The organism is Pollutimonas subterranea (genome assembly GCF_002849655.1).
GTDB classification, from domain to species: Bacteria; Pseudomonadota; Gammaproteobacteria; order Burkholderiales; family Burkholderiaceae_B; genus Pollutimonas; species Pollutimonas subterranea.
Genome location: NZ_PDNW01000001.1, coordinates 172,625 through 538,096, shown reverse-complemented (window position 1 = coordinate 538,096; position 365,472 = coordinate 172,625). Strand labels below are relative to the sequence as shown.

Below are 365,472 nucleotides of genomic sequence, written 5' to 3'. Positions count from 1 at the left end.
GGTGATGGGGCGCGAGCCGCGCGCCAATGCTTTACTGACTGCCTGTTCGATAAAGGCCTCGGAATAGGTGGATTTCATTGCTGCTCTCTTTGAAAATTAGAGGCGACAACTAGTCTGACACGGGGGGCGGCTTGGATCGAAACACAGGCTTCCGACCGTTGAGCGTATTGATTCCGCCCCGACAATAGTTTTCTTGCCGGCAAGAGGCCACAGGACCTGTTGGCGTCGGAGCCGGAACGTGTGATCAAGGCGGCTGTCGACGAGACCCTGGAAACTTCGCATGGCTAAGCGAGGCGCTATGCCATCGCCGCCACCTGCCGAGGCGGTTAAAGTAGACCGGCCTGCTCGTAGGCCTCTGAGAGTCGAAATATCACACTTGTCTAAACTGTTTAACAGATGGGCCACTGTCGTCGGCACTGTCGCTAAATTCTCTCCATGAATATCACTAAGTGTTATAGTTAACCAGTGACCCGAGTCTTTAAAACCGACCGCTTCAACCGCTGGATGCGCAAGACCGAGCTAACGGATGAGGTCCTCTGCACTGCTGTCGGGGAAATGGTCAAAGGGCTGATCGATGCTGATCTTGGCGGTGGTTTGGTCAAGAAGCGGGTCGGACTGGCAGGCCGAGGCAAACGCGGTGGCGCTAGAACACTGGTGGCCACTAATAAGGGCAATCGATGGTTCTTTGTGTTCGGCTTTGAGAAGAACGAACGAGCCGATATCAGCGCCGAGGAAAGAGAAGCACTGCAGTCACTTGCCTTGGACCTACTGACTAGGACTGCAAAAGAGATCGAAGCAGCAATTGAACATGGCGCACTACAGGAAATTTGTCATGACAACGAAGATTAAAGCCAAAAGCAGAATCTTGAGTACCGTGCACGAGACGGCAAGTGACTTGCATCGCCTGGGCTTTATCGACCAGCACAAGATGCGAAAATACGATGCGCTATGTTTGGGCCCGATCCCCGAGTACGACAGTGAAAAAATTCGTGCTCTACGTGATCGGTACCAACTGAGCCAAACCGTGCTGGCGTCACTACTCAACACTAGCCCTTCCGCAGTTCGGCAATGGGAATTGGGCGACAAGCACCCGAGCGGTCCATCGCGAAAGCTTCTGAGCCTGCTGGAGAGCAAAGGGCTGGAGGCCCTGATCTGATGTGAAGTAAGAAACTCGTCATCACGGCAGACCGATCGTCGCCGTGGGACCACAAAAAAAACTTCGGCGTCCATTACAGGACGCCGAAGTCTTCTCTACATGCCCGACTCGGGCATGCCTTAGCTTAGGAGTACGCGTTCTGCAACGCGTTATACCCACCCGGGCCTGCCACGCCAGCTGCCTGGACCGGCATGTCGATGACTTCGCTGGCGTTGATCTTGAACACCGAGACGGCTTCCGTCAACCGGGCGGCCTGCTCTTGCAATGAACCTGCGGCCGCTGCGGCTTCTTCCACCAGGGCTGCATTCTGTTGCACGGCGCTATCCATTTCCGATACGGCGCGGTTAACCTGCTCGATGCCGTCGGACTGCTCGCTGGACGCTGATGAGATTTCACCCATGATGGTGGTCACACCCTGCACCGAGCCCACAACTTCCTGCATGATGTCGCCAGCCTGGCCGGCTTGCTTGGCGCCGGACTGGACTTTCAGCAAGGACTCTTCGATAAGAACCTTGATTTCCTTGGCGGCTTGGGCGCTGCGCTGAGCCAAGGACCGTACTTCACCTGCCACCACGGCAAAGCCTTTGCCCTGCTCGCCGGCACGGGCGGCTTCGACTGCAGCATTCAATGCCAGGATGTTCGTCTGGAAAGCAATACCGTCGATCACGCTGACGATTTCAGACATCTTGTTCGAGCTGGTGGAAATCTCGTCCATGGTGGTGACCACTGCCGACACTGCCTTGCCACCGCGCAGCGCAACGTCCGATGCGCCCTTCGCCAGCTTGTCGGCTTGCGTGGCGTTATCCGTGTTCTGGCGCACGGTGCTGGACAGTTCTTCCATACTGGCGGCTGTTTGTTGCAACGCTGCGGCCTGCTGTTCGGTGCGACTGCTCAAGTCGGTATTTCCCATGAAGATTTCACGCGAACCCAGATTGATTTCTTCGACGCCCTGGCGCACGATACTTACAGTACGGGTCAGGCTTTCCTGCATGCGGCGCAAGGCTTCGTACAGTACCCCGATTTCATTACGCGACTTAACTTCGATGCGTTGGGTAAGGTCACCGCTGGCGATACGGTCGAAGTGCGAACCAGCCTGAACCAATTGCTTGACGACTATGCGTCCAAAAACAACGCGCATCAGGATCATCATCAGGAAACCGATGAGTATGGCCACGCCAATAGCTACCAGCGCTTGCTGGAACTCAGCCTCTGCCTGCTGGAAGAATTCCTTCTGCACCTTTTCCATGTGCGCGGAGAACGCGTCAATGGAGGCTTCGAACGCTTCGCTGCGCGAGATGCCGAACTCGCTGTTCACAAAGTAAAAGGTGGTGTAGTCATTGCTATCCAACGCCTGCACCATCGGGTCAATGCCATCGTCCAGGTACGGTTGATACGTGCTGACGATCCGCGTGGCCAGCCTACGCGCGTCGGCGGTATCGGCCGTGTTCTTGCGGAACTCATTGAAGTCTTTCGTCACCGATTCGAGTTGCGCATTGGCTTTGTCCAGCATTGCGCGCGCATCGCTCACCAGCTTGGCGTCATTAGTCGCGGCGGCCTCTTGCTGGAAGCGGGCCGCGCTAAGCAGGGACACCCGAGCCGCCATCATGTCGCTGCCCAGCCCTGTCACTTGCTGGGCGCGCGCGTTCTGGCGCTCCATGTTGCGCAGGCCTTCAAAATTCTGGGACAAGAACCATGCCGCCATGCCGCCGACCGCTATGATAAGCGCCATGAAGATGGCCAGGACCAACATCAGGATGGTGCTGACTTTTGCATCGGCGAAACGGAATCGGCCACGACTGGCGCGTTTCTTGTTCTTTTTATCAAGTGATGGAGACTGCAGGGTATCGGACATATTTAGACCTGAATAGCGTTATGGATCTTGGCTTCACCAAAGATGGCGGCGGACTGGAGTCATGGAACTACGGCTGCGTGGGATAAGAAACCGCATTGGCGTCAACGCGGGCGCCACCCTGGAACATATTCGCGCGAGGGATATTCTCGCTTTTCACGATACGTTGAAAGCGGCCGTCGGGACCGAAGGCCAGCCACAGTTCCTGATTGAAGTAAATCGCGTCGGTCACCATGGAGGCCTTGTGAGACCATCGTGCCATCGCGGAACCGTCTTGCTGCCGGTAGGTGTCCGTGGGTGCGGAATGCAGCAAGCCGCTCGCTTCATCGAGCGTCGTCTGGCCTGCCACAAGATAGCGCAAGCCAGAGGAATCAAAAGAACTACCCGTCGTGCTGCACGCGGCAAGGCCCAAGCCACAGGCGATTGCCACGAACAGGCTGGCGAACAAACGTCGCGCGACGACGACAAAACCCTGCATCAAAATTCAACCCATTCGTCATCCGTGGCCTGTTTGCGCACGGATGCGTTTGCCGCTGGATTGACCTTTATCGCGTCAGGGCTGTCGCCGTTGGCGTTCGCTGCTGCCGTACGCGGCCCGGCCGGACGCGGCCCGGCCGATCGCGGCACCGCGTGGGGCCGTTGGCTCGTGGCCGAACGACCTGTGTCTTGAGCGGGACCCTGTTTAGCCGAATTGTTCGCGCTGCCCATTCCGAGCGCGGCAGGTCGGGTGCCGGCGGCTTTCGTCGTTGAGCCCTGCGTGGATGCTGAATGCGACATGGTTGCCCGCTTCGGCGTTGACCGGATTTGGGTGGCCGCCACGTCGATGACCTGGTTTTCCAGGATCTTGAACACCGACAAGGCGCCACTGACATTGGCGACCTGTTCGCCCAGGCCACTGGCCGACGAGGCGGCTTCTTCAACCAAAATCGCGTTCTGTTGCGTGACGCGGTCCATCTGGTTGACCGCATGGTTGATCTGGTCGATGCCTGAAGCTTGCTCGGTCGTAGCGGCCGAAATCTCGCCCATGATGTCCGTAACGCGGGCCACGGACGATACGATTTCCTGCATGGTGGAGCCGGCGCGCTCGACCTGGGTCGAACCTTCGGTAACCTTCTTCACCGAATCTTCGATAAGGCCCTTGATTTCCTTGGCCGCCTGGGCGCTGCGCTGAGCCAGCGCACGCACTTCAGATGCCACCACCGCAAAGCCTTTGCCCTGCTCGCCGGCACGTGCCGCTTCCACGGCCGCATTCAAGGCCAGGATGTTGGTCTGGAACGCAATGCTGTCAATAACACCGACAATGTCGGAAATTTTGCGTGAGCTGGCGGAAATCGCCTGCATGGTGGTGACGACTTCGCCGACGGCTTGGCCGCCGCGCTGCGCCACATCAGATGCGCTGGCCGCCAACTGATTGGCTTGGCGTGCATTATCGGCATTCTGCTTCACCGTGCTGGCAAGCTCTTCCATGCTGGCGGCGGTCTGCTGCAATGCCGCGGCCTGTTGCTCTGTGCGGCTGCTTAGATCGGTATTGCCCGCAAGGATATGCTGCGAACCGAGGTTGATCTCGTTCATGCCGTGACGTGCCGTACCCACGATACGGCCCAAGCTGTCCTGCAAACGCTTGAGCGCCAGGTAGATCGTGCCGATTTCGTTCTCGGACGATACGTCGATACGCTGGGTCAAATCACCCGAAGCCATGTGGTCGAAAACGTCGCCCACGTCCCTAAGCGGGCGCAAAACGTTACGCGACAATGTGATGTATGCCCACAGCCCCAGCACAATTGCCAGGACTGCCAAACCGATGAATACATACTGGGTACTTGCGATGGTTGCCGCCACCGTCGCGTTGACGCTGCCCGCGCCCGAAAGCTGGGTGAGAATATCCTGCTGGCCCGACCAGCCCACCGCCACGGCGGCCAGGGTCAGCACCGACAGCAATAACACAACGATTAAAAGACTGGTCCTAAGTTGTAGCTGCTTGAATATCATTACTCGTTCTCACTTTGTCTCTTGGCGCCCATGCGGACGCAATCCTGCTGTTTTGTTAAATCTATCTTGTGTTGAATAAACCGAGACCCTGGATTTTCTTGAACGCCAGCGACGCGGCCTCGAGCGCTGTCGAGCGCAACTGCAACTGGGTCGTGGCCGTGTAATAGTCCACGTCTTCCAGCTTCGACAACTGTGAGCTGTAGCTCAACGCCCGCGCGCTGCCGGTTGCGCCAATAGAGTCCAGTTCATTCATGCGCGCACCCACCGAGGCGCGAACCGTCAGGATATTGTTGTAGTTGACGTCCAGGCGCTGCATGGCAGTGGCCAGGTTGTTCTGGAAGGCGGCCTGTGCTTCTGGGGAATCCTGGATGGGAAGCTCGAGGGACTTAATGATGCCGTCTAGCGTCGCGAAAATATCGAGGTCGGTTTGAGTAGCTGCGGCTTCTATCGTGAATGCATCACCTGCAACCGGCGCTCCAGCAATCTTGACCTCCATGCCGTGTGGAAGGGTGATCGTATTTTCCTGACCGGGAACAAACTTCTCTCCTGCCAGAGTTATCGTTGGATAAAGCGGGTTCGAGTTCGTAACGGTCACCGTATATTCATCTGTATCGGTGAACGCAATGCTATACACATCCCCTGGGCGGGTGATCGAGTAGTCGCTTACGACGGGGGAGCTGATCCTGGCATTACCACTCGTCACAGGAGTGACCACATGGCTCGAGGTATTTGCCGGCTCGACTACAAAACTGTCACCCAGCGCCGGGCTTCCAGAAAACTTCACTTCGACGCCGCCTGGAAGATTAATAGATGAACCCGACGTTGGACTCCATGTACCGGTTGCTGGTGTCCCTACGGGGTTGCCCAAGCGATCGCTTACCTCAACGGTATAGCTATTGGGAACCGTTTCGGAGAACTTAATCGCATAGGTATTGCCAGCGCCTGCCGCATTCTGGTCAGAAATCGTAGGGCTAGCTATTACGCCTGTGCCTTGGTTGCCCAAATTCGTAATAGTGTTAGTACCAACCGAGGTAAGGTAGTTGGTCGTACCAGGCGCGGCACGATTGAAAACATCGGAGCCGACGTCACTACCAGCGATCTGACGTGTCTGATCAGCCTGTATCTTGCGCTGGCCCGCGTCACCCATATATGTGATCTTGCCATTTACATCTTGATAAGCTGCGCTGCCGCCTTGAGCTCCGGAAAAAAGATACTGCCCGCTACCATCAGTGGTATTGGCAAGCCCCAACATACTATCTCGAGCGTTCGACAACACATTGCTCAGCGTCGCGCGATCAGCATCCGATAAGGTGCCGTTACCCGCTGCAATCAGATTGGTCTTCAGGTCTTGGAGCAACAAGGTCATGGAGGTAAGCGCATTTTCCTCAGTCGCCAAATTCGTTGTGGCAACCCCACGATTCACCCCAAAACGTGCGTTCAATGACTGCGACTGGCTGATATTGACCGCCTGTGCCGCCGCCAAGGGATCGTCGGCGGGAGTAATCATGCGCTTCCCGCTTCCGATTTGCTCGTACAGATGCAAAAGGTCTGACTGCTGGGCGGTGATGGAATTAAGTCCCGTCTGGAATAACAAATTGGAACTAATGCGCATGACGAAAATCCTGAAAAATGACGCTGAAACTTAAACTGGGCTGGGGCGGACTATGTGTCTTAAAAACCTAGCGCATGCCCAGCAAAGTATCGAACAAGTTGGAACTGACCTCGATCAGCCGGGCAGCCGCACTGTATTGCTCTTGATAGCGGGTCAGATTTACGTACTCTTCGTCCAGGTTCACACCCGACAAAGTCTGTTGCGCCGCAAAGTTTTGTTGGATGAGCGCCGCTTGCGCCTTGGCCGCGGTGCCGTTTTGCTGAGTCTGCACGCCCACTTTATTCACGATCTGTGAAAAAGCTTCGTTCAAGCTCATCGAGTCATTGCCAAGCACCTTCTTGGTTTGCAACTGCGCCAATTCCAAAGCGGCTCCGCCGTTAGCCGTACCCGTGTTTGCCGTTGCAGCAGCGATTTTCGCAGGATCCGTAATGGCCAATGAGATACCGCCCGCGGCGGATCGGGTAGGCTGAATCAGCCAGGAATCGCCGCTGGTGGGCGGGCCTGTCAAGTCCAACGTCAGTCCTTCGAAGTCAATGCTCCCGCCCACCGCGGGAACTCCGAGGTCGGTCACTGTGCCGCCGGGAATACTGGTCGCGACGTATGTATTTCCGTCAAACTCAATCCGGTAATCCTGCCCTGTCAGCTTGTTGACATCACTGAAGGCCACAGCGATATTTGCACCCCCAGTATTCTGGGAGTTGGGAAGCGAACCAAGAGCCCGCAAAGCAAAGAACACACCGCCTGCGACACCGTTCAAATCTTCGCCGGTGGCATGTACACCATTAACAGCAATAGCTATACCGGCCGCCATGCGGCCCAAATCGTTCTGGACGGCGTCCAGCGATTCGCGACGATAGGTCAACAATCCGCCTAAGGCGCCGCCCTTGATTGATGATTCGTTCATTTCGACCGACATTGCTTTTCCGTCGCTCCCAATCGCCGTATAAGCCACGATAACCCGTGAATGGTCGGCGGCAGAGGGTTGGGCCACCAAGGGAAACGCGGTATCGCCGCCGAGCAGCATCTGGCCGTTGCCTATTGAAAGGCTGACATTGCCGTCCTGCTCGTAAACCTTTACCTCGACCAACTGGCTTAGCTCAGAAACAAGCTGGTCGCGTTGGTCAAGCAGATCATTAGGCTCGTGATTGGAACTGCTGGCACGCGCCGTCGTGATTTGCGTATTGAGGTCGCGGACACGCTCGACATAGCTGTTGATTTGCGTGACCGTCGTCGTGATCTGTGTATTGATATTATTGCGTTGGCTGTCCAGGAATGCATTGCTGTTATTCAACTGCGAGACCAGGCTCGATGCACGCCCCAGCATTTCCTGGCGCGCGGCGCTGTCGGCGGGTGCCGAGGCAACGGCCTGAATGCTGTCGAAAAAATTCTGCAGTGCAGGTGTAATGCCAACAGTGCGGTCGGCAAACAGGTTGTTGACTTGGGATATCTCATTGCCGTAGGACACCAGCGCGGCGCCCGTGGTCTGCGCGCCGACCAGTTGGCGGGACAAGAAGCTGTCGTAGGACCGCTGCACCGTGACCGCTTGTACTCCGCGACCGATATACCCGGCACCTGTGCTGGTTGAGCCCGCCGTTTGCACGAGTACGGTCTGGCGATTGAAGCCTACCGTGGCCGCGTTGTTGATATTGTGGCCGGCCGTTTGCAGGCGGTTAGAGGCCGCATTTAAACCCGAAAGACCCAGGTTGGCTAAATTCATGAAAGATTCCGCTTTAGTCAGGCCGACGCTGGCGCCAACCCGTATATCAAGACTATGTATAACGTTAACGACAGCTCGCCCAAAAGCTTTAGGCCTTTACGGCTCAAACTCCGCGCTTCGGACCGGTGTCGAAGTAGCTCATGATGGAAATCAGTTTCTCGGCATAGGCCGGGTCAGTCGCATAGCCCGCAGCCTGGATCCGGTGCGCAGCCGCTTCGGCGGTCGGCGCGCCCACCACGTCGCTGTAGCGCTTGTTCTGGCCGATCAAGCGGGCGTAGTCGGCGAACGATTCGGCATACGAGTCATAGGCACGAAATGGCTGCGTCATCTTGCGAGGCACGCCGTCGACATATTCCGTCGTCATGACGTTGACCACCTTGCCCTTCCAGCCCGAAGTCGCCTTGATGCCAAACAGGTTGTGGCTGGTCGTGCCGTCTTCGCGCATGATCTCGCGGCGGCCCCATCCCGATTCCAGCGCTGCCTGGCTCAGTATCAGCTTGGCGGGCACGCCGCTTTCATGAGCCGCGAATTTGGCAGCCTCTGACATTTTCGAAACGAAGGTCTCGATATGCTTGGGCGCGCCCTTGATGGCGGAATAAATTTTTTCGGATAGCGGGTTCTTGCTCAATAGATTGATGAGGCCTGAAATTGACGATGCATCGCTGCTCCGATCCCCGCCTATCCGGGATTTCAGCGCAGGAAGGCGCGTTGCAGCCAACTCGGGAAGCTGGCCATTCGCGCTACCCATGCCGCTGACAGGCGCCGCTCCCTGACCTCCCTGTATCTGCGCAAGCAGTGCCTGGGCAAGACCAATTCCCGGATCGGCCAGCTGCAGCGACATTTGCTCATCGCCCATGCTCTGGGCCAAGCGCGTTTGCTGACTATCGAACACTCCAGTTGTTGTGGAACCCTGGCGTGCCTGCTTGAGCATCTGCTGGATGAAAAGCGCTTCAAACTGCTGCGCCACTTTCTTTTGCTCTGCCAGCGGCGCATTGGCACCTTCGCTGACGCCGCGCTTAAGGCTATTGAGCGCATTGAAATCCAGGGTCGATGCCGCTGGATTACCGGGACGAGGGGTATATTGCACGAGCGACATATTCGGCCTAGATGATTTCCAGGTCGGCGCGCAACGCGCCGGCACTTTTCAGGTTCTGCAGGATGGATAACAAGTCCTGCGGCGTGGCGCCAAGGGCATTTAGCGCTTTCACTACGTCGGCCAGGTTGGCGCTTGTGCGTACGCGCTGCAAGCTGCCCTGGTCAGATGTCATCTCGATCTGCGTACTCTGCGTCACGACGGTCTGGCCGCCCGCAAACGGTGTATCGGGCTGGTTGACCTGGGCGTCCTGGCTGATGACGACGGAGAGATTTCCGTAGGCGATGGCGGCTTCGTCTATCGTCACGGTACGATTCATGACGACCGAACCCGTGCGCGCATTGATGACCACCTTGGCACGTGCGGGAGGCAGGTTGACCTGAAGATTTTCGACCTGGGAAAGGAATGCCGCTTGCGCGGCGGGATCCACGGGGCCGCGCAACTGGACGACCCGGCCATCCAGTGCCGATGCCGTGCTCGGGCCGAAACGCGTATTCAAGGCCGTGACCATATTTTGTGCCGCGCCGAAGTCGGTGGTGTTCAGCTCCAGATTGATGATGCCGTCGCGTACATAGGTGGTGGGAACGCTGCGCTCGATAATCGCGCCATTGGAAATAATGCCGCCGTTCAGTTGATTCACTTGTACGCTGGAACCGCCGGCCGAGGCCCCCGCACCGCCAACCAGCAAGTTACCCTGTGCAATCGCATAGACTTGGCCGTTGGCACCCTTCATGGGCGTCATCAACAATGTGCCGCCACGCAGGCTCTTGGCATTACCCATGGATGAAACCACCACGTCCACCGTCTGCCCGGGCTGTGCAAAGGCAGGCAGCCTGGCCGTTACGATGGCCGCAGCCACGTTCTTGACCTGCATATTCGTACCCTGGGGAACCGTCACGCCCAGTTGCGACAACATATTGGTCAGGCTTTGCTGGGTGAATGGCGTCTGGCGGACTTGATCGCCGCTGCCATCCAGGCCCACCACCAGGCCGTAACCAATCAGTTGATTGGCACGCACGCCTTGTATCGACGCAATGTCCTTGATTCTTTCGGCTTGCACCGCGCTTGCGGCCAGCATGCAAAGCGCGCCCAAGGCCAGGCGTCGCCCTTGGTGGCCCAGTCGGCTGAAGAAATTGGAAATCAAAACCGGTACCTTGTTAGAACGGGGAAACATTCAGGAAAAAGCGTTGCAGCCAGCCCATGGTTTGAACTTCATCCATGGTGCCCTTGCTGCGAAACTCGATGCGAGCGTCGGCCACCTGGGTGGAGGAAACCGTGTTCGATCCAGTCACCGAGCGCGGATCCACGACACCCGAGAAACGGATGTGTTCGCTGCCGCGATTGATGGCTATTTGCTTGTCCCCGGCGATCTGTAGATTGCCGTTGGGCAATACGCCGATGACGGTAGTCGTCAATGTGCCCGAGAACGTATTGTCGGCACGCGTCGAGCCTTTACCCTGGGATGCGTTCTCGCCCGAAATATCGAAACTCTGCTTGGCGCCCACCTCGTTCGGCAACATCGCCGGCGCCAGGGCCACGCCGAACATGGCGCTGCCGCTGCGGTCTGTCGTGGTCTGGACGTTCTTTGCCGCGTTCGTCTTTTCCTGTATGACCACCGTGACAATGTCGCCCACGTTACGAGGGCGGCGGTCTTCGAACAGCGGATAGTTGCCATAGGCGGTGGGTTGATAGATCGAACCGTTGGCCTGCACGGCCGGCATAGGCGGCAACGGCGGCGCTGCAGTCAATGGTCCGGTCACCACGGGTTCGGGTGGCACCAGCGCACAACCCGAGGCCAGCGCCACAGCCAAACCCACCACTACGAGTCGAAGGCGTTTAAACATTATTAAAGCTGAGTCAGGCGCGCCAGCATCTGGTCGGAAGTCTGGACGGCCTTGCTGTTCATTTCATAGGCGCGCTGCGTGGTGATCATGTTGACCAGTTCCTCGGCGACGTTCACGTTCGAGGTTTCCGTGTACTGCTGCAAAACCAGGCCGGCACCATCAAGGCCGGGCTGGGCAAGGTTGGCCGGACCCGAGGCATCCGTTTCCACATACAGGTTCTCGCCCGCGCTTTGCAAGCCGGTGGGATTGATGAATGTATTCAGCTGCAATTGACCGATTTCCACGCTGATTCCCGTGGCGCCCGGCTGGGTGACCGACACCGTACCGTCACGGCCGATCGACACCGACAACGCATTGTCCGGAATGTTGATGGGCGGCTGTATGGGATAGCCGCCGGCCGTTACCAACTGGCCGTTCTGGTCCACTTGCAGGCTGCCATCGCGGGTATAGGAAAATGTTCCGTCGGGCATCTCGACCTGCAGAAAGCCTTTGCCCTGAATGGCGATATCCAGGTCATTGCCGGTTTCTTTAAGGTTGCCCTGGCTATGGATGCGTTCGGTGGCCACGGTGCGCACACCGGTACCGATTTGCAGGCCCGACGGCAGCTGATTGGCGGCACCGACCTGGGCGCCTGGCTGGCGTATGGTCTGATACATCAAATCTTCGAACACCGCGCGGCCGCGCTTGAAGCCCGTCGTATTGACGTTGGCCAGGTTATTCGAGATGACGTCCATATTGGTCTGCTGGGATTCCAGACCGGTTTTGGCAATCCAAAGAGAGCGGATCATTTTCTTTCCTTACTGTGCAAGCAGGGCCTGCACGGAACGCAACATTAATTATTTGACGACAGTATGGAGTTGGCGCGCTCGGCGTTCGAGCTGGCGTCCTGGATTATCTTCATCTGCATTTCAAAGCGGCGCGCATTGGCGATCATGCCGACCATCGCTTCCGCGGGATTCACATTGCTTTTTTCAACAAAGCCGGAAACCATGCGCACCTGCGGATCGGCCTGGGCAGCCTCGCCACCGGCCAAGCGGAACAAACCATCGTCGCCACGCTGCATGGATGCAGCGGGTGGATTGACCAATTTGAGCTGTCCCAATTGCTGGATGTCGCCCGGATTATCGCCGGCGCCAAGCGCGCTGATCTGCCCGTCGCCGGAAAAGCTCACACTGCCGCGCTCAGGAATTTCTATCGGCCCGCCATCGTTCGAGAGCACCGGATAGCCCTGCTGGTTCACCAGCAGATTATCCTGGTTCACGGCCAGTTCACCCGCACGGGTATAGGCCTCGCCTTGCGGTGTCTGTACGCTGAACCAGCCATCGCCCGTAACGGCCAGGTCCAACGCATGACCGGTCTCGGCCATGACGCCCTGCCCGAAATTGCTGGTGGGCGTGGCGGTTACCGTTGACACCCGCGTTGGCAGGCCAGGCTGGCCCACGACCGGCACCGACCGGTAGATCGCCATCTGTTCGCGAAAACCGGTGGTGCCGACGTTGGCCATGTTGTTGCTGATGACAGCCTGCTGTTCCAGCACCCGCGCGGCGCCGCCGGCGGCCGTATAGATAATGCGATCCATTTAAACGTCAGCCTAGCGCATGTTGATCAAGGTCTGCATGACCTGATCTTGCGTCTTGATGGCTTGCGCGTTGGACTGATACGTACGCTGCGCAATGATCAGATTGACCAGCTCCTGGCTCAAATCGACGTTGGACTCTTCAACCGCCTGGCCGACTATCGTGGCAAAACTGTTTTCACCGGGACGACCGATGACAGGCTGGCCCGAATCGGAAGTTTCCGCCCAGGCGTTTCCGCCGACCGCTTTCAAGCCCTGAAGGTTTTTGAAATCGGCTAGTGCCAGATACCCAAACGCTTGAGTTTCACCGTTGGTATAGCTTGCAACGATTTCGCCATCGGATGCAATAGCCATGCTGGCGTATTCACCCGTCGTCGAGCCGCTCTGAGTGAAGTTAGGCGCAAACGGCCCACCAAACTGGGTTGAATTGTTGTAGTCGATACTAAGTGTCAGGGGCGCGGCAACCGCAGCTGTGGCTGCGGGGGTCACTGTTATCGTAGCAGCAGTGGGTGTCGTCGTGAGCGCACCGCCGGCATCAAATGATAACGTGACCGGTGTTGGTGTCGGCGCTACGCTCGTCGGTATCAGGTTGCCATCCAATCGATAATGCACCGTCCACGTGCTGGTGGCGGGCGTTGTCTTGACAAAATACTGGGTCAATTGATGCGAATTTCCCAATGAGTCGTACACGGTGATTGGCAACGAATGGTTATAACTGGCTGCATTATCAGGGTCAAAAGCGGCGGTGGGCACCTCTTCCGTCGCGTCAAGATTCGTTCGAGTGGTGATCGTTGTCGTGGCGACAGGTGCAATGTTGCCCACGGGAACCATGATAGGAACCGGAGTGGTTCCATTGGGCTGAAAGCCGGTCAGGCGCTGCCCCTGCGCGTTAACGATATAGCTGTCCTTATCGGCAAAGAACTGACCGTTCCGGGTATAGAGAACGTTTCCGCTGGTGTCTTCCACCCGGAACAATCCCTTGGGGCCATCAATCGCCATATCAAACTGATTACCGGTCGTCGATAGTGTTCCCACCGTAAACCGCTGGTTGATGCCGGTTACCGCAGTACCCAAACCAATGCTTGAATTGGCATAGACGTCAGCAAATGTGGTCGTTGCCGTCTTGAACCCTACCGTGCCGGAGTTGGCAATGTTGTTGCCGATGACATCCAGATTCTGCGCCGCAGCATTCAAGCCGCTTAAACCCTGTCCGAAACCCATGATTAACCTCGTTTACTTTTTAACTGTGTGAGTAATGCGGCGTGCCTTATTGCGACACCGCAAACGACTACAACTACATTATTTTGCGCAAGCTCAGCAGCGAATGCGATCCCGCCAGGCCAAGATCCATGGTCAGACCCGCTGAGGTGTATGCGACGCTCCCCACTCTGCCGTAGGTCAGCGCATCGGCGGACACCGCCTCCTCGCTGGCATTGGTCGCCTTGACGTTGAACGTGTATGCGCCTGCGGCGACTGCTGTACCGGCATCGTTCTTGCCATCCCAATCAACCGAGATAACGCCGACAGGTTGGCTGCCCAGATCGATACTGCGTACGACGTTACCCGCCGAATCCGTAACTGTGACGACGACCTTGGTGGCCTCGGAAATCATGTCCACACCGAACGGCGTAACGTGCGTGCCTTCCTCATCGACCCCAACCGAAATCTTGGTGCCCGGAACCAGCACATCCTTACCGATAAGGTTGGCCGCCTGCATGGACTGCGACACATCCATCTGGCCGGACAAGGCCAGCAAGGTGTTGTTCAGTTGCGTGATACCCGTAACCATGGACAACTGCGCCATTTGGGACGTTACTTCGGCGTTGTCCATGGGATTCAGGGGATCCTGATTCTGCAGCTGGGTTACCAGCAAGGTCAGGAAACGATTCTCGGTGTCGGAAGCCAGGCCCTGGGTGGTCGCATTTGCCGTGGCAAGTGCGGTGGACGTTGCATTGTTGACTGTAGTCAAGGTGGTGCTCTCTTAGGAATTAAGGTGACCGCGGGCAGGAACTACTGTCCGATGGACAGGGTGCGCATCATCATGCTTTTGGCGGTATTGATGACTTCGACATTAGCCTGGTAGGACCGCGAAGCAGATATCATGTTGACGGTTTCCGCCACCACGTCCACATTGGGCATTGCTACGTAGCCGTCGGCATTGGCCAGCGGATTCTTGGGGTCGTACTGCATGCGTGCCGGCGCGCCGCTTTCGACTATTGCGGCCACTTTCACGCCGCCGACCGACTGCGAATAGGCCTGTCCGGGAGCTGGCGCCATCTGGAATACAACTTGGCGAGCGCGGTACGGCTGGCCATCGGGGCCGGCAACGCTATCGGCATTGGCCAGGTTGCTGGCCGTGACGTTCATGCGCTGGGACTGTGCCGTCAGCGCCGAACCGGCTATCTCGAAAATACTCATCGTCGACATGGACTTTCCTGTTTTCCTGGTACTGCGGTTTACTGCTGCAATGCCGCCATCATGGATTTGATCCGTGATGAGATAACGGCAAGATCGGTTTGGTAACGCATGGTGTTGTCGGCGAACTGCACGCGCTCGACATCCATGTCGACGGTATTACCGTCGAGGCTGGGCTGGAAGGGCTGACGATACAAAAGCTCGGCGGGATCCGGGGTGACTGCCTTGGCCGGAATATGGCGCGCGGACGTCAGCGCAAGCTGCGTATCCGGGAGGCGCAGGCCCTCGCCCATGGCATTGCTCAATGCCGAGCTAAAATCAAAGTCGCGCGATTTGTAGTTGGGCGTGTCGGCATTAGCAATATTGGCTGCCAATACTTCCTGCCGCTGCTGGCGTAAATTGATGGCTTGCTGATTGAAGCCAAAGTGTTCGCCGATCCGATCGATCATTTGCCGTTCACCAGGTAATAACGATGCCTGCAACAGATGTCCGCAGGCAATAGACCCATATGGCGACCTACTGCCGCTCACATAACAGCATAGTAATGGTGGGGCACGACAGCTAAAGTAGGAAATAAGCCACTATTTATCATCCAGTTCCCGGGATGGCGCGCTATCGCCTTCGATAGAATGTGCATATGCCCAAGTCCCCCGCCATCATTAGTTTGCTTGCCGCCAGCCTGTTGGCCTGGCCTGCGGGCGCTGCCCCCACGGGGGCCGTCATCGCCGCGCAAGATCCCGCCACCATTGCCACCGAAGTCGAGCACTTTCTTGTCGGCCAAGCCCAGAACTATCCGGGCTCCGCAAGCGTCACGGTCAATATGCCGAATACGCGCAATCAAGCCGCATGCGATGAACTGCAGGTCTATCTGCCGAATGGGCACCGGCTGCAATCCCGCATGACGGTCGGCGTGCGCTGCGTGGCGCCTGCCGAGTGGAATATGCGCGTGCAGGCAAACTTGAACATCCAGGGCTATTACTACGTGGCCAACCACACTATCCAGGCTGGCGATACCTTGTCACTGAGCGACCTGACCGGACGCGAAGGCGATTTGCTTAGCGTTGCGCGCGGCGTAGTCTTCGACCCCAGCCAGGCCATCGGCTATGTGGCTAAATATCGCATTTCCGCAGGCGGCGTCATCAAGTCCAGCGCGCTGCGCGATCCGGATTCCATAGCTCGCGGCCAACGTGTGCGTACCGAGGCTCGCGGTGTCGGTTTCGTGGCCACGGGTGAAGGGAAGGCGCTGGAAAGCGGCGCGCCAGGCTCCCAAATACAAGTAAAATCCAGCTCGGGCCAAATAGTCAGTGGTACGGTGGTGAATTCGAATACGGTCCAGGTCATTATGTAACGACAATGCGGCACTCGTAAAATTGCGTAAGAATAGGCGGCAGACCTAAACTTTTCAGAAAGCGGGCCGTAAAAAGAGACACGAACGCATTACACTGCTTGCCAGGATTCATCCGGAGACCGCCTTGAAGATCACCTCACCCGCTATAAACAGTACCGCCAGGACCAGCATAGCCGGCTCGCGTACTGACGGCGTGGCCCGTGCAGGCGTGCCTTCGCCCAGTTCCGGCAAAGGCGCTGTCGACCTAAGTTCCACGGCCCGCCATCTGTCCAATCTGCAAAACAGCGATGGCGACATTAACGTTGCCCGCGTAAACGAGATCCGCGACGCCCTGGCGTCGGGTCAACTCAAGATAGACCCCAGCCGCATCGCCGACGGCCTGATCGCAAGCGTACGCGATCTGCTGAAATAGGCGGACGACCGGGTTCGTTCACACCCCACGGGCGTAACGCGCCCGACTGAAATTACCACCCAATGAATAACGTTGTCTCGCAATTGAAACAGTGTCTGGAACAGGAAGTTGACCTGGTCCAGGCATTTATTGCTGTCCTTGAAGAAGAAGCTCAGGCATTGACCGAAGCCGGCGATACCGACGCCCTAGCCGAGTCCACCGAAGCCAAGAACCGCTACGCAGATCAACTTGCCCTGGTGGCGGATGAGCGCCAGGGCCTGCTGGCCCAGCTGGGATACCCCGGCGACAAACCCGGACTGGATGCCGCGGCACTTGAGCACCCCGAGCTGCGCGAATTGTGCCAAGCTTTGCTGGAAAAGGCGGAAACGGCCAGCCAGCTGAATGCATCCAACGGCATCACCATCAACACCTTCCTGGCTCATAACCAGCAAGCGCTAGATATGGTGCGCGGGCTGGTCGGCGCCAGCAACCTGTATGACGCCAGTGGTCGCAAGAATAGCGCCGGTCCCGGCACCGGAAAAAAGTTCAAGGCCGGCTGATTGCCTCTCCTGCCTGACAATGGTCGCCCGTTAAACGGCGACCATTTCTTTTAGTGCGAACAGCTTCAGCATGGCAGGCATGGCCGTCAGCGACGGCAAGCCCGGCTTGCCCGTGACGGTGCCGCCTACCTTGCGCGCCAGCGCAGCGCCAGGATCTTGTTTGTACTGCGATGCCGCCATTCCCAGCTGCACCGCCAGCATGGCTTTCTTGGGCAAGGATTCGGCATCATGGCGTTGCTCCAGCAACTGCCAGGCACGTGCCACATAACGCATGCCGGCCTTGGCCTCGGCACGCATGACCAGCCACGCAGCCAGGGTGTCGGACGACGCGGTCGATGCAAACATATTGCTGAGGCCATACAGGGTCTTGATGGTGGAACCATCGGCCCGGTTCACGATACGCACGCAGACGACTTGCAACAGCAATGAATCCTGCTGGCGCGCAACGACTTCGACGGTTTCGCTGGCGACCCATAGCACAACGTCCCCGGCTGGCCTGCTCGCGACTTCCGTGATCGCCGCCGAGTAGGCAGGCGTGGCCACCGGCCGAAAACTGAGTGTCTTGGCCAATGCCCCTACCGTAGTGGCGCACGAGTCGAATTCAACACGCGTGGCGCCGGGACATTGTGTCAGCCAGGATACGTCCAGGGAAGAAACATTGCGCCATAGGGCCTGGGTTCCGCCTTCGAAAAGATGCACGATCGGCAAGGCCTGGGAATGCTCGCCCAGCCACTGGATCTGGCGAAGCAGCGCTACGGCGGTCGTCGGCGCCTGTTGTGTACTGTCCCCGCAGGAGGACTGCCAGCCATCAGCAAGGCTCAGTTGCTGCACCGGGGAGGTCAACGGCATGCCATCTTCCGCGTACAACAGGCTGGCGCGCAAAGAACCGCGGCTACCCGATGACGACTTAATCGTCACTTGATCGTGCAACGCCAACAGATGCTTATAGGAATTTTCAGCCGCAACGCCCTGGGCAATGCGCAGCCCATGCTCGATATGACCGGCCAGCGTTACCGTATCCGGCTTGGATGCGGTATAGCTGCGCCACAGGCTGTAGGCCTCGACCGGCGCCGTCGCTTCGTCGATATAAGCGCAGGCCGCGTCCAGGTCTTCCATGGACATGCTGGATCCCGGCTCGATGGCCATCGACAGCAGCCCCGGCAGCAGGCGTTTACGCCGGCTCTCGACATCGGCGCTGCGAGCATTATCCGCCGGTGGCTTGGCCAGCGACATCAAGGCGGCAAAATCGGCTTCCGTCGGCGCATACAGGGCGCGGCTCAGCTGATTGTGGACCAGCGCCTGGTCGACCAGTTCCATGGCCGATGGAAACGCCAGGTTCTCCGGCACTTTCTGGCCTGTGGAAATATAGTGGATGGGCAGGCGGTAGCGTATGGCTGTGTCCAGGGCGGCGCCCAGTTGGCTGGCCTCGTCGACTTTGCTGATGATGCAGCCCCTCAACGGCGTTCCGCCGTCGTTGCTATAGGTGCGGGCCACTTCATCCAATGTATCGCCGTGGCTCGACGCATTCAGGACCAGCAGACGGCTTACCTGCCGCCCTGCGCCGGCCAGCATGGACGCCTGCTCGGCAATATAGCGATCGCGCTGGCTGATTCCGACATTATCGATAAGAATGGTCTGGTCCGGGCGGATGCCTTGCATGGCTTTGCGCAGTTCGACGACGTCCTGCACGACGTGTACCGGCACGCGCATGATCTGTCCGTAGATCTTCAGCTGTTCGTGTGCGCCTATCCGATAGGTGTCGGTCGTAAGCAGTACCAGCCCGTCCGGTCCGACACGCTTGAGGCAACGCGCGGCCAGCTTGGCGATGGTCGTGGTCTTTCCGACGCCGGTGGGACCGACCAGCGCCAGCGCCAGGCCGGGCGTCCATAACTTATCTTCGCCGGACAAGACCGGCAGGTGTGTGACCAGTTCGTTGCGCGCCCATTGCAATGCCGCTTTGGCCGTCAGTTGTTCCGGCAGGCGCTTGAGCATGGCACGCAACAGGGCGGTACTGAAACCATAGCCCAGCAGGGTCTGGAACAGCGACACGGCTTGGGGCGCGCGTCGTAATTGGTTTCCCCACACCAGCTCGTCAATGCGAGTTTCCAGTGCGCCGCGCATGGCGCCTATGGCGTCCATGACGTCGACCTCTGATTCCGGAACCGGTCCCGGCCCCGGTTCCGGCTCCAGTCCGGCTTGAGGCATGCGCGGCAATGCCGATGGCGGCCTTTGTCCGCCTGGTGCCGGCGACGGCGCCCCGGAAAAACTACTGATGCCCGCTGGCTCCTCGGTGGCGACCGGCACCGATGTGGCGTCCGATGCCAAGATTTCCACGCCGCCGTTGATACGCCGGTTCGAGACGATGAGCGCGTCGGGCCCGAGCGCCATGCGCACCTGGCGTAGCGCCTCGCGGTTGGTACTGCCAAAAAAACGACTTATATTCATTGAGCGGCTCCGCCAATTACAGCGGTGATGCGCAAGGTGCGCTCATCGGGTATTTCAGCATTGGAAAGCACCCCGATCTGGGGGAAATGGTGCCGCAGGAACCGGGACAAGGATGCCCTTAGTACAGGCGGCACGACCAGCACGGTGGCGTCGCCATTGGCTTCCTGCACCTGGACGGCGCGCTGCGCGTCGTTCAGCACGCTTTCGGCCAAGCCGGGTTCCAGCGCACCGCTGGTAGTCAAGGCCTGCGTCAGCACACGTTCGAGACGCGGATCGAGACCGATGACGCGCAACTCGACGTCGCCCGGGAACCATTGCTGGGTAATCGCGCGGCCCAGTCCCACCCGGGTCAATGCCAGCAGCTCGGTGGAGTCAGGTCCGGTGCCGGTGGCATTAAGCGCAGCCAGGCGCGGCGCATGCTCGGCCAAGGTTTCGACGATAGTGCGCATATCCCGTATTGGCACTTCCTCGGCAAGAAGGCCGCGCAGCAGTTTTTGCAGCAGCGTAAGGCTGACCGTCTTGGGGACGAGGTCTTCGATGAGCTTGGGCACTTCGCGGCCCACGTGGTCGAGCAGTGCCTGCACTTCTCCGCGCCCCAGCAGTTCGCCACCATAGCGATGCATCAGGTGATTCAGGTGGGTGGCGATGACCGTGCCCGCATCGACAACGGTATAGCCGGCGATCTGTGCCTGCTCGCGCAAGCCCACGTCTATCCACACCGCCGGCAGGCCGAAGGCGGGATCGGTTGTGATGTTGCCCGGCAGCTTCATGGTCACGCCACCGGGATCAATAGCCAGCCACTGGCCGGGCGTGGCGGATCCGCGTCCGACTTCGACGCCCGACAGCAGGATACGATAATCGTTGGGCTTGAGCTCGAGGTTATCGCGTATGTGGACCACGGGCGGCAGAAAGCCGACATCCTGGGCAAACTTCTTGCGCAGGCTGCGTATGCGATGCAGCAGCTCGCCATTCTGGGCATGGTCAACCAGCGAGATCAAGCGATAGCCCACTTCCAGGCCCAAGGGATCAACCAATGCCACATCGTCCCAGGTCGCCTCGGCCGCAGCGGCCTCGACCGCCGCCTGCACTTTCTCGGGTTCTTCGGCTTCCGCCAGTTTCTCGGCCTGCTGGCGTTTGAGCATCAGCCATCCACCGCCCGCCAAGGCCGCGGCCAGCAGCAGGAAGGCCACGTGCGGCATGTTGGGAATCAGCCCCATGGCCGCCATGATGCCGGCGGTAATGAACAGGACGTTCGGATTGGCAAACAGCTGACTGACCATTTGCTGGCCAACGTCCTCGTCGGTCGCCACGCGCGACACCACCACACCGGCCGCGGTCGAGATCACCAGCGCAGGAATCTGGGCGACCAGGCCGTCGCCGATAGTCAACAAGGTATAGACACGAGCTGCTTCACCAAACGGAAGGTCGTGCTGCCCCACCCCAATGAACAGGCCACCAATGACATTGATGATCATGATGAGCAGACCGGCAACCGCGTCGCCGCGCACGAACTTGCTGGCACCATCCATGGATCCATAGAACTCGGCTTCCTGCGAAACTTCCATGCGGCGCCGGCGCGCATCATCTTCCCCGATCAGGCCCGCGTTCAGGTCGGCGTCAATCGCCATCTGCTTGCCGGGCATGGCGTCCAGCGTGAACCGGGCGCCCACTTCCGCAATCCGGCCGGCACCTTTGGTAATGACGACAAAGTTGATGATGACCAGGATGATGAAAACGATGATACCGACGGCAAAGTTGCCACCCACCAGGAAGTGGCCGAAAGCCTCGATCACCTGGCCGGCTGCATCCGGGCCCTTATGGCCATTCAACAATACGACCCGCGTGGATGCCACGTTCAGCGATAGGCGTAACAAGGTGGCAAACAGCAGCACGGCAGGAAACGCAGCAAAATCCAGCGGCTTCTTGGTGAACATGGCCACCAGCAATATCATCACCGACAGCGAGATATTGAAAGTGAACAGCAAGTCCAGGATGAAGGGCGGCAGCGGCAGGATCATCATGCCCAGCACCATCAGGATCAGCACCGGGCCGGCCATCAGGCGCGCATGCTGCCCGCCATTGTTCTTGAGTGAAGCAAAAAAACTATTCATTTGTGTTTACCGCAACCTTATGTTTGCCCTCAGGGTCGAGCTCTGGCGGGACCGCCAGGTGGGAAGGCTTCGGAGGTTCAGTCCCCGTCCCCATATTCCAGCTGCGTAATTGGAATACCCAGGCCAGCACTTCGGCGACCGCCGAATACAGTTCGCCCGGTATTTCCTGACCTAACTCTACGTTGTGGTACAGCGCCCGGGCCAGAGACGGCGCGCTGAGCACGGGCACCTTGTGTTCGGCAGCAATGCTGCGCACCCTTGCCGCGATCAGGCCGGTACCCTTGGCCACGACTTGCGGCGCCCCGCCCTGTCCTTCCTTGTAGACCAGCGCCACCGCGTAATGCGTCGGGTTGGTGACGATGACATCGGCATTGGGAACCTCCGACATCATGCGCCGCCGCGCCATCGCCCGTTGCTGCTGACGTATCCGGCCCTTCACATGGGGATCGCCATCGCTTTCCTTGTGTTCCTGCTTGACGTCTTGCTTGGACATCCGCATTTTCTTGTAATGGCTGTACAACTGCCAGGGCGCATCGATCAGCACGATCAGGAACAACGCCGATACGATCAAGGCGCAGCACAGGGCGACCAGCCCCATCCCGGAGGTAAGGGCTTCGGTGGGCGTGGTGTGCATCAGCGACAACATCTGGTCGCGGTAGTGCCAGATCACCATCGCACCTACCGTGCCGATTACCGATGCCTTGGCCAGCGTCTTGATCAGTTCCACCAAGGTCTGGGCCGAGAACATTCGCGCCACGCCCTTGATGGGATTCATGCGCTCGAACTTCGGTTCCAGCGCCTTGGTGGAGAACATGAAACCGCCAAGAATAACCGATGCAAAAATGGCCACAACCACCAAAACCGTAAACAAGGGAGCCAGTGCCAACAAGGCCTGCAAAGCCGAATTCGCCGCCACCGTCACCATGACGTTGGTGTCCCGCCCCACCCGCTGATCAAACCACAAGCCGGACTCGAGGATGCCATTCAAGCTGTGATAGATTTGCGCCCCGCCAAACCACAGCATAGCCACGCCAGCGCTTAACAACAGAAAGGTGTTGAGCTCGCGTGAACGTACGACCTGGCCTTCTTCGCGCGCCTTTTCCAGGCGCCGCGGCGAGGCCGGTTCGGTTTTTTCGAGGTCGCTGTCCTCAGCCATTCATGGGTAGAAAAACGTGGGTTGGTACGGGAATATCCGATGAAACACGATTCTAGACGAACCACCCACGGGCGAATGCCCAAGCAAGCCCACTAATTACGCTTAATTCATTTCCACGAAACGCGCGTAATCGATGCCAATGCGCACGGCACCCCAGCGGCTGTTATCGATGTCAATGGGAATGGATACGTCGGTCACGATTTCGCCGGTGTCACGAGTGTAGGTCTGGCACAGGACGCCCGACGGGTTCTTGATCGCCGCCTGGCAGACCGGATCGTCAAAAATGCGCTTGTTGCGCACATGCCGGGTATCGTGATCAAGGTCGCCCGTGGGCGCTCGCGAATAGCGCGTATTGTGCGTGGGGCAGTATCCGCGCCTGTCGACCAGCAGCGTATAGAAGCCGCCGGGCAGTTGGTCGAGCATGTCATCGAGTAGTTGCGTCAGCGGCTGATCGATGGCCATGTCGTAGGCCGTATTGAAACGCGCGGGATTGCTATTAGGAATGCGGCGATACTGGTCGTCGAAAATATCCACCCCGCGACGACTGGCTTGGCGCAGCAAGGTTCCGCACGCGGAATTCAAGGATTCCAGGACGCTGACCAGGGAATCGAAGGGAGTATTGCCGGTACGCAAGGCCGCCAGCATTTCCTGCAAATTCTCCGACTTCACCCGCACAGCCGTCACCTGCCGACTCATGGCCCCCATCCCGTGCTGTACCTGCGCGCTAAGGGTTGCGATGCGTTCGATGGATCGATTCATTTCCTGGTTGGTCGCGTTGACCTGTCCCACCGTGCCAACCACCTCACTCATCTGAGCGTCCATGCGCTCGAACTCAGTGACGAACTGGTTAAAGCTGACGGTGAACTGGCCCACGACCTTGTCGGACGTAGCCATGTCGGTGGAAATGTCGTCGGTCTTGCTGCGTGTGTCGGCGACCAGACCAAGGATTTCGCCCGTGTGCTTGACGATCTCGCCGGTGGCCGAATTGACCCTTTCGGCCAGCTTGCCCACTTCGCTGGCCACTACCGCGAAACCCTGTCCGGCATCGCCTGCGCGGGCGGCTTCCACGCCGGCGTTCAAGGCGAGCAGGTGCGTTTGCAAGGCAATGTCCTTGATAAGCCGACTGGTGTCTTCGACCGAGCGCGCGCGCTGGCTGAGCTGCGCCACCACGCCGGAAAACACGTCCATCTGCGAGGCCACACGGGTAACACGGGTTTGCAAGTCGTTCAGCTGCCGCAGGGTTGCACGGGCGACGTCCATTTGAGTATGGAAGGTCGCCGCGATATCGGCGACGGCCGTCTCCGTCTGATCTGACATGGTCGAAATTTGGCCGCCCCGCGTCGCCAAGCCATCGGCTTCGGCCGCCTGCTCGCGCGCCATATCGCCGCAAACCTGGGTTTGCGTTTGCAATCTGGCGGTATTGAGCGAGATATCGATGCTGGCATTGCGCATGGTGACGAAGCGATCGCGCAAGGTGGTGAGGAATCTGGCCAATGGCCACGCGATCGGGCTGAGCGTCCAGGCCCTGTCCGAGAATGTGGCCTCTCCACGGCTGAGCCGCCCAAGCAAACGTGATACACCGACCGTGCGCCCGGCTTTCTTCTTCATGCTTGTCTCCCCAGACATTGACTGTCTTTTTTATATGCCGGCCTTTGATCGGGCCGCCCTATCGTAGCAACATCACGCTTCCTGTGCCGGTAAACTACATATCGATCAGAATCCCAGACTGGAAAGCAAATCGTCGACTTGATCCTGACTGGTTACCACGTCGACCTTGCCGGCGGGATTGACGTCGGGCCCATTCAACAAGGAAGCGGCCTCCTCGCGCTTTTCCTGGGGCACGCTGTCGATCAGCACCTGCACCAGTTCGGTTTCGATGGCCGTGACGACTCCCAGCATTTTCATGATGACTTGGCCGGTCAAATCCTGGAAGTCCTGCGCCATGATGATGTCCAGAAGATTGCCTTGCGAGGCTTGTGTCTTCTGGGGGATGTCCTTGAGCAAGGCGCGGGTATCGTCGACAAGCTCACGCGCCTGGTCGAGTTCGACCGGGTGGTCGAACCAGCTTTGCCAGCGCGCATCCAGCGCCTTGGCCTCTTTCTGCATGCTTTCCTGTAGCGGCTGTGTCTGCTCGGCCGCGTTCAACACGCGGTTGGCGGCCTGCTCGGTCATGCGGGCCACATAATGAAGCCGGTCGCGCGCATCGGGAATAGCGTGGGCCGCGTCTTTGATGGCTTGGTCCAGGCCGAGCTCGCGCATGCTTTCGCGCAACTTGCGCGTCACCGAGGCAATACGGTGAATCAGGTCCACGGGTTGCTCGTCGGTCTCGATGTCCAAGGGCATTTCAGTCGTACTCATAGCTATCCCCTTATGCGCCGAGCTTTTCAAAGATCTTGTTCAGTTTTTCTTCCAGCGTGGCCGCGGTAAACGGCTTGACGACGTAACCATTGGCGCCGGCCTGGGCCGCGGCAATGATGTTCTCTTTCTTGGCTTCAGCAGTCACCATCAGCACCGGCAGCTTGGCCAACGCCGGGTCGGCCCGGATGTTCTGCAACATGGCCAGGCCGTCCATATTGGGCATATTCCAGTCCGAGACGACGAACTCGAAGTTTCCGTTACGCAGCTTTTCGAGTCCCATGGCACCGTCCTCGGCCTCGTCCACGTTCTCAAAGCCGAGATCCTTAAGCAGGTTCTTGATGATCCGACGCATGGTCGGAAAGTCATCAACAACCAGAATTTTCATGGTTTTCTGTACCACTTAACACGCTCCAAAATAATAAATAGCCAAGAGTCTTGGGGGAAGTTCAGACTCGGTGACCATATGAGCCAGCGCTGGAAAGAATGCGCTGGCTGATTTCCGATAATGGGACCGCGCTGTCGGCTGCGCCTATATGCAGCGCCTCGCGCGGCATGCCAAATACAACACAACTTGCTTCGTCCTGGGCAAAGGTAGTGGCCCCCGCCTGCTTCATGGCCAGCATACCGAGTGCCCCGTCCTTGCCCATGCCCGTCAGAATCACGCCAACGGCGTTCTTGCCCGCGACTTGCGCGGCCGAGTGGAACAACACATCGACCGATGGGCGATGCCTGTTCACCGGGTCGCTGTATTCGAGTTTCACGACGTAGTTGGCGCCCGAGCGGGCCAGTTTCATGTGCGCCACGCCGCCCGGGGCAAGGTAGACATGCCCTGGCAAAACGCGCTGGCCGTCTTCGGCCTCGTGGACTTCGACAGCGCACAGGTTATCCAGGCGTTGCACGAACGAGCGTGTGAAACCGGCGGGCATATGCTGGGTGATCATGATTGCGGGACTGTTCGCAGGCAAGGGCTCGAGCACCTGGCGTATGGCTTCCGTGCCGCCGGTGGAAGCACCGATCAACACGAGCTTTTCAGTCGTGGAGAATACATGCGTCAAGCGCGCCGCGGGCGCATTGCTGGCGGCACGCGCCTGCCTGGGACGCGATGTGGCGGCTGCACGGATCTTGTCGGCGATCAGCTCGCTGTATTCGAGCAAGCCGTCGCGCAGGCCCAGCTTCGGTTTGGTCACGAAATCCACCGCGCCAAGCTCAAGCGCACGCAGTGTGACCTCGGAATTGCGCTCGGTCAGCGATGAGACCATGACAACCGGCATGGGCCGCAAACGCATCAGGCGTTCGAGAAAATCCAGACCGTCCATGCGCGGCATCTCGACGTCGAGCGTCAGTACGTCGGGGTTATGCAGCTTGATCAGTTCGCGCGCAATGAGAGGGTCGGGTGCGGATGCGACGACTTCCATATCGGGTTGGCCATTGATGATCTCGGTCATCAGGCCTCGAACCAGAGCCGAATCATCCACACACAAGACTCTAATTTTCTTCATTTATGGTGCAATTCAATAAATACGGTGATGGGCCTCGCGCTACCGCTGCGCGAGCTCGTACACCGTCTGGCCTTGCAAGCGAAACGCATTGGTCAGATAGGTGAAATTCTCGGAGTGACCCGCAAATAACAAGCCACCCGGTTTCAGCGTGGGCGCAAAACGCTCCAATATACGCGTCTGGGTCGGCTTGTCGAAATAAATCATGGTGTTGCGACAGAAAATGACATCGAACTTTTGCTCGGTGGGCCAATTGCTGGAAAGAAGATTGAATGTCTGGAACTCGATCATGTCGCGGATGGCCGGCTTGGCCCGCACCATGCCGGCCTGCCGTCCCATGCCGCGCTGAAAATATTTCTTCAGATAGCTTTCCGGGATGGGCTGCGCGCGTTCCAGCGAGTAGACCCCTTCCTGGGCGCGCTCGATGGCGCGCGTGTCGATGTCGGTGGCCAATATAGAGACGCCGACATCCGGTTGCAGGCACGATTCGCGCAAGGTCATGGCGATGGTGTAGGGCTCTTCGCCGGTAGACGACGCGCAACACCAGACGGAAAACGGCTTCTTCCTGGACTTGGCGAACTTGCCCAGGATATCGAAATGATGCTGCTCACGAAAAAAAGCAGTGTGGTTGATCGTGAATGCATTGACGAACGCCTCCCATTCCGGCGAATGGGGGTTATGTTCGAGATGATCCAGATACTCCCTGGCACTGCTCATGCCCATAGCCTTGGTGCGCATGCCCAGGGTGCGTGCCGCCATCTCGTGCTTATGATTGCCAATCACAATGCCGGCTCTGGCGTGCAGCACACGGGCGGAGCGCTCAAAGTCGTGCTGCCCGACCTCGACGAGGACGGGCATGGTGAAAATCGATTGTGCTTGTGGCAATGACATGCTTTCAGGAACGCGCGAGCGCTCCAAGAGGTTGAGTCAGGCCCGAAGATTCGGACTCTGACCTGGAATGCTTGAGCTGGTTGGCCGCCACATCGATCACTTCACTGGTATTGATTTTGAAAACAGCCACTGCCTCGGTCAGGCGGGTAGCTTGATCCTGCAGGGAACCGGCGGCCGCGGCCGCCTGCTCGACCAAGGCTGCATTCTGCTGGACGGCGGAATCCATTTCAGCCACGGCTTTGTTTACCTGTTCAATGCCATCCGACTGCTCATGAGACGCGGACGATATCTCGCCCATGATGGCGGTAACACCCTGTACCGAACCCACGACCTCGTGCATGATTTCGCCGGCGACGCTGGCCTGCTGCGATCCCGCCTGTACCTTGACCAGCGATTCTTCGATCTGCTCCTTGATTTCCTTGGCGGCGCCGGCGCTGCGCTGCGCGAGCGAACGCACTTCGCTGGCCACCACGGCGAAACCCCGGCCCTGTTCGCCCACCCGGGCCGCTTCCACGGCCGCATTCAACGCGAGGATATTGGTCTGGAAGGCAATGCCATCGATGACGTTGACGATCTCGGCCATCTTGGCCGAGCTGACACATATTTCGTCCATGGTGGCGACCACGGCGGCCACGGCAATACCGCCCCGTTCGGCGACTTCCGAGGCGTTCTTGGCCAGTTGGTCCGCCTGTTCGGCATTATCGGTATTCTGGCGCACCGTGCTTGCCAGCTGCTCCATGCTTGCTGCCGTTTCCTGCAGGGCGGCCGCTTGCTGTTCGGTACGGCTGCTGAGGTCGGTATTGCCCAGGAAGATTTCGCGCGAACCCAAGGTGATCTCGTCGACGCCCTCACGCACCGCGCTTACCGTGCGCGTAAGGCTTTCCTGCATACGCCGCATGGCCTCGTAAAGCACTCCGATTTCATTGCGCGACTTGATGTCGACGCGCTGCGTAAAATCGCCGCCGGCGATTTTGTCGAAGTGAGTACCGGCAGAGCGCAAAGGACGCAGTACCATGCGGCTCAGGAAGGCATAGGCGGCTAGCGCAATGGCGAGACACACCAGCATGGCCACCGATACCAACTGGATGACCAGTTGATACTGACCCTCTTCACGCTGGTAGGCCTGATCGATGATACGCTGCTGATAGCCCTGGAGGCTGCGTAAAGAACTGTAGAGGTCCTCTTCGAGAAACAGTGTCGTGCCGCCCAGGAAGGTGTGATATTCCTTGACCTGGCCCGAGGCCAGCATGTCGAACAAAGGCTGCACGCCGCCGCTCATCAGCGTGGTGTAGCCCTCGACCACACGCGCATAGCGGCTTTCCGGATCGGGTACACCTTTTATGAGTTCCGTGAAGCCGGCAAAACGAACCAGGGACTGGTCGTATTCGCTGCGCGCCGAGGCAAGCAAGGCATTAGTCTCGTCGCTTAGCGCCGCGGCGTCGGACGTTTGCGCGCCACCCCATTCAGCGGCAATCGCATTGGCCTGCTGGTCGCTGTTGACAATGAAACTGGCAACGGTACGCCCCAGTCCGGTCTGCACGTTCTTGTATCCATCGATGGACTCGTACAAGGCCGAGCCCAGGCGCTGATTCTGCACAATATTGTGCAGCGACTGATTGCCGGCGCGCAGGGACAGAACGCCCAATGCCGCGCCCGCCACCAGCATAAGAAGGAAGAAGGCCAGGACCAGAATCAAGCTGGTGCGTATCTTCAAGTTCGAAAACAGCGAGATCTTTCGCATACTACGTTGCCCCGTTTATATGTTTATCAGCAAGCGCGACCCGTACCCGGCCTGGATCAGGCCGCCGCGCTTTCAACTAGTGCCATTTCTTCGCTGGTCATCAGTTTTTCGATATCGACCAGGATGAGCATGCGCTCGCCTATGGTGCCGATGCCGGTCAGGTATTCGGTGGAAAAGGCCGTGCCAAACTGCGGTGCGGCACTGATATGGCCCGGCTGCAGCATAAGGACGTCGGACACGCCGTCCACCACCACACCGACGACTCGTGTCTTGAGGTTCAAGATGACGACGACGGTCTGGTGGTTGTACTCGACCGTTTCAAGATTGAACTTGATACGCATGTCGACGATGGGAACGATGATGCCGCGCAGGTTCGTGACACCCTTGACGAATGAGGGAACATTGGCGATGCGCGTCACTGTCTGCGCGTCGTAGCCGCGAATTTCCTGGACCTTCAGGATATCGATGCCGTACTCTTGCGCAGCCAATGTAAACACCAGGAACTCCTGGCCGGTGGTGTCGACCTGGGTGGAGTTGGACTCGAATTTGTTGAACATTGTTTTCTCCGAAACTTTAAAGAGGCGTTAGATCGTTGTTTTGTCGCGTGTGAAACGCATCAGGGCAAACACGTCGACAATCAGCGCGACACTACCGTCGCCCAATATCGTGGCTGCCGAAACACCCGGTATTTTTCGATAATTTGATTCAAGGTTCTTGACCACGACCTGATGCTGGCCGATAAGGTGGTCGACCAGCAAGGCGAAGCGTACGTCCTGCGCCTGCAGGACGACGGCTATCGATTTCGTGATGTCGGTTTCTGCACCATCCACGGCAAAGACGTTATGCAATGCCACGATAGGCAGGTATTCGCCCCGAACCTGCAATACGTGCTCGGTATCGGAAATGGACCGGATCTGGTCCGCGCTGGGCTGCATCGATTCGGTCACATGGCTGAGCGGCAAGATGAAGGTTTCCTCGCCTACTCGCACTGACATCCCATCGAGAATGGCCAGCGTAAGCGGCAAGACGATGCGGGTAGACGTGCCCTGGCCCAGGCGCGAGGAAAGCTGGATGTGTCCGCCCATGGCCTGGATATTACGCCGCACGACGTCCATGCCCACGCCACGGCCTGAAATGTCGGTAACCTTTTCGGCCGTGGAGAACCCTGGAGCGAAAATAAGCTGCCACAATTCTTCATCGGGCGTGTTCTCGGTAACGGCCATGCCTTGCGCCAGCGCTTTTTTGAGTATGCGCTCGCGGCTCAGGCCCGCGCCATCGTCGGCGACTTCAATGACGATCTGGCCGCCATGATGCTGCGCGGACAACAATAGGTTGCCTTCAGGACTCTTGCCGGCCTCGACACGTTTTTCAGGGGATTCAATGCCATGGTCGATACTGTTGCGCACCAAATGGGTAAGCGGATCGATGATGCGCTCGATCAGGCTCTTGTCGAGCTCCGTGGCCTGACCCTGCGTGGTCAGCTTGATCTGCTTGCCCATCTTGCTGGCGCTTTCACGCACGACGCGGGGGAAGCGGCTGAACACGTAGTCCATAGGCATCATGCGTATAGACATGACGGCCTCTTGCAGGTCGCGCGCATTGCGGTCGAGCTGTTCAATACCATTGAGCAGGCGGTCGTGCAGCACTGGATCCAGCGTGGATGCCGTTTGCACCAGCATTGCCTGGGTGATGACCAGTTCGCCAACTAGGTTGATGATCTGGTCGACTTTCTCGACGCCCACCCGGATCGTGCTGCTATTGGAGGCCGCCGCAGGAGCCTTGCTTTCCGCCTTGGCGGCAGGGCTGGCTGGCGTCGGCGTGGCGACGGGTGCCGCAGAGTCCGGCGATACGGGCTCCTGGGCGGCCTGGGCCGGTACGGCCGGTGTTGGTTCAGGCTTTGAAGCACCGGCCTGAGTAGCGACAGCCCCGACGTCCAGGGCCGCCATGAGCGAGGCACCCGCCGTCGCAGGCAATGCCTCGCGCGTAATCTCGACTTGGTCAGCATTGACGATGAAGCAGCACACTGCTTCGAGGTCGCTGGCCGAGGCCGTTGTGTTAAGCCATATCGACAACGATTTGGCAGTACGCTCCTGGTGCAGCACGTCGCCCAGCAAGGCCATTTCGTCGCCCAATGCTTCGGCGTCTTTCGCTTCCAGGCTGTTCACGCGTATATGCAAGGGCAAACCTGTCGCACCGCCGCCCGCCGCATGCGCGGCAGGAGTTGCCGTGGCCGTCGACGCGGCGACGGCCACGGACGGGGACGCTGGCGCCGCTACCGGTGGAGGAACGGCCGAGGGCGCGGCGGCAAGCGTGCCGTTCTGCTCTTGGGCCAACTGGCGAAGCTGTGCGCAAATGCGCTCGTAAGCTTCGGAATCGGGTTCTTTTGAATTGCGGTATGCCGCCACTTGCGCTGTCAGCACATCTTTGGTTTCCAGGAAGAGATCGATCATGTCTTTACGCAGTGGCATCTCGCCCCTGCGGATTAGATCGAGCAGGTTTTCAAGAAGGTGGGTGGTGTCGGCCAGTTGTCCAAAACAACCGAACGTGCCGGCTCCGCCCTTGATGGAGTGAGCGGCCCGGAAGATGGCATTGAGCTCGTCAATATCCGGGTTGGCGAGATCGAGACCGAGCAGCAAGCGCTCCATATCGGCCAACAGCTCGTCAGCTTCGTCAAAAAATGTCTCGAAAAACTGGCTCAGGTCAACGCCGGTACTCATGATCGCTTCCTTATACTGTAGAGCTGTGTCATCTGCTTATTCGGTTCCCGAGCTGATTCGTTGTTAAGGCCATTTCCGCCCATGAGGTTCGATACGCCGGCAGTTCGGCGCACGCGTACTTGCATCCGCATGCGTTCGCCGCGCTTATGGCTGCAACGGCGCCACCGGTAGCGCAGGCAGGCCGGGCAGGTTGATGCTTGGCGCCGGTTCCATGATTTCCTTGAGGTCGTATGCGGTCGCCCCCGATGCGTTCTGCGCATCAATGCGTCGTTCTGCACGCTTGTTGAGCACAACGACACTGATACGCCGATTAACGGCAGCCATGGGATTATCTTTAATCAGGCTTACCGAGGACGACAGGCCCAGAACCCGCCTCACCTTGGTCTCGGCCATGCCTCCTATGACCAGCTCCTTGCGCGCCGCGTTGGCACGATCCGCGGATAGCTCCCAGTTACTGTAATAGCGTTCGCCGGAAGCATATTGCGTGGCGTCCGTGTGCCCCGCCACACTGACGCTATTGGGCAATTCATTCAGCAAAGGACCCAGTTCGCGCAGGATGTCGCGCATATAGGACTGCATATGCGCGCTGCCGGTGGAGAACATCGGACGATTGTCCTTGTCGATGATCTGTATGCGCAGGCCATCGGGCGTCATATCCAGGAGCAATTGCGGGCGGAATGCAAGCAATACGGGATCCGTCTGGATCAACCGCTCGATCTCGGCCTTCAGGTCTTCGAGGCGCCGCGTGTCGCGCACGTCTCCCTCGGTACGCACATCGCCGCGCGAAGGAATCGGATTGACATTGGGTATAGGGCTGGGTGAACCGCCTGGTATGACAGTACTTCCGGTGTCGTTCCTTTTACCGCCTGTAATCGCTTCCATGAGCGGCATGCGGAAATACTCGGCCATTTCCTGCAGATCTTTCTGCGGCACCAGCGATACCAGCCACATCACCAGGAAGAACGCCATCATGGCCGTCATGAAGTCGGCGTAAGCGATTTTCCAGCTGCCGCCATGCGGGGCTTCATGCCGTCGTTTCGGTCGTCGGATGACGATCCTGGGCTCGGATTTATTCATAGAGCCGCCCGCTACGCTTTCTTGCCGGGAGCCCGGGTTTGACGCACGTGCTCTTCAAGTTCCATGAACGATGGACGCACGTAGGAGTACAGCACTTTGCGGCCGAACTCGACCGCCAATTGCGGCGGGTAGCCGTTCATGCTGGCCAGCAGCGTGACCTTGATGCATTCCAGCACTTTTTCCGAGGCAACCGAACGGCGCTCCATGGATGCGGCCACCGGAGCGACAAAACCGTAGGCCAGCAAGATACCCAGGAAGGTTCCGACCATCGCCTTGGAAATAAGGTCGGCCAGGATCGCCGGAGGCTGGTCGACCGACGCCAGGGCCTTGATAACTCCGAGCACAGCGGCCACGATACCAAATGCCGGCAGCGCGTCGGCCACCGCCCTCAAGCCCACTGCGGGCGCATTTTTCTCGTTATGATGCGCTTCGATTTCCTGGTCCATCAGCGCTTCGATCTCATGCGAACTCATATTTCCGCTGATCATGAGGCGCAGGTAATCGGTGATGAATTCCATGAGGCTAGGATCGTTCAACACCGCCGGATATTCGGTAAAAAGCGGGCTGGTTTCAGGTTCTTCGATGTCGGATTCGATCGACATCAATCCGTCGCGACGCGCCTTGTTCAGCAACACGTACATAAGGGCCATGAGCTCCATGTAGAGCTCTTTGCTGTAGGGATTCTTCTTGAGAATGAGGGGCAAGGTCGAGATCATCATCTTCATCGACTTGCCGCTGTTCGAAGCAATATAGGCGCCCGCCGCTGCACCGCCTATCAATACGAATTCGAAGGGTTGATAAAGGGCACCGAGATGTCCGCCCAGGGCAACAAAGCTGCCAAATACCGAGACAAAGACAATTACAAACCCAAGCAGAATAAACACGGATACGCCCTAGATAAACACATATGCATATGATCCGTTCTTTTTGCTTACCAAAAGCGCCCTTCAAAGGGTGTTTTCAAGCCCAAATCCCGGCTCTGCTATAAAAAACCGCCTGGAAACTTCCATGGCGGCGCAATACTGCATGGAGGATCACCCTCGGCTGAATCAAGCCGGACTGGGCTCTGCCATAACGGGTAAGGTGGGACTCTTCGCCGGACGGCGCGTTTTCCCAGCCGTAAGCCCGGCAACGACTTCTTTGTCCAGAAGCGCCTTGGCCGAACCTGCCGCCTTTGTGCTGGCGGCGGCATGCGCACGGGTTTTACCGGCCCGTGGCGGTGGGCGGCAAATGGCGCATACAAAGCCCTTTTGTGGATCGTGAGCGTGCGCAACGAAGCCGCCCTTGCATCGCTCGCAATAGGACAACTGCACCATGTTGCTATCGAAAAACCGGATAAGCATCCACGCACGGGTGAAACTGAGCACGGGCTCACCAAAGGGTTCATCCGCCCTGCCGGTTGAAGCCTGTTCCAGGTAAAGCCGATAGGCTTCCACCAAGGCGTGCGATTTCTTTGCGGGGCTGCGGGTATCCATGAACTGATAGATGCTGTGGAATACGCTTGAATGAATATTGGGCAGCCACGTCATGAACCAGTCGACCGAGAACGGCAACATGCCTTTCGGCGGCGAACAACCTTTCACTTCGCGATAAAGACGCGCCAGGCGATCATAGCTGAGGCTGGTCTCGGCCTGCAGCACCTGCAGACGAGCGCCCAGCCTGATCATTTCCGAAGCCAACATTATTTCGCTGGCTTCCTTGGCTACACTTTTGCTTGCCATGAGTATGTCTTCTGATTGGAATGATTAGGCGGGCTGGCCGGCGGAACGCTGGGCAAGCAGTATGGTGGAGTGAGCTTGTTGCAGCACCCCGCCAAGCACGTCTTGCGTCAACGACGACAAAAGGTCGTAGTCGTTGAGGCGGAAACCGCAAATCAGTGAACTGGACGCGGCCAGCTTTACCAATTGAGCCGGGGACAATCGAAGCACGATGTCGGCCACATCGGTATTAAAGCCCAGGCGAAACATGCCGGCCGAAAAGTTTTCCCTCAAAAGACGTTGTGCCAACATCAAGTACGACAAATTAACTTCATGAATATCACGCAACGACGAATTTTCCGACACGGGCATTACGAACTCCTGGGTTTGTGGCCACTGTTTACATGAAACGATGGTTTTCTGACTTGTTCATGCTGTTTACGAATAAACCGCAAGGAAATAGTATCAAAAAACGACAAGGATTTACATTATGCAGGTCAAACTTTACAAAAATTGGTCGTACTTTACATGATTACTTACAGAACCGTGTCTTAATTGCACATTCGCAACATGAGAATACGCAATAGCGCATTGTGCGTAAGCCTTTTTCCTAGAATAATGGATTGATGACGATAGCCATCCGCTCCTTTTCGCCCTTATTCCTGGCTGTAACAATGACGGCGCTGCTCTTGACCGCCTGCTCCGGCCCGGGCGCACACCGGACTCAGCTTTTTTCTCATGACACAATTAACGTAAACCCAGAACAACGTAACGAAGTGGTGCTTACCGCATTGGCCTTGCTGGACTCCCGATACAAGTACGGCGGTTCGGTACCGGCTCAGGGTTTCGACTGCAGCGGCCTGGTGGCCTATGTATTCAACAATGCGGCAAACCAGACGCTACCGCATAACACTGCGGAAATCGCCAGCCTTAGCCGGCCGATATCCAGGAAACACCTCAAGGCCGGTGACTTCGTATTCTTCAACACGCTGAACAGGCCATTTTCGCATATGGGCATCTATATAGGCGACGACAATTTCATTAACGCGCCCTCCACCGGAGGCCGCGTACGTATCGACTCGCTCAGCAATCCCTATTTCGCCAAGCGTTTCGAGTCAGCACGCACTGTGTTTGGCGGTTAGCGTCATGGCAATGCTTCAGGTTGGCAAGCGCAGGTATTGCTCGGTAAGCTGAAGGAACGCGTCCAGTTGCGGGTCGACGCCGATCTCCTCTTGCAATAGGGCCGCGACGGCCGGTGCAAGACTGGCGGCCAATCTTGCATCCAGGAACAGCATACGCGAGCGCCGCGCCAATACGTCTTCAACTGTGCGGGCGTATTCGTAGCGCGCAGCGAAACTTACCATGGCAGCGCTGAGCCCGGGAGCCAGTTGTGTTTCAGCACCCGGCAATGCCTGAACGCATTGCGCCTCGGTACCGTACGCGTCCAGCCCGGGGACCGCGGCCATCGACGTGCGGCCCTGGCCGTTTCTTTGTGCACCCAACAGCAGGAAGTCGCTGGTTTCGGATGGCGGCAGGCGCGGCAGCAAGGCGTTTTCGACACATTTTTCCAGGACGTCCTCGGCCATTGCGCGATAGGTGGTCCATTTTCCGCCTGTAACAGTCACCAAACCGCTGGGACTGACCAGCACGGTATGTTCGCGGCTGATTTTCTTGGTGGCGCCGCCTTCGTTCGCCGGCGGACGCACCAGCGGCCGCAAGCCGACCCATATGCTTTTCACATCGCTGCGTTGCGGTGCGCGGCTTAGATACTTGCCGGCTTCGCCGAGGATGAAGGCCACTTCCTCTGCAAAGGCGCCGGGCTCTCGCGACAGGTCCTGGCGCGGCGTATCGGTGGTGCCCAAAATGACCTTGCCCAGCCATGGAACGGCAAACAGCACCCGTCCGTCCTGGGTCTTGGGTACCAGCAAGGCGTGATCGCCCGGAAGAAACTCTTTGTCGACCACCAGATGCACGCCCTGGCTCGGTGCGACCATGGTTTGGGTTTCGCGGCCGGTGGCGGCACCGTCTTTCTGGCGTATCTGGTCGACCCACACGCCCGTGGCGTTCACGACACATTTGGCCAGGACTGTGTAGGACGTGCCGGTTTCGGCGTCTTCGCACTGCACACCCGCCACTTTACCGTCTTGATGAACCAACCCGGTGACCGGACAGTAGTTCAGCAACAACGCCCCCTGCGAGGCAGCCGTTCTGGCCAGCGTTACCGCCAGGCGCGCATCATCGAATTGCCCATCCCAATACTTGACGCCTCCCTTGAGGCCTTGCGCTTTTACGCCCGGCAGGCATAGCCGTGCCTGGCTTGCGCTGAGAAATTGTGTGGAGCCCAGGCCGGCCTTGCCGGCCAGAGCGTCATACATTTTCAGGCCCACGCCATAGAACGGCGTTTCCCAGCACTTGTAGCTGGGCATGACGAAAGCCAAGGGACGCGCCAGATGCGGCGCGTTGTGCAATAAGGTGGTCCGCTCGTGCAAGGCTTCGCGCACCAGGGCAATATTGCCTTGCGCCAGGTAGCGTACGCCGCCGTGCACCAGCTTCGTGGCGCGCGACGACGTACCCTTGGCAAAGTCGTGCGACTCCAGCAATACCACCGAAAGCCCGCGCAATGCTGCGTCGAGCGCCACGCCGAGGCCAGTGGCCCCGCCCCCGATGATCGCCAGGTCGACCTGGCCGAGACCGGCTAATGCGGCCAAATGTTGCGCCCTGTCGGACGCCTGGGGGGTATTGATAGTTGTCATATAGGTGAAACCAATTAATTCGGAGCAGCGTAAGTGTAGAACACCGGCGCACTATATGTGAGAGGTCGTATGCGCGAATCACGCACACGACCTCTCATCCAGCGCTTGCCAATCAAGGCGACATCAGTGCGCTGTTTGCACACTAGCGCACGCGGCCTTCCTTCCATGCACTCAGCAAGGCGTCGTAGGCGACGGTTTCACCCTTGGGGCTTTCGTTGGCCAGCTTCTTCCATGGAGCCTGCTTGTCGCTCAGCCATTTCTCGGGATCGCTCTTGGGGTTCAGCTTCGGCGCGCAATGGCTCATGCCCGCGCGTTCCAGCCTGGCCATGATCGCATCCATCTCTGTGGCCAGCGTATCCATGGCTTGTTGAGGCGTGGTCTCGCCCGTAATGGCCGTCGCCACGTTTTTCCACCATAGCTGGGCCAGCTTTGGGTAGTCCGGTACGTTGGTACCGGTAGGTGTCCATGCCACCCGCGCCGGACTGCGATAAAACTCGATCAGGCCGCCGTACTTGTCGGCATTCTTCGTGAAGTACTCGCTATGGATGTCGCTGTCGCGAATGAAAGTCAGCCCTACAATGGATTTCTTCAGGGAAGTGGTCTTGGCGGTGACGAATTGGGCGTACAGCCAGGCTCCGGCTATTTTCTTGGGATCATGATTCTTGAAAAAGCTCCACGAACCCACATCCTGGTAACCGTTCTGCATGCCTTCCTTCCAATAAGGACCATGCGGTGCAGGCGCCATGCGCCATTTCGGCGTGCCGTCTTCATTGACCACGGGCAGGCCCTTCTTGGTCATGTCAGCGGTGAAGGCGGTGTACCAGAAGATTTGCTGCGCAATATGCCCTTGTGCCGGCACGGGCCCGGATTCGCTGAATGTCATTCCCTGCGCCTGTTTGGGCGCGTACTTCTTCATCCAGTCGATGTACTTGGTCAAGGCATAGACCGCGGCCGGCGAATTGGTGGCGCCGCCCCGCGATACGGAAGCACCGACCGGCGTGCACTTGTCGTCCGCAACGCGTATGCCCCATTCATCGACAGGCATCCCGTTAGGCGTGCCTTTGTCGGCGGTGCCGGCCATGGACAGCCAGGCATCCGTGAAACGCCAGCCCAGCGACGGATCCTTCTTGCCGTAGTCCATGTGCCCATATATGGTTTGCCCGTCTATCGTCTTGACGTCATTGGTGAAGAAGTTGGCGATGTCTTCGTAGGCGGTCCAGTTGACAGGCACCCCAAGGTCATAGCCATACTTGGCCTTGAACTTGTCCTTCAGGTCTTGCCGGGCGAACAGGTCGGCGCGGAACCAATAAAGGTTTGCGAACTGCTGGTCGGGCAACTGATAGAGCTTGTCATCGGGCGCGGTCGTAAACGAGGTGCCGATGAAATCCTTGATATCAAGCTCAGGATTGGTCCACTGCTTGCCTTCACCGTTCATGTAATCGGTCAGCGACAGCATTTCGCCATAGCGGTAGTGCGTTCCTATCAGGTCAGAATCGGAAATCCACCCGTCATAGATGGACCTGCCCGACTGCATGGAGGTTTGCAGCTTCTCGACGACGTCACCCTCCTGGATAAGGTCGTGATTAACCTTGATACCGGTAATTTCCGTAAACGCCCTGGCCAAGGTCTTGGCTTCGTACTCGTGCGTCGTGATCGTTTCAGACACGACCGATATCTCGTTGACGCCCTGCTCTTTCAGTTTCGCGGCGGCGTCGATGAACCACTTCATTTCAGCCATTTGCTGATCCTTGTTCAGGGTCGATGGCTGGAACTCGTTATCTATCCATTTCTGGGCTTCGGCTTCGCCTGCGTAAACCTGGCCGGATAGCAGGCACGTTACGGCAAATGCCAGTGCGGTACGACGAAATAACATTGTTGTCTCCTCGGTAGATCATGTCCCCGCTTACTCCATTGTCCTGCCGCGCAGATCCGGGGATAAGGGAATCGCGCGCAACAACAACCAAGCTCTATCCCTTGCGCATGACCAGCGCAAGAATCAGCATGGACGCCACAAAACTGATCCAGACAGTGGGTTCCTCGGCGAGCCCCAGCCACCGGGCCAGCTTGTCGCTGATGCCCAGGAAGCCCAGATTGATGTACGCCGCAATGAGCAGCCCCATGAAGAGGCGGTCGCCACGCGTAGTGGCCATGGGCAGAAAGCCTTTGCGCACGGTGGTGGGACGCTTGATTTCCCACAGCGTCATGCCCACCAGCATCAGCACTATGCAAATGAAGAACACGGCCGTGGGCAGAGTCCAAACCATCCAGTCCAGCATGCCGGCTCCTTTACACGCGTCCCATTGCAAAACCCTTTGCAATGTAGTGCCGGACGAACCAGATCACGATGGCGCCCGGAATGATGGTGAGGGTTCCCGCCGCAGCGAGCGTCGCCCAATCCATACCCGAGGCGGAAACCGTCCGGGTCATGGTGGCGACAATGGGCTTGGCATGCACACTGGTCAGCGTACGGGCCAGCAGCAATTCAACCCAACTGAACATGAAGCAGAAGAAGGCGGCGACGCCGACACCCGCCTTGATCAGCGGCAGGAAGATGGTCAGGAAAAACCGGGGAAAACTATAGCCGTCGATATAGGCCGTTTCGTCGATTTCACGCGGGATCCCGCTCATGAAGCCTTCCAGTATCCATACCGCCAGCGGCACGTTGAACACCAGATGCGCCAGGGCCACCGCCCAATACGTATCCATCAGCCCCAAGGTCGAATACAGCTGGAAAAAGGGCAGAAGAAATACCGCCGGCGGCGTCATGCGGTTGGTAAGCAGCCAGAAGAACACATGCTTGTCGCCCAGGAACCGATAGCGGGAAAACGCATAAGCGGCCGGCAGCGCCACGCTAACGGAGATGACGGTATTGAGCACCACGTAAATCAGGCTGTTGATATAGCCGCTATACCAGGACCGGTCGGTGAAAATGGTCTTGTAGTTGTCCCACGTGAAGGTAGTGGGCCACAGCGCAAAGCTGGACAGGATGCCCTGATTGGTCTTGAAGCTCATGTTGATCATCCAGTAGATGGGCAACATGGCGAATATCAGGTACAAAACCAGGAAAATGCTGCGCTTGCGGAAGCGCTTGCTGTTAGTCATGGCCGGGCTCCTTATCCTGGGTTCCCACGCGCAGCATCCAACTGTACAGAATGAAGCACAGCAACAGGATGATCAAGAAATAGATGAGCGAGAACGCGGCCGCCGGGCCCACGTCGAATTGCCCGACTGCCTTCTGGGTCAGGTACTGGCTAAGGAAAGTCGTGGCGTCGCCGGGGCCGCCGCCGGTCAGCACAAAGGGCTCGGTATAGATCATGAAGCTATCCATGAACCTGAGCAGCACCGCAATCATCAGTACGCCACGCATCTTGGGCAGCTGTATGTAGCGGAATATTGAAAACTTGCTGGCGCCGTCGATGCTCGCTGCCTGGTAATAGGCGTCGGGAATGGAACGCAAACCCGCAAACGCAAGCAAGGCGACCAGCGGTGTCCAATGCCATACATCCATCAGCAGCACGGTCAGCCAGGCATGAGTTGGGTTGCTGGCGTAGCTGAACTCAATTCCCATCGATCGCAAGGCATGGCCCATCAGGCCAATATCCGGGCGTCCGAATATCTGCCAGATCGTGCCGACGACATTCCACGGAATAAGCAGGGACAAGGCGATCAGCACCAGCACGGCGGATGACTTCCACCCGGTGGACGGCATGGCCAGCGCCAGCATGATGCCCAATGGTATCTCGATAGCCAGCACGGAAAACGAGAACACCAATTGCCGCAGCAGTGCGCCATGCAGATCCTGGTCGCGCATGACCGCGGTAAACCACTCGGTGCCGACAAATACCGCGCGCGTCGGCGATATGACATCCTGCACCGAATAGTTCACAACCGTCATGAGCGGCAATATGGCGGAGAACGCCACGCACACGACGACCGGCAATATCAGCCACCAGGCTCTCTGGTTGACGGGCTTGGTCGATACACTCATGCGATAAGCTCCTCGTCCCGATAAAAACAGGAGTGCCTGCCCAGGAGCGCAAGACCCGCCGTAGCGCCTGGTTCGGGAAGGTCATGCTCCAGGCCCAAGCGTGCGCGCACAAGATGGGAGCCCACCCGCGCTGTCAGCAGCTGGTACGTGCCGACGTTCTGCACTTTCTCGACAACGGCCGAAAAGACGCCGGGCTTGCCCGGCTCGGCCAGTTCCGTATATTCGGGGCGTATGCCCAATTTGATGTGGCCGCGGGCCGAGGCGATGCCAGCCGGCACGGGCACCGACTGGCCTTCCAGCCTGATCACGCCATCGGCCGATTCAATGGGCAGGATATTCATGCCCGGCGAGCCGATGAAATGGCCCACAAAGGTATGGGCGGGACGCTCGAACAGGTCTTCGGGCGTACCCACCTGCACTACCTTGCCGCGCGACATGACCATGATCTGTTCGGCAAAGGTCAACGCCTCGACCTGATCATGGGTGACATAGATAAGCGTGAGCTTTAATTCATGGTGAATCTGCTTGAGCTTGCGTCGCAGTTGCCATTTCAGCTGGGGATCGATCACGGTAAGCGGTTCGTCGAACAAGACCGCCGATACGTCGGACCTGACCAGGCCCCGCCCCAGGGATATCTTCTGCTTGGCATCGGCGGAAAGCCCTGCCGCCCGCTGGTCCAGCTGATGATTCAATTCCAGCATCTCGGCAATCTGGCCGACGCGGGCTTTGATCTGCGCCGCCGGCATATTGCGATTGCGCAGTGGAAACGCAAGGTTTTCCCCTACCGTCATCGTGTCGTACACCACGGGAAACTGGAATACCTGGGCGATATTGCGCGCTTGCGGCGTGGCGCCGGTCTTGTCGATGCCATCGAAGTGGACCGTTCCGTGCGAGGGCTCGAGCAGGCCCGAAATAATATTAAGCATGGTCGTCTTGCCGCAACCCGACGGCCCAAGCAACGCATACGCGCCGCCGTCACGGAATGTCATCGTCATGGGCAGCAAGGCGTAGTCCTCATCGCTCTGGGGATGGGCCACATAGGAATGAGACAGGTCCAGATCGATGCGAGCCATATCAATGTTTCCTTTGCGGCGCATACACCAGCTTGCCGGAGGTATCGAAAACGAAGGCCATGGCCGGGTCAAAGTACAGCGCCAGCGGCGCGGCAATATCGAAGTGATGAACGCCGGTCACCTGTGCCACCAGGTCGCCGATGTCCGACGTCAGGTGCACGAAGGTGTCGGACCCCGAGATTTCAGCCAGCTGGACGATGCCGTGCAAGGCAAGGTCGCCATCGCGTGGCTGCAGGCGCAAGGTACTGGCGCGCAGGCCTACGGTGACATCGGCTCCGCCTGCGATCGCGCTATCGGGCAGGGCCATCGCGAGCGTGTCGCCGGAAGGCAGCTGTACGCCTGTGCCGGAACGCGACGCCTTGATGAAGTTCATGGGCGGATCGCTGAAGGCGCGGGCAACCCGAACCGAGGCTGGGAAATTGAACACGTCGGTGGCCGGGCCATACTGCAGCAACTCGCCGCGGTCGAGCACCGCGGTATAGCCGCCCAGCAGCAAGGCTTCCCCCGGTTCTGTCGTGGCATAGACGATGGTCGAGCCGCCTGACTCGAACAATAGCCCGAGCTCATCGCGCAATTCTTCGCGCAACTTGTAATCAAGATTGACCAGCGGCTCGTCCAGCAACATGAGCGGAGCATTCTTTGCCAGGGCGCGCGCCAGCGCCACCCGCTGCTGCTGGCCGCCCGACAGCTCGGCCGGAAGGCGATCGAGGAACATGCCGATGTGCAGCTTGTCGGCCAGGGCCTGCACCTGCGCCGGAATATTTTTCTCGCCACGCAATTTCAGCGGCGACGCAATGTTCTGCCGGACCGTAAACGAGGGATAGTTGATGAACTGCTGATAGACCATGGCAACATTGCGATGGCGCACCGACTTGCCCGTGACATCGCTATCGTCGACCAGAACCCTGCCCGCGCTGGGCGCGTCGAGCCCGGCCATGATCCGCATGAGGCTGGTCTTGCCGGCAAGGGTGGCGCCCAGCAATACCGTCACGGCGCCCGCCTGCGGACGCAGGCTCATGTCATAAAGCCAAGTTTCGCTTCCCACCTTCTTGCTGATGCCGTCTAGCGCCAACTGCATGGTCTTGTCTCGCTGTACTTGTTCTATTCTGCGCATTATTGTTCGTTTACCGACTATTTTCCCTAGATGAAAACCCTAGGGTCGATTCGTTTTCTTTCGATGTACAGTCTTTTTGTTTTGTCATCGATTTAAATCATGAATCCAAACCCGCGCCAGCTCAAGCTCTTGCAACACGTGCAGAAGCATCATTCCAGTACGGTCGACGAGTTGGCCGGCCATTTGGGCGTGACCGTCCAGACCGTGCGCCGCGATGTGCAGCGGCTTTCCGAAGCCGGCCTCCTGGCTCGCTTTCATGGTGGCGTGCGAGTGCCCGATTCCACCATCGAGAATATTGCGCACCATCAGCGCGAGAACCTGCATGCGGAAGGCAAGCGCCGTATTGCACTAGCCGTCGCCCAGGCCGTGCCGAACGACTGTTCCCTGTTGATCAATATCGGCACCACGACCGAGGCGATCGCCAAGGCGCTGATGCAGCACACCGGTTTGCGCGTCATCACGAACAACATTAATGTAGCGGCCATCCTGAGTCTCAACCAGAATAGCGAGGTCATCGTGGCGGGCGGCGTAGTGCGGCCGCGCGATCACGGCATCGTCGGCGAAGCCACTGTGGATTTCATCCATCAGTTCAAGGTCGATATTGCGCTGATCGGCATATCGGGCATCGAGGCGGATGGCTCCTTGCGCGACTTCGACTATCGCGAAGTGAAGGTGTCCCAGGCTATCATTTCGCACGCGCGCGAAGTCTGGCTGGCGGCCGATGCCAGCAAATTCAATCGCCTTGCCATGGTGCGCGTCGCCCATCTTGGCCAGATTGACCGGCTTTTTACCGACGAGGTGCCGCCCGATCCGTTTCCGGATCTGCTGGCACGTGCGCAAGTGCGCTGCGACATCGCGATGTGATACAAATCAGCCTATTCTTTTTAGCGGCCCGCCATGACCTACCTACTTGCACTCGACCAGGGAACCTCCAGCACGCGCAGCATCGTCTTCGATGTAGCGGGGAACATCGTGGCGCTGGCGCAAAAGGAAATCACCCAGATCTATCCGGAACTGGGCTGGGTCGAACACGATCCCATGGAGATCTGGGCGACGCAGCTAGCAACCGCCCGGGACGCCATCGCCAAAGCCGGCCTTGATGCCAGCGATATCCGCGCCATCGGCATCACCAACCAGCGAGAAACCACCCTGGTGTGGAATCGCAAGACAGGCAAGCCGGTCTACAACGCCATCGTGTGGCAGGACCGGCGCGCCGAACCGACGTGTGCGGCGCTGCGTGAAAACGGCATGGACCGCAGCATACTTGCGAAAACCGGCCTGCGCGTCGACGCCTACTTTTCGGGCACCAAGCTGAAATGGATACTGGACCATGTACCCGAAGCGCGCGAGCAAGCCCGCCGGGGCGAGCTGGCTTTCGGCACGGTGGACAGCTGGCTGATCTGGCAACTGACCAAAGGCCAGAAGCACAGTACCGACGTCAGCAATGCCTCGCGCACCATGCTGTTCAATGTCCATGACAACCAATGGGACGACGAACTGCTGCAGGCCTTGGACATCGAGCCCGCGCTCATGCCCCAAGTCCTGCCTTCCGCCGCCGAATTCGGCGCCGTACATGCCGAACTCCTGGGACATGCCATTCCTATTTGCGGAGTGGCCGGCGACCAGCAAAGCGCCCTGTTCGGCCAAGCCTGCTTTAGCGCCGGCATGGCCAAGAACACCTATGGCACGGGCTGCTTCATGCTTATGCACACCGGTACAAAGTTCCAGACATCACAAAACGGCCTGGTCACCACCAGCGCCGCGCAGACAGGCACGCAAACGGAATTTGCCATGGAAGGCAGCGTATTCGTCGGAGGCGCCGTGGTGCAGTGGTTGCGCGATGGCCTTAATGCCGTCAAGAAAAGCAGCGAAATCGAAGAGCTTGCCCGAACCGTGCCCGACTCGGGCGGCGTAATGCTGGTGCCGGCCTTTACCGGCCTGGGCGCGCCCTACTGGACGCCCGAGGCGCGCGGCACCATTACGGGACTTACACGCGGCAGCACCATGGCACATATTGCCCGCGCGGCGCTGGAAAGCATTGCGTATCAAAGCGCCGCTTTGCTGCAGGCCATGAGCCGCGATGCGGTGGCCGCCGGGTCCGAACCGTTGGCCGAACTGCGTGTGGACGGCGGCGCCTGCGTGAACGATTTGCTGATGCAATTCCAGGCCGACCTGTTGGGCATTCCGGTATTGCGCCCCACGATGGTGGAAACAACCGCATTGGGCGCCGCGTATCTTGCCGGCCTGACCAGCGGCGTCTACAAGAACAAAGAGCAGCTATCCACACTGTGGCAAGTCGAGCGGAGTTTCACGCCGGAACTCGCACGGGCCGATGCACAGGCGCTGATGGAACAATGGGAGCATGCGGTACGGCAAACCTGCCTGCCCAGGTCTTGATGCCGGTGGCCTACAATAACGGTATTCCATCAATGGCCCAATCATGCTCGAAACAAGCTCCAACGCCGAACCCGTCCACGTAAGATGGACGGAAAATGAACAAGCCCGTTCGGCACGATGGTATGCACAAAACAGCAGCGCGCCGCCCAAGCGGATCATTACGGCCGACGACACGCTGAGCGCCGATGCGGCCTATCGCCTGATCAGCCAGGGCACCGCCTTGCTGTGGCGCGGCGACTTCCAGAACGCAAGGCAGCTGCTGCAGGCGCTGACGCGCCGCGTCGATAAAAGAAAGAAGCCGGTACCCGCCGACGAGGCCGCCCTGTCGCCGATTGACACCTTCAACCGGCACCGCCTGCAACAGTCCCAGCGCAGCCAACTGCTGAACAAGCTGTTGATCGAATTGGGGCCTGATGCGGGTATAGCCTTGCGCCGCGCACCCGATGTTCGCGACGCCTGCCGGGCAGCCCTGGGTGAAACGCCCGAGCCGTTTCTGCTGCCGCTCAGAGCCTTGCAAGGAATTATCGGCGCATACGAATGGAAGAAGAAAGGCGTGTCCATTTCTGCCCTCGGCCGCCGCATACATGTGGACTACGGCGTGTTCTCGCCCAATCGCGGTGAATACATAGACTTGATCGCGCGTGCTCCGCTGCCCACGCAAGAGCTGGCTTTCGATATCGGAACCGGCAGCGGTGTGCTGGCCGCCGTACTGGCCCACCGCGGCGTACGCAAGGTCATTGCAACCGACCAGGACCCGCGAGCGCTGGCCTGTGCAGAGGAAAACATCGCAATGCTGGACCTCGGAGGCGTTATTACCCTGCAGCACGCCGACCTGTTCCCGGCAGGCCGCAGCGGGCTGATCGTCTGCAATCCGCCATGGCTGCCGGCCAAGCCTACCGTCGCGATCGAACGCGCCATTTACGATCCGGACAACACTATGTTGCTGGGGTTCCTGAACGGACTGGCCAGCCACTTGACCCCCGATGGTGAAGGATGGCTGATCATGTCTGACTTGGCCGAGCACCTGGGGCTGCGCAGTCGCGAGTTCCTGCTTGAAGCGTTTACCGATGCCGGATTGCGGGTGATCGACCGCCTGGATGCGCGTCCCACGCATCCCAAGGCTACGGACGACGCCGACCCGCTGCACGCGGCGCGCAGCGCCGAAACCACGTCGTTGTGGCGACTGGCCCTACACTAACGCTTGTCCTGTGCGGAGGCACACTGAACCATGCTGCAAAAAATCATTCTGGCCATCGCCGTCTTTATCATTATTCTGGTGGCGCTGACCTTTGGCGAAGCGATAGCATATGAAGCCTTTGCCTGGATATCGCATCTGACCGGGCTGGTATTTCATAACTTTTCCGACGTGTACTACGCGGCCAAAAACTACGTTACCCTTCACGCCACCAAGGTCATCATCGCCCTGCTTCTTACCGTCCCCATCAGCCTGTGGATCATCAAGAGCAAAGGCTCCGAACTGGAGAAGCCCACCAATCACCGCAAGATCGCGATTGTGTTGGCGATTTTTCTGGGCTGGCTAGGTGCGCACCGCTTTTTTCTCGGGCAGATCGGCTGGGGCATTTTCTACCTGGCCATCTTCTATTTCTTCGCGCCGCTGGTCATCATTCTGGGCCTTATCGACGCGGTGCGCTATATGTTCATGAGCGACGAAGAATTCGCCATGGTCCGTACTTGACCTTGGGCTAGTTACCCGAAAGCCCATGCGATTCCAGTTGCTGCCTTCAACGGGCTTATGCCAGGATGCCCGCTTCGACGAATGCCTGGTCGGCTTGGCCGCTCAACACGGACCTACCGCGTGCCTATGGGAGTCCGGCCAGGGCCTGGTTGTGCCTCGTACCTATCAGCGCCATGCTTCTTTTGCGGCAAGCTGCACGTCGTTCGCCGGACTGGGCTGGCCGGTAACCGTCCGGCAATCCGGCGGCGGCATTGTCCCGCAAGGACCAGGCATCATAAACCTCAGCCTGGCCTACGCGGTCGACGGCAAGCCACTGGACCATTCGGACGACGCCTATCTGCTAATTTGCCGTGTGATCGCAGCCGCCTTGCGGGAGGTCGGCATAGATAGCCATCCCCAGGCCGTGGAAGGTTCGTTTTGCGATGGCCGTTATAACCTCGCGGTCGGCTGCGGGCCGAGTGCCAGGAAAGTTGCCGGCACGGCCCAGCTATGGCGCCGTCAAGCCGTCGCCTCGGGCACGGACACCATTCAGATCGTGCTCGTACACGGGTTGATACTGGCAGAGGTCGACGTCGCAGCGCTGACCCAATGCGCCAATCGTTTTGAGCAAGCCATCGGCAGCGAGAAACGATATTCCAGCGACAAGATTGCCTCGCTGCATACGTTGGCCACTGTGCCCGCGACGGACGACCGTCACTTCGTAGCGGCGGTGAGTGCAGCGCTGGAACGTCAGATCCAGTCTCTTTAATGATTAAACGCTGGCATTGGCGCAGGTTACGTTACATAATGTAGCGCTATTATTTACGTCGAGAGTATGTGCGCCCATGATTATGATGCTGCCTTTTCTGACCGGCATGCTCGCCGCCTGGTTTGGCCTGAAAGGCCATCGCCCCGCCTGTATTTCACTGTGGCTGCTTACCCTGGTGATCTTTGCCGCGTGGTGCAAATTCCACATGACCGATCCTATGGGACTTTCACTCTAAGCCATGGCGAACTCCTACTACACGAACACTACCTATCCGCTGTCGCGTGCGCTTAACCTGCTGGCGCTGGCCGGCATCTGCGGGATATTGCTGTTTGCTTTCATCTGGCAATTTGCCTTCAACGACCTGCCCTGTCCGCTGTGTCTCTTGCAGCGCGTCGCTTTCGTCATGATTGGAATTGGGCTGCTGCTGAACCTGCGGTTCGGCCCTTCCGCCATGCATTACGGCATGATCATCCTGTCGGCCCTGGGAGGCGCATTTGCGGCCGGACGACAGGTACTCCTGCATATCGGTGCCGGTGACCCGGGCTACGGCCCCCCCTTCATGGGCCTGCATTTTTACACCTGGGCCCTGATCTTTTTTATTGCCTTCCTGGGGTGGACCGCGATCATGTTGATCGTAGACCGCCGCTGTTCCGACCAGCCCAATGCCCAGCAAGTCAGCCGTATCGCCCGCAGCATCATGTGGGTATTTGTTATTCTGGTAGCCGGCAATATGGTGTCGACCTTGCTGGAATGCGGGTTTGGTGCTTGTCCCGACGATCCGGTCAGCTATCTCTGGCTGCAATAGGTCCCGTCAACTGGACAATGGCCTCGATAAGCGTGGCGGCCACGTTTCCAGGACCAAGCGTGGCAATAAGGCCCATTTTGCCAAGCTTCTCGTAGACTCGTGAGTTCGCCTCCACGATCATCACGCGCACCCCGCGTGCCTGCAGGTCAAGCACCACTTCTTCCAGCGTTTGCAAACCGGTTGCATCGATAAACGGTACATTCCGCAGGCGAATCACGAGAACCTCGGGGTCGGTATTGGTATCGGCCAGCGCGCGCTCGAACGCCTCGACGGCCGCGAAGAAGAACGGCCCTTCCACGGCATACACCAACACGCCCGCCGGCAAGTGGTGCACACCTTCTTGCGCCAGTTCTTTATCCAGCGCGGGACCATTCTGGCGGCGTACCACCACGCTTTCGGCCATGCGGCGCATGAAGTGCAGCATGGCCAGCACCACGCCGATGTTCACCGCGACAACCAGATCGGCAAAAACTGTCAGTACGAAGGTAACCAGCAGTATGACGACGTCCGCCCTCGGCGCGCCTTTGATCATCTTGATCACGTGACGCAGTTCGCTCATGTTCCAGGCGACGATAAAAAGGATGGCGGCAAGGCAGGCCAAGGGAATATTGGCGGCCAGCGGCGCCAGAAAGAGCAGGACTACAACCAGTGTCAACGCGTGCACGACGCCGGCAATGGGGCTGGTACCCCCGTTGCGGATATTGGTGGCTGTGCGCGCGATGGCGCCGGTCGCCGCAATACCGCCGAATAAGGGCGCCACGATGTTGGCCAGTCCCTGGCCGATGAGTTCCTGGTTGGAATTGTGCCGTGTGCCTGCCATGCCGTCGGCCACCACCGCCGAAAGCAGCGACTCGATTGCACCCAGCATTGCAATGGCAAAAGCAGGACCGATAAGCTCGACCAGGCGCGATAGCGTAATGTCAGGAAACTGCCATGAGGGCAAGCCACGCGGTATCTCGCCGTAAGTGCTGCCTATGGTCGCCACGCTTTCGAAATTGAATATGGCCTGGATGATCGTGACGATCACCAAAGCCAGCAGCGGGCCCGGCACTCGTGCCAGCACGTGTATGCGCGGCGTGACAATGAGCAGGGCCAGGGCGATGAGCGCCAGGATGGTTGTTGCCCAGTCGAACTGGGGCAAGGCCTGCAGCAACTGCCACAATTTCTGGTGGAAATGCTCGCCGGCAACGGGCGGCAAGCCGAAGAAGTCTTTCCATTGGCCGACCCATATGACCACGCCAATGCCGGCCGTAAAACCGACGATGACGGGGGCCGGAATGAACTTGATGACAGCGCCCATGCGGGCAATGCCAAAGAGCAGCAAGATGATGCCGGCCATTGCGGTGGCAATCTGCAAGCCGTCGACGCCGTGCTGCGCGACAACGGCTGCAAGAATTACGATGAATGCGCCTGTTGGCCCTGCGATCTGCACCCGGCTGCCACCAAACAGCGAAACGATAATGCCCGCGATGATGGCGGTATAAATGCCCTGCTCGGGCTTCACCCCCGAAGCGATTGCGAAAGCCATGGCCAGGGGCAGGGCCACGACGCCAACGATCAGGCCGGCGACAATATTGCGGAACCAGTGTGGTCGTTGCAACAGCCCGGCGCGGTACGCATCAATAAGAGCAAACATCGAGACTCCAGAGTAGCCAGTGCAATGTAGCGCATTATTATAATGTAATGCGATGTAACAAACTTCCGTCAGCGTCTCATTCAGAATAGAACGAGAGAAGGGGCTGCACATGGCAGCCCCTTCTGTCCTTCAAGCACCACCCTGTTCAGGGCGGGATACTGCATTGCCAGGCATACGCTGCAAGGCGAATGTCTGTTTACTCGGCGGCGGCTGTTACACCGTAGACGTCATGCTTGAGGTAGCTCTTTGGCTGGAAGACGCCGATCACGACTTGCCAGAACACAGCGAATGCACCCACGATGAAGACCACGTCACCGAAGGTACGAACCCAGCGCAGCGTTTGCAGAATGGGTTGCTGCATGAATTCTTCACTGCGGGCGTACCACATGCCTTCGGTGATGCTGGCATAAGCCTGGATAAGCCCAATGGGGAACAGGCTTGTACCAATCATGAGCACCAGGCCAAGGTTCAAGCCCCAAAAGCCGGTACGCATGAGCGAGTCGTTGAACTTGAAGCCAGGCACGATGTAGCGCAGTACCAGTAAGGTGAAGCCGATGGCCAGGAAGCCGTATACACCGAAGAGGGCCGCATGAGCGTGGACCGGCGTGGTGTTAAGGCCCTGGATGTAGTACAGGGAGATGGGAGGATTGACCATGAAGCCAAATACACCCGCACCCAGCATGTTCCAGAAGGCGACGGCAACAAAGCACATCAAGGGCCAGCGAACCGCTTCCATCCAGGGAGCGCGTTCTTTCAGGCGCCAGTTTTCCCATGCTTCATAGCCCAGGATGATCAGGGGTACGACTTCAAGAGCACTGAAGCTTGCACCGATAGCCATGATGGGCGTGGTGGTGCCCGAGAAATACATGTGGTGCAAGGTACCGGGCACGCCGCCCAGCATGAACAAGGACGCGGAGGCCAGGCTGGCTACCGTTGCGCCGCGTTTGGACACCAGGCCCATGGTCGCGAAGATGAATGCCAAGGCTGTGGTTGCAAAGACTTCGAAGAAGCCTTCCACCCAAAGGTGGACGACCCACCAGCGCCAGTATTCCATGATGGTGATGTGCGTGCGTTCACCGTAGAACAGACCGGTACCATAGAACACGCCGATGGCAATGGTCGAGGCAACCAGCAAGGCCAGCAGGTTCTTGTCGCCACCCTTTTTGAAGGCAGGCAGCATGCCGCGCAGCATCAGCAACAGCCAGAATGCCAAGCCCAGGAACTTCACGATTTGCCAGAGGCGACCCAGCTCAAGGTATTCGTAGCCTTGATGACCGAGCCAGAAATTGAACTGCGGAGGCATGATGTGCTTGATGGCAAGGAAGTTGCCCACGTAGGCCCCAACGACCAGGACCACCAGTGCCCAGAACAGGATATCCACGCCCAGCTTCTGGTACTTGGGATCCTTGCCGCCATTGACAATCGGTGCAAGAAACAAGCCGGCGGCCAGGAATCCCGATGCAATCCAGAACAAGGCGGTTTGCAAGTGCCATGTCCGGGTCAGCGAGTACGGCAGCCATTCCGAAATGTTGATGCCGTAGAAAGTCTGCCCTTCGACGGTATAGTGTGCGGTCAAGCCACCCAGCAATACTTGCGCGATGAACAGTGCAACGACCAGGAACAAGTATTTACCCAATGCGCGCTGTGAAGGCGTCAAGGCGCCAAGCGTAAGCGGATCCTTTTTGGGCGACTCGGGTTCGGGGTGATCCCGATGCAGGAATGCCCATCCCCATACCAGGAACGCAATACCCGCCAGCAAGAACACCACGCTGGCAATCGACCACATGATGTTGGCGCCCGAAGGATGGTTATCCACCAGAGGCTCGTGCGGCCAGTTGTTGGTATAGGTGACATCCGCATTCGGACGTTCAGTCGACGCGGCCCAGGACAGCCAGAAGTAGAACTTGACCAGGTCTGCACGCCGGCCCGCATCGGGCAGCGTGTTTTCCTTCATGGCGAAGTTGGACCGTGTCTTTTGCAGCTCGGGGGCGTCGCCATAAAGCCTGATGTAGTAATCGCCGGTAGTGGCCATCGCCTTGGCCCGCCGCTCCGACACGGTGACCACACCGGTGTCGGGATTGAGCGTGTTGCGGCGATATTCATTTTTCAGCTGGTTCTTCAATGCCGCCTGCTGGTCTTCATTCAGCTCGGCAAAAGGAACACCCGCTGTTTCCTGGGCGGCTACTTCGAGCCAGGCCAGCAATTCGCGGTGCAACCAGTCGGCGCTCCAGTCGGGCGCCTGATAGGCGCCATGGCCCCAGATCGAACCAACCTGCATGCCGCCGGTGCTTTGCCAGGCGGTTTGACCATCTAGAATCTGCTCTTTGGTCATCAGCTCCTGGCCGGAGGTGGTGACGACTTGAGCCGGAATGGGTGGAACTTGCCGATAAATTTCAACACCGCTCCACCCGAGAACTCCGAACGTGACTGCCAAAACGGCCAGTAATAACCACCATAACTTCTTGTACTCACCCATGATGAGCTCCTTCTGCTGCAATTGAGGCATTTAAGAACAGCACATTGTTTTCAAGATGAATGTGCTGCATCAAGTCTTCCTTGAATGCGTTGAGACCGCCATACAGTGCGCGCCAGGTATTGCAGGCATTGACGGGGGTCGTAATGTTGTTGGTGAGGCGCTGAATATTGGCCAGCGCGCTGCCGTGCTGGTCGTGCTCGAAGCGCATCACCGAGATAGGCGCCTGGGCCGGCCCATTCATGCCGTTGGCCAGCATGGGGAAAAGCATTTGCTCTTCTTTCATCATGTGGCTTTCCAGTTCTTGTTGCAGGCCTTCCAACGCCTCTGCCAAGCCAATGGGACACGCCGGCCTACCGGCATGCACGTGTTCGACACGGCGCGCAAGGCGAATGAGCTCGGGCAGCTGTACGCGATGGCGCTCGTGGAATCGCGCTACGATATGCGCAACGAGCTCGTCAGGCCGCGCTTGGCGCCAATCGATGCCTTCCGCTGGATCGACCGACAGCGCGGCCAGGGCGGCAACCATCAGGTCCAGGTCCAGGCCTTGTTGTGCCGCTGCTTCAGCCAGCGTCTTGTCGCCACCGCAACAGAAGTCCAGCTGAAACTCGTGAAATACGCGGGTAGCGCCGGGGACGGCACTGGCGAGTGTGCCCAGCGTCTGGTCCGGCAAGTTTTTGTTCATTTGGCTTCATCCTTAAAATGGTATGGATTCCCACACGACATTAAGCAGAATTCGTGCCAACTTTTTTATTGTTTATTTTCAAGCACCACGAGGGTGTAGGGTAGTACAAACCCTGGCGATAAGGGTATACAGTACCCTACATGGGTATAATTCACCGCATGGATCAACTCATACTTGCCGACCTTGTTACCGACCTGCCCAATGCCGTGCGCCTGCAGCGCGCTGTTCACACGATGCGTGAGCGGTTCTGCTGCGATGCAGTGGGATTATTGAGCCTGGATACCGACAGCCTGCGGTTGGTCGCCGCGTCCGGCCTGGCACACGAAGCACTGGGACGCCGCTTTGCAGTGGCGCAACATCCCAGATTCGCCACCATCCTGGCTCGCCGGGAACCGACCTGGTTCGAACCGGGCAGCGTATTGCCCGACCCTTACGATGGCCTGCTGGATGACCGCAAGGGCTCTCCGTTGCCGGTGCACGATTGCCTAGGCATGAGCTTGTACCTGGAGGGCCGCTTGTGGGGAGCCGTCACGCTGGATGCCCTGAAAACCGGCACCTTCGATTCCGCCGCGCAACTCGAACTGCGACGCTTCGGCCTGATACTGGCCGCCGCCATACGCATTACCGCGCTCGAAAAAGAGAACCGCAACCTGCGCCAGTTGGGCACGACGGTCAGCGGCTCCATGCAAATCATCGATGAGAACGAAATCCTGGGCGAAAGCGAGGCCATCTCGGGCCTGCTGCACGAATTGGACGTCGTGGCCGACTCCGACCTGCCTGTGTTGTTATTGGGAGAAACTGGGGTGGGTAAGGAACTGTTCGCGCGGCGCGTGCACCGCCACTCCCGGCGTAGCGCCAAGCCGATGGTGCACATCAATTGCGCCGCCCTGCCCGAATCGCTGGCCGAAAGCGAGCTCTTCGGGCACGTGAAAGGCGCGTTCTCCGGCGCCACCAGCGATCGCGCCGGCCGCTTTGAAACAGCGCAGGGCGGGACCTTGTTTCTGGACGAGGTGGGCGAACTTTCTTTATCGATACAAGCCAAACTGCTGCGCACGCTGCAGAACGGCGAAATCCAGCGCCTGGGTACGGATGAAACCATCAAGACCGACGTGCGCATCATCGCCGCCACCAATCGTGACCTGAAGGAAAGCACGCTTGCCGGGGACTTCCGGGCCGACCTCTATCATCGGCTATCGGTCTATCCTGTGCCCATCCCTCCCCTGCGCGAGCGCGACCAGGACATCCTGATACTGGCCGGCCATTTCCTGGAGTTCAACCGCGCGCGCCTGGGATTGCGTGGCGTGCGCCTGTCGTATGCGGCCGAGCGTGCCTTGCTGAGCTATGGCTGGCCCGGCAACGTTCGCGAGCTTGAGCATGTCATCAGCCGGGCGGCGTTGAAAATGCTGAGCCGGGGCGCGTCGCGCGATCAAATTCTTACGCTGGGCCCGGAGCTGCTGGATCTCGACATTGCACAACCCATTGCCGGACACCTTCAGGATATTCGGGTATCCCGGGTTGAAAACGCATCCGGCCTCATGACCGGTGTTGTTACACAGGACGACGACAATCTGTATGACAACGAGCCGTTTTATGGACCCGGATCGTCACAGTCCGCCAACCCGGCTAGCCCCTACGGCGCCCAGCAAAAAATCGTGCCACTGCGCCAGACGCTTGAGAACGCCCAGCGCGAAGCCATACAGCAGGCCCTGGGCGCCTGCAACCATAACTGGTCGCAGGCGGCACGCTCGCTTGAGCTGGATTCCAGCAACCTGCACAAACTGGCCAGGAAACTGGGGCTCAAATAGCGCTTAGCGCCCCATGGCGCGAGCGCTGACGCCCCCGGCCATTCCCATGTCGGATTTCGGAAAGTCAATAAGCCGCACGCGCACCTGGTCTTCCGGAATACCGGTGGTTTCGGCGCCCGTCCGGCTCAGCGCTGCAATCAGCGCTTCTTTCAATTCATCGTTGCGCCCCTCTATCAGTTCTACGACAAACATAAGCGCCTTCGTGTCGAACTGACCGGCATTCAGATAATGCCCGTCTGCCAGCTCGTGCAGCATTACCCGCACGCTGGCCAGCGGCGCGCCTATGCTTTGCACTACGGCTTCGCTGGCGCCCAGCAGCAGTTGCCTGGTTTGTTCGGCCGACAGGCCTTTGGAGGCGGAAATCGTGACGTACGGCATAAGACCTCTGTATAGTTGGATGATTGCACACCATAATCGAACATCCGACCGCTCACAAGAGGAGTCCCTATGCTGAACGCTCAGGTGGAGACTTTTTTCCACAAGCAGACCGCCACATTCTCATATGTCGTGCATCAGGCAGGCAATGATTCCTGCGCCATCATCGATTCCGTGCTCGACTACGATCCCAAGTCCGGGCGCACATCGACCTCCTGCGCCGATCAGATCATTGCCTATATATCGCGGAATCGGTTGCGCGTGCAATGGGTGCTCGAGACGCACGCGCATGCCGATCACCTGAGCGCCGCCGCCTACCTGAAAGCACAGCTGGGCGGACGCACCGCCATCGGTGCTCAGATTGTGCAGGTACAAAGCGTGTTCAAGGATATCTTCAATCTTGGCCCCGAATTCACGACGGACGCTTCGCAGTTTGATCAGGTCTTCGAAGACGGTCACACTTTCTCGATAGGCGACCTGGCGGTCAAAGCCTTGCACGTGCCGGGACACACGCCGGCAGACATGGCCTATTGCATAGACGGGGTTGGCGTATTTATTGGCGATACCCTCTTCATGCCCGATGTGGGCACCGCGCGTTGCGATTTTCCGGGCGGCGACCCGCACGCACTCTATGACTCGATACAGCGCATTCTTTCATTGGGCGACGACACCCTGCTGTACCTGTGCCATGACTACCCGCCCGAATCCCGTGCCCGCCAATGTTGCGTCTCGGTGAAGGAACAGCGCGACGGCAATATACATGTGCGCGACGGAATCAGTGCGGACGACTTCGTTGCCATGCGGACAGCGCGTGACAAGACGCTGGACATGCCGGCGCTAATCATACCCTCCATACAGATCAATATCCGCGCGGGCCGCTATCCAGAGCCCGACAGCAACGGCACGCACTACCTGAAGACGCCACTCAACGTCTTGTAAGACCGGGCATAGGCATCGTTGCTTGCCGCAAGGCGGCCAAACGGCGTCCATGCGCTGGCGCTATCTTGATATTTCGACCAGAATGCGTTTTTCGGCGCGCCAGCGTCGCGTATTCCGGGAGAATTGATTGAACTTGAACAAGGCGCTAATGGATAGCGGTATGTGGCTGGTACAGGCCTATCTCATTACGGTGGTGTTGTCGGCCGCCACCGTCTGGGGTCTTGCAAGGTTCACCGTTTGGGGCCGCCAGTTCTGGAGCCTGACCGCCGCTTACTTCTTGCCGCGGCGTGATTGGCGTCCTCTTGCCACCCTGCTGCTGATATTGTTCCTGACGCTGTGCGCGGTTCGCCTGGATGTGTTGCTGTCCGACTGGAGCAACACCATGTACACCTCGCTGCAGAACCTGGATTCAACGGGATTCTGGCGCGCCATGGTGTTGTTCGCCATATTGGCTACGGTACACGTCCTGCGCGTGTTGATCGAGTTCTACGTGCAGCAGGCCTTCACCATACGCTGGCGCGTGTGGTTGAACGAAGAATTGCTGAGCCGGTGGCTGGACAGGCAAACCTACTATCGGACCCAGTACCTGGACACGCCTATCGATAACCCCGACCAGCGTATCCAGCAGGATGTCGCCACCTTTGTGGAGATGTCGCTGGTCTTGTCCATGGGCGTGGTCAATGCCCTGGTTTCCACCTTTGCCTTTACCTTGATTCTATGGACCCTGTCGGGACCTCTTTCGGCGATGGGCGTGGAGCTGCCCCGCGGCATGGTGTTCCTCGTGTTTGCCTATGTGATTATCGCCACCGTTTTTGCCGTCAAGATCGGTCGCCCCCTGATCATGCTGAACTTCCTGAACGAGCGCTTCAACGCCGACTACCGGTACGCATTGGTGCGGTTACGCGAATACTCCGAAAGCATTGCATTCTATGCCGGCGAGAAAGTGGAAGGCGCATTGTTGCGCAGCCGCTTCACCCACGTGATCAGCAATGCCTGGGCGATTGTTTTTCGCTCCATCAAGTTTCAGGGCTTCAATCTGTCCGTCAGCCAGGCGGCCGTCGTTTTTCCCTTCATCATCCAGGCACAACGCTTTTTTTCCAAACAGATCAGCCTGGGCGACCTGATGCAGACTGCGCAAGCCTTCGGACGGCTGCAGGACAACTTGTCGTTCTTTCGGACCGCGTACGATAGTTTCGCCACGTATCGCGCCACGCTGGATCGTTTAAGCGGCTTCACCAAAGCCATCGCGGAATCCCGCGAACTGCCCGAACCGACGATCCACGCGCAAGGTCCGCGCCTGGCCGTGGAGCAGCTCACTATTCATACTCCGGCCGCGGCCTTGCTGATTGACAGCCTCACGATCGAGGTGTCGCCGAACGCGCCCCTGCTGATACAAGGTCCATCGGGGTCGGGCAAGACAACACTGCTGCGGGCGATCGCCGGGCTGTGGCCGTACTGCGACGGTACGATCATCCGTCCGGAAGAAAATGTGCTCTTCCTGTCGCAAAAGCCATATCTGCCCTTGGGCACCTTGCGCGACGCCTTGTACTATCCGCAGCAGCTACCCAGCCTCGATACGGCCCCGCAGGCCGCCATACACCAACAACAAGAAGCCGCCATCGCCAGCGCGCATGGAGCACCCAGCGACCTCGATGCGCTGGCCACCAGCCGCAGTGTTGAACTGGGCACTGAACCGGAAACGAGCTCACTGGCCGTGCATGCCGATGCTTTGGACGCCTCGGGAGACCCACGTGACAGCGCGCCGCCGGATGCGGAAACAGGTGCCGCAAGCCGCGGTCGGGCCGAAGAAGTTCTGCATCGGGTACAGATGGGGCATCTTGTCGACAGGCTGGATCAGGTTGCCGACTGGGGCCGCATCCTGTCGCTTGGCGAACAACAGCGCCTGGCATTCGGGCGCCTGTTGCTGTCGGCACCGGCTGCCGCCTTCCTCGACGAAGCGACGTCAGCCATGGACGAAGGCCTGGAAGATGCCATGTACCGCCTGGTTCGGGAGCAACTGCCACACACCCGGCTGGTAAGCGTGGGTCATCGCAGCACCTTGGCCAAACACCATGCCTGCCAACTTATCCTGAAGGGCAAGGGCACGGGCGCATGGGTGCTCGCCGGCATATCGTGAGCAGCCACGGTGCCCGGACCTGCTACGATAGCGGCGGGCCGGGCATCTTTGGCGCCTCCCCTGTGGCTACGCCGCCGATCCACTAACTTTCTTCGAGCACCTGACTTCCCACCATGAATTACTTAGCTATCAAACACCTGCACGTAACGGCAGCTGCCCTGAGCATCCTTCTTTTCGTCATTCGGGCTTATTGGTCGGTAACGGGTTCGGCCATGCTTCAGCGCCGCGCTGTCAAGATCGTGCCCCACATTGTCGACACTGTCCTGCTCGCCTGTGCCGTGACCCTGTCCGTCATGCTGGGTGCTGCCGGCATGCAGCCATGGGTGCTGACCAAGATTGTGCTGCTTATTGCCTATATTGGCGTGGGCACCATTGCCATCAAGCGCGGCAAGACCGCCAAGAGCCGCGGCATTGCGGCAGTGATTTCCATCGCGATTTTTGCTTATATCGTCGGCGTGGCCATCAACCATAATCCCGCATCGTGGTTCGCCTGATCTAGGGCGGCCCAACCGTAGGGCGTGCGCATGGCGCGCCGCCCTACCGGCAATTCATTACCAGCTTCCCATGACGTGCTGTACCGCCAAGCTGCTGGTACATACTGCAAGCCAGACTCCCAACCCCAGCAAAACCGGCCGCAGGCCGGCGGTCACCATGCGCCGAAGGTCTGATGACAGGCCGATGGCGGCGAGCGCCACCACGATCAGGAATTGCGCGGTCAACTGCAAGGGGGCCAGCAACGCTTCGGGAATATAGCCTGTCGAGCGTATGGCCGACGCCAGCAGGAACCACAAGATGAACCAGGGAAAGATCCGCGCCAGGCTGAAGCTGCCGACACCCTGCTTTTTGTGGTGCCATGCCTGGATGGCGACCAGGATCAGGCAAATCGGAATAATGAGCGTAGCCCGGGTAAGCTTGACGATGGTCGCGTAATCGCCCGCCGACTCGCTATAGCTGTAGCCGGCAGCCACCACCGAAGACGTGTCGTTGATTGCCGTGCCTGCCCACATGCCGAAGCCCATGTCCGACATGCCCAGCCAATGGCCCATAACAGGAAACGCAACGACAGCCACAATATTGAAAATGAATATCGTGGAAATCGCATAAGCCGTGTCATGCTCCTCCGGCTTGATGATGGGCGTAACCGCTGCGATGGCCGATCCGCCGCAGATGGCCGTGCCCACACCTATCAGGGTCTGGAGTTTCGAGGGAATGTCCAGCCACTTGCCCAGCAACCACGCCGAGACAAATGCCACCGCTATCGTGACCAGGGTCACCGACAGCGACTCCATCCCCGTCTTGGCCACTTGCTGAATGCTCAGGCCGAAGCCCAGCGCCACGATCGACCACTGCAGCACTTGTCGAGATGCAAACTGCAGGCCGGGTCGGAACATAGGCCCTATGCCGACCGTATTCCGGATTGCCATGCCCAGCAGAATCGCGAATACCGGTCCGCCGATAAGCGGGAACATCCGGCCCAGCATCATCGCGAAGATCGCCACGACCACGGCCAGCACCAGCCCGAGGAGCAAGGTGGGAGACCGGCGGCCGGTGAGCGATGCGTGGCTAGACGCCGCATGCGAGTGTGAATGGGTAGGCCGTATTGGGCGCGATACAGTGGTGGAACGCATGGAGAAAGTCGCATATGTTAATTACTTGCAGTTATGTTAAATCTCCCAGCACCATAAATAAATTCATTAACATTTATAAAACGTATAAAATTTACTGATGATAGGAATCAGCGTACGCCAACTTGAGGTATTCGTCACAATCGCAGCCACCGGCACCGTCGGCGCCGCAGCCGAACGGCTTTTTGTAACCCAGCCCGCTGTAAGCATGGCCCTGGGCGAACTCGAACGGCAATTGAACACTCAGCTGTTCGACCGGGAGCGGGGGCGGCTGCGGCTGAGCCCACGTGGAAAAGAGCTCCTGCCCATGGCCCAGGAAGTCATCGAGCGCATCCACGAAATAATGCGCCAGACCGGCGACCATCCACTGGTGCTCACCGGCGAGCTACGCGTGGGTACCAGCAATACGGTTGGCAACTACCTGGTGGGCGCCCTGCTGGGCCCCTTCATCGCCCGGCATCCCCAAGTTGCCTTGCAGGTAAGCGTCGAGAATACCGACCGGATTGCCGCAGCGTTGCTCGAGCACCGCATTGACGTTGCGTGCGTCGAAGGCCCTGTCAACCACCCGCAGCTCGATATCATCCCCTGGCGCGACGATGCGCTGGTGGTTTGCGCAGCGCCCTCTCATCCGCTGGCTCAGCGCGATGACCTGAAAGCACGCCATTTCAAGGATGCGCTCTGGATATTGCGCGAACACGGTTCCGCGATGCGGGTCCTGGCCGAACAGGCGCTGACCCACTTGCCGCCGGGGCGGATACTTTTGGAGCTGGGTCAGGTCGAAGCCATTAAACAAGCCGTCATTGCCGGATTGGGTATCGCCTGCCTGCCGTCGGCGGCGACCGTGGATGCCGTAGCCGTCGGACGACTCAAGATCCTGGATACGCCGTTTTTGAATCTGCACCGGCGGCTTGCACTGGTTCTGCATAAGTCCCGATATCGCGGCGCCCTGATCGACGCCTTCGTGGAGTGCGTCATTCCAGATCGGTGAGAACGAAAATGTTATCGTTACCGCAAGGGTATTCCCCGACACATATAGGCACTCATGACTAAAAAACGCCCGACTTCACCGCTAGGCGGCACCCAACAAGCCGACTCCACGGCGCCGCCCGACGCGGCCGCCACCCCCGATCCGGTTAACCATCAGGCCGAGGCGCCACTGAACACCGATCCCACACTGCCTCCCTACGAGACGGTGGCATTGGTGTTGCAAGGCGGCGGCGCGCTGGGTGCTTACCAGGCCGGCGTCTACCAGGGTCTGCATGAAGCCGGCATTGAATTGACCTGCCTGGCCGGGATATCGATAGGTGCGTTGAATATCGCCATTATTGCCGGCAACCCGCCGGAGAAGCGCATCGCGCGCCTGACCGAATTCTGGGAAACCATCTGCCAACCGAATTTCGGCGTGGCGCTGCATCCCTTTGTTGAGCAATCGCTTTTCAATTTGAACGACATGGTTCGGCAATCCTTGAGCGCCTGGCATGCCGGCAGCGCCATGATGAATGGCCAGAAGGGTTTCTTTACGCCCCGCTTCCCGCCGGCTCCTCAAATTACGCCGGGCAAACCGGAGACGGCCAGCTACTACGACACCAGCGCACTGAAAGACACATTGGAAAGGCTTTGTGATTTTGACCGTATCAACTCGGGCGAACATGAAGTATCGGTAGGCGCGGTCAATGTGCGCACCGGTAATTTTGTCTATTTCGAAAATACCAAAATTCGCCTGCGTGCCGAACACTTCATGGCATCGGGCGCGCTGCCACCGGCCTTCGCACCCGTTGAAATTGACGGCGACTACTATTGGGACGGTGGGCTGGTCTCAAACACCCCCCTGGCACATGTGCTGGAATCCCGTCCAATGCGCGACACATTGGCATTTCAGGTGGACCTGTGGAGCGCTCGCGGCAGCGTACCCACCAATATGAGCGAAGTATCCGACCGCATCAAGGATATCCAGTATTCCAGCCGTACGCGCCTGGTTACCGAGCAATTGCGCTGGTCACAATACTTGCGCCACATGCTGCTGAGTATGCTGGAGGACATTCCGCAGGACGTCCGCAACGACAAGAAAGCCTACTATCAGCTCGCCGAAGACTTGGCCTGCAGCAAACGCTATAACGTCATACACCTGATCTACCGCAACAGACCTTACGAGCAGCACTACAAGGATTATCAGTTCGGCCTGGCCACCATGCGCGAGCACTGGGAATGCGGCCAGAAGGATATACGCCTGACGCTTCAAGAGCCCGAGCGCCTGGCAATGCCCGAAGACGTATCCGGCTTTGTCACGCATGACGTGCACCGCGAAGAGCTGGAGCACAGGATGCACCGGAACACCCGGCGCGCCCACGCCCGGAAAAGCTAGCGCCGGCGCCCGAGCACCACGGCGCCAGCCAGCACAAAGGCAGTGCCAACCAGCTGCAGCGTCGTGATCGGCTCGCCTAATATCCATCCCGCCAGGAACAATACCGATACGGGGCCGAGCAAGCCCAATTGGGATGTCATGGGCGCGCCTATACGCGCCACCGACCACATGATCATGAATGTAGGTGCCACGGTATTGACGACGGCGTGCAGCAGAGACAGCTGGTACACCGGCAAAGGCTGCTGGAGCCCCTGCCACGAATGCACGCCCAGAAAGTGCACCATGCTTATTACTGCGGATACCGACATGGCATAGGCCACCAGGCGGGTGGCGCCCACACGCTTGATAAGCTCACCCGAACTGATGATGTACACGGCATACGACACCGCCGAGCCCAGCACGAACAGTGATCCCAGCACGACGTTGTCGCCGCTCAAGGATAAGTCCTGCAGGAAAACCAGGATTACACCCAGGTAAGCCATGGCCAGTGCAAACCATTGTTTGCCCGGTATGGGCCGCTTCAGGTACAGCGCCGTCAACAAAAGCACAAAAGTGGGAGACAGGAAGAGAATCAGGCGCTCAAGCCCCGCGGTAATGTATTGCAGGCCCAAAAAATCCAGATAACTGGACAAGTAATAGCCGATGAAGCCCAGGAAAACGATTTGCCCGCTTTCCTTTGCGGTCAGGCGTTGGATTTTACCCAGGTGCGCCCGGCGAGCCTGGTAGCAGCCGACGACCGCGAAGAAAGGCAGCGACAACATCATGCGAAAACCGATGATCGTCAGGGCATCGACCCCATAGCGATAAGTAAGCTTCACCACGATGGCTTTGGCGGAAAAGAGTACCGCACCAACCCCTGCCAGCAAAAAGCCCATCCAGAACTCTTTTGTTTTTATTGTGTCGGTATTGGCAGGAAGAGAGCTCATGACATCGCAGAAAAATAAATAAACAAACCAAGGTGATACTTTACTGCATTGAGGACAAAGGCAACGGCAACCGCCAGCCGTACTTGGCGGCACGGTACTTGCTATCGAATGGCTCTGCGGCACACAGCCGCCCACAATATAAAGGATGCCCATGAACGCCAACAATCCTGCCAGTACCCTGCACGCCCCTATCGACGTCGCTGCAATCCGTAACGCGGCCAAAGACCTGGAAGGCGGAGCCGTGCCGTCCGGATATCAGGGAAACCGCGAAGAAATCATAGAAATGCTGAACGCCGCCCTGGCCACCGAACTGGTCTGTGCGTTGCGCTATAAGCGTCACTACTACACCGCCACAGGCCTGGTCAACGAGCCGATAAAAGCTGAGTTCCTGCAACATGCACAGGAAGAAGAAGACCATGCCGGCCGGATTGCGGAACGCATCGTGCAACTGAACGGCGACCCGGATTTCAATCCATCCACTCTTGTCGATCGCAGCCATGCTGAATACGACGAATGCAGCGACATCAAGGGCATGATCAAGGCCAACCTTATCGCCGAACGCGTCGCGATCGAGTCCTATCGGCAAATGATCGAACGTATCGGCGACACCGATCCCACGACGAAGCACTTGCTGATCGACATCATGGCCGTGGAAGAAGAGCATGCTGACGACATGAAGGATTTGCTGGATTGAAGCGGAAAAATCCCGTCGCCGGGAGACTGTAATTGGTCATTTCCCGGGTCGAGTTGCGAGAGATGAAATTAATGTGCTATAGTTTCGCTTCTCCAATTCCCCGATAGCTCAGTCGGTAGAGCGACGGACTGTTAATCCGCAGGTCACTGGTTCGAACCCAGTTCGGGGAGCCAAGAATACCAAGCCCCTCAAGCAATTGAGGGGCTTTTTGTTGCTCCACAAGACGGCAACGAAAACCCGATACGGCATCCGCGCCGAACTCGGGGGTCTATCGGTCCCCGCTTTAGAAGTAAAAGATCATGCAATTGACCAGATTGGAAAAGCAGCTGAGCTTCCTAAAGGAAATCGACCGACTGAAAAACGTCATGCGGCAATCACCGCTGCTTGATAAAAGTCGGAAGGAAAATTCAGCCGAGCATTCCTGGCACTTGGCGGTATACGCCTTGATATTGGATGAGTATGCCTGCGGCGCTGTGGATACAAATCGAGTCATACAAATGCTTTTACTGCATGACATCGTCGAGATAGACGTCGGCGATTTTCCAATCCATAGCGGCTCTTCAAGCGACATGCAGGCCGAACAAGACGTATCAATTGAACAGGTCTTTTCCCGGTACGGTCCTGCCATCAAAAGAGGTGCACCCGAACTATGGGAAATATGTGAGCGATGGATAATCCAACACTTCTCAGGACCAGCAGCAGGGAATACCGCAGCAAACTAAAAGGCATAGCATGGCGAATCAACTCGACGGCGTCCGCCCCGCTTCGGAGTCAAGCATTGAGATCGAATTCCAGTATCGGGGCACACTCTGCCGCGAAAGGCTCCGGCTAACGCCCAGCGCCTCCAACTTGAAGCGGGCGTCAGATTTAAGGGCCGGAATACTGCGCGCTATAGAAAAAGATGAATTCGATTACGCTGTGGCGTTTCCGAAAAGCAAGAACGCGGCGCGGTTTCCAAACTAAGTGCGAACACAGCGCAGCACTGCAGTCAGCGAGACCTATAGCTCGCTACCAAGGCGACAAGCACCACCGCAACCACAGGCAAAGCCAGGTCGAGCTGGGCATCAACGCTCCAATCCCAAACATTGAACGCCTCCCAAGGAGTGAGCTTTGACGAGCCGTCGACGTTGTACTCGCGTTGGGCATGCTCTCGTCCGATGAACACTCCGATGACCAGCATCGCTCCCAGCCCCCAGTTGCGCGTCAGCAACCACACCGCCGCCTGTATCAACAAGGCATAGAGGACGTGCTCGAAGTTGGAGATGTTCATTGCACGGCGATGACTGGCCTATACAGGTCGCCGGTCTTTTCCTAAGTAGATTTTGACGTCCTGGACGGACGTACCGACCGAATCAACCGCGACCCTGAGTTCGTCGGGCTTGCACTGGAACTGATCGCACCAGTAACGAAGTTCGCGCTCTTGATTGATGTCTATGCGAGACGGGTCCCGGGGCACATTATTTTCCGGATTATCTATCATGAATTGAACTCCTCTGAACGATCATGGCACGCGAGCAAGCGCCGTGCCTTCGATTCGCGTGCTACTGACGCTCCACCTACTTTCCAGTCGCGGCCAAGAGGCCAAAGCGTGTGCTTTACGCTGCAGCGGCACATCGTTTGCTGAACTGTCACTTATCTGCCAGCACCAAGGAGGAAGCCATGAAAAAGATGTTTTCTATCGCCGCCTGTTTACTGCCACTCGCCGTGGCGACGACAGCTTACTCACAAGGCCCCAGCGGCCGTTCCGGCTCCGACTCGGCCGGTGTTGAAGCGCAAGCCGAGTCAACCAATCCAAGCGGGCTTGCCGGAAGTACGGGCATCAAGCCGGATAACCGCCAGATCGAGCCAAACAGTGCGAGTTCTTCCACAGATAAGGCGTCAACGCGTCCTGGATCGACGCTGAAAGACGGTAGCGAAGGTGTACAGGCCCCTAATAGGTCAGCCAGCGGGAACAGCACGCACCCTTCGAGCGGCTCTCAGCCAACAGCGACCGGAGATGCCGAAAAGCCATCGAAATCACGGGCACCCAATACGCGTCAATAGGCACGAAAGTTGCTGATCGTTACGGCTCGATACAGCAATAACTTGCACAGCCTGAAAGCCCGCGAGCTATTTTCGCCACAAGGTAAGTAAACCTTTCTACTATTTCTTTTTGCTATACCCTAGTGACATGGACCTTACTAATAACATAACCCTTTGTCCGTCTTGTCGTGAATTGTCGCTGGGAACAGGAGGCACCAAACCTCACGTATCCATGCGACTACAGGGTGCGAGGCCACCCGAATCGTACGATGGAGCGCTTGAACGGCAATACCGATGCGTGGCGTGCAATACGGTATGGCTGCGACGTACTGATCGTTGGGGCGTCGATGCGGGCTTCCGGCTGCTTCCTTGATACAGTCCCCCAGGCAGGTAGCCGCTAATGGAATACGCGCACGCGCGGGCATTTATACTATGCGCGCAGGCAACGCGCTGCTTATCCGCATGAGACCACAATGGATACGATCAAGACTACCCCAGCCGCCCACGTTCCGGCGGCCGTAAATACCAGCTCCGACGTCGCGGATATCGGCGCCACCGCAAAACCCGTGGCCGAGATATCCCTGCCCGAGCTGCGCCCCCGGGTCCAGGCCGGTGGAATGGCATTGACCGTGCTTGCCACCATTGCCTTCATCTTCGCGCTGCAATGGGCTCGGGAATTTTTTATCCCGCTCGTATTCGGAATCCTGATCGCCTACACCTTGAGCCCGGTCGTATTATGGCTGGAGCGACGCCGGGTTCCACGAGTCATAGGCGCCACGCTCGTCATGCTGGCCTTGTTCGGATCAGCCGCCGGTGTGCTGACCTCCGTGTATAACGAAGCGCAATCCATTGTCGACGAACTCCCTATCGCTACCTATAAGCTGAACAACGCCCTGCAGCGGATTGACAATGGCGAGCTTGGCACGCTGGAAAAGCTGCGCAGTGCCGCGGACGCCTTGAAAAAGGCGGCCAGTCCAAACACTGACGCGATGCAGGACGCCGCCGCTGCACCGACTGCAGTCCAACCGCCCGACTTCAATTTGAATCAATGGCTTTGGACTGGATCCCTTAGCGTTGCCGCCTTTGCCGGCAAACTGATTGTGATTATGTTCCTGGTATTTTTCGCCTTGCTGTCGGGCGACACCTTCAAGCGCAAGCTGGTCAAAATGACCGGGCCGTCCTTATCAAACAAGAAAATCACCGTCCAGATTCTGGACGACATCAACCTGTCGATCCAGAAATACATGCTGATGCTGCTGGTCACGAACACGCTGCTGGGGTTGGTGACCTGGGTGGTCCTCTACGTAATCGGCATGGAAAACGCCGGTGCGTGGGCTGTGGTGGCCGGGCTCCTGCATATCATTCCCTATTTCGGGACAGTGATTGCCGCCGCAGCGACCGGCTCGGCCGCGTTCCTGCAATTCGAGTCATTCTCGATGATGGCGCTGGTGATGGCCGCCACGCTCGCGATCGCTTCCATCGTCGGCACCCTGGTCACAACCTGGATGACAGGTCGCATCGCCAAAATGAATGCAACAGCTGTTTTCGTGGCCTTGTTGTTTGGCGGATGGCTTTGGGGCGTGTGGGGCATGTTACTGTGCGTGCCCATAGTCGTCGTGGTTAAGGTGGTATCACAACATATCGAAGGACTACATCCGGTCGCCGAACTATTGGGCGAGTAAATGCGCTTTCGCATAGAATTATCGAATCGCAGCGCCCTGACCTTATACCCACAAAGAAGCCGCGCGGCTCGCCCCTGCCGTCTTCCCCTTTCCTGGATGCTGGATGAACAATTCCGACCTGTATTTTCGCACTTTCATACTCATGCTGGTCATCGTCACGGTGGCCTTCATCATTGTGCTGCTCCCCTTCTACGCCGCGATTTTCTGGGGCGCCATACTGGCCATACTGTTCACGCCACTGCATAAGCGCCTGCTGGCGAAACTGCGCGGGCGCCCCAATCTGGCAGCCCTTACCACGCTGCTTATCATCATTCTTATCGTCATCCTGCCCGCGATCCTCATAACGGGCGCCTTGCTGCAAGAGGGCGCCGCCATCTATAAACTCATCAGTTCCGGCGAAGTCAATGTGGGACGGTATTTGGAACAGGTGCTGAATGCCCTGCCTCCATCGGTTCATGCCATGCTCGACCGTTTCGGCGTCGGAGACATTTTCAGCTTGCAGGAAAAACTGACCACCGGCGCCCTTCAGGGTAGCAAATTCCTTGCGACACAAGCCGTAAACGTTGGGCAGAACACATTTGAATTCCTGGTCGGCATGGGCGTAATGCTGTACATCCTATACTTCCTGTTGCGAGACGGCGCCCATCTGGCCAGAACCAGCAAGCATCTGATACCGCTCAGCGAAGAGCATAAGCAGCATTTATTCCGCAAGTTCGCTACGGTGGTGCGCGCCACCGTCAAGGGTAATATCGTCGTGGCCATGACCCAGGGCTTCCTGGGAGGCGTGATGTTCTGGTTCCTGGGCATCCAGGGTGCATTGCTGTGGGGGGTCCTTATGGCCTTCCTGTCTCTGTTGCCAGCCGTTGGCGCCGCCTTGATCTGGTTGCCGGTAGCCATCTATTTTCTCGTCACGGGCGCCATCTGGGAAGGCATAACGCTGGCGCTATTCGGCGTACTGGTCATCGGGCTGGTCGACAATATATTGCGCCCGCTGCTGGTCGGCAAAGACACCAAGATACCTGACTACGTCATATTGATTTCAACGCTGGGCGGCCTGTCGGTCTTCGGACTCAACGGCTTCGTCATCGGACCGTTATTTGCCGCCCTGTTCATTGCTTGCTGGGACTTGTTTCCCTCGGCGATTCGCATGAACCAGCAAGACTAGCGCTGCCCTCACAGGAACAGAATGACAATATTCACGCCCAGTCCCAGTACCCAGACTACCGTTCGCACCAGGCCGTAGCCAACGAGGTACACGGCAAGATAGATCATCCTGAGCACGATCCACGCAAGCATCAGGCTGACAAGCGTGGCTGGATCCGCCATTTTGAACAGTGCGAACAGCACGGCCGCATAGAAGAAAGGCAAGCTCTCGAACAAATTGGCCTGTGCGGCATTTGCCCTGGCACGCCAGCCCTCCTGATTCGCCAACCAGGAACGCGGATTATTGTTGTTGTAGTGCTTTCCACCCGCTTTCGATATGCCGGCCGCGACAATAGGCAATATGGCGGCGGCCAACATTAGCCAGGAAATGGTTCTCATGGGCTATTCCCCTCGCGTTCGTTATACCGGAAAGCTGCGCTAGGCGCCTAGGCACACTATAAGCCGATCGAAAGCACAGTTCCACAACACTGGGCAGGTAGTGTTCGGGCACACGAAATTTCACGTCGATACGCGCCCGACAAAAACGCGCGGAATATGTATAATTATGGGCTTGGCAAAATACAAGGCTCGCATCAAAGGGTCTGTGTACACCCAGGAAGCCGATGTAGCTCAGTTGGTAGAGCAGCTCATTCGTAATGAGAAGGTCGGGGGTTCGACTCCTCTCATCGGCACCAATAGAATCAAGCGCTTACGCCACTCTTAACCGGGTGGCGTTTTTGTTTTTTGGGCTGCGGATCGCAGTGCGTCAGTACGCAGCCCAAGGTCAAGGGCGGCCACGCCAGCCGAACCTCCGCCGATGTAAACCTGGCCAGCTTCAGCTATGCCCACAACGTATGTCATGCTCCGACGATATATCATCCCGACCACCAGGACGGCGGGTTCCGGATGCTCATCGATATCGACCTATCCCGCGTCGGCAGCGGAACGCGAAACGGCCGAAACCTGAAACGCAAGAATCGCTCTACCTCGCTGAGCTACGCTATGTGCATAGCCGCAACTACGCGCTACGCTATCATCGCTATTCATTACGGCCCTCACCGGCTTGGCTTGGGTCTACCCAATGCCTCGCTCATTGCACCAGCTGGTTGATCTCAATGATCGGCATCATGACCGCCAGCACAATAACCAGCACGATTCCTCCCATTACAAGAATCATCAGAGGTTCGAGCACGGCGGTCATGGTCATGGCGCGCCTTTCCAGTTCAATCGACAGTACGTTTGCGGCGCGGTCCAGCATGGCAGGCAGCTCACCGGTGCGTTCGCCGCTGTCCACCAGATGAATCAACAGCGGTGGAAAAACCCTTTGCGCTTGCAGCGCCTGCGCCAAAGGGCTGCCCTCTCGCACGCGGCTGGTAGCTTCGTCGACGGCGGCCTGCAGCTTCCGATTTTTCAGCGTGCGCCGCGCTGCATTCAAGGCAGTGAGCAGCGGCACACTGCTGCCCGTCAAAATGGCCATCGTGGCAGAAAATCGCGCTACGTCCACACCCATCGCATAACGGCCCAGAACCGGCAGCCGGAGCACGCGCGCGTGCCAAGCCATACGGGCCGATGGATTGCGCAGCCACAAGCGCCATAATGCAAAAAGCGCTGTGAGGCTAATGGCCGTAAGCAAGCCCCAATTACGGGCAAAGTCACTAGCGGACAGCATCATGCGCGTCAACAAGGGCAAGGTCTGATGCGCCTGTGAAAATGCGCCGACCACCTGCGGCACCACATAACTGAGCAGAAAGATGACGATGCCGATGGAAACCACGGTGACGATAATGGGGTAGATAAAAGCCGTCAGCACCTTGTTCCGCAGAGCACCACGCGATTCGATGTAGTCGGCCAACCGCTCGAGCACTTGAGCAAGGTCTCCCGACTGCTCCCCGGCGTCGACCAAGGCCTGGTAAATCTCGGGGAAGTCTTTTGGATGTGCGGCTAGGGCCTCGCCCAAACGATGACCGGCTCGCACGTCGTCGCGCACCGCGGCCAAAGTCCGGGCGACGTGCCGGCGCTCGGCTTGTTCCAGCGTTGCGCGCAGCGCTGCCTCCAGTGGCAGCCTGGCAGCCAGCAAACTGGCAAGCTGGCGGGTCAGCCAGCCCAGGTCAGCATCGCTGATCCTGGCTCCGGTGTACCAGCCCGACTCTGCCCGCTTACGCGTCTCGCGCACCGCCAAGGGCAACAGACCCCGCGCGCGTAAGGCATGGCGGGCGCTGCGTTCGCTATCGGCATCGATCATGCCCCGGTCGCTTCGGCCCGCGGCATCAATCGCATCGTACTGGTATGAAGGCATGGCGTAGCTCCGTAGGCGTCAGGCGTCGCGAGTGACGCGCGCGATTTCTTCACGGGAGGTGGTGCCCTGCTGAACCCAGCGCTCGGCGTCCTGCCGCAGGCTACGCATGCCTCCCTGCTGGGCCGCGCTACGCAAGGCCTGCTCCCCTTCGTCGGCGTGGATCATGGCGCGCAAAGCATCATCCAATATAAACAATTCATGGACACCTGTCCGACCGCTATATCCGGTATGGCTGCAGGCCGGACATCCTTTTATGTTCCAAGCCGATGTACCGTCGGGTTGAGGCACCTTGCAGTGAGGACACAGCTTGCGCACCAGGCGTTGCGCAAGCACGCCTTGCAAGGTGGATGCCAGCAGGAATGGCTCCACGCCCATGTCGACAAGGCGCGTCACGGCCGAAACGGCATCGTTCGTATGTAGCGTGGCAAGAACCAAGTGTCCGGTCAACGAGGCTTGCACCGCAATCTGCGCCGTTTCCAGGTCGCGGATCTCGCCTATCATGATTATGTCGGGATCCTGGCGCAAAATCGCGCGCAAGGCAGACGCGAAAGTCAGGTTGATTCGGGTATTGACCTGAGTCTGGCCGATACCCGGAAGGTCGTATTCGATCGGATCCTCGACCGTGAGGATGTTGGTGGTGGCGGCATCGAGTCGGCCAAGCGCCGCATACAGCGTGGTGGTCTTGCCGCTGCCGGTGGGGCCGGTTACCAGGAAAATGCCGTGCGGACGACGAATCAGCGCATCGAGCCCGCCAAGCACGTCTGCAGCCATGCCCAAACGCTCAAGCTCCAGCCGCCCCACCTCTTTATCCAGCAGGCGAAGCACGGCGCGCTCGCCATGGCCGGTCGGCAGGGTCGAGACCCGGACATCAATGGGCCGTCCGCCCACCCGTAAGGCGATCCGGCCGTCCTGGGGCAAGCGTTTTTCGGCGATGTCCAAGCTGGCCATGATCTTGATGCGTGAAACCAGGGCATTATGCAGCGCGCGGCGCGGACTGACAATATCGCGCAGCGTCCCGTCGACCCGGTAGCGCACGACGGAGTGCGTCTCGAAAGGCTCAATGTGGATATCGCTGGCACCGTCGCGCGCAGCCTGGGTGAATAGTGCGTTGATCATGCGAATGATGGGTGCATCATCGCGAGTTTCAAGCAGGTCTTCGATTTCCGGCATGTCCTGCATCAGGCGATCGAGATCGATTTCGTTGGCGGCGGCATCCACGATCTCGGCAGCGTCTCCCGTCTGCGCATACGCAGCGGCCAAAAGTGTGTCCAGTTCTTGGTCGCTCACTTCCTTGACCGGCAACGGACCGTGATAGCGGCGGATTTCGTCCAGCGCCCAGGCAGGCGTGCGCTCTGAAATAATGAGCGCAACGCCGGCGGCTCCGGTTTGTATGAGGGCGCGATAAGCACGCGCCCACGTATAGGGCAAGCGGACGATCATAGATTGTCGGACGGGCCGGGCTGCGTCCGCGCGGGATTGGCCGGACGCGTCGTAGCGCTTTCCGCCGACTCGGGCGCTACAGCGTTGTTCTCCAGACCGCGCAAATCCAGCAGGCCGGTACTCGGGTCGCGATCGATGGCGGGCAACGTAGCCGTGGTCGCGTCGGGCACCAACCATGACGCTGCCCTGACGGGCAGGCCGGCCTGCGCCGCCCGCATGTAGTTGTAGCGGTCCAGCGTCAAGCCGGCGCCGTCCTGGGCGTTGCGCACGATGTGCGGGCGCAGGAAGACCATCAGGTTTGTCTTGCTGCGACCACGCTTCTGGTATTTGAACAGGTTGCCCAGCACGGGAATGTCTCCCAGCAACGGTACCGAGGTAATGCTGTCGTCGACCACTTCTTCCAGCAGGCCGCCCAGCACGATGATTTGCCCGTCGTCGACCAGCACATTGGTTTCCAGCGCGCGCTTGCGCGTGATGATGGATCCGCCCGAGGTCGCGCTCGGAAGTGTCGACGATGGATCTATGCTGCTGACCTCCTGGTACAGCGACAGCTTGACTGTTCCACCTTCCGAAATCTGCGGCCGGATCCGCAGCGTCAGGCCGATGTCTTCACGCTGCACAGTCTGGAAAGGGTTACTGGCCCCATCCCCGGTGGTGGTATAGGTGCCTGTTACGAACGGCACGGTCCGGCCGACGATAATACTGGCCTGCTCATTGTCGAGTGTCATGAGGTTAGGCGTTGAAAGAATGTTGACGCCGCCCTGCTTTTGCATGGCGCGTGCCAGCACGCCCAGATTGAGCAGTTGGGTTCCCAGCACGTCGACGGTGCCCTTGACCACTCCCAGACTCATACCCGAAGCCAGTGCGTCGATGGTGGTACCCGCAGCGGACAGATTGGTACCGATGCCGCTACCTCCCAGGTTGGATCCGCCCAAAAACGAGGTTCCGCCACTATTGATGCTATTGGCACCGGCCGACCACTGGACCCCGAATTCCGCGGCGTCTTCGGCATTGACTTCGACAATAAGGCTTTCAATCAGCACTTGCGCACGGCGTTGGTCGAGCAAGTCAATCACCTCGCGCAAGCTGCGATACAGCGGGTCCGGTGCCGAGATGATCAAGGTGTTCGTCGTGGGATCCGCTTGCACCGTCGCACCGCCAGCGGAAAAGGAGATTGGGTTCCGGTTGGTGCTTGTCATGTCCGGCATGGACGCGCCAGGGTTTGAGGTGCCCATGGCCGTGCCGCTGACAGGAGTGGAAAAAGCACCTTCCATCATCGAGGAACCGCGGTTTCCCTCAAAATCTCCGCCGGACAGAGGAGCATCGGGCTCCGTCGCCGGACCGGAGCCACCCTGCCCTGTCAGCACGCCACGAAGAACTTCGGCAAGATGGGCAGCGTGTGCATTGCGCAAGTACACCACGTGCAAATTGCCGGCACGCGACTCGGGGGTGTCAATGCGAAGGATCAGGTCCCGAGCCAGCTTCAGACGCTCGGGCGTGCTGGCTCGTACCAGCACCGAGTTACTGCGCGGGTCGGCCACAATATTCACCTGCTTGATTTGGTCGCCTCCGTTAGCTTGTAGAAGCTGCTGCGCCAATGCTGCCACGTCGAGCGCTACCCCATATTCGATGGGAATCACATCGGTGCTGATGGACGTGGGAGTGTCGATGCGGGCAATGACCTCGGCCACACGGTCCAGGTTATCGGCGTAGTCGGTAATGACCAACGTGTTGTTGCCCGCGTGCGCGGCAATGGTGTTGTTGGGCGCTACCATCGGTCGCAAGATGGGCACCAGCGCTGTGGCGCTTTCATAGCGTAGCGGAAACACCCGCGTCACCAATTCGCCGCCGCGTGCGGGCAGGCTCCTCGATACGACTGGACCGCCCTGCAGCTTGGCGTCTGCCTCGGGCACCACACGGTTGACGCCGTCCACATCAATGACCGCGAAACCCTGCATGCGTAAGGCGCCCAACAGCATGGAGTACGCCGTATCAACGTCTACCGGGACCTCGGATATCAGCGTCAACTTCCCACGTACTCGCGGATCCACCACGAAATTGCGTCCTGTAAATTGAGCCAGTGCCCGCAATACCCCGTGCAGTTCAGCGTCATTGAAGTTCAGCGTCGTTCGCTGTCCTGCCGCCGCTGGGTCGCCCGGTTGCCGGGCAGGAACTGCTTCGTCTTCGTATCTGGGGCGTTCGCGTATCGGAGACAGGGTTCGCTGTCTGGTTTGCGACGATTCGGCTTGGGTGGTGAATGGCTGCGCTCTGTGTGGCTGGCCCGAACCCACGGTTGTATATGCCACCAGCGGGGCACTGGCCGCTTGCTGGCCGGTCTCTGTGGCAGCACAGCCGCCGAGCACGGCGGCAAGCATCAACAGCGGCATGCGCAGGCGCCATTGAGCAGGGCCGGCAGACAGACGTTCGAGTGATAGATTAGAGGTGATCATGGCAACAGTTTCATAGGAAGTGGGCAGACGCTAGCGTATTTTCATGATGGTGGGGCCGTTCTGTCCTGACCGGGGGCCGATAGCATCCAGTAGGCCCTGCAAGGCGGCATGGGTGTCCCCGCTGGCCGATTCGTGAACCCATGCCTTGCCGTCGAACTGCGCCCTGCCCGCCTGCGACAGGATGCCCGTACCTTCCATCATCCAGGGCCCCTGATTGGTAGCAAGTGCTAATGCAATGCTATTGCCCGCAGCTTGGCTCAGTATCAGGGTGTATTCGCCCAATGGGCGTATGCGGGTCAGTGAGGAAGAAGCGTTACGCCATTGCGCAGACAATAGCGGGCCATTGTCCTTGGAGGCGACGGCGTTCTTTCCGAAAAAGAGTTCAGGCCAATTGATGAACAGTTCACCGCCTGGATCCAGCGTGTTGAACATGCCATGCACGGTGGTCAGCGCAGATGCGGGCAGTTGCAGCGACTGAGCCGACATGCGCAAGCCCCGCCACGAAAGTGCCAGCGTCAGCGGTCCACGCAGCCAGGCGTGGGTCAATATCAGATGTGGCCCACCCTCGACGCTCAGGCGCCACTGCAGCGGGTCGGGCAAGGTGCGTTGCAAGCCGCCAACCCCGACAGCCATCGTCGCGCTGGCTTTCCATAGGGTGCCTGAAGCGTCGGTAACCCGGACTGGAGAAGACTCAGGTATCCATGCCATCACCCAGCGGGCTGGCAGCGCCCAAAGTGCAGCGGTGCACCCAATGGCGAGCAGCAGTGCCAGCCATGTCGCCTGGACGCCGCGCCTCACGGGGCCTTCGCCTGCGGCGTCAGCGCCAACACAATGACGCCACTAAGCTGCCCCGGTCGATCACGGCCGTCCACATTGCTGCGCGCCAAGTCTACCCGGCGTGTCTGCATCTGTGCCACGAATGGCAAATTGCTCATCCACTCCATGATGCGCCCTGCGGGAGCGTTGGCGAACTGTACCTGCCACTGCATTTCCTTGGCGGAGACGCCATCCGACCTGCTCAAGACACTGACCGTCTCCAGCCCCGCCGCATCCAGGCTGACCTGTAGCGCTTGTTCTGTGTCGCCGGCAGGTATGGCGCCAGAGCGCCCGCGGGTCAGCGCATCCGCTTCAAGGATGATCGCGCCAAGTCGTGCCGTCTGGGCCTGCACCAAGGGCAACTGCTGGCGTGCAGTCTGAATGGTCTGCAATGCGGGACGTAGTGCAAGCGTCCAGAGCAGCACGGCAAGAAGCAGCAGCGCAGCGCCACGTAAAACAGCTTGCTCGCGAGAGGTTCTTCGATGCCACGCGGCGCGAATCCGGCTTGCGAGTGGCTCCAGGCGCATGCGCAATGCGTCATCGAGCTCCGTCAATCGGGTGTTGAATGTCATGGCCGCCTCGCTTGAGGCTCGGCGAGTGCAGGACGCTGCACCTTCCACACGTGGGGCCGGGTTTCATCTTTCTGAAGCACGAGTTGATGCACCGCTGCCGACTGAGCCAGCGCGGCCTCGTTGGCAGGCGGTAGATAACCTTCGGCCAATATCAGCGTGAGCACGTCGTTCTCGTAGCTCAGACTGCGAACATGACTTTGGGCAAAATCAAGGACCTTGGCCGTAGTGATCGCCAAGGACATGAAATCGTCATCGCCCGCCACACCTTGCGCAAGCCTCAGTGCATCGCGTTGATTCTGCGCTTGGCGCACGGGATCAATGACGACAGGAATTTGCGGAAAAGCCTGTACCACGGCGTGTTGCATGTTCTGCTGCAGGGTCTTCACCTCGTTGGCGAGCCGCGCTGCATACCAGTTCAAGCCCACCACCCATACCACGGTAGCCGCGGTGGACCAGTATATTGCCCTGCGCCATCTGCCGCTCGCCGAAGCTGGCCGCAATTCCTCACTTGCCAACGACCAACCCGGCAAGGGCGCCAGCCAACGCGAATCCGCGGGCAATCCCAGTGGTTCGGCAGGCCGAGGATCGTTGGCGGGCAGAGCCAGCGACTGAGGGATGAACGCCACGACATTCAAGCCGGCTTCGGCCAGCAAGGCCCATGCTTTTGCCAGCGAATGCCGTGCCACCCAAGCTACGGTCACGGTGCCGTCGGCCGCGCGAGATCCGTGTGCCACGCACAACTGGCTGATTTCAGACAAGGCCATCGGCTCGATGCTGCCGGCGACGGCCGCGCTAAGCCTTTGAGTGGACACGGGCGGGACCGTGATGTCGGCCACGACGGCATCATCAGGATGCAGAATGGCGTGGACAGCCACGGAGTCTGCCTCTGCGCCCAGTTCGGCCAGAGGCAGTTGTCCGGCGCGCGCCACGCGTCCGTCCCGATCGATCAGGACAAAGGCAATAGTCGTATCAAGCGCCAGGTCGGAGAGTAACGGCAGAGCCAGTCGCAAATGGTGTCTCATATTATTAATAGGCGGCCCAGCGGATCGATGATACGCCGTGTTCGCTTCGGTGCAGCAGTGCTCTGAGGCCGACCATCGTATCACCAACCGTAACTTCACCGGTTGCGCGAAACCAATTGCTGTTGACACTGATGCGCCGCCCAGCATCCGGTTTCCGGCTACGCAGGCGGTTGACGAAGTCCGCTCGATTGGCAAACCAAAGGCCTCTGTCCCGTTGAACGATCAGGTCCCGTGCGCCCGCCAGCCCGAGTTCATCGACGACGGCGCCAAGCACTTCGGCCGTAGCGGTGTTGGCGTTGACCGTGGTGGCGATCGGCAAGACAGTAATATAGGGTTGCAAGGTCTCGATGGCATGCGAAGTCATGCCTTGCAGCACACGCAAATCGTTGATGCCTCTCAGCCCCACCGCGCGGGGGCCGGCCGCTTTGCCAAATTGAGCGTCCGCTACTCGTTGCGCGATGATCGCGGCCAATGAAGAATCAATGCCCAGCCATTCGAACAGGCGTTCCAGCGCCAGGACCTCTAATGGATTGATCTGGGCGTTCTCGGCCAGGTTCCGCAAATTGTATTTGCCTTGTTCGTCTTCAATCTGTCCCGAAAACAATGCGCCCTCGGGATTGTCGGCAGCACCGACCGGCAGACCGATAATGGGACGGGCCCAGATTCCGTCAAGGCGGGTGGATGGACTGCTCCCGGCATCCATTTGCAGCACGACGCGCGACCAGTCCAGGCCGCCCCTCAACATCCAGACCGCCTGACTTCGGTCGCCTTCGGAAATGAGGATATTTGCCAGCAAGCCTTGGCGCTCGATGATGGAGGTGGCCATCGCCGATGCGGCGACGACGACCACCAAGGCGGCGATAACGGCCATGCCGCGTTGGCGAAGTGCTCTCTGCGGACTCATGGCAGCAGCACCACCTTGCGGTAGGGCTTGTCGCTGGCTGGTCCCTCGCGGTATAAGGCAATCTCGAGGCCGATCATGCCAGCGCCGCCACCACGGTTGGCTGGATTAGCCGCCTGGTCTTGCTGCGGTGCGATCCAGCCCTGATTTGCTTTCCATACCTTGACGGTCATTGCGCGAACCTGCTCCAGCACAATGACGCTTTTTTCGGCCGCCGGTAAGGGTAAAAGATGGGAAGGTGCGCCGGCCGCCCGAAATAAGCGGCCATCTTTGAGATACCAGCGCAATTGTTGCCACCTTCCGTCACCGGCGTCGCGCACCAAGCCTAAACCCGTACTGGCATTCCAGACAATACCGGGTGGCAGTTGAGTATTAGCCTGCGTTTCGGCAACCCCGGTCGCCGTCGGACCCGGCAAAATATCGGGTCCGGCATGCAGCAAGATGTCTCGCTCGATCTGACTCAGCGCGCGCAACAGCGACAGGGTTTCTTCTGCACGATCATCAAGTCGTTCGCCTGTGTGCTGTACCGCTTCGAGGCCGCGCCAGGATATAAGGCTGACCAGCGCCATCAGTGTAAGCGCAACCAGTACTTCTATAAGTGTGAAACCTTGCTGCGTGTCATGCGGGTTCATCATCGCAGCTCCGACATCAGGCCATCAAGCTGGGCCAATACCGCCCCTTTGCCGAGGCTGACACGGACTGTAACTCGCCGGAAACTCGGGTTCGGCGTAGCTTGCACCACTTGTTCGCAATCAAGCGCCAGCGTACCTTGCGGGCATGGCTGAGTGCGCCGGCCAAGCACCGGCAAGACGGCTTGCAGACGCATTTCCGCCAAAAAATTCTGTGCCGCTTGCTGCGCGAGGCTTCGTTCCTGCATGTTGCGCACGCCATTGACTCCTACGCTCAATGCTCGCACACAGGCCGCCAGCGCGACGCCGGCAATGGCGAGCGCGATCAGGACTTCGATCAGCGTAAAGCCACGCTGGCGGCTATGGTCGGTCATGGACCCACCACGAAGCGCCCGTTACCCAGGCGCGATAACCGAACCACGTTGTCGCCTGCTTTGAGCTCCATCAGGAAGGGGCCGGGTATCCAGTCGGCGCCGAACACGATGCCACTATCAGGTTCGATGCGTATCACCATCGCATCGGACGTAATCCATTCGCGTGGACGCAAGGCGGTGTCGGCGCCAATGGCCGTGTCACTGACAGGCTGCGCACGCGCCGCCATTCGAGCCGGTAGCATCAGGCGTCGCGGCAAGCGAGAAAAATGATAACCGCCGTCATTGTATGACCAGACAATGGGCTGGCCGCTAGTCCGGGCCTCAGCCTGCGCGGTGGCAAATAAATGTGTCAACCTAAGTGCGTCCTGGCGCAGTGCACGGGCGCTATCGTCACCAAATGCCGAGACACCGGCCAGGGTAGTCGCTATACCGATGATGACCAGAACGATCATCATTTCGAGCAGCGTAAAGCCGTCCTGACGGCTAGCGGGTCCAGGAACCAATGTCGGCATCAGCGCCTTCGCCCCCGGGTTTCCCATCGGCGCCCAATGAAAACACGTCGATTTCGCCATGCACACCGGGATTCAAGTACTGATAAGGTGTACTCCACGGGTCGTGAGGGAGGCGATCCATATACCGCGAACCCTTTCCTTGTTCGGCTACGAAGGCTTCAAGACCCTCGGTGGACGACGGATAGCGGCCATGATCCAGCCTGTATAGTTTCAGCGCTTGCATGATGGCACCGATGTCCTGCTTGGCGGCGATGGCGCGCGCCTGATCGGGACGATCCATGACGTTGGGTACGACCAATGCGGCAAGCACTCCCATGATGACCACCACCACCATGATCTCTATGAGTGAAAAGCCTTGCTGGTGCCCGGACTTGCGAGCGCTGGCTTTGCGTAGATGAAAATTGCCTGTCATTGAGATCGGCCGATATTCCGGAAGAAGGAGTTTGATTCAATCGGATACATTGAGTTGGGATAGATCTTACCCGATAAAGGACTCGTCGATAATTTTGGCGACAGCGAAAGACAAGCGTCTTATTTTTTTTTAAGGCATGATTCGACCGTTGACCAATTTTGTCCAAGATCATGATCTCACGCATTATTACCCTGGCGGCATGGCCGAATCGTCGCCCTCTCATTGTGCAGTCGCTGGCCATGTTGGCCACGGCGGCGGGCATTGGCCTGTGGAGCGCGCTGCTGCTCGCCCCCCAGCCAACAGTAGCGCCCCCCCTTCTAGCCTCTGGTCCAGCGCCGGGTGAGAACATCTCTCCCCTGGTCAATTGGTTTGGTGGCGGCAGTGCCCGCCTGCGCGTTGCGGTCCTGGGTTTGCTCTCTGCCGGTCAACGCGGCACGGCCCTGCTTTCGATTAACGGTGGGCCGCCCAAAGCCTACAGCGTGGGACACACCTTGGCCCAGGGCGTCACCCTTTCGGCCGTGCTGCCCCATGGGATCTCGATAGACCAGGACGGTATTATCGAAGAGATCCAGATACTCGGCCGGGCCGCGCCGCCCGCGGGTTTCGTTCATGCCAGCCCTTCGCGCACATCCGGACAATAGCCCGCCGGCCCCATCGACTAACGTGGGCCGTGCTTATTACTACAGCCGCAGCAGAGCGGCAATGCCCGCTATCACCAGGTACGGGCCAAAACTGAACGATTCACCTGCTTTCATGCGACCGGCCATGCGCCGCAGCAGGGCAATTGCTAACGCCAGCGACGATGAGGTCAACACTATTAAAGGCAGTGGCGCCCAGCCCAACCACGCACCCAACGCAGCCAGCAACTTAAAGTCGCCTCGGCCCATCCCTTGGCGGCCGGTCAGCAGTAAGAAGAAGGCGCAAATGACCCAGAGCGCTAGATAGCCTGCCGTGGCACCCACCACGGCGTCGGCCAGCATGGAAAAGGTGCCATCCAAATTCACGAGCAAGCCCAGCCACAATAAGGGGATGGTCAACATGTCCGGCAGAAAGCCCGATTCGGCATCGATCCAGGCCAGCGCAAGAAGAACAACGACATAGACAATGGCAGCGGCCGTGGCAGGTGTTGCGCCAAATCGCCAGGCACACAAGATAGCCAGAATCGGGGCGGCCACCCAAAAACCCAAGCGATAACGTCGATGGGTCATTGAGGGTTGCTGTGGTAATTGGGCATCCAGGGCCCGGGGCAAACGGTAAGCGGCGCGGCTTAGGGGCGTCGACAGAACCAACGCAAACGCCACCGCCGCCAGCACGACAGCAGCCGGCCCAAGATCCCAAGTTGTCCACATGCCCATCATCATGTCCTTGTCTTGCAGCATTATCTCAGTGACCTGCACGATAAATACTGTTACGATTTTATCCAATCCTCACAATGCGTGTGGGTGACCGAATTTATAGACAATATAAAAGCTCGATTGCGCTGCATTCGGGGGGGTCTGGCAACACACGGAGGATACCTTGAACAGAACAATCCCAGCTTTGCTTGCAGCGATATTATCCGTCTTTATACTGGCTTCATGCGACAGCAGCGGCGGCGAGGTGGCATCCGATAAAGGGCCACAACCGCCGAATATTCTTTTTGTCGTCCTCGACGACTTGGGTGTCGACCAATTGTCGGCATTTGGCTACGGTGGGCTCATCCCCTCGCAGGTGCCCAGAACGCCGAACATAGACGCCATCGCCCATGTCGGCGTACGCTTCCGAAACGCATGGTCCATGCCCACGTGCACGCCGAGTCGAGCCACATTCTTTCAAGGGCGTTATCCCTTCCGTACCGATGTCAAAAATGCCATCGTTGCATCTGACCTGGCCAATTCGCAGGTATCCCCCTTTGAAATCACGACACCCAAGCTCCTGAAGGAAAAAGGATACGTGAATGCCGTCATCGGCAAGATGCACCTATCGGGCTCCAACCTCAATCCGGCGAACAATCCGTTTGGAGACGGCGTGATGCACGAACTTGGGTGGGACTACTTCGAAGGCTACCTCGACGGCGGTCCCTATCCAATCGATAAAACGGCGGGGGGCGCCAACCATGTAAGCGGAGCCGTTTATGGCTGCGGCTTCGTGCCCAACGTCAACAACGATCCAACCCATGGAGCCGACAGCGGCGCCTGCTATAAGCCCAATGGCAGCTGCACGGCAATCTCCACCGCCAGCACGGCAACACCAGGCCTCGCCTGCCTCGAAGGCGGCGGGATCTTCGATCCGGGACAGTCGTGCCGCGCATCCGTGCCCGCCTATCTGGATTTCAACTTGCAGAACGGCTATTACACCAGCGAGTTGATCATTAACCAGCCGGATGGCGGGGTGGAGGTCTTGCCGCCTTCCGATGCACGCAGCCGCGGTTATCGCAGCACCCTGGAAACCGATCGAGCGGTCGCCTGGGTGAAGCAACAGAAGCTCGGTCAGCCCTGGATGCTCAGTGTAGGCTACTCAGCCATCCATACGCCGCTTCAGCCGCCGCCGGCCTCTCTTCTGCCTGGCGATGCGCTCAAGATCGGCGCTTATACATGCTCCTCCGACTTGCAGGAACAGCGGCAGCTTACCAACCACATGCTCGAGGCCATGGACAAAGAGATAGGCCGCTTGCTGGTCGAGACCGGCATTGCCCGTTATGCCAAGGACGGCACATTGGATTACCGCCCCGAGAACAGCAACACGGTGGTGGTGGTCATGGCCGACAATGGCACCTATGGTCCCAGCGTGAAGTTGCCCTTCAATCTGACCCGCGCCAAGGGCTTTCCTTATCAGTCAGGCGTCTGGGTGCCCTTGATCGTGGCTGGCCCGATGGTCAAGGAACCCGGCCGAGAGGTTCCGCACATGGTGAGCTCCGTCGATATGTACAGCCTGTTCAGCGAGCTGGCCGGTATCGATCTACAGAAGACGCTGCCGGAATCACTGCAGGTCGATGCCAAGCCCGTGCTGGCGTACTTGACCGAACCTGGCCGGGAAAGCATACGCGACACCAACTATACCGAGACGGGAACCAACATTGCTTCGAGCAATGCCAGCGCGCCGCCGCCTTGCGTCATCCCGACATCCAATATGTGCGTGCAAGTCTTTCCCCAGAAAGGAATCTGTGAAGACCAAAGCGGAACCTGGTATGGGCCGGGCGGAGTGGCCGGCCCCCAGGGATTAGGCTCGTGCTGCGCTGTCAATGATTATTTGGTTGCCCAGGGTGAATCACCGGTCGATATCTTGCCCAATTCGCAAAAAGCCATTCGCAACGACTTCTACAAATTGGTGCGCATCGATCGCCTGAACTGCGCCAGCCAGCAAATTGAATCAGCCGATGAGTTTTATCAGGTCGACCAGGCCGCACCGTTGCCCAAACTGGATAATGCGCTCAGCAATCTGCTGGCTCTGCCCAACATGACACCTGAAGCACAGCAAAACTACGCAGCGCTTCAGAGTAAATTAAGCGCGCTTCTCGACAGCCGAACCGTCTGCCCGGGCGACGGCAACCTGGATCTGATGGTGGATGACGCAGACATTGAAAACTGGAAGCACTACAGCACCCTGAACGGCGGACGATCCAGTTGGTACGACTTCAATCACGATGGCCTGACAAATGAAGCCGACCGGTCCGTCATCGAGCAGAACATGGGCAAGGATTGCCGGCCTAGCTCGTAGGCCGACGCACCGCGCTTCTAGGGGGAGATCGGTAACCGGCAGCGGCGGCTCTTAAGAAGCCGCTTGAGCCGCCGGTGCGGGCGCGTCCTTGACTAGCCGGAATCCCACATGCGACATGGGACTGTATGGATCGGAGCCCCGCCGCGCACTGGGACGGTATGACAGGCAATAGCTCTCGTTGCAAAGAAACGAGCCGCCTCGTATGACGCGCTTTGGCGCATTGGCGGGCACACCCGGATCGGATGGATCAAATGCTTTTTCCGGGCCACGCGGGTCGGCGACCGGACCTTTGGCGCCCGCCTGCTTGCTGAAATAATCGGCGCCATACCAGTCGGCTACCCATTGCCAGGCGTTGCCGGTCATATCATAAAGGCCGTAGCCGTTGGGCGGGAAGGTTCGGGCCGGCAGAGTACCCTCGGCGCCGCCGGCTTTGGGGCTGACCACTGGGAAAGTGCCTAGTTTGCTGTCCCAGTAGTTGGCCATCGGCTTGCCGTCCGGCATGAGCTCGTCGCCCCACACATAGGTCGCCTGTTCCAGCCCGCCGCGTGCGGCATACTCCCATTCCGCTTCAGTCGGCAAGCGCTTGCCCACCCACTTGGCGTACGCCAGCACGTCTTCATAGCTGACCTGTACGACGGGATGGTCGCCCCTGCCTTCGATGGAACTGCCAGGTCCTTGCGGATGGCGCCAATTTGCACCGGGCACATACCGCCACCACTGCGAGTAATCGCTTAAATCGACCTGACGGTCGGTACCAACGAAGACCATGGCTCCGGGCACCAATACCTCGTCCGGTGGCGCTGGGATGCCGGGTGGCAGCTGGACGCGGATCGTCTCCCAGTCGGGCTTTCTTTCAGCAGTCGTGACATAGCTGGCTTGCCGCACGAACTCGGCGAATTGATCGTTGGTGACATGGGCAATGTCAATCCAGAAGCCCCCCACCCTTACCGCATGGGCCGGCCGCTCGTTGGCCTGTGCCAGCTTGCTGTCGCTGCCCATCTGGAAAGAACCGGAAGGCACCCATGCCATGTCTGCAGGCGTAGAGACGCCATCTCCGATGACCACGATCGGTTCGGCCAGCGCTGTTGAAGACGGACTTTGCCACACTGCGGCAACTGCAGCCGCAAGGACGCCAAGCGCTGCGACCGAGCCCCATAGCCATTTGCGATGGGAAGCGTCAATAGACAGCATGAGTGCGTTCGCAGGTCTTGCCCAGATTCGCCTGGATGATCGTTTCGTCGCGGTTGTCCGTCTTGCCGTCTCGGAATTCTCCGGTCACAAAGTCATAAACGCTGGACATGCCCCAGGCATGAGCGATCCGTGCCCAATTACCGAGGTCTTCACCATTGACCACCCCGTCCATGTTGCCATCGCCCGGGCATTCCGGTTCGGAGGCCAGGATATCTTCAAGCTTGGTGCGCAACTCGTTGTAGACGGCGAGCGTTTCAGCATTCGCGCCTGGCAACAAGTCGCGATCCGCAGTGTCCAACAGCGGCGTGGGTGCGGCCTGATTGATCTCGTACAACCCATCGACGATTTCCATAGCGAAACTGTCCGTCGCCGGCACGTAGTCCTCGCTTGAATTGCGTACCAGCTTATAGCGGTCATTGCGGATGGCCACGGATGATTCGGGCACGAGGTTCAGCAGCGAATCGCCGTTCTTGTACCGCGCCTGGTTTACTGCGGCGCATGACAGGTACCCATCGCCATCGGGATTGGCCAGCACCGAGGAGTCGGTGTGACCGGCCCCCCACCATACACCTTGGTTGTCTTGGCAAACACTTTTGGAGGTCGGGATAACCGTGCACGCTGTGCTGATGACACAAGGCCCGTTCCGTCCGCCGTTGGCTTGCTCGTTCAAGCCGCCCATGGTGAAATTGATGGTACGCAGGCTACCCTGGCCGGAATCGGTCAGGTAGGGCAAAATGCCCACCGAATCGACGGTCCGGGGAACTTCTTTATGAACGTCGAGGCCGGCCAACTCTCCAAAAAATTGAAACAAGTCGACAGTATTGACCATGTGATCGACTTCCCGGTCTGGCTGGACAACCTGTGGGCCCGCGATGATCAGCGGATCCCATACACCTGTCTGATAGGCGGTGCCCTTGGCCCGCGTAAGGTCGAAAGGAAGCTTCACCGCAGCGGCTAATGAGCCGTTGTCGCCAACGATCACGATGACAGTATTCGTTGCTTTGGGGTCGTAGTCGAGGCTGCCATCCTGGCCGCGCTTGGCCAAGCCGGTTTCAACCAGAAGCCTGCCGAACTCGGTATCCAGGGCTTCCGTCATGCGGTCCTGAATAAGCCGCGTATCAAGAGTGCTGTCGGTGCAAGTAAGATGATCGAGCGGGCCGACGTGTCCTGCAAGCAGCTTTTTCGGAGGTTGTTGCCATGGCGTATGGGCAGCGCTGTAGCTGACCGTGGCCATCCAGGCCCTATCCGATGGCCGGGACTTGATCCAGTCGATCGCGGCATCGGTTTCGATAGTCGTGCGGTAACCGCGTGCGCGGGCGTCGGTCAGCGGCACCACCTCTACATCGCCATTTTCGATGCTGACAAGGGGCGACACGTAATAGCCGTTCTGGCGTGTGAAATCGAGCGAGGCTGGTGGAATGCCGCAGGTGGCGTCGGGGACCAGGATGCCACCCGAAGCCAGGCACTGCAAACCAGCCGCGTCCTGATCGGGTGATGTGCGGGTAATGACCGAGCAACTGTTGTCGGGCTGATAGCAGGCGCCCGTCCTCGCGCCGCCCTTGGCCAATTCACCCGGAATGAAGCCGCACATATGCGAATTAGTAGGTGCCGCGCCCCCTGCCGACGTGTCGATAGACCCGGGCAGTCCCCCCACCCAGCCGTAAAAGCGGTCCCAGCCAAGCGTGCTGGGCGTTGCGTTCTCTGCTTCGTTATTTTCGGGGCCGGCCAGGTGAAACTTGCCGAACATGGCACTTTCGTAATTGGCCTTCTTGAGCAACTTGGGGGTGGTCATGTCGTAAGGCGACAGTTGAGACGTAGCCAGATCGTTGGGTCCGATGGCTTGATTGATGCCGGTGCGCACCGGATAGCGGCCCACGAAAAAGGCGGCTCGGCCAGGCGAGCATTCGGGCATGGACCACGTATTGCGGAAGCGAACCCCGGCATGGGCGACGGCATTTATATTTGGCAGATCGGGCCCGATGGTCCCGCCATAGCCGAAGACCTTCATCTGATCGATGCCAACGTCATCCATGATGACAAAAAGAATATTCGGGCCCTGCGGGCCTCGAGCAGAGTCCTGCGAGGAGCCGCTGCCGCTGTTGCACCCGGTAAGAACCAGCGCGGTCAAGCCCGCGGTAAATAAGGCCGGAATCGTCTTGTTCAAATTTGTCTCCAATGCAGCCACAATGCCGCAGCATGTTCCGCCACCACTTTCAAGTGCTCGAAATCGTAACAGACTTCCATGGAATGCAACAGTTAAATCAGAACCGCCAACGCATCGACAACTGTCCTTCCAACGCCTTATAGCCATTGCCCAGCCGGCCACCCAGGTCGATGCCCGTAGAAAAGCGTTCGCTGCGCTTCCAGTCCACCCCTACGCGCAGGGCGAGGCTGTCGCGCGGCAACACGGCGTTGGTGCTTTCGAAAGCAGCCGCCGGCCACGCCGCGAACCGCGCCGTTTGCGTCACATTCCGGTTCAGCCACTCATGCTCCCAGCTCGCCTGGGCGTGCGCCCTGACTTCACCTTGTGATTGCAATGGCAGCATCATGCTGGCACCCATCCCGATGCTGGAGCGCAGCGCGTCGATACGCTGGCTGTCCAGGTACAGGCGCGTGGCGGCTGCGCCCGACTCATCGACGCCTGGGCGCGATACCCGTGCGTAGTTAAGTGACGCAAAGGGACCTGCCGACAATGTCGGGCTAAGGCGCCATCGATAGCCACCGCCTGCCTGCACCGAAGCGCTATGGCCGGTCCAGTCGGCCGAATGTGCGGCGTAATAGTCGCCGACTGCCACGTGACGGTCCATGGAGCCCTCTTCGATGCCGAACCGGACGCCGCCATAGGCATAGGGGCCCGCGAACGCGTCAGGCTGGTATCGAACTTGCGCGCCCAGGCCGAAGGCGGTGCTTTCCCCTTTGCCCCACTGCGGCGCCTTGAGTCTCACGGACTGATCGGCGATATCCAGGTGGACACCCACGAAAGTGTCCGGCTGCGCGTTCAGGCGCCGACCGCCACCGATGACAACGCCGTAGGTGGAGGCGTCGTAACCTACGATCGAATCGCGGGCGTCTTGCCTGCCCTCGCCGCCAAAGGCAACGGCAAATCCCTTCCAGTCTGAACCGCTATTGCCCAAGCCTTCGCCAAAGCCGCGCAAGGCGGTATCCATCACATCGCGTTCGCGCTGCAACGATGCGGCAAAGCCTGCGCTATAGCCAGCCGGCGACACTAGAGACAAGCTGCGGCCGACCTCGCTGCCATCCGGCGCCGAGAAGTCCAGCGTACGGAAAAAGGACTGCGCATCTGATGGAGCGTGCCCGGCGACCTGCTGCAGCGCCTGACCCGCCGCCCGCTCATTGTCATCCTGGCCATACTGGCTGTAAGCATCGGCGGCACGATGAGCCTCCAGCAGGTAGCGTTGCCCGCCCAATGCCGTCGCGCTGAAGTCCAGGGTCGGGGATGTGGACGCGAATGCAACAATACCGAATTCACCGCGTTGTACGGCCGCGTCGACCACGCTGCCCGTCTGTACGGTCCAGGCGCTGCTGTACCAATCTGCCATCGGGGTAAGCTGGAGCGTGCCGGCGAGATCTGCAGTGCCGCTGACGGCCACTACATCGTGCGCACCGCTAGCCATGAACTCCGCTGCCAGCCTACCGGAAGACGTCTGCGCGTAATCACCGTCGACGGTCATGCGTCCAATGGAGTTGCCGGGAGCAAGCGTGCCATGGTTTGAAAACCTGGTGCCTGGCGCCATGCCAAACGTCGACGTGCCCGACAATGTTGCGCCATCGCGAACAGCCGCCCCATGCACCTGGTGCATACCACTCAGACGCGTCTCACCGCCCTCGAAAGACAGCGTCAAGTTGTCCTTCCCGCTGATATTGCCGGCGTAGGCAAAGCGAAAATCGGAATCCGCAACGCCTGTCGCCCGGCCTTGCTCGTCTGCGCGTTGGCCGAAAGAGACGGTGGTCAAGCGCAGGTCGCCGGCCGCATCGCGCTCGGCGTAGCGGGACACGATGTCACCGTCGACTCGTGCACCCTGCATCAAATTGATGCTGCCCACATGGGCGTTGGCGGAAATGTAGATGGCCGCCTCGCGTCCCGCCACACGGCCGCTGATGTCTGCCTGGCGTACGAGTGGACCTTGCAGCTCCGGCAGCAAATCGAAGGGCTGGCCATGAAGTGTACGGATGTATGACCCGCGGGACTCAACCTCGTTGCTCAGGCCGTTGTCGCCGAAGTCAAAGCGCAGTCCCACACCTCGCGTGCCCTGCGCTTCCACATCGCCGCGCTGCACCAGCACATGATCCTTGCCGTAGGCGAACATGACGCCCTGGCCGTCCAGGCCATTTGCATGCACACGCACTCCGGGGTCGATGATAAGCGTGTTGCCTTCGCCGTCCACCCTTATTCCAGCGCCGCCCGCACCCGCGGCCAACAAGTCGCCGACCTGGCGAATCCGGTTGTGACTGCCATAAACGTGCAGGCCAAGTCCAAGGGATGCGCGGTTGTACTGGCCATGCAGATATTGCGTGCCTTCTGCATTTCGTGCAAAGAAGCCTCGATCATTGACGATATCCAAGCCACTTCCGTATACCGAGCGCCCGAAGAAGTTTCGACGATCTATCGTGTAGCCTATGTCCTGCAGGACAGCAAGCTCAGCCTCCGTGAACGCCGTGTAACTGCGGTAGTTCTGGTGGCTCATCGTGCTGTTGTTGAGCTCGAGATGGCTCATATTGTTATTGTCCACGCCCGTTTCGCCGCCGACCTCATAGAGCATGGTGACAGGTACACCGGGCAATCCACCGTCCAGCGCCTCAAGAATATTTGGGCCAACCAGTATGCCTCGGTCGCTGCGCACATCGAATGCGGCGGGATCATAGGCGTTGTCGCAGCCCTCACACAGTATGGCCTGATTCGGCCTGGCCGGATTACCGTTGTCGTCGACCATCAAAGGCGCCATACCGGTAAGCACGTCCGCAAATTGAGGTGTGAAGGGGCCCTCCGCGTCGTCAGCCCCGCCCAGGATGCCCAGACCATGGGCAAGCTCGTGAATTGCGGTTGAAACCAAGTCGTCCTTTCCAGACAGCGGAATCTGCGTAAGCGCGGATGTGATCGGGTAACCGGATGGGCCTAGGCCAAAGTAACCATGTGCGCCGACATTCAGATCGTCTTCGTCAACAGGAAGTCCTTGCAAACTCTGTTGAAGGAGTGTCTTGGTGCCGGCATCACCGTTCTCCAGCGGTGAACCGCCAAAGGCGTTGCCAGGAGTGTCGTCCGTACCGATATTCACAATCGTCGGCTGCGCGCTGTCACCCATGGGCTGTATCACTTCCGCCCAGTATTTCAAACCGGTGACGATCTGCTCCTGCAAATGCGGCTGCCACGCCCAAACCGACTCCTGCGACTCATCGCCTTCCTCGATGTAGGGTCCATCCTCCACGTCGAAGAAACGCGCCTCAAATACTATCCTTCCCGCCGGGTTTTCAATACTTCGGTATTCAATGGCCGAGGATGGGGAAGCCCCGAGTAACAACACCAATGCAAAAGGGGCAATTGTCTTCATCTTGTGTGAGATACCAAAGGGAAATAGTCAGGGACGCAAATGCCACCACACTGCCTATTGCAATGAGTAACAAATCGTATTAGGCCTAAACTTTATCACACAGCCCCCGCATGGGACACGAGCACACTGGCCGCCGAGCGCGGTCGGAAACTGATGACGTACTCGCATAACGCGGCAGATATTTCCGACGGCCAATTGCCCTGCACATTGAGGCGCTAAACGCGAGATGGGTACGGCAGGGGCGCAAAAGAAACCGCCGCCAGCGGCACAAGGGCGGTGGCGGCGATGCGTGAACCTGTTGGATCAGGACGTGATTCGTGTTGCCTTAACTCTTGTTGGAACCGCTGGACGAACCGGTTTTGTTACCCGAGCTTCCTGCGGGCTGTCCAGCACCGCCCATCGAGTTGCTGCCGCCGGTGCTGTCGGCGCCCTGTCCTTCTGAGCCAGTGCCACCGCCCCCCGCCCTCATTTCCGCAGAGATTTGCCGGCTCATGCCTCCGGGGGTTTGTTGCCCGAATGAACCTTCCCGCTCGACGCGAATACGGTTATCGACGTCTTGCACGCCCATGCAGTCGTCGGCCCGATCTTCAATGGCATGTTTTGTGCGCCTGTCCTGGACGGTACCCTCAAGGGTGACCTTGCCGTCGGCTACGCTGACCGATACGTCGCTTACGTCCAGACCACTGTGGCTTAGCTGTTCGCAGATGTCTTCGCGCAGGCGTTCATCAGAGCGTTTGTAGCCTTTGGGTGTATGTCGCTGGCGCCCGGACTGCCAACCCATTCCTTGGCCTTGCCCCTGGCCACTGCGCCCTTGGCCGCGTTGCCAATCCGATTCGCCGCCTTCCGACGAGCCAAAGCCTCGACCGCCCAGGCCCCCACCGTAGCCGCCGTAACCTTGTTCGCGTTCGTATCCGCCACCGCCACGGCCTCCATAGCCGCCTTGTTCGTATGGCCAGTTTTCAAAGTTGCTTTGATGGCTGCCATAGTTCGATTCTCGGCCGCCACGGCCTTCGTTCTGACCGCCACCGCCATAACGTCCCTGGCCACCGCTGTAGTTCTGACCCCCGCCTCCATAACGGTCGTCATGAGCAGTGCGTTGTCCACGTCCATGGCTGCCCTCCCGGTTTGCGTACTGCTCACCATTGTCGAAGTCCCGACCGCTATCAAAATCGCGGCCTTGGCTCAGGGTACCCATGAATTGGTCGGAGCGCTCGTATCCGCCTTCATAGCGAGGGGCGTCGTCGTAGTGCTGGCCCCGCTCACGGTAACCGCCGCCCTGTCCGCCGCCACCCGACCTCCCCTGCCTGCCATCCTCTTCATTCCGATCGCCTGCACTACGATCGCTGCCATATCGGCGCTGATTGTCGTTACGCATCTTGCTTTCTCCTTAGCTGAATGTTCCGTATACCGGATGGTTGCCCATCACTGCTTTGAGAACAAAATGCAGCAAGCCGCGTACCGGAGCGCCGGCGCCGTGCGAAGCCCTGAGCGTGCCCTTGTTACTGGCCCAGCATGCGACGCAGTGTTTGATCACGCCTGACGAAGTGATGGAATAGCGCCGCGGCAATATGGCCCACTACCAGTACTACGAAAATCCACGCGATCGGCGAATGCAGGTTTCCGATCGCGCCAAGCCAAGGTATTTCCACCTCGGTTTTTGTGACGATATCGACGCCGAAGACGGTAAGTCCGTAGCCGCCTCCGAGCATTGCCGCGAGGCCGGTAAGCGGCATGAGGAACATACAGGCATACAACAAAAAATGCCCCAGCCTGACCATTGCCGGGGAGGCCTCGGGTTGCGGTCGATGCGGGCGTTGTCGCATTGCCCATCCTAAGCGTACGATCGCCAATGCGAATATAAGGACGCCAATGGATATGTGCCACGGGACGATGGTTTGGCCAATCCAGTGCTCGCCATCGCGTATTCGGTCCCCAAGCTTCAGGAACTGAAGCAGAATCAGCAAGCCCATTCCCCAGTGTAGAAAACGTGTTGTGCCGCCGTAGTGGCTGGGTGAGTCGTTGCGCATGGCTTGCTCCAGTATGGTTCGGTCATGAAATGATGCTGGTAAAAAATGAGGAATACCAATTCTTAAATTTAGCTTAACACGGGGGTATTACGGTAAATGATGGCGTTGGCGAATAACACTGACCGCCTGTGTTGCTGCGTGAGAATGTGTGCAATACTTAAATCGCAACTCAACAAACACTTAGCTACGTGCGCTGGTTGAACAGGGGTGAAGCCACATGGACTATCTGATACAGCTTGCCGTCAATCCCACCGCCTGGGTGGCTTTGGCCACTCTTATTGCAATGGAAGTCGTGCTGGGTATCGACAACCTCATTTTCATATCGATTCTTACCAATAAACTTCCCGAAGCCCAGCGAACGAAGGCACGGCGAATAGGTATCGGCCTCGCATTGATTTTGCGCTTGGGTCTTTTGGGTACAGTCGCCTGGATCGTGCAGCTTACCGAGCCGGTCATCCACCTGTTCGATCAAGGCTTTTCGTGGAAAGACATGATCCTGATCGCCGGCGGTCTATTCCTCCTATGGAAGGCGACCAAGGAGATCCATCATAGTGTCGATCCCCCGCCTGAAGGCGACATGTTCGAAGGAAAGAACGCCGGAAAGGCTGTGTCGATGTCCTTTTCGGCTGCCATCGTGCAAATCCTGTTGCTCGATCTGGTTTTTTCTGTCGACAGCATCATCACGGCCGTGGGAATGACCGAGCACATACCGATCATGGTGATCGCAGTCGTGGTTGCGGTAACGGTGATGCTGCTTGCCGCCAACCCGTTAGCCGAGTTCATCAACCACAATCCTACTGTGGTGATGTTGGCACTGGGCTTTCTGATCATGATAGGCATGACTTTGATTGCCGAAGGCTTCGGCGCGCATGTACCCAAGGGATACATCTACGCAGCCATGGCATTCTCGGCGGCCGTTGAAGGCCTGAACATGATGGCGCGAAGATCGAAGCGAAAGTCGCGGCGACCACACTAAGGTACGCCTACAGTAACAAAGGCGCGGCCTAAGCACAGGCCGGCAGCAGCAATACAGGTATCGTCTCCCAAACCACCGCGACGCCGGACAGCAGGCTTAGCGCACCGGCAAGCCACGGCAGGAATCCTGGATTTTCCATAGGCGGCATGCGTGTGCGCTGGCGCAAATAGACCAGCGCCATCGCGACAAGCGCCAGCAGGCTCGCGGCGATGATGATCCATGAAGACACCGGAATGCCGGCCCAGGTGCCGTGCAGCGCCGGCCGCGCGCACGCTATGCCGTTGACGGTATAAATGGACAGGTAGTGCGCCGCCCAAATGATAGGGCCGGCAAGCATGGACAGGAATGTGCGCGAGAAGCGGCTCTGCATGGCGTTCACCCGACCAGACGCGGAAAGCCGTGGACCACCCCAAGCCCGAGCAAGCCCTGTGCGACCGCGTAATACCAGAAAATCATGGTGTTATCGAAGCAGGCAGGCCGCTCCGGCGACAATCTGCCTGCCAACGAACGCGCTACGGTAAATACACCCATATAGCTCAGCACGATCACAAACAGGCCCTGTAATCCGACCAAGGCATAGACGGACGCGGCATAGCCACTGTCCTGCGGCCGCAGGCCGGTGAGCCAATGCCCGTAGCCTTCGAGGGCTATCGCTGTGATCAGCATCAGGATGGCGGCCGGCAGGCCCACGCGAAGCAGCCTTTGCCGATCCCGCCTTAGCCGGCGACCCATCCATGCAACAAGCACGCCGCTGCCCAGCAACAGGCAGGCAGACAGCGCCGGCAACGTCATCGCCGGAAGTTGCGGCGATGCCAGCCATACCTCGGGAGACGTCGTCCACAAGAACAAATAGGCAAACAGCAAGGAGCTGAAGATGCTGGCGCAAACCATCACCAGGACAATCATTGCCCACCAGGAATGGGAAGCGCTGCCGCTACAAGATACCGGCAGACGCAGCCCGCCGCCAATGTCGACCGGAGGGTGCCGGGGACCCGCGTCAGCATCCCATAACCAGCGCCATATCATTGCCAGGGCAAGGAAGCCGCATGCGGCGGCCAGTGCGACCAACTTGAAGGTCAGGAGCAGGAAAAACCCAGCCGTGCCCAGCGCGGCAAGAAGAGGCGACCAGCCTGGACCCGGAAGCTCGAGCACGTACTCGGGGCGTGCATCGATCGCACTGGTAACAAGCGTCGAACGCCCGCCCGTCGGCGCATTCGGCAGGTAATAGCGACCGGCGTCCACGTCTTCGGCAAGATCGGGTTGATCCCACAGCGGTTCGCGGCTTGTCACGAACGGTACACTGCGCGGGCCAAAAGAGCTGCTGGGGAGCCACTCCAGCGTGCCCGCCTGCCAGACATTGCCGGCACTCTTGTCGCCGCTCGGCCGGAGGTTGCGCAGCAGGTCAATCAGGAACACCAGCACGCCGGCGGCGATCATATAGGCGCCGATGGTCGACATCATGTTAAGCAGCCCCCAGCCATAACTGTCCGCGTAGGTGTAGACACGTCGCGGCATGCCAGCCAGGCCGGTGAGGTGCATCGGAAAGAAGCCAAGATTGAAGCCGAGGAACATCAGCCAGAATGCCCAGCGACCCAGACGCTCCGATAGAACGCGTGCGCTGGCGAACGGAGCCCAGTAATAAAAGGCCGCAAACAGCGGAAAGACCATGCCGCCCACCAGCACATAATGAAGATGGGCAACGATGAAGTACGTGTCGTGCGCCTGCAAGTCGAACGGAATGACGGCCACCATCACCCCGGTAAGCCCGCCAAGCACGAAGATAAAGAAGAAGCCGAGTATGAAAAGCATCGGCACCTTCAAGGGCCGCAATCGTACGGCAACGGCAATCGTGGCGATCCACGCAAATATCTGTATTCCAGTCGGCACAGACACCGCCATGCTGGCGGCCGACGCAAAACTCAGCGATAGCTGCGGAATACCGGTAGCAAACATGTGGTGCACCCACAAGCCAAAGCTGAGGAAACCAGTGGCGACCACCGCCAGCACGATATAGCGGTAGCCGATCAGCGGGACGCCAGTCATGGCCGGGATGATCATCGACACCATGCCGGCCCCCGGCAGGAAGATAATGTAGACCTCGGGATGCCCGAAGAACCAAAACAAGTGCTGCCACAGCAGCGGGTCGCCGCCCCGGCCGGCGATAAAGAACGGCATATCAAAGGCGCGCTCCAGTTCCAACAGCGCGGTTGCGACAATAACCGCCGGGAACGCGATGATCACCATACCGGAAAACACGAGCATCACCCAGGCAAAAACGGGCATCCTGTCCAGCGTCATGCCGGGCGCGCGCGTACGCAGTATGCCGACGGCAAGCTCAATCGCGCCCGCGATCGCCGAGATCTCGATAAAGCCTATGCCCAGCAGCCAAAGGTCGGCGTTGACCGCTGGTGAATAGGCGGTGCTGGTCAACGGTGGGTACATGAACCAGCCGCCTTCCGGAGCCAGTCCCACGAAGATGCTGCAAAAGAAGACGATGCCGCCAACGGCATAAGCCCAATATGCATAGGCTGACAGCCGGGGGAACGGCAAGTCGCGGGCGCCCAGCATATTGGGCAGGAGCAATACGGCCATCGCTTCCACCGCCGGCACGGCGAACAGGAACATCATTACCGTGCCGTGCATGGTGAACAGCTGGTTATACAGGTCATGCCCGATCAGATCGTTGTCGGGCACGGCCAATTGGGTACGCATCAACAGCGCCAACACGCCTGCGAGCAAAAAGAACAGCAATGCCGTGCCGACATAAAGCAGGCCTACATAATTATTATTGACGACAGTGATTGCACGCCAACCTGTCGGTCGTTGCCAGGCGCGCCGCAACTGCTCGATTTCGCCTTCCGGGCGAGGCAGCGGATTGGGCAGCGTGCAGGCCTGTTCTGTCACGTGATTGTCGGGCATCACTTGAGACTTTCCATATAGTGCGCGATGGCCCGCAGGCCCTCGCCGGAAAACTGATTGAACGAAGGCATCTGGTTGCCCGGCTTGATATGCTGGCTACCTGCAATCCAGCCGGCCAGCGTACCGACGTTATTGGGCAGGACACCGGCGGCCAGTGAAAGGCGGGTACCGATATGCGTGAGGTCGGGACCGAGCGTGCCGACTGCCTCGGTACCCCGAATGGCATGGCATTGAGCGCAGGCCTGCAGAAAGTATTGCTTTCCCGCCTCAAGCCGGTCATCGGCCGGCGCTCGCGCCGGCTCGCGCTGCGATGCCAGCCACGCCTGGAAGTCGTCTGGAGCAAGCGCCTGCACATCGAACATCATCTTCGCATGCTGGGCTCCACAGTATTCCGCGCACTGGCCGCGGAAGCGGCCCGGCTCGTCCGCCTGCACGCGCAGCCGGTTGACGTGGCCCGGCACCATATCAAGCTTGCCGGCCAGATTCGGCACCCAGAAACTGTGAATCACATTATCGGACTTGAGCACAAGCTCTACCGGCTGCCCGACCGGGATGCGGATGTCGTTCGCCGTCTCGAACATCGGCTGGCCGTCATTGTCCAGATACCGCACCCGCCACCACCACATCTCGCCGGTTACCTCGATGCGCGCCGCGGGCGGCGTGTCGGCTCTAGCCATAAGCGATGCCGCGCTCAAGGTATAAATCAGCAGTGCACTGAGGACGGCCACCGGAAAAACAATGCCGGCGCCAATGATCAATGAACGACGGCCAAGCAGCCCCCGCATGCGCGGCGGACCATAAAGCGCCAGCACCAGCATAAGCATCACCAGCAGAAAGATCACGGTTGCACCGACGAACAGCATCCAGCTGATGTCCACAACGCGACGGGCATCTTCGCTTCCCGGATTGAGGGCTGATTGCACGTCGGCCCACACCGGCAGCGGCAATACGGTGAGAAGCACGGAATAAGGATGGCGCGAACGGGACATGTAGTATCTGGACTAGATTCGACCAAGAAATGCAGGACCTGCCTCGGTTTCTTGCAGGGGCTGCATTATGCGTAGCACATTGCATACCACGCCTGCCTGTGAATCGCCAGCCGCGCTGCTCCTCTCCAGTCCCTACGCCCTTGCTGCTCGCCATAAATTGACCCTGGCAAACAAATTGCTGTGCTGTTCCCAAATGAGGAATCGCTGACATGCACAGTCGCCTAACCCGAAGCCCCGCATGCCGAACGGCAGCGTTGCTGGGGATGATTGCCCTGTTGCTGCTTGCCGGTTGCGGCGAACAACGCCTGCCGCTTTCGCCACGCGGTCAACCCGACCCATTGGAGGGGGCGGACCCTATCCGTGGACGGCAGCTTGTCGATAGTTATGGCTGCGTCGCCTGTCATACCGTGCCGGGGGTCCGTGGGCCTTCGTCCAACGTGGGCCCGCCACTGGAAAAAATGGCATTGCGTGGCTACGTGGGCGGTGTATTACCCAATAACCCCTACAATTTGGTGAGATGGTTGCTGGATCCTCCGGCGGTCGATCCACGTACCGCCATGCCCAACATGGGGATGAGCACAGCGGATGCCCGGCACATCACCGCCTACCTCCTCACCCTGGACTAAGAACAAGGACACTGGACGATGAGGACATGGAAGCGTGTGGCCGGCATCACTCTCGCGACATCAGCGGTAGCCGCCGCCGTGCTGGGTGGCATCGTTGTCTACACCGGCGTGTACGACGTCAGCGCGACCAGCCAGCACACGGCGGTCGTCTACCACCTGCTCGAGACTTCCCTGCGGCGCTCGGTCAAGTTGCGTACCAGTGAACTGAACGTGCCGGACCTGAACAGCGCCGACCGCGCCGTAAACGGCTTCAAGGATTTTGATGCGCATTGCGTGCAGTGTCACGGCGCACCGGGCATTGCTCCGCAGCCCTTCGCCCTTGGCTTGACGCCTGTGCCCGCATCTCTGGTCGATACCGCCCGCGTGTGGTCGGCAGCCGAGATCTACTGGGTAATCCGGCATGGCATCAAAATGAGCGGTATGCCGGCATGGCGGTACCGAATGACCGACCAGCAAATATGGGACGTGGTGGCGTTCGTTAAAGTCCTGCCAACCTTGTCACCCGCCGACTACAAGGACTGGATCAGCCAGCATGGTTCGGTGCCGAAGCAAGCGGAAATACAGACGCCAAGGATATCGGCCACGTCAACGGCGCCGGACGCGCAACTTGGCGATGCCGCAGCCGGACAAAAGGCGCTGCAGCAGTATCTGTGCGTAGCGTGTCATGCAATACCGGGCGTCGTGGGTGCGAATCACCATGTCGGCCCACCCCTGGCTGGAATCGCCAGCAGGCAATACATTGCCGGTGTGCTGCCCAATACGCCAGCCAACATGCTGCGCTGGCTACGCAATCCGACCGACGTGGATCCATTGTCGGCCATGCCGGATTTGGACGTAAGCGAACAGGATGCGCGCGACATCGCCGCTTTCCTGTACACGCTGAATGACACGGAGTAGCGACCGACGCCGAGACGTCTTCGCTAAATGAAAGTTTCTACGGCACTTCCTGTATTTGGCACCGTGAAATGCGCGCCTTGGCGTTCAATGCCGGCCGATCTCCCGGCAACACAGATCCTATTGCGCCCGGAATGCTTGGCCTGATATAGAGCGCCATCAGCCATTTCCATCAGGTCATCGAGGTCGAGACCACTGCACCACGCGGCGACCCCGATCGAGGCGGTGACGCGCAACACGGGTGTATTCTCGACGCACAGCGCGTTTTCAGCGATGGCGCTTTTCAGCCGCCCAGCTATCTCCACCGCCAGATCAAGCGTCGTTTCGGGCATTAGAACGGCGAATTCCTCCCCGCCCACTCTCGCAATGATGTCGCCCGAACGCAAAGTCTTGAGCAGCACCTTGCTAAAGCTTTGCAGCATCAGGTCGCCCACCCTATGTCCATGCGCATCATTGATATGCTTGAAATGATCCACATCGACCATAAGCAGGCAAGCTGCCTCTGCATTGCATGAAGCACGTATCAGCTCTTCCCTGGCTAGTTCCATGAAGTAGCGGCGGTTCGCCAATCCGGTCAGGAAATCCTGATACGCCTGATGTTCCAGGATACCTACCTGACGCATATGGTCGGTCATATCCCGTCCGATGGCGATAATTTCTGTCGTATTCCCGCGCACATCGAACAAGGCCCTCGCGGTCCATTGCAAATGGCGGATGCCGCCCATGGTCAACTCGCGTAGCGTGAAGCTGAGTGCGTAAGGCGGATCGAACAGCTTTCGAAACGACGTATGGGCAAGCTCGCGGTCGGCCTCCACCACTCGCGCGGAAAAATGCTCGCCGAGATGCTCGCCTGCAGCCTTCCCATAAATACTCGAAAACGCTTGATTCAGGTAGGTATAGTTTCCCTGCGGGTCGAGCTTCGCTACCAGGTCGGTAGTATTTTCAACGATAAGCTGATAGTTCTCCCGGGTCGCCTGCAAGACCGCCTCTGCGCCTGCTGCCTGATGTTCCGACCTGCGCTGAGCAAACTGAAACGCCCGCACGGCCAGAGAGCTGACAAGACAGATCGATAAAAAAATCATTGTCCGAAACGCAATATCCTGGCTCCACTGCAAAAATATCTCGGTCTCGTCTCGGCCTAACTCGATCATCAATGGCTTGTCGATTTTCAACGTGGCGGGATTCACTGAACGCTGCACAATCATATGGCCAGCGTGACTCACCGACGCGGCGCTCAGTTTCATGGGATCGGTGACGAACGCTGGGCCATCGGCATGATAAATTCCGCCCCACATGTCAGGGGCGTATAGCACCGACGTCAACAACGCGCTGAAGTACGGCGGATTAAGCATTACAGAGACCGTGCCGGCAAATTCCCCGTCTCGGCCGGGAATCATTCGACTAACGTTGACGACATTGGAATAGAGCGAGCTTTGGTAGGGTAAAGAAACATATAAAGCATGCGCGTCCGGATGCGCCTTGATTTCTCGGTAATACGGATGGCCGCCAACATTTCGACCGATTGTTTGGCTCCGATCCGAGGCGATCGTATTGCCATGCGCGTCAACAATCGCGATAGACCGCACGCCGGGCAAAGCGGCTGCCAAGGCGGAAAAATAGCTTCCGACCACATCGCCCGATAGCAAGGTTGTACGGCTTTCCTGCATATCCGTCAGGATACGGTCAAGGATCGAACTGACTGTCAATAACTGATACTGCATGTTGTCGGCGACTATCCCAACCTGGGCTGACAGCCGTTCTTCTTCGCGCTCCGCGATCCGACCATGCGTCCGGTAGAGATTTACCGCGATTAACGTCAGCAGCACTGTCAGCGCCGCTCCCAACCATACCCACTGCGTCAGGAAGGGGCTTCTCCCGATTCGTTTTCGCGCGACCATCATTTCGATTAGTAAAATAATGCTTCATACTACAACGATTATGGTCCGGCTCGCGAATTTCCTTTGAATGTCAGCGGTCCAACATCAGCTTTCGTTCACGCCGCCGTTGCGTTCAGGATCCGGCGCGGTACGTGCCAACCCCGCGCGGTCTTCGGATACGATCTTGTTGGGCTCGATATCGTCGTCCAGAGGCTCCTCGCCGGTGTTCTCCACCTGCGGCCGTTCACCTGTATTGTTCCTGTCGCTATCCGTGTCCGGCATGCTCAGCGGGACATCGTTGCCCGAGTCGGATGAGTCGCTGGGTCCCAATGCGGGTTCGCTACGGCCTATTTTTATCAGACTGGCCTCTTCGGCAAATTCACGATCTTGCTGAGCCCTTTCCAGGTCTTTGTCGGTAACCATAATCAATCTCCCATAGTCGTCGACGTTCATCCAGCAAGCGGCAAGCCTAACGCGCGATCACGTCAGTATTGGTGGCATCCCAACCCTGAAAGGGCGGATTGCGCTGGACCAGCCAGGCAAACAGCAAGCCTTGCTCTGACCGGTTTTTTTCTTATTGACTAGGGCGTGGCTGGCTGATCGCCATCGGCTTCAACTTCGCTGTCCTCAACAACGGCGTCTTGAACGGTGTCGTCTTCCTCGCCGGGCTCAACGTCCCCTTCGGGGCTGGCATCATCGTCCAGAGCAGTTTCAGGCTCTTGAACGAGGTCTGCATTTTCTTCAGTTGGAATTGCATCGGTGACAATGCCTTCGTCGGGAGTGGCTACTTGATCAATGTTCTCTGTCATATCATCTCCATATTTAGTCGTTTACTCGGGATTGTCGATTTGCAGTTTCCATAGGCGATGTTTCAACATCGGCTGCCCCACGCATGTACGAAACTGCCCCCAGATAGTCGCCTTTCTGCCGCGGGCCACCAATAAGCCAGATGGCAGATACGGGGCATCCAATGGCCGTGGACACATGGCATATTTCGGTCCGTAACGGTTACGGCTTATCGTCATTCGCTCCGTGTCCAGCGCCCACACCGTCGGTGACGGCGACGACGGCGCTTTTTATAAGGCCTGGACCGATACCGCAGACCGCTTGATGGCTGAAGGCGTGGAGCACAGGCTGGCTGCGTGCATCGCGGACCCGGCGCAAGCCTGTCCCGCGGATGGCTTTCGAGCCTTTGCAATGAAAATGGGGGTCGACATCAAGCATGCGGGAAATGGAACGCTACACCATGGCGGAAAAAATAGATCAGATCCGCTGCCCTACCCTCGTTATCCGTGCGCAGGATGATCCGCTGGCCGGCGGCGCAGTCGCCTTTTACGATGCGCTGCGCTGTCCGAAGAAATTGCTCGAGATGTCGAATCGGGACGGCGCCGGCGACCACTGCGAAATGGGCAACCGTTCTTTGCTTAACCGCAGGGTGCTTGACTGGCTGGACGAGATCCTGGGCCAGCCGGCGTGATGCCGGCGCGCCTTACCGGGCTAGCGAACATCCACGCCCAGTATGCCGCTGGAGACGACATCCTGGAATAGACCTGTATAGGTGCGATCCAGGCGAATAATATATTCCTTGTCCGTTTCGTCGAATTGCCGTTCTGGCACGCTTACGCCCATTCTGCTTAAACGCAACAGCACGGTGTTGTAGGGGTGTGCGATAGGCCTGCCCATGAAGGGACCGGATTGGTAGACGCCATGTTGAGAATAAATTGCGGCTTCTCCAGCAAATGGAAAGGAGCCTGAGGTTTTGCTTGTTTCCATACTTACGTCTCGTATCTGAATGTATCGCCGCTAGTATATACACAGATCGAAAAGTTTTCATCCGCGGATGCATGCTGAACCGAGGCTTGCTGTTTATCCCTACAATAAGGCCACGAACTCGCAAATAAGGAAGGAACGATGCAAGCAGATTTCTGGCTGGAACGATGGCGTGACGGGCAGACCCATTTCCACTTGAGCAAGATAACGCCGCTTTTGCAGAAATACTGGCCTACATTGGGCGTGGAAGCCGGCTCTCGTGTACTGGTTCCCCTTTGTGGCAAGTCGCTGGATATGCTTTGGCTTGCGGATCAGGGCTACAAGGTCCTGGGAGCGGAACTCTCGCCATTAGCCGTAGAGCAGTTTTTTTCAGAGAACGATTTACAGCCAAGCAGCCACATGTCGCCCCTGGGCAAACATTTTATCGCCGGAAACATCGAGATCATTTGCGGCGATATCTTTGCACTGGACGCCGCAACGCTTTCCACGTGCTCGGGCGTCTACGATCGCGCGGCGCTCATTGCCCTTCCTGCTGACATGCGCCATCGCTATGTCCATCATGTATACGCTCAGTTGCCGCATCACTATCGGGGAATCCTGATCACGCTGGACTATCCGCAGCATCAAATGGACGGCCCGCCGTTCTCGGTTAACGAAACTGAAGTGCAGGGCTTGTTTGCCGGCCATTCGAAAGCATTAGTACTGGATCGCCGCGCCATCCTGGACAAGGAACCAAAGTTCGCCGAACGCGGCCTGACTGAACTGGACACGATTGTATTCGGCCTGGGGGGCGGCCATACCGGCTGACGCGTTCGCCTAGAAGCGTTCGTAGCCCATCAGGTATCGCCATTGGCCGGCGATCAGGCCTGACATGGATACCCGCCCGATCCGCAGGCGCTTAAGGCTTACTACCTGCAGGCCGACCTGATGGCACATGTCTGGAATCAAGGCGGCGGGTGGGTTCTTCAGGGCGAAGCGCAAGCGGGTTTCGTTCTGCCAACTGACCTTGATCGGCGGCAAGCGCACGCCTCGCCATGACAGGCCGTGATTCAGGCGCTTCAAGCCATCGGCGGCAATCTCCCCGGCCACTTCCACCACATATTCGTGTTCGATCCGCGCTGCATCGTCAGTCAGTTTTCGGGCTATCGCATATTCCTGCGAAAATACCACCAGCCCAAGCGCATCGGCGCCCAGCGGTGTGATCAGTTCCAGTCCGTTCAAATCACGCTTGACGAAACTGCGCTCGCAGCGATCGTCGGGTGCGCGATTGGCCGGCGTGATGAGATCAAGCACGGAGCGCTCACCGGGATTGTCGCCATAGCCCACGGGCTTGTGCAGCAGGATTGTGACGGGCTTATGGTCCTGCGCGCTAGCACCTTCAGCGAGCTCCACATGCTGTTGCGGCTGAATCCGGAACCCCGGTTCTTCGATTACCTGGCCATCCACACGCACCCAACCCCCCTGCACATAATTTTCGGCTTCGCGACGGGAACAGGAGAAGTGGTCAGCAAGATACTTGCTCAAGCGTACGGATTCGGTCATGGCGAGCCATTGATTGATGCGCCGTGGTGCGCGAAGAAAGCTGGAAATTCCACAAAACATTGTAGACGACCCGCCAAAGGACGTAGCGGCTACGGCCAATTGGACCCGCCACGTTGGGGTCATTGGCTGATGGGCATCCTGGAACGTAGGCCCTACGATGGCATTCAAAGTGCGACTCAACAGCCTATAGGGGAAAAACCACCATGCCATACTTTACCCAGCTGGCTCAGGGAACCGATCCGGATGCCAGGGATCTCCACAACTTCATGGACGCGGCAAGACGGTTCCTGCACGATTTGCTCGCCGAGCAATTGCAGCTTGGCCATCCGCAGCCGGACACCGCTCCGGCGCTGTTCGAGAACTTGCGGCACGATACCCTGGCCGTATTCCTCGACTATGTCCACGATCGCTTCCAGCAGCTTCAGGCGGAGCTCGATTCGATCGATGAAACCGTGCTGGCCGCGCACGGGCTGACCGGTGAACGCCTGCATCGCCAGTTGCGTACCCTGGCTGACCTGGAAGCATCCACCGGCGGTGCACAAGCTTACTGGCCGCGGGTGGGAAAGATACTGCAGGAACTGGATACCACCCTGGATACCGTCCTGGATCCACTAAGTACCTTCGCCCCCCGTTTTGGCGGCTTCATTGGTCTTTTCAAGGAATTTCGAGCACCCGTGATCAATCTCGTTAACGGATAAACAAAAAGTCTTTTTCAGGCACCCTTCTTAAACGGTTCACCCCAGCATTTGCGATTCCCGGCAGAAATGTCCGGAATCGCTTTTTTTGCTCATCATTATGGGTATTCACTTAGTGGCGTCGACGGGTTAATTCTTTAAGCTTGATACTTTGTCACAATGCCATGCCGCCGTCCGGGCCGCAAAGGAGCCGAGTATGTCCACAGCCGCCGTACCTTATCGACATCCCAATCCCAAAGAGGCACTGCCCGAAATCATCGTGCCCCATGCCGTCCCGCAGGATGAGCGAGTCTGGGTTCCGCAGGCAGATAAGGTATGGTTTCGCCCCCTTTGCCTGAACGTCTCGCAGGGCTACTGGACCAATCTGCTGCGGGTACGAAAGTCCGGCGTGCTCAGCTGCCACCGCCATCCGCAGGCCGTACACGGCTATGTCATCAAGGGCTCGTGGCGCTATCTGGAACATGACTGGGTTGCAACGGAAGGCAGCTATGTGTTCGAACCCCCTGGCGAGACACACACCTTGTATGTTCCCGAGGACGTAGAAGAAATGATCACCCTGTTTCAGGTCAACGGGGTGATGTACTACGTTGACAGCGAAGGCAATCACACCGGGTTTGAAGATGTCTTCACCAAGCTGGACATGTGTCGCAAGCATTATGAGAGCGTCGGCCTTGGCGCGGATTATGTTGACCAATTCATACGCTGAAATGCAAGGCACGGAATCACGCAAGGGACACCCATGAGCTTCAGACCCGACCTCCTGACTCACAAGACGGCAATCGTCACCGGCGGCACCCAGGGCATAGGCCGCGCCGTTGCCGAGGCCCTCGCCGGCCTGGGTGCCCGGGTGTATGCCACCGGGCTGCCGTCCAGCGACGCCGCGGCATATCGATCGGATGGCATTACGGAAGTCATTCTTGACGTCACCCACGAGGACGATATACGCGCATTCGCGCAAAGCGTGACCAGCGCCGACATTCTGGTCAATTGCGCCGGCATCATTTGTCGCGGCGAAGAGTTCAAGCTTCCCGTTTTCGAGCGCGTGCTGAACATCAACCTTATTGGAACTATGCGCCTGTGCGAGGAAATCCGCCCTTTGCTGGCCAAGTCCGGCGGATGCATCGTCAACACCGCATCCATGCTCAGCTTTTTTGGTGGCGGACTGGTTCCCGCCTATAGCGCCAGCAAGGGCGGTATTGCGCAACTGACCAAATCCCTGGCCATCGCCTATGCGGTCGACGGCATCCGCGTGAACGCTGTCGCACCCGGGTGGATTGCAACTCCCTTAACCGAGGCGCTGCAAAACGACGAGACACGCGCCAGGCCAATTCTTGAGCGCACGCCGCTAAAGCGCTGGGGGACGCCCGACGATGTCGCGCAAGCGGTCATATTTCTTTGCTCCGACGCGTCGGCATTCATGACTGGCGTCATCATGCCGGTCGATGGCGGCTACATGGTGACTTGATCGGCCAAAACCTGGTTCACAGGACGGCAAGCATGCCGCCGTCCACGTAGATAATCTGGCCATTCACATAGTCGGAGGCTTTGGAGCAAAGGTAGATGGCCGTACCTGCCAATTCTTCAGGAAGCCCCCAGCGACCCGCCGGCGTGCGCGATTTAACCCAGCCATCGAATTGCGGATTGTCCATCAGCGCCGTATTCATTTCGGTCGCCATGTAGCCGGGCCCGATCGCATTGGCCTGAATGTTGTGCGTGGCCCATTCCGCCGTCATGGCTCGGGTCAGCATCTTGATGCCGCCCTTTGCCACGGTATAGGGCGCGATAGTGGCGCGCGCGCACTCACTGGTCAGCGACCCTATGTTCACGATCTTGCCGCCCGAGCCGCGGGCAATCATTCGTTTCGCGGTTTCCCTGGCGACCAGGAAAGCGCTGGTCAAATTGGTATCGAGCACACGCTGCCATTCTTGAAGCTCGAGATCCACCAACGGCTTGCGCAGCTGGATACCGGCGTTGTTGATCAGGATATCCACGGCCAGCCTTTTTTCATCGAACGCCTTGAACGCCGCGCTGACGGACGCTTCGTCGCTGACGTCGAAAGCCGCGCTGTCCACGTCATAGCCTTTCTTGCGCAACGCGCCGGCCGCAACCTCCAGTGTTGCCACGTTGGTACCGTTCAATACGACTTTGGCGCCGTGGGCCGCCAAGGCTTCGGCAAACGCAAAACCCAGGCCACGTGACGACCCGGTGACTAGCGCCGTGCGGCCGCTCAAATCAAATAGCGCTGACATATATGTTTTATTCCCTTTCCGGATCCGGCAAATTCTTCCCAAAAGCGGATCATATTACGTATCATCACTGAAGTTGCGCAAACTTCCTTTGCAAGGACACCGCCATGGATTTCCCCTTACCTGACAACGCTGTGCCTACCCTTGACGCGAACGCCTTGCAAGCCTTCGTGGATGAAAAGTGGGACCGCGAAATTGTTCCCGCTCTAACCGATTACATTGCCGTCCCGGCCAAAAGCCCTGCATTCGACCCTGACTGGGCCCGCAACGGCTATATCGACAGCGTGGTGCGCGACGCCGCCCTATGGGTCGAAGCGCAAAAGGTATCGCGTCTGACACTCGAAGTTGTGCGCCTGCCCGGTCGCACACCCGTCATTTACTTCGATGCCCCCGCCACACGTAGCGATAACGGCGATACCGTCCTGATGTACGGCCACCTGGACAAGCAACCCGAATTTTCCGGCTGGCGTTCCGACCTGGGCCCATGGACCCCGAAATACGAGGACGGCAAGCTGTATGGGCGTGGCGGCGCGGACGACGGTTACGCTGTCTATGCATCGCTTACCGCTATTCTGGCCCTGGACAAGCAAGGCGTACCCCGCCCCCGCTGCGTCGGCATCATCGAAACGTGCGAAGAATCGGGTAGCTACGATCTGCTTCCCTATGTTGACGCATTACGAGACCGGCTGGGCAATGTCGCGCTGGTAGTGTGCCTGGATTCAGGCGCCGGCAATTACGATCAGCTGTGGATGACAACCTCGCTGCGTGGCATGGTCGCCGGCACACTTGAAGTTCAGGTCCTGGATGAAGGCGTACACTCGGGCGATGCCAGCGGCGTCGTGCCGTCCAGCTTTCGCATCCTGCGCCATCTGCTGGACCGACTGGAAGACAGTGCCAGCGGCCGTTTATTGCCGCAAAGCTTTCACTGCGAAATTCCCGCCAGCCGCATCGAGCAAGTGCATGCAACGGCCAGAATCCTGGGTGATGAAGTCTGGCGACGTTTCCCCTGGAGCTGCGGCGCAGACGGCGGCTTCGTATTGCCCATGACCACGACTCCCCACGAAGCCTTGTTGAACCGTACCTGGCGGCCCACCCTGTCTGTCACCGGCGCCGAAGGCTTGCCCGCGCTGGGCAACGCGGGCAACGTCTTGCGGCCTCGCACGGCATTCAAACTCTCGCTGCGCCTGCCTCCGCTTATCGATGCGGTGGCTGCGGCACAGGAATTGAAATCGCTGCTCGAATCCGATGCCCCCTATAACGCAAAAGTGATCTTCAAGCCGGACCAGGGGCTGGCCACCGGCTGGAATGCACCGGAATCGGCGGCATGGCTGACGTCCGCGCTGGATGCCGCTTCGCAGGCGCACTACGGCGCACCTTGTGGCTATATCGGCCAGGGAGGCACCATACCCCTGATGAATCTTCTTCAGGCGGGTTTTCCCAAGTCGCAGTTCATGGTATGCGGCGTACTGGGCCCACAATCGAACGCCCATGGCCCCAACGAATTCCTTCATGTACCGTACGGCAAAAAACTGACCGCGGCGGTGGCGCAGACCATTGCTGCAATGCCTGTGCAATAATTCGTTCCGCTCCGGCCGACATCAAATCGGCCGCCTCCTGGGTTCTACTGTCCAGGTTTACACGCGAAAATTGCCATTACGTTTTTCTTTTTCCAGCGGCCAGCCAGCAAAGGCCGCCGCTCGCCCTGAAGGATAATCTTGCTCGCCCTCAAGCCCGCCGACATCAAGACCAACGTCTTGAGCGGCATTACCGTTTCGCTCGCCCTCGTGCCCGAGGCCATCGCCTTTGCCCTGGTTGCCCAGGTCAGCCCGCTTACCGGCCTTTATGCCGCCTTCATCGTCTGCCTGATCACATCGGTATTCGGCGGAAGGCCTGGCATGATATCCGGGGCCACTGGAGCCCTTGCCGTCGTGATGGTGAGCCTGGTGGTGAGCCATGGTGCCGAGTACCTGTTCGCCACGGTCGTCCTGATGGGCATGCTGCAAATAGTGTTTGCCGTCTGCAAGCTTGGCAAGTTCATACGCATGGTTCCGCACTCGGTCATGCTGGGTTTCGTCAACGGTCTGGCCATCGTCATCTTCCTGGCGCAGTTCGGCCATTTCACGACCATGGGCGCGGACGGCGTCGCCGCCTGGATGAGCGGCGCTCAACTGTGGATGATGCTGGGATTGATTGCATTAACGATGGCGATCATCTACATCTTGCCGCGGTTCACGACCATGATCCCATCGTCGCTGGCAGCCATCCTGATCATTTCAGGACTGGTAGCGGGGCTGGGCATCGACACCAAGACCGTATCCGATATGGGGTCGATTGCCGGCGGCTTGCCGCAATTCCACTTTCCGCAGGTTCCAATGAATCTGGAAACGCTTTATGTCATATTCCCGTATGCGCTCATCCTGGCAGCGATAGGCCTGATCGAAACACTATTGACACTCAATCTTATTGATACCATCACCGACAGCCGCGGCAAGCCGAACCGCGAATGCCTGGCTCAAGGTCTGGCCAATGTTGCAGGCGGACTATTCTCCACCATGGGTGGCTGCGCGATGATAGGCCAGAGCATGATCAACATCAACAACGGTGCGCGCCACCGCCTTTCGGGCATTGTCGCCGCCCTGTTCCTGCTCGGCTTCATCCTGTTCCTGTCGCGATGGATAGAAATGATTCCCCTGGCTGCGCTGGTCGGACTGATGTTCGTGGTGTCGCAAAAGACCTTCGCCTGGGGCAGCCTGCAAGCCTTGCGCAAGATTCCGCGCCAGGACGCCATCATCGTGATCGGCGTAACCGTCATCACCGTATTGACCGACCTGGCCATTGCGGTGTTCGTGGGTGTCATGTTCGCGGCGCTGGTCTTCGCATGGCAGCATGCCAAGGAAATCCACGCCACGGTGAGCCACGATAAAATCGGTCGCAAGGTATATACCGTCAAAGGCACCTTGTTCTTCGCGTCCACCGCTAACTTCGCTTCGCTGTTCACTCCGCGGGAAGATCCTTCACAGGTGGTCATCGATTTCCTGGACGCGCGCCTGGCCGACCATTCCGCAATCGAAGCGATCGACAGCCTGGCCGGCAAATATCAGCAATTGGGAAAAACACTGCATCTGCGTCATCTCAGTCCCGACTGCCTTGAATTGCTGGATCGTGCCAAAGCCATGGTAGAGGTCAATGAATACGAAGACCCTCACTACCATATCGCAGACAACAAACTAGGCTAATCGATGTAACAGAGCTGCGAATTCTCCGTAGTTCATACGATATGCGTTGCGGCCGTTTATTACTATATCGTTATATGTCATCCTTCTTGACGATGTTTCACCGTTGCGCAGCAATGGTCTCCACCGCCGAGCAAACAATCAACAATAACAAGCAGATCGGCGCATGCCTCTGCCATAGAATTTCGAGAAAAATGTGGAGAAAGAATTACAGGCGCAACCCAGCATTTGGACAATCCTGCCCAATGGAAATGTGTTGCACAGATCGGGACTTGAACTGGAAAGCACCGGTGACAGCTGGCAAATGACGCAGTCATCCGGCGTCGATTTCGCGATCTTTACCATGATGGAACACGGACTCAGCGCGGACGAAGCGCAAGGATTGGCCGACTTGCTGATCCAGCAGGGCGCCACCTGGGCAACCGGCGGCGGCCTGCACTAGCCTTCGCGTGGCTCAGTTTCCATCGATAATTGCCCGCATATGAAGGCCAGCGCGGACGTTTGCGGCTGACCCATTAACTGGGCGCCGATACGACCCGTCCAGTAGCTTTCCGCTCCCGCGCACAGGCGCCACACTCGCAAGCGGCGCGTATACAACTGCAAGTCATAATCGTCGGTCACGCCTATGGCGCCGTGCACCGCATGCGCTATATCGGCAATGAGTCCGGCCGCTTCGCTACTGCGTGCTTTCCCGAGCGCCGCCAGCGAGGGTCTTGGGATCCAGTCCGTGCTCTGGCAGGCCAATTGCGCGGCCATTCGGGCGGCCCACGTGCGCTCGGCCATGATGCTGATCTGATTCTGGATGGCCTGGAACTTGCCGATGTGTTTGCCAAACTGGCTGCGCTGATTCGCATAGTCCAGCGTCATCGCGAGAACACGATCGGCCGCACCGGCCATCAATGCGGCATAGCTTGCCGCGGCCATTTCGTCTAATCGGGCGTTTCCGGATATCGACGCCGGCATTTTTATCCCGGTACTCGGCCATGTTTCCCAGCGCAAGGACGCCGACAGGCCGCCTCGGCCATGCGTCGACACACTGCTCGCGTCTGCTTGCGGCAACAAGGCAACCTGGCCTCCCAGGTCTGCCAACACCCATGCGGATACAAGCCCGAAAGGCAGCGCATCGATATCGATAGCGCCCTTGTCCGATCGTACCCCCATGCCGGTGATACTGATCGGGCCGCTGGGGGGTGCAACCCCCGCGGAGGCAAGCCAGGCCCGAGCCAGCATGGTCTGTGCAAAGGGTAATGGTACGGCATGCCGGCCTGCCGACAGAAACATCGGAAACACCTGGGCCAATGCCAGACCCGCACCGTCCAGCGATTCAGGCACCAATGCGTCGAGAAATCCTGACTTATCGATTTCGCTCCACATCGCCTCCGGACTGGAGCCATTCTCGATCGCACGGATTGCCGCAGGCGTCGAAATTTGTGCAAACAATCGCTCAACGGAATCGGAAAGCAGCGTATCCATGACTATCCTTATCGTAGGCCAAGGCCGCGGGCAATGATGCCCCTTAGAATTTCACGCGTTCCACCGCGCAACGAGAACGACGGCGCCATCTGTTCCAGATAAACCAGCGTCCGGCGCAAAGGCGCTGGAACAGGGGTGTGAGGGGAAGAGCCCAGGATCTCGCCGATCAGTTGGGGAATGGCCTGCTCGATTTCCGTACCGAGGTCCTTGACCAGACTGGCTTCAATGGCCGGGCTTTCGCCACGTGCCAGCTTGCCGGCCAATGAAATCGACATGGCCCTCAGCACCGCCAGCCACGATACGATTTTCCCTAACGTTTCGACCGTTCGGCCGTTGTTATCGCCGGTCTGCCGGCAATGCTGCAACCAGCTCTCGAGCAATACCATGCTGGAGTACAGTCGCTCCGGGCCGCTACGTTCGAACGCGAGTTCTGCGTTGACCTGCTCCCACCCGTTACCCTCCGTGCCGACCAGAGCATCTTGCGGACATATGACGTCTTCGAAAAACACTTCGGAAAAATGTTCGTCGCCGGCCATATCCTTGATGGGACGTATCGTGACGCCAGGCAGGCTCAAGTCGACAATTATCTGCGATAAACCCTTGTACCGGTCGGCGGCGTCTCCCGAGGTACGCACCAACGCAATCATGTAGTGCGAATGCTGGGCATTGGTGGTCCATATCTTATTGCCATTCAAGCGCCAACCTTCCGGACCGGCTACGGCCCGGGTTCTGATGCTGGCAAGGTCCGAGCCGGCATTTGGTTCGCTCATGCCGATGCAGAAAAAAGCCTTGGCGCTGCAAATGCGCGGCAGATAGAATTGCTTTTGTGCTTCGGTGCCGTACTTCAGAATCAGCGGTCCGCTTTGACGGTCCGCAATCCAGTGGGCCGATACTGGCGCTCCGGCGCACAAGAGTTCTTCGGACATCACGAAACGGGCGAATGGCCCTTTGTCTGCGCCGCCATACCGCGCCGGCAGTGTCAGGCCAAGCCAGCCGCGCGCGGCAAGCTGCCGGCTGAAGTCGGCATCAAACCCCATCCAGGAACGCGCCCGGACATCCGGCTCCATGGTGCCGATGCCAGCGTTCAGGAAAGCCCGTATCTCTTGGCGTAGTGCCTCGTCCTCGGCTGGAATTTCAGTAAGCTCTAAAGTGTCTATCATGGCTTGTGCAATGGCGCGCGTTCATATCGTTACGTAGATACTAGGCGCGGCCATTCCTGCGTGTCTAATAGTATTTTCGTGCATAGTGATAACGCCTTTGTATCGCCCCGGCCGTCGCGGACAATCTCGTACGCTCGCTATTATTCGTTAACAAATTAACATTGGATTCAATCCACTTTCGCCTCTAAGCTTCTCTACTTGGCATCGGGCTGAACAAGTCCGCCGCTTACCTACCCAAGAGGGCCGAATGGATCGAATATTGCATTTTGAACAAGACGAACACGGAGTTGTGATCCTGACCATGGATCACGAAGAAACACGCAATGCCCTCACCGGCAACACGCTTGTTGATGCTTTTCTGGCCGCGTTCGAGCGTATTGAAGCGGATCCCGCCGTGCGCGTCGCCATCATCACCGGGGCCGGAAAGGCGTTTTCGTCGGGCGGAAGCATTCACGAAATGGAGCGCCAGCTCGAGCCTAAATTCGACAGCGCCGCCCTGCGTCACGAATACAGGGAAGGAATCCAGCGCCTGCCGCTGGCCCTGCACAAGCTCGAAGTTCCCACGATCGCAGCTATAAACGGTCCCGCTATCGGTGCCGGCTTCGATCTGGCGTGCATGTGCGATATTCGAATTGCATCCGAACGCGCGATCTTCGCCGAGAGCTTCGTCAAGCTGGGCATCGTGCCCGGGGACGGCGGCGCCTGGTTCCTTCCTCGCCTTATCGGCATGTCGCGCGCCGCGGAAATGACGCTTACCGGCGATGCCATCGACACGCAGCAAGCCCTGGAGTGGGGGCTGGTTTCCAAAGTCGTCGCCCAGGATCAACTGATGGACGAGTGCCGGAAAATGGCCCAACGTATTGCCGTCAATCCGCCTGAAGCAGTCCGTATGAGCAAGCGACTTCTGCGCGAAGGACAACACAGCCGGCTGGATACCCTGCTGGAAATGTCTGCCGCCTTTCAAGCCATTGCTCACAAGACAGCAGACCACGCGCAGGCTGTCGGCGCCTTCATGCAGAAGCGCGCAATACGGAAAACCACTCACTGACCAGATCAGGACGCCACGAGCATGAGCATTTTGTCGCGGAGCCGCCCGACCAGCGGAGAACGGGTGTCTCGATGGGCAACCAGCGACAAGGACAAGCATCTTCGCGCTCCATCATCGGCCAAATCGATGAAGCGGACATGTTGGGGGGAATAAGACCTTGTCACGGCCGGCACCAGCGCTATCCCCATTCCGCTCGCAACCAGGCTGAGCTGCGTTTGTACTTGAATGGCTTCCTGGCTGACACGTGGCGTGAAGCCGGCTTTATGGCACAGCGATAATGCCTCGCCGTGCAGGCCAGGCACCAACGTTGACGCGTAGAGCACGAATTGCTCGTTGCGGCACTCCTTCAAAGACAGTTTTTTGCGGGAAGCCAGCGGGTGGCCGACAGGCACCGCCAGAACCAGATCATCACGCTGAATAACCCAGGCTTCGATAGCGTCCTCTTCAGCGATCGGTCCACGTACCACTGCGGCATCGATCTCGTGGTTGCGCACCAGGCCAATCAGCCCGATCGAGCTGTCTTCGCGCAGTTCAATCTTGACATCGGGATGGTCGGTTCTAAACGCCGGTACGCATAAGGGCAGTAAGGTGTAGGTCGCCGAACCGACAAAACCAAGCCGCAACGTGCCCCACTCGCCCAGAGCCACCAACCGCGCAGATCGGCAGGCTTGTTCGCTGTAGAACAATGCCGTCTTGGCGTCCTTGATCAAGGCATGGCCAGCCGGCGTCAACGTGACGCCTTTGGAGCCCCGCTCGAGCAATTGCGCTCCGACTTCGGCCTCCAGCTTCTGTATCGACACCGACAACGCCGGCTGCGCGACAAATAGTTTTTCGGCCGCCTGGCGGTAGCTTCCATGCTCGGCGACGGCAATGAACTGCTGGAATTGACGGAGAGTTATACCCATGTCGTCTTGTTATCGCTCGATAGATAAACAATATTAGACCGTTATCGGAGCCCAAGAATAGACTCTTCAAGCCATGAATACAAATACAGCCCCTACTGCTGCGCTGAGCAGCATCCGCATCCTCGACCTTACTTCGGTCGTTTTCGGCCCCTATGCCTCTCAAATACTGGCCGACTACGGGGCCGATGTGATCAAGATCGAAGCACCAGGCGGCGACTCCACGCGTAATACCGGGCCAGCATTCGAAGCCGGCCTCTCGGCGATATTCCTGGGCGTCAATCGAAACAAGCGCAGCATTGTCCTCGACCTGAAACAAGCCAGCGCACGCGAAGCGCTTCTGACCATGGTGGACCAGGCAGACGTCTTCATGCATAGCATCAGACCGCAAAAAATGGTGCGCCTGGGCCTGGACTCCGATACCTTGCGAACACGCAATCCGCGGCTGATCTACGCCGGCCTGCACGGTTTCGGCAGCGGCGGCGCGTACGATGGCCGGCCCGCCTACGACGATACGATACAGGGCTTGAGCGGCGTTGCAGACATTGTTGCGCGACAGACCGGCACACCTCGATATCTGCCGACGATTGCCGCCGACAAGACTTGCGGTTTGATTGCCGCCCATGCCATTCTGGCCGCACTATTCCAGCGGGAGCGCACCGGTCAGGGTCAATTCGTTGAAGTCCCCATGTTCGAATCCATGACATCGTACATGCTGGTCGAACATTTCTATGGCCGCCACCTGGTCGGCGCGGATCAACCGGCCGGTTATCCCCGCACGTTGACGCCCTGGCGCAAGCCCTACCAGACAGCGGATGGCTACGTCTGCATCATGCCGTATACCGACAGCCACTGGAAGAGTTTCTTCGTAGGCACCGGTAACGAAGCTATTGCGCTCGATCCGCGCTTCAGCAACATCGCAGCGCGTACTGACCATATCGACCAGTTGTACGAACTGTTAAGCCGCATCATGCGCGAACGCTCCACCTGCGACTGGCTGGATTTTTGCCGGCGCGTGGAAATTCCAGCCACAAAAATCAATTCGCTGGACGACCTGGAACAGGACCCGCATCTGAAAAGCGTCAATTTGTTTGTCGACGTACGCGACACCGAGCAGAACGCATATCGCTACGTCCGCAGTCCGGTGCGTATGGAAGGCAGCAACATTGCACCAACCATGCCGCCCCGGCTGGGCCAACATACCTGCGAGATCTTGTCAGAAGCCGGATTGTCGGATGCACAGATTAACGCCATGCTGGCGAGCAAGGCGGCCATGAGGCAGCCGCCCACCGCTGAACTCGATACATCAAAAAAGGATACTCATGAATGACAATGATGCACTACCCACGCTTGGCCGTGGATACTACTGGCAAGAACTATCGGTCGGACAACGCTTCAAGACATTCCGGCGCACGATCACGGAAACTGACGTCATCAATTTCATTAGTGTCACGGGTATGCTCGAAACGATTTTTATCGATACCACATTCGAGCATGGCGCGATCAAGGGGCGTCCCGTTCCGGGAGCGCTTACCTACGGCCTGATCGAAGGACTGATCATGCAAGGAATGGTGCAGGGAACTGGCCTGGCCTTGCTTGAAGTCAACAAGAAAATGCTTTCCCCGGTGGTAGTGGGCGATACGGTGTGGGCCGAAATCGAAGTCACTGCCATACGCCCCACTTCCAAAAATAACCGGGCAGTGGTCGCGTCGCGCATCGATATCAAGAACCAGCATGGCAAAGATGTAATTTCCTACACGGCCACACGGATGCTCGCGGGAAACGCCGATCAAGAAACATAAAAATCATAAGCAAGCAAAAGGAGACAAAAATGAAGACAACACGAAGAGCGCTGTTCACCGTTGCATTGGTGCTGCCCCTGACGATAGCCGCTGCGCATGGTGCTGCCTGGCCAGACAGACCTATCACCATGATCGTCCCCTTCCCGGCCGGAGGCCCCACCGATCTGGTAGCACGCGTGATGGCAACACAGCTTTCGCAACAACTGGGTCAGACTATTGTCGTGGACAACAAAGGCGGCGCGAACGGGACCATAGGAATGACGGCAGCGGCTAACTCCAAGGCCGATGGCTACACGATGCTGTACAACACGTCCTCGATCGCGCTCGCGCCCAACCTGTATAAGAAGCTGGCCTTCGATCCGGCGACAGACTTTGACGCCATCTCGTCGACAGCAGTGATTCCTCTCGTCTTATTGACGCACCCTTCGGTACCCGCAAATACGATCACCGAGTTCATTGAATATGCCCGAAAAAATCCGGACAAGCTCTCCTATGGCTCGGCAGGGGCCGGCAATGTCACGCATCTGGGCGCCTTCCTGTTCAACCAATCCACAGGCATCAAGGCCCAGCATATTCCCTATCGAGGCAGCGCCCCGGCCTTGACCGACCTGGTCGGCGGCCAGGTCCAGTTCATGACCAATACGCTCAACGATTCGCTGCCATTCATTCGTGACAAGCGGGTCAAGGCGCTGGTTCTCACCAGCAAAGCGCGCAGCGACAAGTTGCCTGATGTGCCCACGGTTGCCGAAGACACCATCGCGGGGTTTGAAATAGGCGCATGGCAGGGTATTGTCGTTCCCGCGGGCACGCCGCCGGCCATTGTCCAGAAACTCAACACCGAAGTTCGCAAAGCATTGAAGTCGGATTCGATACTCAAGCAACTGGCAGCGCAGGGCGCACAACCGCTGGGGTCGACGGCCGATGAATATGCTGCTTATATCCGCAGCGAAACCAGGCGCTGGGGAGACGTCATCAACGCCGCCGGCGTCCAATTGAACTAGCATCTGCTGCACCACCGCTTTACACCCCTTCATAAATAAAAGAGAGACAACAAAATGAAACTGAGATCTTTGGCGCTTGCGTTGACCTGCGCGTTGTTATCGAACCATGCCGGAGCCCAGAGCGCCGATGTTGCGCGTATTGGCGTATCGAATGACCGCTCCGGCATCTATTCCGACCTTGGCGGGCTGGGCTCGGAAGTTTCGGTCCGCATGGCGGTTGAGGACTTCGGCGGTTCCGTATTGGGCAAGAAAATTGAAGTCATAGGCGGTGACAGTCAGAACAAGGTCGACGTTGCCTCGACCATGGTACGCAACTGGTTCGATACCCAGAACCTGGTCGCCGTCGTCGACGGCGGTGCGAGTTCGACGGGTCTGGCCGCCATGCACGTAGCGGCCGAGAAAAAGGGTGTGGCGTTGATCAGCGGCGGCTTCGCCGGCGATTTCAGCGGCAAGCAATGCTCGCCCATAAGCACGCAATGGGCGCCCGATACCTATGCCCTGGCCAATGCGGTTGTGGGCAACACCGTCAAGAGCGGTGGAAAAAGCTGGTACTTCATCACGACCGATTATGTCTTCGGCAAGACGATGGAGGAAACGGCAAGCAACTTCGTGACAGCGGCCGGCGGAAAAGTGCAGGGCAGTACCCGCCACCCTCTTGGATCATCCGATTTCGCGTCATACCTGCTGCAAGCCCAGTCGTCTCAGGCTGACGTGATCGGCCTTGCCAGCGCAGGCGGCGACCTGATCAACCTTATCAAGCAGGCCCAGGACTTCGGCCTGACCGGCGGAAACCAAAAACTCGTCACCTTCCTCGTATTCATTAATGACGTCTTCGGCATGGGACTGGACTATGCCCAGGATCTCAGTTTTCCCACGCCGTTCTACTGGGATGCGAACGACAACACACGCGCATGGGCAAAACGCTGGCAAGAAAAGACAGGGTTCAAGCGGGCCCCGTCCATGGTCCAGGCACTCTCGTATGTTTCCACCATGCATTACCTGGAAGCCGTAAAAGCGGCGGGCACGTTCGACAGCTTGAAAGTCAATGCAAAAATACGCGAGCTTCCGGTACGGACCAAACTCATCAGCAATGCGCGGGTACGTCCAGAAGATGGCCGCGTCATCATGGATATGTACCAAGTGCAGGTGAAGAAACCCTCCGAGTCCAAATCGGCAAACGACGTTTACAAAATCCTGGCAACCATTCCCGGTGATAAGCTATTCGTCCCACTGGCAGACAGCCAATGTCCGTTAGTAAAAAAATGACAAGAGGAGACGCGTCATGAAGTGCTATTGCGTAGTGAATTTCCGCGAACCATTATTGCGGCAAGATGTCGACACCCCGGTACCCTCCGGTAAGGAAGTGCTGCTGCAAGTACGTGCCGCGGGGGTATGTCATAGCGACATTCACCTTTGGGAGGGGGGCTACGATCTGGGCAATGGCCGCACCCTGGCATTGAAGGATCGCGGCGTTTCGCTTCCGCTCACCATGGGACACGAAACCGCCGGCACGCTGCTGGCCATGGGGCCGGACGCCGCCGGCGTCGAGCTGGACCGCAATTACCTGGTGTACCCGTGGATAGGTTGCGGGCAATGCCCCGCATGCCTGGACGGTATGGAGAATCACTGCTCCGCACCCAAGTGCCTGGGTGTGCACCGCAGCGGCGGATATGCCGACCATATCCTGGTTCCCGACGCCAAGTACCTGATCGATATCGGCGATCTGGACCCTGCCCAGATCGCGCCTTATGCATGCTCGGGCCTGACTACTTATTCCGCGCTCAAGAAAATTGGCGCGCCCATCTACCAGCAGCATCCGATTATCATCATGGGTGCGGGTGGGCTGGGCCTGATGTGCCTGAGCTTACTTTCCGCGCTCAACGGCGTTGGCGCCATCGTGGTGGACATCGATCCCGCCAAGCGGCAGGCGGCCCTGGATGCGGGCGCCCTGGCGGCGATCGACGGCGCTGCTCCCGATGCGGCCCAGCAAATCCTCAAAGCGCTGGACGGCAAGCCCGCACAAGCCGTCATCGACCTGGTAGGTGCGCCATCGACCACGGGCCTTGCCTTCGATTGCCTGACCAAGGGCGGTAAGCTGATACTCATAGGCCTGTTCGGTGGTGCTTCATCCTGGCCTATTGCCCTGATTCCCATGAAAGCCATGAATATTATCGGCAGCTATGTGGGCAACCTGGTCGAGCTTCGCGAACTTATCGACCTTGTCAAGACAGGGCGAATAGCTCCTATCCCGATACAACGATACGAGCTTGATCAAGCGGACGCTACCTTGACGGCCTTGCGCAACGGCAGGATAACCGGTCGTGCAGTCCTGACGGCCTGACAGCCGGGGACTCATATCTTGAGCAATATGTCGCTCAATAGTTCAGGATGAGTGATATGCGCCTCGTGCGGGGCTGGGACATCGATCCAGTTCCAGCCCTGCAGCGATTGCACCAACTGACGCGAATCTTCCAGCAAATGATGCGAGGGCTTGCTGCAGTGCAGGTAGGTGCGCGGCAGGCCATTGCCGATGGGATTATTCAGGACCAGGGGTGTCATGTAGCTGGCCAGTGGATGCGGAGTCATTCGGCGACTGACCCAGTCGTACTCTGCCGTCCCCGGCTCCAGTCCCCATACCGGGGGGATTTGTGCGAGCACCGGTACAGCCATTCCACCAGTAGCCTTGGCCGCCGAGGCAATACGGGCGTCGGCATCCGCCTTGGGATAATTCGAAAAAGCGTTCTTGCCGCTTTCCAGCACAACCGAGTCAAAGTAGACCAGATGCGCAATGCTCTCTGGAATGCGATCTGCGACGCCGGTTATCGGCACGCCCGCAAAACTATGTCCAACCAGAATGACGTCATCCAGTTCCTCTGACTGGATGACCTGGATCAGGTCGTCGATGAAAACGTCAATCATGATATCGTTGCGCAGCAAATGGGCACGGTCACCCATGCCGGTAAAGCTGGGCGTAAAGACTTGATGGCCGGCATCGCGCAGCCGGCTCGCCACAGCGCGCCAGCACCAACCACCATGCCATGATCCGTGTGCCAGAACATAATTCATAGAAAAGTCCTTTTGAAACAGGCAGGAGCCAAAACAATGAGCGTACCAGCACGCGCCTCGCTATATATAATTTTCGCCTGCGTGGCGGCCCTGATTGCCGGATGCACGTCCCTGCCCTCTCTGGAAAACCGGACGTACACCACGGCCTTGCCTACTGAGGAATCCGTTCGCACCACCCTGGGGAAAGGAATCTCGCACATGGCGAGCGCCCATCCGGGAAAATCAGGCATCCATATGCTGTCCAATCCCAGGGATGCGTTCGCGGTGCGTGCGCTGCTGGCAAAGGCCGCCGAACGTACGCTGGATGTTCAATACTATATCTGGCGCAAGGACCTGACCGGCACGCTGATGTTCGAAGCCTTGAGGACGGCAGCCGACCGCGGTGTGCGCGTGCGCCTCTTGCTGGACGATAACAATCCGTCCGACCTGGACGCCACGCTCTCGGCCCTGGATGCGCATCCAAATATCGAAGTACGCCTGTTCAATCCGTTCCTTGTCCGCTCGCCAAAGTGGCTGGGCTACATTACGGATTTTTCACGCGCCAATCGGCGCATGCACAATAAATCCTACACCGCCGATAATCAAGTCACCATCATCGGCGGCCGCAATATGGGCGACGAGTATTTTGGTGCCACCGACGGTGTACTGTTCGCCGACCTGGACGTGGCCGCAATCGGCCCCATCGTCAAAGAGGTATCCGACGATTTCGATCGTTACTGGAATAGCCAGTCGGCTTATCCCGTGGAATTGATACTACCGAAGGCAGACCCTGAACGCCTGCAAGCGCTAAGGTCCGAGGCCGCTCTCCTGGAACGTGACCCGCGGGCCGAGACCTATTTGAAGGCTCTGCGCGACTCCGGCCTGGTCCGGCAACTCGCCGACGAAACCATCGCCATGGACTGGGCGGTAACCCGTATGGTCAGTGACGATCCGCGCAAAGGACTGGGCCAAGTGCCGAAAGAGCAGTTGCTGACCCATGAGCTGGGCCAGATTATTGGCGAACCGAAATCCGACGTCAAACTGACTTCGCCCTACTTTGTGCCGACTGAAGCGGGTGTGCATAGTTTTACGGCGCTGGCCAAGCGCGGCGTGAAGCTGCAGATCCTGACCAACTCGCTGGACGCCACTGATGTCGCCGCGGTTCATGCGGGCTACGCCAAGCGGCGCAAGGCGCTATTGGAGGCCGGCATCGAGCTTTATGAAATGAAACGCCTGTCGGACGGACCAAGGGACAAAGGCAGCGGTCCTTTTGGCAGCTCGGGATCCAGCCTCCATGCCAAGACGTTCACCATAGACAGCGAACACGTTTTCGTCGGCTCATTCAATTTCGATCCCCGGTCGGCGAAACTGAACACCGAGCTCGGCTTTGTGATTGACAGCCCCGCGATGGCGATGCAAATCAACACCGCGTTCAATGACAAAGTGTTAGCCATCGCCTACGAGGTCAAGCTCACCGACGACGGGGATGTGTACTGGATAGAACGCAAGGATGGCGAAGAAACGCGTTACGACACCGAACCGCACGCCAGCCTGTGGCGACGCATCGCCGTCAAGATTTTTTCGGTGCTTCCCATCGACTGGCTGCTTTAGCCCACCTTCCTCATAGAGGCATCGCGCACGCACTGACTTGGCGCACGCGATTTGTGTTGCGCCATCGTTCACGCACCATACTGAAGCAGAGGATACCCAGGCAGGGCAAAAAACGCCCGAATATACATTTCGGCACACGATGATCTGACGCAGGGAACTGGCACGACTATTGCGTATAGCGATAGGAGTTGTTCATTCCGATCGCGCCGTTCCAGGCGATCTGTTCCTTCCCCTCCGGAGTCATCATGAAACGTAGACTGGTCCTCAAGCAATTGACCGCAGTGAGCTTTCTTGCATTATCAGGCTGGATGCCCCAGGCACTGGCGGCCGACACCATCAAGGTCGGCATCCTGCACTCCTTGTCCGGCACGATGGCAATTTCCGAAACGTCGCTCAAAGACGTGGCCCTGATGACCATCGAGGAAATCAATGCCAATGGCGGCGTATTGGGCAAGAAGCTGGAACCCGTGGTCGTCGATCCCGCATCGAACTGGCCTTTGTTTGCGGAAAAAGCCCGCCAGCTATTGGCACAGGACAAAGTATCGGTCGTGTTCGGCGCCTGGACCTCGGTCTCGCGCAAATCGGTGTTGCCTGTCTTCAAGGAGCTGAACGGCCTGTTGTTCTATCCCGTTCAGTATGAAGGGGAAGAGCTCGAGAAAAATGTCTTCTATACCGGAGCCGCGCCCAACCAGCAGGCCATACCGGCCGTTGAGTATTTGATGAGCGAAGATGGCGGAGGTGCCAAGCGCTTTGTATTGCTGGGCACCGACTACGTCTATCCCCGTACGACCAACAAGATCTTGCGCGCCTTTTTGCATTCCAAGGGCGTCAAGGACAGCGACATCGACGAGGTCTACACGCCCTTCGGCCATTCCGATTATCAAACCATCGTCGCCAACATCAAGAAGTTCTCCACGGGCGGAAGAACGGCGGTCATATCGACCATCAACGGTGATTCGAACGTGCCCTTCTACAAGGAACTGGGCAATGCGGGGCTGAAGGCCACCGACGTCCCCGTCGTGGCTTTTTCGGTGGGTGAAGAAGAACTGCGCGGCGTGGATGCCAAGCCGCTCGTCGGCCACCTGGCCGCATGGAACTACTTCCAGTCCATCAAGAACCCGGTCAACACGGCCTTCATCGACAAATGGAAGGCCTACGCCAAAGCCAGGAACCTGCCCAACGCTTCAACCGTCGTGACCAACGATCCCATGGAAGCCACCTATATCGGCATCCATATGTGGAAGCAAGCCGTCGAACAGGCCAAGACAACAGACGTTGACAAGGTCATCGACGCAATGGGCGGCCAGACCTTCACCGCTCCCGATGGGTTCACCATCCAGATGGACAAGACCAATCACCATCTGCACAAGCCCGTCTACATCGGCGAGATCAATGCCGATGGACAGTTCGACGTGGTGTGGAAAACCAAAGGTCCCATCCGCGCCCAGCCATGGAGCCCGTACATCGCGGGCAATGAAAACAAGCAAGGTCTTTAATTGGACGAGTTCGCCATGGGCTACGCCGCATTCCTGAAGTTATGGCGCCGGATTTTCCTGACGCTCCTGCTGGTGACGCTCACTCCGGGCGCGCTGGCGGCAGAACCGGCAAACATCGATGCGGCGCTGCTCGCCCCATTGGCGAACGGCGACACCGACGCCAAGCTGCGGGTTATCTCTCAGCTTGGCCAACTGGCCAATCCCCGCGCAGCACAAGTGCTTGAGGCGCTATCCAGCGCAAGCCTCCATACCACCCCCGAAGGCCGCGTCCTGATCGCCCATGACGGCAAGCCGGCCATCGACGCGGTGACAGGGGAAGAACTGGATGTTCCCGCCGACGCCAGCACCGTCATGATCAACAACCGGCTACGGCGCGCCATTACCGGCGCGCTGGCCATATCGCAACTTTTCTCCGACGATGCTCAAGTCCGCCTCTCCGCTGCCAAACGCATGCAGCAAAGCACGGACACCTCGGCCATCGATTTGATTGCTCAGGCGCGATCCCGCGAAACGGATACCGAAGTGCAAAGCGCACTGGATGTCGCGCAGGCCAGCCTGGAACTGAAAAGCCCCGATGCCGCCACGCGCGTGCGTGCCGTCGAGCGACTGGGCCGCACCCAGCGCGGGGAGTTCCGACCCATACTGGCGAGCCTGCTTATCCAGAACAACGAAGGCGTTTACGCCGAGCCCGACGAAGGGGTGCGCGCCGCCGCGGTGACCGCATTGCGGAGCATAGACCGCCACCTCAGCAAAATTGAGTGGGCGGGCAATCTGTTCTACGGCATAAGCCTGGGCAGCGTCCTGCTCTTGGCGGCACTCGGCTTGGCCATTACGTTTGGCCTGATGGGCGTGATCAATATGGCGCATGGCGAATTGCTGATGATAGGCGCCTACGTCACTTACCTGATGCAATTGTTCTTCCGGCAATTCGCGCCGGCCTGGATAGACTGGTATGTGATCGCAGCCCTGCCCATGGCTTTCCTGGTGACGGCCGGCGTCGGCATGGCGCTGGAACGCACCGTCATCCGATGGCTGTACGGACGACCTCTCGAGACCCTGCTGGCGACCTGGGGAATCAGCCTGATTCTCATGCAAGGAGTACGGACCATCTTTGGGGCGCAGAATGTGGAAGTCAGCAATCCGTCCTGGATGTCGGGCGGCGTCACGCTGCTGGGCGGCCTGGTACTCAGCTATAACCGCCTCGCCATTATCGTGTTCGCGTTGCTGGTCGTCTTCTTCGTATGGCTGCTGCTGAACCACACCCGCCTCGGCCTGTTCGTGCGCGCCATCACCCAGAATCGCCGCATGGCCGACTGCGTGGGCGTGCCCACAGGCCGTGTCGATATGCTGGCCTTCGGCCTGGGTTCCGGCATTGCGGGCTTGGGGGGGGTCGCCCTATCCCAATTGGGCAACGTAGGTCCAGACCTCGGGCGCGGCTATATCGTCGATTCATTCATGGTGGTCGTCCTGGGCGGCGTGGGCCAATTGGCCGGCACCGTGATCGCGGCGATGGGCCTGGGCGGCCTGAACAAGTTTCTTGAACCCTGGGCCGGCGCCGTCCTGGCCAAAATCACAATACTGGTGCTCATCGTGCTTTTCGTCCAGAAACGTCCGCAAGGACTCTTTGCGCCGCGCGGCAGGAGCGTCGAATGACTTCGCCTACTTTGGTGGCTACGCACCCCGCCCTGCTGCAACGGCAACGCCTGTTTTCACCCAAGGCCTGGACCGGCCTGATGGCGGCCGTCGTGGTACTTGCCTTGCTCCCCATGCTTAACCTGGTGCTGCCTGCCGACCACCCGCTGCACATATCCTCGTACGCCATCGCCTTGCTGGGCAAATTCATGTGCTACGCCATGGCTGCCCTGGCACTGGACTTGGTGTGGGGTTATGCCGGGATCCTGTCGCTGGGCCATGGAATATTCTTTGCCCTGGGCGGCTACGCGCACGGCATGTATCTCATGCGTTCCATCGGCTCCGATGGCGTGTACCAAAGCCACCTGCCGGACTTCATGGTGTTTTTGGACTGGAAGGAGTATCCCTGGTACTGGGCGTTCACCGATCACTTTGCATACGCCATGCTGCTCGTCGTACTCGTACCCGGCGTGCTGGCATTCATCTTCGGCTACTTTGCGTTCCGCTCGCGTATCAAGGGCGTGTACTTTTCGATCATCACGCAAGCCATGACGTTCGCCGCGATGCTGCTTTTCTTTCGCAACGACACAGGTTTCGGCGGCAATAACGGCTTCACCGATTTCAAGCGTATCCTGGGCTTTGACATCACCGCCCCCGACACACGGGCCGTGCTCTATTGGACGACACTGGTCGTGCTGGCACTGGCGCTGGTTTTTGCACGCGCCATCACACAGTCCAAGCTTGGGCGGGTGCTGACCGCACTGCGTGATTCCGAAAGCCGCCTGCGTTTCATCGGCTACGACCCTCTCGGCTTCAAGCTGTTTGTCTGGACCGTTTCGGCGGTCATGTGCGGTATCGCCGGGGCGCTCTACGTGCCCCAGGTAGGCATCATCAATCCCAGCGAAATGTCCACCGAAACGTCAATAGAAATGGTGATCTGGGTGGCCACCGGCGGTCGCGGCACACTGATCGGCCCCATCCTGGGCGCAGGCGTGGTCAATGGACTCAAGACGTGGTTTACCAGCGTGCTGCCGGAGTTCTGGCTGTATGCGCTCGGTCTTATCTTCGTGCTGACGACGCTGTTCCTGCCACAAGGCATCGTGGGACTGCTGCGCCGAATTACTGCCCGCCATGCAAGGAGAACCTCTTGAAACCCGAGCGCGCACGACAACTGCAGGAACTCCAGGCGGCGGTGCTGATGACGGACTCAGGCAGCGATGCCTCGTACGGTCATGTCGCCACCCGGGATGTCGATACTCGCCACGGTGTAATTCTTTACCTGGAAGATATCACCGTGAGCTTCGATGGCTTCAAGGCCTTGAACAAGCTGAACCTGGACATTGGTGTCGGTGAGTTGCGCTGCATCATCGGCCCCAACGGTGCCGGCAAAACGACCATGATGGACGTCATCACTGGAAAGACCCCGCCAACATCCGGCACGGCCTTCTTCGGCCAGAACGTCGACCTGACCAAGCTCAGCGAAACCGAAATTGCACATGCCGGGATAGGCCGCAAGTTCCAGCGGCCCACTGTCTTCGAAAACCACAGCGTCTTCGAAAACCTGGAACTTGCCATGAAGACGGACAAGCGCGTGGGGCCCACCCTTTTTGCAAAACTGACCGGTCAGCAAGCTGACGCAATCGGCTCCACCCTTGAACTGATACGGCTGACGCACGAGGCATGGCGCCCGGCCGGCCTGTTATCCCACGGGCAGAAGCAATGGCTGGAAATCGGCATGCTGCTGATGCAGGAGCCCATGCTTCTACTGCTGGACGAGCCGGTAGCCGGCATGACCGACGCTGAAACCGAACGCACCGGCGAGCTGCTCAACGAGTTGAAAGGCCGCCACTCGCTGATGGTCGTCGAGCACGACATGGACTTTGTCACCAGCATTGCGGGCAATGGCAAGGTCACCGTTTTGCACGAAGGGTCGGTCCTTGCCGAAGGCTCCATGGCGCAGGTCCAGGCGGACCAGCGCGTAATCGAAGTTTACCTGGGACGCTGACATGCTGGATGTACAGGCCATCAACCAATATTACGGCGGCAGCCATACACTGCGGGGAATATCCTTGTCGCTGGAAAAGGGCGAGTGTCTTGCCTTGCTGGGCCGCAATGGCGTGGGAAAGACCACCCTGCTCAAGTGCCTGATGGGCGTGCTGCCGGTTTCTTCAGGCAGTGTCGTCTTCAATGGCGAGGACATCAGCCGGCTGGCGCCGCATGAACGCGCGGCACGCGGTATCGCCTATGTGCCGCAAGGACGCGATATCTTTGCGCGCCTTACCGTGGAAGAAAACATTCTCATGGGCATGGCGACCAAGCCCGCCGCGGCGGCGCGGCGGATCAAGGGCGAGATCTTCGAGCTTTTCCCGGTGCTCAAATCCATGTTGGCGCGCCGCGGCGGCGATCTTTCAGGAGGACAGCAACAACAACTGGCCATTGCGCGAGCCCTGGTTGCCGAGCCGAAATTGGTCATACTGGACGAACCGACCGAAGGCATCCAGCCATCCATCATCAAGGATATTGCCAAAGTGATACGGCTACTTCGGGAACGCGGCGACATCGGCATCTTGTTATGTGAGCAATACTTCGATTTCGCCCGCGAGCTGGCCGACCAGTTCGTGGTGCTGTCGCGTGGCGAGGTAGTGGCGGCTGGCGATAAATCTCAAATCGATGGCGACGACGTCCGTAGCCATCTCTCGGTCTGACAAGCATGCTGACCCTTGCCCATCCCGCAACCCTCGACCAGTGGCACGCAAAACTGGCCCTGACGTTCGCGCGGCAAGGATTGGACAAAACCGTACTCGCAAAGCGCAAGCACGAAGGACCACTACTGGTCCAGAAAACGCTCTACCCTGAAGGACCGGGCATCTGCCACGTCACCATCCTGCACCCCCCTTCCGGCATTGCCGGCGGCGACGTCCTGGAGATCGACATCGATGTCCGGGACGGCGCCCATGCCGTATTGGGCACACCAGGCGCTACGCGCTGGTACAAGGCCAATGGCCGGCATGCCGCCCAGCATGTACGGATACACCTGGCGGCCGACGCATGCCTGGACTGGCTACCCCAGGAGAATATTTTTTTCGAGCAATCCCAAGCGTCGATGAGCACATGCCTGCATCTGCAAACCGGCGCGTGCGCAATAGGATGGGAAATCACCCAATTGGGCAGCATTGGCAAAGCGACGCATTGGGACGAAGGCTGCGTGCAGTTGAACACCGAGCTGACACTGGACGGCGAAGCACTATGGCTGGAGGCCGGCGAGCTCTATGCCGACAGTCCCTTGCGCCATAGCGGCAACGGTCTATCGGGCTTTCCCGTGCTGGCCACCTTATGGGCATTCGGCCCCATGCTGGGCACCGAGCAGGTCGACGACCTTGCCGCCGACCTGCCCTGGACCCAAAACCTGCGGGCGGGCCTGACCCATATGCCGCAACCGAACGAGCAAGGCCTGAGCCTGGTTCGCGTGCTTGGACTACATGTGCAGGATGTAAAGCGCCTGCTGATCGCGCTCTGGATGCGCATGCGGCCGCTCGTGCTGAATACGCAAGGCGCTCATTTGCGCCTATGGAATACCTGAAGCTCGACAAGGAATCAAATAATGGATCTCACTCCCCGTGAAAAAGACAAGCTGCTTATCTTTACCGCCGCCCTGCTGGCCGAGCGGCGCAAGGCGCGCGGCGTCAAGCTGAACTACCCCGAATCGATCGCGCTGATCACAGCCGCATTGATGGAAGGCGCGCGCGACGGCCGCAGCGTCGCCGACCTCATGCAGTTCGGCACCACGATACTGAACCGTGACGATGTCATGCAAGGCATACCCGAAATGATCGCCGACATACAAGTGGAAGCCACCTTTCCAGATGGCACCAAGCTGATCACCGTCCATCAGCCCATCATCTGACGCGGTACCCGCAACACTGACGAATCTTTTATTTATCCGGGAATTTTCATATGTCTACTCGCCCACATTCACCCAGCCGGACTATCAGTGCGACCGGCGCCGCGGCCCTTGTCCTTATGTCAGGTGCCGCCGCGGCGCACCCCGGACATGAACATGCCCTATCCGGCCATATGTTCGAAGCCGGACTGCTTCACCCCTTGACCGGGATGGATCACTTGCTTGCCATGGTGGCGGTGGGCATATGGGCCGCACTTAGCCACACGAATATGCGCCAGGCCATCTGGACCCCCATCGCTTTCCTGTGCCTGCTGCTGGCGGGCGCACTGGCGGGTATGGCCGGCTTCAGCTTCCCAGGGGTAGAGCCCGTCATCGTGGCGTCCTTGCTGGTGCTTGGGCTTTTGGTGGCGAGCCGTGCAACACTGCCCGGCCCGGCCAGTGCAATTCTGGTGGGCTTTTTTGCCTTGTTCCATGGCATGGCGCATGGTTCCGAATTGCCGGCCGGTGCGGGCGCCACCGCGTTTATCGCAGGCTTCATGCTCAGCACCCTGGTCTTGCACGGACTGGGCTTGGCTGGCGGCTTCGCACTTAAACAACGAGCCTTGTGGCTGGCACGCGCCACAGGTGCCGGCATTGCCGCATACGGTATATCCCTGTTGGCCTCGACCGCCTGAAGCACAGAAAATCCGCCAACTCAAATTCAGGACGCCAACCATGATACCTGGTGAAATCATTGCCGAGCCCGGCGACATCGAACTGAACGCCGGCCGCGCCACCTGCGTGGTCGACGTCGTCAACGTCGGTGACCGGCCCGTACAGGTCGGATCCCACTACCATTTTGCCGAGGTCAATGCCAGCCTCGAGTTTGATCGGGAACTGGCCCGCGGATACCGTTTGAATATCACTTCCGGTACTGCGGTGCGTTTCGAGCCGGGCCAGAAGCGCACGGTCGAGCTGCTGCGGCTGGACGGCGACCGCGTTGTCTACGGTTTTAATGCCGCCGTTATGGGGCCACTCTGATGGTAGCCATTTCACGACGCGCCTATGCCGAGATATTCGGTCCCACTATCGCCAACGGCGTGGGCGACCGGGTCCGCCTTGCCGACACTGGACTGTTGGCCGAAGTCGAGCACGACCACACCATTTTCGGTGAAGAAGTGAAGTTCGGCGGCGGCAAGGTCATACGCGACGGAATGGGGCAAAGCCAGCGCATGAGCGCCGATTGCGTCGACAGCGTGATCACCAACGCGCTGATCATCGATGCGATCACCGGCATCATCAAGGCCGACATCGGAATCAAGAACGGCCTGATCTCGGGCATAGGAAAAGCCGGCAATCCGGATATCCAGCCTGGCGTCACCATCGTGATAGGCCCAGCCACCGAAGTGATTGCCGGCGAAGGCATGATCATCACAGCGGGCGCCATTGATTCGCACATCCACTTCATCTGTCCTCAGCAGATCGAAGAAGCCACGGCCAGCGGCATCACCACCATGATAGGCGGGGGCACGGGCCCCGCCACCGGCACCCTCGCGACCACTTGCACGCCAGGTCCCTGGCATATCCACTCCATGCTCAGTGCGCTGGACGCATTTCCCATGAACATCGGCCTGCTGGGCAAAGGCAACGCCAGCAAGCCAGCGCCGCTATTGGAGCAGGTGCAAGCCGGCGCCATAGGCCTGAAGCTGCACGAGGATTGGGGAACCACTCCCGCCGCTATCGATACCTGCCTGACGGTGGCCGACCAGACCGATGTGCAGGTCGCCATCCATAGCGATACCCTGAACGAATCCGGTTTCGTCGAGGATACGTTCAAGGCCTTCAAGGGGCGCACCATCCACTCCTTTCATACTGAAGGAGCCGGAGGCGGCCATGCTCCCGACATCATCCGGGCGGCCGGCATGCCCAATGTACTGCCCGCCTCCACCAACCCCACCATGCCCTTTACCGTCAACACCGTCGAAGAGCACCTGGACATGCTGATGGTCTGCCACCACCTCGATTCTTCCATTGCCGAAGACGTTGCATTCGCAGAAAGCCGCATACGCCGCGAAACCATCGCCGCCGAAGATGTGCTCCACGACCTGGGTGCATTCTCCATCATGAGTTCGGATTCGCAGGCCATGGGGCGCATCGGCGAAGTCGTGCTGCGCACCTGGCAGACCGCCGACAAGATGAAGACGCAGCGGGGCGCACTGGAGGGCGACAGCGCACGCGCCGATAACCAGCGCATCAAGCGCTACATCGCCAAGTACACCATCAACCCGGCTTTGGCGCACGGCATCAGCCATAAAGTCGGTTCGATCGAAGTGGGCAAGCTGGCCGATATCGTGCTGTGGCGACCCGCTTTCTTTGGCGTCAAAGCCAGCATGGTGCTCAAGGCCGGCATGATTGCGGCGGCCAGCATGGGCGATCCGGGCGCGTCCATCTCCACGCCGCAGCCCGTGCTTTTCCGGCCCATGTTCGGCAGTTTCGGCAAAGCGCTAAAGACTTCCATCACCTTCCTGTCGCAAGCCGGCATGGCGAATCCCGCCGTTCATGAGCTGGGCCTGACCAAGACCCTGGAAGCCGTCCACGGATGCCGAAGCGTCGGCAAGAAAGACATGGTGCACAACAACTGGCTGCCGCACATTACGGTCGATCCACAAACCTATCAAGTCATGGCCGACGGCCGGCTGCTGAGCTGCGAGCCCGCCACCGTGCTGCCCATGGCGCAACGCTACTTCCTCTTCTAGCCATGCGTATTATCAGAAAGCATCTGCGCGACGCGCACCTTGCACCCTCACTCATCAATAACGCCCCTAAGGCAATCCTGGCGTACTCATTGCGCTGCCGCAGCCGCCAGCGTATCAAGCTGGACAACGGCGAGGTGGTCGGCCTGATCCTGAACCAGGGCACGGTGCTGCGCCACGGCGACATCCTGGTGGCGGACGATGGCAAGCTCATCGCGGTACACGCCGCCATCGAACCCGTCGTACGTGTCGGCGCCCGGAATCCGCTCCAGTTGACTCGCGCCGCGTATCACCTGGGAAACCGCCACATCCTCGTCGAAATCGGTCCGGACTATCTGCAATTCGAGTACGATCCAATCCTTGTCGATATGCTGAATCAGTTGGGCGGCATCACGATAGCCACGGTGCAGTCGCCGTTCGAACCTGATGCGGGCGCCTACGGCGGCGGACACAAGCATGGCCACGATGAGACGTTTGCCGAAGACTATGCACTGGCGCAGTCGGCCTATGCCGCGCACGACGGGCATACGCATGAACACCCTCACAAGCATGAACATCCCCACAAGTAAGGGTGGCATGGATACCCGCCAGCTTACGGCCCTGCTGCAGCTATCGTCGCCTGCATTGCCTATAGGCGGCTACAGTTATTCGCAAGGTTTCGAAGCCGCCGTGGACCTGGAACTGGTCCACGATGAAGCGACCGCCTGCGCATGGATACGGCAACAGCTGGAACTGGTCATCGCGCAATGCGAAGCCCCAGTGTGGGCGTTGTTGTTCACCGGCTGGGCCGACGCGAACTGGCAGGGACTGGGCTACTGGAACAAATGGTTCCATTCCTCGCGGGAAACTCGCGAAATGCGCCAGGAAACCGAACAGATGGGATGGTCGTTGGTGAAGCTCGCCACCGACCTGGAATGGGGCGAGGCGGCAACACGCGAACGCATACTCGCGCTGCCGACCGTCACCTTGCCAACCGCCCATGCCTATTGCGTGCACGCATTGGGCATCAACCAGACAAGCGGAATGGCGGCGTACATTTTTGCGTGGCTGGAAAACCAGGTCATGGCCGCCATAAAGACCGTACCCCTTGGGCAAATGTCCGGGCAACGCATCCTGAACCAATTGCGCCTAGGCATACCCGCCCTATGCAGCGAGGCTCTGAGTCGCGCGGCACACCGGCCGCCTCGCATCCATACGCTCGCGCCACAACTTGCCATCCTGTCGTCCCGCCATGAGACCCAGTACTCCCGTTTATTCCGATCCTGAAGAAAGGCCGCATTATGCCCACCCATCGAAACTTCGGCACCACACCGCCATCGCGTACCAAGTCCCTGCCGCCGCTGCGTATCGGCGTAGGCGGTCCGGTTGGATCCGGTAAAACCACCTTGCTGGAAATGCTGTGCAAGCGAATGTCGGAAAAGTACGACCTGATCGCCATTACCAACGATATCTACACCAAGGAAGACCAGCGCTTGCTGACGATTTCAGGCGCCCTGCCGGCCGAGCGCATCATGGGTGTCGAAACCGGCGGCTGCCCTCATACGGCAATACGTGAAGACGCCTCCATCAATCTGGAGGCGATAGACCGGATGCTGGGCCGGTTTCCCGACGCGGACATCGTCTTCGTGGAATCGGGCGGAGACAACCTTGCCGCCACGTTCAGCCCCGAACTCTCCGACCTGACACTCTATGTCATCGACGTCGCAGGCGGCGAGAAAATACCCCGCAAAGGCGGACCTGGCATTACAAAATCCGATCTCCTTGTCATCAACAAGACCGACCTCGCCCCCTACGTCGGCGCCTCGCTGGAAATAATGAGAGAAGACACGCTGCGCATGCGCGGGGACCGTCCATTTGTCATGGGCACCATCAAGAACGGCGTGGGGCTTGATGAAATCATTGCTTTCATCGAAATTGAAGGCATGCTGGCGGACACCCGGTGACCCACGGGCCTGGCACGCTCTCAGGCACCACCGTTTCAGCAGTCCCGCTGGCTTCCCGCTAAAAAGCGTAAAATACTCCGTCCCTGGATTTAGACCACAGTATTGGAAGCGACCCATCTTGAACACGAAAAGAAGCAAACGCTGGAATGGCAACTTAGACTCATTAAGCGCAGATTTCCTGAAAGACGTCATCGAAAAAATGGAGTCCTACGGCCCCAACGTGCAGTTTGAACTACCCGGTAATGCGCAACGTCCGAATTATCAAGTCATCAACAATGCCGGCAAAAAAATGGCATTTGACAAAAAAAACCTGTTGATGAGCCTGAACTCCGACGGCAATGTCAGCGACACGCTATCGGCCGTCTTTACACTTGAAGCCGTCAAGACTGTGATGAAGGGCGGCGGCGCCAAGACAGTCACCCGGGCACGCGCAAGCACGCCCAGGACCGCATCCAGCGGCACCCGCAGCAGCTACACACCCGTGGCCCAGGTCATTGATACCGTCGAGCATGACAAGTACGCGTACTTCAAGGCCAATCGGGAAACCTTGCCCGAGGGCATCCAGAAGCACTCGGCAGATATCAGCACGCTCATGAAGAACGGCATGTCTGCTGAACAAGCTTTCGACGAAATCATCAAGCAGCATTTTTAGACTTTTCAAAGCCGGCCATCGCCGGCTTTTTTCTTCTGCCACCGAGATCTTCCACCGCATGACAATCGAGAGCTTTATCCCCGGCAAAGACGCCTCCCTTGAATCCACGATCAGGACCATGCGGGAGAAGCTAGAAACACGGGGCTTCCATCTGAATGAATCGTCGTTGCTGCATGAGGTTGACGGAATCTGGTCAACATCATCGGCAACCTCTACGTCAGTAACGGCATGGCGGCCGGCAACACGATGATGGAAGCACGGACTCAAGCCCTGTCCGAGATTTTCGAGCGCAGCGTCAAGTACCGCATCATCAGCGAAGGGCTGAGCCTGCCCGAAGTGCCTGACGAAGTCATAGCGCGCTTTCCTAACATCCAGGCGGGTATCGCAGGCTTGCGCAAGGCGGGTTTCGGCATCCTGGTCAAGGATGCCTCGTTGGGCGGACGCTACCCGGTCATGAATGTGACGCTGGTACATCCCAAAGACCAGGGCGTATTCTCCAGTTATGGCGCCCACCCGCGCCTTGAAATTGCGCTGGAGCGCAATGACCGAACTGCTGCAGGGCCGCGCGCTCGACGCATTGGAAGGCTTTCCTGAACCAGGCTTCGACATGAGCGAAATCAACGCCGTGACCAACCTGGAGATCCATTTCGTGGACTCCAGCGGCGTGATCAGCTGGAATTTCATGCGCGACACGCCTGATTTCCCGTTTTCCGACTGGAACTTCAGCACCAGCACGCAGGAAGATTACGAATGGCTCGTCGCTCGCTGGTGTTGATGTATGGCGCCGTAACGGTCCGCCAGGCCGAAGCTTTGCTGGACCGCAGCGAGCGATTCTTCGGGCTGGACACGCTGGGTGCCGACATGCAGGGCAGCGCGATGCATCAGACCTTGCTGGCCGCCTACGACAAGCTTTTCGCATAGCGCTGCACGGGCAGGCTCACGGGCCGCCCGCCTTAATAGACTGCAGGAAATCCAGCAAGATATCGATTTCGTGTTCGGTATTGAAATAATGCGGGGATGCCCGGACCAGCGGCGGCAACCCACGGCGTTCGGCGTCCAGACGCGTGCCGGATGGCAACGTCACGCCTATCGTAATCCCTTCGTTGGCGGCCAGCTCCACCACCTGCTCGGCGGACTTGCCTTCCAGGGTGAAGGAGACGATTGCCGACGGATTACGGCCCAGATCGCACCCTGTCGCGGCCGGCAGTGCCTTCAAGCCCGATCGCAATCGGGCGGCCAGCGCCACACAACGCTCCTGAATGGCGACCATGCCTATTTCCGCCGCATAGTCCAACGCAACGCCCAGCCCTGCGCGCGCTACATAATTGGACTCCCAGGTTTCATAGCGGCGCGCGCCGTCGCGCAGCCCATAGCGGTTCCGCTCAAGCCACGGCGCTGAAAAATGATCGATGGTGTGCGGTTCCAACTGTGACATGAAGCCGCTGCGCACATACAGGAAACCTGTCCCGCGCGGTCCACGCAAGAACTTGCGTCCGGTTGCCGTCAACATATCGCACTGCAGCGCCTGGACGTCCACCGGCATCTGCCCTAGCGCCTGGCACGCATCGAGCAGATAGGCAATGCCATGGGCACGCGCGATTTTCCCGACCTCCGCCGCGGGATTGACCAGGCCCCCATTGGTCGGAATCCAGGTCAGGCATATCAGTTTTACACGGGCACTGATCATGCCATGTAATGCATCCAGATCGATCTCTCCGGCGGCATCGCTGGGAACAACCCGAATCTCGATGCCCCGGCGTTGACGCAACTGCAGGAGCGCCACGAAATTGGCTCCGTACTCCGCTTCGCTGGTCAACACCACGTCGCCTTCCTCGAAGGACATGGAATAAAACGCCATTTGCCAGGCCGCAGTGGCGCTCTCCATGAAGGCGATTTCCTGCGGTAGGGAACCTATCAAACGCGCGGCAGAAGCATAGGCTTGCGCGAGGCGCATCTGCTCGCGATCGTATGCCCCATAGCCGCCCAATTCGACTTCCAGATCAAGATAGTCACGCATCGCCCGAACCACCGGCGCCGGCATCAGCGACGCACCCGCGCTTGCCAGGAAAACCTTGCCCTCTGCGGCGGGTGTATCGGCACGTATACGTTCAATATCAAACATGATCACTCCTGCCATGTCGGGCGCGGCGGCTGGGGGTTGTCACGGCAACGCAGCCATGCCGCACGCGCACATAAGTATGGGCGCCGGAGCGCCCTTGCATAATGCCTATACGGAAGTGTAGAACCCCGTTATTTTTTCTTGGCGTCAACGCCTTTCGATGCTGTAGATCCAAAAGGTGAAGCCGGTGTTGCGGGCTTGGGCGCCTGTTTAGGCTTTTTTGCCTCTTTATTACCGCGTAATTGACCTTTTGCCATGAGAATACTCCTTGACCTACGATAGTGACATGCCAAATGGCCCCATTAGCATACGCGTAATTGCACGACAGCGGGTAAGTCAGGCACGGGTCTAACGAATTTGGCGCGAGTCGCTGCCAAAACGGGCGTTACCCGTCGTTGCGCCTGGATAACAAACAATACGGGATAACCCTTGAAGTCTACTCTTAGGCTGTCATCATGTAAGGTCATTCACGCACGCTAGGAGACTGCATGCAACGACGTTACACCCGAACCTTGCCCGCTATCCTGTTAACGCTAGGCCTGAGCACTGGCGTCGCCATGGCGCAACAGGCGGCACCCTCTCAATCGCCCAGCGCGCCGGCCACGGCGCCAGCAGCGAATTTCTCCGATGCACAACTGCAGAAATTTGTAGCGGCATCCCAGAAGGTTGCCATGATTTCCCAGGAATACACGCCCAAGCTGCAAGGGTCCAGTGACGAAGGCACCCGCAACAAGGTATTCAAGGAAGCCGACGAGAAAATGGTTGAAGCCGTGCACGCCGAAGGGATGACGGTTGACCAGTTCAACGGCATGAACCAGGCAATTCAGACCAATCCCCAATTGGTCCAGCGCGTTCAAAAAATGGTCAAGTAATCAGGAAGGAGACCGGGTCTCGCCAGGCCGGGTCTCGGCAGCGCCAGACCCAGTCTCGCTAGACCGACTCGCATTCCAGCCATTCACGCCGTTTATCGTTCCGCTGATTGTGTTGCCGTTGACCTGGCCGCTATACGTCGCATCCCCCGCCTTAAAGACAAGTTGAGTGCCATTGAGGCGGCCATCGCGGATCTGCTGCGTATCGCTGCCATTGCGCAGCGTTCCTTCAACCGTCTGATAGGATTGATCCAGCACCAGTTCCTTGTCATCCAGCCGCCAGGCACCAGACACCTTGGCCGGCACTATCCATTTGTAGGCGGTGCAGAAGTGCGTGCACCCCTCTTTCACGTCGATCGTATCGTCCGGCTCCCAGTCGCCCATGGTGAAAGAGTTGGATAGAACTCGCGTACCCGGCTTCATATTAAGTATGGTCGGACGTAACTTGATATTAAGATCCGGCAGCAGGAATAGCGTCAATACTGTGGCGTCCGAGAAATCGGTCTCGAAAATGTCGGCGTGCTCGAACGTGGCTTTATCGTCGACGCCCTCGAGTTTTGCCGTTCGTTTGGATAGGGCCACCATATTCGGGTCGTATTCAATGCCGCGGGCCTTGGCGCCCCGCTTGGCCGCTGTGATGACTGTCCTGCCGTCGCCCGATCCCAGATCCACCAGGTAATCCGAGCTGGTCAACTTGGCGGCATTGAGCATCTGATCGACCAAGGCTTGGGACGTAGGCACCCAGATTACATCTTTGCCCGACTGGCCGACCTTGGGTGTAAACGTAGATGAGTCGGCTGTAGCGGTCTGTGCCGGCACGTGCTGGTGCAGTGCGACCATGCACAGTGCAGCGACGGTTAGGCATTTGCGAAGTGTGTGCATAGACAGGCCTCCTGATCGTTGGCGAAGCTAGTACTCCATTTCTTCTTTCAGCTTCTTTTTGAAAAAAAGTATCGGTATGCCCGAAATAAGCACTGCAAGGCCAATCAAGCCGGCGACGCCAGTGTAAGCAATGCTGGCATAAAGCATGTACAGGCAGGTGCAACAAAAGATAAACGGCGTCAAAGGATAAAACGGGACTTTGTACGGTAAAACGCGTTCCGGATGACGCCAGCGCAGAACGAAAAGTGAGATGGCGACCATTAACAGAAAGCCCCAGAACACCGGCGCGGTATAGTCGACCATGGCCTTGAAGCCATCGCGGGTAATGGCGCCCATGGCGATCAGCGCAAGCGCAATCACCGCCTGCATGATCTGACCGTTGGCCGGTGTCTTGCCGCGTCCGTCCCATACTCCGACCCAGGACATGACCGTCATATCGCGCGCCATCGAATAGAACACCCGGGCACCGGTGAATATGGTGGCATTGAGCGTCGAGATCGCCGCAATCACTATCGTCAAGGTCACAATAACTTCTGCCGACGGTCCGGCGACCACACGCATCATGTCCGCGGCAACGGCATCCGACTTACGCAATCCATCCAGCCCCAAGGTTGAAAGCAGCGCCACGTTGGCGAGCACGTATAAAGCCACCACCACTACCGTGCCGATAGTAAGCACTCTGGCAATATTACGGGGAGCATCCTTCAACTCGCCCGTCAGGTAGGCGGCCTCGTTCCACCCTCCGTAGGTGAGCAGAACGAAGATCATTGCCATTCCCAGTCCGGCCGTCTCGGGCGGCATTGAAACCGACGCGGCCGGCTCTACAGAACTCAACAGTCCAAACATGATAATCCCGGCCACCGCAAGGACCTCGATAAATGTCACGACAATCTGAAGGTTTTTTCCTTCGGTAGAGCCAATGATATTCACGGTGCTCAGTATGATTACCGACAAGGCGGCATAAATCGCCGGGCCATACGGACCTAGCGGCGCGATTTGCGCTGCGTAATCCCCCAGCACAAAGGCTACGCCCGCGATCGCGCCAGTCTGGATGACCGTGCAGCGCGCCCATCCAAACATCATGGCGACTGATCGGCCATACGCGCGGGACAGGAAATGGTATTCGCCGCCCGTGTTCGGGTGTGCGGCGGATAATTCGGCATAGCACAATGCACCGATCAGCGTTATTGCCCCGCCCAGTATCCACACGAGGACAAACATCAGTTCGCTGCCGACGTTAGCCGCTACGATGGACGGCGTTCGAAAGATGCCGATACCGACGACCAAGCCCACCATGATGGTTACTGCATCGAACACCGACAGCAGAGCCTGGGGTCCAGCGCGGTCTTGGTCGGCCATTTGAGCTCCCGTTTGCATGATTTACGTGTTGATGGCGGCCACGCCGGAAGATATGTTTCCGAAGGCGCCAGCGACATCAGCAAGATTCTTGCCACGCTGTGGAGAGCATAAACAATAACCGGGCTAACAGGAAAGACCCCCGGACTCCAGATGGAATCCGAAGATGGATTACTGTAGAACGGGTCTGGCGGGATTGAAGGCGGCTCTGCTTTCACGCTCCTTAATCGGCCGGGCTTCTACGAGATCGCCCTGTTCCGCCACCGGCGAAACCTTGAAAATCGCCACCGAGTTCGCCAGATAACGTGCCTGATCCTGCAGGGAGCCGGCAGCAGCAGCGGCCTGCTCCACGAGGGCCGCATTTTGCTGGGTAACTTCATCCATTTGCGAAACCGCCAGATTCACTTGATCGATGCCCATCGACTGCTCCTCGGATGCGCTGGCGATTTCCTTCATGATTTGCGTTACGCGGCCGACGGATGAGAGCAATTCTTCCATGGTTCGACCCGCCCCCTCAACTTGCCCGGCGCCGTCATCAATCTCGGACAGCGAATTCTCAATAAGCTTCTTGATTTCTTTTGCCGCCTCGGCGCTACGCTGGGCCAGCGACCGCACTTCCGCGGCCACCACGGCAAAGCCTCTGCCTTGCTCACCGGCGCGCGCCGCTTCCACCGCCGCGTTCAATGCCAGGATATTGGTCTGGAACGCAATGCTGTCGATCACGCCCACTATTTCGCCAATTTTTCCCGAGCTCGCCGAAATGCGCTGCATGGTTTCCACGACGCCTGCAACGGCTTGACCGCCACGATGTGCGACGTCAGAGGCCGTATCGGCCAGGGCAGTTGCCTGACGGGCGTGATCGGTATTCTGCTTCACGGTTGCAGCAAGCTGATCCATGCTGGCCGCTGTTTCCTGCAAGGAGGCGGCCTGTTGCTCGGTTCGGCTGGACAAATCCGCGTTACCCGAGGCTATCTCGGTGGCTCCTACGTTGATCTCGTCCACCCCGGCGCGCACCGCTGAAATGGCGCGTTCCAGATTGCGTTGAGTCCGCTTGAGGTTATCAAGCAAGGCATGGACCTCGTTCTTGCTTTTGGCAGGTACATCGTCAATGCGGTTACTGAGGTCGCCCGCGCCCAGCCTTTCCATGATTTCGATGACTTGCCGTACTGGTCGAAGAATCCGCGACACACCGAAACCGACCAATAGCGATATCAGCAAGGTTCCGACCAGCATCAGGGCCAGCTGAATGGCTAAGTGCTCGTAGCTCTTTAGCAGGAAGGCGTTCTGGTCCCCTACTCCGTAGAGAATCCAGTTCCAGTTTTCCACGGTACGCCAGGCCATGAACCTGGCGGTATTTTCCGTGCCCATGTTCAAGCCGGAAAAACCGCTAGGTTGCGCATAGAGACGCTCGAGCGTGGCAACATCGCCGGCCGGCATGCTTGCCGCCAAAGGCTCACCCGGCTTTCCTTGCGATCCGGCGACCTGCAGCCACTGCTTGCCGTCGCTTGAACGCTGCAGGATGCCCAGCGAGCCATACTCGGCCACCTTGGCCTTGGCCACCGTCTGCAGAACAGCATCGACCTGCGCGTGTACGTCGACTCGCACCGAGAAACCGCCATATACGTTCCCGGAATCATCCTTCAAAGGCTTTATGCTCATGGCGTACCACTTGCCATTGCGTTGAACCAATCCACTGTACGGCTCGCCGCTATCGAGCGTACGCGCCAGCAGGTCCTTGCTGTCCACCGTACTACCCAACCGTATATTGCCTTGTCCATCGCGCAACAAGGTTGCCACGCGCACCCATTTATCACCGGACCGCACAATGATGGCGGGATCGGCACCCGTGTTTGCGTTGATACGCAGCAATGTATCGACATCGCCGTTGACGATGCGGTCTTCGACGACCATCAGGGGCACTTCACCGCCTTCCTCGGTATCAATGGTGCCGCCATCCAGGACTGGAATGCCGCCCAGCTCGCGTTCCATTACGGGAATGAGCTCCTGGCCGCGTGCACTGGCGCTGGTAAATACGATTTGCAGCGACCTGTCCGTCCCGTCGAGAGCCGCCGTCAATTCCCGCTGTACGGCCTCAACGGCGGCAAGCCGGCTTTGCCACGCCATTGCGGCCGTCACCACCAACATCACAATGGCCGTCACGACCGACGTTGCCCGAAACATCCGCAATGCCAGCGATTGCCTGGACATCCATCCTTTGTCTACCACCTTGTTTCTTGTTTTAGTGTTCGCCACAGTTGCCTCCATGATGGCCCTGCCGTTGAATGCACGATTTATATTCAATTAACGGCGTCATCATGAGGTTCTTTACGCAGATTGGCGCTAGGGATTTCCCTGCATGGTGTTAAGTCGCGACAGGGAGTAGTCTGCAAAATGCTGTATTCAAAACTCGGAGGCTCCAATGAAACACCTGTTAAGTGTTCTTATATTGGCGGTGGCCGCCGGCACCTCTGCCATGGCGGCAGACGTACCAATCAAGAAAAGCGGCAATATCCTGGTGGACCAGAACGGAATGACTCTGTACACCTTCGACAAAGACACGCCCAATAGTGGAAAAAGCGCCTGCAATGGCGGTTGCGCCACCAATTGGCCACCAGCCACCGCCGGATCGGGCGCCAGCTCCAGCGGCGATTTTACGGTCATCACCCGGGACGACGGCTCAAAGCAGTGGGCGCACCAAGGCAAGCCCCTATACCTCTATAAAGAAGATACCAAGCCAGGCGAAACTAAGGGCGAGGACTTCAAAAGTGTCTGGCATACGGTCAAGGACTGACACATAGCGCAAGACGAAGGCACGTCTCACAAAAAGCCAGCCCCCTGATGCCAGACCGCTTTTAGCGGCTGCAATCAGGGGGCTTTTACGCCGAAATCAGGCAGAATCGGGCTACAAATATCTGTAACGCTTAATCAAGCTTGATATTGGCCTGGTGGGCTACCGTCTTCCATTTAGCGATTTCCGATTCGACGAAAGTGCGCAGCTCCGCGGGGCTGGAGCCGATTACGTCGGCCCCGATACCGTCGAGCTGGGTCTGGACTTTAGGGTCCTTCAAGACTTGCGCAAAGGCTGCCGACAATTGATCGATAACGGGCTGGGGCGTGCCGGCGGGTACGAAAATGCCATTCCACTCGTAAGAAGCATAACCATCCAGCCCCGATTCAGCCAGGGTTGGGACATTGGGCATCAATTTAGAGCGTTCAGTTCCGCCCACTGCAATTGCGGTCAGTTTGCCGTTCCGGATGTGATTCCATGAAGAACCCAGGCTTGCAAACATCAAAGGCACTTGGCCGCCCATGACATCAATCATGGCGGGACCGCCCCCTTTGTAGCCCACGTGCATCAACTGGGTTCCGGCCTTGACGTTGAACAATTCACCGGCCAGATGCTGCGCCGAGCCGATTCCGGACGATGCATAGTAAGGAGGATCCGTCGCATCCTTGCCTTTCTTTATCAACTCCGCCACCGACTTCAATGGCGAATCAGGATTGATGACCAATACATTCGGTACTTTCAGCAATAAGGAAACAGGCTCGAAGTCTTTGATCGCGTCAAAAGGCATCTTGCTTCTAAGCGCGGGATTCTGGGCAAAATTGGAGGCGTCCAACATGATGGTATAGCCATCGGGTTTCGCCCGGGCAACGTAGGCACCGCCTATCATTCCGCCTGCACCGCCTTTGTTCTCGATGACCACGGGTTGACCAAGCACCTTGGCCAGCTCAGGGCCCATGACACGCGCAACAGTATCTACCGTTCCTCCTGGCGGGTAAGTTACCACCAGGGTAATGGCTTTATCCGGGTAGGCGGCAGCAGTCCCGAAAGCGGCAGCCATGGCGGCCGCTACGACAAGGCGCGTACAAACGCCGATGGATGTGGTGGATTTTTTGGCAACTGCCATGTAATTCTCCTAAAACTTGAATAATGATTTCGGCGTGTCGCAAAGCATTTGCAATACATCGTCAGGATTCTCAATACTGTTGATAAGCCAGTTCAAACTGGCACGATAGCTGGTGAGCGTCTCATGTTCCGTATGAGGCCAGTCGCTGCCCCACATCAGTCTCTGCGACGAAAAATGCTGCATAAACAGCCCCACCATGATCTTTAGCTGCTCGTTGTTCTGTTCTGGCCAGATCCGATATTCGGCGGACAGCTTTACCCACACCCGTCCTGTCGCGGCGTATTCAAGCAGGGCTTGCACCTTGCCTGGTTCAAAGTCCATGTTGAAATCCGGTCTGCCAAAGTGATCCACCACTATCTTGCATCCTCGAGCGAGCAAGGGGTTCGCTACACTCGGCAATTGCTCGATCGGACAATGCACTTCCACATGCCAGTCAAGCACATTTACCATCTCGAGCAGCCGCTGCCAGGCCGCAGCCCTTAAGTCCGGGGGATCGATGCCAAACAAGTTCAGGCGTATACCCACTACTCCAGCGTCATTCATGGACTTGAGCTGACCGACATCATGTTCCGGGTCAAGCACCACGACACCGCGGCACCGCCCTTGCGCCCGCTCAAGCGACGCCAGCAGAAAACTGTTATCGCGCCCTAGAAAACTGGGCTGTACCAGAACCCCGTGCGAAAAGCCATTTGCGTCCAGCAAAGCCAGATACGTATCGAGCGTTGCGTCGTAGTCGGGTGGATGCCGACGCGTGGGCAACACATTCAATCCGGAATGAAATACATGGGCGTGAGTGTCGACCATCTTGCCCGACAGGTCGGCAATAAGCAGGTGTGTTTTCATTCACAACTCGAAAATTTTCGAATCCTTCAAAAGGACTCGTGCTATGGAAATGACAAAAATACGTAATCGCTATGGAACTGGTCGCATTCTAGATAAAAATTACATATTGTTCTATTATTGAAACGATATTTATTCATAATGTTTTAATATGCAACTAAGTCAATTACGACACTTCATGGCAGTGATTGAACATGGCACCCTCAGCAAAGCATCCGAAAAACTGGATATCGCGCAGCCGGCCCTAAGCCAATCCATCAGCCGAATGGAGAAAAGCCTCGGCGTCATATTGTTCGAGCGGTCCCGGCGCGGAGCAAGCCCTACCGTCGCGGCGCAAGCCATTGTTGACGATGTGCGTCATGGATTATTGAAGCTGGCGGAGGCCGAACAAAAAGCAAGGGCCACCCAAGCGGGGCGCGCCGGGCTCCTGAAGATAGGCTTAGTATCGTCTGCATTGTTTGATGCGCTTCCCAGGGCCTTGAAGAAAATCAAGGAACTGGCGCCCGGCCTGACCCTGGAGCTTTTCGAAATGGGAAATGAAGAACAAGCCAAAGCGCTGGAACAGGGCATCATAAACGTCGGGTTGATGCACTCCCCGATCGCGATCAATGGACGCACACATCAAAAAATCCTGAGCCAGGACAAATTGATAGCTGCCGTACCCGAGAAACTGGCCAGGCATAAAAGAGGCAGAATCACCCTGGAGGAAATGGCGCAGTACGGGCTGATTCTTTATCCAAGAGAACAGCTGCCCCACATGTATTTTGGCATTGCCGAAGCGATCCGCAAGCGGAAATGCGAACTCAAGGTCAACCAGCACGCCAATCGAACCATGACGGTGCTGGCCTGCGTGGCAGGAGAGATGGGTATCGGCCTGCTGCCGAGCTGGATTCAGTCAGTAAGCTTTCCGGGAGTGGATTTTTGCGAAATCGACAATGGCCATGACTTGCCCTCTTTTGATTTGCTCGCGGTGTCCACTCCCCAGTACAAGACCATGCTGGACTACTTTTAATCGTTACATTACCGCGCTCATGGCACGCTGAAGAAATTCCGGCACTGACATCGCCTGGCCATTAAGGTCGACTTTGTCATTTTCATACAGGATCGCAGCGCTTGCCGTGTCGCCCTCAACGACGACAAGGCCGGCGCCACTCAGGCGTGCGACGTACTGATCGTAAATCATGGCGCCCAATATTTGCATCTGCTGCGCTTGCTGCGGATCGCTTTCTACCTGACCAAATGCCTGGATGAGCATGGGCTTGGAAATGGTGAGATCGAGTTTCACCCGCTTCAGTACTTCGGCAAGCAATACATCGGTGCGCTGTTCCTGTGCATTGCTCGGGCTGGCAAGATCAAGGTGCAAGCCGGCCTTGCTTTCGCCATGTGCATTCTTCCAGATTAGCGGATCAATGGAAACCGATGGGCTGGAAGCCAGTAAGGCAACCAGCTTTTCACGCATGACAGCTTCTTCGGCGTCGGTAAGCACCAGTTCCTCGTCAGCGGAAATATCAGCCCTGGCGACAATCGCATCGTACGTCTTGCCCAACTCGGTCAGTGCATCGACATCGAGCTGGCGCGCCTTGGCGCCTACCGATACGCTGCCCAGGTCAATCTCGCCGACAGCAATACGACCAAAATCGTAACGTAATGCGCCGTCCAGCAACTTGCCTTTTTGCTGGCTATCCACGGCCATGGCAATTTTCTCCAGTACCACGGCGCCGCCGTCCGGACTGTCTATGGCCAGGGAATCGACCGTCGCGCTACTCTGCGTCGATACGTCGTTTTCGTTGGACATCGTGGTTTTGCTGCTGCCCTGGATGTTCTTGATCAGCAGGTTTTCACCCGATTGCTCATTGGTGATCGAGAAAGAGGCGACCTGACCCGTCGCGGTATTGTCATTGAAGTCATTGGTGAAATCCATCTCGATGGCGCCGCCACTGAAGGATATCTTTTCGCCGTCCTCAACCAGTTCAGCCGGGGAGAAACTCCAGACGGACTTGCCCGTGCCACCAAAACCCACGCGGGTCTCAATATTCAAGGGGGACTTGCCATTCTGGCTATCGAACCACTTCTGGGTCGCCGGCGTAGCAAGCAGGTGTGCCTGGCTATGCGCGAGCATGGGCATGAAATCGCCCGAACTCAATGCGCTGACGGGTAGCGGCCCATGCTGCAGCTTATCGTGCAGTTTCAGTTCCAGCGGCTTGCCGTCTTCGTCTTTCAGGAACAAGGTATAGCTCACCTCGGACGAGAACCAGCCGCGCTGATAATCGTTGATTTCTATCCTGATGCTGTTGGTGCCCATGTCAGCCCCGAGCATCTTGACCACGCGTTCATTGGCCTGCGCCACAACCCGCTCTACAGCGGCTTGTGCCTGCTTTCCCACATACCAGGTGGCGCCCAGATAGGCTACGCCCAGAATTACCACTACCCCAACTACACCAGTGCTTTTCTTCATTATGTTCCTGTTCTATTTCATTGCAGCGGGACCACGCGCGCGCGGCGCGCAGGACAATCAAGGCCAAAATCGTGGGGCCCATTTAACCACGATGGGGCACGGCCCCCTGGATATTACCAACGGTGTTTCAAGCTTCGGCGTCTGGTTGACTGCCAGGGGCGGCCTGTTGGAAGGCGGGTAGTTCGGCACATGCGGCGTCGATACGCGTGATGGTGGGCATGGCGCCCAGATCGCAATTAAAGCGACGCGCATTCGCCAGCTGCGGCACCAGGCACACATCAGCAAACGACGGCTGGTCGCCATGGCAATATCGGCCAGTGGCCGGATGCCCGGCCAGCATCGCCTCGACCGCAGCCAATCCTTGCTCTGCCCAATGACGGTACCAGGCATTCTTGGCCTCTTCGTCGACCTTGAGTTCATGCTTCAGGTACTTCAACACCCGCAGATTATTGAGCGGATGGATATCGCAGGCAATGAACTGTGCAATGGCCCGCACCCTGGCACGCTGTCTTGCATCGACGGGCAACAGGGGCGGATTGGGATGAGTTTCTTCCAGATACTCGAGGATGGCCATCGACTGCCCAAGCGCCCAGTCGCCTTCCTGCAGGGTGGGCACCAGGCACGTAGGATTCAGCTCGCGGTACGGCGCAGCCAGCTGCTGGCCGCCGTCCTTGAGCAAGTGCACCGGCACGGTCTCGTATGGCAAATTCTTGAGATTCAAGGCAATCCGGACACGGTACGCGGCTGAACTGCGAAAGTAACCATAAAGTTTCATCAGGCTTCCTTGACTTTGCGCGAGAGTTCCTTGGGCAGCGGGAACGATACGTTCTCGGGTGTACCGGCCAGCGTGCGCACGGAAGCAGCCCCAAGCTCCTTGAGACGGACGATAACCTGGTTGACCAATACTTCAGGTGCCGATGCGCCCGCTGTAACGCCGACGCGCCTGGTCTGGGCTAGCCATGCGGGATCTATCATTTCGGGGCCGTCGATAAGATAAGCGGCCGCTCCCTTGCGTTCCGCCACTTCGCGCAAGCGATTCGAATTTGAACTGTTGGGGCTTCCCACCACCAACACAAGATCGCAGTCAGGCGCCATGATCTTGACGGCATCCTGACGATTCTGCGTGGCATAGCAGATATCGCTTTTCTTGGGTTCAATAATGGTGGGAAAACGATTTCGCAAAGCCTGTGCCACCTCGGCCGCGTCGTCGACCGACAACGTGGTTTGAGTTACAAAGGCGAGATTCTCGGGATCGCTCACTTGCAAGGAGGCCACATCGGCAGAGGTTTCTACCAAATACATGCCGCCGTCCGCCTGGCCCAGCGTACCCTCCACCTCGGGGTGCCCCCGGTGACCGATCATAATGATTTCACGGCCGGCCGCACGCATCTTTGCCACCTCGATATGGACTTTGGTCACCAGCGGACACGTCGCATCGAACACTTTCAAGCCCATTTCGGCAGCTTCGGCGCGTACCGCCTGCGCAACGCCATGAGCCGAGAACACGACAATAGAACCGGCAGGCGCTTCGTGAAGCTCGTCGATGAAAATCGCGCCTTTCTGCTTGAGGTCCTGGACCACATAGCGGTTGTGGACAATTTCGTGGCGCACATAGATGGGCGCGCCGTGCAGCTCAAGCGCCCGCTCGACAATATCGATGGCGCGATCCACACCGGCACAAAAGCCTCGTGGCTGAGCAAGCACGACCTCGATATCGGCATGCACAGGACTTTGATCGGACATTACAGGACTCCAAGCAGGGACACTTCAATGCGCAGGTCGGCACCGGCCAACGGATGATTGAAGTCGAACAAGGCAGTATCGTCGTTGATTTCCTTTAGGACACCGGAATAACGGCCACCGTTAGGCGCCGAAAACTCCACCATGTCGCCGGCTTCGAACTGGGACTCGGGGTCGGCATTCTGGGCCATCATGGCCCGGGTGACACGTTGCAGCAGCTCGGGATTGCGATCGCCGTAAGCCTGGGCCGCGGGCAGGTCGAAGGAAAAGCGTTCGCCTTCGGCATGATTCAGCAAGGCTTCCTCCATGCCGGGAGCCCATTGGCCCATGCCCATCTGCAAGGTGGCCGGACGTTCGCCAAAGGTGTCGGCGAACACCGAACCGGCCGCCGGTCCTGAGACGAGTTCAATACGATAGTGCAGGGTCAGGTAGGAGTCGGGTTGAACACGAACCGAAGCTGAGTCGGGAGTAGAGGTCAAATCTTTCACCGTAGAAAAGCGTTGCTATTGCCCTATTTTAGAGCGTCTTATGAGACTTCACACGCGCAGCGCCGCAAGGTGAGAATCAGGCCGCCGTCCCGGCATCGTCGACCGCCTTCAGGATCTTGCCGAACAGATCGTTGGCGTGTTCGGAATTCAGCCAACGGACTACCACCACCATTTGGCGCTCGGGCTCGATCCACGTAAACGAGCTGCCCGCGCCTATAGCGAAGTAACTGGTCTCGGGCACGTTGGCGAACACCTTGCGATCGTGGTTCAGCCACACCAGGTAGCCGTAGTACGGCGCGAGTTCGGACGCAGTGCGCATACGCTGCAACCATTGCGACGAGAGCACACGCTTGCCCCTGGCCATACCGTCATCAAGCATTACCTGGCCTATCAGGGCCTGGTCTTCGGCGCTGATGGACATACCACCGCCCCAATGGGTGCCTCCCGGTACCGACTGCACCTTCTGTCCGGCTATATCTACCCATGCATTGTCGTAGCCCACCCATTTCCAGTTCTCGGAAAGGCCTGCCTGCCGGGCAATTTTTTCACGAAAGACATCCGGCAACGGTTTCTGGAACAAATGCAAAAGCGCCAAGGAAAGCTGGTTTATACGAACGTCGTTATATTCCCAGTACGTTCCGGGCGCCTGTAGCGGGCGGGGGTCACCTTTCTTGCCGCCAGGCGCGGCACCAAAGGTGACGGCACGATAGCGGTCGACCTGATCCGGCACCCCGAACAGCTCGCCCTCCCATTCACTGGTTTGCTGCAACAGGTGTTCCCAGGTGATGAGGGCGTTATTGCCTTCGTCGAAGCCGATACCTGGCACACGAACGCGCACCGGTTCATTTACATCGGGTAAGAGACCCTGATCATGTGCGACACCAGCAAGCAAGGCCAGATACGTTTTCGCGACACTGAAGGTCAGGTCGGCACGCTGCGGCTCGCCCCAGGACGTCAGGGTCTTGCCCTTCAGGGTAATGACACCTGATACAGGCCCCCGGGCGTGGACAGGGCCCAATAGGCGGTTCCATGGAGGTGGATCCTGCACGTGCACTCCCCATGCGCCATCTACGTCGCGGTCCCAGGTAGTCTCGTGATCGATGGCGAACTGCACGGCTTCCTGCATGGACGAATTCGGCATGGGACATTTCCTTTCCAGTACAAGGGAATACCTGGTAAACAAAACCCAGGCTCGAATTGATAATAAGGAAACACGAGCAGGCGTGCAAGCAGTACATCTCCTATACCGCTACTCCTTGAATCGCTTATCTGGCTGCTCGCAGCACGCCCCCAACGAGCATCTTCCTCCTGCTGTGCTCCGGGAAGGCCTGTGCATCATGACAGGCCTGTATTGGGACATGGGCGCTGGCGGCACACCTGAATCCACAGAGGGGTAAAAGCCAGAACGGACAAAAGCTTGCCCGGGCGCCGGAATAAAAGCCGAAATCTGTCAACGTAGCGCTTCCGTTACGGTTTCTATATTGAGCTCTCTATGACACTACGCGCATCACGTCCCCAGGCCGAGCGCCCTCGCGAACGCCTGCTCGCTCATGGCGCCCATGTTTTGACGTCGCCGGAACTCCTGGCCATCCTGTTACGAACCGGCATCCGCGGTTGCGATGCGGTCGGCCTTGGCCACCAGCTTATCGAGCGGTTCAATGGCTTGCGAGGCTTGCTGTCGGCCGATGCCCAGACATTATTAGGCATCACTGGGCTGGGCACGGCCAAGACCTGTGAATTGCTGGCCATCAATGAACTTAACCGCAGAGCCCTCGAAGAAGACCTGAAAACGGGGCAGGCGCTGGACCAGCCCCAACGCGTCAAACACTACTGCAGCGCCAAACTCGGTCATTTATCGGTTGAGCACTGCATGGCCCTGTACCTGGACAGCCAGTTCCGCCTGATCGTCTCCGAGGAAATATCGCGAGGCACGCTTACACAGGCGTCAGTGTATCCGCGCGAGGTTATCAAGGCCGGCCTTAAACACCATGCCGCTGCCCTGATCCTTGCGCATAATCACCCATCGGGCGTATCGGAACCCAGCGAAGCCGACCTGGCGCTCACCCGGCACTTGAAACACGCACTGGCTCTCGTCGACATTCGACTGCTCGATCATCTCATCGTTACTGCCTGCGGCGCCATCTCGCTGGCCGAACGTGGGCAGCTTTGACTGACCACGAAAAAATGGAAGCCAGACACGGCTAAAAATACGCCATGCGCGTTTACCCTGAGATCTTTGAAAAACCATCCTAGGGCTTACCCGAGATTACGTATATAAGAAACCCCCGGTTTTCAAATGGCTAATTGCGTAGGGAAATCTTGCTTCTTACACTGGACCGGTTTCAACGCGAGTCAGCTGGATCGATCCTCCGGGCATGGTGTCCACGATGACCGCGGTTTTCAGCTTCGCAACTTCCTAAGGACAGTTCGTGTTTCTCAACATCCTCCCACTTGCACTGGTCGATGGCATCGCTTATGCCTGCCTCCTGTTTCTAGTGTCTATGGGCCTGACGCTGATTTTCGGCGTAATGGGCATATTGAACGTTGCACATGGGGCTTTCTACGCCTTTGGCGGTTATGCGGCGGCATCGTTCATCATGATGATCGCACCCTCCACCGAATCAGCGTGGATCCCGCTGATCTCGCTTTTCCTGGTTGCCATCGTCGTTGGTACCGTACTCGGCGGCCTGATGGAGGTGCTGCTCATTCGCCGCGCCCAAGGCTACGACCCCATACTGAAGCTGCTGCTTACCTTCGGGGCGCTCCTGATGCTGGAAGACATACAACGCATGATCTGGGGTGCCCAGCCTTATAGCGCAAGCGAAGTGGTCAACCGTCTGGGCAATATCGAACTGGGCGGGATCACCTACACCACTTATCAATTGGTGGTGGTACCCGTGACGGCGCTAGTCGCGTACGTTAGCCTGGAATACTTTCTGCGCCACACGAACCTGGGCAAACAGATAGTCGCCATCACACATCATCGGGAAGTCGCCACATCGCAGGGCATCAACGCCAGCAAGATCGGCCTGATTACTTTCATCATTGGCGCCATTCTTGGAGTCCTGGGCGGCGCCCTGGCTGCGCCCACCACTTCGCTGGTTCCCGGCGCCGGCGCCGACATGATCGTGCTGTCGTTTGCAGTGGTAGCAACTGCGGGCCTGGGACAAATCACCGGGGCACTCGTTGCCGCCTTGTTGATCGGCATCATTCGTTCAATATCCGTATACATGGCTCCGGAATTCGAGGTGGCCGTACCCTACATCATCATGGGCCTGGTATTGCTTGTCCGTCCGCATGGGCTGTTCACTGTTGCGCAAGCGAGGACGATCTAATGATTTACGCAATCAGCATAATCGGTGCAGCACTTGCACTTGGCGTTGGATACGCATTGCCCTGGACCATCACGCCCATCATCATCGGAATCACCTACGCGATCGCCGCGCTTGGCGTATCAGTGATGATGCGTGCTGGTCAGGTATCGTTCGGCCACGCCATGTACGCTTGCATCTCGGCCTACACCGTTGCCTTTCTGGCCCGTGCTTACCCAAGCCTGGACGTCATCGTACTGGTCTTTGCCGGAGTACTGGCGGCGATGGTGGCCAGCGCCCTCATCGGTGTATTCATGGTGCGCTATCGCGGTATCTTTTTCGGAATGCTGAACCTTGCGTTGAGCATGGTGCTCTTTGCACTATTGGGCAAGCTGTACCACATCACTGGCGGCACGGACGGCTTGCGCATCCAGCGTCCCACGATACTCGGCATGGAGCTGGAGCGCGCGCCGTATGAATTCGTACTGCTTATTATCGCCATAGTCATCGCCCTTGCGCTCGCCTGGTGGATCCAACGCTATTTCCGCTCTGGAAACGGCGAAGCGCTCGCCGCGATCAAGACGAACGAAACACGTCTGGAATATCTGGGTTTCTCGGCCTACGCCGTGATGTGGCGTGGCTATCTGCTTTCAGCAATCGTAGTGGGCTTTTCGGGCAGTTTGCTCGCGCTTATACAAGGCCTGGTCACCCCCGACATCAGCGTATGGCTGCGCTCTGGCGAATATGTATTCATTGCCATCCTGGGCGGAGCCGGCCATGCCCTGGGCGCCTTTCTGGGAGCGCTGGTGTTCGAGGCTGTCAAGCTGGCTTCCACCGCCTACTTTCCCGGACTGTGGCAATTCATTTTGGGCCTGACACTTATCGTGGTGATATTCCTGTTCCCCACAGGATTCATCGGGCAGCTTGCCAAGCGCATTAAACTCTAACGGACGGGAAGCAGAAGCAATGCAGCCTTTAGTCAAGACCACCGGCCTGAATCTGGCTTTCGGCGCCGTAATCGCCGCCAACAATATCGATTTCGAACTACATACCGGCGAACGCCTGGCAGTGATCGGCCAGAATGGCGCGGGCAAGACGACCTTCATCAACATCTGCACAGGCTACTTGAAGCCGGCCTCCGGCACAGTCACCTTCGACGGCCATGACATCACCGGCATGGCACCACGCAAGATAGTGCGCCTGGGGATGGGGCGCTCATTCCAGTTGCCGCAATTGTTCACCGAGCATACCGTGCGCGAGTGCATACAGATTGCGGCGGCCCGCCAGAATGCGCGGCTAAGCGCGTTCAAGCCACTGGCAGCGACCATAAACAGCAACGACGTGGAAAGCACGCTGGAGCTCGTTGGACTGCGCGACGACGCCAATGCCATCTCCAGCGATCTACCGGAAGGCAAGCGCAAGCTGCTGGATGTGGCCATGGCGCTGGCTTTAAAACCCAAGCTGCTCATCATGGACGAGCCCACCAGCGGCGTGGCGTCCGAAGATAAACACGACCTGATGCAAACCGTCATGAACGCGCTCGAACAACGAAAAGTCACCAGTTGGTTCGTCGAACACGACGTGGACATCGTCGCGCAATACGCAACTCGAGTAGCCGCTTGGATCAACGGTGCGATCGTGGCCGATGGTACGCCCGATGAAGTACTGGCCAATCCACAAATCAAGCGCGAAGTATTGGGGAATTGACATATGCTTAAGCTAACCGGCGTCAATGTCGATCTCGCGGGCAATCGAATTCTTCGCGACGTCAACTGCAATTTCGAAAAGGGCACCACGGTAGGCATCGTGGGTCGCAACGGGGCTGGCAAAACCACTCTGCTGCGCACCATCATGGGGTTGACCAAGCTGCACGCAGGCGAAATCCGCCTGGACGAAGTCATGCTCAGCGATCTCCCCGGCCATGCGCGCGCCGGCCATCAAATCGGATACTCGCCGGAAGACCGGGTCATCTTCCCCACCATGTCGGTGGAAGAGAACCTGCGTCTGCCCTGCCATGCCACCAAGCAGTCCAAGCAAGCCATTGACCGCCGGCTGGAGGTCGTACTGGAAGTCGTACCCGATCTCGAGCCCATGCTCAAACGCTCGGGCTCCGCACTTTCTGGCGGGCAAGGCAAGATGGTGGCCTTGGGCCGGGCACTCATGGTCGGCACACGCCTGCTGTTGCTGGATGAGCCGTTCCAGGGCCTGGCGCCCAAGCTGGGCTTAATCTACACCGACGCGCTCAGCCGGCTGAAAGCCATGCAACCTGATATTTGCGTGGTGATCACTGAATCGAACGTCAAATTGCTGGGCCATATCCCTGACCGGATATGGACTATCGAACGAGGCTCGATCGAGCTTCAACAAACTCTGTAAAAGACAGGAAAGCGTTATGACCCAAATGATTATCGACGGCCAGAAAACGGACGCCGCCAGCAAGCAGACCATAGACGTCGTTTCGCCAAGCGACGGCAACGTGTTCACGACTATCCCCCGTGGGGATGCGGCCGACGTGGATCGCGCCGTCAAGGCCGCCCGCCAGGCGTTGAACAGCGAATGGGGCAAGACACCCGCCTTCGAACGCGGCCGCCTGCTGACGAAGCTGGGACAGGCAGTGCTCGACCATCACGAAGAACTGGCTCAACTCGAGGCCCGGGACACCGGCAAGCCGATCTCCACCGCCCGCGGCGATATCACCGTGCTGGCACGCTATTTTGAGTTCTACGGTGGCGGTGCCGACAAGGTACACGGGCAAACCATTCCTTTCCTTAACGGCTATTCCGTACAAATCGTTCGCGAGCCATTAGGCGTCACGGCTCACATCATCCCGTGGAACTATCCGGCACAAATGTTTGGCCGCAGCGTGGCGCCTGCGTTGGCCATGGGCAATGCCGCGGTCGTCAAGCCGGCGGAGGACGCTTGCCTGTCGATACTGCGCGTCGCCGAGCTGGCCCTGGAGGTCGGCTTCCCCGCCGGCGCACTCAATGTAGTGACTGGCTTGGGCGAAGAAGCAGGCGCCGCCGTCTCCGGCCACCCAGGCATCAATTTTGTCTCCTTCACCGGGTCCAATGAAGTAGGCGTTCTCATACAGCAGGCGGCCGCGCTCAACGCCGTGAAATGCGTGCTGGAACTGGGTGGAAAATCAGCCCATGTGGTATTTGATGACGTGGACTTCAAGCAAGCCATTCCCGCTATCGTGCGTGGAATCGTGCACAACACCGGACAGACATGCACGGCCGGCAGCCGCCTGCTCGTGCAAAAAGGCGTGCATGACGAGTTCCTTAAGGTCTTGGCCGAAGAGTTCTCCAAGACGCGCGCGGGCACGCCGGAAATGGACCTCACGTGCGGCCCGGTGGTTAACAAGAGCCAGTGGGAACGCATCAACCGTTACATCCAGAAGGGTAAAGACGAAGGCTTGACGGTCGTCGCCCAGGGCGCCATCGCCGACGGCGTCCCCGAAGGCGGCTACTTTGTCACACCCACTATTTTCGGCGCGAAGAACCACGATAGCGATTTGTTGATGCAGGAAATTTTCGGGCCCGTGCTGGTAGTCGTACCTTTCGAAACCGAAGCCCAAGCCATCGAGCTGGCTAACGCCACGGAATATGGCCTGATGGCTGCCGTATGGACGGAAAACGGCGGGCGTCAACAGCGTGTGGCCAGGGCCATGCAGGCCGGCCAGGTCTACATCAATAGCTTTGGGGCGGGCGGTGGTGTAGAACTGCCGTTTGGCGGCGTCAAGAAAAGCGGCCATGGCCGTGAAAAAGGCTTCATCGCGCTCGAAGAACTCAGCACAACCAAAACCATCGTTCATCACCACGGCGAGTAATCAAGGAATCACGAAAATGGGTCAACTGGAAGATAAAGTCGCGCTGATCACCGGCGCGGGCAGCGGTTTTGGTGAAGGAACCGCGAAGCTGTACGCCCGCGAAGGAGCCAAAGTCATCATTGCCGACATCAACGAACAGGCGGCCAATCGCGTGGCCTCCGAGATCGGCAGTAGCGCGCTGGCGCTGAAAGGAGACGTGTCAAAACGCGAAGACGTCCAGCGCATGGTCGAGGCGAGCATCAAAGAATTTGGTTCGCTGGACATCGTCATCAACAATGCCGCCATCACGCACAAAAACCAGCCCATGCTGGACGTGGACGAGGCCATGTTCGATCGCATGTTCGAGGTGAACGTGAAGTCCATTTACTACATGACCAACGCCGTGGTGCCCGTGATGCGCAAGCAGGGCAAGGGCGTGATCATCAACATCGGCTCGACGGCCGGCATCCGTCCGCGCCCAGGTCTTACCTGGTACAACGCCACCAAGGGTGCGGTGAACCTGCTGTCCAAATCGATGGCGGTCGAGTTGGGCCCCGATAATATCCGCGTCAATGCCATCTGCCCGGTAATGGGTGTTACCGGTATGTTTGAATTGTTCATGGGACTGCCCGATACGCCGGAAAACCGTGCAAAATTTCAGTCCACCATCCCGCTGGGCCGCTTTTGCAGACCTGAAGACGTGGCCGCCGCCGCACTATTCCTGGCCAGCGACGCTGCCGAGTTCATCACTGGGGTGGAACTTCCAGTAGACGGCGGCCGCACCGTCTAAGCACCAACCACAACGGAAAACGACATGAAAACTCGCGCTGCGCTATTGCGTGAAATGGGAGCTTCCGCCCCCTACGCTCAAACCAGGCCGGTAATGATTACCGACGTCGAGCTGGATCCTCCCGGGCCCGGCGAAGTGCTCATCAAGATCAAGGTGGCCGGCCTGTGCCACTCCGATCTGTCGGTAATCAATGGCGATCGTCCTCGGGCATTGCCGATCGTGCTGGGGCATGAGTCCTCCGCCGAGGTGGTCGAGACGGGCGAGGGCGTGAATGACCTGCGACCCGGAGACCACGTTGTAATGGTGTTCGTGCCCAGCTGCGGCTGCTGCTTTCCGTGCATGAAAGGCCGGCCGGCACTATGCGAACCCGGTGCGGCAGCCAATACCAAAGGCACCCTGCTTTCCGGCGAACGCCGCCTGCATATCGGCGAAGAATATCTCAACCATGCCACCGGCGTGTCCTGCTTTGCGGACTATGCGGTCGTGTCACGCCGCTCCTGCGTGAAGATAAATGCCGACATCAGCCACCGTGAAGCGGCCTTGTTCGGTTGTGCGGTACTCACGGGCGCGGGTGCCGTGATCAACCGCGCCCGCATGCAAGCGGGTGATACCGCTGCGGTGGTAGGCCTGGGCGGTGTGGGCCTGAGCGCGCTGCTGGCCGCCGCGGCGTCGGGCGCCCGCCGTATCGTGGCTGTGGATCTTTCCGACGAAAAGTTGCAGCTTGCCAAAGAGCTGGGCGCAACACACTTGCTCAACCCGCGCCATATCACCAGCGATGCCGACCTGCTGGAGGCTGCTGGCGGTCCCGTGGATTACGGCTTCGACATGGCCGGCGCGGTGCCGGCATTTGAAACCGCGTACAAGTTGACCGCACGAGGTGGATCCACCATTACTTCGGGCCTGCCCAATCCTGGGGCACGCTTTCAGCTTCCACTGGCACAAATAGTGGGTGAAGAACGCGAAATACGAGGAAGCTATCTGGGTTCCGGCGTGCCCGCCATCGATATCACACGCTATATAGATCTTTACAAATCCGGCCGGCTGCCGGTCGATAAGCTCCTGGGAAAAACCTTCACCCTGGATGAAATCAATGAGGGCTTTGATCACCTGGCGTCCGGCAGTAGCCTGCGCGATGCGATCGTTCTGTAGTCTATTTAGGAGACAAACAATGTTATTGAAAAATAAAATCGGCGGCCTCGTTGCCGCCATGATGTTAGCTGCCAGCGGCAGCGCGGCTATCGCGGCCGAAAAGCCGTCTGAACTGAACGTCGGCATTTCCACCTACCTGTCGGGATCGGCCTCCGTTTTTGGCGTCCCTGCCAAAGAAGCCGCTGACATTATCATCGCGGACATGAACGCCAAGGGTGGGATTGGCGGCATCCCGATCAAGGCGACCTACATCGACGAAGGCGGCGGCAGCGAAAAACTGCTGTCCGAGTACCGCCGCTTGGCTGAAGGCAACACAGATGTCATGCTATCGGCCATTTCCAGTGGACACTGCGGCATCGTTGCTCCTGTGGCTGAAGACCTCAAGATCTTGAATATTCTCTGGGATTGCGGCACCCAGAACGCCCTGGAAGGCAAAGAGCTCAAGTACGTGGTGCGTACCCAGGCCAACGCCACCACCGAAATGATCGCCCAGGTTATCTACCTGATGAAGGTCAAGCCCGACTTCAAAACACTGGCCATCGTCAACCAGGATTACGCTTGGGGACGCGATTCGCGCGACATCTTCCTTGCAGCCTTGAAGAAATTCAAGCCCGACGTCAAGGTGGTGGCCGAAATGTTCCCCAAGTTTGGCGCGTCTGACTTTTCGACGGAAATCAGCCGCTTGCAAGCGCTACGCCCTGACGTGATTCTTTCCACGTCGTGGGGTGGCGACCTGGACAACTTCGTGCGCCAGGCCTCGCAACGCAATCTGTTCAAGAACTCCACATTCGTGCTGTCCCTTGCGGAGAGTTCGCTGGAACGCCTGGGCAAAGCCTTGCCCGAAGGTGTGATCGTCGGCGCTCGTGGCGACCACTACTGGCAGCATCCCGAGACCAAGGACGACCCCGCCCACAAGGAGTTCATCAAGAAGTTCCACGACAAGACTGGCGCCTACCCCATCTATTCCGTGTACCACATGGCACAGGCGCTTGCCGGCTTGAAAGCCGGATTTGAAAAAGCCATAGCGGCCAACAACGGTGAATGGCCCACTACCGAACAAGCCGCTGCTGCCATGCATGACGTCAGTTTCAAAGGCTATGGCCGCGAGGTCACCATCAACCGTCCTGACGGCCAAGGCCTGGAAGCCCAGTTATTCGGCATTACCACCTCTTCCGCAGACCATCCTTTCAAGGTACTGAAAGACATAATGATCGTTCCGGCCGATCTGGTAACGCCTCCCGCCGGCGTCAACACCTTTGACTGGATCGAGAAGAATCTGAATGCCGACGTCCTGAAAAGCGACAAATTGACCACGTTCTAATCCGGTCGACCGCGCCTGAATACCGCAACACAACCGCCCGGTTCATACCGGGCGGTTTTTTTACGCGTCAACCGCAACATCGGCGTCAAATCGTCTAAGCTTTCAAAGATCTTTATTCCAACATTATTCCGGTAGAAGGACAGGCCATGAGCCAACTGTGGGACATCTCGCCACCCATTTGCGCACAGTCTCCCGTGTTTCCGGGCGACACGGCCTATTCCCAGCGATGGAACGCCTCCATAGGCCCGGGCTGTCCGGTCAATGTCAGCGAAATCACCATGTCGCCCCACATCGGGGCGCATGCTGATGCCCCCCTGCACTATCACCCACAAGGACTGCCTGTCGGCAAACTCGACTTAAGCCCGTTCCTTGGGCCCTGTCGCGTCGTCCACGCGCCGCTTGGCCGGGCCCTGATCACCATCGACGACATCGCGCCTTTGCTGGACGCGGCTCCAGCGCGGCTGCTGGTGCGCACCCGCGAAAAATCGAACACCGAAAGCTGGAGCAATGACTTCGCGGCATTCGCGCCCGAAACCATAAGTTTTCTTGCCGCCCGCGGTACGGTGCTCATAGGTATCGACACGCCCAGCATCGATCCAGCCACCAGCAAGACGCTGGACAGCCACCAGGCTATCTGGCGCCACGACATGCGGGTATTGGAAAACCTGGTTCTCGACCACGTTCCTCCCGGCGACTACGAGCTGATCGCGTTGCCGCTGGCGCTGATCGATGCCGACGCCAGCCCGGTGCGCGCGATCTTGCGCACACTACCCGCAAACCTATCATGAACCTGGACCCCAACATGAGTACTCGCGACACCGACCCAGCCGGCTCCGCCATCGTCCACGACGAAAAGGCCAAGCTCGACTTTTCCAGGGACATGAGCTACAGCGACTACCTGCATCTGGACACCCTACTGGGATCGCAACATCCGCTATCGCCCGAACACAACGAAATGCTGTTCATTGTGCAACACCAGACCAGCGAGCTGTGGATGAAGCTGATGTTGCACGAACTCAAGGCAGCCCTGCAGAACCTGGCCGCCGATCGCCTGCAGCCCTGCTTCAAGATGCTGGCGCGGGTCAGCAAGATATTAGAGCAGCTCGTGCACGCCTGGGACGTCCTGGCCACAATGACGCCTCCGGAATACTCCGCCCTTCGGCCCTACCTGGCTCAATCCAGCGGTTTCCAGAGCTACCAATACCGGCAAATAGAATTTTCGCTGGGCAACAAGAATGCCGCCATGCTCAAGCCGCACTCGCACCGTCCCGAGCTCCTTGCCCAAGTACAACAGGCCTACGAAATGCCCTCCCTTTACGACCAGGCCTTGCAGGCGCTGCACAGACAGGGGCTTGCCATACCTGCCAGCCATCTCGACCGTGACTGGACCCAGCCCTATTGCGCCAGTGCCGAGGTCGAACAGGCATGGCTCACGGTATATCGCAATCCCGAGCAATACTGGGACATGTACCAATTGGGTGAAAAGCTGACCGACCTGGAAGATGCCTTCCGGCTATGGCGCTTCCGGCATGTCACCACGGTAGAGCGCATTATCGGCTTCAAGCGGGGAACAGGGGGTACGTCAGGCGTTTCCTACCTTCGCAAAATGCTCGATATCGTTCTGTTTCCCGAGCTCTGGCGATTACGCACCGACCTATAGCAAGCGGCGCGACGTATCGGCGCAACCTTTTGGGCACAGCCGGCACAATCTGCTTGGATGCGCAAGCACCCTCATGCTAGAATGCTCCGTTACTTTGGATACGTGGCTAGTATGTGTACTGGCTGGCGACCCGCCCTTACAGATACAACAGGAATAGACCATGAAAGAAGGCATCCACCCCGAATACCGCGAAGTGGTGTTTCTGGATCAGCAAACAGGCACTAAATTCATTTCGCGTTCAACGCTGCACAGCCGCGAAACCGTCGAACTCGATGGCAAGACTTATCCCTTGTTCAAGTGCGACGTAACATCCGAATCGCATCCGTTCTACACTGGCGCCCAAACGCGTATCGTCGAAACCGGCCGCGTCGAGAAATTCCGCGCTCGCTTCGCCCGTACCACAGGCACAACCGCACGCAAGGCTTCCGAAGCCTAAGGTTTTGTGTCCGTGTCCGCCAAAGGCAGCCTTCGGGCTGCCTTTTTAATTTAAGATAGTCCCTCTATTCCCTCCTAGGGCCAGCCCAGTGTCTCCCAGCGACCACCTTTCCACGCCCGCGCGCCTCACGGCAACGGCAACCGTCAAGCTGCCCCGGCTATTTCTGCTGGCCGTAGGCGTTGTATACATCCTGGCGGGGCTTTTCTTTCGCGATCCGTGGAAAACCGATGATGTGGTCGGCCTGGCTACCATGATGACCGCGTTGACCAGCGGCGGCTCCGCCATGCTGCTGCCTCAGATCGGAGTACTGGCTCACGCGCAGGACGGTCCGCTCACCATGTGGGTGGGCGCATTCAGCATCTGGCTTTTTGGACCATTGCTCGAGTATTTCACCAATCCGCTGGACGCGGCCATCATTGCTTCGCGCCTGCCCAACTTGATGTGGTTCGGCGTGCTGACCGCATCGATTTGGTATGGCAGCTACCTGCTGGGCCGGCGCCCGGAACCGCAGCCATTGGCCTTGCCCTTCGGCGGCGAACCCACCGTACAGGACTACGGCCGAATGATCGCCGATGCGGCGCTCCTGCTGATCGTCGCAACCGTGGGCATCCTGTGGCGCCTGCATGAAACATCCGAAGTGCCGGCACTCATCGCCTTCCAGGCCCTGGCTTTCTATGCGGTGGCCCGCATGCTCGACCAGCCTTTGTCCGGGGCCCTCGCACTGGGCGTGGCGTTGGGCGCGGCCTTCCTTACCCGCGGCTGGATAGGCGCGCTCCCCATTATTCTGGCGGTACCGTTCTGCTTCCGGCCCGGCGGTGCCTTATGGCCGCAACGAAAGCAGTTGCTCTTTACTGCGGCCATTTTCATCATCATGGCCTTGCTGTGGTGGATCCCGGCAAAACTCCAGGGCGATTACTGGACCCATAACTGGTGGCTATGGAATGTGCAGTCATTCAGTTGGCCAAGCTACGACGTCGTGCTAAGCCTGTTTCGCGATCTGCCGTGGTTCTTGTGGCCCACCTGGCCATTTGCCATCCTGGCGCTGTGGCGCTGGCGCTCCTGGCTGGCGGCACCCCACATCTGGATACCCCTGATGTTTGCCGTCTGGCCATTGATCACCATGCTGTTCCTGGCCGATGTCTTTGAACCCGAATACAGCCTTATGGCGGTACCGGCCGCTGTCTTGGCGGCCTTCGCCCTTCCAACCCTGCGCCGCGGTGTGGTCAATTCGCTGGACTGGTTTGCCGTCATGTGTTTCTCGCTATCCACGGCAACAGTATGGCTGGGTTGGATCGCTCTCCAAACAGGATGGCCTCGTCAGATCTCGCACAATATTGCGCGGCAGACACGCGGGTATGAAGCGTTCATATCCTGGCCGGCACTACTGATTGCGGCGCTGGGCACACTGGCCTGGATTGCACTGGTCCGTTGGCGCCTGTACAGCAAGCCGGTCGCCCTATGGCGCGGCACCGTGCTGTCGGCAGGCGGCCTTATCGTGACATGGCTGATGCTGGTGACGCTATGGATGCCGGTGCTCGACTATGTACGAAGCTATCGCAGCGTATCAGAGCAATTGGCCTCGGCCCTTGAAAACCACAAGAAACCGCAGGAGTGCGTACGCGCGCTTGGCGTAGGGACCGGCCAGCGGGCTTCTTTCCTGGTGTTCGATGCCATCAACTTCAGCTACGACTCAGACTGCGCACTTATCCTGCAGCAAACTTCACTGGAGAACGTTGCGCAAGGCAGTGCCGCCTACTCCGGCTCCGACGCCGTCACAGTGGTATGGCAAGGTAAACGCGGTGCGGACCGCCATGAACTGTTCCGACTTCTGCGCATCGAAAAGTAATGACTACGCACGTCCCCGAACCGAGGCGATTCGGGTCCTACATCAAGGAAATCCTGCGCCAGGCATGGCCGGTACTGATCAGTTCGTGGGCCAGCATTGCGTTCGGAGTCATCGACACGGCGATGGCAGGACACGTCAGTGCCGCCGACTTGCAAGCCATGGCCTTGGCGGCATCCATCTACATCACGATATTTGTCGGCCTGATGGGTGTGGTGCATGCGCTGATCCCTATCATCGCCCAGCATTTTGGCGGCCAACGCTATATAGAAGTAGGACGCGCCTGGGGCCAAGGGGTATGGCTGGCACTTGGGCTATCGGTGATAGGTGCAGCGACCATGCTGTTCCCCGACGTCTGGCTGGCCATTTCGGGCGATGTGGAACCTGCTGTGCGCAGCAACGTCACGTGGTATTTGCGCGCATTGATACTCGCACTGCCAGCCTCGCTGGTATTTCGCACCATCTATGCGCTCGGCACGGCCGTGTCCCGGCCCAAGGTCGTAATGGCCATAAACCTCGCCAGTATCGTCTTCAAGCTGTTCTTCAATTGGCTGTTCATGTTCGGCAAGCTGGGAATACCGGCAATGGGCGCCGCAGGGGCCGGCTTGTCAACGGCAGTGGTCGGGTGGCTTACCCTGGCCACAGGGCTATGGGCCATTTATCACGATCCATTCTACAAGCGGTTCAAGCCCACCTTGGGCACGCCCGACTGGACCAGCCAGAAAGAGCTTCTGCGCCTTGGAATACCGATGGGAGCCTCCTACCTGGTGGAAGTCTGCGCATTCAGCTTCATGGCTTTGCTGGTGGCGCGGGAAGGCATGTACGTGACCGGCGGCCATCAAATCATGTCCAACTTGGCGGCCCTCAGCTACATGATGCCCATGGCCGTGGGCATCGCCACTGCCTCCTTGACGGCGCAAGCCATCGGTGCACGCGACATGCCGCGGGCACGAAAAACCGGCATGGCTGGCGTAGCCGTGGTCGCCACCGGCGCCTGCCTCACCGCCATCCTGCTCATAACCGGCAAATCGCCTATTTTGCGCGCCTATACCGACGACTTGCAGGTGGCCGCCGTCGCCGCAACCTTGCTGCAAGTCTTGCCCTGGTTTCACCTGTGCGATGCCATGCAGTGCATAGGTTCTTATTTGCTGCGCGCGTATAAAGTGGCCGTGGTCCCACTGTTGCTGCAAATCGTGGCGCTCACGGGCATAGGCCTGATCGGCGGATGGTGGCTGGGGTTCGGACCCGCCGCGGGCGCATTGCGGCCGGCGGTGGACTACATCATGCCCGGCGCGCCCATCGGCGCCGCCAGCATGTGGGTAATGGCGCTGATGGGCCTGGGGCTGTCGGCAATTCTTCTGTTTGCCTGGTATGGACGTATCGTCAGGCTGCACGCGGCTCAGCGGTGACCATACATGTAGTCCCGGCGCCATGGGTAAGACAGGTCGGACGGCAAGTCGAGCTCGTCGTGGCGGCCATGCGTACGGGGCTGGGCCAGCACCTGGTGCAAGCCCAGCCAGCCATGCTCGAAGCCCATGGCGCACCCAGCCAGATACATGCGATAGGCTCGAAGGGAGCGTTCGCCTTCGGGCCCCTTCAGAATTTGCCGCGCTTCCGGCAGGCGCGCTTCCAGTGCATCGCTCCAGGCCCATAACGTTCTTGCGTAATGAGGGCGCAGGTTTTCGATATCGACATCTTCGAGACCGCCTTCGGTCATTCGTTCAAGTACATGGCTGATATGGGTCAGTTCTCCGCCCGGAAATATGTATTTTTCAATGAACTCGCCCATGCCGGCGCCGAGCTCGGTATTGTCTACCCCCCCAGCCGTAATGCCATGATTGAGCACCAGGCCACCGGGACGAACCAGGCGTCGCAACTTTGAAAAATAGCTCTCGAGCAATGCGCGCCCGACATGCTCGAACATGCCTATGGATGCGACCTTGTCGTAGGGCTGGCTTTCGTCGAGCTTGCGGTAATCGAGCAATTCCATGCGCACGCGGCCGCTTAGCCCCTTTTCCTGAATTAGCCGGTTTACGTAGGCGTGCTGATTCTTCGACAGCGTAATACCGGTTGCATCCACGCCGTACTGTTCGGCTGCCCACAGCAGCAACCCTCCCCATCCGGCACCCACATCGAGGAACCGTTCACCCGGAGACAATCTGAGCTTGCGGCAAATATGGTCCAGCTTGGCTTCCTGCGCCTGAGCAACAGACATATCGGGACTACGAAAGTAGGCGCAGGAATAGACTCGCCGGGGATCCAGCCACAAGGCATAGAAGTCGTCGGAAAGATCGTAATGAAACTGGATCTGGCGCGCATCGCGCTCGATGGAATGGCGCCAGACCGAAACGAGGCGGCGTATGAGCTCGGTGAGCCGGCCTATACGCGCCGCATCGATGGGAGATCCCGGCAAAATGGCGGCGGCCAGGCGCATGAGGTCGCGCATGGATCCGTCGACGTCAAACTTGCCCTCGACGTAGTCTTCGCCCAAAACGCCAACCTGTCCGGCGGCAAGGCTGGCCAGTGTTGCCCGGTCTTTGATCGTAAGGCACACATCGGCGCCGGGAACCCCCAGCGTCTGTCCATCGGGCAAGATAAGCCGCACTGGCAAGGGAAGGGAAAAAAGCTTATTTTCAACCGCAGACAAGACCGCGCTCAAGGCCGACTCCTCATTGAAAACACAGGAACGAAAATATTGCCACACATCCGCGGAGAATGAAACGATCATTCGCCCTATGCTAAGATCGGAATTGAAACCTTAAATGTCGATACATGGCGAATTCCACCCCTGCACTTACCGTCATTCCCCGCTGGCTGATCCTGATGGGCTTGCTGACGGCACTGGGGCCACTTGCCATCGACATGTACCTGCCGGCCTTCCCGGCCATCGCGCAGGGTTTGAATACCACACCCGGCCATGTCGAGCGTACGCTGGCCAGCTACCTCCTTGGCCTGGCAATGGCGCAATTGTTCTACGGACCATTTGCCGATCGCTATGGGCGCAAAAAGCCATTGATCGCCGGTGTGTTGATATTCATCGTGGCGGCCATCGGCTGCGCCTTCACCACCGACATCGAGCACCTTACCGCCTGGCGTGTCGCCCAAGCCTTCGGCGGCGCGGCCGGCCTCGTCATACCTCGGGCAGTCATCCGCGACAATTTCAATACACGCGACGCCTCGAAGGCGCTCTCGATACTGATGCTCGTCATGGGCGTGACTCCCATTCTGGCTCCGATACTCGGCGGCCAAGTGCTGGCTTACGCCAGTTGGCGCTGGATCTTCGGAATCATGGCGGTCTGCGGCGCCGGATTGCTGGTCGGCGTGGCGATGACCATGAAGGAAACCCTGCACCCTGACCGGGTCATCCCGCTGGGATTGGGCATCATAGGGCGCAACTATCTGGCCATGCTGCGCGACAAGAAATTCCTCTGTTATGCATTGGCCGGCGGATTCGGATCGGCAGGCATGTTCGCATACATTGCAGGGTCGCCACGCGTATTCATTGAAATACTGGATGTGGACCCGCAGCACTTTGGACTGCTGTTCGGGATCAATGCCGCGGCGCTTATCGTGGCAGCTCAAGTCAGCGCGCGGCTCTTGAACCGCCACACCCCCCAGGCGCTATTGAAAAGAGCCCAGGTATCGCTGGTCCTCATGACGCTTGCGGCATTGATCCTGACGCTAGCCGGGGCGATTACGCTATGGCTGCTCATGGTATGCTTGATGGGTTTCATGGCTAGCCAGGGGTTCGTCAATCCCAATGCGGCCGCCCTGGCTTTATCCGAGCAGGGAAAGCGCCTGGGGGTCGCGTCGGCGCTTATGGGCACCCTGCAAATGCTTTGCGGTGCCAGCGCTGGCATGGTGGTCAGTGTCTGGCAGACACCATCTGCGTTGCCGCTTACAGGAACGCTGGCGCTCTGCGCTGCTCTCTCGTGGTTATTCGGCCGCATGGCAATGAAAGCCGCTTGATCTGGGTAGCAGTTTCGTATTAGAATGTCAGGCTTTACAGATACACGGTCGTTGTCTTTTACCGCTTTTTAGTTGCGGGGCCGAATCAAGCAAATTATCAAGGGGTATTACCATGGCACGCGTATGCCAAGTTACCGGCAAAGGCCCAATGGTGGGCAACAATGTTTCGCACGCGAACAATAAAACCAAGCGTCGCTTTCTACCTAACCTGCAATCGCGCCGTTTCTGGGTCGAAAGCGAAAACCGCTGGGTTCGCCTGCGTATTTCGGCTCACGCGCTGCGCACCATCGACAAGAACGGTATCGATTCCGTACTGGCCGATTTGCGTGCCCGTGGCGTGCGTGCTTAAGCCGCTCGCGAACTAACTCAAGGAGCTCAACATGGCAAAAGGTATACGCGAGAAAATCAAACTCGAATCCACCGCCGGCACCGGTCACTTCTACACGACCACCAAGAACAAACGCACCATGCCCGAGAAAATGCTGATCAAGAAATTTGATCCCGTTGCTCGCAAGCACGTTGACTACAAGGAAATGAAGCTTAAATAAGCGGCTCCAGGTTGCGCACGCGCTGCGCTCGGAACCGGCCTGGCCCGGCCGCATTCTCTGGCAAGCGCTGATTTATCTGGCTCCTTGTGAAAACCCTGCCCAGGCAGGGTTTTTTTTTCGCCGGGCCGCCCGATAAGATGCCTTCTTCGCAAGCACCCTATAATGTGCGATTGCGCAACCAAAAAATAAATACCGGATCTCATGCAGGAACGTTATAACCCCAACGCCGTCGAAAAAGCTTCTCATCAAAACTGGCAAGAACGCGATGCGTATCGCGTCACTGAACATGCCCTGGCGCCCGACGGTACGCCCAAGCCAAAATTCTATGCATGCTCCATGCTGCCCTATCCCAGCGGCAAGCTGCATATGGGTCATGTGCGCAATTACACCATCAACGACATGATGACGCGGCAATTGCGCATGCGGGGCTATAACGTATTGATGCCCATGGGTTGGGACGCATTCGGCATGCCCGCCGAAAACGCCGCCATCAAGTCGCGCGTACCGCCGGCAAAATGGACCTATGACAACATTGCCTACATGAAAAAGCAGATGCAGGCGATGGGCCTGGCTGTCGACTGGTCACGCGAAATGTGCGCCTGTGACCCGAAGTACTACAAATGGAACCAATGGCTGTTCCTGAAGATGCTCGAAAAAGGCATCGCCTACCGCAAGACCCAGGTCGTCAATTGGGATCCCGTTGACCAGACCGTGCTGGCGAATGAGCAGGTTATCGATGGCCGTGGCTGGCGGTCCGGCGCACCCATTGAAAAACGCGAGATTCCTGGCTACTACCTGCGCATTACCGACTATGCTGAAGAACTGCTCGACAATGTGAAGAACGGTCTTCCCGGCTGGCCTGAACGAGTACGCCTGATGCAGGAAAACTGGATAGGCAAAAGCGAAGGCGTGCGCTTTGCCTTTACGCACGACATCAAGAACGACACCGGCACACTGATACAAGACGGCCGCCTGTATGTCTTCACGACGCGTGCCGACACCATCATGGGCGTCACCTTCTGCGCGGTCGCTCCTGAACATCCGCTGGCCACCCATGCCGCCCAGACCGATCCCGCGTTGGCCGCTTTCATCGAATCCTGCAAGCACGGGGGAACCACCGAGGCCGAGATGGCCACGCGCGAAAAAGAAGGCATGCCAGCCGGCCTTGCCGTCGTCCATCCCATTACCGGCGAAGCGATCCCCGTCTGGGTGGGCAATTATGTGCTCATGACTTACGGCGATGGCGCCGTCATGGGCGTGCCCGCGCACGACGAACGCGACTTTGCGTTTGCGAACAAATACGCCCTTCCCATCAAGGACGTCATTGCCGTCGAGCACAAGGTTTTCTCGACCCTGCAATGGCAGGACTGGTACGGCGACAAGCAACAAGGTACGACGGTCAACTCAGGAAAGTACAACGGGTTGACGCCTCTGGATGCAGCCAACGCCGTTGCAACCGACCTCGCCGATAACGGCCAGGGCGAAAAGAAGACCACCTGGCGCCTGCGCGACTGGGGCGTATCGCGCCAACGTTATTGGGGCACGCCCATACCCATCATTCACTGTCCCGACTGCGGTCCGGTACCTGTGCCCGAAAAAGACTTGCCCGTCGTCCTTCCCGACGACCTGATTCCGGACGGCAGCGGCAATCCGCTGGTCAAGCACGAAGCTTTCCTGGCATGCCAGTGCCCCAAGTGCGGGTCGGCCGCCCGGCGGGAAACCGACACGATGGACACCTTCGTGGACTCATCGTGGTATTTCATGCGATACACCTCGCCCGGCAACGACGATGCCATGGTCGATGCCCGCAATGATTACTGGATGCCCATGGACCAGTACATCGGCGGCATCGAACATGCGGTCCTGCACTTGCTCTATGCGCGCTTCTGGACCCGTGTCATGCGCGACCTTGGCCTGGTCAAGTTCGACGAACCGTTTACGCGCCTGTTGTGCCAGGGCATGGTGCTCAATCACATCTATTCGCGCAAGACCGAACAAGGTGCCGTCGAATACTTCTGGCCCGAGGAAGTCGAAAATACGTACGATGCGAAGGGAGTCATCACCGGCGCCCGGCGCATCTCCGACGGCACGCCCGTACAGTACGGCGGCATCGGCACGATGTCCAAATCCAAGAACAATGGCGTAGATCCGCAATCCCTGATCGACTCCATGGGCGCCGATACCGCCCGCCTGTTCGTCATGTTTGCAAGTCCTCCTGAGCAGACCCTTGAGTGGTCGGACTCCGGTGTCGATGGCGCCCATCGCTTCCTGCGTCGCGTATGGGGCTTTTGCCACGGCCACCGTGAAGCCATACTGGCGGGGCACGGCGACGGAGCCTGGACAGGCGCCACCGAGACGACCAAGGCGCTGCGCCGCGAAATTCACGGCTTGCTGAAACAGGCCGACTACGACTACCAGCGCATCCAGTACAACACCGTCGTCTCGACATGCATGAAGATGCTGAATACCCTCGAGTCGGCCAAGCTGGACGACAGCGCACTTGCCCGCCGCGCGTTGGCCGAGACCACGTCCATATTGTTGCGCGTGCTGTATCCCGTGGTTCCGCACATTACGTGGAAACTGTGGCAGGAGCTGGGCTTCGACAAGATCGGCGGTGATTTGCTCGACGCCGCATGGCCTACCGTCGACGAGGCAGCCCTGATTGCCGATGAAACCGAATTCGTCTTGCAAATCAACGGCAAATTGCGTGGCTCGCTGAGGGTTGCGCATGGCGCCACCAAAGATGAAGTCGAACAAGCAGCACTGGCACACGAGGCTACCGGAAAATACCTGGAAGGCCGCCCGCCGAAACGGGTTATTGTCGTACCCGGTAAACTCGTCAATATTGTCGGATAATGTCAGGCATGCATAGCGCCAAGCCCCTGCTCTCACCACTCAATCCAGTTTCGCTGCGTCACCTGGGCGGAATTGTGTGCGTAACGCTGTGCCTGGTCCTGGCAGCTTGTGGGTTCAAGATGAAGGGAGTCTCACCCCTGCCCTTCACCACCCTTTACACCAACATCGCTGAAAACTCCGCTTTTGGCGCCAATATACGACGGGCCATTATCGCCAGCTCGCCCCAGACACGCTTTGTGAGCGAACCGGCCGACGCACAGGCCCGGCTTATAGAACTGGCCAACAACCAGTCACTTAGGGAACTGTCGCTGGATGCCCAGGGGCGCGTCGAAGAATATGAACTGAACCTCGAGTTCATATTCCAGCTTACGGACGCGAAAGGCCATGTGATTTTGCCTCCAACCACCTTGCGATCCACGCGAGAGCTTCCCTACGACGATAGCGTCGTCCAGGCCAAGCAGGGGGAAATTACCACTGTGTTTCAGCAAATGCAGCAGACCATGGTCGACCGCGTGGTTCGGCGTCTTGCCTCGCCTGACGTGGCCGAAGCGTTCCAGGAAGCCAAGTCCCTGCCCGGCGAAGAAATGCCTGCAAACGCCCCGCCATTGCCGGCACCCCGGACCGGGCCTGGTCCCACCCCCTGGGGATTGCCTGGTTTCGATCCAGGCACAGGTATCCGATAGGCCCGAACATCATGGGACGCCGCCTGGATTCCGACAGTCTATTGTCTCAGCTGCAAAAGACGCCGCCTGCCATTGAAGGTCTCTACGTGGTATCGGGCGATGAGCAATTGCTGGTCATCGAAACCATCGACGGCTTGCGGGCCGCCGCAGTGCGAGCAGGCTATGGCGAGCGCGTCAGCCTGATCATGGATGCACGCAGCGATTGGTCCGCGGTCATCGGTGCGACACAGAATGTTTCGTTGTTCGGCGACCGCCGGCTAGTCGATGTGGCCTTGCCCACCGGCAAGCCCGGACGTATCGGTGGCGAGACCTTGGTAAAGCTCTGTGCAATGATCGAGAGCGGCGCCCTGGTCGACACATTGGTGCTGGTCAGCCTGCCGCGCCTCGACAAGGCCACGCGCAGCGCAAAATGGGCGATGGGACTGGCGCAAGCGGGCACCTGGGTCGATATCAACAATGTAAACCGCGGCGAGTTGCCACGCTGGATCGGGCAACGCCTGGCACGCCAGCAACAGCAGTTGGACACCGCCACCCTTGAATGGATGGCCGATAAGGTCGAAGGCAACCTTCTGGCGGCGTTCCAGGAAGTACAAAAACTCGGCCTGTTGTATCCTGCCGGCAAGATCAGCGCTGGCGACGTCGAGCGCGCCGTCTTGAATGTGGCCCGCTACGATGTCTTCGGCCTGCGTGACTCCATGCTGGCCGGCAATGCCGCCAAGGCCATGACGATGCTGGCGGGCTTGCGCGCGGAAGGCGAGGCGCTTCCCCTGGTGCTTTGGGCGGTAGGCGAAGAAGTTCGCGTACTGGCGCGCCTCTCCGCCGCACAGGCCGCCGGCCAGGACATGCAGGCCGAAATGCGCCGACAGCGCATTTTCGGTCCACGCGAACACCTGGTACGCAAGACCCTCGGCCGCGTGCCACCCCAGGCCTGGCCCGCTGCTGTGCAGCATGCGCATGACATCGACAGATTGATCAAAGGCCTGAAAGTACCCGGGCGCCTCGATGACCCCTGGGAAGAGCTGGGGCGGCTGGCCTTGCGGGTTGCCATCAGCAAGCCGCCCCCAACCCGATAATCCGGCGGCCCGGCGATCCGGCGGCCGGCAATCCGGCGACCCAGCGACCCGGCGCGGCATGCGCCACCCAGCACCTCCTGACACCTAATACTGTAGACCTGCCATGACTCAAAATACGCTTTCCAGCAACACGTTCGATGCCGCGACTTCCGACGCACTCGATATGACCATCCTGGGCAAACAGGCACGGATCGCTGCACGGGCGATGCGTACGGCAACAGGCAAGGCAAAGGCTCAGGCACTCTCGGCAATGGCCAGGCGCCTGCTCGAACAAAAAGAACAGCTGATCGCCGAGAATGCGAAAGACATGGCCAAAGCGCGCGCAAACGGCCTTGAACCTGCAATGCTGGATCGACTTACGCTCTCTGAAAAGACAATAGAAAGCATGGCCAACGGGCTGCGCCAGATCGCCGAAATGCCCGATCCGATAGGCGGCCTGAGCGCCTCGACCACCCGCCCAAATGGAATGCGTATTGCCCAGATGCGGGTGCCGCTGGGCGTAATCGGCATAATCTATGAATCGCGGCCCAACGTAACGATAGATGCGGCGGCACTTTGCCTGAAATCGGGCAACGCCACCATATTGCGCGGTGGCAGCGAAGCCTTTCACTCCAACGTCGCCCTGGGCGCTGTCATCCAGCAAGGCCTGGCCGATGCGGGGTTGCCGGCCCATGCCGTGCAAGTCGTGGGCACGACCGACCGCGCCGCGGTCGGGCAGCTGATAACACTTACCGAGTACATCGACGTAATCGTGCCACGGGGTGGCAAGAGCCTTATAACGCGGCTTGCGGCCGACGCCAAGGTTCCTCTTATCAAGCACCTTGAGGGAAACTGCCATGTCTACCTGGACGCCGCCGCTGACCTTGACAAGGCGCATGACATCGCGGTCAATGCCAAGACCTACCGTTACGGCATCTGCGGCGCCATGGAAACCCTGCTGGTTCATGCCGACATTGCCGCCACGATATTGCCGCGACTTGGAAAAACCTTGACCGACAAGGGCGTCGAGCTGCGTGGTTGTGATCGTACCCGCCAGATACTGCCGCAGGCACTGGCCGCGACAGAGGAAGACTGGAGCACCGAGTACCTTGCCCCCATATTGGCCATACGCATCGTCGACAGCCTGGATGAGGCCATGGACCATATCGCACGCTACAGCTCCGAACACACCGAATCCATCGTTACCGAAAGCCTGCAAGCGGCAACACGGTTTCAGCGCGAGGTCGACTCCAGCTCCGTTTACGTCAATCTGCCAACCTGCTTCGCGGACGGCTTTGAATACGGACTGGGCGCCGAGATCGGTATCTCGACTAACCGATTGCATGCGCGTGGGCCAGTAGGCCTGGACGGACTCACCACCATGAAATGGGTGCTCGTCGGCGAAGGCCAGTTGCGAGGATGATGGGGCCGTTATGCTTTGGGTAAAAGTCTTCCATATCCTGTTTGTTACCTCCTGGTTTGCCGGCCTGTTCTACCTGCCGCGGCTCTTCGTGAACCTCGCCCAGACTCGCGATGATGCAACGCTTGCGTGCCTGTTGGGAATGGCCCGACGTCTTTACCGCTTCATGGCGCCGCTGGCAATCCTTTCCATCGCGCTTGGCCTATGGCTATTTCTGGGCTACGGTATCGGTAGCGGCCAGGGATGGATGCATGCCAAGCTGACGGCAGTGGCGCTTCTGGCAGCCTACCACCTTGTATGCGGCCGGATGCTTAGACAATTCGAAGTGGGCGCCAATACACATAGCCATCGGTTCTACCGGTGGTTCAACGAAATACCGGTTATTTTGCTGCTGATCGTTATTGCCCTGGTAGTAGCAAAACCCTTTTAAGCCTTCTGAACCATGACCGACGCCAAAACCGGCAAGACTCTTACCCTGAAGAAAAAAACCGTCGCCGCGGGTGATAACCCCGAGGGCGAACGCCGCAAGCGCGCCGGCGGACGCGCGCGCCAGGTCGCCCAACTCGACCGGCAGCGCGAGCAGCAACGCAGCATGACCCCGGACCCTCGTCCCTCGTCCTTGCCCCAGCCCACGACCGGAACCGGGACCGGAACCGGAACCGGAACCGGAACAACTCCGGCGCCGCGCAAGCCATCAGCGGAACGTAACCGATATCCCGGCGAACCCATTCCCGAGCGGCAACCCAACTCCTACGCAGAGCAAGACGCGTTTAGATCGAAGCCTGGCGCGAGGCGCGCTGCCGCTACTCCGCGTGCCGAGATATTCCCCGTCTTCACGCCTTGCCCCCAAGGACTGGAGGACGCACTGGTTGCCGAAATGCAGGCCCTGGGCTTCGACGACGCGGTACCGGCACGCGCCGGATGCCGATTCCATACCGACTGGACGGGTATTCTGCGGGCCAACCTGTATTCACGCCTGGCGACCCGAGTGCTGGTCGAAGTCGCGTATGGCCCCGTGCAACACGAAGACGATATCCTGGACCTTGCACTGGATACTCCTTGGGAGCGCTGGTTTGGTGCGGAACAAACCTTGCGGGTGGACACCTCCGCCATCCGCAGCCCCATGCAAAGCCTCCAGTACTGCAACTTGCGTGTCAAAGATGGCATCTGCGACCGTCTGCGCGACCGCGAGGGCGAACGCCCCAGTATCGATACGGTACGCCCCGATGCACGCGTCCACCTGTTTCTCACTGAAGATAGCGCCACCCTGTATCTCGACACGTCCGGCGAATCCCTGTTCAAGCGTGGATGGCGCATGGAAAAAGGCGAAGCGCCGCTGCGCGAGAACCTGGCCGCCGGTATCCTGGCCTTATCAGGATGGGATCCTTCCCAAGCCTTGATGGATCCATTCTGCGGCAGCGGCACGATACTGATCGAAGGTGCATGGATCGCCTTGGGCGTGCCGGCAGGCATATGGCGTCCATTTGGTTTCGAGCGACTGCGCAATCACGACGCCCGGCATTGGCGCGACCTCAAGGATGAAGCCCGTTCGCGCATCGCCCCGCGCCTCGAAAGTCCCATCGTTGGATACGACCTCGACCCCTCCGCAATCGAAGCGGCAAAGTCGAATCTGGATCGCGCCTGGCTTACACCGGGTACGATACGTTTCGAGGTCGGCGATGCACGTTCCGCGCCGCCCGCTGCGGACAGCGGCTGGCTGGTGACCAATCCGCCCTACGGCGAGCGCCTGCCCAGCGAGCAGGATACCGGCCTATGGCGCGAATGGGCTCAAAACCTGAAGCAAAACTATAGTGACTGGAATGTCAGCATCATTTCCAGCGATATGGACTTGCCCAAGGCACTGCGCCTTAAGCCGCTACGCCGCTATCCCTTGTACAACGGCGCGCTGGACTGCCGCCTGTTCAGTTTCGAAATGGTGGCTGCCGGCTACCGGCAGAAATAGCCGATCCTGCATCGATAACGCAACAGCTCTCTTGCCATGAATGCGGGTAAACCCTATAATAGGGTTTACCCTGAACGAAGCGTTCATTCATTAGTAAAGAGGCAGTCATGATCACCCCAGGCAAAGATATCCGTTTAACCGACGAACTTGAACGTCAACTGATGATGCAAGCCATCGAAGAACAGTTCCGCTTTAAGCCGCTGGAAGCATTGAAAGGCCTGTTCGCCAAGCTTGCCGCATTATTGCCCCGCAGCAAGGTAAGTAATGGCCAAGCCGCACAGACAGCCAGCTGAATACGGGTCCGCCGAACCAGTACCCGAAGCGCCGATAACGCACAGCCAAAGCCGCTACAGCGGCTTTTTTCTTGTCCAAGACTAAGTGCGGGATAATAGCGCCCATCCACTGCTCTATATATTCTCGCAATGCATTTAAATCCACCCTCCTCGACCACTACCAAAATCGCCGTACCGAGTCGCCTACGCCGATTTGCCTGCATGATGTACGAAGCGGTATTACTGTTCGGGGTCATCTTCCTGGCCAGCTACCTCTTCGATACGCTTACCCAGAGCCGCGACGCCTTGATGCTGCGGCATGGCAGGCAGGCCATCGTGTTCATGGCCGTGGGCGTGTACTTCATTATGTGCTGGCGCAAGCGGGGACAAACCTTGCCAATGAAGACCTGGAACATACGCCTGGTGGATCGCGATGGAACAAGCCCAAGCCTGAGACGTCTCATTCTCCGATACCTGCTCCTGTGGCCACTGCCGCTATTGTCTTCGCTGCTGGTACTGGCTGCCTCTCGAATGACAGGCTACAGCTCGACGGATCTCCTGATCGTTTTTGCACCGTTCAGCATCTTTGTCTGGACGTGGTTCGACCCCGAGCGACAGTTTCTGCATGACCGCCTGCTGGGTACACGCCTGGTCGACGTACAGAAAGCCCCGGTATCGGTATAAACCCTAGGGTCGTCGGGTTTCTAAGTCATGGGGATTGCGCAGTTCCTGCTTGTCGTTCATGCTTGCGATAAAGGAAATTGCGCCTTCTGTATGCCTTAGTTGAATCCATAGACAATGAACGACCAATACTCGGTGCTGTACCCGACTTACCAGTGGTTTGTCCCATCACAATTCAACATCGCACAGGCGTGTGTACACCGCTGGGCCGAGAACCCGCAAGAAGGGCGGCGTATCGCCATTTATCACGAGAACGAAGTCGGACAGCGTGAGGTCTGGACGTACTCACGGCTGTCCGAAACCACCAACAAGCTGTCCCATGGGCTCGTCAAAATGGGCGTCCAGCCCGGCGCCCGCGTCGCGGTCATCATGGATCAGCGCCCGGAAGCCGTGGCGGCCTGCATGGCCGTCTTCAGCGTCGGCGCCATAGCGGTTCCCCTGCCCGCGCTCATAGGTTCCGATGGGCTGGCAGCACGGTTGCGCGATGCGGATGCCCGCGTTGCCATCGTCGATGCCACCGCCGCTCCTGCCCTGCTGGACGCGCAGCTCCAGTGTCCGGCACTGGCGCAAATCATTGCCCTGGGTTTTGACCACGAAGCCATCATACCGTGGCGTACCTTGCTTGCACGTCAGCCTGCCGACTTCAAGGTCGCCGCGACAAAATCCGATGCCGCCGCCTTGTTGCTTTACACGGGGGGAACAGCGGGTGCCCCGAAGGGTGTGCTCCTTGCCCATGGCTCGCTTATCGGCAGCCTGCCCGGCTTTGTTGCGGCACAGAACTGGTTTCCCCAGAAGGGCGACGTGTTCTGGAGCCCTATTGAGTGGTCGCGTGCGGCCGGCTTCATGAATGCCTTGTTGCCCTCTCTCTATTTTGGACAAAGCCTGGTTGGAACATTGGGTGACTTTTCAACAACCCGCTGCCTGGAGGTCATGGAACGCTACCGCGTGACCAACGCTTTCCTGTTTCCCACCATTATCAAGCTCATCATGCACGACTTACCGGCGCCACGCGACCGGTATCAACTTGCCTTGCGCGCCATCATGACAACCGGCGAAAGCCTGGACGCCGGAGTATTCGAATGGTGCCGGAAGGCGTTGGGCGTAACGCCCAACGAAGTCTTCGGCCAAACTGAAATGAATGCCGTTATCGGCAATAGCCACAAGAAGTGGCCCGCCAAGCCAGGCAGTATCGGCAGGCCTTATCCCGGGCATCAGGTTGCCGTACTGGATTCTCACGGCAAACCGTGCGCGGTGGGTACAGTCGGCGAAATCGCGCTTAATCGCTACGATATACACCGGCACCCGGATCCCGCCCTGTTCCTGGGCTATTGGCGTAACGAGGCGGCAACGCAAGGCAAATTCTCCAAAGACTGGTGCCTGACCGGTGACTTGGCCTCGGTCGATGAAGACGGGTACTTCTGGTATGCCGGGCGCAGCGACGATATTTTTAAAAGCTCCGGCCACCGTATCGGGCCAGGAGAAATCGAAGACTGCCTGCTGGGCCATTCCGCCGTCTCCAGTGCGGCTGTCGTCCCCAAGCCGGACAACAGCCGCGGTGCGCTCGTCAAAGCCTATGTCGTGTTGCGCAACAGTGCCAAGGGGCTTAACACCCAGGACCTGCAGAAAGAACTGCAAGAACATGTCAGGACGCATCTCGCGTCTTACCAGACACCCCGTGAAATCGAATTTGTCGATAGCTTGCCGCTGACCAATACCGGGAACATTCGTCGCCACATATTGCGGGCGCGCGAACAGCAACGTAGCGGGGCCGTCGACGGATCACGCAAATAAGCGGACGGGCCGGCGCTCAGGCGCCTGGTCCTGGTTATGGGCTAAAATTTAGCCATGACTGATCAATTTAAAAAGTATCTGCTGCCCGACCACAGCACCCGAGTGCAGGCCGTAAAGCTCACCGGCGCCTGGCAAGCCGGCCTGGTCCACCAACACTACCCCGACTGCGTGCAGCGCCTGCTTGGCGAACTCGTATCCGCAGCGGTTTTGCTGGCCACCAATATCAAGTTCGATGGATCGCTGGTTTTGCAATTGCAGGGCGATGGCCCGATTGCGCTGGTCGTGGTCGAGTGCACGGCCGATTTGTCCATACGCGCCACGGTAACGCTGCGTGAGGGCCACGACATACCCGCTGACGGCACCCTGCAATCATTGCTGAATGCACACGGCAAAGGCCGTTTCGTGGTGGTCCTGGATCCCAACCGCGACACCACCGACCTTGAACCCTACCAGGGTATCGTTCCCATGGAAGGCGATTCGGTAGCCCAGGTGCTCGAACTTTATATGCGCAATTCCGAACAGCTCGACACCCGTATCTGGCTGGCATCCGACGCGCAGAATTCGGCCGGGCTCCTATTGCAGCGCCTCCCCCACCACGGCGGAACGGCGGAAAACGATCAGGAAGCGGATGACGAAGCACGCGAGGAAACCTGGACACGAATTTGCCACCTTGCAAGCACAGTCAAGTACGACGAGCTTTTGGCCCTGGACACCGACACCCTGGTTCACCGCCTGTTCTGGGAAGAAGACCTGATTGCATTCGAACCGCAAGAAGTTCGGTGGCATTGCCCTTGCACCCGCGAACGCGTGGCCAACATGCTGCGTATGCTGGGCCGCGCCGAAATCGAGGACATACTGAGCGAACGCGAGGTCATTGATATTTCCTGCAGCTTCTGCGGCAAGCCGTATCAGTTCGATGCCGTAGACTGCGCCGGACTATTCGTCGACAACCTGGATACGTCTCACGGCGAACCCAAATCGGTCCACTGAACCGGCATGCCATTTTGGTGTCGTTCCCCTTAGGCACTATCCACAATCGACCTGGTTTACGGACGCGGGCATACTGGCCCAATGCGTCTAAACCATGTACTTCCCCGGCTAGGCCCGCGCCGCCCTTCGCGCGCGGCGGCCTTCTTTGCAAGGCCGCCGGCACGCCAGGGTGGCACCAGCCTCATCGAGTTCTCCGTTGTGGCCGTACCCATTTTCCTGCTTGGCATGGGCACCATAGAGGTCGCACAGTGGTTCTTCAAGCGGCAAGCCCTTAGCCTCGCCCTGCTCGAGGCGGGCCGCGCGGCCATCACGGCGCACGCCCGGCCTAGCACCATCGAATCGGCATTTGAAAAGGCGTTACTGCCATTGCTTGCTTCCGACTCTGGCGCGACCCGGACTGCCGAGACCCGGTCTGGCAAGGCGCGGTCGGAATCCGGGGCCGTCCAGCGGCTGGAACAGGCCCTGGTCGAACGTCGGCGGCTTACGGGCGCTGCGCCATGGCGCATCCAGATACTCTCCCCCACGCCACAAGCCTTTCGTGATTTTTCCGATTCGTCGCTGCCCATCGCGAAGGAAACAGGCCTACACGCCATCAACAACAACTACCTGGCCGAACAATCCCAACGCGCTTCAGCACAAGGGCAAACACCCCCCCGCGGCCCACAGTCAAGCCAGGATATTCTCCAGGCCAATACGCTGGTATTGCGCCTGACCTATCTGCACGAACCCATCCTGCCCGGCATCAAGGGATTGATGCGCCTGCTCGGTTCACAAGGCAGCTCATATGGGCAGAACGCCATGGCGCGCGGAGGCTACATTCCGATCATGCAGGATATTGCCCTGGTCATGCAGTCGCATCCGGTCGACTGGCCGTCCCTCGGCAATGGCAAGGTCGTCAAAGAGCAATTGCCACCTTCGGGCCTACCGGTCGCCGTCGTGAGTTGCCAAGGCTTATGGTGCATGGATGCGCCTGGGGCGCCCGTCTCAGACGGAACGGCGCAGCCTAGCTCCGAAGATGCCCTGCCTCAATGGCCCCCGGCCGGAAACGGGCAGACACCCAATGCGCCGGTTGCCGGCTCGGTGCCGAACAGCCCTGCGGACAGTACGACGCCCACCACCCCGTCTTCAGGCTTGGCCGTAGCGCCCGATGATCCGGCTTGTGGAGTAATTTTGTGTTGTACGGCCTAATTGCCGGGCTTTACCGGAATCTGGGGAGTCCTGATCTCCGGCTCGTGCTCATGCGGAGCCAGTATCTGCACGAACACCTCGCCTTCCTTGATCATGCCCAGCTCGCCGCGCGCCCGCTCCTCGATGGCCGCCTTGCCCGACTTGAGATCCTGCACTTCCGCTTGCAACGCATTATTGCGGGCAACCAGGGCTTCATTGGTCTCTTGCTGGCTCGCTGCCTTTCGCTCAAGTTCCTGTACGCGCAGCCACCCGCCCTTGCCCCACCAGAGCGGGTATTGGGTAATGGCGGTCAACAAGACCAGGATGATCAATAGCAGTCGCATGTTCTACGCAGAAAACAGCCCGGCTGCTGCCAGGCTGTCGAGTTGGTTCAGCGCAAATTGTAGAACGCGTCGCGACCTGGATAAGACGCCACCTCGGCGAGCTCTTCTTCGATACGTAGCAACTGGTTGTACTTCGCCATGCGGTCTGAACGCGACAAGGAGCCGGTCTTGATCTGCATGGCATTGGTGGCCACTGCAATATCGGCAATCGTGGTGTCTTCTGTTTCACCCGAACGATGGGAAATGACTGCGGTATAACCTGCACGCTTGGCCATTTCGATGGCGGCAAAGGTTTCGGTCAGGGTGCCGATCTGGTTGATCTTGATAAGGATGGAATTGGCAATGCCCTGATCGATGCCTTGCTTGAGTATCTTGGTATTGGTGACGAACAAGTCGTCGCCCACCAATTGAACCCTTTTGCCCAACTGGTCGGAAAGCAGTTTCCAACCTTCCCAGTCGTTCTCGGCCATGCCGTCTTCAATCGAGATGATGGGGTATTTATCGCACCAGGTAGCAAGCAGATTCGAAAAATCCTGTGAGGTCAGCGCAATGCCGCCTTCGCCGGCCAAATGGTATTTACCGTCGCGGTAGAATTCCGAGCTGGCACAATCCAGTCCCAATGCCACCTGCGTTCCGGCTTCGTAGCCGGCCTCGGCAATGGCTTGCAGGATAAGCTGGATAGCCGCTTCGTGGTTGGCCACATTAGGCGCAAAACCGCCTTCGTCGCCCACCGCCGTGGACATGCCCTGCTTGTTCAGCAGCTTCTTGAGTGCATGGAAAATTTCAGCGCCCATGCGCAAGGATTCGCGGAAACTTGTAGCCCCGATGGGCAAGATCATGAATTCCTGCAGATCGAGCGTGTTGTTGGCGTGTGCGCCGCCATTGATGACGTTCATCATGGGCACAGGCATGGACATGGGGCCGCTGCCCCCGAAATAGCGGTATAGCGACAAACCGGAATCGTCGGCCGCAGCGCGTGCCACCGCCATGCTGGCAGCCAGTATGGCATTGGCGCCAAGCCGGCTTTTGGACTCGGTGCCGTCCAGATCGATAAGTGTGCGGTCCAGGAATGTTTGCTCTTGCGCGTCAAGGCCCATCAGGGCTTCGGAGATCTCGGTGTTCAGGTTCTCGACGGCACGCAGGACGCCCTTGCCCAGGTAGCGCGACGTATCTTCGTCGCGCAGCTCGATGGCTTCCCGCGAACCGGTGGAGGCGCCCGACGGTACAGCCGCACGACCCATTGCGCCCGACTCCAGCAGTACATCGCACTCGACGGTCGGGTTGCCGCGCGAGTCTAGAATTTCGCGTCCAATGATATCTACGATTGCACTCATATGTTGACTGTCCTGCTTGAAATAGGGTTACGCTGAGAAGTTTGCATGGCGACACGCAGGTCTACTGGCCAGCGCCGCGACACCGAACGCAAACGACCGATTGTACCTGTGCTGCGCACCATGACGCTTGCCTTAGTTTAAAAGATTAGAAATTTTATTTCCTGTCACGCCTGCATGGAGGCGGCGCCCGGCATCGGTTCGCCGAGCCGATTCAGGATTTAGGGTCAACCGCCGCGCTGGCCGCCTCTTGGCGCAGGCGCTGCTCAAGGACGTTCAACATCGCCCCAAGCGCCTGCATATCCTCGGGCGACAAGTCGCAAAGCGCCCGTTCAATAAACGCCGAGCGCTTGGGCATGGCTTGTTCCACCACTTCCGTGCCCGCCGCGGTCAAGGCTACGTTCGTCAGCCTGTTGTCTTGCGCGTCATTATGCCGCTCTATCCATCCCTTGTTCTCGATAACCTTTATCTGGCGCGTGAGCGCAGCGGGGTCGATCCGCAGGGCGTGCGCAAGCTGTTTCTGGGAGGCCTCACCGCACTGATGCAAATGCAGCAAAATACGCCAGCGCGGCATCGAGTGCCCAATATTGGCCTCGAAGGCAGACATCAGCGCACGATAGGTACGCCCCAGCTGCTGCATCACGTGCAGTTGCGGAACGTCGCTCATGGCCGGCCCTTTGCTTTGGGTTTGACGAGTTGACCGGTATCGGCAGTGCGGGAGAAACTCATATGCGGCACACGATATACCCATGCGAGAGCAACCAGCGCAGTCAACAAGGTAAGCGCCAGACCACCGTGAACGGCCGAGACCAGGGATGCACGGGCGATCTCTATCAAGGCATCGCCTTTCATTCCTATACCTTGCATCTGGGCCATGAAATCATTTTGCACTGACTGGCTGACCAGGACCTGCGGATCTTCCAGGAAAGTCATCCACGACGTTCCTTCGCCCTGCGGTATGGATGCGCGGACCGCCCCCGCATGATAGTGTCCAACCACGGTCCCGACCAGTGCCAAGCCGAACATGCCGCCTATCATCCGTACTGATTGCAAGAGTGCGGTAGAGATGCCCAGCAATGCGCGGCCGGCTGTCTCCTGGGCGAAGACCGTGAGATTAGGCATGACGAAGCCCAGACCAGTACCACCCAGCATCATGTAGACAGCCACGATCCAGTGTGAGGTGATCTTCTCCGTGACCAACATCCCGGCGCATGCCAGCGCCATCAGGCTAAAGCCGAGATAAAGGATGTGATTGGGTGACTTCAGGCGCACCACGATACGGCTATTGGCGATGCTGCCGACGGTTATGAATACCACCAAGGGAGTAATAAGCAGGCCTACCTGCTGTGGGCTCAAGCCGAATCCGCCCTGTAGCAGCAGCGGCAGGTAGAACAGCAAGGTGAACATCACAAAACCGGTGAAGAAGGAAAGAAACGACAAGGCGACCAGGCTCTTGTTGCGAAACATGTCGAGGGGCAGCAAGGGTTCTTCACAGCGCTTCTCCCAATAGACCAGCACGGCGAATGCGGCAATCGAGAACACACCCAGCAAAACCATGGACAGGCTGGCGCCATGAAGCGGCACCAGCTCTACGAATAGCTGCAGGCTGCCCAAGCCCAGCGCGATCAGGACAGCACCTTGCCAGTCCAGCCGGATTTTTCCACGCTGCACGTGCTTGATATGAGGTAGAAAGCGCCAAATAAAATACAGGCCGATCACGCCTATTGGAAGATTGACGTAGAACACGGAACGCCAGCCCATGTAATGGGTAAGAAGGCCCCCCAGCGATGGGCCGAACGCGTTGGCGACGCCAAACGAAGCCGTCAGCAACACCTGCCAGCGCAATCGCACATGCGTGTCGGTAAAGAGGTCGGGGACGCATGCGAACGCCGTGCCGATCAGCATTCCGCCGCCAATACCTTGCACGGCACGCGCCAATACCAGATGCAACATCGTCTCGGCAATACCACATAAGGCGGAAGCCACCGTGAAAACGATAATCGATGCAATGACGAATGGCTTGCGGCCATGGTAGTCGCCCAGGCGGCCGAAGATCGGAATGGTAATGACCGACGTCAACAAATACGACGTTGCCACCCAGGCATACAGCTCAAATCCGTTCAGTTCAGCGACGATCGTCGGCAGAGCCGTACCCACCACCGTCTGGTCCACCGCGACCAGCATCGTGACGAAACAAAGACCCAGCATGGCAAGCAACGACTGCCGCACGGGCAGGACACGGCCACTGTCGGAAGACTGGAGCGGGGACTGGGGTGACATGGAGAATCTTTGATAGGACAATGATTGTGGTGTCCATCATTTTAGCGCCGCGGTGGCGCACGAAACAAGGACATCCGGAGTTTTTTGACAAGAAACCGGGCCCGCCGGTGCTGCGCGGACCCGGCATGCCGTCCTGGCCCTATGATACCGGGCCAGGATATTGCATAGACTATACGGCCTTGATGGCGGGGTCTGCGCCCTCTGCTTCCGTACGCTGCGCCTGGTGATCGATGGCAGCCTGGATATAGCTTGAAAACAGCGGATGGCCATCGCGCGGCGTTGATGTGAACTCGGGGTGGAACTGAACGCCCATGAACCATGGATGCTTGGGGAGCTCCATGATTTCAGGAAGGTTTTCAGTAGGCGTGCGCGCACTGATCACCATGCCGGCTTCTTCCAGTCGAGGCACATAAACGTTGTTCACCTCGTAACGATGACGGTGCCGTTCGTTGACTTCGTCGCCGTAAATGGCATTGGCCCGCGTACCCGACTTGACCGGGCAACGTTGTGCGCCCTTGCGCATGGTGCCGCCCAGGTCCGAGGTCGTATCGCGCTTTTCGATCTTGCCTTCGCGGTCTTGCCACTCGGTGATCAGGGCCACCACAGGATGCGGCGCCGAAGGATCGAACTCAGTGCTATTGGCACCGCCAAAGCCGGCCACATTGCGCGCGAACTCCACGACTGCCAGTTGCATGCCCAGGCAGATGCCCAGATAGGGAACGCCATTTTCGCGGGCATACCGTATCGCCTTGATCTTGCCTTCGGTGCCGCGCTTGCCGAAGCCGCCGGGTACCAGGATGGCATCCAGCCCCTTCAGGCAATCGGTGCCTTCGGCTTCGATGACTTCCGAATCGAGGTATTCGATGGAAACGCGCGAATGCGTGTGGATACCCGCATGGACCAGGGCTTCGCTGAGTGACTTGTACGATTCGGTCAGGTCGACGTACTTGCCCACCATGCCGATACGCACTTCGTGTCGCGGGTGCTCGATGGCATCCACCAGGCGGTCCCAGACCGTAAGGTCCGCGGGAGGAGGATTCAAGGCGAGCGCATCGCAAACGAGGGTATCCAGTCCTTGCTTCTGCAGCATGGATGGAATCTTGTAAATGGAATCCGCATCCCAGACCGAAATGACGGCATCGAGCGGGACGTTGGAAAACAGCGAAATCTTGGCGCGCTCGTCGTCGGGAACGGGGCGATCGGCGCGACATAACAGGGCATGTGGGTAAATGCCGATTTCCCGCAATTTCTGGACCGAATGCTGCGTAGGCTTGGTCTTGAGTTCGCCGGCCGAGGCAATGAACGGAACCAGCGTCAAATGAATGAACGCGGCGTTGTTGCGCCCCAGGCGCAGGCTCATTTGCCGCACGGCTTCCAGGAAAGGCAGGGATTCGATGTCGCCCACGGTTCCGCCGATCTCGACGATGGCCACATCGGCGGCGCCGTCCCAGGCCGCCTTGGCGCCGCGCGCCACGAAGTCCTGGATCTCGTTGGTAATGTGGGGAATGACCTGAACCGTCTTGCCCAGGTAATCGCCGCGGCGCTCTTTTCGCAGCACGGATTCGTAGATCTGCCCGGTCGTGAAATTGTTGACCTTGCGCATGCGGGTGGAGATAAAGCGCTCGTAATGGCCCAGGTCGAGATCGGTCTCGGCCCCGTCTTCGGTCACAAAGACCTCCCCGTGTTGAAACGGGCTCATGGTGCCGGGATCGACGTTGATATAAGGATCGAGCTTGAGCATGGTGACGCGCAATCCTCGGGATTCGAGGATGGCCGCGAGGGAAGCAGCAGCAATGCCCTTACCCAGGGAGGAGACGACTCCACCCGTAACAAAGACGTATTTGGTCATCGGTATACATGCCCGGTGTGGCCGGGCAGAGCGGGAAATTTGGATTATAGCCGCCCGCAACCGACTTGTTGACCGTTACGGACGAATAAAGAGGTTTTGATTAAATTTCGGCGGTACGCTGGATCAGCCAGTCTTGGGCTGGCCCGCTGACCAAGGGCAGCAAACGGCGGCGGACTTCGGCATGGTAGTCGTTCAACCACATCCGCTCGGCTTGTGTCAGCAAATCGAGGGCAATGCAACGCGTATCGATCGGGCATAAGGTGAGCGTTTCGAACTTCAGGAACTCGCCGAATTCGGTCTCGACTGCCGGCACGGCAAGCACCAGGTTTTCAATCCGTATGCCCCACATGCCCGGACGATACAAACCAGGCTCGTTAGAGGTGATCATGCCCGGCTGCATGGCCATGTCGGGGTTGACGGTGGCACGGTAGGCAATCGACTGCGGGCCTTCATGCACATTCATGAAATAGCCCACGCCGTGGCCGGTTCCGTGTCCATAGTCGGCACCGGCTTGCCAGATGGGCATGCGGGCAACCGTGTCCAGCAGGGGCGACATGGTGCCACGCGGGAATACAGCCAGCGACAAGGCGATGTTTCCCTTGAGCACGGCGGTGTAATCACGCTTCTGTGCGTCGCTGACTTGCCCGACTGGCACGACCCGTGTAATGTCGGTCGTGCCGCCCAGGTACTGGCCACCGGAGTCGATCAACAGCAAGCCGTTACCTTCTATCTCGGCATGCGACCGGTCGGTCGCGTGATAATGCGGCATGGCGCCATTGGCGTTGAATGCGGCAATGGTGCCAAAGCTGGGCGTAACGAAGTTGGGACGACGAGTGCGCGCTTCGGTAATCTTTTCGTCTATGGTCAATTCGGTGATGCGGGTCGCGCCTAGCGCGTCCTCGAACCAGGCAAAGAAGTCGCACAGGGCAGCGCCATCGTGCTCCATGGTGCGACGCACGTGCTCGACTTCGGCATCCGTCTTGCACGATTTAAGCAGTTGTGTAGGATTGAGCGCTTCGGTCTTGCCGACGAATGCGGCTGAGGCCAACACACCTACGGTGGTTCTTGCGGGATCGAAAAGCAGCAATTCCGTTTCCGCGAGACACGCCAGGGCGCCCGCGACGGCATCATAAGGTTCGATGCTTATACCGTCTTGCAGCAACGCTTGCACGATTTCGGCCGGGATCTTTCCCGGTGCGACGAACAAACGGGCACTGTCTTTGCCTATAAGGGCATGAGCCAGGAATACCGGGTTATAGGGAACATCGTTACCGCGTAGATTGAATAGCCAGGCTATATCGTCCAGCGATGAAATCCAGTGCCAATCGGCCTTGTGGCGCTCCATGGCGGTCCGTACCGCAGCCAGATTGTCCTTCCGCGACCGGCAGGCAAACGGAGGCAGATGCTCGAACACGGTACCTTGCGGCAAGCCGGGCCGCTGCGCCCAGATATCGTCGAGCAAATCGCGGTCGCACGACAGTTTGATTCCTGTTCCTGCAAGCGTCTCTTGCCATTGGCGCTGCGTGCGGATGGCCAGCACCTGCCCATCGACGCTTATACAAGCGCCGGCGGACAGCGTGGCGGCCAGCCACTCGATGGGTCCGGGCACGTCCGGCGCGCCCGCCCGCATGGTGGTTATACCCGTGCCAGCCAAATCGTTGTCAGCCTGCTCCCAATAACGGCTATCGGTCCATAAGCCCGCGTCGCTTTCGGTCACCACCAAGGTACCGGCCGATCCGTCGAATCCGCTGAGCCACTGCCTGCCTTGCCAATGACCAGGCAGGTATTCGGACAAATGCGGGTCGGACGACAGCACCACGCATGCCTGTACCCCATGCGAACTCATGGCAGCTTGCAGGGCACGGACACGATCGGCAAAAACGTTGGTATTCACGATAATCCTTATTGGGAAGCCGGCGATGCTGGAGACCTAGGTGACCGCGGACACGTCGAGCGTGGCGCCGGTCTTGGACTGGATCTCGTCAACGCTGACCCCTGGCGCAAGCTCGATGAGCTTGAGTCCGTTGTCGCTCACTTCCATGACGCCCAGGTCGGTGATAATGAGGTCGACAACGCCCACGCCGGTCAGCGGCAGCGTGCATTCAGGCAGCAGCTTCATATCTTCCGTGCCGTCTTTCTTGCGTGCCACGTGCTCCATCAGCACCACGACCCGGCCCACGCCCGCAACCAGGTCCATGGCGCCACCCATGCCCTTGATCATTTTCCCGGGGATCATCCAATTGGCGAGATCGCCTTTCTCGGAAACCTGCATGGCACCCAGTATGGCCAGGTTGATCTTGCCGCCACGGATCATGGCAAAGGAGTCCGCCGAGGAGAAAATGGACGAACCGGGCAAGGTGGTGATGGTCTGCTTGCCGGCATTGATCAAGTCAGGGTCGATTTCGTCTTCTGTCGGGAACTGCCCTATGCCCAGCAAGCCGTTTTCGGACTGCAGCCATACTTCAACACCCTGCGGCACGTGATTGGCCACCATCGTGGGCAAGCCTATGCCCAGGTTCACATAGAAACCATCTTGCAATTCACGGGCAGCGCGTGCTGCCATTTCTTCACGATTCCAGGCCATTCTCAAGCTCCTTTTGCGTTGCGGACAGTGCGCTGTTCAATACGTTTTTCGGGATGGGCATTGACCACGATGCGGTGAACGTAAATGCCCGGGAGGTGGACTTCGTCCGGATCGAACGTACCGGTATCGACGACTTCCTCGACTTCCACGACGGTGACCTTACCGGCCATTGCGACGTTCGGATTGAAATTGCGCGCCGTCTTTCTGAAGATCAGATTGCCGCTGCGGTCGGCCTTGTAGGCCTTGACCAGGGACACGTCGGGGACCAGCGAGCGTTCCATTACATATTGCTCGCCATCGAACTCACGAACTTCCTTGCCATCCGCCACAAGGGTGCCTACCCCGGTACGCGTGAAAAAAGCCGGGATCCCGGCGCCGCCGGCGCGCAATTTTTCGGCAAGCGTGCCCTGTGGCGTGAATTCCAGCTCCAGCTCGCCGGCCAGGTACTGGCGTTCGAATTCTTTGTTTTCGCCGACATACGATGCAATCATCTTCTTGATCTGGCGCGTGCTAAGCAGCTGGCCCAGGCCAAAGCCGTCAACACCTGCGTTATTGCTGATGCATGTCAGGTTCTGCACCCCGGAATCGCGCAAGGCTGCGATCAGGGCCTCGGGAATGCCACACAGGCCAAACCCGCCTACGGCAATGGTTTGACCATCGGCGACTACGCCTTTGAGCGCTTCTGCGGCACTTGCATAGACTTTATCCATTACTCCATCCTTATTTCAAAACTGCATGCTGGGCAAGCGGATCACATGACCCGCATTATGAGTGAATCAACGATCAGGAAATAAAAAGCTTGGCAAACTGAGCGAGCTCCGCGTCGCTCCACGGGCATGATTTACCGGTGGCCGCGTCAACGCCCACAATAATGTAGCTGCCCTTGGCGTATGCCACACCGGGCTCGTCTTCCCGCTCGATAAGCGTGTCGACGGTCATGCTTGACCTGCCGACCTTGGCGAGAATCTGGGTTACCACGATGGTGGCCGGATACATGAGTGGCTTGAGGAAATCGCATGAGGTATGGGCCAGAACGCCGACCTTGCTGGACGGCAAAGAGATGCCGGCCCGCTGGAAGAGTTGCATCCGTGCTTCCTCGAAATATTGAAAGTACAGGGTATTGTTCACATGATTCTGGGCGTCCTGGTCGCCCCAGCGTATCGGCAATGCGCAATGGAAAGCGCCCCCTATCATGGGCGCGAACGACGGCTCGGTAAGCTGCATGAAAAAACGCCTCTTTCGCTATATTCGAATAAGCAAGTATAACGGTAAGAAAAGCCTTGTTTAACGCGCAAAGCGCATGACCATGATGGCCATGGCCTACGTGAAATCGTGACGCACGGCCTCTCGGTGAGGGGGTATGGTCCGAGACTGCAATACAATCGGGTCATAAATCCAGGCCCCACCGGCCACTTGCCACAACAAATCAGACACACGGGAGATCTCTAGAAATGGCTGAACGCGAATCAATGGAATACGACGTTGTCGTGGTAGGCGCGGGGCCAGCAGGCCTTGCGGCTGCCATTCGGCTCAAGCAGCTGGCCGCCGAGCGGGACCACGAGATCAGTGTCTGTGTCCTCGAGAAAGGCTCCGAGGTCGGCGCGCACATACTTTCGGGCGCCGTCATGGATCCCCGCGCACTCAATGAATTGATCCCCGACTGGAAAGAAAAAGGCGCACCGCTGAATACCGCGGTCACCGAGGACAAATTCCTGTTTCTCACCGAAAAAGGCTCACGCCAGACACCGAACTGGCTTTTGCCGGAATGCTTCCAGAATCACGGCAACTACATCGTCCGCCTGGGCAATGTGGTGCGCTGGATGGGTGAACAGGCCGAAAGCCTGGGTGTCGACCTGTTCCCGGGTTTCGCAGCCACCGAGATCCTCTACACCGACGCCGGCGCAATAAAAGGCGTGGCCACCGGCGACATGGGCGTGGCGCGCGATGGATCGCACACACCACACTACCAGCCCGGCATGGAACTCCACGCACGCTACACCGTTTTTGCCGAAGGCTCGCGCGGCCAACTGGGCCGCGAGCTCATCAGCCGCTATAAACTTGACGCAGGCCGCGATCCGCAAAGCTATGGCATCGGCATCAAGGAAATGTGGGAGGTCGATCCTTCGCAGTCCCAGCCCGGGCTGGTTGTGCACACGGCTGGCTGGCCCCTGGATTCGGACACCTATGGCGGATCCTTCCTGTATCACATGGCGGACAACATCGTTGTGGTCGGACTGGTCGTCGGGCTCGACTATGCCAATCCATGGCTCTCTCCATTCGAAGAGTTTCAGCGCTACAAGACCCATCCCGCCATACGCCCGACTTTCGAGGGCGGCAAGCGCATCGCCTATGGCGCGCGCTCGCTCACTGCCGGCGGACTGCTATCGTTGCCAAAACTGTGCTTCCCGGGCGGCGTCATGGTCGGCTGCGAAGCCGGCGTATTGAATGCCTCCCGCATCAAGGGCAGCCATTCGGCTATCAAGACCGGTGCACTGGCTGCCGAAGCCGCATTCGATGCGATCGTTGCCGACCGCCGCCAGGACGAACTCGTGGCCTATCCGGCGGCATTCGAAAGCTCGTGGCTGCATGCTGAACTCAACAAGTCGCGCAATTTCAAGCAATGGTTCAAGAAAGGCCGTACCGTCGCGACCCTGATGACGGGTATCGAACAATGGCTGCTCAAAGGCAAGATGCCATGGACGCTGCACCACTCCAAGCCCGATCACGCCTGTCTGCAGCCCGCGGCTGAATGCGCCCGCATCGACTATCCCAAGCCCGATGGCAAGCTCACGTTCGACAAACTGAGTTCGGTGTTCATCTCGAACACCAATCATGAAGAAAACGAACCGGTACACCTGACGCTTAAAGATCCATCGATACCGGTGTCGGTCAACCTGGCCAAGTATGCCGGACCTGAAGCGCGTTATTGTCCCGCGGGAGTCTACGAGTTCGTGAAGACCGACGCGGGCGAAGATCGCTTGCAAATAAACGCTCAGAACTGTGTCCATTGCAAAACCTGCGATATCAAGGATCCAACGCAGAACATCGTATGGGTGGCTCCCCAAGGCGGGGAAGGTCCGGTCTACAACGGAATGTAGCGCTACCGTCTACGTACGCAGGCTGCGCCGCCGCAGCCTGCGAAACACATCTGGCGGCAAATTGATAACCACCAGGCCCGCCATGATAAGCGCCACGCCCGCGGCTTCGAGCAGGGTGGGACGCTCTCCGAGCAGCAACCAAGCCAGAATAATCGTCAACACCGGAACGCCAAGGCTGGACATGCCCGCTATCGTAGCGCTCACCCGCCGCACCACCGACAGCCAGAGCCACCAGCCCAGCGCGGAGGCCAATATGGCCATGTAGGCCATGCCCCAAAACAGGTCGGGTCCCCATACTATGCTGCGTTGAGGCCATAACAACGCCACCGGCAATGCGAACAAGGCGCCCAAAATCATTTGCCAGCAACTCAGGTTAAGCACCTCGACCTGATGGCGCATGAACATCTTCTTGCTCAACACCACGCCCAATCCCCAGCTCATGCCGCCGGCAAGTGCCAGCAAGGAGCCTTGGACGCTGCCCATGCCTTTCCATGGCGCAATGACAACCACCAGGCCCAGCGCCGCCAACATAAGCGCGATGACATGTCGACGAGCCGGACGTTCGTTGAGTAACACCCAGGCAAACATCACCACCCAGAACGGCATGGTGTAGGCCAGCAATACCACGTGGCCTGCCCCGCCGCTGACCAGCGCCAATTGACACAGGCATTGGAACGCCGTGGTCTGGAAAACAGCAATACCGACCGTCAGCCAGAACGGCGGAAAGCTCAGGGACTGCCTGGTTGCCACGAGTATTGAGAACAACACCAGGAAGGCCAGCGCATATCGGCCGACCACGAGATCGAAAGGCCCGATGAAGGCGGACAGGTGCTTCATGACGATCCAGCTGACGCCCCAAAGCCCCACGGTAATACCCATCAGGAACAATGCCCCGCGGTCCGCCTGGTTTTTCTTCAAGAGACCGCGCCCTACCAAGCCTGCGACAACTGATCGAGAATCGCCGGATTTTCAAGCGTGGAGACGTCCTGGGTCACGGATTCTCCCTGCGCTACGACTCGCAGCAAGCGTCGCATGATTTTCCCGGAACGCGTCTTGGGAAGGTTCTCGCCAAAGCGTATGTCCTTGGGCTTGGCGATCGGACCAATTTCCTTGGCCACCCAGTCGCGCAACTGTTTTGCCACCTTTTCGGCATCGGCACCTTCGGGCAGCGGCCCATTCAGCACGACAAAGGCAACGACGGCTTCACCGGTAGTGGGATCCGGACGCCCCACTACGGCCGCCTCAGCGACCAGCTGGTGGGACACCAGGGCCGATTCGACTTCCATGGTGCCCAGCCTGTGTCCGGATACGTTCAGGACGTCGTCGATACGACCCATTATCCAGAAGTAGCCATCCGCGTCGCATTGCGCGCCATCGCCAGCCAGGTAGGCGCCTTTTAGCTCGGGAGGGAAATAACTTTTCTTGAATCGCTCGGGATCACCCCATATCGTGCGTATCATGCCGGGCCACGGACGCTGCACCACCAGGAAGCCACCCTTGCCCCGTTCCAGTTGCTCGCCCGCCTCGTCGACGATCGCGGCGGCAATACCCGGCAATGGCAAGGTGCAGGAGCCAGGCTTGAGCGGTGTCACACCAGGCAGCGGCGTTATCATGTGCGCACCGGTCTCGGTTTGCCACCATGTGTCCAGTACCGGGCAGCGCTCGCGGCCCACATTGGTGTAATACCACATCCAGGCTTCCGGATTGATGGGCTCGCCCACCGAGCCGATAATACGCAGGCTGCCGAGATCGTATTCCCGGGGATGATAGTCGGGGGAACCCTCGGCGGCCTTGCTGAGCGAACGGATTGCCGTCGGGGCGGTGTAGAACACCGTAACCTTGTGGCGCTGGATCATTTCCCAGAAACGACCGACATTGGGATAAGTAGGAACGCCTTCGAACACCACTTGTGTGAGGCCCGCGGCTAGCGGTCCGTAGGTAATATAGGTATGGCCGGTCACCCAGCCGACATCGGCGGTGCACCAGAAGATGTCGGAATCCTTGGCGTCGAACGTCCATTTGACCGTAAGCAGAGCCCACAGCAGGAAGCCGGCCGAGGCATGCTGCACGCCCTTCGGTTTGCCGGTGGAACCCGACGTATAAAGTATGAACAAGGGATGCTCGGCATTCAGTGCAACCGGCTCACAGTTATCGGACTGGCCTTGCGCCAGCGCGTCCATCCAGACATCGCGGGCCTCGTTCCACTGCACAGGGCCACCGGTGCGCTTGTAGACAACGACGTGTGCCACCGCCTCGCACCCGCCCATGGACAGGGCTTCGTCGACCGCGCTCTTCAGGGGGATGGTCTTGCCGCCGCGCACCTGTTCATCGGCCGTGATCACCAGTGTCGCACCTACATCAACAGTGCGCTCATGCAGGCTTTTTGATGAAAACCCGCCGAATACGACGGAGTGAATAATGCCCAGGCGCGCGCAGGCTTGCATGGCAACGACCGCTTCGATCGACATCGGCATGTAGATAATGGCGCGCTCGCCGGCCTGGTGTCCCAGTGACTTCAAGCCATTGGCGAATTTGCAGACCAGCGCGTGCAATTCTTTATAACTTACCGCCGTGACCTTGCCATCGTCCGCTTCGAAAATAAGCGCCGTTTTATTGGCGGTTGGCGTATCAAGATGCTTGTCGAGGCAATTTGCCGATACATTCATCTCGCCATCGGCGAACCAACGATAAAACGGCGCTTCGGATTCGTCCAATACCTGGTTGAATGGCTTTGTCCAGCTCAGGTTCTCTTGTGCAAGGCGGCCCCAGAATTCATTCGGCGACTGCCCGGCTTCGTCGCACAATGCCCGATACGCTTCCATACCGGAAATCGCGGCACCCTCGACGAGATTGGGAAAAGGCGGGAAGACCCGAGTTTCGGTGAGTACAGATTCAATTCCACTAGACATATTGCGCTCCTAAGAAAGTATTTTTTCGAATTTTCCTCACCGTACTGAGGACTCATGCCGATATCATATCGCGCGGGTGCCCTTCACGCGCCAATGCCCCTCTGGTGAAATCCAGGCGAGTGAGCACAAGAAGACCTGCCACGAAAAATATACCGGTAAACAACAAGGCAAGACGATGATTGCCATCGGTCATCCACGTTACGAGGCCATAACATAAAGGGCCGACCACGGCAGCCAGCTGGGTGGCAAACGTCCACAATGAATAGAATTCACCCAGTCGCGTCTGTGGCGCCAAAGCGCCCACCATTGCACGGCCCGCACTCTGGCTGGTACCCATGCACAGTCCAGCCAGTGTCGCGGCCACCCAGAATACCCACACCTGCACGGCCGCGTAAGCCACCAGGATCATAATGATCCAGCCCACCAGCGTAATAGCCAGGGCCGACTTGTGACCGATCCTGTCCTGGAGATAGCCAAAAAGAAAGGCCCCCGCCGCCGCCGCGATATTGACCGTGAACACCAGCATCATCGTCTGTGCCATGGTAAATCCCATGGCCTGGGTGGCATATACGGCAGACAAGGTAATGACCACGGCTATGCCCGCGTGGTAGCACGCTCCACACAACAGCAAAAGCCGGAAGTCGGCAAAATTCTGACGCGTGTCGTGCCAAGCTGCCAGCAGGCTGGCCAGCATCTTTTCAGGCTTCTTAAGGCTGGGCGGCGTGCGTTCACGCAGGAACAGAAAGGACGGTATGGCAGATATCATGAATATCGCGGCCGTCAACACCATGACATACGGGACGTATTGGCTTGCAGGCAGGTCGCGACCACTGGCCCAGGCTACCAGCGCCAAGGCAAGTCCCAGAGTGAGCATGCCGCCGAAGTAGCCGAAGCTCCAGCCCCAGCCCGACACCCGGCCCAGTGCCCGGGGCCGGGCAATTTCCGGCAAAAATGCCGCCACGATGGATTCGCCGACGCAATAACAGTAGTTGGACAAGGCAATGACAAGCAAGCCCCAGGCGATATCACCCGGCCCGGTGAACGCGAGCAGGCATGTCGCAGCCACGCAGCCGACAGTACTGGTGAACAGGAGCCTGCGCTTGCCGGCCCGGGCGTCGGCACGGGCGCCCAGGGCAGGCATGCTCAGCATGATCATCAGGTATGAAAGAGACAGCGCCGCGGTAAACGCCAGCGTGCCCCATGATTTTCCCTCGGCGACGACGCCCACGAAGTAGGCGCTGAATACCGTAGTCAGGACGACTGTCGTGTAGCCCGAATTGGCAAAATCGTACATCGCCCAAGCCCATACTTCCCGCTTCGTGACGCCGGGATTGACGGCGTCACGAAAGGAAAAAGTCAAAGCGGCATCGGACGATGCTTGCGCGCGGGCTTGGGTCATCGAGTGAGAGCGGCAATTCCGGCGCGTGCGATCTCGACATCTTCGCTGGACTTGACACCCGAGACGCCTACCGCACCGACCACCGTCGAGTCGACAACAATAGGCACACCGCCTTCGAGCATGCCTTCAAGGCCTGGTGCAGAAAGAAAAGAATAGCGGCCTTGATTGATGGTGTCCTCGTAAACCTTGGACTCCCGACGGCCCAGCGCCGCAGTACGCGCCTTGGCCGGCGATATCTGGGCCGAAATCGGGGCCGCGTCATCAAGGCGTATCAGTCCCAAGAGATGCCCGCCGTCGTCCACCACCGAAATGGTGACGGCCCAACCCTGCTTCACCGCAAAAGCCTGTGCGGCGTCCAATATGGATTTCACATCGGTAATACTTAGAACTGGTTTTGTGTACATCGGAAACATTCCCTAGTTGAATTGAAACGTTATGCTACTAACTTGCCGGCAACGCCGCCAAACAGCCCATAGACTATCCCGCCGCTGCTACTGAGTAAAGTCAAAAAAGGCGGAAATACTTCTTTACCGACACGCCATGATTCGTTAAACTCGAGGCCTCATTCTTGTGCAATACGTGTAGGGCACACGCTTTTAAAGGCGTGTTCATGCATTATGTTGTCGATTTAGCTTAAATTCACCAGCAAATCGATACATATCGCAAATACCCTCTTTAAGCGAAAACGAAAAACGACCATGCCGCCTTCCTTGAAATCACGCCTGTCCCACTCCATCTCCACTGACAATTTCTGGCGCGGCGCCAAATGTTTTCTACTTGTTACAGTTGTTGCGCTTGCCGGCTGCGCCACCAACGCGCAAAATCAGCAAGCCCAGGCCGATCCGGCCCAGTCCGCACGCGATAATTATCTTTCCTATACCCAGTCCGATCCATTAGGCGCCTATCTTGCCGGTAAACCGCAGCCATCTCGCGGCAGTTCAAAACCAAGCAAGACACTCGCTACAGCCGCGCTGAACATGCTGGGCATCAAATATCGCTTTGGCGGGGAAACACCCAACACCGGTTTCGATTGTAGCGGCCTGGTCAGTTATGCGGCGGAAAAATCGCTGGGCTTGAAACTGCCTCGCACGTCGGCCGAAATAGCGCGTGAAGGCAAATCGATCAAAAGCAGCGAGCTGAAAAAAGGCGACCTCGTATTTTTCAATACCCGCGGGCACCGAAATTCTCACGTAGGCATCTACCTGGGCGATAAAAAATTCGTGCACGCTCCGCGCGCAGGCGCCGTGGTGCGCATCGAAAGCATGGATATCGCCTACTGGAAGAAGCGCTATAACGGCGCGCGCCGACTGGCGGCTAATACCACTTCCAGCACCCTGGCGGCAGCCAACCGATAATCTTCCGCAGTGCCTTGCTTCAGGCACTGCACCTCACCTCGTCGGACCACGGCAGCTTTGCTCGATGCAAGCTGCCGTTTCGTTTTGGCGACGGCTTTCGTACTTGAGAAAGACGGGTGTGTCGGCGAAGCTTGGACGAGCCCATTAACCACCGTGCACCTCAAGCCGTAAGGTCGGCAAGTTTCTATTGCGCAGTTGTACGGGGTGAGTGGGGGCAGTCCGGCGTGTAGGCGTGCGCCGCGTGCTGACGAAGGGAAGCCGGGGGGGTGTCGTCGGCCGCTGTCTGACCGAAGCGCAGCGCAGGGAGTTCGGCCGACGCCCGGCTGGACGAGGCAGACGCGGAAATAAGCACGCCGTGCCGGAATGCCCTCACCCACCCCGTACAACGTCATAAAAACAGGACAACGTCATAAGAGCAGGAAAGCGTCACTAAAGCATAGTGCCGTAAACACTCGAACCGAAAGTGCGCTAGCCGGGCCGCCTAGCCGGGCCTGGAAACAAACCGAACTGGTTGACCGTTACCGCTCTTCTGAACTGGACATGCCTCACAGTACCCACACTGGTCCAAAGCCTGTTTCATGCTGCAAACCGAACGACGGCAGGCAAGTACACGTATTCCAGAACGCTGGGCCGCGGCGCGGAATGTCTTCATGACGTTATGCCCCAGGAAGTCTGTGAGCAGTATCAGCAGCTGGGTACCGGAGGGCAGCTGCAGTGTTTTCTTCTGATGAGACGGATCGCGACCGCTGATATGCTGCCGGATGGCGATGTTGTGACCTTTGAGCAGATCAGGAATATTTCCCAATCGATCGGCCCCTACCACTACTGCGCTGACGACTTCGGACATGATGACTCCAGATCAAGAAAACCAGTTCCGTAACGATAATCATTCTTATTATCAAAGTCAACAACGTTGTGTGGGTATTTACACTTGGTAGGGAGCCTCGCCGTTGGCGATCAATCCGGCTTGTGGCCTTTATCGATGGCTTCCTGCACCACATCCCGCGTGAGCGAGGGCTGCAACATCTCGAGCAGGACGTAGACATAGTCGCGCAGGAAAACGCCCGATTTGACCGCGACACGGGTAACGTGGGTGCCGAAAAGGTGGCCCGCCGGTAATCCCACCAGCGATTTGTCGCGACGTGGATCAAAGGCCATGCCCGCAATGATTCCAATTCCCAACCCTACGTCGACATAGGTCTTGATAACGTCGGCGTCGATGGCTTCCAGTACGATATCGGGACGGATACCATGGGCGGCAAATACTTCGTCGATAGTGCCTCGGCCGGAAAACGCGTGGTCGTAGGTCACAATCGGGTACTCGGCAAGCTGCTCCAGGGTTATGGCTTTGGCGGCGCTGGATGTCAGCTCCGCCAGGGGATGATCCGGTCGTACCACGATGGTGTGTTCCCATGAGTACACCGGCATGGCGGCAAGGCCCGGAGTAAGAGCCAGGGTCTCGGTGGCAATAGCGACGTCGGCTTGTTCATGCAGAACCATCTGGGCCAAGGTTGGAGGACTGCCTTCCGCCAGTGAGACCCTGACCTTGGGAAATCGCTCGCGAAAGGCGGGAATGACTTTCGGCAGGATGTAGCGGGCCTGGGCATGCGTGCAGCCTATGACCAAGCCGCCCTCGTCGCGCCGGGCGAATTCGTCGCTGACCTTTTTCAGGTTATCGACTTCGCGCATGATGCGGTCAATGACCTGGGCCACTGCATGGCCAGGCTTGGTCAGCCCCTTTATGCGCTTGCCATGGCGTTCAAAGATCTTCAGCCCAAGCTCGTCTTCGAATTCGATAATGGCTTTCGATACGCCCGGTTGCGACGTATACAGCGTGCGCGCCGCCTCGGTCAAATTGAAATTACGGCGGATCGTTTCACGAACGAAGCGGAATTGCTGAAGATTCATAAAAATAGCCCTTTCGGAAAGGGCTATTATATGTAATAAAGAAATTAAAATATATTCTTTGTGGTTATAAGCTTACTTCATAGAAATAGTCGTATTGACCCCGGAAGCATGTGCTGACCAGCGTGCCGTAACGGTTTTTGTCTGTGTCCAGAAATTGACGGCCTGTTTGCCGTTAGGACCGGAATCGCCCAGCTTGGAGCCGCGTGAGCCGGTGAAACTGAACCATGCAACGGGAACAGGAATAGGAATGTTGATGCCGATCTGGCCGACATCGATATTATTCTGGAAATAGCGCGCGGAACCGCCATCCTGGGTGAACACGGCGACACCGTTGCCATTCGGATTGCGATTGATGAACTCAACCGCTTCTTCGAGCGTATCGACGCTCACAATCGACAGCACCGGGCCGAATATTTCTTCACGATAAATCGCCATATCGGCGGTCACGTTGTTGAAAATGGTTGGACCGACAAAATTACCCTTTTCATAGTTCAAGACCGACAGCCCTCGCCCGTCGAGCAGCAGTTCGGCACCTTCGTCAACACCTTGCTGAATCAGGCCTTCTACACGCTTCTTGGCATTGGGCGACACCAGGGGTCCGAGGTCGGCATCGCGATCGGTGCCGATGCTGACCTTGAGCTTTTTGGCGCGTTCGATAAAGTCGGGCAACCACTCGCGCGCCTCACCCACCATGACCGCAACGGAGGTGGCCATGCAACGCTGGCCGGCAGCACCAAACGCGGCACCGACAAGTTGATTAAGGGCAACTTCGCGGTCGGCATCGGGAAGAATGACGCAATGGTTCTTGGCGCCCATCATTGCCTGGCAGCGCTTGCCCGCCTTGGAAGCGCGATTGTAGATTTCCGTACCGACATGAGTCGAGCCAATGAACGAGATGGCCTTGATATCGGGATGGTCACACAAGCCATTGGCAGTCTCCGGGCCGCCATGCACGACGTTCAGCACGCCAGGCGGCAAGCCGGCTTCAAGAGCCAGCTTGGCCAGCATCAATGACGAACTTGGATCTTGCTCGGAGGGCTTCAGAATGAAGGTATTGCCCGTGGCCACGGCCAACGGGAACATGAAGCACGGCAGCATGATGGGAAAGTTGAACGCCGTAATGCCGGCAACAACGCCCAAAGGCTGAATAAGGGTGTAGACGTCGATGCCCGAGGCCGCATTTTCGGCGTACTCGCCCAACTGCAGCGAAGCAATCGAGCAGGCATGCTCGATGACTTCCAGGCCACGTCCTACTTCACCTTCGGCATCCGGCAGCGTTTTGCCGTGCTCCAGCGAAATGGATTTCGCCAGCGCACCGGTGTTGTCGCGCACCAGCTTCTGCAGATTCAGCATCACACGCATGCGCGTGCCCTGGCTCGCGTTGCGCCAAGTCTTGAACGCCTCTTTGGAGTTAGCCACCGCCAAATCCAGTTCTTCCTTGGTTGCAAACGGCACTTGCGCAACAATCTCTTGGGTGGCGGGATTAACAACATCACGCCACTGCGTTGTTTTCGACTGCACAAGCTCACCACCGATAAGTAGTGGAATACGGGGAACTGCACTCATTAAGGTCTCCTTGGCGCATTCATGATGCAAAATGAAATTAACTTTTCTTGACTAATGGACATGTCGACTGGGACAAAGGCTGGAATGCTTCATTGGCGGGGATGGTCGCGACCAGCTTGGATAAATCCCACTCGTTCTTGGATTCAGCTGGCGTCTTTACCTCGTACAGATACATATCGTGAATCACGCGGCCATCAGGACGTATCGAGGCATTGTGCATGATCGAATCCTTGATTGGAATCTCGCGCATCTTGGCGGCAACCACGTCGCCTTCGGTGGATTCCGATGCGGCCACCGCCTTCAGGTAGTGCCTTACGCTGGAATAGACGCCGGCATGCGTCATCGTGGGTTTCTGACCCTTGAATGCCTTGGCGAACTCATTCGACCAGGCACGCGTGCCTTCATCGAAGTCCCAGTAGAAGCCGTCGACATAGGTCAGGCCCTGCGCGGTTTCCAGCCCGAGGGCACGGAGGTCAGACAGGAAGATAAGCAAGGAAGCCAGGCGCTGACCGCCGGCTACGATACCGAATTCGCGCGCCTGCTTGATGGCATTCACGACATCGGCGCCGCCATTGGCCAATGCCACAACCTGGGCCTTGGAAGTCTGCGCCTGCAAAAGGTAGGAAGCAAAATCAGCCACATTTAGTGGATGCAGTACCGAGCCCACCACGGTTCCGCCGAGTTCCTTGACCATGTCCTCGGCGCCCTTCTGCAAGGAATGTCCGAAGGCATAGTCGACCGTGACGAAATACCAGGACTTGCCGCCCTTGCCTATCATGGCCCGAACGCCACCCACCGACTGAGAATAGACATCGAACATCCAGTGAAAGCCTACCGGCGAGCAGCTGTCGTTGGTAAGGCCAGTAGTCGCCGGCCCGGAGAACATGACGACTTTATTTTTTTCCTTAGCGATGCCCTGTACAGCCAGCGCGACCGCCGAGTTGGTCAGGTCGGCAATGGCGCTGACGCCATCCCGGTCGAACCATTCCCTGGCCTTGGCCGCGCCAACGTCAGCCTTGTTCTGATTGTCGGCCGACACCAGCGATATCTCCATGCCCTTACATTCGGCGGCGAGGCAGTCGTCTATGGCCAGTTGAGCCGCAGCCACCGAACCAGGTCCGCCCATGGACGCGTAGGTACCCGACATATCGGTAAGCACGCCAATTTTCACCGGTGGCGCCTTGGCCTGGGCCGTACCTGCAAGGCCCAAGCACAGACTGGCCGCCAGCGATAGTGTGAGTTTGTTCATGTTTGTCTCCGTCGTTATTTTTGCGTCGTAATGCGCTTATTTGGGCAGCCCGGACCTCCCTCCACTCCAACGCGAGGGCGCTTCGAGCCACTCATGCAGTGTAGTTGTGTAAAAAACTAAATTCCATCAAAATATTTGCACATTGAATGCCAATTAATGCACAAGGTTTTATGGACTGGGATGGACTGCGTTATTTTCTTGAAGTGGCCCGCACGCAGCGTGTCAGCGCCGCCGCCGTGCGCCTTGGTGTGCAGCACACCACCGTATCGCGGCGAATTCACGCCTTGGAGCAGGAACTCGGAACCATACTCTTCAACAAATCCAAGTCTAGCGGCTTTACGCTGACAGAGGAAGGTACTCGGTTTTTTTCCTACGCCGAAGAAATCGAGAGCACGCTGCTGTCCGCACGCGAGGACGTTTCGGGACAATCGCAAACCCTTTCAGGGCATTTGCGCGTGGGTTGTACCGAGGGCTTCGGCAATTATGTACTGGCGCCACTCATGACAGACTTCCAGCGCCGGTTCCCGGCCATTACGCTGGATATCATGCCGGTCCCGCGCTTCATCAGCCTATCGAAGCGCGAGGCCGACATCGCCATATCGCTGGAACGCCCCCAGCGCGGCCCATACCTATGTACCAAACTGATGGATTACTCGCTGAAGCTGTACGGTGCAACGAAATACCTGGATCAGCGACCGCCCATAGCCAGTCTGGCCGACCTGGCTGGACACAGCTTCATCGGCTATGTCGAAGAACTGCTTTTCAGCGACCGGCTACGCTACCTGGACGATATCGTTCCCCCGGATCGGGTGATTTTCAAAAGTACCAGCGTCATTGCGCAGTACCAGGCGGTTCTGCAAGGGCAGTCACTGGCCATTCTGCCCTGCTTCATGGCGGCGCAGGATCCGCGCCTGCGCGCCGTGCTTGAAGAAGACGTCGTCCTGACACGCAGCTTCTGGATGTACTGCCATGAAGATCTGCGTCAGTCCAGGCGCGTGATGGCGCTATGGGACTTCCTGAAAAAATCCGTACAGCTGAACGGCCCTCTGTTGCAGGGTAGCGGAACAGCTCTGCAATACCTACAGGAAGAGCCCTTCTGACTGCAGCCGGCCGCAGCCATATCTTGCACGCTAGGCAGCCTTGGGATCGGTGGTCACTTTCGGCGCCTTGGGCGCCTTGACGCGCAACTTGCGCCACATCATATACATCATCAAGCCCGTGAAGACGGCATGCACCAGCCACACGCCTACGCCGAACTGGAGCTGGCCGTTGCCGATCCAGCCGCGGGACAGGTTGATAAGGTTCATATACAGCAAGCCTACCAAGCCGGCGATCAAAAGGTCGCCGGATCGACCCAGTCGTGGATTCACCGCGCCCAGCGGTATCGCCAGCAAGGCGAGGTTCAGCGCCGCAAGCGGCAAGGCGATTCGCCACATGATTTGCGACCGCGCATTGTCGTTGTTGTCGGCAAATAGCTGCATCGTGGGCCGCGCCTTGATCTGGCGCTCCGCCTCTTCCCTGACCGCGGCGGCCGAGCTTGCATCGCTGCTGCTTTCAAGGCGGAAGCCATAACGGTCGAAGTCGACCAGGCGGAACTCCGACTGGCCTGGCTTCAAGTCATAGCGGTGGCCCTCGTTAAGCACCAGGAACCGGTCGCCGTTAGGCTCCATCTGGATACGCGCACTCTCCGCCGTAATAACGCTGAGCCATTCTGGATCGATCACGCGCGCAATGATATTGCCCAGTTCCTGGTCAGGCTCAGTAGGCTCTTCCGCAAAAAACACCCGTGCACCATCCTGGGTTTCGATGAACTGCCCTGCCGTTACCTTGGAAAGGTCGGAGCGTTGCTCGTAGCGCTGCCGATACTCGCTGATCTGGCGATATGCCCAAGGTGATGCAAACAGCGTAAGAACAGCGATCATCACGGCGACGGGCACGGCACAACGCAGCACCGGTCCGATCCAGTCCTTCAATGACAGGCCGCTGGCGAACCAGACCACCATCTCGGATTCGCGAAAATTCCGGGTAATCGTGGTGAGCACGGCAATGAACAAAGAGACCGCCAGTATGACCGGCAATGCCGTAATACTGGAAAACGTCGCCAGCCCCACCACCACATCGGCACCGATAGCGCCGTTGGCGGCCTCTCCCAATAAACGGACGAGCAATACACTGAGCCAAACGACCAATAATGTAGAGAACACGACACCAGCGTGACTCAGGATTTCAGATACAACGGAACGTTTGAATAGTGACATGAGAGAATATGCGGGATAATCATAAGCATCCTATGGACACTTTCTGGAAACTCGAATGGAATTTAGCACACAGACTACGGCTTCCTTGCATCAAATCAAGACAGCCGCGCTCGCGGTAGGGGTATTTGCCGACGGTATCTTGAGCCCCGCAGCCGATATTATCGACCATGCCAGCAACGGTGCACTGCGCAGTGTTCTAAGTTCCGAATTCAAGGCCAAACCGGGCACGCATCTGGTGTTAAGAAACCTTCCCGGCGTCGCGGCGGTCCGGGTGGTTCTGGTGGGACTCGGCAAACAAGAGCGCTACAACGCGGCAGGCCATGCCGGGGGTGAGCTCGCCTTCGCTAACTATAGTGTAAGCGCGAATCTGGCAGAAGGTGTCTCGACGCTTGCGGCGATCGAGTGCGCCAACTCTACATTGCGCGCACGTGCGCGTGCGGCGGCAATGGCAGCCGGGCGCGCCACCTACCACTACAACGCAACCCTCAGCAAGCGCGATGGCGACACGCCATCGAAGTTGCGTAAGATTGCGGTGTGGGTATCGCGGACCCAGGCCACCGAAGCACAAACCGGCCTGCGTGAAGGCCGGGCGATTGCCAATGGAATGAACCTTACGCGTTTGCTGGGCGATTTGCCGCCCAATATCTGCACACCGACATATTTGGGCAATACCGCCAAAAAGCTGACCAAGGAATTCAAGACGCTTAAAGCCGAAGTTCTGGGCCGCAAGGAAATCGAAGCCCTGCAGATGGGGTCTTTCCTGTCGGTGGCGCGAGGTTCGTATGAAGCACCCGTCTTTATTGTATTGAAGCATACCCCGGCAGGCCCAAAGCCATCGGCCAAGAACCGGAAGGCGCCCATAGTCCTGGTGGGCAAAGGCATAACTTTCGATGCGGGTGGCATTTCCATCAAGCCCGCCGCGAATATGGACGAAATGAAGTACGACATGTGCGGCGCCGCCAGCGTGCTGGGCACCGTGCGCGCCATTGCCGAGCTGGAACTCGATCGCGAAGTCATCGCGTTGATCCCTTCATGCGAGAACCTGCCCAGCGGGCGGGCCAACAAACCCGGCGACGTGGTCACCAGCATGTCCGGCCAGACCATAGAAATCCTTAATACCGATGCCGAAGGCCGACTGGTCCTGTGCGATGCCTTGACCTACGCCGAGCGGTTCAAGCCTGCTGCCGTGATCGACGTGGCCACACTTACCGGGGCCTGCGTCGTTGCCCTGGGGCATATCAATACAGGGTTGTTCAGCGCGGATGACGCCTTGGCCCACAGCCTGCTGCAAGCCGGACGCGACACCAACGATCCAGCCTGGCGCATGCCCCTGGACGACGCCTACCAGGAACAGCTGCGCTCCAATTTTGCCGATATGGCCAATATCGGCGGGCCGCCGGCAGGATCCGTCACCGCTGCGTGCTTCCTCTCGCGGTTCACCGGCAAGTACCCATGGGCCCACCTGGACATTGCCGGAACGGCATGGCGCAGCGGAAAAGACAAAGGCGCGTCGGGCAGGCCCGTGCCGCTGCTGGTTCAATACCTCGTCGACCAGGCAATATAGGCCATGCCAACCCGCGTCGATTTCGCATTCGGGGCGCCGGACCGCCTGGGCATGGCGTGTGAAGTCGTGCGTAAACATTACCTGGCCGGGCGTCGACTGGTGGTATATACCAAGGACAAGCAAAGGCTTAACCATTTCGATCGCCTGTTATGGGGCTTCGACCCGACAGCCTTCATACCGCATGTCATGGCGGGCGACCCGTTGGCGCCACAAACGACCGTACTGTTTACGTCAGACGCCCCCGCCCTTGCCATGCCGGATGCCGCGCAAGGGTCCCCTTGGCTGATCAACCTCGATCTAGCCTGCCCGCCTGCAGCTGAAAAATTCCCGCGCATTCTTGAAATCGTCGGCGACCACGTCGACGACAAGGCGGCTGCACGGGAGCGCTGGCGCCAATACAAGACTGCAGGGTACGACCTTCATGCCCACGATGTGTCGAAAAAGCCTTGATCCACGCTACCAACACCTGCCCCACTTGCAAATTCAGCAACTTGTAAGTTAATCTTGGTACTACATAAAAAGGGACAGTCCCTTTGACCAGCCACACACATTAAAGGACACACCATGAGCGATCTTCGTCAAACCACATTGCCTGACCGTGGCTATGCCACGGGCGAGGTTGTGCGCAACCGCGTCATGCGCAATACATACTGGCTGCTGGCGCTCTCCCTGGTGCCTACCGTGCTGGGCGCCATGGTCGGCCTGAACACCGGCATCAACCAAGTCATGGGCGCAAGCCCCGGCACCAGCGCCATCGTTTTCCTGATTGGCGCATTCGGGCTCATGTACCTCATTGAACGCAACAAGAATAGTTCATTAGGCGTCGCCCTGCTGCTGGCATTCACGTTCTTCATGGGCATTATGCTGTCGCGTTTGCTGGGACACGTAATGGGCCTGGCCAATGGCTCGCAACTCATCATGATGGCGTTTGGCGGCACAGCAGCCGTCTTCGGCACAATGGCCACGGTTGCCACCACGACCAAACGAGACTTCTCCAATATGCAGAAGTTCCTGCTTATTGGCGTGGTCATTCTCATCGTGGCATCCATTGCGAACATCTTCCTGCAACTGCCTGCCCTGATGCTGACCATCTCGGTAATGGCCATTGCCATCTTCTCGGCATTGCTGCTGGTCGATCTGCAGCGCGTCATCAATGGCGGCGAAACGAACTATGTTTCAGCCACGCTCGCCATTTACCTGGATGTCTACAATATTTTTGCCAACCTGTTGATGCTGCTCGGCATCTTCGGCGGAAATCGCGAATAAGTTTGAAGCCACACGGCTGCCTGCGTAGCCACGCAAACTTACACCACCGGCCAGTTTACTGGCCGGTTTTTTTTATCGCCGGGCCGCCCCAAGATAAAAAAGCGCCCCCTCGGGGGGCAGCGCGGCCACGCAGTGGACGTGCGTGGGGGCTTTTTCTATTGCCGGGCGTCCTTGTTCCACCGGTACAGTCCTTCGCCCGCCATCACCAGTACCGCCATCCATATCGGGATATACGTCAACCAGGCCGATGCAGCCATAGGCTCGCCCAGAAGAAGAAAGGCCACCCAAAACAGCAGCACAGGTTCGATATAGCCGAGTATGCCAAAGAGCCCCATGGGCAATTTGCGACTGGCTGAAACGTAGGAGACGAGCGCCGCCGAGCTGATAAGGCCCAGCAGTGGAACCAGGACCCACAGGCCGGGATTCTGGCCAAATTGATCCACGACGTTGCCATCCTGGATATACAGCAGCCAGAAGGCGGCAGGCAGCATGAACAGCATATCGAACCACAGCGCACTCAAGGTGCCCATGCGCAGCATCCGGCGTAAGATGAAATATGGCGGATAGCCGAACATCACCAACGCGGTGGCCCACGAGAAAGCGTCGACCCGCCATAGCTCATGTCCCACGCCCACTGCGGCCATTACCACGGCCGCGACTTGTATCCGGGTCAGGCGCTCGTTATAGAGAAAGCGTCCCACCAGTACCATGACCAGTGGCAACAGGAAGTAGCCCAACGACACATCGAGCGCCCGGCCATGCAAAGGCGCCCACACGAACAACAATAACTGGGCGCCGATCAGGATCGCGCTAAGCGCCAGCAGCAGCCACAGACATGGCTCATGGCGCAAACGGCGAGTTATCTGCCCCACCTCGCCCCACGCCCGGGCGCGCGAAACCAGCAGGGCCACGGCAGGCAGGCCCAATAGAATGCGCCAGGAAAAAATAGCGCCGCCATCCAGCGGATACAGCAGGGTCGCGTAGTAATAAAGCGCCGCAAACAATACCGATGAAAAGATCGAAAGTGCGATGCCTTGCTTCATGGGCGACACGGATAAAGCCGGTTTAGCCGGAACAGCCGTTCACGCCGCAATATCACGTCGAGCGATTCCAGCTCTTTTCCCGGCGCGAGCGCAAAGCCGGGGATTTCATCAAAAGCGGCCGCAGCCTGTAGCGGGTACTGCAGCAGACACCGGACCAACAGCTCATCCGGATCAAAGAGCGTTACCCCATAGCCGCGCAATTCAGTACGATTGAAGTCCTTGATATTGCGCGTGACAATACCGGCCGATGCCCCCGTCACAGGAACGCCTGCCGCCGGTAGGCCGGCCGCCCTGCACTTTGCGGCGCGAGCGGCTGCGATCACGTGCCAGTCCTTGGGGTCGCTGCGCCGCAGGCCGGCCTTGAATGGGGTGATCTCACCCTGGTCGGCGTCCGGAAAATCGGCCTGCAGCGCCAGCCACTGAAGTTGAACATCAGAGGCGGAAACTCCCCACAGGCGGGATGCGTTGCGTTGCCATTCGTCGCCGATGATGCTGCTCCAAGCGGGACGGAAACAGGCTTGCTCCGCCAGGCGCAACAACAAGCGACGCAGCACATTGGAAATCAGCACACAGGTATCGAGGACCAGGATCTGGGGGAGAACAGGCTTGTCCATTTCAGTAACGCTGCAATTCCATCAAGACCTTGCGGGTCAGCAAGGGGCGGCCCAACTGCTCGTCCAGCCGTTGCCTCAGGGATAAGCGCAATTCCGGTTCGAGTGCGGAATCGTCAAAGTCGGGAGCGTCATCGCCCAGGCCATAGCCGGTTTCGTTGAGCAACATCCACTCGAATCGGCGCAAGGCGCTTGCCGCCGACCGCGAGGGTTGCCCCTCCGTCCTTGTTCCTGCCAACTGCTGCAAGGCCGCGTCATAGGCATCGTAGATCACCGGATGGGGGTCCTCACGGGGTAACAAGCGCAATAGCAGCTCGTTCATATACCAGGCCGACATCAATGCGCGGCCATTGAGTGGCCGTATGCCAACGCAGTCGGCGCGCGTCAGGGTCTTCACCTCGCCCGCCCCGCTCCATGACAAGCCTATTGGCTGGAAGGCCGTCAACACAGGACGCAATACCGAGTAGGGGCGTTTCGCCCCTTTGGCTACCAGAGCCATGTTTCCGTAGGACCGTGTAAAGACCTGGACGATCAGCGAAGTTTCACGCCAGGCGGCGGAATGCAGCAAGTAGCCGATGGCATCCTGGACGCGCGATACCCGTCTAGTCATATCCCAGTTCGCGCAAGGTACTCTCGCGGTCGGACCAGCCCTTGCGAACCTTGATGTAGACTTCGAGGTGCACCGTCTTGTCCAGCAGCTTGACCATGTCCTGGCGGGCTTCGGTCGCCATGCGCTTCATGTGCGCACCGCCGGCCCCAAGCAGAATAGGCCGGTGCGTTTCGCGTTCGACCACAATGCAGGCCGCAACTCGGACGCCATCCTCGTTTTCTTCCCATTCCTCGATGACCACCGTGCACCCGTATGGAAGCTCATCCCCGACCAAACGAAATATTTTTTCGCGTATGAGTTCGGCCACGATAAAACGCATGGGACGATCGGTAAGCGTGTCGGCCTCGAACATGGGCTCGCCTTCGGGCAAGCGCTGGGCAATCTCACCAAGCAGATTTTCAAGTTGCACACCGCGCAGGGCGCTGACAGGCACGACAGCGGAATAAGGGTGCTGCGCCATGATCTTGTTGACATAGGCGAACATATCGTTCTTGCTTTTGAGGGCGTCGACCTTGTTGACGACCAATATCGTCTTTTGGCCGTCCTTGGGCAGCAAGGGCAAGAGCTGCGCATCACCGGCGGACCATTTCCCCGCCTCGACCACATGGAGGATCACATCGACGTCGCCCAAGGCCTGGGTGACCACGCGGTTCATCATGCGGTTCATCGTACCGCCGTGGCGTGTCTGGAATCCCGGCGTGTCAACAAAGACGAACTGCTCATGCTCGCGTGTCAGTACGCCGTTGATGCGGTGGCGCGTGGTTTGCGCCTTGCGCGAGACGATCGATATCTTGCTGCCTATCAGGGCATTGGCCAGCGTGGACTTGCCGACATTGGGTCGGCCTACGACGGCAACGAAGCCGCAACGAAATGGATGGGTCATTTGTTCTCCTGGGACACTGCCACAGGCAATGACAACTGTGTTGATTTGCGGGCGCGCGCGGGACGGGACCCTTTGGCGGGCGCCAACGCATGGATGGCCGCAATGGCGAGTTCGGCGGCCGACTGTTCAGCGGCACGACGACTGGAACCAGGTGCATTGACCTTGATTTCCAGCTTGGGGATCTGGCATTCGACTTCGAACAGCTGATTATGCGCCGCACCGTGTGTGGCGATTACGGTATAGGCAGGAAGATCAAGTTTGCGAGCCTGCAAGAGTTCCTGCAGAAGCGTCTTGGGATCTTTGCCCAGGGTCTTGGGATCGACATGGAGCAATATGGACTCATACTGGCCCGCTATCACCTTTTGCGCTGCATCGAAACCGCCGTCCAGGAAGACGGCGCCCAGGACAGCTTCGAGGGCATCCGCCAATATGGACGGACGCCGGAAACCGCCGCTTTTGAGCTCACCTTCGCCTAATCGCAAATATTGCGACAGGCACAAACGGGTGGCGATGTCGGCCAGGGACGACTGTTTGACGAGGTTGGCGCGCAGGCGGGACAAATCGCCTTCATCAATTTTGGGAAAACGCTTGAACAGCAGGGCCGCGACGACGAAATTAAGCACCGAGTCACCCAGGAATTCCAGGCGCTCGTTGTGGTGGGCGCTATGGCTGCGATGCGTCAGCGCCTGGTCCAGTAACGTCTTGTCGACGAACTGGTAGTTCAGTGCCGTTTGCAGGGAGTCGACGCTAGTCATTACTGAAACCGGCCTATGCGGCCAGGCTCTTTGAAGTTCATCCAGATGAAGAAAGCCCGCCCCACAATATACTTGTCGGGTACGAAGCCCCAATAACGGCTGTCCAGGCTGTTATCCCGATTATCGCCCATCATGAAGTAATGGCCTGCCGGCACCGTACACCGGACGCCGTTGCCATAGTATTCGCAATTGTCGCGGAACGGGTAATCGGATATAGCCATATAGTCTTGCCCCGCCTGCTTGTTAAGCAAGATATTGTGCGTGACCGGACCGAGCTGCTCGGTGTAGCGCCCTACGTAAGCCGAACGGTCAGGTTCGAAGAAATCGCCATCGCGTTCAAGGGGCACTTCCTTGCCATTGATGGACAGAACCTTGTTCTGATACTGCACGATATCGCCGGGCAACCCGACCACGCGCTTGATATAGTCTACGCCGGGATCGACGGGATAGCGAAACACCATCACATCGCCGCGCCCGGGTGAACCGATATCAACGACCTTCTTGTCGATAACGGGCAGACGTATACCGTACTGAAACTTGTTGACGAGAATCAGGTCGCCATCCTGCAAGGTGGGAAGCATGGAACCCGAAGGAATGCGAAATGGCTCGACCACGAAGGCACGCAGGGCAAACACGAACAAAATAACGGGGAAGAAGCTGACGCAATACTCCACCCACCACGGGGCATGGTTAGCCTTGTCATAGGCCTCCTGGCGGATGCGGGATGCCTCGGTGTGCTCCAGCCCGGCCACGGCCGGCCCGGTTGCCGCCATGGCGGCCACAGCACCGGCACGCCGCCGGGAACGCAGGTAGAAGAAGTCCAGACACCAGACTATTCCGGTCAGTACCAGCAACAAAAACAAGACCAGCGCAAAATCCCAGCTCATACCCGATACACCTTATTGTTTTTCATTTACTTGTCTTCAACCTGCAGAATGGCCAGGAATGCTTCTTGAGGAATCTCCACGTTGCCCACCTGCTTCATGCGTTTCTTGCCGGCCTTCTGCTTTTCCAGCAGTTTCTTCTTACGTGAAATATCGCCGCCGTAACACTTCGCGAGTACGTTCTTGCGCAAGGCCTTGACGTTTTCGCGGGCGATCACTTCGGCGCCTATGGCCGACTGTATGGCAATGTCGAACATCTGGCGGGGGATCAATGAACGCATCTTGGAGACGACTTCCCGGCCGCGATACCTGGCGTTGGATCGGTGCACCATCATGGACAGCGCATCGACCCGGTCGCTGTTTATCAGCAGGTCGACACGAACCACGTCGGCCGCACGGTACTCTTTGAACTCATAGTCCATCGACGCGTAACCCCGGGAAACCGATTTGAGCTTATCGAAGAAATCCAGGACGATCTCGGCCAGCGGCATTTCGTACATCAGGTGAACCTGTCGCCCGTGGTAGGTCATGTTCAGCTGCACACCACGCTTGACCATGCACAGCGACATGACGGCTCCTACGTATTCTTGCGGCATGAACAGCGTCACGGTGACGATGGGCTCACGGATTTCGGTGATGTTGCCCACTTCGGGCATGCGCGAGGGACTTTCGATCATCAGCATCGAACCGTCGCGGGTCTCGACCTCGTACACCACGGTGGGCGCCGTCGTGATGATGTCCATGTCGAACTCGCGTTCGAGGCGCTCCTGCACGATTTCCATGTGCAGCAGTCCCAGGAATCCGCAACGAAAGCCGAAGCCCAGCGCTTGCGAGACTTCGGGCTCGAACATGAGCGATGAATCGTTCAGCTTGAGTTTTTCCAGCGACACGCGCAATTGATCGTATTCGCTGCTTTCCACGGGATACAAGCCTGCAAATACTTGCGGCTTGACCTCTTTGAAACCCGGCAAGGCCGACGCAGCGGGCTTGCCCGCCAGCGTGATGGTGTCACCCACCTTGGCGTGTTCGAGCTCTTTGATGCCCGCAATAATGAATCCTACTTCGCCTGCCGACAATTCGGGACGAGGCTCCGACTTGGGCGTGAATACGCCGATATGCTCGCAAAGGTGGGTATACCCTTCGGCCATCAGCAGAATCTTGTCTTTGGGCTTGAGCACGCCATTGACGATGCGCACCAGCATCACCACGCCCACATAGTTGTCAAACCAGGAGTCGATGATCAAGGCCTGCAACGGCTTTTCCCGATCGCCCACCGGCGGCGGGATCTTGGCAACGATAGTCTCCAGGATATCGTCGATACCCATGCCGGTCTTGGCGCTGCACAGGATTGCGTCGCCGGCGTCGATACCGATGACGTCCTCGACCTCTTGACGGGCGCCTTCAGGATCCGCTGATGGGAGATCCATTTTATTCAGGACCGGAACCACCTCCACACCCAGCTCGATGGCGGTGTAGCAGTTGGCAACTGTTTGGGCTTCGACGCCCTGCGTTGCGTCAACGACGAGCAGCGCGCCCTCGCAGGCCGACAAAGAACGGCTGACCTCGTATGAGAAATCGACGTGGCCCGGGGTATCGATAAGGTTGAACGCGTAGACCTTGCCATTTTTGGCCTTATAGCTCAGGGCTGCGGTCTGGGCCTTGATGGTAATGCCGCGCTCGCGCTCAATGTCCATGGAGTCGAGGACTTGCGTGGACATCTCACGATCAGCTAACCCTCCGCAACGATGAATCAGGCGATCGGCCAATGTGGACTTGCCGTGGTCAATATGAGCAATGATGGAAAAGTTGCGGATGTGATCCATAAACCGGAAAAAAGAAGCCCACCGAAAGACATGAGCGGATATTAAAGGAAACATGCAAAAGGGACGCGCCCAGGGCGCGCCCCTTTTGCTATCGGGCCATTTTAGCCGTTTCTGGAGATTATTTTCCGGGCGTCACTGTCACCCACTGGGTTTGGTCGCCCCGCATCACCAGCAAGGCTGCCGCACGGGATTTATCGAGGCCCGCAACCAGCTTCGCATACTGCTCCGGACTGGTGACATCGGTGTCGTTGATGGTCAGGATGATATCGCCCGCCGCGAGGCCTGCGGCGGCCGCCTGGCCTTCAGCCTCGACGACCTGAACGCCGCCCTTGATCTTCTTGCTGGCCGCTTCGGACACCGCGCTTACCTTCAGGCCCAGTGCATCAGTCGGAGCCGCCTTGGGTGCCTCGGGTTGTCCGCTTTCGGTTTCACCTTCCGCCGACGGCATCTCGCCCACCTTAACCTTCAAGGTTACGGTCTTGCCCTTGCGCCAGACTTCCATCGAGACGCGTGCATCGGGTTTGGTCGCCCCGACAATGCGCGGCAAGTCGGTCATGTGGGTAATATTCTTGCCATCGAATTTGGTGATAACGTCACCGGCACGGATACCGGCTTCGTCGGCCGGGCCACCGGGTTCGACGTTGCTGACCATGGCGCCCTCGGCGTCGGGCAGGCCTATGGCTTTGCCGACATCATCGGAGACAGGTCCGATCTGTACACCGATACGGCCACGCGTTACCTTGCCGTGTTCCTTGAGCTGTTCAACGACGCGCATCACTTCGTCGATGGGAATGGCCAACGAAATACCCATGAATCCGCCGCTTTGGGAAATGATCTGGGAGTTCACCCCTACCACGCGTCCGGCCAGGTCGATGAGCGGCCCGCCCGAATTACCGGGATTGACGGCCACGTCGGTTTGGATGAATGGCAGATAATCGCCCGTATCACGGTTGATCGCGCTGACGATGCCCGAGGTAACGGTGGAGTCCAGTCCGAATGGAGAGCCAATGGCCAATACCCATTGCCCTTTCTTGAGCGTGGTCGAGTCGCCGATGGGCAGGGGCGGAAGGTCAGTGGCATCGATCTTCAACAGGGCCACATCGGTTCTTGCGTCCGTACCGATGACCTTGGCCTTGTATTCTTTGCCGGATGTCATGGTGACGAAAATGCCGTTGGCTTTTGCAACGACATGATTGTTGGTCAACACATAGCCGTCCGCCGAAATAATAAAGCCCGATCCCACTCCGCGCGGAACAGTGCGTTCTTTTTCCTGGGGTGCTGGCGAAGGCCTATTGCGTTGACCCGGTCCCGGCATGCCCGGCGGCGCGAAATCAGGTCCGAAAAACCAACGGAACATGTCGTAGGGGTCGTTGTTATTAGGGCCCATTCCGGGACCGCGCGCCGGCACGGATTCGGTCGTGCGGATATTGACAACCGAACCTTCGGTCTTGGCAACAATCGACGTGAAATCGGGCACCGACAAGGTGGGCGTTGGAGCTGTCTGGGCGGCGGCCGTGCTTCCGAGCGGCGACAAGGCCACTAACAGACTCGCCGACGCGCAGGCTATCATCTGCGTGATTTTGCTATTGCCTACTGGGGTAGAAAGCATCATGAGACTCCTGTTTGGAAATTAAAGTTATTTGTTCCCTGCTGCGGGTACATACTCGGTGCGCTCTGCAATATCGCGCAATGTCTGTGCCGGGACTTCGCCCAATGCCGTGAGCCAATAGTCGTCGATCCGTGTACGGAAGACGTTCATGGCTCCTCTGCGCATGGCGCCTTTGGCCAAGGGGTTATCGTGCGCGTCATCGAAGGGCTCGATGAAAACGGAAATCGCGGCGATGCCATCGGATACCACCAACTGGCTGACTTTCCTGCCGGCCTTCATGGGACGCGATACCTGCGTGAGGGCGTGAAATCCGGGAGGAACTGGAATTCGCCAGCCGTCCTTGGCCAGATTCACGGACTTCATGGGCGTTTCGACTATTTCCCAGCCGCGCGTATTCCAGCTGCTTGCCAAGTCCTGGGAAGCGACCTTGTCGCCCACTTGCAAACTATTAAATGAGATTTGGTCGATGACGGCCTGATCGCTATCCACCGTTTGTGCTTTGAGCAGCAGATTCGTTTTGCTGTCGGTGCATATTCGGTAGCCATAGCGTTGCTGGTCTTTGGGCACCAATTCGACTATGGTGCATTCCCGACCGGCGATTCGATTATGCGATTCGCTGATCTTGATGACGTAGTTCGCGGGAATGCTTTTGCCGTCATCCAGCAGCATGCCAGGAAATCGGTCACCGCGCCGGCGTTCCAGAATGATCAGCTTCTTCTCCGGAATCAGGCACTGCGTAATATCGTTATGCCGGACGTATTCGCGTGGCGGGCCGTCGAGCATTTCAATGCGTTCGCGTTCGCCAGTGCCGTCAACGATATGGACGACACGGGACGACACCATCATGGTGCCCTGCTGATAGGTGTAGACGCCGGAGTAGTCAAGTTCGCGAGCCGCCGCCTGTACCTTCTGCAACAGCACAATGCCCGGATCCGCGGGAAGGCTCTGGGGACTGCCGGCTGCCTGGCCTGGTCGGGCAAGTACCACCGTGGCGGTAAGGACCAGCAGGTAACACACCAGATTTGCGCCCATCCGCTGCGATATACCGTTCTGAGGAAAGCGAGTCGATGTTTGCCCCACTACAGCCATTACCTGGAAGCTCCCGAACCAAATGAAACTTGTCTTACCGCGCTGGATCCGGAAATTTCCCGATGAGCGTCGAGGTAGTCCCGAAGACCTGGATCGTCGGCGGCGCTGGCCATTACCTGCACGGGCGGCGATCCGGCAGTTTCGGGGCCTGTTAAATAAGGCAAGGCGACCCACACCACGGTAGCGACGGCGGCGGCAACCGCCAGGCCGGATAACCCCAGGCGCGCCGGACTGCGTCCATGCAAGTTGCGCGGCGCCACGATGGAGGGTTCGGCGTCAAGCGCCTTGGACACGCGTGCGTAGAAAAAATCGCTGGGCTTGATGGCCAGGTCTTGGTTGCGCAGCACGTCGCCGATAAGGTGGTAGGTGTCCCATACCTGCCGGCCGTAGGGGCTGTCGAGGTCTTCAGGCCGAATCTCGGCCTCCCCATCGATCCAGGTGGATACGGAGGCTTCCCATGATGCCTGCTCGTGATCGGGCCTGGCTTGATTGGCTGCTTGCATTTTCAAAACTCCTTACCAACGACGCTCGGGATCATTACCCAACACAGGTCGCAACTGCGCCGCGATAGCTTCACGGGCGCGAAAAATACGCGAACGCACCGTACCTATGGGGCAACCCATGCTTGATGCAATATCTTCGTAGCTCATACCTTCAATTTCACGCAAGACGATAGCGGTGCGCAGATCCTCGGGCAACGTATGGATGGCGGCATTGACCGTTTCCACGATCTGCCGGCTGGCCAACAACGATTCCGGGGTACTGATGTCTGTTAGGTTATCAATCGGGCTAAAAGTTTCACCATCTTCCGTTTCTGTTGCATTTGGGGTGCTCGGACGACGTCCGTTGGCCACCTGCCAATTGCGAGCGGTATTGATGGCGATGCGATAAAGCCAGGTGTAGAAGGCACTGTCTCCGCGAAACTGCGGCAGAGCCCTATATGCCTTGATGAACGATTCCTGGGCAACGTCTTCGACTTCCGAGGGATCGCGCACCATGCGCGACAGAAGGCGCATGATCTTGCGTTGATATTTCAATACCAACAGGTCGAATGCGCGTTTGTCGCCGCGCTGCACGCGGGCGACCAATTCTGCGTCTACGTCACGTTCGCTCATAGGCTTTCCTTTTGCAGGACTCGGCCAGGCATGGCAACTTGCCGGGCAACGTGTACGCACAATTCGTTCCAGGCCTGCCCGGACACGGTTGATCTCCAGATGGTGACTTCAATCGGCTTGCTTGAAGCGCCCGCGGTTTCCCGCAGCTGGAGAGTCATCCATGCAAATGCCGGCCAGGCATGGGTGAGGCACATAGTAGTCGTCGTCCCATATAACGTGACTTCCCAAAGACCGCCATCACGCAGGGACAGTGTACCTGCTTGCGCAGGAAAATCGGTCATGCGGCAAATAGTCCATTTGCCGGCCAGTGCCAGGGCAGCAAGGGCAAGGACACAAGCCGCAAGATCAGTGCTGACCAGAGGCCATCCGGCATAGGCCAAGGCAAAAAGGCCGCCGAAACACGCCGCCATGCCAAGCAGGCGGACCCAGCGCGGACGCTGAACCGGCCATTGCCTGACCATGGCGACGGTGCGCTCCAGCTTAGAGCCTCCGCACGATCATGGATCCGTTAGTGCCACCGAAGCCGAACGAATTCGACAGTGCGATGTCGATCTTCATGTCGCGCGCCTGGTTGGCGCAATAGTCAAGATCGCATTCAGGATCCTGATTGAAGATATTGATGGTCGGTGGCGATATCTGGTGATAAACGGCGAGCGTGGCAAACACGGCCTCGATTCCGCCGGCAGCACCCAGAAGATGGCCGGTCATGGACTTGGTGGAATTGACCACCAGCTTCTTGGCGTGATCACCGAAAGCCAGCTTGAGCGCTTCTGTTTCGTTCTTGTCGCCCAACGGCGTAGAAGTACCGTGCGCGTTGACGTAATCGACTTCGTCGGCATTGATGCCGCCGTTACGCAAAGCGTTGACCACACCGCGCCTTGGACCATCGCGATCGGGAGACGTAATGTGATAGGCGTCGGAGCTCATGCCATATCCGGCAAACTCGCCGTATATGCGCGCGCCGCGCTTGCGGGCGTGCTCGTATTCTTCAAGCACCAGGGCGCCTGCGCCTTCGCCTAGTACGAAGCCATCGCGATCGCGATCCCAGGGCCGCGATGCGGTAGTCGGGTCGTCGTTGCGTGTGGACAAGGCCCGCATGGCCGCGAAACCGCCAATGCCCAAGGGGGAAACTGTTGACTCAGCACCACCCGCCACCATGACATCGGCATCACCGTACTCGATAAGGCGTGCTGCGTCGCCGATGGAATGCAAACCGGTCGTGCATGCGGAAACCACCGCATAGCTGGGGCCTTTCAGGCCCAGCATGATGGACAACTGTCCTGAAATAAGATTGATGAGCGATGCAGGCACGAAGTACGGCGAAATACGGCGGGCGCCGCGTTCGAGATACTCGACTTGCTGTTCTTCAATGCGCGGCAGGCCCCCTATGCCGGAACCGATGATGCTGCCAATGCGTTCGGCATTGCCTTCGGTGACTTCAAGGCCTGAGTCGCGCCACGCCTGTGCACCCGCCGCCACGCCATAATGGATGAACGTATCCATTTGCTTGGCTTCTTTGGCACTCATGTACTGTGTGACATCGAAATCTTTGACCTCACCCGCTATCTGGGCGTTAAACGTCGACGGGTCGAAACGCGATATGCGCCCGATACCTGAACGCCCATTAACGATATTGTCCCATGCGCTGTCAATATCGCTGCCGACCGGCGAAACAATACCCAGACCGGTAATGACGACACGTCGTTTCACGGATGACTCCTAAAATAAAAAAGCGGCTTAAAGTGAGTAGACACGCTGTTTCGCCAAATCGGTGAAGATTTGGCGAAACAGCGAACTAATCCCTAGAAACCGCCTTAAGGCGATGATCCGGCGTTCCGGATCTGCGCCGAAAATAATGAAATTACTGTTTGCTGTGCGACGAGATATAGTCAACAGCTTGCTGAACCGTCGTGATTTTCTCGGCCTCTTCGTCCGGAATTTCCGTTTCGAATTCGTCTTCGAGTGCCATCACGAGCTCGACCATATCGAGCGAATCGGCACCGAGGTCGTCAAGGAAGGAAGATTCGTTCTTGATCTCGGCTTCGTTAACGCCAAGTTGTTCAGCGACGATCTTCTTGACGCGCTGTTCGATGCTTTCCATGCAGATCTCCAAGTTGGGAAAATTCCCGCGAATTATAGCCAAACAAAAGAATTATTGGGGCTGGCTATGATAAAAAAACGGCATTACCGAATACAACGATATTTTGTTGCTTACAGACAAATGCCTGGTCGGAATACCTCTGGATCAACAGATTTTACCCTAGGGGTGGTCTGTTGAGGTTGTTACATGTACATTCCACCATTGACGTGCAGCGTCGTGCCTGTAATGTAGGCAGCCTGCGGGCCCGCAAGGAAGCCAACGGCATTGGCCACATCGGCTGCAGCGCCCAGGCGTCCCAGCGGAATCTGCGCAAGAATGGCGGCGGATTGCGTTTCGTTCAGCGCTCGCGTCATGTCGGTATCGATAAAGCCGGGCGCAACACAGTTGACAGTAATATTACGGCTACCCAGCTCGCGAGCCAGGGCACGGGCCATGCCTGCCACACCGGCCTTGGCCGCCGCATAATTGGCCTGGCCGGGATTACCACTGGAACCGATCACGGAAGTGATATTGATGATACGGCCGGATCGCGCCTTCATCATATTCCTGGTGACGGCGCGCGAAAGACGAAAAACGGCGGACAGGTTGGTGGCAATGACTGCATCCCACTCGTCATCCTTCATGCGCATGGCCAGGTTGTCGCGCGTAATGCCGGCATTGTTCACCAAGATATGGGGGCCGCCGTCTTGCTTGCCCAGCTCTGCAATCAGGCTGTCGCAGGCGGCAGCATCATCCACGTTCAACACCACGCCGCGCCCACCGGATGCCGAAAGCATGTCTGAAATAAGCTGCGCCCCAGATTCCGACGTTGCCGTGCCCACCACTGTCGCACCGCGGGAAGCGAGTTCCAGGGCAATGGCTTGGCCAATACCCCGCGATGCACCGGTGACCAGCGCCACTTTGCCGTCGAGTTCTTTATCTTGCATTGCCGTTTATCCTTGTAGAGTTTCCAGCGCCAGCTGTAAAGATGCGGGATCCGTAATCGCCAAACCCACCAGGTCGCGATCAATCCGCTTGGTCAGCCCGTTCAACACCTTGCCGGGGCCGCATTCAACCACGTGGGTGATGCCCTGCGACTTCATGAATTGAATGGTCTCGACCCAGCGCACGGCATGCCACGCTTGTCTAACCAGCGCATCTTTTATTGCTGCGGGATCGTCGACAATGGCGACATCCACGTTATTGATAAGCGAAATATCGGGCCTTGCCAGGGAAACACCTGCCAGCGCCGCTTCCAGCACTTCTGATGCAGGTTTTAACAAGCTGGAATGAAAAGGTGCGGACACCGCAAGCACCAGGGCACGCTTGGCCCCCGCCTGCTTGGCCAGTTCGCAGGCCCGGTCAACGGCCGCCTTGTGCCCTGCAATGACAACTTGCGCGGGGGCATTGAAATTCACCGCTTCGACGACCTCGCCCTGCGCCGATTGCGCGCACAGGGATTTGACCACGTCGTCGTCAAGACCGAGAATGGCGGCCATGCCGCCGGTGCCCACGGGCACGGCATCCTGCATGGCATCGGCACGGATGCGAACGGTGCGTACCGCGTCTTCCAGCGTGAAGGCACCTGCCGCCGTGAGCGCGGAATACTCGCCCAGACTATGCCCAGCCACCAAATGCGGCACGGCCCCGCCGGCGTGAATCCATGCGCGGTAAATCGCCACCGCGGCGGTCAGCATCGCGGGCTGAGTGTTGGTCGTGAGATTCAGGTCTTCGGCCGGCCCGGAAGCAATCAAACCCGCAAGGTCCTGGCCCAAAGCGTCCGACGCCTGCGCAACCGTATCATTTACCGCCGCGTGGCCCGACCAAGCATCAAGCATGCCGACAGACTGCGATCCCTGTCCGGGAAAGACAAAAGCTATTTTCATTGAGATAGATTAAGAGTGGATCGAAAGGAGAGCGCCGGCCTGAGCCGGCCGCGTTCTACATTTTTACCAGCACCGAGCCCCAAGTAAACCCGCCGCCAACACCTTGCATCATGACGGTATCACCGGTCTTTATGCGACCATCGCGACGGGCAACATCGAATGCGAGCGGTACGCTGGCGGCCGATGTATTCGCATGACTGTCTACCGTGACGACCACTTTTTCCTCGGGTATATGCAATTTGCGACCGAGGAAGTTGATGATGCGTATATTCGCCTGGTGGGGCACCAGCCAATCGACATCGGTCAAGGCGATACCGGCTTGTTCGCAGACTTCGTGTGCGGACTTGGCCAGGCAATTCACGGCTAGCTTGAACACAGCCTGACCATCCATGCGCAGGAATGGATCGCCGGTTACCTTGCCGCGCGACACATTTCCGGCAGCGCAAAGTATTTTCGTCTGGCTGCCGTCTGCGTTGAGTTGTGCGCCGATAATGCCGGGTTCGGCGGATGCCTGTATGACCACTGCACCCGCGCCATCACCGAACAATACACAGGTTCCACGGTCATTCCAATCCAGGATGCCCGAAAAAACCTCGGCGCCAATGACCAGAGCCGTCTTGGCCCGACCAGCCTGTATGAATGCGTCAGCTGTCGTCAGGGCGTAGACGAAACCACTGCACACCGCCTGCACGTCGAACGCCGCACCGCCCTTGGCACCCAGATTGGCCTGGACCAGGCATGCCGTGCTGGGAAATACGAAATCGGGCGTGGACGTCGCGACAATGATCAGATCGATGTCTGCGGCCGTCACGCCGGCATCTTCCAGCGCCAACCGAGCCGCTTCGGTAGCCAGGTGACTGCTCATCACGCCTTCATCAGCGATATGGCGCTGGCGGATGCCGGTGCGCTCGACGATCCAGGTATCGGATGTTTCGATCTGTCGCGTCGCCAGGTCGGCAGCGAGCTGGTCGTTGGAGACGACGCGGGGCGGCAAATAGCCGCCGGACCCTATTATTTTGGCATAAGGCATAGTAGCTTCCAGAACCCGAGCTATGGCGCAGGATCAGAGAGTTCGTTGGGAATCTTCGCAGATTGCGCCGCTGCGGCTTGCAAACTCTGACGAAGGCGGTCAATGGCGTTTGTGGTTCCAGCCAGCAGGCCATTGTGCACAGCTTCACGGGCCCGCTGGAGCGCGCAGCCAAAGGCATAGGAATCGGCGGAGCCATGGCTTTTTATGACAATGCCGCGCAAGCCCAGCAATGCTGCCCCATTGTACCGGCGGTTATCGACGCGATCACGAAAACGATTCAATACGGGCTTGGCCACCATGCCGGCAGCCATGGACAGCGAATTACGGGTGAACTCGGCGCGCATCATGTTGCCCACCATCTTGGCCAGGCCCTCCATGGACTTGAGCACGACATTACCCACGAAACCGTCGCACACCACCACGTCGACAGTACCTTTGCAGATATCGTCGCCTTCGACATTTCCGTAGAAATTGAGTCCGCTGGTACGCAGAAGCTCTGCGGCGCGCTTGACGATTTCGTTGCCCTTGATGATCTCTTCGCCAATATTGAGCAAGCCTACGCTAGGCCGCTCGTGGCGATCGACGGTCGATGCCAGCGCCGAACCCATAATGGCGAACTGCAACAAGTGCTCTGCAGAACAATCGACATTTGCGCCCAGATCGAGCATGGTAGTCGCCCCGCCCTTCTGGTTAGGAATGGACGTGGCAATAGCCGGCCTGTCGATGCCGTCGAGCGTTTTCAGTATGTAGCGGCTGATTGCCATCCAGGCGCCAGTATTGCCGGCCGAAATACAGGCATCTGCCCGGCCATCCTTTACCGCCTGGATCGCGACGCGCATGGAGGAATCTTTTTTGCGCCGCAATGCCACCTCGATGGAGTCGTCCATGAGGACGACTTCGGAGGCCGGTAGAATTTCGTACCAGAGACTGCCGTGCCCGCCATGCTCACGCAAGGCGGCCTCGATGGCCACCGCGTCACCCGCGAGCAGCAGTCGCGTATCGGGGTGTTGCTTCGCAAATTGACAGGCCGCAGGGATAGTAGCCGGCAAGCCGACATCACCGCCCATGCAGTCGATGGCGATTCGAATCTCAGGTTTCGACATCAAGTAAGCAACCTAGTGAAAGATCGCCAACAAATGATTTATTCGTCGTTTTTCGATTTGAGTACTTTACGGCCGCGGTAGATACCGTTGGGGCTGATGTGGTGGCGCAGATGCAGTTCGCCGGTAGTGGGTTCCACTGCCGTCGAAGGCGCCACGAGGAAATCGTGCGAACGATGCATACCGCGTTTAGACGGGCTTTTTTTGTTTTGCTGAACGGCCATGATGACTCCTGTAAACGGGTCGCTATTGTACGCGATGATCCCCGTAGGTTAATTCGGTGAACTCAATTTTTCTTTAGTTGATCCAGCACCGCGAACGGCGAAGGTCGAACCTCGTCGGCATCGGGCTCTTCTGCAAGAGACTCCGACAGCAACGAACAAACATCGTGCTTGGGCACGTACGGCAGGCTGAGGATGATTTCATCTTCAACCAGCGCCAGAACATCGAGACGCTGCGACCCCAGAATACGCTCGATGGCGTCATCGGGATCGACATCGGTGCCGTCGTCGACATCAAGGGCGGCTTCGGAATTCACCACCTGCAAACGGTTTTGGCTATCCACCGCCCATTCGAGCGGCTTCATGCAACGCTGGCATTCCAGCAAAGGAGCCGCTATTACATGTACGTGCAAAAAACGCTGACCGAAGGCATCCATTTCGCCCTTTATAGACCAGGACACCGTAGTGTCGGCCTGTTCGGGCAAGTCTTCTATCAGACGTTCGAATTGATCGATTGGTGCCTGGCCGCGTATTTCTTGGCCCGCACGGGTAAGCTCGTACGTGTCAACATACTGTATATCCACGTGAAGTTCCCATCCCGAGATTTCAATGATTAATTCAGCCGGCCATTTTAGCCGACCTGGCTATCTGCCGCCTTGATTTCCAACAAACCTGGCGAAAACGCGTATCGCGCACAAGGAAAACATTAGATAATAGCGCGTTCGGCCACTCGTAGTCAAACCTGGAAAGCAAATACAACACTATGCAGCTCATACTCGCGTCAAGCTCACGATACCGGCGGGAAATGCTGGAGCGACTGGGCATCCCCTTCAATGCCGTGTCGCCCGACGTCGATGAAACACCTCGGGCAGACGAAACACCTACCGCACTGGCATTACGGCTTTCGCTGGCCAAGGCGCTTGCAGTCGCTCCAGCTTATCCCGGCGCGCTGATAATCGGATCGGACCAGGTCGCCACCATGGACGGTTCCCCCATAGGCAAGCCCGGCAATTTCGACCGGGCTTTGAGCCAGCTTGAGCAACTCAGCGGCCAGACGGTAGAATTCCATAGCGCTTTGTGCGTCAGCGACGGGCAACGTCACGAGGTCGCCGATATCGTGACGCTATGCCGGTTTCGCCGCCTCAGCACGGACGAGATCGTCTCCTACCTGCACCGTGAGCAGCCCTTTGATACTGCAGGCAGCGCCAAGGCTGAAAGCCTGGGTATTGCGTTGATGGAAAGCATGCAGTCCGACGACCCGACCGCCATTATCGGGCTGCCCCTGATTGCCTTGTGCCGGATGTTACGCTCGTTCGGGATCAACCCCTTGACGCACCCCACCCAGCACCACCCTTTTGTCCCTGGACAATCTTGAAATGGAGAAGCAGTGAAATCAGCCGGAACCCTACATTTGATCCCCGTCGGCATGGGGGTCGCAGCACCCGCGATCTGGCTGCCCCAAGCCGTACAAGAACTGGCGTCGCGCCTTACCACGTATATCGCGGAAAATGCCAAGACAGCGCGCGCCTTCCTGAAGCTGATCGGTACGCAAGGGCCGCTGCAAGACATTGTCATCCATACACTGGATAGTAAAGTCGATGCACAACAGATGCGGCTCTGGTTGCAACCCTTGCTCGAAGGCGGAGAAATCGGTCTGGTTTCAGAGGCAGGCTGTCCTGCCGTCGCAGACCCCGGCGCCAAGGTGGTAGCGGTCGCCCACACAATGGGCATACGCGTCATGCCCTGGGTGGGTCCTTCATCAATCCTGCTCGGCCTAATGGCCAGTGGCCTCGACGGGCAGCGCTTTGCCTTTCATGGCTATGCGCCCGTCGAACCTGCCGCACGGGCCAAACAATTGAAAACGTGGGAAACCGAATCGCAAAAGCTCCAGCAAACCCAGATGCTCATCGAAACCCCCTATCGGAATGAGGCCATGTTCGAGACGCTGAAACAGGCGCTCAAGGGCAGTACCCGCCTGTGCATCGCACGTTCGCTGACCACCGCCGACGAACTGGTGCGGACTCACACGGCCTCTGAATGGAAAAAACTGCCCGCGCCGGACTTGGCAAGGATGCCGACGCTGTTCCTGTTTCTGGCTTGACGATGACCATGCGATTGAAGCATCTTATCAGCGCCGTGGCGCTGCTCCTGCTGACTGCCTGCGCCACCCGCCAGCCTGGCGAATTTACGATAGACCGCAGCATCCAGGCCAAGAGCCAGAACAGCCGGGTGGAATTCATCGTGCTGCATTACACCGCTACGGGCAATGAGGCATCGCTGAAGATCCTATCGCAGCAAAATGTCAGCAGCCACTATCTCGTCACCAGCGCTCCCGAGCCGCTTGTATACCAACTGGTGGACGAGAGCCGTCGCGCCTGGCATGCGGGCAACAGCGAGTGGTTCGGCCGTACCGATATGAATTCCGGGTCTATCGGCATCGAAATTGTCAATCATGGCCGAAAAGATGATGGGACTTGGGAACCCTATACCGCAGCACAGATCGCCGTCGTCAGTGCATTGCTGAAAGATATCGTTGCGCGCCACCAGATCAAGCCGTTCAATATCGTGGGGCATAGCGATATCGCTCCCCAGCGCAAGATTGACCCGGGCCCGCTGTTTCCATGGAAGCAACTGGCCCAACAAGGCCTGGGACGCTGGTATGACGAAAACAAGGCAAGAGCCTATGAGCAGGAGTTCCTGCGTTCCGGCTTACCCGATATGAATTGGGTGCAGGCCGAGCTGCAGCGCGCCGGTTATATAATTCCACGCAATGGAGAGCAGGGCAAAGCCACGAAGAATGTCATTGCTGCGTTCCAGATGCATTACCGTCCCAGCCTTCACGATGGCGTTCCCGACGCCGAGACTCTGGCAATACTCAAAGCCCTGCCCTGAAGCAGGCGCATTCAGCCGCTATTGGCGCCCATGGGCGCCACGTTGCCTGACGACATAAACCAGCCTGAACAGCAGCAGCACCACAAGAACGACTCCATAGGCATAGGGTTCAAAGAAGTCGTTCTTGCCCGCCCTGACCAGCCAGAAATGCCATACCGATAATCCGGCAATGACATACACGCTGCGATGCAGGGTTTGCCAGTAGCGCCCAAGACGCCGCATCCACCCCTGGGTGGACGTTACTGCAAGGGCCACCATGGGTACAAAGGCGACCATGCCCACCGTGATGAAGGTGCGCTGCACCACGTCGTCCCACATCGACGCCAACGACCAGCCACGTTCCCACAAGGCCCAGCCCAGCAAATGCAGGACTGTATAAAAGAAAGCAAACAAGCCCAGCATGCGTCGCAGGCGCACCACGGCCGGCTGCTGAATCAGACGACGCAAGGGTGTGATTGCCAGGGTGAGGCACAATGCCACGAGCGCCCAGATGCCGGATGAGCGAATCAGGAATTCAGGCGGATTGGCGCCAAGCCCGCCGCTGAACCCCAGCCACACCCAGCGCAAGACCGGATAAAGCGCAATGAGAAAAACCAGAGGCTTGATGCGTCCGACTTGCTTGGCGGACCATTTGGCCGGCATTGCGCCCGACGTAGACATGCCAATCGGGTTCAATAGTTTTTCGCCAGGTCCATACCGGCATAGAGCGACGCCACCTGGTCGGCATAGCCGTTGTACATTAGCGTATCGACGCGCGGTGCAAAGAAGCCGTCACCGATCCGGCGCTCCGTCGCCTGGCTCCAGCGAGGGTGCGGCACGGCAGGATTCACATTGGCATAGAACCCATATTCGTTTGGCGCTATCCCCACCCAGCTGGTAACCGGCATCGTCTCGCGCAAGCGTATCTTTACGATGGACTTGCCGGACTTGAAACCATACTTCCATGGAATAGCCATACGCACGGGCGCCCCATTCTGATTTGGCAGCATCTTGCCGTAAACACCAAACACCAGCATCGTCAGCGGGTGCATGGCTTCATCGATGCGCAATCCTTCGACATAAGGCCAGTCGATAATGCGGTCGTTAAGGCCGGGCATGGCTTCGGGCTGGACCGCTGTGACGAACTCGACATATTTTGCCTTGCTGGTGGGCTCGACCTGTTTCAACAGGGTGGCCAGGGAGTAGCCGCTCCAGGGTATGACCATGGACCACGCTTCCACGCACCGCAGGCGGTATATCCGTTCTTCCAGGCTGGCCAGCTTGAGCAGGTCGTCGATATCAAAAGTGCGCGGCTTTGCCACTTCGCCTTCGATGGCGACGGTCCATGGCCGCGTCTGCATAGCGCCTGCGTGGCGCATAGGATCGGTCTTGCCGGTGCCGAATTCATAAAAATTATTGTAGGACGTGATGTCTTTCTCGGACGTCTGCCTGCTGCTTAGCCAGTATTCCGGGTTGGGCGTGGCCGGCAAAGGGGCGCGTGCCGGGCCCGCGGCGGCAGCCGGCAACAAGCCGCCCGCCCCGAGGGCCAAGGCCCCGGCGCCAGCTTGGCGCAGCCATTGGCGACGGGAAAGCCAGACAGCTTCCGGGGTGATCTCTGATGAAGCGACAGGAGGAATCTTGAATCTGGACATGGCCGCCCTTTGGCTGGAGTTGTGCGATAAAAGCTGCTCCGGATGGGGCCGCCTTGTTAACTACCCTGAACATAAGACGGGCTCCCACCCCGGGAAGTTCCCCGGAAGCCGTGGCCCGCCGGCCGTCCCCGCGGTGTTACCGAACGGCGGTGGTCGCCAAGGGACCCACCCGATCAAGCAGCCACGACTGCATTTCGCTCACACTGGACACCATTGTCGTTGGCTTCGCATCGATCAGCGTCTGCCGGTCATGCGCGCCATAAGTGACGGCCATACTATCGACGCCTGCATTCGACGCCATCAGGACGTCGTGTGACGTATCCCCCACCATAAGGATTTGCTCGGGGCGCAGGTCCAGTTCGCTCATTATTTCCAGCAGCATGGCCGGATTCGGCTTACCGAAGGATTCATCAGCGCAACGGGTAGCGTGGAAACGACTTTGCAACTGCATGTTGCCAAGCACCCTGTCCAGACCGACGCGGCTTTTGCCGGTAGCGACCCCCAACAGGACTTGCCGGCTGGCCAACAGCTCAAATAGATCCAGAATGCCATCGAACAGCTTGATCTCAGGATCGCGCCGCAGGAAATGAAAACGATAGCGATCAAGGAATAGAGGGAGTTTGTCGGCGGTGAGGGTAGGCACGCAACGATATAGGGCGCTTTCCAGAGAGAGGCCGATCACCCAGCTTGCTTCGCTGGCGCTCGGCACGGGCAACTCGATATCGGCACATGCGCATTGAATGGCCGACACAATGGAATGGGTGGAATCCATGACGGTCCCATCCCAATCGAAAACCACGGCTTCATAGCGTTTCACGAATTGCGCTCCAGATGTTGAAGAATTTGCGTACAGGCGGGCGGCAGCCCGGCTTCGAATATCATGGGCTCGCCCGTTAACGGATGCGGTATTTCCAGGCGACAGGCATGCAGGAACATGCGACCGAACCCGAGCCGCGCGAACTTGGCGCGCACTTCGTCGGATCCATATTTGTCATCGCCGACGATAGGATACCCGCTAGAGGCAAGATGCACCCGGATCTGATGTGTGCGGCCGGTACGCAGTTCCGCGCCCAACAAACTATAGGCGCCGTAGCGATGTTTCAAGGTGATGATGGTATGCGCGACCTTACCCAGGGCGTCCACCTTGACCCGGCGCTCGCCGCTGGCGGTCAACCACTTTAGCAGCGGCTGGCGCAAATGCTGCTTGTCATTCACCCAATCGCCCACGACGAGCGCCTGGTAATGCTTGCGACCTGCGCCCTCGCGCATCATATCGTGCAGCGCCAGCAAAGCCTTGCGTCGTTTTGCAATCAGTAACAGGCCGGAAGTTTCGCGATCCAGCCGATGCGCCAGTTCGAGGAAGACGGCATCAGGGCGGGCGGCGCGCAACTGCTCAATGACACCGAACGACACCCCGCTGCCGCCGTGCACCGCCACGCCGGCGGGCTTGTCGATGACCAGCAGCGCATCGTCTTCAAAAACGACGGGAAACACGGCCGGAGGCACGACCCTGGCCTGGTCCGGCGCGGGCAGCCGCATGGGGGGAACCCGCAAGGTATCACCCTCGTTAAGGCGATAGTCAGCGGTAATACGCCCTTTATTGATCCGCACTTCCCCGCCGCGTATAGCCTTGTACACATGGCTCTTGGGAACCCCCTTGCACAGGCGTATCAGGAAATTATCGACGCGCTGCCCGGCCTGTTCGGCACCGATTTCAATAAAACGGACGCTAGGGGCGTTGGTTTCGGTAATAACAGTTTTGCGCATAGGGAAAAGCGGCATATAATCGCGTCAGCCTATAGAAGCTGAAAAAAAACCGCCAAACGTAGAGATGCAAGGGTGCGTCTCCGTCCGGCGAACAAGGGCCATATTGTACTGCCTGCCTTTCAGCTTCTGGGTCATTTGGTCGCCGGGGCAAGCCCGATCCCAAAAATAGTGGTGTGGCATAGTGCCCGCTGTTTGCCCGGATCTACTGCCAACCGCGTGCGGCTCTGAATCTTTGCGAAGTTTGTCAACGTTTAAATGCACCAGCCGCGAATTCACACACGCGTCTGCCGTTCCCAGCAATTTTTTGTCAACCACTATAGTGAACCTGACCTCCCTGCTGACTGAACTGCGCACCTACAGGTCCGCTGTGCCTTCCTGACATAAGGTGGGCATTGCCGACGCAGTCAGCAAAGCCCCCACTGCAGATTTAGCGCCTCACACCGAGTGGCCCGCGGTCGTGCGCCGATTAACGGCGCGCCATGACTACGGAGAAATACACTCATGAAACGAATGTTGTTCAATGCAACGCATCAAGAAGAACTACGTGTTGCGATTGTCGATGGCCAGAAACTCATCGACCTCGATATCGAGACAGCCGGCCGCGAACAGCGCAAGGGCAATATCTACAAGGGCGTCATTACCCGCATCGAACCCGGCCTGGAAGCCTGCTTCGTCAGTTACGGTGAAGACCGCCACGGCTTCCTGCCATTCAAGGAAGTCGCCCGTTCGTACTTCAAAGAAGGCGTCGATGTACGCACTGCGCGTATCCAGGACGCCTTGGCCGAAGGCCAGGAACTGATCATCCAGGTCGAAAAGGAAGAGCGCGGCAACAAAGGTGCAGCCCTCACCACCTTCGTTTCGCTGGCCGGCCGCTATCTGGTCCTGATGCCCAACAATCCCCGCGGGGGCGGCGTTTCGCGTCGTGTAGAAGGTGAAGACCGCCAGGAGCTGCGTGAAACCATGGACCAGCTGGATATTCCAGCAGGCATGAGCATAATCGCCCGCACCGCCGGCATAGGACGCAACGTCGAAGAGTTGCAATGGGATCTCTCCTACCTGATGCAGCTCTGGAATGCCATTGATGCCGCAGCCCGCGACAACAAGGCCCCGATCCTCATCTACCTGGAATCCAGCCTTGTCATCCGCGCCATCCGCGACTACTACTCGCCCGAAATCGGCGAGATCCTGATCGACACCGACGACATCTACGAGCAGGCCACCGCCTTCATGAGCGTGGTCATGCCCGACAACGTGCAGCGCGTCAAAATGTATCGCGACGATGTCCCGCTGTTTTCACGTTTTCAGATCGAACACCAGATTGAAACCGCCTATTCACGCACGGTACAGCTACCCTCCGGCGGATCGGTAGTCATTGATCACACCGAAGCATTGGTCGCCGTCGACGTCAACTCTGCCCGCTCCACACGCGGTGCCGACATCGAAGAAACCGCCATGCGCACGAATCTGGAAGCGGCTGAGGAAGTCGCGCGCCAATTGCGCCTGCGCGACCTTGGCGGCCTGATCGTCATCGATTTCATCGACATGGAAGAAAGCAAGAACCAGCGTGCCGTCGAACAGCGCCTGCGCGATGCCTTGCATTTTGATCGTGCCCGCGTACAAATGGGCAAGATCTCCCGTTTCGGCCTGATGGAACTGTCGCGCCAGCGACTGCGTCCCGCCCTGAATGAAGGTTCGCACATTACCTGCCCGCGCTGCAACGGCACCGGCGTGGTGCGCGATGCCGAATCCAGTGCGCTGCATGTCCTGCGCCTGCTGCAGGAAGAAGCCATGAAGGAAGGCACCGCAGCCCTGCATGCGCAAGTGCCGGTCGATGTCGCCACTTTCCTGCTTAACGAAAAACGCGGCGATATCACCAAGATCGAATCGCGCCTCAAGGTAAACCTGGTCCTGATCCCCAACAAGAACCTGGAAACGCCGCATCACCATATCGAGCGCTTGCGCCACGACGACCCGCGCATCGAAGAAATCAAGACCAGTTTCGATCTGGTCACGCAACCGGAAGAGCAGCTTACCTGGGCACCGAACAAGGCACTGGAAACCCAGACACGCCCTGAAGCGCTGGTGAAAAGCCTGCCGCGCTCACAACCCGCACCTCTCCCGACTGCCCCGGCCGTACGCCCAAGCGCCACGGCGCCGGCCGCTGCGGGCACCAGCCTCATCAAACGCCTGATCAACTGGCTCACCGGCACTGCCACCGTTGCGACGCCCGAACCCGTTATTGAAGCCCCCAAGACAAGCGGCTCCCGCAACAAGAACGGCCGATCCAGCGAACGGCGGGAACGCGGCCAAGGCGACCGCAACCGCCATCGCCGTGGCGAACGCCGCCCCGACGGCATTGAAGGCAAGTCCGACGAGGCCCAGGCGCCCGCCCAACGATCGCGTCGCCATTCGCCCGCACAGGAATCCGGTACGGCCGCCAGTGAACAACGCGTGTCCGAGGTCATCGTGTCACCCGCTGCTTTAGCATCTACCGAAGGCAGTGAAGCGAACACCGGAGGACGCGGACGCAGCCGCCGTGGCCGTGGACGCAATCGCCGTGACGAAAGCCAGAACGAAACCGCCGACCAGGTCGACAACGACGATCTGCCCTTGACGGCCGCCGCGGAAACCTCTTCCACCGGCGCCCAGGCGGACACGACCGACGATCAACAAAAGGTTGCAAGCGATGTCGAGGGCAGTACTGACCAGGCATCGGATAACGATCAGCTTGATCCAGAACGCAAACGCCGTCGTCGTCGCAGCCGTCGCGGTCGCCGCAGCCCCGACGCTGATACCGAAACGACGCTTGCCAGCGATGCCGGCAATGCCGATGCAGCCGATGATCAAGCGTTCGTGCGACACGAGACACCTGCTTTCAATCCCCAGGTCCTGCCCGCTATCGCCACTGCGCAAGGAAGCCTTGCCGCAGCCCCTGACGACACCGTTGCGGCACCTGCCGCCGCGGTAGCCGTCGAAGCTGCTCCGGCCGAACCCGCACAGGTCAACGCGACACCGGTTCCTGAAGCAATCGCCCCTGCCGATTTGCCGCCGGCGACGCCCGTTGAAGCGGCACCAGCCGTATCAACGCCAGCCCCCCGGGATACCGCCATGCCCGTTGCGACAGAGCCCGTTGCTGTCCAGCCCGTCCTGGTCGAGCCAGCTGTCGTTCAGTCAGAGCCGGCCGAGGAACCACCCGTGCAGGCTGCGCCAATCGCTACGGCTGCAGTCCAAACTGTGGCGATCGAACCCGCGCCAGTCAAAGCTCCCGCTGACCAGGCTGTTGCCGCCGATGCGGCCCTGCCCGTTGCACCCGCTGAGCCGGCTCCAACGCAACCCGATCTGCTCGCGAAGCCACAGCCGGAAGCTGCCCACCCAACGGAGCCGGAACTTGCTGCCAATTCCGAAGCCGCCAAGGTGATAGGAAAAGCTCTGGAAGAAAGCCTTGTGGCTGCCGGGATGGAACTCGTGGAGACCAAATCCGCACCTGTGGACGTCACTGAGGGGCCCGTGCGCCTTGGCCGGGCCCGCAAACCTGCGGTCAAAGTCGCCAATGACCCATTGAAGCAGGTCGAAACGCAATAGTCCTTGCGCTTCAGAAGTAAAAAAACACCATTCAGTTTTCTGAATGGTGTTTTTCTTTGTCCAACTGTTGGCCGTGCTGCACGGCCATGCCTTATGCCAAGTCGCCGATCAGGCCTTTGCCACCACGTCTGCCGGCTGGCGCATCAACAAGGCAAGCAGGTGGGCCAATTCAACGCGCATCTGGCGGCGATCCACCACCATGTCGATGGCGCCCTTCTCGAGCAGGAACTCCGAGCGCTGAAAGCCTTCGGGCAATTTTTCGCGAACCGTCTGCTCGATGACGCGCGGTCCAGCAAAGCCGATAAGCGCCTTGGGCTCTGCAATGACCACATCGCCCATGAATGCAAAGCTGGCCGACACGCCACCCATGGTTGGATCAGTCAGGATGCTGATAAAGGGCAGGCCTTCAGCCGACAGCCGGGTCAACATCGCGTTCGTCTTGGCCATTTGCATCAGTGAGAAAAGGCTCTCCTGCATGCGGGCACCACCCGACGCCGCCACACAAATGAATGGCGTGCGATTTGTGAGCGCTTCGCGTGCACCTCGGGCGAAGCGTTCACCCACCACGGACCCCATGGACCCGCCCATGAACTCAAACTCAAAGCAGGCCAATACCACGGGTACCGACAAGATCGCGCCGCTCATGACTACCATGGCCTCGCTTTCGCCCGTTTGCTTGACCGCCTCGGTTACACGCTCGGTATACTTGCGGCTGTCCTTGAACTTGAGCGGATCCATCGGACGGGTGTGCTGCCCGATCTCGACACGGTTATCGGCATCGAGCAACGCGTCGATACGTGCCCGTGCCCCGATACGCATATGGTGGCTGCACTTGGGGCACACATTAAGCGTTGCCCTGAGGTCTTCTTTATAAAGCACAGTCTCGCAGGACGGGCACTTTACCCAGATACCCTCCGGAACGCGGCGGGACGCCGCATCATTGTTGCGATTGATGCGTGGTGGCAGAATTTTTTCGATCCAGCTCATGATTTTTTTCCCGATAAAGGCCCGATTCCGGATCGAGCCTATTGTTCTTCTGCGCCGGGCCGCCTTCTGACACGGCCCCGCCTTGATGGAGTAGCGTGTTCCCCGCTTACTTCCGCAATGCCTGATGGATGCTTTCCAGCCACTCGGCCGCCGCCTTGATGGCCGCCGCATCGGCGTCGGCAGAAGCCAGGCCTGACTGTTCGGAGCGTGCCACGGACTGTTCCATGGTTTCTATGAGCTTGCTGCCTATGACCACCGCGTCCGCATGTGCGCCCAGCCGCTTCGCACTGTCGGCATCGCGGATGCCAAAGCCGACCCCGACGGGAATCGTCACGTGCTTGCGGATCTCTGCCAGGCGTTGAGCCACATCGACGGTATCGATGTTTCCGGCGCCCGTGACGCCTTTGAGCGACACGTAGTAAACATAACCCCGCGCAACCTTTGCGACCTGCTGGATGCGGGCATCGGTGGAAGTCGGAGCCAGCAGGAAAATAGGATCGATCTGCGCACTGCCCAGCTGCGCCGCGAAATCAACGATTTCTTCGGGCGGGTAGTCGACGACCAGCACCCCATCGACGCCCGCCTTGGACGCCTCATGGACAAACACGTCCTGGCCCATGCGTTCGATAGGATTGGCGTAGCCCATGAGCACTACCGGGGTGGTCGTATCATCCCGGCGGAATTGCGCCACCATTTCCAGCACTTTGCGCAAGCCTACGCCACGCTTGATGGCGCGCTCGGCGGCGCGCTGGATAACCGGGCCATCGGCCATGGGATCCGAAAATGGTATGCCAAGCTCCAGGACGTCGGCGCCGGCCTTGACCAACTGGTGCATCAGCAAGGGCGTGGCCGCTACGGAAGGATCGCCCGCGGTGACATAAGGAATCAAAGCCGTGCGACCTGCCGTCTTGGCAAACGCGGCCTTGATTCTTGGGTTGGAGGAATTCATTGTGAGCTTTACCCTTATTCTTATAGACTGATGCCGCTGAAATCAGCCACAGTATGCATATCTTTGTCACCACGGCCCGATAAGTTCACCAGGATGATCTTGTCTTTGGGCAAAGTGGGTGCCAGCCGTAGCGCATGCGCAATGGCATGTGACGATTCCAGGGCAGGCATAATGCCTTCCGTCCGGCAGCAATCGTGAAAAGCCGCCAGCGCTTCCTGGTCATCGACACAGACGTACTGGGCACGACCGCAATCCTTCAACCATGCATGTTCGGGGCCCACCCCTGGATAATCCAGTCCTGCGGAGATCGAGTGCGTCTCCTGTACCTGGCCGTCTTCGTCCTGCATGACATACGTACGGTTGCCGTGCAGGACGCCGACCGCGCCCGCATTCAGCGAGGCGGCGTGGCGGCCGGTTTCAAGGCCCTCGCCGGCGGCTTCAACGCCGATCAACTGTACATCGGAATAATCTATATACGGATGGAAAATACCCATGGCGTTCGAGCCGCCTCCGACGGACGCCACGACGTAGTCAGGCTGGCGGCCGGCATCCACAGGCATTTGTTCGATGCACTCAGTACCGATGATCGACTGGAAGTCACGGACCATCATGGGATACGGGTGCGGACCCGCAACGGTACCGATGATATAGAACGTGTTCTCGACGTTGGTCACCCAATCGCGCATCGCTTCGTTCAATGCATCCTTGAGCGTACGCGAGCCAGAATCCACAGGCACCACGGTGGCGCCCAGCAATTTCATGCGGTAAACATTGGACGCCTGGCGACGAACGTCTTCGCTGCCCATATAGACCACGCATTCCAGGCCATAGCGCGCCGCGACGGTCGCCGTCGCAACGCCATGTTGGCCCGCCCCCGTTTCAGCGATGATCCGGGGTTTACCCATACGGCGCGCGAGGAGGATCTGGCCTATGCAGTTATTGATCTTGTGCGCGCCGGTATGGTTCAGGTCTTCGCGCTTGAACCAGATCTGGGCGCCGCCCAGTTTTTCCGACCAGCGCTTGGCATGGTACACAGGGCTGGGGCGGCCGACAAAGTGCTTCAGTTCGTAGTGAAATTCACGCAGGAAGTCGGGATCGGTCTGATATTTTTCGTAAGCCGCGCGCAGCTCATCGAGCGCATGCACCAGGGTTTCGGCAACAAACGAACCACCATACTGACCAAAATGCCCTTGTGGGTCGGGCAATGTGTAGGATTTCAAATTATCACTCTCTGGTTACGCAACATCGTTGCATCGATCCGCCGCGGACCGATTGACTGGCAAGGCCACCATTTTAGCAGTCTGGCACAGGCAAACACCTGCCGGGCTCAGTGGCGGCCTGCCGACACGCCCGAAAGCTCGTTAAGCGCGCCCAGCACCCGGCTGATCTGCTCGCCGTTCTTGACCTCGATGGTAAACACCATGTGTGCCAGTGATCGACGGCTATGGGTATTGACACTGACGACGTTAAGCCGCAGTTTGGCAAAGACCTCGGAGACATCCCGCAGCAAGTCGCTTCGTTCAGGCGCATGGATGCTTATGTCGACCGGGTACAGTGCGTCGCCGGTATCGCCCCAGTCAACGTCGATCACGCGCTCCGGCTGGCGTTCGGCCAAGGCCGCATACGACGCACAGTCGTGGCGATGTATCGACACCCCGCGTCCGCGTGTGACGAACCCCGCAATCAGGTCGGGCGGTGCAGGCCGGCAGCAGCGGGCGAGCTGGGTCATGAGGGAATCCACCCCGACCACCAGCACCCCGCTCTTGCCCGTCTTGGCGACATTTGCCACACCGCTTTGGTATACCCTGGCCTCGGCCGTGGCGCCCGGCGCTGTCGAGTCAGCAGCCGACCGCGCCTTCTGCGGACTCAGCAGATAATCGATTTGGCGCAGACTGAATTCTTCCTTGGCTACGGCTATGTACAGATCGTCGGCGCGCGCGAACTCGAGCTGTTGCGCAAGCTGTTCCAAATTGACCGCCGTCTTGCCCAGACGCTGCAGTTCTTTCTCTACCATTGCCTGGCCTTGGGAAATGCGCTGCTGCAATTCGATGGCATTGAACCAGGCACGCACTTTGGCGCGGGAGCGCGGACTGGCCAGAAAGCCCAGCTGCGGGTTGAGCCAGTCGCGCGACGGCCCTCCCGACTTTGCCGTAATGATCTCCACGGTCTGGCCGGTTGCCAGCCGCGTCAATAGTGGAACCATCTGACCGTCCACACGCGCACCGCGGCAACGATGTCCCAAGTCCGTATGCAGGTAATAGGCGAAATCGACGGGCGTCGCCCCCACCGGCAGCTCGATGACACGCGCTTGCGGAGTGAGGACATAGATATGCTCGTCGGCAGCGGCGGTCTCTGCCCGCGGCGAATCCGATGCCGGCACATCATGCCGCTTGCCATGCTCACCCGGACTTGTATCGTTAGCGTCCGCCTGTCCGCTGCCTTTATCCCAGGCCAGCAATTGACGCATCCAGGCAAGCTTCTGGTCATATCCGCTGGCGGTAGCGACCTTGCCACCCCTGGGGCCCGCCTCTTTATATAGCCAATGGGCGGCCATGCCGTACTCGGCAAACCGGTGCATGTCATCAGTGCGGATCTGTATTTCGAAAGTGCGGCCCTCGCCGTCCATCACCACGGTATGCAAGGACCGATAGCCATTGGGCTTGGGGCGGGAAATATAGTCGTCGAACTCATTGGACACAGGGGTCCACAGGGAGTGCGCCAACGCCAGCACGGCGTAGCATGCACGCTCGTCCTCTACGATCACCCGTAGCGCCCGCAAATCGAAAAGCTGATGGAATTCCAGATTCTTCATGCGCATCTTGTTCCAGATGCTGTAGATATGCTTGGGCCGCCCGCTAACCTCGGCGCGAATATGCGCCTCGGCCAAGGCGTCTTGCATGGCACTCACCGCCTCGACGATAAATGCTTCGCGTTCGACCCGTTTCTCCTCGAGCTGGCGGGCTATGGTTTTATACGTCTCGGGATCCTGGAACCGGAAAGCGAGATCTTCCATTTCCCATTTCAATTGCCAAATGCCCAATCGATTAGCCAAGGGCGTGTAGAGCTCCATGGTCTCGCGAGCAAGCGACTGAGGGTAGGGAATTTTGGCGACGGCGTGCCAGCGCAATGATTGCAAGCGCGACGCCAGGCGCAACAGCACGATGCGCAGGTCGGCCGCCATCGCCAGCAGCATCTTGCGCTGCATCTCTTTCTGGTCGCTACCCGGCGCAGCGCTATCGTTGGCTTGTCCCGTTAGGTTACCGAGCCGCAAGAGCGCCCGCGTGCCCTGGACAAGGCTTACCACTTCGGCACCGAAACACTTGCGCATGGCGTCCGGGTTTTTTGCTGCGTCGGAAACGCCGGCATCAGCGGGCAAAACGGTGATCAGCGCACTGGCCCGCGTGGCAGCATCGGTGCCCAGGTCGGCCAGTATTCGCACGACTCCGGCACTATGCAGGGCCAAAGGTTCGCCTGTCTGGGCGAGCACATCCGTCAACGGCTCTTTGACCCACTGAACGGCTTGCGCCAGCAGCTTGTTGCCTGAATCGTCCAGGCCCTTGCTGGCGTGGGCAAACCATTCGTCGTTGAACGGTGTGGAGTCGTAAACCGGTGTAGCGTTTGAGGGCATAGTTCGGAGGAGCAGAGTGCGAAGAAATGAAGCCTTCTTCCAGCGACTCTATACTAACGTGTCTGGAGAACAACCGCGAATCGGCCTCATGAAACCCATAGACAAAAAACAGTTGTTGGTCGTGTGGCATTCCCGCACGGGCGCAGCGCAACAAATGGCCCAGGCTGCCATGAAAGGCGCCCAGACTGTGGCGACCGAGCTTGAATCCATGGATCGCCTGAATATTGTCGTGAAACAAGCTTCCCAGGTCGACGCGACCGATCTGCTGGACGCAGACGGTTTCGTATTTTGCGCACCGGAAAATCTCGCATCGCTGAGCGGTGCCATGAAGGAGTTTTTCGATCGCAACTACTATGCAGTATTGGACCAACTGAATGGCAGGCCCTACGCGATCATGATCAGCGCGGGTTCAGACGGCAGCGGCGCGGCACGCCAAGCTGAGCGCATCTGTACCGGCTGGCGCTTGCGCCTGATAGCGCCGGCGCTGATAGTGAATACCGATGCCCAGACCCCGCAAGCGATTACCGCGCCGAAAACCATTACCGTGGATGATTCGACGGCATGCGAGACGCTGGGCGGAACACTGGCCGCCCTACTGCTGTAGCAGTATTACCTAACTTAGGCTAAAGCTGCCGTAACCACGATTTCGACCTTGAAGTCGGGATTGGCGAGCCGGGCTTCGACGGTTGCGCGTGGAGGCGCGTTGCCCGGCGCAACCCATGCATCCCAAGCCTTGTTCATGCCGTCGAATTCTTTCATGTTGGTGATGAAGATCTGAGCCATCAGGATGCGTGATTTGTCGGTACCCGCGGTGGCCAACAGGCGGTCAATAGTGGCCAGCACCTGAGCCGTCTGCCCCTGTATATCCAGGGACCCGTCATCGGGCACCTGCCCGGCCAAATAGGCGACACCGTTATAGACCGCCATATCTGAAAGCCGTTTTTCAACATTGACCCGTTCCACTTCGCTCATAGCCGCACTCCTTTTTATTGAAATTCAATTCGGGACGATTATAAGTGCAGATCCTGCCATACAGGGAAACAGTCTAGGACATTTGGCAGGGCTGAGTCGCCAGGCCCGGCCGACAGCCCGTGGGCAGGCCAGCGGCCAGGGGTCGATTCAAGGTGGAGGGAGCTGGAAGACCTGCCGCAGGTAGGCAAGGTAAGCGGGGTCGTCGCACATGGTTTTCTCGGGCGCATCCGACACCTTCGCGACGGGCTGGCCATTGCAGCGCACCATCTTCATGACTATCTGCAGAGGCTCATGACCAAGGTCATTGGTCAGGTTGGTGCCTATGCCAAACGAAACCTTGCATCGGCCCGCGAAACGCTTGGCAAGTTCGATGGCACGCGGAATTGTCAACGCATCGGAAAACACCAGGGTCTTGGTACGCGGGTCGGCGCGATTGGCCACGTAGTGCGCCAACAGACGCTCGCCCCAGTCGAATGGGTCGCCGGAGTCGTGCCGCGCGCCATCGAACAACTTGCAAAAGTACATGTCGAAGTCACGCAGGAAGGCGTCCATGCCATAGACGTCGGACAAGGCGATTCCCAGGTCGCCCCGATACTCCTTGGCCCACACCTCAAGCGCAAATACCTGGGAATCGCGCAGGCGCGGCCCCAGGGCCTGGCATGCCTGCAAGTATTCATGACCCATCGTACCCAACGGCGTCACTCCATGTTTCATCGCCAGGCGTACATTGCTGGTGCCGGCAAAATGCTGCCCCATCTGGGACTTCATGGTAAGGACGACTTCTTCGTGCCATTTCTTCGAGAAACGCCGGCGTGTGCCATATTCCGCGACGCGAAAATCGGCCAGGGCCGGGTCGTCGTTGACCAGCTGCATTTTGGACTGCAGGCGCTTGCGGCCTTCTTCCCAGGCGGGATCGCGACATACGTTACGAAAATAGACTTCGTTGACGATGGCCAGGACGGGAATTTCGAACAGAATCGTATGCAGCCATGGACCTTTGACTGAGATATCGATTTCGCCCGCCGCCGCCCCCGCCGACACGGTAATGCACTTTTCCGGCATGCGAAACAAACCAAGAAAATCGACAAAGTCGCTTTTCATGAAACGCAGGCTGCGCAAATAGTGCAATTCCTCATCCGTGAACTGCAATTGGCAGAGCTCATGGATCTCGCTGCGTATTTCGTCGAGATACGGTTGCAAATTTACGTTCGGCGTGCGGCATTTGTAACGATACTCTACTTGCGCCGCCGGAAAATGATGCAGCACCACTTGCATCATGGTGAACTTATAGAGATCGGTGTCAAGTAACGAAGTAATAATCATCGCATCACATAAAGTGTTTTGATTACCATAGCACAGAGCATGTCCCCCGCGGACGCCGGCACGGCGATTCAAGCTGAAAGCCTCCTTTGGCGAAAGGTCAATTCGGGCTTACCTCGATTTATTGGGTAAAATGCAACATCTGATGTTGGAGTCCTGAAATGACACATGTGGTTACCGAGAACTGTATCAAATGCAAATTTACTGACTGCGTCGATGTCTGTCCGGTAGACTGCTTCCGCGAAGGCGCCAATTTTCTAGTGATCGATCCCGACGAGTGCATCGATTGCGCGGTCTGTGTGCCGGAATGCCCCGCCAACGCCATATTTGCGGAAGAAGATGTTCCCCAGGATCAAGTGCAATTCATTGCGCTCAATGCCGAACTTTCCCCGGAATTCGGCATGATCAATCGATCCAAGCAGCCTCTGCCAGGCGCCGACGACTGGAATGGCGTTGACGACAAATTGAAGCATCTGGAACGCTGAAGCGCCCCCACGCGAAACTTGTCCGCTATCCGCCTCCCGTCTACGAAACCGTATGCCCGTGCCAAATTGGCGGCTGTGCGGTGCCGCCCACGTCTTTTGTTGCACGCGTCCAACAAACTGAGAGCTTTTTTTCGCATCATCACGGTGCGTGGGCACGCAGCATGCCTGTAAGATGGTCAGGATGACGTTGTGCCTCGGCTTTATGGCCGTGGAAATTACTGGCAATTTAGATTATTTTGTGATTAGCTTATGTAAAGACCTTGTTAGCAGCCAACACGGGCTGTAACAGACCGCTACTTCGGAATTCGCTTACTAAGGCTACCACATGCTGTATGACCTACATGAAATTCAGCGCGCGTTCTTAACGCCGCTTGCCGCATTCACTGACACCGGTTCGCAGATCTTCTCGCACCCGTACAGTCCCTTCGCCTATACGCCGGTATCCCGGCAAATTGCTGCCACCTACGAACTCGTCCACCGCCTGGGCAAAGACTACGAGAAACCGGCATGGGATCTTCCCACTACCCGAATCGCTGGAAAGGACGTCGCCGTCACGGAAGAAGCTGTCGTACAAAAGCCGTTCTGTAATCTGATTCATTTCAAGCGTGGGAACGGAAATAGCACCAGTGCCGATCCGCGCGTATTGCTGGCTGCGCCGCTGTCCGGCCACCATGCCACCTTGTTGCGCGACACAGTACGGGCCCTGCTGCCCAATCACGACGTCTACGTCACCGATTGGGTCGACGGGCGCATGGTGCCCGCTGCCGCCGGCCCGTTCCACCTGAATGACTACGTCAAATACATACAAGAATTCATTCGCTTCCTAGGACCCGACGTCCATGTGATATCGGTCTGCCAGCCCACCGTACCGGTTCTGGCCGCCATTTCCTTGATGGCCGCCAACAACGAGCCAAGCCTGCCCCGCAGCATGGTGATGATGGGCGGCCCTATCGATACTCGCAAATCACCGACGCAGGTCAACCGGCTTGCTACCACCAAACCTTATTCATGGTTTGAAGACAATCTCATACACCGCGTCCCTACACGGTTTCCCGGAGGCGGACGGCCCGTATATCCGGGCTTCCTGCAACACGCCGGCTTTGTCGCCATGAATCCCGATCGTCACTTGCGTTCGCACTACGATTTCTACCAAGACTTGCTCAAAGGCGACAACGACGACGCCGAATCCCATCGCAAGTTCTACAACGAATACAACGCCGTCCTTGATATGCCCGCCGAGTTCTACCTGGACACCATCAAAATGGTCTTCCAGGAGCACCAGTTGCCCTCGGGAACCTGGGAAGTCGATGGGCAGAAAGTTAATCCGGCAGCCATTACTTCGGTTTCCCTCCTCACTATCGAGGGCGAGTTTGATGACATCTCGGGCGAAGGCCAGACACGTGCCGCGCAGGACTTGTGCAGCGGCATTGAAAGCAGCCGCAAAGAACACTACACCGCTGCCGGCTGCGGGCATTACGGCATCTTCTCGGGTCGACGCTGGCGCGAAACGATATGTCCTAAAATAGCGGAATTCATACGCCGCCCTGCCGTCTAGGGGCCTGTGGCTCTTTCCAGAAATCGGGGCCCACGGCCCCGATTTTCTTTTCCCTATGTCTTCTTTATCTCTTATCGATCGCATTGATGCGGTACTGCCGCAAACCCAATGCACCAAATGCGGCTATGACGGATGCAGGCCGTATGCGCAAGCTATTGCGATCGACGGTGCGGCCATAAACCGCTGCCCGCCTGGCGGCCAGGCGGGCATCAAGGCGCTTGCCGCACTGCTGGATCTCCCCGCACTGGCGCTCGATCCCCAGTGTGGCGAACACCTGCCATTGACCGTAGCCCTCATCGACGAACCACACTGTATAGGGTGCACGCTGTGTATCCAGGCCTGTCCCGTTGACGCGATCGTGGGTGCCAACAAGCTGATGCATACCGTCCTTACTGATCGTTGCACTGGTTGCGACTTATGCGTCGCATCCTGTCCGGTTGACTGCATCGCCATGGTGCCCGCAGCCGGCGAATGGACGCCGGCACTGGCCAACGCCGCAAGAGAACATCATCAACAGCGGCAACGTCGCCTCGATGCCTCGCATGAGGAAAGCTTCGGCCTGGCCGCCCGCACACTGGCCAATAAGGCGCCCTTGTCTCTGGCAGCCGGCACGGACGCGGCAAGCCGACAACAAGTAATCGCCGATGCGCTTGCACGGGCGCGCGCGCGCCGTCAAAAACAATGAATAACGCAAAGCGTGTCGAGATTTTCCGGCGCCTGAAAGCGGCCAATCCTTCGCCCACCACAGAACTCGAGTACGAGAGCACGTTCCAGCTCTTGATCGCCGTCATCTTATCGGCCCAAGCGACGGATCGCGGCGTAAACCTCGCAACACGAAAGTTTTTCGCCGATCACGGCACGCCTGAAGGGTTGCTGGCCCTGGGCTTGGACTGCCTGACCGACCACATCAAAACCATAGGCTTGTACAAGACCAAAGCCAGCAATGTCATAAAAACCTGCCAGATGCTGGTTGACCACTACCACGGCGAAGTGCCCGACGACCGGGACGCGCTGGAGTCCTTGCCGGGCGTTGGGCGCAAAACAGCGAATGTGGTGTTGAACACCGCCTTCGGCCATCCCACCATTGCCGTCGATACCCATATCTTCCGGGTGGCCAACCGTACGCATATTGCGCCCGGCAAGAACGTCGTCGACGTAGAACAGAAGCTGCTGCGCGTCATTCCCAAGGAGTTCCTGCTGGACGCCCATCATTGGCTGATCCTGCATGGACGCTACATATGCGTGGCGCGCAAACCCAAATGTCCCCAGTGTGGAATATCCGATCTATGTGAATACAAGGACAAAACACCCGCCTGCTGAACTATTTCGGGTTCACCTATGAAAAACCCCCATAGTCTTCTCGAATGCAAGCCCTCATACTTCGGCCCTATCCTCTCTCGTTTTTCACACCGACTGGCTGGTTATGAGCGAATACATTCTAGAAACCAAGAACCTGGTAAAGGAGTTCCGCGGCTTTATTGCCGTGAAGGACGTCAATCTCCAGGTCAAGCGCGGCACCATCCATGCATTGATCGGGCCCAACGGCGCCGGCAAGACAACTTGCTTCAACCTGCTCACCAAATTCCTTACGCCCACCTCGGGCAAGATCTTCTTTAACGACCACGAAATAACTCATGAAAAGCCAACGCAAATCGCGCGTCGTGGCGTCATCCGTTCATTTCAGATCTCTGCGGTTTTCCCTCAACTTACCGTGCTGGAAAACGTACGCATTGGTTTGCAACGCGCCACCGGCCTTTCCTACCACTTCTGGCGCAGCGACAAAGTGCTCCATAGCCTCGAAGGCAAGGCCCTCGATCTATTGAAGCAAGTCGACCTGGCCGAGTACGCCAACGAGTTGACCGTCAACCTGCCGTACGGACGTAAGCGGGCATTGGAAATCGCCACGACGCTGGCGATGGAACCCGAACTCATGCTTCTCGACGAACCCACGCAAGGCATGGGTCATGAAGACGTAAGCCGCGTCACAGAACTTATCAAGAAAGTCAGTGTCGGGCGCACGATACTCATGGTCGAACATAACATGAAGGTCGTTTCACAAATTGCCGACAAAATAACGGTACTTGCGCGTGGCGCCGTACTGGCCGAAGGCACCTACGAAGAAGTATCAAGCAACGCTGGCGTCATGGAAGCCTATATGGGCACCACGACCGGCGAATTAGAAGGGGCCCACGGATGAACACCGCCGCTCTCGAAATATCCAATCTGCACGCCTGGTATGGCGAATCACACGTCCTACATGGCGTCAATCTCACCGTCGCACCAGGCGAAGTGGTGACCCTGCTGGGTCGAAATGGCGCCGGGCGAACCACCACGCTCCGGGCCATCCTGGGCCTTACCGGCACACGCAAGGGCTCCATTCGCGTGCAAGGCACTGAAACCATCAACCTGCCCACCTACCGCATTGCGCATCTGGGTATCGGATACTGCCCCGAAGAGCGCGGCATTTTTGCCGGGCTATCCTGCGAAGAAAACCTGCTTCTGCCCCCGACCGTGGGCAACACGCTGGGGGGTGGCATGTCGCTCGCCGAAATCTACGAGATGTTCCCCAATCTCGAAGAACGCAAGCATTCGCCCGGAACCCGGCTTTCCGGCGGCGAACAACAAATGCTGGCAGTGGCGCGCATACTGCGTACCGGCGCCAATCTATTGTTGCTGGACGAAATATCCGAAGGCCTGGCCCCCGTCATCGTGCAGGCGTTGGCGCGCATGATCACCGCCTTGAAGGCCAAGGGCTACACCATCATCATGGTCGAGCAGAATTTCCATTTCGCCGCGCCTTTGGCCGATCGTTTCTATGTCATGGAACATGGCCAGATCGTGGAACAATTTCACTCAGACGAACTTCAAGCCAAACAAGATGTGCTCAACACGCTACTCGGCGTCTAACACTTACAAACGCCGGACACCGGCACAACAAAATCAGGAGACTCTTTCATGAAATTGCGCACACTAACCGCTGCACTCGCTCTCGCCGGCCTTACGATGGCCGCTCCAGGGCAAGCAGCAGGCATATCCGACGACGTTATTCGTATCGGCTTCATTACCGATATGTCGGGCTTGTATTCCGACATTGACGGGCCTGCCGGCGCAGAGGCAATCCGCATGGCCATCGCTGACGCAGGTGGCGAAATAAACGGCAAGAAAATCGAATTGCTGGTTGCCGACCATCAGAACAAGGCCGACATCGCCTCGGCCCGCGCACGCGAATGGTTTGATGAAAACAAACTCGACGTCCTCATAGGCGGCACCAGCTCGGGCACAGCGCTAGCCATGGCCGGTGTAGCGGCTGAAAAGAAAAAGCCATTCATTGGCGTGGGACCCGGTGCGTCCGATCTTACCAATGCCCAATGCTCGCCTTATACCGTTCACTACGCTTACGACACCATTGCGCTGGCCCGTGGCACCGGATCCGCTGTCGTGAAGAATGGCGGAAAGTCATGGTTCTTCCTGACGGCCGATTACGCATTTGGCCACGCGCTCGAGCGTGATACCGCTGCTGTGGTCAAAGCTTCGGGCGGCGAGGTGAAGGGCGCAGTCAGGGCCCCGCTGTCAACGTCCGACTTCTCGTCATTCATGCTCCAGGCCCAGTCCTCGGGCGCGAAAATTTTGGGCTTGGCTAACGCGGGCGGCGACACCATCAATTCCGTCAAGGCCGCCAAAGAGTTCGGCATAACCAACACGATGAACCTGGCCGGCCTGTTGGTGTTCATCAACGACATTCATGCGCTTGGACTGGAAAACACGCAAGGCATGTATCTGACCAGCGGCTGGTATTGGGACAAGGACGACGCTTCCCGCAAATGGGGCGAACGTTTCTTCGAAAAGCACAAGCGTATGCCGTCATTCCTGCAAGCGGGCGACTATTCCGCCGTCAACTTCTATCTGCAAGGCGTCAAGGCCAGTGGTACTGATGATGGCGATGCCTTGATGAAATGGATGAAATCCAACAAGGTCAACGACTTCTTCGCCAAGGACGGCTATGTACGCGAAGATGGCCGCATGATCCACGATATGTACCTCATGCAGGTCAAGAAGCCATCCGAATCCAAAAAGCCTTGGGACTACTACAACATCGTCGAGACACTGCCAGGCGATAAAGTCTATGCATCCCTCGAAGAGTCCACCTGCAAATTCATCAAGAAATAAATTCCATTTCACATGAAAGGCGATGCTCCAGGCTGCATGCGGGAGCATTGCCGTTATTGCTCGAAACATACCCGGCTTGTCAGGATTTCCCATACATATGACTGAACTATTCGGCATACCTATCCAGGCTCTACTTGGCCAGCTACTGCTGGGCTTGGTGAATGGATCTTTTTACGCAGTACTATCGCTCGGCCTGGCTGTCATATTCGGTCTGCTGAACATCATCAATTTTGCCCACGGCGCCCTCTACATGCTGGGGGCTTTCCTGGCCTGGATGGGGCTTGCATACCTCGGCTTGAACTACTGGATCATGCTCGTGGTCACGCCGCTGGTCGTCGGGGCATTCGGCATACTCCTCGAACGCACGCTGATCCGCCACCTGTACAAGCTCGACCATCTGTACGGCCTGCTGCTTACCTTCGGCATTACGCTGCTGCTGGAAGGCCTGTTTCGCAGTATGTACGGCGTGTCGGGGCAACCCTATTCCACACCCGCCCTCCTGGCAGGCGGCGTGAACCTGGGCTTCATGTACCTGCCCATTTATCGCGGCTGGGTCGTCGTTGCGTCGCTCATCGTGTGCTTTGTCACGTGGTTCGTCATCGAAAAAACACGTCTGGGCGCATTGCTGCGGGCCGGCACAGAAAACCCCAAACTCGTCGAAGCATTCGGTGTAAATGTGCCACTGGTCGTCACGCTTACCTATGGCTTTGGCGTCGGCCTGGCTGGCTTTGCCGGCGTGCTCGCCGCTCCCGTCATGCAAGTATCACCGCTTATGGGCTCCAACCTCATTATCGTGGTCTTCGCGGTCGTTGTTATCGGCGGCATGGGGTCTATTCTTGGCTCCATCATCACAGGCTTGGGGCTGGGCATAATTGAAGGCCTGACCAAGGTGTTCTGGCCCGAAGCGTCCAATACTGTTGTATTCATCATTATGGTCATTGTCTTGCTGCTGCGCCCTGCAGGTTTATTCGGGAAAGAAAAATGAATCGTCAATTGATAGGCTATTTACTGGTTGCGATCATTATTGCCTTCCTGCCGGCAATAGGGGCCTACCCCATTTTTGTCATGAAGGTGATGTGCTACGCCCTTTTTGCATGTGCTTTCAACCTCTTGCTGGGCTACACAGGCCTTCTGTCATTCGGCCACGCCGCGTTCCTGGGCGGAGCCGCTTACGCTACGGGGCACTCTCTTGCCGTATGGGGTCTTCCAACCCTGGCTGGCTTGCTGTTTGGTACCGGCGTGGCAGCGGTACTAGGCCTGTTGATGGGCGCCCTGGCCATACGGCGCAGTGGCATCTACTTCGCCATGATCACATTGGCGATGGCGCAAATGGTGTTCTTCTACTTTCTTCAAGCGCCGTTTACTCACGGCGAAGACGGGTTGCAAGGCATACCACGCGGCAACATTTTCGGGCTGGACCTAAGCAACGACCTGAATCTGTACTACTTGGTCATGTTCATCTTCATCCTGGGCTTTGCCATATGCTGGCGCACCATCAATTCGCCTTTCGGCCAGGTTCTCAAAGCCATCCGTGAAAACGAACCGCGAGCAATCTCTTTGGGCTATAACGTCGACAATTTCAAGCTGCTGGTGTTCGTGCTGTCTGCGACGCTTGCAGGCCTGGCCGGCGCAACCAAAGCGCTCGTGTTCGTATCCGCCACGCTGTCGGATGCAACGTGGCAGATGTCTGGCATGGTCATTCTCATGACGCTGATCGGTGGACTGGGAACCTTCACAGGTCCGGTGCTGGGCGCAATTATCGTCGTGATGCTTGAAAACAAAGTCGGCGAGTTCGGACGATTCTTGAGCCAGGCGACTGGCATCCAGTGGTTCCAGATCCTGGGCGAGTCGGTGACGATTGTGATCGGCCTCATTTTCATCATCTGCGTAATGGCTTTCCGCCGCGGAATCGTGGGGGAATTGATTCATCACTTCAAGACGAAAAGGGCCTAGTTGCTCTATCTTGGTGATGGGGACGGACGCCAAGGCGTCCGTTTTTTTATTGCTGGGCTGGCGGCTGATGGGCGGTATTTATCTCTGGGGAGATCTTGCTATTCACTGTCGTGCGTCATGGGGGCGGCCATGCGGCCACGCTGTTTCCTATTACACGTCGTGGGGGTGGTAGTGAAGGTACCCGCTTCTCGTGGCCTGGGTTCGGCGCCCTGCGCGCCGAACCAGCGTGGCTTGGCTCGTCCGCCCATACGGGCTACCTTCGCCGACAGCCCGCTGGGGCCCCGAAAGTCGCGGACACCTTCACCACCACCCCCGCGACTGCATTGAGCCAGTTGGCAGGACGCTGGAACCATCGGGTGCTTGACCTTCTGGCCGCGATGCCGGGCGGATAAGGAGCAGCAATTGCGCCGCCTTGTATGGCCCGCCTGCCGGGCCATACAAGGCATTGGCGGGGAATTATGTCACTAACTTTAAAACAGGTTGTAGTGCCTTGGACTTAGAGCTGCTCGTGAAGCTAAGAGAGAAGAATCCGAAAATGGTCAATCCTGGCCGACGAAGCTGTGTGTATCAGGCACAGTATTGTTCATCGTTCCGCGCTTCCTCAAGGCAACTTCCAATTAAGTGTCGGGAAATATCTTGCCGAATATCAGAAAGCATCTCACTACCCCTTGCGCCAGCAGTACTCTCCCGAATGTCGGGTGGCCGATCCGGCTGGATCGGCTGACCGACGGCGATGTAAGGTCTTCGGTGAGCAGGAACTACCCCGCCATGATGCCAAGCACTACCTGGGACGCGTCTTAATAGATAGAACGACTACGCAGAAAGGCTATGTGAAAGGACTACACCGCAGCGGCTTCAGCAGAAGCTGCCTTCCCCAACCCAAGATAGCTTTCAATCACCCGTGGATTACCGCTAAGCTCGCTCGCCCGGCCCTCCAGCACGACCTCGCCCGTTTCCAGCACATAACCGTAGTCCGCCACCTGCAAGGCAGCCCGGGCATTCTGTTCGACCAGCAAGATAGCAACACCGGTACTGCGCAGGCGCGAGATGATTTGAAAGATTTCGCGTACGATCTTTGGCGCCAGGCCCAGGCTGGGCTCGTCCAGCATCAACAGTTGGGGCTGGGCCATCAGCGCCCTGCCCACTGCCAGCATCTGGCGCTCGCCGCCCGACAGGGTGCCTGCTTCCTGGGTACGGCGCTCCTTCAAGCGCGGAAACAGGTCATAGACCTCGTGGATGGTCTCCTTCCAGCCATGCTTGCCGGCGCGATAAAGCCTGAACCCGCCCAGCAGAAGATTGTCTTCGACCGACATGCTGGCGAAGAGCTCGCGCTTTTCAGGGACCAGGGAAATTCCGTCAGACACCCGACGCTCGACCTGCCAGGAGCCGATCTCGGCGCCAAGATACTGGACGGAGCCGGCGCTGTTTCCGGACGCCGGCAGGCATCCCATAATGGAATTGAGCAGGGTTGATTTTCCGGCGCCGTTGCCGCCGATAACGGTCACGATGCTGCCACGGGTCACCAGGATATTGGCCCCGGTTACCGCATTGACCTTGCCATACCGGGCCGACAAGTCGGTCACCTTCAGGATCGGGTGCTTGGGCTTGTTTTCGCTGCTCATGGCCGTCCTCCTTGGGCAACACCTGCCGCTGCGGCGGAAGGCACACTGTCAGTCGTCGGTGTATCAAAATCAAAATCATCGTCTATGCCACCCAGGTACGCTGCCAGCACGGCGGGGTTCTGTTGCACGTCGACGGGCTTGCCTTCCGCCAGCTTGGTACCGAAATCCATGACGACCAGATGATCGGTAAGGTTCATAACGAAATCCATATCGTGTTCGACCAGCAGTATGCTCATGCCTTCCAGCCTTAGTTGGTCAAGCACTTTGGCCAGCTCCTGTTTTTCCTTGTAGCGCAATCCGGCGGCGGGCTCGTCCAGCAGCAATAGCACGGGATCAGCCGCCAGGGCGCGCGCGATTTCAAGAATCCGCTGTTGGCCCAACGCCAGGTTTCCGGCCTGTTCATATAAATAGTCGCCCAGCCCTACCCGTTGGAGCTGGGTTGCCGCCTCGTGCAAGAGCTCTGCCTCGTCGCGCCGATCCATCCGCAGGGCGGCCGACAACACGCCGACCTTGCTGCGCAAATGCGCGCCCAATGCCACATTCTCGAGCACCGTCATGCTGGGCAACAGTTGCACATGCTGGAAGGTACGGCCCACGCCCAGCCGGGCGATTTCACGAGATGGCAGGACGTCGAGGCGTTCGCCCAGAAACCGAACCTTGCCGCTGGTAGCAGGCAACACGCCGGTAATCAGGTTGAAGGTCGTGCTTTTTCCCGCGCCGTTAGGTCCGATAAGCCCCATGATCTCACCCGCTTTCAGTGCAAAGCTGATGTCGTTGACAGCAACCAGGCCACCGAATTCCTTGCGGATTCCCTCGACTTCAAGCACTAAAGAACCTTTCTCGGGACGTGGGCGCTTGGGAAGAGCCGGCGCGGACGGAGGCGGTGCAATGCGTCGGCGTTCGGTGCGCCCCGTCAGCATGTTCCACCACGAGGCAAGAATGGGCCAGACTCCATCGCGTGCGTACTGCAACACAAGTATCATCAATACGCCGAATACGATAAGCTCGAAATTGGACGTGGTATCAAGGATTTTCGGCAACACATTTTGCAACTGGTCTTTGAGAGTCAGGATCAGGCTGGAACCGAGCACCGCACCCCATACACTGCCGGCGCCGCCAACAACCGCCATGAACAGGTATTCGATGCCATAGTTCAGGCCGAATGGACTGGGACTGACGGCACGCTGCATATGGGCGTATAGCCAGCCGGAGACACAAGCCAGCAGGGCGGCATAGACAAAGATGATGACTTTGTAATTTGCCATGTTGATGCCGAACGACTCTGCCATGCCGCCACCGCTTTTGAGTGCCCGTATGGCACGACCGGGGCGGGAATCGAGCAGATTCCGGGTGGCCCACATCGCCAGCAATAGAGCGGCCCAGATCAGGTAATAGATATAACGGCCATCACCCATGGACAGCCCGAAGATTTGGATCGGTGCAATACCGGCGATGCCGTCATACTGGCCCAGGAACTGGAGATTTCCGAACAGATAGTACAAAGACAGCGACCATGCCAGCGTGCCCAATGGCAGGTAATGCCCGGATAGACGCAAGGTAATCGCGCCCAGCACATAGGCCACTACGAAGGTCACGGCAAGGCCTATCAGCAAGGCCACCCAGGGCGACCACCCTATTGACGTCGTGAGCCATGCGGTGGTGTAGGCGCCAATTCCCACGAAGGCGGCCTGACCGAAGGAAGTAAGGCCGCCCACGCCCGTCAACAGCACCAGGCCCAGTACGACCAGACTGGCCAGGCCCACATAATTAAGATGAGTAATCCAGAACTCAGGCGTGCTCGACACCAGGGGCAAACCCGCGAGCACCAGCACTACAACAAGCAGCAAAATACGATTCATGGCCTACTCCTCGTCGTCGCTATGATGAGCACCGAAGGAGCGCCACAACAACACGGGAATGATGAGCGTAAACACAATCACCTCTTTGTAGGCACTGGCCCAGAATGAAGAAAAGGCTTCCAGGATGCCGACGAATAAAGCACCGACCGCCGCAATGGGATAGCTGATCAGACCACCAAAAATGGCGGCCACAAAGCCTTTCAGGCCGATAAGGAATCCGGTGTCGTAATAAACCGTGGTCACGGGCGCAATGAGCATGCCGGACAACGCGCCGATGGCTGCTGCCAGCGTAAAGGTGAGGCTTCCCGACATATTGGTGCTTATGCCGACAAGGCGGGCGCCCCGCCGATTGACCGCGGTGGCGCGCAAAGCGCGGCCATACAGCGTCTTGCCGAAAAACACCCACAAGCCGATGATGAGCACGGCACACGTGCCCAGCACAAAGAAGGTCTGCGCCGACCAGCTTACCGGTCCCATTTGAATTTCGCCTTCCATGAAGGGCGGAGTGCGCCAGCCTTCGGCGCCGAAGAAGACCAGCGCCAGACCGGTGAGCGCGAAATGGACGGCTACCGAGATAATGAGCAACACCAGCACGCTGGCCTCGGCTACAGGCTGGTACACCAGCCTGTAGAGCATGGGTCCCAACGGCACGACCAGGGCCATGGAAAACAAGACATTGATCCACAGCGACGTGTCTTTGCTGACAATATAAGGAGCCAGCAGGTACAACACGACAGGAAGCAATAGTGTCCAGGCAGCGGTCTTGCCCATGCCCGTCCAGTTGCTGCTGCGCATTGCGGCAATCACTTCCACCGCGAACACCACAGCCCCAATAATGAGCAGGAGGTTGACGGTGCCCGGTATGCGGCCATTGACCATGAAGGCCAGGGTCAGCGCCCCGAAAGCCACGAACTCGCCCTGCGGTATGAAAATGACGCGCGTCACGACAAACACAAGCACCAGCGCCAGGCCCAGGAGCGCATAGATGGCCCCATTCGTGATGCCGTCTTGCAGCAGTATCAATAATATCGTTGAATCCATGTCGGACAACACCATAACAAGGGGTACCGGCGAGCCCGGCGCCCTACTTCAGGGGATAATAAATACCGGCCTGCGAGGCCGGTATTCGAATGCGCCAGAGCGTTCTCGCCTGCTCGACGCGAACAGGCCCGCTCGCATAGTGCGAACAGGCCTGAATAGTACCTTTTACAGGTCAGGCTGGTATGTCCATTTGCCGTCGACCACCTTGACCATGACGCGGGCGCGTTCGTCAAAGCCGGCATGATCGGTAGGGCTCATGTTGAAGACACCTTGCGAGGCGGGCAAATCCTTGATTTGCTCGATGGCGTCGCGCAAGGCCTGGCGAAACTGCGGTGTGCCGGGCTTGGCGCCGCCTTTCAGTGCCTGAGGGATGGCGGTGGAAACCAGCAGCCCCGCGTCCCACATGTGTCCGCCGAAGGTATTGATGGTGCCTTCGCCGTACTTGGCTTCGTATTTGGTTTTATATTCAAGCGCGCTTTTCTTGACAGGGTTGCTGTCAGGCAATTGGTCGGCGACCAGCAACGGGCCGGCCGGCAGGATCATGTCGTTACAGTCTTTGGCGCAGACCCGCAACACGTCGTTATTGGCAGCACCGTGCGTTTGATACATGATGCCCTTGTAGCCGCGGCTTTTCAGTTCGCGCTGCGGCAGCGCTACGGGCGTGCCGGAGCCCGCCACCAGGATGCCGTCCGGTTTGGCGGCGACAAGCTTGAGGGCTTGGCCGGTTACGCTGGTATCGGTGCGGCCGTAACGCTCGATGCCCACCATCTTGATACCCTTGGCCTTGGCGGCTTCGGTCATGACATTGAGCCAGCCTTCGCCGTAAGCGTCGCTATAGCCGATAAAGCCCAGGGTCTTCACACCCTGCTTGGCCATGGCGTCGGCCAGTGCACCGGCCATGAGCTGGTCATTCTGGGGTGTCTTGAACACCCATTTGCGCGCGCCTTCCACGGGTTCGACGATCTTGGCGTTTGCCGCCACACTGATCATGGGCGTACTGGTTTCGCCGGCTACGTCGACCATGGCCAGCGAGCCGGGCGTAACGGATGTACCGATGACGACGTCTACCTTGTCATCGGTAATGAGCTTGCGCATGTTCTTGACGGCAACGGTAGTGTCAGTCGCATCGTCGAGGACAATGTATTCAATCTTCTGGCCGGCAATTTCGGTCGGAAGCAAGGCGACCGTGTTGCGTTCGGGAATGCCTAGCGAAGCGGCTGGCCCCGTGCTGGCTACGGTGATACCCACCTTGATCTGCGCCGACGCAAGCATCGGCATGGCAAGCGCAACGGCTCCCGCCATCATCGAAAGCCGAAGTGACTGATTAAGTTTCATTGTTTTGTCTCCATGGGGCAGTGTCCGGCCGGAAATGGCAGCGGGGAAGTTATACAGAAAACACATCGTTCTTTGATTTAGCGTATCACGTGAAACCGGCAGAAAACATAGGTGTTTTCCATTTATGGTTTAAGGTTCTAGCAATTTTACGGATGATTCGCGATTATGGACAAAAATGGAAACAAAGTCTTTTAGGGGATTCCCTGCATAGACACTGCATAAAAAGTACCATGGAGTTGAACTTCTGCATGTGCGCAAAGTCGATTAACATGACAATTGATACATGCGTAGTCTTTATATAGGTGGTCACGTGAACAAGATCCACAAAACCGACGCCGAATGGCGAGCACAGCTTAGTCCCGAGGAATTCGCAGTCGCCCGGGGCAAGGGCACAGAGCGGCCATTTACCGGCCGATACTGGGATACCAGCCAGTCCGGCATCTACCGCTGCATAGGCTGCGGCACGGCGCTGTTCGCTTCCGATACGAAATTCGATGCCGGCTGCGGCTGGCCCAGCTATTTCGAACCACTCGACCCCGCCAATGTCCGTGAAGAGACCGATCGCAGCCATGGCATGGAACGCATCGAGGTGCTTTGCAATATCTGCGATTCGCATCTCGGCCATGTTTTTCCCGACGGCCCTCCCCCCACCGGCAGGCGCTATTGCATCAACTCGCTGTCCTTGAAGTTTGAACCTGTTAAATGAAGAAATTCCTTTTCGATCTTTTCCCGCTGATCCTGTTTTTCGTGGCGTTCAAGTTTTCCGACATCTATACCGCGACTGCGGTCGCCATTGCGGCGGGTATCGGTCAATTTATCTGGCTCAAGGCTACCGGCAAGGCCATCGAAGCCACCCACTGGATCAACCTTACCGTCATCGTCGTATTTGGCGGGGCTACGCTATTTTTCCATAATGATGCATTCATCAAATGGAAGCCAACCGTACTGTACTGGCTGTTTGCGTGCATTTTGCTGGGCGGAAAATGGTTTTTTGGACGCAACCTCATGCAGAAGCTCATGGGTGAAAAGGTAGCCATGCCGCCCCCCATCTGGGACAAGCTGAATTACAGCTGGGCCAGCTTCTTCGTGCTATCGGGCGCGCTGAACCTGTATGTTGCATTCTCGGGCACATTCACGGAAGCCCAATGGGTCAATTTCAAGGTGTTTGGCCTGATGGCCCTGTTGCTCCTCTTCGTCATTGCGCAGTCGATATGGCTGGGCAAGCACATGAAAGACGAAAACGAGCCGCTCACCGCCCTGCCGGCGTCCAAAGAAGAGAGATCCTGATGTCAACCGAACGTATGGACCAACTGAAAGAGCGCCTGCAAGCCCTGGCGCCCACACAACTCGACATCATCGACGAATCGCATTTTCACGCGGGCCATGCCGGCAGCAAGGACGGCGCCAGCCACTTCCGCATCGTGATCCGCTCGGATCAATTCACCGGCCTGTCCACCCTGGCCCGCCACCGACTTGTGTATGATCGCGTTCACGATCTAATGCCTTATCCCATTCATGCCCTGGCCATCGATGCCAAAGCCAATCAGTAAAAGGATCTACATGAAACGTCTCGCCGTATTTGCAGCAGCCTGCGCCATAGCCGTTCCAGCTTATGCGCAAACCGTCGCCACTGTTAATGGCCAAGCCATTACGCAAGCGAAGCTGGATCAATTTGTTGCCCTGCTGGTCAGCCAAGGCGCCCCGGACACGCCTGAACTGCGCACGCAGGTCAAGCAGGAAATGGTCAATCGCCTGGTTGCCGTTCAGGCCGCCGAAAAGGCCGGCATCGACAAGCAGCCCGCCGTTACCCAGGAAATCGAACTGGCCCGTCAAGGCATATTGGTTCGCGCGCTAATGGCGGACTACCTGAAGAAAAATCCCGTCACTGACGCCAAGATCCAGGCTGAATACGACAACATCAAGAAAGAGCAAGCCGGCAAGCAGGAATACAAACTACGCCACATTCTCGTCAAAGAACAGAAGCAGGCCGAAGACCTGACCGCAGCGATCAAGAGCAAGAAAACCACATTCGACGCGGCCGCCAAGAAAGATTCACTGGATCCAGGTAGCGGCAAGAATGGCGGCGATCTAGGCTGGGGGCCCGCCAGCAACTATGTGCCTGAATTTGCAGAAGCCGTCGAAGGGCTCAAGAAAGGCGAAATGACGACGAAGCCCGTGAAGACACAATTTGGCTGGCACATCATCCAGGTCGAGGATAGCCGTGAAGTCAAGTTCCCGGACCTTAAAGAGGTCAAGCCGCAAATTGAAGAAATGCTGCATCAACAGCAATTGGCCGAGTTCCAACAAGGCCTGATCAAGAACGCCACCATCAAGTAAGTCGCAATACTGAACCGTCACGCCCTTTGAACAAGCGCGTGACGGCGTAGTCAGGATAAACGGCCACCTTGGCGATATTCGGCAAGGTTCTACCATGTGAATGGTCCGTTATGCGATATCCAGCAGTGCTTTCAAGCCGTCTTCGTCCAGCACCGGCACGCCCAGTTCCCGGGCTTTCACAAGCTTGCTGCCGGCGTCCTCCCCCGCCACCACGTACGCGGTCTTCCTGGACACCGAACCACTGACTTTCCCGCCGGCGGCCAAAATATGGCGCGTTGCGTCGTCGCGTGTCCAGGTGGGCATGGTTCCGGTCAGGACGAGAGTTTTTCCCGCGAGGCGTTGCCGTCCGGCGGGCGCCGCCTCGGATGTAGGGTGGACGCCTGCGTTGGCAAGCGCCACAATCACTTCACGGTTGTGCGCCTCGGCGAAGAACCGGGTAATGGACGTAGCGACTACCGGCCCCACATCGTTTACCGCAAGCAACTGGGCTTCGTCGGCCACCATGAGCGCATCGATAGAACCGAAATGCCGAGCCAGGTCTCGCGCCGTGGTTTCGCCCACATGTCGTATACCCAAGGCGTACAACAGTCGCCCAAGCGCTGGCGTGCATGCCCGCTTCAACGCCTCGACCAGCTTCTCGGCCGACTTGCGGCCCATGCGTTCGTAAGATGCAAGTTCAAACACAGTCAACGTGAACAGATCTGCCAAGGACTTCACCCGTCCACTATCCACCAACTGGTCCACGAGTTTCTCGCCAAGCCCTTCAATATCGAGTGCCTTGCGACCCACAGCGTGAATTATGCTTTGCTTGCGCTGGGCCGCGCAGAATAAGCCGCCTGTGCAACGCGATATAGCCTCATCTTCCAGACGTTCGACTGCCGAGCCGCACACAGGACAAGCCTTTGGCGTCACGTACAGGGCGGCCCCTTCCGGACGCAATTCCAGCACCGGCCCCACCACCTCTGGAATAACATCGCCAGCCCGTCGAACTATGACGGTGTCGCCGATGCGTACATCTTTGCGGCGAATCTCGTCTTCGTTGTGCAGGGTCGCATTGGTAACCGTCACACCGCCGACAAACACCGGCTTCAGGCGAGCCACCGGGGTAATGGCCCCCGTACGTCCAACCTGCACATCGATACCGACCAGCGTTGTGGTTTCTTCCTGGGCCGGAAACTTGTGGGCAATGGCAAAGCGCGGCGCGCGGGCCACATAACCCAGAACGTCCTGGGCGGCCAGGGAATTCACCTTGTAGACCACGCCATCGATATCAAAAGGAAGTTGCGTGCGGGCGCTTCCTGTTTCCGCATAAAACGCCATGAGCCCGTCCGCGCCGTTGACAATCCGGCGGGCGTCGTTGACGGGAAGCCCGAACTCTTCGAACCAGTCCAGCATTTGCGCATGGGTCGAACGCGGCATGGAAGGCTGGCCAGCTTCTTGCTGGAACAGATCGGTGTGCCCACCATGACGAATGCGGATTTCGCCCCAGCCATAGGCAAAAAACCGCAACGGCCTGGTTGCGGTGATACGGGGATCCAGCTGGCGCAGGCTTCCCGCCGCGGCATTGCGCGGATTTACGAATATCTTTTCGCGACGGCGTTGCTGGGACTGATTCAGCGCCTCGAAGTCACGTCGGTGCATAAGCACCTCGCCGCGCACTTCCAGAACCTCGGGATAGTCGCCTGAAAGCTTTAAGGGCACGGATCGCAGAGTTCGAATGTTGCCGGTGACGTCCTCACCGGTCTGCCCGTCGCCGCGGGTGGCCGCCTGCACCAGGCGGCCCTGTTCGTAGCGCAGGGTAATGGCCAGGCCATCGAACTTCAGTTCGGCCACGTACTCGACCTGCCCTTTATCGCTGATCATGCCCGCCCCTTTCAGGGTATCGGTCACCCGCTTATCAAAGGCGATCACATCTTCCGGCGCAAAGGCGTTGCCCAATGATCGCATGGGAACGGCGTGCCGTACGCTATTGAAGGCAGCCAGGGGACCGGCGCCCACGCGCTGGGTCGGTGAGTCGGGCGTGATGAGATCCGGATGGGACTCTTCCAGCGCCACCAGTTCTTTCATCAGCCTGTCATAGTCGGCGTCGGAAATGATGGGCGCGTCCTGCACATGATAACGATGATTATGCCGGGCAATCTCGACGCGTAATTCATCCAGCCTTTGTGCGACCGGAATCCTGGAACCAGTGCTCACGAAAATACCCTTGCCGTGCGCTCCGTTCCGGCCTCGAAGCCTGCTTCGTGAAGACGCGTATAGAGCCCCAGAAGCTGCTTGTCGATGGCGTGGTCGGCGTCATGGTGCACAGGGTTGCCCTGATCATCCAGAAGCACGGCATCCAGCCGACCGGCCAGGTCGCGTCCCACGCTCGCCATGCGGCTGAATGCCTGCTCGTCGGGCGGACTATTGGGCAGGTCCAGCAACAAGTCGATGCGGTCCACGCCGGCAGATTGCACTTCTCTGGCATGCACGCCATCGAACAGCACGGTAAATCGCGGAACACCGGTATCGGCCATCCAAGCCAGTTGAGAACCATAGGGCAGAAAACCCACATCCTTGAGCACTTGATTGACCTCGCCCACCGGCTGAGTACCGGACAAACGCAGGGCCAGGCCCACTTGTGCATCCAGCCTGGCGCAGAGCTCGTCCAATTGAGCCGCACGCCCCATGATCTGCTCTTGTTCCGGGGCTTCGATTGCGCCATCGAATCGTTCGGCCAGGCGTTGAGCCATGGACCAGAGATGCGACCACTCGATATCCGTGAGCGGACCGCTACGATTGGCCAGCAATATCGACAACTGCATCGACACATAGTTTTCGTTGGGCCGCAATTTCGCCCGATGGCCACCGCCTTCGCGCTCGGCGAAGATGCGCACCGGCTTGTTACCCGCCTTGTGTATGGACTGAACCGCGGTTTGCAGTTGCGCGGTACTGACCGGCTGCGCAAAGTTGATGTCGATAACGACTTCACAACCCGGGTCCACTTCGGCCGGATCATCGGGAGCAAGCTCCTCGACCGGGTCGCGCAGACCAAAGCCAGGCTCACGCCTTCCCGGGGCGCTCGATACGCTACCCATCAAGGGATCATGCTCCCGCTCCGGAAAGTGTTCCTGCATCTTTTGTCGTATGCGCCTGTCTTGCCACCAATTAAACAGGAGCACGACCAGGATCAGTACAACGCCCAGGAGTATCAAACCGATTTGCAAATCACTCATTTGTCAGTCCGCCGTATCACCAAATATTTATGCATTTATGCCCGCCCGCAATCAGACCTCAGCAAGTTGCAGGGCCGAATCGATATCTACCGCCACAATACGCGATACACCTTGTTCCTGCATGGTAACGCCAACCAGTTGCTTGGCCATCTGCATCGCGATTTTATTATGCGAAATAAATAGAAATTGCGTCTGTTCACTCATAGTGCTCACCAGATTTGCATAGCGCTCGGTATTGGCGTCATCCAGCGGAGCATCCACCTCGTCCAGCAGGCAGAAAGGAGCGGGATTCAACTTAAAGAGAGCAAAGACCAAGGCAGTAGCGGTCAATGCCTTTTCGCCACCCGACAGCAAATGTATGGTGCTGTTGCGTTTGCCTGGCGGCTGGGCCATAACCTGCACGCCAGCGTCGAGAATCTCGTCGCCGGTAATAGACAGACGCGCCTCGCCGCCCCCAAAAAGACGCGGAAACAGTTCGCCGAAATGGAAATTGACTTTGTCGAAGGTGTCTTGAAGCAACTCGCGGGTTTCGCGGTCGATCCTGCGAATTGCATCTTCCAGGGTCTCGATGGCGGAGGTCAGGTCCTGATGCTGTGCATCCAGGAAACCTTTGCGTTCCCGCGCCGAATTCAGCTCGTCGAGCGCCGCCAGATTGACCGGGCCGAGCGCATCGACCACGCGCGAGATCCGTTGCACTTCGGATTGAAGCCAGCTCGTACGCTGCCACTCGTCGGGAAGCTGCTCAAGACGCTCTCGCAATGCCTGTCTGTCGACCTGTTGGGCATCCAGCTGTTCGGCAAACTGCTCGACCGCAAGCCGGGCAGCCTGCTCCTGAAGCTGCAGCTCCATGATGCGGGTACGTCGCGGCTCCAGCGAGCGTTCCAGCGTCAAACGCTCTTCGTCGGCGCCTCGCAGCGCCGCCGCCAGGTTATCCAGCTGAATGCGGGCGAGCGTAAGCGCTTCTTCACGTTCGGCACGCAATTCCAGCGCGTCCTGCAGGCCCGCCTGGGATGCCGAGGCATCGAGTTCGAATAGCTCACCCTGCAGCCCATCGAGTTCGGTTCCCGCGCGCCGGGCTTGATCGGCCGCCAGTTGCAGATTGCGATTCAGGTCTGCAATCCGTGTCTGCAGCGCGCGCTCGCTGAACTCGGATTCCTGCACCGCACGTTCCAGGTCGCGCAAATGCACGCGCGCTTTCTCGGCCTCCAAGGCAAGTTCTTCACCGGAGAGTTCGGCCCCGGAGTACCGTTCCTGATGCTCGGCCAACTGGACGTCCAGCACTTCGAAGCGCGCCTCGGCCTCTTCCTTGCCAGCCAGCAACTCCTCAGTCTGCAAGCCGATTTCCGCCATGTCTTCCCGGATGCGGGCCGCACGCTCGCCTGACTGTTCGGCCTGCTGTTGCAACCGCGAGTGCTCGAGCTGCATATCGTGAAGGCGACGGGTCAGCTCGGACAAGCGCTGGCGCGCCGGACCCAGCGCCTGCGAACCTTGCTGCCAAGCGTTCTCGGCCTGGCTCACGCCGGCGATCGCCTGATCGGCGATCAGTTGCCGCCCTTTCACATCGCGTCGCAGATTCTCGATCTCCTGCTGCCGTGCCAGCATGCCGGCCTGTTCGGAATCAGGCGCGTAGAAGCGCACGCTATGCATATCGACCAGATGCCCTTCCTTGACCACATACACGCCGCCTGACGGCAGTTCAGCCCGCGAGGCCAGCGCCTGGGCCAGGTCGGCACAAACATAAACCCTGTCCAGCCACTCCCCCAACAAGGTGAGCAGATCAGGGTCCGTAAGGCGCAGCAAGCCGCTTAGCGGCTTCAGGTCATTGGCAGGCGTCCTGGCCGTGGCGGCGGGCGGCACCTGATAGAACGCCAGGCGTGCCGGCGGCGCGTCGCTGGCAAAGGCCCGGGCATGCTCAAGCTGGCGAACCTCCAGTCCGCTCATGCGTTCGCGCAGCACGGCCTCTAAAGCTGTTTCCCAACCGGCATCGATATGAAGCTTTTGCCATAGGCGTCCCAGGCCGGCCAATTCATGGCGCGCCAGCCAAGGCTCAAGCGCCCCTTGCTTTTGCACATCGTCCTGCAAGGCGGTCAGGGCCGCAAGGCGCGCGTCCAGGCGTGCTACCGCCTGCGATGCTTCCTGTGAGGATACTTGTGCGTCGCGACGTTGTTCTTCCAGCGCGGGCAGGCGGTCTTCCAGCTCCAGCAACTGGCCCTGGGTTTCCTGGAGTTGCCCCTGCATGGCCGAAATATCGCCGGCCAGGCGCGCTATGTTGTCGGGGTCCGGTGCATTCAGGTTGCGCAAATCCTGTTCAAGCCGCTCCTTGCGCAGCTCCAGCGCCTGCAGTTGCCGATCGGCATCGCGCTGGGTTTGAGCGACCAGCGCCAAATCCTGCTGGACACGTGCCAGGACGCTACGCAGTTGGTCGCGAGTGACGGCGGCAAGGCGCAGCCTGCTCTCAATGTCGGGCAGATGCCCCTGAGCCTCTTCGGCGCGGGCACGAAACTCTTCGGTCCGCCCCGCGGACGTTTCGAGTTCGGCTTCAGCCTGGGCAATTTGTTCGGTGCAATGCGACTGTTGATCCGCCCACTCCTGCAACTGCGCCTGCAGCTGATCGCGACGTGCCTGCACTCGGTTGCGCGAATCCACCACGTGCCGAATTTCCGCCTCGAGGCGGCTTACCTGAGCGCCGGCTTCAAAAAGCAATCCCTGTGCGGCATGTACCGTGTCGCCGGCTGAATAATGCGCCTGGCGCCTGGATTCAAGCGCCGACTCGCCGGCACGCAGGCTGGCGGTAGCCGCTTCAAGTTCGGTTTGCGCTTGCTCGATCGCCAGGAATTTTTCCTGCTGGTCCCGGCGGGCGTTACTTTCCTTCAATAGCCATAGCGCATGCTGCTTCTGCTCGCCGTCTTCCTGCAAGGCGCGGTAACGCTGGGCGACCTCGGCTTGCGCCTCGAGCTTCTGAAGTTGATTCTCCAGTTCGCGCAGTATGTCTTCAACACGGATGAGATTCTCGCGCGTGTCGGCCAGGCGACTGCCCGTTTCCCGCCGCCGCTCTTTATAGCGCGACACACCTGCCGCTTCTTCGAGAAAAACCCTGAGCTCTTCGGGACGCGCCTCGATCAGGCGGTTGATCATTCCCTGCCCGATGATCGCATAGCCGCGCGAGCCGAGCCCCGTGCCAAGGAAAATATCGTGAATGTCGCGCCGGCGTACCTGCTGGTTGTTGACGTAGTAGCTGCTTGCCCCGTCACGAGTGAGCACACGTCTTACGGCAATCTCCGCATAGGTGCTCCATTGGCCGACCGCACGCCCTTCCGTGTTGTCGAATACAAGTTCTACCGATGCGCGGGCGGCCGGCTTGCGATGGCCCGAGCCGTTGAAGATGACGTCCTGCATGGATTCGCCACGCAGCTCCGATGCCTTAGTTTCTCCGAGTACCCAGCGGACCGCATCGATGATGTTGGACTTGCCGCAACCATTAGGTCCGACCACTCCTACCAACTGGCTGGGCGTGGGAATAACCGTCGGTTCGACAAATGATTTGAAACCGGCAAGTTTTATTTGGGTCAGACGCACAATAAGCGAGCATTAGAAGGAGTGGAACGACACGCCGGATGCCCGTTTCCGCGGATCAAAAAGACCTGCGGAAACCAGAGCGTAATGCTGGGCTGAGCGCCTCGTATGATAACGCACCGGGGCTAATTGATGACCCAAAAGAAACTACGTTATGATTTTCGGTTAACACATTGCGCCAAAGTTATACTCAATAACACTTTGTTCTTCAGTACCGCCCGTTGCCTTACTAACCCCTCGATCGAGATTTCCCATTGAAAAAAGGCTTTTATCTGGTCATGATAGCCCAGGCGTTTTCGTCCGTGGCAGACAATGCATTGCTCATCGCCGCCATCGCGTTAATTGCTGATCTGCAGGGCCCCGACTGGATGGCGCCAATGATGAAATGGTGGTTTGCGCTGGCCTACGTTGCGCTGGCTGCGTTTGTAGGTGCCTTTGCCGATGCATTTCCCAAAGGAAGGGTGATGTTCATCACCAATGCGATCAAGGTGGGCGGATGCCTGCTGATGTTCTACTGTCAAAGCTTTGGCCTGGCCAACCACGAGCAGTTATTCCTGGTGTTTTGCGCTTACACCCTTGTCGGCATCGGGGCGGCTGCATACTCACCAGCCAAGTATGGCATCGTCACCGAAATGCTGCCCCCGGAACTTCTGGTGAAGGGAAACAGCTGGATCGAAGGGCTTACCGTTCTCTCCATTATTGCCGGCACCGTGCTGGGCGGTGTACTCATCAGCCCGGCGGTTTCGCAAGCATTGCTGGCTCAGCCATGGATCAACTCGCTGGTGCAGACCCGAACGGAAGCCGCTATCTTGTGCATCGGCGTAGTGTACCTGGTCGCTGCGGCGACCAATTTGCTGATACCTTCCACTCACGTGCGCTATCCAAAGCAACACAGGAACCCCATTACGCTGATCAGCGACTTCGGCGGCTACGTCCGCATACTCTGGCACGACAAGATCGGGCAGATTTCGCTTGCCGTAACCACGCTGTTCTGGGGCGCGGGCGCTACCCTGCAGTTCATTGTCATCGAATGGGGCGCGAGACACCTGGGCTATCGCCTTGACCAGGCTTCCGTGCTGATGGGCGTAGCCGCAATAGGAACGGTTGGCGGCTCCATCCTTGCCGGTCGGGTGCCATTGAAGCGCGCCTTGTCGGTCCTGCCGGTAGGCGTAATAATGGGCTTTGCAGTAATGCTGATGCCCATCGTGCACGAACGCTGGGCGGTATATAGCGTACTGCTGATCATCGGCGGACTATCCGGATTTTTCGTGGTGCCGATGAACGCGCTGCTACAACATCGTGGACATGTCCTGCTTTCGGCCGGGCATTCCATTGCCGTGCAAAACTTCAATGAACAATTGAATATCCTGCTGATGCTGGCCCTTTACAGCCTTATGTTGTGGCTGAACCTGCCCATCAACGTGATCATCATCATCTTCGGTTTGCTGGTCGCATCGCTGATGCTGCTATTCATCTACTGGAATCGTTGTAATCATCGAGCTGACCCACGCCTGGAAAGTACGATAGGGCAGCACGGACACGGCCAGGCGCTAAGGCACTAGTGCGTTGATTGCTGGTTGAGCGCGGCGTGCTCTGCAACGACAGCGCGCGCAAGATTCAAGTCTTGCCACGCGTCCGCTTTATGCTGCGGTCGTAGCAGCAGCGCCGCCGGATGGTAGGTCACCACCAGCGGAATAGCCAGTCCATCCTCGCTGTCTATATGGTGAACATGCCCGCGCAATGCTTCAAAATCGCTATCAGTCGCCAAGAGGGCCTGCGCAGCCAGCTTACCCAATGCCAGGATACGACGCGGCTTCAGCAGCGTTATCTGGCGCCGCAAATAAGGCAGGCAGGCGTCGATTTCTTCGGAACGCGGAGTCCGATTGCCCAAGGGGCGGCATTTAACCAGATTGGTGAAAAATACGGTGGATTTCTGAACGCCGATTGAAGAAAGCATAGCCTCGAGCAACGCGCCCGGTCGCCCCTGGAACGGCAAGCCCATTCTGTCATCATGTTCGCCTGGCGCTTCGCCGACCAGCAGCCATTCCGGCGAGTCGGCGGCGCCAGTACCAAAGACTGTCTGGCTACGCCCGGCATGCAGCCCACATGCCGCGCAGACAGCAATATGATCCTGCAAGGCCTCCCAAACGTCGGGCACGATCCGTGCATCGGCGACTTCCGGCAAGCCAGGAGACGCCTGGGGGACAGCGATCGCTTTCGGAGGCGGTGGTGGGGGCGGCGTCAAGCTGGGGCGTTGCGTGACCGGAGGCTCCGGCATAGGCTTCGCAATGACCACCGCAGGCGCCGACACACCGTCGGTTCGCCCGCTGTTTGCGGCATAACGGGCAAGCATGCGCTTATCGAGGCCGACTTCCTGCAACCAGGCGAGCTGCAACGCAGTAAGCGCCGGTGCACCCAGAACATCAAGCTCGTTCATGCCGCGTCCAACCGTTTTTCCATGACGCAGGCGTCTTCGCGCTGACCATACCCCGAGGGATAATAGTCTTTGCGAACTGCAAGCTGGGTGTAGCCATGGTGCCGATAAAACGCCAGGGCGTTGTCGTTCGACGGCCGGACTTCAAGAACAACGGCGGGTAAGCCACGTGCCATCGCCTCGCGCTCACACAGCCTCAGCAAGGATGCGCCAACGCCCTTCTTCTGGCATGATGGCGATACCGCTATGACGAGCAGGTGAGCCACGTCGGGAGCGAACATGACCATGCAGAAGCCGGCAACACGCCCTTCCTGCCAGGCAACCCATGCGCCATAACCGGCCTTCAGCCCATCGGCGAAGTTGCCGCGCGTCCAGGGGAATGACTGCACCGACTGCTCGATGATCGCAACCTGGTCGAGATCGCTGGCTGTCATGGGCCGTATGGCGGCCACATGCTGGAGCGCCTTGGGATTTCCGCCCTTGCCCCCTTCACGCTCGAGCGTCGTGTACGCCACTTTATCCCTTACGTACAAAGGTGCCGCGAGCGCCGGGTCGATACCGCATCCGGTATGCCAAGCAATAAGGGCCAGGCGTGCGATCGTTTCCGCATCGGGCCGCAGAGGCGGCCCAAGCTGCAGGTCAGGCTGCTCAATCTGCAATTGCGCGAGCTCGGGATAGGCAGTGAGCGCATCCCCTATAAGTCGCACAGGCAGTACACCCGGATGTTCGGATTCCCATGCCGGCCGGGAAAGCTGCAGCCAGGGGCCAACGTCTGCGGCATTCAGCAGAATGGGTTCCTGAAGCTGGCGCCACCCGCTCGCCGCATCGCCGTCGGCCAGATAGGCAGCGAGATAGACTTCGCCCATCCGGGCATCCTGAAGCACCACTGTTACCGGACACAATGCCGTCGCCGGATCGAAATCGCGCGCGGCCACCGCCTGTAAGGACGCGATCGGCAAGACCGGGATGCCGAGCCCGAATCCGACTCCCTGCGCCACCCCGCAAGCCACCCGCAGACCCGTGAAACCGCCCGGACCCTGGCCAAAGGCTACCGCGCTCAAGTCGCTGCGAAGAATACCCGCCTGCGCCAGCAAGTTGTCTGCCATGGGCAGCAAGCGTTCAGCATGCTCGCCGGTGGCGTCATGATCCATCGTGCGTAGATGTAAACGCCCGTCGGCCTGCGTCAGCAGGGCAACTCCGCATAGGCTGGACGACGTCTCAAGCGCTAAAATGTGTAAAGTCATGAGTGCATTTTAAACGTGGCGGCGATATCATTGGAAAAGACGGAAAAGCGTAAGACATTCGGCTGACAGACGGCCCGCTATCCCCACTCTAAACTAATGCTGTCAAGGGCCTCTTTTCAAGACATGTAGTCGTTTGCTTCGCAATTGAACACTGCAAAATTGTAGTAAGTGCTACGCCCTTTATATCCAGATACTTATTATGTAATATCTTGCAACGAGGCCTATACGGGCAAACTCTGCCCTGTTACATTTTCCCCATGAATACACAAAACCAATCTCTATCTCGCAAAATTCTCGTCGTCGACGACGACCCCCGGCTCCGCGATTTGCTGCGCCGGTATTTGTCGGAACAGGGTTTCAATGTTTTCGTCGCCGAAGATGCCAAGGAAATGGGCAAATTGTGGCAGCGCGAGCACTTCGACCTTCTCGTTCTGGACCTGATGCTGCCTGGTGAAGATGGACTCTCGATCTGCCGCCGACTGCGTGGCGGGCACGACAACACACCCATCATTATCCTTACCGCGAAAGCCGAAGAAATCGACCGCATCGTCGGCCTTGAGATGGGCGCTGACGACTATCTCTCCAAGCCCTTCAATCCGCGCGAACTTCTCGCCCGCGTCAACGCCATATTGCGTCGCCGGGGCACCGAAGAACATCCCGGTGCACCCAGCCAGGAAAACGAATCCATCGAATTCGGTCCTTACGTGCTGAATTTGTCCACGCGCACGCTCACTCGCAACAACGAGCAAGTTCCAATCACGACCGGCGAGTTCTCGGTACTAAAGGTGTTTGCGCGCCATCCCAAAATTCCGCTGTCGCGCGACAAACTTATGGAATTGGCCCGCGGCCGGGAATACGAAGCGTTCGATCGTAGTCTCGACGTCCAAATCTCCCGCCTTCGCAAGCTGGTTGAACCCAATCCTTCCAAGCCAGTGTTTATCCAGACGGTATGGGGCCTGGGGTATGTTTTCGTACCCGATGGCGGCCACTAACGGCAAGTGGGCGTAACCTTGCAGGAACAGGTTTTGTCCGCAGCCCCCAAGGAACACAAAAAGGTCAAGCCGCGTTTGCGGCTTGGCCTATTCAGTCGTTCCTTCCTTCTCCTGGCGGGACTGATGCTGGTCAGCCTGGGCGCGTGGCTGCAGGTATTTTTCAGCATGGAAGAAGGGCCACGCGCAGCCCAGATGGCGCAACGTGTCACGACCGCGGTCAGCATTACGCGCTCCGCGCTCATCTATGCGCCGCGCAGTGTACGGCCGGCCTTGTTGCTTGACTTGGCCACCAAGGAAAGCCTGCGGGTGCAGCCTCGCGAAAGCGCTGACGTACACGAGCCATTGCCCAATTCCAATTATTGGAATCATGTTGCGGCCGATATCAAGGAACGGCTCGGCCCCGAGACGCAGATCATGTGGTCCGTCAACCAAACGCCCGGTGTATGGGTCAGCTTCGAGATCAACACCGACCAGTACTGGCTGGTGTTCGACCGGGAACAGCTGGGCCTTACCGCAGGCGCCGAATGGTTGGGATGGGGCGTAACCGCCCTGGTGCTGGCCTTGATCGGAGCGGCGATCAGCGTGCGCTTCGTAAATCGACCCCTCGCCCAACTGGCCAAGGTCGCACGGCAACTGGCGCGTGGGGAAACGCCTTCACCGCTGCCCGAGAAAGGACCGGCCGAAATTCGCGACATGAATATGGCCTTCAACAGGATGGCGCGCGATATTCGTCAAACCGAGGCGGACCGCGAAATCATGCTGGCGGGAATTTCGCACGACTTGCGCACGCCGCTCGCGCGGATGCGTCTTGAAATCGAGATGAGCGATGTCACCGACGAAGCTCGCCAGGCCATCGACGAGGATCTCGGACAAATCGACCACAGTATCGGGCAGCTCATGGAATATGCACGGCCGGCCGGTGTGGTTCCGGAACAAGGTATCGACGTCTCCTCCGTGCTTTGCGACCTGTATGAACGCGAACGCAGCCACACAGAATCCCTGGGAGGAGCGCTGACCGCATCGATCGAGCCTAACCTGTACGCCAAGATCAATGCGCACGATCTCAAGCGCATAATCAGCAACCTCATCGAAAATGCGCGTCGGTACGGACGCACACCGTCTGATGGCCGTGCTCATATCAAGCTGGTCGCACGACAGCAAGGCAATATCCTTGCCATCGAGGTTAAAGATCAAGGTGCAGGCATTGCCCCTACCGATATCCAGCGCCTGCTTCGTCCCTTCTCTCGAGGGGAATCCGCACGCACCGGCGTCAGTGGCGCCGGACTGGGACTCGCCATCGTAGAACGGCTCCTGGGACAAGTCGGCGGGCAACTGGAACTGATTTCACATCCCAAAGGCGGATTGGTTGCGCGCATCGAGATTCCAAAGGTACGGGTTAGGAATTTTCAATTAGACACCGATAGTTAATAGCGTAGAATTTATGATCGGCGTATGACATACGACCGCACATGACCGACTTACTTACGATCAGGAGTTCACATGAAAACAGTAGGCGATAAGCTCGAACCCTTCAAAGTAGCCGGCGTCAAGCCCGGCTTCAATATGCATGAAGAGAACGGCGTCTCCGCGTTCGAAGAGATCACCGAAAGTTCATTTCCCGGGAAGTGGAAAATCATTTATTTCTATCCCAAGGATTTCACCTTTGTGTGCCCTACTGAAATCGTAGGCTTCAATGCGCTTGCCCAGGACTTCGAAGACCGTGACGCCGTCCTCATGGGCGGCTCGGTCGACAACGAGTTCGTCAAGCTGGCATGGCGCCGCGAGCACTCAGACCTGAGCAAACTGGGCCACTATCAGTTCGGTGACACCACGGGCGCGCTGGTCGATCAACTGGGCATCCGTGAAAAAACCGAGGGTGTATCCCTGCGGGCCACGTTTATTGTCGATCCCGACAACATCATCCAGCACGTTTCGGTGAACAACTTGAATGTAGGTCGCAATCCGGAAGAAGTCTTGCGCCTGCTCGACGGCCTGCAAACCGACGAGCTTTGCCCATGCAACCGGGCTGTGGGCGGCGATACGCTTTAACCATGGAATTCCTACCGACCATCAAGGCCATGATTCCCGATTGGGCCAAGGACATACGCTTGAATCTGGACGGCACCATCGCCCGGTCCTCGCTGAAGGCGGAAGACGCAACAGGAGTCGCTTTGGCCGCAGCCTACGCCGCACGCAGCCACACCCTGGTGACTGCATTCAAGACCGGCTTAACCGACGCAGATGCCACCGGTGTACTGACGGCAGCTGCCCTCATGGGGATGAACAACACCTATTATCCTTATGTGGAAATGTCGGGTGATGAGCAACTGAAAACGTTGCCGGCGCAGCTGCGCATGAACGCATACGCCACGCATGGCGGTATCGATCAAGGCCGATTCGAACTCTTCGCCCTAGCGGCATCCATCGTGGGTAAATGCCAGTTCTGCGTAAACTCGCACTACGCCAACCTGAAGAAGGCTGGATACACGGCCGAACAGCTGCGCGACGTGGGACGTATCGCCTCGGTAGTAAACGCCGCCGCACAGGTAATCACGGCCGAAGGCCGGTAGGAAAGCCCCACACCCGCAAGCCGGACAGCCCACGGTCCGGCGATCCGGCGATCCATCGATCAGTAGACCGTCCAGTGCTGCGGTCGACGCCAGGTCAAGCCCTTGCCAATAACACTACGACAGTGGCGGCTATGCCTTCCTGGCGGCCCAGATAGCCAAGGCTCTCATTCGTCTTGGCTTTAATATTCACATTCTCGGTCGATATGGACAGGTCCGTAGCGATATTGGCCACCATTAGCGCTGCATGCGGCCCGATCTTGGGCGCCTGGGCGTGCACCGTCGCGTCTATGTTGACGACGGTCCAGTCCTTTTGCCTTACCTTTTGCATTGCGGCCCGCAACAGGACCCTGCTATCCGCGCCCTTGTAGGCCGGATCGGTGTCGGGAAAATGGCGGCCGATATCGCCCAGGCCAGCGGCCCCGAGAATGGCATCGGTGAGGGCGTGCAGCAGCACGTCGGCATCGGAATGGCCCAGCAAACCGTGGGTATGCGGAATAGTGACACCACCGATTATCAGGGGACGGTCCTTCACCAGGGCATGGACATCGAAGCCCTGACCGATGCGTACCGGAAAATTCATGTTCTGCTCCATAAATGAACTTCGTGCTTACAACCACTTTTCCATCAAATCGAAGTCCTGCGGCCAAGTCACCTTGAAATTACGCGGCGATCCTGGAATCAGGCAAGGGGCATGGCCGGCCATTTCCATGGCAGAGGCCTCATCGGTTACTTCGCCCCTTGCGATATCTTCACGCTGCAAGGCATCCAGCAGGTGCGAGGCGGGAAACATCTGAGGTGTCTGCGCGAGCCACAGGCAATCGCGCTTTAGTGTCCTGTCGATAGTGGCCAAGGTATCGCCTGTTGCAGACGCAAGCGTATCAGGCCCGTCCGTGAGCGGGTAGGCCTGCTTCACCGTATCGGCAATCGGCAGTGCAAGCAGGCCGCCCGTATTCAATTGGAGGCAGCTATCAATAAGCCGCGCCAAGGCGTCAGCCGGCAAGCCCGGCCGGGCCGCATCATGGACCAATACCCAGTCTTCAGCGGCCAGATCGGCGTCCAGCAATGCCGCGGCTACCGTTTGAGCGCGAGTGGGACCTCCACAGGGCCGCCATATGGTCCGCTCCAGGCCGGCCAAGGCCTGCTCCACCCAGATGTCGTGCGCGGCCACGGCCACCCTTACCTGCGCGATGCGCGCATCGGCGAGCAATGCCCTCACCGCCCAGCGCAACATGGGCTCGCCGTTCAATAGCCGGTACTGCTTGGGCAACGCCGCTGCGTTCAGCCCCATGGCCCGTCCGCCCTCATGGCCGGCAGAAGCATGCCGGGTCAGTACGGCATCGGCGGACAGGGCGCGCGCGCCGATGCCGGCGGCCGGAACAATTGCAATCAGTTTCTTATACATAGGAAAGGCATTTTATAATGACAATCTACATGAATATAGAAATCACCCCTCCCCCGTCTCTCCCCTCTACCAAATCCGTGCTCGCCGGCTTGAAGCCCGGGCAGCGGAACGCGCAACCTATCCCGCCGGGGTCAGGTGATGCATGGATGCTCGCCGACTTGGCGCGCGCCTCCCGGCACACACTTGTTGTGCTTTGCGCCGAGCCCCTGGCCGCTCAGCGCTTGGCCGAGGAAATCCTGTTATTCGCGCCCGAACTGCGCTTGCGTCAACTTCCCGACTGGGAGACCTTGCCCTACGACAGTTTTTCTCCTCATCAGGATCTGATTTCAGAGCGCTTGCGTACATTGCATGCGTTGATGCAGGAAAGCGTCGATATCCTTACGGTTCCCGTCACGACCGCGCTGTACCGACTTGCACCGCCCGAATTTCTTGCCGCCTATACGTTTTCGTTCAAGCAAGGGGATGCACTCGACGAAGAGGGGCTGCGCCGGCAGCTTACCCTGGCCAACTATACCCATGTCACCCAGGTGACCGCGCCGGGCGAGTTCTGCATCCGTGGCGGCCTGATCGACCTGTTTCCGATGGGTTCGGTCCTGCCCTACCGCCTGGATCTGTTCGACGACGAAATTGAATCAATTCGAAGCTTCGATATCGACACCCAGCGCAGCCTGTACCCGGTCAAGGAAGTCCAGTTGCTGCCGGGCCGCGAATTTCCGATGGACGAAACCGCGCGCAATCAGTTTCGCGCACGCTTTCGGGAAATCTTCGAAGGCGACCCGTCGCGCGCCCTGCCCTACAAAGACATAGGCAACGGCATTGCATTCGCGGGTATCGAGTATTACCTGCCGCTGTTTTTCAACCATACGGCCACGCTGTTCGACTATCTTCCCGCTCAATCGCTGACGGTGACACTGGGCGACATCACCCAGGCCGTCCAACGATTCGCACACGATACGCAAGGCCGATATCAGTTTCTGAAAAGCGATCGGGAACGCCCGGTGTTGCCGCCGGAACAACTCTTCCTCAGCGAAGAGGACCTGTTCACGCAACTGAAGCTCTTCGGCAGGCTGGCCCTGGTCGGTGATGGGCCGCATCCCGATTTCCAATCCGCCCCGAATGCCGCAATCGTCCGGCGCGCCGAAGATCCCGTCGCCAGCCTGCGTGCATTGCTTAACCAGAATCACGGCCGCATCGCCTTGTGCGCGGACTCCGCCGGAAGACGTGAGACGCTGCTGCAAATGCTTGAGGAATTCGGCATAAAACCAGATTTCGCCAGCGAAACCCTGCAAGATTTTTTGGTGTCGGAAAGCCGTTTTGCTCTGGTGATCGCGCCAGTCTCCAGCGGCTTTGTGCTGGTCGATCAGGCGCTCACGCTACTGACCGAGAACGATCTTTATCCAAGCCAGGCCCGTCCAACCCGCCGCGGCAAGCGCGCACAGGAACATGCCAGCGATGTGGAAGCCATGGTGCGCGACCTGTCGGAACTGCGCGAAGGCGATCCCGTCGTGCACGCCCAGCATGGCATCGGCCGCTACTGCGGCCTTATCGAGATGGATCTCGGCGAAGGCTTGATGGAGCTCCTGCATCTCGAGTATGCCAACGGCAGCACCTTGTATGTGCCCGTGGCGCAGCTGCATGTGATCGCCCGCTACAGCGGCTCAGACCCCGATCATGCTCCATTGCATCAACTGGGCTCGGGCCAGTGGGACAAGGCACGGCGCAAGGCCGCCAAACAAGTACGCGACGCCGCTGCCGAACTCCTCGCCCTATATGCCCAACGGGCTGCCCGCGAAGGGTATCGGTTCAAGCTCCCCGTCAACGATTACCATGCCTTCGCCGAAGGCTTCGGCTTCGAAGAGACACCGGATCAGGCGGCCGCCATCGAAGCCGTGATCGGCGACATGACATCGGGACGGCCTATGGACCGACTGGTGTGCGGCGACGTCGGTTTCGGCAAGACCGAAGTAGCGCTACGCGCAGCGTTCCTGGCGGTACTCAACGGCAAACAGGTTGCATTGCTGTGCCCCACGACCCTGCTGGCTGAACAGCACGCCCAGACCTTCTCCGACCGCTTTGCCGATTGGCCCGTGAAAGTCGTGGAGCTGTCGCGCTTCCGATCAGGCAAAGAAGTAGCCACCGCCATCCAGGGGCTGAATGATGGCCGCGTCGATATCGTCATCGGCACCCATAAGATATTGTCCAAAGATGTGATATTCAAGCGCCTCGGCCTGGTTATCATCGATGAAGAACATCGCTTTGGCGTACGCCAGAAAGAAGCGTTGAAAACATTGCGCGCCGAGGTCGATGTGCTGACCCTTACCGCAACGCCCATACCGCGCACCCTGGGCATGTCGCTGGAAGGCATACGCGACTTTTCCGTGATTGCGACAGCGCCCCAGAAACGGCTAGCCATCAAGACTTTCGTGCGGCGGGAGGACAAAAGCACCATACGCGAAGCCCTGCTGCGCGAACTCAAGCGCGGCGGCCAGATCTATTTCCTTCATAACGAAGTCGACACCATTCAGAACCGGCGCGCAAGTCTGGAAGAGCTGGTGCCTGAAGCCCGCATAGCGGTCGCCCATGGACAAATGGCAGAACGCGAACTTGAAGAGGTCATGAAGGGCTTTTATCAACAGCGCTATAACGTGCTGCTTTGCACGACCATCATCGAGACAGGCATTGACGTACCCACCGCCAATACTATCGTCATACACCGCGCCGACCGGCTCGGCCTGGCGCAGCTGCACCAATTGCGCGGTCGGGTGGGTCGCTCCCATCACCAGGCGTATGCCTATTTGATGACGCCGGGCGAAGATGCGATCACGTCCAACGCCAAGAAACGCCTGGAAGCCATACAAGCCATGGAAGAACTGGGCGCGGGCTTTTTCCTGGCCATGCATGACCTGGAAATACGGGGCACCGGTGAAGTCCTGGGCGAATCCCAGTCGGGCAACATCCAGGAAATTGGCTTCTCGATGTATTCCGACATGCTCAATGCCGCCGTCCGGGCGCTGAAGTCCGGCGAAGAGCCTGATCTGGACTCGCCATTTGCCGCGCTGTGTGAAGTGAATCTGCACGCCTCCGCGCTGCTGCCTTCGGACTTTTGTCCGGACGTGCATGCACGGCTGGGCTTCTACAAGAAACTGTCGCATGCCAAGCATGAAGACGACCTGATCATGATTCAGGAAGAGCTGATAGACCGCTACGGCAAGCTGCCCGAGGCCGCGCAGACGCTGCTTGCGACCCATCGATTACGCCTTCATGCCGAACCACTGGGCATTATCAAGATCGACGCCAGCGATGCCCAGGCCATGATCCAGTTCTCGGCCAAGCCGAATGTCGAACCGATGCGCATCATTGAGCTCGTCCAGAAGCAACGCGAGGTACGACTTGCCGGACAGGACAAGCTCAAAATTGAAATCAAGCAGGGCCAGCAGATCAGCGCCCGCATTGAAACGATACGCAAAGTCCTGCGGTCTTTGGCTTAACCCTCGAAGGATCGGCTGCGCCGCAGGCCGACCGAGACGATCTGCGCTGTAAGGCCGTACTTACTAATGGCTCAGGCGGAACCAGTTCAATATTGCGTCAAGCGGGCTTACGTTCAGCGCATAATTGGCCTGCTGCCGCACCACCGGCTTGGCGCGATACGCCACGGAATACTGGGCCAGCGCCAGCATCTTCAGGTCGTTGGCACCATCTCCCACGGCGATGATCTGTTCAGGGCCGGCTCCGAGGTCGTCGGCCAGCAGTTTCAACTGGTTTGCCTTGCCTTGCGCATCGACAATCGTGCCGACGACTTTACCCGTAAGCTTGCCCTGGTTCGTACCCAGCAAATTGGCGTGGCAGGCATCCAGTGACAGGCGCTCTTTCAGCCGCTCAGTAAAGAACGTGAATCCGCCGGAAACCAGCAGCGTCTTCAACCCGGTTTTCCTGGCGGTCGAGACCAGCTTTTCGGCACCCGGGTTAAGTCGCAAGCGCTGCTCGTACACCTGCTCCAGCGCGGTAATCGGCACACCTTCCAGCAAGGCCACGCGCCGTATCAGACTTTCGGAAAAATCGGTGATCTCGCCCCGCATGGCCGCTTCGGTGATCGCGGCCACTTCGGCTTTGCGCCCGACCATATCGGCGATCTCATCGATGCACTCGATATTGACCAACGTGGAGTCCATATCCATGGCCAGTATCCGGCAATCGCGAAGCCGCGCGATTTGCTCGAAGAACGCATAATCAATACCGAACTCGGCGCAACACGCTTCGACCGCGACCCGTTCGTCATTGTCGACATCAAGCAGACGCACGGCTGTACTGCCCAGGTCCTGCACTCCGCCGGCATTGGCGATAGCCGCGATTTTTTCGATATTGGCCGCGACGAGGTTAGGAGCTTGAAGAATAAGGTGGGTCATAGGAAATAGATCATAAAAAAGCGTCAGGATGTTGCACTGCAAGGCGGCCGCAACAACATGAAGATGTAAATGTTGCGAGCCATTTTAACTGCTTACCAACGAAGCCTTATCCAGCCCTGATTCGGCGTTATGATTAACGCCGTTTCCCGGCTTCGGCCAGGCTGTACACAGGACAGGAGCTTCCTGTTTTCCCACGATAAGTCAATGCCAGCGCATCACTCCCCGGCGCGCCCCGCAGTAAGCGAAACTAGACCTCATTTCATGAAAAAAATCTTGTTGTCCGGTCTGCTGTGCCTGTGCATGGTGTTCACGCTCGCCATCGCCCAGGCCGCCGACACCGATCCAAAGATAGAGCCGGAAAAAGTGCTGGATACGGCACGCGTCCAAATGGATACGGTACGCAAGAAGCTGGAGGCCTTGAGCGACAAGCCCCTGGATGACGCGCAGCTTGCCGACTTGCGCGGCACCGCGCTCAAGGCACAAGCCCAGGTTGAGGCGGTCGCAAGCGACATCGACCCTCAACTGGCCGGTGTCAAAGCACGTCTGGCCGAACTCGGCACCCCGACAGAAGGCACACCCGAAACGCCCGACGTTGCCGAACAACGCAAAGAGCTCACAAAGAACACCAGTACGCTGGATGCGCAGATGAAACTGGCCAGGCTCATCGCCGTCGAGGCGGGCCAGGCATCCGAGCAGATACTCAAATTGCGGCGGACTCAGTTTCAGGCTCAACTCGGACGCCGCACGTCATCAATTGCCGCGCCGACATTCTGGAACGACCTGCTGGCTGAGTGGCCTCAGGACCTGGGCCGGCTGGAGCCGTTGCGAGAGCAGTTGACGACATTGTTCCGTACGACACCTGCGGGCATCCATGCCATCGCGTTGGTGGCCATCCTGCTGATCATAGGCTTGCGCATCCGGGCTGGCCGTGCACTGATCCAGATGAGCATTACCCGGGTCGCCCCTGGCCGGTTGCGAAGGTCATTGCACGCCTCGGTACGCGTGTTGCTTGCCACCGCGACACCCGGCCTTGTGATCGGCGCCCTATACCTGGGCTTGAGCGCAAACAACGATATCCCGGACCCGGTAAAGTCATTCCTCAATCAAGCCATCGGCATCGCCTGCTTCGCCGGATTCGTCACCGGACTAGGCAATGGGCTGCTTCTGCCGGGGCGCCCCACATGGCGCCTTCCCCCGATCAGCGACGCCGTGGCGTCCAGCCTTCGGTGGTTTCCCCTTGCGCTGGCCATCGTCCTGTCGATCGGCTGGGCGGCACAGCGACTTGCCATCCTGGTCAATGCCAGCCTGGTGGCCACCGTCGCCCTGGACTACATCACCGCCCTGGCACTCTGCATCACACTGGGGCTGGCGATGCAACGCATTTATAGTGCTACCCGCCTTGCGCTGGACGACGAGCCTCAGGCCCCGGCACCTTCGCCCCTGTGGCTTTCACTGTCGCGCGGTGCCATGTGGATCGCGCTGGCAGCCAGCATTGTGTGCCTGCTGAGCGGCTACGTCGCCCTGGGCAGTTTCATTATCAAACAACTGGTCTGGATAGGCCTTGTGCTGGGCTCCACCTATCTGATCACCGGCCTGGTCGATGACACGTGCGCCAGCCTGCTGGCATCGGCCAAGCGCAACAGCGGCGACGATGGACATAGCCGTCCCTGGTTCCGTGCACGGAGCCAGGCGACCGTTCTCATATCCGGCGTGCTGCGCTTGCTGCTGGTCTTGTTCGCCTTGATGCTGTTGCTCTCACCGTTCGGCGGCGGGCCCGGCGAGTGGCTGCGCCAGATTGACCACCTGCATGCCGGCATCGCCATTGGCGAAGTGCAGATCCGCCCTATTTCGGTCCTGACGGCCATACTTGTCCTGCTTCTCAGCTTCGGAGCCGTCAAGCTGCTGCAACGCTGGCTTGCTGATCAGTATCTGCCGACCACCAGCCTGGATTCCGGCATGCGGCTGTCCACGGCGACACTGTTCGGCTACGCCGGTTATGTCGTCGCTATCGCGTTATCATTGTCCGCCGTTGGCATAAGCCTGGACCGGGTGGCATGGATCGCCAGCGCATTATCGGTCGGCATCGGCTTCGGCCTGCAGGCCGTCGTGCAAAACTTCATCTCGGGCCTGATTCTGCTTGCCGAGCAACCCGTCAAGGTGGGCGATTGGGTGTCATTGGGCGGCATCGAAGGCGACATTCGCCGCATCAACGTGCGTGCCACGGAAATCCAGATGGGTGATCGCTCTACGGTGATCGTGCCCAATTCGGAGTTCATCACAAAAGTCGTGCGTAACGTCACCCATGCCAACCCGTTGGGACGCGTCCAGATAAAACTCGCATTGCCTGTGGACACGCATGCAGACCAAGTGCACGACCTGATGCTTCTCGCCTTCCAGGAGAATGCCGAAGTATTGGATGAACCCCAACCCGACGTCATGCTGGACGGCGTGGACGCCACAGGCCTGATTTTCAATGCAACCGGCTACGTAGGGTCCCCGCGATCAGCCTACCGTGTGCGTAGCGCGCTATTGTTCGAAATATTGAAGCGCCTGCGCGAGGCCGATCTGCCTTTGGTCAATCCACCTACCATGGTCTTAAAAGAGGTCGACCCGCAACCCCGACCTGCCGGGTAAATTACGGCAGTTTTCGGGCAGGGACAGCTTTGGGGCGACGCAGTAGATAGCGATACACGAAGCCCGGATATCCCAATACCAGGAACAGGCTCAGTGTTACTGCATAGAATTCCCAGTCCTGAGGAAAGCGGTTGCCCATATTGACTTCGAAGGCGAAACCCAGGATGCCAACCATGCCATAGAACACCATCAATTCCAGCAAGCGCACAAAAAAGGATTTCTGAATCACGTAGGCGCGGCTGCGCCAGCCGGGGTAGGTCAACAGCGCCGCAACCACCAGAGCCACGCCGCCAATCTTGGCAAGGAACAGGGTCACCGACGCCAGGTCGGATGCCATCACCAACGCTCCACCTATTAGTCCAAATGCGCCATAAGCCAATGCGGCGAGCAGGCCAAAGAACAGCAAGGAAAAAATCCACTGCATCCATGCCGGGGCAGTAGGCTCACCCTTTTGTGTCCACGGCAATATCAGGAAAGGCCGTTCCAAGACAAAAGGAAGATTAGCCGTTATCAAAGACAATCCGATAAGAATCCAAACGGCAAATGACTGATTCATCAACTACTTCCTATGGCCTTGGCTTAAGCCAGGCCTGACTGAACGGTAGAACTGGGACGCTCGCTTGCGCCATAGGTTGAACCGCGATGGCGCGTCGCAGTGCGAGCGCGCCAAGGCTTACCTAGAATTTGAGCGAACTTTCGATAACGCTGACGCACAATGCCATCAAGCCACCAGGCACTATACCCAACACGATGATCAGCAGGCCATTCACCGACATAAGGCCGCTGGTGATGATGCCGTTATTGATAGGCACCGCCTCGCCTTCCGGCTCGTCGAAGTAGGCCATCTTGACGATGCGCAGATAATAGAACGCGCCGATCAGGGAGAGCATCACGGCGACCACGGCAATCGCAATGTGGCCGGAACCGACCAGCGCCTGCAATACCGCAAGCTTGGCGTAGAAACCAGCCATGGGTGGAATACCCGTGAGCGAGAACATGGAAAGCAATAGCACCCCGGCCAGAATGGGATTACGGCGGTTCAGGCCTTTCAGGTCGGCGATATTCTCGCATTCGAAACCCTTGCGGCTAAGCAGCAGTATCAATCCGAAGGTGGACAGCGTGGTCAATACATAGATCACCATGTAGAACAGCGATGCACCATAGGCCGCGCCCGTGGCCGCGGCCTGGTCCTGCACCACTCCCGAGAGCAAGCCCAGGAACACGAAACCCATGTGCGAAATGGTCGAGTAAGCCAGCATGCGCTTGAAGTTGGTTTGTGCAATCGCCGCGATGTTGCCAATGGCCAGCGACAGCACGGCCAGGATAAGCAGCATGGGTTGCCAGTCCACCGCAATGCCGTGAAGGCCTTCGATCAGCAAGCGCAAAGTAATGGCAAAGGCGGCCAGCTTGGGCGCCGCACCCAGCAGCAAAGTAACCGCTGTGGGCGACCCCTCGTAGACATCGGGTGTCCACATGTGGAAAGGCGCGGCGGCCAGCTTGAACGCCAGCCCGGACACAATGAAGACGACCCCGAATATCAGCGGCAGGCGCTCGGCCTGTCCGCTACCTATGACTCCGGAAATAAGGGTTAGGTCAAGCTGGCCGGTCGCACCATAGATCATGGACATGCCGTACAACAGCACACCTGAAGCCATCGAGCCCAGCATGAAATACTTCATGGCGGCTTCCGTCGCCTTCAGGTCGTCGCGGCGCAATGCAACCAGGGCATACAAGGCGAACGACATGAGCTCGACGCCCAGATAGACGGTCAGCATGCTGCCGGCTGAGATCATTACCATTTGGCCCAACAAGGCGAACAGCGTCAGCGAAAACATCTCGCCGCCGTTTTTCATCATGCCGCGCGCTTCAGCGTATCCGCGCCCGTAGATCAAGGTGGCACCGACCGCCAGATAAGACAATACCTTCAGGAAGTGCGCCAGCGAATCAACCACATACAGGCCGCCGAACGAGCTGCCCTGCACCCCGTTGCTCCATTGCCAAAGAGACACGCCAGTCAGGATCAACAGCGTGACAAGGCTGAGCGTAAAGGTGATGTGACGCGATTCGGCCTTGTTCATAGCGTCGATAAGCAGTGTGACTGCGGCCAGAATCAGAAGCAGAATCTCGGGCAGGGCCAAGGCGAAGTCATAAGGATTTTGCATAATATTTCGGGTCTACAGTTTCGAGATAGAGACGTGCTGCAACAAGGCTTCCACCGACACGTGCATGACATCTGTAAACGGCTTGGGATAGATACCCATATATAACACCGCGATTGCCATGACGCCCAGGATGAAGAACTCGCGCGAGTTCAGGTCGGTCATGGCCCGTACGTTGTCGTTGGCGATATCGCCGAACGCCACGCGCTTGAGCATCCACAACGAATAGGAAGCACCGAGTATCAGCGCAAGCGCCGCAAGAAGGCCTATCCAGAAGTTGTATTGCACGGCACCCAGAATCACCGTGAACTCGCCGACAAAACCGCTGGTTGCAGGCAAGCCGCTGTTGGCCATCGAAAACAGAACAAAAAAGGTGACAAACCGCGGCATGACATTGACCACGCCGCCGTAGTCGTCGATGCGCCGCGTATGCATGCGATCGTACAAAACGCCGATACACAGGAACATTGCGCCCGACACAAACCCGTGCGAGATCATCTGGATGATCGCCCCTTCGAGCCCGGCGGTGTTGAACAGGAAGAAGCCCAACGTCACGAAGCCCATGTGGGCCACCGATGAATAAGCAACCAGCTTCTTCATATCGTCCTGGACAATGGCGACCAGTCCGATATAAATGACGGCAATCAGCGACAAGGCGATCATCATTCCGGCCAGGCTTTGCGATGCATCAGGTGCGATAGGCAGCGAAAAGCGAAGAAAACCGTATGCACCCAGCTTGAGCATGATGGCTGCCAGCACCACTGAGCCGCCCGTTGGCGCCTCGACGTGGGCGTCCGGCAACCATGTATGCACCGGCCACATCGGCACCTTGACGGCAAAGGCGGCCAGGAGCGCAAGGAAGATCAAGATTTGCGGCGTGTAGCCCAGCTTCAGCTGGTGCCAGGTCAGGATGTCGAAAGAGCCGCCCGATGCATGCCAGAGGTAGATGAATGCAACCAGGGTCAGCAAAGATCCCATCAGGGTATACAGAAAGAACTTGAATGCCGCATATACCCGGTTTGGGCCGCCCCACACACCGATGATCAAGTACATCGGAATCAGTGTGGCTTCGAAGAAGACATAGAACAGCATGCCGTCGAGCGACGCGAACACACCCACCATCAGGCCCGAAAGGATGAGGAAGGACGCCATGTACTGGGCAACCCGGTTTGTGATCACCTTCCAGCCCGCCAGCACCACGATGATGGTGATGAACGCGGTAAGCAAGAGAAACCAGATGGAGATTCCATCGATACCCAAGTGGTAGTTGACCGCGAAAGTCTCTATCCACGATGTCTTCTCGACAAACTGCATGTCGGCGGTATTGGGATTGAAGCCGAAGTACAAAGGCAAGGTCACCAGGAAACCCGCCACCGAGCCCGCCAGCGCCAGCAAACGGGTAAGTCCCGGCCGGTCGTCACGACCGACCATCAGTACGATCAGGCCGGCAATGATCGGGACGAAAATCGCAAGCGTTAACCAGGGGAAAGTAGAAGACGCCATATCGCTAGCCATCAGAGAACCGTCAGTACGAAAAAGGTTAATAAAGCCATGATCCCGATGATCATTGCGAAGGCATAGTGATAGATGTAGCCCGACTGCAAGTGGCGACTGGCAGCGGCCAACCAGCCTACAAATCGCGCGCTTCCATTGATCATGATGCCGTCTATCAGACCGCGATCACCCGCTTGCCAGAACCCTCGGCCCAGTCCGCGCACAGCCCGTGAAATGACTTGCTCGTTGAACCAGTCGGCATAGTATTTGTTGTCCAGTACGCGATTGATGACCGACAACTGCTTGTGTATGGCGGCCGGAACCCGTGGATTGATAAGGTAGCAATACCAGGCCACGACAAGACCCGCGATCATCAGCCAGAAAGGCAGCGTCACGAAGCCATGCAGCGCGTAGGCCACCCAGCCGTGCCAATGCCCGGCCAGTTCCGCCATGGCCGGATGGGCCGGCAACACGGTGATCACGCCATCGAAGAAACCGTCGAACAGCAGTGGATCGACGAAGCAGATACCTGCAATAACGGACGGAATGGCCAGCAGCACCAAAGGCAAGGTGACTACCCACGGAGACTCATGCGGTGTACCACCATGGTGGCCGTGATCGTCATGGCCGTGCTGTGCATGGCCGTGGACCGGGAAACGCTCTTTTCCGTGAAACACCAGGAAGTACACGCGGAAGGAGTACAAGGAAGTGACGAACACCCCGATCAGCGTCGAGTAATAGGCAAAATTCGCGCCCCATACATTGGCCGCGCCTGCCGCCTCGATGATGTGTTCCTTGGAGTAGAAACCCGAGAAAAACGGCGTGCCGACCAAAGCCAGGGTACCCACCAGGAAAGTAATCCAGGTAATTGGCATGTACTTGCGCAAGCCCCCCATATTGCGGATATCCTGGTCATGATGCATGCCGATAATCACCGACCCGGCTCCCAGGAACAGCAATGCCTTGAAGAAGGCGTGCGTCATCAGGTGGAAAATGGCGCCGGAATAGGCCGAGGCGCCAAGCGCAACAGTCATATAGCCCAGCTGGGACAAGGTGGAATAAGCAATAACCCGCTTGATATCAGTCTGGACAATGCCCAATATGCCGAGGAACAAGGCACCGATCGCGCCAATTACGATCATTACCGACAGTGCGGTGGCAGAGTGTTCGAACACTGGCGAAAACCGGGCAACCATGAAGATACCGGCGGTAACCATGGTGGCCGCGTGGATCAGCGCTGAAATAGGCGTGGGACCTTCCATCGAATCAGGCAACCAGGAATGCAGCGGCACTTGAGCCGACTTGCCCATGGCACCAATGAACAAGGCGATGCAGGCTACCGTCAGCAATTGCCAGTCAGTACCCGGAAAGCTCATGCCAGCCAGCTTTTCAGTCTGGGCGAACACATCGCCGTAGTGCATGCTGCCCGTGTAGGCAAACAACAGCGCAATGCCCAGCACGAACCCGAAGTCGCCCACGCGGTTCATCAGGAAGGCCTTCATGTTGGCGAAAATGGCTGTCGGACGTGTGTACCAGAAGCCGATCAACAGATAGGAAACCAGGCCCACTGCTTCCCAGCCGAAGAACAACTGGACCATGTTGTTGGACATGACCAGCATCAACATGGAAAAAGTGAACAGTGAAATATAGGAAAAGAAACGCTGGTAGCCAGGATCGTCGGCCATGTAGCCTATGGTGTAGATATGCACCATCAACGATACCGAGGTGACGACCACCATCATCAGCGCCGACAAGGAATCAATGAGAAAACCAAGCTCAAGCTTGGTGGTTCCGATGACCGTCCAGGTATAAAGCGCGCCATCAAAGGTATGTCCGTCCAGAACCTGCAACAGGACGATGACGGAGCCAATGAAGGAGATCAGCACACCCAGGATGGTAATAAGGTGGGAACCCCGGCGGCTGACGAAGCGGCCCAAAAAGCCCGTGCCGAAAAGCCCGGCCAATATGGCTCCCGCCAGGGGGGCCAGCGCAATCAATAAATATAGATTTGGTGAATTCATAGTATGTGCGTCCCATCAACCCTTGAGCTGGTCAAGTTCTTCAACGTTGATCGTATTCAGGTTGCGGAACAGCAGCACCAAAATCGCCAATCCGATGGACGCTTCAGCCGCCGCCACCGTAAGAATGAAAAAGACGAACACCTGGCCGGCGGTGTCTCCGAACCAGGTCGAAAACGCAACGAAATTCATGTTGACCGACAGCAGCATAAGCTCGATGGACATCAGCAAAATGATGATATTGCGTCGGTTCAGGAAGAAGCCGAAGATGCCGGTCGCAAACAGGATGGCGCCAAGTATCAGGTAATGAGCGAGAGTCAATGTCATTTTTTATCCCCTTGGTCTTTGTTGGTTTCGAGTCCCGCGGACGGCAGCTCGGTTTGCGAGGAGATGCTCACCAGGCGCACACGATCCTTGGCTCGCACTTTGACTTGATCGGACGGACGGTTGCGCTTGACATCGGTACGGCGGCGCAAGGTAAGCGCTATGGCCGAGACCATGCCTACCAGCAGGATGACGCCGCCTACCTGCACGGCAAACACGTAGTCGGTATACATCGCCACGCCGAGGGCATAGGTATTGTCGTAGTCGTCGGCAACAGTCGCCTGCGGGCCGGCGTCAAACCATGTCTTGGCCAGCACGAATGCCATCTCGAGCACCATGATCAAGCCTATGACCAGGCCGAGCGGCAGGTAGGTCTTGAGACCGGTGCGCAATGCTTCCAGGCGCACGTCCATCATCATGACGACGAACAGGAACAAGACCATGACGGCGCCGACATAGACGACTACCAGCAGCAGCGCCAGGAACTCGGCGCCCAGCAGCATCCAGATCATCGATGCCGTGAAGAAGGTCAGGATAAGGTGCAATACACCGGTTACGGGGCTGGTTGCGGTAATGACGCGAAACGCCGCCACGACCAGTACCAGCGCCAATACATAAAACAGGACTGTAGAAAAAATCATGAGTGTCGGGTCCGGCATCAACGATAAGGGGCGTCTTCGGAACGACGACGTGCGATCTCGGGCTCGTAACGATCACCGATCGCCAGCAGCATGTCTTTGGTGTAGTACAGGTCGCCGCGCTTTTCGCCGTGATACTCGGAGATATGCGTTTCAACAATGGAGTCCACCGGACAGCTTTCTTCACAGAAGCCGCAAAAAATGCACTTGGCCAGATCGATGTCGTAACGGGTCGTGCGGCGTGTGCCGTCGTCCCGCTCTTCTGATTCGATGGAAATGGCCAGGGCCGGACACACGGCTTCGCACAACTTGCAGGCAATGCAGCGCTCTTCCCCGTTCGGGTAGCGGCGCAATGCATGCAAACCGCGGAATCGCGGGGATGCCGGCGTTTTTTCCTGCGGGTAGCGCAGAGTGACTTTGCGTTTGAAGAAGTACTTGCCGGTCAGGCGCATGCCCTTCAACATCTCGGACAGCATCAAGCTGCCGAAGAAATCTTTAATTGCTTCCATAATCTAGCCCCTGTGTCCTATTGCCATATATTCCATGGCGTTTGCATCCATATCGCAACCACGAGCAACCAGATGCCGGTGAAAGGAATGAACACCTTCCAGCCCAGACGCATAATCTGGTCGTAGCGGTAACGAGGGAACGTCGCACGGAACCACACAAACATCGAAACCACTACAAAGGTCTTGAGCCCAAGCCATAGCCAACCCGGTATCCAGGTAAGCGGCGCAATGTCCAGGGGTGCCATCCAGCCGCCCAGGAACATGATGGAGGCCAAGGCCGACAGAAAGATCATGTTGGCGTATTCGCCCAGGAAGAACAATGCAAAGCCCATGCCCGAATACTCGACCATGTGACCTGCAACGATTTCCGATTCGCCTTCTACCACGTCAAACGGATGACGGTTGGTTTCGGCCACTGCCGATATCACATAGATGACAAACAAAGGTAGCAATGGCAACCAGTTCCAGGACATGAAAGTCACGCCCCGGTCGGCGAACCAGCCCTGCCCTTGTCCGTTGACGATTCCGCTTAAATTCAGCGTACCCGATACCAGCAGGACGGTGATCAGCACGAAACCGATCGCAAGCTCGTAGGAAACCATTTGCGCGGCGGCCCGCAAGGCACCGAGGAAGGCGTACTTGGAATTGGACGCCCAGCCAGCCACGATTACGCCATAGACGCCTATCGAGGTAATGGCCATGACATACAGCAAGCCGGCATTGACGTTGGCAAGAACGACTTCCGGACCAAATGGGATCACGGCCCATGCAGCCAGTGCGGGCATCAGTGTGACAACCGGGGCCAGCACATACAGAACCTTGTTGGCCTTGGCGGGCATGATCACTTCTTTGGTAAGAAGCTTGAACACGTCGGCGAAAGGCTGCAACAGGCCCCGATAACCGACCCGGTTGGGGCCGCGGCGCGCGTGCATGGCGCCTATCATCTTGCGTTCCCAATAGGTCAGGTAGGCGACGGACAGGATGATGGGCACGGCGATCACGACGATCTTGATGAGTGTCCATACCACCAGCCAGGCAGTAGGACCGATCAGGCCGGTACCGTAGTCATTGATAAGAGTAAGCCACTCCATTAGGCACGCTCCACCGTAAGTTGGCCAAAGCCGCTACCCAGCGCCAGCGTTTCGTTGAACGCAGTGGCGACGCGCACACATCCCGGTGCTACGGTATCGTCAAGGAAAGCAGCGAGGACCACCTGTCCTTGCGCCGAACCGATGCGCACCGCCGCACCCGCGTCTATGCCCAAGCCGGCCAGCGTACTGGCCGCCATGCGGGCATGAGGCGCGTGTGAAGCCGCCGTGTCTTGCAGGGGCTGTGAACGACGCACCAAAGCGTCGCTGCGGTAGATGGGTACGTCGGCAACGCGCTCCAGCCCTTCACGCTTGCTGGACAAGCCGACACTGGCGGTTACTTCGTTGGATAGGCGTCCATCGATGCCGCTGGCCAGTACGGTTTCACGAACCGATTCGGATGTCTCGTCATCAAATCCCTGAAGCTGGAACAGGTTGCCCAGAACGCGCAAGACTTTCCAGGCCGGACGCGTATCGGCAAAGGGTGCTGCCGCGCCTTTGAAACTTTGGGCCCGCCCTTCCGCATTGACAAACGTACCCGACGTTTCAGTAAATGGAGAAATCGGCAACATGACGTCGGCCCAGTCCTGGGCTGCCGATTTGAATGAGGTGAGTGCCACGGCAAAGCCCGCCGCCTTCAACACGTCGACGGCGCGCGCACCGTTGTCACTGTCAAAGGCAGGTTCGGCATGTAGAACCAGATAGGCCTTCAGCGGTTCGGCAAGCATTTGCTCGGCGGTAAGTCCGCCTTTGCCCGGTGTCGCGCCGGCCAGATAGCCGCCCACGGTATTGGCGCCGGGAGTAAGGAACCCGAACTTGGCACCGACAGCCTTGCCCAGGGCCGCAGCATTGGCGGCGATAAGGCTGGCCTGGTCGGAACCCACAGCCATGTTACCGAGCAACACGGCAACGCGTTCGCCGGACGAAAGACTTGCCGCGATGAGCTGAGCGGCCGAGGATGGCTCGACCTTGGCAAACGCCTCGGGGACTGGTTGGTCCTTGGCTTGCATCAAGGCGACAAGCACTTCCGCCAAGGCATTGGGCAACAGGCTTGGCGCTACCGTAATGCGGTTGCTTACGGGGAAAAGAGGATCGTCGGCAGCGGAGTCGATGAACGAGACCTGGGTGCCATGCTTGACCGCTTGGCGCAAACGCTGCGCCATGAGCGGGTGATCCTTGCGCAGGAACGACCCGACGACCAGCACCCGATCCAGTTGACCGAGCTCCGCAACAGGCATGCCCAGCCATGGCACACCGGCCACAGCCTGCTCGAAAGTGGGGTCGATGCTGCGCAGGCGGAAATCCACATTCTCGGATCCAAGGGCGCGTACGAGCCGCGCCAGCAAGGCGAGCTCTTCAGTCGTGGCGTTATGGTTTCCGATTCCACCGATCTGTTCGGCGCCAAACTGATCGCGCACGGTATTGAAGCCGTGCACGACCACTTGCAAGGCGTCGCTCCATGACGCTTCGCGCCACTGGCCATCCTCGCCCTTTAGCATGGGATGGGCCAACCGGTCCTCGGTGTACAGGCCTTCGTATGAAAAACGATCGCGATCGCTGATCCAGCATTCGTTCACGTCTTCGTTTTCAAATGGCACGACACGCTGCACACGGTCAAGCTTGGCTTGAACGACCAGGTTTGCACCCAGGCTGTCGTGCGGGCTAATCGAACGGCGACGCCCCATTTCCCAGGTACGCGCCGTGAACTTGAACGGTTTGGACAGCAAGGCCCCGACCGGGCAGACGTCGATCATGTTGCCGGAAAGCTCTGACTCGACCGCCTCGCCGACAAACGTCGTGATCTCGGAAAATTCGCCGCGATTGATCATGCCGACTTCCATGATGCCGCCGATCTCCTGGCCGAAGCGCACGCAGCGTGTGCAATGGATGCAGCGTTGCATGCCGTCGGTCGAGATGAGGGGGCCCATGGACTTGGCGACCACCACGCGCTTTTCTTCTTGGTAGCGTGATGCCGATGCGCCGTAGCCCACTGCCAAGTCTTGCAACTGGCACTCACCGCCCTGGTCGCACACGGGGCAATCCAGCGGATGATTGATGAGCAGGAATTCCATGACGCTTTTCTGGGCCGCAATGGCTTTATCCGAGCGCGTGTGCACGATCATGCCATTGGTTACGGGCGTGGCACAGGCCGGCAGCGCCTTGGGCGCTTTTTCGACGTCGACCAGGCACATGCGGCAATTGGCGGCAATGGACAGTTTCTTGTGATAGCAGAAGTGCGGCACATAAACCCCGAGCTTGTGCGCGGCCTGTATGACCATGCTGCCCTCGGGAGCTTCCACTTTAATGCCGTCGATGGTGAGTTCAACCATTAGCGTATCCTGAACCTACAAATATTTTGGCACCACACAGCTTTTATGCTCGATGTGGTGTGCGAACTCGTCGCGGAAATGCTTGATAAAGCTGCGTACCGGCATGGCGGCGGCGTCGCCCAGCGCACAGATCGTGCGGCCCATGATGTTGTGGGCCACCGAATCGAGGACGTCGAGGTCTTCGGGACGACCCTGGCCATTTTCAATACGCTCCACCATGCGGTACAGCCAGCCCGTTCCTTCACGGCACGGCGTGCACTGGCCGCAGCTTTCTTCGAAATAGAAGTAAGAAAGACGCATCAGCGACTTGACCATGCAGCGTGTCTCGTCCATGACGATGACGGCGCCCGAACCCAGCATGGAACCTGCCTTGGCGATGGAATCGTAGTCCATCGTGGTCTGCATCATGATGTCGGCCGGCAATACCGGCGCACTGGATCCACCTGGAATCACCGCCTTGAGCTTGCGACCGCCGCGCATGCCGCCGGCCAGCTCGAGCAACTTGCTGAACGGCGTCCCCAGGGGGATTTCGTAGTTGCCGGGTAATTCGACATCGCCGGATATCGAGAACAGCTTGGTTCCGCCGTTATTGGGCAGGCCGATTTCCAGGTATTCCTGGGCGCTATTGCGGAAAATCCAGGGTACCGCGGCGAACGTTTCAGTATTGTTGATCGTGGTCGGTTTGCCATACAGGCCGAAGCTGGCGGGGAATGGCGGCTTGAACCGCGGCTGCCCCTTCTTGCCTTCCAGCGATTCGAGCAAAGCGGTTTCTTCGCCGCATATGTAGGCGCCATAGCCGTGGAACGCATGCAACTGGAAGCTGAATTCCGAACCCAGGATCTTATCGCCCAGGAAGCCGGCCGTGCGGGCCTGTTCCAAGGCTTCTTCGAAGCGGTCGTAAATCTCGAAAATTTCGCCGTGAATGTAGTTATAGCCAACGGTGATGCCCATGGCGTATGCCGCGATGGCCATGCCTTCGATCACGATATGGGGATTGAATCGCAGGATATCGCGGTCTTTGAACGTTCCGGGCTCGCCCTCATCGGAATTGCAGACCAGATACTTTTGTCCGGGCAGCGTGCGGGGCATGAAGCTCCACTTCAGTCCCGTGGGAAAGCCCGCGCCGCCACGTCCACGCAAACCAGACGCCTTGACCGTGGCAATGACGTCGTCGGGCGTCATGCCCGTGGTCAGGATCTTGCGCAGCGCTTCATAGCCACCGCGCTTGACGTAGTCGTCAAGACCCCAGTTCGCGCCGTCCAGCCCCGCAATGATCTGCGGACTGAGGTGGCGGTTATGGAAAATCATGCTGTTGTCGAGATTTCCGGCAGGATCTGGAACCAGTCCCTGGGAAAATTGCTGCAATAGGCCCGGCGCGTTCATGCCGACTCCCCGTGCTGTTTGAGTTCCTGAATCATCGTGTCGATTTTGTCCTGCGACATGCGTACACACATATGCTTGTTGTTCATGGTCATGACGGGCGAGTCGCCGCAAGCCCCCATGCACTCGCCTTCCATCAACGTAAAGAGGCCGTCGGGCGTGGTTTCATGGAAACCAATGCCCAGCTTTTCCTTGAGGTAGTCGGCAGCCTTGACCCCATCGCGCAAGGCACAGGGAAGGTTCGTGCACACGGTGATCTTGAACCGGCCCGTGGGATGCGTGTTGAACATATTGTAGAAAGTGGCGACCTCTTGCACGGCAATCGGTGGCACGTGTAGGTACGCGGCGACGTCGGCAATGATATCGGCCGATACCCACCCTTTTTCATCCTGGGCGATGGCCAGCGCGGCCATGATGGCCGACTGTTGCCTATCACCTGGGAACTTGGTCAGTTCCCGGTCGATTTTTTGATACGCTTGTTCGGAAAGCAGCATAGTTTGAATCCGGTTTTTACCTTGGCTCAGGTCGTTCAACGGTCGATTTCGCCAAACACAATGTCTTGGGTACCAATAATGGTAACGGCGTCGGCAATCATGTGGCCGCGCGACATTTCATCGAGGGACTGCAGATGCGCGAAGCCTGGCGCGCGGATCTTCAGGCGATAGGGCTTGTTGGCGCCGTCGGACACCATATAGATGCCGAACTCGCCCTTGGGATGCTCTACCGCGGCATACACCTCACCTGCCGGTACATGCATGCCTTCGGTAAAGAGCTTGAAGTGGTGGATTAGGTCTTCCATGCCGGTTTTCATGCGTTCGCGCGAAGGCGGCGCAATCTTGTGGTTATCGACGATGACCGGGCCTGGATTGTTGCGTAGCCACTCCACGCACTGACGGATAATGCGGTTGCTTTCACGCATTTCGCCGATACGTACCAGATAACGGTCGTAGCAATCGCCGTTCACGCCCACGGGAATATCGAAATCCAGGCGATCATAGACTTCGTAAGGCTGCATTCTACGCAAATCCCATTCGATGCCTGATCCGCGCAGCATGGGGCCGGTAAAGCCCAGCGCCTTGGCGCGTTCAGGGCTGACCACGCCAACGTCGACTAGGCGCTGCTTCCAGATACGATTGTCCGTCAGCAAGGTTTCGTACTCGTCGACGCAAGCAGGAAAGCGATTCGTGAAGTCTTCGATGAAGTCCAGCAGTGATCCCGAACGTGCTTCGTTCATGGCGCGCATTTCTTTTTCGCCACGGTACTTGCTGCCTTCGCCGTATTGAGGCATGGAATCAGGCAAATCGCGGTATACCCCACCCGGACGATAGTAGGCTGCGTGCATGCGGGCACCCGAAACCGCTTCATAGCAGTCCATCAGGTCTTCACGTTCCCGGAACGCGTACAGGAACACGGCCATGGCACCGACGTCGAGGGCATGCGAGCCCAAGGACATGAGGTGGTTCAGCACGCGCGTGATCTCGTCGAACATGACGCGGATATACTGCGCGCGCAAAGGCACCTGGACGCCCAGCAATTTTTCGACGGCCATGACATAAGCATGCTCGTTGCACATCATGGACACGTAATCGAGGCGGTCCATGTAAGGTAGCGCCTGCAAAAACGTTTTATGTTCGGCAAGCTTTTCAGTGGCCCGATGCAACAAGCCAATATGCGGATCAGCCCGCTGGATGACCTCGCCGTCCAGCTCCAGGACAAGGCGTAAAACGCCGTGGGCGGCCGGATGTTGCGGCCCGAAATTCAGTGTGTAGTTCTTAATATCAGCCATATTAGCGCCCTGCTCCGTAACCTTTTTCACGCACGACGCGCGGAGTAATTTCGCGCGGTTCGATCGTTACGGGCTGGTAGATTACCCGCTGCTGCTCTGTGTCGTAGCGCATTTCAACGTTGCCGGACAAAGGGAAGTCTTTGCGGAACGGATGGCCGATGAACCCATAATCGGTAAGGATACGACGCAGGTCGGGATGCCCTTCGAACACCACACCATACAAATCGAACGCCTCGCGCTCGAACCAATTGACAGCGGGCCATACATCGACCAGCGTGGGCAATATCGGAAACTCATCATTGGGCACATAGGCGCGAACGCGCAGGCGCCAGTTATGCTTTACCGACAGCAAATGCACCACGACTGCAAAGCGCTGCGGATGCAAACCCGGCTCGACCACGAAGGTGGGAGCCCCCCACGCGGAATAATCGATTCCGCACAGGTCGATACACGTGTCGAAACCGAGCGACGCATTGTCGCGCAAGGCGGTACAGGTATCGATCCAATCCTTGGCCGGAACCTCAAGCGTAAGTTCGTCCAGGGCCAGCTTCAACGGCATGGTGTCGCCAAAAGCAGCCAATAAATTAGTTTGTAGCGTTTCGAGCCGAGTCATAGTTCAAGCAGTTCAACGTTAAGGGTGACAGCCAAGCCGGCTTAGCGAGCAATGGTGTTCGTCAAACGAATCTTGTTCTGCATTTGCAGCAGGCCATACACCAGTGCTTCGGCCGTAGGCGGGCACCCCGGCACGTAGACATCGACGGGCACGATGCGATCACAGCCGCGCACCACCGAATACGAATAGTGGTAGTAGCCACCGCCATTGGCACAGGACCCCATGGACACCACCCAGCGGGGTTCGGCCATTTGGTCGTATACCTTGCGCAGCGCGGGCGCCATTTTATTGCACAAGGTTCCGGCCACAATCATGAGATCGGATTGGCGCGGGCTGGGACGAAAAATAATACCGAACTGATCCAGGTCATAACGGGCCGCGCCCGCGTGCATCATTTCAACCGCGCAACAGGCCAGACCGAACGTCATGGGCCACAAAGAACCCGTCTTCGCCCAGTTCAGAAACTTGTCTGCGCTGGTGGTTACAAAACCTTCTTTCATAATGCCGTCGATAGCCATAATTTTGCCTATTTACCATTCAATACAGGACCGGGGCTACTATTCCCAATCCAGCGCGCCCTTCTTCCACTCGTAGATAAAACCTACGGTGAGCACGCCCAAAAACACGAGTACCGTCCAGAAGCCGACCATGCCGATGGCGCCATTGGCGATTGCCCACGGAAACAGGAAAGCGATTTCCAGATCGAACATGATGAACAGGATGGCGACCAAGTAATAGCGCACATCGAACTTCATGCGCGAATCGCTGAAAGCATCGAAACCGCACTCGTAAGGCGAGAGCTTCTCGGCATAGGGCCGATGGGGCCCCAGCAGGCGCCCCGCGCCCAGTAACGCGAACCCAATGACGGTCGCAACGATAATAAACAGTAGAACGGGAAAGTACTCTTGCAGATTCATGCCAAGCAACCAATCACGATAAGTAAACCCTCGGATTGTAGCATTTTGATATCGGCATTCGGGCGAAGCCGGCCGAACTGAAACATGTTGGTGATATAAATCAAAAGCGATGTAGCGACCTCAGCAGAACAGGCGCTGGTTTCGTCACAAAGAACCGCAGGCGCGCCCTTTTCTGCTTTCATCGACGCCAACACTATGCCGCTATTCTAACGCAACAGAGAAGGCTCCAAGGCCTCGCAAATCAATAAGCACTATGCAACATGGCAGGCAGCCGCCATGGCGGGACATACAAAAAGCCACTCCGAAGAGTGGCTTTTTGCCGCAAGCTTGCGCTTGCCTCACTTAGTTCAGTAACCCGGCGAGCCGGGTTGCATCGGTGCATAGACTAGCTATGCAATCCAATTAGAACTGGTGACGGACACCTACACCGACCAAGGTCGATTTTGCATCGTCGGCGAAGTACGCATTTTTAGCATACGAACCGATTGCGTAAAGGTTGGTGCGCTTGGACAGGCCGTATGTATAGCCCAAGCTGTAGATTTGAGTCTTTTCCATATCGCCGGCGAACGAGTCTGGGTTGCTGCGTGGGTCAGCCATCTGCCACGAAGCCAATACCTTACCGTTACCGATAGGTGCGGACAAGCCAACCATGTACGAGTTAACCTTCAAGCCTTCCTGAACACCAGTGAAGGAATTGATGCGCAACTCATCGGAAATACCCGAGGAGAACAGACCGTTGCGGGTTTGGCCGAAAGCAGCGTGAGCCTTCACGATTTCGAAGTCGTAGGCACCACCGATGTTCCACTGCTTGACAGTGACATCATCAATTTCGCGCTTGGCTTGATCGTATGTCAGTGCAACAGCGATAGGACCGTTGGCATAACGAAGACCGGTGGTGATGGCTTTGTTGTTTGAGTCGTCAGGATTGGTGACACCCGGAGCATCGATATCCCAGCCTTGTCCGCCGCCCGTGTTGAACGAGTAGCCAACGCCAAACTGGAAGCCGGAGAAATTAGGGGTTTGGTACATGACCATGTTGTCGTAACGTACCGTGTTGACCGAGCTGAATGTCGTACCGACGTTAGCTTGATTGAAACCCAGACCGAACGGATCGATGGCACCGAAGTACTTGCTGGCGATGTTGGTTTGACGACCTAGGTCCAATTGACCCCAGGAATCGCCAGCCAGACCCAAAGTGGCTTGACGACCAAACAGACGTCCTTCGCCGTTGGGGCCGGACGTTCCTTGAGCGCTGAGACCGGTACCGAGATCAAAGCCGCTTTCCAATTGGAATACAGCGCGCAGGCCGTTACCCAGATCTTCAGAGCCTTTCACACCCCAGCGATTGCCGGACTGAATGCCGTTGATCATACCGGTCCGCTTGGCCGTAGCATCACCGCCTTCAATTTTTTGGTAACCGATACCACCGTCCAGGATACCGTACAAGGTAACCGATGTTTCTGCCTGAGCAACGCCAGCGAAGCCAGCAATTAGAGCAGCAGCGAGCAGAGTCTTTTTCATGTAAGAAATCTCCGTAGATTTGAGTAAACAGAGCAGCGACTTCCAAAACGAGTGCTGCTGCTCTTTCTAACTCCGCGATGGGAAGTTGAAGCTATTGCATCAAAATTCCGGGCCGCTGGCTATGGCGGCGTTAGCAAAAGCGCCTGTTTTCTTTGTTTGTGTTGGGCGACAGCAACAAAACGTAGATTTCCACTCGGACACATCAGGGTTTACCCTTGATTTATGTGTGGTCAATCAGACACAAATACCGCCGTGCGACTGTATTAATATTTATTTTAATTAAGTCACACAACCGTTTGTTTTCATTATGGTTTGCCGGCATCGCCCATCAAGGTTTATTTGCTGTCTTTTCAACGATTTGCGCTCCCATGTACTCATGCCGTCGGCAGCATCAGGGCCAGTTTTTTATAGTGTGCCCCTGCACGACACTAAAAGCGGCGAAGGTGGTTGTCCCAGGACAGTCCGGGCGATTGCTGGATACGTTTACCGCCTTCCCGTACAGCCAACCTCTCCAGCATGCCCTGCCCGCTACTGACAATAAATCCATGTCCCTGGGCGGGTGCCACGCCGCAACCGTCGAAAACATCACGGCTTCCCAGGAAGTCACCACTTGCTGCATCCCACAATAGGACTTTTCCTCCGACCGGGCTTGATGTAGCAATTACAGTGCCCAGCTGATTGACTGCCATCGACCCCACGTAGTTGTTCATGCTGCGCAAGGCTTCGTCGGGTCCGGCAAATAACTGTAGCGGCTTCCCGCGGCGGTGCCGTCCGACCAAAGGCGGTCGATCTTGCGCGGTGCCTGTGTACTGGCATCCCGCCCATACGGCACCGGCACCATCGACAACCAGATGACGAATGGACAACTTATGAAGCGTCGGTTCGGCGAATGCTTGTTCCAGTAGTTCACCCGTCTGCATGTCGATATAGGCAAGCGACGGCTGCATCGTGTCGACATTAAGCTGCAACTTTCCATAGTCGGGATGAGTCAGAATACCGCCGTTGGCCACGCACAATGTGCGTCCATCGGGCATGAGCACGACCTCGTGCGCACCAATGCCGCCGCTCGGATACTCGCCTATACGTCGGTACTCGCCTCCTGTGCTGCTGTCGTATACGCCCAATACGCCGCGCCCTGCTTCGTAATCGTTTTCGGTAGCCACCATAAGCTTGCCGTCCGGCGAGTAGACGCCGTGACCGAAGAAGTGGCGACCAGGCGCCGCCTGCAACGCTTGCGCCGGGTTCTTGCCTGCCACATCGAAGGCAATGGCAAAGAAACCGGGTTGTCGACCGAACACGGTGGCTCGGCTGCGCGCAGGATCAAGGGCAAAACTGTGCCCGCGATCCGGCATGGAAATGACGAGCTGATCGTTGCCCTGCTCATCAAAGACCACCGCCTCGAAGCGGCTGTCATTCTTTCGGGCTGCCAGGTACAAGGGGCTGGAGTTGAGGTCATCAGACGGCAATGCAGCGGCCTGGGCAATACGTTCGCCGCCGACCACTGCCGCGCCCGCGCCATACGCCGCCAGAAGGCCCATGAAGCGCCGGCGGCTAATCTCCGTCGAGCGCATTGAAGCCAATTCTGACGCCAAATGCCGGGGCGACGTGTTCGTCGACCTGGCTCTTGGCGTTCTTGATCAATATCGCCGCCAGTGTCAACTGGCGGTATCCATCTTCGCTGCCGGCCAACTCAATAAAATCGGCAGAGCCGCCGCCGGTTTGCATGGCCTGGAAAACGCCTTCGATACGGCGCAGCTCCGCTTGGACACTATCGTCGACCCATGCCTCGTCGCTGCCATACTGATATCCGCCGGCCCGATAAAATCGCAACATGCCTTGCGCAGAAGCGGCCATGGAAGCCATTGACTGGCCGCTACGCCAGAACGGCGCACGCTTCGGTCGGGCGGCTTCAATATCGTCGCCCAACATCGGTAGAAGCTTGATGTCACGCGCAAATTGCAGGCCGGTGGATAAGGCTTTGATTGCTTCCGCCGCGACCTCTTGCTGTGATCGATATAAGGAATTTCCTTCGGAGGGCCGCGCAAACTGCTGTGCATAGATCCCCCCTGGGCGCCATTCGCTGGCTATCTCCGACCCCAATTGCTCGAGATTGCCCGCCACGGACATGGCATACGAACATGCCTCGGGACTGACACTATCAATTGGCGCGTCGGTGGCCAGGCCGGCCAGCAGACCGCCTTCGCGATAGAGAACGTATTCCAGCGCCGGCAGCCCTTGTATTGCCACGCTATGGGCGGACAGTTCGGATGCATTGGGAATCGCATCCGGTTTCGTTAAAACACCTTGCACCTGACGCAGGGTGATGCCGCGAGGGTCGGGCCAGAAATTAAGCTTTTCATAGCGATTGGCTTTTACCAGCGGCCCGAAGCGTAGAAACTCAATACCGGCCCACGACGTGATCAGTTGGGCAAAGTCCTTGTCTATCCGTTGAGCCCCGGCTTTGTCCGGTGCGACACACCAGCCTTGCAGGGCAGCGTTCAGCCGATCAGCTGCTCGATGGAAGCCCTGCATGGCGGGGCTTATATAGCCTGTGGTAAGCCGCTTTCCAAGATCGACGGGTAGCTCGCCCGCGGACGCCGGTACGGCCGAAAGAAACGCGGCCACACACAGCATTGACCGCAACCACGCGAAGCACAATTGGGAAATCGAGGACGTACTAGTCATTAGGCCTACAAGGATTCGAGGAACAATATCAGGTCTGCACGCTGTGCAGGTGTCATGGCCGCAACGCGGTCACGGGGCACCTGTGCCTCGCCACCATGCCACAGAATGGCTTCCAGCAGGGTGCGTGCCCGGCCATCATGCAGCCATGTCGCGTTCGGGTTCACTGTCTTGGTCAGCCCTATGCCCCACAACGGCGGCGTGCGCCATTCGCGCCCGCTCGCGTCGCCCTCGTCCTGGCCATCAGCCAAGCCAGAACCCATATCGTGCAGCAGCAGGTCAGTGTATGGCCAAATCAACTGGAAACGATGTTCGGCGCGCTTGGCGTCGCGGCTCGTTACGTATTTAGGCACATGGCAAGCTATGCAATTGGACTCGTAAAACAACGCCTTGCCAGCCAGGACGCGCTCATCATCCACCTTGCGTCGCTGCGGCAAAGCAAGGTTCTGGGAATACATCGTCACGAAGTCCATCAGCCGTCCCGGTACTTCATGTTCGCCCAAATGCTCCTGGGCGCCGTGCGGCAAGTCAAAACACGAGGTCTGCGCCGGCATGCAGTCGCCGTAGTGGCTGGGAAACATGGGGCTGGACAAGCCCATGTCTCCGGAAAATGCGTTGGAGGACTGGTGCTCGACGGTGGGCTGACCCGCCTTCCAGTTAAAGCGGCCCAGAACCTGCTTGCCGGTACGCACGTCGGTGATCCAGTTGGGCCGTCCCGAAATACCGTCCGGTTTATCGGCGCCAGCATGCGCAAGAATATCGTCTTCGTGGATGGACTCAAGCAGGCCAAGGCCCAGCATCGGCGGTGCAAGCCGCGGCGAGAAGCGTACATCGGGATGCAATGGGCCATAACCCAGGTCGTTGACGCTGTAGGCCGGATCCATCAGGACGACTGTTTCGCCCCCGTTCAAGGTGACAGGGATTTCGCGATAATCGATTTGTATACTGCCCTCGGCCGGCAAGCCAGGCACGGCAAAAGGCTGCAACTGATGCCCATAGACAGGGTCCGGCAAAGAAGCTACTTCGCCCTGGTGCAGGCGCTTGCGCGCCTCTTCGGCGCTGCCCGGTATGGAAAGCCGCAGCAACAAGGCAACGACGTCGCTACGCTGCAGTGGATCGAAGCCGGGCACCGTGCCCCTGCCGTCCTTGACGTGACAGGCCTGGCAGGATCGCGCGTTGGACAAAGGCCCAAGCCCATCTGACGCCTGGGTGGACGATGGCGACGAAACCCAATCCTTGCGGAACAAGCCATTACCCACCATGAATTCCTGCCGACCCTCGAAGGTCAGGTTGGCGGCGGGATGAGAAAAAATATCAGGATTGATCAGCTTCTTAACGGTACCCGCCCCGCCCTGCATGGTTTCAAACTGCTCAGCCTGGGAAAAGTCCGTCGTGGGACGGGTGATCTTCGCGACCCGTGCACGGTCTTCCGCACTCAGGTCAGACCGAAGTGCCGGAACGGCCGCAAACGCTGTGGCGGCCGTCGCCAATAGAACAAGACTGGCTGCAAATTTCACTATTTCACGCTATTTGAATACGGCGTCGGGCTGATCCAGGCTGTCGGAGCCTTCCAGTTCGATGTTGCCCAGCTCCAGCGCCGCTATGACCCGCTCGATGCTGCGCGTCTGCGCCACCAGCCCGTCTATGACGGCCTGCACGATGGCATTGCCTTGCTCATTGCCTTGCGCAATCATCTGATCGTAGGTTTCCACTGTTTCAGCACGATGTTTCATCGCTTGCATGGCCTTGAACGTGGCATCAAGCTTTTCCTGCATTTCGGCATCAAGCCTGGGATCACGGGCCTTGACCAGATCGGAAAGGCTTGCTCCCTTGACCACAGATCCGTCCACGCGCTTGTACTGCCCTTGGTACACGTTCATCATCCCCACCTGATCGTAGAAGTGGGAATTGTGCGTGTTGTCGGAAAAACAATCGTGCTCTTCTTCAGGATCGTGCAACATGAGACCCAGCTTGATACGTTCGCCAGCGAGTTCGCCATAAGACAAGCTGCCCAGCCCGGTCAGCATGGCCGTGAGCCCGGCCTTAGGATCCTCTTGCATAGCCTTGCGTGCGTCGCCTTGCGCCTGCCAGTTGGCCACCATTTCTTCAAGATCGGCAATAAGAAGGTCGGTGGCGACTTTCAGATACTGTCCGCGGCGTTCGCAATTTCCACCCGTGCAATTGGCGGTGTCATAGTCGGTGTGCGGGCGATTGCCGGCATGCCGCTCTTGCGGCGTACCGCTACGATCGGCCGACGCCGGGCCGGTGCCGTTAAGATCCTGGCCCCATAACAGAAATTCGATGGCATGGTAGCCCGATGACACGTTGGCTTCATTGCCGTCCGCTTCGTGCAAAACATCCCTTAGCAGCGTGGTGGTAATGTCGCTGGCGTCCACCTTTTTGCCGCCGACGCTCAGATTCTTATTGGCAATGACATTGACGACATAGTAGGCATTGGCGTCCGAGTCGGTGCCATACGAGGCGTCCACGTAATCGATCATGCCTTCATCGAGAGGCCATGCGTTTACCCGTCCTTCCCAGTCATCGACTATCGGGTTGCCGAAGCGGTACGCTTCTGTTTGCTGGTAGGGAATCCGAGCAAGAATCCAGGCATCGCGGGCGGTCTTCAAGGTGGCTGGGCTCGGCTTGGCCAATAAATCGGCGATGGACTTTTGCAGGTCGCGCGCGGTGGTCAGTGCATCTTCATATCCTGCTTGCGCTACGTCGGCATACGTTTTGACAACCGCTTTGGGTTCCACAGCGGCATACGCCCCCGTGCTCATCAGGGCTGCCATGGTGGCGGCCAGCAAGAATTTACGCATATATACAGATCCCCCGGGACGCGCCCGCTTCCTTGAATTTCCAAACCATTATCCCGGTTCAGCCGGCTGTAAGTGTAAACGATTTGCATTTACGCTAGCAACCACGCGTGACGTCCGTACAGCGGCCCGCCAACACTTTGGGCATGCTGGTTGCTGTCTGTATGTCCCGTCTCTTGGGACGTATACGATAGCAAGGGGAATGACGTGGCAACGACCAGCAAAAGAGCCCTCTGGAAGGGCGCCATCTCGTTCGGACTTGTGCATATCCCTATTGCCCTGCACTCCGCAACGGCCGACCAGGGGCTGGATTTCGATTGGCTGGACAAGCGCAGCATGGATCCGGTGGGCTACAAGCGCATCAACAAGGCGACAGGTAAAGAAATAAACAAGGAAAACATCGTCAAGGGTATCGAATACGAGGACGGCCAGTACGTAGTCCTGTCTGCCGAGGAGATTCAGGCTGCCTATCCCAAAACAACGCAAACGGTGGAGATAGAAGCTTTTGTCCCCATCAATGATATTCCCTTCGTTTACCTGGAACGTCCCTACTACATCTCACCGATCAACAAAGGAGCCAAGGTCTACGCCCTGTTGCGCGAGGTGTTGCACAAAGCCAAGAAAGTCGGTATTGCGAAGGTGGTCATCCAGACCAAGCAACATCTGGCCATCTTGATGCCTTGCGGGCCCGCGCTGATTCTTAACCTCCTGCGATGGGAAGATGAAATTAGGTCGTGGGAGGATTTGAGTCTGCCAGCACAAGGCGTGAAAGCGGCGGGTTTGACGGATAAGGAAATGGCCATGGGGGAACAATTGGTCGCCGACATGAGCGCCAAGTGGCAACCGGAGGCTTTCACTGATTCGTTCAAAGAACAGATCCTGCAACTGGTGAAAGAAAAAGTCGAGGCGGGAGAAACCGAATCCGTGACGCAGCCCGATGCCGAGGAAAGCGAAGGAACCGGCGCGAAGATTCTTGATTTGACGGAAATGCTGCAGCGCAGTTTGAGCAAGGGAACGCGGACACCCGCAAAAGAGCCCAAAGCATCGAAGACCGCAGCAAAAGCGCCAGCCAAGCGGTCGACGAAAACGGCTACAAAGACCGCAAGCAAAAACGCAGCAAGCAGTTCGACATCGGCTGCCGCAAAAAAAGCCGCTTCCACAACGGGCAAAAAGCCCGTGAAGAAAGCCGTGGCAAAGAAGGACGCGAAATCCAAACCATCCGGACGAAAAGCGGCTTGACCCATGGCCAACTCCGACTCTCTCGAGCGCTATAAAGCCAAACGCAATTTCTCATTGACCAGCGAGCCGACCGAAGGCGGGACTGCCAATGAAGCCGCGCCTTCTTTCGTGGTTCAAAAACACTGGGCATCCCGCCTGCACTACGATTTCCGACTGGAACTGGATGGCACCATGAAAAGCTGGGCGGTTCCAAAGGGGCCCAGCTTCGATCCTGCCGACAAGCGCATGGCGGTTCATGTCGAAGACCATCCCATTTCCTACAATACTTTCGAAGGCGTAATCCCGCCCAAGCAATATGGCGCGGGTAAAGTCATCATATGGGATAAAGGCGTATGGGAACCATTGGGCGACGCCGCCAAAGGGTATCGCGAAGGGAAGCTGAAGTTCGCACTGCATGGCCAGAAACTGCACGGCCGTTGGACCTTGGTGCGTATGCATGGCAAGGCAGAAAAACAGGACCCATGGCTGCTTATCAAGGAAAAGGATGAGTTCGCACGGGACGGGTCGGAGTTCAGTGTCGTTGATGAAAGACCGGAAAGCGTCGCCGCAATCGACGATGTACCCAGGAAGACGTCCCTAGCGCGTAAGAAAGCAAGCGATGCCATCGGGAAAACCGCAAGGACCGGAAAGAAAGCGGCTTTGCCTGCCGCGTTCAAGCCACAACTGGCGACCTTGGCGGATAGCCCCCCGGGCGACGCACAGGATTGGCTTTATGAAATCAAGTTTGACGGCTATCGCGTATTGGCACGGATACAGAAGAATAAAATCCAGCTGTTCACGCGAAATGGTCACGACTGGACGTCCAGGTTATCGCAGCTTGCCAAGGATCTGGCCGCGATGAGGCTGCCCGATGGATGGTATGACGGCGAGATCGCGGTCAACAACGATAAGGGAGTGCCCGATTTCCAGCTGCTGCAAGGCGCCTTCGACAGCAGTAAGACCGAGACGATTGTGTATTACCTGTTCGACCTTCCCTTCTGCGACGGCCATGATTTGCGGGAACTGCCCCTTATCGAGCGCCGCGCGAAGCTGCAGACGCTGTTTACCGAGGATGGCAGGAAAACGTCGAGCCAGCGTCCGATCACAATCCCGGAATCCATAAGGTTCAGCGACACGTTTGATGTGGCCGCACGCGATATCGTCGCGTCCGCCTGCAAGCTTGGACTCGAAGGCGTTATAGGCAAAAGAAAAAACTCACCGTATGTGTCCCGGCGATCGACCGACTGGATCAAGCTTAAATGCAGCTTGCGCCAGGAGTTCGTGATCGGCGGCTATACCAAACCGCAAGGCTCGCGCTCGGGCATAGGGTCGCTGCTGCTGGGTGTACACGACGACACAGGAGCGCTGCGCTACGCCGGCAACGTCGGTACCGGTTTCAGTTCGAAAGCGCTGGTCGACATCCGCAACAAGCTTGAAACTCTGCATAGTGTGGCCAACCCGTTTTCCACCTCCACGGGCATAGACAAAAAAGCCCAGTGGGTAGAACCCGTGCTGCTGGCTGAAGTCTCTTTCGGCCAATGGACAAATACGGGGCGCATACGCCATTCGGTGTTTCATGGGTTGCGCGCCGACAAACCAGCCAAAGCCATCACGCGTGAGAAGAGCATGTCAACCACACCTTCCAAGACAGGAAACCTGAAAGTCACCAATCCGGAACGAGTGATCGACGAATCCACGGGCATCACGAAAATCGATTTAATACGCTACTACGCGCTGATCGCCCCTCTTATGATGGAACACCTCAAAGGCAGGCCGGTATCGCTTGTGCGGGCGCCAGACGGTGTCAAAGGCCAGATATTTTTTCAAAAGCATCTGGAAACCAGCAAAATGACGGGCGTGAGACTTTTACCGCAAGAGCTCGATCCCGACCATGAACCCTTGATGGAAGTTGCCACCGAGCAAGGCCTGGCCAGCGCCGCCCAGATGAACGTCATCGAGTTTCATACCTGGAACGCCATCAAGACCCGCATCGACAAGCCAGATCGCATGACTTTTGATCTGGATCCCGGCAAGGGCGTTGAATGGCCTGCCATGCAGGAAGCGGCACTGGTGATGCGGGCCTTCCTGAACGAACTCGGCCTGATCTCTTTTGTAAAGACCAGCGGAGGCAAAGGCCTGCATGTGGTGGTTCCCGTAAAGCGGCGACACGACTGGGATACCGTCAAGGATTTCTCGCACGCCATTGTGGAACACCTCGCCCATACACTCCCGAAGCGCTACGTCGCCAAAAGCGGCCCGCGCAACCGTGTCGGAAAGATCTTCATCGACTACCTGCGCAATGGCTTTGGCGCCACTACCGCCGCCGCATGGTCGGCGCGCGCCCGCCCCGGCATGGGCGTTTCAGTCCCCATTTCCTGGGATGAGGTGGAAAAGATCAAGAGTTCCGCACACTGGCATGTGCGAAACATCCATGAACGCCTTGATGCCGGCAACACACCCTGGGACGAATATCAAGCAAGCGCGAAGACGCTTACCTCGGCAATGAAAACGCTGGGATTCAAATAGGCGAACCTCTGATTCAAGCCCGCTTATTGATCAAAGCCCCGGCAAGCATTCGGCTATAGGTGGGCGGCATGATGCCGCAGATGATCCTCGATGAAGGTGGCAATGAAAAAGTAGCTATGGTCGTAGCCCGGCTGCATGCGCAGGTTCAGGGGAACATTGGCCTCGTTGCAGGCGGCGGTCAGTAATTCGGGCTTGAGTTGCTCCTGCAGGAACTGGTCGGCAGTGCCCTGGTCGACCAGTAATTCGGGGCCGGACCAACCGTGCTTCTGTATCAGTAACGTGGCATCGTAATCGGCCCACGAAGCGCGGTCGCTGCCAAGATATCCGGCCAGCGCCTTCTCGCCCCAGGGACAACGCGTTGGCGACACGATTGGCGAGAAGGCGGAGATAGTCTTGAACTGATCGGGGTTCTTCAGGCCTATCGTCAGCGCGCCGTGGCCGCCCATGGAATGCCCGAAAATACCCGCACGCGCGGCATCGACCGCAAAACCATTGGCAATGAGATCGAAAAGTTCCTTGGTGATATACGAGTACATGCGGTATCCGTCAGACCAGGGACTCTCTGTCGCGTCGACGTAGAAGCCAGCCCCCACACCGAAGTCGTAGCTGTCGGCGTCTCCTGGATAGTTCAGCCCGCGCGGACTCGTGTCGGGCGTAATGATCGCAATGCCTAGTTCAGAGGCCATGCGTTGCGCGCCGGCCTTGACGATGAAGTTCTCTTCGGTACAGGTCAGTCCCGACAACCAGAACAGGACAGGCACCGGGCCTTTTTCGGCCGCCGGAGGCAGGTACACGCCAAAGCGCATGGTGCAGCCGGTTTCGGTGGACTCGTGGCTGTATACGCCCTGCTGTCCGCCAAAGCTCTTGTTTTGCGATATGGTTTTCATCATGTTTCGTTCCGGATTTGTGGCCAATAAGAAAATAGCCCATATGGCGCGGCAACGCGGCATATGGGCCCCATGGGGGTGTGAGGTTAGAACGTCACAACAGATCGGATGGACGTACCGTCTTTCATCAACTGGAATGCATCATTGATCTTGTCGATCGGCATCACATGCGTGATGAGATCGTCGATATTGATCTTTCCATCCATGTACCAATCAACGATCTTGGGCACATCGGTACGGCCACGAGCCCCGCCAAAGGCCGACCCTTGCCATACACGGCCCGTAACCAGCTGGAATGGCCGTGTTGCGATTTCCTGCCCGGCTCCGGCGACGCCTATGATGGTGCTTTTACCCCAGCCCTTATGGGCGCATTCAAGTGCCTGTCGCATCAGCTTGACGTTGCCAATGCATTCAAACGTATGGTCGGCGCCACCTTTGGTGAGCCCGACCAGATACTGGACGAGATCCCCTTCCACTTCATTGGAATTCACGAAATGGGTAAGGCCGAACTTGCGTGCAAGCGCTTCACGGGCCGGGTTGATGTCGACCCCCACGATCATGTCGGCGCCCGCCATGCGCGCGCCCTGGATCACATTCAGGCCGATGCCGCCCAGACCGAAAACAATGACATTGTCGCCAGGCTCGACCTTGGCCGTGTTGATGACAGCGCCAATGCCGGTGGTGACACCGCAGCCGATGTAGCAGACCTTCTCGAAGGGGGCATCTTCGCGGATTTTAGCGAGAGCGATCTCGGGCACGACGGTGTAGTTCGCGAAGGTCGACGTTCCCATGTAGTGGAGCACCTCTTTGCCGCCCATCTTGAAACGACTGGTACCGTCCGGCATTACGCCGCGTCCCTGCGTTTCGCGTATGGCCTGGCACAGATTGGTCTTGCGCGATAAGCAATATGAGCATGTTCGACATTCCGGCGTGTACAGGGGGATCACGTGATCGCCCGGTTTCAGCGTAGTAACCCCTGCGCCTACTTCCACGACCACACCGGCTCCTTCATGCCCCAGAATGGCCGGAAACAAGCCTTCCGGATCGTCGCCCGAAAGGGTGAACAAATCGGTGTGGCATACCCCCGACGCCTTGATCTCGACGAGGACTTCGCCGGCACGCGGTCCTTCGAGTTGTACGGTTTCGATGGTAAGCGGTGCGCCGGCCTTGGTGGCTACTGCTGCACGTACGTCCATGTGTATAAATCCTTATTCGTTGAATTGGTCTTGCGGAGCGGCTTGGCCGCTCCTTCGAGCATAAACCGAGAGCTTATCTGGATTTCGCTACGTGCGTGGCGATTGCATCCATAAGCGGTGGCGACAGGCAGTCGTAAGGAGGTAGGCCAAGGTCGTTCAGGCGACCCCGAATGGCGCCCATTTGATCAGGCGGCGTACCCGTTTCGATAATGGACGACACAAAGGCGGCAAATTCGGGAGCCGCCCAGCCGCTCTGGGAAGAGCGTTCAGTATGGACGAAATCCAGCCCGTAGAATGGATGATTCTGGTTCTCGATGCGTCCGTACATATGTACTCCGCAGCCGGAACACGCATAGCGCTGGATTGTCGCTGTTGGATCGACCACCTTGAGCTTCTGTTCATTGGCCGTCACGCTGACTGCGTCTTTCGAAACCACTGCAACCTGCGAAAACAGGGCGCCTGCCGGCTTCCAGCATTTCGAACATCCGCATACGTGATTGTGCGCGGTCTGCGAATTGATGGTGACTTCCACTTTATCGTCGGCGCAATCGCACAGCAAGGTACCGCCTGAAAACCCTGGCGTCGCGGGCTGAAAGCCATTATCGACAGCGGGATGGATGCTTATATTCATTAATGTCTCCTGATAGGCGTCTTGGACCGTACAGTTCGCTATTAGATCGAACCGTGGGTAAATGGCTTTTTTGCCATCCCTGGGTTACTTAGCAAAAACCGAGCCGGTTTGGAGACATGGTGAAAATATAGTTGAAAGCCTCGTTTCGGTATCGTTCCCGAAACGACTGCGCCACACCCTGCTCATTTATTGAACATGGATATAACCCACCATCTCGCGAAGCGCTTTCAGGATTGCTCATTGAGAATCCGCCGCTCCAGCTGAAGGTACTGGTGTTCTACATTCCTGTTATGAAAGGTCTGGTACAAGGGCCATTGTTGAAACTGCGGCAGTTGTGACGACTCGCCAGCTTTTCCAAGGCTGATTCCCGCCTTGAAGGTGTTTTTCACAATGTCTTCCAGTGCGGTGAGGTAGCCGCTTAAATCGGCCAGTTCCGTCACCGATGAAACAGGTCCTTCGCCAGGGACTATTCTTGAAGGCCTGCGGGCCTTGATATCCTGGAGTGCAGCAAGCCACTCGGCAATATGCGCGTCTTTGGCGTCCGGTATGCGGCCTATCGATACGAGCCCCCCAGCAAACAAGACACCTGACTCGCGGTCGAGCACACCGATGGAGCCCGGCGACGAACTATGTCCGTAATAAAGGATATCGAGCTTTCGACCCGCGACATCGATGGTCGTGGCGCCATCCAGCGTCTGCGTCGGTACCGTGACCCGGGTGCCGTCCATCTCATCGGCACCCAATATATCAATAAGTTTTTTCAGGCACTTCTGGCAGCGCTGCGCAATAAGGGCGGCGACATCATGGTGCGCAAGAATCGGAACACCCTGTAGCGCCAGTGTGCCGTTTCCAAATACAAATGCCGGATTCTGATGCGTATTGATGGCGAGCACGATGGGTTTGGATGTTAAACGACCGACTGCGGCGACAAGGTCTGACACGTGCCGGGCACTGGTGCCCGTATCAATCAGGATGACGCCATCCCTGCCAATGATGATTCCCTGATTGCCCACTACACCACGGTTCCGGGGTTCCGGTTCGCTGTTCTGACCGATCGCCGCATAAACGCCAGGCGCCAGTTGCTGCACGGACGGAACACGCGACTCCTGGGCCTGTGCTTGCAATGCCCAGGCAAGCACCCCACATGCCCCGGCACCCCGCAATAATGGCATGAGTATTGCTATGAGGATATGTAACGGTTTGCCTGTCCCGTTGCACCGGGCCACGAATTGGTCTGTCATTGGATACATCGCTTTTAGGGGAAAACATGAAGTTCTTATCGTCCACCGTCTTTGCAGTGCTCTTAGCAAGCGTTATGCCAATTACAGCACCGGCTGCCGCAGCGCCGGCCGCCGCGCCCGTTAGCGACTTCCCCACCACCACGCGCGTGGAATATGTCCTGGAATGCATGCAAGCCCATCCAGGGAAAAACTATGAATCCTTCTACAAATGCTCATGCGCCATCGACGAAATCGCCAAGCAAACCGCATTCGATGAATACGCAGAAATATCAACGGCATCCAAATACCTTCGACTAGGGGGCGAGCGCGGAGCCGAGTTCCGTGATCCCGCGCAAGTCAAGGTCATGGCCAAGAAGTACAAGGAAATCGAAACAAGAGCCGCCAATGCCTGTTTCCTTAAATAGCGGGCTCGCAACCCTTTTGCTTAGGGGCCGTCAGTGTCTGGCCGCCCTTGTCATCCTAGCGCCGTTTGCGGTTTGGGCCGCCGAAAGTCCGGTACAGTCGATCGCGATAATGGATTTCGAACTAATCGATAACACAGGTGAAACCGGCAAAGACGCCGAACAAAAGCTGCGCTTGACCAAGATCACCGAGCAATTACGCCACGACATTGCCGACAAGCAACTGTACACGGTGGTTGACAACGCGCCGGCTGCCACCCTCATCAAAGACCTGCAGAAGCGTTTCAACCTGCATAGCTGCAACGGCTGCGATGTGGAAATCGGGCGCGCACTGCACACCAACCGCGTCCTGACCGGATGGGTACAGAAAGTCAGCAACCTGATTCTGAACATCAACATCCAGGTTCGCGACGTCGAAGGCGGCAAAATCGTCCTGAACAAGTCGGTGGATATTCGCGGCAATACCGACCAGACGTGGAGTCGCGGCATTCGCTATATGGTTCGAAGCATGGTCGAGAAAAACCAGGCTGGGCTTTAGCGGCCTTAACCCCTTATTCAGGAGTGACCTCCAGTGACGTGTCGAAGACAAGGTCGTTGGAGTCCTGGGCTCGTGCCGTTAACACACCTGCCGCCTGTGGCGTGAAGTAAAATCTGAAATTGGGATTCTCACTGATCCCGAAATCCACGTCAGCGGTCATGACGGGCTTGCCGGCGTAAGCCACTTCCAGCCGGCGCACGTAATGGGGCGGGTCGTATAGCCGCGTCGCCTGGTCCATTACCATGCCCGACGCGTTCGGGTGGCGGATCATGAGCTGGGCCATCACCGGCTGGTTCAACCTCGGGTTGTCCTGGGTCATCAGTTTCATCTTGCCCAGATTGTCCTCGCCACCGGGCGCCCGGTTGGCAGGAGCCGAACAGCCGCCCGAGGCCTTGACGTATGCCTTAGTCATGGCCAGTTCCCCGTCGCTGGTTTCGACAATTGCGCGCACATAGGTGTACTGCTCTACCCGCACCCTCGTTTCAATATCCGCAATACCGCTTGCGGGCGTCAGGTGAAATACCGCCGCGAGCGGTGCGGGATTGTCGTCGACAATAAGGTGTATGGTCTTGATATAGCCCTGCTGCGTCTGGGGCATGAGGGCTTTGATCGATACCGGCACGACAGCCGCATCTTGCGCTCGTTTTGGTACCGTCAGGGCGATCAACTGATCACCATCGTTGCTGATGGCCCGTTCCTGGAACAAGGCCAGACGCAGTTTCTGCCACATAGTACTGTCAGGCGGCACGTCCGGTTCGGCCGCGAACGACAGCATGGGTACCAGCACGATAATAGCGGCGATGCGAAACCGGAACTTGCGGCATATGTTCTGCATAAGAATCTCCTGACACGTTATCGTTGTACTGCGCTTATCCAAACCTATCAAGCACATCAATCTTCCCATTCCAGTTCAGTGAACGCCGCAGTCACGTTCTGTCGATGAGAACCGTCAAATAGCTGCCATTGCGACGGATTCGAGGCGCCGATTTCGGCCGTGGCCTGCTGTATGGAACGCTTGGCCTTCAGCGCGGCGCGCACGTCCGCCCGCAGTTGCTGTAGATACTGTTGCTGCGGCTTCATTACCGCGGGCCAATCAGTGCTGACAGGGCCATGGCCCGGCACCACCAATTTGGCCGGGACACGGGCCAGGCTTTCCATGGTGGTCAGCCAGCCCGAAAGCTTGCCGTCAAGCGATGGAATCCGCTCTCGGAACACCAGGTCACCTGTCCAGAGCGTGGCCGTCGTTTCGTCCAGGACTGTTAAATCATTGTCCGTGTGAGACGTGGGCCAGGCCTGAATGGTGAGCTTGCGTTCTCCCAGGTCGAGCTGGTGCGTTCCCTTCACCTGCACGCTGGGGGGAATGAGAATACTCGGCCGAGCCAGCTCCGGACCAATCGTGCGTTCCAGGTAGGCGGCATAGTAGCTGCCCCGCGAACGCATCGACGCGGCAAGATAGTGGTGGCCGATAAACTCGGCTTTGTCGGCGACAAATGCGGCATTTCCATATACATGATCGGGATGAACATGGGTATTGATCACGTAACAAACCGGCAGTGAGGTTTGCCTGCTTATTGCGGCGCGCAAGGCCTTGCCCTGCGCAAAACTTCCGCCTGTGTCAATGACCGCTACGCACTTGCCACCCACGATAAAACCCACATTGGCGATTGCTCCGTAATTGCCGGGCACGGCGTCCTCATGAACACCCTGGTGTACAAAAACGCCAGCAGCCACCTCTTGCACGGGCAAGGGATCGGTGGCTCCCACTACCACCGACGGAATCGCGCAGCACAACAGCGGCGCACATAAGCACTTTGCAAAGCCGGTGAACGCGTGCGCCGGCCATGGCGCCGCAACTGATGATGCGTGCACGCCAAACTGGTTCAGTGTTTCCATTTCATCCTTGTTTCATCCTTGTTTCTTCCATGAATGATGTGATCACCGCAATAGCCATGCCAATACTAACGATACGTGCTCTGGGAACAGAGACGTGCCGACGCTAGAAAATGTGTTGACTAAACGGAACACAAGATCAGCCTGATTGTTCAGGTGGCAGGACATTCTTCAAACACATGTCGTCCAGCCGGACGGCACCGCCCAACCGCTATCGTGAGCCCCGGCCTGACATTACCCGAACATCAAAATTGGCACGATAAGTGCTTGATTGATCATGCAACAAGTCGTCGGGGTGCTATAGCGCTGAACTGGATTTCATCTCTTATGCCTCGCCGTATAACCACATCGGAGGAAGACATGTCATTTAAGGTAACTCTGAAAACCGCGTTATGCATCGCCGGGGTCATTATGGCAACCGGCCATGCACAAGCAGACCCCATGCTCGACAAAGCCGCAGCCGACCCCGCCAATTGGGCTATGCAAGCCGGCAATATCGAGAATCATCGCTATAGCGAACTGAAGCAGATCACCAGTGAAAACGTGAAAGACCTTCAGGTAGCCTGGACATTCTCGACGGGCGTGTTGCGAGGGCATGAAGGCGGTCCTTTGGTAATTGGCGACACGATGTATGTGCACAGCCCATTCCCCAACAAGGTCTTTGCCATCAATCTTGAAGACCACTCCATGATCTGGAAGTACGAGCCTAAGCAGGACCCGTCCGTGATCGCCGTCATGTGTTGCGACACGGTCAACCGCGGACTGGCTTATGGTGATGGCAAGATCATCCTGGGGCAGGCGGACACCACGCTCGTCGCGCTCGATGCAAAAACAGGTGAGGAAGTCTGGAAAATCGTTAACGGCAATCCCAAAATCGGCGAGACCAACACTAACGCTCCTCATATCTTCAAAGATAAAGTTATCACTGGCATCAGCGGCGGCGAGTTCGGCGTACGTGGTCACTTGACCGCCTATGACCTGAAAACCGGTAAAGAGCTCTGGAAAGGTTATTCGGTCGGACCGGATGACGAAATGCTGTTTGATCCAGAAAAAACGATGACCTGGACGGACGGCAAAATGGCGCCTGTCGGCAAGGACTCCTCGCTCAAGACCTGGGAAGGCGACCAATGGAAAATAGGCGGCGGCACAACCTGGGGGTGGTTCAGCTACGATCCCGAAACCAACCTCGTCTACTACGGCTCGGCAAATCCCAGCACCTGGAATCCCAAACAGCGTCCCGGCGACAATAAATGGACGATGTCCATCATTGCGCGCGATCTTGATACCGGTGTGGCCAAATGGGTCTATCAAATGACTCCTCATGACGAATGGGATTACGACGGTGTCAATGAAATGATACTGGCCGATATCAAAGTCAAGGGACAGGATCGCAAGGCGCTGGTGCACCTGGATCGAAACGGCTTCGGTTACACGCTGGACCGCGTAACAGGCGAACTGTTGGTTGCCGAGAAATTCGACCCCACAGTCAACTGGGCAACCCACGTCGACATGAAGACCGGCCGACCACAAGTCGATCCGAAGTACAGCACCTTGCAGAACGGCGAAGATGTCAATACCAAAGGCATCTGCCCTGCAGCGCTAGGCACCAAAGACCAGCAGCCGGCCGCTTTTTCGCCCAAAACCGGCCTGTTCTATGTACCGACCAACCACGTCTGCATGGATTATGAGCCGTACCAGGTCGAATACATCGCCGGACAGCCTTATGTCGGTGCAACCCTGTCCATGTATCCCACTCCCGGAAGCCATGGCGGTATGGGCAACTTCATCGCCTGGGATGCCGGTACTGGCAAGATCGTCTGGTCCAAGCCCGAGAAGTTCTCGGTCTGGAGCGGCGCCCTGGCTACCGCTGGCGATGTCAACTTCTACGGAACACTTGAAGGATTCATCAAGGCGGTCGATAACGATGGCAAGGAGCTGTGGAAGTTCAAAACCCCATCCGGCGTGATTGGCAATGTAACCACATGGGAACGCAAGGGCAAGCAATACATCGGCGTACTGTCGGGCATTGGCGGTTGGGCCGGTATTGGCCTGGCCGCTTCTCTTGAAAAGTCCACAGACGGCCTGGGCGCTGTCGGAGGATACAAAGAGCTGGCACGCTATACCGAGCTTGGTGGTGTGCTGATGGTCTTTGCACTGCCAGACAGCGTCATCAAGCAAACCACGGTCGCAGCCAAGTAAGCGCAGCATCGCAGCCGGGGTCCACCCGGATCCGGCTGCTTTCGATGCCTGTTCATAATGCTGGAAACTGGCGTCGCGGCTCGCCGCCACGCCAATTCTTTATTAAGGATATGTCGGTATGTTGTCACGTTTCACCCTAATGAACGCAAGCCTGCTGATCGCTGTTGCCTGCTCAATGTCCGCTCACGCCATCGCAAATAACGACGGTGCTGCGGTCAAGCCAGCCACCGAGTCTTCCGCCGCGCAAAGCGAGTCTTCCGCAGATAAAAAGCTGTACACCGTCGTCGACAAGAACCACGTCGACGCAAACACACTCGACGGTTGGAAAACCTGGCGTGCACTTGCCTGCGCCCGGTGCCATGGTGCGCAGCAAGAAGGAATGGTAGGGCCTTCCTTGATAGAAAGCCTTAAAACACTGAGCAAATCAGATTTCGAACATACGATAAAAGAGGGGCGAATCGAAAAAGGCATGCCACCATTCGGCGGCGTACCTCGCGTCGTGGAGAATATCGACAATCTTTATGCGTACCTGAAGGGGCGCTCAGAGGGCGATATCGCACCCGGCCGACTTGAAGAAATCAAGTAACCGCCACCGCGCAGTCCGAACGTGTGAAATCGGCCATGTAAAGGAAGTCATCCATGTTTTCCAGAAAATCATATACAAGCGTTACCCTGCGCAGTGCGGGCGCCATGGTAGCCATATTCGTCGCCTGCTCTGCGAATGCGCAGCAGAAAGCGCCCGTTGATACTCAGGAAATGGTACTTCGGGTCTGTCAAGATCCGAAAAACCTGCCAATGTCGGACGAGCAGGAACGCGGCTTCGAGAACAAGATAGCTGCCCTGTTCGCCAAGAAGCTGGGCTGGAAGCTCGAACATACCTGGTCGCCACAGCGCATGGGGTTCATTCGCAACACCTTGCGAGCAAAGATTCCCGATACCGATACGTACAAATGTGACCTGGTGACCAGCGTATCACCCGGCTTCGAAATGGGCATTGCTACCAAGCCGTATTTCAGCTCAACCTATGCCATGGCTTACGTAAAAGGAAAGGGACTGGATTCCATTCGCACACCGCAAGACATTCACAAACTAGATAAAGCAACGCTCGACAAGCTTAAGATCGGTATCTTTACCGGTACGCCGGCGGCCGACTGGTTGGTAAAGAATAAACTTACCAAGCACATGGTGTCGTATCAGTTACAGACCGGTGATCGCGATCAATATCCAGGCCAGATCATCGAGAACGACCTCGCCTCCGGTAAGCTGGATATAGCAATTGCCTGGGGTCCTATCACGGGGTACTTCGCCAAGAACGCGCACGGCGTACCTATCGAAGTCATTCCCTTTCCTGCCAAGGCTGACGGTATTCGGTATGGCTTCAGCATTGCAATGGGCGTGCGTCATGGTGAACAAAAATTCCGCGACCAGATCAATATGCTGATCGATAGCAGTCGACCGGAAATCGATGCGATTCTTCAGGAATACAGCGTACCGGTTGTGACGCCGGCACCGTCGTCAAGCAACGCCGCTGCTTCCTGACGTGCAACCATCACTCTGCGCGCAACACACGCAGAGCAAGGAGCATAACGCCGATGATGCATCTGAAACTGAAAGCTCGCGGCGGCGCGATGCTGCTTGTCCTGGCGGCTGCGAGCGCTGAAACGAGTATCCCGACCGCCGCGGCACAAGAGGTCACTATTGCAGAACGCACACTATTCCTGGATAAGCACTTCAGTGCTACCGGGAAGCAGAAACTCACCTATCTATTCCTTCAGGAAGCAAGTGACGTCTTGGCATTCAATGACACGGCTACCGTAGAGGTGCACGAACTTGGCCCGGACGGAACGGCATCGGTCACTACCCAATTCCTGTCGGGTGAACATGCCGTTCCAATTCCACCTCTGAAGCGCGCTACGGGCAACCCCATCATCCTCGGCTTTCTGGAAAGCGATATCGCAAAGATGAAGCGTTTGACAGGGGGTTCGGTCAATTATTTTCGCAAGCACATCCGGATGGCGCTCGCGGCAACGGATGTGCATATCCGGAAAACCCAGATTGATTACAACAACAGCACTGTCCCTGCGCAGGAAATCACCATAGTTCCCTATTCGGGAGAATCCCAAAACAAGCGTTTGGGCCGATACACCGGGAAAACATATGTTTTCGTCACAAGTGCCGAGATACCGGGCGTGGTGTACTGCATTTATACGAAGATAAGAAAAACACCGGACCAGACTGTCGACTCCAGCATGATAATTGCCGGTGGCGATCCGAAGCAATGTAACTAAGAACATCAAGCAATCGTTTTATGGCAACTGTCGCATCGGAGCGCAACCCGGGACTGCATCGTGAAAATCTTCATTTTGAGCATACCCGCGCAGTGGGGCCCTGCGTCGCTACGCCCGGCGTAGCGGCTTCGGTCGGTAATGGCGCTTCGTCCTCGTCAGGGTTTCGTGGCGATATCATGCTGCGTTCCCTGTTGGCCGACATCACAAGCATTGACGCCGTCGACGTGCTGACGCTGCAGGATTCGGCTTCACGAACACTGCGGCTTTCAAGTCGCAGCTCCCTTCAAAGCGTGCAGTCCGAAGAAATCATCGACGCCATAGACCACTGCATTGACCAGGCCGATGCGGTTTGGCCGCTTGCACCCGAATCGAATGGGCTGCTGGAAGCCATTTCAGAAAGAACAATCCAGCGCAACAAGATACTGCTTGGCAGCACCGGAGGCGCAGTACGGGCGACCACTAGTAAATACAGTACCGCATTGGCACTACACGCCAACGATGTTCCAGTGGTTCCCACTTATAGGGCCCAGATGCCCCTTCCGCCAGATTCACAGGGATGGGTAGTCAAGCCTGACGACGGGGCGGGATGTTCGGACACCCACATTTTTTTGCATTCGAAGGCGGCTGTCGAGTGGGTCGCCGCGCGCGAACATGGCGACTATGTATTGCAGCCCTATATAACCGGACGCCCCTGTAGTCTATCGCTACTGTGCCGAGACGGCGAAGTGTTGCTCATGGCATGCAACGATCAGCGCGTGGCTGTATCCGACAACCAATTTCACTACATGGGCAGCATCGTAAACAGCTTTGACGATGCCGATGGAAAACTCAAGAGCCTGGCTCTTCGCGTCCTGGCTACGATTCCAGGATTGTGGGGCTACGTCGGCATAGATTTCATCGTGACCGAGCAGGGTCCGGTGGTGCTTGAAGTCAATCCACGCATGACTGTTTCACATGTCGGCCTGCATGCCTCGCTCGGGGTTAATCCCATCCAGATAATGCTCGATAGCATAAACGACAATAAACGCAGCATTCCGATCCGTAGCAGAAACCGTCAGATCAGTGTGGACATCGGTGCCCGGCAAAGCAACCGCCATGTCGTTGAATAGCTTGAAAAATTGACGAAACGCCATCGGTCTTCAACCTGTAACACAGATAGCACTGCAAGCTGTGGCTTTCGACAGCGAAATCGTATACCGTATTGCTTTCAAGCTCATCATCCATACCGGGGCGGCAATTTATAGAACTCCGGATGGTTCGATCAAAGAGTAAGGAGACAAAAATGGTAAGCGTGCACAGTCATGGCGCCCGCGTACGCGAAGTGGTAGAGTCGTCGCCCGCCCCCTATTCGCGCGTACCGCCTCATATCACCGAGTCCTGGATTCGGTGTATCAGCGAGTACCAGCTCGATCCCACGATACCTCGCGAACTCTACGTGGTCGAGAGCCATGAACTGCTGGAGCGACAAGAGCAGGTTGCGCCTGTCATGCGGGCGGCCAAAAGCGAAATGACTGTCTTGTTCCAGCAAATCGCCAAATCCGACTACGCCATCATGCTGACGGATACCGAAGGAGTCCTGTTGAACTTCTTTGGCGACCCGGGCTTTACGCATGCGGCATCGAAGTCGGGTCTTATGCCGGGCGCCGTCTGGTCCGAGCGGTTCCAGGGTACCAACGGCATGGGCACATGCCTGGCAGAACAACGTCCGATGATGATCCACCAGGATGATCATTTCCTGTTTCGCAACACCGGACTCACCTGTGCGGCCGCACCCATTTTCGACTGGCGCGGCCAGATTCTGGCTGTACTCGATGCTTCCGGGGAAACCCACAGGGTTCCAGGCCACGTACTGGATCTCGTCAACATGACGGTCCAGGAGATCGAAAACAAGATATTCGTCAACGAATTCTCTAGCCATCCACTGTTTATGTTTCATAGTCGTCCAGAGTTTGTGGGCACCTTGAACAGAGGCATTATTGCGCTAGACTCCGACAGCTGTGTGCTTGCCGCCAGTCGTAATTCGCTGGCACAACTCGGCGTCACCTCGAACGAAATCATCGGCCAGCCCCTGGACGCGCTCTTCAACGTATCGTTCAAGTCGCTATTGCGCGAGAGCCAAAAGCATGGGCCTGCCCCGTTCATCGTGTTCGATGCCCGCCATGGTCGCCGTTTCTTCGCAACCGCTACGTCTGGACAAGCCAATAGCAAGTCCTCGTTGCAGGTCTTCGCCACTCAAGTATCCGCACCCGCACTCAGCAACGTACCGGCATCCGGCACGCTGGCACCGCTCAACGAACTTCAACGAGGCCTTGACGCGCGGATGGAACACAACATCCAGACTGCCATGCGCGTATTTGATCGAGATGTCGCCATTTTGCTCTGCGGTGAAACGGGAACCGGCAAAGAGCTGTTCGCGAAGGCCATACATCTGTCCAGCAATCGGGCCGATCAGCCTTACGTAGCGATCAATTGCGCCTCCATTCCTGAACAACTGATTGAAAGCGAGTTATTCGGTTACAAGCCCGGCGCCTTTACCGGTGCCAACAAAGAAGGACAGACAGGCAAAATCTTCCAGGCCAATGGTGGCACATTATTTCTCGACGAGATCGGCGATATGCCGCTGGCACTTCAAACGCGTCTATTGCGCGTACTCGAAGAACGAGAGATCGCCCCATTGGGCGGAAAGGCGCCGACCAAGCTGGATATACGCCTTATCAGCGCGACACACTGCGATTTGCCCGAAAAGATCGCGAATAATCTGTTTCGTGAAGACCTGTATTATCGTATTCAGGGCGTCACACTCACGCTTCCTCCCTTGCGCGAACGGACAGACCGCAAAGAGCTGATCCAGTTCGTGCTTGAGCAGGAATCAACCGACGATGCCGTCGTCACCATAAGTGCTCCGTTGATGGAGATACTGGAACGCCATCAGTGGCCAGGCAATATCCGGCAACTGCGCAACGTTTTGCGCGTCATGACGGCATTGCGCGACGGAAATGTACTGACACCGGAGTGTCTACCCGCTGATTTCCTTACTGGGCCCAAGTCGGATCCGGCTGCTTCTGCGCCAATAACAACCAGTTTGCTCAATCCATTGGAACTGGCCGAGCGTGAAGCGTTGATTCAGGAACTACGAATTTCACACTGGAACCTGAGCAAACTGGCGCGTCAACTAAAAGTAAGTCGCAACACGCTTTATAGAAAGCTTGAGCGCCTGGATATCAACGTTACCTCACGCGAAGCCTGTTAGGCGCCAGTTAAGCGAAAGGCCCGCAGCATATGCTGTGGGCCTTTCGCTTAACCGGCCTGGGCAATTCCCAAGCCATGTAGTTGTCGCAAGCCTGCGATTACTTGATTACCACCCCCCACGGACGTACACCGACGGTAATGTCCTGCAGCTTGACGTTTTTCTCGGTATCGATCACCGACACACTGTCGGATCGGCCATTTGCCACGTACAATTTCTTGCCGTCCGGAGTAATCGCCATGTTCCACGGGCGCTGTCCGACCGGCACTGTCGCGATGATCTTGTTGCTTGCCGTATCAAGCACCGACACCGTCCCGTCGCCGCCGTTGGATATATAGACGCGTTTGCCATCAGGATGCACCGTAACACCATTGGCTCGTGTTCCACCTTTCAGGTGGGTAAGCACTTTATGGGTGGCCATATCGATGACGTAGATTTCACTGCTGTTTTCCGCCGCCACATAGGCACGGCTGCCATCGGGTAAAAAGCCAATGCCTCGGGGGCGATCGCCGATTTTCAACTGCGCGACTTGCTTGCGTGTCGTGAAATCGATGATATCCAGGGCGCCTCCGTCCTCGGCGCTTACAAGCATCGTTTTACCGTCGGGACTGAAGACCGCATGCTCTGGATTTTCTCCCTGGACCTTGATATTGGAGACCAACTTGTTGCTTTGGGTATCGATAATCGCCACCTCGTCATTCTCTTCGACTGCAGCGGCAATCCAACGGCCGTCGGGTGACGCATAGACGCCCTCTGGGGATTTGCCCAAGTCTACAGCCGGCCCCAATTTACGAGTTTTCAGGTCGATCAATTGCACACTATTGTTAGGCTGGTCGCTGACATAAAGCCAGTCACCGCTGAAGGCCAGCCCGCGCGGCTTCTTCCCCGCTGGCATATCGCCGACCACCTTATCGGTGGCAGTATCGATAATCGAGATAGTGCCCGACCCCTCGTTGGGAACATAGGCAAACGGCTCGGCGAGCGCCAACGCTGAAAACGACATTAATCCTATTGCGGCAAGATGCTGGAAGTGCGGACGTCTCATCAGTTTGTCTCCAATCTATTTTTAGAAATGCGCTATTACCGTTCCGGAAAACAACGCGGCAACATTCGCGAAAAAACTCGATCGCGATCAATAAACAGGTGCTTAAGCCCCGCAAGCACATGCAAAATAATCAGTACCAGCAACAACCAGGAAGCGACTTTGTGGGTCTGATTGAAGACTGCATAAATGAACTTGTCTTCGAAGCCCCAGGGAGGAAACGTGATCACATTGAAGAACTTGACGCCCCACTTGCTGAAGTTCGACGCGATATAACCCGACAAGGGCATGACGATCATGAGGACATAGAGCAGGATATGTGTCGCCGAAGCGATACGCTGCTGGAAACGTGGAATGGTGTCCGGCAGCGGAGGAGGCTTATGTGCAAGCCGCCAACCCAGGCGCACCAGGATCAATAGTCCGATTAGAATGCCGGTGCTTTTGTGCAGATTAACGAAATAGCTGCGCTCGGGTACGCCGCGCGGGATTTCCTGAAGATACCATCCGAATGCGAACTGACTGAGCAATAAAATGGCAATAGACCAATGCAGCCATATTGCCGTACGCGTGTACTGTTGAACCATCACACCGTCCCCCTTCTGTTGCCTGAATATTTTTATTTTGTGCCGTATTACTGCGCATGCTCGTGGTCTTTGACAGCCAGCCGTAAAGCGTCGCGTATCATCGGGTCCGCAGTAGTATGGGTGCCCCTCGCAACCCATCTGACATCAGCCTGCGGCAAGGATTCCATCAGGCGAACCACGTTCCTGGGTGGACAAATCCAGTCATGAGTGCCATGCACAAAGACCGGGACGACTGCAATGCGTTGCAACGCAAGGTAAAAGTCCCTCTCGGTAACAAAGCAAGCCCGCGAAAGGTAATGAGCCTGCACGCGATATTTCTCCAGCTGTCCCGCTTGCAGCGGCCCATCCGGGCTTGATTGCCTGCCCAGCATGGCTGCCATGACGGCGTCCTCGTAGCGTCCCCAACGCATTGCGGTATCAGACGCTATGGCTGGCGTACCCCGAAGCAGACGATCAGACAATGTTGGAAGAACCGCCACGCTCTCACTAGAAATCATGTCCGCCGTCAAATGCCTCCATGCAACGGGCACCAATGCCTTCAAGTCCTGAAAGAACCAGTTCAGCTGTTCGTCCCTCGGCAAAAATACGCCACGCAAGACCATGCCATGCACTGAAGCAGGATGCGTGCCAGCATAGAGAAGTCCCAGCAGCGCACCCCATGATCCCCCGACCACGAGCCATGTGGAAATACCCAGATGCCGCCGCAATCGTTCGATATCCTGGATAAGGTCCTGCGTGGTATTGCATGCAAGGCGACCTTTTGGAATGCTGCGCCCACAACCGCGTTGATCAAACAGGACCACCCTATGCCTGGCCAAGTCGAACCATTCCAACATTGCGTTATTGCAGGAGCTTCCTGGCCCCCCATGCAAGACCACGGCAGCCGGAGCGCCAGGGGTTCCGAACTCGGCGTAATAAAGCCTATGACCACTCCCGACATCAAGCATGCCTTGCGAAAACGGAATAGCCATGGACGTCCCTCTCCTTATTTTATTCAGACTTGTGTCAGGTTTGGTACATGTGCTCCATTTGTGCAACAAGCTGCTACGGCGACTAACTTTCACCATCCTGCAGCTAAAAGCGCATTTTTTACGATAACCCTTTTTGGGTGTCAACGTTGCTTGACAAAGGGGTACCGCGTGATATTATCAAATTGACTGCAACGATTACGGCGCAAAGCAATGGTTGGTGCAGTTTTCGATCTTTAGAAAAGTCACATGTAGTTTCGCCAGGAGATGCCATGAAATGGAGTAAACCCGAGTTTTCCGACCTGCGCTTTGGCTTTGAAATCACCATGTACATTGCCAATCGTTGATACGATCTTAATATCGCGAACAGCGCGGCGCTAGTAAAACCAGCGCCGCGCTTTTTTGTCGGAAGCTTTATGAAAGTTATTGTTCTGGGCTCTGCGGCTGGCGGCGGATTCCCCCAATGGAATTGCAATTGCCCCAACTGTGATGGCATTCGCAAAGGAACCATTCAGGCCAAAGCCCGCACACAATCATCCATTGCCGTCTCCGACAACGGTACGGATTGGATACTGATCAACGCATCGCCCGATATTCTCACCCAGATCCGCAACACTCCCGCGCTGCAACCCGCCCGGAACATACGCGATACCGGAATCGTCGCCGTAATGCTCATGGATGCGCAAATCGACCACGTCACCGGCTTGCTCATGCTGCGCGAAGGAAAGCCCATACCTTTATACTGCACCGAGTCCGTGTGGAAAGATCTGTCTACCGGGCTGCCCCTGGCCAACGTGCTGTCGCACTACTGCGGTGTCAACAGGCAAGACCTGTTGACCGACACCGATCAGGCGCAGGCTATCCATGTACCCGGGGTCTCCAATATCCGCTTTACGGCCTTACCGCTCAAAAGCAAGGCACCGCCCTATTCACCGCGGCGAAATGCGCCCGAGCCTGGCGATAACGTAGGGCTGCTCATCGAAAATACCGTGACTGGCAAGAAGCTTTTCTACGCACCCGGCTTGGGCGACATCGAACCCCATATCATGAACGCGATGCGTGAGGCCGACTGCGTGCTGGTGGATGGCACACTTTGGACCGGCGATGAAATGATACGCCTGGGCCTTTCGAAGAAAACATCCGCCGACATGGGGCACCTGCCGCAATCCGGTCCCGGAGGCATGATAGAAATACTCGATGCGCTGGGATCCCGGCGCAAGATTCTTATTCATATCAATAACAGCAACCCGATACTCAACGAAAACTCAGACCAGGCGGCCATATTGAAACGCCATGAGATCGAGATTGCATTCGACGGCATGGAGATAAACCTTTGAACGCCCCCACACCCTTGCATACCGCATCCAGTCCCGCCTGGGACCGTATCGAATTTGAAGCACAACTACGTGCGAAAGGCGCGGGCTACCACATCAATCATCCGTTCAACGTCAAGATGAACAATGGCGAACTGAGGCCCGATCAAATTCGCACCTGGGTGGCTAACCGCTTCTATTATCAAATCAGCATTCCTCGTAAAGATGCGGCCATCATTGCCAATTGTCCAGACCGTGAAACCCGTCGAAAATGGGTCGAGCGCATATTGGACCATGACGGCCACAATGGCAATGCCGGCGGTATCGAAGCATGGGCGCGCCTTGGCGAGGCGGTGGGAATTGCTCCCGCCGACCTATGGTCACTGAAGCACCTGGCGCCGGGTGTGCGCTTTGCCGTCGACGCCTATGTCAATTTCGCCCGCCAGTCGTCTTGGCAGGAAGCCATCTGCTCATCGCTTACAGAAATGTTCGCGCCGAAAATCCACAAAGACCGCCTGGCCAACTGGCCACAGCACTACCCCTGGATAAATGCCGACGGCTTGCAGTATTTCCGCAGTCGTATTTCGCTGGCGGAAAGAGATGTCGAGCACGGCTTGCAAGTGACGCTGGATCATTTCACCAGTCGTGCACAGCAAGATCGCGCACTTGAAATCCTGCAATTCAAGCTCGATGTATTATGGTCCATGATGGACGCCATCGAGAAAGCCAACCCCTGAGCAGGCTAGAAATCATGAGCGAACTTCCTGAAAATCCCAAATTGTCCAAACTGTTCCGGCTCCAGTGGGAAGAAGCGCAAGACAATTATGTACTGCTGTATCCGGAAGGAATGGTCAAGCTTAATACCAGCGCTGCCGAAATCCTGAAGCGTTGCGACGGGCAGCGTGACATCGCTGCCATCGTTAATGATCTCGAGACCACTTTTTCCGCCACTGGCCTGCAGGCCGATGTTGAAGAGTTCATGCGAACCGCCCAAGAGCGTGGGTGGATACGCTGAGGGGTACTCCATGAACGCCAATTGTGTCCCCCGCCCCGTTACACCGCCACTTTGGCTGTTGGCCGAACTGACCTATAAATGCCCTTTGCACTGCGTGTTCTGCTATAACCCACTGAACTATGCGCAAGACTCCCGTGAGCTCACAACAGCGCAATGGGTTGACGTGATGCAGCAGGCACGCAAGCTTGGTGCGGCACAGCTGGGCTTTTCCGGCGGCGAACCCTTGCAACGCAGCGACCTCGAAGAACTCGTCGAAGAAGGAAGCCGGCTGGGCTATTACACCAACCTGATCACCTCGGGCATCGGCCTTACCGAACCACGCATCGCACGCATGAAAGAGGCAGGGCTGGATCACATCCAGCTATCGTTCCAGGACTCCACCAAAGAGATGAACGATTTCCTGTCCAGCACCAAGACCTTCGACTTGAAAATGCGCGTGGCCAACCTGATCAAGCAGTACGACTATCCCATGGTCCTGAATGTCGTGCTGCATCGCCATAACCTTGACCATGTTGGTCGCATCATCCAGATGGCCGACGACCTGGGCGTAGAGTACCTGGAACTGGCCAACACCCAGTATTATGGCTGGGGCCTGGTCAACCGCGCCCAGCTCCTGCCCGATCGCGAGCAGCTGGTACGAGCGGAAGCCGTCGTGAACGAATACCGCGAAAAATTCGGGCACAAGATGCGTATTTTCTTCGTGGTGCCCGACTATTTCGAAACACGGCCCAAGGCATGCATGAACGGATGGGCCTCCGTCTTCCTGGGGGTTGCGCCCGACGGTTCGGCCCTGCCGTGCCATGCGGCCAAGACCTTGCCCGGCATCGAGTTCCCCAACGTTACGGAACATAGCCTGCACCATATCTGGTACGACAGCGAGGCGTTCAACAAGTATCGTGGCGACGCCTGGATGAAAGAGCCCTGTAGGTCATGCCCCGACAAAGACAAGGATTTCGGCGGTTGCCGCTGCCAGGCCCTGGCATTAACCGGTGACGCCAGCAATGCAGACCCGGTCTGCGATAAATCGGCCTTCCACCAAACCTTGCAGGATATCGTAGCGGATGCTCAAAGCAACACGATAGCCCCAACGGAAAAACCTATTGTCTTTCGCACCGATGCGAACTCACGAGCCTTGGGTGGGCTCGCCGCAAAAGCTGATTAGGTCGGCCGCGACGCTTGAAGGCTTCGTCCCGCTGCAACGGCTCAATCGGAATCTGCCGGTATCCAGGGATTTAGAAGCTGGGCGCCTGTAGCCTCAAAGTCAGCTATATTTCTTGTGACTACCGTCATTCCATGAACAAGAGCTGTCGCCGCTATGAGCGCGTCTCGCTCGGCGCGCGGGTCTGGCACATGCAGACGGGCACACCGCAATGCCACTGCGGTATCGACCGGCAATGAACGCTCGGCAAATTCTGGCAGGACGTGCACGTCAAACCAAGTCCGCAGCCTTGCACCTTGAACGGGGTCGTGCCGCTCGATCCGCAGGATTCCCACCTCAAGTTCCATGACGGTCACGGCGGAAATATAGAGACTCGCCGCATCCACACCGGAAAGCCACGCGATAACGTTAAGGTCGGCTTTCCGGTCTCCAGCTTTGCGCAGCTCGGACAGTACGTTGGTATCGAGAAGGAACATCACGACAAGTCAGCTGGTCGGCTCTGGATGTCGGCACGAGGCGGGTCGAACTCAATATTGGCTAGCCCCGGCATGGAAAGCGCTTCAACGATGTTGCGGCGCTTTCCGGTTAGGCGCTTGTACTCGGTGATGCTTAGCAATACGTGGGCGGGCTTGCCGCGATCGGTAATGAATACGGGGCCTTGTAAAGCGGCTTTCTTGGCTCGACCAAGGTCTTGGTTAAGTTCCCGGCTGGATAGGGTTGTGACTGTCATGGAAGCCTCCATTCGCACGCTCTATAATGTTGCAACGTTACTACATCGTCCAAAATAACTCAAGCCATACCTCACTTCGTCTTTGATGCGCCCAAGCTGACTGAAAGGTTCAGATGCCGGCGGGCAGGAGCGCCTAAACTCTTAACACCCAGTTATTGCCTGATGGACGTTCACGAGAGCGTTGCCATTGCCATCGATGTCGCCGGCGACAGTGGCGTGAATCAATCAATCCTCGCCACGAAAGCAGCGGGACCATCATACACATCGACCTCTTCTGACCGGCCAGACGACAAAAAGCCCATGGTTCTTTAGGAACCATGGGCTTAAGGTATGTTTTGGACTGCTTTGAAAAATTCTTGGTGCCGACGGCGAGACTCGAACTCGCACAGCTTTCGCCACTACCCCCTCAAGATAGCGTGTCTACCAATTCCACCACGTCGGCCAGTAAAGAGCGGTATTCTAGCACGAATTTTGATCCGCTTTTCCGGATCTTCGCAGTGAGCGAAGATCCCCATGAAAATTAATTGTTCTTGCTCGCGTCAGCCGGCGCCGCAGGCTCTTGAGCGGCAGGCGCTGCTTCGGTAGCAGGTGCAGGCTCTGCCGAAGGAGTTGCTTCTGGAGCAGGAGCCGGTGCTGTCGAAGGAGCGGCCTCTGTAGCAGGAGCAGGAGCAGGAGCAGGCTCGGGCGCAGTGGCTGGCGCAGACGGCACGGCTGGTGCTACGGGCACTGTCGCACCCGGTGCGGCAGGAACCGGCGATTGGAATCCTTGCATCACGCCGGTGTCGAGTGGCGACGTACCGCTGGGGTTATGGGCCAGGTATGCCAGGCCGCCCGTCGATGCGAAAAAGATGATTGCAGCCCATTTAGTGGCGCGTGACAGGAAATTCGCGGCGCCCGTGGCGCCAAACAAACTACCTGCGGATCCGCCACCGAAGGACGAACCCATGTCAGCGCCTTTGCCCTGCTGCAGCAAGACCAGCAAAATAATGCTCAACGAAGATACGACCTGGATCGCCAGAAGAACAGGTGACAACCATTGCATGAAAAAAACTCCGAGGCCTATGAGGCCGCTATACGTAAAAATTCTTCTGCCACCAGCGACGCGCCACCTACGAGGGCGCCGTCGATATCAGACATGGCAAACAAACTGCTGGCGTTAGACGCTTTGACGCTACCACCATACAAAATTCGGACCTGCGGAACATTCAGGCCGGACAACTGCGCGCGGATGAAGGCGTGCACATCCTGAGCTTGCTGCGGCGTCGCCGTAAGGCCCGTACCGATGGCCCAAACGGGCTCGTAGGCAATGACCAGCTTGGCCAGCGATTCGGCGCCAAGCGCCAGCACGGGTTGCAGCTGCCGTTGAATCACTTCATGAGTGAGTCCGGCCTCTTGTTCGGCCTGCGTTTCGCCTACGCACACGACCGGGCTTATACCGGCGCTTAGCGCCGCTGCCGCCTTGTCGGCCACCAATTGATCAGTCTCGCCATGGAGCGAACGACGCTCGGAGTGCCCGACCAGCGCCCATTGGCAGCCGAAATCGTTGAGCATGTCTGCGGAGACTTCGCCGGTAAAGGCGCCTTGCTGGTGCTTGCTGATATCTTGCGAGCCCCAACTTATGCCGGTACCGTGCAGGCAGGCGCTTACCTGCCCTAAATAGGGAAAGGGAGCGCACACCGCCATGTCGCAGTTATGAACGACGGACACCCCCGCGCACAAGCCCGTAAGGAGCGTAGCGTTGGTAGACCGGGCGCCGTGCATTTTCCAGTTGCCTATTACAAGGCGCTTACGAATCAGAGCAGTATTCATTAAGCCCAGGAAGAAAAAATTGGATAACCCGGCATTGTAGCCTGTAAGCCGGAAATCCGCACGCGGCGATTGCTCCTACCGTTCTACACGGTGAGAATGATCTTTCCGATTTGTTCGCCGGCCTCCATCATGGCGTGCGCATCACATGCCTGGGCCAATGGGAAAGTCGTATGCACAATGGGACGAATTTTGCCGGCCTCGAGCAAGGGCCAGACATGTTGCTTGAGCGCCTGGGTAATTTCAGCCTTGAATGCCACCGGCCTTGGCCGCAGCGTGGAACCGGTAATAGTCAGGCGACGGCGTAGTACGTGGTTGCAATCTATCGTCGCCTTGGCGCCGCCCAACAAAGCAATAATCACGATACGTCCGTCATCCGCAAGACAACTTATATTGCGGTTGATGTACTCACCGGCCACCATATCGAGCACGACGTCCACGCCTTTCCCGCCAGTGACCTTCTTGACCTCTTCCACATAGTCCTGAGTGCGGTAATTGATACCCAATGTAGCGCCGAGATCTTCGACAGCGCGGACACGTTCATCGCTGCCCACCGTCGCGTACACCTCATGCCCCATAGCCCTGGCAAGCTGAATCGCCGTTGTGCCTATACCGCTGGCACCCCCGTGTACAAGCAAGGACTCCCCGGCCGATAGCCGACCGCGATCAAAGACATTGCTCCAGACGGTATAGTAGGTCTCCGGCAAACCAGCCGCCTCGACATCCGAGAGGCCGTTCGGCACAGGCAGGCATTGCTGAGCCGGTGCAACGCAGTATTCCGCATAGCCACCGCCCGCGACCAAGGCGCATACCTTATCGCCGATGGCCAGCCCTCCCGCAGCGGCGTCCCCGCTCACGATTTCCCCCACCACCTCAAGGCCTGGCAAGTCGGAGACTCCGGGTGGCGCCGCGTAATTCCCCTTGCGCTGAAAAACATCGGGACGGTTGATACCGGCGGCCGAGACCTTGATAAGCACTTCGCCCGCTTTCGGTTCGGGTACGGGACGATCGACCAGCACCAGAACTTCAGGACCGCCTGGCTGCGAGATTTCAACTGCCTTCATACTAGCTCCTTGGACACTAAGCAAAATCGCATTATCGCCTGCCTATCCGACTTTAGGGTCGGGATTGCCGGTATTGGAGCCGCCTTCCTGGATCAGAATGCGGCATACAGAAGCGGCCTTGCGAAATTCGGCGGCGGCAACATATTCGGGATCGTGCAGCCAAGCCTCTGCCTTTTGTCGATCAGGGAATTCGAGCAGCACCATGCGTTCGTTAAAGATCTCGCCTTCATGCGTATCTACTTTATCGCCACGCGTGAGAAACCTGCCGCCATGTTTCGCGACGAGCGGAGGAGTAAGTTCGGTATACCGCAGGTATGTTTGCGGATCGTGGATGGTCATTGTTGCTATAACGTATGCAGCCATACTTGCCCCTTTTATTCATGATTACTTATTGAAAAATAGGCAGCCCGGAACATTGACGCTATCGCAAACAGAATACCTGCGGCTGCCACGGCCATTACATCAGATTAACGGAATAAGCGAATCAAAGCACCCGTCGAGATAAGGTACAATTCAGCGCAACGGAAGGTTGGCAGAGTGGTCGAATGCACCGGTCTTGAAAACCGGCAGGGGCGCGAGTTCCTCCAGGGTTCGAATCCCTGACCTTCCGCCACTTCGCGCGTATTGCTATTTTCATACGCAACGAAGCGAGCATGATAATCACTACATGCTCTGTTCGAGTTCTTGCACCCATGGCGGAATTGGTAGACGCAAGAGACTTAAAATCTCTCGACCACTGGTCGTGCCGGTTCGATTCCGGCTGGGTGCACCAAGAACTCCGGGCTTTTGGCATTTTTTATGCCGGACCGCTCAATTCCAGACTACGTCTACATTCGACAGAAGATTGCCTGTATTTCAATGCGACGTCGATATCCACTGTGCGATTCCGGAGCTCTTGACACGTCGATGGCTGCCACGAGCCCAATCCCTCCCCTGAATCAGAAATAACCGAGATGAGGGCGCCTTCCGTCTGGACCGCGGTCAAATAGTCGAACTCGGCAACCACATAGGCGATGGTCATCGTCGGAACCGCCCAAAGAAAAGCCCCCGACACCTTTACAGCAGGTATTGGGGGCTATTCACACAGCGGTTCTTCTTTGCGTTACCGCCAGGCGCACCGTTACTATTCGGCTTCGGGGGCTGCCGTAGGCGCGGCAACAGGAGCCTGTTGCGGGCCGCCTTGAGCTTCGATACCGCCGATCGCCTTCATCGACAAACGCAGACGACCCTTGTCGTCGGCTTCGATGACCTTGATGCGTACCATCTGACCGACCTTCAAGACGTCATTGATATTGGCGATGCGATAGTTGGCGATCTCGGAAATATGCAGCAAGCCGTCGCGACCGGGTAGAACTTGGACAATTGCACCGAAGTCCAGCAAGCGTAGCACTGGGCCTTCGTATTCCTGACCCACTTCGACATCAGCGGTCAATTCCTTGATGCGGCGCTCGGCTTCACGGGCTTTGTCCAGATCGGCGCTGGAAATGGTGATCGTGCCATCGTCGCCGATGTCGATCTGGGTACCGGTTTCTTCGGTCAGGGCACGGATAGTGGCTCCGCCCTTGCCGATCACGTCGCGAATCTTTTCAGGATTGATCTTCACGCTAAGCATGCGCGGTGCGAATTCCGAAAGTTCCGTGCGTGAACCGTCGATCGCAGCGGTCATTTCGCCAAGAATATGCAAGCGCCCTTCCTTGGCCTGCGCCAATGCGACCTGCATGATTTCCTTGGTGATGCCCTGGATCTTGATATCCATTTGCAAGGCGGTAATGCCCTGCACGGTACCGGCCACCTTGAAATCCATGTCGCCCAGGTGATCTTCATCGCCAAGAATGTCGGTCAGCACAGCGAACTTCCCGCCATCCTTGATCAGGCCCATGGCGACGCCGGCGACGTGATCCTTGACAGGCACGCCTGCATCCATCATGGCAAGAGAACCGCCACATACCGATGCCATGGACGAAGAGCCGTTGGACTCGGTGATTTCAGACACGACGCGTATTGTGTACTGGAAGTCTTGCGGCTCTGGCAACGACGACACCAGCGAACGCTTGGCCAGACGGCCATGACCGATTTCGCGGCGCTTGGGCGAACCGAAACGACCTGTCTCACCCGTGGCGAACGGAGGAAAGTTGTAATGCAACATGAAGCGATCACGGGACTCGCCCATGATCGAATCGATGATTTGTTCGTCTTGACGAGTACCCAGCGTGGCGACGACCAATGCCTGCGTTTCACCACGAGTGAACAGAGCGCTGCCGTGCGCGCGGGGCAATACGCCAAGACGGATGCTGATAGGACGCACGGTGCGTGTATCGCGGCCATCGATGCGGGGCTCGCCATTCAACACCTGGCTGCGGACAATGGTGGATTCGAGATCGAACAGCATGTTCTCGACAGTAACGTTGTCGGGAGCGGGTTCGCCCTTGGCAGCAGCGTGTTCCTGGAGCTTGGCCTTGACGTTGGCATAGACGGTACGCAATTGAGCCGTACGCGCCTGCTTTTCACGAACTTGATAGGCAGCATGCAGGTCTTCTTGGGCTGCGGCGGTAACGGCCGTAACCAACGCTTCGTTTTTCGCGGCGGGCTGCCAGTCCCATTCAGGTTTACCGGCTTCGGCAACGAGGTCATGGATGGCGTTGATGCAGGCCTGCATCTGTTCGTGCCCGAACACCACGCCGCCCAGCATCACTTCTTCAGACAATTGCTTGGCTTCGGACTCGACCATTAGCACCGCAGCTTCCGTACCGGCCACGACCAGATCCATGGAGGAATCTTTAAGCTGGCTGGTGGTGGGATTGAGCACGTACTGTCCGTCGATATAACCAACGCGGGCGGCACCGATAGGACCGTCGAAGGGAATGCCGGATATGGCCAGCGCGGCGGATGCGCCGATCATGGCTGCCATATCGGGATCGACTTCGGGATTGACCGATACGGTATGAATGATTACCTGTACTTCGTTGTAGAAGCCTTCAGGAAACAGGGGGCGCAGTGGGCGGTCGATCAGGCGGGAAGTAAGGATTTCCTTTTCGGAAGGACGACCTTCGCGCTTGAAGAATCCACCTGGAATACGGCCTGCGGCGTATGTTTTCTCAACATAGTCCACTGTCAGCGGAAAAAAATCCTGGCCGGGCTTGGCGGTCTTGGAAGCAACAACGGTGGCCAGGACCACGGTGTCGTCAATCGAAACCAGTACGGAGCCGGAGGCCTGGCGAGCAATCTCGCCAGTTTCCAGAACCACCGTGTGCTGACCGTACTGAAACGATTTGCTCACTTTATTAAACATTGGGGAATATCCTTACAATAGAAAAAACCGTGCACACCACGATTCGTATCGCGATGTGCACGGTTGCATCATGGGGAGCCAGCCCCGAGTATCACTTACGCAGACCGAGCTTTTCGATAAGCGAACGATACGAATCGGGATTGCGGCCCTTGAGGTAATCTAGCAATTTCCGGCGACGGCTGACCATGCGCAGCAGACCACGACGCGAGTGGTGGTCTTTCATGTGTGCCTTGAAGTGGCCTGTGAGTTCATTGATGCGCGCGGTAAGTAGCGCGACCTGGACTTCGGGGGAACCGGTATCGCCTTGAGCACGTTGATATTGTGTGACGATGTCGGATTTTTTTATGTCAGCAACAGACATTATTTAGCCTCTTAAACGAGCGACAGAGCCGAGGTGCTCTGACGTGCAATGATTAAAAAAATAACAGTATTGCCCGGGACGCATTTGTAGTACTTATGTACCTGCCAACCCGGGAAGCAAGCATTATAGCGGATTGGCCGGGAATGCGTGGCAGAGCAGCCTCGGCATTCTCATAACGCCTTATCGATTGGGCGCGTATGGTCGTAAAATAGCGCCAATGACCCACAGCGGAGCTCCATTATGAACGCCATTAAATGTATGCGACTTGGCAAGACGGCTGCTTGCGCGTTGACGGCAGTGCTACTGGCGGCGTGCACCAGCATGGCGGACCTGCCCGCCGGCACGCCCTTGCACCAAATAACATCGGAATACGGCGAGCCCGATTTTTCTTGTCTCATCCCGAACGGCGGCGAGCGCCTGATCTGGACCATGCAGCCTATGGGGCAATATGCTTGGGGTACGAACGTCGATGCCGCCGGAAATACCGATCAAGTCCAGCAGCTATTGAAGGACGAGCGTTTCCGCGTTCTGGCCTCAGGATCCTGGTCGCCGGAGCAGGTCCGTTGCGAATTCGGCCCACCCGCTCAGATTGACAGCGTGGGCCTGCCCTCCTCCACGTCCATTGTCTGGAGCTACCGCTACCGACAGGCGGGTGCATGGAATTCGTTAATGTACGTCTATTTTGGCAGCGACGGATCCAGGGTCACCCGCTTTCACCCTGGCCCCGACCCCATGTACGAACGCAACTTCTGGTTCGACTGACGACGAAACGTTCAAGCCGCCCACTTATGGGCTAGAAGTGGCCGGGCCTGGCCGGTGGCTTGGGTGCACCATCGGCTTGGTCAGGCTGTTTCACAGACGCGTCTTGCTTCGGATCAAAGGTATGGGTGGCGCTGAAGGCCGATGGCGGCACAGCGACGTCGCGTTCGTCGGTACCCGCATGCCGCATGCGCGTCAGTTCACGGGCTCGCCGCCAGCGCCACGCCATGATTACCCAGCCCGACAAGCCATATACGACAAACAGGCTGAATAATACGACTGGAGGGTCGCTGGACACAAACACGAACACCCCTACCAAGACGAGCAATACCCAGAACGGAACGCTACGGCCCAGCGCAAAGCTCTTGCCGCTGTAAAACGGTGCGTTGGTAACCATCGCGATACCTGCGTAGACGGTAAAGCCAAACGACATCCATGCGATGGTTGCATTTTCCAGCGCCAGCTTGTTATCAACGGCAAGCCACAAGAAGCCCGCTACCAGAGCGGCGGCTGCCGGGCTGGGCAGCCCTTGAAAGAAGCGCTTGTCGACGACCCCGATATTGGTATTGAAGCGGGCCAGGCGCAAAGCGGCGCCCACGACGTAGATAAAAGCGGCGAGCCAGCCCCAGCGCCCGAGGCCTTGCAACGACCATTCATACATGACCAGCGCAGGCGCTATGCCGAAAGATGTCATGTCGGACAGGGAATCGTATTGCTCGCCAAAGGCGGACTGTGTATTGGTCAAACGGGCAACGCGCCCATCCATGCCGTCGAACACCATAGCCAGGAAAATGGCGATAGCAGCCATTTCGAACCGGCCGTTCATGGCCTGGACGACTGCATAGAACCCGGCAAAAAGGTTGGCCGTGGTAAATGCATTGGGCAGCAAATATATGCTGCGGCGGCGACGGGTTTCGTCCGACGATAAATTTGGCATAGGCTTAACCTTGTGTGGCTATGGGGCGATCGGGCAATTCAGCCAGCACCGTGCTGGTGGCTTGCACCTTGTCGCCTATTGTAACGCGAGGGCGCGAACCCAACGGTAAATAGACATCGACCCGTGATCCGAAACGGATGAAACCGTAGCGTTGGCCGGCATAAAGCTGGTCGCCCGGCTTGATATAACAAAGTATGCGCTTGGCGACCAGGCCGGCCACCTGGACAGCGGTCACGACATGACCATGGGGAGTAAGCAATACAGTAGCATTGCGTTCGTTTTCGAGAGAAGCCTTGTCCAGCGAGGCATTGAAAAACTGGCCGGCGAAATAGTTGACGGAAGTGACACTGCCCTTTACCGGGGATCGGTTGGAGTGGACATTGAACACGTTCATGAACACGCTGATCTTGATGGCGTCGCGATCGGCATAAGGATCGCGGATTTCCTCGACGGCCACTATGCGGCCATCGGCCGGCGAAAGCACATTGAATTCGCCCTCCGGTGCGACACGCGCCGGATCTCGAAAAAACTGCAACACAAAAATCGATATGATCCAGAACGGTATCGAGGCAACGCCCGACCAGAAGCTGACGATAATCGACACGAGCACGATACCGGCCAGGAAAGGCCAGCCTTCACGCGCAATAACAGGATGGGGGTAAGGAGGTTTATTCATTGTAAGGTGAAGAATAACCGAAATGCGTCTCCAGGTTCGCCGTATTTCGGTTAGTAGGTGTCAATGTCCGCCCGGCCTGGCAATTTGGATCAAGGCATACTGCACAAAGCCTAAGCAAGTGTCGTGCCGTCGCCTGGTATTGACGGCTCCGTCCAATCGAAAAAAACGCCCTCGCGGGCGTTTTCCTGAGCACAAGAATCGGGATGTGATTAATTCTTGCTTTGATCGACCAACTTGTTTGCAGCGATCCAGGGCATCATGGCGCGCAGTTTGCCGCCAACCTGTTCGATTTCCGATTCAGCATTGATACGGCGACGCGACGTGAGTGTAGGAGCACCCGCGGCGTTTTCCAGGATGAAGTTCTTGGCGTACACACCGTTCTGGATGTCGGCCAGGCACTGACGCATTGCCTTCTTCGTTTCTTCAGTAACGATTTTAGGACCCGTCTCGTATTCGCCGTACTCGGCATTGTTGGAGATCGAGTAATTCATGTTGGCGATGCCGCCTTCGTAGATCAGGTCGACAATGAGCTTGAGCTCGTGCAGGCATTCGAAATAGGCCATTTCAGGCGCGTAGCCGGCTTCGGTCAAGGTCTCGAACCCCGCCTTGATAAGCTCGACCGCACCGCCGCACAAGACGGCTTGCTCGCCGAACAAATCGGTTTCGGTTTCTTCGCGGAAATTCGTTTCAATGATGCCGGCACGGCCGCTGCCGATGGCGCATGCATACGACAAGGCGACATCGCGCGCCGAGCCCGTGGTGTCTTGATGCACGGCGATCAATGCCGGAACCCCGCCACCCTGGCTATAGGTGCCACGCACGGTATGGCCGGGCGCCTTGGGGGCAATCATGATGACGTCGATATCGCTGCGTGGCTGGACCTGGCCGTAATGCACGTTGAAGCCGTGCGCGAATGCCAGCGCTGCGCCTGCCTTGATGTTTTCTGCAACCTGCGACCGATAAACTTCGGCGATGTTTTCATCGGGCAACAAGATCATGACCAGGTCGGCACCTTTCACCGCTTCAGCCACTTCCTGAACCTTGAGACCGGCGTTCTCGGCCTTGCTCCAGGAAGCGCCGCCCTTGCGCAGGCCAACGACCACATTCACACCGGACTCATGCAAATTCAGCGCATGGGCATGGCCTTGGGAACCATAGCCGATGATGGCAACAGTCTTGCCTTTGATGAGGGACAGGTCACTATCTTTATCGTAAAAAACTTTCATTTAAAGTGCTCCAATACTTGAGGAATTGTTGTTTGGTTTTAAAGCTTCAGGACCCGTTCTCCGCGGCCGATGCCGGACACGCCGGTACGCACGGTTTCCAGTATGGCGCTGCGGTCCAGGGCCCCGATAAAAGCCTCGATCTTACCCTGATCGCCGGTAAGCTCGATGGTATAGACCTTATCGGTCACATCAATGATGCGGCCGCGAAAGATATCGGCCATGCGCTTCATTTCTTCGCGCTCTTTACCGAGGGCACGCACTTTGATGAGCATAAGCTCGCGCTCGATGTGCGGGCCTTCGGACAAGTCCACGACTTTGACTACGTCCACCAGACGATTCAGGTGCTTGGTGATCTGCTCGATGACCTCGTCTGAACCGGTGGTGACGATGGTCATGCGCGATAGTGTCGAGTCTTCGGTAGGCGCAACGGTGAGCGTTTCAATGTTGTAGCCACGGGCTGAAAAAAGCCCCACAACGCGTGACAGCGCTCCCGGTTCGTTTTCCAGAAGGATAGAAATTACGTGTTTCATGTTTCTTTCCTTATAAGTCTTCGGAACCGAGCAGCATTTCGGTCAAGCCGCGGCCTGCTTTCACCATGGGCCACACGTTTTCAGTCTGGTCAGTGATGAAATCCATGAACACCAGCCTGTCTTTGTATTGGGTGAACGCCTCGCGGATGGCCGGTTCGACGTCGGCCGGCTTATCGATGCGCATGCCGATATGGCCATAGCTTTCGACCAGCTTTACGAAATCGGGCAAGGCATCGACGTAGGATTCGGAGTAGCGGGAACCATATTCGATCTGCTGCCACTGGCGCACCATGCCAAGATACCGGTTGTTCAGGCAAAGCACCTTGGGCGTCAGATGGTATTGCTTGCAGGTGGAAAGTTCCTGGATATTCATCTGTATGGATGCCTCGCCGGTAATCACGGCGATCTGGCTGTCGGGATTGGCCATCTGCACGCCCATGGCGTAAGGCAGGCCCACACCCATGGTGCCCAGGCCGCCCGAATTAATCCAGCGCCGAGGCTCGTCGAAGCGATAATACTGGGCCGCCCACATCTGATGCTGGCCCACGTCCGACGTAACGAAGGCATCACCCTGTGTGACTTCCCACAGCTTCTCGACCACGTACTGGGGCTTGATGAGCGTATCGGAATTTTCGTAGACGAGGCATTGCTTTCCGCGCCACTCATTGATCTGTTGCCACCACTTGGCCAAGCCGGCCTTGTTCGGCGCCGTCTCGGCCGCGGCGTGAGCGTAGAGGGCATTGAGCTCCTGCAAGACATCCTTGACGTTGCCGACGATGGGCACGTCGACACGCACACGCTTGGAGATCGATGAAGGATCGATATCGATATGCACGATTTTTCGCGGGTTCTGCGAAAAATGTTTAGGATTACCAATGACCCGGTCGTCAAAACGGGCGCCCACGGCGATCAACACGTCGCAATGCTGCATGGCCATATTGGCTTCGTAGGTACCGTGCATGCCGGGCATTCCAACGAATTTATCGTCGCTTGCCGGATAAGCACCCAAGCCCATAAGGGTGTTGGTGCAAGGAGCGCCGGTCAATGTCACCAGTTCGCGCAGTTCAGCCGCGGCATCGGACAACACGACGCCGCCGCCGGAATAAATCATGGGGCGTTCAGCCGCCAACAGCATCTGCACGGCCTTCTTGATCTGGCCCTGGTGCCCCTTCACGACCGGCGCGTACGAACGCATCTTCACCTCGCCGCGTGGCGGCGCGTACTTGCAGGTTGCAATGGTGATGTCTTTGGGGATGTCTACCAGCACCGGTCCGGGACGGCCCGTCTTGGCAATATAGAACGCGCGACGCATGGTTTCGGCGAGGTCTTTGACGTCGCGCACCAGGAAGTTGTGCTTGACGCACGGTCGCGTTATGCCCACCGTGTCGCATTCCTGGAAAGCATCTTCGCCGATTGCATGGCTGGGCACCTGGCCGCTGATGATCACCATGGGAATGGAGTCCATGTATGCGGTGGCAATGCCGGTTACCGCATTGGTCAGTCCCGGCCCGCTGGTAACCAGCGCCACGCCTATTTTGTCCGACGAACGCGAGTAGGCGTCGGCCGCATGCACGGCTGCCTGCTCATGGCGTACCAGGATATGCTTGAAATTTTCTTGTTTGTAGATTGCGTCGTAGATGTACAGTACCGCGCCGCCGGGATAACCAAACACGTGGTCAACGCCCTGTTCGGCAAGGCAACGCACGACGATATCGGCGCCATTGAGTTCCATTATGTATTCCTTTCGTAACCAGCACTGGAATTCCGACCGGTCATAAGACCCGAGCCTGAATCGTTTGCAACAACATGACCTGGCGCTTTATGGCTCACGGAGCCATGCCACCCAGACACCTTGCCGAACCGACTTGAACTCGTCGAAACACAGCACGAGCGTTCCATGAACGCGGGAGGTAGAACGGAAGCTTTGGCAACACACGCTTGTGGCGCGGCCAACAGCAAAGTATTACAGGCGCAAAAAACCGGGCGGATAACCCGGAACAACGAAGCCTTTCGTGACCCGCCACGGATAATTGGACAGATCAACACGCCACTTTACCGCGTTGCCGCGACAGAGGCAAATCACCCAGGCGGCAGCAGGTAGTTTTCCAGAATATCGCCGACAAATTCAGCATATTGCGTGGCATCCGTGCCTTGATTGTTGTATTTGCGCCGTTTCAGATACCAATCCTGCATCATGGCCTTGCACATTGAAGCCAGCAGCTTGGCATTGACGTTGCGGAAGGCATTCGCCTTGATGCCATCCTGGATAATCCCGTAGATAATGTCTTCGACCTCGAGCTCGACCGATATGGCTTCCTTCTTGTGCTTTTCGGGCAGGCTCTTGGTTTCCATGAACGAAAAATAAAACCATGGCTGCATCAGTTCACTGAGGTACACATGCGCCTTCACGGCGGCAAGCAGCCTGTCTCTCGGCGAATCGACCTCTTGCGTATAGGCCAGCATGGTGCGTCGGGTAAGCAAAAACCCATGGCTTTGAATCAAATAGATCAGGTCGTCCTTGCTTTTAATATACGCATACAGGCCACCTATGCTGAATCCGGAATCCGCACAAAGATCGCGCAAGGACATCGCATGAAAGCCTTTCCTGCGGGTCAGGCGCAGGGTGGAATCGATGATCCGCACCAGATTGCTTACGGCGACAGACTCTTTCTTTATACGGATCAAATCCCTGTTCGTGCGATATAGCTCGCGGCAAATTTCGACCTTTGATAAACCAAGCTCGATCTTGAACGATTCAAAATCAGCAATCATGTACTGCTCCACCCTCATATCTTGTTTACGCCACCGACAGGTAGCGGTGCTGCGTCTCAGTGTCGTTGATCAGCGCCTGGCTGCTGGCTTCGTGGACAATCATGCCCTTTTCCAGAATGTAGGCGCGCTGCGCATGCTTGAGGGCGAAGTGTACGCTCTGATCAGTAAATAAAATGGTGGTGGTCTTCGACAACTGGTCTATCAGCGCGCCGATCTGCTTGACGATGACGGGGGCCAGGCCTTCGTTGGGTTCATCGAGCAACAGCAGCGTAGGTTCGCTCATCAATGACCTTGCCACGGCCAGCATTTGCTGCTGGCCGCCCGACAAAGTACTGCCGTCCTGGCCGGCCAATTCGCCGAGCATGGGGTACTCGTCGAAAATGCGTTCGATGGTCCACTGGCGCGTAGCGCCAGGCCGCCGGTACTCGGCAATTTCCAGGTTTTCGCGTACGCTGAGGCCGGGAAATATTCGACGGTCTTCGGGCACCAGCCCTATGCCCGCGCGCGCATTGCGGTAAGCGGGCTGCCCGGTGATGTCACGACCCTGGAAGCTTACCCGGCCCGTGCACGGCGCCGACAAGCCGATGATGCTGCGCAAGGTTGTGCTTTTTCCCGCGCCATTACGACCCAGCAGGCAGACCGTCTCGCCTTCCTTGAGGTTCAAGGAAATGCCTTGCAGCGCATGGCTCTCGCCGTAATAGGTATGAATATTATCGACTTCAAGGATCATGGTGCGATTTCCTCTTCTGCGTCGCCCAAATAGGCCCGCCTGACCTCCGGGTGCACTTTCACTTCCTGGGGCGAACCCAGGACCAGGGATTGGCCACGGTGCATGACCAGGATACGATCGGCCACGTCGAATACCACGCCCATATCGTGTTCCGTGATGAGAAAGGTGTAATCGCCGGTGGCCGCCAAAGACTTGACCAAGGCCGTAACCCGATGCGTTTCATCGGGCGTCATCCCGGCCGTGGGCTCATCGAGCAGGACCAGATGCGGTCGTGTTGCCAGCACCATCGCGATTTCGACCAGCCGCTTGTCGCCATAGCTGATGACACCGGCGCGCCGCAAGGCCAGATCAGTCAACGAGAGGCGCTCCAGCAGCGTGTCGGCTTCTTGCTGGATAGGCCTGTTGCGCGATGCAATGTTGGACCAGCGCCGGCTGTCGCCATGGTAGGCGGTGAGCGCGACCTCGATGTTCTCGCGTACGGTCATCTCGTTGAAGATATTGTTGATCTGGAACGAACGCGATACACCCATGCGGCTGATGCGGTGCGGCGGCAAGCCGGTAATATCCTGGCCTTCGAACAGGATCTTGCCCGAAGTAGGCGTCATGCGGCCCGACAACATGTTGTAGAACGTTGTCTTGCCGGCGCCATTGGGGCCGATGATGGCCAGGGTTTCGTGGGGCAGCACGTCGAGCGACACATCCAGTATGGCCGCCACGCCTCCAAAACGCTTGGTCAGATTGCTGACTTGCAATATAGCTTGAGTCATTTTCGCTCCTGCAGCCAGTCAAGAAAGGTTCCCAGCACGCCTCGCCGAAAAAACATGACCATCAGCGCCAGGATGATACCGAGCACCAGCATCCATGCATGCGTCATGCTTGTAATCCAGGTTTCCAGCAACACGAACATGCCGGCCCCGAAGAACGGCCCCAGGAAATAGCCGGTTCCGCCCAGGATGGACATCAGCACAGGCTCGGCCGACATGGACCAATGGACAAGCTCCGGACTGGCAATACGCAGGAATGGCGCCATAAGCCCACCGGCCAGGCCGGCAAACGCACCCGATATCGTGAATGCCGCCAGCCGATAGCTCCTGACATTGAGTCCGCAAAACGCCACGCGTTCGGGATTCTGCCGAATGGCACGCAGGATGAGACCGAACGATGAACGGCAGATCAGGTACAGAATGGCAGTGGCGAGCACGACAATGACCAGGACAACATGGTAGTAGACGCTGGGATTCCCCAGTGCAAGGTCGAATCCCAGCCCTAGCGAACCCACGCGAAACCCGGCTATTCCATCGCTGCCGTTGGTCACCGACCGCCACTGATGCACGACAGCAAAAACCATCATGCCAAAGGCGAGGGTCAACATGGAGAAGTAGACTTCATTAAGCCTGACGCTGAAAAATCCGATGATGAGCGCCAGGACGGCACCGGCCAAGATGGCGACCAGCAAGCACGCCAGCAGCGGCCATTGCGCGCCTTGGAGCAACAGGGCCGTGGCATAGGACCCGACGCCGAAGAAAGCGGCATGCCCGAAACTGAGCATGCCCGTATACCCGAAGATCAGGTTGAAGCTCGCCGCAAACAGGCCCAGTATCAGGATCTCGGTGACGATGAAAATATAGAAGTATGGTGTTATCCACGGCAAGGCAACCAGCCCAAGCAGCAATACGGCCAGCACGAACGGTATTAGTCGGTTCTTCATGTCGACGCCCCCTTGCCCATCAAGCCATGCGGCTTGAGTAGCAGCACAATCGCCATTCCCACGAAAGGCAGGATCAGGTTGACCTCGGGAAAGAAACGTCCGCCAAACCCATAAATAAGGCCAAGGATGATTGCGCCCAACAGCGTCCCCGGGAAACTGCCCAGGCCACCGATGACCACGACAATAAAGCTTTCGATGATGATCTTGTCGCCCATACCCGGATCAATGGCCCGCATGGGCGCGGCGACGACGCCACCCACCGCGGCCAGCCACGCGCCAAAGGCAAATACCCCCGTAATCACCAGCTTGGTATTGATGCAAAGCACTTGCGCCATGTCGCGGTCTAGCGCCGCTGCGCGCATGATTTTGCCGACCCGCGTGCGGTTGAACAAAAGCCATAATGCGCAAACGAAAACCAGCCCTACCGCCACGACGAAAAGGCTGTAGATCGGATAGGTGACCCCCCCGGGGAGCACCGCCGTGCCCTGCAGCAATGGAGGCGGATCGATCACGTGTATGCCCGTGCCCCACACCAGGCGCACCGACTCGTTCAAAATGAGCAGCAACGCAAAGGTGAGCAACAGACTGTCGGAAACTTCACGCTGGTAGATAAAGCGCAGCATGACGCGGTCGATGAGCACAGCCAGTGCCGCCACGCCCAAGGGAGCAAGCAACAAGGTAAGCCAGAACGACATGCCCAGCAGTGTCATGCAGGTATAGGCGAGATAAGCGCCCAGCATGTATAGCGCGCCGTGGGCAAAATTGATGACATTCAATACGCCAAAGACAATATTCAATCCAACCGCAATGACAAACAGCAGCAGGCCGATATCAAGGCTGTTGAGCAAAGCCATGCCTAGACTGCTCATGGTGTTTCCCCCTTAATTCACACACACCGCCCGGCGCCGGGGCGCCAGGCGGAACTGATGCATACCCGGAATTCCCGAAGCTGCTATAGCTTGCAGGCGGGATCGACCGGAGGCGTTATTTTTTCGCCGTCGAAAAATTGCGCATCGGTCAGGGAGCGGATTTTGTCTTGTGTACTCATGGCACCCGTGCGTCCCCATGTGGGTCCGATCAATGCCTGGTTATCGCCCTTGCGGAAGGTTACGGTGCCGGTCGGAGCCGGGATGCTCAAGCCAGAAAGCGCTTGCGCCACGGCTTTTCCGTCTGTGTTGCCGGCTTTCTCGATAGCTGCCTTGAAGGCGTACACGGCGACATAGGCGCCTTCTGCGTTATAGCTGGGCGGCGTGCCGTAGTTCTTCTGGTATGAGGCGACGAACTTTTTGTTGAGATCGTTATCGTGAGAGCCATACCAGTAACGGGTACCCAGCCACACGCCTTCAGGCATTTGATCGCCCAGCGCGGCAAGCACCTCGGTGGCGGCGCCCACGGTGAACAGCACTTCAAATCCCTGCTTGAAGAAGCCTCGGTTATTGGCCTGGCGTACGAAGTTGACCAGGTCACCGCCCCACAGGGAAATGACGACGCCATCCGGCTTGGATTCCATGACTCCGTTGATGAAAGGCGTGAAATCCTCGGCCCCGAATCGGGGAAACGCGGTTTCCGACATCAGCACGGCATCGGGGGATTTTTCTTTCAGGTATTTGCCGAAGAATTCCCAGGATTGATGCCCGAAGGCGTAATCGGGACCTATGGTGGTCCATTTCTTGGCCCCTGTCTTGGCCGCGACCGTAGCAGCGCCCTGCATGTTCTGGTGCACATTGACACTGACCCGGTACGTAAAGGCATTGCACAGCTTGCCGGTTACGTCAGGCGTGGCGGCGTGGGTGATGATGAAGGGCTTGCCGAGTTCCGGCAATACAGGAGCCAGTCCCTGCGCCACACCGGAGCTGTCCAGCCCCATGAGCACGTCGGCTTCGTCCTGGTAGACCAGCTTACGGGCTGCCTGGATGGCTACGGCAGCCTTCCCTTGACCGTCCTCGAGTTGCAATGCCAGTTGACGCCCGAGCACGCCGCCCGCGGCGTTGATTTCGTCCATGGCCAACTGAATGCCCTGCTGCGCGAATTTTCCATAGGTCGCTGCGCTGCCGGACATGATGTAAATAGCGCCGATCTTGATGGGATCTTCGGCCGCATGGGCAACACCCAGGCTCATCGAGCCGGCAATGGCCATCGATAACAGGGAGCGGGTTGAAAGAATCTTGAACATGTATTGTCTCCTTGAGGAATAATTATTTAGTACATTTCTAGTTCTCTACTTCTGTACTGCTATGTGCACCGGTAGTCCAACATCTCCATGGTTGTTGCTGCCTGATTAACGCGAACCTTTCGTCGCGAGCGTGTCCCTGAGGATATTCTTGCGTATCTTTCCGGTGGACGTCTTGGGCAGCTCGCCAAAAACGATACGCTTGGGAGCCTTGAATGAAGCCATGCGTGCTTTGCAAAAGGCGATGAACTCCATTTCGTCGTTCGGCTGGACTTCATCCTTCAAGGCTACAAACGCGCAAGGCACCTCGCCCCAGGTCTCATCGGCCAGCGCCACCACCGCCGCTTCGAACACCCTTGGGTGGCTATACAGGACCTCTTCGATTTCCTGGCTGGAAATATTTTCGCCGCCTGAAATGATGATGTCTTTGGCGCGGTCCTTGATTTCAACATAGCCATCCGGATGCATCACGGCAATATCGCCTGTGTGAAACCAGCCGTCCTGGAATGCTTCCTGCGTCCCCGGCTCATTCTTTAAATATCCTTTCATCAAGGTATTGCCACGGATCAGCAGCTCACCCAGCGTCTGCCCATCCGCCGGCGCAGGAGTGCCATCGTCCAGCCTGGCCACGCTAAGCGCATCAATGGCCAATAGTCCGACTCCTTGCCTGGCCATTTTCCGGGCGAGTTCATCGGCGGGCAGCTCGTCCCATTCGTCATGCCACACGCAGATTGCCGAGGGGCCGTAGGATTCGGTCAGCCCATACAGATGTGTGATCTGAAAGCCGACTTGCCGGGCACGGCCGATAACAGGGCTGGGTGGAGCGGCGCCGCCCAGGCCGAATTGCACAGGCTGCTGCAGCGTATGACCACTATTGTGGAAGTCGTTCAACAACATGTTCAACACAATGGGCGCACCGCACATATGGGTAACGCCATGCTTGTGAATGCGCTCCAGAACCGCCGCAGCCTGGACCTTTCGCAGGCAGACGTGTGTCCCGCCAACCGCCGTCACCGCCCAGGTGTAGCACCAGCCGTTGCAATGGAACATGGGCAAGGTCCATAGATACACGGCGCCCGAGCCCATGTTGAAGGCCATGGCATTGCTCATTGCGGCAAGATAAGCCCCGCGATGATGATAAACGGCCCCTTTGGGGTTGCCGGTGGTTCCGGATGTGTAATTTAGCGTGATGGCATCCCACTCATCGGCGACCTTGGCCCAGCGGAAATCAGGGTCGCCGGCAGCAACCATGTTTTCATAGAGGAGCACCTCCGGAGCCTGCAGTGCACCACCCTCGCGTACGATAGCTACCAGCAAAGGCGGCGACTCCATGGTGGCCAATGCTTGCCGAACCAGAGGCTCAAATTCGGTGTCGTACAGTAGAACCCGGGACTCGCCATGCTGGAGGATAAAGGCAAGCGTCGCAGCATCGACGCGGGTGTTCACGGCATTGAGGACCGCGCCCACCATGGGAATGGAATAATGGCTTTCCAGCAACTCGTGCGAGTTGAAACACAAGACCGAAACGGTGTCATCCGAACTGATACCGATTTTGCTCAACGCCGATGCCATACTGCAGCAGCGGCGATAAAAATGCCGGTAAGTCAGGACCATGTCGTCGTCTATCACCGCCACCTTGTCGGGATAAACATGGGCCGATCGTTCGAGGAAACTGACCGGCGTCAGGCTGGAGTAATTGGCTGGCTGCTTGTCCAGTCCATGCTGATACGGGTTGCTCATGCGCTATCCCCTTGTCTATCCAATTGCTTCGGGTTGGTGATCGCGAGCTTGTCCCGAGTAAGGGCCAAAAGCAATGGGTGCAATAGCCCATGCTGCGACGGATCAATGGCCCTCTTTCGGATCAGCTCGGCCAGACCCCGCTCGGTAGCATCTTGCGTGCCTTCCAGCCCAATCCGACGGTAGAACTGCAGTATCTGCGCTTCGGACTCATCCCGCCCCTGGCTGTCGAGCTCGCGCGCCGCCATTGCCATGGCGTTGGCGACCATCAATGCATCATAGCTCTTGGCCGCAGGCAGCAAGGGCAGGAGTTGATCCAGCAAGGTACGACGAGCCACCGCCAGCAGTTCGCTTCCATTTGGACGACTAGTCATTTTGGCTCTCCTGGGCGATCTGCGTCAGGATATTGAATTCGATTTCCGGCAGCAGGCGTCCGGTCAAGGCCAGTTCAAGCGAGGACTGCTCGCCGGACAGATGACGTTGAGCCTGTTGCAAAGCAATGATGGCCCAGCGCGTCATGCCCATGATTTCCCAATAAGACACCCTGGCCGGGTCGACAGTTTGCCCCGACACACTGGCATACGCCGCGAACAAGTCGTCCTTGTCGCCGACACCACCCACTTCTTTATGACTGGCGCCAAAACGCCAGCTCCGTGAACATAACCAGCCCAGATCTTCGTACGGATCGCTCCAGGCGGCAAATTCCCAATCCAGGATCCCGGTGAGGCGTCCATCGTCGACCATGTAATTACCGGTACGAAAGTCGCAATGGCACAGCACCACGTCCGTATCTGGCGGAGCATGACCCTCCAGCCAGTTCAGGGACCACTCCAGCACGGGGTGGGGCTCGGGTATGGCATCGAGCGCCGACCGATACTGCTGGATGCGTGCCATGGCCGGTGACGGCTTCGGCAGCGGCAATGCGCCGAGGCACGCCACGGGCGGTCGTACCTGATGCAGTCGTGCGAGCTCGATGCCCAGCTGATGCGTCAACCCTTGCGCCTGCTGTGGTGTGAGGCCGCCCCGCACAAGCTTATGTCCGGCGGCGGTGCCCGATACACGGGCCATTACGCAAAACACGTTACCGATCACGCCTGTATCGGTGCATAGCCACAAGGGCTGCGGAACGGTGACTCCGGCCTCCCAGGCGACATTCAATACATGAAACTCCTGCTCGCGGCTGAGGCTGGCATCGATCGTGGATGGCGAATCGCTGCGTACAACCAACTCGAGCCGACCGGGGTGCCGCCCGCCGATACAGTGCACGGTCAATGCGTAATTGCTTTGAATGGCGCCGCCCGACAAGCGGCAAAATTCGATTACCTGAATGTCTTCGGCGTTGGCTTGGTCCCTGACATACAGCGCCAAAGCCCGGGTTATGTCATTGAGATCCACGTCTTAGCCCCAAGTCCAGAAATCGCTGCCTTCTTTGAGCAGGTTCTTGGACAACACCATTTTGTGGACCTCCGACGCGCCATCTACCAAGCGAGCCTGGCGAGCATAGCGGTATATCCATTCCAATGGCGTATCTTTCGAGTAGCCCCGTGCGCCACACAACTGGATAGCCGTATCGACCGCCTGATGCAGGGTATTGGAGACAGCCACTTTGGCCATGGAGACCTCTTTGCGCGCGAAATCGCCTTGATCGAGCTTCCAGGCAGCATGCATGGTAAGCAGGCGTCCGATTTGAATGCCCATTGCCGCCTCACCCAACAGCCATTGCACCCCCTCTCTGTCGGCCAGGCGGACACCGAACGATTCGCGCTCGGATACATAGGCCGAAGCGATTTCCAGTGAACGCTTGGATAGTCCCAGCCACCGCATGCAATGGGTCAGGCGGGCGGGCCCGAGCCGGATCTGGGTGAGCTTGAGGCCGTCGCCCACTTCCATGAGGCGGTTCTCGTCTGGAATGACCATATCGGTAAAACGCAGTTCACAATGGCCGCCGTGTTCTTCGGGGCCCATTATAGGTATGCGGCGTACTATTTCCCAACCCGGATCGTCTTTGTGAAAGAGAAACGCCGACAAGCCCTTGCGTGCATCGTCGGACGTACGCGCAATAAGGATGAAGTGCGAAGCCACACCGGCGCCGGTTATGAAATGCTTGGTACCGTTTATTACCCAATCGTTGCCCTTGCGCACAGCGGTAGTCAGCATCATGCCCGGGTCGGAACCGGAGCCTGGCGCGGGCTCGGTCATGACGAAGGAAGAACGGACATCACCGTTGATGATAGGCTGCAACCAGCGCTCTTTCTGGCTTTCTGTCGCTACCTTGTTGAGCACCATCATGTTGCCATCGTCAGGGGCGGCCGAATTGAATACCACCGGACCAAAAATGGAACGATTCATTTCCTCGTAGCAGGCAGCCATTTCAGACATCGACAATCCCTGGCCGCCGCGTTCTTGCGGCATCTGCAAGCTCCAGAGACCGCGATCTTTGGCCTTGGCGCGCATACGCTGCAACAACGATTCATCGATATTTTCGTGCTCGTCAAACGAGCCGGGATCGCTTTCCAGCGGGATCAATTCCTGATCAACAAATGCACGGACGCGTTGACGGCATTCTTCTACCCGCGGCGATAAGATAAAGTCCATGAGGGTACGCCTTCTTCAAAGAGTGGATTGCAAATGGCCGCCATCGATCACGATGGAGCTGCCTGTCATGTATAGAGACGCATCGGAAGCCAACAGCAGCAACGCGCCATCCAGGTCGGACACCTGGCCGAGACGCCGCTGGGGAATACGTTTGATCATGGATTGACCCGCCTCTGACGCAAAGAAGTCGCGATTCAGGTCTGTTTCGATATAGCCGGGAGCCAGGGCGTTGACACGAATGCCGTATCGCGCCCATTCGAGGGCCAGCGCACGCGTCATTTGTTCCAGGCCGGCTTTGGATACGGTGTAGGGCAGCACATTGCCCGCAACGCGATAGCCCAGGATGGAAGAGATATTAATGATGGAGCCCGGGCGTTGCGCCTTGACCAACCGGCGCGCGGCTTCATTGGCCACCAGCCAGCATCCTTTCAAGTTGACGTCCAGAACTTGGTCCCAATCCTGTGCCGACATTGAAAGCGAACTTTTCTGGACGGTGCTGCCCGCCGTGCAAACCGCCACATCTACCAGGCCATGCTCAGCTTGCGCTTCATCGAAGCAAGCCCTGATGGCGGATTCGTCGGTAACGTCGGCCACCACGGCGTGAGCCTGAATACCCTGTTGCCGCAAATCGAGTACCAGCGCGTTCAGTGATTCAGCGCGGCGACCTGCCACGACAACTTTCGCGCCTGCAAGCCCCAGCGTCTGGGCAAAATGGCCGCCCAGTCCACCTGAAGCACCCGTGACCAGCGCCACCTTCCCGGACAAGTCGAATTGATTATGCATAGCAGTCTCCTCGAAAAAATCATAGAACGCTCGCTCTATAAAGTCAATGATTTATAGAACGGTTGATCGATTTTCATCGAACATGCCTTAAATGGAAAAATGTTCGCCGAGAAATTGCAGGAAAGCTTTAACTCTGGGAGCCTGCGCCCTCCCTTGGGGATAGAGAACGTACATCATGTCTTGCCCCTTGGGCTCGTAGCCAGCCAGCAACTGGATAAGCCGTCCTTCGGCGATATCTTCCGAGATATGGAATTCCGCCAAACGGACAATGCCCAGCCCCTCCAGGGCAAGAGTGCGCAAGAGCTCTCCCTGATCTGCACCCACGGCTCCATGAACGTTGATAGTCTTGGGAGTACCACCATCGCTGAATGTCCAGGAATTCCAATGTGTACGCACAGTGAAATTCAAGCACCGATGCCCATGCAATTCATCGGGAACTGCAGGAGCCCCATATTGTTTAAGGTACGACGGTGCCGCAGCAATGATCCATCGCCTCAGGAATAGCGGCTTACCCACTAAGGAGAGCTCTGTCGGGTTACCGCTGTGTATGGCCACGTCGATATTTCTCTTCAGGAAATCACCCCGATCGGTTCCGATTATGAATTCGAGACGCAAGCCTGGGTGCCGGTCCAGCAGCAAGGGAAGCAAAGGTGCCAACTGATACTTCGCGAAGGTCAGGCTGGTGTGTATGTGCAGTACGCCCGTCATTTCCGATTCGCTGGGCGTCACCGCGCTTTCGGCCTGCGTCATGGCGTCTACGACCATCTGACTATGCAGGCGAAACTTATGCCCTTCTTGCGTCAGTCGTATCGTGCCGGCAATACGATCAAACAGCCTCACCGCCAGTCGCTGCTCAAGACGGGCGATGATTTTGCTGACCGCCGAGGGCGAACGCAGCAGCTTTCTGCTTGCTGCAGAGAAACTCCCTTCCTCAACCACACTAAGAAAAACCTGTATTTCAGAAAATTTATCCATACCTGTCTACTTGTGAATCGGATTCATAGGGCCTATTCCCAACTGGTGGTGGTTGTACCACGCCGGCGTCTATAGACTTTCCATAATCGTTTATAGAATTACAAGGAGATCAAGGTATGAAGAAAACGATCCGGATCGGATCCGGGGCGGCATGGTGGGGAGACCGTGTCGAACCCGCAGCCCTTAATGCAGAACAAGGCAAGCTCGATTACCTCTGCTTCGAAACCATGGCTGAAGCCACCGTTTCCGCCGCTCAGGTTCGCAGCCGTCGCGACCCCAGCTTTCCCGGCTATGACACTTATCTCGATGAGCGCATGCGCGCTGTGCTGCCGGGTTGTATGCGTCAGGGTACGCGCATCGTGTCCAATCAGGGCTGGATCAATCCGAACGCAGCGGCCGAACGTGTCGTGGAGCTGCTTCGCGAGCTCGGTATAACCGGCGTCAAAGTTGCCGCGGTCAGCGGCAGTCTCATTACCGACCGGGTGCTCGAGCTTACCGACCGCATTCTTGAGAATGATGAAGCCACCAGTACGCTGAAACCAACCTTGATCTCCGCCGAGGCCTACCTCGGCGCCGAGCCTATCGTGGAAGCACTGCGTAACGGAGCCCAGATAGTGATAACTGGCCGAGTCGCTGATCCCTCGATTTTTATGGCACCCATGATGTATGAGTTTGGTTGGGATCCGCTGGATCATGCGCGCCTGGGTCCTGGCAACGGTATTGGACATTTGCTGGAGTGCGGCGCGCAGGTGACCGGCGGCTACTTTGCTGATCCAGGATTCAAAGACGTGCCTGAACCGTGGAATTTCGGCTTTCCCATTGCCGAAGTTGAATCCGACGGCAGCGCCGTTATTACCAAGGTCGAGGGTACCGGCGGCGCCATTACGATACAGACTGTCAAGGAGCAAATTCTGTACGAAGTGCACGACCCGGCAAATTACCTGACACCGGACGTCGTGGTGGACTTCACGACGGTGAATCTCGAGCAAGTCGGCCCTGACCGTGTGCGTGTCACTAATATCAGTGGCAAGCCTCGGACACCAACCCTCAAAGTATCGATAGGATGCACCGAAGGATATATTGGCGAAGACATGTTCTTCTATGCAGGTCCTGGCGCCTTGCGGCGCGCCGAGTTGGCCAAGCGAATTCTGGAAGAGCGCTTCAAGATCGTAAAGCTTGATGCGGAAGATGTCCGCATAGACTTCCTGGGTATCAATGCAATCCATGGCGAAGCGACGCCCGCCGATGCCCCAGAGCCTTATGAAATTGCAGTGCGGGTGGCAGCTCGCACGCGTACCCGTGAAGAGGCAGTAAAGATCGGGCGCGAAGTGGACGGCATGGCTGTCTCGGGCATCGCGCATACCGGCAAGCGCGTGCCGCATCAGGACCGCACGCGCGAGATCATCGGAGTCTGGTCCTCATTGGTCGCACGGGAAAACGTGCCCCCTACTGTTACTTACTTTGAGAGCTGATCATGCGAGTATTACTACAGCACCTGGCCCATGCCCGTTCCGGCGACAAAGGCAACACGTCGAATATTTCAGTATTCGCTTACGAACCTGAATTTTACGACCTGCTTAAAGCCCAACTAACGGCAGAGCGCTTCAAGGACTTCTATCGCGGTGTGATCAAAGGGGAAGTACTGCGCTACGAGGTCGATAACATACAAGCCATGAACTTCGTTGCGCATGGAGCCCTCGGCGGTGGCGTCTCTCGCAGCCTTTGCCTAGACAATTATGGCAAGGCATTGTCAGCCGCTATTCTCGGATTCGAGATCGATGTTCCGGAGCATTTGCAGGGCAAGCTGCTTGGTCGGCACCTGCTATAAACCTTTACCCACTAGAAAAACGATACGAGGAGACAACATGTTGAAAAAAAGAATGTTATCCGCCCTGAGTCTCGGCATCTCGATGGCTTTCGCCGGCGCAGCGCACGCTGCGTATCCCGAACGCCCAGTCACGATTGTCGTGCCTTATCCGCCTGGAGGCACCACCGACCTGCTTGCCAGGACGATATCAATGAAGCTCACAAAGAGCCTCGGCCAGACCTTCATCATCGAGAACAAACCAGGCGCTGGCGGTCAGATAGGCAGCCAAGCCGTCGCCAAAGCTAAGCCCGACGGCTATACATTGGTAATGGGAAATATTAATTCCCACGGTATCAATGCAGCACTATACAAAGCACTCCCCTATAGACCGGTACAAGATTTCGCTCCTGTCATCATCGTAGCAGAAACTCCGAACGTCATGATCGCGAACAAAGATGCCCCGTTCAAGACCTTTGATGAGTTCATGACCTATGCGAAACAGAATCCGGGCGCAATCAGCTTCGGGTCAACCAGCATAGGGGGAAGCCCACACATGTCCGGTGAACTTCTCAAGGCGAAGGGCGAGATCGACATGGTCCACGTACCTTATCAGGGTGCCGGCCCCATGCTCAACGATGTTCTCGGCGGACAAATCCAGGTAGGCTTCGATAACCTGCCTTCGTCTGCGGGGCATATTGAATCGGGGAGCCTGCGCGCACTTGCGGTCACAACCAAAGAAAGGTGGCCCACATTCGAGAAAATCCCCACCATCGCTGAATCTGGCGTGGCAGGCTATGAAGTGTCGGCCTGGTTCGGCATTCTGGCACCGGCAGGCACACCTGATGATGTGGTACAAAAGTTGAACCAATCCATAGCGTCGGCATTGACTGAAGACGATATGATCAAGCGGCTTGATGGTATGGGCGCGCGCGCGGTGAAGAATACGCCGCAACAGTTCGCCGACTACATCCAGTCCGAAGTGACAAAGTGGACCGAGGTGGTCAAAAACAACGATCTACCCATGCGATAGACTGAACGTATCGGCGCCCCTCTGAGCGCCGATACGTTAACTTCCATCAAGACGTTCTCCGCAACGGCCCGATCATAAGGCGTTAAAACAGAAGTTGGGGATACTTCCGGTCCGACTGCCTATATACTTGAAGCCCTTACTGCTTGATCGACGCATGGCTTCACGTACCCCCCAGCTGCAGCGCTTTTTCTATAGCCATCACTTCTTCGGCGGCCTGCGCCAGGCAATTGGAGTGATGCTTCCCGCCCTGCTGATCGCGGGCGTTTTCCAGTTGTACAGCATAGGCATGGTTGCAGCCATTGGCGCCGCGTGCGTGGCCATCATCGACCAGCCGGGCGGGCCTCGACGCTATGGCACCAACGGCATGCTGGGCGCCATATTCCTGGGCTCCATCACCGCCGCGGTCACTGGCCTGGCCTCGACGAATAATGTCCTGATGTGGCTGGTGGTGCCCGCCCTTTGTTTCCTGTTCTCGATGTTCACCGTATTCGGCAAGCAAGGCGGGCTGCTGGGTTTCGCTTGCCTGCTGCTGATGACGCTCACGATGCGTACCCCGCTTGATCCTCACGACGTACTCCTTCACACGATTTACTCGTTCCTGGGCGGGCTCTTCTACTTCGCGTTCAGTTTTCTCGCGCATCGCCTGCTGTGGCATCGTGAAGAACAGCAGGCCTTATCAGTCGCCTTGTTCGCCACGGCCGACTACATCGAGGCAAGGTCGCAGTTTTACGACGTCAATGCCGATCTCGACGCCACGTATCGCAAGCTGATACATGCCCAGTCGGCCATGACCGAGAAGCACCAGGCCGCGCGCGACACCGTCTTGCGTGAGCTGCCCAAAGGAGGCGGGCGCAGTGACCGGCTAAGGGCCGCGTCGCTAAATGTCTTCATCGACATGGTCGCCCTGCTTGATAGCCTGGTGGCGACGCACACCGATTACGCGACGCTGCGGCGCATGGTTCCCGACAGCGATGTGCTGATATTCGCTCGCGATGCCCTGCACAAGCTCGCGGAAAACGTATCACACATTGCCTTGAACATTGCGCGCAACCGAAGGGTCAAGGAGCGAAATAGCGTCAAGGCGGAAATACGCGCCATTGAATACGAAATGGAAAAGTACCGCGAGGCCGGGCTCGTCGAGAAAGAACCCGAAGTCTATGCCTTGCTGATCCAGGTATTGCGCCGCATACGCAATGCCACGCGGCTGGTGGATCGCATGGCCGAACACACCAGCAATACCAACAGTGCCGAACTGGTCGACATGCGCGTGAACAAGGCGCTCGATCGGTTTCTGTCCCGACAGACCTGGCGCATCGGCATGCTGACCAGCAATCTGCGCCTGGACTCCCCGCATTTCCGGTATGCAAGCCGCGTGGCGATCGCCGCACTGCTTGCGATGACGATCACCGCGGTGGTGTCGTATACCAGTCTGCGCGAGCTTGTTCCTGGACAAGGGCTGCACGGCTATTGGATCATCCTGACGATACTCGTCATCATGAAGCCCGGTTTCGCCCTGACAAGACAGCGTAACGGCTGGCGGCTGGCCGGCACGCTCATCGGCTGCGTGCTGGCGCTAATACTTTTCAACGTCACAGATAGCCCAAATATTTACCTGGCCATGCTGGTCGTGACCTGCGTACTGGGGTACAGCCTGATACAGGTGAACTACATGGTCTCCGCCGTATTCAATACGGTATTTGTGCTGCTCGTATTTCATTTCCTTTCGCCCACCACCAACGTCCTGATTGTGGAGCGATTGCTCGATACTCTTATCGCCTGCGGCATTGCCTTGCTTTGCAGCTATATTCTGCCCTGGTGGGAACATAACTTCATGGGGTCCCTGGCCAATGCCGTCCAGAAAGCCGATCGCGAATTCCTGAAGACAGGCCTGCATTACGCGGCACTGACCCGCGCGCAAGCGGCCGCACGCGCGTCCGGAGCACCGGATAGCAGCACGCTGGATGCCGAGCAACAAGAGGCCGAAGTGCGCTGGAGACTTGCCCGAAAAAACGTATACATCGCCTTTGCCAACTTCGCTGGCGCGTTCTATCGGATGATGGACGAACCTGTGAAGCGTCAAAACGATGTGCCGGCGCTGAATAACCTGATGATTCAGTTCCATGTACTGGCTTTGCAGATAAGCGCTGCAATCCCCATCCTGGCAAGCCTGCAAACCGTACCCCAGGGAGTACAGGAATCGCTGGACGCGGTAGGCACGTATCTGGAAGGCAACGATGCAAATCCACCGGCCTCCATCGAAACTGAAGGGGAACTGGCTTCGCTGGCCTATCCGTTGCGGCAAATGGTCAAGGCGGCGCAGCTGGTGCGGCAGGAAATTCGGGGCGTTGCAGCGGCCTGACACTGGCCGCTGTAGCAACCGGCCACCCTACCGGCCGGAACACGCAAATCGTGACCGCTAGACGGGGCTGGCACGCCTGAATACCAGCTTTTCCGGCGTGGAAACTGCTGCATCGAACGCATAGCCTTCGCTGTCGAAGTCCAACAACTTCTTGGGGTCGGTAATCTTGTGATCGATGATATGCCGCGCCATCAAGCCGCGCGCGCGTTTTGCATTGAAGCTGATCACTTTCCAGACGCCATTCTTGAAGTCCTGGAATACGCACTGCACCACCCTGGCCTGCAGTACTGCAAGATCCACGGCCTTGAAGTACTCTTCAGACGCCAGGTTCAGCACTACCGCCTTAGCCTTGTCCTTGCCCATCTCCGACAAGCGCTCGTTCAAATACTGGGCGATACGGGGCCGCCAAAAATCATAAAGCGTATTGCCTTCGCTGGTGCGCAGCCGCGTACCCATTTCCAAGCGATATGGCTGCATCAGATCCAAGGGTCGCAGCACCCCATACAAACCGCTCAGAACCGCCACATGTTCCTGAGCCCACTTCAGCTTGGCATCCGACAGGCCTGATGCGTCGAGCTTTTCGTACACGTCGCCGTTAAAGGCCAACACGGCCTGACGCGAATTCGTCTGTGTGAACCTGGGTTCCCAGGCGGCATAACGCTGTACGTTCAACTGCGCCAGCGCATCGCTAAGCTTCATCAACTCAGCGATCTGGGTAGCGGACTTCTTCTTCAATACGTCGATCAGTTCACCAGCCTGTTCTACAAACAAAGGCTGCGTGTGTAGCGTTGTCCGTACCGGTGAATCGTAATCCAGCTTTTTTGCCGGTGACAGTAACAGCAACATTCTTCTCTTCCCTTATTGCTTATTGGTTCTTAGTCTCAGCCGGGCTTTGACGCCAAAGCACCAAAGCCCGTTTACTGGTTACCTTGCGGTCCAGCCGCCATCGAGCGTAAGCGTAGTTCCGGTCATTTGATCAGCAGCTTCGGAAGCCAGGAATACCGCTGCGCCGCCCAGCTGCTTCGGTGTGACGAACTGCAGCGACGGCTGCTTTTCCATGAGGAGTTGCTTGGCCGCCTCGTCAATGCTTACACCATTTTTCTGGGCGAGTGCTTCGATCTGTTTTTCGACCAGGGCGGTACGCACCCAGCCCGGGCAAATTGCATTGCACGTAACACCGTTACCGGCATTTTCAAGCGCAGTCACCTTGGTCAGGCCGACTACGCCGTGCTTGGCAGCAACGTAAGCAGATTTCGTGGCCGAAGCGACCAGGCCATGCGCTGATGCAATATTGATAATGCGCCCCCAACCTTGTTTCTTCATGTAGGGCAGAGCCGCGGCGGAGCCATGGAAGACGGCAGAAAGATTAAGCGCAATAACAGCGTCCCATCGATCAACGGGGAAGTCTTCGATCAGGTCCGTGTGCTGGATGCCCGCATTATTGACCAGTATGTCGATTCCGCCCAGCGCCTGGACGGCCTCATCGATGAATTGGCGAGTCGCCGCCGCCTGCATCAGGTCCGCATTGATGTAATACGCCTTGATGTCGAACTCGAGCTCTAGGTTGACCCGTTCTTTTTCGATCGCGGCGGCTTCCCCGAAACCATTGATCACCACATGGGCGCCGTTCGAGGCCAGCTCGCGAGCGATCGCCAAGCCTATACCACTGGTCGAACCAGTAATCACTGCACGTTTACCTGTAAGCATATTGTTCCTTTAAGAGGTGATCAGATTCAGCCCTGGGCCGCTGTATAAGTGTACCGTCTGGATTCGTTACCTTTGGGGGGCGCATGTCAACGTCAAGCCGATTATGAGTTTTTTTATTTCCTTGCTAGAATAGCGGACTTGCCCGATATGCATCAAACCCTCGACCGGTTTTTTAATCAACATACAGGCAATCGATTGACGTTTATGGCAACTATTAGACGGCAAATCGATAGAACAAATAGGACAGGTGGCAGAGTGGTCGAATGCGCTGGACTCGAAATCCAGTGTACGTTTAGGCGTACCGTGAGTTCGAATCTCACCCTGTCCGCCACTCAGATAATTAAAAACCCGCAAAGCAGATGCTTTGCGGGTTTTTTCTTGGCTCTTTCGGATTTACTTTGGCTCTGGCATCGACCGTGCCTTTAAAACACTGAGCGATAGCCAAATAGAGCAGCCGATCCGCCAGTATGAACGAATACGACAGTTTGGCCACGAGTGAACTGGCCTGCGCGTATCTGGCCGATCAGCCCCGCCATGCCTTTGCCGGAATAGACGGGATCAAGAAGGATGCCTTCTTTCTGGGCACATAAAGTCAGGGCTTCGATCATTCCAGGAGTGGGCTGACCGTAGCCTGCGCCAACATAGCCGTCGTCCGCACATGAGGCGGATGCCTGGATTTTTGTTGGTAACCCCAACAGCGCTGCAGTTTCATTGGCCAACTTAAGGACATTTGCCTCTTGGGGCTCTTTCCGAGCACGCACACTGATGCCCATGACGGGAATGCCGCTATGCGTACCTTCGAAGGCAGCGAGCAATCCAGCTTGCGTCCCTGTGCTGCCGGTGGCATGTACAACCGAGTCGATAGACAATCCCAGATCATAGGCTTGCTGCATGATCTCCATGCCGCAGGCGACGTAGCCCAAGGCACCGATCGCATTGCTGCCGCCACCCGGAATAACGTAAGGCACGGATCCCTGCCCACGAAGTTCCTCGGCAAGAGTCGCCATTGCGGCATTCATATCGGTACCAGCTGGCAGGCGTGCGACAATTTCACCGCCCAGCAGTCTGTCGAGCATCACATTCCCGGACTCCGCGTATTCCTCGTCAAGATTGGTGACACGATTCTCGAGAAGCACCTTGGTTTTCAAGCCAACGATCGTCGCGGCGGCAATTGTCTGGCGTACGTGGTTTGATTGAGTCGCGCCCTGCGTGATGATCGTATCGGCACCCTTCAATAGGGCATCCGCTATCAGGAATTCCAGTTTTCTTGTCTTGTTGCCGCCTGAAGCGAGTCCGGTGCAATCGTCGCGCTTGATATAGATTTCCGGACCTGCCAGATGGTCGCTCAGATTCTTCATGTGTTCGAGCGGCGTTGGAAAATGGCCGAAACGTTTACGGGGAAATTTGGCAAGATTCATTGGTGTGGGTTTCCGAGTGGATGGACTGTCAAAGGTGAGAAAGAGTTGGATCTTGCGGCAAATCAGGCGTAGGTAGCGCAGCTTTTATGGCGGCTTTGGCCAGGGCCGCAGTTGAGTCTATGTAGCCGTCTTCTATCGCAACCCCTACGGCCTTCAGTGCCATGGGCAATTCTGTGCAGCCGAGTACGATGTACTCGAGGCCACGGGCACGAAGACGATGTACGCATTCCTGGATCAGGATGCCTGCATCTTGCACGCGCCCTGCTTTGACCAATCCGATGGCCGGTATGACGAATTCCTGAATCTCTGATTCAGTGGGCGCGACGAACTGCAGCGCTGAACCGTTGTCGGGCCGATTTGCATAGATACCGGCCGCAAACGTAGCCGGCGTGGCAAGCAGACCTACCGGTGCATCTGGTTTCAGCCCACGTTCCGCAAGCACTTCAAGAACCGAATCGACGATATGAATGAAAGGAAGGTCCGTCGCAGCGGCCAAATCTTTGTGCCAGTAGTGTGCCGTATTGCACGGCATGACAATAAAGTCTGCGCCCGCCCGTTCAAGACGCCGCAACGACTCCGTAAGCTGCGGCAGCGGGCTTTCCGTAGCACGAAGAATCGCTCCCACACGATCGGGAATTTGCGGGATCTGCGCCACGATGGCGGGAATATGCTCCTGATCGCTCAAGGAAGGGCTTAATTCAACTAGCTGCTGCATGAAATCGACCGTGGCCAGCGGTCCCATCCCGCCAATCACTCCAACTATACGGGGGGTCCGTGCAGGCCGAAATTCTTTCATACAGGAATCCTCTTTCGCAGTCATAGCAAGGGAGTCGAATCAGGCAAGCGACCGGTCGCCAGCAGACGGGCTTTCAGACGGCTGAAGACGCGCAAGGCGTTGCCACCCAACACTTGCTGGCGCACTTCCGGCTGCAGCCACTGCACCGCATCGATATAGCGTTTCGTATCATCGAAATTGAATCCGGTTTGCGGATCCACGCCTTTGACGGCGCCAATGATCTCGGACGCGAATAGAATATTCTGCGCAGGCACTACGTTCAAAAGCAGTTCAATGCCCGGTTGGTGATACACACACGTATCGAAGTACACGTTGTTCATCAGTGTTTCCAGAGGCGGGCGTCCCATGTTCTGAGCAAGCCCACGATAGCGGCCCCAGTGGTAGGGCACGGCTCCGCCTCCGTGCGGAATAATGAATTTCAGCGTGGGAAAGTCACTGAACAAATCAGAGTCGAGGAACTGCATGAATGCGGTCGTATCGCCATTCAGATAATGCGCGCCGGTGAAATGAAAATGTGGATTGCAAGAACAACTGGTGTGCACCATAGCCGGCACATCGAGTTCGACCATCTTTTCGAATAAGGGATACCAATGACGGTGGGTTAGCGGAGGATCAGTCCAGTAGCCATCGGTAGGGTCCGGGTTGATGTTGCAGCCGACAAAGCCCAGTTCCTCCACGCAACGCAGCAGTTCCGGTATGCAGTCCGCCGGGCTTACGCCGGGCGACTGCGGCAATTGACAGACGCCGACAAGCTCATCCGGATAGAGCGTGACGGCTCTGTGTATAAGATCATTGCAATGGCGTGTCCAAACTTCGCTGGTTTTCGAATCGCCAACATGGTGCGCCATTCCGCCCGCACGCGGAGAGAACAGGGTAAGGTCTACGCCGCGCTCCCGCTGAATGCGAAGTTGATTACCCTCGAGGGAATCGCGGATCTCGTCGTCGCTGACAACGACACCTGGATCCATGGGCTTTCCTTTCGGGTCACCCAACATATCGAGCTGCCAAGCTCGAAAATCACCAAGCGCCTTGGGCGCCGTCGTATAGTGACCATGGCAATCAATGATCATGTCCAAATCCATCCTGGCTAAGCTTATTGTCAATTCACCGGCATCTGCCGGCCGTATCGGCTACACAGCGCCAAATCAATCGCTGCTAAGACCTGCCTTTTTCACCACGCCAGCCCATTTCGTGACCTGATCACGGAAGAATGTCGCGAACTCTTCGGATGTGCCTCCGCCCACCGTAATAGCCATTTTTTGGAGCTTTTCCTGGACTGTCTTGTCCTGCAACGCCTTGTTGATGTTCTGGTTGAGCACCTGCACGACGTCTGCCGGTGTACCTTTGGGTACAGCGAATCCCCACCACACTTTCGCTTCCAGATCGGGGTAGCCCAGCTCTTTTGCCGTCGGGACATCTGGCAACTGAGGAATGCGCTCTGCGCTGTCCACCATGAGCGCACGCAGCTTCTTGGCTTCTACTTGCGGAACCGCTTCCAGCGGATTTAGGAACATGAATGTAACCCGACCGGTGACCAGGTCCAGCTTTGCCGGAGCTCCGCCCTTGTACGGCACATGGAGCATATGCGAATCGGTGGTGACCCGCAGCAATTCAGAGGCCAGATGAGGCGCACTGCCACTGCCGGACGTCGCAAACGAAATAGCTTCCTGATCGGCCTTGGCGGCCCGGATCAGATCATCGAACGTTTTATACGGCGAGTCGTGTGCCACGACAAGTATCAGCGGTGCATAACCGACATAGGCGACCGGCGTCAGGTCCGTCAGTTCGCTGAACGAGCGCTTGGGATACATCGTAGGGTTTGTCGCCAAGCCATTGGCAGCGAGCAGCATGGTGTAGCCGTTAGCTGCGGAATTGACGACG

At 58.0% G+C, this 365,472-nt stretch carries 355 protein-coding genes, 6 tRNA genes and 1 pseudogene (1 of these 362 running past the window's edge); 150 read left to right on the top strand and 212 right to left on the bottom strand.

What is annotated here, in order from left to right; genetic code table 11:
- The first annotated feature begins 465 nt into the window (after positions 1-465).
- Together CR159_RS02565 and CR159_RS02560 are read left to right on the top strand one after the other, a co-directional pair.
- Positions 466-849, top strand: coding sequence for a type II toxin-antitoxin system RelE/ParE family toxin (locus CR159_RS02565; protein WP_102072401.1), 384 nt, complete (start codon positions 466-468; stop codon positions 847-849).
- A complete protein-coding gene (locus CR159_RS02560; protein ID WP_102072400.1) occupies positions 833-1,156 on the top strand; it encodes a helix-turn-helix domain-containing protein in 324 nt (107 codons plus the stop codon). The genes CR159_RS02565 and CR159_RS02560 overlap by 17 nt, the downstream gene beginning before the upstream one ends.
- Before the next feature lie 124 nt (positions 1,157-1,280).
- Here the strand turns inward: CR159_RS02560 and CR159_RS02555 are convergent, their stop codons facing one another.
- The 14 genes from CR159_RS02555 to flgB form a co-directional block, all read right to left on the bottom strand.
- Positions 1,281-3,008 carry a methyl-accepting chemotaxis protein gene (locus tag CR159_RS02555; protein WP_102072399.1) on the bottom strand — a complete coding sequence of 576 codons (1,728 nt, stop codon included), beginning with the start codon at positions 3,006-3,008 and terminating at the stop codon, positions 1,281-1,283.
- Positions 3,009-3,075: 67 nt separating this feature from the next.
- On the bottom strand, positions 3,076-3,486 hold the full coding sequence (locus tag CR159_RS02550) for a hypothetical protein (RefSeq protein WP_143705435.1): 411 nt from the start codon (positions 3,484-3,486) through the stop codon (positions 3,076-3,078).
- Positions 3,483-4,994 (bottom strand): methyl-accepting chemotaxis protein, encoded by a 1,512-nt coding sequence (locus CR159_RS02545; protein ID WP_102072397.1) that lies wholly within the window; start codon positions 4,992-4,994, stop codon positions 3,483-3,485. Before CR159_RS02545 ends, CR159_RS02550 begins: the two co-directional genes overlap by 4 nt.
- 61 nt (positions 4,995-5,055) lie before the next feature.
- Positions 5,056-6,606, bottom strand: coding sequence for a flagellar hook-associated protein FlgL (gene flgL, locus CR159_RS02540; RefSeq protein ID WP_102072396.1), 1,551 nt, complete (start codon positions 6,604-6,606; stop codon positions 5,056-5,058).
- A 67-nt stretch (positions 6,607-6,673) separates the two neighbouring features.
- Positions 6,674-8,323: a flagellar hook-associated protein FlgK gene (flgK, locus tag CR159_RS02535; protein WP_102072395.1), complete on the bottom strand. Its 1,650-nt coding sequence runs from the start codon at positions 8,321-8,323 to the stop codon at positions 6,674-6,676.
- A 103-nt stretch (positions 8,324-8,426) separates the two neighbouring features.
- Complete coding sequence (gene flgJ, locus CR159_RS02530; protein ID WP_102072394.1) at positions 8,427-9,419, bottom strand: flagellar assembly peptidoglycan hydrolase FlgJ; 993 nt, start codon at positions 9,417-9,419, stop codon at positions 8,427-8,429.
- 7 nt (positions 9,420-9,426) lie between these two features.
- Positions 9,427-10,494 (bottom strand): flagellar basal body P-ring protein FlgI, encoded by a 1,068-nt coding sequence (locus tag CR159_RS02525; protein WP_102072454.1) that lies wholly within the window; start codon positions 10,492-10,494, stop codon positions 9,427-9,429.
- Between the two features lie 79 nt (positions 10,495-10,573).
- Positions 10,574-11,260, bottom strand: a complete 687-nt coding sequence (locus CR159_RS02520; RefSeq protein ID WP_102072393.1) for a flagellar basal body L-ring protein FlgH — start codon at positions 11,258-11,260, stop codon at positions 10,574-10,576.
- A gap of 2 nt (positions 11,261-11,262) precedes the next feature.
- Positions 11,263-12,048, bottom strand: a complete 786-nt coding sequence (gene flgG, locus CR159_RS02515; RefSeq protein WP_102072392.1) for a flagellar basal-body rod protein FlgG — start codon at positions 12,046-12,048, stop codon at positions 11,263-11,265.
- A gap of 44 nt (positions 12,049-12,092) precedes the next feature.
- A complete protein-coding gene (gene flgF, locus CR159_RS02510; protein ID WP_102072391.1) occupies positions 12,093-12,839 on the bottom strand; it encodes a flagellar basal-body rod protein FlgF in 747 nt (248 codons plus the stop codon).
- Between the two features lie 12 nt (positions 12,840-12,851).
- A complete protein-coding gene (flgE, locus tag CR159_RS02505) occupies positions 12,852-14,057 on the bottom strand; it encodes a flagellar hook protein FlgE (protein WP_102072390.1) in 1,206 nt (401 codons plus the stop codon).
- Positions 14,058-14,130: 73 nt separating this feature from the next.
- Entirely contained in the window at positions 14,131-14,805 is a 675-nt protein-coding gene (locus CR159_RS02500; RefSeq protein ID WP_102072389.1) for a flagellar hook capping FlgD N-terminal domain-containing protein, read from the bottom strand.
- Positions 14,806-14,846: 41 nt separating this feature from the next.
- Positions 14,847-15,263 carry a flagellar basal body rod protein FlgC gene (gene flgC / locus CR159_RS02495; RefSeq protein WP_102072388.1) on the bottom strand — a complete coding sequence of 139 codons (417 nt, stop codon included), beginning with the start codon at positions 15,261-15,263 and terminating at the stop codon, positions 14,847-14,849.
- Between the two features lie 29 nt (positions 15,264-15,292).
- A complete protein-coding gene (gene flgB, locus CR159_RS02490) occupies positions 15,293-15,700 on the bottom strand; it encodes a flagellar basal body rod protein FlgB (RefSeq protein WP_102072387.1) in 408 nt (135 codons plus the stop codon).
- Between the two features lie 188 nt (positions 15,701-15,888).
- Here flgB and flgA point away from each other — a divergent pair, with 188 nt between their 5' ends.
- The 3 genes from flgA to CR159_RS02475 all read left to right on the top strand — a co-directional run bounded on the left by flgA (position 15,889) and on the right by CR159_RS02475 (position 17,550).
- Positions 15,889-16,599: a flagellar basal body P-ring formation chaperone FlgA gene (gene flgA / locus CR159_RS02485; RefSeq protein WP_102072386.1), complete on the top strand. Its 711-nt coding sequence runs from the start codon at positions 15,889-15,891 to the stop codon at positions 16,597-16,599.
- A 124-nt stretch (positions 16,600-16,723) separates the two neighbouring features.
- Complete coding sequence (gene flgM, locus CR159_RS02480) at positions 16,724-17,011, top strand: flagellar biosynthesis anti-sigma factor FlgM (protein WP_102072385.1); 288 nt, start codon at positions 16,724-16,726, stop codon at positions 17,009-17,011.
- A gap of 62 nt (positions 17,012-17,073) precedes the next feature.
- Positions 17,074-17,550: a flagella synthesis protein FlgN gene (locus tag CR159_RS02475; protein ID WP_102072384.1), complete on the top strand. Its 477-nt coding sequence runs from the start codon at positions 17,074-17,076 to the stop codon at positions 17,548-17,550.
- A gap of 30 nt (positions 17,551-17,580) precedes the next feature.
- Here CR159_RS02475 and flhF read toward each other — a convergent pair whose 3' ends face one another.
- From flhF to flhD, 15 genes are all read right to left on the bottom strand, one after another.
- Entirely contained in the window at positions 17,581-19,995 is a 2,415-nt protein-coding gene (gene flhF / locus CR159_RS02470; protein WP_102072383.1) for a flagellar biosynthesis GTPase FlhF, read from the bottom strand.
- Positions 19,992-22,106, bottom strand: a complete 2,115-nt coding sequence (gene flhA, locus CR159_RS02465; RefSeq protein ID WP_102072382.1) for a flagellar biosynthesis protein FlhA — start codon at positions 22,104-22,106, stop codon at positions 19,992-19,994. The genes flhF and flhA overlap by 4 nt, the downstream gene beginning before the upstream one ends.
- Positions 22,099-23,262 carry a flagellar biosynthesis protein FlhB gene (flhB, locus tag CR159_RS02460; RefSeq protein ID WP_102072381.1) on the bottom strand — a complete coding sequence of 388 codons (1,164 nt, stop codon included), beginning with the start codon at positions 23,260-23,262 and terminating at the stop codon, positions 22,099-22,101. The genes flhA and flhB overlap by 8 nt, the downstream gene beginning before the upstream one ends.
- A gap of 102 nt (positions 23,263-23,364) precedes the next feature.
- Entirely contained in the window at positions 23,365-24,870 is a 1,506-nt protein-coding gene (locus CR159_RS02455) for a methyl-accepting chemotaxis protein (protein ID WP_102072380.1), read from the bottom strand.
- Between the two features lie 105 nt (positions 24,871-24,975).
- Positions 24,976-25,620 (bottom strand): protein phosphatase CheZ, encoded by a 645-nt coding sequence (gene cheZ, locus CR159_RS02450; RefSeq protein ID WP_102072379.1) that lies wholly within the window; start codon positions 25,618-25,620, stop codon positions 24,976-24,978.
- A 10-nt stretch (positions 25,621-25,630) separates the two neighbouring features.
- On the bottom strand, positions 25,631-26,020 hold the full coding sequence (gene cheY, locus CR159_RS02445; RefSeq protein ID WP_102072378.1) for a chemotaxis response regulator CheY: 390 nt from the start codon (positions 26,018-26,020) through the stop codon (positions 25,631-25,633).
- Positions 26,021-26,066: 46 nt separating this feature from the next.
- On the bottom strand, positions 26,067-27,119 hold the full coding sequence (locus CR159_RS02440; RefSeq protein WP_102072377.1) for a protein-glutamate methylesterase/protein-glutamine glutaminase: 1,053 nt from the start codon (positions 27,117-27,119) through the stop codon (positions 26,067-26,069).
- Between the two features lie 39 nt (positions 27,120-27,158).
- Positions 27,159-28,007, bottom strand: a complete 849-nt coding sequence (locus tag CR159_RS02435; RefSeq protein ID WP_102072376.1) for a CheR family methyltransferase — start codon at positions 28,005-28,007, stop codon at positions 27,159-27,161.
- Positions 28,008-28,011: 4 nt separating this feature from the next.
- Positions 28,012-29,748 carry a methyl-accepting chemotaxis protein gene (locus tag CR159_RS02430; RefSeq protein WP_102072375.1) on the bottom strand — a complete coding sequence of 579 codons (1,737 nt, stop codon included), beginning with the start codon at positions 29,746-29,748 and terminating at the stop codon, positions 28,012-28,014.
- 56 nt (positions 29,749-29,804) lie between these two features.
- Positions 29,805-30,305 carry a chemotaxis protein CheW gene (locus CR159_RS02425; RefSeq protein WP_102072374.1) on the bottom strand — a complete coding sequence of 167 codons (501 nt, stop codon included), beginning with the start codon at positions 30,303-30,305 and terminating at the stop codon, positions 29,805-29,807.
- A gap of 27 nt (positions 30,306-30,332) precedes the next feature.
- Positions 30,333-32,465, bottom strand: a complete 2,133-nt coding sequence (cheA, locus tag CR159_RS02420) for a chemotaxis protein CheA (RefSeq protein WP_102072373.1) — start codon at positions 32,463-32,465, stop codon at positions 30,333-30,335.
- Between the two features lie 144 nt (positions 32,466-32,609).
- Positions 32,610-33,542, bottom strand: a complete 933-nt coding sequence (gene motB, locus CR159_RS02415; RefSeq protein ID WP_102072372.1) for a flagellar motor protein MotB — start codon at positions 33,540-33,542, stop codon at positions 32,610-32,612.
- Positions 33,543-33,553: 11 nt separating this feature from the next.
- Positions 33,554-34,426, bottom strand: a complete 873-nt coding sequence (gene motA / locus CR159_RS02410) for a flagellar motor stator protein MotA (RefSeq protein ID WP_102072371.1) — start codon at positions 34,424-34,426, stop codon at positions 33,554-33,556.
- Between the two features lie 165 nt (positions 34,427-34,591).
- Positions 34,592-35,263 carry a flagellar transcriptional regulator FlhC gene (flhC, locus tag CR159_RS02405; RefSeq protein ID WP_102072370.1) on the bottom strand — a complete coding sequence of 224 codons (672 nt, stop codon included), beginning with the start codon at positions 35,261-35,263 and terminating at the stop codon, positions 34,592-34,594.
- A gap of 24 nt (positions 35,264-35,287) precedes the next feature.
- A complete protein-coding gene (gene flhD / locus CR159_RS02400) occupies positions 35,288-35,611 on the bottom strand; it encodes a flagellar transcriptional regulator FlhD (protein WP_102072369.1) in 324 nt (107 codons plus the stop codon).
- Positions 35,612-35,865: 254 nt separating this feature from the next.
- Between flhD and CR159_RS02395 the strand changes: the two genes are divergently transcribed.
- Positions 35,866-36,381 (top strand): C40 family peptidase, encoded by a 516-nt coding sequence (locus CR159_RS02395; protein WP_102072368.1) that lies wholly within the window; start codon positions 35,866-35,868, stop codon positions 36,379-36,381.
- A 15-nt stretch (positions 36,382-36,396) separates the two neighbouring features.
- Here CR159_RS02395 and CR159_RS02390 read toward each other — a convergent pair whose 3' ends face one another.
- The 7 genes from CR159_RS02390 to CR159_RS02360 form a co-directional block, all read right to left on the bottom strand.
- The gene (locus CR159_RS02390; RefSeq protein WP_102072367.1) at positions 36,397-37,992 is read right to left on the bottom strand and encodes a glycerol-3-phosphate dehydrogenase/oxidase; all 1,596 of its coding nucleotides are present in this window, start codon (positions 37,990-37,992) and stop codon (positions 36,397-36,399) included.
- Between the two features lie 142 nt (positions 37,993-38,134).
- A complete protein-coding gene (locus CR159_RS02385; RefSeq protein ID WP_102072366.1) occupies positions 38,135-39,865 on the bottom strand; it encodes an ABC transporter substrate-binding protein in 1,731 nt (576 codons plus the stop codon).
- Between the two features lie 94 nt (positions 39,866-39,959).
- Positions 39,960-40,268, bottom strand: a complete 309-nt coding sequence (locus CR159_RS02380) for a DUF2160 domain-containing protein (protein WP_102072365.1) — start codon at positions 40,266-40,268, stop codon at positions 39,960-39,962.
- Positions 40,269-40,278: 10 nt separating this feature from the next.
- Positions 40,279-41,094: a carbohydrate ABC transporter permease gene (locus CR159_RS02375; protein WP_102072364.1), complete on the bottom strand. Its 816-nt coding sequence runs from the start codon at positions 41,092-41,094 to the stop codon at positions 40,279-40,281.
- Entirely contained in the window at positions 41,087-41,980 is an 894-nt protein-coding gene (locus CR159_RS02370) for a carbohydrate ABC transporter permease (protein ID WP_102072363.1), read from the bottom strand. Before CR159_RS02370 ends, CR159_RS02375 begins: the two co-directional genes overlap by 8 nt.
- Positions 41,977-43,053 (bottom strand): ABC transporter ATP-binding protein, encoded by a 1,077-nt coding sequence (locus tag CR159_RS02365; protein WP_102072362.1) that lies wholly within the window; start codon positions 43,051-43,053, stop codon positions 41,977-41,979. The genes CR159_RS02370 and CR159_RS02365 overlap by 4 nt, the downstream gene beginning before the upstream one ends.
- A 1-nt stretch (position 43,054) precedes the next feature.
- Entirely contained in the window at positions 43,055-44,131 is a 1,077-nt protein-coding gene (locus CR159_RS02360) for an ABC transporter ATP-binding protein (protein WP_102072453.1), read from the bottom strand.
- 135 nt (positions 44,132-44,266) lie between these two features.
- Here CR159_RS02360 and CR159_RS02355 point away from each other — a divergent pair, with 135 nt between their 5' ends.
- From CR159_RS02355 to CR159_RS02330, 7 genes are all read left to right on the top strand, one after another.
- Positions 44,267-45,031 (top strand): DeoR/GlpR family DNA-binding transcription regulator, encoded by a 765-nt coding sequence (locus CR159_RS02355; protein ID WP_102072361.1) that lies wholly within the window; start codon positions 44,267-44,269, stop codon positions 45,029-45,031.
- 33 nt (positions 45,032-45,064) lie between these two features.
- Positions 45,065-46,564, top strand: coding sequence for a glycerol kinase GlpK (glpK, locus tag CR159_RS02350; protein ID WP_102072360.1), 1,500 nt, complete (start codon positions 45,065-45,067; stop codon positions 46,562-46,564).
- A gap of 43 nt (positions 46,565-46,607) precedes the next feature.
- Positions 46,608-47,762, top strand: a complete 1,155-nt coding sequence (locus CR159_RS02345; RefSeq protein WP_102072359.1) for a methyltransferase — start codon at positions 46,608-46,610, stop codon at positions 47,760-47,762.
- Between the two features lie 30 nt (positions 47,763-47,792).
- Positions 47,793-48,260, top strand: a complete 468-nt coding sequence (locus tag CR159_RS02340; protein ID WP_102072358.1) for a TM2 domain-containing protein — start codon at positions 47,793-47,795, stop codon at positions 48,258-48,260.
- Between the two features lie 25 nt (positions 48,261-48,285).
- A complete protein-coding gene (locus tag CR159_RS02335) occupies positions 48,286-49,008 on the top strand; it encodes a lipoyl protein ligase domain-containing protein (RefSeq protein WP_102072357.1) in 723 nt (240 codons plus the stop codon).
- 82 nt (positions 49,009-49,090) lie between these two features.
- The gene (locus tag CR159_RS21635) at positions 49,091-49,243 is read left to right on the top strand and encodes a DUF5993 family protein (RefSeq protein ID WP_199173220.1); all 153 of its coding nucleotides are present in this window, start codon (positions 49,091-49,093) and stop codon (positions 49,241-49,243) included.
- A gap of 3 nt (positions 49,244-49,246) precedes the next feature.
- Complete coding sequence (locus CR159_RS02330) at positions 49,247-49,813, top strand: disulfide bond formation protein B (RefSeq protein ID WP_102072356.1); 567 nt, start codon at positions 49,247-49,249, stop codon at positions 49,811-49,813.
- Here the strand turns inward: CR159_RS02330 and CR159_RS02325 are convergent.
- The 3 genes from CR159_RS02325 to ytfE form a co-directional block, all read right to left on the bottom strand.
- Positions 49,791-51,449 carry a SulP family inorganic anion transporter gene (locus CR159_RS02325; protein ID WP_102072355.1) on the bottom strand — a complete coding sequence of 553 codons (1,659 nt, stop codon included), beginning with the start codon at positions 51,447-51,449 and terminating at the stop codon, positions 49,791-49,793. The two genes, CR159_RS02330 and CR159_RS02325, sit on opposite strands and share 23 nt — an antisense overlap.
- A gap of 196 nt (positions 51,450-51,645) precedes the next feature.
- The gene (locus CR159_RS02320) at positions 51,646-53,925 is read right to left on the bottom strand and encodes a nitric-oxide reductase large subunit (RefSeq protein ID WP_102072354.1); all 2,280 of its coding nucleotides are present in this window, start codon (positions 53,923-53,925) and stop codon (positions 51,646-51,648) included.
- Positions 53,918-54,607, bottom strand: a complete 690-nt coding sequence (ytfE, locus tag CR159_RS02315; protein WP_102072353.1) for an iron-sulfur cluster repair protein YtfE — start codon at positions 54,605-54,607, stop codon at positions 53,918-53,920. The genes CR159_RS02320 and ytfE overlap by 8 nt, the downstream gene beginning before the upstream one ends.
- Before the next feature lie 158 nt (positions 54,608-54,765).
- Between ytfE and norR the strand changes: the two genes are divergently transcribed.
- Positions 54,766-56,412: a nitric oxide reductase transcriptional regulator NorR gene (gene norR / locus CR159_RS02310; protein WP_102072452.1), complete on the top strand. Its 1,647-nt coding sequence runs from the start codon at positions 54,766-54,768 to the stop codon at positions 56,410-56,412.
- A gap of 3 nt (positions 56,413-56,415) precedes the next feature.
- Here the strand turns inward: norR and CR159_RS02305 are convergent, their stop codons facing one another.
- Positions 56,416-56,790, bottom strand: coding sequence for a tautomerase family protein (locus CR159_RS02305; RefSeq protein ID WP_102072352.1), 375 nt, complete (start codon positions 56,788-56,790; stop codon positions 56,416-56,418).
- Positions 56,791-56,862: 72 nt separating this feature from the next.
- Here CR159_RS02305 and CR159_RS02300 point away from each other — a divergent pair, with 72 nt between their 5' ends.
- The 3 genes from CR159_RS02300 to CR159_RS02290 all read left to right on the top strand — a co-directional run bounded on the left by CR159_RS02300 (position 56,863) and on the right by CR159_RS02290 (position 60,357).
- Positions 56,863-57,726 (top strand): MBL fold metallo-hydrolase, encoded by an 864-nt coding sequence (locus CR159_RS02300; RefSeq protein WP_439650483.1) that lies wholly within the window; start codon positions 56,863-56,865, stop codon positions 57,724-57,726.
- 127 nt (positions 57,727-57,853) lie between these two features.
- Complete coding sequence (locus tag CR159_RS02295) at positions 57,854-59,863, top strand: ABC transporter ATP-binding protein/permease (protein WP_102072350.1); 2,010 nt, start codon at positions 57,854-57,856, stop codon at positions 59,861-59,863.
- A 113-nt stretch (positions 59,864-59,976) separates the two neighbouring features.
- Entirely contained in the window at positions 59,977-60,357 is a 381-nt protein-coding gene (locus tag CR159_RS02290) for a SirB2 family protein (RefSeq protein WP_102072349.1), read from the top strand.
- A gap of 57 nt (positions 60,358-60,414) precedes the next feature.
- On the opposite strand, the gene CR159_RS02285 is transcribed toward CR159_RS02290, so the two are convergent.
- Positions 60,415-61,491, bottom strand: a complete 1,077-nt coding sequence (locus CR159_RS02285; protein ID WP_102072348.1) for a YeiH family protein — start codon at positions 61,489-61,491, stop codon at positions 60,415-60,417.
- A 97-nt stretch (positions 61,492-61,588) separates the two neighbouring features.
- On the opposite strand from CR159_RS02285, the gene CR159_RS02280 reads away from it, so the two are divergent.
- The gene (locus CR159_RS02280; RefSeq protein ID WP_102072347.1) at positions 61,589-62,476 is read left to right on the top strand and encodes a LysR family transcriptional regulator; all 888 of its coding nucleotides are present in this window, start codon (positions 61,589-61,591) and stop codon (positions 62,474-62,476) included.
- 54 nt (positions 62,477-62,530) lie between these two features.
- Complete coding sequence (locus CR159_RS02275) at positions 62,531-63,850, top strand: patatin-like phospholipase family protein (RefSeq protein ID WP_102072346.1); 1,320 nt, start codon at positions 62,531-62,533, stop codon at positions 63,848-63,850.
- Here CR159_RS02275 and CR159_RS02270 read toward each other — a convergent pair.
- Positions 63,847-64,776, bottom strand: a complete 930-nt coding sequence (locus tag CR159_RS02270) for a DMT family transporter (protein ID WP_233208140.1) — start codon at positions 64,774-64,776, stop codon at positions 63,847-63,849. The genes CR159_RS02275 and CR159_RS02270 overlap by 4 nt on opposite strands.
- A 151-nt stretch (positions 64,777-64,927) precedes the next feature.
- Here CR159_RS02270 and CR159_RS02265 point away from each other — a divergent pair, with 151 nt between their 5' ends.
- The 4 genes from CR159_RS02265 to CR159_RS02250 all read left to right on the top strand — a co-directional run bounded on the left by CR159_RS02265 (position 64,928) and on the right by CR159_RS02250 (position 66,433).
- Positions 64,928-65,470 (top strand): ferritin-like domain-containing protein, encoded by a 543-nt coding sequence (locus CR159_RS02265; protein WP_102072345.1) that lies wholly within the window; start codon positions 64,928-64,930, stop codon positions 65,468-65,470.
- 97 nt (positions 65,471-65,567) lie between these two features.
- Positions 65,568-65,643, top strand: a tRNA-Asn gene (locus tag CR159_RS02260).
- 126 nt (positions 65,644-65,769) lie between these two features.
- Positions 65,770-66,192, top strand: coding sequence for an HD domain-containing protein (locus CR159_RS02255; RefSeq protein ID WP_102072344.1), 423 nt, complete (start codon positions 65,770-65,772; stop codon positions 66,190-66,192).
- Between the two features lie 10 nt (positions 66,193-66,202).
- Positions 66,203-66,433: an Arm DNA-binding domain-containing protein gene (locus tag CR159_RS02250; protein WP_102072343.1), complete on the top strand. Its 231-nt coding sequence runs from the start codon at positions 66,203-66,205 to the stop codon at positions 66,431-66,433.
- A gap of 25 nt (positions 66,434-66,458) precedes the next feature.
- Here the strand turns inward: CR159_RS02250 and CR159_RS02245 are convergent, their stop codons facing one another.
- A complete protein-coding gene (locus CR159_RS02245) occupies positions 66,459-66,740 on the bottom strand; it encodes a hypothetical protein (protein ID WP_102072342.1) in 282 nt (93 codons plus the stop codon).
- A gap of 18 nt (positions 66,741-66,758) precedes the next feature.
- Complete coding sequence (locus CR159_RS02240; RefSeq protein ID WP_102072341.1) at positions 66,759-66,950, bottom strand: DUF3606 domain-containing protein; 192 nt, start codon at positions 66,948-66,950, stop codon at positions 66,759-66,761.
- A gap of 1,015 nt (positions 66,951-67,965) precedes the next feature.
- On the opposite strand from CR159_RS02240, the gene CR159_RS02235 reads away from it, so the two are divergent.
- Together CR159_RS02235 and CR159_RS02230 are read left to right on the top strand one after the other, a co-directional pair.
- Positions 67,966-69,174 (top strand): AI-2E family transporter, encoded by a 1,209-nt coding sequence (locus tag CR159_RS02235; protein ID WP_102072340.1) that lies wholly within the window; start codon positions 67,966-67,968, stop codon positions 69,172-69,174.
- Between the two features lie 103 nt (positions 69,175-69,277).
- Positions 69,278-70,339: an AI-2E family transporter gene (locus tag CR159_RS02230; protein ID WP_102072339.1), complete on the top strand. Its 1,062-nt coding sequence runs from the start codon at positions 69,278-69,280 to the stop codon at positions 70,337-70,339.
- 8 nt (positions 70,340-70,347) lie between these two features.
- On the opposite strand, the gene CR159_RS02225 is transcribed toward CR159_RS02230, so the two are convergent.
- Positions 70,348-70,716: an MAPEG family protein gene (locus CR159_RS02225; protein WP_102072338.1), complete on the bottom strand. Its 369-nt coding sequence runs from the start codon at positions 70,714-70,716 to the stop codon at positions 70,348-70,350.
- A gap of 220 nt (positions 70,717-70,936) precedes the next feature.
- Here CR159_RS02225 and CR159_RS02220 point away from each other — a divergent pair.
- Positions 70,937-71,012 (top strand) — tRNA-Thr (locus CR159_RS02220).
- Positions 71,013-71,407: 395 nt separating this feature from the next.
- On the opposite strand, the gene gspF is transcribed toward CR159_RS02220, so the two are convergent.
- Genes gspF through gspG form a run of 11 tightly spaced genes read right to left on the bottom strand, consistent with a single transcriptional unit; the run spans position 71,408 to position 81,741 of the window.
- The gene (gene gspF, locus CR159_RS02210; protein ID WP_102072336.1) at positions 71,408-72,613 is read right to left on the bottom strand and encodes a type II secretion system inner membrane protein GspF; all 1,206 of its coding nucleotides are present in this window, start codon (positions 72,611-72,613) and stop codon (positions 71,408-71,410) included.
- 18 nt (positions 72,614-72,631) lie between these two features.
- A complete protein-coding gene (gene gspE, locus CR159_RS02205) occupies positions 72,632-74,053 on the bottom strand; it encodes a type II secretion system ATPase GspE (RefSeq protein ID WP_102072335.1) in 1,422 nt (473 codons plus the stop codon).
- Positions 74,050-76,503 (bottom strand): type II secretion system secretin GspD, encoded by a 2,454-nt coding sequence (gspD, locus tag CR159_RS02200; protein ID WP_102072334.1) that lies wholly within the window; start codon positions 76,501-76,503, stop codon positions 74,050-74,052. Before gspD ends, gspE begins: the two co-directional genes overlap by 4 nt.
- Positions 76,504-76,533: 30 nt before the next feature.
- Positions 76,534-77,301 carry a type II secretion system protein N gene (gspN, locus tag CR159_RS02195; RefSeq protein WP_102072333.1) on the bottom strand — a complete coding sequence of 256 codons (768 nt, stop codon included), beginning with the start codon at positions 77,299-77,301 and terminating at the stop codon, positions 76,534-76,536.
- On the bottom strand, positions 77,298-77,891 hold the full coding sequence (locus tag CR159_RS02190; protein ID WP_102072332.1) for a type II secretion system protein M: 594 nt from the start codon (positions 77,889-77,891) through the stop codon (positions 77,298-77,300). Before CR159_RS02190 ends, gspN begins: the two co-directional genes overlap by 4 nt.
- Positions 77,888-78,901, bottom strand: coding sequence for a type II secretion system protein GspL (gene gspL / locus CR159_RS02185; protein ID WP_158238490.1), 1,014 nt, complete (start codon positions 78,899-78,901; stop codon positions 77,888-77,890). The genes CR159_RS02190 and gspL overlap by 4 nt, the downstream gene beginning before the upstream one ends.
- A 16-nt stretch (positions 78,902-78,917) precedes the next feature.
- On the bottom strand, positions 78,918-79,817 hold the full coding sequence (gspK, locus tag CR159_RS02180) for a type II secretion system minor pseudopilin GspK (RefSeq protein ID WP_233208139.1): 900 nt from the start codon (positions 79,815-79,817) through the stop codon (positions 78,918-78,920).
- Complete coding sequence (locus CR159_RS02175; RefSeq protein WP_102072329.1) at positions 79,814-80,449, bottom strand: PulJ/GspJ family protein; 636 nt, start codon at positions 80,447-80,449, stop codon at positions 79,814-79,816. The genes gspK and CR159_RS02175 overlap by 4 nt, the downstream gene beginning before the upstream one ends.
- Positions 80,446-80,817, bottom strand: a complete 372-nt coding sequence (gspI, locus tag CR159_RS02170; RefSeq protein ID WP_102072328.1) for a type II secretion system minor pseudopilin GspI — start codon at positions 80,815-80,817, stop codon at positions 80,446-80,448. The genes CR159_RS02175 and gspI overlap by 4 nt, the downstream gene beginning before the upstream one ends.
- The gene (locus CR159_RS02165; RefSeq protein ID WP_158238489.1) at positions 80,814-81,329 is read right to left on the bottom strand and encodes a prepilin-type N-terminal cleavage/methylation domain-containing protein; all 516 of its coding nucleotides are present in this window, start codon (positions 81,327-81,329) and stop codon (positions 80,814-80,816) included. The genes gspI and CR159_RS02165 overlap by 4 nt, the downstream gene beginning before the upstream one ends.
- Complete coding sequence (gene gspG, locus CR159_RS02160) at positions 81,301-81,741, bottom strand: type II secretion system major pseudopilin GspG (protein ID WP_102072327.1); 441 nt, start codon at positions 81,739-81,741, stop codon at positions 81,301-81,303. Before gspG ends, CR159_RS02165 begins: the two co-directional genes overlap by 29 nt.
- A gap of 170 nt (positions 81,742-81,911) precedes the next feature.
- Between gspG and CR159_RS02155 the strand changes: the two genes are divergently transcribed.
- A complete protein-coding gene (locus CR159_RS02155; RefSeq protein WP_233208138.1) occupies positions 81,912-82,382 on the top strand; it encodes a hypothetical protein in 471 nt (156 codons plus the stop codon).
- A 39-nt stretch (positions 82,383-82,421) separates the two neighbouring features.
- Here the strand turns inward: CR159_RS02155 and CR159_RS02150 are convergent, their stop codons facing one another.
- The gene (locus CR159_RS02150; RefSeq protein WP_233208137.1) at positions 82,422-83,165 is read right to left on the bottom strand and encodes a prepilin peptidase; all 744 of its coding nucleotides are present in this window, start codon (positions 83,163-83,165) and stop codon (positions 82,422-82,424) included.
- Between the two features lie 94 nt (positions 83,166-83,259).
- Between CR159_RS02150 and CR159_RS02145 the strand changes: the two genes are divergently transcribed.
- Entirely contained in the window at positions 83,260-85,437 is a 2,178-nt protein-coding gene (locus tag CR159_RS02145) for a sulfatase-like hydrolase/transferase (RefSeq protein ID WP_233208136.1), read from the top strand.
- Between the two features lie 51 nt (positions 85,438-85,488).
- On the opposite strand, the gene CR159_RS02140 is transcribed toward CR159_RS02145, so the two are convergent.
- The 5 genes from CR159_RS02140 to CR159_RS02120 all read right to left on the bottom strand — a co-directional run bounded on the left by CR159_RS02140 (position 85,489) and on the right by CR159_RS02120 (position 94,222).
- On the bottom strand, positions 85,489-86,628 hold the full coding sequence (locus CR159_RS02140) for a formylglycine-generating enzyme family protein (RefSeq protein WP_102072326.1): 1,140 nt from the start codon (positions 86,626-86,628) through the stop codon (positions 85,489-85,491).
- Positions 86,615-88,792, bottom strand: a complete 2,178-nt coding sequence (locus CR159_RS02135) for a sulfatase-like hydrolase/transferase (RefSeq protein WP_233208135.1) — start codon at positions 88,790-88,792, stop codon at positions 86,615-86,617. Before CR159_RS02135 ends, CR159_RS02140 begins: the two co-directional genes overlap by 14 nt.
- Positions 88,793-88,889: 97 nt before the next feature.
- Entirely contained in the window at positions 88,890-92,195 is a 3,306-nt protein-coding gene (locus tag CR159_RS02130) for an autotransporter outer membrane beta-barrel domain-containing protein (protein WP_102072325.1), read from the bottom strand.
- Positions 92,196-92,520: 325 nt separating this feature from the next.
- The gene (locus CR159_RS02125) at positions 92,521-93,570 is read right to left on the bottom strand and encodes a BON domain-containing protein (protein WP_233208134.1); all 1,050 of its coding nucleotides are present in this window, start codon (positions 93,568-93,570) and stop codon (positions 92,521-92,523) included.
- A 124-nt stretch (positions 93,571-93,694) separates the two neighbouring features.
- Positions 93,695-94,222 carry a cytochrome b gene (locus CR159_RS02120; RefSeq protein ID WP_102072324.1) on the bottom strand — a complete coding sequence of 176 codons (528 nt, stop codon included), beginning with the start codon at positions 94,220-94,222 and terminating at the stop codon, positions 93,695-93,697.
- A 217-nt stretch (positions 94,223-94,439) separates the two neighbouring features.
- Between CR159_RS02120 and CR159_RS02115 the strand changes: the two genes are divergently transcribed.
- Complete coding sequence (locus CR159_RS02115) at positions 94,440-95,198, top strand: TerC family protein (protein WP_102072323.1); 759 nt, start codon at positions 94,440-94,442, stop codon at positions 95,196-95,198.
- 28 nt (positions 95,199-95,226) lie between these two features.
- Here CR159_RS02115 and CR159_RS02110 read toward each other — a convergent pair whose 3' ends face one another.
- Genes CR159_RS02110 through coxB form a run of 3 tightly spaced genes read right to left on the bottom strand, consistent with a single transcriptional unit; the run spans position 95,227 to position 99,106 of the window.
- Positions 95,227-95,568 (bottom strand): hypothetical protein, encoded by a 342-nt coding sequence (locus CR159_RS02110; protein ID WP_102072322.1) that lies wholly within the window; start codon positions 95,566-95,568, stop codon positions 95,227-95,229.
- Between the two features lie 5 nt (positions 95,569-95,573).
- Entirely contained in the window at positions 95,574-98,117 is a 2,544-nt protein-coding gene (locus CR159_RS02105) for a cbb3-type cytochrome c oxidase subunit I (protein WP_102072321.1), read from the bottom strand.
- The gene (gene coxB, locus CR159_RS02100) at positions 98,117-99,106 is read right to left on the bottom strand and encodes a cytochrome c oxidase subunit II (protein WP_102072320.1); all 990 of its coding nucleotides are present in this window, start codon (positions 99,104-99,106) and stop codon (positions 98,117-98,119) included. Before coxB ends, CR159_RS02105 begins: the two co-directional genes overlap by 1 nt.
- Positions 99,107-99,315: 209 nt before the next feature.
- Between coxB and CR159_RS02095 the strand changes: the two genes are divergently transcribed.
- Both CR159_RS02095 and CR159_RS02090 read left to right on the top strand, forming a co-directional pair.
- Positions 99,316-99,732, top strand: a complete 417-nt coding sequence (locus CR159_RS02095; RefSeq protein WP_102072319.1) for a c-type cytochrome — start codon at positions 99,316-99,318, stop codon at positions 99,730-99,732.
- An 18-nt stretch (positions 99,733-99,750) separates the two neighbouring features.
- Positions 99,751-100,629 carry a c-type cytochrome gene (locus tag CR159_RS02090; RefSeq protein ID WP_102072318.1) on the top strand — a complete coding sequence of 293 codons (879 nt, stop codon included), beginning with the start codon at positions 99,751-99,753 and terminating at the stop codon, positions 100,627-100,629.
- 23 nt (positions 100,630-100,652) lie between these two features.
- On the opposite strand, the gene CR159_RS02085 is transcribed toward CR159_RS02090, so the two are convergent.
- From CR159_RS02085 to CR159_RS02070, 4 genes are all read right to left on the bottom strand, one after another.
- Positions 100,653-102,452 (bottom strand): diguanylate cyclase, encoded by a 1,800-nt coding sequence (locus CR159_RS02085; protein ID WP_158238488.1) that lies wholly within the window; start codon positions 102,450-102,452, stop codon positions 100,653-100,655.
- Between the two features lie 156 nt (positions 102,453-102,608).
- The gene (locus CR159_RS02080; protein ID WP_233208133.1) at positions 102,609-102,926 is read right to left on the bottom strand and encodes a MatE family transporter; all 318 of its coding nucleotides are present in this window, start codon (positions 102,924-102,926) and stop codon (positions 102,609-102,611) included.
- A 158-nt stretch (positions 102,927-103,084) separates the two neighbouring features.
- The gene (locus tag CR159_RS02075; protein ID WP_102072316.1) at positions 103,085-103,312 is read right to left on the bottom strand and encodes a hypothetical protein; all 228 of its coding nucleotides are present in this window, start codon (positions 103,310-103,312) and stop codon (positions 103,085-103,087) included.
- A 199-nt stretch (positions 103,313-103,511) separates the two neighbouring features.
- Positions 103,512-103,727, bottom strand: a complete 216-nt coding sequence (locus CR159_RS02070; RefSeq protein ID WP_102072315.1) for a hypothetical protein — start codon at positions 103,725-103,727, stop codon at positions 103,512-103,514.
- On the opposite strand from CR159_RS02070, the gene CR159_RS02065 reads away from it, so the two are divergent.
- Positions 103,726-103,980: a hypothetical protein gene (locus CR159_RS02065; RefSeq protein WP_102072314.1), complete on the top strand. Its 255-nt coding sequence runs from the start codon at positions 103,726-103,728 to the stop codon at positions 103,978-103,980. The genes CR159_RS02070 and CR159_RS02065 overlap by 2 nt on opposite strands.
- 20 nt (positions 103,981-104,000) lie before the next feature.
- Here the strand turns inward: CR159_RS02065 and CR159_RS02060 are convergent, their stop codons facing one another.
- Positions 104,001-104,276, bottom strand: a complete 276-nt coding sequence (locus CR159_RS02060) for a hypothetical protein (RefSeq protein WP_102072313.1) — start codon at positions 104,274-104,276, stop codon at positions 104,001-104,003.
- A gap of 138 nt (positions 104,277-104,414) precedes the next feature.
- Here CR159_RS02060 and CR159_RS02055 point away from each other — a divergent pair, with 138 nt between their 5' ends.
- Positions 104,415-105,080 carry a thiopurine S-methyltransferase gene (locus CR159_RS02055; protein ID WP_102072312.1) on the top strand — a complete coding sequence of 222 codons (666 nt, stop codon included), beginning with the start codon at positions 104,415-104,417 and terminating at the stop codon, positions 105,078-105,080.
- A 9-nt stretch (positions 105,081-105,089) separates the two neighbouring features.
- Here the strand turns inward: CR159_RS02055 and CR159_RS02050 are convergent, their stop codons facing one another.
- A complete protein-coding gene (locus tag CR159_RS02050; RefSeq protein WP_102072443.1) occupies positions 105,090-105,815 on the bottom strand; it encodes an rRNA pseudouridine synthase in 726 nt (241 codons plus the stop codon).
- Positions 105,816-106,018: 203 nt separating this feature from the next.
- Between CR159_RS02050 and CR159_RS02045 the strand changes: the two genes are divergently transcribed.
- From CR159_RS02045 to CR159_RS02035, 3 genes are all read left to right on the top strand, one after another.
- Positions 106,019-106,513, top strand: coding sequence for a hypothetical protein (locus CR159_RS02045; protein ID WP_102072311.1), 495 nt, complete (start codon positions 106,019-106,021; stop codon positions 106,511-106,513).
- 193 nt (positions 106,514-106,706) lie between these two features.
- Entirely contained in the window at positions 106,707-107,216 is a 510-nt protein-coding gene (locus CR159_RS02040) for a 2,4'-dihydroxyacetophenone dioxygenase family protein (RefSeq protein WP_102072310.1), read from the top strand.
- A gap of 33 nt (positions 107,217-107,249) precedes the next feature.
- Complete coding sequence (locus CR159_RS02035; protein WP_102072309.1) at positions 107,250-107,975, top strand: SDR family NAD(P)-dependent oxidoreductase; 726 nt, start codon at positions 107,250-107,252, stop codon at positions 107,973-107,975.
- Positions 107,976-107,991: 16 nt separating this feature from the next.
- Here CR159_RS02035 and CR159_RS02030 read toward each other — a convergent pair whose 3' ends face one another.
- Positions 107,992-108,759: an SDR family oxidoreductase gene (locus CR159_RS02030; protein ID WP_102072308.1), complete on the bottom strand. Its 768-nt coding sequence runs from the start codon at positions 108,757-108,759 to the stop codon at positions 107,992-107,994.
- Positions 108,760-108,863: 104 nt separating this feature from the next.
- On the opposite strand from CR159_RS02030, the gene CR159_RS02025 reads away from it, so the two are divergent.
- The 3 genes from CR159_RS02025 (at position 108,864) to CR159_RS02015 (ending at position 112,431) form a co-directional block, all read left to right on the top strand.
- Complete coding sequence (locus CR159_RS02025; RefSeq protein ID WP_102072307.1) at positions 108,864-110,333, top strand: M20 family metallopeptidase; 1,470 nt, start codon at positions 108,864-108,866, stop codon at positions 110,331-110,333.
- Positions 110,334-110,471: 138 nt separating this feature from the next.
- Entirely contained in the window at positions 110,472-111,992 is a 1,521-nt protein-coding gene (locus tag CR159_RS02020) for a SulP family inorganic anion transporter (RefSeq protein ID WP_102072306.1), read from the top strand.
- A 193-nt stretch (positions 111,993-112,185) separates the two neighbouring features.
- Positions 112,186-112,431 (top strand): hypothetical protein, encoded by a 246-nt coding sequence (locus tag CR159_RS02015; protein WP_102072305.1) that lies wholly within the window; start codon positions 112,186-112,188, stop codon positions 112,429-112,431.
- Here the strand turns inward: CR159_RS02015 and CR159_RS02010 are convergent.
- Both CR159_RS02010 and CR159_RS02005 read right to left on the bottom strand, forming a co-directional pair.
- A complete protein-coding gene (locus CR159_RS02010; protein WP_102072304.1) occupies positions 112,428-113,462 on the bottom strand; it encodes an acyl-CoA dehydrogenase family protein in 1,035 nt (344 codons plus the stop codon). The two genes, CR159_RS02015 and CR159_RS02010, sit on opposite strands and share 4 nt — an antisense overlap.
- Before the next feature lie 8 nt (positions 113,463-113,470).
- Positions 113,471-114,622 carry an acyl-CoA dehydrogenase family protein gene (locus CR159_RS02005; protein ID WP_102072303.1) on the bottom strand — a complete coding sequence of 384 codons (1,152 nt, stop codon included), beginning with the start codon at positions 114,620-114,622 and terminating at the stop codon, positions 113,471-113,473.
- Positions 114,623-114,869: 247 nt separating this feature from the next.
- Between CR159_RS02005 and CR159_RS02000 the strand changes: the two genes are divergently transcribed.
- Positions 114,870-115,670 carry a crotonase/enoyl-CoA hydratase family protein gene (locus tag CR159_RS02000; protein WP_102072302.1) on the top strand — a complete coding sequence of 267 codons (801 nt, stop codon included), beginning with the start codon at positions 114,870-114,872 and terminating at the stop codon, positions 115,668-115,670.
- A 5-nt stretch (positions 115,671-115,675) separates the two neighbouring features.
- Here the strand turns inward: CR159_RS02000 and CR159_RS01995 are convergent, their stop codons facing one another.
- Positions 115,676-116,575: a LysR family transcriptional regulator gene (locus CR159_RS01995; protein WP_102072301.1), complete on the bottom strand. Its 900-nt coding sequence runs from the start codon at positions 116,573-116,575 to the stop codon at positions 115,676-115,678.
- Positions 116,576-116,648: 73 nt separating this feature from the next.
- On the opposite strand from CR159_RS01995, the gene CR159_RS01990 reads away from it, so the two are divergent.
- Genes CR159_RS01990 through CR159_RS01970 form a run of 5 tightly spaced genes read left to right on the top strand, consistent with a single transcriptional unit; the run spans position 116,649 to position 121,716 of the window.
- Positions 116,649-117,902, top strand: a complete 1,254-nt coding sequence (locus CR159_RS01990) for a CaiB/BaiF CoA transferase family protein (protein ID WP_102072300.1) — start codon at positions 116,649-116,651, stop codon at positions 117,900-117,902.
- Complete coding sequence (locus CR159_RS01985) at positions 117,895-118,374, top strand: MaoC family dehydratase (RefSeq protein ID WP_102072299.1); 480 nt, start codon at positions 117,895-117,897, stop codon at positions 118,372-118,374. The genes CR159_RS01990 and CR159_RS01985 overlap by 8 nt, the downstream gene beginning before the upstream one ends.
- Positions 118,375-118,403: 29 nt before the next feature.
- Positions 118,404-119,375 carry a Bug family tripartite tricarboxylate transporter substrate binding protein gene (locus CR159_RS01980; protein WP_102072298.1) on the top strand — a complete coding sequence of 324 codons (972 nt, stop codon included), beginning with the start codon at positions 118,404-118,406 and terminating at the stop codon, positions 119,373-119,375.
- Between the two features lie 54 nt (positions 119,376-119,429).
- Positions 119,430-120,641 (top strand): ABC transporter substrate-binding protein, encoded by a 1,212-nt coding sequence (locus CR159_RS01975; protein ID WP_102072297.1) that lies wholly within the window; start codon positions 119,430-119,432, stop codon positions 120,639-120,641.
- A 16-nt stretch (positions 120,642-120,657) separates the two neighbouring features.
- Complete coding sequence (locus tag CR159_RS01970) at positions 120,658-121,716, top strand: alcohol dehydrogenase (RefSeq protein ID WP_102072296.1); 1,059 nt, start codon at positions 120,658-120,660, stop codon at positions 121,714-121,716.
- An 11-nt stretch (positions 121,717-121,727) separates the two neighbouring features.
- Here the strand turns inward: CR159_RS01970 and CR159_RS01965 are convergent, their stop codons facing one another.
- Positions 121,728-122,441: an alpha/beta fold hydrolase gene (locus tag CR159_RS01965; protein WP_102072295.1), complete on the bottom strand. Its 714-nt coding sequence runs from the start codon at positions 122,439-122,441 to the stop codon at positions 121,728-121,730.
- 36 nt (positions 122,442-122,477) lie between these two features.
- Here CR159_RS01965 and CR159_RS01960 point away from each other — a divergent pair, with 36 nt between their 5' ends.
- From CR159_RS01960 to CR159_RS21750, 18 genes are all read left to right on the top strand, one after another.
- A complete protein-coding gene (locus CR159_RS01960; RefSeq protein WP_102072294.1) occupies positions 122,478-124,031 on the top strand; it encodes a phospholipase D family protein in 1,554 nt (517 codons plus the stop codon).
- A gap of 245 nt (positions 124,032-124,276) precedes the next feature.
- Positions 124,277-125,527 carry an urea ABC transporter substrate-binding protein gene (gene urtA / locus CR159_RS01955; RefSeq protein ID WP_102072293.1) on the top strand — a complete coding sequence of 417 codons (1,251 nt, stop codon included), beginning with the start codon at positions 124,277-124,279 and terminating at the stop codon, positions 125,525-125,527.
- Between the two features lie 15 nt (positions 125,528-125,542).
- Positions 125,543-127,180, top strand: a complete 1,638-nt coding sequence (gene urtB, locus CR159_RS01950; protein WP_102072442.1) for an urea ABC transporter permease subunit UrtB — start codon at positions 125,543-125,545, stop codon at positions 127,178-127,180.
- Positions 127,177-128,310 (top strand): urea ABC transporter permease subunit UrtC, encoded by a 1,134-nt coding sequence (gene urtC / locus CR159_RS01945; RefSeq protein WP_102072292.1) that lies wholly within the window; start codon positions 127,177-127,179, stop codon positions 128,308-128,310. The genes urtB and urtC overlap by 4 nt, the downstream gene beginning before the upstream one ends.
- A 47-nt stretch (positions 128,311-128,357) precedes the next feature.
- A complete protein-coding gene (urtD, locus tag CR159_RS01940) occupies positions 128,358-129,164 on the top strand; it encodes an urea ABC transporter ATP-binding protein UrtD (protein WP_102072441.1) in 807 nt (268 codons plus the stop codon).
- 1 nt (position 129,165) lies between these two features.
- The gene (urtE, locus tag CR159_RS01935) at positions 129,166-129,864 is read left to right on the top strand and encodes an urea ABC transporter ATP-binding subunit UrtE (protein ID WP_102072291.1); all 699 of its coding nucleotides are present in this window, start codon (positions 129,166-129,168) and stop codon (positions 129,862-129,864) included.
- Between the two features lie 5 nt (positions 129,865-129,869).
- The gene (locus CR159_RS01930; RefSeq protein ID WP_102072290.1) at positions 129,870-130,739 is read left to right on the top strand and encodes an urease accessory protein UreD; all 870 of its coding nucleotides are present in this window, start codon (positions 129,870-129,872) and stop codon (positions 130,737-130,739) included.
- A gap of 21 nt (positions 130,740-130,760) precedes the next feature.
- Positions 130,761-131,063 (top strand): urease subunit gamma, encoded by a 303-nt coding sequence (locus CR159_RS01925; protein ID WP_102072289.1) that lies wholly within the window; start codon positions 130,761-130,763, stop codon positions 131,061-131,063.
- Positions 131,064-131,113: 50 nt separating this feature from the next.
- Positions 131,114-131,734 (top strand): HupE/UreJ family protein, encoded by a 621-nt coding sequence (locus tag CR159_RS01920; RefSeq protein WP_102072288.1) that lies wholly within the window; start codon positions 131,114-131,116, stop codon positions 131,732-131,734.
- Positions 131,735-131,774: 40 nt separating this feature from the next.
- Positions 131,775-132,080, top strand: a complete 306-nt coding sequence (locus CR159_RS01915; RefSeq protein ID WP_102072287.1) for an urease subunit beta — start codon at positions 131,775-131,777, stop codon at positions 132,078-132,080.
- Positions 132,080-133,795, top strand: a complete 1,716-nt coding sequence (gene ureC, locus CR159_RS01910; RefSeq protein WP_102072286.1) for an urease subunit alpha — start codon at positions 132,080-132,082, stop codon at positions 133,793-133,795. The genes CR159_RS01915 and ureC overlap by 1 nt, the downstream gene beginning before the upstream one ends.
- A gap of 2 nt (positions 133,796-133,797) precedes the next feature.
- Complete coding sequence (gene ureE, locus CR159_RS01905; RefSeq protein WP_102072285.1) at positions 133,798-134,361, top strand: urease accessory protein UreE; 564 nt, start codon at positions 133,798-133,800, stop codon at positions 134,359-134,361.
- Positions 134,324-135,058, top strand: coding sequence for an urease accessory protein UreF (locus CR159_RS01900; protein WP_304528611.1), 735 nt, complete (start codon positions 134,324-134,326; stop codon positions 135,056-135,058). Before ureE ends, CR159_RS01900 begins: the two co-directional genes overlap by 38 nt.
- 14 nt (positions 135,059-135,072) lie before the next feature.
- Positions 135,073-135,735: an urease accessory protein UreG gene (gene ureG / locus CR159_RS01895; protein WP_102072283.1), complete on the top strand. Its 663-nt coding sequence runs from the start codon at positions 135,073-135,075 to the stop codon at positions 135,733-135,735.
- Positions 135,736-135,853: 118 nt separating this feature from the next.
- Positions 135,854-136,387: a hypothetical protein gene (locus tag CR159_RS01890; RefSeq protein ID WP_102072282.1), complete on the top strand. Its 534-nt coding sequence runs from the start codon at positions 135,854-135,856 to the stop codon at positions 136,385-136,387.
- A 246-nt stretch (positions 136,388-136,633) separates the two neighbouring features.
- Positions 136,634-136,981, top strand: coding sequence for a YcaO-like family protein (locus tag CR159_RS21760; protein ID WP_233208132.1), 348 nt, complete (start codon positions 136,634-136,636; stop codon positions 136,979-136,981).
- Positions 136,929-137,162 carry a hypothetical protein gene (locus CR159_RS21755; protein WP_233208131.1) on the top strand — a complete coding sequence of 78 codons (234 nt, stop codon included), beginning with the start codon at positions 136,929-136,931 and terminating at the stop codon, positions 137,160-137,162. The genes CR159_RS21760 and CR159_RS21755 overlap by 53 nt, the downstream gene beginning before the upstream one ends.
- On the top strand, positions 137,138-137,308 hold the full coding sequence (locus tag CR159_RS21750) for a hypothetical protein (RefSeq protein WP_233208130.1): 171 nt from the start codon (positions 137,138-137,140) through the stop codon (positions 137,306-137,308). The genes CR159_RS21755 and CR159_RS21750 overlap by 25 nt, the downstream gene beginning before the upstream one ends.
- Before the next feature lie 16 nt (positions 137,309-137,324).
- Here CR159_RS21750 and CR159_RS01880 read toward each other — a convergent pair whose 3' ends face one another.
- Both CR159_RS01880 and CR159_RS22075 read right to left on the bottom strand, forming a co-directional pair.
- A complete protein-coding gene (locus CR159_RS01880; protein ID WP_102072281.1) occupies positions 137,325-138,509 on the bottom strand; it encodes an aminotransferase class V-fold PLP-dependent enzyme in 1,185 nt (394 codons plus the stop codon).
- 128 nt (positions 138,510-138,637) lie between these two features.
- Complete coding sequence (locus CR159_RS22075) at positions 138,638-138,763, bottom strand: hypothetical protein (protein WP_255398713.1); 126 nt, start codon at positions 138,761-138,763, stop codon at positions 138,638-138,640.
- 231 nt (positions 138,764-138,994) lie between these two features.
- On the opposite strand from CR159_RS22075, the gene CR159_RS01875 reads away from it, so the two are divergent.
- Positions 138,995-139,378, top strand: a complete 384-nt coding sequence (locus CR159_RS01875) for a DUF4168 domain-containing protein (protein ID WP_102072280.1) — start codon at positions 138,995-138,997, stop codon at positions 139,376-139,378.
- Here the strand turns inward: CR159_RS01875 and CR159_RS01870 are convergent, their stop codons facing one another.
- The 3 genes from CR159_RS01870 to CR159_RS21630 form a co-directional block, all read right to left on the bottom strand.
- On the bottom strand, positions 139,379-140,257 hold the full coding sequence (locus CR159_RS01870) for a class I SAM-dependent methyltransferase (protein ID WP_102072279.1): 879 nt from the start codon (positions 140,255-140,257) through the stop codon (positions 139,379-139,381).
- Between the two features lie 27 nt (positions 140,258-140,284).
- Positions 140,285-141,616, bottom strand: coding sequence for an APC family permease (locus CR159_RS01865; protein WP_102072278.1), 1,332 nt, complete (start codon positions 141,614-141,616; stop codon positions 140,285-140,287).
- Positions 141,617-141,784: 168 nt separating this feature from the next.
- Positions 141,785-143,866, bottom strand: a complete 2,082-nt coding sequence (locus CR159_RS21630) for a methyl-accepting chemotaxis protein (protein ID WP_199173200.1) — start codon at positions 143,864-143,866, stop codon at positions 141,785-141,787.
- A gap of 166 nt (positions 143,867-144,032) precedes the next feature.
- Between CR159_RS21630 and CR159_RS01855 the strand changes: the two genes are divergently transcribed.
- Complete coding sequence (locus CR159_RS01855) at positions 144,033-144,404, top strand: COG4315 family predicted lipoprotein (RefSeq protein ID WP_102072276.1); 372 nt, start codon at positions 144,033-144,035, stop codon at positions 144,402-144,404.
- A 130-nt stretch (positions 144,405-144,534) separates the two neighbouring features.
- Here CR159_RS01855 and CR159_RS01850 read toward each other — a convergent pair whose 3' ends face one another.
- Together CR159_RS01850 and CR159_RS01845 are read right to left on the bottom strand one after the other, a co-directional pair.
- Positions 144,535-145,524 (bottom strand): tripartite tricarboxylate transporter substrate binding protein, encoded by a 990-nt coding sequence (locus CR159_RS01850; RefSeq protein WP_102072275.1) that lies wholly within the window; start codon positions 145,522-145,524, stop codon positions 144,535-144,537.
- A gap of 9 nt (positions 145,525-145,533) precedes the next feature.
- Positions 145,534-146,367: an amidohydrolase family protein gene (locus tag CR159_RS01845; protein WP_102072274.1), complete on the bottom strand. Its 834-nt coding sequence runs from the start codon at positions 146,365-146,367 to the stop codon at positions 145,534-145,536.
- Between the two features lie 148 nt (positions 146,368-146,515).
- On the opposite strand from CR159_RS01845, the gene CR159_RS01840 reads away from it, so the two are divergent.
- The gene (locus CR159_RS01840; RefSeq protein WP_102072273.1) at positions 146,516-147,376 is read left to right on the top strand and encodes a LysR family transcriptional regulator; all 861 of its coding nucleotides are present in this window, start codon (positions 146,516-146,518) and stop codon (positions 147,374-147,376) included.
- 3 nt (positions 147,377-147,379) lie between these two features.
- Here CR159_RS01840 and CR159_RS01835 read toward each other — a convergent pair whose 3' ends face one another.
- From CR159_RS01835 to CR159_RS01815, 5 genes are all read right to left on the bottom strand, one after another.
- Entirely contained in the window at positions 147,380-148,819 is a 1,440-nt protein-coding gene (locus CR159_RS01835) for a YdgA family protein (protein ID WP_102072272.1), read from the bottom strand.
- A 127-nt stretch (positions 148,820-148,946) separates the two neighbouring features.
- Positions 148,947-149,594 (bottom strand): maleylacetoacetate isomerase, encoded by a 648-nt coding sequence (gene maiA / locus CR159_RS01830; RefSeq protein ID WP_102072271.1) that lies wholly within the window; start codon positions 149,592-149,594, stop codon positions 148,947-148,949.
- On the bottom strand, positions 149,594-150,562 hold the full coding sequence (gene ispH / locus CR159_RS01825; RefSeq protein ID WP_102072270.1) for a 4-hydroxy-3-methylbut-2-enyl diphosphate reductase: 969 nt from the start codon (positions 150,560-150,562) through the stop codon (positions 149,594-149,596). Before ispH ends, maiA begins: the two co-directional genes overlap by 1 nt.
- Positions 150,562-151,038: an FKBP-type peptidyl-prolyl cis-trans isomerase gene (locus tag CR159_RS01820; RefSeq protein WP_102072440.1), complete on the bottom strand. Its 477-nt coding sequence runs from the start codon at positions 151,036-151,038 to the stop codon at positions 150,562-150,564. The genes ispH and CR159_RS01820 overlap by 1 nt, the downstream gene beginning before the upstream one ends.
- A gap of 85 nt (positions 151,039-151,123) precedes the next feature.
- Positions 151,124-152,188: a serine hydrolase domain-containing protein gene (locus CR159_RS01815; protein ID WP_233208129.1), complete on the bottom strand. Its 1,065-nt coding sequence runs from the start codon at positions 152,186-152,188 to the stop codon at positions 151,124-151,126.
- A gap of 82 nt (positions 152,189-152,270) precedes the next feature.
- Here CR159_RS01815 and CR159_RS21500 point away from each other — a divergent pair, with 82 nt between their 5' ends.
- The 15 genes from CR159_RS21500 to CR159_RS01740 all read left to right on the top strand — a co-directional run bounded on the left by CR159_RS21500 (position 152,271) and on the right by CR159_RS01740 (position 166,774).
- Complete coding sequence (locus CR159_RS21500; RefSeq protein WP_158238486.1) at positions 152,271-152,444, top strand: hypothetical protein; 174 nt, start codon at positions 152,271-152,273, stop codon at positions 152,442-152,444.
- 95 nt (positions 152,445-152,539) lie between these two features.
- The gene (gene radC / locus CR159_RS01805; protein WP_102072267.1) at positions 152,540-153,217 is read left to right on the top strand and encodes a RadC family protein; all 678 of its coding nucleotides are present in this window, start codon (positions 152,540-152,542) and stop codon (positions 153,215-153,217) included.
- A gap of 259 nt (positions 153,218-153,476) precedes the next feature.
- Entirely contained in the window at positions 153,477-154,382 is a 906-nt protein-coding gene (locus tag CR159_RS01800; RefSeq protein ID WP_102072266.1) for a branched-chain amino acid ABC transporter permease, read from the top strand.
- Positions 154,382-155,305 (top strand): branched-chain amino acid ABC transporter permease, encoded by a 924-nt coding sequence (locus tag CR159_RS01795; protein WP_102072265.1) that lies wholly within the window; start codon positions 154,382-154,384, stop codon positions 155,303-155,305. The genes CR159_RS01800 and CR159_RS01795 overlap by 1 nt, the downstream gene beginning before the upstream one ends.
- Positions 155,306-155,324: 19 nt before the next feature.
- On the top strand, positions 155,325-156,065 hold the full coding sequence (locus CR159_RS01790; protein ID WP_102072264.1) for an ABC transporter ATP-binding protein: 741 nt from the start codon (positions 155,325-155,327) through the stop codon (positions 156,063-156,065).
- 3 nt (positions 156,066-156,068) lie between these two features.
- Entirely contained in the window at positions 156,069-156,734 is a 666-nt protein-coding gene (locus tag CR159_RS01785; protein ID WP_102072263.1) for an ABC transporter ATP-binding protein, read from the top strand.
- Positions 156,735-156,750: 16 nt separating this feature from the next.
- Positions 156,751-158,187: an aldehyde dehydrogenase family protein gene (locus CR159_RS01780; RefSeq protein WP_102072262.1), complete on the top strand. Its 1,437-nt coding sequence runs from the start codon at positions 156,751-156,753 to the stop codon at positions 158,185-158,187.
- A gap of 16 nt (positions 158,188-158,203) precedes the next feature.
- Positions 158,204-158,956: an SDR family oxidoreductase gene (locus CR159_RS01775; RefSeq protein ID WP_102072261.1), complete on the top strand. Its 753-nt coding sequence runs from the start codon at positions 158,204-158,206 to the stop codon at positions 158,954-158,956.
- Positions 158,957-158,980: 24 nt separating this feature from the next.
- Positions 158,981-160,105, top strand: a complete 1,125-nt coding sequence (locus tag CR159_RS01770; protein WP_102072260.1) for a zinc-dependent alcohol dehydrogenase family protein — start codon at positions 158,981-158,983, stop codon at positions 160,103-160,105.
- Positions 160,106-160,124: 19 nt separating this feature from the next.
- On the top strand, positions 160,125-161,426 hold the full coding sequence (locus tag CR159_RS01765; protein WP_102072259.1) for an ABC transporter substrate-binding protein: 1,302 nt from the start codon (positions 160,125-160,127) through the stop codon (positions 161,424-161,426).
- A 146-nt stretch (positions 161,427-161,572) separates the two neighbouring features.
- Complete coding sequence (gene kynB, locus CR159_RS01760) at positions 161,573-162,214, top strand: arylformamidase (RefSeq protein WP_102072258.1); 642 nt, start codon at positions 161,573-161,575, stop codon at positions 162,212-162,214.
- 14 nt (positions 162,215-162,228) lie between these two features.
- Positions 162,229-163,086, top strand: a complete 858-nt coding sequence (kynA, locus tag CR159_RS01755; RefSeq protein WP_102072439.1) for a tryptophan 2,3-dioxygenase — start codon at positions 162,229-162,231, stop codon at positions 163,084-163,086.
- Positions 163,087-163,246: 160 nt separating this feature from the next.
- A complete protein-coding gene (locus CR159_RS01750; RefSeq protein WP_102072257.1) occupies positions 163,247-163,522 on the top strand; it encodes a type B 50S ribosomal protein L31 in 276 nt (91 codons plus the stop codon).
- A gap of 88 nt (positions 163,523-163,610) precedes the next feature.
- The gene (locus CR159_RS01745) at positions 163,611-165,368 is read left to right on the top strand and encodes a glycosyltransferase family protein (RefSeq protein ID WP_102072256.1); all 1,758 of its coding nucleotides are present in this window, start codon (positions 163,611-163,613) and stop codon (positions 165,366-165,368) included.
- Positions 165,368-166,774: an MATE family efflux transporter gene (locus CR159_RS01740; protein WP_102072255.1), complete on the top strand. Its 1,407-nt coding sequence runs from the start codon at positions 165,368-165,370 to the stop codon at positions 166,772-166,774. The genes CR159_RS01745 and CR159_RS01740 overlap by 1 nt, the downstream gene beginning before the upstream one ends.
- On the opposite strand, the gene CR159_RS01735 is transcribed toward CR159_RS01740, so the two are convergent.
- Positions 166,765-168,024 (bottom strand): class I SAM-dependent methyltransferase, encoded by a 1,260-nt coding sequence (locus CR159_RS01735; RefSeq protein ID WP_102072438.1) that lies wholly within the window; start codon positions 168,022-168,024, stop codon positions 166,765-166,767. The genes CR159_RS01740 and CR159_RS01735 overlap by 10 nt on opposite strands.
- A gap of 113 nt (positions 168,025-168,137) precedes the next feature.
- On the opposite strand from CR159_RS01735, the gene CR159_RS01730 reads away from it, so the two are divergent.
- The 14 genes from CR159_RS01730 to CR159_RS01665 all read left to right on the top strand — a co-directional run bounded on the left by CR159_RS01730 (position 168,138) and on the right by CR159_RS01665 (position 182,778).
- The gene (locus CR159_RS01730; RefSeq protein WP_233208128.1) at positions 168,138-169,334 is read left to right on the top strand and encodes a Bcr/CflA family multidrug efflux MFS transporter; all 1,197 of its coding nucleotides are present in this window, start codon (positions 168,138-168,140) and stop codon (positions 169,332-169,334) included.
- 112 nt (positions 169,335-169,446) lie between these two features.
- Complete coding sequence (rpmB, locus tag CR159_RS01725) at positions 169,447-169,683, top strand: 50S ribosomal protein L28 (protein ID WP_073108873.1); 237 nt, start codon at positions 169,447-169,449, stop codon at positions 169,681-169,683.
- 31 nt (positions 169,684-169,714) lie between these two features.
- A complete protein-coding gene (gene rpmG, locus CR159_RS01720; RefSeq protein ID WP_102069911.1) occupies positions 169,715-169,882 on the top strand; it encodes a 50S ribosomal protein L33 in 168 nt (55 codons plus the stop codon).
- Positions 169,883-170,083: 201 nt separating this feature from the next.
- On the top strand, positions 170,084-172,738 hold the full coding sequence (leuS, locus tag CR159_RS01715; RefSeq protein ID WP_102072254.1) for a leucine--tRNA ligase: 2,655 nt from the start codon (positions 170,084-170,086) through the stop codon (positions 172,736-172,738).
- Between the two features lie 8 nt (positions 172,739-172,746).
- Positions 172,747-173,421: an LPS-assembly lipoprotein LptE gene (locus tag CR159_RS01710; RefSeq protein WP_102072253.1), complete on the top strand. Its 675-nt coding sequence runs from the start codon at positions 172,747-172,749 to the stop codon at positions 173,419-173,421.
- Between the two features lie 11 nt (positions 173,422-173,432).
- Positions 173,433-174,494, top strand: a complete 1,062-nt coding sequence (holA, locus tag CR159_RS01705) for a DNA polymerase III subunit delta (protein WP_102072252.1) — start codon at positions 173,433-173,435, stop codon at positions 174,492-174,494.
- 103 nt (positions 174,495-174,597) lie between these two features.
- Entirely contained in the window at positions 174,598-175,896 is a 1,299-nt protein-coding gene (locus tag CR159_RS01700) for a glutamate-5-semialdehyde dehydrogenase (RefSeq protein WP_102072251.1), read from the top strand.
- Positions 175,897-175,906: 10 nt separating this feature from the next.
- A complete protein-coding gene (locus CR159_RS01695) occupies positions 175,907-176,323 on the top strand; it encodes a CopD family protein (protein ID WP_102072250.1) in 417 nt (138 codons plus the stop codon).
- Positions 176,324-176,335: 12 nt separating this feature from the next.
- Positions 176,336-177,856 carry a THUMP domain-containing class I SAM-dependent RNA methyltransferase gene (locus tag CR159_RS01690; protein WP_102072249.1) on the top strand — a complete coding sequence of 507 codons (1,521 nt, stop codon included), beginning with the start codon at positions 176,336-176,338 and terminating at the stop codon, positions 177,854-177,856.
- Between the two features lie 107 nt (positions 177,857-177,963).
- Positions 177,964-178,149: a hypothetical protein gene (locus CR159_RS01685; protein WP_102072248.1), complete on the top strand. Its 186-nt coding sequence runs from the start codon at positions 177,964-177,966 to the stop codon at positions 178,147-178,149.
- A 129-nt stretch (positions 178,150-178,278) separates the two neighbouring features.
- On the top strand, positions 178,279-178,812 hold the full coding sequence (locus tag CR159_RS01680; protein WP_102072247.1) for an RDD family protein: 534 nt from the start codon (positions 178,279-178,281) through the stop codon (positions 178,810-178,812).
- A gap of 114 nt (positions 178,813-178,926) precedes the next feature.
- On the top strand, positions 178,927-180,600 hold the full coding sequence (locus CR159_RS01675) for an acetate--CoA ligase (RefSeq protein WP_102072246.1): 1,674 nt from the start codon (positions 178,927-178,929) through the stop codon (positions 180,598-180,600).
- Positions 180,601-180,654: 54 nt separating this feature from the next.
- On the top strand, positions 180,655-181,590 hold the full coding sequence (hslO, locus tag CR159_RS01670; RefSeq protein WP_102072245.1) for an Hsp33 family molecular chaperone HslO: 936 nt from the start codon (positions 180,655-180,657) through the stop codon (positions 181,588-181,590).
- Between the two features lie 81 nt (positions 181,591-181,671).
- Positions 181,672-182,778 carry a TadE/TadG family type IV pilus assembly protein gene (locus CR159_RS01665; RefSeq protein WP_102072244.1) on the top strand — a complete coding sequence of 369 codons (1,107 nt, stop codon included), beginning with the start codon at positions 181,672-181,674 and terminating at the stop codon, positions 182,776-182,778.
- Here CR159_RS01665 and ftsB read toward each other — a convergent pair.
- From ftsB to CR159_RS01620, 9 genes are all read right to left on the bottom strand, one after another.
- Positions 182,775-183,101 (bottom strand): cell division protein FtsB, encoded by a 327-nt coding sequence (gene ftsB, locus CR159_RS01660; RefSeq protein WP_102072243.1) that lies wholly within the window; start codon positions 183,099-183,101, stop codon positions 182,775-182,777. The genes CR159_RS01665 and ftsB overlap by 4 nt on opposite strands.
- Before the next feature lie 47 nt (positions 183,102-183,148).
- A complete protein-coding gene (gene eno / locus CR159_RS01655) occupies positions 183,149-184,435 on the bottom strand; it encodes a phosphopyruvate hydratase (RefSeq protein WP_102072242.1) in 1,287 nt (428 codons plus the stop codon).
- A gap of 211 nt (positions 184,436-184,646) precedes the next feature.
- Positions 184,647-185,099, bottom strand: coding sequence for a MarR family winged helix-turn-helix transcriptional regulator (locus CR159_RS01650; RefSeq protein ID WP_102072241.1), 453 nt, complete (start codon positions 185,097-185,099; stop codon positions 184,647-184,649).
- Positions 185,096-186,712, bottom strand: coding sequence for an MFS transporter (locus CR159_RS01645; protein WP_102072240.1), 1,617 nt, complete (start codon positions 186,710-186,712; stop codon positions 185,096-185,098). Before CR159_RS01645 ends, CR159_RS01650 begins: the two co-directional genes overlap by 4 nt.
- Before the next feature lie 169 nt (positions 186,713-186,881).
- Positions 186,882-188,561 (bottom strand): CTP synthase, encoded by a 1,680-nt coding sequence (pyrG, locus tag CR159_RS01640; protein ID WP_102072239.1) that lies wholly within the window; start codon positions 188,559-188,561, stop codon positions 186,882-186,884.
- Between the two features lie 100 nt (positions 188,562-188,661).
- Entirely contained in the window at positions 188,662-190,455 is a 1,794-nt protein-coding gene (locus tag CR159_RS01635; RefSeq protein WP_102072238.1) for an aminopeptidase P family protein, read from the bottom strand.
- Positions 190,456-190,491: 36 nt separating this feature from the next.
- Positions 190,492-191,145, bottom strand: coding sequence for a CoA transferase subunit B (locus CR159_RS01630; protein WP_102072237.1), 654 nt, complete (start codon positions 191,143-191,145; stop codon positions 190,492-190,494).
- A gap of 2 nt (positions 191,146-191,147) precedes the next feature.
- A complete protein-coding gene (locus CR159_RS01625; protein ID WP_102072236.1) occupies positions 191,148-191,855 on the bottom strand; it encodes a CoA transferase subunit A in 708 nt (235 codons plus the stop codon).
- 73 nt (positions 191,856-191,928) lie between these two features.
- Positions 191,929-192,369 carry an acyl-CoA thioesterase gene (locus tag CR159_RS01620; protein ID WP_102072235.1) on the bottom strand — a complete coding sequence of 147 codons (441 nt, stop codon included), beginning with the start codon at positions 192,367-192,369 and terminating at the stop codon, positions 191,929-191,931.
- Between the two features lie 227 nt (positions 192,370-192,596).
- On the opposite strand from CR159_RS01620, the gene CR159_RS01615 reads away from it, so the two are divergent.
- Positions 192,597-194,243 carry an electron transfer flavoprotein-ubiquinone oxidoreductase gene (locus tag CR159_RS01615; RefSeq protein WP_199173198.1) on the top strand — a complete coding sequence of 549 codons (1,647 nt, stop codon included), beginning with the start codon at positions 192,597-192,599 and terminating at the stop codon, positions 194,241-194,243.
- 9 nt (positions 194,244-194,252) lie between these two features.
- On the opposite strand, the gene CR159_RS01610 is transcribed toward CR159_RS01615, so the two are convergent.
- From CR159_RS01610 to CR159_RS01595, 4 genes are read right to left on the bottom strand one after another with little or no spacing between them, the layout of a single operon-like run.
- Complete coding sequence (locus CR159_RS01610) at positions 194,253-195,161, bottom strand: DMT family transporter (RefSeq protein ID WP_102072234.1); 909 nt, start codon at positions 195,159-195,161, stop codon at positions 194,253-194,255.
- A gap of 11 nt (positions 195,162-195,172) precedes the next feature.
- Positions 195,173-197,152 carry an acetate--CoA ligase gene (acs, locus tag CR159_RS01605; protein WP_102072233.1) on the bottom strand — a complete coding sequence of 660 codons (1,980 nt, stop codon included), beginning with the start codon at positions 197,150-197,152 and terminating at the stop codon, positions 195,173-195,175.
- 52 nt (positions 197,153-197,204) lie between these two features.
- Positions 197,205-198,551 (bottom strand): MFS transporter, encoded by a 1,347-nt coding sequence (locus CR159_RS01600; RefSeq protein ID WP_102072232.1) that lies wholly within the window; start codon positions 198,549-198,551, stop codon positions 197,205-197,207.
- Positions 198,548-198,955 (bottom strand): GlcG/HbpS family heme-binding protein, encoded by a 408-nt coding sequence (locus tag CR159_RS01595; protein WP_102072231.1) that lies wholly within the window; start codon positions 198,953-198,955, stop codon positions 198,548-198,550. Before CR159_RS01595 ends, CR159_RS01600 begins: the two co-directional genes overlap by 4 nt.
- Before the next feature lie 294 nt (positions 198,956-199,249).
- Between CR159_RS01595 and CR159_RS01590 the strand changes: the two genes are divergently transcribed.
- The gene (locus CR159_RS01590; RefSeq protein ID WP_102072230.1) at positions 199,250-199,906 is read left to right on the top strand and encodes a C40 family peptidase; all 657 of its coding nucleotides are present in this window, start codon (positions 199,250-199,252) and stop codon (positions 199,904-199,906) included.
- A gap of 481 nt (positions 199,907-200,387) precedes the next feature.
- Here the strand turns inward: CR159_RS01590 and CR159_RS01585 are convergent, their stop codons facing one another.
- The 4 genes from CR159_RS01585 to CR159_RS01570 all read right to left on the bottom strand — a co-directional run bounded on the left by CR159_RS01585 (position 200,388) and on the right by CR159_RS01570 (position 204,629).
- Positions 200,388-200,753: a DUF2325 domain-containing protein gene (locus CR159_RS01585; protein WP_102072229.1), complete on the bottom strand. Its 366-nt coding sequence runs from the start codon at positions 200,751-200,753 to the stop codon at positions 200,388-200,390.
- Between the two features lie 110 nt (positions 200,754-200,863).
- Positions 200,864-201,814 carry a CysB family HTH-type transcriptional regulator gene (locus CR159_RS01580; protein WP_102072228.1) on the bottom strand — a complete coding sequence of 317 codons (951 nt, stop codon included), beginning with the start codon at positions 201,812-201,814 and terminating at the stop codon, positions 200,864-200,866.
- A 72-nt stretch (positions 201,815-201,886) separates the two neighbouring features.
- Positions 201,887-203,380 carry a CoA-acylating methylmalonate-semialdehyde dehydrogenase gene (locus CR159_RS01575; RefSeq protein WP_102072227.1) on the bottom strand — a complete coding sequence of 498 codons (1,494 nt, stop codon included), beginning with the start codon at positions 203,378-203,380 and terminating at the stop codon, positions 201,887-201,889.
- A 37-nt stretch (positions 203,381-203,417) separates the two neighbouring features.
- The gene (locus CR159_RS01570) at positions 203,418-204,629 is read right to left on the bottom strand and encodes an ABC transporter substrate-binding protein (protein WP_102072226.1); all 1,212 of its coding nucleotides are present in this window, start codon (positions 204,627-204,629) and stop codon (positions 203,418-203,420) included.
- Positions 204,630-204,775: 146 nt separating this feature from the next.
- On the opposite strand from CR159_RS01570, the gene CR159_RS01565 reads away from it, so the two are divergent.
- Complete coding sequence (locus CR159_RS01565) at positions 204,776-205,729, top strand: LysR family transcriptional regulator (protein ID WP_233208126.1); 954 nt, start codon at positions 204,776-204,778, stop codon at positions 205,727-205,729.
- Positions 205,730-205,759: 30 nt separating this feature from the next.
- Here CR159_RS01565 and lptF read toward each other — a convergent pair whose 3' ends face one another.
- Positions 205,760-206,887, bottom strand: a complete 1,128-nt coding sequence (gene lptF / locus CR159_RS01560; RefSeq protein WP_102072225.1) for an LPS export ABC transporter permease LptF — start codon at positions 206,885-206,887, stop codon at positions 205,760-205,762.
- A 55-nt stretch (positions 206,888-206,942) separates the two neighbouring features.
- Between lptF and CR159_RS01555 the strand changes: the two genes are divergently transcribed.
- The 3 genes from CR159_RS01555 to CR159_RS01545 all read left to right on the top strand — a co-directional run bounded on the left by CR159_RS01555 (position 206,943) and on the right by CR159_RS01545 (position 209,717).
- On the top strand, positions 206,943-208,451 hold the full coding sequence (locus CR159_RS01555) for a leucyl aminopeptidase (RefSeq protein ID WP_102072224.1): 1,509 nt from the start codon (positions 206,943-206,945) through the stop codon (positions 208,449-208,451).
- Between the two features lie 3 nt (positions 208,452-208,454).
- Complete coding sequence (locus CR159_RS01550; protein ID WP_102072223.1) at positions 208,455-208,901, top strand: DNA polymerase III subunit chi; 447 nt, start codon at positions 208,455-208,457, stop codon at positions 208,899-208,901.
- A gap of 114 nt (positions 208,902-209,015) precedes the next feature.
- Positions 209,016-209,717, top strand: a complete 702-nt coding sequence (locus CR159_RS01545; RefSeq protein ID WP_102072222.1) for a Bax inhibitor-1/YccA family protein — start codon at positions 209,016-209,018, stop codon at positions 209,715-209,717.
- 155 nt (positions 209,718-209,872) lie between these two features.
- Here CR159_RS01545 and rarD read toward each other — a convergent pair whose 3' ends face one another.
- The 20 genes from rarD to CR159_RS01445 all read right to left on the bottom strand — a co-directional run bounded on the left by rarD (position 209,873) and on the right by CR159_RS01445 (position 227,040).
- A complete protein-coding gene (rarD, locus tag CR159_RS01540; RefSeq protein ID WP_102072221.1) occupies positions 209,873-210,760 on the bottom strand; it encodes an EamA family transporter RarD in 888 nt (295 codons plus the stop codon).
- Entirely contained in the window at positions 210,757-211,374 is a 618-nt protein-coding gene (locus CR159_RS01535; protein ID WP_102072220.1) for a PIN domain-containing protein, read from the bottom strand. The genes rarD and CR159_RS01535 overlap by 4 nt, the downstream gene beginning before the upstream one ends.
- A 1-nt stretch (position 211,375) precedes the next feature.
- Positions 211,376-211,981, bottom strand: a complete 606-nt coding sequence (recO, locus tag CR159_RS01530) for a DNA repair protein RecO (protein ID WP_102072219.1) — start codon at positions 211,979-211,981, stop codon at positions 211,376-211,378.
- Positions 211,974-212,864, bottom strand: coding sequence for a GTPase Era (gene era / locus CR159_RS01525; RefSeq protein ID WP_102072218.1), 891 nt, complete (start codon positions 212,862-212,864; stop codon positions 211,974-211,976). The genes recO and era overlap by 8 nt, the downstream gene beginning before the upstream one ends.
- Positions 212,861-213,619 carry a ribonuclease III gene (gene rnc / locus CR159_RS01520; protein WP_102072217.1) on the bottom strand — a complete coding sequence of 253 codons (759 nt, stop codon included), beginning with the start codon at positions 213,617-213,619 and terminating at the stop codon, positions 212,861-212,863. The genes era and rnc overlap by 4 nt, the downstream gene beginning before the upstream one ends.
- Positions 213,619-214,506 carry a signal peptidase I gene (gene lepB, locus CR159_RS01515; RefSeq protein WP_102072216.1) on the bottom strand — a complete coding sequence of 296 codons (888 nt, stop codon included), beginning with the start codon at positions 214,504-214,506 and terminating at the stop codon, positions 213,619-213,621. The genes rnc and lepB overlap by 1 nt, the downstream gene beginning before the upstream one ends.
- Positions 214,507-214,532: 26 nt before the next feature.
- Positions 214,533-216,326 (bottom strand): translation elongation factor 4, encoded by a 1,794-nt coding sequence (lepA, locus tag CR159_RS01510; protein WP_102072215.1) that lies wholly within the window; start codon positions 216,324-216,326, stop codon positions 214,533-214,535.
- Positions 216,327-216,444: 118 nt separating this feature from the next.
- Positions 216,445-217,935, bottom strand: coding sequence for a Do family serine endopeptidase (locus CR159_RS01505; protein ID WP_102072434.1), 1,491 nt, complete (start codon positions 217,933-217,935; stop codon positions 216,445-216,447).
- Between the two features lie 27 nt (positions 217,936-217,962).
- Entirely contained in the window at positions 217,963-219,024 is a 1,062-nt protein-coding gene (locus tag CR159_RS01500; RefSeq protein ID WP_102072214.1) for a MucB/RseB C-terminal domain-containing protein, read from the bottom strand.
- Positions 219,024-219,527, bottom strand: a complete 504-nt coding sequence (locus tag CR159_RS01495; protein ID WP_102072213.1) for a sigma-E factor negative regulatory protein — start codon at positions 219,525-219,527, stop codon at positions 219,024-219,026. Before CR159_RS01495 ends, CR159_RS01500 begins: the two co-directional genes overlap by 1 nt.
- Positions 219,528-219,539: 12 nt before the next feature.
- The gene (gene rpoE, locus CR159_RS01490) at positions 219,540-220,139 is read right to left on the bottom strand and encodes an RNA polymerase sigma factor RpoE (RefSeq protein WP_102072212.1); all 600 of its coding nucleotides are present in this window, start codon (positions 220,137-220,139) and stop codon (positions 219,540-219,542) included.
- Positions 220,136-220,600 carry a hypothetical protein gene (locus CR159_RS01485; RefSeq protein WP_102072211.1) on the bottom strand — a complete coding sequence of 155 codons (465 nt, stop codon included), beginning with the start codon at positions 220,598-220,600 and terminating at the stop codon, positions 220,136-220,138. The genes rpoE and CR159_RS01485 overlap by 4 nt, the downstream gene beginning before the upstream one ends.
- A 19-nt stretch (positions 220,601-220,619) precedes the next feature.
- A complete protein-coding gene (gene fabF, locus CR159_RS01480) occupies positions 220,620-221,849 on the bottom strand; it encodes a beta-ketoacyl-ACP synthase II (RefSeq protein ID WP_102072210.1) in 1,230 nt (409 codons plus the stop codon).
- 151 nt (positions 221,850-222,000) lie between these two features.
- Complete coding sequence (gene acpP, locus CR159_RS01475; RefSeq protein ID WP_013742768.1) at positions 222,001-222,240, bottom strand: acyl carrier protein; 240 nt, start codon at positions 222,238-222,240, stop codon at positions 222,001-222,003.
- 182 nt (positions 222,241-222,422) lie between these two features.
- Complete coding sequence (fabG, locus tag CR159_RS01470; protein WP_102072209.1) at positions 222,423-223,166, bottom strand: 3-oxoacyl-ACP reductase FabG; 744 nt, start codon at positions 223,164-223,166, stop codon at positions 222,423-222,425.
- A gap of 6 nt (positions 223,167-223,172) precedes the next feature.
- Positions 223,173-224,105 (bottom strand): ACP S-malonyltransferase, encoded by a 933-nt coding sequence (gene fabD, locus CR159_RS01465; RefSeq protein ID WP_102072208.1) that lies wholly within the window; start codon positions 224,103-224,105, stop codon positions 223,173-223,175.
- Between the two features lie 55 nt (positions 224,106-224,160).
- The gene (locus tag CR159_RS01460; protein WP_102072207.1) at positions 224,161-225,135 is read right to left on the bottom strand and encodes a beta-ketoacyl-ACP synthase III; all 975 of its coding nucleotides are present in this window, start codon (positions 225,133-225,135) and stop codon (positions 224,161-224,163) included.
- A 20-nt stretch (positions 225,136-225,155) separates the two neighbouring features.
- Entirely contained in the window at positions 225,156-226,238 is a 1,083-nt protein-coding gene (gene plsX / locus CR159_RS01455; RefSeq protein ID WP_102072206.1) for a phosphate acyltransferase PlsX, read from the bottom strand.
- Positions 226,239-226,276: 38 nt separating this feature from the next.
- Entirely contained in the window at positions 226,277-226,459 is a 183-nt protein-coding gene (rpmF, locus tag CR159_RS01450; RefSeq protein ID WP_102072205.1) for a 50S ribosomal protein L32, read from the bottom strand.
- Between the two features lie 62 nt (positions 226,460-226,521).
- Positions 226,522-227,040 (bottom strand): YceD family protein, encoded by a 519-nt coding sequence (locus tag CR159_RS01445; RefSeq protein WP_102072204.1) that lies wholly within the window; start codon positions 227,038-227,040, stop codon positions 226,522-226,524.
- A 179-nt stretch (positions 227,041-227,219) separates the two neighbouring features.
- Between CR159_RS01445 and CR159_RS01440 the strand changes: the two genes are divergently transcribed.
- Genes CR159_RS01440 through CR159_RS01430 form a run of 3 tightly spaced genes read left to right on the top strand, consistent with a single transcriptional unit; the run spans position 227,220 to position 229,348 of the window.
- On the top strand, positions 227,220-227,831 hold the full coding sequence (locus CR159_RS01440; RefSeq protein WP_102072203.1) for a Maf family nucleotide pyrophosphatase: 612 nt from the start codon (positions 227,220-227,222) through the stop codon (positions 227,829-227,831).
- 51 nt (positions 227,832-227,882) lie between these two features.
- Positions 227,883-228,557, top strand: a complete 675-nt coding sequence (locus CR159_RS01435) for an SAM-dependent methyltransferase (RefSeq protein WP_102072433.1) — start codon at positions 227,883-227,885, stop codon at positions 228,555-228,557.
- Between the two features lie 8 nt (positions 228,558-228,565).
- The gene (locus CR159_RS01430) at positions 228,566-229,348 is read left to right on the top strand and encodes an N-acetylmuramoyl-L-alanine amidase (protein WP_102072432.1); all 783 of its coding nucleotides are present in this window, start codon (positions 228,566-228,568) and stop codon (positions 229,346-229,348) included.
- Positions 229,349-229,366: 18 nt separating this feature from the next.
- Here the strand turns inward: CR159_RS01430 and msrQ are convergent, their stop codons facing one another.
- The 4 genes from msrQ to CR159_RS01410 all read right to left on the bottom strand — a co-directional run bounded on the left by msrQ (position 229,367) and on the right by CR159_RS01410 (position 232,746).
- Positions 229,367-230,008, bottom strand: a complete 642-nt coding sequence (gene msrQ / locus CR159_RS01425) for a protein-methionine-sulfoxide reductase heme-binding subunit MsrQ (RefSeq protein ID WP_102072431.1) — start codon at positions 230,006-230,008, stop codon at positions 229,367-229,369.
- 11 nt (positions 230,009-230,019) lie between these two features.
- Complete coding sequence (gene msrP / locus CR159_RS01420; RefSeq protein ID WP_102072202.1) at positions 230,020-230,979, bottom strand: protein-methionine-sulfoxide reductase catalytic subunit MsrP; 960 nt, start codon at positions 230,977-230,979, stop codon at positions 230,020-230,022.
- Between the two features lie 136 nt (positions 230,980-231,115).
- On the bottom strand, positions 231,116-231,796 hold the full coding sequence (locus CR159_RS01415; RefSeq protein ID WP_102072201.1) for an HAD-IA family hydrolase: 681 nt from the start codon (positions 231,794-231,796) through the stop codon (positions 231,116-231,118).
- Positions 231,793-232,746, bottom strand: a complete 954-nt coding sequence (locus CR159_RS01410; protein ID WP_233208125.1) for an RluA family pseudouridine synthase — start codon at positions 232,744-232,746, stop codon at positions 231,793-231,795. The genes CR159_RS01415 and CR159_RS01410 overlap by 4 nt, the downstream gene beginning before the upstream one ends.
- A 501-nt stretch (positions 232,747-233,247) precedes the next feature.
- Here CR159_RS01410 and CR159_RS01405 point away from each other — a divergent pair.
- On the top strand, positions 233,248-236,328 hold the full coding sequence (locus CR159_RS01405) for an Rne/Rng family ribonuclease (RefSeq protein ID WP_102072199.1): 3,081 nt from the start codon (positions 233,248-233,250) through the stop codon (positions 236,326-236,328).
- Positions 236,329-236,436: 108 nt separating this feature from the next.
- Here the strand turns inward: CR159_RS01405 and accD are convergent, their stop codons facing one another.
- The 4 genes from accD to CR159_RS01385 all read right to left on the bottom strand — a co-directional run bounded on the left by accD (position 236,437) and on the right by CR159_RS01385 (position 241,892).
- Positions 236,437-237,315, bottom strand: coding sequence for an acetyl-CoA carboxylase, carboxyltransferase subunit beta (accD, locus tag CR159_RS01400; RefSeq protein WP_102072198.1), 879 nt, complete (start codon positions 237,313-237,315; stop codon positions 236,437-236,439).
- Positions 237,316-237,421: 106 nt separating this feature from the next.
- Positions 237,422-238,264 (bottom strand): tryptophan synthase subunit alpha, encoded by an 843-nt coding sequence (trpA, locus tag CR159_RS01395; RefSeq protein WP_102072197.1) that lies wholly within the window; start codon positions 238,262-238,264, stop codon positions 237,422-237,424.
- Positions 238,265-238,284: 20 nt separating this feature from the next.
- Positions 238,285-239,484, bottom strand: a complete 1,200-nt coding sequence (trpB, locus tag CR159_RS01390) for a tryptophan synthase subunit beta (RefSeq protein ID WP_102072196.1) — start codon at positions 239,482-239,484, stop codon at positions 238,285-238,287.
- A 107-nt stretch (positions 239,485-239,591) separates the two neighbouring features.
- Positions 239,592-241,892, bottom strand: a complete 2,301-nt coding sequence (locus tag CR159_RS01385) for a RelA/SpoT family protein (protein WP_102072195.1) — start codon at positions 241,890-241,892, stop codon at positions 239,592-239,594.
- An 88-nt stretch (positions 241,893-241,980) separates the two neighbouring features.
- On the opposite strand from CR159_RS01385, the gene CR159_RS01380 reads away from it, so the two are divergent.
- Complete coding sequence (locus CR159_RS01380) at positions 241,981-242,496, top strand: flavodoxin family protein (RefSeq protein ID WP_102072194.1); 516 nt, start codon at positions 241,981-241,983, stop codon at positions 242,494-242,496.
- Between the two features lie 14 nt (positions 242,497-242,510).
- Here the strand turns inward: CR159_RS01380 and CR159_RS01375 are convergent, their stop codons facing one another.
- Positions 242,511-242,864 carry a RidA family protein gene (locus tag CR159_RS01375; RefSeq protein WP_102072193.1) on the bottom strand — a complete coding sequence of 118 codons (354 nt, stop codon included), beginning with the start codon at positions 242,862-242,864 and terminating at the stop codon, positions 242,511-242,513.
- A 147-nt stretch (positions 242,865-243,011) separates the two neighbouring features.
- Positions 243,012-244,187, bottom strand: coding sequence for a nicotinate phosphoribosyltransferase (gene pncB, locus CR159_RS01370; RefSeq protein WP_102072192.1), 1,176 nt, complete (start codon positions 244,185-244,187; stop codon positions 243,012-243,014).
- A gap of 158 nt (positions 244,188-244,345) precedes the next feature.
- On the opposite strand from pncB, the gene fdxA reads away from it, so the two are divergent.
- The 10 genes from fdxA to CR159_RS21375 all read left to right on the top strand — a co-directional run bounded on the left by fdxA (position 244,346) and on the right by CR159_RS21375 (position 252,736).
- On the top strand, positions 244,346-244,669 hold the full coding sequence (gene fdxA, locus CR159_RS01365) for a ferredoxin FdxA (protein ID WP_102072191.1): 324 nt from the start codon (positions 244,346-244,348) through the stop codon (positions 244,667-244,669).
- 325 nt (positions 244,670-244,994) lie between these two features.
- Positions 244,995-246,224 carry a polyhydroxyalkanoate depolymerase gene (locus tag CR159_RS01360; protein ID WP_102072190.1) on the top strand — a complete coding sequence of 410 codons (1,230 nt, stop codon included), beginning with the start codon at positions 244,995-244,997 and terminating at the stop codon, positions 246,222-246,224.
- A 55-nt stretch (positions 246,225-246,279) separates the two neighbouring features.
- Positions 246,280-246,909 (top strand): electron transport complex subunit RsxB, encoded by a 630-nt coding sequence (rsxB, locus tag CR159_RS01355; protein WP_102072189.1) that lies wholly within the window; start codon positions 246,280-246,282, stop codon positions 246,907-246,909.
- The gene (gene nth, locus CR159_RS01350) at positions 246,906-247,544 is read left to right on the top strand and encodes an endonuclease III (RefSeq protein WP_102072188.1); all 639 of its coding nucleotides are present in this window, start codon (positions 246,906-246,908) and stop codon (positions 247,542-247,544) included. The genes rsxB and nth overlap by 4 nt, the downstream gene beginning before the upstream one ends.
- A gap of 103 nt (positions 247,545-247,647) precedes the next feature.
- Positions 247,648-248,421, top strand: coding sequence for an ABC transporter ATP-binding protein (locus CR159_RS01345; RefSeq protein ID WP_102072187.1), 774 nt, complete (start codon positions 247,648-247,650; stop codon positions 248,419-248,421).
- Positions 248,418-249,131, top strand: a complete 714-nt coding sequence (locus CR159_RS01340; protein WP_102072186.1) for an ABC transporter ATP-binding protein — start codon at positions 248,418-248,420, stop codon at positions 249,129-249,131. Before CR159_RS01345 ends, CR159_RS01340 begins: the two co-directional genes overlap by 4 nt.
- 48 nt (positions 249,132-249,179) lie before the next feature.
- The gene (locus tag CR159_RS01335; protein WP_102072185.1) at positions 249,180-250,391 is read left to right on the top strand and encodes an ABC transporter substrate-binding protein; all 1,212 of its coding nucleotides are present in this window, start codon (positions 249,180-249,182) and stop codon (positions 250,389-250,391) included.
- A gap of 97 nt (positions 250,392-250,488) precedes the next feature.
- Positions 250,489-251,376 carry a branched-chain amino acid ABC transporter permease gene (locus CR159_RS01330; RefSeq protein WP_102072430.1) on the top strand — a complete coding sequence of 296 codons (888 nt, stop codon included), beginning with the start codon at positions 250,489-250,491 and terminating at the stop codon, positions 251,374-251,376.
- The gene (locus CR159_RS01325; RefSeq protein WP_102072184.1) at positions 251,373-252,344 is read left to right on the top strand and encodes a branched-chain amino acid ABC transporter permease; all 972 of its coding nucleotides are present in this window, start codon (positions 251,373-251,375) and stop codon (positions 252,342-252,344) included. The genes CR159_RS01330 and CR159_RS01325 overlap by 4 nt, the downstream gene beginning before the upstream one ends.
- A 95-nt stretch (positions 252,345-252,439) precedes the next feature.
- Positions 252,440-252,736, top strand: a complete 297-nt coding sequence (locus CR159_RS21375) for a hypothetical protein (RefSeq protein ID WP_143705432.1) — start codon at positions 252,440-252,442, stop codon at positions 252,734-252,736.
- Between the two features lie 447 nt (positions 252,737-253,183).
- On the opposite strand, the gene CR159_RS01320 is transcribed toward CR159_RS21375, so the two are convergent.
- From CR159_RS01320 to CR159_RS01305, 4 genes are all read right to left on the bottom strand, one after another.
- Entirely contained in the window at positions 253,184-253,966 is a 783-nt protein-coding gene (locus CR159_RS01320; protein ID WP_102072183.1) for an ABC transporter ATP-binding protein, read from the bottom strand.
- A complete protein-coding gene (locus CR159_RS01315) occupies positions 253,963-255,825 on the bottom strand; it encodes a branched-chain amino acid ABC transporter ATP-binding protein/permease (RefSeq protein ID WP_102072182.1) in 1,863 nt (620 codons plus the stop codon). The genes CR159_RS01320 and CR159_RS01315 overlap by 4 nt, the downstream gene beginning before the upstream one ends.
- Positions 255,826-255,828: 3 nt before the next feature.
- Positions 255,829-256,866 (bottom strand): branched-chain amino acid ABC transporter permease, encoded by a 1,038-nt coding sequence (locus CR159_RS01310; RefSeq protein ID WP_102072429.1) that lies wholly within the window; start codon positions 256,864-256,866, stop codon positions 255,829-255,831.
- A gap of 165 nt (positions 256,867-257,031) precedes the next feature.
- Entirely contained in the window at positions 257,032-258,201 is a 1,170-nt protein-coding gene (locus tag CR159_RS01305) for an ABC transporter substrate-binding protein (protein ID WP_102072181.1), read from the bottom strand.
- Positions 258,202-258,511: 310 nt separating this feature from the next.
- Here CR159_RS01305 and msrB point away from each other — a divergent pair, with 310 nt between their 5' ends.
- From msrB to CR159_RS01285, 4 genes are read left to right on the top strand one after another with little or no spacing between them, the layout of a single operon-like run.
- Positions 258,512-258,907 (top strand): peptide-methionine (R)-S-oxide reductase MsrB, encoded by a 396-nt coding sequence (gene msrB / locus CR159_RS01300; protein ID WP_102072180.1) that lies wholly within the window; start codon positions 258,512-258,514, stop codon positions 258,905-258,907.
- Positions 258,904-259,488, top strand: a complete 585-nt coding sequence (locus CR159_RS01295) for a septation protein A (RefSeq protein ID WP_102072179.1) — start codon at positions 258,904-258,906, stop codon at positions 259,486-259,488. Before msrB ends, CR159_RS01295 begins: the two co-directional genes overlap by 4 nt.
- Positions 259,488-259,751 carry a BolA family protein gene (locus tag CR159_RS01290; RefSeq protein ID WP_102072178.1) on the top strand — a complete coding sequence of 88 codons (264 nt, stop codon included), beginning with the start codon at positions 259,488-259,490 and terminating at the stop codon, positions 259,749-259,751. Before CR159_RS01295 ends, CR159_RS01290 begins: the two co-directional genes overlap by 1 nt.
- Before the next feature lie 10 nt (positions 259,752-259,761).
- Complete coding sequence (locus CR159_RS01285) at positions 259,762-260,538, top strand: peptidylprolyl isomerase (RefSeq protein WP_102072177.1); 777 nt, start codon at positions 259,762-259,764, stop codon at positions 260,536-260,538.
- Between the two features lie 108 nt (positions 260,539-260,646).
- Here CR159_RS01285 and ligA read toward each other — a convergent pair whose 3' ends face one another.
- Genes ligA through smc form a run of 3 tightly spaced genes read right to left on the bottom strand, consistent with a single transcriptional unit; the run spans position 260,647 to position 267,329 of the window.
- Positions 260,647-262,734, bottom strand: coding sequence for an NAD-dependent DNA ligase LigA (ligA, locus tag CR159_RS01280; protein WP_102072176.1), 2,088 nt, complete (start codon positions 262,732-262,734; stop codon positions 260,647-260,649).
- Positions 262,731-263,753 carry a cell division protein ZipA C-terminal FtsZ-binding domain-containing protein gene (locus CR159_RS01275; protein WP_102072175.1) on the bottom strand — a complete coding sequence of 341 codons (1,023 nt, stop codon included), beginning with the start codon at positions 263,751-263,753 and terminating at the stop codon, positions 262,731-262,733. The genes ligA and CR159_RS01275 overlap by 4 nt, the downstream gene beginning before the upstream one ends.
- A 51-nt stretch (positions 263,754-263,804) precedes the next feature.
- Positions 263,805-267,329, bottom strand: coding sequence for a chromosome segregation protein SMC (gene smc / locus CR159_RS01270; protein WP_102072174.1), 3,525 nt, complete (start codon positions 267,327-267,329; stop codon positions 263,805-263,807).
- Between the two features lie 251 nt (positions 267,330-267,580).
- Between smc and lplT the strand changes: the two genes are divergently transcribed.
- Positions 267,581-268,888: a lysophospholipid transporter LplT gene (lplT, locus tag CR159_RS01265; RefSeq protein ID WP_102072173.1), complete on the top strand. Its 1,308-nt coding sequence runs from the start codon at positions 267,581-267,583 to the stop codon at positions 268,886-268,888.
- Here lplT and CR159_RS01260 read toward each other — a convergent pair.
- Together CR159_RS01260 and tsaB are read right to left on the bottom strand one after the other, a co-directional pair.
- Complete coding sequence (locus tag CR159_RS01260; protein WP_102072172.1) at positions 268,885-269,763, bottom strand: uracil-DNA glycosylase; 879 nt, start codon at positions 269,761-269,763, stop codon at positions 268,885-268,887. The genes lplT and CR159_RS01260 overlap by 4 nt on opposite strands.
- Complete coding sequence (gene tsaB / locus CR159_RS01255) at positions 269,760-271,004, bottom strand: tRNA (adenosine(37)-N6)-threonylcarbamoyltransferase complex dimerization subunit type 1 TsaB (protein ID WP_102072171.1); 1,245 nt, start codon at positions 271,002-271,004, stop codon at positions 269,760-269,762. The genes CR159_RS01260 and tsaB overlap by 4 nt, the downstream gene beginning before the upstream one ends.
- A gap of 257 nt (positions 271,005-271,261) precedes the next feature.
- Between tsaB and ompR the strand changes: the two genes are divergently transcribed.
- The 4 genes from ompR to CR159_RS01235 all read left to right on the top strand — a co-directional run bounded on the left by ompR (position 271,262) and on the right by CR159_RS01235 (position 274,566).
- Positions 271,262-271,996 carry an osmolarity response regulator transcription factor OmpR gene (gene ompR / locus CR159_RS01250; protein ID WP_073106027.1) on the top strand — a complete coding sequence of 245 codons (735 nt, stop codon included), beginning with the start codon at positions 271,262-271,264 and terminating at the stop codon, positions 271,994-271,996.
- Between the two features lie 33 nt (positions 271,997-272,029).
- A complete protein-coding gene (locus CR159_RS01245) occupies positions 272,030-273,424 on the top strand; it encodes a sensor histidine kinase family protein (RefSeq protein WP_233208124.1) in 1,395 nt (464 codons plus the stop codon).
- A gap of 72 nt (positions 273,425-273,496) precedes the next feature.
- Positions 273,497-274,045, top strand: coding sequence for a peroxiredoxin (locus tag CR159_RS01240; protein ID WP_102072170.1), 549 nt, complete (start codon positions 273,497-273,499; stop codon positions 274,043-274,045).
- Positions 274,046-274,047: 2 nt separating this feature from the next.
- Positions 274,048-274,566, top strand: coding sequence for a carboxymuconolactone decarboxylase family protein (locus CR159_RS01235; RefSeq protein ID WP_102072169.1), 519 nt, complete (start codon positions 274,048-274,050; stop codon positions 274,564-274,566).
- Between the two features lie 94 nt (positions 274,567-274,660).
- Here the strand turns inward: CR159_RS01235 and ispF are convergent, their stop codons facing one another.
- Both ispF and CR159_RS01225 read right to left on the bottom strand, forming a co-directional pair.
- Positions 274,661-275,146 (bottom strand): 2-C-methyl-D-erythritol 2,4-cyclodiphosphate synthase, encoded by a 486-nt coding sequence (gene ispF, locus CR159_RS01230; protein WP_102072427.1) that lies wholly within the window; start codon positions 275,144-275,146, stop codon positions 274,661-274,663.
- A 27-nt stretch (positions 275,147-275,173) separates the two neighbouring features.
- Positions 275,174-275,968, bottom strand: a complete 795-nt coding sequence (locus CR159_RS01225) for an IspD/TarI family cytidylyltransferase (protein ID WP_102072168.1) — start codon at positions 275,966-275,968, stop codon at positions 275,174-275,176.
- A 29-nt stretch (positions 275,969-275,997) separates the two neighbouring features.
- Between CR159_RS01225 and mfd the strand changes: the two genes are divergently transcribed.
- A complete protein-coding gene (gene mfd, locus CR159_RS01220; RefSeq protein WP_102072426.1) occupies positions 275,998-279,456 on the top strand; it encodes a transcription-repair coupling factor in 3,459 nt (1,152 codons plus the stop codon).
- Between the two features lie 63 nt (positions 279,457-279,519).
- Here the strand turns inward: mfd and serB are convergent, their stop codons facing one another.
- Positions 279,520-280,371 carry a phosphoserine phosphatase SerB gene (gene serB, locus CR159_RS01215; protein ID WP_102072167.1) on the bottom strand — a complete coding sequence of 284 codons (852 nt, stop codon included), beginning with the start codon at positions 280,369-280,371 and terminating at the stop codon, positions 279,520-279,522.
- 261 nt (positions 280,372-280,632) lie between these two features.
- Here serB and CR159_RS01210 point away from each other — a divergent pair, with 261 nt between their 5' ends.
- Positions 280,633-283,005, top strand: a complete 2,373-nt coding sequence (locus CR159_RS01210) for a DUF3772 domain-containing protein (protein ID WP_102072166.1) — start codon at positions 280,633-280,635, stop codon at positions 283,003-283,005.
- Between the two features lies 1 nt (position 283,006).
- Here the strand turns inward: CR159_RS01210 and CR159_RS22175 are convergent, their stop codons facing one another.
- The 22 genes and pseudogenes from CR159_RS22175 to CR159_RS01105 form a co-directional block, all read right to left on the bottom strand.
- On the bottom strand, positions 283,007-283,342 hold the full coding sequence (locus tag CR159_RS22175; protein ID WP_369406242.1) for a DUF2818 family protein: 336 nt from the start codon (positions 283,340-283,342) through the stop codon (positions 283,007-283,009).
- Positions 283,343-283,468: 126 nt separating this feature from the next.
- A pseudogene (locus CR159_RS22170) lies at positions 283,469-283,561 on the bottom strand (DUF2818 family protein); the annotation flags it as partial.
- Positions 283,562-283,682: 121 nt separating this feature from the next.
- On the bottom strand, positions 283,683-285,170 hold the full coding sequence (gene nuoN, locus CR159_RS01200; RefSeq protein WP_199173217.1) for an NADH-quinone oxidoreductase subunit NuoN: 1,488 nt from the start codon (positions 285,168-285,170) through the stop codon (positions 283,683-283,685).
- A 9-nt stretch (positions 285,171-285,179) separates the two neighbouring features.
- Complete coding sequence (locus tag CR159_RS01195; protein WP_199173216.1) at positions 285,180-286,682, bottom strand: NADH-quinone oxidoreductase subunit M; 1,503 nt, start codon at positions 286,680-286,682, stop codon at positions 285,180-285,182.
- Positions 286,679-288,679 carry an NADH-quinone oxidoreductase subunit L gene (nuoL, locus tag CR159_RS01190; protein WP_102072162.1) on the bottom strand — a complete coding sequence of 667 codons (2,001 nt, stop codon included), beginning with the start codon at positions 288,677-288,679 and terminating at the stop codon, positions 286,679-286,681. Before nuoL ends, CR159_RS01195 begins: the two co-directional genes overlap by 4 nt.
- Before the next feature lie 15 nt (positions 288,680-288,694).
- Positions 288,695-289,003 (bottom strand): NADH-quinone oxidoreductase subunit NuoK, encoded by a 309-nt coding sequence (gene nuoK / locus CR159_RS01185; protein WP_102072161.1) that lies wholly within the window; start codon positions 289,001-289,003, stop codon positions 288,695-288,697.
- Positions 289,000-289,641 (bottom strand): NADH-quinone oxidoreductase subunit J, encoded by a 642-nt coding sequence (locus CR159_RS01180; protein ID WP_102072160.1) that lies wholly within the window; start codon positions 289,639-289,641, stop codon positions 289,000-289,002. The genes nuoK and CR159_RS01180 overlap by 4 nt, the downstream gene beginning before the upstream one ends.
- A 17-nt stretch (positions 289,642-289,658) precedes the next feature.
- Entirely contained in the window at positions 289,659-290,147 is a 489-nt protein-coding gene (gene nuoI / locus CR159_RS01175) for an NADH-quinone oxidoreductase subunit NuoI (protein ID WP_102070002.1), read from the bottom strand.
- Between the two features lie 17 nt (positions 290,148-290,164).
- Complete coding sequence (nuoH, locus tag CR159_RS01170) at positions 290,165-291,238, bottom strand: NADH-quinone oxidoreductase subunit NuoH (RefSeq protein ID WP_102072159.1); 1,074 nt, start codon at positions 291,236-291,238, stop codon at positions 290,165-290,167.
- Positions 291,238-293,565: an NADH-quinone oxidoreductase subunit NuoG gene (gene nuoG / locus CR159_RS01165; protein WP_102072158.1), complete on the bottom strand. Its 2,328-nt coding sequence runs from the start codon at positions 293,563-293,565 to the stop codon at positions 291,238-291,240. The genes nuoH and nuoG overlap by 1 nt, the downstream gene beginning before the upstream one ends.
- Before the next feature lie 15 nt (positions 293,566-293,580).
- The gene (gene nuoF / locus CR159_RS01160; RefSeq protein WP_102072157.1) at positions 293,581-294,948 is read right to left on the bottom strand and encodes an NADH-quinone oxidoreductase subunit NuoF; all 1,368 of its coding nucleotides are present in this window, start codon (positions 294,946-294,948) and stop codon (positions 293,581-293,583) included.
- A complete protein-coding gene (nuoE, locus tag CR159_RS01155; protein ID WP_102072156.1) occupies positions 294,945-295,439 on the bottom strand; it encodes an NADH-quinone oxidoreductase subunit NuoE in 495 nt (164 codons plus the stop codon). Before nuoE ends, nuoF begins: the two co-directional genes overlap by 4 nt.
- Positions 295,440-295,474: 35 nt before the next feature.
- Positions 295,475-296,731, bottom strand: coding sequence for an NADH-quinone oxidoreductase subunit D (locus CR159_RS01150; RefSeq protein ID WP_102072155.1), 1,257 nt, complete (start codon positions 296,729-296,731; stop codon positions 295,475-295,477).
- Position 296,732: 1 nt separating this feature from the next.
- Positions 296,733-297,344 carry an NADH-quinone oxidoreductase subunit C gene (locus CR159_RS01145; protein WP_102072154.1) on the bottom strand — a complete coding sequence of 204 codons (612 nt, stop codon included), beginning with the start codon at positions 297,342-297,344 and terminating at the stop codon, positions 296,733-296,735.
- Between the two features lie 41 nt (positions 297,345-297,385).
- Positions 297,386-297,862: a NuoB/complex I 20 kDa subunit family protein gene (locus CR159_RS01140; protein WP_102072153.1), complete on the bottom strand. Its 477-nt coding sequence runs from the start codon at positions 297,860-297,862 to the stop codon at positions 297,386-297,388.
- A 39-nt stretch (positions 297,863-297,901) separates the two neighbouring features.
- The gene (locus CR159_RS01135) at positions 297,902-298,261 is read right to left on the bottom strand and encodes an NADH-quinone oxidoreductase subunit A (protein ID WP_102072152.1); all 360 of its coding nucleotides are present in this window, start codon (positions 298,259-298,261) and stop codon (positions 297,902-297,904) included.
- Positions 298,258-298,443 carry a hypothetical protein gene (locus CR159_RS01130; protein WP_102072151.1) on the bottom strand — a complete coding sequence of 62 codons (186 nt, stop codon included), beginning with the start codon at positions 298,441-298,443 and terminating at the stop codon, positions 298,258-298,260. The genes CR159_RS01135 and CR159_RS01130 overlap by 4 nt, the downstream gene beginning before the upstream one ends.
- 220 nt (positions 298,444-298,663) lie before the next feature.
- Positions 298,664-299,782, bottom strand: a complete 1,119-nt coding sequence (locus CR159_RS01125) for a porin (protein ID WP_102072150.1) — start codon at positions 299,780-299,782, stop codon at positions 298,664-298,666.
- Positions 299,783-300,210: 428 nt separating this feature from the next.
- The gene (locus CR159_RS01120) at positions 300,211-301,353 is read right to left on the bottom strand and encodes a DUF1513 domain-containing protein (RefSeq protein WP_102072149.1); all 1,143 of its coding nucleotides are present in this window, start codon (positions 301,351-301,353) and stop codon (positions 300,211-300,213) included.
- Entirely contained in the window at positions 301,334-302,467 is a 1,134-nt protein-coding gene (locus tag CR159_RS01115; RefSeq protein WP_233208123.1) for an imelysin family protein, read from the bottom strand. Before CR159_RS01115 ends, CR159_RS01120 begins: the two co-directional genes overlap by 20 nt.
- Before the next feature lie 5 nt (positions 302,468-302,472).
- Positions 302,473-303,981: a di-heme oxidoreductase family protein gene (locus CR159_RS01110; protein WP_439650480.1), complete on the bottom strand. Its 1,509-nt coding sequence runs from the start codon at positions 303,979-303,981 to the stop codon at positions 302,473-302,475.
- Positions 303,982-303,990: 9 nt separating this feature from the next.
- Positions 303,991-305,286, bottom strand: coding sequence for an imelysin family protein (locus CR159_RS01105; RefSeq protein ID WP_102072147.1), 1,296 nt, complete (start codon positions 305,284-305,286; stop codon positions 303,991-303,993).
- Positions 305,287-305,490: 204 nt separating this feature from the next.
- Here CR159_RS01105 and ku point away from each other — a divergent pair, with 204 nt between their 5' ends.
- Positions 305,491-306,522 carry a non-homologous end joining protein Ku gene (gene ku, locus CR159_RS01100; protein ID WP_102072146.1) on the top strand — a complete coding sequence of 344 codons (1,032 nt, stop codon included), beginning with the start codon at positions 305,491-305,493 and terminating at the stop codon, positions 306,520-306,522.
- 3 nt (positions 306,523-306,525) lie between these two features.
- Positions 306,526-309,027, top strand: coding sequence for a DNA ligase D (gene ligD, locus CR159_RS01095; RefSeq protein ID WP_102072145.1), 2,502 nt, complete (start codon positions 306,526-306,528; stop codon positions 309,025-309,027).
- A gap of 53 nt (positions 309,028-309,080) precedes the next feature.
- On the opposite strand, the gene fghA is transcribed toward ligD, so the two are convergent.
- The 4 genes from fghA to CR159_RS01075 form a co-directional block, all read right to left on the bottom strand.
- Complete coding sequence (fghA, locus tag CR159_RS01090) at positions 309,081-309,917, bottom strand: S-formylglutathione hydrolase (RefSeq protein WP_102072144.1); 837 nt, start codon at positions 309,915-309,917, stop codon at positions 309,081-309,083.
- 83 nt (positions 309,918-310,000) lie between these two features.
- On the bottom strand, positions 310,001-311,110 hold the full coding sequence (locus CR159_RS01085; protein ID WP_102072143.1) for an S-(hydroxymethyl)glutathione dehydrogenase/class III alcohol dehydrogenase: 1,110 nt from the start codon (positions 311,108-311,110) through the stop codon (positions 310,001-310,003).
- A gap of 73 nt (positions 311,111-311,183) precedes the next feature.
- Positions 311,184-311,741, bottom strand: coding sequence for an S-(hydroxymethyl)glutathione synthase (gene gfa / locus CR159_RS01080; protein ID WP_102072142.1), 558 nt, complete (start codon positions 311,739-311,741; stop codon positions 311,184-311,186).
- Between the two features lie 227 nt (positions 311,742-311,968).
- Positions 311,969-312,913 (bottom strand): MBL fold metallo-hydrolase, encoded by a 945-nt coding sequence (locus tag CR159_RS01075; protein ID WP_158238485.1) that lies wholly within the window; start codon positions 312,911-312,913, stop codon positions 311,969-311,971.
- 143 nt (positions 312,914-313,056) lie between these two features.
- Between CR159_RS01075 and CR159_RS01070 the strand changes: the two genes are divergently transcribed.
- Together CR159_RS01070 and CR159_RS01065 are read left to right on the top strand one after the other, a co-directional pair.
- Positions 313,057-313,386, top strand: coding sequence for a hypothetical protein (locus tag CR159_RS01070; protein WP_102072424.1), 330 nt, complete (start codon positions 313,057-313,059; stop codon positions 313,384-313,386).
- Positions 313,387-313,495: 109 nt separating this feature from the next.
- Positions 313,496-313,921, top strand: coding sequence for a DUF3280 domain-containing protein (locus CR159_RS01065; protein ID WP_158238484.1), 426 nt, complete (start codon positions 313,496-313,498; stop codon positions 313,919-313,921).
- A gap of 13 nt (positions 313,922-313,934) precedes the next feature.
- On the opposite strand, the gene CR159_RS01060 is transcribed toward CR159_RS01065, so the two are convergent.
- The gene (locus CR159_RS01060) at positions 313,935-314,756 is read right to left on the bottom strand and encodes a quinoprotein dehydrogenase-associated SoxYZ-like carrier (RefSeq protein ID WP_199173196.1); all 822 of its coding nucleotides are present in this window, start codon (positions 314,754-314,756) and stop codon (positions 313,935-313,937) included.
- Positions 314,757-314,812: 56 nt separating this feature from the next.
- Complete coding sequence (locus CR159_RS01055; RefSeq protein ID WP_102072139.1) at positions 314,813-315,814, bottom strand: quinoprotein relay system zinc metallohydrolase 2; 1,002 nt, start codon at positions 315,812-315,814, stop codon at positions 314,813-314,815.
- A 357-nt stretch (positions 315,815-316,171) separates the two neighbouring features.
- Between CR159_RS01055 and thdT the strand changes: the two genes are divergently transcribed.
- From thdT to CR159_RS01025, 6 genes are all read left to right on the top strand, one after another.
- On the top strand, positions 316,172-318,010 hold the full coding sequence (gene thdT, locus CR159_RS01050; RefSeq protein WP_102072138.1) for a thiol dehydrotransferase: 1,839 nt from the start codon (positions 316,172-316,174) through the stop codon (positions 318,008-318,010).
- A 118-nt stretch (positions 318,011-318,128) separates the two neighbouring features.
- The gene (locus CR159_RS01045) at positions 318,129-318,596 is read left to right on the top strand and encodes a c-type cytochrome (RefSeq protein ID WP_233208122.1); all 468 of its coding nucleotides are present in this window, start codon (positions 318,129-318,131) and stop codon (positions 318,594-318,596) included.
- Between the two features lie 53 nt (positions 318,597-318,649).
- Complete coding sequence (locus CR159_RS01040; RefSeq protein WP_102072137.1) at positions 318,650-319,549, top strand: quinoprotein dehydrogenase-associated putative ABC transporter substrate-binding protein; 900 nt, start codon at positions 318,650-318,652, stop codon at positions 319,547-319,549.
- Positions 319,550-319,602: 53 nt separating this feature from the next.
- Complete coding sequence (locus CR159_RS01035) at positions 319,603-320,298, top strand: hypothetical protein (RefSeq protein WP_102072136.1); 696 nt, start codon at positions 319,603-319,605, stop codon at positions 320,296-320,298.
- Between the two features lie 20 nt (positions 320,299-320,318).
- Complete coding sequence (locus CR159_RS01030) at positions 320,319-321,407, top strand: ATP-grasp domain-containing protein (protein ID WP_102072135.1); 1,089 nt, start codon at positions 320,319-320,321, stop codon at positions 321,405-321,407.
- A gap of 173 nt (positions 321,408-321,580) precedes the next feature.
- Positions 321,581-323,548, top strand: a complete 1,968-nt coding sequence (locus CR159_RS01025) for a sigma-54-dependent Fis family transcriptional regulator (RefSeq protein WP_158238483.1) — start codon at positions 321,581-321,583, stop codon at positions 323,546-323,548.
- A 97-nt stretch (positions 323,549-323,645) separates the two neighbouring features.
- Here the strand turns inward: CR159_RS01025 and CR159_RS01020 are convergent, their stop codons facing one another.
- The 3 genes from CR159_RS01020 to CR159_RS01010 are packed head-to-tail and all read right to left on the bottom strand — an operon-like array spanning position 323,646 to position 326,142.
- Positions 323,646-324,590 carry a beta-propeller fold lactonase family protein gene (locus tag CR159_RS01020; RefSeq protein WP_102072133.1) on the bottom strand — a complete coding sequence of 315 codons (945 nt, stop codon included), beginning with the start codon at positions 324,588-324,590 and terminating at the stop codon, positions 323,646-323,648.
- 35 nt (positions 324,591-324,625) lie between these two features.
- A complete protein-coding gene (locus tag CR159_RS01015) occupies positions 324,626-325,171 on the bottom strand; it encodes a cytochrome b (RefSeq protein ID WP_233208142.1) in 546 nt (181 codons plus the stop codon).
- 47 nt (positions 325,172-325,218) lie between these two features.
- Positions 325,219-326,142: an alpha/beta fold hydrolase gene (locus CR159_RS01010; protein ID WP_158238482.1), complete on the bottom strand. Its 924-nt coding sequence runs from the start codon at positions 326,140-326,142 to the stop codon at positions 325,219-325,221.
- A gap of 269 nt (positions 326,143-326,411) precedes the next feature.
- On the opposite strand from CR159_RS01010, the gene pqqA reads away from it, so the two are divergent.
- From pqqA to pqqE, 5 genes are all read left to right on the top strand, one after another.
- Positions 326,412-326,486: a pyrroloquinoline quinone precursor peptide PqqA gene (gene pqqA, locus CR159_RS01005; protein WP_102070171.1), complete on the top strand. Its 75-nt coding sequence runs from the start codon at positions 326,412-326,414 to the stop codon at positions 326,484-326,486.
- 69 nt (positions 326,487-326,555) lie between these two features.
- On the top strand, positions 326,556-327,476 hold the full coding sequence (gene pqqB, locus CR159_RS01000) for a pyrroloquinoline quinone biosynthesis protein PqqB (RefSeq protein ID WP_102072130.1): 921 nt from the start codon (positions 326,556-326,558) through the stop codon (positions 327,474-327,476).
- Positions 327,473-328,189 (top strand): pyrroloquinoline-quinone synthase PqqC, encoded by a 717-nt coding sequence (gene pqqC, locus CR159_RS00995; protein WP_500796515.1) that lies wholly within the window; start codon positions 327,473-327,475, stop codon positions 328,187-328,189. The genes pqqB and pqqC overlap by 4 nt, the downstream gene beginning before the upstream one ends.
- A 14-nt stretch (positions 328,190-328,203) precedes the next feature.
- Positions 328,204-328,467, top strand: coding sequence for a pyrroloquinoline quinone biosynthesis peptide chaperone PqqD (pqqD, locus tag CR159_RS00990; RefSeq protein WP_102072129.1), 264 nt, complete (start codon positions 328,204-328,206; stop codon positions 328,465-328,467).
- 10 nt (positions 328,468-328,477) lie between these two features.
- Positions 328,478-329,629, top strand: a complete 1,152-nt coding sequence (gene pqqE, locus CR159_RS00985; protein WP_102072128.1) for a pyrroloquinoline quinone biosynthesis protein PqqE — start codon at positions 328,478-328,480, stop codon at positions 329,627-329,629.
- A gap of 41 nt (positions 329,630-329,670) precedes the next feature.
- Here the strand turns inward: pqqE and CR159_RS00980 are convergent, their stop codons facing one another.
- From CR159_RS00980 to CR159_RS00950, 7 genes are all read right to left on the bottom strand, one after another.
- On the bottom strand, positions 329,671-330,105 hold the full coding sequence (locus tag CR159_RS00980; protein ID WP_102072127.1) for a type II toxin-antitoxin system VapC family toxin: 435 nt from the start codon (positions 330,103-330,105) through the stop codon (positions 329,671-329,673).
- Entirely contained in the window at positions 330,102-330,356 is a 255-nt protein-coding gene (locus CR159_RS00975) for a type II toxin-antitoxin system Phd/YefM family antitoxin (protein WP_102072126.1), read from the bottom strand. Before CR159_RS00975 ends, CR159_RS00980 begins: the two co-directional genes overlap by 4 nt.
- A gap of 357 nt (positions 330,357-330,713) precedes the next feature.
- Positions 330,714-330,798, bottom strand: a tRNA-Leu gene (locus CR159_RS00970).
- A gap of 78 nt (positions 330,799-330,876) precedes the next feature.
- Positions 330,877-331,398 carry a preprotein translocase subunit SecG gene (gene secG, locus CR159_RS00965; RefSeq protein WP_102072125.1) on the bottom strand — a complete coding sequence of 174 codons (522 nt, stop codon included), beginning with the start codon at positions 331,396-331,398 and terminating at the stop codon, positions 330,877-330,879.
- A 17-nt stretch (positions 331,399-331,415) separates the two neighbouring features.
- Positions 331,416-332,165 carry a triose-phosphate isomerase gene (tpiA, locus tag CR159_RS00960; RefSeq protein WP_102072124.1) on the bottom strand — a complete coding sequence of 250 codons (750 nt, stop codon included), beginning with the start codon at positions 332,163-332,165 and terminating at the stop codon, positions 331,416-331,418.
- 83 nt (positions 332,166-332,248) lie between these two features.
- A complete protein-coding gene (locus tag CR159_RS00955) occupies positions 332,249-333,226 on the bottom strand; it encodes an NAD(P)H-quinone oxidoreductase (RefSeq protein WP_102072123.1) in 978 nt (325 codons plus the stop codon).
- Between the two features lie 42 nt (positions 333,227-333,268).
- Positions 333,269-333,589 carry a DUF1330 domain-containing protein gene (locus tag CR159_RS00950; protein WP_102072122.1) on the bottom strand — a complete coding sequence of 107 codons (321 nt, stop codon included), beginning with the start codon at positions 333,587-333,589 and terminating at the stop codon, positions 333,269-333,271.
- Positions 333,590-333,749: 160 nt separating this feature from the next.
- On the opposite strand from CR159_RS00950, the gene CR159_RS00945 reads away from it, so the two are divergent.
- Positions 333,750-333,839 (top strand) — tRNA-Ser (locus CR159_RS00945).
- Between the two features lie 73 nt (positions 333,840-333,912).
- Positions 333,913-333,998, top strand: a tRNA-Leu gene (locus tag CR159_RS00940).
- A gap of 351 nt (positions 333,999-334,349) precedes the next feature.
- Here CR159_RS00940 and pnp read toward each other — a convergent pair.
- Positions 334,350-336,515: a polyribonucleotide nucleotidyltransferase gene (gene pnp / locus CR159_RS00930; RefSeq protein WP_102072120.1), complete on the bottom strand. Its 2,166-nt coding sequence runs from the start codon at positions 336,513-336,515 to the stop codon at positions 334,350-334,352.
- Positions 336,516-336,606: 91 nt separating this feature from the next.
- A complete protein-coding gene (gene rpsO / locus CR159_RS00925) occupies positions 336,607-336,876 on the bottom strand; it encodes a 30S ribosomal protein S15 (RefSeq protein WP_102070122.1) in 270 nt (89 codons plus the stop codon).
- A gap of 240 nt (positions 336,877-337,116) precedes the next feature.
- On the opposite strand from rpsO, the gene CR159_RS00920 reads away from it, so the two are divergent.
- Positions 337,117-337,638 carry a hypothetical protein gene (locus CR159_RS00920; RefSeq protein WP_439650479.1) on the top strand — a complete coding sequence of 174 codons (522 nt, stop codon included), beginning with the start codon at positions 337,117-337,119 and terminating at the stop codon, positions 337,636-337,638.
- Positions 337,639-337,669: 31 nt separating this feature from the next.
- On the opposite strand, the gene pssA is transcribed toward CR159_RS00920, so the two are convergent.
- The 17 genes from pssA to CR159_RS00835 all read right to left on the bottom strand — a co-directional run bounded on the left by pssA (position 337,670) and on the right by CR159_RS00835 (position 354,474).
- Positions 337,670-338,572: a CDP-diacylglycerol--serine O-phosphatidyltransferase gene (gene pssA / locus CR159_RS00915; RefSeq protein ID WP_102072119.1), complete on the bottom strand. Its 903-nt coding sequence runs from the start codon at positions 338,570-338,572 to the stop codon at positions 337,670-337,672.
- 4 nt (positions 338,573-338,576) lie between these two features.
- Complete coding sequence (locus tag CR159_RS00910) at positions 338,577-339,248, bottom strand: phosphatidylserine decarboxylase (protein ID WP_102072118.1); 672 nt, start codon at positions 339,246-339,248, stop codon at positions 338,577-338,579.
- Positions 339,249-339,457: 209 nt separating this feature from the next.
- The gene (ilvC, locus tag CR159_RS00905) at positions 339,458-340,474 is read right to left on the bottom strand and encodes a ketol-acid reductoisomerase (RefSeq protein ID WP_102072117.1); all 1,017 of its coding nucleotides are present in this window, start codon (positions 340,472-340,474) and stop codon (positions 339,458-339,460) included.
- Between the two features lie 38 nt (positions 340,475-340,512).
- On the bottom strand, positions 340,513-341,004 hold the full coding sequence (ilvN, locus tag CR159_RS00900; RefSeq protein WP_102072116.1) for an acetolactate synthase small subunit: 492 nt from the start codon (positions 341,002-341,004) through the stop codon (positions 340,513-340,515).
- A 10-nt stretch (positions 341,005-341,014) separates the two neighbouring features.
- Positions 341,015-342,736 carry an acetolactate synthase 3 catalytic subunit gene (locus CR159_RS00895; RefSeq protein ID WP_102072115.1) on the bottom strand — a complete coding sequence of 574 codons (1,722 nt, stop codon included), beginning with the start codon at positions 342,734-342,736 and terminating at the stop codon, positions 341,015-341,017.
- Positions 342,737-343,083: 347 nt separating this feature from the next.
- Positions 343,084-343,776 (bottom strand): TetR/AcrR family transcriptional regulator, encoded by a 693-nt coding sequence (locus CR159_RS00890; RefSeq protein ID WP_102072114.1) that lies wholly within the window; start codon positions 343,774-343,776, stop codon positions 343,084-343,086.
- Positions 343,777-343,801: 25 nt separating this feature from the next.
- Positions 343,802-344,506 (bottom strand): ABC transporter ATP-binding protein, encoded by a 705-nt coding sequence (locus CR159_RS00885; protein WP_102072113.1) that lies wholly within the window; start codon positions 344,504-344,506, stop codon positions 343,802-343,804.
- A complete protein-coding gene (locus CR159_RS00880; RefSeq protein ID WP_102072112.1) occupies positions 344,503-345,273 on the bottom strand; it encodes an ABC transporter ATP-binding protein in 771 nt (256 codons plus the stop codon). Before CR159_RS00880 ends, CR159_RS00885 begins: the two co-directional genes overlap by 4 nt.
- Entirely contained in the window at positions 345,270-346,214 is a 945-nt protein-coding gene (locus CR159_RS00875; protein ID WP_102072111.1) for a branched-chain amino acid ABC transporter permease, read from the bottom strand. The genes CR159_RS00880 and CR159_RS00875 overlap by 4 nt, the downstream gene beginning before the upstream one ends.
- Complete coding sequence (locus CR159_RS00870; protein WP_102072110.1) at positions 346,211-347,083, bottom strand: branched-chain amino acid ABC transporter permease; 873 nt, start codon at positions 347,081-347,083, stop codon at positions 346,211-346,213. Before CR159_RS00870 ends, CR159_RS00875 begins: the two co-directional genes overlap by 4 nt.
- Before the next feature lie 83 nt (positions 347,084-347,166).
- The gene (locus tag CR159_RS00865; protein ID WP_102072109.1) at positions 347,167-348,387 is read right to left on the bottom strand and encodes an ABC transporter substrate-binding protein; all 1,221 of its coding nucleotides are present in this window, start codon (positions 348,385-348,387) and stop codon (positions 347,167-347,169) included.
- Positions 348,388-348,492: 105 nt separating this feature from the next.
- Positions 348,493-350,124 carry an AMP-binding protein gene (locus tag CR159_RS00860; RefSeq protein WP_102072108.1) on the bottom strand — a complete coding sequence of 544 codons (1,632 nt, stop codon included), beginning with the start codon at positions 350,122-350,124 and terminating at the stop codon, positions 348,493-348,495.
- Entirely contained in the window at positions 350,121-350,495 is a 375-nt protein-coding gene (locus CR159_RS00855) for a DUF6285 domain-containing protein (protein WP_102072107.1), read from the bottom strand. Before CR159_RS00855 ends, CR159_RS00860 begins: the two co-directional genes overlap by 4 nt.
- The gene (locus tag CR159_RS00850; protein ID WP_102072106.1) at positions 350,488-351,516 is read right to left on the bottom strand and encodes a phosphotransferase family protein; all 1,029 of its coding nucleotides are present in this window, start codon (positions 351,514-351,516) and stop codon (positions 350,488-350,490) included. The genes CR159_RS00855 and CR159_RS00850 overlap by 8 nt, the downstream gene beginning before the upstream one ends.
- Before the next feature lie 3 nt (positions 351,517-351,519).
- Positions 351,520-352,716 (bottom strand): acyl-CoA dehydrogenase family protein, encoded by a 1,197-nt coding sequence (locus CR159_RS00845; protein ID WP_102072105.1) that lies wholly within the window; start codon positions 352,714-352,716, stop codon positions 351,520-351,522.
- A gap of 15 nt (positions 352,717-352,731) precedes the next feature.
- Positions 352,732-353,499 carry an SDR family NAD(P)-dependent oxidoreductase gene (locus CR159_RS00840; protein WP_102072104.1) on the bottom strand — a complete coding sequence of 256 codons (768 nt, stop codon included), beginning with the start codon at positions 353,497-353,499 and terminating at the stop codon, positions 352,732-352,734.
- Between the two features lie 87 nt (positions 353,500-353,586).
- On the bottom strand, positions 353,587-354,474 hold the full coding sequence (locus CR159_RS00835; protein WP_102072103.1) for a LysR family transcriptional regulator: 888 nt from the start codon (positions 354,472-354,474) through the stop codon (positions 353,587-353,589).
- A gap of 116 nt (positions 354,475-354,590) precedes the next feature.
- On the opposite strand from CR159_RS00835, the gene CR159_RS00830 reads away from it, so the two are divergent.
- The 4 genes from CR159_RS00830 (at position 354,591) to CR159_RS00815 (ending at position 359,670) form a co-directional block, all read left to right on the top strand.
- Positions 354,591-355,946 (top strand): acyclic terpene utilization AtuA family protein, encoded by a 1,356-nt coding sequence (locus CR159_RS00830; protein ID WP_102072102.1) that lies wholly within the window; start codon positions 354,591-354,593, stop codon positions 355,944-355,946.
- Between the two features lie 2 nt (positions 355,947-355,948).
- Positions 355,949-356,302 carry an AtuA-related protein gene (locus CR159_RS00825; protein ID WP_102072101.1) on the top strand — a complete coding sequence of 118 codons (354 nt, stop codon included), beginning with the start codon at positions 355,949-355,951 and terminating at the stop codon, positions 356,300-356,302.
- Positions 356,303-356,339: 37 nt separating this feature from the next.
- Positions 356,340-357,311 (top strand): Bug family tripartite tricarboxylate transporter substrate binding protein, encoded by a 972-nt coding sequence (locus CR159_RS00820; protein WP_233208121.1) that lies wholly within the window; start codon positions 356,340-356,342, stop codon positions 357,309-357,311.
- A gap of 154 nt (positions 357,312-357,465) precedes the next feature.
- A complete protein-coding gene (locus CR159_RS00815; RefSeq protein WP_102072100.1) occupies positions 357,466-359,670 on the top strand; it encodes an FUSC family protein in 2,205 nt (734 codons plus the stop codon).
- Positions 359,671-359,727: 57 nt separating this feature from the next.
- Here the strand turns inward: CR159_RS00815 and yaaA are convergent, their stop codons facing one another.
- Both yaaA and CR159_RS00805 read right to left on the bottom strand, forming a co-directional pair.
- Positions 359,728-360,516, bottom strand: coding sequence for a peroxide stress protein YaaA (gene yaaA / locus CR159_RS00810; protein ID WP_102072099.1), 789 nt, complete (start codon positions 360,514-360,516; stop codon positions 359,728-359,730).
- Between the two features lie 78 nt (positions 360,517-360,594).
- Positions 360,595-361,377 carry a 3-hydroxybutyrate dehydrogenase gene (locus CR159_RS00805; protein ID WP_102072098.1) on the bottom strand — a complete coding sequence of 261 codons (783 nt, stop codon included), beginning with the start codon at positions 361,375-361,377 and terminating at the stop codon, positions 360,595-360,597.
- Between the two features lie 241 nt (positions 361,378-361,618).
- Here CR159_RS00805 and CR159_RS00800 point away from each other — a divergent pair.
- Positions 361,619-361,708, top strand: a tRNA-Ser gene (locus CR159_RS00800).
- A 91-nt stretch (positions 361,709-361,799) separates the two neighbouring features.
- Here the strand turns inward: CR159_RS00800 and cuyA are convergent.
- From cuyA to CR159_RS00780, 4 genes are all read right to left on the bottom strand, one after another.
- Positions 361,800-362,795 (bottom strand): D-cysteate sulfo-lyase, encoded by a 996-nt coding sequence (cuyA, locus tag CR159_RS00795; RefSeq protein ID WP_102072097.1) that lies wholly within the window; start codon positions 362,793-362,795, stop codon positions 361,800-361,802.
- A gap of 28 nt (positions 362,796-362,823) precedes the next feature.
- On the bottom strand, positions 362,824-363,591 hold the full coding sequence (gene cuyB, locus CR159_RS00790; RefSeq protein WP_158238481.1) for a cysteate racemase: 768 nt from the start codon (positions 363,589-363,591) through the stop codon (positions 362,824-362,826).
- A 20-nt stretch (positions 363,592-363,611) separates the two neighbouring features.
- The gene (locus CR159_RS00785) at positions 363,612-364,661 is read right to left on the bottom strand and encodes an amidohydrolase family protein (protein ID WP_102072095.1); all 1,050 of its coding nucleotides are present in this window, start codon (positions 364,659-364,661) and stop codon (positions 363,612-363,614) included.
- A 75-nt stretch (positions 364,662-364,736) separates the two neighbouring features.
- A protein-coding gene (locus CR159_RS00780) for a Bug family tripartite tricarboxylate transporter substrate binding protein (protein ID WP_102072094.1) crosses the window boundary here: on the bottom strand, positions 364,737-365,472 show its 3' portion. The gene runs 248 nt beyond the window's last position; only the last 736 of its 984 coding nucleotides appear in the window; its start codon lies beyond the right edge, outside the window; the stop codon is at positions 364,737-364,739.

Coding starts and splice junctions, on each gene's coding strand:
- CR159_RS00860 (WP_102072108.1), bottom strand. CDS start 350,124: ATGAGCAACCCGTATCAGCATGGACTGGACAAGCAGCCAGCCAATTAC.
- CR159_RS02105 (WP_102072321.1), bottom strand. CDS start 98,117: ATGCCCGACAATCACGTGACAGAACAGGCCTGCACGCTGCCCAATCCG.
- CR159_RS01685 (WP_102072248.1), top strand. CDS start 177,964: ATGATCACCCCAGGCAAAGATATCCGTTTAACCGACGAACTTGAACGT.
- CR159_RS01115 (WP_233208123.1), bottom strand. CDS start 302,467: ATGACTAGTACGTCCTCGATTTCCCAATTGTGCTTCGCGTGGTTGCGG.
- CR159_RS02330 (WP_102072356.1), top strand. CDS start 49,247: ATGGCGAACTCCTACTACACGAACACTACCTATCCGCTGTCGCGTGCG.
- CR159_RS02225 (WP_102072338.1), bottom strand. CDS start 70,716: ATGAGAACCATTTCCTGGCTAATGTTGGCCGCCGCCATATTGCCTATT.
- CR159_RS02435 (WP_102072376.1), bottom strand. CDS start 28,007: ATGTCATTGCCACAAGCACAATCGATTTTCACCATGCCCGTCCTCGTC.
- CR159_RS01680 (WP_102072247.1), top strand. CDS start 178,279: ATGCATTTAAATCCACCCTCCTCGACCACTACCAAAATCGCCGTACCG.
- CR159_RS02335 (WP_102072357.1), top strand. CDS start 48,286: ATGCGATTCCAGTTGCTGCCTTCAACGGGCTTATGCCAGGATGCCCGC.
- CR159_RS01235 (WP_102072169.1), top strand. CDS start 274,048: ATGGAATTCCTACCGACCATCAAGGCCATGATTCCCGATTGGGCCAAG.
- CR159_RS02165 (WP_158238489.1), bottom strand. CDS start 81,329: ATGCCGACATTGGTTCCTGGACCCGCTAGCCGTCAGGACGGCTTTACG.
- tpiA (WP_102072124.1), bottom strand. CDS start 332,165: ATGAATACTGCTCTGATTCGTAAGCGCCTTGTAATAGGCAACTGGAAA.
- CR159_RS01625 (WP_102072236.1), bottom strand. CDS start 191,855: ATGGATAAAGTCTATGCAAGTGCCGCAGAAGCGCTCAAAGGCGTAGTC.
- maiA (WP_102072271.1), bottom strand. CDS start 149,594: ATGAAACTTTATGGTTACTTTCGCAGTTCAGCCGCGTACCGTGTCCGG.
- ureE (WP_102072285.1), top strand. CDS start 133,798: ATGCGTATTATCAGAAAGCATCTGCGCGACGCGCACCTTGCACCCTCA.
- CR159_RS02305 (WP_102072352.1), bottom strand. CDS start 56,790: ATGCCGTACGTCACGATTTCCGCCTCCAAAGGCCTGTCGGCCGAACAA.
- CR159_RS01650 (WP_102072241.1), bottom strand. CDS start 185,099: ATGAGCGACGTTCCGCAACTGCACGTGATGCAGCAGCTGGGGCGTACC.
- ureC (WP_102072286.1), top strand. CDS start 132,080: ATGGTAGCCATTTCACGACGCGCCTATGCCGAGATATTCGGTCCCACT.
- CR159_RS01675 (WP_102072246.1), top strand. CDS start 178,927: ATGAACGACCAATACTCGGTGCTGTACCCGACTTACCAGTGGTTTGTC.
- CR159_RS01385 (WP_102072195.1), bottom strand. CDS start 241,892: ATGCCCTCAAACGCTACACCGGTTTACGACTCCACACCGTTCAACGAC.
- CR159_RS01225 (WP_102072168.1), bottom strand. CDS start 275,968: ATGTATAAGAAACTGATTGCAATTGTTCCGGCCGCCGGCATCGGCGCG.
- accD (WP_102072198.1), bottom strand. CDS start 237,315: ATGAGCTGGATCGAAAAAATTCTGCCACCACGCATCAATCGCAACAAT.
- CR159_RS01750 (WP_102072257.1), top strand. CDS start 163,247: ATGAAAGAAGGCATCCACCCCGAATACCGCGAAGTGGTGTTTCTGGAT.
- motB (WP_102072372.1), bottom strand. CDS start 33,542: ATGAATAAATCCGAGCCCAGGATCGTCATCCGACGACCGAAACGACGG.
- gspE (WP_102072335.1), bottom strand. CDS start 74,053: ATGATCGTCCGCTTGCCCTATACGTGGGCGCGTGCTTATCGCGCCCTC.
- CR159_RS02060 (WP_102072313.1), bottom strand. CDS start 104,276: ATGGAAACAAGCAAAACCTCAGGCTCCTTTCCATTTGCTGGAGAAGCC.
- CR159_RS01965 (WP_102072295.1), bottom strand. CDS start 122,441: ATGAATTATGTTCTGGCACACGGATCATGGCATGGTGGTTGGTGCTGG.
- rsxB (WP_102072189.1), top strand. CDS start 246,280: ATGTCTTCTTTATCTCTTATCGATCGCATTGATGCGGTACTGCCGCAA.
- CR159_RS02395 (WP_102072368.1), top strand. CDS start 35,866: ATGACGATAGCCATCCGCTCCTTTTCGCCCTTATTCCTGGCTGTAACA.
- trpA (WP_102072197.1), bottom strand. CDS start 238,264: ATGAATTCCTCCAACCCAAGAATCAAGGCCGCGTTTGCCAAGACGGCA.
- CR159_RS01275 (WP_102072175.1), bottom strand. CDS start 263,753: ATGAGTGATTTGCAAATCGGTTTGATACTCCTGGGCGTTGTACTGATC.
- CR159_RS01990 (WP_102072300.1), top strand. CDS start 116,649: ATGAATACAAATACAGCCCCTACTGCTGCGCTGAGCAGCATCCGCATC.
- CR159_RS02130 (WP_102072325.1), bottom strand. CDS start 92,195: ATGAAGACAATTGCCCCTTTTGCATTGGTGTTGTTACTCGGGGCTTCC.
- CR159_RS01495 (WP_102072213.1), bottom strand. CDS start 219,527: ATGCAAGCAGCCAATCAAGCCAGGCCCGATCACGAGCAGGCATCATGG.
- CR159_RS01260 (WP_102072172.1), bottom strand. CDS start 269,763: ATGAACGAGCTTGATGTTCTGGGTGCACCGGCGCTTACTGCGTTGCAG.
- nuoE (WP_102072156.1), bottom strand. CDS start 295,439: ATGCTGCTTTCCGAACAAGCGTATCAAAAAATCGACCGGGAACTGACC.
- nuoK (WP_102072161.1), bottom strand. CDS start 289,003: ATGACATTGACTCTCGCTCATTACCTGATACTTGGCGCCATCCTGTTT.
- coxB (WP_102072320.1), bottom strand. CDS start 99,106: ATGTCCCGTTCGCGCCATCCTTATTCCGTGCTTCTCACCGTATTGCCG.
- CR159_RS01030 (WP_102072135.1), top strand. CDS start 320,319: ATGGCAACTGTCGCATCGGAGCGCAACCCGGGACTGCATCGTGAAAAT.
- secG (WP_102072125.1), bottom strand. CDS start 331,398: ATGCAATGGTTGTCACCTGTTCTTCTGGCGATCCAGGTCGTATCTTCG.
- rpmG (WP_102069911.1), top strand. CDS start 169,715: ATGGCAAAAGGTATACGCGAGAAAATCAAACTCGAATCCACCGCCGGC.
- pqqD (WP_102072129.1), top strand. CDS start 328,204: ATGAGCGAACTTCCTGAAAATCCCAAATTGTCCAAACTGTTCCGGCTC.
- nuoI (WP_102070002.1), bottom strand. CDS start 290,147: ATGGAAGCAATTAAAGATTTCTTCGGCAGCTTGATGCTGTCCGAGATG.
- nuoF (WP_102072157.1), bottom strand. CDS start 294,948: ATGAACGCGCCGGGCCTATTGCAGCAATTTTCCCAGGGACTGGTTCCA.
- CR159_RS01615 (WP_199173198.1), top strand. CDS start 192,597: ATGGCTGAACGCGAATCAATGGAATACGACGTTGTCGTGGTAGGCGCG.
- CR159_RS01505 (WP_102072434.1), bottom strand. CDS start 217,935: ATGCTTTCTACCCCAGTAGGCAATAGCAAAATCACGCAGATGATAGCC.
- CR159_RS02425 (WP_102072374.1), bottom strand. CDS start 30,305: ATGTTCAACAAATTCGAGTCCAACTCCACCCAGGTCGACACCACCGGC.
- pncB (WP_102072192.1), bottom strand. CDS start 244,187: ATGATTATTACTTCGTTACTTGACACCGATCTCTATAAGTTCACCATG.
- CR159_RS02075 (WP_102072316.1), bottom strand. CDS start 103,312: ATGACAGAGAACATTGATCAAGTAGCCACTCCCGACGAAGGCATTGTC.
- CR159_RS01305 (WP_102072181.1), bottom strand. CDS start 258,201: ATGAAACTTAATCAGTCACTTCGGCTTTCGATGATGGCGGGAGCCGTT.
- lptF (WP_102072225.1), bottom strand. CDS start 206,887: ATGTCACTATTCAAACGTTCCGTTGTATCTGAAATCCTGAGTCACGCT.
- ompR (WP_073106027.1), top strand. CDS start 271,262: ATGAATACACAAAACCAATCTCTATCTCGCAAAATTCTCGTCGTCGAC.
- CR159_RS02230 (WP_102072339.1), top strand. CDS start 69,278: ATGAACAATTCCGACCTGTATTTTCGCACTTTCATACTCATGCTGGTC.
- mfd (WP_102072426.1), top strand. CDS start 275,998: ATGAATATAGAAATCACCCCTCCCCCGTCTCTCCCCTCTACCAAATCC.
- fabD (WP_102072208.1), bottom strand. CDS start 224,105: ATGAAAATAGCTTTTGTCTTTCCCGGACAGGGATCGCAGTCTGTCGGC.
- CR159_RS02090 (WP_102072318.1), top strand. CDS start 99,751: ATGAGGACATGGAAGCGTGTGGCCGGCATCACTCTCGCGACATCAGCG.
- CR159_RS02275 (WP_102072346.1), top strand. CDS start 62,531: ATGACTAAAAAACGCCCGACTTCACCGCTAGGCGGCACCCAACAAGCC.
- CR159_RS02340 (WP_102072358.1), top strand. CDS start 47,793: ATGCTGCAAAAAATCATTCTGGCCATCGCCGTCTTTATCATTATTCTG.
- rpsO (WP_102070122.1), bottom strand. CDS start 336,876: ATGTCTGTTGCTGACATAAAAAAATCCGACATCGTCACACAATATCAA.
- flgL (WP_102072396.1), bottom strand. CDS start 6,606: ATGCGCATTAGTTCCAATTTGTTATTCCAGACGGGACTTAATTCCATC.
- ureG (WP_102072283.1), top strand. CDS start 135,073: ATGCCCACCCATCGAAACTTCGGCACCACACCGCCATCGCGTACCAAG.
- CR159_RS02475 (WP_102072384.1), top strand. CDS start 17,074: ATGAATAACGTTGTCTCGCAATTGAAACAGTGTCTGGAACAGGAAGTT.
- nuoL (WP_102072162.1), bottom strand. CDS start 288,679: ATGAATTCACCAAATCTATATTTATTGATTGCGCTGGCCCCCCTGGCG.
- rpmB (WP_073108873.1), top strand. CDS start 169,447: ATGGCACGCGTATGCCAAGTTACCGGCAAAGGCCCAATGGTGGGCAAC.
- holA (WP_102072252.1), top strand. CDS start 173,433: ATGGGACGCCGCCTGGATTCCGACAGTCTATTGTCTCAGCTGCAAAAG.
- rnc (WP_102072217.1), bottom strand. CDS start 213,619: ATGACTAGCGTCGACTCCCTGCAAACGGCACTGAACTACCAGTTCGTC.
- ilvN (WP_102072116.1), bottom strand. CDS start 341,004: ATGAAACACGTAATTTCTATCCTTCTGGAAAACGAACCGGGAGCGCTG.
- flgB (WP_102072387.1), bottom strand. CDS start 15,700: ATGATCGATCGGATCGGCGAACACTTTGGCTTCAATCAGCAAGCCATC.
- CR159_RS01360 (WP_102072190.1), top strand. CDS start 244,995: ATGCTGTATGACCTACATGAAATTCAGCGCGCGTTCTTAACGCCGCTT.
- CR159_RS00805 (WP_102072098.1), bottom strand. CDS start 361,377: ATGCTTACAGGTAAACGTGCAGTGATTACTGGTTCGACCAGTGGTATA.
- urtE (WP_102072291.1), top strand. CDS start 129,166: ATGCTGGATGTACAGGCCATCAACCAATATTACGGCGGCAGCCATACA.
- CR159_RS02120 (WP_102072324.1), bottom strand. CDS start 94,222: ATGCGCAACGACTCACCCAGCCACTACGGCGGCACAACACGTTTTCTA.
- CR159_RS00855 (WP_102072107.1), bottom strand. CDS start 350,495: ATGACTAGTCGTCCAAATGGAAGCGAACTGCTGGCGGTGGCTCGTCGT.
- flgJ (WP_102072394.1), bottom strand. CDS start 9,419: ATGTCGCTCGTGCAATATACCCCTCGTCCCGGTAATCCAGCGGCATCG.
- urtB (WP_102072442.1), top strand. CDS start 125,543: ATGGGCTACGCCGCATTCCTGAAGTTATGGCGCCGGATTTTCCTGACG.
- CR159_RS01285 (WP_102072177.1), top strand. CDS start 259,762: ATGAAACGTCTCGCCGTATTTGCAGCAGCCTGCGCCATAGCCGTTCCA.
- CR159_RS01795 (WP_102072265.1), top strand. CDS start 154,382: ATGATTTACGCAATCAGCATAATCGGTGCAGCACTTGCACTTGGCGTT.
- kynA (WP_102072439.1), top strand. CDS start 162,229: ATGAGTACTCGCGACACCGACCCAGCCGGCTCCGCCATCGTCCACGAC.
- fghA (WP_102072144.1), bottom strand. CDS start 309,917: ATGATGAAAACCATATCGCAAAACAAGAGCTTTGGCGGACAGCAGGGC.
- CR159_RS01865 (WP_102072278.1), bottom strand. CDS start 141,616: ATGGCCGACCAAGACCGCGCTGGACCCCAGGCTCTGCTGTCGGTGTTC.
- CR159_RS01790 (WP_102072264.1), top strand. CDS start 155,325: ATGCAGCCTTTAGTCAAGACCACCGGCCTGAATCTGGCTTTCGGCGCC.
- CR159_RS01040 (WP_102072137.1), top strand. CDS start 318,650: ATGTTTTCCAGAAAATCATATACAAGCGTTACCCTGCGCAGTGCGGGC.
- fabG (WP_102072209.1), bottom strand. CDS start 223,166: ATGCAAGATAAAGAACTCGACGGCAAAGTGGCGCTGGTCACCGGTGCA.
- cheA (WP_102072373.1), bottom strand. CDS start 32,465: ATGAGTACCGGCGTTGACCTGAGCCAGTTTTTCGAGACATTTTTTGAC.
- lepB (WP_102072216.1), bottom strand. CDS start 214,506: ATGAGCTGGGATTTTGCGCTGGTCTTGTTTTTGTTGCTGGTACTGACC.
- CR159_RS02235 (WP_102072340.1), top strand. CDS start 67,966: ATGGATACGATCAAGACTACCCCAGCCGCCCACGTTCCGGCGGCCGTA.
- CR159_RS01600 (WP_102072232.1), bottom strand. CDS start 198,551: ATGACCCAAGCCCGCGCGCAAGCATCGTCCGATGCCGCTTTGACTTTT.
- flgF (WP_102072391.1), bottom strand. CDS start 12,839: ATGGATCGCATTATCTATACGGCCGCCGGCGGCGCCGCGCGGGTGCTG.
- CR159_RS02280 (WP_102072347.1), top strand. CDS start 61,589: ATGATAGGAATCAGCGTACGCCAACTTGAGGTATTCGTCACAATCGCA.
- CR159_RS00880 (WP_102072112.1), bottom strand. CDS start 345,273: ATGACTCAAGCTATATTGCAAGTCAGCAATCTGACCAAGCGTTTTGGA.
- CR159_RS01855 (WP_102072276.1), top strand. CDS start 144,033: ATGAAACACCTGTTAAGTGTTCTTATATTGGCGGTGGCCGCCGGCACC.
- CR159_RS01645 (WP_102072240.1), bottom strand. CDS start 186,712: ATGTCACCCCAGTCCCCGCTCCAGTCTTCCGACAGTGGCCGTGTCCTG.
- CR159_RS00870 (WP_102072110.1), bottom strand. CDS start 347,083: ATGAGCAGTCTAGGCATGGCTTTGCTCAACAGCCTTGATATCGGCCTG.
- CR159_RS02055 (WP_102072312.1), top strand. CDS start 104,415: ATGCAAGCAGATTTCTGGCTGGAACGATGGCGTGACGGGCAGACCCAT.
- CR159_RS02245 (WP_102072342.1), bottom strand. CDS start 66,740: ATGAACATCTCCAACTTCGAGCACGTCCTCTATGCCTTGTTGATACAG.
- CR159_RS02360 (WP_102072453.1), bottom strand. CDS start 44,131: ATGCAGTTGGCGCTAGACGGCATCAGCAAGAAGGTGGGAAGCGAAACT.
- CR159_RS01925 (WP_102072289.1), top strand. CDS start 130,761: ATGGATCTCACTCCCCGTGAAAAAGACAAGCTGCTTATCTTTACCGCC.
- CR159_RS01380 (WP_102072194.1), top strand. CDS start 241,981: ATGAAACCCATAGACAAAAAACAGTTGTTGGTCGTGTGGCATTCCCGC.
- CR159_RS01320 (WP_102072183.1), bottom strand. CDS start 253,966: ATGAGCAGCGAAAACAAGCCCAAGCACCCGATCCTGAAGGTGACCGAC.
- urtA (WP_102072293.1), top strand. CDS start 124,277: ATGAAACGTAGACTGGTCCTCAAGCAATTGACCGCAGTGAGCTTTCTT.
- CR159_RS01025 (WP_158238483.1), top strand. CDS start 321,581: ATGGTAAGCGTGCACAGTCATGGCGCCCGCGTACGCGAAGTGGTAGAG.
- CR159_RS21760 (WP_233208132.1), top strand. CDS start 136,634: ATGATGGAAGCACGGACTCAAGCCCTGTCCGAGATTTTCGAGCGCAGC.
- CR159_RS01405 (WP_102072199.1), top strand. CDS start 233,248: ATGAAACGAATGTTGTTCAATGCAACGCATCAAGAAGAACTACGTGTT.
- CR159_RS01695 (WP_102072250.1), top strand. CDS start 175,907: ATGCTTTGGGTAAAAGTCTTCCATATCCTGTTTGTTACCTCCTGGTTT.
- glpK (WP_102072360.1), top strand. CDS start 45,065: ATGACCTACCTACTTGCACTCGACCAGGGAACCTCCAGCACGCGCAGC.
- CR159_RS01690 (WP_102072249.1), top strand. CDS start 176,336: ATGACCGACGCCAAAACCGGCAAGACTCTTACCCTGAAGAAAAAAACC.
- CR159_RS02115 (WP_102072323.1), top strand. CDS start 94,440: ATGGACTATCTGATACAGCTTGCCGTCAATCCCACCGCCTGGGTGGCT.
- CR159_RS00890 (WP_102072114.1), bottom strand. CDS start 343,776: ATGATTGCTGATTTTGAATCGTTCAAGATCGAGCTTGGTTTATCAAAG.
- urtD (WP_102072441.1), top strand. CDS start 128,358: ATGACGGACTCAGGCAGCGATGCCTCGTACGGTCATGTCGCCACCCGG.
- CR159_RS00825 (WP_102072101.1), top strand. CDS start 355,949: ATGCGAGTATTACTACAGCACCTGGCCCATGCCCGTTCCGGCGACAAA.
- nth (WP_102072188.1), top strand. CDS start 246,906: ATGAATAACGCAAAGCGTGTCGAGATTTTCCGGCGCCTGAAAGCGGCC.
- CR159_RS01595 (WP_102072231.1), bottom strand. CDS start 198,955: ATGTACACAAAACCAGTTCTAAGTATTACCGATGTGAAATCCATATTG.
- CR159_RS02560 (WP_102072400.1), top strand. CDS start 833: ATGACAACGAAGATTAAAGCCAAAAGCAGAATCTTGAGTACCGTGCAC.
- flhC (WP_102072370.1), bottom strand. CDS start 35,263: ATGGCAAGCAAAAGTGTAGCCAAGGAAGCCAGCGAAATAATGTTGGCT.
- CR159_RS01120 (WP_102072149.1), bottom strand. CDS start 301,353: ATGCGCTCGACGGAGATTAGCCGCCGGCGCTTCATGGGCCTTCTGGCG.
- CR159_RS01585 (WP_102072229.1), bottom strand. CDS start 200,753: ATGTCCGAAGTCGTCAGCGCAGTAGTGGTAGGGGCCGATCGATTGGGA.
- msrP (WP_102072202.1), bottom strand. CDS start 230,979: ATGTCCAGATTCAAGATTCCTCCTGTCGCTTCATCAGAGATCACCCCG.
- CR159_RS01295 (WP_102072179.1), top strand. CDS start 258,904: ATGAAGAAATTCCTTTTCGATCTTTTCCCGCTGATCCTGTTTTTCGTG.
- CR159_RS02065 (WP_102072314.1), top strand. CDS start 103,726: ATGCGGGAAATGGAACGCTACACCATGGCGGAAAAAATAGATCAGATC.
- CR159_RS01765 (WP_102072259.1), top strand. CDS start 160,125: ATGTTATTGAAAAATAAAATCGGCGGCCTCGTTGCCGCCATGATGTTA.
- CR159_RS02325 (WP_102072355.1), bottom strand. CDS start 51,449: ATGTTTGCTCTTATTGATGCGTACCGCGCCGGGCTGTTGCAACGACCA.
- CR159_RS00845 (WP_102072105.1), bottom strand. CDS start 352,716: ATGGACTTTATCTTATCGCCGCGGGTAGAAGAATGCCGTCAACGCGTC.
- CR159_RS00830 (WP_102072102.1), top strand. CDS start 354,591: ATGAAGAAAACGATCCGGATCGGATCCGGGGCGGCATGGTGGGGAGAC.
- CR159_RS01140 (WP_102072153.1), bottom strand. CDS start 297,862: ATGGCTATCGACGGCATTATGAAAGAAGGTTTTGTAACCACCAGCGCA.
- CR159_RS01630 (WP_102072237.1), bottom strand. CDS start 191,145: ATGGCCTGGAATCGTGAAGAAATGGCAGCACGCGCTGCCCGTGAATTG.
- CR159_RS02140 (WP_102072326.1), bottom strand. CDS start 86,628: ATGCTGTCTATTGACGCTTCCCATCGCAAATGGCTATGGGGCTCGGTC.
- CR159_RS02035 (WP_102072309.1), top strand. CDS start 107,250: ATGAGCTTCAGACCCGACCTCCTGACTCACAAGACGGCAATCGTCACC.
- CR159_RS02320 (WP_102072354.1), bottom strand. CDS start 53,925: ATGGGTGAGTACAAGAAGTTATGGTGGTTATTACTGGCCGTTTTGGCA.
- msrQ (WP_102072431.1), bottom strand. CDS start 230,008: ATGTCTACGTCGGGCGCAATGCCGGCCAAATGGTCCGCCAAGCAAGTC.
- nuoH (WP_102072159.1), bottom strand. CDS start 291,238: ATGGAGTGGCTTACTCTTATCAATGACTACGGTACCGGCCTGATCGGT.
- CR159_RS00840 (WP_102072104.1), bottom strand. CDS start 353,499: ATGCATAATCAATTCGACTTGTCCGGGAAGGTGGCGCTGGTCACGGGT.
- nuoG (WP_102072158.1), bottom strand. CDS start 293,565: ATGGTTGAACTCACCATCGACGGCATTAAAGTGGAAGCTCCCGAGGGC.
- flhD (WP_102072369.1), bottom strand. CDS start 35,611: ATGCCCGTGTCGGAAAATTCGTCGTTGCGTGATATTCATGAAGTTAAT.
- CR159_RS01500 (WP_102072214.1), bottom strand. CDS start 219,024: ATGGCTGTAGTGGGGCAAACATCGACTCGCTTTCCTCAGAACGGTATA.
- CR159_RS01835 (WP_102072272.1), bottom strand. CDS start 148,819: ATGAAGAAAAGCACTGGTGTAGTTGGGGTAGTGGTAATTCTGGGCGTA.
- CR159_RS02555 (WP_102072399.1), bottom strand. CDS start 3,008: ATGTCCGATACCCTGCAGTCTCCATCACTTGATAAAAAGAACAAGAAA.
- kynB (WP_102072258.1), top strand. CDS start 161,573: ATGAGCCAACTGTGGGACATCTCGCCACCCATTTGCGCACAGTCTCCC.
- thdT (WP_102072138.1), top strand. CDS start 316,172: ATGTCATTTAAGGTAACTCTGAAAACCGCGTTATGCATCGCCGGGGTC.
- CR159_RS01985 (WP_102072299.1), top strand. CDS start 117,895: ATGAATGACAATGATGCACTACCCACGCTTGGCCGTGGATACTACTGG.
- CR159_RS02250 (WP_102072343.1), top strand. CDS start 66,203: ATGGCGAATCAACTCGACGGCGTCCGCCCCGCTTCGGAGTCAAGCATT.
- gspI (WP_102072328.1), bottom strand. CDS start 80,817: ATGACCGACCATAGCCGCCAGCGTGGCTTTACGCTGATCGAAGTCCTG.
- CR159_RS01440 (WP_102072203.1), top strand. CDS start 227,220: ATGCAGCTCATACTCGCGTCAAGCTCACGATACCGGCGGGAAATGCTG.
- CR159_RS01575 (WP_102072227.1), bottom strand. CDS start 203,380: ATGAGTGCAGTTCCCCGTATTCCACTACTTATCGGTGGTGAGCTTGTG.
- gfa (WP_102072142.1), bottom strand. CDS start 311,741: ATGAATATAAGCATCCATCCCGCTGTCGATAATGGCTTTCAGCCCGCG.
- tsaB (WP_102072171.1), bottom strand. CDS start 271,004: ATGACTTTACACATTTTAGCGCTTGAGACGTCGTCCAGCCTATGCGGA.
- acs (WP_102072233.1), bottom strand. CDS start 197,152: ATGTCTAGTGGAATTGAATCTGTACTCACCGAAACTCGGGTCTTCCCG.
- flgE (WP_102072390.1), bottom strand. CDS start 14,057: ATGGGTTTCGGACAGGGTTTAAGCGGCTTGAATGCTGCGGCGCAGAAT.
- CR159_RS00865 (WP_102072109.1), bottom strand. CDS start 348,387: ATGTTCAAGATTCTTTCAACCCGCTCCCTGTTATCGATGGCCATTGCC.
- CR159_RS02155 (WP_233208138.1), top strand. CDS start 81,912: ATGATCTCACGCATTATTACCCTGGCGGCATGGCCGAATCGTCGCCCT.
- CR159_RS00950 (WP_102072122.1), bottom strand. CDS start 333,589: ATGGCTGCATACGTTATAGCAACAATGACCATCCACGATCCGCAAACA.
- norR (WP_102072452.1), top strand. CDS start 54,766: ATGGATCAACTCATACTTGCCGACCTTGTTACCGACCTGCCCAATGCC.
- CR159_RS01035 (WP_102072136.1), top strand. CDS start 319,603: ATGATGCATCTGAAACTGAAAGCTCGCGGCGGCGCGATGCTGCTTGTC.
- CR159_RS01020 (WP_102072133.1), bottom strand. CDS start 324,590: ATGAGACGTCCGCACTTCCAGCATCTTGCCGCAATAGGATTAATGTCG.
- CR159_RS21750 (WP_233208130.1), top strand. CDS start 137,138: ATGGCTCGTCGCTCGCTGGTGTTGATGTATGGCGCCGTAACGGTCCGC.
- CR159_RS01340 (WP_102072186.1), top strand. CDS start 248,418: ATGAACACCGCCGCTCTCGAAATATCCAATCTGCACGCCTGGTATGGC.
- CR159_RS01840 (WP_102072273.1), top strand. CDS start 146,516: ATGCAACTAAGTCAATTACGACACTTCATGGCAGTGATTGAACATGGC.
- CR159_RS02375 (WP_102072364.1), bottom strand. CDS start 41,094: ATGACTAACAGCAAGCGCTTCCGCAAGCGCAGCATTTTCCTGGTTTTG.
- CR159_RS01145 (WP_102072154.1), bottom strand. CDS start 297,344: ATGACTCGGCTCGAAACGCTACAAACTAATTTATTGGCTGCTTTTGGC.
- CR159_RS01555 (WP_102072224.1), top strand. CDS start 206,943: ATGGAATTTAGCACACAGACTACGGCTTCCTTGCATCAAATCAAGACA.
- acpP (WP_013742768.1), bottom strand. CDS start 222,240: ATGGAAAGCATCGAACAGCGCGTCAAGAAGATCGTCGCTGAACAACTT.
- CR159_RS02000 (WP_102072302.1), top strand. CDS start 114,870: ATGGATCGAATATTGCATTTTGAACAAGACGAACACGGAGTTGTGATC.
- rpmF (WP_102072205.1), bottom strand. CDS start 226,459: ATGGCCGTTCAGCAAAACAAAAAAAGCCCGTCTAAACGCGGTATGCAT.
- CR159_RS00920 (WP_439650479.1), top strand. CDS start 337,117: ATGAACGCCATTAAATGTATGCGACTTGGCAAGACGGCTGCTTGCGCG.
- CR159_RS01620 (WP_102072235.1), bottom strand. CDS start 192,369: ATGCAGCTTACCGAGCCGTCGTTCGCGCCCATGATAGGGGGCGCTTTC.
- CR159_RS01065 (WP_158238484.1), top strand. CDS start 313,496: ATGGATTTCGAACTAATCGATAACACAGGTGAAACCGGCAAAGACGCC.
- CR159_RS02110 (WP_102072322.1), bottom strand. CDS start 95,568: ATGCAGAGCCGCTTCTCGCGCACATTCCTGTCCATGCTTGCCGGCCCT.
- CR159_RS01345 (WP_102072187.1), top strand. CDS start 247,648: ATGAGCGAATACATTCTAGAAACCAAGAACCTGGTAAAGGAGTTCCGC.
- CR159_RS02025 (WP_102072307.1), top strand. CDS start 108,864: ATGGATTTCCCCTTACCTGACAACGCTGTGCCTACCCTTGACGCGAAC.
- CR159_RS01375 (WP_102072193.1), bottom strand. CDS start 242,864: ATGAGCGAAGTGGAACGGGTCAATGTTGAAAAACGGCTTTCAGATATG.
- ftsB (WP_102072243.1), bottom strand. CDS start 183,101: ATGCGACTGCTATTGATCATCCTGGTCTTGTTGACCGCCATTACCCAA.
- ilvC (WP_102072117.1), bottom strand. CDS start 340,474: ATGAAAGTTTTTTACGATAAAGATAGTGACCTGTCCCTCATCAAAGGC.
- CR159_RS02345 (WP_102072359.1), top strand. CDS start 46,608: ATGCTCGAAACAAGCTCCAACGCCGAACCCGTCCACGTAAGATGGACG.
- CR159_RS01785 (WP_102072263.1), top strand. CDS start 156,069: ATGCTTAAGCTAACCGGCGTCAATGTCGATCTCGCGGGCAATCGAATT.
- CR159_RS02430 (WP_102072375.1), bottom strand. CDS start 29,748: ATGCGAAAGATCTCGCTGTTTTCGAACTTGAAGATACGCACCAGCTTG.
- fdxA (WP_102072191.1), top strand. CDS start 244,346: ATGACACATGTGGTTACCGAGAACTGTATCAAATGCAAATTTACTGAC.
- leuS (WP_102072254.1), top strand. CDS start 170,084: ATGCAGGAACGTTATAACCCCAACGCCGTCGAAAAAGCTTCTCATCAA.
- pqqE (WP_102072128.1), top strand. CDS start 328,478: ATGAACGCCAATTGTGTCCCCCGCCCCGTTACACCGCCACTTTGGCTG.
- CR159_RS01570 (WP_102072226.1), bottom strand. CDS start 204,629: ATGAACAAACTCACACTATCGCTGGCGGCCAGTCTGTGCTTGGGCCTT.
- CR159_RS02255 (WP_102072344.1), top strand. CDS start 65,770: ATGCAATTGACCAGATTGGAAAAGCAGCTGAGCTTCCTAAAGGAAATC.
- flhA (WP_102072382.1), bottom strand. CDS start 22,106: ATGAATAGTTTTTTTGCTTCACTCAAGAACAATGGCGGGCAGCATGCG.
- CR159_RS21755 (WP_233208131.1), top strand. CDS start 136,929: ATGACCGAACTGCTGCAGGGCCGCGCGCTCGACGCATTGGAAGGCTTT.
- CR159_RS01550 (WP_102072223.1), top strand. CDS start 208,455: ATGCCAACCCGCGTCGATTTCGCATTCGGGGCGCCGGACCGCCTGGGC.
- CR159_RS01590 (WP_102072230.1), top strand. CDS start 199,250: ATGCCGCCTTCCTTGAAATCACGCCTGTCCCACTCCATCTCCACTGAC.
- recO (WP_102072219.1), bottom strand. CDS start 211,981: ATGACTAGACGGGTATCGCGCGTCCAGGATGCCATCGGCTACTTGCTG.
- CR159_RS01210 (WP_102072166.1), top strand. CDS start 280,633: ATGAAAAAAATCTTGTTGTCCGGTCTGCTGTGCCTGTGCATGGTGTTC.
- ligD (WP_102072145.1), top strand. CDS start 306,526: ATGGCCAACTCCGACTCTCTCGAGCGCTATAAAGCCAAACGCAATTTC.
- serB (WP_102072167.1), bottom strand. CDS start 280,371: ATGACCCACCTTATTCTTCAAGCTCCTAACCTCGTCGCGGCCAATATC.
- CR159_RS02040 (WP_102072310.1), top strand. CDS start 106,707: ATGTCCACAGCCGCCGTACCTTATCGACATCCCAATCCCAAAGAGGCA.
- CR159_RS01010 (WP_158238482.1), bottom strand. CDS start 326,142: ATGGCTATTCCGTTTTCGCAAGGCATGCTTGATGTCGGGAGTGGTCAT.
- CR159_RS01980 (WP_102072298.1), top strand. CDS start 118,404: ATGAAGACAACACGAAGAGCGCTGTTCACCGTTGCATTGGTGCTGCCC.
- CR159_RS02240 (WP_102072341.1), bottom strand. CDS start 66,950: ATGATAGATAATCCGGAAAATAATGTGCCCCGGGACCCGTCTCGCATA.
- CR159_RS02380 (WP_102072365.1), bottom strand. CDS start 40,268: ATGCTGGACTGGATGGTTTGGACTCTGCCCACGGCCGTGTTCTTCATT.
- CR159_RS02095 (WP_102072319.1), top strand. CDS start 99,316: ATGCACAGTCGCCTAACCCGAAGCCCCGCATGCCGAACGGCAGCGTTG.
- CR159_RS01545 (WP_102072222.1), top strand. CDS start 209,016: ATGAGCGATCTTCGTCAAACCACATTGCCTGACCGTGGCTATGCCACG.
- CR159_RS02080 (WP_233208133.1), bottom strand. CDS start 102,926: ATGGTTACCGACAAAGACCTGGAAAGGGCTCAGCAAGATCGTGAATTT.
- CR159_RS02070 (WP_102072315.1), bottom strand. CDS start 103,727: ATGCTTGATGTCGACCCCCATTTTCATTGCAAAGGCTCGAAAGCCATC.
- CR159_RS21635 (WP_199173220.1), top strand. CDS start 49,091: ATGATGCTGCCTTTTCTGACCGGCATGCTCGCCGCCTGGTTTGGCCTG.
- ispF (WP_102072427.1), bottom strand. CDS start 275,146: ATGAATTTTCCGGTACGCATCGGTCAGGGCTTCGATGTCCATGCCCTG.
- flgK (WP_102072395.1), bottom strand. CDS start 8,323: ATGAATTTAGCCAACCTGGGTCTTTCGGGTTTAAATGCGGCCTCTAAC.
- ytfE (WP_102072353.1), bottom strand. CDS start 54,607: ATGAACAAAAACTTGCCGGACCAGACGCTGGGCACACTCGCCAGTGCC.
- CR159_RS01055 (WP_102072139.1), bottom strand. CDS start 315,814: ATGGAAACACTGAACCAGTTTGGCGTGCACGCATCATCAGTTGCGGCG.
- CR159_RS01435 (WP_102072433.1), top strand. CDS start 227,883: ATGGGGGTCGCAGCACCCGCGATCTGGCTGCCCCAAGCCGTACAAGAA.
- CR159_RS02050 (WP_102072443.1), bottom strand. CDS start 105,815: ATGACCGAATCCGTACGCTTGAGCAAGTATCTTGCTGACCACTTCTCC.
- CR159_RS01565 (WP_233208126.1), top strand. CDS start 204,776: ATGCCAATTAATGCACAAGGTTTTATGGACTGGGATGGACTGCGTTAT.
- CR159_RS01780 (WP_102072262.1), top strand. CDS start 156,751: ATGACCCAAATGATTATCGACGGCCAGAAAACGGACGCCGCCAGCAAG.
- CR159_RS02390 (WP_102072367.1), bottom strand. CDS start 37,992: ATGACAACTATCAATACCCCCCAGGCGTCCGACAGGGCGCAACATTTG.
- CR159_RS01880 (WP_102072281.1), bottom strand. CDS start 138,509: ATGTTTGATATTGAACGTATACGTGCCGATACACCCGCCGCAGAGGGC.
- CR159_RS01150 (WP_102072155.1), bottom strand. CDS start 296,731: ATGGCTGATATTAAGAACTACACACTGAATTTCGGGCCGCAACATCCG.
- CR159_RS01045 (WP_233208122.1), top strand. CDS start 318,129: ATGTTGTCACGTTTCACCCTAATGAACGCAAGCCTGCTGATCGCTGTT.
- CR159_RS00835 (WP_102072103.1), bottom strand. CDS start 354,474: ATGGATAAATTTTCTGAAATACAGGTTTTTCTTAGTGTGGTTGAGGAA.
- CR159_RS01135 (WP_102072152.1), bottom strand. CDS start 298,261: ATGAATCTGCAAGAGTACTTTCCCGTTCTACTGTTTATTATCGTTGCG.
- CR159_RS01900 (WP_304528611.1), top strand. CDS start 134,324: ATGAACACCCTCACAAGCATGAACATCCCCACAAGTAAGGGTGGCATG.
- CR159_RS01870 (WP_102072279.1), bottom strand. CDS start 140,257: ATGCACACACTTCGCAAATGCCTAACCGTCGCTGCACTGTGCATGGTC.
- CR159_RS00955 (WP_102072123.1), bottom strand. CDS start 333,226: ATGAAGGCAGTTGAAATCTCGCAGCCAGGCGGTCCTGAAGTTCTGGTG.
- radC (WP_102072267.1), top strand. CDS start 152,540: ATGACACTACGCGCATCACGTCCCCAGGCCGAGCGCCCTCGCGAACGC.
- CR159_RS01665 (WP_102072244.1), top strand. CDS start 181,672: ATGCGTCTAAACCATGTACTTCCCCGGCTAGGCCCGCGCCGCCCTTCG.
- gspF (WP_102072336.1), bottom strand. CDS start 72,613: ATGCCTTCATACCAGTACGATGCGATTGATGCCGCGGGCCGAAGCGAC.
- gspK (WP_233208139.1), bottom strand. CDS start 79,817: ATGAGTCCGCAGAGAGCACTTCGCCAACGCGGCATGGCCGTTATCGCC.
- CR159_RS02290 (WP_102072349.1), top strand. CDS start 59,977: ATGAATTACTTAGCTATCAAACACCTGCACGTAACGGCAGCTGCCCTG.
- cuyB (WP_158238481.1), bottom strand. CDS start 363,591: ATGAAAGAATTTCGGCCTGCACGGACCCCCCGTATAGTTGGAGTGATT.
- urtC (WP_102072292.1), top strand. CDS start 127,177: ATGACTTCGCCTACTTTGGTGGCTACGCACCCCGCCCTGCTGCAACGG.
- yaaA (WP_102072099.1), bottom strand. CDS start 360,516: ATGTTGCTGTTACTGTCACCGGCAAAAAAGCTGGATTACGATTCACCG.
- CR159_RS01075 (WP_158238485.1), bottom strand. CDS start 312,913: ATGCCATTATTGCGGGGTGCCGGGGCATGTGGGGTGCTTGCCTGGGCA.
- CR159_RS02545 (WP_102072397.1), bottom strand. CDS start 4,994: ATGATATTCAAGCAGCTACAACTTAGGACCAGTCTTTTAATCGTTGTG.
- CR159_RS22075 (WP_255398713.1), bottom strand. CDS start 138,763: ATGGCAAAAGGTCAATTACGCGGTAATAAAGAGGCAAAAAAGCCTAAA.
- CR159_RS01850 (WP_102072275.1), bottom strand. CDS start 145,524: ATGGCAGTTGCCAAAAAATCCACCACATCCATCGGCGTTTGTACGCGC.
- lepA (WP_102072215.1), bottom strand. CDS start 216,326: ATGGATCACATCCGCAACTTTTCCATCATTGCTCATATTGACCACGGC.
- flgA (WP_102072386.1), top strand. CDS start 15,889: ATGCCCAAGTCCCCCGCCATCATTAGTTTGCTTGCCGCCAGCCTGTTG.
- CR159_RS01125 (WP_102072150.1), bottom strand. CDS start 299,782: ATGAAAAAGACTCTGCTCGCTGCTGCTCTAATTGCTGGCTTCGCTGGC.
- gspD (WP_102072334.1), bottom strand. CDS start 76,503: ATGATCACCTCTAATCTATCACTCGAACGTCTGTCTGCCGGCCCTGCT.
- CR159_RS01410 (WP_233208125.1), bottom strand. CDS start 232,746: ATGCGCAAAACTGTTATTACCGAAACCAACGCCCCTAGCGTCCGTTTT.
- CR159_RS02365 (WP_102072362.1), bottom strand. CDS start 43,053: ATGGCTCGCATCGATCTGGACCTGTCTCATTCCTATGTGGCCCATCCC.
- CR159_RS00895 (WP_102072115.1), bottom strand. CDS start 342,736: ATGGAACTCAATGGCGCCGATATCGTCGTGCGTTGCCTTGCCGAACAG.
- CR159_RS22175 (WP_369406242.1), bottom strand. CDS start 283,342: ATGGCATCCGACCTGGCGTCGGTGACCCTGTTCCTTGCCAAGATTGGC.
- CR159_RS02175 (WP_102072329.1), bottom strand. CDS start 80,449: ATGATGAACCCGCATGACACGCAGCAAGGTTTCACACTTATAGAAGTA.
- CR159_RS01970 (WP_102072296.1), top strand. CDS start 120,658: ATGAAGTGCTATTGCGTAGTGAATTTCCGCGAACCATTATTGCGGCAA.
- era (WP_102072218.1), bottom strand. CDS start 212,864: ATGACCCATCCATTTCGTTGCGGCTTCGTTGCCGTCGTAGGCCGACCC.
- plsX (WP_102072206.1), bottom strand. CDS start 226,238: ATGTCGAAACCTGAGATTCGAATCGCCATCGACTGCATGGGCGGTGAT.
- CR159_RS01920 (WP_102072288.1), top strand. CDS start 131,114: ATGTCTACTCGCCCACATTCACCCAGCCGGACTATCAGTGCGACCGGC.
- CR159_RS02125 (WP_233208134.1), bottom strand. CDS start 93,570: ATGCGTAACGACAATCAGCGCCGATATGGCAGCGATCGTAGTGCAGGC.
- CR159_RS02370 (WP_102072363.1), bottom strand. CDS start 41,980: ATGAGTGTATCGACCAAGCCCGTCAACCAGAGAGCCTGGTGGCTGATA.
- CR159_RS01740 (WP_102072255.1), top strand. CDS start 165,368: ATGACTACGCACGTCCCCGAACCGAGGCGATTCGGGTCCTACATCAAG.
- CR159_RS01105 (WP_102072147.1), bottom strand. CDS start 305,286: ATGCGTAAATTCTTGCTGGCCGCCACCATGGCAGCCCTGATGAGCACG.
- CR159_RS01845 (WP_102072274.1), bottom strand. CDS start 146,367: ATGAAAACACACCTGCTTATTGCCGACCTGTCGGGCAAGATGGTCGAC.
- rpoE (WP_102072212.1), bottom strand. CDS start 220,139: ATGAGCGAACGTGACGTAGACGCAGAATTGGTCGCCCGCGTGCAGCGC.
- CR159_RS01335 (WP_102072185.1), top strand. CDS start 249,180: ATGAAATTGCGCACACTAACCGCTGCACTCGCTCTCGCCGGCCTTACG.
- CR159_RS01775 (WP_102072261.1), top strand. CDS start 158,204: ATGGGTCAACTGGAAGATAAAGTCGCGCTGATCACCGGCGCGGGCAGC.
- CR159_RS02455 (WP_102072380.1), bottom strand. CDS start 24,870: ATGAAGAAGAAAGCCGGGCGCACGGTCGGTGTATCACGTTTGCTTGGG.
- CR159_RS02010 (WP_102072304.1), bottom strand. CDS start 113,462: ATGGATACGCTGCTTTCCGATTCCGTTGAGCGATTGTTTGCACAAATT.
- CR159_RS00885 (WP_102072113.1), bottom strand. CDS start 344,506: ATGATCCTTGAAGTCGATAATATTCATACCTATTACGGCGAGAGCCAT.
- CR159_RS01310 (WP_102072429.1), bottom strand. CDS start 256,866: ATGGATTCAACGATATTATTGATACTGCTGCAAGACGGCATCACGAAT.
- CR159_RS01290 (WP_102072178.1), top strand. CDS start 259,488: ATGTCAACCGAACGTATGGACCAACTGAAAGAGCGCCTGCAAGCCCTG.
- CR159_RS01770 (WP_102072260.1), top strand. CDS start 158,981: ATGAAAACTCGCGCTGCGCTATTGCGTGAAATGGGAGCTTCCGCCCCC.
- CR159_RS01240 (WP_102072170.1), top strand. CDS start 273,497: ATGAAAACAGTAGGCGATAAGCTCGAACCCTTCAAAGTAGCCGGCGTC.
- CR159_RS01485 (WP_102072211.1), bottom strand. CDS start 220,600: ATGGTCAGGCAATGGCCGGTTCAGCGTCCGCGCTGGGTCCGCCTGCTT.
- hslO (WP_102072245.1), top strand. CDS start 180,655: ATGACTGATCAATTTAAAAAGTATCTGCTGCCCGACCACAGCACCCGA.
- CR159_RS02355 (WP_102072361.1), top strand. CDS start 44,267: ATGAATCCAAACCCGCGCCAGCTCAAGCTCTTGCAACACGTGCAGAAG.
- CR159_RS02045 (WP_102072311.1), top strand. CDS start 106,019: ATGCCATACTTTACCCAGCTGGCTCAGGGAACCGATCCGGATGCCAGG.
- eno (WP_102072242.1), bottom strand. CDS start 184,435: ATGAGTGCAATCGTAGATATCATTGGACGCGAAATTCTAGACTCGCGC.
- CR159_RS01815 (WP_233208129.1), bottom strand. CDS start 152,188: ATGCCGAATTCGTCCATGCAGGAAGCCGTGCAGTTCGCCATCGATCAC.
- CR159_RS01995 (WP_102072301.1), bottom strand. CDS start 116,575: ATGGGTATAACTCTCCGTCAATTCCAGCAGTTCATTGCCGTCGCCGAG.
- pqqB (WP_102072130.1), top strand. CDS start 326,556: ATGAAAGTTATTGTTCTGGGCTCTGCGGCTGGCGGCGGATTCCCCCAA.
- CR159_RS00785 (WP_102072095.1), bottom strand. CDS start 364,661: ATGATCATTGATTGCCATGGTCACTATACGACGGCGCCCAAGGCGCTT.
- CR159_RS02525 (WP_102072454.1), bottom strand. CDS start 10,494: ATGCTGGCCGCAAGCGCGGTGCAAGCCGAAAGAATCAAGGACATTGCG.
- CR159_RS01700 (WP_102072251.1), top strand. CDS start 174,598: ATGACTCAAAATACGCTTTCCAGCAACACGTTCGATGCCGCGACTTCC.
- ispH (WP_102072270.1), bottom strand. CDS start 150,562: ATGTCCGATCAAAGTCCTGTGCATGCCGATATCGAGGTCGTGCTTGCT.
- CR159_RS02385 (WP_102072366.1), bottom strand. CDS start 39,865: ATGTTATTTCGTCGTACCGCACTGGCATTTGCCGTAACGTGCCTGCTA.
- CR159_RS02285 (WP_102072348.1), bottom strand. CDS start 61,491: ATGCGTTCCACCACTGTATCGCGCCCAATACGGCCTACCCATTCACAC.
- CR159_RS01325 (WP_102072184.1), top strand. CDS start 251,373: ATGAATCGTCAATTGATAGGCTATTTACTGGTTGCGATCATTATTGCC.
- CR159_RS02030 (WP_102072308.1), bottom strand. CDS start 108,759: ATGTCAGCGCTATTTGATTTGAGCGGCCGCACGGCGCTAGTCACCGGG.
- flgC (WP_102072388.1), bottom strand. CDS start 15,263: ATGTCGACGATGAGTATTTTCGAGATAGCCGGTTCGGCGCTGACGGCA.
- CR159_RS01180 (WP_102072160.1), bottom strand. CDS start 289,641: ATGATTTTTTCTACAGTCCTGTTTTATGTATTGGCGCTGGTACTGGTC.
- CR159_RS01070 (WP_102072424.1), top strand. CDS start 313,057: ATGCCAATTACAGCACCGGCTGCCGCAGCGCCGGCCGCCGCGCCCGTT.
- CR159_RS01315 (WP_102072182.1), bottom strand. CDS start 255,825: ATGAATCGTATTTTGCTGCTTGTTGTAGTGCTGGTGCTCGCGGGTTTG.
- pssA (WP_102072119.1), bottom strand. CDS start 338,572: ATGCCAAATTTATCGTCGGACGAAACCCGTCGCCGCCGCAGCATATAT.
- CR159_RS00910 (WP_102072118.1), bottom strand. CDS start 339,248: ATGAATAAACCTCCTTACCCCCATCCTGTTATTGCGCGTGAAGGCTGG.
- CR159_RS01015 (WP_233208142.1), bottom strand. CDS start 325,171: ATGGTTCAACAGTACACGCGTACGGCAATATGGCTGCATTGGTCTATT.
- CR159_RS01430 (WP_102072432.1), top strand. CDS start 228,566: ATGCGATTGAAGCATCTTATCAGCGCCGTGGCGCTGCTCCTGCTGACT.
- pnp (WP_102072120.1), bottom strand. CDS start 336,515: ATGTTTAATAAAGTGAGCAAATCGTTTCAGTACGGTCAGCACACGGTG.
- gspG (WP_102072327.1), bottom strand. CDS start 81,741: ATGACAGGCAATTTTCATCTACGCAAAGCCAGCGCTCGCAAGTCCGGG.
- CR159_RS00875 (WP_102072111.1), bottom strand. CDS start 346,214: ATGAAGAACCGACTAATACCGTTCGTGCTGGCCGTATTGCTGCTTGGG.
- CR159_RS01875 (WP_102072280.1), top strand. CDS start 138,995: ATGCAACGACGTTACACCCGAACCTTGCCCGCTATCCTGTTAACGCTA.
- CR159_RS02005 (WP_102072303.1), bottom strand. CDS start 114,622: ATGATAGACACTTTAGAGCTTACTGAAATTCCAGCCGAGGACGAGGCA.
- CR159_RS02190 (WP_102072332.1), bottom strand. CDS start 77,891: ATGACATTCAACACCCGATTGACGGAGCTCGATGACGCATTGCGCATG.
- cheZ (WP_102072379.1), bottom strand. CDS start 25,620: ATGAGTACGACTGAAATGCCCTTGGACATCGAGACCGACGAGCAACCC.
- CR159_RS01130 (WP_102072151.1), bottom strand. CDS start 298,443: ATGAAAGCAGAAAAGGGCGCGCCTGCGGTTCTTTGTGACGAAACCAGC.
- CR159_RS02265 (WP_102072345.1), top strand. CDS start 64,928: ATGAACGCCAACAATCCTGCCAGTACCCTGCACGCCCCTATCGACGTC.
- CR159_RS01710 (WP_102072253.1), top strand. CDS start 172,747: ATGCATAGCGCCAAGCCCCTGCTCTCACCACTCAATCCAGTTTCGCTG.
- CR159_RS01330 (WP_102072430.1), top strand. CDS start 250,489: ATGACTGAACTATTCGGCATACCTATCCAGGCTCTACTTGGCCAGCTA.
- CR159_RS01580 (WP_102072228.1), bottom strand. CDS start 201,814: ATGAATCTTCAGCAATTCCGCTTCGTTCGTGAAACGATCCGCCGTAAT.
- CR159_RS02440 (WP_102072377.1), bottom strand. CDS start 27,119: ATGAAGAAAATTAGAGTCTTGTGTGTGGATGATTCGGCTCTGGTTCGA.
- CR159_RS01930 (WP_102072290.1), top strand. CDS start 129,870: ATGCTGACCCTTGCCCATCCCGCAACCCTCGACCAGTGGCACGCAAAA.
- pyrG (WP_102072239.1), bottom strand. CDS start 188,561: ATGACCAAATACGTCTTTGTTACGGGTGGAGTCGTCTCCTCCCTGGGT.
- cuyA (WP_102072097.1), bottom strand. CDS start 362,795: ATGAATCTTGCCAAATTTCCCCGTAAACGTTTCGGCCATTTTCCAACG.
- rarD (WP_102072221.1), bottom strand. CDS start 210,760: ATGAAGCAAGGCATCGCACTTTCGATCTTTTCATCGGTATTGTTTGCG.
- CR159_RS01060 (WP_199173196.1), bottom strand. CDS start 314,756: ATGCAGAACATATGCCGCAAGTTCCGGTTTCGCATCGCCGCTATTATC.
- CR159_RS00815 (WP_102072100.1), top strand. CDS start 357,466: ATGGCTTCACGTACCCCCCAGCTGCAGCGCTTTTTCTATAGCCATCAC.
- flhB (WP_102072381.1), bottom strand. CDS start 23,262: ATGGCTGAGGACAGCGACCTCGAAAAAACCGAACCGGCCTCGCCGCGG.
- CR159_RS01460 (WP_102072207.1), bottom strand. CDS start 225,135: ATGCCTTATGCCAAAATAATAGGGTCCGGCGGCTATTTGCCGCCCCGC.
- CR159_RS01535 (WP_102072220.1), bottom strand. CDS start 211,374: ATGGACAAGCCTGTTCTCCCCCAGATCCTGGTCCTCGATACCTGTGTG.
- CR159_RS02520 (WP_102072393.1), bottom strand. CDS start 11,260: ATGTTTAAACGCCTTCGACTCGTAGTGGTGGGTTTGGCTGTGGCGCTG.
- CR159_RS01960 (WP_102072294.1), top strand. CDS start 122,478: ATGAGCGTACCAGCACGCGCCTCGCTATATATAATTTTCGCCTGCGTG.
- CR159_RS02270 (WP_233208140.1), bottom strand. CDS start 64,776: ATGAGCTCTCTTCCTGCCAATACCGACACAATAAAAACAAAAGAGTTC.
- CR159_RS01730 (WP_233208128.1), top strand. CDS start 168,138: ATGGCGAATTCCACCCCTGCACTTACCGTCATTCCCCGCTGGCTGATC.
- CR159_RS01915 (WP_102072287.1), top strand. CDS start 131,775: ATGATACCTGGTGAAATCATTGCCGAGCCCGGCGACATCGAACTGAAC.
- CR159_RS01085 (WP_102072143.1), bottom strand. CDS start 311,110: ATGGACGTACGTGCAGCAGTAGCCACCAAGGCCGGCGCACCGCTTACC.
- CR159_RS01975 (WP_102072297.1), top strand. CDS start 119,430: ATGAAACTGAGATCTTTGGCGCTTGCGTTGACCTGCGCGTTGTTATCG.
- flhF (WP_102072383.1), bottom strand. CDS start 19,995: ATGAATATAAGTCGTTTTTTTGGCAGTACCAACCGCGAGGCGCTACGC.
- CR159_RS00975 (WP_102072126.1), bottom strand. CDS start 330,356: ATGACAGTCACAACCCTATCCAGCCGGGAACTTAACCAAGACCTTGGT.
- flgG (WP_102072392.1), bottom strand. CDS start 12,048: ATGATCCGCTCTCTTTGGATTGCCAAAACCGGTCTGGAATCCCAGCAG.
- CR159_RS00820 (WP_233208121.1), top strand. CDS start 356,340: ATGTTGAAAAAAAGAATGTTATCCGCCCTGAGTCTCGGCATCTCGATG.